A 347,395-nucleotide genomic window follows, 5' to 3' on the forward strand; every position below is an offset into this window, starting at 1 on the left:
GGCATCGGCCAATTCGCTCAGGGCAGGCAGATGCTCGGCGGTTTCGATCTGACGGCACGCGGCTGCCACGATCACGGCATGTTGTGCGGCGACGTCGCTCTGATCCTTTGTTGCCCGTTTGCTTGGGCGATAACCCGCCGCCTGGGCCTGCTCGGCGGTATCAAAAAATTCGACGTTCTGCGGTTTCGGCAAACGTGCCAGGCTGCTGGGGCGACAGTAGATGCCAGTGGTTTTCACTGCATACACAAATTGTCCGTCTGCCCGTGAGTCGCGTGCGACGACAGCGGCCCAGCGAGGATCGTTTTCGGTGGCGATTATTGTCGAGTGGATTGTCATGGCTTCATCTCCGTTGACCCGTTTCATTCAGAGTAACCAGCCGGCAGGCTCCGAACACTCCGGGTCTTGCGGTCGAATTCGAGGGTTTCATCCTGCGGTACGGAAGGTGAAGTTGATCCGTTGTTCGCCCATGCGCGGGTGCTGGCCTTCCTTAATGGGCAGCACCCCGTGAAAACGCAACCGATCCACCCCGCCCCAAACCACGATGTCACCATGTAACAGAGGCACGCGTTGGCTTTTTTCGCTGCGTTCAAAACCGCCGAACAGGAACATCGCCGGCAATCCCAGGGAGACGGACACGATCGGCGCCGCGTAGGATTTCTCGTCCTTGTCCTGATGCAATGACATCTTGGCCCCGGGGATATAGCGATTGATCAGGCAGGAATCAGGTACGAAATCGGCAAACCCTGCTGCTCGTGCCGCCGCTTGCGCCAGTTCAAAAAACACCTCGGGCATGGTTGGCCAGGGCTGGCCGGTCTGCGGATCATGGTGGGTGTAGCGATAACCACGGGGGTCGGTGGTCCAGCCCAGTGTGCCGCAGCTGCTCAAGGCCACCGACATGGTGAAACCGCCCGGGGTGACCATCTGTCGAAACGGAGCCGCCGCGAGTACCGTTTGCAGTGCGGGCAGCACACGTTCCAGCCACGGCAGGGCGAAGCCTCTTAACACGTAGGATTGTTCGCCTATCTGGTCGCGTCTGGGCCGCTGCTCAAGTTCCGCATCGGCAAACAGATCCAGGGTGGTCGGGTTCATGGGGTCATAACGCATCGTGAAAGATGATTCCAAGGGTATGCCGTTTTCCGCTGTGCAGGCGACTCACACCATGGCGCAGGGTGACGCGGTAATAGCCGCGAACGCCTTTGACGGGTCGCTGGTTGACGGCGAAGACCAGTGCGTCACCTTTTTTCAGGCTGAGGACTTGAGGGCGTGACTGCATCCGGGGGCGCTGTTCGGTCAGGACGAATTCACCGCCAGTGAAATCTTCGTCCGGCTCCGACAGAAGAATCGCAACTTGCAGCGGGAAGACGTGTTCGCCGTACAGATCCTGATGCAAACAGTTGTAGTCCTGCGGCCCGTATTGCAGCAACAACGGCGTCGGACGCTCCTGACCGGCGGCATGACAGCGCTCTAAAAACGCCTCATGCGTCTCGGGGAACCGGATCGCAAGGCCCATCTGTTCGTACCAGCGATTGGCAATCGGCACCAGTCGAGGGTAGAGCGCGCTGCGCAAACTGGCTACCGGGGCGGGCAGTGGGTAGCTGAAGTATTTGTATTCGCCGCGACCAAAACCATGGCGGGCCATGACGACGTGAGAGCGGAAAGGCTCGTGCTGGCTGTAGAGGGCGCTGATGTTGTCGCACGCCGGGTGGCTTAAAAGCGACGTGATGATCGCGCAGCCATCCTGATCGAGTTGTCGTTCCAGCGCGTCCCAGTCGCGTGCAACGAGGTAATGCTCGCTAAACACTTTCTGACTCCTTAACTCAGGGTTGAGGTGGTCAGTCTAGGGCGCGGTACCTTCGTTAACACTCCGGTGCTTGCGGTCGAACTGCACCGCGGGGAGCAGACGTCCTGGTTGTCGCTCCGGATCGGGTTACAGCGCTTTGCTGACACTAATGTCGCTGATCACGTCTTCGCTCTGGCCATGAATGGCCTCCAGCGCGGCTTTGGCTTCCGCTTCGGTGCCTTGTTCAAGCTGGGCAAATTCGAAGCGGCGCTCACCGTTGAGTTTGTACTTGATGACGTACTTGGTCGTTTGGGCCACGGTCATACCTGCCTGTTCTTTTAGTGGGGTGTCACTCAGCTCAGTTTTGAGCTGGAGCGGCGGATGATCTTGATCGAGTGAGTCAGGGTCGGTTTGCGGGTCACGCTGATTGCCTTGCGGCTGACCATGTCGATGGTGATATTCCAGAATCCGGTGCTCGGTGCAGTAATCCGGGCCGGGAAGGTGTCGAATGCACCGCCATGGTAAGTGTGCCGGCCGCCATTTTTGAAGCTGCGGAAGTTGGCGTCGTTCATCAAGCGGATGTTGCACGTTTGGGAGCACTGAATGACGACGATGTCGTCTTCGTTGAGGTGCTCGCGCTGGTGGATAAATTTCATGAGGCGCCTCCAGAAGGGCTTTTTCTACAAAATCAAAACGATAGCATGGGCGATTGGCGCAGTTTATCAGCCCGAACGGGTTATTATCCGGCCGTCGAGGCCCGCTTTGACAATTAAAAACAGTTATTCGGAAATCTATGCGCGATAAAAGCAGTGAGCCTCGGAGAAAAACGGCATTTGTGCTGTCGGAGAGGCTTTATCGGAGGTTTTATATGAAGTGGGGTGTAGTGCTACTGCCGCTCGCGTTGGCAATGACGGGTTGTGCAACAGTCTCGGATATCAACCAGTCGCTGCCCACCATGAGCGTGATCTCAGGCAAGAAGCCCCATGAGTACGCGCAATGCCTGAGCGAGAAGCTGGCCGGTAGCCGAGGCGCCCTGCAAATCGAGCCACAGAAGGACGGTATGCGAGTCATCGTTCCGCAGAAATTTTCGTCGGGTCCGGCCGCCGTATTCGATATCGAAAACCGCTCCGGCGGCAGCAGCATCAAGCTGCATGAACGCATTTCCAACGTGCCTATCCGCCCACATGATGTACGCAACGCCGCCACTGATTGCATTTCCGGCTGATAGACTGTCGACAGTCAGCACCAATGCCGTCGAAGCGCCGCTTTGACGGCGTTGTCATTTCTGGAGCGAGCATGAAGCGAGAGCAGATACGGGAGCGTCATGCGCAGGGTCATATCTCTGCCACGCACGTGATTCAGAATCCGGCAAATTCGGGAGAATGGATCGTGTTTTTCAAGAAAAGCGCCGGGCGCAGTTATTTCCTGGTGGATGAAAACGATGAAGTCGAATCCTTCAGTCGCCTGGACGACTTGATCGAGACCGTGCGCGGTCTCGGGATCAAATTCGCCGAGATTCACATGTAGGGCAGGGCGCCTTACTTGCAGACCACCACGACGTTGCGGTTTTTATAGTTGCCGACGTCGACGCCAAGGGTCTTGTCGCTTTCCTTGGTCGAAGGTGTTCCGTCGGTACCGACGATCCGATAGCCGGTGCCGGCGCAAGAGGCATCGGCTTTTTCGTAGCAGGTGGCCCAGGAATTGGCTTCTCCGGAACAGTCGATGGTCAGCCCTTGTTCACCGTTGTTCAGGTACGTTTTTTCGGACGTCGCACAACCACTCAGGGCCAGCAATGCAATCAGTGGCAGAAATCTAGTCATGTCATTGTCGTCGTCAGGATGATGGGGCTAAGCCTGTGACAGCGCTGGGATCAAAAGGTTATAGCGATTGGCCATTTCGTTGCGGCCAATCATCGGCAAGATCAAAAGATCGCAGCCTGCGGCAGCTCCTACATAGGATTGTGTTCACCTGTAGGAGCTGCCGCAGGCTGCGATCTTTTGATTCTGCCCATAAAAAAGCCCTGCGCAGCGGCGGGGCTCGGTCGAGTCAGATGCTGCTCAGGACTTATCCTTGCCACGTCGCTTGGGCGCTGCCGGTTGATCCTGCAACACCGATGCCACCTCAATCGCCAACGCTTCGGTAGGGAACGGCCCGGCGATATTCTCGCCGCCGACGTTGTCTACCCACCACTGGCCGTCTTTTGCCTGATTGATCAAGTACCCGTTGACGCTCTTTGCTACCGACATCTATCTGCCTCGTTGGCTGGTTCTATCGGGCAATGATACCGCCAAATGCACTCAACAGGTGCTGATGGGCGTATGGTGGTGCGATTGTGTGGTCGTGCATATCTGACGGTCTGTGCTATCAATAAAGGCGCCGAAGCAATCCGGGGAACTATCCGCAAGAATATTTCTCTATGATGGCATCGGTTAGCCAGTGCGGGGCATTGTAAGGTGCACGCCGCCTGATTAGACTGCGACCGAAACTCGTACACACAGCCCTATCAAGGACTTTTATGATCAAGAAATGCTTGTTCCCAGCAGCCGGTTACGGTACTCGCTTCCTGCCAGCGACTAAAGCCATGCCCAAAGAAATGCTGCCGGTGGTAAACAAGCCACTGATCCAGTACGGCGTCGAAGAAGCACTGGACGCCGGGTTGTCCGAAATCTCCATCGTGACCGGTCGTGGCAAGCGTGCCTTGGAAGACCACTTCGACATCAGCTACGAGCTGGAAAACCAGATCAAGGGCACCGACAAGGAAAAATACCTGGTCGGCATCCGCAAGCTGCTCGACAACTGCTCGTTCTCCTACACCCGCCAGACTGAAATGAAAGGCCTGGGCCACGCGATCCTGACCGGCCGTCCGCTGATCGGCGACGAACCGTTCGCCGTGGTACTGGCGGATGACTTGTGCGTCAACCTCGAAGGCGACGGCGTCCTGACCCAGATGGTCAAGCTGTACAAACAGTACCGTTGCTCGATCATTGCGATCCAGGAAGTCGATCCGCTGGAAACCAACAAGTACGGCGTGATTGCCGGCGACCTGATCGGTGATGACCTCTATCGCGTTCGCAACATGGTCGAGAAACCAGCCCCGGAAGACGCACCGTCGAACCTGGCGATCATCGGTCGTTACATCCTGACACCGGACATCTTCGACCTGATCAAGCAAACCGAGCCAGGCAAGGGCGGCGAAATCCAGATCACCGACGCCTTGATGAAACAGGCGCAAAACGGTTGCGTGATTGCCTACAAATTCAAGGGCAAGCGCTTCGACTGCGGTGGCGCTGAAGGCTACATCGAAGCCACCAACTTCTGCTTCGAGAACTTCTACAAGACTGGCAAAGCCTACTGATAGGGTTTGACCTGCTTGTACTGAAAAAGCCACCTTAGGGTGGCTTTTTCATTTTCCGCCCTCATATCGTCTGCAGCGCTTGCCCAACAGATGTCTGCAGGTATGCTGGTTGCCTGCCGAGGAGATTGAAGATGGCCTACGATTTTGACCTTTATGTGATTGGTGCCGGTTCCGGCGGTGTGCGGGCTGCGCGATTTTCTGCCGGGTTTGGTGCAAAAGTGGCTGTGGCCGAGAGTCGTTACCTGGGCGGTACGTGTGTGAACGTCGGTTGTGTGCCGAAAAAGTTGCTGGTTTACGGTGCGCACTTCGCCGAAGACTTCGAGCAATCTTCTGGTTTTGGCTGGACGCCAGGCGAGGCGAAGTTCGACTGGGCCACGCTGATTGCCAACAAGGACCGCGAGATCAATCGCCTGAATGGCATCTATCGCAACCTGCTGGTCAACAGCGGTGTGACCTTGCATGAAGGCCACGCCAAAATCGTTGATCCGAATACCGTCGAGATCAATGGCGAGCGTTATTCCGCCAAGAACATCCTGATCGCGACCGGCGGCTGGCCGCAGATTCCGCAGATTCCGGGGCATGAGCACGCAATCAGTTCCAATCAAGCGTTCTTCCTGAAAGAACTGCCCAAGCGCGTTCTGGTGGTGGGCGGTGGGTACATCGCCGTCGAATTCGCCGGGATCTTCCACGGCTTGGGCGCTGAGACCACGTTGCTGTATCGCGGTGAGTTGTTCCTGCGCGGCTTCGACGGTGCCGTGCGTAAGCATTTGCAGGAAGAATTGACCAAGCGCGGTATGGACCTGCAATTCAACGCCGACATTGAGCGCATCGACAAGCAGGCCGACGGCAGTTTGAAAGTAACGCTCAAAGACGGTCGCGAGCTGGAGGCGGATTGTGTGTTCTACGCCACTGGCCGGCGTCCGATGCTGGACAATCTCGGGCTGGAAAACACCGGCGTCAAACTCGACAAGAAAGGCTTTGTCGAGGTCGACGAGCAGTATCAAACCGCCGAACCGTCCATTCTGGCGCTTGGCGATGTGATCGGTCGTGTGCAACTCACGCCGGTCGCGCTGGCCGAAGGCATGGCGGTTGCGCGGCGTTTGTTCATGCCTGAGCAATATCGTCCGGTGGATTACAAGATGATCCCGACGGCCGTATTCAGCCTGCCGAACATCGGTACCGTCGGCCTCACCGAAGAAGAGGCGCGCGACGCCGGCCATGACGTAGTGATCTTCGAAAGCCGCTTCCGTCCGATGAAGCTGACCCTGACCGAATGCCAGGAGCGCACGCTGATGAAGCTGGTGGTGGACGCCAAGACCGATAAGGTTCTTGGCTGCCACATGGTCGGGCCGGACGCAGGCGAGATCGTCCAGGGTTTGGCAATTGCCTTGAAGGCCGGCGCCACCAAGCGCGATTTCGACGAAACCATCGGCGTGCATCCGACTGCCGCCGAAGAGTTCGTCACCATGCGGACGCCGGTCGCGGGTTAATCGCCCTTTTTTGGCTCTGATGCGTCTGGCGCTGTCGCAATGACAGCCGCCCGGCGCACGCACTCATCGAGGCTCGCCTGAGTCTTGAGTCGTTCAGTTTCCAGCGTTTTGTTTATCTGCGATTGCTCATCGACGCTCTGCTTCAGCGACTGGCTTTCCAGCAGTGCTGTGCGCAAGCGTTCCTGGAGGAGGGTGCGCTCGTTGTCGATACGATTGACTTGTTCAAGCAGCTGATCCTGGCGGGTGTGAGTCTGCTTGAGCTGTTCCTGCAACAAGCTCAACTCCCGCAGCGTGCCACGGTTTTCGGTCAGCAGGCGCTCATTGTCGCGGTGCAGCTGGGTAATCTCATCCTGGCGCACTAACGCGCTTTGCTGAGCCTGACGCAACTCCATCTGAACCTGTTGCACCTGGCCTTCGTGGCGACGTTGATCCTGCTCGCGCTGGTCTTTGACGGCGTTGCGATAGTGCTCCAGCGCATCGCGCGCATGCAGGTGTTTTTCTTCAAGGGAGCGAATCTGCTCGTCCTTGTCTTGCAAACGTAATTCGAAATCAGCCAGCGCCTGGCTCAGTCCGGCGTTGCGGGTTTGCTCGGTCTGCAAAATGGACAGCGTGTTGTGCAGGGTGTCGGATTCCTGCGTTAGCGCGAGGGTTTGAATTTCGTATTGCTGCTGCAGTTCGGTGTTGGCCTCTTGAGCAACGGCCAGTTGGCGGTCCAGCTCTTTTCGTTGTTGATCGAACTGCGCGCGCGCCTGGTCGATAGGTTCCTGCGCCTGCTCTTTGAGGCGCTGGGCGAGGCGCGAGACCAGTCCCGCCAACTCGTCATCGATGGGTTCGGAGGCCGTATCGGCGGGCTCGGTACCGTCATCCAGCTCCTTCAAATACCGGTGAATGGTGGTTTTCGAGCCGGTATTGCCCATCTCGATCCGTACCGCGTCGATGCTTGGGTTTTCGCCGCGGGCGAGGATTGCCAGGCGTGCGGTTTGAACCACCGCTTTGTTGATGCCGCCACGGGCCATGAGTGCTCCTACGATTTCGTACTGTGGTATGTATCACTATAATACACGATGTGCTACACCTATATAAAATTTAAAATACGTCGAGTATTCATGCGGGATATACTGGTATTACCCCGTGTGATAGCAGTTCCAAAGTGTTTGCCGCGCCATTCCCGTACGCAATCCCTTGTAGGAGCGAGCTCGCTCGCGAAAAACCTGAGAGCGCCGCGGGGTATCAGGCTGGCAGCGTTATCGTTAACGTCCATCGCGAGCAAGCTCGCTCCTACAGGGTCATTCCAATGAGCGATCTGGATCGCTATCTGCAAGCCGCCACGCGCGATAACACCCGTCGCAGCTACAGGGCGGCCATCGAGCATTTCGAAGTCAGCTGGGGCGGTTTTTTGCCGGCCACCGCCGACAGCGTCGCGCGCTATCTGGTGGCCTATGCGGGGGATCTATCGATCAATACGCTGAAGTTGCGCTTGTCGGCATTGGCTCAGTGGCACAACAGCCAAGGGTTTGCCGATCCCACCAAGGCGCCGGTCGTGCGCAAGGTCTTCAAGGGCATTCGCGCACTGCACCCGGTGCAGGAGAAGCAGGCCGAGCCATTGCAGCTGCAGCATCTGGAGCAAGTGGTTGACTGGCTGGAGCAGGAAGCGAACACGGCAAAAGCTGAACATGACCGACCGACTTTGCTGCGGGCCAGGCGCGACACTGCACTGATCCTGCTCGGCTTCTGGCGTGGCTTTCGCAGCGACGAGTTATGCCGCGTACAGATCGAGCATGTACAAGCGGTCGCCGGCTCTGGCATCAGCCTTTATTTGCCGCGCAGTAAGAGCGACCGCGAAAACCTTGGCAAAACGTACCAGACCCCGGCACTACAGCGTCTTTGCCCGGTTCAGGCGTACATCGCCTGGATCAACGAAGCGGCGCTCGTGCGAGGGCCGGTATTTCGTGGCATCGACCGTTGGGGCCACCTGTGCGATGCGGGCCTGCACGCCAACAGCGTCATTCCGTTATTACGCCAGGCGCTGGAGCGCGCAGGCATCCCGGCCGAGCACTACACCAGCCACTCCTTGCGGCGTGGTTTTGCTACCTGGGCGCACCAAAGCGGCTGGGATTTGAAGTCGTTGATGAATTACGTGGGTTGGAAAGACATGAAGTCCGCCATGCGCTATGTCGAAGCCAGCCCGTTTCTCGGGATGTCCCGGGTCGCTGAAAAGCCATTGGCACCCTGAATAACACCGCACGGTTAAGCTGAAATACGCTCTGTAGCAGCTGCCGAAGGCTGCGTTCGGCTGCGCAGCAGTCGTAAACCCTGAGCACACGGATTTCCTGGCAAACCGCGTTGCCTGATTTCACGACTGCTACGCAGCCGAACGCAGCCTTCGGCAGCTGCTACAAAAGCCCGTAGATACCAATTTCTTCTATTAATACAGTCGGCTAATAGCGAAAACAAATCAGCAGCATGAGGTTTGCCAATGAGCCTTCCTTCCGTCGAGTGGGTAGAGTTCTCTCCATCAACTTCTTAACCCCTGACGGAGAGTCAACGATGCCTATCATCAACAGCCAAGTTAAACCGTTCAAAGCTGACGCATTCAAAAATGGCGACTTCGTAAAAGTCTCGGACGCTGACCTGAAAGGCAAGTGGTCTGTCGTTTTCTTCTACCCAGCCGACTTCACCTTCGTTTGCCCAACCGAGCTGGAAGACCTGGCTGATAACTACGACGCGTTCCAGAAACTGGGCGTCGAGATCTACAGCGTTTCCACCGATACCCACTTTGCCCACGCTGCCTGGCACAACACTTCGCCAGCCATCGGCAAAATCCAGTACACCATGATCGGTGACCCGACTCACGCCATCTCCCGCAACTTCGACGTGCTGATCGAAGACGCCGGTCTGGCTGACCGTGGCACCTTCGTGATCAACCCAGAAGGCCAGATCAAAATCGTCGAACTGAACGACGGCGGTGTGGGTCGTGACGCTTCCGAACTGCTGCGCAAAATCAAGGCCGCTCAGTACGTGGCTGCTCACCCAGGCCAGGTTTGCCCAGCCAAGTGGAAAGAAGGCGAAGCCACGCTGGCCCCGTCCCTGGACCTGGTCGGCAAGATCTAAGTCTGTGAGTCGCGCTGCATCAGGGCGGAACGCCGCACCTACTCAGTAAGCTGCACCGCCCTATAAAACGCCCGGGCGAGATTCGCTCGGGCGTTTTTTTATGTCTGCTCTTCATGAAACAAAACAAAGGAAATCGCCCGTATGTTGGACGCCAATCTTAAAACCCAGTTGAAGTCATACCTGGAACGGGTCACCCAGCCGATCGAGATCGTTGCATCCCTCGACGACGGTGCGAAATCCCGGGAAATGCTCGAACTCCTGAAAGACGTTGCCAGTCTTTCCAGCCAAATTACCTTGCTCGACAACGGTGACGACGCGCGCAAGCCATCGTTCTCGATCAATCGCCCGGGTGCCGATATCAGCCTGCGTTTCGCCGGCATCCCAATGGGCCACGAATTCACTTCGCTGGTGCTGGCCTTGCTGCAAGTCGGCGGGCACCCGTCGAAAGCCAGTGTTGAAGTGATCGAACAGATCCGCTCGCTCAAAGGCGAGTTCAGCTTCGAGACATACTTCTCGCTGTCCTGCCAGAACTGCCCGGACGTCGTCCAGGCGCTGAACCTGATGGCGGTGCTGAACCCGAACATCCGCCACGTCGCCATCGACGGCGCGTTGTTCCAGGCTGAAGTCGACCAGCGCCAGATCATGGCCGTGCCGAGTGTTTACCTGAACGGCGTTAACTTCGGCCAGGGCCGCATGGGCCTGGAAGAAATCCTCGCCAGGATCGACACCAGCGGTATCGAGCGTCAGGCTGAGAAGATCAGCGCCAAAGCAGCCTTTGACGTGCTGGTCGTCGGCGGCGGCCCGGCCGGTGCATCGGCAGCGATCTACGCGGCGCGTAAAGGCATTCGCACCGGCGTGGCCGCTGAACGCTTTGGTGGGCAGGTGCTGGATACCATGGCCATCGAGAACTTCATCTCCGTGCAGGAAACCGAAGGGCCGAAACTGGCCGTCGCACTGGAAGAACACGTCAAACAGTACGACGTCGACATCATGAACCTGCAACGCGCCGACAAGCTGGTACCGGGCAAGCAGGGTGAGTTGCACGAAGTCCACTTCGCCAGTGGCGCGACGCTTAAAGCCAAGACTGTGATCCTCGCGACCGGTGCAAGATGGCGTGAAATGAACGTCCCAGGTGAGCAGCTATACCGCAACAAAGGCGTGGCGTACTGCCCGCACTGTGATGGTCCGCTGTTCAAAGGCAAGCGCGTGGCCGTGATTGGCGGCGGTAACTCCGGCGTCGAAGCGGCCATCGACCTGGCCGGCATTGTGTCGCACGTCACGCTGCTGGAATTTGATGTACAGCTGCGCGCCGATGCAGTGCTGCAGCGCAAATTGCACAGCCTGCCGAACGTCACCGTGATCACCCATGCGCAAACCACTGAAGTGACCGGCGACGGGCAGAAGGTCAATGGCTTGCGTTACAAGGATCGCCAGTCCGACGAGTTGCGTCATGTCGAGCTGGAAGGAATCTTCGTGCAGATCGGTCTGCTTCCAAATACCGATTGGCTCAAAGGCACCATCGAGCTGTCGCCTCGCGGCGAGATCATCGTCGATGCCCGCGGTGAAACGTCGATGCCCGGAGTGTTCGCTGCCGGTGACGTGACCACCGTGCCGTACAAGCAGATCGTGATTGCGGTGGGCGAGGGCGCCAAAGCTTCGCTGAGCGCATTCGATTACTTGATCCGGACCTCGGCCCCGGCCTAAACGCCGACGCTAAAAATACAAAACCCCATGAGCGATCATGGGGTTTTTTGTGTGTGCAGTAAAAGATCGCAGTCTTCGGCAGCTCCTACAAAAGCCAGCCGGCCCCCGCCTGAACGCCGACGCTGAAAACACAAAACCCCATGCGTGATCATGGGGTTTTTTGTGTTCTGCCCATTCCCAATGCGGGACTGGCTTTTGTAGGAGCGAGCTTGCTCGCGATAAACCCGAGACCGCCGCAGGGAACCTGCCCTCCAGCGTTATCGTTGGCGACCATCGCGAGCAAGCTCGCTCCTACAGTGGGGCGGGCTGGATGATTTCGACCCAGTAGGCATCCGGGTCCTTGATGAACGCCAGGCTCTTCATGCGTCCGTCATTCAGGCGTTTCTGGAAATCGCAGCCCAGCGCTTCAAAGCGCTCGCACGCGGCGACGATGTCCGGCACCGAAATGCAGATGTGGCCAAAACCGCGCGGGTCGGTGTTGCCGTTGTGGTAGGCGAAATCCGCGTCATTCTCGGTGCCATGGTTGTGGGTCAGTTCGAGAATGCCCGGGATCGATTTCATCCATTCAGTGCGTGCTGCAGCGTCGGCCGGGATCTGGTTTTTATCGACCAGTGCCAGAAAATACAGGCTGAATTCGGCTTCCGGGAAGTCGCGTTTTTCCACCAGCGAGAAACCGAGGATACGCGTGTAAAAGTCCAGGGACTTGGTGATGTCCTTGACCCGCAACATGGTGTGGTTGAAGACGAACTTCTGGGTGGCGGTGTCAGGTTGGGCGGTGACGCCCGGGAAGGTGTTCAATTCGTGCAGGCTCATGGGCCCTCCGGAGAATAATGGGGCTAACGAATGACGACAATGATACGCAAGGGCTCTGACATCACCAAACCGAAAGCGTCGGCTATTGCCTGACGGGCGGGCGAGGCTCAGACTTTACGGCTCAATCCGTGAGTGTTCATTGCAATGATTCGATTGTCCAAATCGCTGTTCGCCCTGATGTGTGTGCTTTCAGGCATCAGCAGTGCTCACGCAGACGCGCCCGTCGTGATATGGCCAGAAGGCTGGGAAGTCGAAGCGGTCGCGCCCGATGACACCAAGCCAGAAGTGTCCCGTCAACGTGCAGTGAAAACCGATCAGGGTGGCACGCCGGTCATGGTGATGGAGTTGACGGTGACTCAGGTCGAGAGTGGGCATCAGGTGAATCTGCAAGGCGTCTTGCTGGAGATGCGCAAGTCGGTGCAAAAAGGCTTTTTTCAAGGCGGCTATCAAAGTGTCTGCAACAAAATTCACGAGACTACCCTGAGTCGCTTATCGGCGCTGGAAACTACCTGCACGATCACTCAGAACGGAAGGCATGTGCTCTCGCAAACATTGGTCGCTGCGGTGGATGCCGATAAGGCCTATGTTCTTTCGTACGCGGGGCAGGCCGAGGCTTATAAGGCAAGTCAGGGCGAAATTGACGCAGCACGTAACAGCTTGAAACTTTAGTTAAAGACTTTCATGGGCGTGGTTTTTCAGCGGGTTCTGAAGTTTTTAGATAGCCAAATGGATTAAGTAGAAAGTTAGTCGGCAAGTAGCGAGTTGATCGGCAGTGCTCGTTGAATTTAGCGGGCGCCCATGAAAAAGCCCTGCATTGGCAGGGCTTTTTTGTCACCGCGAGTGCTTAGCCACGCAGCCAGGAGTCAACGGTAGCTGCACCGTATTGTTCCTTCCAGGCTTTCAGGCCGCGGTGGTTGCCACCCTTGGTTTCAATCAGTTCACCGGTGTGCGGATTCTGATAAACCTTGACCACGCGAGCGCGGCGGGTTTTAGGCGCTGTGGCGTGTTGCAGACCGGATTTTGCCGGGTTCGGATCGAGAATGGCGATGATGTCGCGCAGGCTTTTGCCGTAGGTTTTCATCAGCCCCTGGAGCTTCTCTTCGAATTCGATTTCTTTCTTGAGCCCGGCGTCGTTCTTCAGCGATTCCAGCTGCTTGAGCTGTTCTTGAAGGGCCTTTTCAGCGGCACGAAATTCAGCGAGTCTGGACAATATCTTTACTCCAATAGTGTGTTTGGCTGATACCAACCGCAAACAAAGCTATAAGCCAAGAGCCTTGAAGCGACTCGGTGAGAATGGCTCACCTGCCAATCTAGCGCAGGCATGAAAAATTGTAGTAGTTAATTGGCAAAGAGTAAATCCTGACCTTTTCTTCATGTAACAGTAGTAGTCTTTTGATTCAAATGGGTGCGCCAACTCGTTGTTTCGTCGCTTAAAGTCGCTAGTTAATGGTGGCTTAATGCTGTAATGAACTCTGCGCCGGGCATTGGACGGCCAAAGAGATAACCTTGCAGGAAGTTCACCCCGTGAGCGGTCAGGTAATCACTCTGCTCTTCGGTTTCCACGCCTTCGGCGACGATACCCAGATCGAGTTTGGCGCAGAGTTCGATGATGGTGTCCAGAATGTGCCGGGAGAGGGCGTCGGCACCGATCATGGCGACAAAACTCTGATCGATTTTCAGATAGTCCACGTTGAACTGACGCAGATAACCCAGGCTCGAGTGTCCCGTGCCGAAGTCGTCGATGGCGATCATCACGCCGAGTTCATGAAGCTGCTCGAACAGTTGGTGGCTGATGGCGGTGGGCACGATGAGTTCGCGTTCGGTCAACTCCAATACCAGGTGGATGGAGCCCGGCGCGAAGGCACTCAGGAACTCGCGGCAATCTTCGACCAGTTCAAGGTCTTTGCAGTGACTGGCGGTGATATTGATACCGACATGAAACGGTCCGTCGAACGACGGCGAGAGTGGCCCCAGCAAGGCGGCGGTTTGTCGCATCAAGGAGCGGGTCATCGGCACGATCAGTCCAGAGTGTTCGGCAAACGGGATGAACAGGTCCGGGCTCACCAGGCCTTCCTTCGGGTGATTCCAGCGCATCAGGACTTCGGTCCCCAACCATTTTTTACTGTCACCATGGACCACCGGTTGAAAGTACGGAATGAACTCGGCAGCTTCCAGCGCACGCAGCAGTTCATGGCTCGGCGACGACGAGCTCTTCTGCAGAAAATGCCCGATAAAGCCGGAAACCACTCCAAAAAAAATCAGCAGGCTGAACAGCGGCGGGTACTCACTGCTCATGTAGCGCCAGGTTTCACCTGCGGGAAATCCTGCTGCCACGTTGAAGGCATAACGTGAGGACGTCCGTGTGCTTGGCGCCACCGGGAAGGCGGGCAGGGCCCCTTCGTGGAACGTTGTATCGACGGATAGCCAATGGGGGCCGACTTGCAGTACCAACAATGTGTTGCGGCCGATCAGGCGCAGTACGTTACTCAGGTGATAGCCGTCCAGCGTACTCAGTGCGCCCTGTTTACCTTCACTGAGCCGGTACACCAGCAACGCGGTATCGGGTGTCACCAGGTTGCCCTTCATCAATGACAACTCGCCTTGGGTGTAGTCGCCGGCACTGATTTTTTCCTGATAATCACCAAACAAAGAACTGCAATAAATGGTGTTGTCCCACACCAGGCTGGTCGAACGCACAAACGGACGGCGGGTGACTTGTTCGCGCAAGGCAAGCGTAACGTCGTTGCAGTTCTGGCCGGCCAAGGGCAGCAACTCGCGCGCAGCCTGGGCGTTATTGTCGAGCATCAGGTCGAACTGGCGAATGGCGGCTTCGGCGGTCTGCTCGCTACTGTGTTGGAGCGTGCGTTCTGCTTGCAGGTAGAGAATGGCAAACCCCAGCAGTACCGGGAGTAATCCGCTCAACAGTGTCACCGCAATCCTGATCCTGCGATTGCGGCTGTTTTTGGCGCTCAGTGGCATTAACGAAACCTGTCACGATGAAAGAGGGCTCTCAAATGCTGGCAGGGCGAGTCGCCTTCCAAAAAGAGTTCAGGTATGGGCCATGATAGTTGGCCTTTGACGCCTGTGTTGTTCAAACCCCTTGCGCGGGCAGGGAAAAAGGGGATTTGATACAGAAGACGGACAAATCCATTTACGCTGTGTAGAATCCGGTTACGCATACAATAATAAGTGGCTTCTGGCAGCAGACGTCTCGCCCCCAAGGGCCTTGGATCGACAATGAAGAGTTTTGGGTTCCAATTGATCTACGGTGACTTCCTCGCCCGCAGCGTGCGGGGCATCTCCTGTGCGCCACCCGCCGGTCAGCATTGCTAGTAACTAACGTTCCGTTAATTCTAAAAATGATGATGAGGCGCCAACCATGGCAGATTTATACGAAAACCCAATGGGCCTGATGGGCTTTGAATTCATCGAATTCGCATCGCCGACCCCCAATACCCTGGAGCCGATCTTCGAGATCATGGGCTTCACCAAGGTCGCGACCCACCGCTCCAAAGACGTGCACCTGTATCGCCAGGGTCAGATCAACCTGATCCTCAACAACGAACCGCACAGCGTGGCTTCTTACTTCGCGGCCGAACACGGCCCATCGGTGTGCGGCATGGCGTTTCGGGTCAAGGACTCGCAAAAAGCCTACAAGCGTGCGCTGGAACTCGGCGCCCAGCCGATTCACATCGAAACCGGCCCGATGGAACTGCACCTGCCGGCAATCAAAGGCATCGGCGGTGCGCCGCTGTACCTGATCGACCGTTTCGGCGAAGGCAGCTCGATCTACGACATCGACTTCGTGTTCATCGACGGCGTTGACCGCAATCCAGAAGGCGCGGGCCTGAAGATCATCGATCACCTGACCCACAACGTGTATCGCGGTCGCATGGCCTACTGGGCCAACTTCTACGAGAAGCTGTTCAACTTCCGCGAGATCCGTTACTTCGACATCAAGGGCGAATACACCGGCCTGACCTCCAAGGCCATGACCGCGCCGGATGGCATGATCCGCATCCCGTTGAACGAAGAATCGTCCAAGGGCGCCGGGCAGATCGAAGAATTCCTGATGCAGTTCAACGGTGAGGGCATCCAGCACGTGGCCTTCCTCAGCGATAACCTGCTGGACACCTGGGATCGCCTGAAAAAAATCGGCATGCGCTTCATGACCGCGCCGCCGGACACCTATTACGAAATGCTTGAAGGCCGTTTGCCAAACCATGGCGAGCCGGTCGATCAACTGCAAGCGCGCGGGATTCTGCTGGACGGTTCGTCCGAGTCGGGCGACAAGCGTCTGCTGTTGCAGATCTTCTCGGAAACCCTTATGGGCCCGGTGTTCTTCGAGTTCATTCAGCGTAAAGGCGATGATGGTTTCGGTGAAGGCAACTTCAAGGCACTGTTCGAATCCATCGAACGCGACCAGGTTCGTCGTGGCGTACTCTCGACCGATTAAGCCGAGTCAGCGATAAAACTGTAGGAGCGAGCTTGCTCGCGATGGTGTGTCAGTTGACATCTATTTAGCTGACCCACCATCGCGAGCAAGCTCGCTCCTACGTTGTTTTGAGTAGCTTAAGGCCTGCGTTGCCGCATCAAATGCTTGAACCCTTCAAACATCAACACCAGCACCGCCATCCAGATCGGGATATAGGTCAGCCATTCACCGGGCTTGATACTTTCCCCCAGCAACAGGGCGACGCCGAGCAACAGCACCGGCTCGACATAACTCAGCAGCCCGAACAGGCTGAACGGCAACAGCCGGCTGGCAATGATGTAGACCACCAATGCTGACGCACTGATCACGCCGAGTATCGGGATCAGCAGCGACAACCACGGATGCTGGTCGAACACATTAAAACCTTGTTCGCCACTCTGAACGAACCAGAACGCCACGGGCAGCATCAATGCCATGTCCAGCCATAAGCCACCGAGGTTGTCTGTTGCCAGACGCTTGCGCACGACGAAATAGGTCGGATAGCCAACGCAGACAAGCAAGGTTGCCCAGGAAAAACCACCGACCTGATACAGCTCGTTGATCACGCCCAGGCAGGCGAACACCACGGCGACTTTTTGCAAATAGGAGAGGCGTTCGCCATAGGCGATCCGACCGGTCAGGACCATGGTCAACGGCAACAGAAAATAGCCGAGCGACACATCGAGGCTATACCCGTTGAGCGGTGCCCACATGAACAGCCAGAGTTGCACACCGAGCAGAGCCGCGGAGGCGATCAGGCCGCCGATCAACTTCGGTTGGCCGCCGACCCGGCGCAGTAGATCGACTACACGCCGCCATTCGCCGGAGACCGCCATGAACACCGTCATGCACGGCACGGTGAGCAGCATGCGCCAGCCGTAGATTTCCACGCCGCTCAACGGCGTAAGCAACGAAGTGTAGTAATACATGACGGCAAACAGCACCGAGGCTGTGACCGATAAAGCGATACCTTTAGACAAACTGCCCTCGCGAGGTTGGACGTAAAACGGGCGCAGAGGATACGTGGTTTTCGGGGTGAATATTGACCAACTGATCAACGCCTGCCAACTGTAGGAGGTAGGAGCGAGCTTGCTCGCGATGGTGTGTCAGTTGACAGCTATGTAGCTGACCCACCATCGCAAGCAAGCTCGCTCCTACAGTGGTTAGCGCGGTTTACGGCCGGAGACGAAATGACTCACATCATTGAACCCCGGCGTCGACGCGTGCCCCGGCGTGACCAGCGAATCGATAAACGCCTCGTCCTCGGCCGTGATCTTCACCGCCTGATCCTTAGTGTAGGCATCCCATTGGGCTTCGGTACGCGGCCCGACGATGGCTGAAGTCACCGCGCTGTTGTTCAGCACCCAGGCAATCGCGAATTCGACGATGCCCACGCCACGGCCCTGGGTGTACTGCTGGATTTGCTGGGCAATGCGCAAGGACTCGACGCGCCACTCGGTTTCCAGGATGCGTTTGTCGGCACGTCCTGCGCGACTGTCGGCGTCAGGCTTCACATCCGGCGCGTATTTGCCGCTGAGCACGCCGCGCGCCAGCGGACTGTAAGGCACCACACCGAGGCCATAGTTTTGTGCGGCGCTGATCTGTTCGGCTTCGGCCTGGCGGTTGACGATGTTGTACAGCGGCTGGCTGATCACCGGCCGGTCGACACCCAGTTGGTCGGCCACACGAATGACTTCGGCGATGCGCCAGCCGCGATAGTTCGACAGCCCCCAATAGCGGATTTTGCCTTGGCGAATCAAATCGCCGATCGCTGATACCGTGACCGCAAGCGGCGTGTTGTGGTCTTCGCGGTGCAGGTAATAGATGTCCAGGTAGTCGGTGCCCAGGCGCGTCAGGCTGGCGTCGATGCCATTGAACATATGCTTGCGGCTCAAACCGCTGCGGTTCGGCACGCCGTCCACCGGCCCGAAGCCGACCTTGGTCGCGAGCACCCATTCCTGCCGGCGACTGGCAATCGCCTCTCCGACGATTTCTTCGGAGCGGCCGTTGGTGTAGACGTCTGCGGTGTCGATGAAATTGATGCCCTGGTCCCAGGCCTTGTCGATGATCCGCAGGGAATCTTCGGTACTGGTCTGTTCGCCGAACATCATGGTGCCCAGGGTCAGGGTGGACACCTGCAACCCCGAATGACCCAGCGTGCGGTAGCTCATGAGGAAATCCTTTTGCCGGTTGGAAAGGCTCAATCAAATACCAGAACAACCATGGGGGGCAACCGGATTTATCACTGTAGGAGCGAGCTTGCTCGCGATGGAGTATCAGCCCACACCTATGTGGCAGACATACCATCGCGAGCAAGCTCGCTCCTACAGGGGATTGGTGTCAGGCGCGCAATGTGCGAGTCATCCGCAACGCCAACAGACTCCCACAAACAATCACACCCGCCAGCAAATACAGCGCCGCATCGGTCGACCCGGTGCTGTCCTTGACCCAACCCACCAGGTACGGGCTGAGGAAACCCGCCATTTGCCCCATGGAGTTGATCAACGCCAGACCACCCGCGGCAGCACCGGCACTCAGCAGCGCCGTCGGCACCGGCCAGAACATCGGGAGGCCGGTGAGGGCGCCCATGGTGGCGATGGTCAGGCCGAGAATCGCGATGGCCGGGTGGGCGGCGAAGTTCACTGCGATCAGCAACCCCAGTGCCCCCATCAACATCGGCACCACCAAATGCCAGCGACGTTCTTTGCGCAAGTCCGCCGAGCGACCGACCACCAACATGAATACCGCCGCCAGCAGATACGGAATCGCGCTCAACCAACCAATCACCAGGTTATCGCTGAAGCCCAGGTTCTTGATGATCGAGGGCAGCCAGAAGTTGATCGCATAGACGCCGCTCTGGATGCAGAAATAGATCAAACCGAAAGCCCAGATCGCCGGGTTCTTGAACACGGTGAGTAGCGAGTCGGTGGTGGTTTTCGGTTTGTTGGCCAGATCGATAGCGTGGTCGGCTTCCAGCACCGAGCGCTCGAACGGCGTAAGCCATTTTGCATTGGCGTAACTGTCGCTGAGCAGGAAGTAAGCGAGGGCGCCGAGGATCATCGTCGGAATGCCTTGCAGCAGGAACATCCACTGCCAGCCCGCCAAACCGGCTTGCCCGGCACCGAAGTGGTTGAGGATCCATCCAGAAAACGGGCTGCCGAGCAGGCCTGACACCGGGATCGCCGACATGAACAACGCCATGATCCGGCCACGGCGGAAGGTCGGGAACCACTGCGAGAGATAGAGCACCAGGCCCGGGAAGAATCCGGATTCGGCCGCGCCGGTGAACAGGCGCAAGGTGTAGAACTCGGTCGGCGTGGTGACGAACAGCAGGCAGGTCGAGAGCGAACCCCAGACGATCATCATCAACGCGATCCAGCGGCGCGGGCCGAATCTGGTCAACGCCAGGTTGCTCGGCACACCGCACAGCACGTAGCCAATAAAGAAAATGCCGGCGCCGAGGCCGTACACGGTTTCGCTGAACTTCAGCGCGTCGAGCATCTGCAGTTTGGCAAATCCAACGTTGACCCGGTCGAGGTAGTTGAACAGGTAGCAGATGAAAATGAAGGGGATCAAACGCAGGGTAATGCGCTTGTAGACGGCATTTTTGTCGTCGACGATGGCCTGGGTAGCGGCGGCGCTCTGTGACATGGTGGCTCTCTCTTTATTATGATTTTTTGCGATGCAAAGGGTAACGTTGATCTCCCTGAGAGTCTCGACCACCCTCGGGGCTGCTGTCTTTGTGCCTGAGCACAGGGTTCGCGGCCAAGGCCTGTGCGGGTGAACAACCCGTCCCTCCACGCTTTCAAGGATTACCGCTATGTTCGAACTCGATCACGACCTGGCCCAGGACATCGTCGACCGGGCGATGGCCATCCTGCCGTACAACGTCAACGTCATGGACAGTCAAGGCCTGATCCTCGGGAGCGGCGAACCTGGGCGCGTCAACACCCGGCATGAAGGTGCGCAACTGGTGTTGGCCAACGGTCGCGTGGTGGAAATCGATGCGCAAACGGCGATCCACCTCAAAGGCGTGCAGCCGGGTATCAACCTGCCGCTGATGCTTGATCAACGCTTGATTGGCGTGCTGGGCATTACCGGCGAACCTGAGCAATTGCGCACCTACGCCGAGTTGGTGCGCATGACCGCCGAGATGCTCGTGGCCCAGCGCAATCAACAGGCCGAGCAGCAATGGCGGCGTCAGCGTTGCGATGACTTGCTGGCGTTGCTGCTCAGCGACTCCGGCAGTTCGCCGCGTCTGATCGATGAAGCACAGCAACTGGGCCTTAAGCCACAGATGACGCGAGTGCCGTACCTGTTCGAACTGGGCCTGGAGCACGGACCGGGGCAAACCGTCGAGGCGCTCAGTGCCTGGCTGACGTCGCGCTACCCGGACAGTTGGTGCGTGAGTTCGGCGAAGTCCTCGTTGCTGTGGTGTCGACCCGCCAGCCAGACTGTCGAGAATGATCGGCTACTGGAGAAACTCGACGGCCTCGGCTGGAACATCCTGCGTATTGCCATGGGCGGGCAGGCCGATGGCTTGACCGGTTTGCGCCGTTGCTATCGCCGTGTCGGGGACTTGCTGGCCTATGGGCGCGATGTGTTGCCGCGTTCCCGCTTGCTGACGCTCAACCGCTATCGACTGCCGGTGATGCTCTGGCGGCACCGCAACGACGATGCCCTCGACGAACTGCTCAAGCCGTTGCGCAAAGTCATCGCCAAGGACAGCAACGGCCAACTGCTGGCGACCCTGCGCAGTTGGTGTGAACACGATGGTCAAAGCCAGGCCTGTGCCGACGCGCTGGGGATACATCGCAATAGCTTGCGCTATCGGATGGAGCGGATTGCCGAACTCAGCGGCGTTGATCCATTAAGGCTGGACGGCATGCTCGCGCTCTACCTCGGCGTGCAGCTCCTGCCCCAGACCGACACACCTCCATAATCAAAACACAATCCTCTGTAGGAGCTGCCGAAGGCTGCGATCTTTTGATCTTGATTTTAAAAGCCAGATCAAAAGATCGCAGCCTTCGGCAGCTCCTACAGGGGGGGCGCGTGAATACGGGGTTTTGTGGAAATGAACAATAATCCTCAGTGCCGCTTGTGCAGCGGACCGGCGTTATTGTTAGATCCTGCTGGCAGCATGAGCGCATTGGAACTGGAGAATTCGCATGAAGATCGTCATCGCCCCCGACTCGTTCAAGGACAGTGTCAGCGCTCAAGGCGTAGCAGACGCCATTGCCCTTGGACTCACTGAGGTGTGGCCCGACGCACAACTGATCAAATGCCCGATGGCCGATGGCGGGGAGGGCACCGTCGCGGCGGTGCTGGCGGCTTGCTGTGGTGAACTTCACCGAGCCGAGGTGTGCGGGCCGCTGGGCAAAACGATCAATGCCGCGTGGGGCTGGTTGCCCGACAGCCACACCGCGATCATTGAGATGGCCGAAGCCAGTGGTTTGCAGTTGGTCCCGGTCGACCGCCGCGATGCCTGCATCAGCAGTACATTCGGCACCGGTGAACTGATTCGCGCAGCACTCGATGCCGGAGCGCAACGGGTGATTCTGGCGATTGGCGGCAGTGCCACCAATGACGGTGGCGCCGGGGCAATGCAAGCCTTGGGCGTGAAGCTGCTCGACGCACAGGACCAGGAACTGCAACCTGGCGGCCTGGCGCTTGCGCAACTGGCCCGCATCGAGCTTGGCGATATCGATCCGCGTCTGGCCAAGGTGCAATTCGACATCGCCGCCGACGTCGACAATCCACTGTGCGGCCCCCATGGCGCCTCGGCGATTTTCGGCCCGCAAAAAGGCGCAACATCCAGACAGGTCCAGCAACTGGATCATGCCCTTGGACACTTCGCCGAGCTGTGCGCCCAAGTCCTGAACAAAGACGTGTGCAACGAACCGGGCAGCGGCGCGGCAGGCGGCCTGGGGTTTGCCGCCAAGGCGTTTCTGGGGGCGCAATTCAAGGCCGGCGTCGAAGTGGTTGCAGAACTGGTTGGTCTGGCCGAAGCGGTCAAAAATGCCGATCTGGTGATCACCGGCGAAGGCCGTTTCGATGCACAGACCCTGCGTGGCAAGACACCGTTTGGCGTGGCACGCATCGCTCACGAACACGGCGTGCCCGTCATCGTCATCGCTGGCACCTTGGGTGAGGGCTATCAACAACTGTATGCCCATGGCATCGATGCCGCGTTTGCCCTGGCGAGCGGGCCGATGACACTGGAGCAGGCCTGCGCCGACGCGCCGCGTTTGTTGCAAGAGCGGGCGACAGACATCGCTCGGGTCTGGCGGATGGCCGCCCGCACGGACTCAAGCGCTCGCCCATGAAACGCAAAAGATCGCAACGTTGAGAATGTAGGAGCGAGCTTGCTCCGGGCGGCGTTCCGACGATGAATTCGAAGGCGATGCGTTTTTTCAGGCAGTACGCGTTATCGTTCACGTCCATCGTCGGAACGCCGCCCGGAGCAAGCTCGCTCCTACAGGGGGGCGATTCAAATAATGGAGCTGCCGACCAGCTCCGGCCGAGCGCACCTACTCAGGCGGGTCGACTTGATCCAGTACCCGATTGGCCGTGATCTCCGCCAGCATGATGCTGTTGGAAATGCCCAGCAGGGCGTTGCGCGAACCACCGTCCAGAAGATCCACCAAGTGATGGACCATCACATCGACCGAGGCCAGCGTCTCGACCAGATAAACCATCAGGGTTTCGGTCGTGGCTGCTGGGTCGACGGTGAACAGCGTGCTGGGTGTACGCGGCGTGGCTTTGATGTCGGCAGTCGAAGGGAAGTGAAAGTCGAGGGCGCGTTCGGCAGCCTCGTTGAGTTTGTTTGAATCGGGTTCGTACGGGGAAACCGGATCGGTGTCTGGCGGGTTGGGTGAAGGTTTAATCATATTTCGTGCTCCAAACATGTGGAGCCGTCACCGAATCGCTGCTAAACGAATGGTGGCAGCTGTGCGCAGGTTAGCAGACCGGGGAGACACGAAACCGGCGCGCCCGAGGGCGCCCTGCGCACAGCTACCATGAAGTGCAGGCAACGAAATGACCTGACTGTTTGGAATGCAAATGCGCTTCGTGTCACCACGGGCTGCTAAACCCGATCACTGATGGTCAGTGACACGAATCAAGTTACCGGGCGACCCCAAGGCGCACAAGCCGGCGGATTCTGGCGTAACCGTAGGCAATGACGCAAGGTCTTGTAGCTTTCATGAAGTAACCCTGAGCGGTTTTAAACAAACGCTCTGCGGCGATGTTGAAACAGCGAATTCACGCGGCCTAAACGGAAGAACTGTCGCCCTGCGGTGGATTTTCTATCGGACCGACAGGCTTGAAACTTTGTTTTGTTTGTACTGGCCTCATCGCGAGCAAGCTCGGCTCCTACAGGGTTTTGCGCAATTTCTGTGGGGCTGTACAGATTTCCACCTGTCAACTCTGACAGTTTCGCAGTGTCTGAAAAAAGTGCTTACTTCGCTCCAACGTAGAACGGCGGGATGCAAATGGGTAGTGCCCGGTGGTCATCGGTCTGCATTTCAAACCTGGATGCCATGGCATGTTCCATGGCTGAACGTTGCGAAAACGGAGAGCGATAACATGGCAGGTTCAGACAAAAAAGAACAAAAGCTTGCGTCAAGCGAGTCCGCCTTGGGCGGCGCCGAGGTATTGGTGGTTCAGGACCCGGACGTGTCTCATTTTGTGATGCCCGGTAATCCGCAAGAGCCGGATCCCCGGACTTCCGTGAAGATCGAGTTCCTGACCTTCACCTTGCCAGAGGCTGAACCGTTGTGGACCAATCCAATGGGAATCTTGTGGTGCAACTCATTGCGTTGGAATGCAGGCCAAACAACGTTTGGCGTCGAATACAAAATCCCTCCGAGCAAACTCCTGAAGGAGGGCGATGAGGTCAAAGTCAGCTGGAACGCCTACACGGACTTTGACAACCCGGTGCTGGTGCCCGCAGCGACAAAAGAAGCGACGTTCAGCAATATCACCAAAGAGCAGGCAGAAAACGGGATTGTCTGGCTCATCGAGCCCTACGTCACTCACATCCTTCCCACGTATACGAAACCTGCGCCGATTGGCAAAGGCGAAGTGACGTACACCATTACTGGAAAACCAGCGACACAGTCACCCACTAATACGGAGGTTGGCATGTTCGTGGGCGAAGGGAGCTGCAACATTCCACCACCACCCAACCCTTGAGCGGGGGCTAGGCCAGTAACGCCATACGGGAAACGAGTGTCCCACGGGCACGCGTTTCCCGTGACGGCCGACTTTGGTTGTAGGGAGAAGTCTTTCGGATAAGTCCTACATCCGAACCAGGCGCCGTTCTATAGCCTGCGCGGCTTTCAATCATCGCTCGCCAATGGTGCCGTCATGCCCACTGTTCAATCGTTAAAGTTGCATCCGCTGTCTCGTGCCTTGAAGTTGCTCTCGGTCGCGCCCTTCTTGATGTTCTGTGAACAGGGTTATGCCCTGGTGCTTAACCCTGGGCAAGTTCTCGACATTGACGGCACCACGGCGCCCGATAAGTACGTGTTGAATGGCGAGTCGACCCTGAATGCCATTGGCGCGAAAGCCCGTGATATTCAGGTCTTCGATTCGACCCTTAACCTCACCACCACTACCGTAACGGCAACCGGTGCCAATGGCGTTCACTTGTCCGGCGGCAAGGCCAACATCGCAGCGCAAAGCTTTATCACAAGCGACCGCACCGGCCTCGTTCTCAGTCGCGATGTTAAGACGAATAAAGGCTCCAGCGCGACCGTGAAGGACAGCACTATCAATGGTGCCGCAGCCGGCGCTTCGGTCAATGGCCTAAGCGACTTGACCTTGGTGAACACCAAGCTCAACGGCACGGGCGTTTTCGGTGTAGGTCTACTTCTGTTCAATGGCACTGCCAAGGCTACCGACAGTACGATTACTGGCGCCGTGCATGGGATCGAAATCAATGGCGATCCGAGCGTCAATGCCCCGAGTACTCTGGAACTGAACCACACCGAGGTCATTGGCCTCAATGGTTCGGCGATCGTTGTCGACACTTCAGGTCTGGGGCCGGCCAAGGCCAATATCGCAGTGCTCAATGGCTCAACACTGGTGGCCAGCAATGGCATTCTTATGGACGTCCGAGAAGGCGCCGAAGGCAACTTGCGGGTGAACAATAGCGCGCTCATCGGCGATATCGTCGTGGATGGCACGAGCGTCGCCAAGGTAACGTTGGAAAACTTCGCGACCCTGACGGGTCACTTGCAGAATGTGCAAAATCTGGCGGTCAATAGCGATGCCCGGTGGGTAATGGTGGGTGACGGCCAGGTTGGAAATCTCACCCTCGATGGCGGTGGCGTTCAATTTGGCAATCCGGGCCAATTCTTCAAGTTGTCGGTAGATAGCCTGTCGGGTGCTGGCGGCACCTTCTATATGCACAACAACTTCAGCACCGGCCAGGTCGATACGCTGACGGTTGCCGGGAACGCCAGCGGGAAGCATTTGATTGCGCTCGACAGCAGTGGCTCGGAACCGTTGACGGCCACCACCTCTACACCTGTGGTGCATATCGGTTCCGGCGATGCTCAATTCGCGCTGAAGGGGGGGGAAGTGGATCTCGGGACCTTCTCCTACGACCTGATCAAGCAAGGCAATAACGACTGGTATTTGAACACCGCAACCAAGGTGATCAGCCCAGGCACTCAAGCGGTTCTGGCCTTGTTCAATACCGCACCGACCGTTTGGTATGGCGAGCTCAGCACTTTGCGCAGTCGCATGGGCGAAGTGCGCATGGACCACGGCAAGGCCGGTGGCTGGATTCGCGCCTACGGTAACAAGTTTGACGTCAGCGCCAGCTCGGGGGTGGATTACAAGCAAACCCAGCAGGGCTTTTCGTTCGGTGCCGATGCGCCGTTGCCTATGGGTGACGGGCAGTGGCTGGTGGGTTTGTTGGGTGGTTACAGCAAGTCCGACCTGGACTTGAACCGCGGCAGCAGCGGTACCGTTGACAGCTATTACCTGGGGGCCTACACCACCTGGCTGGATGAGCAGAGCGGCTACTACTTCGATGGCGTGCTCAAGTTCAACCGTTTCCAGAATGAGTCCGACGTGAACCTGAGTGACGGCAAAAAAACCAAGGGTGATTACGACAACAATGGTGTCGGTGCATCCCTTGAGGTGGGTCGCCATATCAAGCTGGCTGATGATTATTTCGTCGAACCCTTTACCCAGCTGTCGGGGGTGATCATTGAGGGCAAGGACTACGACCTGGATAACGGTCTTTCGGCCGAAGGCAGTCGCATGCGCTCTTTGCTGGGTAAAGCGGGTGCAACTGCCGGTCGTAACTTCAATCTGGGTGAAGGCAAGGTCGTGCAGCCCTATATACGCGCTGCCTATGTGCATGAGTTCGCCAAGAACAATGAAGTGAAGGTCAACAACAACGTATTCAACAATGACCTTTCCGGCTCTCGTGGCGAATTGGGCGTCGGTGTGGCCATGACGCTGACCGACAAGGTCTCGATTCATGCCGATTTCGATTACAGCAACGGCGACAAGATCGAACAGCCGTGGGGTGCCAACGTGGGCGTGCGTTTTCTCTGGTAGTTGCGTTCGCCAATGAAGCGGATTACGCCGGTTTTGGGGCCGGCGCAATTCGCAACCCGACGTTAGATGTTCATCAAAGTTTGCGGGCACATCGGCTCAGGTGTGTCCGATATTCCTCGACGGAGAACAGGCGATGTCATCAAACAAGTTATTGGAGAAGTGATAATTCACCCCCGCCTCGGTGCAGTTGAAGATCCGGCCAATTTCCCAGGAAAACTTGCCAGCGGCGCTCCACAGCAGCACTTCTTTCTCTCTAGCGGTCAGGATTATCGTCGTGGGTGGTTCGGGCTCCCCGTGCTGGAGTTGATTCGATGCGGCGGACGAATTGGCCGGGGCTGAATGGGTACGGTACATATCGGGGTCTCCCATTTGTCATCAATGATCGCGTGGGCACGGTAGAAACGTCCTACTTCACAGTGCTGTTCGCCGTGCAGGTGGCGGTAGGTTCGATTTATTTATATCGCGATTGAAAGATCCCGGAACCTGTCACATATGACAGTTGACCCTCCCTCTCTCCCTAACCCGTTGAAATTTTGCTGAAATTAAATGCCATGCTGGCGCGTTTGATGATTTGAGATAGGGTTGAGTCAGGAACTCGCGCGACTGGAGAAATACATGCGCTATTCAGGCTTGACCCAACGCATCGCCGGTGAAGGCGCCGCGGCCTGGCAGATACATAACCGCGCGCTGGAAATGCGCGAACAAGGCGTCGACGTACTGCTGCTATCGGTCGGCGACCCGGATTTCGACACCCCCCAACCCATCGTTCAGGCGGCCATCGACAGCTTGCTGGCCGGCGATACGCATTACGCAGAAGTGCGCGGCAGCCGCGGCCTGCGCGACAGCATCGTTGACCGTCATCGACGTCGCAGCGGTCAGAGGGTAGAGGCCGACCAGGTGATCGTGATGCCCGGTGCCCAGTGTGGCGTGTATTCAGTCGCGCAGTGCCTGCTCGATCCGGGGGATGAAGTGATCGTCGCCGAGCCGATGTATGTGACCTATGAAGGCGTGTTCGGCGCCTGCGGGGCGAACGTAGTGCCGGTGGCGGTGCGGCCGCAGAACGGTTTTCGGGTCGATCCGGCGGATGTCGCGGCGCTGATTACGCCGAAGACTCGCGCTGTTTTGCTCAATAGCCCGAACAATCCCTCCGGCGCCAGTTTGCCGCTGCCGGTCTGGCAGGATCTGGCGTCGCTGTGTGTTCGTCACGACCTGTGGTTGATCAGCGACGAGGTCTACAGTGAATTGTTGTACGAGGGCAAACACATCAGCCCCGCGAGTCTGCCGGGCATGGCCGAGCGCACCGCGACCATCGACAGCCTGTCCAAATCCCACGCCATGAGCGGTTGGCGAGTGGGTTGGGTGATGGGGCCCAAGCCCTTGATTGACCATCTGGAGCATCTATCACTGTGCATGCTGTTCGGCATTCCGGATTTTGTGCAGAAAGCTGCGCAAGTCGCGTTGGATGGGAACCTGCCGGAAGTGGCGTTGATGCGCGAGGAGTACCGCCAGCGCCGCGACCTGGTGTGTGCGAGCTTGAACCACTGTCCGGGTCTCCGGGTCATTCGGCCGGATGGCGGAATGTTCGTGATGGTCGATGTGCGTCAGACCGGGTTGTCGGCTCAGCACTTCGCCGAGCGACTGCTGGAAGGCTATGGCGTATCGGTGCTGGCGGGGGAGGCGTTCGGGCCGAGTGCGGCGGGGCATATACGGCTGGGGTTGGTGGTCGACCAGCTGAAACTGGCGGAGGCGTGCCGGCGGATTGCGTTGTGTGCGGCGGCTCTGTTGGAGGCGCGGCGGGCCTGAGGGATTTGTAGTGTTTGTGCCGGCCCCTTCGCGAGCAGGCTCGCTCCCACATTGGATCTGTGGCGTTCATAGATCCCCTGTGGGAGCGAGCCTGCTCGCGAAAGCTATCTGACAAACGCCAAATCTATCAAGCCTTCCACACAGCGCCATTCACCAAATTAGCCGGCCGCTCACCCGCCAGCGCCGCCAACAAATTCTCCACCGCACACCGGGCCATCGCCTCCCGTGTCTCATGGGTCGCCGACCCGATATGCGGCGTCGCCACCACATTGTTCAACTGCAACAACGGCGAGTCATGGTTCAACGGCTCACGCTCGAACACATCCAGCCCGGCCGCGCGAATCTTCCCCGCACGCAACGCTTCAATCAGCGCCGCTTCGTCCACCACCTTACCCCGTGAAATGTTGATGAAGATCGTCTCGGGACGCATCAATGCGAATTCCTCGGCGCCGATCAGCCCTTCGGTTTCCGCAGTCAACGGCAAGGTCAGGCACACGAAATCCGCCTGCTGCAACAGCTCCGGCAAGCTGCGGTACTGCGCGTTGAATCGCTGCTCCACCGCTGGTTTCGGTGAATGACTGTGATAGATCACCGGCATGCCGAACCCGAAATGCCCACGCTGGGCCAACGCTTCGCCGATGCGTCCCATGCCGATGATGCCCAGGGTTTTACCATGCACGTCGCTGCCAAAATGCGCGGGCCCGATGTTGCGGTTCCACTGCCCGGCGCGAACCATGTTCGCCAGTTCCACCACGCGCCGGGCCGTCGCCAGGATCAGCGCAAAGCCAGTGTCGGCGGTGGTTTCGGTGAGCACATCCGGCGTATTGCTCAGCAGGATGCGCCGCTCGGTCAGGTAGTCAATGTCGTAGTTGTCGACGCCCACCGAGACGCTGGCAATGGCTTCGAGATGGGGCGCCAGATCGAGTAACCCGGCATCCAGTTTCAGACTCGCACCGAGCAAGCCATGAGCGCGGGGCAGGGCTTCGCGCAGTTGCGCCAGGCCCTCGGCATTGAGCGTGTCGATCAGCGTCACCTCGGTCTGCTCATGCAGACGAGCCATCAGCAGCGGCGAGAGTTTTTTGTACAGAACGATCTGCTTTTTCATCTGAGTGATCTCAACATCAATTCATGGGTGGGCAGCGGTGCGGCGGCTCAACGCGACCGTGGGCCGCTCCCGGTCACTGGCGCCGGGCTTGAGGAAAATCGTCAGCACCACCGAAAGCATCAGCGCACCGCTCATCAACAGGTACGACGCGCCGGGTGAACCGGTGGAGCTATTCAGGTAGCCGACCAGATAAGAACCGCCGAACGATCCCAGCGCGCCCATGCTGTTGATCAGCGCCATGGCGCCACCCGCCACGTTGGCCGGCAGGATTTCCGGGACGATGGCGAAAAACGGCCCGTAAGGCGCATACATGCAGGCGCCGGCAATCACCAGCAGGGTGTAGGACCACCAGAAATGTTCGGCGCCCAGCGCGTAGGAACCGTAGAAGGCAATCGAAGCGATCAACAGCGGCGGCCAGACAAAGCGTTTGCGCTTTTGCAATTTATCCGAGCCCCAGGACACCAGCAGCATCCCGATCACCGCCGCCAGATACGGCAACGCCGAGAGCCAGCCGGCTTCGATCATGTCCATCTGCGCGCCGGCCTTGAGGATCGACGGCAGCCACAACACAAAACCGTAGACGCCAATGCTCCAGCAGAAAAACTGCAGGGCCAGGATGATCACCTTGGGCGAGCGGAAGGCTTCGGCGTAGTTCTTAACCGCTTTGATGCCGACCTGTTCGGCGGCCAGGGCGCTTTCCAGGTCCTGCTTTTCCTGGTCGCTGAGCCATTTGGCCTGGGCCGGACGTTCATCTGCCAGACGCCACCAGATAAACGCCCAGAGCACCGCGGGCAAGCCTTCGACAATGAACATCCAGCGCCAGCTGAAATGCTGCACCAGATAACCCGACACCACCGACATCCACAGCATGGTTACCGGGTTGCCGAGGATCAAAAAGGTGTTGGCACGTGAGCGTTCGGCGCGGGTGAACCAGTGGCACAAGTACACCAGCATTGCCGGCATCACGGCGGCTTCGACCACGCCGAGCATGAACCGGATGACGACCAGCCAGTAGGCGTTGGAGACGATCCCGGTCAAGGTGGCCAGGCCGCCCCAGAGGATCAGGCTGACGAAAATCAGCTTCTTCACGCTGTGCTTTTGCGCGTAGATCGCCCCCGGCACCTGGAAGAAAAAGTAACCGAGGAAGAACAGCGCGCCGAGCATCGACGACAGGCCTGGGGTGATCATCAGGTCTGCCGCCATGCCAGAGGCCGCGGCAAATCCGTAGTTGGCGCGGTCCAGATACGCCAGGCTGTAGGTGATGAACACGATGGGCATGATGTACCACCAGCGGCGGGCGGCGAGCGTTGCGGTTTTCATGTTGATGCTCCTGAGCTTGTTGTTTTTGTCGCAGCAGGTAACGGGCTAAAAATCTTTAGTGACCGGGCGGGCCCCATCGCGAGCAAGCTCGCTCCTACAGGTAATGCGCAAATCCTGTGGGAGCGAGCTTGCTCGCGAAGGCGGCCTCAAATTCGACGATCATTTCAGCTCGGGTAGGCAACCCTTCCATATCCCCACGGCTCTGCACCGCCCGGCTGCCAATCCAGTTGGCGCGCTTCACGGCGTCGGCAAAGCTGTGGTTTTCCAGGAGGGCGCTGATCATGCCGACCGCAAATCCATCACCGGCCCCGACGGTGTCGACCACCGTTTCCACCGGCACACCGGCGACAAAACCGGCATCCAGATGCGTGCGGTAGTAAGCGCCGTGCGGGCCCAGCTTGATCGCCACGGCCTCGGCACCCCGATCGAGGTAAAACGCCGCGATGTCGGCCGGGTCTTCAAAACCGGTCAGCAAGCGACCTTCACTCAAACCCGGCAGCACCCAGTGGGCGAGGGCGGCCAGGCGGTTGATCTCGGTAATCATTTGTTGCTCGCTGGCCCACAGGCTCGGGCGCAGGTTTGGATCGAATGACACGCTGCGCCCGGCATCGCGCATGCGGGTCATCAGTTCGAACGACATCTGCCGCGCAGTTTCAGAGAGCGCCGGGGGAATGCCGGTGGCGTGCAGGTGTCGGGCGTTGAGCAATTCGGGAACGATGGAATGCGCCGACAGATGACTCGCCGCCGAACCGCGCCGGAAGTATTCGACGACAGGGTCGCTGCCATCGTCGGTGCGGGACTTGAGCTGAAAACCGGTGGGATGCGCAGTGTCGATATCGACGTGGCGGCAATCCAGGCCTTCCTTCTCCAGGGTGTCGATCACGAAGCGACCCAGCGAATCGGCGCCGACCCGACTCAGCCATGCAACCTTGAACCCCAGCCGCGACAAGCCGATGGCGACGTTGCTGTCCGCCCCGGCAATGCGTTTGTGGAAAGCGCGGATGTCGGCCAGATTGCCGGTCTGCTCCGCAACGAACATCGCCATGGTTTCGCCGAACGACAGAATATCGATCTCAGACATGAGCGCTCTCCAGTCGCGATTGGCCCAAATGGGCGAGGGCGGTGACATGTTCGGTGGTCAGTTGCACCAGGTCGTCGCCCTGCAACGGATACTCCGCTGCCCGCATAACGCTTTGGGCCATGTGCCGCAGCAGGTGTTCCCACTGATACAGGTCGCTGGCGCCTGGCGGGATCGCGACCAGTTTGCCATCGGCGCGGCGCGTCACCGCTTTGCAGTGCACGTAGCCGACGTGGCGTCCAAGCAATCGCGCAGCGCTGGCAGGCGCCTGGTCCTGCCAGTGCCAATTGCCGATATCAAAAGTCATCTTGATCGGCAGACTGTGCTGCTCGACTTCATCGAAAAAGCGCTGGAAGGGTTCGATACGGCCACCCTGCAGGGTCTGGTCGTTCTCTACCAACAACTGCACGGCGCTCTGCGCGAGTGTGCGGGTCAAGGCCAGAAGGTCACTGTTGTCGGTGAAGTAACCCAGCGAGACCTTCAGCCATTTGGCGCCGAACGCCTGGGCGCGTTGCAGCGCGATGATCAGGTCAGGATTGGGTTTCGACTGGCCGGCCAACCACAACTCCATCGGCGAGGAATACACGCTTTCAAGGCCCCGGGCCTGAGCGGCATCGGCCAGTTGAGCGGGGTCTTCGACGGTCAGCAATTCTTCACGCCACTCAATGCGCGTGGCGCCGGCGGCGGCCAGAATGTCGATGAAACTGCCCTGGCCGCGCTGGCGCACAAGGTCTGCGCCGTAGCTGGACAGGCTGATGGAGACGGCGGGTTTATTCATTGTTGTATACCTCTGAAACCGGTTTCATTTTTGTTCAAAAAAATATCGAATTTAATTTTTGTAGTGTTTTTTCGGGCCCCATCGCGAGCAGGCTCGCTCCCACATTGGATTTGCGAACACAGGCCCACTGTGGGAGCGAGCCTGCTCGCGATGGGGCCAGTCCAGTCACCGAGAACTTCCAAGTGTGGATCCCCGCACAATCAACCGCGCCGAAAAATCCAGGGTCCGCACCGGTCCGTCATCCCCGCGCAATCGCTTGAGCAAACACTCAAACGCACTCGCGCCAATCTCGGTGGTCGGTTGGGCGAGGGCGGTGATGCCGCTGCCCACCAGCGGATACCAGTCCAGGTCATCGAGAGCGATCAGGCCCACGTCCTCAAACAGGTTGCACTTGAGTTCACGCAATGAATGGGTGCTGGCCAGCGCCGCAATCCCGTTCGCGCAAAACAGCGCTTTCGGGCCGGGGCCGGGTGTGTCGAGGAAGGTTTTCAACTGTGCCGTCAGGTCGCTGCCGGTTTCAATGATTGCCCCGCGAAGAGACGGCCGCTGCTTGATCTGAGCCTTGAAACTGCTGACCCGTTCGATCCGCGAACTGGTGCCGTCAAACGGTTCCGTCACCATCAGCACATCGCGATAACCGCGTTCTTCAAGGTGATTGAGGGCGATGTCGATGGCCTGCGGGTTGTTTAGCCCGACCATATCGCTTTCAAGGTGCTCGACCTTGCGATCCACCAGCACCAGCGGCATTTCCCGGTGCAGTTCGCGCAATTCGTCACGGTGGTGGCCGAGGGTGTTCACGATCAGGCCTTCGATGTTGTAGGAGCGAAGCAAGGCCAGGTGCTGGCATTCCTGCTCGTCGTCGCGATCGGTGTTGCACACCACCAGGCTGTAGCCGTGCTGACGGCAGGCAGTTTCCACCCCGTGCATCACGGCAATCGAATAAGGGTTACGGATGTCGGCCACCAGCATGCCGATCAGGCGGGTTCGCCCGCGTTTCAAGCCACGGGCCATCTGGTTCGGGCGGTAGCCCAGTTCGGTAATCGCCTGTTCGATGCGCTGGGCAATGGCATCGGAGAGCAACGCGCGGTCATCGCCGATGAATCGCGACACGCTGGCCTTGGAGACCTTGGCGTGTTCGGCCACGTCGAGCATGGTCACGCGGCTGCGCTGGGCGGCGGAGAAGTCGTTCACGGTCTGAAACCTTCTTATTGGATTTATAAGGTCGAGTGCAGTGCACTGAAACCGGTTTCAGAAGACACCATAAACCAATCCCTCGTCAAGTGCCTCTGACGATTCAGGCCGACGGGTGGCGTTTAGGTCAGCACACTCAACCACGCGGAAACCAACAGCAACACGGCCATGCAGCGATTGAAGCGTTGCATCGCTTGCGGCGAGCGCAACCCTTCGAAATGCGCGCGCAACGTCTCGATGCCGGTGTCGGCGTCCTGCGCCAGTTCGAGCCAGTTGTGAGCCGTCATGCTGCATCTGCGGGGCTGATTGCCGATCTATTTAACGCGCGTTGCGAGGGCGGTGACTAGAACGTTTGTGCAGGAAGCTTCCACTTCTACTATGTCGGACAGATCGGCTGTAGCACAAACCGTCTGCGGCGCCACTATCAGATTTGATAGTGGTGTCGGCGGCAGGGGTGGACTTTACTGTGCGGAAGTTTAGCTGCACCGAGAAACACGACATGAGCAATTTTGATTCCCCTGATAGCCCAATTGAAACGGCAGTCAACTCCGGGCCTTACTCCGAGGTACGAATCTGTGCTCCGGGCAATGTAAGAGGCTGGCGCAATTCGTCAACGACCGCCCGGTTGAGTTGGGACGAACCCTATGCGACATGCAATCTGTGCCCGGATGCCATCGGTTACGAAGTGTATGGAGAAGGTATCGCACGGAAAAGTGTGGTCCGGCCGCCTTGTGAAATAACGGGATTAAAAGCAGGGGTCGAGTACCTGTTTTATGTCACGGCAAAAGCAGCCGGAAATAATGTTTCAACACCCAGCCCTTTCTTGCTGCTGAAAATGCGCGCCCCGACTACGCCTGGCACTCCAGAGCTGAGCGCCATAACCCATGCGTCGGTGAGCTTGTCTTGGGCGTCTTCGGGTCATGAGGGGGTAATCAGCTACAGAGTTTATTTAAATGGGTTTCTCGTTAAACAGGTCACCCAGCCCTGGGTCAGCCTTACGCACCTGCAAAGTCATACCGACTATCGCGTCGAGGTGCGAGCCGTTAATGCTGTCGGTATATCCGAGCCGAGCTTCGTTACCTTCAAAACCAGGCTGCGTCCGCCTACCAATCTCAGGTTCAGCCACCGCAACGGGATCTGCAGACTTGCATGGGACCCGGTTTTCAGAATACATCCGGCTCATGAGCTCTCCATCAATGGTCAGGTCTTCACCACTGTCCCCGGCCGCTGGGGGTACAACTTCAAACTGGCGGATGTGTCGCCTGGCCCGGTTCCGCACCACCTGAAGTTCGCGGTCCATGCTCGGCTGGATGGAGACATTTCCGACGTTGCACAGCTCGAAAGAACTGTAGCTGACGACGTTCCCCCAAGCCGGCCCGGAAAGCCAGCCGTCAGTGACATTAACGACTACGGTGCAACACTGAGTTGGGAGCCCTCAAGTGATAATGTCGGCGTGACAGGCTATGAAGTTGTCTTGAACGGATTGCTGTTTTTTCGGACTCCAGACCCGCACTTCACTTTCAATAAATTGACCAGCGGCGCCTATCACTGGGTGTTCGTGCGTGCCCGAGACAAGGATGGGAATGCATCCGCTGGTAGCTCCAGTACAGTCTTCACAACCACTGGGCAGGCGCCTTCACCTCGGCCGTCCCCACCTGAGGCGAGTATCACGGCCTTGACCTCCACTTCAGCCCGACTGGAGTGGCAGTACCAGGAGGGCATCCCTGACTCTGGGGCAAGAATCCTGATCAATGAAGAGCACTTCGCAGACGTGCTTTTATTGAACGCCATTGTATTGAATGACTTGAGCCCGAATGTCGAGTACTCAATCAGCGTCTCGATTTTTGACATTTTCGGACAACTTTCCGAGCCGACAATGCTGGTCTATGAGCCCCGGGACGTAACCCCACCCAGCCTGCCAGGAAATTTAAACATCGCCGACGTGACTGCTGATTCGGTCACGCTGATTTGGGAGGACTCAATAGACGACATCGGTGTTCATGAGTATGTGATTTACAACAATCATGAATACTTCGATAGCACACCGCTTACTCGCTATACGGCCGTTGACCTGCTTCCGGGCATGTACTTGTTTGAGGTCTGCGCCATGGACTTTTCCGGCAATGCCTCCGAGCCCGCCGCAAGAACCGTTCACATCGAAGGTCAACCGTCGAGCGCACCCACCAACTTTCGGTTCACCCAAACAGGCTTGATTCCGACTCTGGAATGGGATGCACCGATTGATATGGAAGAAGTCATCCGCTATGACATTGTTTTGACCGGCCCCCAGGGTGGGCACCTCACTTACAGTTCAGTCGTCACCTTCCTGAAACCTGTCTTGCTACCACGCACTCGTTACGCGGTTAGTATTACAGCCCGTAATACCACAGGACGCTCGTTACCGTTGATCTCGGAAATAACCACGAAGTAAAAAGTGGTGCTCACGGCTCCCGAAAGCTCATCGCTGTTTTATCCAAACAACCCCGCCGCGATGTTGACCGAGAACCCGATGATCGCCGTGTTGAACAAAAAACCGATCAGCGACTGCGCCAGCACGATCTTGCGCAGATCCCGAGTCGCCACACCGACATCGGACGTCTGCACGGCCACGCTGATGGTGAACGAAAAATACAGGAAGTCCCAGTAGTTGGGCGTTTCCAGACCTTCAGCAAAGCGTAGCGCCAGGTCTTTGCCATTCCAGGTGTAGAACAGACGGGCGTAGTGCACGCTGAAAATCACCCCGATCAGCAGCCATGAACCAATGACCGTCAGCGCGGTGAATCCGTAATGCAGCAGCTTGCGGGTGGTTTCCAGGTCCTTGCTGCCGGCCAGTTCGAAGGTGATGGTCGCCAGGCTGGCAATCGCCGCGATGCACACCACGAACAGCACCAGCCCGGCGTTTTCGTCTTCGATCTCGGCGATGCGTTTCACGTCCGGTGCTTTGGACCGCGCGGTGAGCCAGAGCATCAGTACCAGGTACGTCCAGACCCCGGCATTCCAGCCGAACAGGATTTTGCTGATGATCGAATCAGCCGGAGCCAGAATGCCCACCGCGACACCGAGGATGGCGGCGGCGGACAGGCGAGGGTGAGTGCGGGCGAGAAAAGGCATGGAGGCTCGATGGGTCAGGGTTTTGCAAACACCTTAGCCCAGGGTGGTCAGTTATGGCCACAACCCCGAGGCAGGCACAAACTTTTGTAGGAGCGAGCTTGCTCGCGATGGTGTGTCAGTCGACAACAATGTGGCTGACACACCATCGCGAGCAAGCTCGCTCCTACAATGGGAGGTGTGTGGGTTAGATGTTTTTGTGGCGTCTGCCCACCAGCTTCATCACCACCACAAAAAACACCGGCACAAACACCACCGCCAGGGTCGCGGTGATCATCCCGCCAATCACTCCGGTGCCGATGGCTTGCTGGCTTGCCGAACTGGCGCCGGTGGCAATGGCCAGCGGCACTACGCCGAGGATGAACGCCAGAGACGTCATGACAATCGGCCGCAGTCGCAGGCGTGCGGCTTGCAGGGTGGCGTCGATCAGGTCGTGGCCTTCGTCGTACAGGCTCTTGGCGAACTCGATGATCAGGATCGCGTTTTTCGCCGACAGACCAATGATGGTGATCAATCCAACCTTGAAAAATACGTCGTTGGGCATCCCGCGCAGCGTCACCGCCAGTACCGCGCCGAGCACCCCGAGTGGTACCACCAGCAGCACCGAGGTCGGGATCGACCAACTCTCGTACAACGCCGCCAGGCACAGGAACACGATCAACAGCGACAAGCCGAGCAGGATCGGCGCCTGGCTGCCAGACAAACGCTCCTGCAACGACAGCCCCGTCCATTCCTGGCCAAGTCCGGCCGGGCCTTGCGCCACCAACCGCTCGATTTCCGCCATGGCTTCACCGGTGCTGTGGCCGGGCGTCGGTTCACCGGAAATGCTGATCGCCGGGTAACCGTTGTAACGGGTCAATTGCGCCGGCCCCTGTATCCATTTGGCCTGGACGAAGGCAGACAACGGCACCATCTCCCCGGCGTTATTGCGCACGTGGATCTTCAGCAAATCGTCAACCTGACTGCGCTGATCACCTTCAGCCTGCACCACCACCCGTTGCATCCGGCCCTGATTGGGGAAGTCGTTGATGTAGGCCGAACCGACGGCGGTGGACAATACGTTGCCGATGTCGGCAAACGAAACGCCCAGCGCATTCGCCTGTTTGCGGTCCACGATCAATTGCACCTGCGGTGCTTCGGCCAGGGCGCTTTCGCGCACATTCATCAGGATCGGACTCTTCTCGGCGGCCGCCAACAATGCCTTGCGCGCCTGCATCAACGCGGCATGGCCGAGGCCACCACGGTCCTGCAAGCGGAACTCGAAACCGCTGGACGTGCCGAGACCATCCACCGGCGGCGGCAGAACGGCGAAGGCCACGGCGTCCTTGATCTGGCTCAACGCAAGGTTGGCGCGGTCGGCAATCGAAGTCGCCGAGTCGTTGCTGCCACGGTCTGACCAGTCCTTCAGCGTGGTAAACGCCAACGCCGCGTTCTGTCCGCTGCCGGAAAAACTGAAACCGAGAATCACCGTGCTGTCACCCACGCCCGGTTCAGTCGCGTTGTGGGCTTCGATTTGCTCGACGACCTGCACGGTGCGGTTCTTGCTCGCGCCCGGTGGCAGTTGAATGTCGGTAATGGTGTAACCCTGGTCTTCCACCGGCAGGAACGAGGAGGGCAGGCGACTGAAACACACGCCGAGACCGATCAGCAGCACGCCGTAGATCAACAGGTAACGACCGCTGCGTTTCAGCGCATAGGCGACCCAGCCCTGATAACGCTCGGTCAGTTGCTCGAAACGCCGGTTGAACCAGCCAAAGAAACCGCCCTTGGCGTGATGTTCATCTTTGGCAATTGGCTTGAGCAATGTCGCGCACAGCGCCGGGGTCAAGGTCAGGGCGAGGAACGCCGAGAACAGGATCGAGGTCGCCATCGACAACGAAAACTGCCGGTAAATCACCCCGACCGAACCCTGCATGAACGCCATCGGAATGAACACCGCCACCAGCACCAGCGTGATGCCGATGATCGCCCCGGTGATCTGTTTCATCGCCTTGCGGGTGGCCTCTTTAGGCGACAGGCCTTCGGTGACCATGATCCGCTCGACGTTCTCCACCACCACGATGGCGTCATCCACCAGGATACCGATCGCCAGCACCATGCCGAACATGGTCAACACGTTGATCGAAAAACCCAGCGCGAGCATGGTCGCAAAGGTGCCCATCAGCGCCACTGGCACCACCAGGGTCGGGATCAACGTGTAGCGGATGTTTTGCAGGAACAGGAACATCACCGCAAACACCAGCAGCATCGCCTCGCCGAGGGTGTAGATCACTTTGGTGATCGAGACTTTGACGAAGGGCGAGGTGTCGTAAGGAATCTTGTATTGCACGCCCGCCGGGAAATAGCGCGCCAGTTCGTCCATCTTCGCCCGCACCAACGTCGCGGTGCTCAGGGCATTGGCCCCCGGTGCCAGTTGCACACTGACGGCGGTCGACGGCTTGCCATTCAGGCGGGTGGAGAATTGATACTCCTGACTGCCGATCTCGACCCGCGCTACGTTGCCGATGCGCACGGTGGAACCGTCGGGATTGGCCTTCAGAACGATGTCGGCGAATTCTTCCGGCGTCGACAACTGGCCTTTCACCAGAATGGTCGCGGTGATTTCCTGCGTGGTGCGGGTCGGCAAATCGCCGATGCTGCCAGCCGACACCTGGGCGTTTTGCGCGACGATGGCGGCGTTGACGTCGGCCGGAGTCAGGTTGAAACCGATCAGCTTCTGCGGGTCGATCCAGATCCGCATCGCACGTTCGGCGCCGTACAACTGGGCTTTGCCGACACCGTCCAGACGCTTGATCTCGTTCATCACGTTACGCGCCAGGTAATCGCTGAGCGCCACGTCGTCGAGCTTGCCATCACTGGAGGTCAGGGTGATCAGCAGCAGGAAACCGGCAGAGACTTTCTCCACCTGCAAGCCTTGTTGCGTCACGGCCTGGGGCAAGCGTGATTCCACCACTTTGAGGCGGTTTTGCACGTCGACCTGGGCCATTTCCGGATCAGTACCCGGCTGGAAGGTGGCGGTGATCGTTGCGCTGCCGAGGCTGCTCTGAGATTCGAAGTACAACAAGTTGTCAGCGCCGTTGAGTTCTTCCTCGATCAGGCTGACCACGCTTTCATCCACGGTCTGCGCTGAAGCACCTGGGTACACGGCGTAGATTTCGACTTTCGGCGGCGCGACATTCGGGTACTGCGCCACCGGCAACTGCGGGATGGCCAGCGCACCGGCCAGCAGGATGAACAGGGCAACCACCCAGGCGAATACGGGGCGGTCGATAAAGAACTGCGGCATAAACAAGCGTCCTGCTTACTGACCAGAAACCTGGGCAAGTGGAAGAGGGGTGTCGTCGATTTGCACTTTTTCGCCGGGCCGGGCGTGTTGCAGGCCCTCGGTGACAATGCGGTCGCCGGGCTTGAGGCCGCCGGTGACGATCCAGCGATCGTTTTGCACGGCGCCCAGTTCTACCGGTTGCTGGCCGACCCGTTGTTCGGCGTCGAGCAACAACACATGGGCAATGCCGGCGCTGTCACGCTGGATGGCCCGTTGCGGCACTCTGATACCTTGCGCAATCACCGCTTGCTCCAGACGCACGCGAACGAAACTGCCCGGCAGCAAGTCGAGGTCCGGGTTGGGGAACTCGCTGCGCAGGATGATCTGGCCGGTGCCGGGGTCGACGGTGATGTCGGTGAACAGCAACTTGCCGGGCAGCGGATAGAGGCTGCCATCGTCCTGGATCAGCGTGGCTTTGGCCTGGCCCTGACCGACCTGCTGCAACTGGCCGGAACGAAAGGCTCGGCGCAGGTCGTTGAGTTCGCGGGTCGACTGGGTCAGGTCGGCATGAATCGGGTTCAGCTGCTGAATCAATGCCAGCGGGGTGGTTTCGTTCTGTCCGACCAGCGCCCCTTCGGTGACCAGCGCGCGCCCGATGCGCCCGGAAATCGGCGCGGTGACGGTGGCATAACCCAGATTGAGTTTCGCCCGCTCGACCGCGGCTTTGTTGGCGGCGACGTCGGCCGCGGTTTGGCGGACGCTGGCCCGGGCGTTGTCGTAGTCCTGGCCGCTGATGGCGTTGCCTTCGATCAACTGGGCGTAACGCTGCTCTTGCAAGCGCGCCTGGAAGGCATTGGCTTCGGCCTTGCGTAGCGACGCCTCGGCGCTGTCCAGGTCAGCCTTGAACGGCGCCGGGTCGATGCGGAACAGCACATCGCCTTTTTTGACGTCGCTGCCTTCACGAAAGGCCCGTTGCAACACCACACCGGCGACCCGGGCACGGACTTCGGCAATGCGCGGCGCGGCAATCCGCCCGCTCAGTTCGCTGCTGATCGACAGCGGCCGCGCTTCGATAGTCTCGATGCGAACGGTGGCAAGGGGTGCCTGTTCTTCGGCGTTCGAGGACTTGTCACAGGCGCTCAGCGTCAGCGCCAGTGCAAGCAGACTGAGTCTGGCAAGCAGATTCTTTGACATGAATTACCCCAATAATGACCCCAGCATCCTACCGGGCGTCGACGAGGGGAGCGGTGAAGCTTTGTAGGTGCTGTGTGAAATTGTGTAAGGGTTTTACTCAGGTGAGCGTGAGGGCGTATATCCTTTGCAGCTTGATATCTTTTGCGACAGTTCTGCCGCCTTCGCGGGCAAGCCCGCTCCCACAGTGGCCGGTGGTGTACAGAAACTCTGTGCACACATCAGATCCCTGTGGGAGCGGGCTTGCCCGCGAAGAGGCCGGAACAGTCGCCACCGCACTTTCTGGAACACCCCATGCCCAACATCCTCCTGGTCGAAGACGACTCCGCGCTCTCCGAACTGATTGCCAGCTACCTGGAACGCAACGGCTACTCCGTCAGCGTGATCAGCCGTGGTGATCAGGTGCGCGAGCGTGCGCGGGTCAATCCACCGGACCTGGTGATTCTCGACCTGATGCTGCCGGGGCTCGACGGCCTGCAAGTCTGCCGCTTGCTACGCGCCGATTCGGCGACGTTGCCGATCCTGATGCTCACCGCCCGCGACGACAGCCACGACCAAGTGTTGGGGCTGGAAATGGGCGCCGATGACTACGTCACCAAACCCTGCGAGCCCCGCGTTTTGCTGGCCCGGGTGCGGACGTTGCTGCGGCGTAGCAGCCTCAGTGATCCGCAAACTGCCAACGACCGCATCCTCATGGGTAATCTGTGCATCGACCTGTCCGAGCGCACCGTGACCTGGCGCGATCAACTGGTCGAACTGTCCAGCGGCGAATACAACCTGTTGGTGGTGCTGGCCCGGCACGCCGGCGAAGTGCTGAGCCGCGACCAGATTCTGCAACGCCTGCGCGGCATCGAATTCAATGGCACCGACCGCTCGGTGGACGTGGCGATTTCCAAGCTGCGGCGAAAATTCGACGATCATGCGGGCGAGGCGCGCAAGATCAAGACCGTGTGGGGCAAGGGTTACCTGTTCAGTCGTTCCGAGTGGGAATGCTGAGCCGATGTTCAGAATTCTCTTTCGCCTGTACCTGGTGACCATCGTCTCGTTCAGCGCCGCGATTTATCTGGTGCCGGATCTGGTGATCAAGGTGTTCCATGAACGTTTTGTCACCTACAACCTTGATTACTCTCGCGGGCTGCAAACCCTCATGGTCAAGCAGTTTCACGCCGTTCCACCCGAGCAGTGGCCGGCATTGGCCGAGGAGATGGACAAGGAATTCCAGCCGCTGCATATCGTCCTGACACGCAATGACGATGCCGACTTCACCCTGTATGAGCGCGAACGTTTGCAGCGTGGCGAGAATATTGTACGCATTGGCGACTGGGGCTGGCGCACGTTGGCCGTGGCGCCATTGAATCAGCAAACCGTCGTAAAAATGGTCGTACCGCCGGACCCGTTGGACGTCAACCTGTTGTACTGGAGCATCAACGTGCTGATCGGCGCGACCATGCTCGCGTGCCTGTTGTTGTGGCTGCGCCCGCACTGGCGCGACCTTGAGCGACTCAGGGGCACGGCCGAACGCTTCGGCAAGGGACACCTGGACGAGCGCACACAGATTTCTCCCAGCTCCAACATTGGCAGCCTGGCCAACGTCTTCGACACCATGGCCGGGGACATCGAAAAGCTGCTGAACCAGCAGCGCGACCTGCTCAACGCCGTGTCCCATGAATTGCGCACGCCACTGACGCGACTGGATTTCGGCCTTGCGCTGGCACTGTCCGACGATTTGCCGGCCGCCAGCCGCGAACGCTTGCAAGGTCTGGTCGCGCACATTCGAGAGCTCGACGAATTGGTGCTGGAACTGCTGTCTTACAGCCGCCTGCAAAACCCGGCGAAGTTGCCTGAGCAGGTCGAGGTGTCGCTGGATGAATTCATCGACAGCATCCTCGGCAGCGTCGACGAAGAACTGGAATCCCCGGACATCGTCATCGACGTGCTGCTTCACGGCCAGCTCGAACGCTTCAGCCTGGACCCGCGCCTGACCGCCCGCGCCCTGCAAAATCTGTTGCGCAACGCCATGCGCTACTGCGAAAAACGCATTCAGATTGGCGTGCAGGTGTGTGCCAACGGGTGTGAGATTTGGGTCGACGATGACGGGATCGGCATTCCGGATGACGAGCGTGAGCGGATATTTGAACCCTTCTATCGGCTGGATCGTAGCCGTGATCGGGCGACTGGCGGGTTTGGTCTGGGGCTGGCGATCAGTCGTCGGGCGCTGGAAGCGCAGGGCGGTACGCTCACCGTTGAATCTTCACCGCTGGGTGGGGCGCGGTTTCGTTTGTGGTTACCTGTCAGCGATCAATAAGCGGTACCTGTCAGATTTGACAGTAGTCACGTTCACCTATTAGGCGTTTTATTGTCTCTTCGCAGTCAGGCTTCGACGGTAAGTGCTGATGGCAAGGAGAGGAGAAATGGGACAGGACACACTTGAAAAAAACGGCAGCGGGACGATTAACGCGATCAGGGAAGTCAGGGTAGAAACAGCGTTGACGAAGTTTGCCATGGTGACGCCTGATGATGGTTCTTCCAGGCTAGCGATCAGGATAGGGCCCAATATCACGCCCGAAGGTGACGTCTGTTTTTTCGTGGGCGACAAGGTGAAATATACGGTGACTACCGGTGCGGCGGGAGAGCTTCCGGGCGCAATGGTGAGGGCCGTTTTTTTGTAGCAGCTGCCGAGCCTGCGAGGCTGCGTCCGGCTGCGCAGTAGTCGTAAAATCAGGCAGCGAGGTTTATCAGGCAGACCGCATAGACAGGATTTGCGAGGACTGCGGTCGAGCGCGACCCCAGCCCGTACGCAGCCTCGCAGGCTCGACAGCTGCTACGGCTCAACCGCAAGCGATCACTATCAGTGTCGTGCCCGAATCTGCCGGCCCAGTACATCCATCACATCACAGCCATCACGCAGCAACATCGCCGCCGCGTGGGCCAGTTGTTGCACATCCGCGCCGCGGGCACGGGTGATGTCCAGACTGGCCAGGCTCTCCATCATTTGCGTGACGGCCAGAAAACGTGTGGCGGCATTGCTGTGCAGCACATCCAGCGGCGCCTGGGTGGCCACTAACAGCACCGGGATGTCGCAATCGTTGTTGGTCATCGGCATGTGCGGGTTCATGCGTCACCTTCCGCTTGCGCCGCGTGCAGGCCATCGATTGAGGCCTGGACCAGTGAGCGTGCAGTACCGAGCATCTGCCGACTGGCCCAACGCATCGACGCTGTGTGTTCTGGACGGGTGGCGTGGGGGGCTTGATGGGCGAGGTCTTCGGCGCAGCTCAGGTAGACCGAGGCGTGTTCGAGGGCGTCGAGTAATGGAATGCCCGGTTGAACGGCGAACAAGTCATGGTCGACGTGATCGCAGCGGGCGAAGGGGGTGGATTTTGTGGTTGGGATTTTTGGCTCGGTCATACGGATCTATCCTCAAATAAAGAAGTTTCCTAGAGAATGGAGCCGTCAACCTCCATCACGAATGTGTCGTGACAGGCGCGAGGATAGGGAGCGAGGTTTGGGCAGTCAACCGGCCGAACGCCAGAAACAGCCTGTTTGTTTGTAGGTTTGTTCCGGCGCTGACCGGAAACACCGACAGCTGTAGCAGCTGCCGAGCCTGCGAGGCTGCGTCCGGCTGCGCAGCAGTCGTAAAATCAGGCAGCGAGGTTTATCAGGCAAACCGCATAGACAGGTTTTGCGAGGACTGCGTCCTCGAACGCAGCCTCGCAGGCTCGGCAGCTGCTACAGTGTTGCGCCAGAATGGATGGGGAGAGAGACTCAATCAAAATGTAGGAGCTGCCGAAGGCTGCGATCTTTTGATCTTGCTTCTCCGGCCAACATCAAAATCAATAGATCGCAGCCTTCGGCAGCTCCTACATGGGGTCCACCGGTTCGCTCAGGCGCTGAGTCGGCTTCGCAACTGTTTGGCCATGTCCTCCAGTTCCGCCATGGGGTTATGCCCGATCAGCATCCACGCATGCTCCCTGTCAGCCCAGTAAACAATGTTCATCTCGTGCCGCCGCTCCTGGGCAAAATCCCGCTGGCCGCTGTTGGAGCGGGTGACGCAGAGCGCCATTGGGCCGTGTACCGGGTCCAGGTAGGTAATCTGGGCAATGGCCACGCCATCGTATTCGAGGATCTGCGCACGCTTGAATTCGGGGCGGGGCAAGGTCAGTTGTGCGGGCAGAAGATTCAGCCCCAGGCGCGCATCGATGGTGCGCAGTTGCACACGCTGGGCGGCTTCGTCGCTGGGCAAGTGGTCGAGGGTTTGCGGCACATAGAGCGACATGTAGTCGGCCACCAGACCGCGCCAGTTGTTTTTCTGCTGGCTCATTTGCCAGACGATGAACAAGCGGTCCGCCACCACACCACTTGCTACCAGCCCGGCCGCTGCGGCGAGGAACCAGCGTCGACTGAGCGCCGGACGGGCCGGAGCGGGCAAGGTATCGAGCATGGCTTGCAGACGATCCGCCGGTGCTTGTCGGCCCAATTCGTCATAGGCAGCCTTGAACGGCAGGTTGCTGCGGGCCAGCCATTGCAGGCGCAGGTTGAGCATCGAATCCTCAGCAATGGCCGCGTCGATGCGGGCGCGTTGTTCGGCGTCGAGCTGGTCGTCAAGGTAGGCCACCAGTTGCTCATCCGAAGGTATCGCGTGATCGTTCATCGACGTTCTCCTGTGGAAGGGTTCGGCACAGTGTGCAGCGGCGGATATTCGGCCAGCTTCACACGGGCGGCGGCGAGGCGGCTCATGACCGTGCCGATGGGCACTTGCAGCACTTCGGCCACTTCGCGGTAGGACAAACCCTCGACATAGGCCAGAAACACCGTTTCCCGCTGGGCCTCAGGCAGCGCATCGACGCGCCGGATCACCTGAGCCGCGAGAACGTGGGTCTGCGCCACGTATTCGCCGTCGAACGACAAGGCGTTGTCGGCATCCACCAGCCCCTGTCCGTGACGCACTCGACGCGCGCGGACTTCATTGAGCCAGATCGAATGCAAAATGCTCAGCAGCCAACGGTCCATGCGCGTGCCCGGTTCAAACTGCCCGGCACGTTCGAGCGCGCGCACGCAGGTCGCCTGCACCAGGTCTTCGGCGACGTGCCGTTGTCGGGACAACAGCAGGCCATAGCGCCATAAACGCGCCAGATGCTGGCCCAACTCTGCCCGTATTGCCTGATCGCTGGCGATGGCGACCTCCGTCTGCTCGGTGTCAGGTTTTCGATGAGTCGTTGATGGCTTCAGCCAGGTCCTGGTATTCCTCGCAGGTGTCGCCGCAGATCGATTTGATGCGCTGCAACTGCTCTTGAGCGAGGTCCAGTCGGCCTTTGATCACATACGCTTCGCCGAGGTATTCGCGGACTTGCGCATACTGCGGATCGAGTTTCACCGACTGCAAGTAGTAACCGATGCCTTCGTCGGTGCGCCCTAGTTTACGCGTAGCGTAGCCGCGATAGTTCAAGGCTTTGGCGGTGTTCGGATCTCTCAGGGTGTCGAGTAGGGCCAGCGCTTCTTCGTAACGCCCGTCCTTGGCCAGCTGATAGGCGTAGTCGGTGCGGTCGGCGTCCGGCAACAGGCTGCTGGTTTGCTTGAGGCATTTTTGCGACTTGGTGTCCAAAACCTGGCCTTTGGGGCAGCTGGGTTTGGCAGGGGCGCTATCGCCGCCGCCATTGGCCAAGGCAAGCGAACTGGATAACGCGACAGCCAGCAACAACGGAGTGGCAATAACAGCGAAACGGTTGTTCATGGGTGATGCTCCACAGGTGCTTCATGGGGGATATAGCAATGAACACCACAGTGTGAACAATTATTCATTTCTTTCTGCAGGTCTTTGCAAGGAAAGCTCAAATCGAGGCGCTATGCTCGACGGCATCGTTGTCGATCTGGAGAACCGCCATGAAAGATCAGGTCCATCACGCTGCGGCCGCGGGGTATAAAGTCGGTGCTGATACTTACGTCCGTGGTCGTCCGGACTACCCGCCGCAGGTGGCCGATTGGCTGACGGAGACACTCGGCTTGAACGCGGATAAAGCCGTTATTGATCTGGGCGCGGGGACCGGAAAATTCACCGGTCGGTTGTTGGCGACCGGAGCACAGGTGATTGCCGTGGAACCCGTGGCGCAGATGCTCGAGAAATTGTCCGCGGCCTTTCCTGACGTGCTGGCCGTGAGCGGCACCGCCACAGACCTGCCGCTGCCGGATGCTAGTGTGGATGTGGTGATCTGCGCCCAGGCCTTTCACTGGTTCGCCAGCACCGAGGCGCTGACTGAAATTGCCCGAGTGCTCAAACCCGGCGGCAAACTGGGGCTGGTCTGGAACCTGCGTGATACTCAGGTGAGCTGGGTGCCGAAGCTGGATGCGATCGTCAATGCGCTGGAGGGCGATACCCCGCGTTATTACACCGGGGCCTGGCGCCACGCATTTCCACATGCGGCGTTCGGTCCGCTGCAAGCGCAGCAATTCAGCCATGGGCACACGGGTTCACCGGAGGATGTGATTTTCAACCGTGTGCGCTCTACCAGTTTTGTTGCGGCATTGCCGGCGGCGGAGCGGGCGAAGGTTGATGAGCAGATCAGCGCGATGATTGCCGCCGAGCCAGAATTACGGGGGCGGGGCGTGGTGACTGTGCCCTATGTGACGGCGGCATTTGTGGCGGTGAAGGGCGGTTAGATCGGAGGTGAAGCCATTCGCGAGCAGGCTCGCTCCCACACTGGATTTTGTCGGACACACAATCTGTGCCCGCTGGAAATCTACTGTGGGAGCGAGCCTGCTCGCGATGGGGGATAACGATAACGCGTGTTTCCTGAATCAACGCGGCGCTTTCCATTCCATCGCGAGCAGGCTCGCTCCCACACTGGATTTTGTCGGGCACACAACCAGTGCCCGCTGGAAATCTACTGTGGGAGCGAGCCTGCTCGCGATGGGGGATAACGATAACGCGTGCTTTCTGAATCAACGCGGTGCTTTCACGTCCATCGCGAGCAAGCTCGCTCCTACACAGGGGTTGCGGTGTGCGAGTAATTGATTGGTATCACCCCAGCATGCGAATGGGTTCGCCGGCAGACCAGGCCTGAATGTCCTCGATCATCTGTGAAAAGAACTGCTGGTAATTGTGTTGGCTGACGTAGCCAACGTGAGGCGTCGCCAATACATTCTCCAGCGTTCTGAACGGATGATGCGCGGGCAGGGGTTCCTGGTCGTACACATCCAGCGCCGCGCCCGCCAGTCGCCGTTTTTGCAGGGCCTTGATCAGTGCAGACTCGTCGACAATCGGCCCACGGGCGGTGTTGACCAATAACGCAGTGGGCTTCATCCAGTCCAGTGCCTGAGCGTCCACCAAGCCTCGGCTGCGATCACTGAGCACCAGATGGACCGACAGCACATCGGCCTGTTCGAACAGTTCCTGTTTGCTGACATAGGTCACGCCGACTTCAGCGGCTCGTTCAGCCGTCAGGTTTTCGCTCCAGGCGATGACCCGCATGCCGAACACCTGACCGAACTGGGCGACACGTTGGCCGATGCTGCCTAGCCCGAGGATCGCCAGGGTTTTGCCGTGCAAATCGCCACCCAGGCCTTGTTGCCACTGGCCGGCGCGCAGGGCGTTGGCTTCGACCACCAGGTTGCGGGTCGCGGCCATGATCAGTGCCCAGGTCAGTTCCGGGGCGGCGTGTTTGTAGCTGTCGGTGCCGCTGACGTGAATGCCCAGCGCAGCGGCGGTTTTCAAGTCCAGGGCCGCGTTGCGCATCCCGCCGGTGACCAGCAGCTTGAGTTTCGGTAACCGCCGCAGCAGGTCCTCATCAAATCGGGTGCGCTCACGCATCACGCAGATCACTTCAAACTCGCGCAGACGTGCTGCCATCGTCTCGTTGTCGGACGGATAATCATGGATAAAACTCACCGGGCCTATGGCGTCCAGAGCCGACCAGTCCACCACGCCACGGGCCACGTCCTGCCAGTCATCAATTACCGCGATCTGCACAGCCATCAGCCTTACCTCATCAACGAACGGGGTTGGTTTTGTTCAGCCAGGCGAGCAGGGCCTGGTGGAACTCTGTGGGTTCTTCCATCTGCGGCGCGTGACCCATGCCGGGGAACTCGACGAGCGTCGACTGCGGGATCAGTTTTGCCACGTGCTTGCCAAGGACGTCGTAATGACCGATTTTCGCCTTGACCTCGGGTGAGGCGATGTCGCTGCCGATGGCGGTGGTGTCGGACGTGCCGATCATCAACAACGTCGGCATCTTCAGGTCCTTGAACTCGTAGTACACCGGCTGGGTGAAGATCATGTCGTAGATCAGCGCCGAATTCCATGCCACTTGCGTATGTCCAGGGCCTTTGTTCAGGCCAGCGAGCATGTCCACCCAGCGATCGAACTCCGGCTTCCAGCGGCCACCGTAATAGGTGTTGCGCTCATAGGTGCGGATGCCGTCGGCCGTGAGCTTCAGTTCGCGTTCGTACCATTGATCGACCGTGCGATAGGGCACGCCGAGCGCCTTCCAGTCTTCCAGTCCGATAGGGTTGACCAGCGCCAGTTGCTCGACTTGATCGGGATATTGCAACGCATAGCGGGTGGCGAGCATGCCGCCGGTGGAGTGCCCGAGCACGCTGGTTTTCTGGATGCCGAGGGCTTTGAGCAACTGCTGGGTGTTGGTGGCCAGTTGCTGGAAGCTGTATTGGTAGTTGTCCGGTTTGCTGGAGGTGCAGAAACCAATCTGGTCCGGGGCGATGACCCGGTAACCGGCCTCGCTCAGGGCTTTGATCGAACTGTCCCAGGTCGCGCCGCAGAAATTCTTGCCGTGCATCAACACAATGCTGCGACCGTTGGCCTTGCCATGCGCGGCGACGTCCATGTAACCCATTTGCAGGGCTTTGCCCTGGGACTGGAAGGCGAAATGCTTGACCGTGTAGGGATACTCGAAGCCTTGCAGTTCCGGCCCGTATTCCGGGCCTTCAGCGTGAGCGATGACGGGCAGTGCGGCGGTCAGCAGCAGGCCGGGCAGCCAGCGGGTGAGGACGAGGGGCATGGGGGCAACTCCATAGGAAATCGGCCGATGCTGGAACGGCACGATTAGGGCGACATTAAACACAGGCAATCGCCGTGCATGATCGTTCAACCCTTCCAGCCCAATGCCGCCGAACTTTAATGGGCAGGGTAGTCCGCCACCACGACGTCAGTGCCGTCCTTTTTCAGACCAATCACTTGGTACGCATCGCTCATGCCGTCCATTTCCATGCCGGGCGAACCCATGGGCATGCCGGGGGCGGCCACACCCAACAGATCATCGCGCTTGCTCAATGCCAGCACCTGATCGGCCGGCACATGGCCTTCGACGAATTTGCCATTGATCAACGCTGTGTGGCAGGACGCCAGGCGTGGCGGCACACCGTGCTGTTGCTTGAATTCACTCATGTTGGCTTCAACGTGGTCTTCGACCTTGAAGCCGTTGGCTTCCAGATGGCTGATCCATTTTTTGCAGCAGCCGCAATTGGCATCGCGGTGGACTTCGATCGGGATCAGGTCGGCAGCCTGGGCGAGGGAAGAAATGAACAGGGCGCTCAGGGCGACCAGACGTAGGTGGTTTCGCATAAAATCTCGCGTCGAAATACGGCCAAAAAAATGCATTCTGACCGGTTTTTCCGGGAATGAGCTACGAGATTGTTTCTAACTAATACCGCAAACGATGCCCCCTGTGTGCCTCCCCTGTGGGAGCGAGCTCGCTCGCGATGGTGTATCAGCTACATTGATGTCGACTGACACACCATCGCGAGCAAGCTCGCTCCTACAGGGGGGCATTGTTTGGGTGAGAATCGGTCAACGATCGAGCAACTTCATCACCTCTTCCGGATAACGCAAACCGGCAGTGGCATTCGCCGGAAATATCGCTTCCAGCGCGTGCAACTCCTCGCGACTCAGCTTCACGTCCAGCGCGGCGACATTTTCTTCCAGGTATTTACGCTGCTTGGTTCCCGGAATCGGGATCAGGTAGTCGCCTTGGGCCAACACCCACGCCAGCGCCAGTTGGCCGGCGGTCACGCCTTTTTCTGCGGCCAGGTCCTGCACTTGCTGCACCAGCAACAGATTCTTCGCGAAGTTTTCGCCTTGAAAGCGCGGGCTGAAGCGACGGTAGTCGTCCGCTGCGAAATCATCCGGACTTTTCAGGGCCCCGGTCAGAAAACCCCGGCCCAAGGGGCTGTAGGGGACAAAGGCAACGCCCAGTCGCTGACACGCCGCGAGGCAGCCGTTTTCCTCTTGATCGCGGCTCCACAGCGAGTATTCGCTTTGCAGCGCGCTGATCGGGTGCACCTTGTGTGCTCGCTCCAGCGTCGCGGCCGAGGCTTCGCTCAAACCCAGGTAACGCACCTTGCCGGCCTTTACCAGTTCGGCCATGGCGCCGACGGTTTCCTCGATGGCCACCTGCGGGTCGATTCGGTGCTGGTAGTACAAATCCAGCGTTTCCACACCGAGGCGTTTGAGGGTGCCGTCGATGGCTTGGCGAATGTATTCCGGTCGGCCATTTACGCCGCGTGCGCCGGGGTTGGCCGGGTCGCGGACGATGCCGAACTTGCTCGCCAGAAACACCTGGTCGCGCTTGCCGACAATTGCTTTGCCGATCAGCGTTTCGTTGGTGTGCGGCCCGTACATGTCGGCGGTGTCGAGCAGGTTGATGCCCAATTCCAGCGCGCGATGCAGGGTGGCCGTGGCTTCGCGGGTGTCGGTGCCGGTCGTATAGAAATCGGTCATGCCCATGCAGCCTAGGCCGATCGCTGACACTTGCGGACCGTTTTTACCCAATTGACGTGTTTGCATGAAATCAGCTCCCTGTGAATGTGAAACCCATTGTTGATCTCGACAGAAACAAGATAAACCGGGTAAAACTGCTATCACTATTCGTAAATTCTAAATAATCAGTCGGGACACCCCAATGGACCGTTTCAACGCGATGCGCGTGTTCACCCGAATCGTCGAGCTGGGTGGGTTTGCCAAGGCCGCTGACAGCCTGCAACTGCCCCGGGCTTCGGTGACTATTTTGATCAAGCAGCTCGAGGCGCATCTCGGCGTGCAGTTGCTGCAACGCACGACAAGGCAGGTCAGTCTGACGCTCGACGGGGCGGCCTACTATCCCCGTTGCGTCAGGTTGCTGGCAGACCTGGAAGAAACCGAAGCGGTGTTTTCCGCTGCCCGCCAAAATCCCAAGGGTTTGTTGCGGGTCGACATGCCAGCGGGGGTAGGGCGCCTGATTGTGATCCCGGCATTGCCGCAGTTCACGGCGCGGTATCCCTTGATCGAGTTGGAGATTGGTCTGAATGACCGACCTGTCGACCTGATTCGCGAAGGTGTCGATTGTGTGCTGCGTGGCGGCTCGTCACTGGACGATTCGCTGGTGGCGCGGCCGTTGGTCATGCTGGATCAGGTCACGTGCGCCAGCCCCGATTATGTGCAGCGTCACGGCACGCCGCAGTGTCTGGCGGATCTTCCGGGGCACCAAATGGTGGAGTACGTTTCCAGCAGCAGCGGCAAGCGCTTCGGGCTGGAGTTTGTCGTCGATGGCGAGGTACAACCGATCAACCTGCCCAAGCAGGTCTCGGTCAACAGTGCCGATGGTTATCTGGCTGCGTGTGAGGCCGGGTATGGGTTGGTCCAGACCCCGTACTATCACGTGGCCCGCCAATTGAAGGAGGGACGTTTGATTGAGGTCTTGAGGAAGGTGCCGCCACCGGGTATGCCGTTGACGGCGCTCTATCCTCCTCACCGCCAGTTGTCACGGCGGGTTCGGGTGTTCGTGGACTGGATGGTGGAGCTTTGCACACAGCCGGAAAATGATTTTCTCAGGAAGGCCTCAGGCCGTTGAATGGAACGCTAGCGATGTTGGTAGTAACCCGGTCCGCCGTGGTCGTAATAGCGATCGTGGTGCCAGCCACCGTGGGGGAAAATAATGCAGCCGCTCAAGGACAATATGGCAAGCAGGGGAATCAGCAGTGTGATTCGACGGAACATTTGTAGATCCTCATGGTTATAGCCGCAATGAAGCTAAAACTCTTCATCGGCTGTAACATGAGACCCCGATTGCAGCGCCTCATTCCCGTAGAACGGTAGGGGCTTGGCATGCATTCGGATACAAACCGGATACAATTTTCAGGCACACGTTCAGGAAATGGCAATGACTCAGTCGCAACGTTTGAAATACTCGATTCTGATTTCGCTGGTGGTGCTGGCGATCATGTTCGGCCTTTCGTATCTGCAGAACACCGGTGTCATCAGCGAAAAGCTGTTCCAGTACATCGCCATTGGGGTGGCGGTGATCGTGGTGGTGGTCAATGGCGTGATGCGCCGCAAGGTCAAGCCCTGAGCGACGCGTCGGGGGCGGGTTACTCGCCGTGGAGAACGGCGAGAGCCTGCGGGTGCAGGCTGTAGCTTTTGTCCGGGTTCAGGATAATCACGCCTTCACTGCACAAGCGTTTCAAGACTTCTCTCACACTCAAAAAAGACATGGGAACATCCAGGTCCAATAACTGAGTGTGCACGCCGCGCACGCCCAGGCTGCGATCGCTTTCGGCGGCGATCAGCAAGGCGTCGATGACTTTCAGGCGAATCAGACTGGTTCGCAAGCCAAAGCTCTTGAGTACAAACCGGATCCGCTCATTGCCATGGCGATCGGTACGTTGTTCGAAAACGACGGTGCTCATGTAGTGCCCTTTGGTGCAGGGTTACCGTCCGTTGGCGTTTGCGAGTGGTGCATGCAAAAAACTCCTTTTCAGAGTCTGATCAGGAAAAATGGGTGCGCTCAATCAATGAGACGTATCAGTACGGCAAATCATGAAGGCTCAAATGTAGAAATTTTGTCGACGCCACGTCAGCAACCTGTGAGATGCCGCACAAACACCTCCTAAACTAATGCCAGTCAGTTAGGCGAAACACGATCTGTAGCAGCTGGCGAAGCCTGCGTTCGGCTACCTGTAGGAGCGAGCTTGCTCGCGATGGTGTGTCAGTCGAGGGATTTGTAGCTGACACACCATCGCGAGCAAGCTCGCTCCTACAGGCAGCCGACTGGATCCTGCTGCGGTTTACGGGATGCTGGTGTGTAACTGGCGTCCCAAGTGGCTGATCAGCCAGGTCACGCTATCAGCGTTAGCCAGTTGCACTGCCAGCCTGATCATTGGATCTTTTTTGAAGATTGTGCGAGCACCGGCCAGATTGTCCTGGCCGGTCAAGCTCAAAATATGATCCTTTACCCGGTCAGTATCGTCATTAACCGTACTGCCCAGATCCTCCCACTCACCGTTATCGGGGTTCAGAACGTTGAACAGCTGTGTATAGGGCGTTTTGGTCGACAGTGCGGTGTCCTGTAGTTCGGTCAAGGCGGTCTTGAGATCAGTGGCAGCAGGGCTGGCTGTTCCTATCAGGTCGACGAAAGGCCTGCCAGAGTCAAGGTAAGCAATGTCCTCGGTGTTGCCGTGAAGGTGCGAAACCTCATGGATCAGCGTGGCCGCCCGGGCATGGGTGTTGATGGGAAAGGCCGCGTCGGACAAATGCGGGCGGTATACGTCGAAACGGGGGGAGAAGAATCTCTCTGTCAGATAGATTTTCTGTTTAGGGTCGTTTAGAAGGGTAAAACCGAAGCTTTCGTCCGTGCGATCAAGGAGGCTGCCGACGACAAAACGCCTGGAGTTCGGCTTTCTGAGCGAGGGGTCCAGCAAGGCCGCAAAAATGTCGCCGAGCATTTTCTCCAGCTTCTCTACGTGCGCGGGCAACACGGCAGGTACATCAATAAAATCCTTGATTAGCTGATGCACGGGGGTGACCGTATCGTCAGTCGCCTTCAGCAGTTGCAGATTCCGAACGCTGTTCCAGGCATAGGTGGTTGCCAGGTCCAGCGCCTGCTCAATCTGACGAGCCTTGCGCGGAAAAATTTGCCGGATTTGGGGCATTCCATGTGCTTCGACATTCATGCTCTCCAACACCATCAGTGCGTTCTGAAACCGGTTGATGAGGCTGAAGCGGGGGGCGGGTGTGCCTTTATCCAGAACCCATTGCCTGGATGCGTTCTGACGGAGATAAGGGCCACGGTTTTTTGTGTCGCCGATACGCCAGCGGGTATCGTGCTGTGCGACGGGATACACCTTGCCTTCAACGGGTCTGTAGTGTTTTTTTGTCGATGGATCCGTGTAGAGCCCAAGCGTGGAATCGAGTGTCAGCGAACCCAGATCGATGTCGATGCTCTCATGACGCTTCAACTGTGTGCGTACGGGGGCAGTGACGTCGATGTCATGCCATTTGAGGGGGATGGCGGGTGTTTGTGGCGCAGACGCACGGGTCGTCGAAGGCAACTGCAGTTGAGTATCCATCGATTGGCGCAATGTCGCGAGTTGCGCAATGCCGCTGATGAACGCTTTGATTGCCGCGCCCCACTTGTGCATTTGCAGGTCTTCGGCGGATTGCTTGATGTCGCGGTAGCTGCGCCATACCGTGAGCGGGTAGGCAAGCTTGCCTGCCAGGAACGTGAATGCCTCTCGCAGATCTTCACCCAACACATGCTTGATCGTTGCCCATTCGCTGTGCTTTTTGTCATCGGACTGACAGCCGAGCAATCGTGCCAACAGCTCGGCATTGTCGTTGAACAAGTGTTTGAACAGATTCCCCTTGATCGGATTGGACGCCAGCGTCACTTCGGTGAGGCGGTTGCTGGTGGTACTCATCCGGTTTTGAAGATGCAATCGATCAGCCGGCGGCAAGTTCATGACTACCCAGTCGAGCAATTCGCCACGCGTCTTCAGTTCTGCCAGCAGTTGTGTTTCATCCTTGTATTCCCGCAACCCGTGCCGAGGGCTGTGAGGCGCGATAAGGACCTGTGGCGCGGTGCTATCAACCGATGAGCCGATCAGATAGACGCCGGGCACTTTAATCGTTTGGTCGCTTTTGATGCCCAGGAACTCAAGGGGGCGGATGATTGCGTGGGCGCCTTCGACGGTTGCACGGGCGATGGCGTCGGGCATGTCCATGACTTGCCGAATCAGATCGAACCCGGTTTTACTCAAGCGCTCTTGCAGCTTTTCGCTGTGGGCATAGTGCAGCAGCTGCCAGGGCAACTGCGCGCAAAACCGCTTCCTGCGGTCCGCTGCGTTTGCCTGGCTGTCTGCAAAGGCTTCGTTCAGTGCTTTCTTTTGATGCTCGCCAAGGTTCAGGTTTCGTATCAGGTCTCTAATGTAGCTTTGGTCCATGTCCTCTGGAATCACGGTGGTATCGAGCGATACCAATTTGAAATGGGTGTTGTCCAGATCCTTGAAGTGGGTCAATGCAAAGTCGGTCAGGGTTTGGGGGCTGGTCGCGGACCTCGGGCGTGTGCTGATCTGGATCTGGACCTTGTCCGGATCGATCTCGAAGTTGTCTGCCTTGAGTTGTTTTTCAACTTCATCGTGAGCGGTGCGCGCCAGGGAGCGTATGCCGGTGAGATAGTCCTTATCCTCGGCGACATGGTTGAGGTATTGCTGAAGCAGCTCCCCATGCAGTATCTGATCTTCAACAGAGGCCTTGGCCAGCCAGGCCGGCAATTTTTGCTGGGTGGTCAGGGACCGGGCAATGTCCGTTGCACGGACTAACCCCGTCATCGGTTGGCGTAGCGCTACCAGTTTCAGAAGGCTGGCCAGGGCCGTCTCGGGGACCCTCGTGGCCAGCGCACGGGTGACGCACGCCTTATCCAGCTGGAGATAGGGCTTTTGCACGTGATCGAAAAAATTGTCGTCTATTCGCTGCAACGGCGCAAAAGTGTAGGTCTGGCCGGGCAATCGTTCGCTGCGTCCAAGGTTTTCCAGAAGGCTGGTGCGATCATTTTCGTCTTTGAGGCGTCGTTCCAGCTCTGCCAGTAACGGCTTCAATGTGATGAAGGCTTCAAACCCCAACGCCGGTGTCCACAGAATCGCCTTGCCCGAATGTGTAGGGTCCAGGCCTCCGCGTTCGGTCAACACAAAGCAACTGGCCAGTTTCAAGAGGGACGTCGCGTCGCCAACCTTCAGTGACAGGGAAAACACGTCAGGCAGAAAACCGTTCAAGGCTGCTCGCTGCAAGCGTACCGGCGTATCGAGCACGGCGTTGATGATCGCCTGTGTCGTCGGAGCCAGGGAGCGCATGACGGTGTGCAGCTTCAATTCACTGCGCAATGCCGTTGACAGGGTGTGAGTGAAACTCGATTGCAAGCGTTCGATCGACGAATTGACGATTTGCTCCACCTCGGCAATCGTGCTGGTTTTTACCGGAATGACCGGGTGATTGTCGAGGCGTTGGTCGAGCGCCTGTTCAACGGCGGAGAGTCGTGCCAGCTGCTCGGTGGCCGACTCGGCGCGCACGGTGGCCGGTTGTGCGCTCCAGCGCTGGTCTGCGTGGGTACTCCAGCGTCCCGCGGCATCGGCAGCCAGTAGTCGATCGTCGATCAATCCCCGGACATCCAGTGCGTTGTCGAGCAGGGCATGGGGATCCTGCGTGCCTTCGCTTTCACGGTAACGGCTCAGCGCATGGGACAGGTTCTCCCGTTGCTTGCCCAGGATGTCGTCCATCAATTGCGCAAACACCGGGGCGGTGATGGGTTCACCGATAATCACGCGCTCATCGGGCTTAAATGAAAGAAACGTGCCGCGTTCGTCCAACGACATGAAGTTGAGTAGCGTGTCTTCATGCCCTTCGCTTTTCATCATCTCCAGGAGGATTTTCCTGACGGCGGGCAGATCGCTCGTGGCCTCGATGCCTCTGGACTGGGTGTACAAAAAGCCCAGCGTGTCGCTGCTGCCGATCATCACGGTCGAGGCCAGCTCCGCGTGATGCTTGAAGGGCGCGGTGACACGCACTTTTTCGATGTGCAGAGGATTGTTGGCACCAGGTTCGAGGCTGACGTTCATCAGTCGCAGGTATTCCTGTGTCGTTAAAACACCTTCCTGACGCTGAAGTAAAAGTCTCCGGTGAAAGGTGTCACGCAACCCCTCGGCAAAAAATGTCGAGCGTGACAGTCCATTGCTCATCGGTGTGTTCCAGAACGTCTCGAGCAGGCTTTGCAAGTGAGGTGTAAAACTTTGCGCGATCTCTTTGACTGCGCTTTCCCAGGCCAGGTTGTCGGCCTCGCTGCTCACTTTGTGTCCAGGATTGGAAAAAGTCCTGGAATCGCCCATCGGCCACTGGTTGGTCAGGTAGTACTGCAGGAGGGCATCGCTCAGAGACAGCGAGGAAAGCGGGTGCAGGTACTCGCTTTCGTCGAAGGCTGAAACCGTTTTGATAAAGCTCTTCAGACGAGTCTGGCGCTGGTCCAGTGTGGGGAATGGTTTGAGCAGTGCGTTCTTGAGGGTTTCATCCAGCATGGATTGCAGTGTGGGCATCTTCAACAGCTCGCCCAACATTGTCTTGAGGTTCTGAGCCTGATTGTTCTCGAGGGTGAGCGCCTGGTCCTCGAAAATCCCGCCTTCGATTTCTTTCGTGGAAATGTCCGGTGCCGTTGCAGCGGGTAAAGCACAGCGTTGCTCGATGGAGAGAAAGCGCAGCAGCTCACGCTTGGCGGTGATCTGCGTCAACCACTCCTTAAGTTTGCTTTTGAGGTCTTCCATGTCCGCGCATTTGGTTAGGCCTTTCCACGGTGTGTAGAGCGTAACCTCACCTTTTTCGGACTGGCTCATGGCGAATGCGCCGGCCAAAGGTACATCCGGCTTGTCCGTTTCGCTCAGCAGCAGCTGGTAAACGTACATCGGTACTTTTTGCGCGGTACGGGCGGCCTTGGTCGCCAGGTAAATGTTCTTCAACCACGTCAGGTCGTCGATCGTGAAGGCGAGCGCTTTCTCGCGATCGCCAGGTTGTTTGGCCATGGAGGCAAGCTCTGCCTCGTCGAAAAAATACGGCAGTGGGAGCGTTGTCATGTGTTTCCTCGAGTGCTGCCATGGGTAGGCAAGCGCAGGTCGTTAAGTCGAGGAAAAACAGTAAGGTCTGTGGAAGGTTGTAGTGCGGTACATATTGCTTGCATCGAACAGGCGGTCGAGACTTGACAGGACGCCGGTAAAACAGCGCTTAATCGGCGACTGCTTTTGGTTGCCCTGCAACCGCGTTCCACCCTGTTGCCCGTACTCAATAATAAAACTGGAGCTTCAGATGACCGCTACACCCAAAATGGCCACGCAAACCCTCGATTTCGAGGCGCTCGTTGTTTTGCTTGAACAGATTTTCCTGCGCCATGGCACATCCGCCGATGTCGCCAGAACACTGGCGCTCAACTGCGCTGGCGCCGAACGCGATGGCGCCCACAGCCATGGTGTGTTCCGTATTCCCGGTTATGTGTCGACGCTGAAAAGCGGCTGGGTCAATGGCCTTGCCGTGCCGGTGGTCGAGGATGTGGCCTCGGGTTTTGTTCGTGTCGACGCGGGCAACGGTTTCGCCCAACCAGCCCTCGCGGCGGCACGCGCGTTGCTTGTGGAAAAGGCCCGCAGTGCCGGCATTGCAGTGCTGGCGATCCGCAATTCCCATCACTTCGCCGCCTTGTGGCCGGATGTCGAACCTTTCGCCTACGAAGGGTTGGTGGCGCTGAGTGTGGTCAACAGCATGACCTGCGTGGTGCCGCATGGCGCTGATCGCCCATTGTTCGGGACCAACCCGATTGCCTTCGCCGCGCCTCGGGCGGACGGTGAGCCGATTGTCTTCGATCTGGCCACCAGCGCCATTGCCCATGGCGATGTGCAGATCGCCGCGCGCAAGGGCGAGCGCTTGCCGGCGGGCATGGGCGTGGACAGCCTGGGTCAGCCGACGCAGGATCCGAAAGCGATTCTGGAAGGGGGGGCGTTGCTGCCGTTCGGTGGGCATAAAGGTTCGGCGCTGTCGATGATGGTGGAACTGCTCGCGGCGGCGTTGACCGGCGGCAATTTCTCCTTCGAGTTCGATTGGTCGAACCATCCGGGGGCCAAGACACCCTGGACTGGCCAGCTGTTGATCGTTATCGACCCGAGCAAGGCCGCCGGGCAGAATTTTGCCGAGCGCAGTCAGGAACTGGTCCGGCAGATGCACGGCGTAGGGCTTAAGCGTTTGCCGGGTGACCGACGACATCATCAGCGGGCCAAGACCAACGCTGATGGCATTCATCTCGACGCGGAAACACTGGCGAACCTGCGGGAGCTGGCAGGGCTTACCGAGGCGTGACAAACATCATCATGTAGGAGCGAGCTTGCTCGCGATGGACTTGTGAACAACGCATGTATTCAGGAAGAACGCGTTATCGTTAACGACCATCGCGAGCAAGCTCGCTCCTACAAAAGCAGAGCCTATTAGCGCCGACCCAGCAACAATCCGACCACCAGGCCGAAGCCTGCGGAGATGGCCACGGTTTGCCACGGATGACCACCGATGTAGGTTTCGGTCGCGTCGACGGCGGGTTTCGTCCGATCACGCACACGGGTCACCGAATCCATTGCCTGCTGGAGTTTCTGGGCGATTTGCCCACGCAGTGTCTCGGCTTCCTCACCGACCAGTGAGGCGCTGCTCTTGAGCAGTTTTTCCGACTCTTCTATCAGAGCCTGAAGTTCACTGAAGGCCTGATCCTTGATTTGGTCTTCGGCGACTTGTGCGGCGGTTCTTCGGGCCATTGGAGTACTCCTTGCGGTGAATGGGCAGTGAACAATGGAGTCTGGCGCACCTGTAAAAGTTGCAGCCATTTTGCGCGAAAACGCCGTCCGGCAGGAAAATCCAGCGCAGGACATTTCCTTCTACAGTGTAAGATGTCGCCTATTTTACGCAGCAGGTAACCCCCATGAGCTTCAATCTGGCCGACAAACCCCTTGCCGAGCGCGCTGCGCTTGAAGATGAGAAATCCCGCCTGTTTGATCTTTGGCAAAGCAACCTGGGTAAATCCAAAGGCGAAGCCGCACGGTTGTTCGGTGAGCGCGCCAAACGCAAAGGCAAATGGGCCGAGTGGGTCCGCGCTGAACTCGATGGCATGTCGCCGCCGGAATTCGCGAACATGGTGCGCAGTGAAGTCAATCGCCTGATGGCTGCCAAGTAAATTTCTGCTGACGCCTTCCCTGTAGGAGCTGCCGCAGGCAGCGATCTTTTGATTCTGCCTTTAAAAACAAGATCAAAAGATCGCAGCCTTCGGCAGCTCCTACACAATCGCTCGGCAAACCCGCCGGCGGTAATCGCCAGATCGATGCTGCGTTCGATCAACGCCTGGGCGACGATCTGGCTGTGGATCTGACGAAAGATCAGCCGTAGCTTCGGCGCCGTCGTTGCAATGTGCTCGATCTAGCGCCGACCGTAGGCGATCTCGAAATCATCCGATAAACCCACCGTGACCGAGCGGCCGTCGTAATGATCAGCGGCGGGGTCAACCATCGCCAGGCTCTGCCGGCATTTGTTCAACGCCTCGCTGACCACCGGTTTTAGTTGATAGGCCTTGAGCGTCGGGGCAAGGCCTCGACCGGTACGCACGAATAATTGATCGCCATACAGCGCCCGCAGCCGGCGCAACGCCGCGCTGACTGCGATTGCGTCACGCCCAGGCGAAGCGCAGCCCGGCTGGAGTCGATCCAGGTCGAGCTCGGTCAAACACAGCAGCGTGCCGCAGCACAGCAGGCCCGGGCTGAAACTCTGGAGCAGCAACTGACGCAGGTGCGTCAGGTTCCCGCCGCCAAGCGCAAGCCGCGGAGCCGAAAATCCACGGCGTCGAAGAGTGATCCCTGAGGATGATGCGGCATCGTCGAACTGATGTGGCTGACCGGGCGTTTGATGCCTGATTAAAGACCATCGCCAACTTCCGAAAAGACCACAGCAAGGCCATCCGAGGTGTCTGCCGCCAGTTCGTTGTGCTGTGTCAGTAGTTGGGACTGTTCGGAGAAAGTCTGGTCGCCATAGACGGCAGAAAAATACGTACTCAATCAAAACAGCAATCGCCTATAAGGCCCCCAGCCAACCTTTCACCAAACCTTAACCAAACGTTTATTCCAGCGTCATGTGCAAGTCATAGGTCTGACACAGCCCCTGCCTAAAGTTGGTTGAACTCCAATGCGGCCAGGGACGGCTGTTCAACCTGACAGAGAAGCCCATGAACGCAGCTATCCATGTCGATCATCTGAACAAGACCTTTGCACGTAAAACCGCACTGGTTGACCTCGAACTCACCATCGCGACCGGTGAGATGGTCGCGCTGATTGGCGCTTCCGGCTCCGGCAAATCCACTTTGTTACGGCACCTCGCGGGGCTGGCCTGTTGCGATCGCAACAGCGGCGGCAGCGTCAAGGTACTGGGGCGGGAAGTGCAGTCCTCCGGACGGCTCAATGGCAAGGTGCGGCGCTTGCGTGCCGACATCGGCTACATCTTCCAGCAGTTCAATCTGGTCAACCGCCTGAGCGTGCTCGATAACGTGCTGCTCGGTTGCCTGGGACGCATGCCACGCTGGCGGGGCAATTTGGGCCTGTTCAATGCCGAGGAAAAGCAGTTTGCCCTCGAGTCTCTGGACCGTGTCGGCCTGGTCGATCTGGCGGAGCAGCGCGCATCCACCTTGTCCGGCGGCCAACAACAGCGCGTGGCGATTGCCCGGGCGCTGACCCAACGCGCCGAGGTCATTCTGGCCGATGAACCGATCGCCTCCCTGGACCCGGAATCGGCGCGCAAGGTCATGGAAATCCTCGCCGACATCAATCGCCGCGACGGCAAGACCGTGGTGGTGACCCTGCATCAAGTGGATTACGCCACACGTTATTGCCCGCGTGCCGTGGCGCTCAAGGGCGGACGTATTCATTTCGATGGCCGTGCTACCGAGCTGAGCGGCCAGTTCCTCAACGATTTGTACGGTGCCGACATCGACACCAGCCTCATGTGCTCCGACCAGCTTCGCCCTGCTGAAGCCGCCCCCCGGCTGGTGTTGGCGCGCGCGTGACTACCCCGGATTACCCAACCGTTCACCCACAGGAAACCTTTTCATGTTGAACCGTATCGGTCGCGTTTTTGCTGGCGCAGCACTGCTCGCCAGCTGTGTGCTGGGCACTGCCCAGGCTGAAGAAAAAGCCATCAACTTCGGGATCATGTCCACCGAGTCCTCGCAGAACCTCAAGAGCATCTGGCAGCCGTTCCTGGATGACATGCAGAAGCAGACCGGCCTGAGGATCAATGCCACGTTCGCGTCCGACTATGCCGGGCTGATCCAGGGCATGCGCTTCAACAAAGTCGACATCGCCTGGCTGGGCAACAAGGCTGCCATCGAAGCGGTGGACCGCTCCAACGGCGAGATATTCGCCCAGACCGCCGCTGCCACCGGTGCTGCCGGCTACTGGAGTCTGTTGATCGCGCGCAAGGACAGTCCGATCAACTCCGTCGATGACATGCTGAAGAACGCCAAGACCCTGACCTTCGGTAACGGCGATCCGAACTCCACCTCGGGCTACCTGGTGCCGGGCTACTACGTGTTCGCCAAGAACAACGTCGATGCCGCCACCGCGTTCAAACGCACCCTCAACTCCAGCCATGAGGTCAATGCCTTGAGCGTGGCCAAGGGCCAACTGGATGTGGCGACCTTCAACACCGAAAGCTGGGACCGTCTGGAAGTCACTCAGCCGGACAAGGCAGCACTGCTCAAGGTGATCTGGAAGTCGCCGATGATTCCCGCCGACCCGCTGGTGTGGAGCAAGGCACTGAGCGACAGCGAGAAGGCCAAGATCCGCGATTTCATCTTCAGCTACGGCGACACCGACTCCGAGAAAGCCGTGCTCAAGGGCATGCAGCTGGGCAAGTTCCTGAAATCCAGCGACGACCAACTGTTGCCGATCCGTCAGCTTGAGTTGTTCAAGCAGCGCACCACGATCAGCGCCGACGACAAACTGGAAGCCGCCGACAAGGCCAAGAAACTGGCCGACATCGATGCCGAGCTGGCCAAGCTGCAAGAGCGCATCACCTTGCTCGACAAAACCGCTGACAAAAAATCCGCAGCCAACGGCTAACGAGTGTGGGAGCGGGCTTGCTCGCGAAAGCGGTGTGTCATTCAACAAATATGGCGACTGGTACACCGCATTCGCGAGCAAGCCCGCTCCCACAGGGTTTCGCATCAGCCAACGCATTCGGAAATTTTTAGAGAATCCTCATGACCACTCTCCACGCTGAAGCTGTCGGCAAGCGTACCTGGCCGCAGTACGCCGGTTGGGGCCTGTTCCTGGTCCTGCTGGTCTGGGCCTGGCACGGCGCCGAGATGAACCCGATGGCGCTGTACCGCGACTCCGGAAACATGGCGACCTTCGCCGCTGATTTCTTCCCGCCGGACTTCCATGAATGGCGCTCGTACCTCAAGGAAATGATCGTCACCGTTCAAATCGCCCTTTGGGGCACAGTGTTGGCGATTGTCTGTTCGATTCCCCTGGGGATTCTGTGCTCGGAAAACATCACACCCTGGTGGATTCACCAGCCGCTGCGTCGGGTGATGGACGCTTTCCGTTCGATCAACGAAATGGTCTTCGCCATGTTGTTTGTGGTGGCCGTCGGACTGGGACCGTTTGCCGGTGTACTGGCGCTGTGGATCAGCACCACCGGTGTGCTTGCCAAGCTGTTTGCCGAAGCGGTCGAGGCCATCGACCCGGGCCCGGTTGAAGGCGTTCGTGCCACTGGTGCCAGCGCGCTGCAAGAGGTGATCTACGGGATCATTCCGCAAGTGATGCCGCTGTGGGTGTCGTACGCGCTGTACCGCTTCGAGGCCAACGTGCGTTCGGCGACGGTGGTGGGAATGGTCGGTGCCGGTGGGATCGGGGTGATTCTCTGGGAAAACATCCGCGCCTTCCAGTTCGTGCAGACCTGTGCGGTGCTGCTGGTGATCATCGTGGTGGTGAGCCTGATCGACATCCTGTCGCAACGCCTGCGCAAGCAGTTCATCTGAATTTCGGAGGGGTGCCCGTGGGCGCTTTTTTAAGCATGCAGTTGTCTAGACAAGATGAGCCGGTGTACCGCGAACTGGCCGACGTCCTGCGTCGTGAGCTAGCCGATTATCAGGCCGGGGACTTCCTGCCGGCGGAAGTGCAGTTGGCCGAGCGTTTCGGGGTCAACCGCCATACCTTGCGCCGCGCCATCGATGAGTTGGTGTTCGAAGGCAGTCTGCTGCGCCGCCAGGGCAAGGGCACGCAGGTGCTGGAGCGGCCGCTGATTTATCCGATGGCCGCCGACAGTGCCTACAGCCAGTTGTTATCGGACCAGGGGTTGGACGTCGAGGCGCTACTGCTCAAACGTCGTTACTGCTTCGCCAGTCGTGAAGAGGCGCAACACCTCGGTCTTGCCGAGATGGCGCCAATGATCGAGTTGCAGACCCTGCGCAAACTCGATCACCAACCGGTCAGCCTGATCCGCCATCGCTACTGCGCCAGCCATGCGCCGATGCTGGCGGACTACACCGGCGGCTCATTGCGCCAGTACCTCAGCGAACGCGATCTGCCATTGACCCGCACGCTGAGCCTGATCGGCGCCCGTTTGCCCAGCCGCGAAGAAGCCGCGTTGCTGATGATGCCCCGGCATTTGCCGGCGCTGAGTGTGTTCACCCTTTCCTGCGACCGCGACGGCCGTCCGGTGGAGCTCGCCCAGACCACCAGCCGTTCGGATCGCTTCCAGTACCAGGTCGTCACCTGATGGAGAACTTACCGATGAACCCTGCTCCTTATTCTGCGCGGCAGCACTGGATTGGCGTGCTGGCCCGCGCCCGTCGCGATGAGTTGCAACCCCATGAAGCCGCACTGCGCGACATCGAATACCAACTGATCCGCGGCCCGGAAATCGGCATGACCCTGGTTCGTGGCCGCATGGGCGGCAACGGTGCGCCGTTCAACGTCGGCGAAATGAGCGTAACCCGTTGCGTGGTGCGCCTGGCCGATGGCCGTACCGGCTACAGCTACGTGGCGGGGCGCGACAAGGCCCACGCCGAATTGGCGGCCCTGGCTGACGCGCATTTGCAGGGCACGCAACAGCGCCATTGGCTTGATGAAGTGATCACGCCGTTGGCTAACGCCCAGGCAGAACGCCGGGCGCAGAAAGAGGCGGAAACCGCCGCCACCAAAGTCGAATTCTTTACCCTCGTGCGAGGAGAAAACTGATGAGCGCACTGCTATTGCAACCGGCGTTTTCCGATCCGGTGCTGGATGCCCAGCGCGGTTTTCGCGCTGCGCTCAAAGCGCTGGCCAGCCCCGGATTAATCCAGACATTGCATACCACTCCGAGCCTTGAAGGGCTGGCGCCAGCCACTTACGCATTGTGCCTGGCCTTGCTGGATGTCGACACGCCGCTGTGGCTGGCGCCGTCTTTCGACACGCCGGCGATCCGCGCCAATCTGGCGTTCCACTGCGGCTGCCCACTGACACCGCATCGGGAAGGCGCGCGTTTTGCCTTGCTGGGTGCCGAGGACCTGCTCGACCTCAGCGGCTTCGACCACGGTAATGACCGTTACCCCGATCAGTCCTGCACCTTGCTGGTTCAGCTGCCGAGCCTCGACGGCGGGGCAGGGATGGCCTGGTGCGGACCGGGGATCGAGACCGAGCATCAGGTCAGTCTGCCTCTGACCGACGGTTTCTGGCGCGAGCGCGAACAGCGCAACGAATTCCCTCGCGGGCTGGACGTGTTTTTCACCACCGGTCACGACTTTATCGGCCTGCCACGCAGCACGCGGGTCGCCCGCACAGCACAGGAGCTTGTCTGATGTACGTAGCCGTCAAGGGTGGCGAACAGGCCATCGACAATGCCCACCGTCTGCTGGCGAAAAAACGCCGGGGAGATACCTCGGTCACTGAGCTGAGCGTCGAGCAAATCCGTCAGCAACTGCCGCTGGCGGTGGCGCGGGTAATGAGCGAAGGCTCGCTGTACGACGAAGAACTGGCCTCGCTGGCGATCAAGCAAGCGGCGGGCGATCTGGTCGAAGCGATCTTCCTGCTGCGGGCCTATCGCACCACGTTGCCGCGTTTCAGCCCGAGCCTGCCGATCGACACGTCAAGCATGCAACTCAGCCGGCGTTTGTCCGCCACGTTCAAGGACGTGCCGGGCGGGCAGCTGCTGGGCCCAACCTTCGATTACACCCATCGTCTGCTCGACTTTGCATTGCTCGCCGAAGGCGAATACCCGGGACCGCAAACCACCCCGAACGCCAGCCTCGAACCTTGCCCACGGGTCCTGGGTTTGCTGGCCAAGGAAGGTTTGATCAAGAACGAGTCCGACAACGACGAAACAGTGGCGGACATCACCCGAGACCCACTGGAACTCCCCGCCAGCCGTGCCCAACGCTTGCAGGCGCTGGCGCGTGGCGATGAAGGTTTTCTGCTGGCACTGGGTTATTCCACCCAGCGCGGTTATGGCCGCAACCACCCGTTCGCCGGGGAGATTCGCATCGGTGAAGTGGAGGTGTGGATCGATCCCGAAGAGTTGGGCTTCCCCATCGCTTTGGGCAGCATCGAAGTCACCGAGTGCGAGATGGTCAACCAGTTCGTCGGTTCCGCCACCGAACTGGCGCAGTTCACCCGCGGCTACGGTTTGGCGTTCGGGCATGCCGAGCGCAAGGCCATGGGCATGGCGCTGGTCGACCGCGCACTGCGCGCCAAGGAGTTCAACGAAGAGATCGAGTCGCCGGCGCAGCAGGAAGAGTTCGTGCTGATGCATTGCGACAACGTCGAGGCCGCGGGTTTTGTCTCGCACCTCAAATTACCTCACTACGTGGATTTCCAGGCCGAACTGGAACTGATCCGCAAACTGCGCAAGCCTGCCGAGGCCAACAGCCATGAATGACCTGAGCAATCCCATGAAGGGCCGGGCGCCGGAGCGCGATGCCGCGTACAACTTCGCCTACCTCGACGAACAGACCAAACGCATGATCCGCCGCGCCTTGCTCAAGGCCGTGGCGATCCCCGGTTATCAAGTGCCGTTCGGTGGCCGCGAGATGCCACTGCCTTACGGCTGGGGCACCGGTGGCATGCAACTGACCGCAGCGATTCTCGGTGCTGAAGACGTGCTCAAGGTCATCGACCAGGGCGCGGACGACACCACCAACGCTGTGTCGATCCGTCGCTTTTTCGCCCGGACCGCTGGCGTCGCAACCACCGAAAATACCCCGGACGCGACGGTGATCCAGACCCGTCACCGCATCCCTGAAACGCCGCTGCACGCTGATCAGATCATGGTGTATCAGGTGCCGATTCCGGAGCCGTTGCGCTTTATCGAGCCGTCGGAAACCGAGACCCGGACCATGCACGCCCTCAATGATTACGGGGTGATGCACGTCAAACTCTACGAGGACATCGCCACCTTCGGCCACATCGCCACCGCCTACGCCTACCCGGTGATGGTGGACGAGCGCTACGTGATGGACCCGTCGCCGATTCCCAAATTCGACAACCCGAAACTCGACATGAGTCCTGCGCTGATGCTGTTCGGCGCGGGTCGTGAAAAGCGTTTGTATGCCGTGCCGCCGTACACAAAAGTCACCAGTCTCGACTTTGAGGATCACCCCTTCGAAGTGCAGAAGTGGGACGAGTCCTGCGCCATTTGCGGCAGCCACGAGTCCTTCCTCGACGAGCTGATCATCGACGACGCCGGAACCCAGAGTTTTGTGTGTTCCGACACTTATTACTGCGCCCAGCGCGTCAGCCAGCAGGAGCAGGGCCAATGAACCAGGCACTGAAAAATGAACTGTCCGCCGCCACCGCTGAGCCCTTGCTGCGAGTGCGCGACCTGTCGTTGTTGTACGGCTTGGAGAAGGGTTGCCAGGACGTCAGTTTTGACCTGTATCCCGGTGAGGTGCTGGGGATTGTCGGCGAGTCCGGTTCGGGCAAATCGACCTTGCTCTCGTTGCTCAGCGGCCGCCTGCCGCCCCAGCGCGGCAGCATCGGTTACCGCGACAAACAGGGCCAATGGCTCGACCTGTACAGCGCCAGCGAAGCCGAGCGCCGGACCTTGCTACGCACCGAGTGGGGTTTCGTCGAACAGAATCCTCGCGACGGTTTGCGCATGGGCGTTTCGGCCGGCGCCAACATCGGCGAGCGCCTGATGGCCCAGGGCGTACGCAATTACCAGCAGCTGCGCGGGGCAGGGATCGACTGGCTGAGCCAGGTGGAAATCGATCCACTGCGCATCGACGACTTGCCCCGGACCTTCTCCGGCGGCATGCAACAACGGCTGCAAATCGCCCGCAATCTGGTGTCTAGCCCGCGGCTGGTGTTCATGGACGAACCGACGGGGGGACTCGATGTGTCGGTGCAGGCTCGGTTGCTCGACCTGTTGCGTGGGTTGGTGCGCGAGCTGGACCTTGCGGTGGTCATCGTTACGCACGACCTGGCGGTGGCGCGTCTGCTGGCCGATCGGCTGATGGTGATGCGCCGCTCGCGGGTAGTGGAAACCGGCCTTACCGACCAGATCCTCGACGATCCACAACACCCTTACTCACAACTGCTGGTGTCTTCGGTGTTGCAACCGTGAAGTCCCGTTTATCTGTGGAATCCGAGCGATGAATACCTTGATCGAGGTCCGTGACCTCTCGAAAACCTTCACCCTGCATCAACAGCACGGCGTGGTCCTGAACGTGCTGCGCGGGGTGGATTTCAGCGTGGCGGCCGGTGAATGTCTGGTGCTGCATGGTCAGTCCGGTGCCGGTAAAAGCACGTTGCTGCGCACGCTGTATGGCAATTACCTGCCAGCCGGCGGCAGCATCCGCGTACAGCATGACGGCCACTGGCTGGAGCTGGTGGGCGCCGAGCCCCGTGACATTCTGCAGGTGCGCCAACGAACCCTGGGTTATGTCAGTCAGTTCTTGCGGGTGATCCCGCGGGTAGCGTGTCTGGATGTGGTGATGGAGCCGGCGCTGGCCCGCGGCTGGTCAAAAAGCCTGGCGCAATCACGTGCCGAGCTGCTGCTCAGCCGCCTGAACATTCCACAACGCCTCTGGCAATTGGCACCCGGCACCTTCTCCGGTGGCGAGCAACAACGGGTCAATATCGCCCGCGGTTTTATGGTCGCCTGGCCGGTGATGCTGCTCGACGAGCCGACGGCTTCTCTGGATGACACCAATCGCGAGGTGGTGCTGGAACTGATGAACGAAGCGAAAACGGAGGGGGCCGCGTTAATCGGCATCTTCCATGACCGCGCCGCCCGCGAGGCGGTTGCCGATCGCCATCTCGACATGACCCCAGCCGCTGTGAACCACGAGGAATACGCCGATGTCCGCTGAACAGATCCTCAGCAATGCCCGCCTGGTCACCGCTGACCGTGTGTTCGTCGGCACCCTCGTGCTGCGCGACGGGTTGATCGCCGAAATCGTCGAAGGCCCAAGCCGCTTGCCTCAGGCCCAAGACCTCAACGGTGATTTCCTGCTGCCGGGCCTCGTGGAGTTGCACACCGACAACCTGGAAAAACACATGACCCCGCGCCCCGGCGTGGACTGGCCGTCGACCTCGGCGGTGCTCAGTCACGATGCGCAGATCATCGCGGCCGGCATCACCACGGTGTTTGACGCCGTGTCCATCGGTGATGTGAATCCCAAAGGCAATCGCATGAAGAAATTGCCGGGGATGCTTGAGGCGATCTCTAGCGCTTGCGATGCCGGACTGACCCGTGCCGAACACCGACTGCACCTGCGTTGTGAACTTTGCCACCCGGACACGTTGAGTGTGTTCCGCGACCTGGTCGAACATCCCCTGGTGCAACTGGTGTCGGTGATGGACCACTCGCCGGGTCAACGTCAATTCGTCCTGGAGTCCAAGTACCGCGAGTACTACATGGGCAAATACAATCTGACGACTACGCAAATGGATGAATTCGTCGTGTTGCAGATGGCCAACTCCCGTGAATACAGTGCCCGCCATCGCGCGGCGATCGTGGAGCACTGCCTGGCCCTCGGCCTGTCGGTGGCCAGCCATGACGACGCGACCCTGGCTCACGTCGAAGAGTCAGCGGGCTATGGCATGTCCATTGCCGAGTTCCCCACCACCCTTGAGGCGGCGCGCGGCTGTCAGCAGTTAGGCATGAAAGTGCTGATGGGCGCACCGAACGTTGTGCGCGGCGGTTCCCACTCGGGTAACGTCGCCGCCGCCGACCTGGCCGCTGAAGGGCTGCTGGACATCCTGTCCAGTGATTACTATCCGGCCAGCCTGTTGCAAGCGGCGTTTTTACTGGCGTCCCAGAGCAAGTGCGACCTGGCTCAGGCGGTGCGCATGGTCACCCTGGCCCCGGCCAGAGCGGCAGGGCTGAGTGATCGCGGCGAGATTGCTGTGGGTTTGCGAGCGGATCTTGTGCAAGCCAGGAACCAGGGCGGGCTGCCAGTCGTTCAACAAGTCTGGCGCCAAGCGAAGAGGGTGTTTTGATGGCGGGCAGGTTGATCTATCTCATCGGACCTTCAGGTTCGGGCAAGGACAGCCTGCTGGATGGCGCACGCGTGCGGTTGGCCGAACGCGATTGTCGTATCGTGCGGCGGGTCATCACCCGCTCGGCGGAAGCGGTGGGGGAAGCGGCACAAGGCGTCAGTGCGCAACAGTTCGCCGAGAGGGAGGCTCAGGGCGCGTTTGCCCTGAGCTGGCATGCCAATGGTTTGTCCTATGGGATCCCACGGGAGATCGACGATTGGCTGGCGGCGGGGCAGGATGTGCTGGTCAATGGGTCTCGCGGTCATCTGCCGCAGACCCGCTTGCGTTATCCAAACGTGCTCGTGCTCTTGCTGACGGTCGATCAGGCTGTATTGCGCCAGCGCTTGCTGGCACGGGGGCGTGAAACGGTCGGCGAGATTAATGATCGGCTGGCGCGCAATGCCTGTTTCAGCAACCGCGTGCTCGCCGAACACGATCCGGCGTTGTGTGTGATCGACAACTCCGGGCCGCTGGAGCGCACGGTCGAATGCTTGCTGGCCTGCGTCGACGGGCAACCCGTATGCGCCTGACCTTGCTAGGCACCGGTGACGCCCGACAGGTGCCGGTCTACGGCTGCGAATGCGCGGCCTGCGACCTGGCTCGCAACGATGAACGCCTGAGACGTCGTCCGTGCAGCGCGTTGATCGAGTGCGGCGATCAGCGCTGGTTGATCGACAGCGGCCTGTCCGACCTGACCGAACGCTTCCCGCCGCGCAGCTTCAACGGCATTTTCCAGACCCACTACCACGCCGATCACGCCCAAGGGCTGCTGCATTTGCGTTGGGGTCAGGGGCTGGTGATTCCGGTGCATGGTCCGGTAGACCCGGAAGGCCTGGCCGACCTCTACAAGCATCCGGGGATACTCGATTTCAGCCAGCCTTTCGACGCCTTTGAAACCCGGCAGTTCGGCACGCTCAGCATGACGGCGTTACCGCTGCAACATTCAAGACCGACGCTTGGTTACTTGTTGGAGGGAGAGGGACGGCGTATCGCTTATCTGACCGACACCGTGGGTTTGCCGCCGGCCACCAAGGAATGGCTGCAACGCGCTCCCCTTGATGTGCTGGTACTCGACTGTTCGATGCCGCCGCAACCTCAGGCTCCGCGTAATCACAACGATCTGAATCTTGCGTTGCGTTGCGTTGAGGACCTGCAACCGGAGTTGGCGGTGTTGACACATATCGGGCATACGTTGGATGCCTGGTTACTTGAGCATCGCAGCGAGTTGCCGGGGAATGTCAGGGTTGGTTGTGATGGGTGCGTGCTCTAGACCTTACGAGTTCACTGCTCACGAATTGAGAAGTTGGCCATATGTTCCAGACCTTTAATTAGCGCCGAATGATCCCAGTTGCTGCCACCGAGCGCGGCGCAGGTGCTGAATACCTGTTGTGCGTTGGCGGTGTTGGGCAGATTCAGGCCCAGCTCACGAGCTCACGAGCTCCCGAGAGAGCCAGATTGAGATCCTTCTGATGCAGGCTGATGCGGAAGGTCCCCGCCAAGGACGGTCATCTGGATCTGCGCGCGTTGCGCATCGGTTGACCGTCCAGCGGGGCGGATAGCTTATTGAATTAAAAAGCAGCCACTAACCCGTCTTTGCGCGGGTCGGTGCCGCCTACATAACCGTGGGCAGTGCGCTGGATGATCTGTGCACCGCCGAAGGCGAAAACTCCCCTAGGCGCTTCGACGACGACATCATGACCTTTGGCGCGCAGCCCTTCGACGACCTGAGGATCGAACGAGCGCTCCACTGCGACTTTAAGTCCTGACTCGATCCTCCAGCGTGGAGCATCGGCAGCGGTTTGTGGGTTCTGTTTGTAGCGCAGGATGCGCATCATCATCTGCAAATGCCCCTGGGCCTGCATTGGGCCGCCCATTAACCCGAACGACATCAATGGTGTGCCATCAGTGTTCATCACAAAACCGGGAATGATGGTGTGGAACGGGCGTTTGCGCGGTGCGACGACGTTCACGTGCTGCGGGTCCAGAGAGAACCCGGCGCCACGGTTTTGCAGGCTGATACCGGTGCCGGGCACGACTACGCCTGATCCGAAGCCCATGTAGTTGGACTGAATGAACGAAACCATCATGCCGCTCTCGTCGGCAGTCGACAGGTACACCGTGCCACCGGGTTTTGGTGAGCCGTGGCCGGGGTTGGCGGCCTGTTCGCCCACCAGCCCGGCGCGGTCCATCAGGTAAGAAACATCCAACAAGTGTTCGCTGCTCAAACGCATGTGCTCGTTGTCCGCAACATGCTCGTTCAGATCGGCGAGGGCCAGTTTCATCGCTTCCAGCACCGGGTGCACGGTTTCCAGGCTGTCCACCGGGTGCTCCCCGATGCCCAGTGCTTCGAGCATGGTCAGGCCTGCCAGAGTCGCGATGCCCTGGCCGTTAGGCGGCAATTCATGAATCACGGCACCGGCGTAAGGCACTGACAGGGTGTCGATCCAGTCAACGGTGTGAGTGGCCAGATCGTCGAGGGTCATGACGCTGCCATTGGCGTTGCCATGGGCGATGATCGCCTCGGCCAGTTCGCCGCGATAGAACGCCTCACCTTTGGTTTGAGCAATCAGCTCCAGAGTGCGGGCGTGATCCTTGAGCCGGATTTTTTCTCCGGCCAGCGGTGCCTTGCCCTCGGGCATGAAGCACTCGGCGAAACCCGGTTGCGACTTCAGCATCTGTGAACCGAGCTGCCACAGCTCGGCGATGATCGGCGTGACCTGATAACCGTCCCGTGCATAACCGATGGCGGGCTCGGCCAAGGTGGCGAAAGGCAGCTTGCCATAACGCTCTGACAATTCGACCCAGGCCGACACGGCGCCAGGCACAGTTACTGAGCCCCAACCGCGTTGCGGCATTGTGCTCTGGCCGTGGAAATGTTCCGGCGTCCAGGCTTGCGGCGCACGGCCGGAAGCGTTCAGGCCTTGCAGCTTCTTGCCATCCCAGACGATGGCAAAGGCATCGCTGCCGATCCCGTTGCCGGTGGGCTCTACCACTGTCAGAACCATGGCCGCGGCGATGGCGGCGTCTACCGCATTGCCGCCACGGCGCAACATGTCCAGACCGGCCTGGGCGGCCAATGGCTGGGAGCAGGCGACCATGTTGTTGCCCATCACCGGCGAGCGAGCTGAGGCGTAGGGTTGACTGTAATCCAGATCATCAAACATAAAAGCGTCTCTTTGTGAAGGAAGGGTTAGCCTTTAGGGTCGAGGGCATCACGCAGCCCGTCGCCCAGCAGGTTGAAGCACAGGACTGTGATGTAGATCGCTACACCGGGAGCAATTGACATCCAAGGCGCCTGCTCCATGAAGTTTTTCGCGGTGTTGAGCATTGAGCCCCAGGATGGCGAGGGTGGTTGCTGGCCCAGGCCGAGGAACGACAGGCTGGCTTCGGCCAGGATCGCGGACGCGATGGTCAATGTGGCTTGCACCACCAGCGGCGACATCACGTTGGGCAACACGTAACGCAGGATAATCCAACGATCCGGCAGGCCGATGGCGCGGGCACCTTCCAGATAGTCTTCGTGCTTGATCGACAGCACCTGGCCCCGGGTCAGGCGGGCGAAGATCGGCATGGCAGAAAGTCCGATGGCGATCATGGCGTTGGTGAGGCTCGGGCCGAGGAAGGCGCCCAGCGCGATGGCCAGGACCAGGAACGGGCAGGACAGCAGCGCTTCCATGATTCGCGAGAGGACCGCGTCCAACTTGCCGCCGAAGTAGCCGGCCAACAGGCCCAACGGCACGCCAATAACTATGGCGATAGCCACCGAGACGCCACCGGCCAGCAACGAACTGCGCGCGCCCCAGAGCAGGCGCGAAAACAGGTCGCGCCCAAGTTCATCGGTGCCCAGCCAGTAGATCAGCGACGGCGCCTTGCGCACTGCCATGAAGTTAGCTTTCACAGGATCAAACGGCGCGATCCACGGCGCGAACGCGGCCGCAAGGACAAACAGCAGTAACACCGCTGTGCCCAGCACCGCACCTTTGTTGGCGAAAAACTTCCGGGCGAAGGGCGAGCGGCTGCGGGGCTGGATCGCGGGAAGAGTGACGCTGGCAATAGCGTTCATAAGGCATTCCTCAAACGCGGGTTAATCATGCGATAGAGCACGTCGGCGAGCAGGTTCAGCAGCAGGAAGCCAATCGCCACGCACAGCACGACACCTTGCACCACGGAGTAATCGCGATTGAATACAGCATCAACGATCATCTTGCCGAAGCCCGGAATGCTGAAGACCTGTTCCGTCAGCACCGCGCCGCCCAGCAACTCGCCGAACAACAGAGTGGTCAGGGTAACGATGGGCATCAGCGCATTACGCAACGCGTGCTTGAGAATCACTGTGTGTGGGAACAAGCCCTTGGCCCGGGCGGTGCGCACGTAGTCTGTACGCAGCACTTCGAGCATCGCGCTGCGGGTGTGACGCATGAGGACTCCCGACAGCCCCGCGCCGAGGACGAAGGCTGGCAGGACCAAGGTCTTCAGGTTTTGCCCCAGGTCCTCACCGGGAGTGACGAAACCCGAGGCGGGCAGCCATTGCAGCTTCACGGCGAAAACCATGATCAGCAGGATTCCGAGCCAGAAGTGCGGAATGGAAATCCCGGACAACGCGACGATGTTCGCCCCGTAATCCACCGCTGTACCCTTGCGCACCGCAGAAACAATGCCGGTGGGAATGCCGATCAGTAGCGCGATCAACAACGCCAGCACCGCCAGCTCCAGGGTCACCGGCAATTTGGATGCCAGCAGTGTGGTCACCGGTTGGTCAGTTTTCAGCGAAATGCCAAAGTCGCCGGTGAGCACGTTGCCGAGCCAGTTCACGTATTGCACCGGGATCGGGTCATTGAGCCGGTACTTTTCGCGCAGGTATTCCATCACCGCCGGGTCACGCTCTTCCCCGGCCATGGCCAGTACCGGGTCACCCGGCAGCAGCTTCTGCAGGGTGAAGACGAATAGCGAAACGAGGACCAATGTCGGAATCGCGCTGAGCAGGCGTCGCAGGATGAACATCAGCATGTCGAACCCTCGCGTGTGTGCAAGTCATTCACCCGTGCAGTCCTCACGGCTTGAACGAGACGTTGGCCAGACGGATCAACCCGTCCGGGTTTGGCACGAAGCCGGTCACGTTTTTACGCATGGCGATGATTCGCGGTTCGAAGTACAGGTACGAAGTCGGCACTTCATCGGCGAGCACACGTAGGGCCTTGTTGTACAGCTCTTGACGTTGTGCCACATCGTTAACGGTGCGCGCCGTGTTCAGCGGCTTGTCGAGTTCGACGTTGCAGTAGTGACCGTCATTCTGTCCGGCCTTGCAGGCCACGAACTGATGGATGTCGCCATCCGGATCAGGACGGCCCGACCAGTTGCTCATGCCAATCTGGAAATTGCCGCTCTGCTGTTCCGCGAGCAAGGTGGCGTACTCGGTGGCGACCAGTTTGACGTCGAAGCCCGCTTCCGCGGCCATGGCCTGAATGATCTGCCCCACTTGCTGGGCGATGGGGTTGTTGGTGACTTTCAGTTCCACTTCCAGTGGCATCTTCACGCCTGCGGCAGTCAGCAGCGCTTTGCTTTTTTCCACATCGCGGGTCGGCATCGGCAAGGACTTGTCGTAGTACGGACTGCTTTTCGGGAAGGGCTGCCCGCTCGGATCATACAAGCCCTCGAACACCACCTGGTTGATCGCATCGCGGTCGATAGCCAGTTCAAAGGCCTTGCGCACGCGCTTGTCTTTGCCTACCGGCGTATTGGCTCTTTCGCCATCGGCCACGTTGAACATCAGATGCACGTAACCCAGACCGGGTGAGTTGGAAATCACCAGATTGCTGTCGGCTTTGGCTGTCTTCACGTCGGTGGGCGCGACACGTTCGATGATGTCCAGGTCACCCGAGCGCAGATTGGCCAGACGCACCGAGGTGTCCGGGATCGGCAAGAACACGACTTTATCGAAGTGGTACGCCTGCTTGTTCCAGTACTGGTCGAAGCGCTCCAGCACGATGCGATCCTGATGCACCCGTTGCAAGAATTTGTAAGGTCCGGAGCAGACCGGCTTGGCGCCGACGTCGCCCTGGGACGCTTTCGGCGCGAGCATCATTCCGGCGCGGTCCGAGAGCTGCGAGATCAACGTGGCGTCCGGCTGCTTGACTTTTATGGCGACGGTCTTGCTGTCCACGACCTCTACGCTTTCAATCGAGGCCACTTCACTTTTGCGCAACGAGTCGGGCAGGGTGCGGGCGCGGTCCAGGTTGAACTTCACCGCGGCAGCATCGAAAGGTTCGCCATCATGGAAGGTCACGCCTTCGCGCAGGTTCATGGTCAGGGTTTTGCCGTCCTCGCTCCAGTTCCACGCCGTGGCCAGTTGCGGTACGTAAGTCAACTCAGGGGTGACGTCCACCAGCTTGTCGCACAGGGCGGTGTAGACCAGACGACCCGAGTAGGTGCGTGAACGATGGGGATCGAGGACATCGGGGTCGTCCTGAATGCCAATGCGCAGGGTCGATTCGGCGAACGCGGCGTTGGCAGCCAGCAGTAACAACATTGCGGGTATGGCACGTGCGATTTTCATGGCTGGCTCTCCAGTGATAAGGATTGATGGCTTTTGAATAAATTCAGACGTTGGGTATAGGTGGCGTTGGGTGTAGGAAGAATCAGCGCGCCGGCACCGGCATTGGCTATCTCGCGCCAGAAGTGACAGGCGACCTGACGGTTGGGTTCGACGCTTTCCATGACCGGTGCAACCTCTTTGCACAGGGCGCGGGCATGGGGGCAACGGGTATGAAAGCGACAGCCCGAAGGTGGTTTGCTGGGGCTCGGCATGTCGCCGCCGAGCAACGGGCGCGGATGACGCAGATCGGGATGGCTGACCGGCACGGCGGCCATCAGCGCTTGGGTATAGGGGTGCAAGGATGTTTCGAACAGCGCGTCGACCGGCGCCAATTCGACGATTTCACCCAGGTACATCACCGCGACCCGATCACTCATATGACGAATGACCGCCAGACCATGGGCGACGATTACCAGCGTCAGGCCGAACTGATATTTGAGGTCTTCCAGCAGGTTGACCACCTGCGCCTGCACCGACACGTCAAGCGCCGAGACCGGTTCGTCACCGAGGATCAAGCTGGGTTCGGAAGCCAGGGCACGGGCGATACCTATGCGCTGACGTTGCCCGCCGGAGAACTCGTGGGGGTGACGACTGCCATGTTCCGGGGCCAGGCCCACCGTGCGCAGCAGTTCGGCGACCCTTGCCTGACGGTCGCTGCGACTGGAGTTGCTGTGCAGCCAGATCGGCTCGCCGACGATGGATTCCACCGTCATGCGCGGGTTCAGTGAGGCGAACGGGTCCTGAAAAATGATCTGAAGCTCGCGGCGAACCTGGCGCAGTTTGTCCGGGGGCAGATTGGCCAGGTTGCGGCCTTTGTAGATCACATCGCCCGATGTGGGTTGCAGCAGGTTCAATAGCAGGCGACCAAGGGTGGATTTGCCCGAACCGGACTCACCCACCAACGCCAGGGTTTCGCCCTTGCGTACGGACAATGACACTTGGTTAACCGCTTGCACAGGCGGCTTCTTGGGCTGGAACAGGCCACTTTCGACACCGAAATGCTTGCTCAGGTCAATGCCTTCAAGGATCGGTTTTTCAGCAGCGCTTTCCAGCAGGAAGCGTTCAAAAGAGTTCATGCGCTGGCTCCCACATGCAGTTCCAAAGGCGCCCGGATGCACGCGGCGTAATGACCGGGCGACAGTTCAAGCAGCGGCGGGCGGGCATCGCGACAGGCCTGGATCACGAACGGGCAGCGCCCGGCGAATCGGCAACCGACAGGCATTTGCGCCGGAGTCGGCACGCGGCCATTGATGGTCGCCAGGCGTCCCTCCCGAGGACCGACGGAAGGCATCGAGCCCATCAGGCCAATGGTGTACGGGTGCTGAGGGTCGTCGAACAGGGTTTTCACAGGACCGTGTTCCACAACGCAACCGGCGTACATCACCATGACGTCATCGGCCACTTCTGCCACGACACCCAGGTCGTGGGTGATGAGGATCATCGCCGTGCCGGTTTCGGCCTGGAGGTTGGCGACCAGCGAAAGGATCTGCGCCTGGATGGTCACATCCAGCGCGGTGGTCGGCTCGTCAGCGATAATCAATGCCGGATCGTTGGCCAGGGCCATGGCGATCATTGCCCGTTGACGCATACCGCCGGACATCTCGTGGGGATAGGCATCCAGGCGCTGGCGGGCGTCCGGGACCCGGACCTTTTCCAGCATATCCAGCGCCCGCTGGCGGGCGTCCTTTGCCGACAGGCCCTGATGACGGATCACGCTTTCCGCGATCTGTTCGCCAATAGTGAATACCGGGTTCAGCGAGGTCATTGGCTCCTGAAAGATCATCGCCATACGATTGCCGCGCACGTTGAGCAAGCGTTCTTCCGGCATTCCCAACAGCGTTTCGTCCAGCAGACTGGAAGCGCTGGCAGCGATTTTGGCGGTGTCCGGCAACAAGCCCATCAGCGCCATGGACGTCACGCTCTTGCCGCAACCAGATTCTCCGACGATGGCCAGAGTCTTTCCACGCCGAACCTTGAACGACACGCCGTCGACGACGTTGGCCGGGGCACCGGCAAAGCAAATGGTCAAGTCGCTGACACTGAGTACCGTGTCATGGGCTTGGGCTATGGCGGTCATAAGCTTGCCTCCAGGTCTTGATTGATGACGTGATCGAGCGCTTGTTGCAGTGCCCGCAAATGCCCGCGCATGGCGGTGGCGGCCTTGACCGGATCACGGTTTTCGATGGCACTGACAATGTCGTCGTGATCGTGGCTGTAGGTGTCGAGACGATCGGCATTGCGCGCCCGCTGGCGCAAGTCGCGCCACATCGGGTCCAGGCGAATAGCGTCGAGCATTTCGAAGAGGTCCAGCATCAAGCGGTTGCCCGCTGCCTCCGCGATACCCCGGTGCAAGGCGCTGTCCCACAATTCAAGGCCTTCAGGGTCTATTTGCTCGGCGCCTTGCTGGCGCGTGGTGCGCTCGGCCAACCGACGCAGAATCGCCATCTGCTCGCCATTGGCCCGTACCGCCGCCAGTGACGCCAGGGCCGGTTCCAGATGCAGCCGGGCCTCCATGACCTCGCTGAAATTGGTCCGCCCGGAAAGGCGGGAAAAACTCAACGACGCACTGGGTGGCGTCGGGCCGACGAAAGTACCCTTGCCTTGCCGCCGCCAGATTTGGCCTTCGGCTTCAAGCACCGACAAGGCGCGACGAATCGCCCGTCGGCTAAGCCCGAAATCCGCCGCCAGATCCCGCTCGGTCGGCAACGCCCGCTGAGGAAACTCCGCACGCTGCGCCACCATCTGCCGCAAGGTATCCAGCGCCAGCTTCGAAGAACTATCTATGGTTGTGTCAGGGTCGAACCTTTGCATTGTGGTCACTCACGCCAGACCAAAAAAAGCCGATTGATCCGCCTTCAGGCAGATCTACAGGACAAGAGGGTCAGAGCAAGAGCGATGCCAAAATAAATTGGTTCGCCTTGGGTCAATGCGAATCAGGCCTGTAAAAACTTGCGTGGCCGATGGTTGAGCCAATGAGCAAAGGTTCGCGGCTTAGGGGTAGGGCGATGAAAGGCCATTGGTTCGATCGTCAGCGAACCAATTTTTTCTATGATTCGCGGTTGTGCCTTTTTATGGACTGCATGCCTCGCAAAGGGGCACTGCCTGTAGGGAGACGTACTCATGAGCGCAAGTGCGGATGATGTCTGGTTGTTGGTTGACTGAATCACCGACAGCGGCAAGGAACCGATCTCATTGTCCTCATCGGTATGCGGTGTAGTGGTCAACTGATCCCGTGCCTCATCGCGACGCTGGCGACAGATGTGCTGGGTTGCAGACATTCCTGAACCTGGCGGTCGACCATGTATAGGTTGCTCCTGCGCGCACCGAGAGCGAACAGCAGCTTCACGCACCGGTTTGCTGGCCAGGGGGCCCAGGTCTCCCAGGGCGAGGATAGCGCAAAGGAATGGAAGCGGGCACCGGATAACCCAGCGCCCGAGGCTGGCTCAGTACACCAGTATCCCAGTGAATATGTAGGCCTGGGACAGCGTGATGAGGCCGATGATGCTGGCGAAAATCAGGCTGTGCTTGAGGGTGAAGCGGAACAGGTCGGATTCCTTGCCGACGATTCCTGTTGCGGCACAGGCCACGGCGATGGACTGCGGCGAGATCATCTTGCCGGTCACACCTCCACTGCTGTTGGCGGCGACCAGTAGGGTGTCGTGGACGCCGATCTGGTGCGCGGTGGTCGCCTGCAACGAAGCGAACAGGGCATTGGACGAGGTATCTGAGCCGGTCAGGAACACGCCCAGCCAGCCGAGGAACGGCGAGAAGAAGGGGAATGCCGAGCCCGTACCAGCCAGGACCAGGGCCAGGGTGGTGGACATACCGGAGTAATTGGTGACGAACGCGAAGGCCAGCACCATGCCGATTGAGAGAATCGGGAATTTCAATTCAATCAGGGTTTCCTTGAAGGTCGAGAGCCCCGTCTTGACATCGATGCGCAGGATCAACATCGAGATCAATGCCGAGAACAGGATCGCGCTGCCTCCTGCCGATATCAGGTCGAACTTGTACACAGCCGGCATGGCAGTGGCGGTCGCGACGATCGGGGCAACCTTCATCACCAACTGGTCCAGGTGCGGGATGGCGAAAATGAAAACGAACTGCTCCAGCGCGCCACCCGGGGCGAACAGCGCCTTGAAGGGCTTCAGCGTCCAGATGGTCACCAGCACAGTCAGCACCAGGAAGGGCGACCAGGCCTTGAGGATTTCGCCGAAGCTGTAAGGCGAGGGGGTGCCGCTCTGTCGGCCGCCGAAACCGCCCATCACCGCCACACCGCCGGACACGCCGACCACCTCGCGATCTTCGGCACGTGCGGGCTGCCAGACCTTGAGGAACAGGGTCAGGGACACGATGCTCACCAGCGCCGAGGTGATGTCGGGCAGTTCAGGACCGATGTAGTTGGAGGTGAAGTACTGGGTGATGGCGAAGCTACCTCCGGCCACCAGGGCCGCCGGCCAGGTTTCCTTGATGCCCCGCCAGCCATCCATCATGGCGACCAGCCAGAACGGCACAATGACCGACAGCAACGGCAACTGACGGCCGGCCATCGCACCAATCTTGAAGGCATCGATACCGGTCACCTGGCCGGCGACGATGATGGGTACGCCCAGGGCGCCGAAGGCCACCGGGGCAGTGTTGGCGATCAGGCACAGGCCCGCTGCGTAGAGCGGGTTGAGGCCAAGACCGACCAGTAGTGCACCGGTGATCGCCACGGGTGCGCCGAAACCGGCTGCTCCTTCAAGGAAGGCGCCGAAAGAGAAGCCGATCAGCAGCACCTGCAGGCGCTGGTCGTCAGTGATGGACAGCACTGAACTGCGGATCACTTCGAACTGGCCGCTCTTGACCGTGAGTTTGTAAAGGAACACCGCCGCGACGATGATCCAGGCGATAGGCCAGAGACCGTAGGCGAAGCCATAACCGGCTGAGGCGAAAGCCATGTCCAGTGGCATGTCGAACGCAAGGGTGGCAATAGCAATCGACAGCGCCAAGGTAATGGTGCCGGCGATATAGCCTTTCATGCGCAAGACTGCGAGCGCTACAACGAAGAATATGATGGGGATCAGCGCAACCAGGGCTGATAATCCCAAGCTTCCGAGTGGGGTGTACATCTGGTGCCATGTTTGCATGTGAGGAGCCTCTTGTTATTTTTGGGTATCCAATATGTCAACTGCGGCGTCGCTGCGGATTGCGCATAGCGACGCGCTGGCATGGGGGTTATCAGTGGCGCGTGGTCTCTGTAGTGATTGAGGCTTGAAAAGAGCGCGTTAATGCTCTTCGTGGGTTAAACCGGATGCTGCTTGGGGCGTCCTGGTGTTCGTCCGCGCATGCCTCCCCCAGCCGGTGATTCGACCGGGGGAGGCGCTGCTCAGTGTTGCTGCTTGAAGCGCAGCCGCCAGGCGTGCAGCAGGGGCTCGGTGTAGCCGCTGGGCTGCTCGCGGCCTTTGAGCACCAGGTCGCTGGCGGCGCGGAAGGCGTGCGAGCGCTCGAAGTCCAGTGCCATGGGGCGATAGGCGGCGTCACTGGCGTTCTGCTCGTCGACCACACGGGCCATGCGCTCGAGAGTCTCTTGCACTTGGGCCACGCTGACCACGCCGTGTTGCAGCCAGTTGGCGATGTGCTGGGCGGAGATGCGCAGGGTGGCGCGGTCTTCCATCAGGCCGACGTTGTGGATGTCCGGCACCTTGGAGCAGCCGACGCCCTGTTCTATCCAGCGCACCACGTAGCCGAGAATCCCCTGGCAGTTGTTGTCCAGTTCCGCCTGGATCTCGGCAGCGCTCCAGTTGCGCGCGATGCTCACCGGTACACTGAGCAGATCGTGCAGCAGGCTGGCGCGCTGGCTGGCCAGGTTGAGCAGTTCCAGCTCGCGCTGCACCGCCTGCACATCGACCTTGTGATAGTGCAGGGCGTGCAGAGTGGCGGCGGTCGGCGACGGCACCCAAGCGGTGTTGGCGCCGGCCTTGGGATGGCTGATCTTCTGTTCGAGCATGGCTGCCATCAGATCGGGCATGGCCCACATGCCCTTGCCGATCTGCGCTTTGCCGCGCAAGCCGCAGGCGAGGCCGACCAGTACATTGTTGAGCTCGTAGGCGGCGATCCACGGGGAACCCTTCATGTCGCCCTTGCGCAGCATGGCGCCGGCTTCCATGCCGGAGTGCATTTCGTCGCCGGTGCGGTCGAGGAAGCCGGTGTTGATGAAGGCCACGCGATTGGCCGCCGCGGCGATGCAGGCTTTGAGGTTGACGCTGGTGCGGCGCTCCTCGTCCATGATGCCCATCTTCAGGCTGTAGCGCGGTAGGCCGAGCAGGTCCTCGACGCGGTCGAAGAGTTCGTCGGCGAAGGCCACTTCGGCCGGACCATGCATCTTCGGTTTGACGATGTAAACGCTGCCGGTGCGCGAGTTTCCATTGCGTTGGATGTCGTGCAGGGCGATCAGGCTGGTGACCACCGCATCCATGATGCCTTCGGGAATCTCGTTGCCTTCGCCGTCGAGGATCGCCGGGGTGCTCATCAGGTGGCCGACATTTCGGATGAACAGTAGCGAGCGGCCATGCAGGGTCAGTTCGCCACCGCCGGCCCTGGTGTAGGTGCGGTCCGGATTCAGGGTGCGGGTGAAGGTCTGGCCACCCTTGCTGACTGCTTCGGCGAGGTCGCCTTTCATCAGGCCCAGCCAGTTGCGGTAGACCACGACCTTGTCGTCGGCATCGACTGCGGCGACCGAGTCTTCGCAGTCCATGATGGTGCTCAGTGCGGACTCCATCAGCACGTCCTTCACGCCAGCGGCGTCGGTCTGGCCGATGAGGCTGGTCGGGTCGATCTGGATTTCGAAGTGCAGGCCGTTGTTCTTCAGCAGGACGGCGGCGGGCTTGACGGCCTCGCCCTGGAAGGCGATGAACTGGGCGGCGTTCTTCAGGCTGACCTCGTTGCCATTCTTCAGGCTCACGGCCAACTGGCTGTTCTTCACCACGTAGGCGGTGGCATCGACGTGGGAAGCGCCTTCCAGCGGCGCGGCTTCGTCGAGGAAGGCGCGGACGAAGGTGATGACCTTGTCACCGCGAACCTTGTTGTAGCCCTTGCCCTTCTCGGCACCACCTTCTTCGCTGACAGCGTCGGTGCCATAGAGCGCATCGTAGAGCGAGCCCCAGCGGGCGTTGGCGGCATTCAACGCATAACGCGCGTTCATCACCGGAACAACCAGCTGCGGACCGGCCTGCACGGATATTTCGGTGTCGACGTTGGCGGTGCCAATATGCACCTGCTCGGGCTGCGCAACCAGGTAACCGATAGCAGTGAGAAACGCCTGATAAGCGTCCATGTCTGTGACCGGACCGGGATTGGCACGATGCCAAGTGTCCAGTTCGCTTTGCAGGCGATCACGTTCGCCCAGCAGGGTGCGATTGCGCGGAGCAAGCTTGTGCACCAATACATCGAAACCATCCCAGAAGTCTTCGGCGGCGATACCTGTCCCCGGCAACACCTCGTCGTCAATGAAGTGTTTAAGGATGCTGGCCACCTGCATGTGATGGCAGAGCACTCGCTCGGTCATTCTCTTCTCTCCCGTTCGATTGCGCCCCATTGATGGGGCCTGAAACTGATCACGTTCAAATACCGGCGATACCGGCTTTGGCGATTTGCGCGTCCTGGTCAGACTTGACGCCTGACACTCCCACCGCGCCGACTACCTGACCTTCGATCAGTATCGGCACTCCGCCTTCCAATGAGGTCAGCATCGGGGCACTGATGAAGGCGGTGCGACCACCATTGACCATTTCCTCATAACCCTTGGTCTCGCGCCGGCCCAGAGCCGCACTGCGGGCTTTCTCCATGGCTATGTAGGCGCCGATCGGCGCACAGCCGTCCAGGCGTTCCAGAGCGAGGGGGTGTCCTCCGTCATCGACCACGGCGATGGTCACCGCCCAATGGTTGCGCAGGGCCTCCTCACGCGCGCCAGCGAGGATGCGAGCGATATCGGCATTATCAAGTACTACTTTGCTTTGCATGGTTTTCTCCTAAATCAGGGCTTCTTCCACTAACTCGACCCAATGTCGAATCGGGGTACGTCCTGCGCTTTCAAGATGGGTCTGGCAGCCAATGTTGGCGGTGACAATCACTTCGGGGTTGCCGCTCTCCAGCGCATTGAGCTTGTTGTCGCGCAGTTGTCGTGACAGCTCTGGCTGAGTCAGCGAGTAGGTACCGGCCGAGCCGCAGCAGAGATGGCTGTCCGGGACGCTGGTCAAGCTGAAGCCGAGGCGGGTGAGCACGCTTTCCACTGCACCGCCGAGCCTTTGGGCATGTTGAAGTGTGCAAGGGCAGTGGAAGGCCAGACGTCGATTACCGTGGATGCCGAGCTCTTCCAGCGGTTCTGCACGTAGCACTTCCACCAGGTCCTTGGCCAGGGCGCTGACTCGCTCGGCCTTTTGCGCGTAGGCAGCGTCGCTCTTGAGTAGGTGGCCATAGTCCCGAACGAAAGCTCCGCAGCCGCTGGCGGTCTGCACTATGGCCTCGGCGCCGGCCTCAATGGCGGGCCACCAGGCGTCGATGTTTCGCCGAGCGCGCTCCAGACCTTTGTCCTGAGCGTTCAAGTGGTAATCCACCGCACCGCAGCAACCTGCCTCGCGCACGGGCACCACGCTAATGCCCAGACGATCCAACACCCGCGCCGTGGCTGCGTTGGTGTTTGGCGACAGGGTTGGCTGTACGCAACCTTCAAGCATCAATACACAGCGAGCATGGCGTCTAGTCGGACGGGGCTTGGCTGGGCGTGGCTGGCTTGCCAGCTTGGATTTCAAGATCACCGGCAGCAGCGGGCGGAACGCCTGGCCGACCTGGGTCAAAGCCTTGAACAATGCCGGTCGCGGCACCACGGCGCGCAGACCTTCGCGCAGAATCCGCTCGCTCAAGGGGCGTGGCACATGCTCCTCGACCACGGCGCGGCCGATGTCCAGCAGATTGTGGTACTGCACACCGGAGGGGCAGGTGGTTTCGCAGTTGCGGCAGGTCAGGCAGCGGTCCAGGTGCAACTGAGTCTTGGCTGTGATCTCCTGCCCCTCTAGCACTTGCTTGATCAAGTAGATTCGCCCGCGCGGACCGTCCAGTTCATTTCCCAGCAGCTGGTAAGTAGGGCAAGTGGCATTGCAAAAACCGCAATGCACGCAGGAGCGCAGGATGCTCTCGGCTTCTTCGGCGCGAGACAGACGCTTGGCTTGTTCGCTCAAATTAGTTTGCATGGCTCGATCTCAGACCTCTGCGTACATACGACCGGGGTTGAAAATCCCCTGGGGGTCGAGCTGTTTCTTGAGGTTGTGGTGGCAAAGCCGCAACGGCGCAGCCAGAGGTGGGAATGGGTTTTCGTCAGCGCCATAGCAGGTGGCGTGGCCACCGACTTCAGCGACGCTGCGGCGGATCAGTGCGGCATCGCCGTCGGACTTGAGCCAACGTTGGGCGCCGCCCCAATCGATCAGTTGCTTGCCGGGCAAGGCCAGCGGCCTGGTGTTGTTCGGCAGCGACAGGCGCCACAGCGGTGCAGGATCGGTGAAAAAGTCCAGGCGCTGTTCGCGCAGGTCCAGCCAGTAGTCACTGTCGATCTCCTCACCGCCGAGGTGCAGGCTGGCGGACTCCACCGAACCTTCGCCGCCTTCCAGTCGCAGGTACAGCGCCTCGCCGTCGTAGCTGGCGGCGCTGATGGGGGTCGGTTGCTGGCCCCATTCGGCGAGTTTGCCGAGGGCTTGGTGGACGTTCATTTCCAGGCGCAGGCTGGCGCACCGGCGCGGCTTTGGCAGTACTTTGAGCGACACCTCGGTGAGCACGCCCAGGCAACCGAAACTGCCAGTCAACAGGCGTGACACGTCGTAACCGGCGACGTTCTTCATCACTTCGCCGCCAAAGCGCAGGAGCTTGCCGTGACCGGTGATCACCCGGGTGCCGAGCACGTAGTCACGCACCGACCCAGCCCAGGGGCGCCGCGGGCCGGACAGGCCAGCGGCGACCATGCCACCGACGGTGGCGCCTATGCCCAGGTGCGGTGGTTCACAGGGCAACATCTGCCCGGCGGAGTCCAGCGCGGCCTCAATCTCTACGAGCGGTGTGCCGGCCCGGGCGGTCAGCACCAGCTCGGTCGGATCGTAGCTGACGATGCCGCGATGGCTACGGGTGTCAAGTACCTCGCCGCTCACTGGGCAGCCGAGCATGGCTTTGCTGTTGCTGCCCTGAATTCGCAGTGGGGTATGTTTATAGAGGGCGTAGTTAACCTGTTCCAGCAGCGCTACGCTGGCGTCGTGATCGTGTCGCATCAGAAACGCTCCAGTTCAGGGAAAGGCAGCTTGCCGTGATGTATGTGCATCGAGCCGAACTCGGCGCAGCGGTGTAAGGTCGGGATGTTCTTGCCCGGGTTGAGCAGGCCTTTCGGATCGAAGGCCGCCTTCACTGCGTGGAACAGGGTCAGCTCGTCGCTGTTGAACTGGGCGCACATCTGGTTGATCTTCTCGCGCCCGACCCCGTGCTCGCCGGTGATGCTGCCGCCGACTTCGACGCAAAGCTCAAGGATCTTGCCTCCAATGGCTTCAGCTCGTTCCAGTTCACCTGGGACATTTGCATCGAAGAGGATCAGCGGATGCATGTTGCCGTCGCCGGCATGAAACACGTTAGCCACGCGCAGCCCGTACTCTTCGGACAGTTTGGCGATGCCATTGAGTACCCGAGGAAGCTCGCGACGTGGGATCGTGCCATCCATGCAGTAGTAATCCGGGGAAATACGGCCAACCGCGCCAAATGCATTCTTGCGCCCAGCCCAGAACTTGATGCGCTCAGCCTCATCGCGGGCCAGGCGAACTTCGGTTGCACCGGCGCTCTTGAGCACCGCCTCGACCCGTTCACAGTCGTCCTGCACATCGGCCTCAACACCGTCCAGTTCGCACAGCAGGATGGCCGCGGCATCCAACGGGTACCCCGCACCGATGAAGTCTTCGGCGGCGCGAATCGACAGGTTGTCCATCATCTCCAGACCGCCAGGGATGATGCCGGCGGCGATGATGTCGCCCACTGCTCGGCCGGCCTTGTCCACCGAGTCAAAGCTAGCCAACAGCACGCGCGCCACTTGCGGTTTGGGAAGCAGTTTGACGGTGACTTCAGTAACGATCCCCAACATGCCTTCCGAACCTGTGAACAGCGCTAACAGGTCGAAGCCGGGAGCGTCCAAAGCATCGCTGCCAAGGGTCAGGTGTTCGCCTTCGATAGTGAGAATGTCCACCTTCAGCAGGTTGTGCACTGTCAGGCCGTACTTCAGGCAGTGCACGCCTCCGGCGTTTTCCGCAACGTTGCCGCCAATGGAGCAAGCAATCTGTGAGGACGGGTCCGGCGCGTAGTACAGGTTGTATGGCGACGCCGCCTGGGAAATCGCCAGGTTGCGCACGCCTGGTTGGAGCCGTGCGAAGCGGCCTTGCGGGTTCACTTCGATGATCCTGTTAAAGCGCGCCATCACCAGGAGAATGCCTTGTTCCAGCGGAAGGGCTCCGCCCGACAGACCGGTGCCAGCGCCTCGGGCAACAATTGGCACTTGGCGGGCGTGGCAAAGCTTGAGCAGTTCTTGCACCTGCTCGATGCGCGTGGGAAGGACCACCAGCATTGGCACCGTACGGTAGGCAGACAGACCGTCACACTCATAAGGTTTCAGGTCTTCCTGGCTGTGCAGGATCTCCAGATCAGGCAAGGCTTCGCGCAGTTCGGAAAGCAAAGCAGCCTTGTCGACGCTGGGCAGGGCACCATCGACACGCTCGTCATAAGATATGTTCATAAGGCTCACACAGAGTTGTTCTTGTTGTTCTCGGAACCAGCGCTCGGGTGTGCCTGAAGACTAATGCGTATGCAGAGTCAGGCTCACTAGACCGAGTACAACCAGAGTGCTCATGGGTGAGGTCTCGCGTCGATGGGTAATCGAACTGGTCCTACCAATTTTTCTGGTCTTTTGCTTATTTACGTAGAATAAACGGGGCTCCCTAAATATAATTCGACCAGAAAATTTCAAGCTATCACCAACTGGTCCTACCAGTTCTGGGAGTGCTCTGATGGTGCGTTCCGACTCAAGTAAGCATGGCAAGCCGCAGATTGCCGATCAGGTGGCAGAACGCATCGAAAGGCTGATCGTCGATGGCGTCCTCAAAGTCGGCCAAGCGCTGCCCTCCGAGCGGCGTTTAGTGGAGAAACTGGGCTGCTCTCGCTCGGCGCTGCGTGAAGGATTGCGAGTGCTGCGCGGGCGCGGCATTGTCGATACCGAACAGGGGCGCGGCTCGTTCGTCGCGGACTTGAGCCGGGCAGATAACGCGACGCCATTGATGCACCTGTTCAGTTCGCAGCCGCGCACACTTTTCGATCTGTTGGAGGTGCGAGCGTTACTCGAAGGGGAGTCAGCACGCCTGGCGGCATTGCGAGCTACCGATGTCGACCGAGTGCTCATCAAACGGCGATATGACGAGATGGTCGCCGCTCACGAGAACCTGCAAGCACATGATCCGCGAGAGCATGCACGGCGCGACCACGCATTCCACCGAGCAATTAGCGAGGCCTCGCACAATCCCGTCCTGGTGCATACCCTTCAGTTGCTCAGCGATCTAATGCTCAGTAGCGTGTTCGCTTCGGTAAACAATCTTTACTGCCGGCCTGCGCAGAAACGGCAGATCGACCGTCAGCACACGCGGCTCCACCAGGCAGTGATCGAGCAATTGCCGGAGCAGGCCCAGCGAGCCGCTCGCGAGCACATCCACAGCGTGCGAGACAACCTTCACGAGATCGAGCAAGAAGAACAGCGCCTGGTTCGCGCTACCATGCGACTGGAGGGGTGGAAATAATCGGCATGGGGGACGACCATGGATAGGCCGTGCCCCTGCCACACCACCCGGTATGCGGGCAGTGGGTAACGCTTTACTCCTCGCGAATCGAGAAGTTGGCCATGTGCTCCAGGCCCTTGATCAGGGCGGAGTGGTCCCAATTGCTGCCGCCGAGGGCCGCGCAGGTGCTGAACACTTGCTGGGCATTGGCGGTGTTCGGCAGGTTCAGGCCCAGTTCGCGGGCACCGGACAGTGCCAGGTTGAGGTCCTTCTGGTGCAGGCTGATGCGGAAGCCCGGATCGAAGGTGCCCTTGATCATACGCTCGCCGTGGACTTCCAGGATTTTGGAGCCGGCGAAGCCGCCCATCAGCGCCTCACGTACCTTGGCCGGATCGGCACCATTCTTCGAGGCGAACAGCAGGGCCTCGGCAACGGCCTGGATGTTCAGGGCGACGATAATCTGGTTGGCCACCTTGGCGGTCTGGCCGTCGCCGTTACCACCGACGCGGGTGATGTTCTTGCCCATGGTCTGAAACAGCGGCAGGGCGCGTTCGAAGGCGTTCGGGCAACCACCGACCATTATGCTCAGGGTTGCGGCCTTGGCACCCACTTCACCACCGGATACCGGGGCGTCGAGGTAGGCAGCGCCGGTGGCCTTGATCTTCTCGGCGAAGGCCTTGGTGGCGCTGGGGGAGATGGAACTCATGTCGATCACCACCTTGCCAGCACCAACACCTTCGATCACGCCGTCCTTGCGGAACAGCACGTCATCGACCTGCGGGGTGTCCGGGACCATGACGATGATGAACTCGGCTTCCTGGGCCACATCCCTTGGGCTGTCCAGAGCGATGGCACCGGCTTCCAACAAGTCTGCCGGGGCAGGGCCGTGGTGTTGGGAGAGGAACAGGGTGTGGCCGGCTTTCTGCAGGTTCTGAGCCATGGGCTTGCCCATGATGCCGGTGCCAATGAATCCGATTTTGGCCATAGGTAAAATCTCCGTTAGATCACGTTATGGGTTGTCAGCCAGCCAAGGCCAGCAACGGTGGTGGTAGCCGGCTTGTATTCACAGCCGATCCAGCCCTGGTAGCCGATGCGATCCAGGTGCTCGAAGAGGAAGCTGTAGTTGATCTCGCCGGTGCCCGGCTCGTTGCGGCCCGGGTTGTCGGCGAGCTGCACATGGTTGATCGCAGCGAGGTTGGACTCGACGGTGCGCGCCAGGTCACCTTCCATAATCTGCATGTGATAGATGTCGTACTGCAGGAAAAGATTGGCACTACCGACCTTTTTCCTGATGTTGAGTCCCTGCTGTGTGCTGTTCAAATAGAAGTCTGGAATATCCAGCGTGTTAATGGCTTCCATCACAAGTTTGATGCCCGCGGTTTCCAGCTTGTCAGCGGCATATTTGAGGTTGGCCACGAAGGTGCTTTCGATTGTATTGGCATCCACACCTTGAGGGCGGATACCGGCCAGGCAGTTGAGTTGCTTGTTGCCCAGTACTTGCGCGTAAACGATGGCCAAATCGACGCCAGCCCGGAACTCTTCAACGCGGTCGGGATGGCAGGCGATGCCGCGTTCCCCCTTGGCCCAATCCCCCGAGGGCAAATTGAAAAGCACTTGGATAAGTCCGTTGCTCTCGAGTCTCTCCTTGATTTCGGTGGAGCTGAAATCATAAGGGAACAAGTACTCAACACCGTTGAAGCCGGCTTCAGCGGCGGCGGCGAAACGATCCAGAAAATCCACTTCCGTGAACAACATGGATAAGTTGGCTGCGAATCGGGGCATGGAATGCTCCTGTGTCGTTGTCTGGAAAAAGTCAGGGAGGGGAAAGGGTTAATTCAATGGCAAAATGGAAGTCGGTGCATCGGCACTGCTCAGCGCCAGATCCTCGAACTCGTTGATGGCGTTGATCTCGGTACCCATGGCGATGTTGGTCACGCGTTCAAGAATGATTTCCACAACCACGGGCACGCGATGCTGGTGCATCAGTTCTTTGGCGTGAGCAAATGCGGCCTGCAAGTCATTTGGATCGCGCACACGAATCGCCTTGCATCCTAGTCCCTCGACGACTGCCACATGATCGACGCCATAGCCGTTCAGCTCTGGAGCGTTGATGTTGTCGAACGAAAGCTGCACACAGAAATCGATGTCAAAGTTGCGCTGTGCCTGGCGGATCAATCCCAGGTAGGAGTTGTTCACCAGGACATGAATATAGGGCAGGTTGAACTGAGCGCCGACGGCCAATTCCTCGATCATGAACTGGAAATCATAGTCGCCAGACAGTGCTACGACTTGGCGGCCTGGATCGGCTTTGACCACACCCAATGCAGCAGGAATAGTCCAGCCCAGCGGGCCCGCCTGGCCACAGTTGATCCAGTGCCGCGGCTTGTAGACGTGCAGGAACTGCGCGCCAGCAATCTGCGACAAGCCAATGGTGCTGACATAGCAGGTGTCTTTGCCGAAGAATTCATTCATTTCTTCGTAAACGCGCTGGGGCTTGATCGGCACATTATCAAAATGAGTCTTGCGTTGAAGAGTGCGCTTGCGGTCACGGCAAGCATTTACCCACGTGCTGCGATCTTTCAGTTTGCCAGCGGCTTTCCATTCACGAGCCACCGTCAAGAACATGTCCAAAGCGGCACCGGCATCTGAAACGATACCCAGGTCTGGGGTGAACACGCGACCTATCTGAGTGGGTTCGATGTCGACGTGAATGAAGCGTCGACCTTCGGTATACACATCGACAGAGCCAGTGTGGCGGTTGGCCCAGCGATTACCAATGCCGAATACCAGGTCAGACTCGAGTAAGGTGGCGTTGCCGTAGCGATGCGAGGTCTGCAAGCCGACCATGCCAACCATCAGCTTATGGTCGTCCGGAATTGTTCCCCAGCCCATCAGGGTTGGAACCACAGGTACACCGGTAAACTCCGCGAACTCGACAAGCTTGGCGCTGGCATCAGCATTGATTACGCCACCACCAGAAACGATCAGCGGGCGCTCAGCATCGTTGAGCATTGCCAGTGCCTTTTCGGCCTGACGTCGAGTAGCGGAAGGGCGGGCCAATGGCAGTGGTTCATAGGCATCAATATCAAACTCGATCTCTGCCATCTGTACGTCGAATGGTAAATCAATCAGTACAGGGCCTGGGCGACCGGAACGCATCTCATAGAAGGCTTTCTGGAAAGCATAAGGAACCTGGCCGGGCTCCATCACAGTGGTTGCCCACTTGGTGACAGGTTTGACGATACTGGTGATATCGACTGCCTGGAAGTCTTCCTTGTGCATCCGGGCACGGGGCGCTTGACCAGTGATGCAGAGGATGGGAATGGAGTCGGCGGACGCTGAGTACAAACCGGTGACCATGTCGGTACCTGCGGGGCCAGAGGTGCCGATGCAAACGCCGATATTGCCCGCGTTGGTGCGCGTGTAACCTTCAGCCATGTGGGAGGCACCTTCCACATGACGTGCCAGAATGTGGTCAACACCGCCGATTTTTTTCAGTGCAGCGTACAGCGGGTTGATGGCTGCACCGGGAATGCCAAAAGCGGTGTCGACACCTTCGCGACGCATTACCAATACAGCAGCCTCAATTGCTCGCATTTTGGCCATTGTTGCCTCCTTCAAGCTGGTCGGTATTTTTACTAGCGGATCTCAGCATGAAGGAGGTTATTATTGAGTTGAACAGTCATAAATCGATTTCTGCCGATACATGAGGTATCGATGAGTCGTTATACCGAGCTACACAGTTTTGTTCAGGTCGCCCATAAGGGCAGCTTCGCCGCTGCGGCATTGAATGAGGGTGTGACGCCAGCCATCCTTGGTCGACGACTTGATGCGCTAGAAAAACGCTTGGGCGTCAAGTTGATGCATCGCTCTACGCGAGGCTTGAAGCTGACTGAGGCGGGAGAGCAGTTTCTGGAAGGGGCCAAGCATTTGATGCGCGAATTCGACGAGATCGAGTCAGGCATCAGCAACAGAAGCACCACCGTCAGCGGCCATTTGGTGGTGTCCGCTCCGGCTGCTTTTGGACGACAGCATATTGCCCCTCATGTCTATGCCTTCCAGCAGCGTTTTCCGGATCTCAAGTTATCTTTCAACTTTACGGACAGCGTGATTGACCTGGTCAGCGAGGGGTACGATATGAGCATCCGTATCGGAGAAGTCACTGACCCCAACTACGTGGCGATCAAGCTGTTCCCCAATTGGAGGGTGGTTTGCGGGACGCCAGACTATTTCGCCAAGCATGGTGCACCGCAAACGCTGGAGGAGTTGGCACAGCACAATTGCTTGGCGTTCAACCTGCAGGGTGGCCAGCAACGGGGCTGGACGTTCTTGCGCGATGGTCGACTGGTAGCGATGAAAGTCAGTGGTAACGTTGCTTGCAATGACGGTGAATTGCTTTTCGCCTGGATACGTCAGGGGCTCGGTATTGGTTGGCGCTCAACGTGGGAGATTCAGGGAGAGCTCAAGCGGGGTGAACTGGTAACGGTTCTGGATGAGTTTGCTTTGCCAAATTACGACATTCAGGCGGTGTACCCCCAGCAACGCTATTTACCAGCCAAAGTGCGTTTCTTTATCGAATATCTTAAAACTTTATATAATTCAGCCGATTACTGGGAGGCGCCGCACCCGCTTTGAGTGTTCTGCGTCTGATCCGACCACATTCCCCGTTGCTGGGTAAGTGGACATGGAACTAGAGCGACAAGGCCGTTGCTTCGTCAGGAACCAACACCACCCTCAATGCACTGCGCGCATCATCGAGCTGCACCAACGTCGCATGTTGCGCACCCAACGCATCGCGGTTTTCGATAGCCGTCAGAATCGCCTTATGCCGCGGCAACGCCAGCTCATGCAGATTCGGTCGCTGGTTGGAGTGCTTCAACGCTTCGGTAATCGCCACCGACAGCATGTTGCACAGGTTGGCCAGCAAGTCGTTATGGGTGGCGTGGGCAATCCGGCTGTGAAAATCCAGGTCCGGTTGCAGCAACGCTTCTGGCGTCGGAGCGGCCTCCATGCGTTGGTAGGCTTCACCGATGGAGGCGATGTCATCGTCGGTGGCGAACTGCGCGGCCAGCGCAGCAGCAGCCGGTTCGATGATGCTGCGCACGCTGGTCAGCAGACTGAAAAACTCATTTTGCGGGCTGCTTTGCATCAACCAGTGCAGCACGTCCGGGTCGAGCATGTGCCATTCCCGGCGTGGTTTGACCACCGTGCCAACCCGCGGGCGGGAATACACCAGGCCCTTGGCGACTAATACCTTGGTAGCTTCGCGCAGCACCGGCCGGCTGACCGCGTACTCCTCGCACAACAGGGCTTCGGCGGGCAGTTTATCGTCCGGTTTGAAGCGCCCGGAAACGATCTGCATGCCCAGTTCCTGGACGATGCGCGAGTGCATGCTTTTGCGGTCGGAGGGTTTGCGGTAATCCATGGGGAACGGCGCGATCCTGTGCGATGGAGATGCCGCGCATGATAACAGGCGCGATGCAAACTTGAGGCCGGCACAAATCAAATGTAGGAGCGAGCTTGCTCGCGATGGAGTGTCAGTCGACACCTATGTTGCTGACACACCTTCGCGAGCAAGCTCGCTCCTACAAGGGGACGGTGGTGTTAATGAGAGTGGCGGGGGACTTCGGCCCCGCGGCACCCGACCAGGAAGTCAAAGTCGCAACCCTGGTCCGCCTGCAGCACATGGTCGATGTAGAGCTGACGATAACCGCCCACGATCAGGTTTTGCGGCGGTTGCAGATCAGCCATGCGCGCCGCCAGTTCCGCATCCGGAATGTCCAGATGCAGACGCCCATTGGCGCAGTCGAGCTCGATCCAGTCACCTTCCTTCACCGTCGCCAAAGGCCCACCGGCTGCGGCTTCGGGGGCCACATGCAACACCACCGTGCCGTACGCCGTGCCGCTCATGCGCGCATCGGAAATACGCACCATGTCGGTCACGCCCTGGGCCAGCAGTTTGGCCGGCAAGCCCATGTTGCCGACTTCGGCCATGCCCGGGTAACCCTTCGGCCCGCAGTTCTTCATTACCAGAATCGAGTTGGCATCCACGTCCAGTTCCGGATCGTTAATCCGTGCCTTGTACATGTCGAAGTTCTCGAACACCACGGCACGCCCGCGGTGTTGCATCAGCTCGGCACTGGCCGCGGATGGTTTGAGCACTGCACCCAATGGCGCCAGGTTGCCGCGCAACACGCAGATGCCGCCGTCGGCGCGGATCGGGTTGTCGAGGGTGCGGATCACTTCGTCCTGGCCGTAGATCGGTGCGTCCTTGGTGTTCTCGCCGAGGGTCTTGCCGTTGACGGTCAAGGCGTTCGGATGCGGAATCAGATTAGCCTCACCGAGGCGGCGTAAAACCGCAGGTAGGCCACCGGCGTAGTAAAACTCTTCCATCAGGAAGCGCCCGGAGGGTTGCAGGTCGACGATGGTCGGCATGCCGCGACCGATGCGGGTCCAGTCATCCAGTTCCAGATCCACGCCAATGCGGCCGGCGATGGCTTTCAAGTGAATCACGGCGTTGGTCGAGCCGCCGATGGCCGCGTTCACACGGATGGCGTTTTCGAAGGCCTCTTTGGTCAGGATCTTCGACAGCTTCAAGTCTTCGCGCACCATTTCCACCGCGCGCATGCCGGACATGTGCGCCAGTACATAACGCCGCGCATCCACCGCTGGAATCGCTGCGTTGTGGGGCAGGGAAGTGCCAAGGGCTTCAGCCATGCAGGCCATGGTCGACGCGGTGCCCATGGTGTTGCAGGTGCCGGCGGAGCGGGACATGCCGCCCTCGGCCGCGAGGAAGTCGTCGAGGGTAATGGTGCCGGCCTTGACCTGCTCGCTGAGCTGCCAGACCACGGTGCCCGAGCCGATGTCCTGGCCCTTGTGCTTGCCGTTGAGCATCGGCCCGCCGGTGACGACGATCGCCGGTACGTCACAACTGGCCGCGCCCATCAGCAATGCGGGGGTGGTTTTATCGCAGCCGGTCAGCAGCACCACGCCATCAATCGGGTTACCGCGAATCGCTTCTTCGACGTCCATGCTCGTCAGGTTGCGGGTGAACATGGCGGTCGGACGCAGGTTCGATTCGCCGTTGGAGAACACCGGGAATTCCACCGGCCAGCCACCTGCCTCGATCACCCCACGTTTGACGTGCTCCGCAATCTGGCGGAAATGCGCGTTGCACGGGGTCAATTCCGACCAGGTGTTGCAGATGCCGATGATCGGTTTGCCATGGAACTGGTGGTCGGCGATACCCTGATTCTTCATCCAGCTGCGGTACATGAAACCGTTCTTGTCGGCGGTGCCAAACCATTGAGCGGAGCGCAGGGTGGGTTTCTTATCAGACATAATAGCTCTCTTATTGTATGACTATATTGTTCATAATGAGGCGTAACATAAACGCAAATTTGCCTGTTTGGAAGTATTGTTGATCAATTAGTATTACTATATAGTCGTTTTCGACGGAGGGATGGCCCTGGCGGTTTGTGCGAGAGGCGTCCCCCGAGGTTCTATAAAAACAATCGGAGACCGATCTCATGAGCCAGGAATTGCGGCTTATTCGTCGCATCACGCTGAAACTGATTCCTTTCCTGATCCTGCTGTACCTGATCGCCTATGTGGATCGCTCCGCCGTCGGCTTCGCCAAGCTGCACATGGGCGCCGATATCGGCATCGGCGATGCGGCCTACGGTTTGGGTGCAGGGCTGTTTTTCATTGGCTACTTCCTGTTGGAAATCCCCAGCAACCTGATGCTCGATCGCTTTGGCGCGCGACGCTGGTTTGCGCGGATCATGATCACCTGGGGCGCCATCACCATCGGCATGGCCTTCGTCCAGGGGCCGCACAGCTTCTATGTGATGCGCTTTCTGCTCGGTGCGGCGGAAGCCGGGTTCTTTCCGGGCGTTCTGTACTACATCACCCAATGGTTTCCGATTCGCAATCGCGGGAAGATCCTCGGGCTGTTCATCCTTTCCCAACCCATCGCGATGATGATCACCGGCCCGGTGTCCGGCGGTTTGCTCGGCATGGACGGCACCCTAGGTCTGCACGGTTGGCAGTGGCTGTTCATTGTCATCGGCACCCCGGCGATCCTGCTGACCTGGCCGGTGCTGCGTTGGCTGCCTGATGGTCCGCAACAAGTGAAATGGATGGACCAGGCCGAGAAAGACTGGCTGACCGGTGAGCTGAAAAAGGATCTGGAGGCGTACGGCCAGACTCGCCACGGCAATCCGCTGCATGCCCTGAAGGACAGGCGCGTGTTGCTGCTGGCGCTGTTCTATTTGCCGGTGACCCTGAGCATTTATGGCCTGGGCCTGTGGTTGCCGACCCTGATCAAGCAATTCGGTGGCACCGATCTGGTGACCGGGTTCGTGTCGGCGGTGCCGTACATCTTCGGCATCATTGGTTTGCTGATCATTCCGCGCAGCTCCGATCGCTTGAATGACCGCTACGGTCACTTGGCTGTTCTTTACGTATTGGGCGCCATCGGCCTGTTCCTCAGTGCCTGGCTGAGCGTGCCAGTGCTGCAATTGGCGGCGCTGTGCCTGGTGGCGTTCTCGTTGTTTTCCTGCACCGCGGTGTTCTGGACGTTGCCGGGTCGGTTCTTTGCCGGTGCCAGCGCGGCGGCCGGGATCGCCTTGATCAACTCGGTGGGCAACCTCGGTGGCTACATCGGCCCGTTCGTGATCGGCGCGCTCAAGGAGTACACCGGCAGCCTGGGCTCAGGGCTGTACTTCTTGTCTGGCGTGATGCTGTTCGGGCTGGTGCTGACCGGCGTGGTCTATCGCCTGTTGGAGCGCAAGCATGTGTTGCCGGCGGATCAATTTGCCGCCAGTGCGCGTGGCGCGACCCGTACTTGAGCCATCACACCAATCCCTTTAGGGAGCGAGCTTGCTCGCGATGGCGGAGTGTCTGCCCGCATCAATGTTGAATGTTAGGCCGCTATCGCGAGCAAGCTCGCTCCCACAGGGGGCCCGCATTGGATTTGAGATTTGTTACAGGAGAAAATCATGCGTTTAGTGCAGTTTGAATTGAGTAACGGCGAGCGCCGCGTCGGCGTGGTCGAAGACGGTCTGGTGCGAGAAGTCCAGGACGCGCGCACCGTGCGTGACCTTGCACTGGCGGCGATCGAGGCGGGCGTCAACCTTGAGCAACAGGTGCAAACCCTGGGCCTGGGCATCAGTCACGACTATGCCGAGCTGCTGGCCAAGCTGCGAATTCTGCCGCCGCTGGATCACCCGGACCCGGCGCACATGTTGGTCAGCGGCACCGGACTGACCCATCTGGGCAGCGCCTCGGCTCGGGACAAAATGCACCAGCAGGCCGGCGACGAAGCCGCGATGACTGACTCCATGCGCATCTTCAAGTGGGGCGTGGAGGGTGGGCAACCGGCAGCGGGGCAGGCTGGCGCGCAACCGGAGTGGTTCTACAAGGGCGACGGCAGCATCGTCGTGCGCCCGGGCCAACCGTTCCCGCTGCCGCCGTTCGCCGAAGATGCCGGTGAAGAGCCCGAGATCAGCGGTCTCTATGTCATCGGTCAGGACGGTAAACCGTATCGCCTCGGTTTCGCGGTGGGCAACGAGTTTTCCGACCACGTGATGGAACGCAAGAATTACCTGTACCTGGCGCATTCGAAGTTGCGCAGTTGCAGCTATGGCCCGGAACTTCGGGTCGGCGAATTGCCGCAACACCTGGCCGGCAGCAGTCGCATTCTGCGCGATGGTGAAGTGCTGTGGCAGAACGAGTTTCTGAGTGGCGAAGCGAACATGTGCCACAGTCTCGCGAACCTCGAGTATCACCATTTCAAGTACAGCCAGTTCCTGCGTCCGGGTGACGTGCACATTCATTTCTTCGGCACCGCGACCCTGTCCTTCGCGGACGGCATACGCACACAACCGGGTGACGTGTTCGAAATCAGCCAGGCCGAATTTGGCGCGCCGTTGATCAACGGCATTGCAACCGTCGAAGCGGCCTTCGAGCCCGGCACCGTCGGCACCCTTTAAGGAGACACCCATGACGCAGATTCTTGGGCACAACTACATCGGCGGTCAGCGCGCCGCTGCCGGCACCATCATCGTCAAAAGCGTTGATGCCAGCACGGGCGAACACCTGCCTTACAGTTTTCACCAGGCCACTTTTGAAGAGGTCGACCGTGCCGCCCTGGCGGCCGCTGGCGCCTATCCGGTCTACCGCAGCCTGAGTGCCGCCAAACGTGCCGAATTCCTCGACGCCATCGCCGATGAACTGGACGCTCTGGGCGATGACTTTGTCGCGCTGGTCTGCCGCGAAACTGCGTTACCCGCCGCACGGATTCAAGGCGAGCGCGGCCGCACCAGCGGCCAGATGCGTTTGTTCGCCAAGGTGCTGCGTCGCGGTGACTTCTATGGGGCGCGCATCGATCAGGCCTTGCCCGAGCGCAAACCGCTGCCGCGTCCGGATCTGCGCCAGTACCGCATCGGTCTCGGGCCGGTCGCCGTATTTGGCGCGAGTAACTTTCCCCTGGCATTTTCCACCGCTGGCGGCGACACCGCTTCGGCGCTGGCTGCCGGGTGCCCGGTGGTGTTCAAGGCCCACAGCGGCCACATGGCCACCGCCGAACTGGTCGCGGATGCAATCCTCCGTGCCGCCGAAAAAACCGGCATGCCGGCCGGTGTGTTCAACATGATCTACGGCGGCGGAGTGGGTGGCGCGCTGGTCAAGCACCCGGCGATTCAGGCGGTCGGCTTTACCGGATCGCTCAAGGGGGGCCGCGCGTTGTGCGACATGGCAGCAACACGTCCACAGCCAATCCCGGTGTTCGCCGAGATGTCGAGCATCAACCCGGTGATCGTGTTGCCGCAGGCGCTGCAAACCCGCGCTGAAAGCGTCGCCCGTGACCTGACGGCGTCGGTGGTTCAGGGCTGCGGTCAGTTCTGCACCAATCCGGGTCTGGTGATCGGCCTTCGTTCGCCGCAGTTCAGTGCATTCGTGCAGCAGGTGGCCGGGCTGATGGGGGATCAACCGGCGCAAACCATGCTCAATGCCGGGACTCTGGGCAGTTATGGCAACGGCTTGCAGAAGCTCCTCGCGCATCCTGGCATCGAGCATTTGGCGGGTAACCCGCAGGCGGGGAATCAAGCCCAGCCGCAACTGTTCAAGGCCGATGTCAGCCTGCTGATCGATGGCGATGAAGTGCTGCAAGAGGAAGTGTTTGGCCCGACCACGGTGGTCGTCGAGGTGGCGGATCAGGCGCAACTCAGTGCGGCATTGAACGGCCTGCACGGGCAGTTGACGGCGACGATCATTGGCGAGCCGGCGGACTTCGCACAGTTCGGCGAGCTGACCGTGTTGCTGGAGCAGAAGGTCGGGCGGATCCTGCTCAATGGATATCCGACCGGTGTGGAAGTCTGCGATTCGATGGTCCACGGCGGGCCGTATCCAGCGACGTCGGATGCGCGCGGCACCTCGGTGGGCACCCTGGCCATCGACCGCTTCCTGCGCCCGGTGTGCTTCCAGAATTTCCCTGACAGCCTGTTGCCGGATGCGTTGAAAAATGGCAATCCGCTGAGTATTCAGCGCCTGGTGGATGGCCAGCCGTCCCGCGAAGTCCTGTAACTGATCATTCCCATGCTTTGCGTCATTGGCGTCTCGTAACAACTAAAGGGGGAACTTGCTCCCCTCGTTCCCCCTTGCTCTGCCTGCCTCCAACCAACACATACAGGTCGTTGCCCGCAGCAAGAGACCAACCGCTCATAAAGGCAAAACGATGATCGAGTTGAACCAAGTCACCGCCTATCAACAACAGACCCAAGTGTTTGATCGGATCTCACTGAAAATCGGTTACAACGAACGCGTCGCCATCCTCGGCCCTAATGGGGCAGGCAAAAGCACACTGTTGAAACTGATGACCCGGGAGATCCACCCCGTCGACACGCCAGACAGCTATCTCAAGCTGTTTGGCGATGAAAGGGTCAACCTTTGGAACCTGCGCAGCAAGATCGGCTTTGTCTCGCAGGACCTACAGGAAGATTACACCCCTTATACCTCGGCGCTGAATGTCGTCATCTCAGGTTTTTTTGGCGCTATAGGTGCACATGATCATATAAAACCCTCTGATGATCAGGTCGCACTGGCACGAGATCTCATGGCAAAACTGGGCATGTCTGTCGATGAACAACACATGTTTCAGCGCCTGTCCACGGGGCAAAAACGCCGCCTGTTACTGGCGCGCGCGCTGGTTCACGATCCGCAGGCATTGATCCTCGATGAGCCCACCAGTGGCCTCGATATGGGGGCGAGTCTGGGCTTGCTGAAGCTGATGCGCAGCTTTTGTGGCGAAGGTCGGGCGATGATTATTACCACTCACCACATTAACGAAATAATTCCCGAGATTGATCGAGTGGTGTTGATGAGCGAAGGGCAAGTGGTAGCCGATGGTCCCAAGAGCGAGATTCTGACCAGCGATAACCTTTCGGATCTGTACCAGACCGACCTGGAAGTGTCCGAGCAGTATGGTTGGTATGGCTGCTGGCACAGTTGAGGTGGGCCTCGTTTCAACGGCTGCTTCTTGGAATTCGACATCAAATGTGTATATTGAATACAAAATCCAATAAGTGCAGGAGAGCGAAATGAATAACCCCATCAATCGCACGCTACAAGTCCCTTTCCAAGGCCCTACTTTGTTGGGAACCCCGCTTCTTAACAAAGGTACGGCGTTTGATCTGCAAGAGCGTGAAGCCTTGCATTTACAAGGGTTGCTTCCGCAGCAGGTCGAAACGATCGATCAGCAGGCCGAGCGCGCTTATCTGCAGTTCCAGGCTTGCACGACGGATCTGGACAAACACGTCCTGTTGCGCTCGATACAGGACTCCAATGAAACCCTTTTCTATCGGGTGGTCGATGACCATCTCGATGAAATGTTGCCGATTATCTACACGCCCACCGTTGGTAAGGCCTGTCAGGAATTCTCCCGTATCTACCGCAGCCATCGTGGGTTGTTCATCAGCATTGCCGACCGCGAGCGCATCGACGAAATCCTCAACAATGTCACCAAGGACCATGTAAAGGTCATTGTCGTCAGTGATTGCGAGCGCATCCTGGGGCTTGGCGACCAAGGTGTCGGCGGCATGGGCATTCCCATCGGCAAGCTGTCACTGTATACCGCTTGCGGTGGCATCAGTCCGGCTTACACGCTACCGGTGGTGCTCGACGTGGGGACTAACAATCCGAAGCTGCTGGCGGACCCCTTGTACTTCGGCCTACGGGAAGAGCGCATCCGTGGGGCTGAATATGATCAGTTCCTGCAGGCTTTTGTGGAGGGCATACAGCGCCGTTGGCCCGACGCGATTCTGCAGTTCGAAGACTTTGCCCTGACCAATGCCATGCCATTGCTGGCGCGCTATCGCGATCAGCTGTGCTGCTTCAACGACGACATTCAGGGCACCGCCGCCGTGACCGTCGGCACGTTGCTGGCGGCCTGCAAGGTCAAGGACCAGCGCCTATCCGAACAGACGGTCGCCTTTGTCGGCGCAGGTTCCGCTGGGTGCGGCATCGCCGAGCAGATCATTGCCGCCATGCAGTTGGAAGGACTGAGCGAGCCCCAGGCACGCAGCAGGGTGTACCTGCTTAACAGTAAAGGTTTGCTGACCGATCGCCAGCCTGACCTCTACGATTTCCAGCAGCGCCTGGCTCATCCCGGTGAGTCGCTGGCGCACTGGGATTTCAGCGGTGACTGGCCGTCGCTGCAGGAGGTGGTGAATAACGCCAAACCCACTGTGTTGATCGGCGTATCCGGTAAGGCCGGTCTGTTCACTCAGCAGATCATCGAGACGATGCATGCCCATTGCCCGCAACCGATCATCATGCCGTTGTCCAACCCGACCTCGCAGATCGAAGCGCATCCCAAGGACATCCTGCAATGGACCGAGGGGCAGGCTTTGGTGGCCACGGGCAGTCCGTTTTTGCCGATCGAGCTGTTGGGCAAAACTTTTCCCATTGCCCAGTGCAATAACTCCTACATCTTCCCTGGCATTGGCTTGGGGGCGATCGCCAGCAAGGCGACGCGCATCACTGACGGTATGCTGATGGCTTCTGCCCAGGCGCTGGCCGAGAGCGCGGGTGCGGGGCAGATGTTGCCTGCGTTGCGCGATGTTCAGGCCGTGAGCAAGCGCATCGCCTTCGCCGTTGGCATGGCAGCCCAGCGCGACAGCGTTGCCCCGCCCATGTCCGAGGAGGTATTGCAGGCAGCCATTGAGCAGCATTTCTGGCAGCCGGTTTATCGACAATACGTGCGACGCCCCGAATAAACGTTGAGTCAAAAAAATCCCGCCAATCTGGCGGGATTTTTTATCTCTAGGAAAACTCATGTCTTTGAATTGCGGATGGAAAAGCCGACGGTCTGTGCTTTCCTCAAGGAGGTCTGCAGCCGACCGGGGCGCCGCTAGACCAACGCCAGTGATACTGGAGGCAAACCTCCAATCTGCCCGTCCACCTGCCCAGGGCCTTCGGCGAAGAACATACCGGTGTAGGAACCCGTCGTGATGACAAAATCCTGGGGCAGGGTCAATCCCTGGCGGGTGTGATGGTTGACCAGCCACGGCAGCAGACGTCGCGGATCGCCCGCCGGGTTGGCGACCGCCGCTGGCACGATGCTGTTGCCGCCCAACGTCAGTTCGAGCTCAGGATGAACGAAATCGAAATCAGCTTCGTAAGGGACGAATTCGCCCACCACCAGGGCGCCATGGTTAAGCAGGTCTGCCAATTGGGTCAGGGGTTCGATCCGCGGCCAGGCCGCAAAGCGACTGGAAACGATTTCGATGGTTGCGGCCATTCCACCAACGCCGGCCATGACCTCATCTTCGCTGTACTCCTGATCACGAGGGCTGAATGCACGGTTGAATCGAAAGGCGATCTCCAGTTCCAGACCAACCGGTGCGTAAGCGACACGATCGAACTGGCTGGCAGATGGAAACAGGCAGTCCCGCGGCAGCGGTGAACCCTGGATCGGTCCGGTATGGGATTTTGAGCCAATCTTCCAGCCGCCGGCTTCGACTCCGCGCAGGCGTAAAATTTCCTGTTGAGTGAGGTAGGCGGCTGCCATATCGGCAGGGTACAAGTCGTTGTCGAGTTCGCCCAACGACCTGCGCTCACGTTGCGCTTCGACGATCAGTTGTGCCAGGTGCGAAGGGTTGGATGCTGTGTTCAATGTGTCGCTCCATTTTTCAAGACCCCACCCGCAGGCGGGAGTTAGCTGCAAGTTATTTACTGATGACGGGTGTGGCTTGCGCATCAGTTGTCGGCGGCAGGGGCGCTTTCAAATACTCAAACTTGTTCTGCGGCTTCATGCGGAAGGAAAGAATCACGCCAATCGCAAGCAGGACGATGCTGACCAGGAACGGCAGCTGCCAGTTGCCGAATTTGTCGATCAAGAATCCGGCCGCCACGGGACTGACGATAGCCGCCATGGCCGACCCCGTGTTCATCATGCCGCTGGCGGTACCGCAATGATCAGGCGCGATGTCCATCGGGATGGCCCACATCGGGCCGATTGTCATCTCGGAGAAGAAGAAGCCGATGGCGAGGCACGCCAGGGAAACGTGCATATCCTTGGTGAACATCAGCGGTACCAGGGATAGCAGCGTCAGCCCGAGGCAGACTGCGACCATCAGGCTGCGCGCCTTGTTCAGATCTTTGGTGCGAGCGTAGATACGGTCACTGACGATGCCGCCCAAGGTATCGCCAACGACACCGCCGAAGAACACCGTGGAGGCGAAGATTGCGGTGTTTTTCAGATCAAGGCCCATGTTCATGAAGTACATCGGCACCCAGCTCAGCAGCAACCACAGCGTCCATCCGTAGCAGAAATAGACAATGGTCACGGGCGCCATGCGCTTGAAAAGTCGTCCCCAGGCCAGAGGCTGCTTACTCTTCACCTTGGGTAGCGGCAAGACATCCAGTTCTTTTTGCGAGATGCGCGGATGGTCCTTCGGCAGTTCCGTGAAGACCAACGCCCAGAGCACCACCCATACCAAGCTGATGCCCGCGCAGACATAGAAAGATTCCCGCCACCCATAAGTCGCCATGATCGCGATCATGGCTGCAGGGGCTAGGGCATTGCCAAGACGCGCGAAGGCATGGGTGATGCCTTGCGCAAATCCGCGTTTCTCCTTGGGAACCCAGCGCGACATTGCCGCTGTTGCAGCAGGAAAGGTGGCACCTTCGCCGAGGCCCAGGAGCAGCCGCGCGATAATCATAGAAACGAAACCACCGGCGAGACCTGTTAACACAGTAGCGCCGGCCCAAATCAGCCCGCAGGCCACCAGCGTTCGTTTGGCGCCGAATCGGTCGCTGACCCAGCCGCCGATGATCTGAAATACGAGGTAGGGGTACGCAAAAGCAGAGAAGACGAGGCCAATCTCCGTCTTGGTCAAATTGAATTCCTTACCGAAACCGACCGCTGCCGTACTGACATTGACTCGGTCCAGGTAGGTAATGAAATACATGGCGCACAGCATGAATAGCACCACTGTGGTGGGGCGCAGACGTAAAAACTTCATGTGTTCTATCTCCAGTTTCTTATTGTTCACGCTGACAAACGCGATGACTCGGGATAGTTAGTCGGATCAGGGGAGCTGCGGCAGATGCCGCAGCTCCTTTCACATCATTCGCGCCGCAGCGGTACGGATTGCCCTCCCAGATAATCCATGGCCGCCAGTACGCCACTGGATTGGAGTTTCACCCCGGCCATTTGCAAACCCATTTCGCAGCCGGTCAGTGTGGCCATCAGCATCAGATCATTGCAGTCACCCAAGTGGCCGATGCGGAACATGCGGCCTTTCATCTTGCCCAGGCCCGTTCCCAGTGACATGTCGAAGCGCTCGTAGATGGTCTTGCGTACGACATCGGCGTCGATGCCATCGGGTGTCATCACGCCGGTCAACACGGGGCTGTACACGCTCGGATCGGCGCACTGGATTTTCAGGCCCCAGGCATTCACGGCTGTGCGGCAGGCATGGGCGAGGCGGTTGTGGCGGATAAACACATTGTCCAGCCCTTCGCCGAGGATCATGTCGAGGGCCTCGGACAATCCATACAGCAGGTTGGTGTTTGGGGTATACGGCCAATAGCCGGTCTTGTTCATTTCAACGATTTCGTCCCAGGCCCAGAAACTGCGCGGCAGGCCTGCTGTTTTGCTGGCCTCCAGGGCTTTTGGGGACAGGGCGTTGAAGCTGATGCCTGGAGGGAGCATGAGACCTTTTTGCGATCCGGACACGGTGACGTCTACACCCCATTCATCATGACGATAGTCGGCTGACGCGAGGCCGGAAATGGTATCCACTAACAGCAGTGCCGGGTGGCCGGCGGCGTCGATGGCCTTGCGCACTGAAGCGATATCCGAGGTCACACCGGTGCTGGTTTCGTTATGCACGACGCAAACTGCCTTGATGCGGTGACGGCTGTCGGCGCGCAGATGCTCTTCGATCATTTGCGCATCGACCCCGCCGCGCCAGCCCTCAATCCCGGGCCGGCCGATGAATTGCGGCTTGAGCCCCAGGCTCAGTGCCATTTTCTGCCAGAGGGTGGCGAAATGACCGGTTTCAAACATCAATACTTCGTCGCCAGCGCTCAGTGTGTTGCACAGCGCCGCTTCCCAGGCTCCGGTACCCGAGGCGGGGTAGATAACGACAGGATGCCGGGTCTTGAAAATCTTTTTGATGCCATCCAGCACTTTGAGCCCCAGCTCTCCGAATTCCGGGCCACGGTGATCAATGGTGGGATAGCTCATGGCTCGCAGGATGCGATCCGGAACCGGGCTCGGGCCAGGAATTTGCAGAAAGTGGCGGCCGGCGGGGTGGAAATCAAGTTTTAACATGGTGACTCCTCTTTTTGTATTTTGAATTCAAAATACGTTAGCACGTCATGTTGCTGTGTCAAACCCTATAATTGCGCTAATATTCGGCAGTAACCGCGACGTTTTTGAATAAGGCATGGTTTTTAAGCGATGCTGATGAGGATTTTGAATGCAAAATATTGAAGAGTTGGGGGCGCTCGCCAGCCCTCGATTGATGCCCAAGGTCGAACGCCAGCGTTTGCACGACATGGTTGTGGAACACCTGCGCAGCTTTATTACCGAAGGTGTGCTAGCACCCGGAAAGAAACTCAACGAACGCGAGCTCTGCGAAACTCTGGGTATCTCCCGCACACCTTTACGTGAAGCGTTGAAGGTGCTGGCCGTTGAAGGCCTGATCGAGATCAACCCCAACCGCGGTGCGAGTGTCGCGCGTATGTCGGAGCTGGAAATTCGCGAGACCTTCGAGCTGATGAGCGGGATTGAAGCCTTCGCTGGCGAACTGGCCTGTGAACGCATCACGCTTCAGGAAATCGAGGAGATCAAAGCGCTGCACTACGCCATGGTGGTCAGCAAGAACCAGAACGACTTGCCGGGCTATTATCAGCGCAACCGCGCCATCCACGATCTGATCAACCTGGCCGCACGCAACTCGGCGTTGCGCCAGGTGTACCTGTCATTGAACCGTCGCATCCAGGCGCTGCGCTTTCTGTCCAACCAGCAGGCGCCGAAGTGGGAAAGGGCGTTGCACGATCACGAAGAAATGATCGAGGCCTTACAAGCGCGAGACAGCAAGCGCTTGAGCAGCATTCTTCGTCACCATCTTCTGGAGAAACGCGACGCCATCATGCTGATGGTTCGCGACGACTCCGAACATCCAGACTCCATTCGCCGCTAGGGAGCCGGATCATGGCGCTTGACCTCGACGTTTTGCTGGCAGCCTGTGCCGATCGCCTGCCGCAGTTAGAGCAGCAGCGCCTGATGCTCTATGCCGGTGCCAATATCCCCAGCGCCCGAGCGATGGCGGCCTATAGTCCGGCACTCAGCGCGTACCCGGCGATGGGGCCGACTGACTGCAAGGAACAGCCGGAAACCGAGCTGGTCAGCGAGCTTGAACGTCGTGCCAGTCAGGCCGCCATGACGCTCTTCAACGCGGTATGGGCCGAAGTCAGGCTGGCCAGTTGTACGCTGGCCAACCTGGCCATTTTCCATGCTTACTGCCAACCGGGCGATCGCGTGCTGGCACCGGCCGCTGAACATGGCGGGCATCTGAGTCAGCGCCGAGGCGGCACCCCGCAAATGGCTGGCCTGGTGGTCGAGGATCTGCCGTACGATCGCTCCGCCTGCCGGCTTGATACCGCACGCGCCGTCGAGTTGATCGAGCAATCCAAGCCCAGGCTGGTGATGTTGGGACGCAGCATCATGATCAAGGCCGACGATATTGCTCCCGTCGTGCAAGCCGCCCGCAGCGTGGGGGCCAAAACCCTGTTCGATGCCTCACATGTGCTGGGTCTGATTGCTGGAGGCGTGTACCCCAACCCGTTCGACTCGGGCGTCGATCTGATCAGCAGTTCCACTTATAAAACCTTGCCCGGACGGCCCCAAGGGCTGGTACTGGGGCGCGACCCGCGAGACGCGCAGCCGCTGCGTGATCTGCTCGACACGCGGATGCTCGCCAATTACGACGCGGGGCGACTTCCATCATTGTTGGTTACTCTGACCGAAGCCCAGGCCAATGGCGCCGAGTACGCGGCAAAAATCATCGCCAACAGCGCCGCATTGCACCGGTCACTGCACAACATCGGAATGCCTATCCTCGCGGCCAACAGCGGCGAGGTGCATACCCATCAGCTGTTGTTACCGTTAGCAAAAAGTGTGGATCCGCGGATGGTCATGACCGCGTTGCAGGCGCACGGCATCCTCATTGGTACGTGCGTCGACCCATCACTTGCCGGCCATCAGGCACTGCGGCTGGGTACTCAGTTCATCACCCGACAAGGGCTGGAAGCGACGCACATGTCTGAAGTGGCCCGGCTGCTCGCTCAAGTATTGCAGGTGTCGCCGTGCGGACGTCTGCAAGCTTGTCCAGCCACGGAGACTGCGGCCTCCTCACAACAAATCCGGGAGATGCTGGCGAGGTTTCACTAATATCAATGGCTTTCAGTTGGAATGCATATTGAATTCAAAATGCAATATCGGTGACACTAGCGGCCTTTCACAACAGTGAGTATTCCGTTCCTGTGACGGAAGCGAGGACGCTATGACCGATTTCCCGCGTAGAGTCACCCTGACAATCGCCCCGCAATTGCTACGTTTTATCGAAGACGAAGCGCTGCCTGACACTGGTCTGGACAGCAACGTTTTCTGGAACGACTTGGATCAACTGGTCCACGACCTCGCACCTCGCAACCGTACTCTGTTGGACAAGCGCGATCTCCTGCAGGCGCAACTGGACGCTTGGCACCGTAACCATTTGGGGCCGGTGCAGGACAAGTCCACCTACCGCAGCTTCTTGCAATCGATTGGTTATCTGCAACCTGTGCGGACAGCAGTTACCGTGACCACCGCCAATGTGGACAGCGAAATTGCCACCCAGGCCGGTCCCCAACTGGTGGTTCCAATAATGAATGCGCGTTACGCGCTCAATGCGGCGAACGCCCGTTGGGGCTCTTTGTACGATGCGTTGTACGGTACAGATGCCATTGCCGATGAAGAGGGCGCGCGTAAGAACGCAGGGTTCAACGCGGCGCGCGGGCAGAAAGTCGTGGCCTATGCCCGCGCGTTTCTCGATAGGAGCGTGCCATTGGCGTCGGGGTCTCATGCCGACTCCACGCGCTACAGCGTCGAAAATGGCCAACTGCGAATCGCTTTGGCGGGCGGTACGACAACCGGGCTGAAGCATCCACAGCAGTGGGTGGGTTTTCAGGGGGACGCAGACTCGCCAAGTGCAATTTTGCTGTTGAACAACGGCCTGCACATCGAGATCCAGATTGATGGGGCCAGTGCCATCGGAGGCACCGACGCCGCGCAGATCAAAGACGTCGTATTGGAGGCAGCGCTGACCACCATCATGGATTGCGAAGACTCGGTGGCCGCGGTCGATGCCGCTGACAAGGTCGTGGTGTATCGCAACTGGCTGGGGTTGATGAAAGGTGACCTGAGCGAAACTCTGGAAAAAAACGGGCGCTCCGTCATACGACGGCTCAACCCGGATCGCCAATGGTCTCGCGCGGACGGCTCATCACTGACGTTGCCGGGGCGCTCGCTGATGCTCGTGCGAAACGTCGGCCACCTGATGACCACTCCAGCGCTGCTGGACAACGAAGGACGCGAGGTGCCCGAAGGCATTCTGGACGCAGTAGTCACCAGTCTCGCGGCGATGCATGACCTCAAACATCGAGGCAATTCCCGCACCGGAAGCGTCTACATCGTCAAACCGAAAATGCACGGCCCTGATGAAGTGGCATTCACCGGTCAGTTGTTCAGTCGTGTCGAGCAGATGCTCGGGCTGCCGGCGAATACCTTGAAAATGGGCATCATGGACGAAGAACGGCGAACCACCCTTAATCTCAAGGCGTGTATTGCCCAGGCCACCGAGCGGTTAGTGTTCATCAATACGGGCTTTCTTGATCGCACGGGTGACGAGATGCACACCTCCATGGAGGCCGGTCCGATGATGCGCAAGGGTGAAATGAAATCCAGCTCATGGCTCAAGGCTTATGAGCTCAACAACGTGCTGGTTGGCCTCGATTGCCAACTGCAGGGCAGGGCGCAGATTGGTAAGGGCATGTGGGCCATGCCGGATCTGATGAGCGCCATGCTGGAGCAGAAAGTGGCGCACCCCTTGGCCGGTGCGAGCACGGCGTGGGTCCCGTCACCCACGGCGGCCACACTCCACGCGATGCATTATCACCAGGTTGACGTCACATCTGTGCAGAACCGGATAGCGCAGAATGCATCCGCGGGTGAAATCGCTGAACTGCAGGACCAGTTGCTGGATATGCCCGTGGGCCGCGTCGGTGATTGGGATCAACAAGCGATTACCGAGGAGTTGGAGAACAACGCACAGGGCCTTTTAGGCTATGTCGTGCGTTGGGTCGATCATGGGGTGGGGTGCTCGAAGGTGCCCGATATCCATGACGTCGGACTGATGGAGGACCGAGCGACCTTGCGGATATCCAGCCAGCATATGGCCAACTGGCTCAGGCACGGTGTGGTGAACCGCGAGCAAGTCATGGCGGTACTTAAGCGAATGGCGTTGGTCGTAGATGCCCAAAACGCTGGTGACGCTGCGTATCAGCCTATGTCGAAGAACTACGACGATTCGCTCGCGTTCACTGCTGCTTGTGCGCTGGTATTTCAAGGGACCGCTCAACCCAACGGATATACCGAACCCTTGCTGCACCGCTTCAGGCAGTCACGAAAGGAGTGAGCGCTGCAAAGAGACGGCAATGGGCCCCTTCTGCAAGGGGCTCGTTCAATGAGTGTTACAGGTGGGCCGTTCTGATGGTTTCGATCAGTTGCCTTAATCCAGGATGGACCTGCCGGCGACTGGGGTAATACATAACCATAGGTTCACTGGTGCTGGCCCATGACGGCAATACCACCTCCAGGCGCCCATCAGCCACTTGCTGTGCCACGCGAAGTTCCAGGCAGTAGGCAAGGCCCAATCCATCTATGGCAGCGTCCAGGGCGATATCCGTTTCATTCACGATGATTGGGCCGGGTACATCGATTTCACAAACGTCATCACCGTCGCCGAGTTCCCACTTGTAGATCGAGTTATCGCCAATCCGGATTCTGATGCATTCGTGCTGCAGTAGATCCTCCGGTTTTTCCGGGCGTCCGTGTCGCTCCAAGTAAAGCGGGGAGCCCACGACAACCCATTTCAACGGTTTGGTCAGTGGCACGGCGACCAGGTCCTGAGGAACAGTCGCACCGTAACGTATGCCGGCGTCGAAGCCTGTCTTGATGATGTCGACCATGTTGTCGTCGACAATGATTTCAAGCTTGATATCGGGATAGGTCTGGCAAAACCGGGTCACAATCGGCCCCAACAACAAGCGCGAGGCATCACGGGGCACATTGAGTCGCAACCTTCCCATGGGGGCATTGCGATATTGCTCCAGTTCACCCATGGCCGCTTCTATTTGCCCGAATCCTAGTTCCAGACCTTCTACCAGCGCACTGCCGGCAGCCGTCGGCACGACGGAGCGACTGGTGCGATTGAGCAATTTGACGCCCAATCGATTTTCCAGATTACGCATGGCATGGCTGAGGGCTGATGTTGACACCCCCAGTTCCGCCGCTGCGAAACGGAAACTTCGGCGTCGGCAGATGACGGAGAAGACATTCAAATCAGCTAGATCGGCTCTGGATAAGGCAGGCATTCGGCGAGTTCTCGTGACGGGTTCATAAAGACGTGTGAAATGGCGCCTCATCGGCTCATTGAATTTTATTCAACGATACTTGCGTTATGATCATCTTGCACGAAATCGTTGAATCCAGCCTTCTGTTTTATCCAATACGCGAGTGTTTATGTCCCACGTTGATAGCAAATTGCTTGATGAATCTTCAGGCGATGAGGTGGCGTCGCCCCAGCAAAGTTGCACGAGTCAACGTCTAGCTATCCTGGCCCTCGGTGTGGGTGGATTTGCCATTGGCACTGGCGAATTCGTGATTATGGGTTTGTTGCCTGATGCGGCAAAAGACCTCGCTATTTCCATTCCGGAGGCCGGTCACCTTATAAGTTTCTATGCCCTGGGCGTGGTCATTGGTGCGCCATTGCTGGCCGTTGCGGGAGGGCAATGGGCTCGTCGCAATTTCCTGATTGGGCTGATGGCGGTCTTCGCGCTCGGCAACTTTGCCAGTGCACTGGCACCGTCCTATCAGTCGATGCTCGTTGCCCGGCTGCTGACGGGCTTTCCCCACGGCACCTATTTTGGCGTGGCAGCGTTGGTCGCTGCTGGTTTGGTGGCGCGAGAGCTTCGAACGCAAGCGGTAGCCATGGTGCTGATGGGCCTTACGTTGGCGACGTTGTTCGGCGTACCGGCAACAGCGGCGGTGGGGCAGTGGTTTGGCTGGCGGACCGCCTTCCTGATCGTAGGCCTCATAGCGTTGCTCGCTGCGGCAATGATCTGGCGTTTTGTGCGTTACGCTCCTGGAAATCGATCGTCCAGCCCTCTGCGTGAGCTTTCAGCGCTCAATCGCAGTCAGGTCTGGCTGACGCTCCTTATCGGCGCAATCGGTTTCGGGGGGATGTTCTCGGTCTTCAGCTATGTCAAGCCGACCATGATAGAGCTGACACATTTGCCCGAGGAAGTTGTGCCGATCGTGCTGACTCTGTTCGGCGCAGGCATGGTTGCCGGCAACCTTATCGGCTCCAGACTCGCCGACCGGGCGCTCTTGCCCACGATCGGTGGAGTGCTGGTCTGGGCGACTATGGTTTTGACGCTCTTTGTATTCACCGCCAGCAACCCATGGCTGGCTCCGATGAATGTGTTCCTGGTAGGCACTTTGATTGCCCTGGGCCCTTGCTTGCAAACGCGCCTGATGGATGTGGCAGGTGAAGCCCAGACACTGGCGGCAGCCTTGAACCACTCGGCCTTCAATGCGGCCAATGCGTTGGGTGCATGGCTGGGCGGGGTGACCATCTCCGCCGGTTTTGGCTGGGCCTCGACAGGTTGGGTGGGCGCACTGCTGGCATTAGGAGGGCTGGGTATATTTGCGGTTTCCATGATGTGGGCGAGCGATACGGACAACCGTGTAGCCGTGTGAGGGACCCATTGTTCTTCTCTTCTAATGCCGGCAATCGGCTCTAAACCAGGATTTCAAATGACTCATCCTGCATTGATTCCAGGCGCTGTCGCGGTGATTACCGGCGGTGCCGCCGGTATCGGCCTGGCTGCGGCCAAGCGCTTCGCTCAACAAGGGCTGCGCATCTGTATTGCCGATCTCGGGGCCCAGCGTCTCGCAAAAGCTGTCGAAGAAGTCTGCGCATTGGCTGCGAACGGCATTCAGGACGTTTTTGCTATTGAAACGGACGTCAGTCGTGTCGAAGACCTGCTCCGCCTGCAAGCGGCCGTTCGGGAGCGCTTCGGCGGTACGGATGTATTGATGAACAACGCCGGCATTCAACCCGGCAGCGGGATTTTCGGTCCTGCGCAAAATTGGCAGCGTGTCCTGGGTGTCAACTTGTGGGGTGTGATTCATGGCTCGCAGGTGTTCGTACCCGAGATGATTAAGCGCGGTCGTCCGGGCCTCGTGATCAATACGGGTTCCAAACAGGGTATTACCACCCCGCCAGGTGATCCTGTGTACAACGTTTCGAAAGCAGGACTGAAGGCGTTTACCGAAGCGTTGCAGCATGAGCTGCGTAACACCGCGGGCGGACAGATCAGCGCGCATCTGTTGATCCCGGGCTTTGTGTTCACAGAATTGTCTCGCAATGGCCGGCGCGAAAAACCCGCTGGCGCCTGGACGCCCGAACAGACCATCGACTTCATGATGGCGCGTCTCGACGCGGGAGATTTCTACATCCTGTGCCCAGACAACGACGTACCTCGTTCATTGGATGAACTGCGCATTCTTTGGGCCGCTGGTGACGTTGTCGAGAACCGCCCGGCACTGTCGCGCTGGCATCCGGACCATGCTGCAGCATTCGACGCGTTCATCAAACAACAGGGCTGAAACAGCCTGAAAATGTTTGTCGGTGCTGCCCAAACACTCCGTTTCGCATCAATGAAGAGGACTGAACCATGAAGGTAGGTTTCATAGGGTTGGGGCGCATGGGCGCCGGTATGGCTGCGAATCTCGTGAAGGCCGGCCATGACGTGACCGTATTCAATCGCAGCCGCGCGAAGGCGGACGAGGTCGTGGCACTAGGAGCAAGGGCCGCCGCGACCGTGGCAGAGGCCTGCCAGGGTGAGGTGGTCATGACGATGCTCGCGAATGACGAAGCCGTCGAGAGCATGGTCTTCGACGAGGAAGGCGTGCTCGCGAGTCTTGCTGAAGGCACGATCCACATCTCCGCGAGCACGATCAGCGTCGCCCTGTCGCGGCGACTTTCGCAGAGCCACGCATTAAAAGGGCAGCGCTATGTCGCAGCGCCGGTCTTCGGACGTCCGGAGGCTGCGGCCGCTGGTCAGCTCTTCGTCGTTGCGGGCGGTACCGATGATGCGATCCGTGACGCCACGCCGTTGTTCGATGCCATTGGCAAGCAGACGGTCATCATGTCCGACACGCCAAGCCTCGCCAATCTGGTGAAACTCAGCGGCAATTTCCTGATCGCTTCGGTGATCGAGTCACTCGGCGAAGCAATGGCGCTGGTCGGGAAGGCGGGTATCGACCGGCACCAATATCTCGAGCTACTGACGTCCTCGCTGTTCAATGTCCCGGTTTACAAGACCTATGGCGGGTTGATCGCGGCGGAGCAGTTCGAACCGGCAGGCTTCGCCGCGCCACTCGGACAGAAGGACATCCGGTTGACCCTCGCTGCCGCCGAGGAACTGTGCGTCCCCATGCCGCTCGCCAGCCTCTTGCGCGACCGATTCCTGACCCTGATGGCGCATGGCGGTGAAACGCTGGATTGGTCGGCGATCGGCCATCTCCCCACGAAAGATGCCGGCGAAGGCTCGAGATGATCGAACTCAACTGAAAGTGAGCGGCGACCGTCAGGATTCCTGAACATACCTTGGAGATTTCACAGTGGAACAAATTGAAATCGGCTCGTCCGGACTGAAGACGTCGCGCATTGGCCTGGGCACATGGGCTATTGGGGGATGGAAGTGGGGGGGCACCGACGAACGACAAGCCATCGCCACCATCCGCTCGGCTGTGGAGCACGGCGTGACGCTGATCGACACCGCGCCGGTCTATGGCTTCGGCAATTCTGAGGAGATCGTGGGCAAGGCGCTCGCCGGGGGGCTGCGGGACAAGGTGCAGATCGCGACTAAGGCAGGCCTCGCCTGGAAAGACGGCAAGGTCTATCGCGATTCCCGGCCTGCGCGTCTCACCCAGGAAGTAGAGGATTCACTGCGGCGGCTTGGCACCGACACCATTGACCTCTACCAGATCCATTGGCCGGATCTGGAGACGCCGTTCGAGGAAACCGCATTGGCTCTCGAGAAGCTGCGCCTGGCGGGCAAGATTCGGGCGATCGGCGTCAGCAATTTCTCGCCGGCGCAGTTGGAAGCATTCCGCGCCGTTGCCAGGGTCGACGCCGTTCAGCCACCGTACAATTTGTTCGAGCGGGAGATGGAAGTCGATGTGCTCCCGTATGCCAACAAGACAGGTCTTACGGTCCTGAGCTATGGCGCGCTCTGCCGCGGGCTTCTCTCCGGCAGGATGAGCGCATCCACCACCTTCGACGGCGACGATCTGCGAAAGGTCGATCCGAAATTCCAGGGCGATCGTTTCTCGCACTATCTCGCCGCCGTGGATGAACTCGCCGCCCTGGCGCGGCAGCGCTTCGGCAAATCCGTGCTCGCGCTCGCCGTGAGGTGGGTACTCGACCAGGGTCCGACAATCGCGCTGTGGGGCGCGCGCCGCCCGGATCAACTCGACCCGATCAGCGAAATCAGTGGCTGGCAAATCGACGAGGCGAGCAAGCGCGAGATCGACGCTATTCTCGCGCGCTGTATCCAGAGTCCGGTCTCGCCCGCCTTCATGGCCCCGCCACTGACGCGGCCTGACCTCGGGGGCGATGTTGCCCACGCTTGTCAACAGGCCTTGGCAGGCCGTTGAAAAACTCGATTCCAACAGCACCCGCCCGCCAGATTTGATGGTTTTCAACTGATCAGACCTGGCGGGTCCCTTAGCCTGATCGCGGGCTTTTTATACCCATTCGCGCGCCTCAACGTGTTCGACCGTTCTGTAATTTTGGCGGCTGTCGTGCGCAGCACTAATAAAAGCTATTTTTCTCTCTGGTAGCCCATGAGCCATTTACCACCAGCTAGTCCGAAGCAACCTGCAGTCTTTGTGCAGGTGAGTGCGACACCCCGGCAATTTCACTGGTGTAAAACATTGCCTACCCGATGGGCGAGCTATGGGTTGATCGCCGTACTGCTTGCAATCAGCGGCTTTGCAGTGTGGTCCTCAATAACCACCGGACGCCTTGGGCAGGAGGCAATCGCCTGGAGCCGACTGTCCGACCATTACACCTCGGCAGGGACTGCAGTGGCAGCCGCCAAGTCTCTGGGGCATAAATATCGGCTGGATCCCAACCCCAAAGTACGACATGACTTCAACAATGTCGTAACGCAACTGACCACTGCGCTCGAGAATATTCACCGCTTGGGATCGCCTGAGGACCGTACCCTCGTCGAGGGTGTTCGCACGGAACTGACGCCCTACCTGGAAAGCATCAATAAGTTGTTCGACGCAGTCGATCGCGGCGATGACACGCAGGTGCGCTGGATCGACAATGAAGAGGCTGGCCCGAGATTCGAAAAGATTGAAAAAACCGTCCTGCAAGCCTCGGATAATTACCGCTACGAGTCGATTGTGGCGCTGGAGAAACTGCGCACACGGGAATCCTTCAACGCCAGTACCACCCCAATCGTTTTTATCGCCGGACTGATCCTCGCGGGCCTGTTTGCCACGGTGCTGCAGCGCACTCGCGTCGAGCTCGACAGCCAACGCAAAGCCGCACTGCACGCTTCACTGCACGACAAACTCACCGGGCTGGCCAACCGGACGCTGTTGGCCGACCGTTTCGAGCAGGCAATGCACTCGGCGCGGCGCCACGGCTCAACCACGGGTCTGTTGCTGATCGACCTTGACCGATTCAAAGAGGTCAACGACACCCTTGGACATTATTACGGGGATCGGCTGCTCGACCAGATTGGCCAGCGCCTGCTCAATGAGGCACGTAAAATCGACACTGTCGCCCGACTGGGAGGCGACGAGTTTGCCATCCTGCTTCCCTCCGTGGACGGTCTGGACGGCGCTTTACAGGCCGCACTGCGGCTACACACCGCGATCACTGCAACTTTTGAGATCGACGGCGTCGAGCTCGATGTCGAAGCCAGTTTCGGGGTGGTCGTTTCCGGCCTGCACGGTGACGATACTTCGACGCTAATGCAACGCGCCGACATCGCCATGTATGCAGCCAAGAAGCAGGGCATGGGCATACTCACCTACGACCCGGAATCGGATCGTCGATCTCCAGAACACCTGACCATTCTCGGAGACTTGCGTCGAGGTCTGGATCGTGGCGAGTTGTTCCTGGACTACCAACCCAAAGTGAGCCTGAGCACAGGGAAAGTCACCGGTGTCGAGGCGCTGGTGCGCTGGCAGCACCCGGTACGCGGCCTTGTGCGTCCGGACGAATTCATTCCCTGCGCCGAGCTCACCGGGATTATCGGCTCGTTGACCTACTATGTGCTGAACCTCGCGCTGTCCCAGGTGCGGGTCTGGGCAGATGCCGGAATAAGCATCCCGGTGGCCGTCAACATTTCTGCGCGAAACCTGCTGGACGACAAGTTGGTCTTTCAGATTGTCGAGCTGCTTGAATGCCACCAACTGTCCCCGGACATGCTCGTGCTCGAAGTGACCGAGTCAGCCATGATGCTCGATCGTCATGCTGCTCGTACGATTCTGATGCGGCTCCATACGATGGGCATCCGTATCGCCATCGATGATTTCGGTGCGGGCTATACCAGCCTGGCTCAGTTGAAGGATCTGCCCATCAGCGAACTCAAGATCGACAAATCGTTTGTACTGGCCATGCAAAGTAATAAGGCCAACGAGCTGATCGTACGAAGTGTTGTCGACCTTGGACACAACCTTGGCATGTCGGTCATCGCCGAAGGCGTAGAAACAGTCGACGTACTCAATGCCTTGAGTAAATACCACTGCGACATCGCCCAGGGTTTTCACCTCTGCCGACCGATAAGCGCTGAAGCCTTCATGCGATGGTATGAAGAGCGAAATTGCGAGAAGTGTTAATCACCTTTTTGCCATTTCAGATACCCAATGATCCCTCACCCGATGACTGCTTCCGGGTCGAGCGGCGGTTCTCACGAAATGTCCGACAGGTCATTTTTCAACTCATTCTAAGTCTGGCGCGGATGCGCTCTTTCAGGTGCACAGTATGTCCCTTCGTAATATGAATATTGCCCCGCGGGCGTTCCTCGGCTTTGCCCTGATTGGCGGCTTGATGCTGATCCTGGGTGTGTTTGCCTTGAATCAAATGAGCAGGATTCGCGGCGCCGCCGAGAACATCACCTCGAACAGCGTGCCGAGTATCAACAGCCTCGCCGAGCTCAGCCAACTCACCCTGCGCCTGCGCGTGCTGTCCTACCGTCTGTTGGTGAACCGTGATCCGGATGCCCTGCAGCTGACCATGAAGCAGTACGACGCGCGCAACCAACAGATTTCTGCCATTCAGGCGATCTATGAAAAAATGCTCGCCGGCCCCGAGGAACATGCGGCCTACAATGAGTACGTGCGGTTGCTGGGGCAGTACCGCCAGATCGAATCCCAGTTGAAGACCCTGTCCAATAGCAATCAGGTGGACGAGATAGGTGCCCTGCTCAATACCGATATGGTGACCAATGCCGATGCGATCAACGCCGTGCTCAAGCGTTTGCTGGACATCAACAATCAGCAGACCGTCGACACCAATCTGCAAGCCGCCGACCAGTACGCTTCGGCCTTTAACCTGGTGATCACCCTGTTGGTCATCGCCACTGGCCTGACCCTACTGTTCGCCTGGCTGCTGACCAATAGCATCACCAAACCGATTGCCAATGCCCTGAGCGCCGCCGAAGCCATCGCCGAAGGCAACCTGACGTGGCCGATCACGGTTGATGGCAAAGACGAAGCCGGCCGTCTGCTGCTGGCGATGTCCAAGATGCAGGACAAGCTGCGCGACACCCTGCAGCGGATTTCCGGTTCTGCCACACAGCTGGCGTCCGCTGCTGAAGAGCTCAACAGCGTCACCGACGTAAGCGCCCGTGGCCTGACCCAGCAAAACAACGAAATCGAACAGGCCGCCACCGCCGTCAACGAAATGACCAGCGCTGTAGAGGAGGTCGCGCGTAACGCGGTCAGCACCTCCGAAGCCTCGAAGAACGCCACCACCTCCACTGGCGATGGTCGTGGTCTGGTACAGGAAACCGTCATCGCCATCGAGCGCTTGAGCGCCGATGTGCAAAGCACCTCCACCCTGATCGGCGACCTGGCTATCGAATCTCGCGACATCGGCAAGGTGTTGGACGTAATCCGTGGCCTGGCTGACCAGACCAATCTATTGGCGTTGAACGCCGCCATTGAAGCCGCCCGTGCCGGTGAAGCCGGTCGTGGTTTTGCGGTGGTGGCGGATGAGGTTCGTGCATTGGCGCATCGCACTCAGCAGTCGACCAGCGAGATCGAAGGCATGATCGGCAGTATCCAGACCGGCACCGAGCACGCAGTGGATTCGATGCGCAACAGCACCAAGCGCGCCGAGTCGACGTTGAGCATCGCCCGCGGCGCCGGCATGTCCCTGGACACTATCAACAGTGCCATGGTCGAAATCAACGAACGTAATCTGGTGATTGCCAGCGCCGCCGAAGAGCAGGCGCTAGTGGCCCGGGAGGTGGACCGTAATCTGGTGAACATTCGCGATTTGTCGGTGCAGTCGGCCACCGGGGCCAACCAGACGAGTGCGGCCAGCAACGAACTGTCGCGGTTGGCGCTTGATCTGAACACTATGGTTGGGCGATTTCGCCTGTGAGCCGCTGATCGGTTTTCACGCAGTTTGGACTGCACCCCAAAGGTTGGACAAAGCCGATGGGGTGTTCAGACTGTCGTTAAGAGCGGGCTGACGCCTCACTTGGAGAGGTGAGGTGAGGTGACTCTGGCCTCTTTGCATAGCGCTGTGCCAAGACGGCACAGACCATGAGTTGTATTTGATGAAACAGCATCAGCGGAAGAATAAGCACGCCGATGCTGCTGCCGGCGAATAGAACCTGTGCCATGGGAACTCCGGTGGCCAGGCTTTTCTTCGAGCCGCAAAAGAGGATGGTGATACGGTCTTCCAGGTTGAAGCCCAGCCATTTGCCCAGCAGATGGGCGATCACCAGCGCCAGAGCCAGTAGCAGGCTGCAGCCGAACATTACGCCCAGCAGTTTCAGGGGCGGGACCTGCTGCCAGAGTCCACCGATCACGGCTGAGCTGAACGCGGTATAAACTACAAGAAGGATGCTTCCCTGGTCGACGTTCTTCAGCCAACCCTTGTTACGGTTCACCCAGTCACCGATCCAGCGACGGGCAATCTGACCAGCGATGAAGGGCAGAAGCAGTTGGATGCTGATCTTGCGTATGGCCTCGATCGTTGAACTCCCGTCGCTGTGTACGCCCATCAGCAGGGCGACCAGTACTGGGGTGATAAAAATGCCCACAAGACTGGAGGCGGCGGCACTGCATATCGCCGCAGGGATGTTGCCCCGGGCCAGGGATGCGAAGGCGATGGCCGACTGCACGGTGGCGGGCAGGACGCAGACGTATAGGAAGCCAGCATAGAGTTCAGGTCCGACCATCGGCATCAGAACCGGTTTCAGGGCAAGTCCGAGCAGCGGGAACAGGCCAAAGGTGCAGATGAATATAAGCAGGTGCAGGCGCCAATGGCCGGCGCCTGCAATTACAGCGCTGCGAGATAGTTTGGCGCCATGCAGGAAAAACAGCAGGGAAATGGCAATGTTGGTGATCCAACCGAAGGCGTCAGCCACCTGCCCCTGTGCGGGTAACAAGGTGGCGGTAGCGACGACGGCGATCAGCGTCAGGGTGAAGTTGTCCGGGAGCAAGCGTGAGCGGGCCATGGGGTTATCCAATAGTTGTCATTGAGGCTCCGGCTACCCTAACCCTGGCTATGGGATGCCGACTAACGCAATAGGGGCAAAAAATGCTTACAAACGGTCAAAATCAATGGCGCGAGCGCCAGATTCCACAACTGCAACAATTGCCCCGCCCCTTGTTTGCCCGCAATGAGTCGCTGGTTGGCGCGGTGGGTACACCGCGCCACGCCCATGCCTGGGTGCAGCTTTCATATGCCATCCGAGGCGTGTTGCATGTGCACACCGCTGAAGGCAATTTCGTGGCGCCCCCGCAGCGCGCGATCTGGATATCGGCAGGGACGGAGCACGAAGTGTTCAGTTCTCCTCATACCGAGATGCGCAGCCTTTACCTGAATGACGTCACCTCGAGTTGTGGACTGTGCGGTTGCCGGGTCATCGAGATTGATACGCTCACGCGGGAGCTGATTCGGCGTTTCTGTGAGCTGCCAGTGGAATATGACGAGAAAGGTGCGGACGGTCGCTTGGCTCAAGTGCTGTTTGACCAGTTGCTGGTGGCCCGTGAGGTCAGCCTGTCGTTGCCCCTTCCCAGTGACCCGCGACTTCTCCGATTGTGCCGGAGCTTGCAGGAAGCACCCGATGATTCCCGTACGCTTCTGGAATGGAGTCAGGACCTGGGCGCCTCGGAGAAGACGCTGAGGCGGCTGTTTCTGCGCGAAACTGGCCTGACCTTCCGCTCTTGGCGTCAACGCCTGCGTTTGCTCGGGTCACTGGAAGCCTTGGAACAGGGACAGCGCGTGACCCAGGTCGCCCTTGGCTGCGGCTACGACTCCACTTCTGCCTTCATAGCTGCATTCCGGCAACACTTCGGCGTGACGCCGGGGGATTTTTTCCAGCGGTAGCCTGAAGCACTCGCGCGTTCACGGTTGCTCGTTACCCAATGCGTCTCGCATGCGCCCATGCGGGAAGTACCCACATAACCGTTCATATAACGTTGAGCATGGCTCAACGTTTCGTGAAGTAAAGCTAAACGAAAACTCATGTAACGCCCGTGTACCATTTAGAAAATTCAATGTTTGTTGTTTTTCTGAGGGTGTCTATGAGTCACGAACAACCAATGATCAAACTCTCCGATGGAAACCGGATTCCTCAGCTCGGGTTGGGCGTCTGGCTGGCCAGCCCGGAGGAGGCTCGCGCTGCGGTGAGTCATGCGCTGCAGTCCGGATACCGCCATGTTGACACGGCTGCGGTCTACGACAACGAGGAAGGCGTGGGCGCAGGTATCCGCGATTCTGGGGTAGACCGCGCCGAGGTGTTCGTCACCACCAAGGTCTGGAACGCCAACCAGGGTTTTGATGCGGCGACCAAGGCATTCGACGAAAGCCTGAAGCGCTTGAGGCTGGATTATGTGGATCTGTTGCTCATCCACTGGCCGGCGCCTTCACGGGACTTGTTCGTGGACACCTGGAAAGCACTTATCCGAGCCAAGGAGCAGGGCAAGGTGCGCTCCATTGGTGTTTCGAACTTCAACCTCGACCACCTGCAACGCCTTATCGATGAAACAGGCGTCGTGCCCGTCCTCAACCAGATCGAACTGCATCCTTTCTTCCAGCAGGGTGATCTGCGCCATTCTCACAACCAGCTCAACATCCGCACGCAGTCCTGGAGTCCGCTGGGTCAAGGCCAAGTGCTCAATAATCCGGTGATTTGCGAGATTGCTGCCAAGCACGGTCGCACCGCCGCGCAGGTGATCATTCGCTGGCATTTGGAACTTGGTCTGATCGCGATTCCAAAGTCGGTCACCCCGGCGCGGATTCGCGAGAACTACAAGGTCTTCGACTTCAACCTGGATGCGGAGGATATGGCGGCGATTGCCAAGCTGGACAGTGGACTGCGCGTTGGGCCGGATCCTCTCGAGCGCGCCTGATCATCTCACTGCATCACTGTGCTGGCATGGCGTGTTCATGTCAGCACTGGGCAGCAGCTGCTGTCGTAACGATAAGAAAACATCCTTCGAAGTGCGCACCATTTCGGAAACTAAAAATGTGCAGTGCGCCCGAAACTGGTGCATTTCGCAGACCTCGGAAGACACCTCGCTGCACCCGCCTCTTGCATCACCTCGCTATACCTGACGCTACATAGGGCAAACACTACATTTTTGGCCCGAGCTGGCACGTTGTATGCAAAATTCAAAATGCAAAAATGAGCATCTTTAAAAACAATGTAGATCACAAACTGATAGGGTCATTCAAAAAATGCGGGATTACACAAACAAGGCTTTGCCGGTATTGCTGGCTGGACTACTTCCATTGTCGGCCAATGCTGCAGGCGCGCAGTTCAATGTCATGGATGCCTCGATTGGGGACATCCACAAGGCGATGCAGGCAGGTAGTCTCACCTGCCGCGGATTGGTGCAGCAGTACCTTGATCGCATCAAGGCCTATGACAAACAAGGCCCTGCGCTGAATGCGATTCTTTATCTGAACCCCAAGGCGCTGGAACAAGCTGATGCCCTGGATCAGCAATTCAAGCAGACCGGCGAAATGGCACCGCTGCATTGCATTCCGACGGTACTGAAAGACAATTACAACACCGCTGATATGCCGACCACTGGCGGTTCGGCTTCTCTGGCCGGCGCCCAACCCACGCAAGATGCCTTCGCGCTGAGCCGCTTGCGCAAAAACGGCGCCTTGGTTCTCGCTAAAACCAATATGCAAGAGTTCGCTCTTGGCGGAGTATCGATCAGCTCGCTCGGCGGCCAGGTGAAGAATCCTTATGACCTGCTGTTGACGCCAGGCGGCTCTTCCGGCGGCACTGGCGTTGCGCTGGCTGCCAACTTCGCTACGGTTGGAACCGGATCGGATACCGTCAATTCGATTCGCTCGCCCGCTTCCGCCAATAGCCTGGTCGGAATCCGGCCGACTCATGGCCTGATCAGCCGGGCTGGGATCCTGCCGGTCTCATTCACCATGGACGACGCAGGCCCGTTGACCCGCTCCGTGGCCGACGCCGCCGTGATGCTGGACTCGATGGCGGGTTACGATCCGGCCGATCCGTTGACAGCGCTCGGTGTCGGCAAGACCCCGAAAACCTACACGGCATCGCTCAACAAGACTGCGCTGAAAGGCGTGCGGATCGGTGTGCTGCAAACCATGTTCGGCACCAAGCCGGAGAATCAGGAAGTCAACCGCGTCATGACCAACGCCATCGAGGTCCTGAAGAAGCAGGGCGCGGTCATCGTTCCGGTGGGTGCTCCGGAGATGGACAGCGACAAACTGAACGCCGAGCTGGACGTGCAGAAGTATGAATATAAAGGCGTCATCAATACTTACCTGAAGGCGCTCGGCACGGCCACACCTGCGCATTCGCTGGACGACATCATTGCTTCCGGCAAGCCGCATCAATCCCTGAATAAGTTCCTGCTGTCGGCTCAGAGTTATGAAAACGGGCTGGCGGATCCGGATTACAAGGACCGAATGGTCAAGATTGACGCTCTGAAGGTCAGCCTTGCCAACCTGATGGCAGAAAATCATCTCGATGCGATGGTCTACCCGCACCAGAAACGATTGCCGGTGCCGATTGGCGAATTTAACCAGACTGATCGCAACGGCATCCTGACCGCGCTCACCGGGTTTCCGTCAATCGCGGTTCCTGCCGGATTTTCTACGCCTACGGCCGATGCGCCGATGGGCGTCCCAGTCGGCATGGAGCTGATTGGGCGTCCTTGGAGCGAGCCTAAACTCATCGGCTATGCCTACAGTTTCGAGCAGGCGGCCAAGGCCCGCAAGCTTCCGGCATCGACGCCGCCACTGGCAATGCGTTGAGTAACGCAAGGCTTTTGCCAGGCTGATCCACCTGTATGCACCGGCTCGGCAGAGTGTTGCCGAGCCGGTGCGTGGCCAATTGAAATAGTTGATAGGCGAAAAGGTCTTTTCTTCATCTGCTATCTGCACAAAAGCAAACGCTCCGAACAAGTCGCAATGCTGTTGTAGGAGCGAGCTTGCTCGCGATGGATTCCATAGCACCGCGTGTTATCCAGCAAACACTCGTAATCGTTGGCGACCATCGCGAGCAAGCTCGCTCCTACAACCGTCTTCAGCGTGTTTTCATGTCGTCTGGATTGAGCGTTTTTTGTATGGAATGCATCGTCAATTTCGCGCGCTATGCACCATGTGCAGAGTGATTTTGCGGACCTCGGCCTTGCTGACCTCGATGTGCGCCTTGAGCAGGCGCTGCGCCTCTTCCGAGCGGCGGTGCAGTGTCGCGTAAAGGATCTGCGTATGCTCCGCGTAGGTGGTATCGATGCGCGATGGCTGGGTGAAATCCAGACGGCGGATCACTCGGATCTTGTCGCCGATCTCTTCGTGAATCCGGGTCATCTGTGCATTGCCTGCCAAGGTCAGCAGTTTCTGGTGGAAGTGCTCGTCCATCTGGATCAGTTGGTGGGCGTCATAGCAACGCTGGTCAGGTTCAATGCTCCAGATGGCCAACAGCTCCTGGAGCGCCTCCTGCTGGCCGGGAGCGATGCTTTCACACAGGCGCTTGACCGCCGTCTGCTCCAGTACGATGCGCACGTCATAGAGATCTTCGAAATAGGTGAAGTCGAACGGACGGACCTGCCAGCCAGCCCGAAAGTGCACCTCCAGATAATTCTCCTGCTCCAGACGAAACAACGCCTGCCGCACAGGTGTGCGGCTGGCGTTCATGCGTGTGGCTATTTCCCCTTCGCTGAAACGGTCCCCGGGCAACAGGCGAAACTCGAAGATGTCCTGCTTGAGCTGGGCATAGATCCGTTCGGCGAGACCTTCCCGGCGTTCTTTGCCGGTGGCTTGGGAAGCAAGTTGCATGTTCAATCCTATTGACGATTCAACTGGTGTTCCACCCAATGGCAAAAGACCAGGGTTTGGGTATCACTGGAGGCAGGCCCGATGAACTGCACGCCCACGGGCAGCCCCATGGGACCGAAGCCGGTAGGCAGATGCAGGCTGGGCAGGCCGAGCACGCTCCAGGTTCGTGAAAACAGCGGGTCACCGGTACGCTGCAGCCCGATGTCGGCTTCGCCACAGGCGCTGGGCGTCATTAATAGATCACAGTCGGAGAACACTTGGCAAAGTTGCGCGCGGGCAGACGCGACAAGGGCGTGATTGTAACGGTTTTGAGGGTAGTCGACCTCTTCGCCACGCACCAGCATCTGCCGCAGACTTTCACTGAGCAACTCAGGATGATTCACGCGCTCGTCGGCCAGCGCCTTGAATGCCTCGGCGCACATGATGTCGTCGTGCACCTTGGCGAGCTGGTCGAAGGTGTCCGGCAGGCGCACGTCGACGACCTGAACACCGGCCTTGATCAGGCGTTGTCGGGTGTCTTCGAGTGCCTGGCGTGCTGCCGGGCTCGCCGCGTCCCAATACGCTGTGCGGCACAGGCCGATGCGTGGTTTGCTGTCCAGGTGCAACTGTCGCCATTGCGCAGCATCCGCCATCACTGAAGTGAGCAGTGCGACATCCGCCACGCTGCGCCCGAAGCCACCGACCGTGTCCAGGGACTCGCTGAGGCTTTTAACCCCGGCGCGGGGAATGAGACCGAAGCCGGGCTTGAAGCCGACGACTCCACAGTAGGCTGCAGGGCGAATGATTGAGGCGGCGGTTTGCGTGCCCAGCGCCAGTGGCACCATGCGCGCGGCCACGGCGGCAGCCGAACCACTGGACGATCCACCGGGTGTGTGCAGCGGATTATGCGGATTGCGCGTCGGTCCCGGAGTAAAGGTGGCGAATTCCGTAGTGACGGTCTTGCCCAGCACGATCGCTCCGGCTTCGCGACACAGAGCGACGGCAGCGGCATCGTTGATGGGCTGATGGTGTTGGTAGATCGGCGAGCCATAGCCGGAAGGGAAATCCCGAGTGTCGAACAGGTCTTTGACCCCAAGTGGCAGGCCGTGTAGTGGTCCGCGCAACGGACCACGATCCAGGGCTCGGGCCTGCGCCAGCGCGGCGTGGGCATTGTAGCTGCGCCAGGCAAGCACCTCTGGCTCGCGCTCGGCGATGCGTTCGAGGAAGGCCATCATCAGATGCTCGGCACTCAAGGTCCGCTGTCGCAGCAGTGTCGCGGCTTCGCTGGCGGTCAGTTGCGTTGGGTCATCCATACGATTCACGTTCATGCCTGGCACCAATCGAGGATCATCCGGCGATACAGGTCGTGAGCCTCTTCGATGCGGCTGACCTCGCAGTATTCATCGGTCTGGTGCGCCAGATGGGTTTCGCCGGGGCCGAGAATCAGTGTCGGCGGATTGCCCAGTGGCGCGAGGAGGGCGGCGGCATCGGTGAAGTAGGTGACCGTCCCCGGCGTCTGGGTACTGTCGCACAGTTGCATGACTCGCTGTACCCAAGGTGATTCGGGCGGGGTGTAGACCGGCGGCAGGTCGATCATGATTTCCAGTGCGATGTCGTCGCCGACGGCTTCCTGTACTGCCTGCTGCACGGCGGCATGGGATTGCCCGGCGACGCTGCGGATGTCGATGGTCAGCTCGGCGGCATCCGGCACCGAATTGACGTTGAGCCCGCCGCTGATCAAGCCGACGTTCAGGGTTGGGCTGCCCATTTCCGGATGGGCCGGGCAATGGAAATCGAAGGCTTGCAGGGACAGCGCGGCACGGGCGATTTTGTACACCGCGTTGTCGCCATGTTGAGGCATCGAGCCATGGGCGGTGATGCCCTTGGCCTTGGCTTTCAACCACAGCGCGCCCTTGTGACCGGCCAGCGGATTGTTGTAGCTCGGCTCAGCCACCAGCAACGCACCCGCCGGCTTGAGCAGGCCTGGCTGGGAAGCCATGTGAAATGCGCCTTCGCAGCCGGTCTCTTCGCCTGCGGTAATGATCAGGGTGACGCCGGCAGTCCCCGAGATTTGTTCGCTGCAGTCAAGGGCGGCGCAGACGAACGCGGCGACCCCGGCCTTCATGTCACTGCTGCCGCGTCCGTAGAGTTTGCCATTGACGATATCGCCGCCGAACGGGGCCTGAGTCCAGGGCGCATCGCCCAAGGGCACCACGTCCACATGGCCGGTGAACGCCAAGGGCAAGCCCTTGCCCGGGTCGCCGAGGCTGGCGATCAGGCTGGCCCGGCCGGGGGACAGTTCTGTCAGGGTACAGGTGAAGCCATGGGGTTCCAGCAACTCGGCCAGGTAGCGGGTGCAGCTCGATTCATCGCCCGGCGTGTTGATGGTGTTCATCCGCACCAGCGCCTGGGTCATTTCTACAGCGTTAAATTGCGAGGTCATGAGTGATGCTCCAAATAAGGATTAGCCGAAGTAGGCGGCCTGGACTTCTTTGTCTTCGCTGAGGCTGCGGGCGTCGCCCTGGGCCACCATGCGTCCCTGGGAAAGCACGAAGCCGTAGTGGGAAATCGCCAGGGTCTGATGCACGTTCTGCTCGACCAGCAGAACGCTGATGCCCAATTGGCAGATGTCGGCGATGATCCTGAAGTTCTCTTTGACATACAGCGGGGACAGACCCAGGGAGGGTTCGTCGATGATCAGCAGGCTGGGTTTGGCCATCAGCCCACGACCTATGGAAACCATGGCCTGTTCGCCACCGGACATAGTGCCTGCCAGTTGCTCGCGACGCTCTTTCAGGCGCGGAAACAGCTCGTACACTTCGTCGGCACGCCTGGCGATTTCCGCCGCATCGCTCACCTGATAGGCACCCACGCGCAGGTTTTCCGCCACGCTCATCTTCGGGAAAATCTTGCGCCCTTCGGGAATGCAGGCGATGCCCTTGGCGATGATGCGGTGTGTCGGAAGGCCCAGCAGCGACCTGCCATTGAAGGTAATGTCGCCGCGATTGGGCGGTGTGAGGCCGAGAATCGATCGGATCAGCGTGCTCTTGCCCGCGCCATTGGCGCCGAGGATGCAGGTGATACGGCCTTCTTCCAGCTCCAGGGACAGGTCATGGATGACGTCGATGCGGTCATAGGCCGTGGCAATGCGTTGAACGCTCAATAGGGGCATTGACTCACTCCTTGCCCAGGTACGCGACCTGGACCTCTGGGTCGGCGATGATTTCGGCGTAGGTGCCTTCAGCGATTTTCTTGCCGTAGTTGAGCACCACGCAGCGTTCGGAAATACGCTGGATCAGGTCCATTTCATGCTCGATCAAGGCGATGGCGAACGGGGCGACGCTCTGCCGGACCTTGAGAATGTCGTCCATCAACTCGTTTGTTTCCTCATGGGTCATGCCCGCCGACGGCTCGTCGAGCAATAGCAGGCGCGGCTCGCTGATCAGCGCGCGACAGATTTCTACCCGGCGCCGGTCCAGCATGCTCAGGTTTACCGCAGGCTGCCAAAGCTTGTCGGCCAGCGCGGCGTTGAAGGTCTTCAGCAGCTGATGCACGCGCTCGACCATTTCGCCGTGCTGGCGCTTGAAGGCCTGTCGACGGAACAAGTTGAAGCACAGGCTTTCATCGAGGTTGCGGGTGTTGCCGATGACCACATTGTCGAACACCGTCAGCGGCAACGACAGGCGCAGGCGCTGGAAGGTACGGGTGATGCCATGACCATAGATGGTCTGTGGCGAGCGGCCGCTGAGGTCATCGCCGCCGAAGCTGACGCTGCCCGCGCTGGCCTTGTACAGACCGGTGATCACGTTGAAACAGGTGGTCTTGCCGGAGCCATTGGGGCCCAGCAACGCGAGGATTTCCTGTGGTGCGATCTCCAGGTCCAGGCCGTCCAGGGCGGTCAGGCCGCCGAAGCGCATGGTCAGGCCGCGTGTCTGCAACAGTGGTTTCATGATTCACGTCCCGGAAAGAATTTGCGTACCTGACGAGGCAGCAGCCCCTGAGGACGAAACAGCAGAATCGCGATCACCAGCAGGCCGTACAGCAGGAAGCGATACTCCTGAATCGACTGCAGTTTCTCCGGCAGGATCATCACGATGGCCACTGCTGGAATGATCCCCCACGGGTTGCCGATGCCACCGAGTATCACAATCGACACGAGGATCAGCGAGTCGCCGAATGTGAAGTTGTTGGGGGCCACGTAACCGGTCATCAGACCGTAGCTGGCACCTGCGACACCGATCAGGAAATTGCCGAACACAAAGGCCATGACCTTGGTGCGGGCGATGCGGATGCCGAATGCCGAGGCCGAGACTTCATCGGTGCGCACCATGTCCATGGACACGCCCAGCCAGGAGCGTTCCAGACGGCGCACCAGCCAGAAGGCCAGGCTGCACAGGACTAGCGCCAGAATCACGAAGTTGGCGTAGAACGATATCTCGCTGTCACCCCATTCCAGGCTCTCGCCCAGATCCCGGCCGAACAGGGTCATGCTGGGAATGCGCACACCCTGCGGACCACCGAAGGTGTCATTAACCTCCATGAAAGTGCGAAACAGGATGCCGAACGCGATGGTCACCAACGCTGCGTAGTGACCGCGGGTGCGCAATACCGGAAGGATCAGCAGCGAGCCCAGCGCCGCCGCCAGCAGCCCGGCGATCAGTATCGCCAGCAGGTCCGGCACGCCACTGTGCAGGGCCAGCATGGCGGCGGTGTAGCTGCCGATGCCGAAGAACGCCGCGCCGGCGAAGTTGACGATCCCTGCGTAACCGAACTGCACGTTGAGGCCCAGACAGGCCACGCTATAGATCAATACCGTGGCAAGCAGCAGCAGCGCGAAGTGATCTTCATGAAACACCGCGAGCAAGACCAGCACACCGACGATGCAGCCCATGCCCAGCAGCCGTGGATAACGTCCGGCGCTGAGGCCCAGCGGGCGTGCGATGCCCAGGCGTCGGGAGACACCGAGCAGTACCGCTACGACGATTCCCAATACAAGAATCTCAAGCTGGCTTTCGGCATGCAGCAAGGCCCAGCCTGCGAGAAAACTCAGGGCTAAGACCGCGATGAGTAACGGTCGTGAAGTATTGGACAGAAATTTGATCATGCTCAGACTCGCTCACTGCTGCGTTCGGCGATCAGGCCGGTGGGCTTCCAGGCCAACAGGACGATCACCACTAAAAAGGCGAACACATCTTTGTAGGCACCCTGGAAACCAGGAATGAAGTGCGGCAGAGCCACTGCGCCGAAGGTCTGCAGGGCGGCGAACAGAAAACCACCGAGGATCGCACCATAGAAGTTGCCGAGGCCGCCCAGGATCGCCGCGCAGAAGCCGATCACGCCCAGTAGCAGACCGACGTTGAAGTTGATTTCGTTGTAATACAGGCCGTTCATCATCCCGGCCATGGCTGCCAGGGCCGAGCCCAGAGCAAAGGTCACCAGCACGATGCGTTCGAAGTTGATACCCATGACCCGCGCCGTTTCGCCATCCTGAGCCACGGCTCTGATGGCCAGACCCAGCTTGCTGCGGTTGATCAACTGATGGACGCCAACGATGGTCAAGGCACCGGCCAACAACAGAATCGCGCTATCGGCACGTACTGCCAGGTTGCCAAGATGCCAAGTGTCGGACGGTAGCAGTTGCGGAAAGGGCTTGGAGTTGGAGCCGTCCGGGTAGAACAGACGGATGCACTCACGTAGCACCAGACCGAGCATCAGGGTGATCAGCAACAGGTTGATCGGAGGGGCATCGCGCAGCGGCAGGATCAGAAAACGTGCGACCAGCGCGCCCAATGCAGCCGTCACTGCCAAAGCCGCCACCAGCATGATCAACAGTTGTAGCCAGGGATTGGCGATGCCGAACGACTGTGCCGCAGTGAACGCACTGAGCCCGGCGAACCCACCGACCATCAACACATCGCCATGGGAAAATTTGATCACATCGAGCACCCCGAAAAACAGGGTGAAGCCCACCGCGACCATCGCGTAGATCATTCCGAGCATCAGCCCGTTGATCAGGTATTGACTGAGTATTTCCAGATTCATTGGAAGGTCCGGATCGTAAAGGGTCATGGCTCCGACACGGTGTCGGAGCCGGATCATGCAAGGCGCCGGTTACAGATCTTTGAGGGTGCGTTTGCCGCTGGCGTATTCGCTGTCCTGCCACGGCACCCATTTGCCGTCCTGCACCACATAGGAAGTGATCAGCGGCACGATGTTCTGCCGGTGGTCATCGAAGGTCACCGGGCCGATCATGGTGCTGGCGTCCTTGGTGTGGTTCAGCTCGTCACGCACTTTGCGTCGGTTCGGGCCGACCTTGTCGATGGCGTCCATCAACAAGTTGGTCGCCACGTAGGCGAACGGGCCATAGGCTTCGGCGGGCTGCGCGTATTTTTGCTCGCCATAGGCGGCGAAGAACGCAGGGCCGGCAGCCAGTTTCTCCCACGGAGCGCCTTCGATGAACGACAGCGAACCTTCGGCAATAGGGGCGCCGACACCTTCGATGTAGGAATCGGACTTGATCCCCGAGGTGCCTTCGAGCTGGGCGTCGATCCCAAGTTTTTCCATCTGCGAACGGATACGGATGCCGATCGGGGTCAGACCACCGAAGTAGATGACCTGCGGCTTGAGTTGTTTGATCTGGGTAAGTTCGGCGGTGAAGTCCTGCTGATCGGCGGTGACTCCGAATGTACCGACGATCTTGCCGCCGGCTTTTTCCAGCGCCTGGCTGAAGTACTGGTTATGGCCTTTACCGTAATCGGTGGTGTCGTGAATTACCGCGAAGGTCTTGTAGCCGTGGTCGACCATGAACTTCGCGGCCTCCTGGTTCTGGTTGATCATCGTGCCGTTGACCCGATGTACTTCCTTGAAGTCATTGGCGTAGGTGATGTCCGGCAGTACCGCACCCCAGACCACCACTGGCAGGCTGAACTTGTGATAGACGTCGACGGCACTCATGGCCACGGCCGAGCAGTAGTGGGTGATGCCACCGATGATTTCCTTGTCCGATGCGATCTTGGTTGCGATCTGCACGCCGACGTTGGGCTTGCACTCATCGTCCAGCGATACCAGTTCGTACTCATAAGGGCTGTCGGCCTTGGCGTTGTGTTGCTTGATTGCCAGGTCGCTGGAATTACGACCACCCAGGCCGATGGGCGAGGTGCCGCCGGTCAAGGGACCGACGAAAGCTATTTTCACCACCTCCTTGGCCAGCGCGAATGGCGCGGCGAGCAGGCAGGCAGAAAAGAGAGCGGGCAGCACAACCACTTTGATCTTGTTACTCATGACGTCTCCTAAGGTGATCCTGCCGGCGAATGTCGGGCACGGTAATAAAATACCATCTTGTATACATGATGGTATTTCGGCAGAAGCAACAACGGTGCCATGAACGCAATCGGGTCCTGGCGGACAGGAATCATGGGACGCCAAAGGAGAATGGGGGGCGATTTCGGTGCAATTTCAATGTGTGCGCACTCAACTGGTGCGCCGAATGCCCGGGTTTAATCTTCGCGCTTGCCTGCCCTTTTTGGTCTACGGCGCCCTGTTCATTGACGTTATTACGGTTTGAGCCAGCACGCGCAGTGGGCCATATGTGTGGGCTCCATCCGTTGGCACACTTCGTGCCTTGATTAATAAGTAATTATCAATAATTGCAAGTTGCATATAAAAAGTAGCTGAACACAAGACCAGAAAACCTGAGGAGCAGATCATGTACAAATCCAGCTTGGCGCTTGCCGTGGCCGTTGGGGTGTTGGCCCAGCAAGCCGGTGCTGCCGGTTTCATCGAAGACAGCAAGGCTTCCGTCAGTTCACGTACCTTTTACTACAGGGCTGATACCCGCGAAGGCACTGCAAACGATCAAGAAGAAACCGCCGAAGGCCTGAAATTCGATTACACCTCCGGTTTCACACAGGGTCTCGTCGGTTTTGGTATCGACGCTCAGGCATTAGTCGGCATTCACCTGGACGGCGGCAAAGGCCACCATCCAGATAACAACAGCTTTTTCCCAAGCGACAGCGACGGTTCGGCGGTAGATGAGTGGAGTCGTGCAGGGGCAAACGTCAAGGCCCGCATCTCCAAGACTGAAATGCATGTGGGGAGTGCCTTGGCGCCGCAACTCCCGATTCTGTTGGCGAACGACAGCCGTCTCCTGCCAGCGACCTACGACGGTGGCATCATCACCTCTAAGGACATCGATAACTTCACATTGGTTGCCGGTCAACTCGAGCACTCTGCAGGTCGCGCAACGAGCAACAGTACTGGTCTGAGCGTCGCTGGCGGCACCCAAGACAGCAACCAGTTCCGTTTCGGCGGCGTTGACTGGAAGGCCACCAAAGACCTGACGTTGCAGGCTTATCACTCCGAATTGCAGGACTACTACAAACAGACCTTCTTCGGTCTGATTCATGTGTTGCCGATCGCTGACGGCCAGTCCTTCAAGACTGACCTGCGTTATTTCGACAGCAGCTCTGACGGCAAGAATGGCACGACGGGCTACATGTTCAATAACAACGGCGGCTTCGCCAAAACTCCGGGTGAAGTCGACAACACCACCTGGAGCGCGATGTTCACCTACACCCTGGGTGCCAACGCTTTCCTGGTTGGCCATCAGCGTGTCAGTGACGACGGCGGTTTTGTTTACCTGAACCAAGGCAACGTTGTTGATGGCAATGGTGGAAACGAAGGCAACGGCGGCCCTAGCTTCTATCTGTTCACAGATAGCGTGGTCAACAGTTTCGTTCGTGCAGGCGAGAACACTACGTTTGGTCAATACACCTATGACTTCGCTTCGCTCGGCGCACCTGGCCTGAAAGCTTCGGCCTCCTACTTGCGTGGTCAGGACATCAAGGCTACCAACGGCGTAGGTCCAGACCAGACCGAGTGGGAACGCGACTTGCGTGTGGATTATGTAGTTCAAACTGGCGCGCTTAAAGGGTTCGGTACGACGCTGCGTCACGGTACTTACCGTGGCGACACCAACATTCCTGCGCAAGACCAGACCCGTCTGATCTTCAACTACACCTACAACTTCCTGTAATAAATCCTGAAATTGTTGGAGGTCCAGCGGACCTCGGTGCTGCCGCAGGCCGCGCTCGAACGCGTAGCGGTCGCAACATTTTCAGCTTGCGCAATAAGAGGCCTCGCACTGATGCGGGGCCTTTTTTGGACAATGAGGAAACTATCTTGAAGTTGATTGATTCGATTACTCAGTTCCATGGCGAACTCCGGCAAATCCGTCGCGATATCCATGCCCATCCCGAGCTCGGCTATGAGGAGCAGCGCACCTCGGATCTGGTGGCGCAGAAGCTGACGAAATGGGGAATTCCGGTATTGCGCGGCATGGGCGGAACCGGTGTGGTCGGTGTCATCAAGAACGGCGACAGCCCCCGTGCAATTGGCTTGCGTGCCGACATGGATGCACTGCCGATGCAGGAGCTCAACACGTTTGCCCACGCATCCCGGCATGAAGGCAAGATGCACTCATGCGGTCATGACGGACACACAACGATGCTGTTGGGCGCCGCGCATTACCTGTCGCAGCACCGCAATTTCGACGGCACGGTGTATGTCATTTTCCAGCCGGCGGAAGAGGTCGGTGCCGGCGCCAAGCGGATGATGGACGACGGGTTGTTTACCCTATGCCCGATGGACGCGGTATTCGGCATGCACAATTGGCCCGGACATCCGGCCGGCACCTTTGGCGTGAGGACCGGGCCGACAATGGCATCAGGCAATCACTTTGAAGTGATTGTCAAAGGGAAGGGCGCGCATGCCGCGCAACCGCACAAGAGCATTGACCCGGTCATGGTCGCCGTGCAAATAGCACAGAGCTGGCAAACCATCGTTTCGCGCAACGTGAGCCCGATCGATTCCGCCGTGTTGTCGGTCACGCAAATCCACGCCGGCAGCGCGACCAATGTAATTCCCGACGAGGCTAGCCTGCTTGGAACGGTGCGTACCTTCACCGTCGAGGTGCTGGACTTGATCGAGCGGCGCATGAAAGAGATTGCCGAGCATACGGCCGCCGCGTTCGACGCGCAGATCGAATTCAGGTTCACGCGCAATTATCCAGCACTGGTGAACCACCCGAAAGAAACGGCACTGGCGGTTGAAGTGATGCAGTCCATCGTGGGCATGGACAATGTCGACCCGCACGCCGAACCCACCATGGGCTCGGAAGACTTCGCATTTATGCTGCAGGCCAAGCCGGGCTGCTATGTATTCATCGGCAATGGCGATGGCACGCATCGCGATGCGGGACATGGGTTGGGGACCTGCAATCTGCATAATCCCAGTTATGACTTCAATGACGAGCTGCTGCCGATAGGAGCGACCTATTGGGTTCGGCTGGTCGACACCTGGCTCGGCAAGGCAGAATAAAAGCCTGATCGGGCGGAATTTCAATTATTGAAATTTACAGATAACTCAAATGTTTGAATGGGAGAGCAGCATGCCAAAGGCGCTATATCCAAGGCTGGAACATCTAAACTTTCACCTTGATGTCTTGAGCGAAATGGCCAAGGGCGTCGCGTCGGACCTCTATGAAGCCGAATGCGGCGTCACCCTGCGCGAGCTTCGCGTGCTGCGTTTCGTCGACATGCAGCCGGGCATCTCCCTCGGTCCGCTGATTGCGCTGACGTATCTTGAACAGACGTTAGTCTCGAAGCTGGTCACTGCGCTGGCCAAGCGCGGCTTGTTGACGCGCTCGACTGGCACCGTAGATGCGCGCGTCATCCACCTGCACGTGACAAAAGAAGGCCAGGCCGTCGTCAGGAAGAGCGACCGGATCGGCAAGGAATTCGACCAGCAGTTGATGTCCGTTCTGTCGCCGGACGAGAAGGAAGTGCTGTTTCGCTGCATCCGCAAGCTGACCGAACATGTCGAGGAGGGTGGCGCCTGGACGCGTCCGCCGAGCGCGCGCATGGACTGAATTTAGCGCCAGGTCTTGCACCTTACATTTCAATTTTCCACCGAGAACCCGTTATGAATGACCATTTTGTCTTCAATGCTGGGAACGTCGTTTTACAGTCCGGCATCACATTCAGGGATGCCAGACTCGCCTATCAGACTTACGGCAAATTGAATGCCGCAAAATCGAATGTCATTCTCTACATGACATCTTTTGCCGCGCATCACTATGACATCGAGTGGATGGTCGGTCCCGGCAAGGCGCTGGACACCGACAAGTACTTTGTGATTATCCCGAACCTGTTCGGCAATGGGCTTTCGTCCTCGCCCAGCAATGCCAGTGAGCCCTTTAACGGAAGCCGCTGGCCGAATATGACGATCACTGACAGCGTCAAAATTCAACACCAGATGCTGACGCAACACTTTGGCATCGAGGTCTTGCACATGGCGTGCGGCTGGTCGATGGGCGGCGTGCAGGCTTATCACTGGGCAGCGCTGTATCCCGCCATGGTCCAGCGGCTCGTCGTTCTGTGTGGCGCGGCAAAAACCTCACCCCATAATCAAGTCTTCATCGAAGGGGTGCGCGCCACCCTGACGACCGATCCCGCTTTTCAAAACGGCGCCTTCGTCCAGCGTCCCGAGCGCGGTCTGCGTGCCATGGGCCGCAATTATGCCGCCATGGCAATGTCGCAAACGTTTTATCGCGAGGAAGTGTGGCGCCAAGCCGGTTTCTCCTCGCTCGAAGATTTTCTGGTGATGTCGTGGGAAGCGAATTTCCTGAGACGCGACGCCAACAACCTGCTGGCGCAGCTGTGGGCCTGGCAACACGCGAACATTGCTGCCAACACCATGTACAACGGCGATTTCCATGCGGCGCTGAAAGCGATTACCGCAAAGGCGTTGATCATGCCGGGCACAACCGATCTGTACTTCCAGGTGGAAGACAATCGCCTGGAAGTGGAACAAATGCCCAACGCTACACTGCTGCCGATTCAATCAATCTGGGGTCACCGCGCCGGGCTGCCGACTGCCAATGTGGAAGACGCCGCGTTTATTTCCACGGCAATCAGCCGGTTGCTTCAAGACTGACGGAGGTTAGCGCCGCGCATCGGCGTAGGGGGCAGCGCATGCGCTGCCCCCATTTTGTTACGCCGTGCCGAAAGAAAAGCCGCGCCCCGGTGCCGCCGCCAACAACGCCTGCGTGTATTCATGACGCGGCGCCAGGAATACATCCTGTATCAAGCCTTCCTCGACGATCTCGCCGCGCCGCATCACAATGACCCGGTCGCAGATTTGGCTGGCCACCCGCAGATCATGCGTGATGAACAGAATGCCGATCCGCAGCCTGCGCTGAATATCGTCAAGCAGTTCGAGGATTTGCGCCTGGACCGAGACATCAAGCGCGGACACCGCTTCGTCGGCGATCAGCACTTGCGGATCGCACGCCAGCGCCCGCGCGATCGAGATCCGTTGCCGCTGGCCGCCCGAGAATTCGCTGGGGTAGCGGTGCAGCGCATCAGGTTTGAGGCGTACCAGCGTCATCAGTTCTTCCGCGCGTTGCCACGCCTGGGCGTACGGCACGCCGAAATTGAGTGGTCCTTCGATGATCGAGTCGCCCACGGTCTGACGTGGATTGAGCGAGCGGTAAGGGTCCTGGAACACCACTTGCACGCTGCGCCGGAACGGATACAGGTCACGGCCGCGAGCGTTGGCCACCGATCGACCATCGGCGAAGATATCGCCGGTGGTCGGCTCGATCAGCCGCGCAATGCAGCGCGCGACCGTCGACTTTCCGGAACCGGACTCGCCCACGATGCCCACCGTTTCGCCCGGCAATACCGTCAGTGACACGTCGCTGGCCGCCTTTACCTCACGCTTGCGACCTGGCCAAGAGCCCGTCAAATATGTCTTGCCGATCGCGCGCGCTTCAAGCAGCGGATAGGCTTTCTGCACCGGCGGCCGGGCGCGTGGCACCAGCCCGGGGACGGCGCTCAGCAGCATGCGGGTATAGGGTTCACGCGGCTGCTGCAGTACCTGCATTTTGGGACCCTGCTCAATCATGTCGCCCAGCCGCAGCACGACGACCCTGTCGGCGATTTCGGCGACGACGCCGAAATCATGGGTGATGAACAGCACTGCGGTGCCGCTTTCGGTCTGCAATTCACGGATCAGTTTGAGGATCTCGGCTTGGGTCGTGACGTCGAGCGCCGTGGTGGGCTCGTCGCAGATCAGCAACGCCGGCTTCAGGATCAGCGCCATCGCGATCACGATGCGTTGGCGCTGCCCGCCCGACAACTGATGCGGGTAGGACGCGTAGATACGTTCCGGTTCCGGTAACTGTACGTGTTCAAAGATTTCGAGGATGCGCTGGCGACGCTCGTTGGCGCGAGTGTGGCTGTGCTGGGCCAGCATTTCGTCGACTTGGGCGCCGCAGGTCATGATCGGGTTCAGGGCCGTCATCGGCTCCTGGAAAACCATCGCCATCTTCTCTCCGCGCATTTGGCGGATGCGCACCGGGCTTGCTGTCAGCACGCTTTCGCCCAGCAGTTCGATGTCGCCGTTCAACGTCTTCAGCGTCTCCGGCAACAGCCCCATCACCGCCTGCGCGATCACCGATTTGCCCGAGCCGGATTCGCCCAGCAGGCATACGATCTCGCCCTGCCTTACATCGAGTGAGATGTTGTGCACCGCATGCGAACGGTCGGCGCCGGTTGGCAGCGCAATCGTCAGCTGCTTGACAGCGAGGACGGTCGCGGCGCAAGCGGAGGAGGGTATGTCTGTGTTTGCATTCGTATCGCGCATGGCCTCAGCTTCCTCGCTTGTTGAATTTCGGATCGAGCGTATCGCGCAATCCGTCGCCCATGATGTTGACCGCCAGTACCGTCAGCGCCAGGAAGATACCTGGGAACAGCACGGTCTGTGGGTACTGGTTGAACTGCATGCGGCCATCGGCCATCACATTGCCCCAGGTCGGAATGTCCGGTGGCAGGCCCACGCCTAGAAACGACAGGATCGCTTCCACGAGAATCGCGGATGCACAGACATAGGTGCCCTGTACGATCAGCGGCGCAATCGCATTTGGCAGGATGTGACGCCACAGAATCTTCAGGGTCGGCGTAGCCAGCGAGATGGCGGCCTCGACGTACGGCTCCTCGCGGATGGTCAGCACAATCGAGCGCACCAGGCGCGCGACACGCGGAATTTCAGGAATTGTAATGGCGACGATCACCGTGATCAGGGTCGGCCGCCACAGCGCCATCAGCGTGATCGCGAACAGGATGCTGGGAATCGCCATCACGCTGTCCATCGTGCGCATGATGATGTCGTCGAGGCGGCGGAAATATCCGGCCGCCACGCCGACAAGGCCGCCGCAAACGAGCGCCAGCAGTGCCACCGAGATTCCAACCGACAGTGACACGCGCGCGCCGTAGACGACCCGGCTCCAGGTATCCCGTCCCAGGCTGTCGGTACCCATCAGGAAGAAGTGCTGCAATGTCGCGCCGGACAGGTCGGTGAATTCGGCTTGCACGCCGGGTAGGAGGTTGGCGCTCGACGGGTCCATCGCGGTCGGGTCGATCGTGCCCAGCAACGGCGCGGCGAGCGCTGCCAGCACAAGCAGCAGCAGCGCGCTGCCTCCCAGGCGCACCGACCAGTTGCGCAGGACGAGGCGCCATAGCGGTGTACGCGAGCGTGTGGTCGGCACTGCGTCCAGGTTGTCCAGGAGGGTACTCGGCGCGGCAACGGCCATCAGGTTGTGAAGCTCGGCGTGATTTTCGGTCATGTCCATAGGGTCCCCGCTCAATAACGGATGCGCGGGTCGAGCAGCAGGTAGCTCAGGTCGACCAGCAGGTTGATCAGCACGTACACAACGGAAAAGAGCAGCGTGATGCCTTGTATCAGCGGGAAATCGCGCGCCAGAACGGCATCAACCGTCAGTTGCCCGAGTCCTGGGATGGCGTACACGGTTTCAGTGACCACCACGCCACCAATCAGCAAGCCGACGCCAATGCCGATCACTGTGACGATCGGTACTGCGGCATTGGCCAGGGCATGGCGGATCAGCACACGTATCTCGGAGATACCTTTGGCGCGGGCGGTGCGGATGTAGTCTTCGGTCAGCGCTTCGGCGACGGCTGCGCGGGTGACGCGGGCAATCAGCGCAAGGTAGACGATCGATAGCGTGATCGCAGGCAGGATCAGGTGCGCCAGCCAGGGACCGACGCCGTCGCTCAAGTAGGCATATCCCTGTACCGGAAGCAGTTGCGCATGCAAGGCGACGGCCCAGATGAGGATGTAGCCGACCACGAATGACGGTACCGAAAACCCCATGACCGAAAATCCCATCAGCATCCGGTCCAGCCAGCCGCCGTGGCGCCAGGCGGCGATCACGCCGAGGGGCACCGCGAGCAACAGCGTGAGCACCAGCGTCAGCGCCGATAAGGCCAGGGTTGGCTCGATGCGATGCGCGATCAAGCTGGTCACCGGCTGTTTCATGTAGTACGACTCGCCAAGATTGCCTTGCAGGATCTGGCTGCTCCAATTGAAAAACTGCACCGGTAGTGGCTGGTCCAGCCCGAGGTTAGCGCGCACCAGCGCGATGTCGGCGCTGGTGCCGTTGTCGCCGACCAGGGCTGCAGCCGGATCGCCCGGCGTCAGGCGCAGAATCATGAACACGATGAGACCGACAATGACTAGGACCGGCAGCGTCGATAGCACGCGCCGGAAAAGAAAGAAAAGCATTTCGTTTTGCTCCCAGGCCGGTTGACAAATGACGGAGGCGATACCCCGCAAGGCGGCGACGGCCCGCCGCCGCCGCGGTCGTACTTAAATTTTCTGGATGTTCCAGAACACGTTGACCGGGGCCTTCACGACGCCGCTCACCACGCCCTTGCGGATCACCGAATACAAATCGAAGTTACCCAGCGGCGCAAAGAGTGCGCTCTCGAACGTTTCCTGCTGGATCGCCGCAGCGATTGTCTTGCGCTGTGCCGCATCGGTGGCGACCGTGAATTCGGCCTTAAGTCGTTCGAGCTCGTTGTCAGTTGGCCAACCGAACCAGCCTTTCTCGCCATTACCTGTCAGCGGTGCAAAATACATCGGGTTCATCGTGTCGCCGGGTACCCACGCGGTCATGAACAGATTCCAGCCACCCTGGTCGGACGGCGCCTTGCTGGTGCGGCGCGTTACCAGCGTGTTCCAGTCCATCGCTTGCATGTCGACATTGAAGCCGGCCTGCTTCAGCAGTTGCGCCATGACCGGCGGGAATTTGTTGAGTACGGCGAAGTCGGCCGGATACAGCAGTACCACCGGCTTGCCGTCATAGCCTGCTTCCTTGAGCAACGCCTGAGCTGCCGCGAACTGCGGCTTTCCGTTGAAGTAGGCAGTTTCGCTCGACGCCAGCGCCGAATCGCAGGGGTAAATCGAGAGACAGCTGCGGTACAGGTCCTTGTTGACCAACTGAGCCCGCATCAGCGCTTCCTGGTTGATCGCCATGACGGCGGCCCGGGCGATCTTCGGGTTGTTGAATGGCGGCACCAGATGATTCAGGTGTAAGTCGACCAGCGCGGCGGGAGTCGGTTTTACCAGCTCCAGCTTGGGATTGCTTTTGAACGCCGCGTACTGCTCGGCGGGCATCCATTCGATCATGTCCACTTCGCCGTTCGCAATCGCATTGGCCTGGGTCTGGGCGTCCTTGAGGACGAGCCATTCGACCCGGTCGACATAGACATGCTTGCCGCCGGCCGTGCCCGAAGCCGGTTCATTGCGCGGCACATAGTTCGGGTTCTTGAGGTAGACGATCTTCGCGCCCGGGCGATACTCGTCAAGCTTGAGGATGAAGGGGCCGGAGCCGGTGTAGTCGGTAATCTGCTGGTCCGGCGGGGTATCGGCGACCTGCTTCGGCATAATGAACGCGGCGCTGCCGGACGGCTTGCCGAGCGCCTCGAGGATCATCGGGAACGCTTGGTTCAAGGTGATGCGGAACGTCTTGGTATCGATTGCGTCGAAGGATGCCATTGCCGCGAGCAGCTTCTGCCCGAACACGTCGCGCTTGCCCCAGCGCGTGATCGACGCGATGACGTCCGCCGAGGTGACCGGTTTACCGTCGCTAAAAGCCAGATCCTTGCGCAGCGTGAACGTCCAGGTTTTGGCGTCCGGCGAGGTCGTGTAACTGTCGACCATCTCCGGTTGCACCGAGCCCTCGGCGTCCACTCCGAACAATGTGTCATAGACCATATAACCGTGGTTGCGCGTGATGAACGACGTGGTCCAAATCGGGTCAAGGATCTTCAAGTCCGCTTGGGGCACGATGCGCAACACCTTGGAGTCATCCTGCGCGTACACCATCGTTGCTGCGCTCGCCACCAGCGCTCCCGCTACACACATTTTCATCCAGCGCTTCATCATGCCCACCTCGTAAAATGTCAGAAAAAATGATTCGAACTCTGTGCCATCCGGTGATGCTTTTTATTTGCAACTTGCAACTATTGTAAATTACTTATTAATCGAGGCATGAAGCGTGCCAACGCATGGAACCCACGCGTATGGGCAACTGTAAGGCGTTGGCTCATGAGGTGACGTCAATGAACAGGGCACCAGAGGCCAAAAGCGGGCACTCGAGCGCGAAGATGGTGCATAGTCAGGTTCAAAATGTTGCACATTCCTGGGGTGTGCTATTCGCAATCGACGGCAGGCACTTTGCCGGGTACCTATTTGAAAAGCGCTCGTCACGGTAGCGAGCGAAGTCGGAGAAAATGAGCGCGCTGTCGTGAGAGTACGAGACTTCAAAACGACACAAAAAAAGCCAAAGCCCCTGAGGGCTTTGGCTTTTTTAAAGGTTTGTTTCGAGAGCTTTTTTCAAGAGGGCGATGGTGCTTAGGTATGACTCGCTACCCCTCCCGCCCGGCCCTGATTTCCCTGCGGTTGTGCCTTCGTCACGCGCAACGTCCATAGCAGATAAACCCCTACCAGCCCGGCGGCCGACAGTGACAACATCCCAGCGCGAGGGTCGGTAAACCAAATCTCCATATTGGCCTTGAGCATCGGTGCAACGAAGCCACCGATATTTCCCATGGAGCCAATCAGAGCAATACCGCCTGCAGCAGCGACGCCACCCAAGTAACTGGTCGGAAGCGTCCAGAACAACGGTTGAACGGTCACGAAACCGGCGGCTGCAAAGCAGAAAGCCAGCAATACCGGAGCAAAACTATTGAGCAACGCCGAGGCGGCAATGCCCAGCGCTGCCATGCTCAGCATGCACATCGCCATCTTCAGGTGCGACCCATGCCGGTCGGCATAACGCGTCACAAAATACATGGCGATTGCGGCGCACAGCCAGGGTATCGAGATGAACATGCCCACCTTGAAACCGACAGTGGTACCCAACAGCTCCGCGATGCGCGTCGGCAAATAAAAGATGACCCCGTACACACTGACCTGAACGCTGAAATAGATCAGGATGAACTTCAGCACTCGCTTGTTGCTAACCAGCCCCAGCAGGCTATTCGGTCCATGGGCAAGCTTGAGCTTGTCTTCAGCCTTGAGCTCCTGGCTCAGCGCGGCTTTCTCCTCTTGGGTAAGCCAGTTGGCGTCCTGTGGCTTACTCTTGAGGTAGAACAGCGCAATGATTCCCACGATGACAGCGGCCAGGCCTTCAACCAGGAACATCCATTGCCAGTTGGTCAGGTTGAACATGCCATGCATTTCCAACAACCAACCAGACAACGGGCTGCCTAACATCAAGGCCAATGGCAGGCCAAAATAATAGATCCCGATGGCCTGACCGCGACGTTGGGCCGGAAACCAGTAAGTCAGATACAGGATGACACCTGGGGAAAACCCCGCTTCCGCCACTCCGAGCAGAAAACGCAGCACGTAAAACGTTGTTTCATCCCGGGTGAACATCATGGCTGCTGATACCAGCCCCCAGGTGATCATGATCCGGCTGAGCCAGACTCTAGCACCGACCCGGTGCAACATGAGGTTGCTTGGGACTTCGAAGATCGCATAACCAATGAAGAAAATGCCGGCCCCCAGAGCGAAGGCGGCATTGCTCAAACCGATATCGGTTTGCAGGGCCGCCTTGGCGAAGCCAACGTTGGAGCGATCGATCATCGCCAGGGCGAACATCAATGCGAGGAACGGCAACAGCTTCCAGCGACACTTGGCGAGAGCGCTCTCAATAGCTGCGGCATGCTTTGATCTTGTTGTATGTTTGGTCATCGTTTTTGTACCTTGTTATTAGATGTCCAGCGACCACTGTGTTTTATCTGCCAGGACCTCTGGCAGAGGTAAATCAGTGGAGCGATTTACCTGCCACCAGACCGCGAACGGCCAGGTTGCCCATCAATGCACGCAGGCCGAACGTCCATGGTGTGGCTTCATTGCTGGTGGTAACGCGGTTGTGCAGAACGCCCAACAGCGGACTGCCGATACTGACGCTATCGCCCTGTTTGTGGGTGAAGCCACTGCCCGGCTCTTCACGATCTTGCGTCGGGGCGAACAGCGTGCCGAGGAACAGCATGAAGCCGTCCGGGTACTGGTGATCACTGCCCACGGTCTGGGCCACCAACTCCAACGGGTCGCGACTGATCTGCTCCATCGAACTGGTTCCGCGCAGAATGAAACCGTCATCACCCACGACGTCGAGGTCGACCACGCAGCGGCGCACATCATCCAGAGAGAAGCCTTCGTCGAACAGGCGAATGAACGGACCGATGGCGCAAGACGCATTGTTGTCCTTGGCCTTGCTCAGCAGTAATGCGCTACGGCCTTCGAAGTCGCGCAGGTTGACGTCGTTGCCCAAGGTAGCGCCGTGTACCTGGCCACGGCTGTTAACCGCCAGTACGATTTCCGGCTCAGGGTTGTTCCATTTGGATTTGGGATGAATACCAATCTCACTGCCACTGCCGACGGAAGCGAGGACCGGAGCCTTGGTGAATATCTCGGCGTCAGGGCCGATGCCCACTTCGAGATATTGCGACCAAAGACCTTGTTCTATCAACACACCCTTTAGCCGGGCCGCTTCGGTCGAGCCGGGTTTGATCGAGCGCAGGTTGTCGCCGATAGCAGCCGTGACAAGGCTGCGTACACTCTCGGCCTTGGCGGCATCACCACCAGCCTGCTCTTCAATTACGCGTTCGATCATGCTGGAGGCAAACGTCACACCGGCGGCCTTGATCACCTGCAGGTCCGCCGGTGGCAGCAGAAAAGCTCTGGCGGGATCGGACTCCGCTCCTGTATTGGCCAACAACTCTTCCACACTGCCGATGTATCGGCCGCGAGCGCTGCGAACGGCCTCAAGCGGTGAGGCGCTTTCCAGCAGATCGCTCAGCGTTGCGAAATCCTGGGACAAATCAAACACACCATCGGCGCGCAGTACCACCGGCGATGGGCCTGCTGTCTCCCCCGGCACCCAGGCACGACCAATCAGGGTGCCTTGCAATCCGTCGATCGGAAGGGTGTTTTCACGCGTTAATTTCAGAGTGGGCATAAGGAGATCCAAGTCAATTCAGTGACGACTGGGTAAAAACTAGTGGACTTGGTTGATAAATCCCAATGACATATTCTCAGCATTTGATATCTTTTCGTTATCGACCAGGTTGAGCACCCTTATGGAAAACGACGAAATTTCATACGCCAGCGTCAGCAAATGGCTCAAGATCAAGCATCTGATGCTGGTCGACACGCTGGCCAAGACCCGCAATATGCATACCACCGCCGAGCTGATGAACCTGACTCAGCCAGCCATCAGCAAGATGCTGCGTGACATCGAGCTGTTGTTCGGTTTTGCCTTGTTTGAACGGCAAACCCGCAACATGGCGTTGACTGAACTAGGCGAGTTCGTTGTCCGCTATGCCCGGATGACGTTGGACGACACACAATCATTCGTCGATCAACTCAATAAACTGCGCAAAGGTGGACATGGCCATTTGAAAGTCGGCGCGATTTTCGCCGCGACCTCAGTCGTGCTGCCCGAAGCCATCACCCGGATCAAGCTGGACCGCCCCCTGCTGTCCATCGAAGTGATAGAGCAAACCAGTAATCAATTGCTGGAAATGCTTGAGCATAAAAAACTCGATTTGATCATTGCCCGCTACACGGACGAACGTTATCAGCAACCGTTCGAATTTCGTGCGCTAGGGCCTGAGCCCTTTTGCCTGGTGGTCAACAGTCGCCATCCCCTTGCGCAGTTAGACGAGGTGGCAATCGAACAACTCAGCGATTGGCCTTGGGTCATGTATCCCTTCAACGCCCCCATCCGTCGCCGGATGGAAAGCGCTTTCACCGAATTCAATATGCGCACGCCTACCAACACGGTCGAAACCATCTCAATGCCAACCTTTCTGCAACTCCTGCAATCGGGACCGATGCTCGCTCTGTTGCCCGAATCCATGGTCCAGTCGCAGGTTCAGAGTGGCTTGCTCAAAGTGCTCAACACGCCGTTCAAAGTCGAGCCTCAGGACTACGGCATCATCACGCGCAAGGATGAACCGCTGAGCGAAGCTGCCCGCGAATTTGCCGATACCTTGCTGGAGTTCGCCAGGCTGCGACGGGAAGCTGGCGACAGATGAGGACGATGTTTCAGTGAATATCGCCGGAACAAATGAGAAAAAGTTATCGATCAATCCAAAGGTCTCATTAGGCAGCACTGTCCGGTGACTCTTATAGTGCAGCAACAAAGGTATGGCGCGGCCCGTTCGCCAGCGACCTCCCACGCTCATAGCCAGAGAGTTTCCGATGGAATTGATTATGAAAACCGGTGCAGCCGCCGTCCTGCGCCTCAATCCTCTGGACGATGTCTTGATCGCCCGCCGGCCGTTGTTGTCGGGTGAAGTACTCGAACAGGAAGGCGTAACCGTGCGCCAACCGGTGCCCGCCGGTCACAAGATTGCCTCACGCCGTGTCGAGGCGGGCCAACCCTTGCGTCGTTATGGGCAGATCATCGGATTTGCGACCGAGGTTATCGAGGCGGGTGATCACGTGCATGTGCACAACCTGACCATGGGCGATTTCGCCCGCGACTATGCCTTCAGCCTCGATGTGAAACCCGACAAGCCCTTGAACGATGAGCCTGTGTTCATGGGTATCGTGCGCCCGGATGGTCGTGTGGCTACGCGAAATTACATCGGTATCCTGACCTCTGTGAATTGCTCGGCCACCGTGGCCCGCGCCATTGCCGACCACTTCCGACGGGACATTAACCCTGGCGCGTTACTGGCGTACCCGGCAGTCGATGGCGTGGTCGCGCTGACCCATTCTGCCGGTTGCGCCATGGACTCCGCAGGCGAAGGCCTGGCGCTGTTGCGCCGAACATTGGCAGGCTACGCAACTCATGCCAACTTCGCCTCGGTGCTGGTGATCGGACTGGGCTGCGAAACCAACCAGATCGAAGGGTTACTCAGCACCCAGGGTCTGAGCAGGAGCAATACACTGCGCACCTTCAGCATTCAGGACAGCGGCGGCACCTCTAAAGCCATTGCCAGCGGCATTGCCCAGGTCAAGGAATTGCTTGAGGAGGCCAACCAGGTCAAGCGCGAACCCGTCAGTGCCAAACACCTGATCATAGGGTTGCAATGTGGCGGCTCGGATGGTTATTCAGGTATCACGGCCAACCCTGCCCTGGGCAATGCAGTGGACCGCCTGGTCGCCTGTGGCGGTACGGCCATCCTTTCCGAAACTCCGGAAATCTATGGTGCCGAACACCTGTTGACCCGCCGAGCGGTCAACCGCGAGGTGGGCGAAAAACTCATCGCACGAATCCATTGGTGGGAGGCGTACTGCGAACGCATGGGCGCAGAACTCAACAACAACCCATCGGCTGGCAACAAGGTCGGTGGGTTGACCACCATCCTTGAAAAGTCACTGGGCGCCGTCGCCAAAGCAGGTTCCAGCAACCTGGTCGATGTTTATGAGTATGCCCAAGTGGTTAGCGCGAAAGGTTTGGTGTTCATGGACACCCCTGGTTACGACCCGGTATCGGCCACAGGTCAGGTGGCTGGTGGCGCCAACCTGATTGCCTTCACCACAGGACGTGGCTCTGCCTATGGGTGTGCTCCCTCTCCGTCGATCAAACTTGCGACCAATACAGCGCTGTGGAACCGCCAGCGCGAGGATATGGACATCAACTGCGGCGAGATCGCTGAAGACACCATGTCCATCGAAGAATGCGGTGAAGCCATCTTCAAGCTCATGCTGCGCATCGCTTCGGGCGAACGCAGCATGAGCGAGCAGCACGGTTACGGTCAGAACGAATTCGTGCCATGGCAGATCGGTGCCGTCACCTGAATTGACGGTGCCTGTTCTCCTTCCTTAATGCCCCGACATCCCCGCAAAGGGGATTCGAACACCCCTTTCTGGAGCCACAATGTTCACGATTATCGGCCATAACTACATCGGCGGTCAGCGCGCCGCTGCCGGCACCATCATCGTCAAAAGTGTTGATGCCAGCACGGGCGAACAACTGCCTTACAGTTTCCACCAGGCCACTTTTGAAGAGGTCGACCGTGCCGCATTGGCGGCCGCTGGTGCCTATCCGGTCTACCGCAGCCTGAGCGCAGCCAAACGTGCCGAGTTCCTCGACGCCATCGCCGACGAACTGGACGCCCTTGGCGATGACTTTGTCGCGCTGGTCTGCCGCGAAACGGCGTTACCCGCCGCACGCATTCAAGGCGAGCGCGGCCGCACCAGCGGCCAGATGCGTTTGTTCGCCAAGGTGCTGCGTCGCGGTGATTTCTATGGGGCGCGCATCGATCAGGCACTGCCTGAGCGCAAACCTCTGCCGCGTCCGGACCTGCGTCAGTACCGCATCGGCCTCGGACCGGTTGCCGTGTTTGGCGCCAGTAACTTTCCCCTGGCATTTTCCACCGCCGGTGGCGACACCGCGTCGGCGCTGGCCGCTGGTTGTCCGGTGGTATTCAAGGCCCACAGCGGCCACATGGCCACCGCCGAACTGGTCGCCGATGCAATCATCCGTGCCGCCGAAAAAACCGGCATGCCGGCCGGTGTGTTCAACATGATCTACGGCGGCGGGGTTGGCGGGGCGTTGGTCAAGCACCCGGCGATTCAGGCGGTCGGCTTTACCGGTTCGCTCAAGGGTGGCCGAGCGTTGTGCGACATGGCAGCAACACGTCCACAGCCAATCCCGGTGTTCGCCGAGATGTCGAGCATCAACCCGGTGATTGTTTTGCCGCAGGCGCTGGACGCTCGGGCAGAAACCGTCGCCCGCGACCTGACGGCGTCGGTGGTTCAGGGCTGCGGTCAGTTCTGCACCAATCCGGGTCTGGTAATCGGCCTTCGTTCGCCGCAGTTCAGCGCATTCGTGCAGCAGGTGGCCGGGCTGATGGGGGATCAACCGGCGCAAACCATGCTCAACGCCGGGACCTTGGGCAGTTACGGCGAAGGTCTGCAAAAACTGCTTGCTCATCCGGGCATCGAGCATCTGGCCGGTAGCCCGCAACAAGGCAATCAGGCCCAGCCGCAACTGTTCAAGGCCGATGTCAGCCTGCTGCTCAATGGCGATGAAGTGTTGCAGGAAGAAGTGTTTGGCCCGACCACGGTGGTCGTCGAAGTGGCCGATCAGGCGCAACTCAGTGCCGCGTTGAACGGCCTGCACGGCCAGTTGACGGCGACCATCATTGGCGAACCGGCGGATTTCGCGCAGTTCGGCGAGCTGACGGCGTTGCTGGAGCAGAAGGTTGGGCGGATCCTGCTCAACGGTTATCCGACCGGTGTGGAAGTCTGCGATTCGATGGTGCATGGCGGGCCGTATCCGGCGACCTCCGATGCGCGCGGCACCTCGGTGGGCACCCTGGCCATCGACCGTTTCCTGCGGCCAGTGTGCTTCCAGAACTTCCCGGATACATTGCTGCCCGATGCCTTGAAAGATGCCAACCCTCTGGGAATCTCACGCCTGGTCAATGGGCAGTCCGTCGGCGTTAGCCAGTAAGATTCCCGGTTCAAACGCGAAGAGCCTGTCATGGGCTCTTCGCTCAATTTCAGACACCCATCAGATAACCGGGTGCTGTTTTCATTCCCGATGCCGGCGTGTGCGTGAATTGCGTTTGATTACGCGACAAATGACTAGCCTTCAACAATTCCCGGGTGTAAGCCGAGCGTGGTGCACTGAACAGCGCGTGTGCGTCGCCCTGTTCTACGATGCGGCCATGCTGCATAACGACTAACCGGTCGGCTAAATCTTCCATCACCGCAAGATCGTGGCCGATGAAAATCAGGGTCAGGTTGCGTCTTCGTTTGATGTCCATAATCAGGTCGAGAATTTGATTGCGTACCGTCGCATCAAGTGCCGACACCGGTTCATCACAGACCAATACCTTGGGCGCCAGCGCCAGAGCCCGAGCAATCACTACGCGTTGTCGTTGGCCACCTGACAGTTGATGGGGGTAGCGCTGCAATATCTCTTTATTCAGGCCGACATCGTTAAGCAAATCGGCACAATACGACGGTAAGTCGCTGATGAGCGCAAGCGTGCCGCGCTGATGAATCTGCACGGCTTCGAGTAACGCCTGCAAGATATTGTGGCGAGGATTGAGGCTGCCAGCGGTGTCCTGAAAAATGTACTGGCAGGTCCGCGCAAACTCTTCGCGAGCGGGCGGATTGGCCGGGTCGATCCGGCACACTTCAATACTGCCTGTGCTGGGCGTGATCAACCCCATGATGGCCTTGGCCAGGGTGCTTTTGCCGGACCCTGACTCTCCGGCGATACCCAGTGTGCTGCCTGCCGGCACTTGCAGATCAATGTCATGCAGCACCCGTTTGCGGTGGCGGCCGTTACCGTAATCGACGCTGACTCCGGCCAGACTCACCGCAGGCAGTGGTAGACCTTCCACGTTGTATTTCTGCCTGCCACCGGACAACCGGCGCCTATGGGCGGTGGTCAGTGTGCGCGTATAGTCATGCTGCGGATCGTTGAGAATCGCCTGGGCCGTGCCTTGCTCCAACAGATCACCATTGCACATCACCGCGACCCGATCGGCCATGGCCAGCGACATGGCAATCATCGCTCGTTGCTGTTGGCCACCCGACAGCTCGAATGGAAACCGTGTGAGTTGACGCGAAAGTTCAGGCAAGCCCACTTCACTCAGCAGCTGTATAGCAAGCTGCTTGCGTTCTTCGCGGCTGAGTTTCTGCTCGACCGGCATCGCTTCGATGATTTGTGCACCGAGGGTCATCAATGGATTGAGTGAAGTCATGGGATCTTGGAAGATGATCGCTATTTCGCGACCCCGAATTTTGCGCTAGCCGTTGGCGTCCATCTGTGCCAGGTCCATATCGCGATAGCGCAGGGCACCAGCAACCTGCGGAGAATCCGGCAACAAACCCAGCGCAGCCAGGGCGGTCAACGACTTGCCGCTGCCGGACTCGCCGATCACCCCCAGGCACTTCGCCGGGATGGATATCGAAGGAAATGTGGTTTACCACCGTTTTGTTGCCGTAACGAATGCTCAGATCACGGATGGACAGCAGGGGCCCGGACATAGCTGATTCCTATTTAATGATTGCGTGCAAGGCGTGGGTCAAGCCACAGGTGGAGGACGGCGGTGGCGATATTGACCAGTACTACAAGCAGTGTGCGGCCCGTGGTGCATTGCAGATGATCGCGGAAAATCGGTTCTCCGACGTTGTGGCAGCGCAAACCCTGCGCTTCTTCAAGGATCATCTTGTTGCCCAGCAAACCATGTCGGCCGGGATGGCAACCAGTTGCTATAGAGGCTGAACTAACGCGGGTGGTGGAAGGAAATACCGCACGGGCGTCAGCAAACCAGGACGCCTCTTTTGCTAGTGCGGTAAGGGTCGGGCTGCTGTCGGGAAGTATTAAGTCTCGACGCAGACTGTCACACATAATGAGGATGCAGCGTTATATATTTTTCATATGAAAAATCATCGCTTTTTAATATTTCAGGTGTGTGACAGTTACTTAATTTAATTTTCTATAAGTTTGTTTCAGCAGAAAAAGCGAAGTCCTTTTTTATTAAGGCTTCGCTCATTATCATTTGCGTTCGGTAAATAATTTAACGCTGATTTTGTGTCGCTTTGTGATGTTGTTAATCGATGTGCTGCACACCATTGAGTGCAAAGTCGAATATATCGAAGTTACGTAGGCGTATTGAAGCTGCAAATTGTCGGTAATGTTCGTTAATCGGATGAGACAGCATGAACGGTACCGACTGCTCGGAATAACCGCCGTGGGAGCGCAGCGGGCGGTCGCCTACGGTCGAGAGATCATGCTCGCTGGTGCAGGAGCCGAGGACGCAGGATTCGCTCGAAATGACCACGATATCAGCCTCGCGATCCTCCGGAAGGCCGAGTTTTACTGCTGCCTGATGGCGATTTAAAGTGTCTTCGATACCCGACAAGCCACTGATGTAATCGATCATCGGCTCGATGTTGGCGGGGTCTTTGGCATACACTCGAACAAATGAGCCCAGTGCGCCATGGTGACGAACAAAGGGGTCAGTGATCGGGCAAATGACGCGCGCACTTGCAGCACCAAATCGCTCTTCCAGTTTGTCTTGCAGGAAGATTACGTTCGGTGTGCCGGCCGTGTTGTTTTTATCTGACATCCCATGATCGGCGATGCAGCCAACAATAGCTCCTTCATCGATAAAGGCTTGTAGGCGATCATCGATGGCTTTAAGGAATTCGTTGGATTCCTTAGTGCCTGGCGCAAACTTGTGCTGAATATAATCGGACAATGACAAGTACAATACTTGTGCCCGTTTTTGCTTTAACAGTGCAAGGCCCGCATCCAGCACGAAGAGAGACAGATCACCGGAGTACATATCGGGTAGCGGACGGCCTACGAGTGCCAGGACGTCATCGATGCCGTGTCCCTCAAGGGTGCAGGTGCCCGCTTTTTCTGAAGAGAAGCAGATGCCCTTCAGGTTGTGGCCGAGTACTTTGCGCAGTTTGTCCTTGGCCGTGACCGCAGCCACTGCAACGCCTGCCTCCGACAGCAGCGCCAGCAACGTCTCGCCTCGCAAAAGGCTGGCGTCAGTCATCATGATTTCCTTGCCGGTCTCCCGGTCCAGGGAATAGTTGCCGGCGATACCGTGTACTTCAGGTGCCGCGCCAGTAACGATCGAGACGTTGTTGGGATTGGTGAATGACGGCATCACACAGTCGGCCGTGCTGGCAAAGCCATGGGTATGAAAATGAGCAATGGTCGGGCAAACGCCATCGGCGATGCCTTGTGTGATGTATTCCGGGTCGCAGCCATCGATGCAGACAACCACCACCGGTTGGGTCGGAATGGCGTACTGGCGTTGGTGCAGCGTTATCGAGTTGTTCATAGATGACTCAGCAGGCTTCACGAGGGGGGTAGTGCTGAGTACCTTACTGTGCCAATAAGGATCATGCCGTGCTGCTTTTACACCTGTGTGTGAGTTATATTCACAGGTGTGCGCTATGACTTAGGAACCTCCATGACCCGAATTCCGCCATTGCCTGCCCTCAAGGCCTTTCTCGCTGCCTGCCGTGCAGGTAGCTATAGCGCCGCAGCCGAAGAATTGAATGTCACTCATGGCGCAGTCAGTCGGCAAATTCAGACCCTTGAAGACTGGCTGGGGCAGAAACTGTTCGAGCGCGCAGGGCAGCGCATGGCGCCCACTTCCCATGCGCTGGCCTTCGCGCTGGAGGTGAGTGAAGCGTTCGAGCGAATCAACGACGCGGCGCAACGCTACGGTAAAGGCAGCGCCAGTATGTTGCTGCGCGTCAGCGCTCCCGCGACCTTTGCCATGCGCTGGCTGATCCCGCGCTTGAATGACTTCCACGAACGCCACCCCGGTATGTTGATTCAAGTGCAAACCGCCACCACCCAGCAAATCTCTCTGGCGGGCAGCTTTGACCTGGCGATTCGTCGTGGCTCGCCACAAACTGACCATTTCAGCGCCCAGGCCTTCCTGGATGAATGGCTTACAGTGGTAGCGGCTCCAAGCTTGCTAGCACGTGTACCTCTAAATTCACTGCCGGATTTGCGTGAGCATCTGCTGCTGGAGACCGAAACGCGACCTGGGGATTGGCAGCAGTGGTTGAACTCGGCAGGTTCAACCGAACACGGCTCTTCCGAGCGTCAGCGTTTCGATCACTTCTATGTGACTTACACCGCGCTGATTGATGGTCTTGGCCTGGGTATTGGCCCCATGCCCACGCTTGAACATGACGTCAATGTCGGTCGGTTGGTGTTGCCGTTTCCCGACATCCGCACACCCAGCCGTCGGTATTACAGCTTGACCCCAGCCGGCGTGCCCAAGACGGTGATTCATCGAAAGTTCGAGACCTGGTTGCTGGAACAGGGGAACATCGAAGGCGTTAAGTGAGTTGCCCTTGCGAGTGCAGGGAAGGTATAGCGGACTGGCTGAAGGTGATTGCATGAATCGCAGCCGTTAGCCAATCCGCCGTCCCGTCGTCAGTACCCGGCAGCCGCTCCATTTCCCCTCGGGTCAAATGCACCTTCAAATGATCCGTTTACCAGCCGAACCGCCGCACCCGCGTGGCCCATGGTTTCAGAGAACGGACCCAATACTTCAATTTCGTGCCCTCGGCCCCTGAGTACATTCAGTACCTTGTCGTCGAAGCGTGACTCCATTTTCAGCGTGTCGGAACTTTCACCCCACGTGCGCCCCAGCAACCAGCGCGGCGCCGTCACGGCTTGCTGCAACGGCTGACCGAATATGGCATATCGACTGAACACGGCGGCCTGCGTCTGCGGTTGGCCGTCGCCGCCCATGGTGCCGTAAACCAAAGTGCGTCCATCCTTCAGGCGTGCCGCAGCAGGGTTGAGGGTATGGAAAGGTTTTTTCCCCGGTTTCAGGCTCAAGAGGTGTTGCGGATCCAGGCTGAACGAGGCTCCGCGGTTCTGCCAGTTCAGGCCCGATTCCGGCAGCACGATACCGCTGCCGAACTCGTGATAGATGCTCTGGATGAACGACACCGCCAGCCCGTCGTTATCGATTACACCCATCCAGATGGTATCGCCGGGGCCTTTGCCTTCGCCCCAGGGTGCGGCTTTTTTCGGGTTGATTTGTGCCGCGAATGCTTGCAGATAGGCTGGACTGAGGCAGCTTTGCGGGTTGATCGTCATGTGTTCAGGGTCGGTGATATGGGCGTCGCGTACAGCAAACGCCAATTTGGTGGCTTCGACCAGGGTATGGACATGGTCGGCCCCGTCCGCAGCGAAGTCATTCAGACCGGCATGGTCGGCAATGCCCAGGATCAATTGCGATACCAGCCCTTGGCTGGGCGGTGTCAGGTTGTAGACGGTGCCGGCGCTGTGAGCCAACTCCAGGGGGACCACGCGCTGGGCACGGTAGTTGGCCAGGTCCTCGCGAGTGACCGGTGAACCCACTGCGTTCAGGTCACGGGCAATGGAGTCGCCCAGCGCCCCTCGGTAGAAGCTGTCCAGGCCTGTTTCGGCCAGGGTGCGCAAAGTGACTGCCAGGCGCGGCTGTTTGAACAGGCTGCCGGCTTCAGGCGCGGTGCCGTCATGCAGAAAGGTTTCGGCAAATCCCGGGATGCCTCTCAGTTCGGCTTGTTTGCTGGAAGTGGCCAGGTGCTGAGACGGGGTGGTGGGAATCCCGGCGCTGGCATAGTGGATGGCATCCTCCAGCAGGCGTGGCAATGGGGTTTGTCCACCCAACTCAGTCGCAATGGCCAGTGCTTCCTGCCAGCCGCCAACGGTGCCCGCGACAGTGAGTGCCGCGTCGGCACCGCGTGTCGGGATCTTGCTCATACCATCATAGCGGGCGAGGGTCGCCAGGCTGCCGGCTGGGCCGCTGGCGTCGATCGCGAGTGGCGCGCCTTGCGCGGGTACGATCAGCCAGAAACCGTCTCCCCCCAGGCTGTTCATGTGCGGGTAGACCACGGCGATCGTGGCAGCCGCGGCGACCATGGCTTCGATGGCGTTGCCACCTTCGCGCAATACAGCCAAGGCTGATTGTGCCGCCAGACTATGGGGGGCTACGGCAATGCCGCGTGCAGCAAGTGTAGTGTTCAACATATGATTTTCCTTGTTATCAAGATTTCAGCGAGTGCTTGGCGATCCAATTGGCACGCATTCGTTTGAGCACGAAAAAGGCGAGTAGGGCAGTAGTGATGTCGAAACTGATGGCAACGGCGAACACCGGGTACCAGCTATCGGTACTTTGGTGCAGCAGCGCGGCGACCGGGCCACCAAAAATCGAACCGATCCCTTGTGCCATGTACAGGAACCCATAGTTGGTTGTGGCGTGACGAGTGCCGAACGTGTCGGTCAGAGTCGAAGGGAACAGCGAAAATATTTCGCCCCAGCCCAGGAATACGACGCCAGAGAGCAGGACGAACAGCACCGGGTTATCGCTGGTCAGCAGCCACAGGGTCATGGCGATACCTTCGAAAAGAAACGCGAAAGCCATGGTGTTCTCGCGGCCATAGCGATCGGAGATCCAGCCGAACAACGGGCGTGTCAGGCCATTGCAGACGCGGTCGATGGTCAAGGCCAGTGGCAAGGCGGCCATGCCCAGGACCATCACGGTGGTCATTCCGAAGTCCTTGGCGAAACTGGCCATTTGCGAAGTGACCATCAGGCCTGACGTCGACATCATTGTGAACATGGCGAACATTAGCCAAAACACTGGAGTCTTGAGTACTTCTCGCGGCGGCACATCGACCACGGTTTGTTTCATTTCCGGCAGAGAATCAATGCTCTGCGATGTCGGGGGCTGGCGCAGAAAGCGCGATGCCACAAACCCCACAACGCCCAGCGCCAGACCGAAGGTCAGCATTGTGGCTTCCATGCCGACATTTTGCAGACTGTTGCTAATAGGGAAGGTGGTGATCATCGCTCCCATGCCATACCCGGCAGCCACTGCGCCGGCGGCGAGACCGCGGCGATCCGGGAACCAGCGCACCATCAGGCCGACGATCCCGACATAAACGATCCCGGTACCCAGGCCGCCGACCACGCCGTAGCTCAGGTAAAGCATGCTCAGCGACGAGGCTTGGCTGGCCAGTACCCAGCTCAGTCCGGATAGTGCACAGCCAAAGCCCACTAGCGTGCGAATGCCAAAGCGATCGACCAAGTAACCTTGTACAGGCGAAAAGAAGGTTTGCAGGATAATCAATAATGAAAAGGTTATTTGAACCTGTGCCAGCGAAACACCCAGTTTCGCGGTCAGCGGGCCGGTGAAAAGCGTCCAGACATATTGCGGGCTGGATATCGCCATCATACAAATAATGCCAACCACGAGTTGATACCCGCGTGCGCTGAATGGCTTAACCTGGGCGCTCTCTACTAATATCTGTTCTCTGCTCATAAGGGGTGCTCGCAACTACGTTAATATCACGATGATAGAGAGCAAGTGGCGTGCCAGAAATTATGATTTGTTGCGGCGTATAAGAAAACTGTTAAATTAATGTGGTGTTTAGTTATAAACAGGCACGGCTTATTCTTTTCGTAGAGGTTCGAAAAAATAGAAAGTAACTATATGATTTAATAAAATCATTTATTAATGATCCTAGAATTGCACGGCGATATGATGGGCGTCTATCGCTAGGAGGTCGTTGTCTGTCGCTAAACGGACAAGAGAGAAAATATGATTTTCTGTCGAATTTTTTTAAGCTGGCTGGTGGTGCGAAGTGTTTTGTCTTGCACCATTTTGGTACTTTTTGTTCGAGTCTCAGAGGAGTAGGGGAATATACGCAAGACCTGCGCGGATTACACAGGAAGGCGAATCCTGGAGAATGCACCAGGGATATGCGCGCTTTTTGGCCTCTTAGGGATTTGGTTATATAGCTTTGGCTTATTAAACCTGCTTCTATTGATACTCGGAATCGCACGTTGAATAGAATCAGCGCACCGGCGATCAATTGGCAGTCTGATGAGCGCGGCGAAATTGTCCCGGTGCGAGACCGTGCTCCTTGCGGAAACAACGCGAAAAATAAGCTTCATCGGCAAACCCACAACCGTGTGCTATTTGGCCTATCGGCTGTTGGCTGTTAAGTAGCAAGGTGCGGGCTAACTGCATCCTTCGGTCGAGAACTAGTTGCGAGAATGGTTTTCCGGTCTCCTTGCGCAATAAATGCGTGAGATAGTTTGGGGATAGAAATGCCGCAGCAGCAGCCTCCTTCAAACCAAGTGATGGATCGTGTATATGGTTACGGATGTAGGTTCGCACTCGATTAACAGCATCCTTTCGACCTCGATGGGTAGCATTGCTGGCAACAAGGGCTTGAAGCGGCTCGGAGAAGTGTTGGCATACAAGGCCAACGATCTGGAATAAATAACCTTTGAGTCTTTCTCGTACTCCAAACTCTCTGTTTAGATCTAATACCCGCATGTGCTCCAACAAGGTTCTCACTTCATCGAATGCACCATCCTCAAGTATGAAGTCGATATGTTCCTGAAACCGAAACGGCGAAAGCTCGGGAGCATGCCCAATGGGTATGTCTTCCAAATCTAAAGGATCACACTTCAATTGAGGCAGGAAAAACTCCTGGCTGAAGTTGATGAGAACGAAATCGCCGTCGTCAGGGTGAGGTATCAGATGAAGACGATGCGGGAGGATGAAAGCCATCGCTTTCCTGGGAAAGGGACGTACCGCTCCGCCGATATGTTGCACGGTGTCACCACCCAGATTGATCTGGATCTGGAAATATTCGTGCCGATGCGGGCTGGTCAGTGCGGCTCGCCCCCGCTTGTCACGGATGTAAAAGTCGTGCCGATCGCTGCGTTGCTGCATCCCGTACGTCAGTATGCGTGTGCTTGAAGGCATATGCGCTTCTCTCAATGCATATACCGCACTTTAATCAGCAACGACCGGCACGCCAAGCTCAACGTTTACCGACAGTGAAACTCAGTTCACCGATACCTTCGATACCTGCGTTGACTATATCCCCCAGCTGCAACGCTCCTACGCCTGCCGGCGTTCCGGTGAAGATGAGATCGCCAGCCTTGAGCGCTACGGATTTTGACGCATAGCTGATCACATCACTGACTGCCCAGATTTGATCCGCGAGATCGCCAACTTGCCGCTGCTCGCCATTTACCTTGAGCCATACCTGCCCTTTAGCAGGGTGACCAACTGCGCTCACAGGTTGTAAAGCGGTGCACGGAGCAGACTGGTCGAAGGCCTTGGCCCATTCCCAAGGACGCCCCATCTTTTTCGCCTGAGCTTGAATATCCCGACGGGTCAGATCGACACCAACGCCATATCCCCAGACGTAATCAAGTGCAGCCTCGGGAGATATATCTGCGCCATCCTTGCCGATGGCTACCACCAGCTCGACTTCATGGTGCAAGTCTGCAGTCAGAGGCGGATAGGCGATGGTTCCCTGGGCAGCAACCACAGCATCAGCGGGCTTCATGAAAAAAAACGGAGGCTCACGATCGGGGTCGTGTCCCATTTCCCGGGCGTGTTCACTGTAGTTGCGACCCACACAAAAAACGCGACGGACAGGAAAGCGGGATTCCTCGCCCTGGACAGCGAGTGAAGGGGTTTCGGCTGGGGTAAATACATACTGTGTCATCGTGTCTTCCTCTGTATGAGAGCAAGTCTGAGTCTGACAAAGAGCACTGACGAAAAGTTGGACTTTGCTACGCACATTTTGCACCTCACATTGATAAGGACCTTTTTCTGGGGGGGTCAGGCGAAACGCGTACGCCAGCCGAGGCCAGCTTCGGTTCCATTGAGCGGCCGGTATTCGCAACCGATCCAGCCGTCATATCCCAGTTCAAGCAGGTGATTGAAAACGTAATCCCAGTTGATCTCGCCCAAACCAGGTTCGGAGCGCAGTGGTGGGTCCGCGACCTGAACGTGGGCAATCAATGGCATCAGCTCTTTGAGGCGAGTGGCAATGTCACCTTGGCTAACCTGGCAGTGATAGATGTCGAATAACAGCCCGACATGCTCGCTGCCCACCGTCTGCACAACTGATGCGGATTGCTCCTGTGTCTGGACGATGAAGCCAGGAACATCGCGCTGATTGAGGGCTTCCAATACCAGCTTGATCTTGGCGTCACGGGCTAATTCGGCAGCCCAGGCGACGTGGTCTACATATCGCTTGAAAGCATCGTCACGGTCTTCCCCCTGAGGCAGGATGCCGGCCATCAGGTGTACCATTGGGCAATCCAGCGCGCTGGCATATTCGAAGGCACGCTTGAGGCCTGTACGACTTTGCTCTTCGTATCCTTTCAGGCAGGCAGAGCCTGAAGCAGTAGCGGTGCCAGGGGCGCCCACCGGGGTATTGATCAACACCTGTTTCAGGCCATTGTCATTCAGACGTGAGCGCAACTCAGTTGCCGAGTACTCATACGGCGAAGCGTATTCCACTGCCTCGAAACCAGCCTTGGAAGCGGCTGCAAACCGGTCCAGAAACGGTTGCTCGGTGAACAGCCACTTCAGATTTGCGCAAAACCGCGTCTTATTATTCTGGGTCATGTCGGTACCTCAGGTGCAACGAGACGGATAGGGCGTGTGAGCAACTGACGTTCGTCAGGAGTTTCCGCCCAGGTGTTTCACCGCTTTGGCAAAGAAATCTTTCGAGCCGAAATTGCCAGATTTGAGTGCCAGGGCTACAGGATCGCTGCCGCTGGAGAGGAGGGCAGGCACACCGATATCGATTTCGGCCCCGATCGTCAGAGCCCCTAGTTTTAATGCGCTCACGACAGCTCCCGACGTTTCTCCGCCACCGACTACAATTCGGCGCACGCCATACTGGACGAGCAACCGTGCGGCCTCTCCAAATAGCTCATCCAATGCAGCAGAAACGATTTCCTGGCCATATTTCTGCTGGATGGCCTTGACCTCTTCGGGCTCGCCGGAGGAGTAAACCAGCGGTGATTGCCCAAGGTGTTCGAGTACGAAGCTAACCAGATGAATGGCGTTGATGCTGCCCTCCAGGACATCTTTGACGGTGATCATCAATATTGGATGGTCAAGCCCATGCTGTGCGATCTGTTCAAGTGTCGCCCCGGAGCAACTACCGACCAAAATGGCTTCGCCCCCTTTGACCTGAACATCACCCAGCTCGATTCCGGCCGCTAAGCCTTGGTCGATGAAATTACGTGGGAGTCCACGGGCAATACCTGATCCGCCGGTGAGCAGGGGAGCAGAACGACAGGCCTTGCCGATAACCACCAGGTCTTCGTCTTCGATGGCATCGACCACCGTCAGCCGTTCTCCATTTTTGCGGGAGGCGTCAAACGCAGCTTCGAGCGCATCACTGCCTTGGCGTACCACCTGCCAGGCAATAAAACCGGTAGGGGCCTGGCTTTGAGCTTGAAGCACCCTTCGAATATCCGGATCGGTCATCGGCGTTACCGGATGATTTTGCATGCCCGACTCGCTTAACAACTTGCCATTAACGAACAAATGGCCCTGGTACAGGGTGCGGCCCATGGAAGGAAACGATGGGCAGACGACAACAGCTTCAGCACCTAACTCCAATGCCAAGGCTTCCGCGACCGGACCGATGTTGCCAGCTGGGGTAGAGTCGAAGGTCGAACAGTATTTGAAAAGAATCTGCTGGCAGCCTTGTTCCTTCAGCCAGCGGCAGGCCATCAGAGATTGCTCAATGGCTTGTGCCGCAGGGATAGAGCGGCTTTTCAAAGCCACCACTCCCGCTTCGATATCGTTTGGAGCCGGTTGATCAGGCACTCCAAGAAACTGCGCGGTTTTCAGGCCACCCTGGCCAGGCAGGCCCTTTGCCAAGGTGACTGCAATGTCACTGGCTCCAGTGAAGTCGTCTGCAATTACGCCTAATAACATCGTTGGTCACCCCTGCGCTCGTGAGACATCGACAAGCGTCCGCATACGCTGAACCGCTGCATCAGGCGCTGTCAGCACCGGGACGTTGACCACTGCTCGAACCGCCTCTGCGGCGCGCGAGGTGGAGAAGTGAGCGAGCATAATTGCGTCGCAATCGGCCAATTCCGGTGCACGCTCTGCAATAAGACTGTTATGGGTTTCGATGTCACCCTTGCGCAGCAAGTCGATGGCCTTTTCAACGACGATGGTATGCAGTGTCGCGTCCGATCCGATGCGGGAAACGTATTCGTCGAATTCCGCAGTCATTGTGCTGACGGCGGGAGCGAAGGTTGCCAGCATGCCGATCTTTTTACCTTGCGCGATCGCGGCTTGAAACATCGCTTCGTTTGGTTTTAGAACCGGCACAGGTAACACTTTGGCCATGCGATCAATAGCGGGACCGAATGCGGAGCAGGTTACCAAAACGCCTGCGGCACCCATGTCATACCCGTACCGCCCGAAATCGACGAACCGCTGAATCATCTGTGGAGATAGGTCCGTCTCGAGAGCGCGATCAATGGTCAATCCATCATCCAGCAGGTTAACGATTTCCGCTTCTGGCCAACCACGGGCGAAAGCTTCCTGGATAGGTTGCATAGCCACGGGAGTGGCATGAAGTAGAACAATTCGAGGCGGCATGGGGTGGCCCTTTGTTGTTGGATTGCAGAGCGGCATCCGCATGGATGCAGCTCTTTGACGCTTGCGTCGGTCGTCTTTGAAAGCAATGTAAGCCTTTACAAATTATCACGCCATTTTTTCAGACACGTCAACAGCAAGCTTCCGAGGTCCTTTGAAATGAAGGATTGCCGATGGCAAAACAAAAAATGACGGGGCTTGCGATTGACGGCTATCAATGAACGGCCCTAGCATGTAAGCGCTTTCAAATTGAGTTGTTTTGATGCGACTCAAGGGCCGGCGCCACGCTAGCACTCCGATCCACGGTTAACGCGTTTAACGAGATTTCGTATGAATTCAGACACGACAACAAAAAGCGTAGGCGTGCAATCCGATGCCCCAATCGCCGTCAACGTGCCACGGCCTGTGACTACGACTCCCCACCGATTTCGCGATCTGTTAGCGCTGGATGATTTCGAGCGTCATGCAAAACGACATTTGCCTACGATGGTGTTCCACCATGTTTGCGGTGGCGTAGAAACGGAAACCGCCTTGCGTGGATCGCGAGATGCCTACCTGAAATACCGTTTCGTCCCACGGATGTTCGTCGATGTATCCGGACGCAAACAGGACACATCGTTGTTTGGGCAGACCTTCTCTCATCCATTTGGAGTTGGACCTTTAGGAGGGGCGGCATTTGTAGCCTATCGAGGAGACCTTGTTCTCACGGGTGCGGCCAAAGCGATGAATGTGCCTATGATTCTCAGCGCCTCGTCGCTGATTTCACTGGAGGACGTCATTGCTCGTAACCCGCAAAGCTGGTTCCAGGCTTATCTCCCTGGCGACCGTAAACGCATTGATCCGCTGATTGATCGGGTCGAAAACGCAGGCTACAAAACGTTGGTAATAACCGGCGACCTTCCGGTTCTCGGCAACCGTGAGCACGTGCAACGCAGCGGTTTCAGCATGCCAATCAAGGTTACGCCCAAAGTCATGTGGCAAAGCGCAATGAAGCCGAACTGGTTGTTCGGCACCGTGCTGCGAACTGTCCTGAAGCATGGTATGCCTCATTTCGAGAACACCGAAGCCCAGCGTGGTCCAGCCATGATGTCCAACAACGTCGTGCGCAATACGAATGCTCGTGACCAACTCAACTGGACGCACATTGAAGCCATTCGCAAGCGCTGGAAAGGCAATCTGGTTTTAAAAGGCATCTTGAGTGCCGAGGATGCTCGTATGGCGCGTGATCTCGGTGTTGACGGCATCATCGTCTCGAATCACGGTGGTCGCCAGCTCGATTATGCAGTCGCCCCATTGGATGTATTGGCTGAGATCGCCGAGCACAAGGGCGCCATGAAAGTGATGATCGACAGCGGTATACGCCGGGGCACTGACGTTCTCAAAGCGATGGCGTTGGGTGCGGACTTCGTTTTCCTCGGGCGCTCCTTCCTCTATGCCGCGGCTATCGGAGGAGAGCAGGGTGTGCTGCACGCGATGCGCATCCTCAAAGAAGAGATTGATCGTGACATGGCGTTAGTTGGTGTTCGCAGCGTGTACCAATTGCATCCAGGCTTACTGCGCCGCGTCTCTTGATTACCCCATTTATCCCGAGCAACCGTTGAACAGGTAAAAACGATGAACGAGCAAGAAGCGGTACCAGGCGTACGATTGATGAGCGCGCTCGTCGTTCGCGCGCCATTTGATGCATCTATTTTGCCGGCGTTCGAGGCGAAAGGCGGAGTAGTGGACATCGATTGGGCTCCCACAACTGTGCTGATGGACAATATCGAAAAAGGCGCCCGCGGCGATGCGATCATTGTGACCGTCCCGGCAATGGATGAGCTGGTTCTGCGCGGAATTGTCGATGCTGCCAGTCGTGTGGAGCTGGTGGATTCCCGTATCGGCGTTGCAGTGCGAGCCGGTGCCGAGCATCACGATATTTCTACTGTTGAAGCGTTAGTGCAGACGTTGCTTAACGCCCGCTCAGTCGCGTACTCGCTTGGCGGTGCCAGCGGCATCTACTTTCAGAAGCTCATCAGCCAGCTGGGGATCGCTGACCAGATCAACGCCAAGGCCAGCACCATCGCGCAAGGTTTCACCGCCAGGCAGATCACAGAAGGCAACGCCGACGTGGCGATTCAACAGATCAGTGAGTTGCTGGTCGTCGAGGGGGTCGAAGTCATCGGTCCGCTGCCTGAGGCCGTGCAAAGCACGACTTCGTTTTCCGCTGCGGCATTCATGGGGTGTGAGAACGCTGATGCCGTGGCCGAGCTGTTCGCTCACCTGCGCAGTGACGCCTCCGCGATCGCCTACCGTGAAAAAGGGCTGGAACTACGCTAAGCGTCATTTGCCAGGAACTGACCGACCACCAGAGTTTATCGGTTCTCTGGTGCCGGACCGGTGCTTGCTCGAACCATCAGTTTTGTTTCGATCAACGGCTGAGCATCAAGTGGCTCATTCGTTAATTGGCTTAGCAAATAATCGCCGGCACGCTCACCGATTTGTTCAAGGTTGATGCGCATCGTTGTTAATGGCGGGGTGAGATATGCGGCGTAGTGGAAGTCGTTCAATCCGATGATCGAAAGGTCCTCTGGAATGCGAACCCCTCGTGAGTGAGCGGCTATTTGCGCGCCAAAGGCCAGGATATCGTTACCGCAGATGATGCCCGTCGGCGGCTCTGGCAGGTCGAGCAACTCGAACATTGCCCTGCGACCATCCTCGAGGGTAAACGCGTCCTGGATCAAGTAGTGGTCAGGCAGCTCCAATCCATCTTCTGCAAGCCTGGCGCGGATGGCTTCGATGCGTGTCGTCCACCTGTCGTTCGAAGGGCGCATGCCAATGATGAGCGCAATCTTGCGATGGCCGAATTCGACGAGGTGGCTGGTCATTTCGCGTGCGACCGCGGCATTGTCGAATCCAACGCTTGGGCGATTCGGGTCCAGGGTCCAGCCTTGTACGCAGGGAATACCGCGACTTTCAATGCGCGCCCACATTTTGGGATGGTGGGTGTGACCAACCACCATCAAGGCGTCGACGCCATGCTCCAGCAGCGTGGTCACTTCGCGAAGCTCTATGTCCATGTCGAATTGGGAGTCTGCGAGCAACAGTGTGTAACCGGCTTCATGTACTCGGCGCTGAAAAGCGGCGAGCGGGCGCGAAAAGGTCTCGGCTGCGAGGTTGGGTACAACAGCGCCGATCGTCATGCTGCGGTTGGTCATGAGCGTGCGCGCTGCGCCATTTATGACGAATCCCAATTCGTCGCATGCACGCTCGACGGCTTCGCGCCGGGCGTCACTGACAATGGCAGTGCCATTGAGCACTCGCGATACGGTTGCCGTCGAAACGCCCGCATGGCGAGCGACATCAATCAGACTGACTTTTGGACTGTGATCGGTCTGCACGTAGGTATCTCAGGTTTTAGTTGTGATGATTGTGCATATTTGCCCGCTATCAGCAATGTCGATAACGCTGTATTTGAGATTCGCTAAATCATTGATGATCGTGAATCAGGCTTTTTGTCCACGGATTATATTTTTCTGAGGTAGTCATGAGCAAAGAAAGCAAACTGAGAGAAGAGATTTGCACCGTCGGCAAGAGCTTGTACGAGCGGGGCTATACGGTGGGCAGTGCCGGCAACATCAGCGCGCGGCTGGAGGATGGGTGGTTGATTACACCTACCGATGCGTGCCTGGGACGGCTTGATCCGGCAGCAGTCTCCAAGGTTGCGAGCGATGGGGAATGGGTGTCTGGGGATAAGCCGTCCAAGACGCTTGCGTTGCACCGTCAGGTCTATGATCGAAATCCGGGTGTAGGCGGTGTCGTCCATACACACTCCACTCACCTGGTAGCGTTGACCCTCGCGGGAGTTTTCAGCCCCGAAGGTATCCTGCCCCCGATCACGCCGTACCAAGTGATGAAAGTTGGGCGCATTCCGCTGATTCCATACCGGCGGCCTGGTTCACCGGAGGTGGCTGAGCGTGTCGCTGAGCTGGCGAACAGAGTGCGGGGCGTAATGCTGGAGCGATTGGGGCCAGTCGTCTGGGAAAGCTCGGTGTCGAAGGCGAGCTTCGCGCTTGAGGAGCTGGAGGAAACAGCGCGATTGTGGCTCATGAGTAATCCCAAACCGCCGGCACTCGATGCTACGGCACTGGCCGAGCTTGAGAAGGCTTTTGGAGTCAGTTGGTAATCAAGGGTGGGAGCCGCGATGGTGACATTTAGTCACCATCTTTCGTTCAAAACCAAACGGTGTGACCAGGTTTTTGGGCAACGCTGATTACCTCCTTGTGCTGTATGTACTGATTCGAAAGAAAACCTTTCTTCTGAAAATAGTATCAACCCGTTTTTCTCTGGTGGGATCACCTCCATAGTTCAGTCAGAACTCGTCTGGAACGAGCCAAACCTATAAGAACGACGGATCACGCTGATGAAAAATAAAGGTTTCTCCAAAGGACTTGCCAACTATGGCGATGCTGGCTTTTCCCGCTTCCTGCGCAGCGCTTTCATCAAGGGCGGAGGATACTCCAGCGATGCTCTCTCCCGTCCCGTGATCGGAATCGTAAACACCGGTAGCGCCTATAACCCCTGCCACGGCAACATGACCCAGTTGATCGAAGCGGCCAAACGCGGGATCTTCATGGCGGGTGGTTTGCCGATGGAGTTTCCTACCATTTCCGTGGCGGAAAGCTTCTCCCAGCCGACGAGCATGTACCTGCGAAATTTGATGTCCATGGACACCGAGGAAATGATCCTCGCTCAGCCGATGGACGCCGTCATTCTTATCGGCGGGTGCGACAAAACCGTCCCTGCGCAGATCATGGGAGCTGCTTCGGCAAACGTCCCTGCAATCGAACTGGTCACCGGTGCGATGCTGACCGGATCCCACCAGGGTGAACGGGTGGGTGCCTGCACTGACTGCCGTCGTTACTGGGGCAAGTACCGCGCAGGGGAGATCAACGACGAGCAGATCGATGCAGTCAATGACCGCCTCGTAGCCAGCGTGGGTACATGCGCTGTGATGGGCACGGCCAGCACCATGGCGTGCATTACGGAAGCATTGGGCATTTCCGTACCTGGGTCTGCCTCACCACCCGCGGTGACTTCCGATCGCATGCGGATCGCAGAGTTGACCGGCACATGCGCCGTACGAATGGCCAAGGAAAACCTCACGCCTGACAAGATCCTCACAGGCAAATCCTTCGAAAATGCTTTGCGAGTGCTCCTGGCGATTGGTGGCTCAACCAACGGTATTGTTCACCTGACAGCCATGGCTGGCCGTATGGGCATCGATATCGACCTGGCGCGACTCGACGACATGGGGCGTGACACACCGGTATTGCTCGACCTGAAGCCTTCCGGCCAGCATTACATGGAAGACTTTCACCGCGCAGGCGGAATGGCGACCTTGCTCCGCGAACTCAAACCTTTACTTCACCTCGATGCCATGACTGTAACCGGCAGAACACTGGGTGAAGAGATTGAAAACGCTGCGCCTTCTTTCCCCCAGGACGTCGTGCGCACGATCAACGATCCCATTTATCCGCAAGGTGGTATCGCAGTACTGCGCGGTAATCTGGCTCCCGGTGGCGCGATCATCAAACAGTCGGCGGCCGACGCCCGGTTGATGGAGCACGAGGGCAGGGCAGTTGTATTCGAAGGCCTTGAGGATATGGCGGAACGCATTGACTCAGAGGATCTCGACGTTACCGCCGATGACATCCTTGTGTTGAAAAATATTGGCCCCACCGCAGCTGCGATGCCGGAAGCGGGTTACATCCCTATTCCGAAAAAGCTCGGCAAGCTAGGTGTGAAAGATATTTTGCGAATGTCCGATGGCCGCATGAGCGGCACAGCATTCGGAAGCATCGTATTGCATATCACTCCTGAAGCTGCGATCGGCGGGCCTTTGGCTTACGTCCAGAGTGGGGACCGAATTCGTCTGAGCCTTGCAGAGCGTAGTTTGAAGCTCCTGGTTTCAGACGAAGAGTTGGCTGAGCGTCGACGTCAGAACCCGATGACTCGCCCAACCGCACCTCGTGGTTATAAAAAACTGTTTCTCGACACCATCACTCAAGCAGACCAGGGCGTCGACTTCGACTTCCTGCGAGCGGAGCACTTTACCGACAAGGTACCCAAGCAACGCGATTGATCAACTGTCGGTTCAGGCATCAGACGGCTGCGCTTTGGCGTAGCCGTCCCGGGATATCACAAAAATAATCCTCCGGAGGATCTTCATGACTACCAATTCGTTAGATGGCACGCTTGACCCCACAGCTCCTGCGACTCCTGCAACAACGCTCAGCGCCACCTTCCGCAAGGTAACGCTGCGCTTTCTACCCTTGTTGTTTCTTTGCTACTTGGTCGCGTACCTGGATCGGGTGAACGTCTCGTTTGCCAAATTGCAAATGCTCAATGATCTTCACCTCAGCGAAGCGGTGTACGGCCTGGGCGCAGGGGTGTTCTTCATTGGTTACTTCCTGTTTGAAGTACCCAGCAATATGGCCCTGCATAAGGTGGGAGCGAGGCGTTGGATTGCGCGCATCATGATCACGTGGGGGATTCTATCGGCCGCTATGGCATACGTGGAAAGCTCAACCGGCTTCTATGTGCTGCGGTTTCTCCTTGGTGTTGCAGAAGCAGGTTTTTATCCCGGGATCCTCCTGTACCTCACCCAATGGTTCCCATCTTCACGTCGTGGGCACGCGACCGCATTGTTCGTTGCAGGGAATCCCGCGTCGGGGATTATCGGTGGGCCGATTTCTGGTTACATCATGGCGACCACGGGCGGCGCGTTGGGGCTATCCGCCTGGCAGTGGCTGTTCGTTATTGAGGCCATACCGGCGATCGTGCTGGGCATTGTGGTGTTCTTCTACCTGGACGACTCGATCGCGAAAGCCAAGTGGCTGAATACCGAAGAAAAGACCCTGCTCAACGATGCCCTGGCTGAAGACGCAAAGAATAAAACGCTCACAAACCTCGCGTCTGTGTGGCGTAGCCCCCGCGTTTGGTTGATGTGCCTGATCTACTTCGGCATCTGCCTGGGGTCCAATACTTTCCAGTTCTGGCAGCCAACCATCATCAAAGGCTACGGCATCGATAACCCAATGGTCATCGGCTTGTTGTCATCGCTGCCCTACATGGTTGCATTGATCTCTATGCAGTTTGTTGGACGCAGTGCTGATCGCAGAAGAGAACGTCGGTGGCACGTTGCTGTGCCTCTTCTGGTCGCCGCTGTTGGGTTCACGCTGTGCGTGCTGTTCAAGGCCAACATCATCCTCGCCATGCTGGGTCTCTGCATGGCGGCTGGCGGCGTCATCACTGCGATCGCCCATTTCTGGGGCCTTCCTACGTCGTTCCTGGGTGGTAGTGCCGCAGCATTGGGTATCGCGATCATTAACTGCACCGGCAACCTCGGCAACTTTGTCAGCCCTGTAATCATGGGGTGGTTGATCAGCACCACGGGCTCCATGACCGCAGGGCTCTTTTTGTCCAGTGGCTGGCTGATCATTACGGCCTTTGTGTTGATCAAATTCGTACCCGCCAAAGTTGTTAACCACTGATTGTCCTGAAGCTCGACGCGGGTGACCGCGTCGACACCCTAGCAACGCCTATTAGAGGCTATTGGCGGCTCACACGGTCGCCTACTTCAACAGAGAGAGATCCGTATGGATTTGCATTTGCAGAACAAGGTCGCCCTGATCATGGGCGCTGGCGGCGGTTTAGGCAGTGCCATCGCCAAGACCTTCGCGCAAGAAGGCAGCAAGGTTGTCATTGCTGACATCAACCAGGAAGCGCTGGATGCTGCGCAAGCATCGCTGAAAGCGTTGGGCGCTGATGTCCTGCCGATTCTTTGGGATCTGAGCGACCTGAGTGTTATCGATAAGCATGTTTCGACCATCGAAGCTCATTTCGGCCAGGTCGATATCCTGGTCAACAATACCGGTGGCCCACCCCCAACACCTGCCTATGGTCAGCCGGTTGAGCTCTGGCAGAAAAACTTCCAATTGATGGTGCTTTCCGTCATCGCGATCACCGACCGTGTTCTGCCTGGGATGCGCGAAGGCAAATGGGGCCGGATTATCACCAGCACGTCTTCGGGCGTTGTTGCACCGATCCCTAACCTGGGTATTTCAAACGCTCTGCGCCTGTCGCTGGTCGGTTGGTCGAAGACTCTGTCGCGCGAAGTTGCCCGTGATGGTGTGACGGTTAACGTGATTCTTCCGGGGCGTATTTCCACTGACCGGATCCGTTTTCTTGATGAAGCAAAAGCCAAGCGCGAGAACCGCTCCGTCGAAGAGGTTTCCGCTGAAAGTACGGGTTCGATTCCTGTCGGCCGCTATGGCCTTCCGCAGGAATACGCCGACGTTGTGGCATTCCTCGCCAGCGGCAGGGCTTCGTACGTTACAGGCACAGTTCAGCGGGTTGATGGCGGTCTTCTCGCCAATATCTAACGAGAAATGGTACGAGGAGGGCGCTTGATGCTTGATCAACAAACCGTCGACGTGCTGCGAGGTATATCGACTGCGACGCTGACCACGGTCCTGTTTAAAAAGGGTCTACGCAACGTTTGGCTGCGAGGAGCGCAGCCCATTCGGCCGGGGCAGCCACGTACGGTGGGTGCGGCATTCACATTGCGTTTTGTCCCCGCACGTGAAGATCTGGCGACGCCTGAATCATGGGCGTCGCCGCGTTCGACTCGGGCTGCAATTGAGGCTATGCCTGGCGGTTGCATTGCGGTTGTGGATGCAATGGGTGTGACGGATGCCGGCATTTTTGGCGACATCCTGTGCGCTCGGATGGCAATGCGTGGGATCGCGGGGCTGGTGACAGACGGCGTCATACGAGATGTGGATGGGGTGCTCTCCACAGGCCTCGCTGTCTGGGGGCAGGGCACTGCAGCCCCGGCATCAGTGGCTGGACTGACCTTTGTGAATTGGCAGGAGCCGGTCGCTTGTGGAGGTGTGGCTGTATTTCCGAATGACGTCATCGTCGCCGACTCTGATGGTGCGGTAGTCATTCCTCAGGCGATGCTGATGGAGATCATTGAGCTGGCGGTAGAGCAGGAGCGTCTCGAGACCTGGATTATGTCTCAGGTAAACGAGGGGGCGAGTTTGCCAGGCCTTTATCCGCCCAATGAAGAAAACAAACTGCGTTACGAAAAATCGAAAACGCAGCAATAGACCCCAGGCAGGTAATGCGACTTTCAACGGGTGCATTACCTGCCATTGAAGATCGGTTGCCACCATGCAAATGAACCCTAGAACGCTTGCTCCGTCGATGTCCTCGCTGCTGGCTATGGAATCGTGCGCCCGGCTGGGTAGCTTCACACGCGCGGCAGAGGAGCTTAGCCTTTCGCAAAGCGCAGTGAGTCGACAAATCCAGACGCTTGAGCAATTGCTCAGCGTTGCGTTGTTTGACCGTGTGGGACGTCATGTTGAGTTGACCGATGCTGGGCGTAGTTATGCAAAGGATTTGTCCGTCGCCCTAAGTGCCATCAAAAGCGCGACGACCCGCCTGGTAAGATCCAGGCAACCCGAAACAGCACTTCACCTTGCCGTATTACCCACCTTCGGCACCAAATGGCTGTTGCCACGGCTGTCTGATTTTTACCGTCGCCATCCCTCAATTCAGATCCATATCCACGCCAGAATTGGTGAAGTCGATCTGGAGCACTCGAAAATGGATGCGGCCATTTGTGTAGGGAACGGCCCCTGGAATGAGGCAGATGCCTATCCTCTTTTTCCGGAATTTCTGGTGCCAGTTATCAGTGGTACGGTGGTATCTGAAAAACCAATACGCTCGATCGACGACCTCAAGGAAGCCCGTCTGTTGCGAGGTGCCGCCCGCCCTGAGTTGTGGCTGGACTGGTTGAGCGCTCAAGGAACCGACATAGGCCAAGTTAAACTGGGGCCCCGGTACGAGCTGACGTCTCATCTTTTGCAGGCTGTCAGTGCTGGCTTAGGCGTCGGATTGGTCCCCAGATTTCTGATTGAAGACGAGTTGGCAAATGGGTCTTTGGAAATCCCTCTGGACGTTGTTTCTCCTTCCAGTGCCAGTTATTACCTGCTGGCCGCAGCCGACAAATCCCGGGATGTAGCCCTGGTTGCTTTCAGAGAATGGTTATTGAGCCAGTTATGATAGTGGCCCGTGTATTCATTGTTTTATCGCAATTGGCATAGCCAAGCCTGCCCGGGGACTACAGGTGTGCTACGAAAAGCGATCTGAGTGAGCTTCGGGTAACTGCTCACCCATCTCGCGGCACGCTTTGACCTGTTTAAGCGTCCTGATAAGACCTCACAATTGCGGTGAAGAGGCGCACCCCTGTCGGAATAAGCGCATCGTTGAAGTCGTAGGCGGGGTGATGCAAGGGGCGGGAAGGTTGAGCACCATCGGCGCCCAACCAAAAATAGGCGCCAGGGCACGATTGGAGCATGTAAGCAAAGTCCTCCGAGGCCATTGAGGCTTTCGCGTCCCACTGCACATTCTCATCACCTAGAACCTGCACTGCGACCTCCCGCACGCGCCGGGCGCAAGCCGGATCATTTTGGGTCACCGGATAGCCTTCGCGATACTCAACAGTGCCCGAAGCGCCGAAAGCTACCGGTAACGTTTCGACCATGGCCGTGATCATTTTCTGGATACGGTTACGCACCACTTGATCAAGACAACGCACTGTACCTTTGAGGGTCGCGGTGTGAGGAATGATGTTGTAGGCGCTGCCGGCTTCAATCACGGTGACGCTGAGTACGGCCGAATCCAGCGGCGATATCCGTCTCGACACAATGGTTTGCAGAGAGGACACAAGCTGGCTGGCAACGGTGATCGGGTCGATTCCTTTTTCCGGCATTGCCGCGTGTGCACCGGAACCCTGGATGAGAATTTCGAAGGTGTCCTGCGATGCCATCATCGCGCCCCGGTTCACGCTAACCGAACCTTGGGCGATACCTGGCCAGTTGTGCAACCCATAAACCGCCTGCATCGGGAATCGCTCGAAAAGACCATCTTCAATCATCTTGCGTGCACCACCACCTGTTTCCTCGGCGGGCTGAAAGATAAAGTGAACGCAGCCAGTAAAATCATCGGACTCACAGAGATGCTTGGCGGTGGCGAGCAACATGGAGGTGTGGCCGTCGTGGCCACAGGCATGCATGCAGCCTTCATGGGTAGACGCGTAGGCATGATCACTTTTTTCCTGCAAGGGCAGGGCATCCATATCGGCACGCAAACCAATTGCAGGTCCTGATCCTCGTTGTAGTGTCGCTACGAGTCCCGTCCCGCCAAGCCCACGGGTCACGCTGAGGCCAAAGCTTTCCAGTAGCTGGGCGACTCTTTCGCTGGTACGGTGTTCCGCGTATGCAAGCTCTGGATGAGCGTGAAAATCGCGTCTCCAGGCAGAGGCTTGCGCTATAAGCGATGAAGTTGGCAGGTCGCGAAATGAAGGCATGTTGTTCCTCTCAAGGCCGTCGATATTAGTTAGCATTGACCCAGACAAAACGTGTCTCAAAGTCGTTCTCGGCTGGGCTGTATAGATGACAAGTACTGTGAATCAATAGGGGGCAGACGTGCGTAACGGAATTCCAAGCCTGGGTGCACTTCAGGCGTTTGAGGCCGCGGCACGGCACCAAAGTTTTGCGAAAGCGGCGGATGAGCTGTCGCTTAGCTGCGGCGCCATCAGCCGAAGCATCCATGAACTGGAAACCTTGTTCGGGGTAACGCTCTTTCGGCGAGAACGCCAGCGCGTAATACTTACCGACCCGGGTGCACGGTATGCGGCACGGGTTCGCATTCATCTTGAGCATCTGCGGCGCGATACGGTGGAACTGGTGCGCCAAAGCCGGGAGATCAGTCTTGATATTGCGATTGGGGTCAGCTTCAGCGCCCAATGGTTGATACCCAAACTCAGCGGTTTCTACCGGCTTTATCCTTACATCCGCTTGCATCTGATGGGGCGCGATCAGCCCTACTTTTTCAACAACTCCAACTTTGATGCCGCCCTTTATTTCGGGCGCTCGCTGTGGCCGGGCATGCAAGGGCGTTGCTTGCTCAATGACGATGATTTGATGCTGGTGTGTGCCCCAGGTTTGATGGGAGGGAAGGGTGAACTCTCGCTCGATGAAATCGACCAATTGCCCAGAATCAGCCTGCGAGACATCCCCGACGCGTGGCATGACTGGTGCCTGACCGTAGGGCTTGCTCACTCGGAGGAAACTACCGTCCCCGACCATCGATTCGAGATGTACGTCATGGCCATTAACGCCGCACTCGAGTCGCTCGGTGTCGCCTTGCTTCCCCGCTCGCTCATTTGGAGAGAACTTCAGCAGGGACGATTGATTCAAGCTCATCCAGTTACCCTTCCAAGTCCCGATTTCATTTATTGCGCCTATCCGGATCACACTGCACTTAACAAAGCCTTCCTGTTATTTGAGGCCTGGTTACTGGACACCGTGGCTGAATATCAGCAGGACGCAGCACAGAAACGCTTGCGCCGCTAATCCTCCAGGTGCACATCCATCAATCCTCGAAAGCCGAGCCAGGCTACATAGTCAGATCCAAGTTGCGACTTCACCTGGCGAGCCTCTTCGTCCGGTAGCGCGTGCACCGTTCCGGCGGCTTGGGCGAGGAGCTGGATCTGACAGCAGCGCTCCATAGCAATGAATCGGTAGGCTGCCGCTTCAACAGAGCTTCCAACGGTTAACAGGCCATGGTTCAGCAAGATCGCACTCTTGCTGGTGCCCAGCGCGCGGCCGATGCGCGTACCTTCATCTCCAGAGAGCACGACCACATCGCCCTGAAAAAGCACCTGATTCTCGAAATACGCACATGACTCCTGGTTTAGCGGTAGCAGGGGTTGACGCAATGCCGAGAACGCACGGCCATAGACCGAATGCGTATGTACTGCGGCAACGACGGATGGACATGTACTGTGAATGCCACAGTGAATGGCCACCGCCGCAGCGTTGATTGGCCCGTCGCCTTCCACGATCTCGCCAGCTTCCGTAATGCGGATCAAATGTTCCGGACGGACTTTAGAAAAGTGAACCGCGTAGGGGTTCACCCAGAGATGATCGTGAAACTCTGGATCCCTGACGGTGATATGCCCGGCAATGCCCTCGGCAAGCCCCAGCTTCCCGAACACTCTGAAGGCCGCTGCAAGCGTTCGCTTACGGTGTTCTCGCTCCTGCTGATGACTTGCAAAAGCTTCGGGGATTGGCAGGGCGCCCCCGAGTGGTTTGGGAATGTACATGTCTGCTTGGTGGGTCATTTTGGCACCTTGGGGCAGTAGCGGCGCAACGCGCCGCGTTTCTAGTTGAAAATCAGCTTTTCAAGGGGACGAGGCTCGCGCGGCGCTGAGCTTCCAGGCACAGCACGAGGATGGCACTGAGCGTCATGAATCCTGCAACGACCAGCATGGCGAGGTTGTAGGAACCGGTAGCGTCTTTCACCGCGCCGATGAACCAGCCCACGAACATTCCTGATGCAACACCCACACTCGTGACCAGAGCAATGCCAGCAGCGGCGCCTCGGTCAGACAGGAGGCGAGACGGCAATTGCCAGAACGTACTGATGCTGCAGAAGCAACCGGTGGCGCCGATCGAAAAGGCAATCATCGTCTGGATGGGGGAACTCATGTACAAGGCGCTGGCAAGTGCCAAGGCGCTAATGATCATGGGGGCAGATACGAACGCGACACTGAATGGGCGTTTGCGTACGTAGCGGCCATAGAACGCCATTGCGATGATCGACGCCGTAAAGGGGATGGCCGTGATTTGGCCGACCTCAAAGATGCTGTATTTGACGTTGAAGCTCGCCTCAAACCCTTTGACGACTTGGGGGAGGAAGTACAGGAGGCTGATGATCGTTGCATTGATGCCAAAGTAGACCAGGCCAAGAGCCCAGATTTTTGGATTACGCAGAACCTCGGCGAGGGTTGAGCCTCCAGCCACAGGCACCTCTTTGCGTTCCAACTCCAGCGCCTGCTTGACTTCATCCTTTTCAGCGGGAGACAACCAGGTGCTTTTCTCGGGACTGTCTGGCAACAGTACAAAGACCACAATTCCCATGATGATCGCTGGCAGTGCTTCGAGCAGAATCATGCTACGCCAGCCGCTCATGCCGAACAGCGACACTTCCTGCATCACCCAGGTGGATATCGGTGCACCCAACATGCCGGTAATCGGGATTGCCATGACGAACAGTGACATCAGCCAAACACGGTCACGGGTGGGTAACCACAGGGTCAGGAAATAAACGACACCGGGGAAAAAGCCTGCTTCTGCGGCGCCTAAAGCGAAACGTGCGATGTAGAGCCAGGTTGCATTCTGAATCAGGCAAGACGCGGCGCTGATCAATCCCCAGGTCACCATAATCCTCATCATCCACATGCGGGCGCCAAAGCGATGGAGACAAAGGTTGCTGGGCACTTCGAAGAGGATGTAACCCAGAAAGAACAGGCTTGTGCCGAGGCCGTATTGGGCCATGGTAATGCCGATCTCCTGGTTCATCGTCAGCGACGCATAACCGACGTTTGCTCTGTCCAGCTGATTGATGAGGTACATCAACATCAGCAATGGAGCCAACCGCCAAACGATCTTTCTAGAGAGCTCGGGACTTAACCTCGCGGAGACGATGGGTGCGGTCATAGCAAGTTCTTCCTATAGTCAAGGTGGGTAACCAGACGAGCGCGATTCGAATCGAGGGGTCATTTCAGCATCGGGTTAAAAGTGTCGCAAACCATGCTTTTTCAATGCTTGTTGAGCTTTTATGAACAACTGCTCAGGAATCCCGTTTGTGGTGCGAAAAAGTCTTTTGCGCACAACCATGGGCTGTTATTTCGCCTGTTGTTTTATCGTGAAAGGACTTGGGTGCGGGTCCAGGAAGTATCCGTAGGGGGGAAGTAGTTCGGCGAGCGGTAGTGCCCTTGATCAGTTATGACCACGTACGGGCAAGTTTTTAGAATTGAGGAGTCAGTTACGAAAAAACCTGTGGTGAGGGAGCAAGCTCCCTCACCACAGGTTCAGTGTTGCGCTTAAGTGAACAGCATCGACGTCGTGTCCGGGATTATTTTCCAGCAGTCGTCGTCAGCCGATTCCCTTTATTGAATTCAGGGAGCGACCTGCAAAACCGGGCGCATCAGAATTTCCTCGATGAGCACATTAGCTGGCTGTGCAAAGGCGTAGACCAGCGCCTGGGCAACGTCTTCTGACTTCAATGCATCCAACTGTTCGCGGCGATTCTGTAACGCCTCACTCACGTTCTCACCGAACTCGGTCCACACCGCTCCCGGTTCGATGACTGTGACCCGAATCCGATCCGGGCCCAGTTCTTTACGCAAGGCATCGTGGAACCCAATCACGGCGTATTTGGTCGCGCTATAGACAGACCAGTTCTCGACACCGTATCGACCCCCTACGCTTGAAACCGAACAGATCATTGCCCCAGGCCGCCCTCGCAGAAGAGGTATGGCCTCTTGAGTGCAATTGAGTACGCCATAGATGTTCACGTCGATCATGCTTTTCCAGTCAGCGGCGGTGCTCTGTTCGAATTTCGCGCTGACGCCGAGGCCGGCGTTGTTGAAAAGCAAATCAAGGCCGCCGAATCGCTCGCCAATAGCAGCAAACAGGGCCTTGACCTCGGCCTGATCGGTCACGTCGGCTTGCATGACGGTAACCTTGTCGCCCAAGCGCTGAGCCAATGCCGCAAGACGTTCTGCTCGACGAGCGACCATGATCACATGCACGCCCTCATCCACCAGCAGTTTCACCGTGGCCGCTCCTATACCGCTGGAAGCGCCTGTAATCACAGCAATTTTTCCCGCAAGGTCTTGCATTTTCATTAGAGGTTCCTAATCAAAGCGGCTAGCTTCGGCGGGTTGCCGGGCAGCAAGCATGGCGGTGGGTATGACCAAAACGGCCGATACGGTCCAGGTAATCGTTGAGTGTTTTAATGGTACACCGAGCTACATGAGCTTCCGTTTAGCTTTACTGCACGAAACGTTGAGTCATATTCAACGTTATATGGGCTGCAATGACGGATACTCCGCGCGCCAACTTACAATAATCGACAAAACGCGCGCCGCTCATAGGAGGTCATCATGGAATCTCAATTTCTCGAAAGCTTTGTTGCTGTGATCGAGCACGGCTCAATCGCTGAAGCTGCCCGCCATTTGAATCTGACCGCTGCCGCCATAGGTCTCAGGATCCGCGCACTCGAAGGTGAGTTCGGCACACCCTTACTGCACCGCGCGGGGCGCACTGTGGTGGCGACGGAAGCCGGCTACAGGGTTTTCAGCCGTGCCAATACGGTCCTTAGAGAGATCAACGATCTGCGGGAACTCGCCACCAGTCCTTCTATGACGGGCCAGCTACGGTTGGGGGCAACGTTCAGTGCGATCACCGGTTTGTTACCCCCTATCCTGGCTCGATTCACACACTCCAACCCTCAAGCCAAAATATTCATCCAGCCCGCGTTTTCTGGTGCTCTGTATCGCAGTGTGTGTGATGGTGAACTTGATGCCGCTGTCATGATTGAGCCGCAATTCGAGATCCCTAAAACGTGCCAATGGCATACTTGGGTAGAGGAACCCTTGATACTGCTGACACCCTCTTCGATGGAGGTAAACCATCCTCACGAAACGCTCGCGGGTGAACCTCTTATTCGATATGACCGAAATCTATGGGGGGGCAAGCACGCCGACAGCTACCTCCGTCAGGCGGGCATCCAACCGGTTGAACGTTATGAACTTGAGTCACTCAGCGCCATCAGCCTGTTCGTTAACGAAGGCCTGGGTGTTTCACTGGTGCCCGATTGGACAGGGCCCTGGCCTGAGGGGTTATCCCTCAACAAGTACTTGCTCCCTCTCGATGGCTTCAATCGCCGCGTTGGGTTGCTGTCGAGCAAGGCTTCCGTTCGCACAGGGCAAATAGATGCCCTGATCGAAACCGCCAAGGTGTGCCTGCCTCATCTCAGACGTGACGATGGCTCATTGATCAAACGGTTTGCCCACTAAACCGGGCCAACACCGTGCCAGGCTAGGCTCCAGCAACGTTCAGACGTCAGCTCGACGATCGTAACGGGCAAGACGTTTGAGCAAATTGTCGACTTCAACGCGCGCCTTCTCCGACATCGGTGCTGCAGGTTTGCGTTGTGCAGCGGACGTCAAGATTCCACGTTTCATCATCACGTACTTACGAACGGCCAAGCCAACGCCTGGCTGTTGCTCATAACGAAGCAACGGCAGGTGGGCATCGAACAAATCATGGGCTTCTTCAATCTGGCCCGCTTTAGTCATTCGCACCACATCGCAAAGCATATCGGGGAAGGCATATCCGGTATTTGCACCGTCGGCGCCACGGGCCAATTCGTACTCCAAAAACAAACCGTTGTTACCCACCATGATGGATATGTGGCGCATGGTGCCTTGCGCTTCGAAGTTGCGCAGAGTGGAGATTTTTTCAAGCCCCGGCCAATCTTCATGTTTGAGCATTACGCATGAAGGCAGCTCCGTAACGATGCGTCGAATGACGGGCGGTGACATCTGCACCGAGAAGGTCAGTGGATAGTCCTGCAATACGAAAGGGACGTCACCGCCAATGGCATCCACAGCCTGATGGTAATAGTTGACGATTTGGTCATCGGTGCGCAGCGTGTTTGGCGGCGCGATCATTACCCCGGCAGCGCCGCGATCCATCACTTCATGCGTAAGCGCGCGCATGGACGCAAATCCTGGAGCAGACACGCCGACAATAACGGGAAGCTTCTGGGCACGCTGGATAACCTGGCTGGCAATATCCAGCGATTCGCAGTACTCCAGTTTCGGCGCTTCGCCCAATTGACCCAATACAGTCATGCCGGTCGAGCCGCACTCCAGGTAAAAATCGACCATCCTGTCTATCGAGGATTTATCGATGTCGCCGTTATCGAAAAAGGGCGTTGGGGCGATTGGAAAGACGCCATTGGCATCGGCAGTAAGAGGCATGATCAACTCCAGATTCAGGGCCAGATGAACGGCTCGTGAGACACTCGCCTTCATGGTTCTGTGTGTCAGGGTAAGACGTGATACTCAGCGCGACAAACGCTGATTACTCATCAAATTCATGCGGTTTTGATATCAATTGAAGATTGTCCTCCGCAGCACTGTCGGGAGCGACCCAGCCTTGTAGATTATTTCCTGCGAGGCACTGAACACTCTTGGTACTACCAGTCAGCCTCTTAAAAAGCTGCGGATTTATGATGCACCCCATCGGTTTATCTAACCTTTGGGGTGCATTCAGTTTGCGCGGGAACTATCAAGGACTAGAGGCTAAACCGCCCAACCATAGTGTTCAGATCCAGCGCCAGACGCGCCAGCCATTTCTCGCCGCGCTCGTCTGATTGGCCCCGGTGGCCGACTGCACCGACAAATCACGAATGTTCACCAGATTGCGGTCCACTTCGCGGGCCACTTGCGCCTGTTCTTCGGCGGCGCTGGCGATCACCAGGTTGCGTTCGTTGATTTCGACAATGGTGTTGTTGATGGGCCCTTCACGCCATTCGACAAAGGCATCCCGACGGCAGACTGCTGGCCCACGTAAAGGTGGCCAAGGTTGCTCACCATCGGCCGCTGTATCGACAAGAGAAAATCTTCGCCCGAGCCGGTCTGGCGAACGCCCGTTCGACCTTGGCGCAATGGGTTGGCGTCTGCGGGGTGCAGTTACAGCTATTGGTGGATGCGTTGCGCGATGCAGTGCTCGAGCATGGCGTGATCCACGCCGATGAAACGCCGGTATAGATACTGACACCGTGCGCCAATGCCCACCGCTGTCATGGGCTGAAGCAGCTGATTATTCGAAGTGAACCTGTCAGATAATTTATGTAGCGGGGAACAAGTCGATAGGTTGCCCTCCTTAAAATGAGATGACACCAACAAATACTATGTTGGTGCAACCCACTTACTGGAAGGTTCCAATGAAAACCCTTAAAGCTTTGTTGATCGTTACTTTGATGAGTGCGTCTGTTACCGCGATGGCCGAAGGTGGTGGTGATCAGGTCATGGCCAGAATGGACGCCGCGCGTGATGCAGCGATGGCGCATTATCAACAGACTAAAGATACCAGCAATGTCGCGAGTACTCAGAAAACTAAAGACGCCAGCGCTGTCGCGAGTAATCAGAAATCAGGTTCAGAAGCGGCAAAGCGCACTAACTGACAGTGCTTCATCGATCATATTACCTTCGCTGCCAAAATATTCACCATCCGTTTTAAGTGTCATGGGATATAACCGATCCCTGTGAAACCTGGTTTGATCCGGGCCAGTCATTTACCGTGTAGTGGTTGGGCTTGTCAGTATAAATTATTGAAATAACTATGGTTTTTAAGAACAGCCGACCAAATGTGAGAATGCACCACTGACTGGGCCGCCCAAGAGCCGGATAAACTTTCCGACTTCGATTACATCGGGAATCGCAAGTAAACACACCGCGAATGATTAATCGCCGAAATGGAACAGTTGGTGCACTGGAGTAGGTTGCGGAACCTGATACGAACCGTATTACCCCAAGGTCTATGGCGGTAGGAAGCCTTTTCCGCTGGAAACTATGCGGTGAATTCGCCTGCCGACAAACGAGCTCGCACTCAGCGACCCTGCGATGGAAGAAACGCTCCATGGCGTAACTTCACTACATCTATTTGCGCGCCTGATGCTAATCGCCTGATCGTTTGTTGGTTTTTTTGTGATCGACTCGACGCCTTCGGTGAAGTTGTTCGGAGTTTCCGAGTAAAAAACTGAGTGCATAAAAATAACTACTCCACAAGTTAAGTAAAATTAATCAGGGAGTTCGTATAGCAGTGAAAATCTCATTTCGATTCAGCCCGCTTTTCGTCGCGCTGGCTACAACGATGTCCACCTGCGCCCACGCAGACGATGCCACCAGCACCGCCGGCAGTAAGGATGGATTCATTGAAGGCTCGAGCTTAAATCTTGCCCTGAAGAACTACTACTTCAACCACGATCGCCATGACGGCAAGCAGGACAGCAAGGAATGGGGCCAGGGCTTCATCGGCATCTTCGAGTCCGGCTTCACCCAGGGCCCTGTCGGTTTCGGTATTGACGCCAATGCCATGCTCGGCTTGAAACTCGATGGCGGTGGCGGCAGCGGCGGTTCGAGTATCCTGCCGATCACTGAGCCAGACCCGAACAAGAACAACCTTTACGGCAAAGCCCCGACGGACTTCTCGTCAGCCGGCGGCGCGTTGAAGATGCGAGCCTTCGACACGGTGCTGAAGGTCGGTGACCTGTTCCTTAACAACCCAGTGATCGCCGGCGGAACCACGCGTATGCTGCCGATGACCTTCCAGGGTTTCAGCCTGACCAACACTAGCTTCAACCACCTGACGCTGGACGCTGGCCAGGCGAGCTTCACCAAGACGTTCAACAGCACTAACAACGAGCGCATCAGCACCTACTACGCCACCCTGCCAGAGGGTGAACACAGCCAGCACATGGACTGGGCCGGTGCTGTCTACACCGGCGTGCCGGGCATGACCTCCAGCCTGTACGCCTCGCAACTCAAAGACATCTGGAACCAGATTTACTACGACCTGGACTACAACTGGGCGCTCAATGATCTGGTCAGCCTGAACCCCGGCTTCCACTACTACCACACTCAGGACAGCGGTCAGGCGTTGCTCGGCACCATCGACAACAACACCTACAGCCTGCACCTGGGCGTGACCGTGGGTTACCAGACCGTCACCACGTCGCTCCAGAAAGTCAATGGCAATACACCGTTCGACTACATCCAAGACGGCGACAGCATCTTCCTCGACAACTCTCAGCAGTACTCGGACTTCAATGCTCCGGGCGAGAGATCCTGGAAACTGCAATACGCGTATGATTTCATGGGCTGGGGCGTGCCAGGCCTTACCTCGGCGGTGTCCTACACCCGCGGGACCATGGACCTGACCAAGGCCACCACCGCTGCCGACTCCGGCTACAGTTACTACAACGCTGATGGCAAAGACGCCAAGCACTGGGAACGTGACGTCGACCTGAAGTACGTGGTGCAGGAGGGCCCGGCAAAGCATCTCGGTATGCGCCTGCGTTGGGCCACTAACCGTGGTGGGGACGGCTACAAGGCCGTCGACCACGATGCAGACGAATACCGCATAATCATTGATTATCCGATCAGCGTGCTCTAACAAGCGCTCAATCAAGAAAGCCGGTTCTTTGAACCGGCTTTTTGTATTAGTGCGTCCTTTCGTAAAACCTTGATGATAAATTCTAGTTTATGTTCAAGTGATCGCCCCGTTAATCTTCGGTCCGCATACTTCCGTTAATAATTCTCGGAGGTTCCGGCATGCTCGAACTGGTAAAAACTGCATTGCTGAAGCCCTACACATTTATTGTGTTGGCAATTTTCATCTGCATTGTCGGGCCGTTGGCTGCACTGAAAACCCCTACGGACATCTTCCCTGACATTGGTATTCCGGTGGTAGCGGTGGTCTGGTCTTACAACGGCCTGTCGCCGGATGCAATGTCCGGGCGGGTGATGTACACCTACGAGCGGACCTTGAGCACCACGGTCAATGACATCGAACATCTGGAGTCGCAATCGTTGCCCGGTATGGGCATTCTGAAGATCTACTTCCAGCCTGGCGTCGATATCCGTACCGCCAACGCTCAGGTGACGGCGATCTCGCAGACCATCCTCAAAGAGATGCCGCCGGGTATCACGCCTCCATTAATTCTCAACTACAGCGCCTCGACGGTGCCGATCCTGCAGATGGCGTTCTCCAGCCCGACCTTCTCGGAAGCGAAGATCCGTGACCTGGTGTTGAACAACATCCGTCTGCCGCTGACCTCCGTGCACGGCCTGGCGATGCCGCCGCCCTTTGGTGGCAAGCAGCGCCAGATCACCCTTGACATCGACCCGCAGGCGCTGGCCGCCAAAGGTCTGTCGGCGCAAGATGTGAGCGTCGCGCTGGCCGCGCAGAACCAGATTGTCCCGGTCGGTACCGCCAAGCTGGGCCGCAGCGAATACACCATTCAGATCAACAACAGCCCGGCGAAGATCGACGACATCAACAACTTGCCGGTCAAGCTGGTGGACGGCGCCATGATCACTATCGGCCAGGTAGCCCATGTGCGTGACGGTTCACCGCCACAGACCAACGTGGTGCGCGTCGACGGTCGTCGCGCGGTGCTGATGCCGGCCCTGAAAAACGGCAGCACGTCGACGTTGTCGATCGTCAGTGGTATCCGCGACATGCTGCCGGTGATCAATGAAACCCTGCCGCCGGAACTCAAAACCTCGTTGCTGGGCGACGCGTCGGTATTCGTCAAACAGGCGGTGGGCAGTGTGGCCCAGGAAGGCATCATCGCTGCGCTGCTGACCAGTGTGATGATTCTGCTATTTCTCGGTAGCTGGCGTTCGACGCTGATCATCGCCGCGTCCATTCCGCTGGCGATACTGTCGGCGATTACTCTCCTGTCACTTACCGGACAGACCCTCAACATCATGACCCTCGGGGGGCTGGCGTTGGCCGTCGGTATTCTGGTGGACGATGCCACGGTGACCATCGAGAACATCAACTGGCACCTGGAGCAGGGCAAATCAGTTAAGGTGGCGATTCTCGACGGTGCGAAGCAGATTGTTGGCCCGGCCTTCGTATCGCTGCTGTGCATCTGCATCGTGTTCGTCCCGATGTTCATGCTGCAGGGCATTGCCGGCTACCTGTTCCGGCCGATGGCGCTGGCGGTGATCTTCGCCATGGCCAGCTCGTTCCTGCTGTCACGGACCCTGGTCCCGACCCTGGCGATGTTCCTGCTCAAGCCCCATGTCGAACATCTCGACAGCGAGCCCGCCGCCAAGCCCCGCAATCTGCTGGTACGCGGCTTGGTTGGCTTCCAGCAGGGTTTCGAGCGTGGCTATTCCAAGGTTCGCGATAATTACCACGGGTTGCTGTTCCTGGCCCTGAAGTACCGCAACCGGTTCATGGCGGGCTTCCTGCTCTGCGTACTGGCCAGTTTTGCATTGCTGCCAAGCTTAGGTGAGGACTTCTTCCCGACGGTGGACGGCGATGCGCTGGCGCTGCATGTACGCCTGCCACTGGGTACGCGGATCGAGGAAACCGCTGCCACCTTCGACCACATCGAAGCGCGTATTCGCCAGGTAGTGCCACCTGGCGACCTCGACACGGTAATCGACAACATCGGTATTCCGCTGAGCGGCATCGACGTGGCCTACAGCAACACTGGCACCATCGGTCCGCAGGACGGTGACATTCAGATGCTGCTCAAGCCGGACCATGCGCCGTCGGCCGAGTACATGAAAAAGTTGCGTGAAGTCTTGCCGCAAAGCTTCCCGGGCGTTCAGTTCGCCTTTACCCCGGCGGACACCACCAGCCAGATCCTCAACTTCGGGACACCAGCGCCGCTGGACATCCGCGTCTCCGGCCCGGATGTCACTGCTACGCGTAACTATGCCCTGGCGCTGCAAAAGCGCCTGCGCCAAGTGCCGGGTGTCGCCGACATGCGTATCCAGCAGGCCACCGGTTACCCGGCGCTGCAAGTCAACGTCGACCGTACCCGCGCCCAGCAGTTCGGTATCACCGAAAAGGACGTTACCAACAACCTCGGCACTTCGCTGGCGGGTAGCTCTCAGGGCTCGCCGCTATTCTGGCTGAACCCGGCCACCGGCACGTCTTACGCCGTGGTGGCGGCGACGCCCCAGTATCGCCTGGACACCCTGCCCATGATCGAAGCACTGCCGATTTCCGGTAGCAACGGGCAGGTCCACACGTTGGGTTCACTGGCGACCATCGACCGCGTCGACAGTAACGCCGTAGTGAGCCACTACAATATTCAGCCGACGCTGGACATCTATGCCAACGTGCAGGACCGCGACCTGGGCAGTGTGGCCAAGGACATCCAGAAGATTCTCGATGACGCCGCCAGCCATCGTCCCAAAGGCACTACGGCCAGCCTGCATGGCCAGATTGATGCGCTCAATACCGCGTTCAGCGGCCTGAGCTTCGGCCTGCTCGGCGCCGTGGTACTGATCTACCTGCTGATCGTGGTCAACTTCCAGTCGTGGGTCGACCCGTTCGTGATCATCACCGCGTTACCGGCTGCCCTGGCGGGGATCGTTTGGATGCTGTTCCTCAGCGGCACGGCGTTGTCGGTGCCAGCGTTGACCGGGGCCATCCTGTGCATGGGCGTGGCCACCGCCAACTCGATCCTGGTGGTGAGTTTCTGCCGCGAACGTCTCGAGGTACACGGTGACGCCTTCAAGGCAGCCCTTGAAGCCGGCTATACCCGTTTCCGCCCGGTCTGCATGACCGCCCTGGCGATGATCCTGGGCATGTTGCCGCTAGCCATTTCCCAAGAGCAGAACGCTCCCCTCGGACGCGCCGTGATCGGCGGTCTGATCCTGGCCACCTGCGCCACCCTGCTGTTCGTACCGGTTGTTTTCAGCCTGGTACATCGTCGCTTTCAACCTCGTGCCGCTGCTGGAGAATTACCTCATGTCGCCTGACCACATCCCGTCACGCAAACGCCTTACGCTGATTGCCGCTTGCGGGATAACCCTGGCCGCTGCGCTGGTCATCAACGGCCTGGTTTCGCGTAACAGCCAAGCCCAGGCAGTGACCAACTGGACCATGGCCCAGGCCATACCCGTGGTGCAAGTGATCAAGCCCACTGGCAGCGAGGACAGCACCCTGCGTCTGCCCGCGAGGCTGGATGCCTGGAGCCAGGCGCAGATTTACGCTCGGGTAACCGGTTATTTGAAAAGCTGGAATACCGACATCGGTATCCGGGTAAAGGCTGACCAAGTATTGGGCGAGATCGACACTCCGGAGCTTAATCAGCAAGTCGCTCAGGCCAAAGCAAAGCTTGGGCAGGTGCAGTCCAATTTGCGTATCGCCGAGACCACGGCCACTCGCTGGAAAAATTTATTAAGCACGCGTTCGGTTTCGCAGCAAGATGTCGACGTTAGATTGGCCGCAGCTGACGGTGCGCGATCAGATGCGGCTGCAGCCGCAGCCGACTACGGACGCCTGACTGACTTGCTAAGTTTCAAGACCCTGCGGGCGCCATTCGCTGGCACTGTCACGGCCCGTAATGTCGATATTGGCCACTTGGTCACCGCTGATAGTGGGGGAGGTCTGGCGTTGTTCAGCATCGCCGACACCCGGCGCTTGCGGCTGTATGTGCAGATTCCGCAAGACTACGTAAGTGTCGTTCATCCTGGCCTGACAGTAGATCTTACGGTGCCGGAACATCCCGGTCAGCGCTTCAAGGCGACATTGGTGGGCAACTCGACCTCCATCGACCCTCGAACCGGCGCTCTGATGGCGCAATTCACTGCGGAAAACCCGGATGGGGCGCTGCTGGCGGGCAGCTATGCGCAAGTAACTTTCAAGGTTCCTTCTAACCCCAACGCAGTGACTATCCCGGCCACTGCACTGGTTTTCCGCGCGGCCGGTACCCAGGTGGCGGTGCTCGGCAAGGACGACCATGTGCACATGCGCACCGTGCACATCGGTATGGACCTCGGCAACCAGTTGATGATTGACCAAGGCATCAACGCCGATGACCAGGTGATCGACAGTCCCCCCGATTCGCTGGGTGAAAACGACGTGGTGAAACTCGCCGACCAGGGAGCTTCCAATGCGAGCAAGGCTTGATCGCATGGTAGTGCTGATGGCGCTGGCCCTACAGGGCTGCTCGCTGGCCCCGACTTATCAGACCGCGAGCACACCGTTGCCGGCGACCTACCGTGAAGACACCGCCGACGGCCCGTGGAAAACCGCGCAACCGGCAGACCATCTGCAACCTCAATGGTGGCAGGTGTTCAATGACCCGACGCTAAACGAGTTGCAGCAGCGCTTGCTCTCGGCCAACCCAAACCTGGCTGCGGCCCTGGCGCATTACGAGGCAGCCGTGGCCTATGCCGGGCAGATCCGCGGCGGGTTGTTCCCGACGATCACCGGCAGTCTGCAACCGGTGCGCCAGCGCCAATCCGAGAACAAGCCGTTGCGTGGCAGCGGCCAACCCAATGTCTATAACAGCGATACGGCGGCCTTAAACCTGAGTTTCGACGTCGACTTGTGGGGCAGAATTCGCAATCAAGTGGCGGCCGGCGATGCCCAGGCCCAAGCCTCGGCAGACGACTTGGGGGGCGCGCGGTTGAGCCTGCAGCGCCAGTTGGCCAATCTCTACGTGCAGATGCGCGGCCTCGATGCGCAAGCGCAGATCCTCGGTGATTCGCTCAACGGATACCAGCAAGCGCTAAAAATGACTCAGGATCTCTATCAGGGCCAGATCGCTTCGGAGCTGGATCTGAACCGGGCGCAGAGCGAACAGGCACTGGCCCAGGCCGGACTGGATGACATTCGTGCCCAGCGCAATCTTGCGGAGCACGCCATGGCGGAATTGGTCGGCGAACTGCCGAGCGATTTCAACCTGACCGTGAACAGCGAGCCACTGACCTTACCGAGCATTCCCAAGGCACTGCCAGGCACGTTGTTACAACGCCGCCCCGACGTCGCTGCCGCCGAGCGTCGGGTTTTCGCCGCCAACGCGGGCATCGGCGTCGCCCGCGCGGCGCGCTACCCGGACTTCAGCCTGACCGGCCTGTTCGGTGGGCAGACCATGGGAGTGGGCAGCTTGCTCTCGTCGGCCAACCGCATCTGGGCAATCGGCCCGACACTGACCCTGCCGATCTTCGATGGCGGCCGTCTGAATGCCGCCGAGTGGCAATCCAGAGCCGAGTTCGATGCAGCTTCGGCGAATTATCGCGCTCAGGTGCTCAAGGCTGTGCGCGAGGTCGAGGACAACCTCGGCCAGCTGCGCGACCTGGCATTGGAATCCACGGACCAGCAGGCTGCCGTCGACGCTGCACAGCGCGCCCAGAGCATTGCGCTGAACAGCTTTCAAGCCGGGGCCGTCAGTTATCTGGAAGTTGTGACCGCACAGAACCTGGCATTGCAGGCGCAACAACATTTGGAACTCGTAAAAACTAACAGGTTACAGGCAAGTGTAGGGCTTGTGGTCGCGCTAGGTGGGGGATGGGAGGTCAACCAGTCGGGCGATTGAATTGTCTATTGGAGCGGTTGAAGAAGTTTGATAATCAGGTCCATGAAATCGAGAGTCAAATTGTCGCCTGGCACCGCGTCAACGGAAATAGCCGCAAACTGGCCAAGATGCCAGGCATCGGGTCGGTCACGGCCAATGCGATGGCAGCCTCTCTTGGTGATGCCAGGAGTGAAGACATCAACTTAACCCTGTAGCGGAGCAACTCTATTGATTACTCAAGTGATCATGAATTGATGGTAAAACTGGTAAGAGCGTGGTCAAGAAAATCTGACCTGCACAGCGTGCCCGAGCACACGGATCTATTGAGAGCTCGGCCAGCGGAGGCAGGTAACGGTCATTCATATCGCGACCGGTACTGCGGGCTGGAAAACAACATCGCACAGTTGTTCAGTCTGTTCGGGTTGGCCAATATGATGCTGGCCAAGAGATTTTTAAAACGTGCGTCGGGATAAAACCGCCTGAAACACGGGGTTGACCCGCCAATCCGCAAAATAGGGGCTGAAACCGGCCTCAGAAGCGTGGAATAAGGCCCGGGGTTGAGAGAAGCCGGTTTGAAAGTGGCGCGGGGGACGAACAGGTGAATTGTTCAGCGCCTCCCTAGGTATATGCTGCTTTTCGCACTTTAAAGTAACAGGAGCGTCGTACATGCTTAACCTCAATCTTGAAACACAAGTGGCGCTTATAAGTGGCGCGGGCGCTCCGGACGGTATAGGAATGGCGATTGCTCGTCGGCTGGGTCGTTCCGGGGCCAAATTGATCGTCAGTGCTAGTAGTGCCCGTATTGCGGACCGAGTTGCTGATCTGAAGGCCGAAGGCTTCTTGGCCGAGGGAATGGCTGCGGACCTTACCGATGAGAGACAAGTACGGGAATTGGTTGAGTGGGCTTATAGTCTTTGGGGGCGAGTTGATATTTTGGTGAATAATGCGGGCATGGCTATGCAAGGTAGTCCAGAACCGTTCTCGTCGTTAGCTGACATGACCCTCGATATTTGGAATCTGTCGTTAACACGTAATTTAACAACGGCGTTCTTGCTCACTCGGGAAGTATTATCAGGAATGCAGAAACAAGGTTATGGTCGCATCGTTAACATCAGTTCGACTACCGGAACTCGGTGCAGTAATCCAGGTGAGGCGGCCTATAGTGCGGCGAAGGCCGGCATGCTTGGAATGAGTATGGGATTGGCTCTGGAGGTCGCCAAAAAGGGCATCACGATCAACAGTGTCGCCCCAGGCTGGATCGCCACAGGATCAAGTAGCGAAGAAGAAATAGAGGCTTCGCGGTACACACCTGTGGGGCGTGCCGGGCGACCAGAGGAAGTGGCTGCTGCGGTAAATTTCCTAGCCTCTCCAGAAGCTAGCTACATCACCGGAGAGGTCATAGTCGTAGACGGTGGAAACTCTCTGGTTGAGAGCAAGGCGCCGTGATATTCAGGGAACATAAAAAGACTACCAAACCTGGTGAAATTCACCTGCCTTCCAAACCGAACGGTAATCCCTGCAGCGTCGAGTTGCCATGCGGGCAAGGAGCGATGACCGTGAAATGGTCGGCCTCCGATCCTGATGGCTGTGCCCGATTCGTTCGCGACCTAACGCAATGATCCGCATCGACTTCATCTGGCTCGCCACCGAGCCCATGGACATGCGAGCCGGCACTCTGGTTATCTTTGGAGGAGATGTTCGAATGTTTTGCTCCATAGAAGCCAGCCTTTCTGTTGCCTGAAGTTTTCTCAGCGATCCAGGGTAATGAGAATGTCTGCCCAGTTGATTGCACTGGCTGTTCTAAAAAAACGCACCGCAACGGCATGACCGCTGCCCCCAGTATTTCGTCCTTTGGGATAGCAAGTAACCTACTCAGCAACCCACCTGTCAAAAAATTTATTTTGCGGGGAACAGGGTGAAAGGCCGAAGGCTTCAGGATGAGTTCAAGCCAGCCAACAGTGTGTTGGCTGAACTCAAAACTGGAGATTTGCCATGAACACCCTTAAAGCTTTTTTGATCGTGACGTTGATGAGTGCCTCTGTAGCCGCGATGGCAGAAGGCGGTGGTGACACCGTCATGGCCAAGATGGAGGCTGCACGAGCATCCGCTATGACAACGTCCCAACAGTCTGGGTCTGCAACTGCCATTGCCACCAATCAGAAAGCGTCGACTGGCGATGCCGCCCGTGCGAATTGATCGTGCGCACGCCCCATCAATTTTAAGAAGTCATCCGCTGTATCGGTTAAATAATCGAGGTTCAATAGGCTATGACCCGTCTCACGCTTCTGTAGGAGGCTTGTAGGGGGCGGGTACTCCTGTTTTTTTGTGGTGAATAACAACTCGACGTCCTCCTCGACCAACTTGGCTTGATCAAGCCTGGGCCGCGAGCCTGGCGATCTCAGGCCGTGCGAACGCTCATCAGATCCATCCGACAGCCCGGTTCGGCGTCGTACACGGTGAGCGTCATCTCATGCAGGCGTGCCACTGCCGCAACCATGCTCAGGCCCAAACCATTACCTGAAGTGTGGCGGCTCGATTCTGAGCGGTACAACCGTCGAAAAACCGCCTCGCGCTCGGCCGGTTCAATGCCCGGGCCGTTATCGCTGACCCGCAGACCGGGGCCCTCGGGCGCCATAATGACGGCCACTTGAATGAGTCCGTTGTCCGGGGAGAATTTGACGGCGTTATCCAGCAGATTGCAGACAGCGTCGAACAATAATTGTGCGTCCCCGGAGCGCAGTGCCGGCGTGTTGGCGGGCGTGAAACTGAGGGTGATACCGCGTTCCTCGGCAAGCGGTTCGAAAAACTCCGCCGCGTCAGCACCGATCTGATTGAGGTCTACTTCCGAGAAATTGCTGCGTCGGGCGCTGCCCTCGATTTCCGAAATTCGCAGCAGAGCCCGAAAGGTCAGCATCAGGCCGCGCGCTTCGGAAATCGCCGCGTCGATGGTTTCGGCGTACTCGTCTTCCCGCAGGCCTCTGCGCTGTGCGCGCTCAAGTCCTGCAATCAGTCGAGTCAGCGGGGTGCGCAGGTCATGGGCGATATCGTCACAGACACCTTTGACTTCGCTCATCAGGCGCTGAAGTTCGTCCAGCATGCCGTTGACCACGTGTGCAATCCGGTCGATGTCATCGTGGTTGCCACGTGTCGGCAGACGACCGCTGAGATCGCCCTCGATAATGCCTTTGATCGACGTACTGAGCGTGTCCAGCCGACGCCGCGCTGAGTGGCCGAGGAGGACAGCACCGACCAGCCCCACCACCACCAACAGGCAGCCGCCGGAAATCATGGCATTGACCAACAGTTCGTCGAATTCGCGGATGTCGTGCATGTCCTGAGCGACGAGCAGGATTCTATTATTGTCGAGTCGATGAACCATGAAACGTATTGGCCGATCACTGCCGTTGGGCGTCTCCCAGCGAAATTCCTCTGGCTTGTCAAAGGCCTGGAAGGGTGGCAGCGTACGTAGTGCACCGGCAATGTACTTGCCCTGTTCATCGAACAGGGTGTGAGGCAAGCGTGCTTCGACGTCCTGGATCTTGTGCCTGCGAATCTCTTCCTCCAGCGACACCGGCGTTTGCCGGCTGCGGTTGTCCACCTGGCGATACAATGCCGCGTCTGCTTCGGACGTCAAGTAGACCGCTGTTTGCCAGTAGATGTAGTCGAACAGCGCCAGGAAGGAGCAACCAAACAGCGCCAAGAACATCAAGCCGGTGCGAAAGCTGATGGTGCGGGGAATTTCACTCAGGTGAACGGAGAACATAGCCTGCCCCACGGACGGTATGGATCATGGGTTCTTCGTCGTCGCCGTCAATCTTGCGACGCAGCCGGCCGATGTGCACTTCAATCACGTTGGTGCGTTCGTCGTAGCTGTAATTCCATACGGCTTCGAACAGCATGGTGCGAGTCACCACTTGATCGGCATTGCGCATGAGATGCTCGAGCAACGCATATTCGCGGGGCAGCAACTCGATTATGCGTTCGCCGCGACGCACGCTACGGTTGAGCAGATCGACTTCCAGTTTGCCGACTTTCAGTCGGCTTTCACGATCAGTGCCGGCCGGCACGCTGCGACGACGGCTCAAGGCGTCCAACCGAGCGGTCAGCTCGATGAACTCGAAGGGTTTGGTCAGGTAATCGTCGCCGCCGGCACGCAAGCCTCGGACACGTTCATCGAGTGCGCTCAACGCGCTGAGAATCAGCACCGGGGTGGCAATGTTGGCGGCGCGCAGGGCGGTGAGCACGCCCAGGCCGTCCACCGATCCGGGCAGCATGCGATCCAGAACGATCAGATCGAAGTTGTCGCTGAAGGCCTGTAGCAATCCTTCTCGACCGTTATCGACGCAGGTCACGACAAAGCCATAATCCTGCAAGGCGGCTTCGATTTCGCTGGCAGTGGTGACGTCGTCCTCAATCACGAGTACATGGGGCATGGATGCGCAGTGCTCCCTGGAATTGATGGAAGTCGGAGAACTGGTGTGAACCCCGTGGCAGTTGCATAGTGTGCCAACGCGCAGCGAACATAAAGGTCGCGCCAACATGAAAAAAAGTTTAGCTGGCCATCCCGGAGGCGGTTTTGCGGATATTGGTAGTTGAAGACGATCAGCGAGCGGCGGCCTATCTGGTACGCGGTCTGAGCGAAAGCGGGCACATTGTCGACACGACCGAAGATGGCCGTGATGGACTGTCGATGGCAATCGAGGGCGCCTACGACGCGCTGATCGTTGACCGCCGCTTGCCGGGGATGGATGGCATTGCGCTGGTGGCACAACTGCGTGAACGCGGGCTACGTACACCCATCCTGATGCTCAGTGCCCTGGCCTCGACGCAGCATCGGGTTGAAGGCCTGGAGGCCGGTTGTGACGACTACCTGGCAAAACCCTACGCGTTCGTTGAAGTCTTGGCGCGGCTCGACGCGCTGCTGCGCTCGGCGGCCCCGCATCCCCGTGACACCTTGACCTTGCAAGCCGGCCCGCTGCGCTTGAACCGCGCCTCGCGCTCGGTCGTTCGTCAGGGCAAGACCATTGTGCTGCAGCAGCGAGAGTCGCTGATTCTTGAAAAACTCATGCGTCACTGCGGACAGGTAGTGACCCGCGACATGTTGCTGGAGAGCGCCTGGGATTATGCGTTCGATCCCAACGACAACGTCGTCGATAAGCACATCTATCGCCTGCGCCGCAAACTCGACGAGGGGTTTCCCTATTCGGTCATTCGCACCGTGCCGGGTGCTGGTTACCTTCTGGAAAACGAGGAAGAGCCCGGGCCCTTCGACGCCGAGAAGGCTCAGGACAGCGGGGTGGATGCTTCTTAAACAATTGTTTAGGTACAGAGGAGCGTGCTGACAGTCGCCGCGCCTTAATCTTCGAGCCCTTCGTGGAGTATTCCATCAGGTTTCGGAGATCGTCAGCACATGCCTGCGGCACACACAACGTCGTTCATTTCGCGGCATTTTTTGACCCGGTACGCGTCACGCTCACTGGGCGTCGCCCTATGGCTGGCCGTGGGCGGATGTTCCTTGGTGCCTGCCTATCAGCGACCCGAAGTGGCTCTGGCGCCTGCCTGGGATGCTGCGCAGGGCGCGTCCATCAAACCCGCTAGCGGTGGCCCCTGGTGGGAAGAGTTTCACAGCGCAGAACTTAACAAGCTTATTGCTCGTGGGTTTAACCAGAATTACACCCTCAAGGCTGCGCTAAGCCGCATTGAAGAAGCGAGGTCCATCGCTCAAGTCACGGGCGCGACGCAGTATCCACTGTTGTCACTAGGGGGGGATTACCAGCGCAGGAACACTACCTCGACGCCCAAGACCGCCAATGCCTTCGCTGACGCCAGCTATGAAGTGGATTTCTGGGGCAAGAACCACGCGTCGGCAGACTCATCCAGCGTATTAGCCAACGCCAGCGTGTTCGATGCGCAGACGTTGCGCATGACGTTGGGCGCCAACATTGCCATCACCTATTTCCAGGTGCTATCGCTGCAAGATCGTTTGAAGCTGGCAGAGTCGATTGCCGAAGATGCGAAGCAAGTGCTGGACCTGGTCGAGTACCAGGCCAGTCAGGGGGCGGTGTCTACACTGGAAGTCGCCCAGCAACGCAACACCTTGCAAACTTTCCAGGCCGCCACTCCGCCGCTACGTCAACAACGTGACATGGCACTGTACCAATTGGCGGTACTGGTCGGTGCGTCGCCGCAGGGCTTTAAACTGAAAGAATACGGCCTGAAAAATCTCACCGCTCCCAGTCCCGACAGCGGCTTGCCGATGGGACTGTTGCGTCAGCGGCCGGATATCCAGGCGGCAGAAGCGCGCCTGCAGTCGGCCAACTTCGATGTCGGTGTGGCACGCGCCGCGTACTTCCCCAGCCTGACCCTGGATTTACAAAAAGGCATCGACACCCTGACAGGCGGCGGGATCTGGAGCCTGGTCGGCACCCTGGCGCAACCGCTGTTTGCCGGTGGCCGGCTCGACGGCCAATTGCACTTCGATCAGGCGCATGTCCGGGAATTGGCGGACAGTTATCGTGAGTCGGTGATCGAAGCCTTGCAGGACGTGGAAACACAAATGAGTGCGACCCGCGAGCTCGATCAGGCGTTATCGCTGAATGAAGCCGCCGTCATGTCGGCCCGCGAAGCCGCGAGGCTGGCCCAGGTGCGTTACCGCCTTGGTTCCACCGACTTTCAGACGCTGTTGATCGTGGAGCAAACCCAGTACCAAGCCGAAGACACGTTGCTGCAGGTTCGCTTGCAACACCTGCAAGCGGCGGTCGGTCTGTTCCGCGCACTGGGCGGTGACTTCGCCACCAGCAACGTTGCCAATGCCACTTCTGGCGCCTCGGCGTCCCTCGCATCGTCTTCCTCTACTTTTCAGGCGTCCCGCCCATGACCCCGGACAACACCGCTTCGTTTTCTCGCCGCCTGCGCATCATCGCCGTACTCATTGCGCTGATCGCGATTGCGCTGTTGCTTCATTACGTCTGGCCAGGTCGGGTGCAGGCTTCACCGGCAGTGTCGGCCGATGCCGCGGTTCCCGTGGTGATGCAAGCGGCGCAGCGCAAGGACCTGCCGATCTGGCTGGACGCGATTGGCAGCGTGCAGGCACTCAACACTGTGAATGTGCGGGTGCGGGTCGACGGCGAATTGCAGAAGGTGATGTTCACCGAAGGGCAGATGGTTATGGCTGGGGCGTCATTGGCGCAGGTCGACCCTCGGGTGTATCAAGCCCTGGTTGCTCAGGCACAGGCGTTGGTCGCCAAGGATCAGGCGCAGCTGGCGAACCTCAAGGTCAATTTGCAACGGGCAACCAATCTGGCCAATGCCAAGGCCGGCCCGACGCAGGACGTCGACACCTATCGCGCGCAACTCGCGGCGCAGCAGGCCATGGTACAGGCCGATCAGGCCCAGCTGGACAACGCACGTCTGCAGCTGAGCTTCACCCAGGTCACCGCTCCTCTTACCGGACGTACCGGGCAGCGACTGCTGGATGTCGGCTCGATCGCTCACGGCGCCGATGCGACTGGATTGGTGACGATTACTCAGATGAATCCTATTTCCGTGGCGTTTGCTGTCTCTCAGGACGATCTTGCGCAAATCCTTGAAGAGAACGCTCGCCAGCCGTTGCAAGTCGTGGCGATGAGTCGTGATGGCAAGAAGCAGATCGCCAGTGGCACACTCAGTTTCATCGACAGTCAGGTGTCGCCGGCGAGTGGCCAGATCCAGCTCAAGGCGCAGTTCGACAACGATGACAGTCAGTTGTGGCCAGGCGAACTGGTCAGCGCCCGGGTATTGCTCAACACCCGGCTCGACGCCACGGTGGTTCCAGTAACGGCTGTGCAACAAGGACAGAAAGGGCCTTATGTGTATGTGGTGAATGCTGATCAGCGGGTTGAGCCCCGGCAGGTCGACGCTAGCGCAGTGGTTGCTGGCCAACAGTGGATTCGAGAAGGGCTGACGCCGGGGGAAACGGTGGTCGTTCAGGGGCAGTCACGAATCGCGCCGGGCACAAAGGTTTCGCCGGTCAAGGCTGACAGCCAAACTCAGGCAGCCGTTGCGATGGAGGCCAGCCGATGAACGCATTGGCAGGTTTGATACCACGTCGGGTCGGTCTTTGCCTGCTGGCGCTGGGGATTATGTTGTTGGGCACGGTCGCCTATTTTCAGCTGCCCGTCGCGGCGCTTCCAACGGTGGATTTTCCGACGATTCAAGTCACTGCCAAGTTGTCGGGCGCCAGCGCGGAGACGATGGCGACCTCGGTGGCAACGCCACTGGAGCGGGCATTTGCAGCCGTTCCGCAGGTCACTTCGATGACCTCCACCAGCGCGGCGGGCAAAAGTCAGATTGTGCTGCAGTTCGATCTATCGCGAGACATCGACGGTGCCGCGCAGGATGTGCAAACGGCCATTAACACCGCCAGCGCCAACTTGCCGAAAACCATGACCAGCGCGCCGACCTTCAACAAGGTCAACCCGGCGGAGGGCACAGTGCTGTCGCTGGCGCTGACGTCACCGGTTCGCACATTGCACGAGCTAGACCTTTACGCCGATAACTATCTGGCACAGCGTCTGTCGCAAATGCCGGGTGTCGGGCTGGTGGATTTCCATGGTGAGCAGAAGCCGGCAGTGCGCATTCAGATCGATCCCGATGCCTTGGCCGCTCGCGGCCTGACCCTGGAAGAGGTGCGCAGTGTGATCGGCATCAACACCCTGGATCAGCCCAAGGGCAGTCTGGATGGCCAGGATCGGTCGATCACTCTGGGGGCTACCGACCAGCTGCTCGACCCCAAGGGTTACCGAGAACAGGTGATCGCTTACAGGAACGGAGTGCCGATCAAGCTCGGTGACCTAGGCAAAGTCATCGACGGTGCCGAAGACACGCAGCAATCAGCCGCGCTTGGCAAGGAACCGACGATCATCGTCGACATCCATAAGCAGCCCGGTTTCAACGTGTTGTCGACCACGCAGAATATCGTCGACAAGCTTCCTTCCTTGACTGCATCGCTGCCCAAGGACGTCCAGGTCCATGTCATCGGCGACCGGACCCAAACCATCGAGGCGTCGGTCAACGACGTGCAATTCACGCTCTTGCTATCCATTGCCCTGGTGGTTGTGGTGATCTTCGTGTTTCTGCGCAAGGCCACCGCAACGCTTATTCCTGCGATGACCATTCCGCTTTCGCTGGTGGCGACCTTCGCCGTGATGTACCTGTTGGGGTATAGCCTGGACAACTTGTCGATCATGGGGCTGGCGATCGCCGTCGGGTTCGTGGTCGATGACGCGATCGTCGTGATGGAAAACATCGTTCGTCATTTGGAGATGGGCAAGTCACGCTTGCAGGCCGCCATTGATGGCTTACGTGAGGTGGGATTCACCATCATTTCGATGACCCTTTCCTTGATCGCTGTGTTCTTGCCGATTCTATTGATGGGCGGCATCGTTGGACGCCTGATGCGCGAATTTGCAGTAACCGTCAGCGTGGCGATTGTGATGTCCTGCGTCGTATCCCTGACCATGACACCGATGCTCTGTGCGTGGTTGCTCAATCATGACGATGGCGTCAAACCCGGTCGCTTTGCACAGGCCTGCGAAGACGGGTTTACCCGCATTCACAGCGGCTATCGTCGCAGCCTGGATTGGGTCCTGGCTCATCAACGCATGACCCTGACCATCGCCTTGGCTACCGTTGTCGCGACAGCAGCGCTTTATGTTTACATCCCTAAAGGCTTTTTCCCGCCGCAGGACACGGGCCTGATTCAGGGCATCGCCGAAGCGGCGCCGGACATTTCGCCCAAGGCGATGAGCGCTCAGGTCGCGCGGCTGGTGGACGTCGTGGGCCAGGACCCAGATATTGCCAGGGTGTATTCGTGGGTCGGACCGAGCCCGACCATCAGCCAAGGGCGTGTCATCATCAATCTCAAGCCGTTCAGTGAACGTACGGCCTCCGCACAGCAGGTGATCGCCCGGTTGCAGCCCAAGCTCAATCAAGTGTCGGGCATCCGTTTGTTCCTTCAGGCCAACCAGGATATCCAGATCGGCGGCCGCCCCAGCAAGACGCAATACCAGTACACCTTGCAAGACCCGAACAGCGTCGAGCTGGATCACTGGAGCGGTGTGTTGCTGGACAAACTCAAGACACTGCCGCAACTGCAGCACGTCACCTCCGACCAGCAGCAAGCTTCCACCCAGGCGACGCTGGTCATTGACCGACCCACCGCGGCGCGGATGGGGGTTTCCGTGCAGGCCATCGACGATGTGCTGTATGACGCCTTTGGTCAGCGGCAGGTGGCGACGATGTTCACCCAACTCGATCAGAATCACGTCATCCTTGAGGTCGATCCGCGCTGGCAGCTGTCGATCCAGACCTTGAACCATCTTTATGTCCGGTCCACTTCAGGCGCCATGGTGCCGCTGAGCCTGTTGGCTGACATCAAGAACGAACTGATGCCCATCGTCATCAACCATCAAGGCGTATTCCCGGCGATCACCCTCTCATTTGACCTCGCGCCAGGGCATGCCTTGAGCGAGGCGGTGGATGCGATCCAGCAAACGTCGCTGACGACCGGCATGCCGGACAGCGTGCAGGGTAGTTTCCAGGGCACGGCTCAAGCGTTTCAGGACTCACTCAAGTCTCAACCGTGGTTGATTCTGGCGGCGATCCTCACCGTCTACATAGTGCTTGGCGTGCTGTATGAAAGTGCCATTCACCCATTGACCATCATATCGACGCTGCCGTCAGCAGGTTTTGGCGCATTGCTTGCGTTGATTCTCTGTCGACAGGATTTGTCGGTGCTTGGGATGATCGGAATTATTTTGCTGATCGGCATCGTCAAGAAAAACGCGATCATGATTGTAGACTTCACATTAGAAGCCGAGCAGCGTGGGTTAGCGCCGGTGGATGCTGTGCGCGAGGCTTGCCTGCTGCGGCTCAGGCCAATCCTCATGACTTCATTGGCAGCCTTGCTCGGAGCCTTGCCCCTGGCATTCGGCCAGGGGGCCGGCTCGGAGTTGCGCCAGCCGCTGGGGATCGCCATCGTGGGTGGTTTGGTTGTCTCGCAGATTCTGACGTTATATACAACGCCAGTGGTCTATCTCTGGTTCAACCGTCTGCGCAAACGACATCCAAATGTTGCGGTACAACGGGTCGGCGGCTGAATGCGCACCCTGACAGCGTTGAACCCTATGGACATGAAAAATAGTCTGAGACAGCGGATTTTGGTGGTGGATGCACAGGTGAAGCTCGAAAACTATCGGTTGCTGACACTTTCCGCCGACCCGTCAGCGGACATGGTGTGGTTTATCCAATGGCTGCAGGAGGAGTTGGAAAAAGAGTTTGGAGTTTGAGCGGCAGTTTTGGCGCTATCAAAACAGCACGAATGGTGTCGACTGACCGTGGCGCCTTTTGCTGTGAGCCGGCAGATAGGGCAACTTGAGTAGGAACTGGGTGCTCCGCTGCTGGAACTGCCCGTATTGCGGACCGCGTTGCTGATCTGAAATCCGAAGGTTTCTTGGCCGAGGGAATGGCTGAGGACCTTAGTGATGAGAGGCAAGTAAAAGAGTTGGTTGAGTGGGCTTCCAGTTTTTGGGGGCGAATAGACATTTTGTTGAATAATGCGGGCATGGCCATGCAAGGCAGTCCAGAACCGGACATTGGTTACTCGAGATTGGAATTGTATTTTTGCCGACGTGGAAGATAAATATTAGTAATGGGTTCCCCTCCCTCAATCAAAGAACCATATGGTGTATTGCCGTAGCGACAGAAATTGCAAATATTGTTTCGGGTGACGACTTGTAGTTCAGGAATCGTGTCGGAGATCTATTTTTTTGAAAAAAAGGGGGAACCTCCATTAATTAAGTCGGTGCGGGATTAAACGAACCCGCTCCCGCAAAATCCCGGGCAAAAAAACCAGCGGGCGATGAGGATGTCGCCGATCGACAGCATGGAGCCGCCGCCGGCACTCGCCACGACTAAAAGTCCACCTTTTGTGGCCCTTCCGACGGAAATTCCATGAATTCCGTCCGAGCGCGACGAAAAGTCCAGGCTTTCTTTCTTAGTGGGATTCTGGACGCTAAAAAAATGGGCAAATAGTCCAGGATTTCTGTCGGTGCAGGAGATCAACGGTGGCGATATTCATTGAGTTCATATCATTCAGCAGCGAACAGGGCTTTATTGATGATCCATTGCTGACCGAAAATGAGCAACACCCGATACGAATGGAGTTGCCGAGATGCCCACGTCAATCGTTGCTGCACTGCAGATTGGGTCGTTGCCCGGGGGCAAGGCTGAGACCCTGGAGCAGATCCTGTCGTATGAAAACGCCATAATTGAATCCGCTGCGGCGCTGGTGGTCATGCCCGAAGCGTTGCTCGGCGGTTATCCGAAAGGCGAGGGGTTTGGTACTCAACTGGGCTACCGACTGCCGGAGGGGCGTGAGGCCTTTGCCCGGTATTTCGCCAACGCCATCGACGTGCCCGGCGCGGAAACCGAAGCGCTGGCCGGGCTGTCGGCCCGCACCGGGGCGAACCTGGTGATTGGCGTCATCGAACGCGCCGGCAGTACGTTGCACTGCACGGCGTTGTTTTTCGATCCGCAGGCCGGGCTCGTGGCCAAACACCGCAAACTGATGCCGACCGGCACTGAGCGCCTGATCTGGGGCAAGGGCGATGGTTCGACGTTGCCGGTGATCGACAGCCAGGTCGGCCGGATCGGTGCGGTGGTGTGCTGGGAAAACATGATGCCGCTGCTGCGCACCGCGATGTACGCGAAGGGCGTGGAGATCTGGTGCGCGCCGACGGTGGACGAGCGGGACATGTGGCAAGTCAGCATGCGTCATATCGCCCATGAAGGACGCTGCTTCGTGGTCAGCGCCTGCCAGGTTCAGGATTCGCCGCACGCCTTGGGCGTGGAAGTCGCCAACTGGCCGGCGGACCGGCCGCTGATTGCCGGCGGCAGTGTGATCATCGGGCCAATGGGCGACGTTTTGGCCGGGCCGCTACGCGGCGGACCCGGTTTGCTCACCGCACAAATCGACACCGATGACCTTATCCGCGCACGGTACGACTTTGACGTGGTCGGGCACTATGCGCGCCCGGATGTATTCGAGTTGACCGTAGATGAACGCGCCAAACCCGGCGTCCGCTTCACCTAACCCCCTGACTTGTAGGAGCTGTAGGAGCTGTCGAGTGAAACGAGGCTGCGATCTTTTGATCTTGAAGAGGATCAAGATCAAAAGATCGTCCGAACGCGGCCCGAGCCTTCGGCAGCTCCTACAGGGGGTGATTGCCCGGATGTGTTTGTAGCGCCTTGAGTCGGTTTTACCAAGTGCCGGTGGCCGATGTAGGCAGGCTGAGTTTGCCACTGTCCACGAAACGCATGGTACCAAACAAGCCGCCAGCCAATTTTCCGTGCAACACATAAGGCAGATTGTTCAGCGTTTGCGTCCGGGTCAGGCCCAATGTCTGACGCAGCACCGAGAACGCTGAAACGCTCACCGGCACGGTCAGTACGGTTTCGGAAAAACGTGCGATCGAGCCCGACTGATCACTCACGCCAGAGGCGAGGGGCTGACCGTTGACTTCCAGATCCAGGGCAACACCGTTGTAGTCGATGGGGGTTTCATTGGGATTCTGCACCCGTATTTTCACGGCGAATCGCACTTCCATGTCCTGGCTTTGCAGCGGCTCGATGCCGACCACATTGATGTTCAGCGGATCGCGATGGGGGAACAGCGCACAGGCGCTCAGGGAGAGCAAAAGCAGGGAAAGAATGACGGCGTGGACACTGCGCATTGAGGTGCTCTCGTATAAAAAAGGACTGAGCCGACAGCGGCTCAACCCTTGAGCACGGCTAGCGGTTCAACTGTGCGACAGCCACCGACGCAGCGGGTTCACCTTTGGCCTGGACATCCGGGTTTTCCATGACCTGCAGGATCGAGGCTTCCGGGTCGAAATCGTCTTCTTCCAGGGCAATGAACTCCTCGGGCAGGAAGATGTTCAGCACGATAGCGCACAACGCACCGACGGTGATCGGCGATTCGAAGATGTTATGCAACGCCTTCGGCAGTTCGCGCAACACTTCCGGCACGGCCGCCACACCCAGGCCCATGCCGATGGAAATCGCCACGATCAGCATGTTGCGCCGGTGCAGACCCGCTTCGGCGAGGATCTTGATCCCGGCCACGGCGACGGTGCCGAACATCACCAGCTCTGCACCTCCGAGCACCGGTTTGGGCATCAATTGCAGCACCGCGCCGATCATCGGGAACAACCCCAGCACCACCAGCAGCCCGGCAATAAAGAACGCCACGTAGCGGCTGGCGACGCCGGTGAGCTGAATCACGCCGTTATTCTGGGCGAAGGTCACCATCGGCATGCTGTTGAACACTGCTGCCATGGCCGAGTTGAGACCGTCGGCCAGCAAACCGGATTTGATTCGGCGAATGTAGATCGGACCTTTGACCGGCTGCCCGGAAATCATCGAGTTGGCGGTCAGGTCGCCAGCCGCTTCCAGTGGCGATACCAGGAAAATCACCGCCACCGGCACGAATGCCACCCAATCGAAATTGAAGCCGTACTTGAACGGCACCGGTACGCTCATCAACGGCACAGCGGTCAGGCTGCTGAAATCGACATGGCCCATGAACCAGGCGACGGCATAGCCGAGGGTCAGGCCGATGACGATCGCGCCAAGGCGCAGGAACGGCACATCCACCCGGTTAAGCACCACGATGGTTCCGAGCACCAGTGCCGCCAGTGCCAGGTGACTGGCCGCGCCGAGGTCCGTCGCACCGAAACCGCCAGCGATGTCGGTCATGGCGACTTTGATCAGCGACAGGCCCATGAGGGTGATGATGGTCCCGGTCACCACCGGGGTGATCAGCATCCGCAGCTTGCCAATGAACTGGCTTAACACGACTTCAATGAAGGCGGCGAAAAAGCACACGCCGAAGATCGTCGAGAGGATTTCATCGGGGCCGCCACCCCGGGCCTTGACCATGAAACCGGCACTGAGAATCACGCTGATGAACGAAAAACTGGTGCCTTGCAGACACAGCAACCCAGAGCCGACCGGGCCAAACCGCCGCGCCTGGACGAAGGTGCCCAGGCCTGAAACAAACAGCGCCATGCTGATCAGGTAGGGCACTTCGCTTTGCAGGCCCAGTGCGCCGCCCATGATCAGCGTCGGGGTAATGATGCCGACGAAACTGGCGAGTACGTGCTGCAGGGCAGCGAAGAGGGTGGCGGTCAGATGGGGGCGATCGTTGAGGCCGTAAATCAGGTCGCTGTTGCGTGAAGCAGGGGCTTTTTCAGAGGCGGTCATGGGTTTTGTGCGTGCCAGAAGGCGGGCCGGGTCAGAAAATGGAGGCGCAGGATGCCAGAAAGCGCAAAAGATCGCAGCCTTCGGCAGCTCCTACATTTGGATCGTGATCTCCTGTAGGAGCTGCCGAAGGCTGCGATCTTTTGATCTTCAGGCGAACGCCGCAAGCAAATCCTCTTCAAAGGCCTTCTGTGCATCCCCCGGCACCTGAGCGCGATGGCGGGCCAGATGAAACGCCACATCAAAACTCATATCGCTGCAACGCACGGCTTTGAGCAGGCCTTTGTCTTCCCAGCTCCGCGCAAAGTGACTGGGCAAGTAACCGACGTGCTTGCCGGACAGAATGAAGGCGAGGGTCCCTTCGACTTGCTCCGAGCGAGCCGAACACTGCTTGCCCTGGAATGGCTCGTCGCTGCGCAGGAAGCGGTAAGGGTGATCGACCCGGTCGCACGCCTGGAGCGCTTGATCGTCAGGTGCGTCATCGGTGAACAACGGATGACCGGGTGCGCAATACAAGTGCTGGGTCTCGCTGAACAGCTCGCGGTAGTCAAAGGCACTTTGCACCTGTGAGAAATAACCGATGGCCAGTTCCAGCCGTTGTTGCAGCAGTAACCGTTCCATTTCACCGGGCATGGCGCTGATCAACTCGATGCGCACCGACTCGTCCCGCTCCCGAAAGCGCCGGATCGCATCGGCCACCCGTAGCAGCACTGATTGATCCAGCGCTTCGGACAAGCCCAGGCGCACCTCACCGATCAAGCGCCCGGCTACACCATTGGATTGATGGCGGAACGCTTCGATGGACTCAAACAGCCCGCGAGTCGCCGTGAGCAGTTGTTCGCCTTTTGGGGTGATCCTGAATCCACCCTTGCCGCGACTGCACAGGCGATAGCCGAGTCGGGTTTCAAGCTTGGCCATTTGCTGGCTGATGCTCGACTGGCTCAGACCCAATTCACCCTGCGCCGCGCTGAAGCCACCGCACTCCACCACATTGACAAATAGGCGCAGCAGGTGCAGGTCCAGGTCATGCAGTTGACCGAGCATCAAACATTACTCCGAGATAAAGTCAGGTTAATAAACTTGATATTTCCTCAATGTATCCGACGACGCATTCTGCAGCCACTTCCTCTGGTCAGGTGTTCGTCATGGCTCCTCTATTCAAGCTGTGTTTCCCCGCGCTGTTCCTTGCCATGGCCGTGTCGGCACAGGCCGAGGAAAAAGTCCTCAACCTTTACAGTTGGGCCGATTACGTCGCCCCCGAAACCTTGCAGCGCTTCGAGAAGGAAACCGGGATTCACGTGCGCTACGACACTTTCGACGCGCCGGAAGTGCTCGAAACAAAACTGCTTACCGGTGGCAGCGGTTATGACGTAGTGGTGCCATCGTCCAGCGTGCTGGCCCGTGGGTTGGCGGCCGGTGCGCTGAAACCCATTGATCACCAAGGTCTGAAGGGCTACGCCAATCTCGATCCGGATCTGTTGGAGAAAATGGCCGCGGTCGACCCCGGCAATCGCTACGGTGTCCCCTATACCTGGGGCACGCTGGGGCTTGGGATGAATGTCGAGGCGGTGCAGAAACGCTTGCCGAACGTGCCGCTCAACAGCCTGGACCTGCTGTTTAAACCGGAATACGCCAGCAAGCTGAAGGATTGTGGGATTGCGATCATTGATTCGCCGCAGGAGGTGATCGGCCTGGCGTTGCACTATCTGGGTAAAGACCCCTATAGCACCGACAAGAGCGATCTCGACGCGGCGCAAGCGCTGTTAAACCAGTTGCAGCCCTCAGTGCTGTACGTCGCGAGCGGACGGCAGATCAACGATCTGGCCAACGGCGATATCTGTTTGGCGTTGGCTTACAACGGTGATGCGAGCATGGCTGCCGAGCAGGCGCGCAAGAACAACAAACCCTACGAAATCGCCTACCGGATTCCCAAGGAAGGCACCCTCGTGTGGCAGGACAACCTGGCGATCCCCAAGGACGCGCCGCACCCCGAAGCCGCCCGCCAATTTATCGAGTTCATGTTGCGCCCCGAATCCGTTGCGGCGCTGACCAACACCTTGTTCTTTGCCAGCGCCAATCAGGCCGCCACACCACTGGTGGACGAGGCCGTGCGCACTGATCCGGACATTTACCCACCCGCCGACGTTCGCGGCCGGCTGTATGCCGACCGCAGCATGAGCCTCAAGGACATGCGTCAACGCACACGCCTGTGGACCACCTTCCGTAGCCGCCAATAATAAGGAACCCGAGATGGATGCCCCAATGCAAAACGACCAGGCCATGACCCGCGACAGTCTCTATGGCACTGCCGCAGAAAGCACCTACGCCGGTATCACCAGTTTCATGCGTCGTCGCTACAGCCGCGACTTGCGCGGCGTCGACGTAGCGGTCAGCGGTGTCCCGTTCGACACCGCCACCAGCAACCGTCCCGGCGCGCGTTTCGGACCGAGGGGCATTCGTGCCGCCTCCACCGGCATTGCCTGGGAACGCCACTGGCCGTGGACGTTTGACCCGTTCGATCATTTGGCGGTGATCGACTACGGTGATTGTGACTTCGATTACGGCACACCGCAGTCGGTGCCGGAAAGCATCGAAGCCCACGCCGAACATATTCTCAACGCCGGCAGCGCGATGCTGACGTTCGGAGGGGATCACTTCATCACGTATCCGCTGCTTAAGGCCCATGCGCGCAAGCACGGTGCGTTGTCGCTGATTCACTTCGATGCCCACAGCGATACCTGGCCGGATGAAGAGGGCAAGCGGATCGATCACGGGACCATGTTCTGGCATGCGGCCAAGGAGGGTTTGGTGGACCCGTCACGTTCGGTGCAGATCGGTTTGCGCACCACCAACGACGATCATCAGGGCTTTCAGGTGTTGGATGCGCGGCAGGTGCATCGGCAAGGGTGTGAGGCGATTGTCGCAGCCATTCGGGCGCGGGTCGGTGACAATCCGGTGTATTTGACGTTTGACATCGACTGCCTCGATCCGGCCTTCGCGCCGGGCACCGGAACACCGGTGTGCGGTGGCTTGAGCACGGTGCAGGCGCTGGAGATTCTTGGCGGGTTGCGCGGGATCAACCTGGTGGGAATGGACGTGGTGGAAGTGGCTCCGGCCTACGACAATGCGGACATCACCTCACTGGCGGCGGCGACGTTGGCGATGGAAATGCTGTGCCTCTATGCCGCGAAACATAAGGTAGATCGGTAAAACACAATCCCTGTAGGAGCGAGCTTGCTCGCGAAGGTGTGTCAGCTGCGGTGATGTCGACTGACACTCCATCGCGAGCAAGCTCGCTCCTACAGGGGGAAAGTGTCAGGCCACGGGGATTATCGGCAGATCCAGGATTTGACCACCCGTAAACCGCGCCACCGACCCGGCGATGGATTCGTGCGGCACACCCTTCGCCACATCGCTGACACCCTCGAGGCGTGACAGTTGATCGTCACTCAATTGCACCGCCAACGCCCCCAGTGTCGCATCCAGTTGTTCACGGGTGCGCGAGCCGAGAATCGGAATCAGCGCCGTGGTCGAGCGCTTGGCTTTTTCCCGCAGCCAGGCAATGGCCACGTGCGTCGGGCTGGCCGCCAGTTCTGCGGCGACGGCCAGCAACGTGTCGAGCAGGGCGGTGTCCCGGGCACTTTTCTCGGCGTGAATCAACACGCCAAGTTTGGCGGCGCGGTTGTCACCATCATTGCTTCGATACTTGCCAGTCAGGAACCCGCCACCGAGCGGCGACCATAACGTCGCGGCCAACCCCAGTGCTTCGGCCATGGGCAGTTGTTCACGTTCGGCGGTGCGTTCGGCCAGGCTGTACTCGACCTGGATCGCCGCCACTGGTGAAAACCCCCGAACCTCGGCCAGCAAGTCGGCGCGAGCGATGCGCCACGCCGGAAAGTTCGACAGGCCGGCATAGTGAATCTTGCCGGCGCGCACCAGGTCGTCAAAACCCCGGAGGATTTCTTCCATCGGCGTCACGCCGTCGCTCATGTGCGCCCAAAACAGATCGATGTGATCGGTCTTGAGGCGCGTCAGGCTCTCTTCAACGGCGCGAACCATGTTCTTGCGGTTGTTGCCCGTGTGGGAAATACCTGCGGCCGGTGTGGTCCCCAACGTGTACTTGGTGGCGATGACCAGGCGGTCCCGCTCTGCCGCGATGAATTCGCTGAGCATGGCTTCCGACTGGCCAGCCTGATAACCATTGGCGGTGTCGATGAAGTTGCCGCCCGCTTCAAGGTAACCATCAAATATGCGCTTGGCTTCGTCACGTTCGGCGCCATGCCCCCAGCCCGTGCCGAAGTTACCGGCGCCCAATGCCAGTTCCGAAACCCGTAAGCCGGTTTTGCGGCCGAAGACTTTGTAATGCATGGGGAGGACTCCTGAAGGAAAAGACAGTGGGGCTTAATATAAATGTCTTGCGACATGTATTTAATATGATGTCAGTAATATCAATCGTCAAGACGCTTTTTCAATCGGGTGGGATGGCCAGGGGTCGTGGCATACTGCCGCGCATGAATGTCGACTCCCCCCTCAGCGCTTGGCAGCATGCCATTGAACAAAAGGGCTTCGTCCAGGACGAAGCCCAGGAACATGCCGTCTGGGCGCTCCAGAAATGCTACGAAGCCTTGCATGAAGGTCGCACGCCGACGATGGGTGTGTACCTCTGGGGCCCGGTCGGACGCGGCAAGACCTGGTTGATGGACCAGTTCTACCAAACCTTGAAGGTCCCGGCCCGCCGCCAACACTTTCACCACTTCATGGGCTGGGTGCATCAGCGTTCGTTCCAGCTGACCGGCACCGCCGACCCGTTGAAGGCATTGGCTCGTGAGCTGAGCGAGGAAGTGCGGGTGCTGTGCTTCGACGAACTGTTCGTCAACGACATCGGCGACGCGATCATTCTCGGGCGCTTGTTTCAGGTCATGTTCGATCAGGGCGTGGTGGTGGTCTGCACCTCCAATCAGCCGCCGGACCAGCTTTATGCGGACGGTTTCAATCGCGACCGGTTCATGCCCGCTATCAAGGCGATCAAACAGCACATGCAGGTGATTGCAGTGGATGGCGCTGAAGACCATCGCCTGCATCCCGGCGCTGGCTTGCAACGTTACTGGGTGGCAGTGCCCGGGCAGCCCAGCGCGCTGAATGAAGTGTTCAAGGCCTTGACCGACGGCCAGTCGGTGTCTGGTGACCCGATCAAGGTCGGTTACCGTTCGCTCGATGTGGTGCAAGCCAGTGAAACCGTGCTCTGGAGTCGTTACGCCGACCTCTGTGAGCAGCCGTTTGCCGCGATGGATTTCATGGCCCTGTGCGACACCTTCAGCGCTATTCTGTTGAGTGACGTCCCCAATCTCAGCGCGCAGAAACGCGAAGGACGCATCGCCCGCGGCACTGAAGACGGTGTCGAGCGAGTGGTGGCGGGGGATCGCGAGTTGCCGCAGTTGTCGGTGCATGACGACGGTGTACGGCGTTTCATTGCCCTGGTCGATGAGTGTTATGACCGCAAGGTGCCGCTGTACCTTGAGGCGCAGGTGCCTATGGCGTTGCTTTACACCGAGGGCTACCTGGAATTCCCGTTTCGCCGCACCCTCAGCCGTTTACAGGAAATGCAGCTGCAACGTTTCGCCGACGTTTGAACCCAAGGAGCCGTGAACATGAATCAGCCCTTGTCCCACCACTTGCTGACCATGGCCTATCAGAACGCCTGGGCCAATCATCGACTCGCCAAGGCCTGGAGCCAGTTGAGTCGTGACGAACTGGCGGCGCCCCGGGTCAGCTTCTTTCCCAGTCTCGGCGCTACCCTCAATCACATCCTGACCTGCGACTGGTTTTACGTGGATGCGCTGGAGCGGGAGTTGCGCGGTGATGATCCGCACCCCGAGTGCACGGTGTTTTTCAAAAAAGACGAACCGTTTACCCAAGCGACAGACCTCAAGCGTGAACAAGCGCTGGTGGACCTTCGACTGATCGCCTATTGCGAGCAAATGCGCGACGCCGACCTCGGAAAAATCGTGACCATCGCCCGGGACACGCCGCAACATGACAGCCGCTTGCGCCTGCTCTCCCATTTGTTCGAGCACCAGATCCATCATCGCGGGCAGGTTCACGCCATGCTCAGCGGCACTTCGGTCAAACCGCCGCAGCTGGACGAGTTCTTCTGTGCCGATGAGTCGGGTTTGCGGGCCGAGGATTTTGCCGAGCTTGGCTGGACCGAAGCGTTGATTTGGGGGCACTGAAGATCAAAAGATCGCAGGCTTCGTGTAGGAGCTGCCGCAGGCTGCGATCTTTTGATAGGGTCGCTCTGGTCTACTTCATGTGTACTCGAGGATGGAAATGGAATCCACAGAAATGCTTGTGCTTCAGGCCAGCTACACCAACCCGGTGCATGCCGAGGCGATTAGCCTGGTGTTAAATCAGTATGCCGAGGACCCGATGGGTGGCGGTCATTCATTGCCGGCGGACGTGCTGGCACAGCTTCCGGGGGAGTTGGCCAAGCGTCCTCACGCCTTCAGCGTGCTGGCCTTTGTCGGTGGTGAGCCGGCGGGGCTGGTCAATTGTTTTGAAGGCTTCTCGACCTTTGCCTGTCGGCCGTTGGTCAACGTGCACGATGTGGTGGTGGTTAAGAAATTTCGCGGGTTGGGTTTGAGTCAGAAAATGCTGCAAAAGGTTGAGGACATCGCCCGTCAGCGCGGCTGCTGCAAAATCACCCTTGAAGTACTGGAAGGCAATGCTGTCGCCCAGGCTTCCTACGGCAAGTTCGGTTTTGCCGCTGGCATGTTCGACCCGACGCACGGCCGGATGCTGTTCTGGACCAAGGCACTTTGATTTTTTAGGCATAAAAAAGGGCGTCCGTCTGGACTTATGTAGGAGCGAGCTTGCTCGCGATGGGCGTTAACGATAACGCGTGTTTTCTGAACAAACGCGCCGCGCTTGAGTCCATCGCGAGCAAGCTCGCTCCTACAGGACGCCCAACTTTTATTGATCATTTCGCCTTATAGGATTCAGTCACTTGCGCGGTTTGATCGTCCGGAACCCAGATTTCGCCATTCTTGGCCGCATTAGCCTTGGCCTGTTCCTGATGTTGGCCAACCGGGAAGTTCGCGAAGTAATACCTCATACGTTCAGCTCCACCTTCAGCGAACGCGGTGGATGAGACGAACGTCATCAGGCCAGCGATGATCAAGGGTGAGTGTTTCATGGTGTGCCTCCCATTACGGATGTCGGGTGCCTTTCGTCCATGAATCAATGTCGCAGGCACATTATCTGCCGAATCCGTTAAATGGGAATTAACCGGGCCTGGAAGAACAGGCGGAAGATTGTGTGATTTGCCGGAGAGGGCGAAGGGGGCAGGCGTATCGGAAACAGCAGCGAGCTGTTTCCGGTTCAGGCGAGGGGATTAAGCGTGAGGCGCACGTTGTGTCAACGGCAAGCTCTGGGGTTGATGGCCCATTAGCAGGCGCAGTTGCGCGAGCTCCTGCTTCAGCTGGTCGCGCTCGTCTTTCAACTGGCGCAATTCATCGCGACGGATCGTGACGTAAAGGGTTTGTGCTGGCCGTGCTGCTTGTACTGTGCCCATTGCTCACCTCGCAAATGGCTTGCCTCAACTGTAAATCCGCCCCGAGATCGGGTGCTGACCTAGTATCGGCGCTGATTTTGATTTCTTTTGCCCCTGAAGGGAACTTTTTTATTTTTCACGGTCGTTGTGTCTTCGGCTTGATTCGCGACGTTATCAATCGGGATCGGGCACAATGCCCGGAAACTATGTGCCTCTACGCTGGACTAACCCGGATGAGTCACGTTGGGCTATAACCTTTGACACACATTATTTGTAGTAGGGAGCATCAGCACATGCAACTCGGGATTATTGGACTGGGCCGCATGGGCGGCAATATTGCGCGGCGCCTGATGCTCAACGGGCACACCACCGTTGTGTACGACCGCAACACCGCCTTCGTCGAGACCTTGAGTGGGGAGGGCGCTACGGGCGTTGCCGACTTGTCGGCGCTGGTCGCGGGCCTGGCCAAACCACGAGCGGTGTGGGTCATGCTGCCGGCAGGCGCACCGACCGAAGACACCATCGATACCCTGAGCACCTTGCTTGAAGCTGGCGATACCATCATCGACGGCGGCAACACTTTCTATAAAGATGACATCCGCCGGGCGAAAACCTTGTCGGATAAAGGCCTGCACTACGTCGACGTCGGTACCTCCGGCGGTGTCTGGGGCCTGGAGCGTGGTTACTGCATGATGATCGGTGGTGAAGCCGACGTCGTGAAGCGCCTCGACCCCTTGTTCGAAAGCCTCGCCCCCGGCCTGGGTGACATCCCGCGGACCAAGGACCGCAAGTCCGAAGACGATCGTGCCGAACGCGGCTATATTCACGCAGGCCCACCCGGCGCCGGGCATTTCGTGAAGATGATCCACAACGGCATCGAATACGGAATGATGCAGGCCTTCGCCGAAGGCTTCGACATCCTCAAGACCAAATCCAGCACCAACCTGCCGGAAGATCAGCGTTTCGACCTCAACGTCGCTGACATCGCCGAGGTCTGGCGCCGTGGTAGCGTGGTGTCCTCCTGGCTGCTCGACCTGACAGCCGACGCCCTGGCCAGCGACCCGAAACTCGACGGTTACTCCGGGTCAGTGGCTGACAGCGGTGAAGGTCGCTGGACCATCGAAGCCGCCATGGAGCAATCGGTGCCCGTACCGGTGCTGTCGAACTCGCTGTTCTCCCGCTACCGTTCGCGCGGGCAAGGCACCTTTGGCGACAAGATTCTCTCGGCCCAGCGCTTCGGCTTCGGCGGCCATGTGGAGACTTCGAAAAAATGACCCGTCTGATCCGTAATAAATCCAAGGCAGAACCCGCACCACCGACCACGCTGTTCCTGTTTGGTGCCCATGGTGATCTGGTCAAGCGCCTGCTGATGCCGGCGCTGTACAACCTGAGTCGTGACGGTCTGCTTGGGGATGGACTGCGGATCATCGGCGTTGACCACAACGCCATCACCGATGAAGCCTTTGCGAAAAAACTCGAAGACTTCATTCGAGCGGAAGTGGCCGCCAAGATCGGCAACGGCGACCAAGTGCTTGATCCGGCGTTGTGGGCCACGTTGGCCAAAGGCATCAGCTACGTCCAGGGCGATTTCCTGGACGACAGCACCTATCAAGCGCTGGCGGCGAAAATCGCTGCCAGCGGCACCGGTAACGCGGTCTTCTACCTGGCCACCGCACCACGTTTTTTCAGCGAAGTGGTGCGCCGTCTCGGCGCCGCCGGCTTGCTGCAAGAAACCCCCGAAGCCTTCAGAAGGGTGGTGATCGAGAAACCCTTCGGCTCCGACCTGCCCACCGCCGAAGCGTTGAACGTGTGCTTGCTCAAGGTCATGACGGAAAACCAGATCTACCGGATCGACCACTACCTGGGCAAGGAAACCGTACAGAACATTCTGATCAGCCGGTTCTCCAACAGCCTGTTCGAAGCGTTCTGGAACAATCATTACATCGACCACGTGCAAATCACTGCTGCCGAAACCGTCGGCGTGGAAACCCGTGGCAGTTTTTATGAGCACACTGGCGCCTTGCGGGACATGGTGCCCAATCACCTGTTCCAGTTGCTGGCGATGGTGGCCATGGAACCCCCGGCCGCCTTTGGCGCCGACGCCGTTCGTGGCGAGAAAGCCAAGGTGGTCGGGGCAATTCGTCCCTGGTCCACCGAAGAGGCGCTTGCCAATTCGGTTCGCGGCCAATACGCGGCAGGCGAACTCGACGGCAAGCCGTTGCCGGGTTATCGCGAGGAAGCCAACGTCGCCCCTGATAGCAACACCGAAACCTATGTCGCGCTGAAAGTCATGATCGACAACTGGCGTTGGGTCGGCGTGCCGTTCTACCTGCGTACCGGCAAGCGCATGAGCGTTCGCGACACCGAGATCGTTATCTGTTTCAAGCCGGCGCCTTATGCGCAGTTTCGCGATACCGAGGTTGATGAACTTCAGCCGACGTACCTGCGGATCCAGATTCAACCCAATGAAGGGATGTGGTTCGACCTGCTGGCCAAACGGCCCGGACCGGCGCTGAAGATGGCCAATATCGAACTGGGCTTTGCCTACAAGGATTTCTTTGAGATGCAGCCGTCCACCGGCTACGAAACCTTGATCTACGATTGCCTGACCGGCGACCAGACCCTGTTCCAGCGCGCCGACAACATTGAGAACGGCTGGCGCGCAGTGCAGCCATTCCTCGATGCCTGGCAGCAGGATTCGACGGTGCAGAGCTATGCGGCGGGCGAGGACGGGCCTAAGTCTGGCGAAGAGTTGCTGACCCGCGATGGTCGCGTCTGGCACGGTCTCGGATGAGCGAACCAACGCAACCCCCCATCCGTTTTTTGCTCAGTGACATGGACGGCACTTTACTGCTGCCCGATCACAGCCTTAGTCAGCGCACCGTTGATGCGGTGCGCTCGTTGCGCAAGGCCGGCGTGCTGTTCAGCCTGGCCACCGGCCGTCCACCGCGCGCTATGTTGCAGCAGATTGAGGCGTTGGGCGTTGATCTGCCGACGGCGGCTTTCAATGGCGGGACTATCGTCAATCCAGATGGCAGTTTGCTGGTTGCGCATTACTTGCCGGTAACGGCCGCGTTGACCACCTTGACCCTGTTTGCCGATGTGCCCGACATCGAAGTCTGGGTGTTCAGCGGCGGCGACTGGCTGGTGAAAGACTCGTCCGGCCCTATGGTGCCGCGTGAGCAGCATGGGCTGGGCTATCCGCCGGTGGTGGTGGAGAGTTTCGAGCCGTACCTTGAACAGATCGACAAGATCGTCGCCACCAGTAACAACACTCAATTATTGATTGAGCTGGAAGCGCAATTGCTGCCCAAGGTCGAGGGCCAGGCGCAGGTCTCGCGTTCGCAGCCGGTGTACCTGGACGTGACCGCGATGCAGGCCAACAAAGGCCAGGCGCTGGCGACACTGGCCGAGTTTATCGGCGTACCGCTGGCGCAGACGGCAGCGCTAGGTGATGGCGGCAATGATCCGGCGATGTTTCATCGCGCCGGGTTCTCGATCGCCATGGGGCAGGCGGAGGAGGCGGTGAAGCGTCAGGCTGATGTCGTCACTGGCGCCAACACCGAAGACGGCGCGGCCCAGGCCATCGAGCGCTACATCCTCCCCCAATAACCACACAAAAAAACTGTGGGAGCGAGCCTGCTCGCGATGGTGTGTCAGCCGACATCAACGTATCTGACACACCATCGCGAGCAGGCTCGCTCCCACCATTTTTGGCCAGTGTTTACAACCAGAAACTTACCGCATACCAGCCAAGCACACCCATCACCACCGTGTACGGCAGCGCCATCCAAACCATCCGTCCATACGAAAGACGAATTAGCGGTGCAATCGCCGAGGTCAGCAGAAACAGAAACGCGGCCTGACCATTAGGCGTCGCCACGCTCGGCAGGTTGGTGCCGGTATTGATCGCAATGGCCAGGGTCTCGAAGTGCTCACGGCTCATGTGTCCGGAGAGGAAGGCCTGTTTGACTTCAGTGATGTAAATGGTCGCGACGAACACATTGTCGCTGATGGCTGACAGCACACCGTTAGCAATAAACAGCATGCCCGGTTGCTGGTCCGCTGGCAGGGCCAGTACCCACTGGATCAGTGGGGTGAACAGCTGCTGGTCGTGGATCACGGCCACCACCGCGAAAAACACCACCAACAGGGCGGTGAACGGCATGGCGTCCTTGAACGCATTGCCGATCCGGTGCTCGTCAGTGATACCGGTAAACGCGGTGATCAGCACGATCACCATCAAGCCGATCAGGCCGACTTCAGCAATGTGAAACGCCAGAACGGCGATCAGGATCAGCGCCGCCAGTCCTTGAACGATCAACGCTGCGCGTTGATGCGAGGTGCGCTCCGCATTGTCTTCGGCGGCGTAGTCGGCCAGCACGGCACGTACGGTGTTCGGCAGCAGCGTGCCGTAACCGAACCAGCGCATTTTCTCCAGCAGGACGCAGGTCAGCAGACCCGCTACCAGCACCGGCAATGAAACCGGAGCAATCTTCAGAAAAAATTCGGAGAAGTGCCAACCCATCTCGTGGCCGATCAGCAGGTTCTGCGGCTCGCCAACCAGCGTGCAAACACCCCCCAATGCGGTGCCCACGGCGCCGTGCATCAGCAGGCTGCGCAGAAAGGCACGGAATTGTTCCAGGTCATCGTGATGAAGCTTCGGCAGGTGCTGGTCATCGCCGAATCCACTGTCTTGACGCGGATCGTTACCCGAGGCCACGCGGTGGTACACCGAGTAAAAACCAACGGCCGCACTGATGATCACGGCGGTCACGGTCAAGGCATCGAGAAATGCCGACAGAAACGCCGACAGAAAGCAAAACATTAACGCCAGCATGGCTTTGGAGCGAACACCGAGCAGCAGGCGGGAAAACAGAAACAGCAACAGGTCCTTCATGAAATAGATGCCAGCCACCATGAACATCAGCAGCAGGATCACCGGGAAGTTGTGCACCAGTTCGTCGTAGAGTGCCTGGGGCGTGGTCATCTTCAGCAACAGCGCTTCGATCAGCAGCAGGCCACCGGGCATCAATGGATAACACTTGAGCGCCATGGCCAGGGTGAAGATAAATTCCAGCACCAGCAGCCAACCGGCCACTGTCGGGCCTACCGTCCATAGCACCAGGGCGTTAAGAATCAGGAAGCCGACAATGCTCGCCTTGTACCAGCGGGGTGATTGCCCGAGAAAATTGTGCGCGAACGCCTGGGCCATTGAACCGGACATCGGCTGCTCCTTGCTTTAAGAAGCGCGCAACTTGCCGTAAGTGGAGGGGAAGTTCAAGCGCAGGAGTAAACCATTGGCCTACCCCAGATAACGTACGACGACCGCCCGATAGGCGCCATCCAGAGAGTAACCGGCGACCACCGCGTTGCCGTCGGCCTGCACGGCCAATGAGTTCGCGGTATCAAGGCTGCGCCCGAGGCGGGTACGGACCCAGCCGCCGTCGCCGAAGTCCCCATCGAGCAGCCCGTCAGGCCGGTGTCGGGCCACAATGAAGTCAGCTTCGACACCGCCAATCGTTGCGCCCACCGTCAGCATGCAGCCGTCCGGCAGTGCCTGGGCGGCGGTCCACGCACTGTGGCTGATTTCCAGCAGTCGAGGTTGGCCGCTGTTGTAATGACTGTCCGGGCGTCCGTTGCCGTGTACTTTCAGTGCCATGCAGTACATGGGGTCACGGGTGCTGCCAAAACACTGCACATCGCCATTTTCGGTTTGGACGATCTGGCTGACCTGGGTGCTATGCCCCCGCGCGTTGAACGTCATAAAACCATCCACGGCGAAACTGTCGTCGAGTTTGCCGTCGGCGTGATAGCGGGCCAGTAGGCCCTCTTCAGGAAAATTGATCGATCCGCCTACCAAAATCCGCCCATCCTGTTGTACGAGCAGACTGCTGATCCAGGTGTTCATCAGCAAGTGCCTGACAATCACGAAGCCGCGACCGTTGAAGGTGTTGTCCAGTGAACCGTCGGCGTTGAGACGGATCAGCAGACCGACATGATCGGCCAGCTCGAAGTGATGATTGGCCAGCAGCAGGATTCGACCATCCCCCTGCACGCACACATCACTGGCCTCGACGCCCGGTAAACCGGGTGGTAGCCAGGTGTCGCGCATGCCCTCGGAAAGATTGCCCGGCAGGCGCACCACGCAGTATCCGTTGTCGCCAAAACGTTGGACCGGGTGGCCTTGCTGATCAAACAACGCCAGGGCGGGGAGGGTCCGGTGGGCATTTTCGTACTGCAGACCGGTCACTAGAATGTGTCCGTCGGGCAGAAGCCTGACGTTGTCGGCCATGGCCTCGAAGCCGCGCTCGAACTGGCCGATCACGCTGCCTTGCTTGCCAAATGCCAGATCTGCCGAGCCATCCTCAAGCAGGCGAGCCAGGCCAAAACGGCTACCCTCTGGCGTTCCCACTTTAGCCGCCACCAGCAATCGGCCGCATGAATCAATCGCGATCCCGTTGGCCATGCTTGATGTGCTGCCGGCGAAATACACTTGGGTTTTGCCCTTGCCGGCAAAGGTTGCATCGAGTGTTCCGGCGGCGTTCCGTGTGGCAGGTAGAGCAAACGCGGTCTGGATTGACATGCACGCATCTCCTTGCGAGTCGTCCTGATCCAGGAGTGGGGTGGCGACCGTACAACATTCAATCCCTGAATGACTGGATGCACAACTGACAGAACTAATAGACGGAGGGTCGCTGTGTGCCAGAACGATGTCTTTTCGAACCACCGGCAAGCCTGCCAAGTAATGGAAGGCCTGGAAGTTGTAATAAACAGATGTCGTCAGTGTTGATGGCGAGAAAGGCCAGCTAACTAACGATGAAGGGGAGGGTGCGGATTACCACGAAGTAATCCGCAAAACATTTAGTGCGGCATCGACCACGACTCAAGTGTGTAGCCTTCCTGGTTCAACTCGGCGCGGGCCTCTTCGAGCAGGCGTTCAAGTTGTTCAGGGTCGGTATAGGTGCTGCTCGGAATCTGCTTGCGGCCTATATTGTTGTTGGTACGGTCGATTACGGTCAGGCTGAGTTCGCCGTTACCGTCCTGTGGCGCCCAGGCCACGCACTGAAAAGGCTGGAATGCGCGGTCGGCAATCAAAAGAGCTTCATTGATGCGGAGCGGGGCGTTCATGGGATTTTCTCTCTGTATGCCCAATCAAGTGATGTGCCGGCGGTTGGGCGTACCGATCGGCTGGTTACTTGTACTGATGCCCGCAACCGGGGTTCGGGTCACACACAATCAAAAGAAATTTCAACTTTCTTTCCTATACCAAGCAAAAGGGCTGGTGTTGAAAGCTCAATGAAAGACTGGACTCGTTAGCAGACTAACAAAGTCTTGTCTTATAACTCATTAGCCAATACCCCTATAGTCAAACGGTACAAGCCCACGTCAAATTCTTGCTAATGTTACAGCCAGGTCCGCCAAATGACTGTTTTTAATAATATTTCATATATTTGGCGCCAAGGAACAGACATGAGCGAAGCGCCTGCCTTACGACGTCTATTAGTGGTAGATCCGTGCAACGACTGCCATGAGTTGTTGCCCGGTTTACGCGCTGTGGGTTGGGACGTTGATAGCTGTACCCTGGAAAATGCCGGCGACAAAACCTGCGATGTGGGGTTGTTGCGCTTGCAGCCGTTTCATCTTGAGTGCCCGGATGCCGTCAAAGAGCTAATCAGTCGCAGCGGCACCGAGTGGATCGCCGTGCTGAATCAGGAAGTCCTGCGGCTGCAGAATGTCGGGGACTTTGTTTGCGAATGGTTTTTCGATTTCCACACCTTGCCGTTTGACGTGTCCAGGGTTCAGGTGACGCTGGGCCGGGCCTTCGGTATGGCCCGTCTGCGAGGGCAGGGCACCGTTCACATTGATCAGCCTGAGCACGAACTACTGGGCGACAGCAAGCCCATTCGTGAATTGCGCAAGCTGCTGAGCAAACTGGCTCCCACCGAATCCCCGGTGTTGATTCGGGGTGAAAGCGGCACCGGTAAAGAGCTGGTGGCCCGGACCCTGCACCGACAATCCCAGCGTCACAGCAAACCCTTTGTCGCGATCAATTGCGGCGCGATTCCCGAGCACTTGATCCAGTCCGAACTGTTTGGTCATGAGAAGGGCGCCTTTACCGGTGCCCATCAACGTAAGGTCGGGCGGATCGAAGCGGCACATGGCGGAACGTTGTTTCTCGATGAAATCGGTGACCTGCCGCTGGAGCTGCAAGCCAATTTGCTGCGCTTCCTGCAGGAAAAACACATTGAACGCGTGGGCGGCAGCCAGCCGATTCCAGTGGATGTGCGGGTGTTGGCGGCGACTCACGTCGACCTCGAGGCCGCTATCGAGAAGAAACGCTTTCGCGAAGATTTGTACTACCGCCTGAACGTACTGCAAGTTGTCACCGCACCACTGCGTGAGCGCCATGGCGATTTATCGATGCTGGCCAACCACTTTTCCCACTTCTACAGCCATGAAACCGGTCGCCGTCCGCGCAGCTTCAGTGAAGACGCCTTGATTGCCATGGGCAAGCATGACTGGCCGGGCAATGTGCGCGAGCTGGCCAACCGGGTTCGCCGCGGGCTGGTGTTGGCCGAAGGCCGGCAGATCGAGGCGCGAGACCTGGGGTTGATCAGTCAGCAGAGCGTTGCCGCGCCGATGGGCACGCTGGAAAACTACAAGCACCGGGCAGAGCGCCAGGCCTTGTGCGATGTACTTAACCGCCACAGCGATAATTTGAGCATCGCCGCCAAGGTACTGGGGATATCCAGGCCTACCTTCTACCGTTTGTTGCACAAGCATCAGATTCGCTGAACGCAAGATCAAAAGATCAAAAGAGCAAAAGATCGCAGCCTTCGGCAGCTCCTACATGGATTGGCGTACATCCTGTAGGAGCTGCCGCAGGCTGCGATCTTTTGATCTGCGTATCACCAAAAAGCCCCGCTGCGATTGAAGTCGCAGCGGGGCTTTTGTTGTGGATTAGAAGTAGTACGGGAATTTCAGGCTGAAGGAAAAGTCTGGTGCGTCCTCGGTCAGTCCGATGGCCAGGTTGGGAACGATCGTCAGGTTATTCGTTGCTGCCAGGGTCATGCCGATGTTGAAGTTGGCCGAGTTGTAGTCACTGTTGGTAATCGATTGCCAATCGCCGCCGTCCGGCTTGATCTTGCTCTTGCGCGCGAACTGATCAGTGAACGAGAACGACATACTCATCTTCTCGTTCAAGGCGAATGCAATGCCGGCGCCGACCTGCCAGGAATCGCCCAGTTTCACATCCCCGGGTACCTTGGAGTCGACCTGAGGGCTGATGTCGCTGAAAGAGTCTTGTATGTTGTAGGTGTAGGCCAGGCTGCCGAACAGCACGGCCGGGTCGAAGGTCTTGACCAGCGAGATACCCGGGGTGATCGACCAGACACCATTGCCGGTAGGCAAGCTCTGGGGTACCGAAAGGTTATCGTTGCTCGGGTCATTGACTAGCTTGATGCCGTAAGGGTCCTCACCGGTCGGCGCCTTGACGCGAAACGTAAAGACCGCGTCGGGCAGACTGGCCGACTCATCCAGAAACTTGTAAGCAACGCCAACGTTCACATCGCCGATGGTCGGGTCGCGGGTAACGGTTGCGTCCGACGTCACCGGGCCTGCGCCACCGGCGCCACCGGAGGAATACGTTGATTCGCGATAAACGATGGGCACGTTAATGTCGAACTGCCAACGTTGTGCCACGTTGTAGCGGGCGGTCAGGTCCAGTGTCCAGTTGTCGGCCTTGATGCGGTCGAGGTTGATGTTGCCGAGAAAAATCGAGTCCAGTGCCAGAAACCCGTTGAGCGCCAGTGCACGGGTATCGTAGTGCGTGTAGGTCAGGCCGGTTTCGACACTGAACTTGCCGCCGCCGAAAAAGCCGCTGGCTTCGTCATACAAGTTGGAAACGCTTTGTGCCGGCTCCGAATCATCTTTGAGTGACTCCCCATAGGAACTGCCCTTGGCTCCGCTGGCGGCGACCGACTGAGCGCCTTTTACAGGTTCGGCCGGGGAGCGGGTCAGGCGTTTAGGGGGAGGTGTTGCCGGTGCTTCTTCGACTTGTTTAACGCGCTGTTCGAGTACCATCAGCGCGTTCTGTTGTGCTTCGTAACGCTGTTTCAGCTCCATGAGTTCTTGTTTTAGGGCTTCTACCTGGGGGTCCGGTGCTGCTTGCAGCAAAGTCGCCGGGACCAGGGTACTCAAACAAACGAATGCTCTGAACGTGAACGATCTGTGCATGGGTTAGCCGTCCCTTCTGACTACATTTGATGAGACTGAGCGTAGATCAGTATCCGAGAGCGTGTAGACCTTTAAGCTGTTCCAGGTTGCCGTTCATCGAACCGGTTGACGGTAGGTTATCGCGCAGCACCACGTTGATCGACATCAGGTTGTTTACCTGGTTGCCACCGCCGAGCAAGGTCGCGTTTTGCATCAGCCCACCCTGCGCAAGGCGTTGCGCGAGGTTACCCTGGTTATTGTTGGCCACGATGTTGAGTTGCACGCCCACGCCGGTAGCGGAAATGCTCAGCGCCCCGGCACCGTTGGAGCGGGTCATGGTAGTCCCCGCGGCCAACGCTTGCCCCTGGGTGTCCATCGCGGGTGCCTGGTTACCTTTCTGGACGTTGAGATCAACGTTGTTGTAAGCGCTGTTGTTGTCGCCGGCAGCTCGCACCACTTGAGTGACGCCCTGGGTCGTGCTCAAACCGCTGCCGCCGCTGACGGTACCGGTGCCCTGAGAAACCGCCGAACCATCACCTTTTTTGTCGATCATCGATACGTAGAACTGCGGTTTGATGGTCGATTGTTGAATTTGCATCGAAGAGGTTGCTCCGATTACGTCACCGCTGGCATTTTGCCAAGTGCTGGACATGACAATCCCGAAGCTGATGATTCGTCCCGGCATGACATAGCGGCCACGCAGGGTTGCCAATTCCTGATCCTTCAGTTCGATAGGCTTGAACATTTGAGCTTGCGTCGGCAGGCTAGCGGCCAGGCAGACGACGGCCAGCCAATATGAGGTCTTCATTGGATGCTCCCGGAGCTTCATGCTCCCTTGTCATTAGAAGAAGTCGCTCTGAATGAATCCGAAATCCAGCAACTCCGCGTCCGGCACCGGGTTGAAGGCGTTGATCTTGTTCCGGGCGGTCAAAGGCATAGGTGGGTCGAGCAGCGCATTGGTTTTGTCATAACCTTGGCCGATGACGGCGAAAATGATGCCGTTCCAGCCTTTGATAAAATCGTCGAACTTGTAGCGTTTGTGACCCAGTACCGGATCACCGACATACACCCAGTCCTTGTCGCTTCTTTGCAGCACTACGAAGTGCTTGTAGCCACGGATGTCCATGAGTACCACGACCGGAATCCGGACGTCTTTCAAAGTCTCTGGCGCTACCCGGTAACCACGGGCGCGCATGCCGATACTTTCCACGTAGTGCTTCATGTCGAGCATGGAAAAGCCCTGCACGCGGACAAGATTTTGATCGGAGTGTTCCAGCATGCCTTCGATGATTTGTTCTTCGTTCACGTCCAGCCAATAGGCCTGACGCAATACGGTCGCCAGCGCAGCTGCGCCGCAACTGAAGTCGGTTTTCTGTTGCACCAGGTCGGCAAATTTACGCTCGCGTATGCTCTGGATCGGCTTATACACCACCGCGCCGCCCGGCAGGACGGAAAGCGGCATTTGTGCAGCCTCGTTCACACTGGCCACGCAAAGCAAAAGTGCCAAGGCGATAATGCGCATGGTGGGGCGCCTTCTGGTTGGGTTGAAAAAGGCCCCCATAAGGGGGCCTCCAGAGACAGCAATTAGAACGATTGGTTGGCAATGGACAGCGAGTTGCTTTGTTGGTTACCCACACCAGCAGCTACGTTGACGCCCAGGTTGCCACTGCCGCCATTCACCGAACCACTCAGGGTTGCAGTGTTGGTCACAGGGTTTGCCCAGCCAGTTGGAGTCAGCACTTGATAGGAGTAAGTGTTGCTCAAGTCAAACGCACTGCTCTCACTGTAGCTCTTCGAAACGTCTTTCGAAGACGCAGACGCTTTCGCGCCTGATTTGTCGTACGAAGAATCAAACGATTTCGAGAACGAGGAGTCTGCCGCTCTTGCGAACGACGAGTCTCCCGATTTTGAGAACGAGGAGTCAGACGATTTAGAGTGCGATGTGTCGAGAGATGCATCGACCGATGCGTTCAGCGAAGCGTCAAGCGATGCGCTGGCAGTCCTGCTGCGGGTGTGATCGCCACTGCCATTATTCCAAGTAACACTTCTGGCAGCATCCGCCGATGCGCTCAAAGTAGCGTCCAGACTGGCGCTCAAAGAAGCACTGCTAGAAGAGCTCGAATCCCTGCTCTTGGCACCGCTCACATCAAAGCTATTGGAGCCGCTTGCATCAAAGCTCCTGGAGCCGCTTGCATCAAAGCTCTTGGAACCGCTTGCGGACCAGCTGCTGGAAGCGCTCTTATCAACGCTCAAATCAGATGACTTGCTGTAAGAGGCACTGCCGCTGGCTGTTTTGGTAACCGTCAGCGTATCCACTTGGAATGTACGATCGGCGTTGTTAGTCACTGTCAGACCAGGACTGCTTTGAGTGGCAGAGGCGGAGGCTGTTGCGCTACCGAGCGGGGCGTTGGAGTTGGCAATTGCCATGGTGTTTTTCTGTTGGTTAAGGTCGCCGCCAGCAACGTTGATCCCCATATTGCCGCTGCTACCATTACCCGATCCGCTCATCGTGCCAGTGGCGGTGCTTCCGTAGTTGTAGACCTGGTTATTGTTGCCATATTGCGTGACTTTAGCGGTGGCAGTGGCCGTGCCGAACACGAAGGTGTTATCGACACTGGAGGTGGAGGCAGCGTTGGCAATGGCGGCCGCGTTGTCTTGTTGGTTGCCGTCGCCTCCCGCCACGTTGACGCCGACGTTACCGCTGGCGCCTGTGGCAGAGCTGCTCATCTCGGCTGAGTTCTGAGTCCCTTGGTTGAGGACGCGGTTGCCGGTACTACTTTGGCTATCCGTTGCATTGGCAGTCGCATAGACAGGGATCTTGGTTGGAGGAGGGGTGTGTTGGTTGCCGTTATTGTGATGGCCATGGTGGTGGCCGTTGTCATCGCTTTGCCCCGCTTGTACAGCAACAGCCATGACCGCAGCGATTGCGAAAACCAGAGGCTTGATTGCCATTGAAGGTTTCATGCTTGTTCTCCGTACTCTATTTTAGGTAGTTAAGTGTTGTTATTACCTGTTTGGGTCAATCCGTGACCCGTACGCTCAGGATGTTCGCCGTTCGGTTTGCCACCCCGGCGCTCTGATTCAACTGGATCACCCCATGGCTACCGGTGAAGGCCTGATCGCTGGTAGCGATCTGGCGATAGCCTGGTGCAGAGTCAGTTGGATCGGAGTTGGTGTTCAGCGTCACGTTCTGTTGCATGAGGACGCTGTCGTCGATACTTTGCGGCTGTGCACTGATGCTTATGTGCAGGGCATTGGCCTGCTGGTTGGCGGCGCCCGCGCTCTGGTTGACGCCCAGTACGCCGTTGCCATTGCTGAAGGAGTTGCCTTGAATGCTGGATCGAGCATCGATCCTGGGGTCGACCGGCGTACGCAGCCGTTGGCGAATCTGTGTGGAAGCACTGGCGTCTTTGCCAATGGCGAAAGCCCGGGCGTTGGCCTGTTGCTGCACATCGCCCGCCGCCTGGTTGACCGAGAGGTTGCCTTGGTACTGCGAGCCCGAACCGTCGATATCGGCGTTATTGATGACGGGAGGTTGGGCAAAGGTCGATGCACTGCAAAACATGGCGAGAATCAGCAGCGTACGATTCATCTTAACGGTCTCCCGTTATGACTTTGAGAGCACCCAGGCCTTGCTGGATGTTTGAATTGACCATGTTGGCAATACCGTTACCCGAATTTCCCGAATGTCCCGCGGAGAGGTTGGAAAGTTGGGACTGGCTGCTGATATTGCCGCTGAGGTTGTTGGTGTTTTGAGTGACCAGGCGGGAGATGCCTGCACCACTGGCGACGCTGGCGAAGTCGCCGTCGCTCAACTCGTTCGTTTGGTTAAGGATATGTTGGGACGGGTTGGCATTGACGGTCGTGGGGTTAGGGTCGGGAGCCAGCGGTGCACGCGTTGCCATGCGCGGTTGGACATCACGTTTGATAACAATGATGCCGTTATCAGCTTGTACAGGCAGGCTGACACTTGAGCCCAGTGCGCATCCGATCAGCAGCAGGCCATAGATACGTTTATCAAGTTTCCCCACGGCGGCAATTCCTTCTGTAAGTGGAACGCTGGCCCTATCAGCGTTGCGAGGAAGAGAGCAGAAGGTGTGCCGGTTTTTGATTTTCTTTTTAAAACAGTCGGTTGGCTTTAATTGTCGAGGTGGTCAAAAAAAAGTTGTAACGCCACTGAGACAGAGCCACGCAAAAGCGCCGCCCATGCTGGCGGCATTGCTCGCTGAAGGCTGCTGAAGGCAGGTTGTATCAGTGGCTTAACATTTTCTTGCCGAAGTGATCGAGCCGCTTTAGCTCGCGGGTTTACGCGGGGTTGGTTGTTTCAGGAATGGACATTTTCGGCAGGGCGTGGACCCCCTGTCAGGCTTTGAGCAAGCGCGCCACAGCCTCGAATGCCGCGTCCTTGCGCTGTTTCCAATTGCCTTGCAGTACCTGGCAAGGCTGGTGGTGCAGGTCAAGCCATTGGCGGCTGGCCTGGAAAAACGCCTGGCGTTCTGCCAGTTGCGGTTGGCAACGTTGTCCGTCGTCATGCCAGGGCACGGTTTCAGGACTCAGCAGTAAATGCAGGTCGTAGTGCCGTGCCAGCAATGCTTGCTCGATCCACGTCGGGCAAGCGCCAAACAAAGTGCGACTCCAAAGGATATTGCTTAGAAGGTGCGTATCGAGAATCAACAGTGACGGTTGTTTGGCGCGTGCTTCATCTTCCCAAGCCAGCTGTCCATGCGCTATGGATGGAATGTCGTCGTAGCAGGTTACGCGGGCTTCACTGTCGATGAAATGCCGAACGTATTCACCGACCAATATGCCGCCAAAATTGGCGTGAATCTCGTTCGAAAGCCAGCTTTTGCCGCTGGATTCCGGTCCTGCCAGCACCAGTACTTTCATGTACGCAACGCCGGATCGGCGCGCCATTCGCGCCAGCCTTGTACCGCAATCAGGAGGAACAGTGCGTAGAGCCCGGCGGTCAGGTACATGCCTTTATAAATGAAGAGCCCGACGAAGATCACATCCAGGGTCATCCATAGTGGCCAGCATTGAACGCGCTTCTGCGCCATCCAAAGCTGCGCCACCAGGCTGAAGCCCGTCAGCGCAGCATCGAGCCAAGGCTGCGCTGCGTCGGTCCAGTGGGCCATTGCCGCGCCCAGTGACAGGCTGCCGAGCGTGCCGATGGCCAGACCGAACACGACCGCTCTTCCCTTGAGTTGACTGACCTGCCGACCCTGCTGCGTTTCCCCCGCGCGCGTCCACTGCCACCAGCCATAGAGCTGCAAGGCGGCGTAGATCACCTGCAGCAGCATGTCCGAATACAGCTTCACTTCGAAAAAGATCCAGCTATAAAGCAGCACCATGACCAGACCGATCGGCCAACACCAGGGGTTCTGTTTGACGGTCAACCAGACGGCAATGACACCGAGGGCGGCGGCAAACAGTTCAAGCCCGGACATGGGGGCTCCTTGGGGAAATCGAAGAGGGGGCGGATTGTACCGGGTAAGGGCAAAGTTTGAAGATCAAAAGATCGTCCGAACGCCGATGCTGGCGCCGAATGAGAAGATGAAGTAAGAAAATAGGAGGAGGGCGGGTTGGGATAGGTAGCCTTGCTGAATCCATCGCAGGTTTTATACAGTCTGGGTCGACTCCGGCCATCCACGATCAGCTGCAATCGACACTTCGCAGATGTTCAGCCAGACGAAATCAAACCCGTCCCTTTCCCACGAAATGCGCGCTCTGCAATTCACAGCTTGTAGCCAATCTGCCGCAACAAGTTCTTGCGCCACAGGATGTCTTCATCGCCTTCAATGTCATTGGCACAGAAGCCATCCACTACGCCCAGGATTGCTCGCCCTTGTTCTGTCTCCGCGAGAATCACTTCGGTTGGATTGGCTGTTGCACAAAAAATACGGCATACCTCTGGAACCATTTTGATGGTGTTTAACACGTTCAGCGGATAGAAACCGTCGCCTAGGAAAACGATGAAGCTATGGCCTGCGGCGATGGCTTTCGCATTCTTCTGTGCAAGTTCAATCATTGAGGTATCGGTGCCAGACCATCGCACCAGGCATTTGCCAGAGGCTTCACAAAAGGCCACGCCAAACTGGATACCTGGCACGGTATTAACCAGCGCTTCGTGGATGTCCTCGACGGACTTTATGAAGTGCGTCTGACCCAAAATGAAGTTCGTCACATCCGGCTTATCGATTTTCAACGTGATGAGTTGCATCTCAAACGCCTCCTTTCACGATGTTGCTACCAGAGTCTGGCAGCAAACCAAGCATAGCTACTCATTTGTTATGGCGGTGCATGGCGCCTCTTCGATGCACACCCTACGGGAACTGACCATCCTGCAGTTGATCAGTCAGGCGATGGCCAACAAACGAGTGGCGCTGACCTTGGACATTTCGACAGGGGGGCTTTTGACATCAAGGCCACGGGTGCTGGACCAAATTGATCCGCTGTAGGAGCTGTCGAGTGAAACGAGGCTGCGATCTTTTGACTTTGCTCTTAAAAAACAAGATCAAAAGATCGCAGCCTCGTTTCACTCGACAGCTCCTACGGGGTGCCGCGGCGGCCGATCAATCAGGCGGCAGGGAGCAGGCCTTTCTGTTTGGCGACATGCGTCGCCATTGCGTCCATCAAGTCCGGGGACAGGCAGTCATAGGGCTCCAGGCCGATCGAGCGCAGGCGCTCACGGATCGCCTTCATTTGCGCTGGCGGTGTACCGGTTTCGATGATGGAGGAGACGAACGCGGCGAAACCCGGCGCAGCCCATCCGCTTTGGGGAGAGAGCTCGGTGTGGACGAAGTCCAGGCCATAAAACGCATGGTCCTTGTTCTCGATGCGCCCAAAGAGATGGGCGTGACACTGCTTGCAGGCGTGGCGCTGAATGGTGGCGGTTTCGTCGACAATTGCCAGTTTTTCGCCGTGGGCAGTGACGCTGACCTTGTCCCGAGGTACCACGGCGATGACGGCGAATGTCGCGTCTTGCGGTTTCCAGCATTTGCTGCAGCCGCATGCGTGATTATGCAGAGTTTGTGCGTCAATCTTGACCTCGACCTTGTCGGTCGCACACAGGCATTGGAGGGTGCCACCTGTGAAATTCGCGGCGGCGGGTTGGATACCATTGTCCAGTGCAGGGTGAAGTTTCAAGGTGGCCATGCTGGTGTCTCCTTTTAAGGGTGTCCCCAGATAAAGAATAGCGTGCCGTTCGAAGCGATCCTCTCGCGAATCCGGTGCTGGACCAAATTCATCCGCTGTAGGAGCTGTAGGAGCTGTCGAGTGAAACGAGGCTGCGATCTTTTGACTTTGCTTTTGAAAAACAAGATCAAAAGATCGCAGCCTCGTTTCACTCGACAGCTCCTACACAGCTCCTACACAGCTCCGACAGGGGGAAGGGGGCCGCGTACCTCTATCCGGCCACGGTTCAATGTCACCCTTGTCTTGTTTTTCGAATGCACAAATCCCCTTTTTTTGTTCTCAACACATCGAGTATTCCACTCTGACACATCATTTAACTTATGGGCGATGACCGATGTTCATAAGCGGCTGTAACCCTGGATTTTGAGACCCGTTAGCCAGAAATCAGGTTAGAGTGTTCATCAATGTCTGTTCATAAGGGCCCTCCACTCGATTCGCGTAGTCGCGCCAAGCGGTTCCAGCGAACGAACCGGGCAAAAAAAACCGTATATCAATCGTTGTTTTAAGAATGAATCGTCCGCTGTTTGTTTCTCTAGATGGGCCCAAGGGAACCGGCAAAACCACACTGTTGGAGGCCGTTACGAAAGTACTGAGGGCAGACAACAAAAAGGTGATCCGACTTTGCGAGAAAAAAAGCGATCCCTATAGGGGTGAAACGATGGCCCTCGTTAACAAACTCGTCAGAAATCCCACCCGGGATTTGGAGTTGGGGGTTTGTGAGCGCTTTGCGGATAGCCGTACCTGGATTTCCCAGCACGTGCTGGCTAAACAGCCACCAGGCAGCATCATCTTGATCGATCGCTGGTACCCGTCTGATGCCGCGTTTCGCCGGATAGTCCCGTTTGCAGAGATTCTACAGTTGAACATTGATCGAAACGTGCGAGTGCCAGACCTGCATGTCGGGGTTGTCACCGCCCCTGATATTTCATGGGCGAGGGCAGCGGCACGACGGCGTGGGCTGAGCAGTACGGTGATCCATAAGCTGGAAGAACATGTCGCTTGTACCAAGGCGTTCGAGCGAGCAATTGCAGATCACGGCTGGGTTTTATGCCGTAATGAAGGAACGATCGAAGACGCAACGATGCAGGTGATTTCTGAGATTTATAGAGTCCTTCGATGCCAGTAGGCGAAGTTGATGAGCTTCGTTTTTCATGCTGGTGGGCGAGGCGCCAGCCGACATGGCCAAGCGGGTAGGTCTGGGCAAACCCTTCGAAGAGGGGTTCAACGGGTATCGAGTGTTTCTCAGTAAAAGCGTCTGGTCGACGGGCAAGGGCTTTGAGCTGAACTGCGGTATCGCCACCCTGGATCACAAGGGGTAATCGACATGGCTAATTCGACGTCTGTAACTGATCCACAGTCATTCAGTGAGCTGAATCACTTGTGGTGGGTGGTGGCATTTGCTCTGGTGGTTTTTGGGGGGCAAAGTCGCGCTGGACATCGTGCAGCAGGCTGCATTCGCCGGTCACCCTTTCGTGGCTTACGACGCACCGGGTTGCGGCGAAAGCCAGTGCAGTGATCTTTCCAGAATTTCCATTCCCTTTCTGCTGCAGACTGCCTTGCAGGTGCTCGAGCATTTTGGCATTGAGCGCTTCCATCTGGTCGGCCATTCCATGGGCGGACTGACCGCGCTGATGCTGGCCGACCAGTTCCCGGATCGAGTGCTCAGCTTCGTCGATATCGAGGGCAATATCGCCCCGGAAGCCTGCTTCCTCAGCCGGCAGATCGTCGATTACCCGGCGGACGATCCCGAGGTGTTTTTCGCCGCCTTCATCGAACGTGCCCGGCATGCTCCGGCCTGTGCCAGTGCGCTTTATTCCGCAAGCTTGCGGCACAAGGTGCGTGCCGGCGCGGTACGCGGGATTTTCCAGTCGATGGTCGACCTTTCCGATAATGCCAATCTGATGAGCAAATTCCTCGGTTTGAAATGTCCGCGAATGTTCATGTACGGCGAGCAGAACGCGTCACTGTCCTATCTGCCGCATATCCTGGCCGAGGGTCCGGCTGGCCCCCATTCCTGATTGCGGGCATTTCCCGATGTATTCCAACCCCATCGCGATGTGGCAACAGATCGCCGATTTCCAGGCGAGCAGCCTTACCGGGTGAATCCGGTCGTCCTGAGGGCTTCCTGATCGTTCACGGGAGCGTATCCCTCTTGCCCATGAACCATAGGACTGCAACAAGAATCAGAAGAGGGACAAATCATGACTGAGATTTTTTGCGCATATCCTTTGCCCCTAACTAGCACGCATTACGCGAGCTCCCTTAGCGACAAGCGTAGTCGACCGGAGCCGATTGACTCTGTAGTCAGATGAGATGCCGCAGTGGCTCTAATCCCACTTTCCTCCGTTCTGCAATAGCGCTGCTGCTTTTCCCCAGTGACGCGGCTGGATCGGTAGATACGACCTATTTGTACCGAAAACGCCATCGCTCCGAACTTTCTTTCGATCTTTTGAGTCGACCAAGCACCAACCTGATCAACGCACTCAATGGCGTGTCAGTGGGAATGCCATCGCAGGTGGCCCACAACAGATCGGGTACAACTATAAAAATGGTGATTCTGATGAATTGTCTTATCTGTGTAGGTGTCGCTGAGCGCATTCAGTGCTCTGGCCCTTGGGAAGAAAGAGACTGTCCGGACTGCGGGCGCTACCGAGTCTCGGACGAACTCATATTGACCTTGATGGAGCAGGGCCAGATTTTCGATGTCAGCAAAACTAGGGGGTGGCTTGATAGCAGGCGTGTGGGAGGTGCGATACCTTCTATTGAGATCCATGAAGCGCTGCTGTTGCCTTGAGCGGTTCGAAGTCTGAGGTATTACTCTCGCAATATTGCACGGAGTGTTGAGGGCCTATTTTATAGGTAATTCACATCACTCAATGCTCATGGGCATGTGAATGGATAGTCAGGGCACCAGGTACCTTGGTGCGTTCGAGCCCCCCAGTTTCCAGCCACCGAAGGGTTTGCTCATAGGCACGCTGCAGCAAAGACTCGGTCTGGTCAAAGTTGAACACCGAGACATCCACAGGGCACAGGGGCGGGACGATGTGCAGGCTGGTAAGAGTGGAGGGTTCGGAAGTGATGCCAGCTTTAAGGCCAGAATTGCAAAGGGATCTCCCCAGAAGGGGACAAGATGCAGGGGAGACGTCAGGCGGGCGGTCATGTGGAATCCCGGCAGACCTGCTACAGGACTTGCGTGTATCGATGCCCACCTTGCCTTGAAAGACGTTGCTACCTCAACGCCTTTGTGACGTCGTGCAACTACCTACTGACTGCAACAGAACCGGTTACTCAATCACGCAACAAGCCGCTGTTTTTTACGGTAATCGAGCATGGTCATTCGTCGATAATGCAGTTTTTTTGAAAAGCCCCTTCAACGTCAGCGCCTACTCCCCGCTGCGATGCTCTGCCGATAATTCCTCATCGAATATTCGCCATGGTTGCCTGGTGAGCTGACCGCAAGGTTGATGCTCTCAGTGCCTGGCTCTTGAACGAGGACACACATGAGCATTCGTATCTGGCATCAAAGTTTCACTGTACTGAGCGACCTGGGTGCTTACGACGAGGCCTTGCGTGCGCATTTTCGCAAGGTGGGCCGGCCGGACACCGAGGTCCATATGCATGGTATGCGCCCGGGTACCTACCGTAGTCATTATCCGGGCGACGACATCAAGTATTCGGCCTTGCAGTACTTGCATGGCCTGCAGTTCATGGCTGCCGGCATCAATGCCCAGCGTCAGGGTTTCGACGCCTACGCAATCAGCACCTTGCCTGAGCCGGTTCTCAAGGAGACGCGCAGCCTGCTGGATATTCCGGTGGTGGGCTATGGCGAATCCGCGATGCTGACCGCGTGCATGCTCGGGCGTACGTTCGGGGTTCTGGTGTTCATTGACGAGTTGGCTGAGCAGGTTACTGAAAACGCCGCGCGCCATGGCTTGGCTGGGCGGCTGACGGAGGTGCAACATGTCGGCTTTCGCTTTGCCGATGTGCTGGCAGGCTTCACCGATCCCGCTGAACTGATCGAACGTTTTCGCAGCGCGGCCCGCGGTCTGATCGCCAAAGGCGCTGAGGTGATCATTCCCGGCGAAGCCCCGCTGAACGTACTGCTGGTCACCAACGGCATTAACGAGGTGGACGGTGTGCCAGTGCTCCACTCGCTCGGTGCATGGGTCAAGCAGGCGGAAAGCATGGTGGACTTGCGTCGCGCCAATGGCACGCGCACTTGCAGTCGTGGGCATTTTTCGGCTCAACCAGAGCCTGAGCGGGTTCGGGAAATCTTCGAGTTCTATGGCTTGGGCTCGTTTATACAAGCAGGAGATCTGGCATGAATCGTTATGAATGTGACCTGTTGGTGATCGGCGGTGGGCTGGCGGGTTTTAGCGCGGCCCTGGCAGCTGCCCAAGCTGGCTTGCAGGTGATCGTGCTGGAAAAAACCGCGCAAACCGGCGGTTCATCGGCTATGAGCGGTGGTTGCCTGGCGTTCGCCGGCACCGATCTGCAGCGTGCGCACGGTATTGAAGATTCGTCGAAATTGCTGTTCGACGACCTCGTCGATGTGGGCAAGGGCGAATGCGACGAGGCACTGGTCAAGCTGTACACCGATCACCAACTGCAGACCTATCAGTGGCTCAAGGACAACGGCGTGGTTTTTACCGATGTCATCGAGGCCGCCTCCGGGCAGTCGGTGCCACGGGTGCACAACGTTGACCCGGCCGACATGGTGCGCCAACTGCAAATGGCGGCGCTGGCAACGCAACAGGTAGAGGTCTGGCTACACAGCCGTGCCCGCCGTCTGTTGCGCGAGGACGGTGGCCGGGTATTGGGGGCGAGCGTCGAGCGCAACGGCGAAACGGTCGAGGTCATGGCTCGTACAACGGTGCTGCTGGCCAGCGGCGGGTTTGTCCAGGACCGCGCGTTGATTCACCGCTTTGTCCCGCAATACGACAATGCGGTGTTTATCGGTGGTGAAGGCAATGAAGGTGACGGCCTGCGCATGGCTTGGGCCCTGGGGGCGGCGGTCTGGGGTTGGTCGATGCCCTGTTCCGTCGCGTCGAAAAAGAAGCGGTGGAGGTTTTCTACGGCTGCCGCACTCACCGCATCACCCTCCATCCCGACGGCTTGTGGCAACTCGATTGCCTGGACGGTCGGCAGTTTTCTACGCGCTCGCTGGTACTCGCCACCGGAGGCTTTCACGCTAACCTGGAATGGCGTACCAAGTACCTGGGGCCGGGATGGGATCTGGCCAAGGTCCGTGGGTCGCGCTACAACACCGGTGACGGGATCCGCATGGCCATGGAGGTGGGCGCCGTGGCGCACGGCAACTGGTCCGGTTGCCACGCAGTGTTCTATGACGTCAACGCGCCGCAGATGGGCGACCTTAGCCGCCTAAACCAGCAAAAGAACTACTTCCACCTGGGTGTAGTGGTCAATGCGCACGGCAAACGTTTCGTTGATGAGGGCCAGGATTTTCGCAACTACACCTACTCCAGCATGGGCGCCAGCGTCATGGCGCAACCGGGGGGCGTGGCCTGGCAGGTCTTTGACCAGCACAGCCACCACTTGCTGCCCGATGAATATCGGGTACGCCAGGTAACGCGCCTCCAGGCAGACACGCTGCAAGGGCTGGTCGAGCAGATGGAGGGGGTCAACGGCAACGCGCTGCTGCAAACTCTGGAGACCTTCAACGCTGCCGTGCAGCTCGATGTTCCATTCAACCCGGCCATTCGTGACGGTAGAGCGACTCAAGGCCTGGCGTTGCCCAAGTCGAACTGGGCCAATCCGCTGGATAGACCGCCCTTCGTGGCCTACGCGGTGACCTGCGGCATCACTTTCACGTTCGGCGGCTTGAAGATCAACAGCCAGGCCCAGGTGCTGGACGAAGAGGATCAACCGATTGACGGGCTCTACGCCGCGGGCGAGTTGGTGGGCAACCTTTATTACGTCAAATACGCCGGTGGTGCGGGGCTAACATCGGGTTCTGTGTTGGGACGTATCGCAGGTGCAGAGGCCGCTGTTCAACGAAAGGCGCAGTGAGAAGTGCGTCGTTTACGATGGCAAGCGATCGAGCACCTGACGTCAGGTCATAAGTTAATTGGCGGATTGGCTCTGGCTGCGGGAATACTCATTGTGACTGCCCACTTTTCTTTTGGTGGGAGTGACCGACTGTTGCCTCAGGGGATAGCCAATATCGATTCGTTCGCGGTTGAAGCGTGCAGAGCGGAACCCGATCCGAATCAAAAAACAACTTCCCGCCATGCGTTTGCTATGACTTCTGGAGCATGTATCGGGCAACAAACGAGTAATGAGTTGCTGGAGGAAACAGAGGGTACCAAGGCCTATTTTCGACAGTTCGAACACCAGGATGGAACTCAATGGCTGCCGCATGGTTTTTGAGCATTCAATAGCTGGCCCAAGGTGCTTGCAGTGCACTGGAAGACGCCGTGGTACTGGGGCAGGCTATCAAACAATGAAATTTTGACCTGACGGCAGCCTTCCTCTTGTACAAAACCATCCGCATCCCGCGCACGGCCCGGATCCTCTGGTCGGCCCGCGAGATGGGGCGCCTCTATCACGCCAATTCCCCGGTGTCCTAGAGAAAGGTCATGCTGCGGTGCACTTCGTCAACCCGACCACCGGTGGCGACATCATGCACGCCATCCGCGCCGAGTTTCATCGCTTGCGTGCCGGTGCGGTGTCGGCCGAGCGCCGGGAAGTGGGCTCACGGGTTTCCCAGGTGTTCGAGGGCAGGGGACAGGTCGTACTGGACGGCATCAGCCGAACCCTGGAAAAAAGCGACCTCTTTGTCATTCCATCCTGGATCAGTTGGTCATTGCACGCTGAAAGCCAATTCGACCTGTTCAGCTTTTCCGATGCACCTATCATGGAAAGATTGAATTTCGACCGCGCAATGGTCATCGGTCATTTGGTCTGATGGGACTGAGCCTGGCTGGGCGAGTAGGCGATTTGATTTAGTTGTATTGACCAAAGACCATTGACGCAGTCGGGAAGCACTTATTGTAGTTGTTTCACTGTGCGTGAATGTCTGATTTTTTAAAATCATCACGAAAATTGGGTGGTGCTCAAAGTGTGATAGTTGGAATTTATTCTTTGTTGTTCAACGGCTGGAGCGTGCTATTTTTCTTCATGCTTGCTGTATTTGCGTTCAAACACTAAGGATTGGTAGTAACGCTTTTAATCTTTGAGCGCGCTCATCAGTAGCATTGCTCGGGTATTTCGAATTATCAACTACCAATAGCCATAAGTGGATCCAATAGCCTTAGATTTGTCGGGGGCGATTAAACAGTAATCCATACAATCGATAGTCTGTATTTCGATATTGAATAGTGGTTGCCGTTGCCTCGATAGGTCATGAACGCCTGATAAAATGCACAGATCTTCGGCTAAATGGCTATTTTTAAAAGGTTATTACTAGTAGCTGACTAATTGGTAGGCTGCTATCTATGTGTTAGGCTCGCTGCCTTTCAAGTTGTGCGCGCAACGCGTCTTCCCCTCTAATACGTAATAGAACGCATCCAGTAAGGTTACCAGTGAAGATCAAGATCATAACTGCCAGTGGGTTATTTATATCTATTGTTGCAACGGGAGCCATGGCGCAGGAGCAAATGTTCTCCGCTAACTCTCGATGGATGACCGGCGACTGGGGTGGTCTGCGAACCGAATTACTGGATAAGGGGTATGACTTTCAATTTAGTTATCAGTCGGAAAGTGCTGCCAATCTTCGCGGTGGATATGATCACGATCATACGGCTCGTTATACCGATCAGTTCAACATGGGTGGGGCATTTGATCTTGAAAAAATCCTGGGCCTGGAAAAGGCCAATCTTCAGTTACTCATTACAGAGCGCAGCGGTCGAGATATCACCAATGATCGTCTAACAGACTCACGCACGGGTACGCTCGGTTCCTCGGTCCAGGAGAACTATGGACGTGGCCAGACCTGGCGTATTACCACATTGGCGTATCAGCAAAAATTTCTCGATGACGTTCTGGACATAAAAGTCGGCCGTCTGCCTATCGGCAGTGACTTCGATTCGACAGGTTGTGTTTTTCAGAACAACTCATTGTGCGGTGGCTTGGTCGGTCACGCGTCCACCGTTTGGTACAACTCACCCGTGGGGCAGTGGGGAGGACGGATCAAGGTCAACATCACGCCGCAAATCTACGCCCAGGCTGGCGCCTACGAATACAACCCAACCCTGCTGGAAAGCAACAACGGCTTCAAGCTGAACACATCTGGCCGCCAAGGAACGACCTATGTCAGCGAGGTGGGCTGGACTCCGTCGCTAGGTGAGGCCGGGATGGCGGGAAAGTACATGGTTGGAGGCTACTGGAACAGCGCAACGGCCAATGATGTTCTGGAAGATGCCAACGGCCAAAACAAACAGGTAACGGGTGAGCCGGCAGACCAGCTCGATGGGCGCTATGGCATGTATGCCTACGCTCGCCAGCAAATCACCACCGTGGGCGGTGACGCTAAGCGAGGTCTCAGCCTGTTCGCCCATTACTCCCAGTACGACAAGCGCAGCAGCACCCTGGATTGGCAGGCGCAGGTGGGCGCTATTTATGCCGGTCCATTCGACTCCCGTCCGCAGGATTCGCTGGCGATCGGCTTCAGTGAATTGCACGTCAATCCGGCGCTGACAAAAAATCAGCGATTGCACAACGAAACGCGCAATCTCACTGACTATGACAACCCGGCTTATCAGCCAATCCAGCACGCCGAGTATGCCGCCGAAGTGCATTACGACTTCAAATTGACGCCTTGGCTGATGCTGCGTCCCAACATTCAGTACCTCGCCAATCCCGGCGGCGTTTACCAAGTAGATAACGCCACCGTCGTAGGCTTGACTGTCAATACTGTGTTCTGAGCTGCGGCTTTTCACTTCTTCATAAAACAGGAAAACAACGATGATTCTCAGAGTGACAAGTATCGTGATGGCGATACTGGGTATTGCGCTGCTCTATATGGGCGTACAGCTGATGGCTGCCGGTGGTTCACCAGCGTATACGGTCATTGCCGTTGGCGTGCTAGTGACGGCTGTTCTGATATTCCTGAAAAAGAAATCGGCGCTGACCCTGTATGCGCTGATGATGTGGGGGATTCTGATCTGGATCATCTACGAAGTTGGCTTCGATAAGTGGCAGTGGATTCCCCGTGGCGATCTGTTTGCGCTGATGGGGTTGTGGCTGGCACTGCCTTGGGTAGTCCGTCCGCTTTATCAGGCGCAGACAGCTGCCGATAGCCGCGGTTTTCATCCCTTCCTGGGCGGCACGGTAGGTATAATGATGGTGATCGTGATCGCGGTCATGTTTTATGACCCCTACCCGATACAAGGCCAGCTCAGCAATCCAGTGACGTCACGCAGCACCGATGTAGCAGGGAAGGACTGGGTGGCTTATGGCGGTACCAATAATGGCCAACGCTTTTCCAGCCTGGACCAGATCAAGCCAGACAATATCAAAACGTTATCGGTTGCCTGGGAGTACCACACCGGCGACCTGCGCGATGCTGAAAAAGATGCCAGCGAGTACACCTTCGAAGCGACGCCGCTGAAGGTCAATAACCGGGTGTATCTGTGCACCGCTCATAACGAGGTGCATGCCCTGAACCCAGAGACCGGGAAACTGGACTGGAAATACGCGCCAGAGAAAAACCGCTCCTACCTGCAACAGCATCAGACCTGCCGAGGCGTGAGTTATTACTCTGCAGCCTTCGATAGTAGTTCCTCCGCTGCGGTGCAATGCGAAAAACGCATCATCACGGCAACGGCGGATGCCAAGCTCGTGGCGCTGGACGCGGATACTGGCAAAGTCTGCAATGACTTTGGCGTCAACGGTGTGGTCGATCTGAGTGCCAACATGGGCGAGATTCGCCCACATGCCTTGATGCAAACAGCGGCACCGCTGGTGGCGGGCAAACTGATTGTTGTCGGTGGCTCGGTCATGGACAACGGTTACAACGATGGCAACCCGTCCGGCGTAATCAGGGCCTACAACGTGATCACCGGCCAGTTGGTGTGGAACTTCGATCCGGCCAATCCGGACAACACCCAGCCAATCGCGGCGGATAAGACCTATCCCTATGACACGCCTGTGGCTTGGGGCACCCTGAGTGCCGACATGAAAAATGGGCTGGTCTACGTACCTTTCGGTAATGCCTCGCCCGATGAACTCGGCATCAAGCGTGATCCGAATAGCAACACTGAAAAATTCCGCGATACGTTGGTGGCGCTCGATCTGAACACGGGTGCGTTCAAGTGGAAATTCCAGACTTCGCACAATGACCTGTGGGACCGCGATAACCCTTCGCAGCCTACGTTGGTCGACCTGGGAAAAGAGGGCAACAAACAACCGGCGCTGCTGTTGCCAACCAAGGTCGGTAATATCTTTGTGCTCAATCGCCTGACGGGGGAGCCGATAGTCCCTGTCGATCAGGTCAAGGTTTCAACCCAAGGCGGTGTTCCGGGTGAGCACTTTGCAGCAACGCAACCGGTTTCCAAACTCAACTTCATTCCTGAAGCGCTGACGGAAAAATCCATGTGGGGCATGACGCCCTTTGATCAGATGTCTTGCCGCATCAGCTACAACCAGCTGCATTACGATGGCAATCCCTGGACGCCAAGCACCGAGCAGGGCTCACTTATTTTTCCTGGCAACATCGGCGCCTTTAACTGGGGCTCGGTAGCGGTCGATCCTGATCGGCAGATTCTGATCGCAGCGCCTGTGCGTCTTGCCTATAAATACAACCTGATCAAGCGTACCGCGCAAACAGAAGACAAGCGCCTGTTCACCCAGGACGGAACGCCTTACTGGAACGAAAACTTCAACGGTGACTATGCCATTCATATTCAGCAGTTCGCCTCGGGTCTTGGCGTTCCCTGTATCGCACCGCCTTGGGGTCGTATGGTCGGGGTTGACCTGAATACGGGCAAAACCGAATGGATGCGCCGTACTGGCACCAGCAAAAACCTGAAAACCAGTTTCCTGCCAGGGCGTTTCCCGGTTGGCTTCCCGATGGGTATGGTTGCCCATGGTGGGCCGTTGGTGACTGCCAGTGGTGTGGTTTTCCATGGCGCAACCGCTGATAATTTTATTCGTGCCTACGACATCAATACTGGCGAACTCCTATGGCAGACCGAATTGCCCGCGGGTGGGCAGGCCACGCCATCGACCTATATGGGCAGCGATGGCAAGCAGTATGTGATCATCTCTGCCGGTGGCCATGGCTCCCTTGGGACAACCTTGGGTGATAGCGTGATTGCGTTCCGCCTGGATTAAGCGATCAGTCAAATAAAGAAAGGCCGTGCGCTAACGTGTCACGGCCTTTTTTTGACCTGCCGCACATGGCTTACCAGGATGAAATCTCATTGCCGGAGGGTAAGCGAACCTTTGCGCAGGTATGATGAGAAAAACGAGAGGAGAGCCGATGGACCGATACGCGTCGCGCGAATGGCTCCCCCATGAAAAGCCTTCCTTGCCGGGCTCGCCATCGACCCCTTTGCACTCAAATCCCAAGCGTTTTGCCTATGGGGCAGTCGGCTTGCTGGTAGCCATTACCGGTGGGCTGGGCAACGCGCTGGTCACGGCTAACCTGCAATTTCTTCAGGGCGCGTTGGGGGCTACCACTGCGGAAATGGCCTGGTTGCCGGCCGCCTATGTCATGACCAACGTCTCGATGAACCTGTTGCTGGTCAAATTCCGCCAGGAATTCGGACTGCGTGCGTTCACCGAAGTGTTCCTGTTGCTCTACGTGCTGGTGACCTTTGCCCATTTGTTTGTCAACGACTTGAATTCGGCTATCGCCGTACGGGCGGCCCACGGGATGGTTGGCGCGGCTTTGAGCTCCCTGGGGCTGTACTACATGATCCAGGCCTTCCCGGCGAAGTGGCGGATGAAAGCTTTGGTGCTCGGGTTGGGCGCCTCTCAGTTGGCGCTGCCATTGGCACGTATTTTTTCTGAAGATCTGCTGCAGATCGCCGAATGGCGTGGCCTGTATCTGTTCGAACTGGGGCTGGCAATGACGGCGCTGGGGTGTGTGCTGATGCTCAAACTGCCACCGGGGGATCGTTTCAAGACTTTCGAGCCGCTGGATTTTCTGACCTTCGCTATCATGTCCGGCGGGGTGGCGCTGCTGTGTGCGGTGCTGTCGCTTGGGCGAATTGACTGGTGGCTAGAGGCACCCTGGATCGGCATCGCCCTGGCGGCGTCGATTGCGCTGATCGTTGCCGGGCTGGCCATCGAGCATAACCGCAGCAATCCTTTGCTGATGACGCGCTGGTTAGGCAGTGGCGTGGCCATTCGCTTGACCTTGGCGGTGATCTTGATTCGTATGGTCACTTCCGAGCAGTCCACCGGAGTGGTGGGGTTTTTGCAGGCATTGAACATGAGCAACGAGCAGATGCGCAGCCTGTATTACGTCATGCTGGTGGGGGCTGTATCGGGGCTGGCCGCCAGCGCCCTGACGATCAATCCGCAGCACCTGTTCATGCCACTGATTGTTTCACTGGTATTGATGGCCACCGGCTCATTCATGGACTGCTCGTCGAGCAACCTGACCCGCCCGGAGCAAATGTATTTGAGTCAGTTTCTACTGGCGTTTGGCGGGACATTTTTTCTCGGACCGACCATGGTGCTTGGCACCCGTAATGTAATGACGAACCCACGTAATCTGGTGAGCTTTTCGGTGTTGTTCGGGATCTGCAATAACCTTGGGGGCCTGATTGGTTCAGCGTTACTTGGCACCTTTCAGATCATGCGGGAAAAGTTTCATTCCAGCGTCATCGTCGAGCAGCTGACGACGCTCAACCCACTGGTGCTCAGCCGGGTGCAGAGCGGCGCTGCGGCTTACACCGGGATCATTGTCGACCCGTCGCTGCGCACCAACGTCGGGACCCGGGTGCTATCTGCAGCGGCAACTCGAGAAGCCAATATACTGGCCTACAACGATGTCTTCATTCTGATCGGCAGCATCGCGATACTGACGATGATCTGGATTTTCATCCGCAGTCTGTGGCTGTGGAACGCTAACCGGGCCGCTAATGGGGCTCGCACTTCCGACTCTCGCAGTGGCGCCTCCACGCAATGACCGAACCGACTACTACGACGACCAATGCCATCGCCTCCACTCCCGAGGGAGACGAGCCATCCATTAACCTGGCCACCGAGCCGCGGGCGCTGCGGGTACGCATTCTGTCCTCCATAATCTTCGCCTCGGTTGCCATCATCGGCGTACTTGTGGTGCTCTATGCCTGGCAGTTGCCGCCCTTCAGCAGCGCCATTGTAAGTACCGAGAATGCGGTGGTGCGTGGCCAGGTCACCATTATCGGGCCGCAACTCAGTGGTTATGTATTTGAAGTGCCGGTGCAGGACTTTCAGTTCGTTAAGGCCGGGGACTTGCTGGTGCGCCTCGATGACCGGATTTACAAGCAACGGTTGAACCAGTCGCTGGCGCAACTCGAACAGCAAAAGGCCGCGTTGGCCAATAATCTGCAGCAGCGCAAGAGTGCCGAGGCCACCATCATCCAGAAGCATGCGGCTATCGCCAACAGCGATGCGCAGGCGCGCAAGAGTCAGGCTGACCTAGGCCGTAATGAAGAACTGATCCGTGACGGCTCGGTGTCGCGTCGCGAACTGGACGTGACCCGCGCCGCTAATGCCCAGGCGGTTGCGGCGCTGGCCGAGACCAATTCGGCACTGGAAATTTCCAGGCAAGACTTGCAGACCGTGATCGTCAACCGGGCCTCACTGGAAGCGTCGGTCCTCAATGCCGAAGCCGCAGTGGAATTGGCGCGTATCGACCTGGACAATACCCGCGTGACGGCACCGCGCGACGGTCAGTTGGGGCAGATCGGCGTACGACTGGGCGCATACGTCAATTCGGGGGCGCAGTTGATGGCACTGGTGCCTGATACGCTCTGGGTGATTGCGAACATGAAGGAAACCCAAATGGATAAAGTCCGTATCGGTCAGCCGGTATCTTTTACCGTCGATGCCCTGAACCACCTCCAATTGCGTGGTCATGTGCAGCGTATCTCGCCGGCCACCGGTTCCGAATTTGCACTGCTGCAGTCGGACAATGCCACCGGCAACTTCGTCAAGATCGCTCAGCGTGTCCCGGTGCGCATCACCGTCGACCCGGACCAGGCCGAGGTCAAGCGCTTGCGGCCGGGGATGTCGGTGGTTGTAAGTATCGATACCCGAAATAGGGAGGAGGGTGATCGAGAGGAGGCTGCTGCATCGCATCCCTGACACGGCGCTCGAACAAGGCGTCGAGTCTGCACGTAGCTCCGTATGTTTAATGAGGTTTTGTCTGAGGCGACATTGAGTTTGGGCTCGTTCAAGACATCGTCTTCCATCTTCAGCCCATTCACGTTCTCTTGCTTCCTCTTCTTCTCGGAGGCGGATAGCTCTGTATGCGGTTCACCTATGAGGGCGACTCGGCCGGAGGATGCTCGTAGGTAGATGACAAGACAGCACTGAGTCGATCACCCGACAGATTATAGGCGGTTCTTCTCTTCGGCATAGTCGTGATGCAGGTAGTGGCGCCTAACTCGAGAGCCGGCCATAACAGATTTTGGTAGCGATCAATGACGCTCAGGCTGCCCCCCAAGGCCTGCGTCATTGTTGCGCCGGTGCGGCGCAGGTCAGGCGGCGTGTCCACCGTCGGCAAGGACCAACGTATCGTCGTCACACCGTCTGGAGAGGGCCTTGCGATTTTTGAAACGGGCCTGGCGATCGCTTACCTGTTTGCTCACCACTTTCACGGCAACATGCCGATCATCCTGTTTGTTGCGGAAAACACGTCAAACTAACCCAATAACAGAGCAGCAAAGGTCAACGAAGGGCCGAAAAACCACTCAATGTGGTGAGTAGGTTCTCCGGTGGTGGTCGTGCCTGAGTTCAGGCGATCTGAAAATCCGACTTTTTCAACAGAATCGGCCAAAAGCGGTCAATGGCCAAGGGGGTATCGATGTACCGAGAATTCGTTGGAGGTTATTGAGTTATGTGCGGGCTCGCTCTTCATACCAATGTGTAAACGCTTCAGCGGTTATCGGTCGGCACACATGAAAGCCCTGGGCTATGTCGCAACTGAATGCGCCTAAAGCACTGAAAACGTCCGCTGTTTCTACGCCTTCGGCAATGACCTTCATGCCAAGGTTGTGACCCAGATCGATGATGCTACGCACAATCAGTTCGTCAGCCTGATCGTCCTGCATGGCGAGCACGAAAGACTTATCGATCTTGAGTTCGCTGATGGGTAAGTTCTTCAACTGCGCAAGGCTAGTAAAACCGGCCCCGAAATCATCGATGGCAATACGGATGCCCATCGAATGCAGCTGCATAAGGATTGTTCGAGCCAAATATGAATCAAGCATGATCGCCGACTCGGTCACTTCGATGACGAGCAGACTCGGGGCAAGCCTGTAACGTTCAAGCAGGTCAACGATCTTAGTCACCAACTTTTCGTCCAACAAGTTGCGCGAAGAAACGTTTACCGCCACCTGAATCCGAATCCCGGCGTCTGCCCAAGTCCGCACCTGAGACAACGCCAGGTTGAGTACGTACTGCGTCAGAGCGCCAATGATCCCGGTGAGCTCAGCGAAGGGGATGAACTCATCTGGGCTAATGAGTCCGCGCACCGGGTGCCGCCAGCGCACGAGTGCTTCGACCCCCATGACTTTTCCTGTGCTCAGGCTGACCTGGGGTTGGTAATCCAGGAACAGCTCGCCACGATCCAGGCCTCGACGCAAGTCACCGAGCAGGGCGAGACGCTCCGGGGAGCGCTGATCCGCGCCAGGATCGTAAGTAAGTATGCCATTACCCTGTTTCTTGGCCTCATACATGGCAATGTCGGCGCGCTGCATGAGTGTCGAAGCATCATCGCCATGAAGGCCGGAGATGACCACACCAACGCTCGCTTCAACGTCGAGATCGACACCTTCGATTTCAAACGCAGCGGTGATTGCAGCGTGTAGCCGTAGCGCCGCTTTTAATGCGCCTTCCAGACCGTCTACGGAGGGTAGCAGGATGGCAAACTCATCCCCTCCCAACCGGGCGATCGTATCAACTTCCCGTGCAACGCTTACCAGCCGCCGGCCTATCTGGTTGAGCAGAAGGTCCCCGTAGTGGTGCCCCAGGGTGTCGTTGATTTCTTTGAACCGGTCAAGATCAATCAGCAACAACCCTGTGATTGAGTTCTGGCGTCGTCCCAGGCGCAATGCCTGTTCTAAACGGTCTACCAACAGAGTTCGATTGGCCAGCCCAGTAAGTTTGTCGTGCAGCGAAGCATGCAATGCATCTTCGCGCTGACTGTCGAGTTCGACACGCGTGCGCTGCAGCACCTTGGCAAACAGACCAACAAGAATCAGCCCAACGACAAAAACGATGGGGGTAGTATTAGCGTTGAACGACTCGCGCGTGCGAAGCTTCACCAGTGACGAAATCGATTCCTGGTCATGCTCAGCCGATGCTTGCAGAACTGCCTTTTCAATTTTGTCGAAAGTCGGGTCGGCCACGTCATTGTCGATCCGACGCACTTCCGCCCGATCTCCACGATCAACTGCATCGAACAACCGTTTGATGCTCTCCAGATAGGAAGGTAGCTCTGAACGCACGTCTACGACGAGGAGGCGATCTTTTCGCGATCCGGAATGGTAAACCTGCTCTAGCGAATTCGTCAGTTCCTTCATTGCAGCATCGAAGAGACGGCGAACCTCCGAGCTTGGCTCCAACTGGTATTGACGCTCCTGAGACTCTGCAGCGGCAACTGCCGTCGCTGCTTCAGAGTAGTAATCTGACAGGACACTCGATGAAATGGCCTCTCGACCCAAGTGATCCGTTGTTATAGACGACCACACCGCGAATCCACTGATTGAAAGCAACACGATGGCGAGCCCGTAATTCGCCCACCCGGATAATACTGTTTTGCTCCAGTGTAATACCTCTGGTGCCACACTCTCCTGCCCAAAGGCAACAGCGGTCTGAGGACTGATTCGCTGTGAACTGTTCATACGACAGCAGTCGCTTCAATCGAGACGGAATTCGGTCGATGCTTCAATTTCCCGACCTGTCGAATATGACCGCCCCCTGAACCTGTTCCATGCTGAATATCCGACATAGAGCTCTCCTAGCAATTATGGGTGTGGCTTTCCTGCCACATCCTAGGAGAGTAGTCGAGGTTAGAAAAATAGAAGTTTATATGGTCTAAGTGTCTGCTTTGGGTCGGAATCGGTCCTTTGACAGGTTCGTCTTCACCGCTTAGTACCCTCCTAACTCTCCAGCCAGCGCCCATAGAGTTTGGGAAATTGTTCACGCACCCAATCAACAAAGACCTCAACCTGCGGGGCCAGATGCGAGCGACTGGGGTACAGCACTGACACCGGCCTTGGGTGTGGGCGATAGGGGCGCAGCACCTCAACCAAAGTTCCGTCCGTCAGAAAACGGTCCAGCGTAATACCTAGTGCCTGAAGAATGCGAAAGCTTGCGACGCCACACTCGACATAGGCGTTGGGCTCGTTGACGGTAATGTCTTGGCGACTGACGTGACATTGCTCGCTACCGCCATCCATAAATCGCCAGGCCTGCGGGCGTTGATTGTGCCCTGACAGAAAGGTCACGCCACGGTGTGCGTTCAAATCTATATCAAGACTAGAACCTCCGAAGGCAGACACCAGTTGTGAATGCCTCCGTTCAGCTTTAGCAGGTCAATCGGGTAAGCGCGTATCTATTTATTCCCCATCAACCTTTGAATCGCCACCCTGTTTGCCGAGAAGCCAGCACACGATGCCAAGCACAAGTGTAGCGAAACCCAGCGCGGCAATAGTAATGGCTGGTGTAGTCATCGAATCCAGAATCACGAATTTGCGACTGAGCGCCAACAGAGCGATCAGCAGAACAGTTCTCACCTGGACGATGCTGTCACGTCGTAGCGCTGGGCGAACTATCGAATGCTTGAATTCCAGCGCAATCAGGACGGTAAAGATCGAGCCAAAAATCGACTGGAACACTTCATGGTCGAGCGGATCGATTGTTCCCGATATCAACATGGGAAGCAGGCGCCGACAGAGCTGGAGCATCGCCATGAGGATCACACTGGCGATGATAAGGCTCAGGGCGAAAACGATTATCTGCTCGAACCTCTCATAAGCATTCATCAGCGCCCATTGCACCCGGAAACGTTTAAAAGAGGAGTCTGGTTCTGATAGCCCGCGCTTCGTCATGGACGAATCCTCCAGTTCATGGCCATGGAGCCCGCGCCATGGCCCTACGACGGGCGAGATAGTGACGGTTCTAGCCATTTCAAGAGCAACCAGTATCATCTATCCCGGAACCAGTTGCATCCAGAAGGTGAGCTAGGCCGGGAGGCAATTTCGTCAAGGTGGTCGAGCCGATCGGACGGGTCTTCGCAAACTCAATGTTGAGGCTGTCACACCCATTATCCATACACTTGGTCAGGCTGGATTTCCACTCTATCGAGATAGCAAAGACACTTGGTATCAGCCTGAAAATATAGAAGTAGGCCAGCGCGAATTCATCGTCCAGGATCCCGAAGGTTATCTCGTAAAGTTGGTAGAGCGGTTGGGCGAGAGACCTGCTTGCCAGATCTGAATTTACGCCAAGCCGACCGTCCGCTTGGGTCGGATAGCGCCCCTCACTCACTGTGACTGATCCACCCTTGTCCTCCCTGAACGTGGAGGACCAGCCATGAACACTATTGCCACACACAGCCATCAGCCTTGGAACAAGGGAAAGATTGTCGGCCAGAAAGCACCGCTTCGAGTCAGAGATATCTGGGCCATTCGGGTCAGACTCCAGCTCGCGGAGAAGACACGGGATTTGGCACTCTTCAACTTGGCTATCGACAGCAAACTGCGCGCCTGTGACTTAACCAAGCTGCGAGTACGAGATATAGCCCATGGAGCACATGTATCATCACGAGCCATCGTGATGCAGCAGAAAACCCAGGACCCTGTGCAATTTGAAATCACTGAGCAAACCCGAACGGTTCTGGAGGCTTGGATGCATCAGGCCCACCTTCGAAGTGAGGACTTCTTGTTTCCGACCCGGCTGCACGACTCAGACCACCTCTCGACCAGACAATACGCTCGAATAGTCAAAGCGTGGGTGACCGCCATTGGCCTTGACCCAACCATGTACGGTACTCACACACTACGGAGAACCAAGGCATCGCTGATCTATCGCAGGACGAAGAACCTGAGAGCTGTCCAACTCCTGCTTGGTCATACGAAGCTTGAAAGCACCGTCAGATACCTGGGAATCGAGGTCGATGATGCCCTGGAAATGGCGGAACAGACTGAAGTCTGATCATCCATAGTGACGGTCGATGCTAGACCGTCGCTATTCGGCCAGAAACGGCCAGTGGGGCAGAGCATCTATTACGCTATATTTTTATGCCCTTCATTCGGTCGGGACTCGCTTTTTGTTCAAGCCATGAGAGGAGATGTGATTTGCCTCAACGCCTGCAACAGCCAATGCGTCGGACTGCGTTTTTTGCAGACACAACTGCGCTGATCCTGTTTTTCACGACCACCGGCATCATCAATGAACGTTTCATTGCTGGCATGACGTGGGATCAGGTCCTTCATGCTCGCCTTCTGGGAGCGAGCCTGATGATTCCAGTCGCGAGACCTTACGGCTTATGGCGGGATTGGTTGATAAAGCGAGCCAGTCAGAGCCGGGTTTCCTTGTTGCTATGGGACAGTATTGCCCTCGTCAGTTTCCAAGTTCCCATCTATGCGGCGATCATTGCTTTCAGTGGTGCATCGGGAGGCGGCCTAGTGCGCGGCACTTTCGGCGCGGCCCTGATGATGCTCATTCTGGGACGACCTTATGGCGCGTTTCTTAACGGGGTACGGAAGTTGTTTGGCTTACCTCCAGGTGGCGATAAGCCAATGTCGCTGAACAGCTGAGTGACCGCTATCGGATGATTTCCGCCAAGGGTGGGTGCAAAAATTGAAAAGTTTGGGTGTTGCGGAATTGCACGATCGGTAGAGAGCTGCCCGTTGCTGACGGTGGCGACAGGCAGAAATCGGCCACTGACAGACTGAGCATGGCGAATCGCACCACGGATCATCAGCGCATGAAGCTGGTCTAGCGCACCGCCCGGATCCGGATAAGCCTCTACATCAACGCAGCCAATGCAACGTCAAGTGGCGCCAGGCTCGTGATCAATACACCAACCCTTTGCGGATCGTGTCGGGTGGTATTGGTCCCGATGGCTTAGTGCCTGGGGCTTGCGTCCATCTCTGAGGCCCGCGCCAGTGCTTGCGTGTCGACATATTCTCGAATGTTCGTCAGCTTGCCATTGCGAACAGTGATGGCGAAGACAAAATAGTCCTCAAACGTCCTGTTCGTGGCTTTGACTTTCCCCGTAGCAAAGCCAACTACCAGAACCCGGTCTCCCTGCGCTACGAACTCGGGGGGCTGCGGGGAGGAAACTTCCATCTCTGCGGAAGCCTTCTGAAGCAGGTCTGCCAATCCCGCGTGCCCGCGGTGCGTGCCGGCCAGCGGCCAACCCTCTCCCGGAATTATCCACTCGATATCTTCGGCAGACAACGCCAGCACACCTTGCCTATCGCCGCCGCCCATTACTGCAAAAAAGTCCTTCACAATCTGGATATTCTCTTGAATGCTCATAAAGACTTCCCCATTGCTCTTACAGAGGATCGCGTAGTGTCCGTCATTCAGCCGGGGACGAGGCCGAGTTGTTGCTGCATCGCAGAAGCCTCGTTGTAGCAATGGAAAGATTTGACCTTCCCGCCTTCGAGTTGGAAAACATCGCATGACGGGACATCTATCGTCTTGCCCGTGGGAGCTAGCGTCCCTGAAGCAAGAGGCAGATCACCCTTGTGCGTTCCCCGAATCGCGAGTTCGACAACGACGACGTCTCCCGCGACATGGATGTTAAATATCTCACGGTGGACATCGGGGAACGCACTGACCATACCCGCGATAGACTCACCAATGGCCTTCCCGCGAAACTTCATGCCGGATGCCATATCCCACATGTATCCTTCCTCAGAGAACATGGAGACAAACTTCTCGATATCCGTTCCTTGGCCTTCCGCGGCGGTGCAGAGTTCTCTGATTATTCTTTCATTATTAAGCATCATCGATCCTCTTCTTCATTATTGGGCACTTATCCAATCGTATAAGTTGTGGACCTGCGGGCGAGGACGATGGTTCAGCCGATATCGACGTTCAAGGTGACGTCCCAGGTGTCGGCGCCGTTTTTGGCAAGGCCGATGAGCATCAGGCCGGCCGCCTCGAGCGTCTGGGCCATGTGCAGGCCGTCGACATCCAACGGACGCAGCCGAGACTCTCGAGTCCACCCTTAGCAAGGACGTGGCCGAAGAGGGTGTTGAACGCCTTGCTGCCGGCGTCGTCCTCGCTTCAATCAAACTGTGGCTACCCTTTGTCCACGAGGCAGGACCGCATCAAAATTTGCGATCGCGATTCATCAGTCGAACTTGACCGAGTCCTTGAAGATCAGTTGTCCCCAGATATTTTCGCGCGCCTGCACAAGCAGTCCACCGTCCGAAAGCCCGCCAAGTTTGATCGGCGAGAAACCGTGATTTTGCGCAAGCGCACCAATCTCCGCTTCGGCGCTGTCATCGTCGCTCGCTAGAAACACGACTCTCCTGCCACCCTGCACGGCCGGATCCTGGCCAAGGACGGCAGCGCCCAAATGATTGAAGCCCTTGACCAGTCGTCCACCAGTGAAGGCCTGCGCGACGACCCTGGAAGAAGGCTCTCCTCCCAGTTCCTCAGGGGACACGCCGTAGGCATTGGTCACATCGATGATGGTCTTTCCCTTCCAGGTCGGCAGCACCTTCGCGACATCCGGGTGCGACTCGAAACGGACAGCCAGAAAGACGATGTCCGCCGGCCGGGCGTCACGAGTCAGATTTGCGCCAGGCCGCCGTCGACGGCGACCTCACTTGCGGTCATGAAGCTGCTGTCCTGCGATGCGAGAAACGCGGCCGCCGCACCGATCTCCGCCGGATCGGCCATGCGCTGGAGCGGATTCATCGAGGCGAAGACCTTCATGCCTTCCTCGCCTAGCGCTTCCTTCGCAAGTTCGGTCGCTGTCGGCCCGGGCGACAGCACGTTTACCCGGATGCCGGTACCCTTCAGGTCCTCCGCCCTGGTCCGCGCGAGGTTGCGCACATTCGTGAAGGGGCAACGGTCGCCATCGCCGACATCAATCTGGAGCGCGCTCAAGCCACGGCTGCCGAGCTCGGGCCTAACGCTTACGCCGTCAAGATGGACGTCACCAACCAAGCGTCCATCAATGGTGCAATCGCCGCCGTCATTTCGCAGACAGGTAAGTTGGATATCTTGATTAACAACGCCGCGTTGTTCGATCTGGCTCCCATTGTCGACATCACCCGCGACAGCATTGAGCGTTTGTTTTCGATCAACGTCGCAGGAACACTTTTCACCCTGCAGGCAGTAGCGCGTCAGATGATCAGTCAGGGACATGGCGGCAAGATCATCAACATGGCCAGCCAGCCAGCCAGCCAGCCAGCCAGCCAGGCGGGACGGAGGGGGGAGGCACTTGTTGGTGTGTATTGCGCAACCAAAGCGGCGGTTATCAGTCTGACGCAATCAGCAGGTCTAGATTTGATCAAGCATGGGATCAATGTGAATGCCATCGCGCCAGGCGTCGTAGATGGCGAGCACTAGGATGGTGTCAATGCCATGTTCGCCAAACTTGAGAACCGACCACTGGGCGAAAAGAAAAAGCTCGTGGGTCAGGAAGTGCCTTTTGGACGGATGGGCACAGCTGACGACCTGACGGGAATGGCCATTTTCCTCGCTTCATCTGAGAGCGAGTACGTTGTGGCTCAGACCTACAATGTCGATGGTGGTAACTGGATGAGCTGACGAGTTTTGGAGCATTGGGCCGACGGTATGCATGGAAGCGGAGCGCAACACTGACGCTCTAGGGGGCTTTGCATACATGGGGAGTAGCGGCCTCGCCAATTGAAATTCTACAAAATTTCCACTGGCGAAATCGTCTAAACCAACGACGCTAACTAAAAGACTTTGAAAGGGCAGCGCTGAACCCGGCTCAACCACGGTTTTGTCTTGGCCGGGCAAGTGATCTTGATTGAGCACAAAAAAGGGGCCCATTTCGGGTAATGCCAGTCAGTTAATCTGCACCTGCCGTTCCAGAAGCGATCTACGCACCGATGAAAGACGAGGATTTTAATGACAACGACAGTCAGCGATTTTCTGGTTGAGCGACTCAGCTAATGGGGGGGCCTCCATTATTTTTTTTGGGAGGCAAGTAAGGAAGAAATTTATCGCTAACGTGACTGGCCGACAGGTTGCTCCCACTGGCCACCATCCGCTACCCGGACGTTAGCCAAATCATAGGGGGCACGCCTTCCATGCAGCCGATATTGAAACCAAACTTGTTCGGATTGGTACTGCGTCGGTGATGGGTGTAGAAACCACAGATGCCGTAAAAGAAATCCCTTGCGCAGAACGAGCAATCACATCGATGTAGATCAGGTAGGCCTGCTGGTAGTCTATGATTTATATGAACATTGAGCGGATCAGATTTGACACGTCCTCTAGGTCAGGAAGGAAGAATGCGCTCGGTTCACCCACCGCTGACTTTCCAGTGTTTGACATCATCCGCGAACATCATTTGCTTCATCTCATGCGCAATCCCATATGCCAGAGACTCGTGTGCAGCGATGACTTTTTCTTCTGCTGAAAGGCAATGAAAAATATCGAGCTTGGTCTCTGCGTCAGCAGTTTCGAGTGTGAAAATTTGCACGTAACGCGCGAGGTCGTTATCGAGGCTCGACAGGTATTCACGCAGACGCTGATGGTCGACGGATTTTTGGCTGAAATACCAATTCATCGGGTGAATCAGGAAGCGCGAGTGGGGCGAGGTGATACGGCGGCTGGCCGCCAAAAACATAATGATGCCCATCGATTCGATGTTACCCGCGTTGATCGCGCATAGCGGTACCGGCAATGACTTCAGGAACGTGTAGAGGGTGAAGCCAAAGTTAGTGCTACCCCCGCTTGTAGAAAGGTTGAGGAGCAAGGAGGTGGCGCCTTGATCGATGGCTTCGAGGCAACAGTCCCGGAAGCGCTCAGTCGTTCCCTGATCGATCTGGCAATGAAAATGCACGATGTGTTCAGTCATCGATTGACCTCCTGAGTGTGATGGGTGGAGGGCTTCTACGAGTTATTGAGTCTAGTAAAAATCGAACATTTTGATCTGAAATCCGACGTAAGTTGCTCCTCTGTGCCACACACGCCGTCCATCGAATGCGCGCATTTTAATGGAACCAAATACCCAACTCCACTCGTCGCGAGTCAGTATTTCAGTTCAAACTTTCTGTTTTGTGCGTCCTCCGAATTAGACGAGCCCATGCTCGTGCTAACGATGTAGAGGTGAACAAAAATGGCCAATACAGGAAACAAAAATCCAGGCAGTTTTTCCAATGACCGGGACAAGGCTTCTGAAGCCGGTAAGAAAGGTGGAGAAGCCTCTGGCGGAAATTTTGCCAACGATCCACAACGCGCGTCTGAAGCAGGCCAAAAAGGTGGTCAAGCTTCCGGCGGACAACAATCCCGTGATAGTGATCGCATGTCCGGAGGCGGGCAGGGTACGAATCGCGGAGGCGAATTTGCCGACGATAAAGAAAACATGTCCAAGCCAGGCCAAAAAGGCGGCCAGGCTTCAGGCGGACAACGGGCCAACAAGGCTGATCAATCGTCCAGCGGTGGAAAAGGAAGCGGACGCGACAGCAATCTTTCCGATGATCGCGATAAATCCTCTGAAATGGGGGGCAAGGACGGTGGGATGAGCGGAGGTGGAGGACGCAAACCCTGATGCCGTCTGACCCCATCAAGCCCCGAATCTTTCGGGGCTTGATTTCGATATTGTCGGCCAATACTGAGATCCGAGCCTTGGCTCACAACTCAGCAACGAATATATTTTTGGGGGGGGAGCAATATCGTAGAGGCGAGTGCCGACCGCCAGGATTTTAAGAATCGCTCTACCGCTTTCGAAGGGATTGCCCTCAAGACCATCGAAATTCTCACGCGTGAGGCGGCACAAGTGATCCTATGAACAAGCATCCGCCTTGTTCACGAAACGACCTCTTAAGATGTCGAGGTTTTCCAAATGCACCTGATCGAGATTTTTTTGCCGCTCAACACGAACGATGGCACGCCTCAGCCCGTCGAGCTTTTTCGCCGCGTACGGGAGCAGTTGGCCGATCAGTTCGGAGGAGTGACGGCGTTCACTCGCAATCCGGCGAAAGGAATATCGCTGCTGGAAGACAACGAAAAATCAGAGGACGACATCATCGTTTATGAGGTAATGGTTGAAGCTGTTGATCGGCTTTGGTGGCAAAGCTATAAGCGCGATCTTGAAGAGCGTTTTCAACAGGAGGACATTCTGATCCGTGCCACCGCCGTGAGTCTCATTCGCTGACCAAAATCGTGAGGGTCACGTAATGAGGTGAAGATGTCGACTTCCTTTAAACGATTTGAAGTGAAGCAAATCTCAAACATGTACGAGCTGGATTGCTCGTGTGAGTACCCTTATTACCCAGCATGCTATGAGGGCTTTTTTTTCACACACAAATAAAGGCCCAGCATTGAGCTGAGCCTCGAATTTCAGTCAAGCAGCAAGGCTAGGGTCAGAAAGCGCCTTTTTGTAGCCTGCTTTCATTTCTTCCATCTGCAGCCCTAGTTCGTCCAGCTTGGCTTTTCCAAGAAGCTTCTTCGCTTGAGGAAACGTCTCTGTTTCTTCCTCCTCGATATGGTGCTCCAAAAGCTCTTTGACGACCTTCACTCGGCCAGAGAACTCAGGCGTGCCAGGATCTGTTGCTTTCAAATCCGGCAGCACGAGGGTGTCCACAGTACGGTGCTCCTCCTTCGCTTCGTAATACATCACGTCCTGTTCCTTGCTCCCAGCTTCCTTGAATGCTGGGTAGAGGATTTCCTCCTCCAATTTGGTATGGATGGTGATCTCCATCTCCAATTTTGCCAGTAACTCAGTGCGCTTTTTGATGCCGCGCTCAGTCGATTCGGTAAGCTGAGACAGAATGGCTTTTACGCGATCGTGGTCTGCTTTCAAGAGGTCAATGGCGTTCATGTCGGCTTCCTTCGGTAATCACGGTTAGACGCGCGTCGATCGATGTGCCAACGCTACGCAGTACCATTACCTGCATCGGCTATGCCAACAATCACTAGTAAAAAAGGCTATAAAAACCAACGAGTTGTTTTCCTATGGTGTGTCTTTGGCTCGGGTGTTTTGCATGATTGATTGATACCCGACTTGCAGATTGCGGAAGTATTCAGGGAACCCGAATGCTTTGGTTCCAGCTGTCCTATGAAGGGCCTCTCACTAATAGTTCCAATACCTTAATCAGGAACCTCTACCTAGACTCCGTTCATCAAGGAGAAGTATTTCGAGCCTTAGCTTTTGGCTTTCGGAATCATTGGTGCAGGGGATAGTCAACCGACAAATACTGCATCGGACAGGTGTCATGTCTATATACGCCCACACCGCCTTTATTCCCAATCATCGCTCGCTGCTTCCAATGGCTGATTCCTGTGCGCGCTGGCTAATGATGGGGGCACGGCATGGACGCGATTGATTCGGCGCTGATGGCGGCGCGTGCCCAGTTCGCGATCACCATCAGTTTTCATATCGTGCTGGCGGCATTCACCATCGGGTTGGCCAACTTTCTGATGGTGCTCGAAGCGCTTTGGCTGTGGCATGGGCGAAAGATCTACTTGGACGTCTATCTTTACTGGTTAAAGGTTTTTGCTCTCAACGTGGCGGTGGGCACCGCCTCGGGTCTGATTCTGGAGTACCAATTCGGGCTCAATTGGTCGCGGCTGTCGACCCAGGCGGGAGATATCCTTGGCCCGTTGATGTTCTACGAGGTACTTGCCGCATTTTTTCTTGAGGCTGGCTTCCTTGGCATCATGTTGTTCGGATTGAAGAAGGTTGGCCCGCGTCTGCATTTTTTTGCCACTTGCGCCGTAACAATTGGATCGCTCATCAGCGCCTTCTGGATCTTGTCAGCCAATTCCTGGATGCAGACACCCGTCGGTTACTCCATTGGCACAGATGGCCGCTTCATCGCCGAGGATTGGTGGGCAATCATCTTCAATCCTTCCTTCCCTTATCGGCTTGTGCATATGACGTTGGCCGCGTTGCTCGGCACCGCTGCGCTGCTGGGCGGTGTCAGCGCCTGGCAGCTGTTACGTGCGCCTGAAAACCCGAGAGCACGGCTTGCCTACTCCATGTCGCTGTGGGCGATCGTCGTGCTCATGCCTGTGCAAATCGTGGTGGGAGATCTCCATGGTCAACACAGCCTCAAAGTTCAGCCACAGAAGGTCGCTGCCATAGAAGGCTCCTGGACTCGCCCAGCGGAAGGGGCAGGGGAGCCGTTACGCTTGTTCGCCCTTCCAGACATGACGGAGCGGCAAAACCATTGGGAAGTGGCAATTCCGCGCATAGCTTCGCTGTACTTGCGGCATGACCTAAGTAGCACGATTGCCGCCCTGGACGAATTCCCACCTCAGGACATACCACCTGTGCCAGCGGTGTTCTTTGCTTTTCGCTTCATGGTCGGTCTGGGCCTTTTGATGTTGGGGCAGGGCATGACCAGCTTGGTACTGCGATGGCGACAACGGTTGTACGCAACGCGTTGGATGCTCCGAGTCTGTGTGTTGATGGCTCCAGCTGGTTTTCTCGCGATGCTCAGTGGCTGGGTAGTGACCGAGGTTGGCCGCCAACCCTTCATCGTCTACGGATTGCTGCGCACGGCTGACAGCCTGTCTTCGGTGTCTCGACAGCAGGTGGTAGGGGCGACCTGGACAATCCTGTCGTTTTACCTGGTGATCTTCGGCGTGGGTCTCTGGGTGCTACTGCGATTATTGCGTGAGCCGCCTCACGAGGGCGAGCCCGGGCCGCAACCCACTTTGGCTGACGAGACGGGTGAATCCTGAGGGCATGAATCCATGGTGGACAATGACTGGATAACACTACTTTCTGCCGCAGCCTTGGGGTTTTCGGTGCTGAACTATGTGCTATTGGACGGCACTGATCTTGGCGTTGGCGTACTAATGGGCCTTACCCGTTGTAGCAAGCATCGTCGTGCCATGGCCGTGACTATCTTGCCCATATGGGATGCTAATGAAACATGGCTCGTGCTCGGTGGCGGCGGTCTGTTGGCATTATTTCCGCTGGCCTACGCCATTCTGCTGCCGGCGCTTTATCTGCCTTTTATCCTAATGTTTTTGGCGTTGAGTCTTCGAGCGGTCGCGCTGGAGTTTCGTGACTACGCGCCAAGCCACGGAATCAAACGCGCGGTCGACGGCTTGTTGTTGTGCGGTTCACTGCTCGCCGGCGGATCTCAGGGAATCGTATTGGGTACGCTGGTACAAGGCGTACCTAATGATGCCGGGCAGTACAACGGTAACGGGTGGGAATGGCTGGGTCTGTTTCCGCTGTACTGTGGCGCAGTGCTTGTGGTGGGCTACACGTGGCTGGGCGCCTGCTGGCTTTATTGGCGTACGGAAGAAGAACTCCAGCGGCGGGCAAGGCGGCAGGCGAGGGCGCTGGCAAGCATAATCTTAGTGCTATTGGCCGGGTTGGTTGTCTGGACAGCGACACTGGATACCCGGTATGCACAGCGGCTTTCAGATCGTTTTGTCTGGCTACCGACAGCAACCCTGCTCATTGCACTGCTGATCGGCTTCGTCCTGGGATTTCGCAGTCGCCGACATTATCTTCCCCTGTTCGCTGCATTGGGAATCTTCGTTGTTGCATTCGCAGTGATGAACGCGGTGCTTTTTCCGTTAATTGTCCCGCCGCATCTGAGCTTGCAAGCTGCCGCCTCCAGTCCGACCAGCCAGATTTTCATGCTGGTCGGTTTCGCCGTGCTGATACCAGTGACGCTCATCTACAACACCTACGGCTTCAGAGTCTTCAGTGGAAAGGTTCGTGCCGCCCGTGATTGACCATAGCCTTTCAATGCTGGCCAACCCAATACTGGTGTACGGCGCCCGGCAAACCTTGTACCGGGTCTTGGTCGGGAAACGGCAGCGTGTCGATGCTCGCCAGTTGGGCCTTGGTTGGCGCCACGCGGCAGATATCGGCATGCTGACCCGGCGGATAAGCACCGACGACCAGAAAGTCTTCGCTGGACTCTAAATTGCAGTGGCCGGTGCCGGCTGGTAGCAGCAATACATCGCCTGAGTTGACTTCAAGTACGTGTCCATCTGGGCCGCCCAGCATCAACCGGGCCTGGCCGCTGGCGATGCCAAGCACTTCATGACCTTCGGTATGGTAGTGGTGGTAGCTATAAACCCCGTATCGCCATTGTGGCAGCCAGCCATTGGCGCTGAAGGTTTTCTCGAACAACGCAGCCGGGTCACCACCCTGAACGGCAATCGCGTTGGGGTAAATGAGTACCGGTAGGCGCGGGTTGTTAGGAACCCATTTGTTGCGTTCAAACATCAGGATTTGAACGGTAGCGGTCACAGCTTGCGGTTTGTTCATTCAAGGATCTCCGAAACTTGGCTACGGCGATGGATTTTCATACATCGATCTGTAACTCCAAATCAGCGTTTTCCAATTTGCGGGCATGAGCCACTGTGCCATTCAAGCGCTCTCCTGAAGAAAGGGTAATGGTCAAGGAATGAGCCTTGTGCAGATCGTCTGGCTCTGGCGAAAGCACCTGCACCTGTAAGGCACCAGGCTTGATGGGCGTGATGAGTAGGTCGCAATCAACAGTTTTAGCGATAGGGCCGAGAAGGGTGTCGTTTAAGTAAATCAAACGTACGTGGTCTGTCATGGCTACGTCCTTTAATGCCAGGGATTGGAGGCGTAGTTTCTGTGCTCACCTATGCGCTAGACGGTAGCTATGACAAAAGAGTTCAACGCCAAGGGCTGACCGCTCCCAGACGTGCAAGTGCAGGCCGATGTACCGAGGCGCATCTATAGCTTCTCGATAACCAATCTTGGGTCTGCAGTTGAGCTAAAAGCTGACTAACAAGTCAGGATGGTCAGCTGCACTTGTCTTATTACGAGGATCACTCCATGCGCCACTACACCTTGAAATACTTGTTCAACGGCGAGGCCCGCACCCACATGTTCGAACTCAAGCAGCCTCAGCTGCCCTTGCATGAGGCGGCGATGCACCTGCTTCAGCTGCATTTTGGGGATGGAGAGAACAGCCTACTCATGCCCACTGCGGACGCGACGCCGGAGGAGATATTAGAGCAGGCTGAGCTGGTAGGGCTGACGCAGATTAAGGTCGTTAATAAACCCAGTTGATGCCAGATGCAGCGACCAGCAACGCGCGCCTCGGCAGATTTGAAGGGCTGTTTTTGGCCGACTTTGGTTAGTCGTTACAGGGACAGGAATCGGCCGATAGTGGTCGGTAGCTCCTGTGAAGCCCAAGTCATGCCCCTATGAATCGAGCGGGGATCCGTGAGACAAAACATGTCCCTGATTCCACCGTCGAAGTGACACTCGAGGTTCCATTATGCGCCCTGGCGATTTGCAATTCGATGTAGTGGCCCAATCCCAGACCTTCGTCACGTTGATCCGCTTCTGATCGAGCAAACGCCTCGAATAGCAATGGCATTAACTCCAGAGAACTGGGGCGCCTTGGTTGGCCTCCGATATAACAAGCTCGTCATCATCGGTATAAGCATGCACGCTGATGGGTGTTGCAGCTGCCCCGCGCGTGACCGCGTTACCCAATAGGTTTGATAACAATTGACTGACCCGCAGAGCGTCGCAGTAGACGCTAGTGGGCACGTTAAGTGAGTGAGTCAAAACTGCCTGAGGATGTGATGTTTGTACTTCATCCAAGGGCATGAAGGTGGCTTGAACACGTGGAAGAGTCGGAGATTTCGCACTGTCAGATCACGATTTGGTGGTGGAAGTCATCGAGGAGTGAGGATGAGCAGGTCAACGGCCAGGACATGGCAATAGCTAGTCGTAAATTGCCTTACCCAAGCGTTTGGCGACTATTCTTAATAGACAGGAATCAGTCAACCCAACCACCGAGGAGGAAAAGTCATGATCTCCAGTCTTGAGCTGCGCCACATCATCGAAAGCGGCTTTCTGCCTCTTTCCTGTAATTGCACCGTGAATCCTGACGGTTCACTGATGATCAAGGTATTCGAGCCTTCATCTGATCGCGTCGAACTATTGGTCACTGCTGTTTCTGCTGCGAATCTCACCTCCAGTCGTGCAATCGCGAATCTGATCTCAGAGCTCCGAAGCGATATGACGGTCTGCAAAACAACATTTGCGTGACGAGGCGCTCATCGAGTCGTGAAGTTTTCTCGACCGTTAGGTGCCTGCCTTTGATGTCGGGCTAGACTCCAGCGTCACCCATCATCAAAGTCCTTCAGTCGTGTCCGTCGAAAGAATTTTTCACCTAGAACAAGCCCTGTTAGCAATGATCACCGCCGCTGGCCAACAAGGCATCGGTAGTGATGTGTTATGCGCGCAAGCCGTAGGAGGATTGATGACTGACCGTTACTGGCACTGGGCGAATGCGGAGCACAGACACGGCGCCGCCGAAATCGAAAGTGCTATGACACTTCTGTTCGATAAATAGAGTCGGATATGAACGTCGTCGTTTAGTGCTGCTGACGTATCCTGAAAGATGGAAAATCTTGGTACGCAGCCTCTCAAAACTAGATGGATGAGAAGCAAAAATATAAAGCGGGTAGGCCTGCATCCACGGATACCAGACTGAAATTTTTGGTACCTCATGGTCTTCCGGTGCGGTGGTACCTGTGCAATCGAAAGACCGTTATTGGCTAACGGGTAACTTCACACGGAAAATCGTGCCCTGCTCCAGCGTCGACTCGACCTCTATTGTTCCACCATGTCCCTCTACAATCTGGGATGCTATGAATAATCCCAGCCCCAGACCAGACGACGCTCCTTCTCCCTCGGAGTACCTGGAATAACGTCCTTCTGGATTGAAGAGAGAGGGCAATGCATAGGCAGGAATGGGCTCTCCGTAGTTCTGCACGCAAAAGCAGGCACTGGTGCCATCCCCGTTCAAGGTGATATTAATTGGACGCTGTGAGTTGCCATGCCGTACAGCATTGCCAATGAGATTCGAGAAAACTTGTGCCATGCGCGTTGGGTCGTACTGTCCGGATACCGTTCCCGTATCGACGAAAATAATTTGCGCTTTAGGATGGGCGGTGGTGAGCTCGTCCACGACTGATTTGCAAACAGAAGTCAGGTTAGTCTTTTGCGGTCGTACCGGGATACCAGTTCCCAGATTACACCGCGCCAAGTCGAGCAGGTCGTTCACCATGTGGTTGGCGCTTTGAACACTTGTAGAAATCTGCGCAATTATCTTTTTTCCACGAGTGCCCAGTTCTTCTGTCTGTCTCAGCAAGTCGGCGCCCAGCGTCACGGCGCCCAATGGTGTGCGAAGGTCGTGGCCTAACACCCCCAAGACTGTTTTTCGGGTTGTCTCTACCGCTTGACCATAGGTCTCAATCGATTCGATAAGCGCTTGATCTATCGCCTCGTTGAATCGAATCATGTCGACGATTTGATGGTCTTTCCCTTCATATCCTTGGGCAAGCCAAAGTCTGAGTACGCTCGACCTGAGTGCACGATATTCGGAAACCATCTGGTCTAAAGTGAAACCAGCCATGAGGCGCGTCAGTGCGTGGCTTTGGGCAGCCGATTCTTCGTCGGTTACAGGCCCCATGCCTTGAGACTTGTCGATCTGTTGCTGCGGAGTTTGGGAGGTGCGCATATCCTCTGCAACACTCCTCAAAATATACTCGGCATGGTCTCTAAGGCCTCGTGAATCCAAAGCTGGCATCGGGGTATCAACAGACCTGGCGAATTCCTCCCACGCTTGCAGAATAGGCTCAAGGTTTTTGAGGATGAAATCTGAAAGTCGCATGACAGTCCTTTCTCGCCTCCTGTTTATGATGAAGGTATCAGCCACCTAAATTTGGTCGACAAAATCAGACTAGCGGAATGACAAAAATCGGCAATAGATCCAGCACTGAAAACCGCTCGTCAGCTGCCCGAAACGCTAACTATTTGCAGTACCTCTAAGTGAAAAGGTTTCGGGATCTTAACCATGTCGCCAACAGTGCTGGTCGTAGAAGATGATGAAATACTGCGTTCCCTGGTGGTTGATGCAATTTCGCTGTTGGGGTTATGTGTGATTGATTGTGCATCTGCAGATGACGCTCTCACCACGCTGGAGGGCTCGTCTTCAATAGCTCTGGTAATGACCGACGTATGCATGCCGGGCAGTATGGATGGATTGGAATTAGCACAAGTGATCTGGTCACGTTGGCCTTGCTTGCCTGTCATCGTCACGTCCGGCAATAGATCGATACCCGACGGGCTGTTGCCTTCCCATGCTATGTTCCTGCGCAAGCCATGGGCACTGGATGTATTGCATGAGGCGGTCAGGAAGTACCTGCCGGCGTAGTGTCCGCATCCAACCGCTCGATAGATGTAACGGACGTTCATGCCAACCCACCAGTTGTTTGGTTTTGTGTGCGCTACGCCGTTTCGACCTTTCCGAATTACCTCTGTATCAGCCCAAAGAGCCAGGATGAATTGGAGGTGTATTTCTCCAATTCACACCGTCGGCAAATTTCTCTTCGTTACTCAGGTCGCAGTCGCTTGACGTGGAATTGAGAAAAACTGGCAAGCCACTTTTTGCCGAAGAATCCTAGGTATCTTTTCTGGGATTCTGATCCGTGCGCTGACCAGGCTATTGATTCACCCATCCCGGTCTCTGGCACGGAACTCATGAGCTTTAAATCTTCCACCCTGGTTTGATTGATGTTGAATAGCAGGGAAGGAGCAGGTCTGAATTAGGCATCACGATTCCTCCGTGGAAAAGCCAAGCGTAGCAGTACACAAAACTTGAGGATCGACTGCGTCAGCTCGATGCCAGTGGAGGTGAAACGATTGGTTGGGAATTACTTCGGCGCGTTCCTTGACTACTGAGTTTCATAGACAAGAATGAGATGAAATTTCTCATTAGGATGAACGTCATGATTTCCGCTCTTGAGCTCCGACATATCATTGAGAGCGGTTTATTACCTCGCTCCTGCACCTGCTCCGTGAACCCCCAAGGGTCGCTTTTGATCAAGATGATTGAGGCCTCCTCTGGCCGTGTCGAACTGTTTGTCCCCGGAGTGTTGGCATCGGATCTCACGTCCAGTCGGGCGATTTCAAATTTGCTCGGCGAACTCAGAATTGAAATGACGGCGCGCAAAGCGATCTGTGCGTAGGCGCTACGGCAAATGGTGGACTCGGAGCATCAGAGCTAACAGCCCAACCACGACTCAAGTCTTACGAGTGGGATAATTAGGCTGCAGGAGAGACGCCACCGCGATTACCAAGTCGTCCAATGACCAAGGCTTATGCAGGTAGATGGTGGATGGCGGTATCCGGGGCATTGTGGAGAGGCGCCCAACCACGGCTGGGCGCCATTTGACTCAGCCAGTGTGGTGACTCTCGGCAAGTCCATAGACGGATGTGTCGATGCCTTCGAAGCGCGCTTTTAACTGCAGCGCCAGATACAGCGAATAATGCCGTGATTGATGCAGGTTACCACCGTGGAACCAGAGGTTTTCCTGCTGTGTTGGCTTCCACATGTTCCGCAGTTCGCCCTCGTACGGGCCAGGATCATTCGTGGTTCCAGAACCCAAGCCCCAGCAGCGGCCGACCTTGTCAGCTACTTCCTGGGAAATCAGCTTCGCCGCCCAACCATTCATTGAGCCATAGCCCGTGGCGTAGACGATCAGATCTGCCGGTAGTCGGCTGCCATCGTTGAGTACGACGGCATCTGCTTCGATACGTTCGACACCCAGGCCAGGCGCGCTCTTGAGCTTGATCGTGCCGTTAGCGATCAGTTCGGAGGCGCCGACGTCGATGTAGTAACCAGAACCACGGCGTACATACTTCATGAAAAGGCCAGACTCGTCGTCACCAAAATCGAGCATGAAGCCGGCCTTAGCCAAGCGCACGTAGAAGTCCTTGTCACGCTCCTTGATCGCGTCAAAGATGGGTTGATGAAAGCTTGGCATAACCTTGTAGGGGATCGAGGCGAACAGCATGTCGGCCTTGTCCGTGGTCAAACCCGTCTCCAGGGCGTCTTCAGAGTAGAGCCCGCCGAAGACGAGATCCATTAAGCTGTCGGAACGCACGATGTGGGTGCTGGAGCGTTGCACCATGGTCACCTCGGCGCCGTTCTCCACCAAGTCGGCGCAGATATCGTGAGCCGAATTGTTTGCACCGATGACCACCGCTCGCTTTCCACTCCAGGCGTCTCCGCCGGGATGGCGACTGGAATGATGCTGCTGGCCATTGAAAACCTCGGCACCCGGATAACTGGGAACATTGGGTACGCCAGACATGCCGGTGGCGAGGATCAACTGGGTAGGCTGTAAAGTCACACGCTCGCCCTCGCGCTGCACTTCAACCTTCCAGGTGCCACTTTGCTCGTCAAAGCTGGCGCTCACGCATTCTGTACGCGGCCAATAATGGAGCTCCATAACTTTGGTGTACATTTCCAGCCAGTCGCCAATCTGGTCTTTTGGAGTGAAGACTGGCCAGTGATCGGGGAAGGGCAGGTAAGGCATATGGTCGTACCAGACAGGGTCGTGCAGGCACAGCGACTTGTAGCGACCGCGCCACTGATCACCAGGACGCTCGGCCTTGTCGACGATCAGAGTTGGCACACCCATTCGCTTGAGCCGCGCAGCGAGCCCCAGCCCACCCTGGCCGCCTCCCACGATCAGGCAGTAAGGTTGGGTGGTGATGCCTAGCGAAGCTTCTTCATCGCGACGCCGCTCTAGCCAGTTGCGTTTGTCGGCGTGGGCGTGACCATGACTGGCACCCATTGGACGACGGCGGCCGCTGGGTTCTTCAAAGCCTTTGAGCTCGCGCATGGTCGTCAACAGCGTCCAGCACAGGCCCTCCTTTAGACGCACGTAGCCTTTACCTCGCGCCGCATCTGTTTCCAGGCTGATCCAACCTTCGAGCACACCGTCATTCAGCGTTGCCTCGCCTTCCAGTTTCCATCGCTCAGGACGAGTCTGGTCGAGGCGTGTTTCGAGCATGTCTCGGATGGCAGGCTTGCCTTCCAAGGTCACCAAATTCCAGCTGAAAAGTAGCAGGTCACGCCAGTGACACTCTTCGGCAAACAGTTCCAGCACGCCGTCCACATCACGCTGGGCGAGACGCTCGCCGAGATTTTCGATCCAAGCAGCGAGTTGAGCAGTTGGCGTGTGCAGAGGCGTTTCGACAGCGATGTTCATGGGGCTTCTCCCGATCCTGTTGTTTTTGTACAACTTGCCCCAGAGCAAGGCTCGGGCCACCTTCTCGAAAGCCCCATTGCAGAGCTGCTGCTGCAGTATTGCTCAGGCTTGGATTCGAATCTCTGTCACGATTCTGGAAATGGTGGATGACAGAGTGTCACTCGGTGCAAAAAGCGCTCATTGCGATCTTTTCATATAAGCTGCGAACAGACCCGTGTCCTAACCGTAACGGAGAACAAGAACAATGAAGCCGGCCTTGATCAACGCCCATGCACAACAAGTGCTGCAAGCCGTGCAGGACACTCACGCCAACCATGGCCCTATTGCTGACCGTGCCATCACACGATCTTGGCGCCGGTGCCTGGATCAGTATCAGCTCGATCCTGCCAGTCGCCGCGCACCTAACGTGGTTGAGCATCCACGCTTGCAGGATCACCGCGCGCCACTGGAACACATCATCGCTGTGGCGCACTGGCAGATGAGTAACTTGCACCAACAACTCGGACGTGATGGCCACGTGGTGCTACTCACCGATGCTCGCGGTGTGGCGATCGACAGTGTGTTTAACGAATCCGAACGAGCCGAATTTCAGCGTTCCGGGCTGTGGCTCGGCTCTGTATGGAGTGAAGATTGCGAAGGCACCAACGGTGTCGGCACCTGCTTGGTCGAGCGAGCGCACGTAACCATCCGTCGTGATGAGCATTTCCGTGGCAAGCACGTCGGTCTTACCTGTTCGGCAAGCCCGATATTTGATGCGAGTGGAGAGTTGCTAGCCGTGCTCAACCTCTCTTCTGTAAGGGATGACCACAGCCTTCAGCAACACTTCCAGGCCATGGCATTGACCAACCTATCGGCCAAGTTAATAGAGAGCTGTTTTTTCTTGGGGCATGATCCGCAGCGATATTTGCTGCGCTTCCACCCTGAGGCAGGCTTCGTTGGACTGCTGGGTGAAGGACTGCTCAGTTTCGACGAGAGTGCCCGTATTTGCTCAGTCAATCATGCTGCGCTGGATCTGTTGGGCCTCAGCCGTGATCAAGTGATCGGCCAGTCTCTAACAATGCTGTTGGAAACACCTATTGAGCAGGTGATGAGCCAGGCCAGCTCTCAGCCGAGTGTCTGTTGGCCAGTGCGGCTGGTGGACGGACGCCAGTTCTACGGGCAGCTGCGAGAACCCGCGCACCAGGCGCCCTTAGTCATTCCCGCGACTCCCAAAATCAACGACTTGCACGTGTGCTTGGAAGACCCACGCCTGCAACGCGGCTTTGCTCGCGCATTACGTGTTTTGGAGCGTGACGTTCCGGTGTTTTTACAGGGCGAAACCGGTACTGGCAAAGAAGCTTTTGCTGCGGCGCTGCACCGCGCCAGCTCCCGAGCGACCCAGCCGTTTGTGGCGATCAATTGCGCAGCCATTCCAGAAACGCTGATCGAAAGCGAGCTGTTCGGCTATCGCGGCGGTAGCTTCACCGGTGCACGTAAAGACGGGATGATCGGTAAGCTGGAACAGGCCCACGGCGGCATACTATTTCTTGATGAGATCGCCGATATGCCACTGGCTTTACAGACTCGCCTGCTGCGCGTGTTGGAGGAGCGACAGGTGGTGCCCTTAGGCGGCGCGACGGCACGTCCGCTCGATGTTCGCCTCATCAGTGCCAGCCACCAGGATCTGCACGCCTGCGTGGCCGAAGGGCGCTTCCGCGAGGATCTGTTCTACCGCGTTGCCGGGTTCGCCGTGCAGCTCCCACCGCTGCGTGAACGATCAGACAAGGGGCGTTTGCTCGACCTATTGCTGCGCGAGGAGGCAGCAGGGGGCAGGATTCGGCTAGAGGCGGGCGTCAGAGAGCGCCTGCTGACGCAGCCTTGGCCTGGCAATGTCCGGCAGCTGCGTACGTGCCTGCGCACACTGGTAGCGTTGGCGTTGGAGGGGTATGTCACCCTGGACGATTTGGCGGAGTTGCTGCCGGCAGTGCCAGCGACAGTTGCGCTGGCCGAAAATCCGCTGGGCGTATCCGAGCGGCAGACACTGCTCAAATTGATTGAGGCGGAACACTGGCATATCGCCCATGTTGCCGCTCGCCTAGGGATCAGCCGCAATACGCTCTATCGCAAACTGCGTCATCACGGTATTTCACGACCCGGTTGAATGCAGAATGACATCGTCGCGTTTCCTGTCTCTGTGGACTTGGACTGAGGGTAGAAACGACATGTGTTCTCGACCTTATCGGTTGACCGAGAGAGAAGGGCTCGCTTGAGCTTCGTCACGCGCCTCAGTCAGCGGTAGCACCTGATGTTGATTGTTGTAATCGCTCATTCGGGCAAGGCCCGGCTTAATGGTAGCGTTTTAGCTACATCACGGATCGGCGCGACAAGCGTAATTGACCCCCCATGGTGCGCCCCTCCAGCTAGCGTCAAATCAGCCCGAGCCGGTGATTCAAAACCAGCTCGTGCAACTGAAACACTGACGAAACATTCCGGCCATATGATTCGCGTCGTCATAGAGCTAAACAGAAAGGACTTGTACCAAGGCGCGCCAAACCGCCGCGCGAGAGTCAACCCAGAGCCATGCTAGCGGGGCAAGTGGCTATGCGCCGCACTGTGACTGAAGATACGGTCACTGGCTGCGTAGCGGTGCCGGCTGCCCAACGGTGGCGAGCTCTTCGGTTTGACAAGGCTGGAGGCCGGCTGCAGAAAGCTGAGTAAGGCCTGCTGGGTATCGTGCCAGGCCGTCTGGTGCTCCATATCAAGGAAGTGCCCGGCGTTCTTGATTATATGGAACTGGGACTGACGGGCATGACCGGCAAAAAGGCGGGCATCTTCCACCGAGGTGTACTCATCCCATTCGCCGTTGACAAACAGCAGCGGGACTTCGATAGCAGCGGCACAGGCGACGTAGCAGTGGGTGTCCTGGGTCAGCACCTCATTGACGTGAAAATGCATCTGCCTGTATTCGTGTTCGGCCAGGCTGCTGACATGGCGGTAATTAAAACGTTTGAACAACGATGGCAGGTGCTTGCCGATAGTGCTGTTGATCAAGCGTCCGACATTGAGGCGATCGCAGACCTGGAGAAAATTCAGGCCGCTCTCCAGATAATCGCGCATCGGCGTATTGATCCGCGCTGCGAATGAATTGATCACCGCCTTCTCGATTCGTCGTGGCCGCTGGGCCAGTGCCAGCAAGGTAGCCGCCCCGCCCCAGGAAAAGGACAGCACATGGTGCACGGAAAAGTGTTCGATCAATTCCAGCAATATCTCTGCTTCGTCTTCCTTTCGGAGCGGTTTGCCATGGAGGTTGTGTAGTCTCGACTGACCGGCGTAGGGCTGGTCGTAGAGAACCACATTGAATCGCGGCTGCAGGTAACGCACCGTTTGGGCAAAGGATGCGGTAGTTGCCAGCGAGCCGTTGACCAGAATGATGGTCTTGTCAGCGGCGGCGTTGAGATAGTGCTCGGTATAAACCTTGTATTTTTTGCATATCTCGACGATGGCAGTTTTCGGCATCATGTCATTTTCTTCCTTGAAAAAATTGGACTAAGCGCACAGCGTGAGCGACTGCCCATAGGGCCATATCGCAGAATGCAGAACACGTGGGCCTGACAGTGAAGTGCCAGGCAAATACATAACTTAAGGCGATTTTCATGCGTCAACGCACAAGGTTCCTCCGGTACAGCCTGCTGGCAGCACGGACAAGCAACAACGGTGCGTGGACGCCAATACGGGCGTAGTGACCAATGAGTCACTGGCTGACCAGAGGTTCAGAGTTAAGCAGATGATCTCCCACATGCAAGTGCGAAAACGAGCTATTTCTACGAGCTGTGACTATGCCCGTGAGGTTGGACTGTCAGCCATCTATGCCGCCCAGTCGGCGGATTGCCGTGCAGTTACGTATATTTTCCCATGAGGCATCCCAACGGTGATGTCAAAACCTTGGGGGGCAGATCACAACATAGGTGGACACCAGTGACCTAAGCGTTGAGATCAGAAAGGTGTGTTAGCCGGACGCCTAGTGCGCCAGTTAAAGCTGGCGGAGGATAGTCGATGAAAGTTCGATACTGGTAAGAAATGGCGAATCAACCAGACCCCGAGTCATGCACGTTGCACCCTGAGGTGCAGGGTGAAGCGTTGACAGGGGGAACCTATGGGTCAGGCATTGAGCCGCGTAATCAGGAATCCGGGATGCCGATGCTGTTATCACGTCGTTCTTTGACGAGATCGACCATGAATGGATGCGTGCGACGCTGCTCGCCATTCGGGATGAGCTGAAACGCGGACGTCATGAGCCTGTTCGAGTCGTGGGTCAGTGGCTTACCCGGGTGGTCAGTGGATATTTCAACTACCACGCGGTGCCGGGAAATCTGATACGTCTTGGTGGTTTTCGGTTCGCGGTATGCCATCTATGGCGGCAAGCCCTCAAGCGGCGCAGCCAGCGTAATCGAATCTAATGGTCGCGCTTCGGACGCCTTGCAGACCTATATATTCCGAGTCCCAGAAATGCACATCCGTATCCTGAGGATCGTTTCGCGTCACATACCCGAGGCAGGAGCCGTATGCGGTAGTTGCGCATTTAGCAGGCGCTCAAGCTGCTCACGTTCCCAGCCACTCAATAACTCGACAGGATCAGTGCCGTAACGCTGCCAGGTTTCAAGAGTCCCGACTCGCCCGTCTGGTGCCCTGCAACCCTCACAATAGTCCAGTGTGTTGCAGTCATTGAAGCGGGTGAGTAACCAGCCATCAATCTCCACGGGCATGAGGCCATGATAGATCTCGCTCCAGGACTGGATGGAGTTTCGTGTCATGATGCGTTTGCCAAGCGCGACGTCCGTCAGCACCTGGCAGACCTCGCGGGCCGGGAGGAGAGGGGTTGTGTTCAAATCATTCTGCGTTCGAGTCATCGCTTGCCCATAGCTAAGCTGCGGTATGAAGTGGCGTGAATGGACAGGTCGCTCCTTCGGGCCAACGAGGCCCGGCTAGCCTAACAAGTCGAAACCTACTCACTCTGGCGACATCAGCACCGCAAGCGTCATGTTGATGAACTCTTCATTCTTGCTGATCGTTTGCAGCCTACCGGGCACGTTACCTCCAACCTCCAACCTCCAACCTCCAACCTCCAACCTCCAACCTCACCCGCGCCGCGCTGCTCAACCCAAAGGGTAAGCTCCATGATTGCGGCTTCCAGGGCTACCTGGTTCTGATTGATCTTGAAGAGTAGGGAAGGAAGTAGGTCTGCATTCGACATTGTGATTCCTCCGTGGAAGAGGACAGCGTAGCAAAAGGTCTGGACGCCGGATGTAGCTCCGACACTGCGAGTCCTAGCTGACCAAGTGATTTTCGTTGAATACATATGGGCCACTCGAAGACTTCCTGAAAACACTCTAGCGTAGAGGTTTCGCGGAGGCCAAGAATGCTGGCAGGCTGGAACCAAGTATGGCTTTCAACATGTCGACTTCGCAGGTTGTGGAGGGGCATCTTCGATGTGGTGAGCCATTTCCCGAGCGATAAGAATGCCGATACTAGTAAAGCTGGCATACAGATGTATTCGGCCATCAAGAGAAAGGCAATCGTACTTCGAGAAGACACAGGTCATGTAGGATAGGGAGCTACGCCGGGTCACTCTTGGCTCCTCCATAACAACCTTGAGATTTGCTATGACTGGGCATCTGGACGCCTTCATTCCCCTCGAGCGTACCTTCTCTAAAATCATTCTCGATCCTGACGCCGGCGATGATTCGGATCTTAGCGCTGCACCGGCCAGATCGGGCGTATTGCAATGGTCTGATTTGCTCAGCCATCATCGAGTAATTGTGCTGTCTGAGGCGGGGTCAGGTAAGACTGCGGAAATCCGAAATGTCGCCAGACAGCTTCGTGCTGAAGGAAAGTCCGCTTTTTTCCTTCGGATTGAATATGTAAGAGAGCTCTTAGAAGGAGCCTTCGAAGAGGGTACTTTCGAGGAATTTCAGAGTTGGTGTGCATCCGGCACGGAAGGCTGGCTGCTCATGGATTCAGTAGATGAAGCTCGACTCCGCGATCCTCGGGATTTCGAAATGGCGATCCGGAAGATAGGGCTTTTGATTAAGGGTATGGGCGCCCGGGCGCATATTTTAATTACAGGGCGGAGTACAGCATGGAGAGCTAGGACAGATCTTTTGCTCTGTCAGCAGGCATTTCCCTACGAGCTAGGTACCCGGCAGGTGGTTGATACACAAGGAGCGCAAGGGGCTCGAACCGAGGAAAAGCTAGACGAACTGTTCCTTCTCGTCACCTTGGACGACATTCACGGTGAGCAGATCGATCGTTTCTTGAGTGCCGCCGGCGTCCAGGACATGAAAGCGTTCCGCATCGCAGTAGACCGTAAAGAAGCATGGTCTCTTACCACGAGACCGCAGGACTTTCTGGAGCTAGTCGACTTCTGGGACAAGCACCACCGTATCGGCACGCGCTTCGAGCTAATGAAGAGCAGTATTGAACGCCGCCTTGAGGAGCGCGACCAGAATCGTTCAGAGCTCCGGCCCATTTCTGCGGAGAAACTAAGGGAAGGCGTACGACTCATTGCAGCAGCGACAACGCTAGGGCAAACATCCGCCATTCGCGTTCCTGACGGTGAGGACAACAAAAAAGGTATCCCAATCCGAGCGGTGCTCAAACACTGGAATGATGCAGAATGCGCTGCGTTGCTGAGTCGTCCAGTTTTCGACGAAGGCATTTACGGCACGGTTCGCTTCCATCACCGCTCTGTACGCGAGTATTTGACAGCGGAGTGGTTGTATCGGCTAATTCTGGACGAGGCATCTCGTGTCAAAATCGAGAACCTATTCTTCCGGACTCAGTATGGGCTTGAAGTCATCGACCCAACAATGCGCCCAATCTTACCGTGGGTGGCGCTACTGGACGTCCGTGTTTGCGCCCGGGTGGCACGGGTCGCCCCAGAAGTGTTCTTTGAGGGTGGCGATCCAGGCCAGTTGCCTCTGAGTACGAGGCGCAGCGTCTTACGCAAAGCATGCGAGCAGTTGGCGCAGCCAGCACATAGCTGGGGTCTAACCGATTACTCGGCTGTCCAACGATTTGCTAACATCGACCTCACCCAAGACATCAGAGAGCTGCTGGATCACTACCGCACCAATGACGACATCGTTTGGTTCCTGCTAAGAATGATATGGCAGGGGGAGGTCGTGGGTGCTCTGCACGAAGCGAAGCAATTCGCTCTCAATGCACAAAATAAGTACACCCGTTCTGCAGCAATCCGCGCCGTCATCGACCTAGGGTCACCTCAAGATATCGCAGATGTGCGTGACGCACTGTTGGCAGGTACACGCCGAGTTAACCGGGATTGGTTAGCTGAGTTGCTCGACGATATTCCACTCGACGAGCGATGGCTCCCGTGGTTGATGAAGGCAATCCGGCGATCCGAAAAGCAAGAACGCTTTAGCGGTAGTGACACGCTAGCAGCTCGGCTTTCCGCCATGGCAAGCGAATGTCCGCTGGCGAGTCTTCCAGCACTCATCAGTGGGCTTAGCGCGCTCTTGGACAAGCCTCCAGTCGTTGAGCGTGGCTTCTGCACCGTCTCCAAAAGGTACGGCTGGCTTTTGGAAATAGCCGGCATAGCAGTATTCCGTCTACTAGAAGCGAGAGATACGTTTGCGCTCGATCAGCCGGCGCTCTCAATTCTGTGCAAGCTGCCCCAAGCTCAGATGTTCAATGAGTTGGATGCTCGCGAGCTGTGCGACAGTATCCGGAAATTTGTGCCGTCCTGGCCGCAGCTCGACTATCAATTGTTCTGGCACGATGTTGCGCTGGCCCGCAAAGGTCGAGTCCATCGCGAGGAGCCGGTGGTTAGCGTCTGGCAGTTGATCGGCTTTCGGCCATTTTGGTCATTTAACAAAACGAATTTCGAACTCGCTTGCGATGATATCGTCAACCGCCCGGTAGTGGATGATCGCCTGATGGCGTTAAGCATGGCTTTCCAAATCTATGCGGAAAATGACAAACCTACCGCCTGGGAGAGCCGACTGAGGAAGGCTACCGAGCCCGAGAACACACTGTACGAGAAGTTTGAGAGCCTCCTGAATCCACCAGTGCGAGAAGTCCAAGAGTGGGAACTCAACCAAGCCCAGTGGAAGGAAGAATCAGCCCAGCGACAAGCTCTAGAAGAGGAGCACCGTCGCTCTTGGCGGGAAGGGCTTGCTGCAGACGTTGCGAGACTGAACGGCAGTGAGCCAGGCGTGATGACTCGTAGCCAGGCCTACCTTATGGATCGGATGGGAGAAGGCTCGTCGACATCAAACACTTGGCGCAGCGGGGATTGGAAATCGCTAAGCGAAGAATTTGGCTTGCCCGTTGCTCAAGCCTTTCGCGAAGGTGCGATCAGATTCTGGCGTAGTTACTGTCCGACATTGCCCTCGGAGGGAGCAGCAGTTAACACGACACCATATCAAGTGATTTTTGGACTGATAGGGGTTGGTATAGAAGCGAGAGAGGAGCCCTCGCGCTTCTCGCAAATGTCTGTTGAGAATGCCGAATACGCAGCTCGCTACGGCCTACTTGAACTAAATGGCTTCCCTGACTGGCTCCCTAAGCTCTTTGGACTTTTCCCAGACTCCGTCCTGCAGATTGTGCTGCGTGAAATCGAGTACGAGCTAAATGCGGAATATACGGAATCGTTCAGCTACTACGTGCTGCAAAAAACGCGCTGGGGTGGGGGGTGGATGTATGAGTCGCTCGCTGCACCGCTCTTGGCACTCCTCGAAAGCCCCATGCGAAGCCTAGAGGCGCTTCAGCTAGCGCTGAGTATCGTGCAGGACTCTCCCATCGGAGATGAAGTCCTGGCCAAACTCGCGAGTAAGCGAGCCATTGAAGAGACCAATCCGGAGTTAGCTCCCACATGGTACGCAGTGTGGATAGGAACGGAACCTGACGTTGCTATTCCGGCCTTAGCCTCACGCATTGATACTCTTCACTCTGATGAAGATAAGGCGAATTTCGCTATGCGTTGCTTGACGGTTATCGTGGGCAACCGGATAGCAAGCCGCTGCCGGCAAAACTATAAAACGGTCGGGCATGCGAAGTCCCTATATCTACTGATCCACACCCACGTTCGTATCGCGGAAGATATCGACCGTTCTGGAGGTGGTGTCTATTCCCCAGGCCTTAGAGATGATGCACAAGGCGCTCGAGACGCACTTTTGGCTTTCATTCGAGAAACGCCTGGCAAGGAAGCGTTTCTCGCCTTGGGAGAAATAGCTCGTGAGCACCCGGCGGAGCACCTTCGACCTTGGAGCGCCTTTTACGCTGAGCAAAAAGCTACGGCAGACGCTAGGACGCCCCCATGGGAACCAGAGAAAGTCGTGGAGTTTCACGAAGCGCTGGAAAGTACCCCATCCAATCATCGTGATCTTTGGAACCTTGCGATTGATCGGCTGAGCGACCTGAAACACGACCTGGAGAATGGCGATTCGAGTATCGCGGAGATTCTGATTCCTTTTAGCCAAGAAACCTCTATCCGCAAATTCATAGGCAACTGGTGCCGTGATCGTGCTGCTGGGAGATACATCATTCCTCAGGAAGAGCAGCTCGCGGACGACAAGCGTCCTGATTTTAGAGTCCAGAGCAGTTTGTTTGATGGGCCCGTTCCCGTTGAGCTGAAGCTCGCTGATAAATGGACTGGATCGCAGCTTTTTGAGCGCCTTGAGAATCAGCTGTGTGGTGACTATCTGCGAGACATTCGATCAAGCTGTGGAATCTTCCTACTGGTATGCCACGGGGACAAAAACACCTGGTCACCCCCTGGCAAAAAGCGACTAGCCTTCGATGATCTGGTCACCGCTTTGCAACAGCACGGGGAGATCCTGGCGGCTCGGTACCCCAACGTTGAGGATATAAAGGTCATCGGTATTGACCTTACCAAACGAGGTGGACGTGCTGCGATCAAGCCCGCAAAGGCCGATAGGGAGGGGACACTTCGCAAGAAGTAAACGACCATAAAAGTGCCCTTGAAATGGCTAAGCCCACTGGACTAGAAGTAGAGGTTCGTGCTGACGTGGCTCGTTGAGATTGCCCCGATTTGCGCCATCCCGCTCAGAGCCGATAGGGATGGAGCTTATTGGCTATGTAGTTGGTCGATCACTGCCAAGTAGCGCTGGAATGGCTCCGCAAGACGTTTGGGCAAGGTGCGGTGCCAGGTTCCACGTCGATACTCATTCCAGACGTCTTCTTCGGGACGATGATTAATGATACCGAGCCGGTTCTTGTACCCCACCAAGGCATTGCCTTTGCCAGCCAGTAATGCGGCAATGGCAATGTGCATGAGGTGACTCGGCACGTCCTGCGGTGTCCTGGGGCGATCCAAGGTGATCGTCAGGCAGCGGTGCTCGTGGAACGTAAGCGTCTGGCAATCACGTCTTGCGAGCAGTTAATTGTCTGGGTCACTTCTCGGACGTACAGGTACCTGTTTGCGCACGGCATTGGACAGAACCAACGATGTCGTGACCGAACCATGGACGGCCAGCGCATCGACTATAGTCTCCAAATCAGCAGGCTGAGAAAACGCGCAACGGACTATGAAGCAGTCTTCTCCCGTGATCCTGTCAGCTTCTAGCACCTCAGGTATGTTGTTAAACAACTCCAGATAGCGCTTGATGTGCTGGTGAGTTGTGCGAATGCGCAGAATCGCCTGCAACCCCAACCCTACCTCACGCAAACTTACCCGCGCGCTGTAACCCTCTATGACACCCCTGGCGCAGGGCGTCGCCGAACAACGTCAGGTGTTGACCGCAGAACGCGAACGGGTGGCGGCGGTCGAGGACCAGGCGCGTCAGGACGCGGCGCAATGTCGCCAGCAGGCGGCGGAGGCCTTGGCGGGGCGCCAGTCAGCCGAGTTGCGCCTGGCAGATTTGGAGCTGCTACTGTCCCAGCGCCAGACGCAGATCGAGGACCTGCAGCAGCATGAGAGTTTGCTGCACGAACGCCGCGAAGCGCTGCAGCACAACCTTACATTGCAGCAGGATCTGCAGGCGCTGCGGCTCAAGGCTGAACAGGAGCGCGTCGCGCAGGAGCGCTATGTCCGCGGCGTCGGAGATCGTGCGCACCGCGAGGTCGACCGCGCGCGAGAGGAGGGCAAGGCGATGTCGACTCAGCTCAAAGAGGCCAGTCGGCAGGTCGAGCAGTTGCAACGGCGGCTGGAGTCGATTCAAAACGAGCTCAGTCAATCTCGGCAATCGGCAGCAGCACAGCACGCCCGTGCCGATACGCTGGAGCAACAACTGACGCAGGTGCGTAAGGCTCCCGGCGCCAAACGTAAGCCGAGCACCAGAAAACCCCAGACGAATAGCTCCCCCTGACAGATTATGGTGCCACTGCGATTAATATCGCGTGATGAGAACCACCCTATACAGAGCAAAGGCCTTCCAGCGTTTCCCCCGTCCAGACTCCAAGGCGTCCACGGTCGTACATTTGCAGAGCGCTCCTGGTCAAAGGCAGCTTTGATTACTGCCGGTCGCGAAGGGCTCTAATCGACCGATTCTGTTGAAAAAGTAGCTCCCCTGTCTGGCCTGCGGCAAAATCTCTGCATTGGCCAGTAGGGAAGCACGCAGCATGATGGGACAGTTATCGAGTGGGCAGGAACGGCTGTTTTACTCGTTCAACCTTGAAGATCACATCCCAGCCAATCACCTTCTGCGCAGCATTGATCGGTGTCTCGATCTGAGCGACTTGCGCCATCACCTCGCCGATTTTTTTACAGCCTCGTGACAGCAGTTTTCCTGACGACTTTCGTGGCAGCGGCCGCTTTTTTTGAGACAGCCATTTTCTTGACGACCTTTCTCTTCCTGGAAGCATTCGTCTTCCCGGCGACAGCTGCCTCGCTGATGTCGTTCTTTTTGTTAGACGAACGCAATATGGGTTCTCAGCTGATTTTGTGCAGCGCCGCGCCCTTATGCATCGCAATGTGCTCGGTCTTGTCGCTCTTGATTTCGTACTGCGGTTCGTCGGCGCTAGCGTGGTGAGTGTAGCCCTTGTATTCGGTGTCTTTCGTATGCACCTTGATGACCGTGCCACTTACGCGGCCCGCTTCCGAATTCCAGCTCACGTGGTCGCCTACCTTGAATTTTGTGACCATTTGAATGAGTTCTCCTGATGCTGTTCAAGACTTAAAAGAGACTTTCGGATCGTAGGATTCTCGTGTCGCGCGCACGCCGATGTAGGCTTTGATTGCGGCGATAACCAATGGCATCGCGCCGAAGATGATGAACACCAGGTCGCCAGGGAGACGCAGCCACTCGATCAGGCGGGCGGCATGGGTGCCTGTATATTCCAGGCTACGCGCATGCCAGTAACCGTGTTGCACCACATCCCACACCTGCAGCACGCCGCCGGGAAACAGGCTCAACGCTACCATCAGCAGCAGGCCGATGTTGGTGCCCCAGAAACCGACTCGGATGTATTTCTCAATAGCTGGCCAGCGCGCGTCATCGGTAGTCTGGCGCAGCACGAATACCATCAATGCGATGGCCAGCATGCCGAACACACCCATCATCGCGGCATGGCCATGGTTGGGCGTGAGGATGGTGCCGACCTCGTAATAGCTGATGATCGGCAGGTTAATCAGGAAGCCGAACACGCCCGCACCGAGGAAATTCCAGAAACCCACCGCGATCAGGAAATAGAATGTCCACTTGTGCGGTACCGCGATGGGCCGATCACAGATATCGCAGTCGCCGCGGGTCGTGCGCACGAAATCCCAGGCATCCAGTGTCAGCAGGGTCAGCGGCACCACTTCCAGCACCGAGAACATCGCCGACATCGCCATGTTGAATTGGCTCTGGCCATTGAAATACCAGTGATGACCGGTGCCGATCAGACCACCACCGAAATACAGGATGGCGTCCAGATAGATCAGCCGCAGCGCGGTGTTTCGCCGGGTCAGGCCGAGCTGGAAGAACGTGAGTGCCACCACTGTGGTGGCGAAGAACTCGAAGAAGCCTTCTACCCACAGATGGATGATCCAGAAGCGCCAGGTGTCGACAACTGTGAAGTTGGTCTTTGCGTCAAAGAACAGTGCCGGCAGGTAGAACACAGGTATCGCCAGTGACGCGTACAGGAACATCCGCGCCAGCGGCCGTGCCTCCGGATTGGCCACCGTGCGTGGCCGCGCCAGCCACCACAACATGGCAAACCAGCCGAGCAGGCCGACTACCAGTAGGTATTGCCAGAAACGACCGATTTCCAGGTATTCCCAGCCCTGGTCGCCGAACCAGAACCACCACTTGCCCAGTAGGCCGGACATACCCGCCCATTCGCCGAGCAGGCTCGCGCCGATCACCACGACAAACGCCGCGAACAGCACATTGATCACCGGCACCAGCCAGCGCGGCTCGTCGGCACGCAGCGAGCGGCCCAGGAACAGCGCCGCAGCGACATAGGCTGTGGCGATCCAGAAAATCGCCGTCTGCAGATGCCAAACCCGCAGCAGATTGCTGGGAAAGATGTTCTCCAGTTGGAAGCCGTAGAAGCTGCCGGGGTCTGCCCGGAAATGGGATACGCCGCCGCCCACCAACGTCTGCATCAGGAACAGTAGTATCACCACCACGAAAAATTTCACCAGCGCACGCTGGCCGCGGCTGGCCTGTCCCGGAATGACCTGAGGGTGCACATGATGACCACGGTTGACCCAGCCCAGATAATCGAACTTGCCGAATACCAGCAACACCGCGCCAATGCCACCGATTAGCACCACAAGGCTCAGCGCGCTCCACAGCAAGGTACCCGGCGGCGGTCGATTCCCGACTTCCGGATCGTAGGGGAAATTGTTGGTATATGAGTAATTGCTGCCTGGGCGATTGGCGACCGAAGCCCACGCCGCCCAAGTGACGAACGCGCTGAACTGGTGCAGTTTGACCGGGTCGGTAATCAGATCGGGCTTGAGGCCCCCATTGCGCGCCGGATCATGGAAGTAACTCTTCCAGTGGTCGGTCTGCTGGCGATACGCGTCCGCTTCCGGGGCGCTGAGTGATAGCGTGTCGTGGTCGGCGTCGTAGCGATTGGTCTTCAACGTCACCGCGACTTGAGCGCGGACCGATGCCGCCTGGATCGGTGTCAGTTCGGCCATTGGCTTGCCGTATTGCTGCTGCGCCAACGCTGAGGCGATGTCGTCACCGATCTCGTGCAGTGCTTCGGCGGAATAGTCGGGGCCGAGGTAGGCGCCATGTCCCCAGATGGTGCCATTGTCCATCAAGCCGTAACGCAGGAACAGCGCCTGGCCGTTGCTGATGTCGTCAGCGGTGAAGACGGTGGCGCCGCTGGCGTCCTTGACCTGGCCCGGTATCGGCGGCGCATTGCGATAAGCCAACAGGGTGATCGCCATCAGGGCAACCAGGCCGAATACCAGAACGATCAGTACCGAACGGACCCACCACGGCGACAACGGAGAGTCTTCGGGTTCGTCCTTCGGTTGCGCGGCTTCGGCCATGAACCTTTCATCTCTTTGACTTGGAAGCATCGTGGCGTGTCGGCATGACTCGCTTGGAGATTCTGCAACTTGGCGAGATTACGGCGGTGCGGCGCTGTGACGGCTAAGTGTAGTGTGCGGATTACGCGGGCGACGATTCGTTTTCAGTCAGCGACGCTTCACCGCCCGCTCTATAACTCGCGCCGATGCAAATTCGCCCTGTCGTCATCAACATCTATGCTCCATGTGAGGAGTTTTCCTGAGCGATCGGATATGGTCGCCGGGCGCTTGCCGGCTCAACGAGCTGTCCACTCTCGTCGTAATTGGTGGAGGAGAAAAGAGCCGTGATCGACGTACAGGTCTATCGCTACCACCCGGAACAAGATCGGTCGTCTTGGATGCAGTCGTTGTCGTTGCCCGAGGAGTCCCGGGTGCGAATGGTGCTGGATGCGCTGGAGTTCCTGCATGAGGCAGATCAGACGCTAGTCTATCGGCGCTCCTGTCGGGAGGGGGTTTGCGGCTCGGATGGCATGAATATCAACGGCAAGAACAGGTTGGCTTGCATCACGCCGGTTTCGGAGGCCCTGGGCACGGCCAGCCTACTGATCATCAGACCTTTGCCCGGCATGCCGGTCATCCGCGATCTGGTCGTCGATCAGAGTCTCTTCTTTCAGCAGTATGAGAGTATCAAGCCATGGCTGATCAACCACGAGCCAGCACCGGCTATCGAGCGTCTCCAGTCTCCTGAGGAGCGCGCCAAGCTCGACGGGCTGTATGAATGCATCCTCTGTGTTTGCTGTTCCTCGCAATGTCCATCCTGGTGGTGGAATCCCGAAAAGTTCGTAGGTCCAGCCGGGCTGTTGCAAGCTTGGCGTTTCATCACCGACAGCCGCGATCAGGCCACGGCGCAACGGCTAGAACGGCTGGAGGACCCGTTCAGCTTGTTCCGTTGCCGCAGCATCGGAAACTGTTCATGGGTCTGCCCCAAGGGCCTCAATCCCATGGGGGCCATCGGAAAGATTCGCCAGGAGCTGTTCCGAAAATCCACCTAGGACGTTGGATCAACGCAATGAATTGGCTCGGCTTCCAAAGACTCCTTAGAGTGCCTTTTTAATACGAGGGATCAACGGCGAATGTTCGAAGCGCCAGTCGTTTATACAATAGGGCACTCCACCAGAACCCTTCCGGAGTTTATCGAATTACTTCAGTTCAGGAAGGTCGAGTGGGTCGTGGATATTCGTAGTGTGCCGCGATCTCGAACTAATCCCCAGTTCAATCTGGATAGACTACCGGAGGCGCTTGCTGCGCAGAAAATCGGTTATATCCAAATACTGGAGCTGGGTGGATTACGAAAAAAATCAAAAATAGTGGCGCCGGATATTAACGGGTTTTGGATCAACCAAAGTTTTCATAACTATGCTGATTACGCATTGTCCGATGATTTTGAATCGGGACTCTCACGATTGTCAGCGCTCAGTCAGGACCAACAGTGCGTGATCATGTGTGCGGAAGCCGTCTGGTGGCGTTGCCATCGTCGGATCGTTGCTGACTACCTTCTCCACCGCGGCCGGATAGTCGTGCATCTGATGGGCCGGGCCAAAGCTGAATCAGCAACATTGAATCGGGCCGCGACCCCTGCGGGGCATTCCCTTGTCTACCCGGCGCAGACTGTCGGATGAGGTGTGCCTGACATGGGGGTTGACGGCGCGGTACACATCTCTAAGTGCGGCATCGTACCGATCACACATTGGTTGTTGTGCATTCTGACTACACTGAAAAGCGAACATGAATCTGGCGTCTCGATCATTTTTCACGGCGATTAGCTGCCGGAAACTCGCCACCGCTGACGCGCCCGACTGAGCAAGCAAGTCATGAAAAAGTCAAATGCAGCGTGCTCGCCATCTCTGACACAGTGCCCTGCCTGGAAAGCACTTCAGGTGCATTATCAGGCGGTGTCCAAACTGCACCTGCGACAATTGTTTGGCGACGATCCTAAACGTGGCGAGCGCTTCAGCACGCAAGCATGCGGACTTTACCTCGATTACTCAAAAAACCGCGTCACCGATGAAACGATTCATTTGCTTCTGCAACTGGCTGAGGCGCGTGGCTTGCGCGAACGTATCGAAGCAATGTTCACGGGCCAGAAAATTAATGTGACGGAGCAACGCGCGGTACTTCACATCGCGCTGCGCGCACCCAAGGAGGAGCGAATTGTGGTCGACGGCATCGACATCGTGCCGCAAGTCCACACGATGCTCGATGAAATGGCCGATTTCGCGCGCAAAATTCGGGGCGGTGAATGGCTGGGCTTTACAGGCCTGCCAATCTGTAATGTGGTCAATATCGGTATAGGCGGCTCTGATCTCGGGCCGGAGATGGCCTATGATGCGTTGCGCCATTACCGTCAGCGCAACTTGACACTCCGATTCATTTCGAATGTCGACGGTACTGCTTTTTTCGAGGCAACACGCGATCTTGACCCCGCACAAACGCTGTTCATTATCTGTTCGAAAACCTTCAAAACACTCGAGACATTGACCAACGCCCACACCGCGCGTGATTGGATTTTAAGCAAACTTGGAAATGAGCGGGCAATCTCGAAGCATTTTGTGGCCGTTTCGACCAATGCCGAGGCGGTTACCCAGTTCGGCATCGATACCCAGCATATGTTTCGCTTGTGGGATTGGGATGGTGGTCGCTACTCGATGGATTCGGCGATTGGTTTGTCGACGATGCTGGCCATCGGGCCGGAAAATTTCCGTGCGATGCTGTCCGGCTTTCATGCCATGGACCAGCACTTTCGCAGCACACCGTTCGACCAGAATCTGCCGGCCCTGATGGGGTTGCTCGCCGTCTGGTACAACAATTTCTTCGGTGCTCAAACCGTCGCCGTGCTGCCCTATGAGCAATACCTGAAGCGCTTTCCAGCCTATCTGCAGCAGTTGACGATGGAGAGTAATGGCAAACACGTTACGCTCGATGGCGCACGCGTCGATTATCCAACGGGCCCCGTCTATTGGGGTGAACCCGGCACCAATGGCCAGCATTCGTTCTATCAGCTTATCCATCAAGGTACGCCGTTGATCCCGTGTGACTTTATCGGTTTCTGCCAGGCATTGAACGTCTTGCAGCCGCATCACGATCTCTTGATGGCGAATCTGTTCGCCCAGACTGAGGCGCTTGCTTTCGGCCGAACGGAAGCAGAAGTCAAAGCGGCGGGAGTACCTGACTGGCTGGTACCGCATCGCATTTTTGAAGGCAATCGCCCCACCAACACCCTCCTTGCCGAACGGCTGACGCCGGAAACCTTGGGGAGTCTCGTCGCACTTTACGAACACAGTGTCTTTACTCAAGGAACGATCTGGAACATCGATTCATTCGATCAGTGGGGCGTCGAACTTGGCAAGTCGATGGCGCAGATAACCCTCCCTGAGTTGACCGCCGATGCTGAACCCTTGCTAAAGCATGACAGCTCGACCAATGCGCTCATCCGGCGCTATCGTCAACTCAGGTAAGGGTAATCATGAACCGCATGGATGTTGGGCGATGGGACATATTGGAGCGCGTGATTCCGCTGTTAACAAGGGGTTGAATATGAATGCGCAAGCACTAATAAACACCGCGAGGACGCTGGTCTCAGACGACAAAGGGTTGCTGGCCATGGACGAAAGCAACCCCACATGCAACCGACGCTTTGCCCCGTTGGGTATTCCTCAGACCGAGGAGGTTCGGCGCGCCTATCGGGAGCTCATTGTGACCACTCCGGGTCTGGGTCAATACCTCAATGGTGCAATTCTCTACGATGAAACAATCCGTCAACGAACCAAAGATGGCGCCTCATTTAGTAAAGCCCTGAGCGACGCGGGCATTATCCCGGGCATTAAAGTGGACATCGGTACAACAGACTTGGCCGGTTATCCTGGAGAGAAGATCACCGAGGGTTTGGATGGGTTGCGTGATCGGCTCAAAGAATATTTTCAAATGGGCGCCCGGTTTGCCAAGTGGCGCGCGGTGATCACCATCGGTAGTGACATTCCCAGCACCGGTTGCATTGAGGCCAACGCTCAGGCGCTGGCCCGGTATGCCGCGTTGTGCCAGGAGGCGGGGATGGTCCCCATCGTCGAGCCGGAAGTGCTGATGGGCGGTGAACATACCCTGCAACAGTGCGCTGCTGTCACGGAGGACGTTCTGCGAATCGTCTTCAATCAGCTGCACGCCCAACGAGTGCTGCTTGAAGGGATGCTTTTGAAGCCTAATATGGTGCTTCCCGGCTTGGCTTGCACCACACCGACAACGGTGGCCGCGGTCGCTGAGGCAACTGTGAGTTGTCTCCTGCGAACTGTACCCGCCGCGGTACCAGGCATTACGTTCTTGTCGGGGGGGCAATCGGGAGAGTTGGCTTCGGCACGATTAAATGCCATGAATCTTCAGTTCAAGTCACGACTGCCCTGGGCATTGGCGTTTTCGTTTGCTCGTGCTGTCCAGCAACCGGCTTTGGAGATTTGGTGCGGCGAGCAGGCCAATGTAGTGGCAGCACAACAGGCGCTGTTGCACCGGCTCAGGTGTAATCACGCGGCATGTCGTGGTGAATACGACGCTGTTCTGGATGGGCCGGCCGTATGACCGCTCCCATCATACCCACGCCCATGCACCTTTATCTTGTTAGGCACGGTGAAACTGAATGGACGCTTTCCCGTCAGCATACGGGCCGCACGGATATTCCGTTGACCGCGCGCGGCGAGAGCGAGGCGAAGAAACTTGCACTGCACCTGCGGGATATCCCGTTCACCCATGTGCTGACCAGCCCGCTACAACGCGCGCAACAAACCTGCGCGCTGGCGGGGCAGGGGGCGCACGCCGTAATCGTCTCGGACCTGGCGGAGTGGGACTATGGTGACTACGAAGGGCAGCGATCAGTCGACATTCTCAAGCAGCGACAGGGCTGGAATATTTTTCGCGATGGCTGTCCGCAGGGTGAAAGTCCTGCGCAAATTGCCAGTCGCGCTGACCGGGTTATCACCCAACTGCGGGCACTGGAAGGCAACATTGCACTCTTCTCCCATGGTCATTTCGCTTCCGTCCTGGCCATGCGATGGATTGGTTTATCGCTGATCGCAGCGCAGCATTTTCCACTGGGTACGGCATCGCTCAGCATTCTCACTTACGACACCCACCACCCCGACGTGACGGTAATCGCGCTATGGAATGCGTTCTCGGATGACTGACCTATGGTCCGCTATTGTTAGTATTCTTGCCTGTCCCATACGGTCTGAAGCAGAAGGCTGAAGCACAACACATTGCACTGAAGGCTGCTTGTGGTATGACTACCTTTGGATTCATCGAATTTGCCACTCGTTTATTTGCGTCTCGCGCTCATGACCTTCCCCGAGTCATGATTTCAGACGAAGCGTTTTCTACAATTTTCAGGCAGTGGACGGGTCGATCAAAGACTCGGTAATCTCGAAAATACTGGTCTATCCTGCTGAAACCGGAAGATTCTTTCCGACACGGTGGTGATCATGTCTGCAAAGCCTGCTCCCCAACAGAACCACCTCCTGGCTGCATTGCCAGCGGAGGTACAAGACCGTCTGCTCCCTTATCTCGAACTGGTACCTCTGCCACTCGGCAAGGTCATATACGAGTCTGGCGATGCGCTGCGTCATGTGTATTTCCCCACCGACTCCATCGTTTCGCTGCTCTACGTGATGGAGAGCGGCGCCTCGGCGGAAATTTCGGTGGTGGGCAACGAGGGGTTGATTGGCGTCGCGGTGTTCATGGGTGGCGAAAGCACGCCCAGCCGGGCCATCGTGCAGAGCGCCGGGCATGCCTATAGGCTGCTGAACCAACGACTCAAGGACGAATTCAACCGCCACGGTGACATGCTGCAATTGATGCTGCGTTACACCCAGGCATTGATCACTCAGATGGCCCAGACAGCAGTGTGCAACCGCCATCATTCGATCGATCAGCAGCTGTGCCGCTGGCTGCTGCTGTCTCTGGATCGCCTGCCCAGCAATCAACTGACGATGACTCAGGAGCTGATTGCCAACATGCTTGGGGTACGTCGCGAGGGTGTCACCGATGCTGCAGGAAAACTGCAGCGCTTGGGGGTCATCGAATACAGCCGCGGGCATATCAAAGTACTCGATCGGCCCAAGCTGGAGCAACTGAGCTGCGAATGCTACGCGGTGGTGAAGGCCGAGACCGAACGTCTGTTGCCCTATCTCCCCATTAATATCGCAGCGTTAGATACGACAGGCTGCTAAGGCATTGTCGGCTCGTGGCGCGGTTACCCACGCCGATACTCAATTGTAATGAGTGTCCTTGAGAAAGGTGCGAAGCTTGATTTTCACCTGGATGCTCAACAGTCCATCGTTGAGCTTGAACAACTCGCTCATCACCCAAAGCCGCCAGCCTTTTCTGAGTACCTTTCTCCCGATGATGAGCCTCTCGAACATGTGTTGTGCTTCGGCCTCCCTGTTCCGCGAGGCAGAGGAACCGCTCAGCGTAGGGGCCGGCTGCAGGCATTCCGTGTCGGCTGTGACCCTCTTGGACGTGACTGGCGTTTCCATGATGACCTCCTTCCGGTTACTGAAGTTTCAGTGTGCTAGCGTTGCCCGAGGTTGTCTGTCTGCTAACGTACACAGACTGCTGCGAGGCTAGTGTCGAACGTGCGAAGAAAGCAGTCGCGCGTGAACCGCTATCAGCGCGTCGTAACACCCACAGGCTGTTTCCTCCAGGCCTTGCCGGTCCAGAATGGTGATTTGACCACGGCTGTAGCGGATGAGCTGTCGCTGCTGCAATGCGCCCGCGGCAATGCTCACGCCGCTTCTTCGTACCCCAAGCATATCCGCGAGCCGTTCATGGGTCAGATAGACGTGATCAGCGTGTGCACGGTCATGGGCCATCAGCAACCAACGTGCCAAGCGTGGTTCGATCTCATGGAAATGGCCGCAGGCTGCGTTCTGCGACAACTGCGCGATTAACACATAAAGATAGCGTTTGAGTGCACGAAGCAGGCCTGGATACGCATGCAATTCTTGGCGCAGCAGCGTCGCGTTTATCCGCAATGCACGACCCGCGCCTTGGACCACTGCGCGGGTAGGAGCGGCATTGACACCCAGTGCAAACGTGGCGCCAAGCATACCCTCATTGCCAATCAGGCCAAGCTCCAGCGGACGATGGCATTCCAGTGTGGTGACCAGCGAGATAAAGCCAGTGAGCGGGAAGTACAGATAGCGCAAGGGGTGGTCGGATTCGCTGAGGATGCTGCCATACACAAGGTCCACTGGTTCACAATGCCGCAGGATTCTGTTGTGCTCCCTGCCAGACAGGCTGTCGATCAGGCAGTTGCCTTCTTGAGTCGGAAGGACGGTTGGCATGCGGGCGTCCCATAGCACAGAGCAAGCCGGTAGGTGGCCCGGGAAAAGGTGCCTGGCAATCCCGTGTCCTCAGTCTGATTGACCGCTCGCCGATGATCTGTTCGCTGCAGCACATAGCAGCTGCGGATCAATATGATCGACGCGCGCGCTCGGTCCGGGATTTGCACTCAATCTGGCGATAATCGGGTTGCTGTGGCGTACTCACCGAAGATCCGTCAAGGCGAGGTATCGCCGTCCCTTAAGGCTTGTGTGCGGCAGCGTACAGACTCATCCCCATGAAGGTGCGCAATCTGGTGTCAGTCGGTTGGTCGGATGCTCTCTGAGTGACAGCCAGCAAGCGCGCCTTTTCATGCATCCAAGGAGATAGTCATGAGCGTGGGCACAATCGTGATAACCATCCGCATTCTGCTACTGATCGGCGCTTTACCGAGTTGGCCGCACAGCAGGAATTGGGGAGATGCACCAACCAGTGGCTTGGATATTGTTCTGGTCGAGCAGCTCTTGATGGGGCGACTTTGACTGACAGGGACCTGGCTGGGTTGAACAGCGCAGCGGTATCGATGCGTTCGATGCTGCGCCGGGCTTTTGGGCGGCGCTCTGAATCACCACCATGGAGTGATCACGCGCCAGTACGGGAAACGCTTTTCGGTATTGAGCGGCTTGAGCAACATGCCGCCAGCCTAGCCGTCGCCCAGCAGATAGCGCCCAGTCCACCCGCCGTACTTTCCTTGCATGTGCGCCTTGACGACAATGCCGCGATGCTGCTCGCCGCCTACCGGGCGAGCGCTGCGGAGCTTGAGAGCGGCCATAGTGTTGTGCCCGCCGCTGAATGGCTGCTGGACAACTATCATATTGTCGAGGAGCAGATCCGAGAGATCCGCGATGACCTGCCCCCCGGTTATTACCGCCAGTTGCCGAAACTGGCCGAGGGGCCGTTCGCCGGCTACCCGCGGGTCTTTGGCCTGGCTTGGGCCTTCGTCGCTCATACCGACAGTCATCTCGATCTCGACATGTTGCGGCGCTTCATCGTCGCCTACCAGCGCGTTCAGCCGCTGACCATCGGCGAGCTGTGGGCGGTGGCGATCACACTGCGTATCGTCCTGATCGAGAACTTGCGCCGTCTCACCGAGCAGATCGACGACGGTCGCGTGGCCCGCGCCGACGCCGATGGGCTGGCCGATCGGTTGCTCGCGCCCGGCTGCGCCCGCTCGGCGCTGGTGACGGATATCGCCGCACGCCCGTCCGGGCGGTTGTCCGAGATGTTCGCCGCCCAGCTCGCCAAGCGCCTGCGCGACCAGGACCCGCGCACGACCCCGGCACTGGGCTGGCTGGACGAACGCCTGCAAGAACAGGGCGTTAGCGTCGAGGACGTTGTGCAGCATGCCCAGCAACGCCAAGGCGCCTCGAATGTCACGGTACGCAACATTATCACCAGCATGCGGCTGATCTCCGATATCGACTGGGCCAATCTGTTCGAAAGCGTCAGCCTGGTCGACGTGCACTTGCGTGCGGGCAGTGCGTTCGCCGCCATGGACTTCCCTACGCGCAACTTGTACCGCAGTGCCATCGAACAACTGGCGCGCGGTTGCGCACTCTCGGAACTGCAGGTCGCCGACCGGGCACTAAAGGCCGCCCGCCAAGCCGAAAGCGCCGGGCCGGGCGAGCAGGGGGATGATGAGCGTGCGAACGATCCTGGCTACCACCTGATCGCCGAGGGCCGCCCGGCGCTGGAGCGGGCCATCGGATTTCACCCGCCGGTACGCCTGCGCATCAGCCGCTTCAATATTCGCCTGGGCATCGGCGGCTATGTCGGCGGCATTTTTGTGTTGAGCGCACTGCTGCTGGCGCTTATGGCCTGGGCGCTGGCGGTTCCGTCCGTGATGGTGGGCTGGATCGTGTTATTCGTGCTGTGGATGTTCGTGCCGGTCAGCGAGGTGGCCACGGCGCTGGTCAATCGTGCAATCACCTGGAGCTTCGGCGCCGTTACCCTGCCGGGGCTGGAGCTGTCTGCCGGTGTGCCGCAGGCGTTACGTACGCTGGTCGCGATGCCGACCCTGCTGACCAGCGAGGCAGACCTGCTGGAGCAGATAGAGCGGCTGGAGGTCCATCATCTGGCGGGAATTGGCGGTGATCTGGCTTTCGTCCTGCTGGCCGATGGCGTCGATGCGCCGCAAGAGGAACTCGACAGCGATATGCACCTGCTTGGCGTGGCAGCCGAGGCAATCGAGCGGCTGAACCGTCGCTATGGCCCCGGCCCTGGCGGCCAGCGCTTTTTCCTGCTCTGTCGGCGGCGGCTGTTCAATGCCAGCGAGCAGTGCTGGATGGGCTGGGAGCGCAAGCGCGGCAAACTGCACGAGCTAAACCGCTTGTTGCGAGGAAGTAGCGACACGAGCTTCATGCCCATCGCTGGCGAGGAACCGCATGTGCCGTCCGGGGTGCACTACGTGATCACCCTTGACGCCGATACCCGCCTGCCACGGGATACGGCGCTTCGGCTGATTGGCAAGATGGCTCATCCATTGAACCACCCATGTTTCGACGCCGTGCTGAAGCGCATCGTCAGCGGCTACGCGATTCTGCAGCCACGGGTAACGCCCTCTCTGCCGATGGGCGGCGAGGGCTCCTTCTATCGTCGGGTGTTCTCTGGTCCCGGTGGCATAGACCCCTATGCCGCGGCGGTTTCGGATGTCTACCAGGACCTCTTCGGCGAAGGTTCCTATACCGGTAAGGGCATCTACGATGTGGATGCCTTCGAAGCCGCGCTCGGTGGCCGGGTCGGCGACAACCGGCTGCTCAGTCATGACCTGTTCGAGGGCATCTTTGCCCGTGCCGGTCTGGCCTCGGATGTGGAGGTGGTCGAGGAGCCTCCGGCGCGCTTCGATGTCACCGCCAAGCGCCTGCACCGCTGGACGCGCGGTGATTGGCAATTACTGCCTTGGGTGCTCGGACACTGGAAGGGGCCCCAGGCGGTGCCGCCGATCGGCCGTTGCAAGATGCTTGATAACTTGCGCCGCTCGCTGTTGGCGCCTTTCACCCTGGCCAGTCTCGTGCTTTGCTGGTGGCTGCCGTTACCCGTGGCGCTGCTCGCCACACTCTTCGTGCTGGTGACCCTGGCGGTCCCGGCCCTGCTGCCGATCGCCTGCTCCCTGATACCGCGGCGGCGCGGTATCCGCTTACGCAATCACTTCGCGATACTCGGCGCCGATCTGCGCCGCGCAGCCCTGCAGAGTCTGCTGTCGTTGGCCTTTTTGGCAGACCAGGCGTGGCGCATGGGCGACGCTATCGGGCGTACGCTGGTACGGCTGTTCTTGAGCCACAATCACCTGCTCGAATGGACCACAGCGGCGCAGTCCTCCGGTTGCCCGCTGCCCGACCTGCACGGCAGCTACCGGCAAATGGCCGGTGGCACTGCGCTGGCGCTGCTGATGAGCGCAGCCGGACTGGCGTTGGTGCCAGCCTCGTGGCCGCTGATCGGGCCATTGGCACTGCTCTGGCTGGCGGCGCCGGCCCTGGCTTTGTTCAGCAGTCGGCCATCGCAGGTGGCCCGCCTGCGCACGGTTTCACCGTTGGACGCCCATGCCCTACGCCTGACCGCGCGGCGCACCTGGCGCTTCTTCGAAACCTTCGTCACACCCGAGGACAATCTGCTGCCGCCGGACAATTTCCAGGAGCAGCCAAAGCCGGCGGTGGCACACCGCACCTCGCCGACTAATATCGGGCTCTACCTGCTTTCTGCAGTCGCTGCCCGCGACTTTGGCTGGGCCGGCAGCATCGAGACGGTCGAACGCCTGGAGGCGACCCTGGCCACCCTGGAGAAGCTGCCGCGCTACCGCGGGCACTTCTTCAACTGGTATGCGACCCGCGACCTGCGTGCCCTGAATCCGGCCTATGTGTCTTCGGTCGATAGCGGTAACTTTGCCGGGCACCTGATCGTGCTTGCCAACGCCTGCGAGGAATGGCAGACCAGCCCGTTGGCAGAAGAGGCCTGCAGCGGTCTGATGGATGACCTGTGGCTAGTGCGGGAGGCAATCGCCGTGCTACCGGTCGCAGCCGGGGAGTCACTGCGGCAACTGCACGACGACCTGGAGGAAATTCACGTCCATTTGGAGGGACTGCAAGCGTTCGACGCGCTGCTGCCGAGTCTGAAACGGTTGACTGAGAAGGCCGCCAAAGTAGCCGGCAGCGTCGTCCCAGCGGGCGAGAGCGGCGAGGGCGGCAACTTGCTGTTCTGGATCGAAGCGTTGCGCAAGGCAGTGGCCGAACACCTGCGTGACCGTAAGGTGCCGGACGAGGCGCAGCCGACGCTGGCAGAGCGTTTGCAGACCCTTGCCAATACGGCGCGGGCGATGGCCGGGGCGATGGACTTCGGCTTTCTGCTTGACCCGGAACGCAAGCTGCTATCAATCGGCTACTCCCAGATCGACAATCGTCTCGACCCCAGCTGCTACGACCTGCTTGCCTCAGAAGCACGGCTGGCAAGCCTGTTCGCCATTGCCAAGGGTGATGTCTCGAGTCGTCACTGGTTCCGTCTTGGGCGTACCGCAACACCGGTCCCCGGTGGCTCGGCACTGATCTCCTGGTCCGGCTCGATGTTCGAATACCTGATGCCGTCGCTGGTGATGCGCGCGCCGGCCGGCAGTCTGTTGGAGCAGAGCACTCGCCTGGTGGTGGCGCTGCAGCAATCCTATGGTCGCTTGCTGGGCATCCCCTGGGGGATTTCGGAGTCAGCCTACAATGCCCGCGACGTGGAGTTTACCTATCAGTACTCCAACTTCGGCGTGCCCGGGCTTGGCCTCAAACGCGGGCTTTCCGAGAACGTGGTGGTCGCGCCTTATGCGACCGGCCTGGCGGCGATGATCGACCCGCAGGCGGCACGACGTAACTACGATCGGCTGGCCGGGATGGGCGCGCAAGGCCGCTATGGTTTCTATGAAGCGCTGGATTTCACCCGCTCGCGGCTGCCGGACGACGAGAACGTGGTGATCGTGCGCTGCTTCATGGCCCACCACCAGGGCATGACCATCGTCGCCATCGCCAATACCTTGCACGATGGAAGGATGCGCTGCCGCTTTCACCGCGAGCCGATGATCCAGGCCTGCGAGCTGCTGCTGCAGGAGCGCGTGCCACGGGACGTTGCACTGGCACATCCAAGGGCTGAAGAGGTGACGGTTTCCGCGGCCGAGAACCGCAGCGAGACATCCACCTTGCGGCGCATCAGAGCGGTGGCCGGCGGCGCGCCGTTCACGCAGCTACTGTCCAACGGCCGCTATGCGTTGATGCTGACCGCGGCGGGCGCGGGTTACAGCCGCTGGGGGGATATTGACGTGACACGCTGGCGTGAGGACGCCACCCGCGATGACTGGGGCAGCTTTATTTTCCTGCGTGACACACAGAGCGGGGCCGTCTGGTCAGCGACACTGCAGCCCAGCAGCCGCGAGGTGGAAAACGGCGAGGTCCTGTTCGACGAGGATCATGCCGAGTTCAGCCATCGCGAAGGTTCGCTGGTGACCCGTCTGGAAGTGCTGGTATCAGGGGAGGACGACGGTGAAGTGCGGCGGGTTTCGCTGATCAACAACGGACGGCGGCCACGGGACATCGAGCTGACGTCCTATGCCGAGGTGGTCCTGGCGACACAGGCCGCTGACAGCGCGCATCCGGTTTTTTCGCGAATGTTTGTGCAGACCGAATACCTGGCTGAATTCACTGCACTGGTCGCCACCCGACGCCCGCGTGCGCCGCAGGACACGCCGGTGTGGGCGGCGCATTTCGCGGTGATGGAAGGCGAGCTGATCGCCGATCCGCAGTTCGAGTCCGACCGCGCGCGCTTTCTGGGCAGAAACCGTAGCGTACGCGAGGCGCTGGCGATCACCGGGCACCGGGCGCTGTCGAACAGCCAGGGGACGGTCCTGGACCCGATCTTCTCCTTGCGCCAGACCCTGCGAGTTGCGCCCGGCAAGGTCGCACGGGTGGCTTTCTGGACCGTGGTCGCAAGCTCGCGGGAGGCTCTACTGGACCTGATCGACAAACACCATGAGCGCAATGCCTTCGCGCGCGCCAAGACCTTGGCCTGGACCCAGGCCCAGGTGCAGTTGCGCGACCTGGGCATCGACACCGAAGAGGCGGCGGACTTCCAGCGCCTGGCCACGCCGATCCTCTATGCCGACCCACGTTTTCGCGCATCGGCGGACGCCCTCAAACGTGGCGCGGGGTGCCAATCGGGGTTGTGGCCGCTGGCCATTTCCGGCGACTTGCCAATCGTCCTGCTGCGCATCGACGAAGTCGAGGACATCGCCCAGGTCCGGCAGTTGTTGCGCGCACGCGAGTATTGGCGGATGAAGGGCCTGGATATCGACCTGGTCATCGTCAACGAACGGGCGTCGTCCTATGTGCAGGAGTTGCAGGTGGCAATAGAAACTGCAGTGCGCAGCAGCCAGTCGCGCGTGCGTTTTGGCGAGGATCACCGGCGCGGTGCGGTCTTCACCTTGCGAGCCGACCTGATGAGCGTTGAAGCGCGGGCGCTGTTGCAAGCCGTGGCGCGTGTTGAACTGGTCGCCCATCGTGGCTCTATTGCCGCCCAGCTCGCACGTCTGCCACAGCCGCCATCGCGCAACGGGATCAGCGTCCGTCAGTCGCCCTCAATGCCGGCGTGGCCATCGTCAGTGTCGACGGCCGAGGGTAGCGACCTGGAGTTTTTCAATGGCTTGGGAGGCTTCGACTGCGACGGGCGGGAATACCTGACTGTCCTCGACCGTGACCAGACGACGCCGGCACCGTGGATTAACGTGATCGCCAACCCGGCGTTTGGCTTCCAGGTTTCGGTTGAAGGCAGTGGCTATGTCTGGGCCGAGAACAGCCGGGACAACCAGCTCACCCCTTGGTCGAATGACCCCACCGTCGATCCGGCGGGCGAGGCGTTGTACATTCGTGATGAGGAGAGCTACCAGCTGTGGAGCGCCACCGCGCAACCGATCCGCGACGGCGGTGTCTACCGCGCTGCGCACGGCTTTGGTTACAGCCGCTTCAGCCACACGGCACACGGTATCCAGGCACAATTGTTGCAGTACGTGCCGCTGGACGACCCCGTGAAGATTTCCCGGCTGACCCTGCGCAACCTCTCGGGGCGACCTCGCCGGCTGTCAGTCACAGCCTATGTGGAGTGGGTGCTTGGCACCTCGCGGGGCGCCAGCGGACCCTTTATCCAGACAGAAATCGACGCGGGCAGTGGTGCGCTGCTGGCGCACAATCCGTGGAGCGTTGCCTTCCCGGGGCGCGTGGCATTTGCTGACCTCGGCGGCCGGCAAAGCGCCTGGACCGCCGACCGTTGCGAGTTTCTCGGTCGCCATTGCGGGCCTGCGGCGCCCCAGGCGCTGCTCGGCAGAACGCCGTTGTCCGGGGCCTGCGGTGCCGGCTTGGACCCTTGCGCAGCGTTGCAGTGCTTTGTCGAGCTACGCCCAGGTGAGTCTGTCGAGGTGCTAGCGTTGCTCGGTCAGGCCGGCTCGACTGACGCTGCAAGGGAGATCGTGCTGCGTTACCGCGAGCGTGATCTGGACGAGGTGCTCGCAGCGGTCAAGCGGCACTGGGACGAGGTGCTCGGCGCGGTACAGGTGCGCACGCCCGATCGCACGCTGGACATCCTGCTCAACGGCTGGCTGCTCTACCAGACCCTGGCCTGTCGCATCTGGGCTCGCTCGGCGTTCTACCAGGCCAGTGGCGCTTATGGCTTTCGCGACCAGTTACAGGACTGCATGGCACTGGCTTTTGCGTGCCCGGCGCAAACTCGAAGTCATCTGTTGCGCGCTGCCGCCCGACAGTTCGTCGAGGGTGATGTACAGCACTGGTGGTTGCCGCAGACGGGGCAGGGGGTGCGCACGCGGATTTCCGATGATCGTGTCTGGCTTGCCTTTGTCTGCGCCACCTATGTCACTTCCTCGGGGGATTGCAAGGTACTGGACGAGAGCGTGCCATTCATCCAGGGGCCGAAGTTGCACGCCGACGAAAGCGACGCATTTTTCCAGCCGATGCCTGCGGACACATCGGCTTCGCTGTTCGAACACTGTGCTCGCGGCCTCGATCAGTGCCTGGAATTGACCGGTGCCCAAGGCCTGCCGCTGATCGGCAGCGGTGACTGGAACGACGGTATGAACCGAGTCGGCGCGGGCGGGCAGGGCGAGAGCGTCTGGCTCGGCTGGTTGCTGTTGTGCACCCTTGAATACTTTGCGCCTTTCGCCGACGGCCGCGATGATCAGCGTGCCGGGCTGTGGCGGGCTCATGCGGCACTACTGCGCGAGGCGCTGGAGCGTGAGGCCTGGGATGGCGAATGGTATCGCCGTGCGACCTACGACGATGGCACCTGGCTCGGCTCGGCGGAGTGCGATGAATGTCGGATCGACTCCATCGCACAGTCCTGGGCGGTACTCTCCGGCGGCGCCGAGCCTGCCCGCGCGAGGCTGGCCATGGCCTCGCTGGAGCGTCTGCTGATTCGTCGCAGGGACGGCGTGGCGCTACTGTTCACGCCGCCGTTCTCGCACACGCCGCTTGACCCCGGCTATATCAAAGGCTACCCGCCAGGCCTGCGCGAGAATGGCGGGCAGTACACCCATGCGGCGATGTGGACGATCCTGGCGCTGACCCGACTTGGGGAGGGTGACAAGGCTGCCGAGCTTTTTGCGCTGCTCAACCCGATCAACCATGCGCGTACCCCAGAGCAGGTCGAGCGCTACAAGGTCGAACCTTATGTGATCGCCGCGGATGTCTATTCCGTCGCGCCGCATATCGGCCGGGGCGGCTGGACTTGGTACACCGGCTCGGCCGGCTGGATGTATCGCGCGGGCGTAGAGGGCATCCTGGGGTTGCGCCGCGAGGGTGCGTTCCTCGTCGTCAACCCCTGCATCCCGCGTCATTGGCCGGGGTTCGATGCCAGCCTGAGGCTGGACGGCAGCGACTACAAGGTCAGCGTGAAGTCAGCCGGAGTCCGTTGCCGGGGCCTCGTGCAGGCGCTGCTTGATGGTGTACCGCAGCGCTGCGAGGAAGGATCCGTTCGAGTGCCGCTGGATGGATGTGCGCATCGCCTGGAGCTTGATCTTTAGGTCCCCGGGTACACGCGCGCTACTGGAGAATCAATATGTCGCCAACCAAGCCCCCCCTGTTCACGCTTGCCGATGACGTGCTTCTGGATCGCCTGCAGTGTGCCGCCTTCGGCTATTTCCTGCAGACCCTGAACCCGCTCAACGGGCTGGTGGCCGACACCTCGCGCCCCGGTTCGCCGGTCAGCATCGCGGTGGTCGGGTTCGCGCTGTCAGCGTATCCGCTGGCCGTGGATCGGGGCTGGCTGACCCGGGCCGATGCGCTACGGCGCAGCCTCACCGCGCTGCGTTTTTTCCAGGCCAGCGATCAAAGCACTAGCCCCTCGGCGACCGGTTACAAGGGGTTTTACTATCACTTCCTCGACTTCCATACGGGCGTGCGCGTCTGGCGCTCGGAACTGTCGATGATCGACACCGCGCTGCTGATCGCTGGCGTGTTGGCGGCAAGCCTGTACTTTGACGCGGACACCGCCGACGAGAACGAACTGCGTGAACTGGCGGATTTTCTCTATCGGCGCATCGACTGGCGATGGGCGCAGGACAGCGGCGAGACGATCAGGCAGGGCTGGAAACCCGAATGCGGGTTTCTGCATTACGGTTGGGAGGGGTACAGCGAGGCCATCTTGCTGTATGTGCTCGCGCTTGGTTCGCCAAGCAACCCGATCGTCGGCGACTGCTATCAGGCATGGACCGCCACCTACCAGTGGGAAAACCTTTACGATCACGACTATCTCTATGCCGGGCCACTGTTCGTCCACCATTTCTCCCATGCTTGGATAGACTTTCGCGGTATCCGCGATGGTTTCATGTACAAAAAACGCTCGGACTATTTCCAGAACAGTCGGCGCGCCGCTTACATCCAGCGCGAGTACGCACGACGCAACCCCCGTGAATTCGCGGGCTACGCTGAAAACTGCTGGGGCCTGTCCGCTTGTGATGGGCCGAGCGACGAGCAGGCGGAGCTGTCCAATGAGCGACGAAGGCTGTTCGGTTATGCCGCCCGTGGCGTGCCGTACGGGCCGGACGACGGCACCCTGTGCGCACCATCGGTGATGGCGTCGCTACCGTTTGCACCGCAGATCGTCCTCGACACGGTGAGACATATGATGGCGAGCTACCCGGAAATGTGCGTCGAAGGGCGCTTTTCCAGCAGTTTCAATCCCAGCCTCTGCGATGCCAACGGACGCGCTTGGGTGTCCGCAGGGCATTACGGGCTTGATCAGGGCATCGTACTGATGATGATTGAGAACCATCGTAGTCAACGGATTTGGGAGCTGATGCGCGCCTGCCCTTACATCCGCGACGGTTTGCTGCGCGCCGGATTCCACGGCGGTTGGTTGCAGCAGCCGCCACGCCCAGGAGCACGCTGATGTCGCAACACTACGATGGGTCGATCCCCACCCCCCAGGATGCCTATGAGCGCCAGCGCCTGGCCAATGTGCATCCGCCGCAGTGGGTCAATCCGCAGGCCGCCGAACGCTACCACTTGGTGGTAGTCGGTGCTGGCCCGGCGGGCCTGGGCGCCGCGAAAACCGCCGTCGCCCTCGGTGCCAGGGTGGCGCTGATCGAACGCAGGCTGATGGGCGGCGATTGTCTGAACTATGGTTGCGTGCCGTCGAAGGCGATCATCAGGACGGCGCAGTTATATGCCGAAATGCGCGATGCCCAGCGCTACGGCGCGCAAGTTCCAGGCGATATTCAGGTCGACTTCGCTGCCGCGATGGCGCGCGTGCGGCGTATCCGCAGTCACCTCAGTGGCGGCGATTCTGCCGCGCGGCTGAGAGCGATCGGTGTGGATGTATTCTTTGGCGAAGTGCGCTTCACCGGAGCCGATTCGCTGACGGTCGATGGGCAGACCCTGCGCTTTCGCAAGGCCCTGATCGCGACGGGTGCGGCCCCGACCATCCCGCTGATCCCCGGGCTCGCGCAGGCAGGTTACCTGACCAATGAAAACGTCTTCGATCTCACCGAGTTGCCGCGCCGCGTGTTGGTGATCGGGGGTGGTCCTCTTGGCTGTGAATTGGCTCAGGCGTTCTGCCGGCTGGGGGCGAAAACCACCATCGTGCAGGACCTGCCGCTGTTCCTCGGCAACGAGGAACGGGACGCCGCGCAACTGCTTTCGGATGCGTTTGCCCGCGACGGCATCGAGGTGCGCTTGAACACGAACGTGGTTGCCGTGCGCGTAGAAGGCGGGCAGAAGTTGGTTGACCTGATCAGCGACGATTACCGCAATACGATCGCCGTCGATGCGATCCTCACCGGCATTGGTCACTCGCCGAATGTCCAGGGCCTGGGCCTGGAAGCCGCGGGTGTCGACTACGACGCCGAGGTGGGAATCCATGTCGATGACTTTCTGTGCACCAGCAATCCGCTGATCTACGCTGCCGGGGATGTCTGCCTCAAACACCAATACACCCATACGGCCTTGGCCTCGGCGCGCATCGTCGTGCAGAACGCACTGCTGCGCGGTCACGAGCGAATGAGCGGGCTGGTCATTCCCTGGTGTACCTACACCGATCCGGAAATCGCACACGTCGGTTTGTACGTGCGCGAGGCCAATCTTCAGGATATTCCGGTGAAGACTTTCACCATTCCCATGCATCAGGTCGATCGTGCGGTGACTGACAGCGAGGAGGATGGTTTCGTGAAAATTCACGTCCGGGAGCGTACGGATCGGATTCTCGGCGCCACCATCGTCGCCCGCCATGCTGGCGACATGATCAACGAAATCACCCTGGCCATGGTCGCGGGGGTTGGCCTGCGTACATTGGCCCTGGTGATCCACGCTTACCCCACGCAGGCGGAGGCGATTCGCAAGGCCGCCGACGCCTACAATCGTACGCGCCTGCCGTCGCGGGTCAGGCTACGGCTGGCGCGTTGGATGGAGCGCTGAGAAACACCCTACGACCGTGCCAGCAGCGCCTTGGCGCGCACGCAGACATTGTCGATGGTGAAGCCGTATTCGCGCAGCAAGACGTCGGCCGGTGCCGAGGCGCCGAATCGTTCCACCCCAAGCATGTCGCCACTGACGCCAATGTAGCGCTCCCAGCCTTGCCGCACTCCAACTCGACCGCCAGTCGCGCGCCGACCGAAGGCGGCAGCACGGCGTCGCGCTCGGCCTGCGGCAGGGCCTCGAACAACTCCCAACTCGGCATCGAGACACAGCGCACGGCGATGCCTTCGCCCTTCAGGCGTTCACCCGCCGCCAGGATCAAGGCGACTTCCTAGCCGCTGGCGAGCAGGTTCAGCTCGGGCTTGTTGTTCGCCGCGGCTGGAATGGCACCCTCAAAACCCAGATTGACCAGGTCGAGTTCGTCGACAAAGACGTCGACTACGCACACCGGATTGGTATGCGTGACGTAATCGTCGAGGCTCTCGGGAAGTAAGGTGCCTTGGCCTCGATGTTCACCTTGGATAAAGCGCTTCATAGGCGATCCTTGCGATGAAATCCTCAAGGATCATAGCAAGGACTTTCGATCTCGATAGATACTCTGTCGTAGGATTGCTAAACCAGCTGGCGGATCCCCAGAGACAAAATCAAACCACCGCACAGTCGATCAATTGCTTTTTTCCTCCCTTGATACCCGGCAGCAATCTTAGGTTGCGAAAGAGCGATTGCGACCATTCCATACCAGGTCATTGAAACCACCACTACGACTGCCAGCATCGACAAAAACGTGCCTGGCGAAACATGGACGGGGGCTGCGGCTGAAAAGACAGCGGCATAGAAGGCCATGGACTTGGGGTTGCCAATGTTGGTAATCACCCCCTGAATAAAAGACTGCCTGCAACTACCGGCGACGGCATCATTTAGCGGGCCAAGCGCATTCTTCCCCGCGTTGATCAGCAGTCGGAATCCGAACCACATCAGGTAGGCAGCCCCCAGAACCTTTACTACAAGCGCAGCCCAAGGGAGCGCAGCAAATACAATCCCGAGACCTGCAATTGCACAGGTGGACCAGAACAAGTTGACCAGTACGATACCCGCTACCAAGGCCAGAGCTTCTGACCGTGTAGCAGCCACCGCTTTATGGACCACTGCGACAAAATTTGGCCCAGGGATAACGACACCGGCGAGGTAAACCAAAAAAACTGTCAAAACGGCGGAACCATCGATCATGTGCTTCCTCGCGAGTCCTGTGGACGGTGATCGTCACGGAAATGATATGTTCTAAGAGCAAGGTCGCTTGTGACCTCAACGTCCATCGAGATAAGAGTTTTACACAGCGCTCTGGAGATTAGGGGCTTTTTACACACTCTGGGCCGACTTCTGCCTGTTGCGACCGGCCGAGTCTCACACCAGTTGTTATCGATGGGCACAGCACCGTCATCAAGATAGCGCGTCAGCGCTATCCAGCGTTTTAGGCTGTAATCCAACGCCTTGGCGATGGTCGATCCCTCAGGCACAAGCTGCCTCTGGGCGATCATCCAGGTATGAAGTGCGTCGATGAACGGCGCTACTTTGTCCTGCCGTATTCGCTGCCGGATACCCGGTTCCAGCTCGCGTGCCTCTCGTTCAACTTCGTACAAGGCAGCGATGAAGTGCAGCGCTTTTTCGGCGATCTGGCTCTTGTTAGTCGCTTGCAAGTCGAAATAGGGGGCACCCGCGGGGGAATACCTGGGGTTTTCCAGCAACCAGTTTGTTGGGGATTGATTCAAGGGCGACTTAGTTTTTACGTGGCGTGCACACGCCGGAGACCGACTGCGCAGAAGTCCGAGAGTTGGCTGCCAGTGCAATACGAGCCAGTGCGGGAATGGATTTAGAATGAGTGCGAGTCATAATCGAAGCTCGGTGATTTTCCACTGTTCGCTGGCTGATCCCGAGTTCGACAGCGATGTTCTTGCTGGGGTGACCCGCCAGCACCATGTCCATGATCTCGCGCTGACGATGAGTCAGGTTGTTAATGCATTGAGTGGCTTCCTGAGTCCAGGCCAGTTTTTTACTCGCGTCAAGTGAGTGCTCCAAGGCTCGCGCAACACTTTGAAGTACCTCACTACGACCAAATGGCTTTTCAATAAAATCCGACGCGCCGGCCTTCATGGCATCCACGGCGATTGAGATTTCGCTGCTACCGCTGATCATTACGGCTGGCAGGTCGTCGCCGTTGCGTCTTAATCGATGCAGGAGTTCAAGGCCTTCCATTCCTGGCGGATGAGCATCAACCAGCAAACATGCACGTAAACCGGGAGAGTAGTCCTCCAGAAACGCCTCGCAGGAGGCATAGTCCTGGACTAGATAGTCACTGGATTCAAGTATGCCTCGGATCGTATCGCGAAAAACATCGTCGCGATCCACTACGAATATGATCGATGTCCTTATATCGCAGGACTCAGTTTTCTGGAATTGCTCATTGTCGGCAATCGCCAGACGTTGCTGTGCAAGCAGGGAAGTAACAACGAAAATGACCTCTTTGAGCTTCGCGGGTTTGTTGAGCTGAGGACAGTGCTCAAACGCTACGTCACGGGAGGTTTGGCGTGAAATATCACCCGTCAGAATGATGGCGGGAATGCTGCGATGCAGTGTTTTGCGTAACTGAGTGATCATTTGTAAGCCATTGATCGATCCAGGCAGATTGAAATCTGCCAGTATCAGATCGGGTTGCACGCCGCCATGTGTGACGCTTTCGAGCGCAGATTCCCGGCCTTAGAGATGTATTATCTGTTCTCTGTCCCATGAAAGATGGTTGGGGAGTTTCATTCTGGTTTATCTCTCCCAACGGATGGCTTGGAGGCAAGCGCCCACAGGACCTCCTTTCCACCGAGCCAAGCCGCGTGGTTTCAGCTGCACACGAAGAAGCTAGCGGTGTCATGCATGGCTAGGTCCGCGAGGGCCTCGCCATAGGAAGTCACGAAGTCCCGCAGTACCCAGTCGCCGGACGCCCAAGAACTAAATTCTATGACGGCAAACTCTTCGCCGTTTCTAACGCAGCCACGGGCCCAGGGAGCTGCGGAAGTAAATTTCCGAAACGTGGAACAAATGCACGGTGAAACGTGGGAACTGAAATTCAGAAGCGGTAACGTCGACACCAGTTTGGAGTTTTACATGCTCCGAATTCTGAGATTTAGTTCGGTGCAGCACCCCGAAGTAAAACTTACAATTTCATGAAAAATTGAAAATCTGATACAGAATAACGGCTTAGTGCACTTTGTAAAGCTCCTGCTCGAATTTCTAGTGCAGAATTACTACCGCTTAACCTTAAACAGATTTTAGTCCCCGTTTCGGAGTAGAAGTAATTATTCGAAATGGGGAATGAACCTAAAACTTGCAAGGTGGCTCCGCTCTGCTAAGGTTATGAAAGAATCTAACCGGAATGCCCCTGACAAAAGGAATTGAATCAAAGGTCGGCATATCCTCATGCTTATCATGGGGATAGTTATGTCCGCGAAAAGTGTAACTTATAACTTCACATCCAGAAAAAGAGCCTTTGGCAATCACTGGCTCATATTCAGCAATAAAGCACAGTGCGTACTTTCGTTGCTCAGTGACCGAGAGGTCGCACATTGGGTGTTGAACTTAGAGTTCTGCTCAAATATAAAGTCATTTGAATTCGGTGATTATGAGGTAGAAATAGAGATAAATGGCGAAAAAATATTCGCGAAATATCGCCTGCGAGTAGAGTCTAATAAAGGTGTAGAGTATCACAAAATCTCGGTAAGTAAGGGCGAGCAAAGCAAACGGGATGCAGGCTTTCTGGATAATTTCTTATGGCGCGAGAAGCATATTAGATTTAGACATATTACGGATGAGGATCTTAATTGCCAAAGGCAAAAGATATTTCCGTTGCTGAAACTTTCAGCTTTTTTGACTGCCAGTCGAGGACAATACATTCCATCAAATCTAATAGATTCTGCGAATTTGTATTTTTCGAGGTTCAGAAAGGGGACGTTATTGCATTGTCTCGCTGCTTTAAATGAATACAGCAAAACCACTGTGATGTTACAAATATATCGCTTGTACAATTCTGGCAAGATTTTGATAGCTTTCGAGGAAACCCCATTTTTATTAGACTCAGAATGGAGCCTTAATAATGAATGAAAGAGGGAGGGAGCCAATTAATCCTATCTATGCGTCAGTCGATGCTGCGCAGGTGCCTGAAGATAAAAGGGCAGTGTTTCTGCGCCGTCGCTTAGCAGTGAGAATGCGCTTAGATGGGGAGTCATTGAGCGAAATTTTTGTGCAGACAGAGATCATTGCATCTGAGGTGAGTCGCTTAATCAAGCGATTCAAAGCAAAGGACGAAAATGGTGTTTGTTTTGGGGATGCGGCGTGCATCCCTGGCTTTAGAGTAAAACAATATGATCGAAAAAAACCAATCCAGCCAAAAAAAACTGAGCAGAAAGGCGGGATGGCAGGAGCAATGTCTAATCTATTAAAAAATTTTCCAAATATTCTGCCTCGTTTTGTCAAAAAAGTACTTCGGCAGGATGCACCTGTTGGGAAGGGAATGAAATATCAAAAGACACTTCTATTCCAAAATTTTTATGAAATATGCAGGCATGAAGGCGTAGGAGAAAATGACTGGCCTTTTTGCCAGCTCAGAGGCGCAAATAAAACTATATCAGGTCTGATAGATAAAGTACTGGAGCAAAACTTCCAAGCTGGGGCGCTAGCGGTTGGAGGTCGCTTGAGTCTCATTCATACTGCTGTTTGCAATGGGATTGAGTCATTGTTTGGTCAATGTGATGTTTTGGATGTATTAGAAATTGACTCCCATTTTCTGGATGGAAAATTTGTGCTTAATATTAAAGGGGATCGTCGGCTTACAACAGATGATATTGTCGACAGATTCTGGTTGATATGCGCACGATGCAGGAGAAGTAAAGCGATTTGCGCCGCCCGGTATGTTTTTTCAAGTCAAGTCAGCGCGCTGGATATATTCCAAGTGATTTGTGATGCATATCTTGGAAACTGGAAGCCAAGAGTAAAATTTAGCATCGCTGATCTGACGTACGTTGAAGGTGCGGGCATGCCATACTATGTTTTCCCCGAACTTAGATATCACAGCATTGCGGCAATATATTTCGATAACGCGATGCAGCACTTTGCCAAGGATGTTCAAAGCCTGTGCTTAGATAAATTGGGCATTGCAATTGACTACGGGCCGCTAGGTAATCCCGGGCGTAGAACAAACATCGAGGGATTGTTTAATACCCTGGCCAGTCATGTGCTTCACCCGCTTTCTTCAACAACAGGCCGACACCCTCACGATGGGCGATCAGACGTGCCCGAGAAGGCGGCGATTTATTATGATATTAATGTGGATGAAGCGTTGGAAGTATTAGATGTTTATATTGCTAATTATAATGCCACTCCTTGCGGTGGCGCCAACAAAGGAAATAGTCCTCTTGAGGCAATAAAAGCCTACAAGGATTGCGAGAATTTATTTAAACCCATTGTAAATGCAGTCCTAATAAACTCAAAGGACGTCAATTCTTTGTGTCGCAAGGTATTTGTCAGGGGCAGCATTAAAAACGGTATACGTCCACGCATCAAGCTGGATAAAGCGTTATATACCAGCCCAATTTTGGCGGAAATGCCGAGCTTAATAGGGCAGGAAATAATTGTTAGAATCGATCCGGATGATTATAGAACCGTCACTGCGTACTTGCTCAGCGGTCTACCTCTCGATGTGTTAACTGTAGAGCTCGCTTGGCGAGAATATAAACATAGCGTTCAAACAAGAAAGCTTATTAATAGAGCAGTGAGTAAAAAAGTATTCGAGATTTGTCGCGGTCAGCGCCCTGTTGTTGTATATCAAAACCATTTATTGAAATCGTCAACTGCACGGAAAAATTTAGAGTTGCAAAGATTGTTAGCTGAATGCCCGGAGCTCAGTGGGACTGCTGGTCACGTGGAACAGAGCATTGCTCGTAATGCTGAATGCAGTAATCAGAACGAGGATATTATTGAAACTCCGAAATGGCGCTCTCTTCCTATCTTCAATTTTGAGGACGAATAAATGCCTAATCTCAGTCATCCCGCATTAAAAACCTATTTTCGGCTGAATACACCTGTATTGAAGGAGGTCATAAAGCAAGTTTTTTTTGAAATTGCGATGCAAAAAACGGGGGTAATCTATCAGGGGCCTGCACGCATTGGTAAAACACGGTGTTCGAAGGCGCTTAGTGAAGAGGTGGGAGCCAAATTCAAGGATGTGTTGGTAATTAGGCTCATCGCTGTTGCTCGCGAAAACGCGAAGCATAGGTCTACCATAATACATCAATTGATTGAGCAGGAAAGGATACCAATCAAGTCGCGAGACAGTAGTATTGTGAGGTTTAACTTATTGGTTGATCGTATAAAAAACAAGATGGAAGAGAGTGGTAAGACTCATTTTTTACTAATTATCGATGAGTTGCAACGTTTTGCAAGCGCAGATTTCTATCAGCTGGCTGATTTGATGAACGTTCTCGATAGCATAGAAATAAAAATGACCGTGATATCCTTTGCCATGCCGGAGATCGTTGATCTGGTAAATGATCTTAAAAATGTCGAACAGTTACAAATCATCGCGCGATTCATGAGTGATGTGCGAGATATGTCTGGGGTGAGCAGCGAAAAAAATCTATTTCAAATTCTGAAGCTCTACGACAATGATATGGTTTATCCGTTGGGCAGCGGAATTACGTACACTCAAAGCTTTTTTCCAGAGGCTTTCGCGCGCGGCTGGAGAATCAGTTCGATTGCTCCTCAATTTTGGGCGGAAATGAATAACAAAGCGTCAGGCCGTTACGTTGGCAACCTACCAATGGAACATGTGACTAGAGTCGTACAATATTTTTTTTTAATGAGAAGTATGGTTGATGGGCGTGACGACGCTAGTCTTCCGATAACAAATGATGATATTCGGGAGGCTGTAAATGTTAGCGGGTTAGAGACTTTTTGTCGAACTGCTTCGATGGGTGTTAAGCGATGAATATATATATTCCAAAAAAGATATACCCCTACGAATCCTACATTTCTATTTTTTACAAAGTCATGAGATACAGCTACTTAAGGGGCGAGGATCTCCTCAAAGATAGTGGAACCACGTATAGTCAGCATCGAATGCCATTCGTAGTTCCGAACTGGTTGGTTTCGTCAGCATCAGAGGAGAGCGACTCACACATCCCTACTCAGTTTGCTCCATCTCAGCAAATTTTAAATCCAAAAGCGAGCATACGATTTTGTCCACTATGTATGGAAGTAGGGTTTCACTCGGTATTTTCGTGTATTAAATTTTATCGTTATTGTTCGATCCATGACGTTGAACTTGTCGAAATGTGCCCTGAATGCTTGGATCGTTTCAACGGTAATACTCCCATTGATTCCTATTTTTACGAACGGAAAATACGTGGTGCAACACAAAAAATTTGTAGTGTTTGCAACCTTAGCTGGCCTGATTTAGGCCATCGCTCTAATTTCAATGTGGATAGCGCATTTATGGCTAGAACGCTGGAAATTGGCAACCTCGAAGCAAAATGGTTTCGAGCGTTAATGCGGGGTGTTTTCAGTGGCTCGTATCATTGTGCAGATTACTATAGTAATGATATGGCTAGAGAGGCTTTGGTGGTGCCTATCGAGCGGCTATTGGGTATTTCAAGTCCGGACCGATTGGTCGGTCAGATATTTAGTCATCAACCAGTGCATTGGGTAACTCCTGACTCCCCGAATAATGAGCAATATGACTATCTTGAGCTTGATGATTATCAACCGATCCGGGAAACGCTTTATACTTGCTGCGAGGCGCTAGAGGACAAATATCTTCGTGGTCATCAGGATTGTTTGGCACGTATCAACTCGTTGACGGAGTATGGTGCAACGACTGGAGTTGTCTGTGGCTTTTGCTCATGTGCTTTGGCGTACGTCCTAATGCGGTTGAGGTTGGCTTGCATCAGGTGGCCTACAATCACCAGTGTTTCAGGTAAAAAGTCTGGATTCGACTGCTTTATCCAGCGGGCGCCATGCCCCTATAGCAGTGCAGCTATATCTAAAATTATTACCGCGTGCTATTTAAGCTTTCTAGGAGAGATTCAATATTGGATTGAAAAGGGTATTAGCTTCACTATAGTGTTGAATGCAGAGTTTCCTTGGTATAGAGCGGGAAAGCATCAGAGTTTTTTTATAAGGCGAAGTAGCTATCGCTTTCGCAACTCTTGTACCCAGGATTTGGATTATCAGCAGTTATTTAAAGTGACTCGGAGCTCCAAGACGAGCGGACTATGCATAATCTACGATGACAATGAAGTTTCCGTTCATAATGTTTTAACTTTCTAGGAGGTCGTAAGGCTGTATGGTTCTCGTCGGAGTACAGGGCGGTGTTCCTGCCTTAGCAGGCTTTTATTATATCCGCCGCTTTGATTGATCCAAGCCTAACACGCGGCCCAGAATTGGATAACAATTCAGTTGCACGGCTATTCAATAGATTTCCGGTCTGGAAGTAACCCATTAGCTACTAACACTGCGGTGTTCGGTCATAGTCATGATTTCACCTAGCGGCGCTCCTTGGCGTCCAGCCTCGGTGACAAATCCCGACCTTAAATTGTGCGCAGCCCAATCTCCCTCCAAGCCTGCCAGCTTCGGCCGACGCTTGCGCGATGCGCGCTACTTTATCTGCCGATAGGGCGTGCTTCCAACTTTGTTGCCTTTATACATTTGGCGAACAGCGGGCCACTGTCGGCGGGAGAGTCGGCCAGCCAGGCGAAAAGCGCTTGTGCTGCAGGTCCACGCAGCGGCGTCTCACGCCGCACACCGCCGGTGTCAGGCTTGGTTACGTAGAGGGCGTACAGCCAGGTGTCGGCATCGAGTTGACGCACACCGCCCGACCTGCAAACCCACCACTTCCGAACGGTAGCGACCGCCGCCACTCTAGGCCAGCAGGAGCAGCGCGCGGTCACGCACGCCGCGCACGCCGCGCACGCGTCGTCCGAGGTGGCGAGCAGCTCCTGCAACGGTTCGAGCATAATCGCGCTTCTTTTGCGCACCGTCACTCCCTAAAGTGACTGCGCTTTGCGCGCTTCGCGCAGTAGAGTTTTCAGCGCCGACGCCTCGATCGGGCTATCCCACTTATTGATCCGGTGCAATTTCCCCAGCAACGGCCAGGCGGTGACTGACGGTATAGAAGGCCAGTGCTCCAGGCTTGGCTTTGATTCGCTCCGCCACCAAGGCGACGTCTATGCCGGGCGGTAACAGGTGGCACACCCAACTTGCTCTTGCGGCTGCGACAGGTGATCGAGGACAAACCGAATCGCGACCGCCGGCGGCAGCGGGGCATCCTTCAGCACATGGTCATGACGCAGTTGCAGCCAGGCTGACCAGTAGGTTAGGGCGCTGCGGTAACGGCGTACCGTATTGGCAGACGTTCCCACAGCGATGAACGCCGCCGCGGCCTTCTGGGCCTTGAGCGCGAGGAAATGCGAGTCCAGCGGGGTTTCGTCAACCAAGATGTGCTCATTCGTAAATTCTATTACGTTCAACGTTTTTTAATTCCAATTAAAAAATAATAGAGTCGGATAACATTCTATTATCAGACCTAATATAGCTAGAGGTGGGTCATGGCGGTAGGGGTGCCGGAAAACGACGTATTTGCCGCCGTGGACGCGGTATTGGCGCGTGGCGAACGGCCAACAGTGGAGCGCGTGCGCCTGGAATTGGGTCGCGGTAGCCCGGCGCGGGTTGGCGGCCTGCTGGACCAATGGTGGGCGCGCCTAGCCGAACGCCTGAATGGCGAGACGCGCCTGCCGGCCCTGCCCGCTGAGGTATCGCAGGCTTTTGTCGCGGTGTGGCAGCAGGCGATCCACCTGGCTCAAGGCGTGGTCGAAATGGCTCTAATTGCGCAGCGTGAAGTGCTGGATGCCGAGCGCGAACGGGTGGCGGCGGTCGAGGACCTGGCGCGTCAGGATGCGGCGGAGGCCTTGGCTGGGCGCCAGTCAGCCGAGTCGCGCCTGGCAGATTTGGAACTGCTGCTGTCCCAACGCCAGTTGCAGATCGAGGATCTGCGACAGCAGCGCGAGAGCTTGTTGCGCGAGCGCCGTGAAGCTCAGCAGCACAACCAGACATTACAGCAGGAGCTGCAGGCGCTGCGGCTCAAGGCCGAGCAGGAGCGCGTAGCGCAGGAGAGCTACGTGCGTGGAGTTGAGGATCGCGCGCACCGCGAGGTAGACCGCGCCCGGGAGGAGGGCAAGGCTTCGGTGACTCAGCTCAAGGAGGTCGGGCGACACGTGGAGCAGTTACAACGGCGGCTGGAGTCGATCCAGACCGAGCTGAGTCAAACCCAGCAACGTGCCGCGGCACAGCACGCCCGCGCTGAAACGCTGGAGCAGCAATTGACGCAGGTGCGTCAGGTTCCCGCCGCCAAGCGTAAGCCGCGGAGTCGAAAACCCACGGCGTCGAAAAGCGAACCCTCAGGATGATGTCGGTATCCGAAGTGAATGTCGCGGGAAGGGCACCACGCTACCAAGGGCATAGCCGGCAAGTGTTTTTCCCCGGTTAGGTCTACAGGGTGTTCACCGACACAGGTTCGCCAATAGCATCCGGTCAAGGGGTAGCTTTCGATTGCTGCCGGTCGCGAAGGGCTCTAATCGACACCAAGAGCTTTATCCGTATGGGAACGCAGGGAAAACCATTGTCGCCACTTAGCCAGTCGTTTTGCTTTACGCCTAAACTTACAATGTTTACGTCGAAAGCTAAAAGTAAAGCAATCCTGGAAATGGATTGCTCTATTTGCACAAATATTTTACGTCAGATTTGGTAGCGAGTAACCTTTACTCGCACCCCATCGATATACACCTGATTATTTAAGAATTTATCAATTTCCCCCTCGCAACGAGAATGCTCATCGGGAGTCATAACAGAGATTTTAGAAAGTTTATTTCCGATTGAGTTTATCGAGGTGCCGATGCGCAAGCCTTGTCCATGCTGTTGGGCAGCGTTGCCGGCTTGGCCACCAGCACGTTGACCATCCATCCCTCGCACCTGTTCATGCCATTGGTCATTTCCCTGGCGTTGATGGCCACCGGTTCGGTGATGGACAGTTTCTCGAGCAACCTGACACGCCCGGCCAACATGTACTTCAGTCAGTTCTGCTGGCCTTCGGCGGAACGTTTTTCCTTGGACCGACAATGGTGCTTGGCGTCCGTAACGTGAGTATCAATCCGCGAAATCTGGTGAGTTTTTCGGTGCTGTTCGGGATTTGCCAGAGCCTAGGTGGCTTAATTGGTAGCGCGCTTTTGGGGACGTTCCAGATCGCTCGGGAAAAATTCCACTCCAGTCATATCGTCGAACGTCTGGCCCTGACCGATCTACAAGTGCTCAGCCGTGTGCAAGGCAGCGCCGCGAGTTACGCCTCAAGCATCGCCGACCCGTCCGCTCGAACGACTCAAGGTATACGCTCCCTGGCGACGGCCGCGACTCGGGAGGCGAATATCATGGCTTACAACAATGTGTTCATGCTGATTGCGGTGATCGCGATGCTGGCCATGCTTTGGATTCATTCGCAGCTTGTGGCTGATTAGCGCTACCAAAGCCGTCCCTCCTGTGCCGGCCAATGGAGCTTCGTCTTCATGACCGAACCGATCACCACGACCAACAACGCCATCGCCTCGACTCCCGAAGGCATGGCGCCGCATGGAGCATCCAGCACTGGGCCGCGTTCGTTGCCGGTGCGGATCATTTCGACTCTGGGTTTTGCCGCGATAGCCATCGTCGGGGTGTTGATCGTGCTGTTTGCCTGGGAGCTGCCGCCGTTCGGCAGCGCCATTGAAAGCACCAAAAACGCACTGGTGCGCGGCCAAGTGACGGTCATCGGCCCAAAGCTCAGTGGTTATGTGTTCGAAGTGCCGGTGCAGGATTTCCAGTTCGTCAAGAACGGGGACCTGCTGGTAAGGCTGGATGTCACTCGTGCGGCCAATGCACAAGCCGTCGCTGGGGTGGCTCAGGCTCAGGCCAGTCTGGAAATTTCCCGACAGGACCTGCAAACAGTGATCGTCAATCGCGGCTCGCTTGAGGCCGCAGTTGCCAGTGATGAGGCCGCAGTAGAACTGGCGCGGATCGATCTGTCCAACACGAGCGTGGTCGCCCCGCAGGACGGTCAGCTCGGGCAGATCAGTGTCCGCCTTGGTGCCTATGTGAACTCCGGCCCGCAGTTGATGATGCTGGTGCCGAATCAGCTGTGGGTAATGGTCAACATGAAAGAAACCCAGATGAACAATATACATATCGGCCAACCGGTAACCTTTACCGTTGATGCCCTTAATCACCAGAAATTCCATGGCCGGGTGCAGCGTATCTCTCCGGCTACCGACTCCGAGTTCAGCTTGCTGCAACCCGACAATGCTACCGGCAATTTCGTGACAATAGCCCAGCGAATCCCGGTGCGGATTACCGTCGATTCCAATCAGGCATAAAGCGAACGGCTAAGCCCGGGGATGTCAGTGGTTGTGAGTATTGATACGGCCGTGCAAAGCGATGCCTCCACCGACAATCCACAGTAAACAGATGAAGGCTGGTACAGGTTTGCGACTAGTTTCGATGGTCAGTAAGCACCATCTCCAGCATGTCACGAGCCAAAAACTAAACTTTTTAGCGCCGTACCCTGCAAGATGAGAATGCATCAGGACTTGTGATCGTTGTCGGCTTTCGTGTGAACCATCTGATAAATATGATTAACCACAGCGAAGAAGAAGCCCGTGGATAAACCGCACATGAGGATGCCAATCAAACCCTCGATCGGCCCAAACAACCTCCACGGCTTCGCGAGTGCCACGTCGCCGTAACCAATCGTCGCGTAAGTCACCCCGGAGAAGTAGAGCGCCGTTTCGATATCCGGCAGACATTCTTGCCACAGATAGAACATCCCCCAGATCGAAATTTCCATCATATGGAGCACAATCAGGTAAGTGGCTACCCATACCAGCCTCCAGCTAATCGCCCAGAGGTGCTGTAGATGGAGAGTTTCCAACCGCGCCAAAGCCCTCAGCAACCAGGCCAGACCGATTGCATGCACGATCACTGTACTGGCCGCCAGACCCCATGCGAAGAAGATAATTGAAGTCATTGGTGTTCCTCTGGGAGGCCAACAAATGTGTCGACTTATAGTCTCGCGGTTGCACTGGCCAATATCAGCATTCAATCGGTAGGTCAACGTAAAAGAACATAATTAGCTAACCCTTGGGCTTACGCTTTAGAGCATAGTGGATTGAATATCCTGGCAGTTTCCAAGGCGACTCATGCACCCGACAGAACGATCAGGTTTTGCTCGTCCGTGACGAATAGTGACCGGACGAAGGGCTGCCATATCGCACGATCGAATCGTCCTTAAACTCATAGACGTTTCCCCAAATGACTGCTTCTGTTCTTCGATCATTTCCAGGGAAGCATCGCTGATTTCCTATCGATTTGCACCGAGCCCCTTGAACTGGAGACTCTTGGCTTCAATGTGGGCGAGCCGGGACTCGCCCGCGATCGACTCGGAGTCGCGCCCGACCAAAGCGGTCGTCAGCTATATCGCCTAGGTTCTGTACGAAAATAGGGAAGAGGGCAAACTCATCAAAGTCGATGAGAATCCACAGCCGCTCGGCGCGTGGTTAGGATTGCTGGATAATTTTTCGCAGGGTTTCGAGATCATCGTCCCGGATCCTGCACTGCAGTAGAGGTAGTGCGGGCAAATCGATGGGGCAGGTATCAATCGCCGGCGAGCGATTTGTCCTGATGACGAAAATCGGTCGGCGACATGCCGGTCCAGCGCTTGAATGCGCGCGTGAAATTGCTGGTATCGGTGAAGCCGAGCAAGAAGGTGATCTCGGTCACGGAGCGTTCGCTCTGACCTTTTTCCAGATAGCTGCAGGCAAGTTCCTTGCGCGTGTTTTCGAATAACTGCTGAAAAGTGGTACCGCGCTGCGCCAGCTTCGAATGCAAGGTTAATGGGGTCATACGCAGTGCTTTTGCGACTTTGTCGCGGCCGCAATCGCCGTCGGGCAAAAACTCAATGATCTTTTGTTTAACGCCTGTAATGACATCGCTTTTGTCCAGACGGGCTAAAAAACCAATTGCGATAGTGTCATTGATCTGCGCCAGGTCGGGACAGGATCCGCCAAGACTTTGATGCATGTCGGCACTGTCAAAGACTAACAAACTGTCCGTCTGCGCAAACAAAACCGGTGCCCGAATCAATGCCTCGTAGGGCGCGGCACCACCCAGCGGCATTGCATGACAGAATTCCACCCGTGCCGGATTGAAGTTCGGCTTGTAGAGATTGCGCATCAGCAGAAGCAAGAAGCCGATAAATGAATCTTCAGCTTCACTGCATACTTCGGTCAGATACTCAAAGCGTAAAAGCACCTGGCCGTCGGTTTCAGTCACGCTGACTTTGGGGGCCTGCGTCAGTAGTCGCATATAGCGTTCCAGGCGCTGGCAGACATCCATCAGTGTTGCGCTGGCGACCAGCGCGTAGCCGAGCGCGTGCAGGTTCGTAGGATGCAAGTACTTTGCCACCATCAGGCCGAAGTAGGGATTGTTGGTGGCGTCGACACAAACGCGATAAAGCCTGGTCATGGCTTCCCGCGGCAGGCGGCTCATCGGATCGTTGGAAAACACCGGCGGAATCCCGACCGCGCGGAAGATTCGGCCACTGTCGACACCGGATGATTCAAGTGCCTTGCTAATTGCCTGCCCATAACCGGCGAAAATGGTGGGCTCGCCTATGCCGGAAATCGGTACAGCATCGGCATCGATTGGGGACGCTGGTGGTTTCAAATTGGGCATTGGTTTATCCATGCAGAAAACCGACGTGGATTTTTAAGGTGGCCGGGTTGAGGTAATAATCTGGCTACCCACACTCAGCGTGTCGGTCGTGCCATTTCTCGTTTGATTGTAATGAAATGGATATCTGCGGACTATGATTTTGCCCTCCATCTGTCCCCGTTGGGCGTGTCATTCATACACAGGACGTCCGGAGTTGTGGTTCTGAGCTTCATAGCGAATTCCCTTGGCGTTCTCCTATTCCAGTCGTCGCACCTCCGACGGGCCAAGCCCCGGATTCCTTAATTTTTGGCCGGTCAGGTCGCACCCTGCAATAAACAACCAACTGACCGATGCTTGCGATGCAAAGACCTGTATCCGCCAGATGCCCCTCCTAATATCGGTTCGTCAATTGTAGCCAACCAGACACCGGACTTAGGAGTCGTCATGACACAAGACGTATTGTTATTTCAGATGCAAGGTGCTGTTGCGCATCTCACCCTGAACCGTCCCAAGGCGTTGAATGCCCTGAACCTGGAACTCCTGACGGAACTTGGAAATCGCCTCGACGAGATCGGCAATAACGCAGAAATCCGTGTCCTGGTGCTGACCGGCAGCGGCTCGGCGTTCTGCGCCGGTGCAGACCTGAAAGCCGTGTTGGCAAGCTCGGAAGTGGCACCGGGCGAAGCGGATTTTCTGGATCACGCCAGTCTGGTATATGCCAAATTGCGCCACTTTCCCAAGCCCGTCATAGCCGCGCTCAATGGTGTCACGATGGGCGGTGGTCTTGAATTGGCCCTGTGCGCCGATCTGATCGTCGCCGCCGAGAGCGCCAGGATCGCCGATGCGCATGCCAATTTCGGCGTCTATCCCGGCGCCGGCGGTGCGGCGATCTTGCCGCGCCTGATTCCACGAAACATGGCGATGTATTTGCTGCTGACCGGGAAATCGTTGTCGGCCGCCGAGATGAAAGCTTGCGGTCTGGTATGCGAAGTCCATGCCGATGACGTCTTCCAGGACGCCGTATCCACACTGGCGCAGCACATCGCCGGCCATAGTCCGATCGCTTTGCGCCGCATGAAAGAAGTCGCGTGCTCCACGGCAGATAAATCTGCCGACGATGCCTTGCTGCACGAGCAGGTTCTGCTGCGCCAGCACTTGCGCAGCGCCGATCTTCAGGAAGGCGTGCAGGCATTTGCCGAAAAGCGCAAGCCGCAGTTTCAGGGCCGTTGATCTCCAACTCTCGTAGAGGATAAAGCGATGACTGAAGTTTACGTAGTCGGCGTCGGTATGACTAAATTTGGACGTCTTCTGGACTTGTCGGTGTATGACCTGGTCGGCGAAGCTGTGGGTTTGGCTCTGAAGGATGCCGGATGCGAAACTGCAGACGTAGGCTCGGTCTTTTACGCCAGCGTGACCAATGGCCAGTTTCAAGGTCAGACCTCGATTCCCGGTCTGGTCGCCATACGCCGCCTCGGCATTGAAGGTGTTCCGGTCTTCACCGTAGAAAACGCTTGCGCCTCCGGTTCTTCAGCCTTCAATTTGGCCACCATGGCGCTGCGCTCCAGTAGCTGTGACATCGCGCTGGCGGTGGGTGCCGAGAAAATGAATATCCCCGACAAGGCCAAGATGTTCACTGCCTTCGATGGCGGCTGGGACGTCTCGACGGTAGAAGAAAACAAGAAAACCTTGCTGGTCCTGGGCGAAGGTATCGCGCCACCGCCAGGCACAGTGTCCGAACGCCCTTACAGCGTGTTCATGGATGTGTATGCAGCGATGTGTCGTAACCACATGCTGCGTTATGGCACGACCCAGCGTCAGATCGCGGCTGTCGCCGCCAAGAATCACCAGCATTCGGTGCACAACCCGCTGGCGCAGTTCCAGATGCCATTAAGCATCGATGAAGTACTCGCTTCGCCGCCAATCTGTTATCCGCTAACAACCGCGATGTGTTCGCCCGTCAGCGACGGCGCAGCCGCTGTCGTGCTGTGCAATGCCGAGAGCCTCAAGCGCCTCAACGGCGCAGGTGGTCGTGCTATTCGTGTGCTGGCCAGCGTGATCCAGACCGGCTCTTCGCGCGGCCGGGACGAGCCGCAAAAGATCGTGGCGCATTTGGCCGCCAAAAAGGCTTACGAACTGGCTGGCGTTGCGCCTGCCGACGTCAATGTCGCTGAAGTGCATGACGCTTCCGCCATCGGCGAAATCCTCAACGCCGAATCCCTGATGCTGGTGCCGTTCGGCGAGGGTGGTCCAGCGGTCGAGCGCGGCGACTTTACGGTAGGTGGACGCATACCGATCAATCCGTCGGGCGGCCTGGAATCCAAAGGTCATCCGCTCGGCGCCACCGGCCTGGGGCAGATCCACGAACTGGTCACACAGTTGCGTGGCGAGGCTGGCAAGGGCCAGGTCGAGGGTGCCCGCATCGCCATTCAGGAAAACGGCGGCGGTCTGTACGGCATCGAAGAAGCCGTGGTCGGCGTCACCATCCTCGCCAAACACTAAATCCCGCCACTGGGCCCTACCACTGGGTCCAGTCAACAAGAACAGTGAAGGAAGAACACCATGGGACACGTGATGCGTACCGCTGAGCAGCTTGACGCCGTCGAGAGCTTCCGCCGTTTCCTGGCCGACAAGATCGACCCAGTGTTCAACAAGGAATACCGTGACAAATTCATCCCGCGCGAGAAGATGGCCGAGGTCATGCGCCAACTCACCGAGTTCGGCATGATCTCTGGCGCGGTCAGCGAAGCCAATGGCGGTATGGGCCTGGATTGGCCGACCATGATCATGCTCTTCGAAGAAGTTGCCGCTTGCTCAGTGGACCTGTCGACGCCCGTGCTGATCAACTCCTTCGGCGCGCAGATACTGGAAAAACTGGCACCGGATCACCTGCGCGAGCGTTACCTGCCGGACCTGATCAGCGGCGACCTGTTTGTAAGCATGGGTATCTCGGAATCGGACGTCGGTTCCAATGTGCTGGAGATCAAGACCCGTGCCCGTCGCGACGGTGACGACTTCATCATCAACGGTGAGAAAACCTGGATCAGCAACGGCTCCTACTCCGACTTCCTGATCTGCACCTGCCGCACCGGCGATGATCCGCGCAAGGGCCTGACGCATTTTTTGCTCGACCGCAAAGAGCACCCGTACGAAGTCCGCAACATTCACAAGATTGCCTTCAACAGCCAGTCGACCGCACAGATCTTTCTTAACGATGTTCGCGTCCCCGCCAGCAACATCATCGGCAAGGAAGGTGAGGCGTTGAAAAACACTCTGTCGCTCTTCGAGCGCTCGCGAGTGTTTGTCGCGGCTCAAGGCCTGGGCATTGGTCGCCGCGCACTGGAAGAAGCCGTGCGTTACGCCAAGGAACGCAAGCAGCACGGCAAGCTGATTGCCGGCCACCAATTGATCAGCGCCATGCTGGCGGAGATGGCAACCAACGTTGATGCGGCCCGCCTGCTGACCTACCGCGCCGCCGAGATGATCGGGGCCGGCATCCCGGCAGAAATGGAAGCGGCCATGGCTAAATACTTTGCCTGTGAAGCCGCGGTGACCATCGCCCGTCAAGCGGTGCAGATTCATGGCGGCGCCGGTGTGACCACCGACTTCCTGGTCGAGAAACTGGCCCGTGAAGCGATCATCGTGCCGATTCCGGAAGGCACCACGCAGATCCAGCAGCTGATCATTGGCCGCGCCCTGACTGGGGTCAACGCGTTCTGATCAACCGTCAGTTCCACACCTAACAATAACAACCCGGCTCCTGCGAGCCGGGCAGCGAACAGGGACACATTCATGCGTATTGAAGACAAAGTCATCGTAATCACCGGCGGCGCCTCGGGCCTGGGTCTGGCTACCGCGCGTTACATGGCGGGCGAGAAAGCCGCCCGCGTGGCAATTTTCGACCTGAATATCGAAGCCGGGGAAAAAGCTGTCGCCGAGATCGGCGCCGACCGCGCGATGTTCGTGCAGACCGACGTCAGCGATGAAGCCTCGGTGCAGAACGCAGTCGATACCGTCATCGCCAGATTCGGCGCGATTCATGTGTGCATTAATGGCGCGGCCGTGCCGACCGGTTTCAAAGTGCTGGGCAAGGAAGGCAAGGCTGCGCCGCTGTCGCGCTTCGCCCAAGCCACGGCGATCAACCTCAATGGCGTGTTCAACGTCATGTCCAAGTGCGCCGAGCACATGGCCAACAACGAAGCCGAAGCCGGCGAAGAGCGCGGTGTGGTAATCAACGTGTCGTCTGGTGCCGCCTACGAAGGTCAGGTGGGTCAGTGTGCTTATGCGGCTACCAAAGCTGGTGTGATCGGCATGAACATGCCGGCCGCACGTGAACTGGGTGCGATTGGGGTTCGGGTCAACGCCATCGCGCCTGGCCTGTTCCTGACCACCATGGTGGCCGGCCTCGACGAGAAAGTCCTCAATTCCCTGAAAGAACAGATGGAAGCCCCCAAGCGCTTGGGTGACATGCGCGAGTTCGCCCATTGCTGTGCCTTCCTGATCGAGAACGCCTACGTCAACGGCGAAACCATCCGTCTCGACGGCGCATCACGGCTAAGGGCCAGATAACAGACATTCATTAATCAGGGCGCGCTTCGCACTTAAAACGAGTAAAAAAAATGAGACTCGCTGACTACTTTGACGCTGCTGCTGAACACGATCCACAGGGCCTGGCCTTCATCGACGGCGCCACGCGCATTAATTTTGCCGATGCACTGAAGTTCGTCCATGCGGTGGCCCATGCACTGACCCGTGCCGACAAAGCAGGAGCTGGCAGCCATGTCGCAATCTACAGCCCAAACGATTATCGGGTAAGCCTGCTGCATCTTGGCGTGAATCTGGCGGACAAGGCCTGGATGTCGGTACACACGCGCAATACAGTTGAAACGAATGCCAAAATCCTCGACTACTTCGATACCGACATCGTGTTTTTCCATAGCTATTTCGAGAGCAGCGTGCCGGTATTGAAGGCAAAACTGTCGAAAGCCAAGCTGTATATCTGTATCGACCGCGCATCCGAACAGGGTCAATTCCTGCAGGACTGGCTAGCGGATTGCTGGACGCCTTTCCGTAACGCGCAAGAGAATCCGCTGGACGGGGCCTTCCTGCAACCCACCGGTGGCACGACCGGTCCTTCCAAGGGGGTCGTGCATACCCATCGCTCACTGGAAATGATGAGCCATGCGATGGCTTCCGCGTTCAAGATCACAGCGCAGTCGCGTCATCTGGTGATTGCCCCAGTGACCCATGCGGCTGGAGTGCTGGTGCTCGGTTTCGCGATTCGCGGCGGCACCAATATCATTTTGCCGGGCTTTGACGTGGACGCCATTCTGAATCTGATCGAGGCAGAAAAGGTCACACACCTGTTTTTGCCGCCGACAGCCGTCTACAGCCTGATGGCGCATCCACGCACCAAGCAGGCAGACTTCTCATCACTGCAGTGCTTCATTGTGGGCACCGCACCGATCGCACCCGAGAAGTTCAAGGAGGCGGTAAAGGTGTTTGGCCCGATCATGTATGAAACCTACGGTCAGACCGAAACCCTGTTTCCGAACGTGGTCAAAGGACCGAAAGGCTATCTCAAAGCGGATGGCAGCTTCGACGAGGATGTGGTGTGTGCCGCAGGCAAGGCCGTGGACGGGGCGCGCATCGGCATCATGGACGAGATTGGCAATTTGCTGCCGCCAGGTGAGCGCGGAGAGATTGTGGTGCGTTCATCAATGGTCATGCAGGGTTATTACAAGAAACCGGAAGAGACGGCTGAGGTGTCCACCTTTGGGTGGCATCACACCAGCGATGTCGGCGTCATGGATGCGCGCGGTTTCCTGACCGTTGTGGACCGCACCAAGGACATGATCGTATCCGGCGGCTTCAACATCTATCCGGTGGAAATCGAGAAGGTCATTCAGGGCCATGCCTGCGTACTGGATTGCATCGTCATTGGCGTGCCGGATGACAAATGGGGCGAGGCCGTCAAGGCAGTGGTGCAACTCAAGCAGGGACAGCGCGTCAGTGAAGAAGAACTGATAGCTCTGTGCAAAGAGCATCTGGGCAGCACCAAGGCGCCGAAGTCGGTTGAGTTTTGGGTCGATTTGCCGCGAAGCGCTGTGGGCAAGCTACTTAAGAAAGATGTACGCGCAAAATTCTGGGGGGACCGGTGGCGTGCAGTTTGATTGCTTGAAACGCTCGACCATATCACGCCCCCCCACAAAAACCGCGTACCCAGATTGATCAGCAAACATCGGGCGGGCAGCGGCGGGGGAGTCGAATGCATCAATGTCCAGCGCAGTCATTCACTTAATCAAATACCGGAGAAGCCACAATGGAAAAAACAAATCTGATAAAAGAGCACACACTGCCTGCACAGAGTCGACGCAGCTCTCGTCTGCCGTTTGACCTGGCGCTTCCCGTGGTTGCGGCGCCGATGTTCCTGCTATCCGGTCCCGAACTGGTGATCGCCGGTGCCAAAGCCGGGATCGTTGCCACCCTGCCGGCATTGAATGCCCGCAGCTCCGAGCTGTTCGATCAATGGCTGGCGCAAGTCACAACCGAGATCGCCCGACACAAGGCGGCGCACCCGGATCAACTGACCGGTCCTCTGGCGGTCAACCTGGTGACCCACCGCAGTAACGAACGGCTGGAAGCCGATCTCGCGGTCGTAGTCAAGTACAAGGTCCCTATCGTATTCACCGCAGTTGGCGATCCGAAAAGTGTAAACGAGGCGGTTCACTCCTACGGCGGACTGGTGTTCGCTGATGTCGCATCGATACGTCACGCGCGGCGCGCGATTGACGGCGGTGTCGATGGACTGGTGCTGCTGTGTGCCGGCGCCGGTGGCAACTGCGGGAAACTCAATCCCTTCGCGTTCGTGCCGGCGGTGCGGCAATTCTGGGACGGCCCGATCGCACTGGCCGGCGCGATCGGCGACGGCCGCGCCATCGCAGCGATGCAAATGTTGGGCGCCGATCTCGCCTATATGGGCACACGCTTTATCGCGACGTACGAGAGCCTGGCCAGCGAACAATATCGGGAAATGTTAGTGACCAGCGACGCTGACGATGTGGTGCTGACCGATGAGGTCACCGGCATTCCGGCTAATTTACTCCGCAGCAGCCTGGTCAAATGCGGCTTTGCACCTGACGGCACGCGAAATGGCACCGGCATCGATGTCAACAAGGAAGTAGAGGTATTCAAACGCTGGAAAGATATCTGGAGCGCCGGCCAGGGTGTCGGCGCCACGGATCGCATATGTAGCGTAGCCGAAGTGATAATACAGCTGAAGAACGAGTATCAATTGCATTGTTGAGGAACCAGCAGCCGGCCGATACCCGACACGTATTGGCCTGCGCTGTCATGGAGAAAAGCACTATGAAGATCAGCCCCCCGGTCGACCGCACACCATTACATACCCGGCAAGTGGAATGCCAAGGCTATCTACGGCACGATGGTATGTTCGATATTGAAGGCCATATCACCGATGCCAAGAAGTACGATACGACGATGTCCAACGGCAGAGAGCTGAAAGCCGGGCAACCTTGGCATGAGATGGTGCTCAGGCTTTGCATCGATCGTGATTTCACGATTCATGACGCCGAAGCGCTGACCCTGCATGGGCCAGCCGTGACGTGCGGCGAGGTCAACACCGACTACCGCAAGCTGATTGGATTGCGCATCGGTGCGGGATTCAGTGCAAAAGTGCGGGAAATTTTTAGCGGCCGCAGCGGTTGCACTCATCTCACCGAATTGCTCGGCCCAATCGCCACCACCGCTTATCAAACCATCTCAGGTCATTTATTGTCGCAACAAGGCAGCCTGGGCTGGCACAGCCCGGTGATGAAAGAGGTGGCATCGAACCTGATCGATTCGTGTCACGGCTGGAGAGCCGACGGGGAGACGGTCATGCGGTTTTTTCCTGAATTACAAAAAAAACACTAGCGTAAGGCGCTGCGCTTAAGCGGCTCAGGTGACGCCGAGAAATTCAGTCAAGACGGTAGATAAAAGCTTGTGATTTATTACGCGAAACTGACAGGCCGTTTGACTGACTTCTGCTTCATACGAATGGCTGCATTGGATCCAGGCTGTTTGAAAACGTTTTAGAGCGGAGTTTGACTGTCAGAACCGCAATGAAAATTGGGTTCCTACGCACAGTTCAGGTCTGCTGACCAACCAAGCGCTGGTAGATTTTAAGTAGCAACGCAGACTTCACCTTGAATAAAGGGTGTCATGGGCGATCCTTGCGATGAACTCCTCAGAAATCATAACAAGGGTTCGCGGAGGAGTTTTTGTAGACTCTGAGCCAAAAGGATTGGTACCAGCTAACGCAAAAGGTCGGTAGCTGAAGCATATGGGAGTTTGTAACGAAAAGGTCGTCAACAACCAACTGGATGCGCAGGTCTATCTACCCCAATTGGACAGTAAGATCGTTGCGCGCACAGCTTTCGGCGTAGCGCCGAACCAGCGCTGGCACGCCTTGTTGAAGGAACTTTGTTCGGCATAGCCGAGCAGCCCGGTGATCTGCGCCATTGGCATACCCTTTTGCGCCAGGTATTCCTCCGCGCGTTGACGCCGGACCCTGTCCACCAGGATCGAAAAGCTCAGTCCCTCCGCCATCAGATGTCCTTGCAGCGTGCGCTCGTGCATGCAGACATGTGCCGCCACCTGTTTCAAGTTGCATGTATTGGTGTCCAGCAGGCGCTCGATCAAGGCACCGACCTGACCGGCCAGGCTCATCGGCCGTTGCCCGATGATACTTTCGACATACGATTGCGCCATGCGAATCAGGCCGGGCTGGGACGGGTCTATCTGCAGCGCCAATACATCGGCATGGATCTGCAGCGCATTGACCGCTTCCCGGAAACGCACCTCGCAGCCGAACCAGTCGCGGTAGCGCCGCTCCGGCAGGCTGGGCGCATGACGCATCAGCACGCGTGTGGGGCGGACCGTTTCGCCCGACAACATTTTCAGCACATTGCATACAACCCCCAACGTTAGCTCTATCGCCTGGTTGCGTTGTGGGCAGCCCTCGACATCAATGGTGAACGCGATGCGGCGTAGTTCTGGCGTGTCATCGGCTTCCACCGCGATACGCAGGGCCGGGCTGTGGTAATGCAAATATCGGCCGATCACGCCGAAGGCCTCGCCCACTGTCCGCGCGTCCTGCCCGATGATGGCCAACGGTCCCAGCACCTGCAGCCCTTGCCGCGCGGCTAGCTGCAGGCCGAAATCTGCGCATTGCAAGCATTCGGCGGTCGCCTGCAACAGCCGGATAGCATTGCTGTAAGGCACCATGCCCTCGTCGTCATCGAGTGTCGCGGGAGCAATCTGGAACAGCGCCAGCAATGGCAGCGGATCGCCGCCAAGCTCGCTCACTAGCGCCCGGTAACCGGTCAGGGACGCACTCCGCACCATGACTTGCATTGCCTATTCCCTTCTCTGACCTTCGTCTCAGGACAAAACTCTTTCGTCTTAGGACAATATTGTAACCGAACGGCGGCGCACACTTCATTTCGCCCTCTGATACGGATCAAGAAATACCAGTAATTGCGCCTGGGCGATCTACACCTATCCGCTCGGCTCGTTTGGTCAACTTCAAGGGCCCCTAGAGCATTCACTTTGCCACCGTCGGCAGTCCAGAGGAGCATCACCATGTTGTACGAAAGCATCGATACCGCGGCCATCAATGACGAAGACCTGCCTTGGGTTCCTTTCGCGCCCTACAGCGATGAAGTTTTCATCAAGTACATCAAGTGCGACCCGGTTCGTGGCGAGACCATCACCTTGCTCAAGGCCCCGGCTGGCACCACGCTGCCCAGGCACTACCATACCGGCACCGTGATCGTTTACACCGTCAAGGGTGGCTGGAAATACCTCGAGCACGACTGGATCTCCAAACCGGGCGGCTTGGTGTTCGAAACCGCCGGCACCAGCCATACCCCGATCGCGCTAGAGGAGTACGGCGATGAAATCATCACCCTGAATATCACCCAGGGTGACCTGCTTTATTACGACGAGAACGACAACATCTGCGCCATCGAGAACTGGAAATCGAGCGTGGAGCGCTACCGCGCCTTCTGCGAAGCCAATGACATCGAAGCCAAGGACATCACCAGTTTCTCGGCCTGACTTACCGCGGCGATCAGCCCCCTTCAAGGGACCGCCGCCACCTGTCTGACAGCCATTTAAGCGACCTTGAGCTGATCGAGCATTGCTGATTGCAGACGCCCACATTCCCGCTGGAAAACCGACATGGCCATACCCAATCTGAAGAACAAGAGAGTCCTGATCACCGGTGCCGCCTCTGGCATCGGTAGGGAGGCGGCTCTTGCGTTCGCCCGCCGTGGTGCCCATATCATCGCTACCGACATCAACTCAGATGCGCTGAAAGGTGTGCAAACTGAAGTCGAAGCTTTGGGCGCAGCCTGCATGACTTACAAGCTCGATGTATCGAGCGAGAGCGAAATGCAAGCATTCGCTGAGCATATTCACACCACACTTGGGCCGCTCGATGTACTGATCAACAACGCTGGAATCGGCTACCTTGGCCAGTTCCTGCAGAGCGATCTGGCCCATTGGCAACGGGTGATGGATATCAATGTGATGGGCGTGGTGCATGGCTGCTATCACTTCATCCCACAAATGATCAAGGCCGGGGGCACGCGCCATGTGCTAAACGTGGCCTCGGTGGCCGGCATCTACCCCTCGCCAACGATGGCGGCCTATGCCGCATCGAAACATGCGGTGTTTGGTTTCAGTGAAGTACTGAAGATGGAACTGGCCGATACCGATATCGGCGTGACCACTGTTTGTCCCGGGGTCATCAATACCCCGATCACGCAGGCCCGAAGCAACATTTCGCCATCGGTCAGCGAAGCACAGCTCAAGCGTTTGCATGCGTACTACCAGGCCAAGGGCTGTGAACCGGAACTGGTCGCCGAAGGCATGGTCCGCGCCGTGCAGAAAGGCCAGGACCTGTTGCTGGTCGGGCCGTTCGCCAAGCTGATATTCCACCTCAAGCGCCTGTCCTTGGGCCTGATGCGTCGGGTGATGTTGAGCGACGCGCGAAAAATCGGTTACCTCTGATCATTGCTTTCCCCGGCCACCCGATGTCCAGCAAGGTCAATCCGATCTGGATTGAACGGTGTTGAGCAGAGGAGTCCTGGCTCTAGCGTTCTGCAGCTTCCTGTTTTTCCCACTGTAGAGATATAGACATGATCGTTGGAAGAGTCCGCGAGATTTGGCGCTACCCGGTGAAATCAATGGGCGGCGAAAAGCTCTTGAGCTGCACCGTAGGCAACATGGGGATACCTGGTGACCGGGGCTGGGCCTTGCGTGACGATGTCGCGGGTGAGATTCGCGGCGCAAAGAACATGCCCACACTATTGCAGCATGCGTCGCGTTATCGCGAACAACCAGTCAATGGGCAGACTCCACACGTTGACATCCGCCTGCCGGACGGTACCCACATTGGCAGCGATGACCCGCAGGTCAACGCCCGATTGTCAGCACTGCTGGGACGCGCCGTTTCACTGTGGCCGCTGCAACCCGCCAGCGACAAAGCCCATTACCGCCGTGGGCAAGCTGGAGCGGCCTTTATTGGCATGCTGAGCCGTAATCGGGTGCTGCGGCCGCTGCTGGAAAAACTGTTGCCCTACACCAGCTTTGAAACCATGACGCGGGAACTGCTTAGCCGAGAGCCGGGTGAGCCACTGTTGGATTACGCCAGCATTCCGTCCGAGCTGTTTGAGTTTACCTCGCCGCCAGGCACCTACTTCGACCTGGCGCCCCTCCATCTGCTCACCACCTCGTCGCTCGCCGCGATGAAGCGGCTTAATCCCTCGGCGGCGTGGGACGCACGGCGTTTCCGCCCGAACTTCCTGATCGAAACCGAGGGTGATATTGAAGGCTTGGTCGAAGCGGGATGGGAGGGACGGACCTTGCGGCTGGGCGGGCTGTCCTTGACGTGCGGAATCCCCACCCTGCGCTGCGGGATGACGGCCCACGCCCAGAGTGATCTGCCCAAGGACTCGACCGTGCTGCGTAGCATCGTACGTGATGCGGGGCAGAATCTCGGCATTTACGCCCATGCCACAAAGTCCAGCCAGGTCGCCGTAGGTGATGTGGTGGAGTTGCTTTGAGACTGCCGTGGCACCGCCCATCGTCGACGCCGCACGAAATTATCCTGAACCACACTGAACGAAGGGTATTACATGTACATATCTGAAATGGCTTTATGGTTCGCCCGCTTGTTCATCGTGACCATGGGCTTGGCGGCACTGCCGGCAACAGCAGCTACGACAGCATTGCCCAACGCCGAGGAGACGAATGAGATTGCCACCGAGGCCTATATCTACGCCTATCCGATGATGTTGATGGAAGTGACCCGTCAAGTGTCGACCAACACGGATAAACCCATCGGCAAGTTGGCGCCGATGAACCAGTTTGCGCACCTGGACAGCTTTCCCGACGCCAGCTCCACTATGTCCATTCGCCCCAACGCCGACACGCTGTATTCCGCGCTTTGGTACGACGTCAGCCGCGAGCCGCTGCTGATTACCGTGCCGGATTCGGGCGGGCGTTACTACCTGTTGCCAATTCTCGACCTGTGGACCGAGGTGTTCAGCTCGGCCGGCACCCGCACGACCGGAAACGGCGCGCAAACTCTCGCCATAGTCGGTCCCGACTGGAAGGGCACATTGCCGGCCGGCGTCACCGTTTATCGTTCGCCAACGGTCATCGGCCGGATGGGCGGCCGTACCCTGACCAAAGGTGTTGCCGATTATGCAGCGGTGCACAAGTTTCAGGCCGGCATCAAGGCGATTCCCTTATCGGCCTGGGGCAAGCCCGACTATGTCGCGCCCGCTGGAAAATACCGGCCCGAGCAGGACATGAGCTCGCCGCACGACCAAGTCAACAAGATGGATGCGGTGCGCTTCTTCACCCTGTTCACCCAACTGCTGCACAACAATCAGCCGCATGCCAACGACTACCCGCAGCTCGCGCGTCTGGCTCGCCTGGGCATCGCCCCGGACCAGGCGTTCGAGTTCACAAAGTTGGCGCCCGAAGTGCAGGCGGCATTGCAAGCCGCACCGGAAAACGCACGGAAGAAAATGGCCTTGGCAGCGCACCATCTCGGTAATCTCAGCAACGGCTGGATCATGCTCTCATCGCCCATCGGCACCTATGGCGCGGACTACACCCGCCGCGCCACCATGGCCCAATTCGGCCTTGGCGCGAACCTTGTCGAGGACAACATCTATCCGACGGCGTTTAACGATGCCGACGGCAAACCTTTCGACAGCGCGGCGAAGTACATGATGCATTTCGACAAGGAGCAGTTGCCGCCAATACGTGCCTTCTGGTCGCTGTCGATGTACGACGAGCGCCAGCTCTTTACTGCCAATCCGATCAATCGCTTCGCCCTGGGTGATCGCGACGCACTGAAATTCAACGCGGATGGTTCGCTCGATCTCTACATTCAGCGCGAGGCACCAGACGCCGACAAGCTTACCAACTGGCTACCGGCTCCAGCTAGCGGAGGCTTCACCATGAATCTGCGCCTCTACTGGCCCAAGCCAGTGGCACTCGACGGTGGCTGGGCACCGCCACCGGTCAACCGTTTGAACTAGAAACCAGCATTGCGGGAGTCGGCGCTGTCGCGCCGGCTACTTAGGCCCCTTGTGTCAACAGGTCGAAGTGTGCCCTCACCGAACCCATTCGATTTCGCTCGGCCGCCAGGGCTTGTCGAAGAATGGTGCCGGAATCCGCTATCTCACCAGCGAGGTTGCCTTAAGATGATCATTCTGTACCACTGCATGAGTGCGCGTTCATTTCGGCCTCTGTGGATGCTTGAAGAGTCAGGAATTGCGTATGAATTGAGAATGTTGCCTTTCCCTCCAAGAGCACATGCGCGGCAATTCCTGGAGATCAATCCGCTGGGGACTGTACCTGTAATGATTGACGGTCATTTGCTAATGACCGAGTCATCCGCCATCTGCGAATTTCTCGCTAGGCGCTCCGGAACTTCGAACCTGGATGTTGCATCGGAGGAGTCTGATTTCGGCATCTACCTGAATTGGTTGCACTTCGGTGAAGCGACGCTCACCTTTCCTCAGACTCTCATCCTTCGCTATGCTCGCTTCGAAGAGCCTTCGCGTCGCAATCCTCAGGTGGTGGAGGACTACAGGCGCTGGTTTCTCGGGAGGCTGAGGGGTATTGAATCAGGCCTCGCGGGTCGCACCTATCTTTGCCAAGAACGGTTCACTGCTGCAGACATCTCTGTTGGATACGCGCTCATGCTGGCTGAATTCATTGGTCTGGAGGAGCAGTTCCCGCAATCGGTACGAAATTATTGGCAGATGTTGCAACAACGGGAGAGTTTCGGCAAAGCGCTGGCGGTGCAATACCGAACTGCCAAAGAGCAGAACGTTCCCCTCATTCATTCCCCTCTTGTGGGCAACAAATAGAAAGAGAATAGGAGTCGTATCAGCGATCTGCTGCCATTTGCCATCCGGTTCCACCGAAGGCTCCGCGGGAGGCTACCTGCGGCTGTCGTTGCCCCTTGATCTGATCCATTCGATAGACCATCGCACAACCTTATCCGCCTTCCTGGTAATCGGGCTGACCATGGTATCAGCGGCCAGCAGCGCCGATTCCACCGTGTGCATGGGCCTGTTCATTGTCGTCACCCCCCTATGCCTGACTCATGATCCATCTGCTCGACCAACGCGGCCGTGTGCGCCAGCCCTTCCACTGAAGCGGTGACCTGTGCCCGATAGACCTTGGGCGCGCAGCCCTTTGCCGTGTGGAAGAAGCGGCTGAACGCGCTCAGGCTGGAAAAACCCAGGGCCTCGGCGATTTGCGAGAGTTTCAGATCGGTCTGGCGCAGGTACTTACAGGCCAGGTCGAGTTTGGTCTGGGTCTTGATGGCCTGGAAGGTGGTGCCACTGCAGGCCAGCTTGCGCTGCAAGGTTCGCCGGCTCTGCAGCTGGTTAAGCGCGACCGCTTCGAGAGGTGCACCGTTACTGGCCAGGAGCTTGCGCACCGAGTCTTCGGTGGCCAGCACTGGGCTTTTGTTGCGGCGCTGCTGGTTTTCCCGCAGATAACCGAGCAGCGCCGGCCTGGAGGAAGGCTGTTCAGCGCTCAGCGGCTGTTCCAGCACTTGCCGGCTGATCAGCAGGCCGTTGCACTCCTGATTGAAAAACACGTTTTGTCCAAACATCCGCACGTAGGAAGCGCGGCTATGCGGTTCCCGACAGCGGAACATCACGCGCTCGGGAGACCATTGGGGGTAAAGGGCGCTACGTAACTTGCGGGTGATCAGGGCCAACCCCAAGTGCAGAACCTGAGTGTCGTCCAGTTCGCCTGCGGCGGTGATCTCGTACTGCAGCGTTACCCCTAGCTCGTGCTGTTCCAACTGCACAACAGCACCGGAGGACAGCAGGTGGAAGTAGCGCGACAGTCGCTCAAGCCAGTCGCCCAGGGAAGTCGCTTCGCTGACCAGGTCGAACAGAACCCCGCCCAGCATGCCCATGCTTTGTCTCTGTGCCAGTAGCAGGCCAAAGTCTTCCCGGCCGGTTTCCCTAGCCGCCAGATCGAGGAATTGCACAACACTTCTGGCGGGTAGCAGGATTTCCAGTTGCTCCAGGGCCTGGACCGGGATCGCCGCCGCATGGGCGATCCGCCAAGGATCGCCGTGCAGGTCGGCGATCAACTCGCGAGCGCCATACAGGACGATGCTGCGGATACTGTGGGTAGTCATGGGCAACCTGCTGCCAAGAGTGATTGGCATAAAATATCAAATAATTGGCACGTAATATCAAATAAATCCCCGAAGCTTGCGCAGAATACCACGATCCAAAAACAATAATTCTGAACGGAGACAAAGCCATGCTGGGCTTAATGCAGGATCACCCGCTGCTTATTTCATCGGTTCTGGAACATGCGCTCAAAGCGCATCCACAGGGCCAGATCGCCTCGCGCACCGTCGAAGGGCCGATGCATCACTGCAGCTATGCCGATATCGGCCGCCGCGCCAAACAGCTGGCCAATGCCCTGACTGCCCTGGATGTGCAACCCGGCGACCGGATTGCTACGCTGGCCTGGAACGGCTACCGGCACATGGAATTGTACTTTGGCGTATCGGGCATGGGTGCGGTCCTGCATACCATCAACCCGCGACTGTTCCCTGAGCAGATCGAGTTCATTGCCAACCACGCCGAGGACCAGTACCTGTTCTTCGACCTGTCGTTCGCCGCGCTGGTCGAGCAATTGGCTCCGCGGATGAAGACCGTCAAAGCCTTCATCGCCCTGACTGATCGCAGCCGGATGCCGGCCATCGAGGTGCCCAACCTGTTGTGTTACGAGGAACTGATTGAGGACCAGAGCGACGAGTTCATCTGGCCGGTTATTGATGAGCGGGCCGCTTCGTCGTTGTGCTACACCTCGGGCACCACCGGAAATCCAAAAGGTGTGCTGTTCTCGCACCGCTCTTCGATCCTGCACTCCCTGGCGTTGTGTACCCAGGACGGTTTCGCTCTGTCATCGGCGGATTCAGCGCTGTTGGTAGTGCCGATGTTCCACGTCAATGCCTGGGGCATGCCCTATGCGGCGGCGATGAGCGGGGCGCGTCTGGTTCTGCCAGGGGCTTCGCTCGATGGCGAGAGTCTTTATCAACTGATGCGTGACGAAGCTGTGACCCTGGCCCTTGGCGTACCCACGGTATGGATGTCCTTGCAGCAATACGTCGAGGCCCATGAACTGGACCCAGCGGTGGATCTCCAGCTGAACCGAGTAGTGATTGGCGGGGCGGCGGCGCCGCGGGCCCAGGTCGAGACTTTCGAAAACCGATTCGACGCCCGGGTCCTGCACGCCTGGGGCATGACCGAGATGTCGCCGCTGGGTACTGTATGCAACCTGCTGCCCAAGCACCGCTATGCCACACTGGATGAGCGCCTGGATTTGCAGGCCAAGCAGGGACGGTCGTTGTTCGGGGTATCGATGAAGATCGTCGATGCCGCGGGCGCCGAGCTGCCTCGTGACGGCAAGGCCTCTGGACACCTGCTGGTAAAGGGACCGTGGATTGCTAGTCAGTATTATCGGGGGGAGGGTGGGCCGATCCTCGATGACTCAGGCTGGTTCGATACCGGGGATATCGCCACTATCGACCCGGATAATTACATGCAGATCACTGACCGGGCCAAGGATGTCATCAAGTCCGGTGGCGAGTGGATCTCCTCGATCGACCTGGAAAACGCCGCGGTGAGTCATCCAGCGGTGGCGGAGGCCGCCGTGATCGGAATTCCCCATCCCAAGTGGCAGGAACGACCGCTGCTGATCGTCGTCCTGAAAGCCGGTAAGATAGCCAGCAAGGAAGATCTGTTGGGTTTCCTGGAGTCCCGTGTAGCCAAATGGTGGTTGCCAGACGATGTGGCCTTCGTTGACGCGCTACCACACACGGCGACCGGCAAGCTGCAAAAAATGAAGTTGCGCGAACAGTTTCAGGACTATCGTCTAGCATGTCGCTAGCCATCACGTTCCGTCTCTTTCACGCAGTGCAGCACTCTGTCGAGAGGCAACTCCAACATGGATCGCATAGAGCCCGAACTGGTCCTCAAGACCACTCCGCCGCGAAGCCAGAAAATGACGCAATTGCGCGAGCGCCTGCGCATTGACGCCCCCGAACTGGTGGACAAGGTGGCGATCGCTATCCATGGCCCGGCGGGGTTCGGCAAGACTTACCTGCTGGCCCAGTGGCGCCGGGAGTTCCTGTCGCGTGGGGCGGTGGTCGGCTGGTTGACGCTGGATAGCCATGACGATGGCGTCCGCTTTGCCCAGGGGCTGGCCGCGGCCATGGCCATAGGCACTGGTCGACAGTCCTTCGCCGGCGCTCTGGAGCGTATGCCCGGTCATGGTCGCGATGAGCTGGAGGGGCTGACGGACTGGTTGGCAGAGGTGGCCGACCTGGGCAGCGAAACCGTGTTGATTCTCGACGAAGCCGACACCTTGCCGGCGGCGACCGTTCGCCATTCCCTGACTTATCTGCTGCACAACGCCCCGGCCAACCTGCGCATCATCATGGCCTCGCGCCGACGCTTGAGCGTGCATGTGGCCGACCTGCTGGCGCGCGGGTTGTACGCCACGATAACGGTCACGGCATTGCGTTTTCGCGTCGAAGAAACCGTGGCGATACTCAGCAGCCGCTTTGCCGCACGTATCGATCCGGACCTTTGCGTGCGCCTGCACGAAATCACCGAAGGCTGGCCACTGGGGTTGCAACTGGCGATTTCCGCGATAGAGAAGAGCCCTAGCCTGGTAGCGGCTATTGAGGAACTGTCGGCCTGCTCGGGTGATATCCAGCGATATTTCGTCGATAGCCTGGTTGCCCGACTATCTGTCGAGCAGGTCGAATTTCTCACCTGCATTGCCCTGGTGGAGATGGTTCATCCCTCGCTCTGCGTTGCCTTGACCGGCAATGAGCGGGCAGCTGAACTGCTGCATGAGTTGTGCACCTCGACGCCGATTTTCGTCGAAAGTGTCGATAGTGACTGGGTGCGTATTCATCCGTTGGCCAGGGAGTTTCTGCTCGGGCGTTTTGCCGTACTGCCACTGACGCAGCGTCAGGCGTTCCATGAGCGGTCGGCGAGCTGGCTCGAAGAACAGTCGTTCTTCGAAGAGGCGGCTCGGCAATACCGGTTGGCCGGGCGTGCCACCGAGGCCTACGCGATGATCGAACAGTGCCTGTACGAGATCATGTTGCGGGGGCAATTCAGCCGGGTAATGGAATGGATCGAAGAGCTTCCCCCGCAAGAAGTGGAATCCCGTCCGCGCATGTACCTGGCGGCCGCCTGGTCGCTGGCAATGAGCGAGCGGCATGTCGAGGCGGCGAGGTTGATCGCCGGCATCCAGCAGGACCCGCTCGCCGATGAAGCGACTCGTTGCGAAGCGGCGGCAATAGCCAGCGCCGCGGCCTATTTTGCCGACCGGCCGGATGAGTCGCTGGCACTCATCACCCCTTGGGTGGACGCGCCACCGTCTGGCTCGATCAAACTGCAAGCCATTGTCGCCAACCAGGTCGCCCGGCTGACGCTGTTCCAGGGCCAGCCGGAGAAGGCCCGACGGATCTTCCAGCGGGCGCCGCACTATGCCTGGAGCCCCGCCCTCGATGCGATTCGCGGATTTGGCGAATGGGTGGTGGGCATGAGCTACCTTAGCGAGGGGCGCATGTTACCGGCCGAAACTTCGCTGCGAGACAGCCTGTTGCGGGCTGAACAGGACATCGGTCGGCGCAGTCCGGTGGCGGTGATGCTGGCCAGCGGTCTGGCTGCAGTGCTGTTCGAGCGTGGACTGATCCAGGAAGCGACGACGGTGTTGGCCAACCGCCTGGATGTGGTCGAGCGGCTGGCCTCACCGGATGCGATCGTCATGGGCTTTCTCACCGCCGCACGCCTGGCCATGTTGCAGGGCCAGGCACACCGTGGATATGACTTGTTGCAGGCACTCTGCGCCCTCGGCGAGGAGCGTGACATTGCGCGTTTCTGCATGGTCGCTCTGGGTGAGCAGATTCGCCTCAACGCCCTGCAAGGCCGGGCCGAAACCTGCCAGGCGCTATGGCGTCGCCTGGATGAAAGAATGCCCGACGTTGCCCGCGAACAACATGGGTTGCTCGGACCGGAGTTGAGCATGGTGGCCGGGCTGGCGAACGCCTATGTCGCACTGGTGCAGCGCGACTGGTCGAAAATGTTGGACGTCCTGGCGATGGTTGGCGAAACAGTCGAGCGCCTGCGGCGTGGCCGCGAAATCGTTCAGGTCAAGTTGCTCAAGGCCCTGGCGCTCAGGGAGTCGGGTGGAGACGGGCTTCCCTGCCTTCTGGAGGCCATCAGCCTGGCCGAGGAATACGATCTGCAGCGAGTCGTGCAAGACACCCATCCGGATCTGCTCAAGTGGGCGCAAGATCTTCAGCGGGAAAATGTCCGACCGGTTACGCCGGCCATGCACCAGCCACCTCCGGTTCCGCGCCCGGAACCGATCTCGAACGTTTCTCCCAGCAGCCTGTTGACGCCCAAGGAGCGTGAAGTGTTGCAGTTGCTGGCACGCAACCTGTCGAACAAGAAGATAGCCCTGGCGCTGAATGTCGGCGAAGAAACGGTGAAGTGGCACTTGAAAAACCTCTTCGGAAAATTCCAGGCCGGCACGCGCCGGCATGTCGTCGATCGCGCCTACATGCTGGGTATCCTTCACCCAGCCGGCTGAGGCCGGATCCGCGCTGTATCCTGGCCGTCCTTCCACCTCCCCCCCGAATTCACTCCCCCTGACGTTGGGGGTGGCTGATTTGCAGCGACGTCATAGTCTGAGTACCAAGCCGAGTGTGCACTCCTGACCGAATTCGCCGGTCCTGTGTAGCGATGCTCGATAAACCAATTACAAAAAGATTTGCCGATGCATGGCGGCTATCCAGGAGCAGGGGCTATGAGTGAAAGAGTGCTGATTGCGGGGGTGGGCATGACCCCGTTCGTCCCGCTGAGCGCTCGCGATGGCGTCGCTTCGCTGGCTGGCCGGGCGATCCGGTCGGCGCTTGATGATGCGCGTATTGACTTCGATCTGGTCGACCAGGTGTTCGCCTCTTGCGTACAGGGTGAAGCCGGTAGTGCCGAGCAGGTGTTGGCGCAGGTCGGCCTCACCGGTATTCCGCTCTTCATCACCAGCGATGGCTGTGCCTCGGGCAGCAGCGCGTTCCAGTTGGCCCGCAACAGCGTGCTTTCGGGCGAGGCCGAATGCGCCTTGGCGCTTGGCTTCGAATGCATGCCGACGAGTATTTCCAACCGGGCCTTTTTCGGCTTGGACGAATGCCCGGACGATGAGTGGGACAGCCTGGGAGGTCGCAACGATCCACTGGCATTTCTCGCCCGCCGTCAGCATCCGGCCGCGCTGTTCGCCGCCCAGACCAGTTGGCTGTTGACCCGGATGGCAATTGAGGAAAGCAGCTTCGAGCGGGTGATCAACCAGGCTCGGGCGCAGGCCAGGCTCAATCCCTATGCGGTGCTGCACCGTTGCTCAGACCGTGATGGCTGGCTCGCTCCTTACCTCAGCCCACCCGCTCACGGCGCGGCGGCGGTGCTGCTTTGTACTCCGGCGTTCTTGGCGCGTTATGGCGCCCGGGGTGGTGTCGCAGTGCTCGCCAGTGTGCGCGGCAGCGATACCGCCTCCGAGCAAGAGTCCGGTTGTGTGCTCGATGTACTGGGGCGGGCCGCAACCCGCCGCGTTGCGCAGCAGGCCTACGAAATGGCCGGAGTCGGGGCCGAAGACATCGAAGTGGTGGAGTTGCACGACCAGAGCGTCGGCGACTTCATGGTGTACAGCGCGGCACTGGGATTGTGTCAGGAAGACGAGATCGACAGTTTCGTCCGGCGCACCTGCAGATCATGGGGGGGACAGGTTGCTGTCTGCCCCTCGGGAGGCCTGCTGGGTCGTGGACATGCACCCGGTGCAACAGGGCTGGCGCAGATCTGTGAACTGGTGTGGCAGCTGCGTGGTGCGGCCCAGGCCAGGCAGATCACCGGTGCCCGGACGGCCCTCCAACACAGCGCGGCGCTTGGCCGAGCAGTATCAGTAACCATTCTGCAGAGGACCTAAGGAAAGAACCCTGCGAATTCAAGTGTGACTTTTTCGTGAACCATAGAGAAGGTGAGCAAGTTAGATGAACAACAACAATAAGATCTGCCATGCAAACTTGCGTAAAGGGCTTCTGGCTTCTGCAATTCTGGCGGGGCTGGGGATTACTCCCGTGCAGGCCCTCGAGATCGATACCGGCAACGAGGATCTCTCGGTGCGGTTCGACAACACGGTGAAGTTCAACTACGCCCAGCGTGTGGAGGCACCCAACAGCAAGCTGGCCCATTCGTGGAACAACAACGATGGGGATCGCAACTTCTCTTCCGGCAGTCCGGTTGCTCAGCGACTGGATGTGTTGTCCGAACTGGATGTGGTTTACAAACAGAAAGCCGGTTTCCGGGTCAGTGCCAACTCCTGGTACGACCACGCCTATGACGATATCGGCAGCGATAACGCCTCGACCAACCAGCTGAACAGCGGCCGGCCGGATTCCCGGCATCAGAGCGGTTATGCCGATCGTTACTACAACGGCCCGTCTTCGGAAATTCTCGACGCCTTTGTGTTCGGCAGTACGGAAGTCGGCGACGAATCGCTGCTCAGTGGCAAGGCGGGCAAACACACTGTTTACTGGGGCGAAAGCATCCTCGCCTTTGCCCACGGCAACAGTTACGGCCAGTCCGGCCTGGATCTTTCCAAGGCGCTGGCAGTGCCGGGAACAGAAGCCAAAGAACTGTTCATTCCGCGCAACCAGTTGTCCGCTAGCTTCACGCTGAACCCGGAGCTGACTGTCGGCGCGCAGTACTTCCTGGATTGGGATGCCGCGCGGTTGCCGGAGTCGGGCACCTACCTGGGTTTCAACGACGGTATTCAAAATGGCGGGCATAACCTGTCTCTGATTGCGGCACAGAACCCTCGTTTCGGCACCCCTGGTCCATTGGGCGCCAATCAGTTTTTACGCATCACGAATGGGCATACCTATACCCCCGACAACCATGGCGACTTCGGTTTGATGGCCAAGTGGAGCCCCGAGTGGCTGCAGGGCACCCTGGGCGTCTACTACCGCAAAACTTCCGACATCCTGCCGAACCTGGTGCTGCAGCCAACGGCTGTCGGTCCTGCGCAACTGATCTCCGGCAATGTCGGCAGCTACAACCAGTTCTACGTCGATGACATCGATGTCTACGGCCTCAGCCTGTCGAAAAGCATCGAAGGCGTCAGCGTCGGTCTCGACCTGAACTATCGCCACAACATGCCGTTGTCCAGCGTGCCGGCAACGGTCAGTCCGGCGGCAGGTGCTGCCGGTTTACCGGGCTTCATCAGCAACTTCGATGGTGACAACGGCGTGGCCCGAGGCAACACCGTGCACGCAGTACTGAACGGCTTGACCACCTTTGGCGACACGCCGGTCTGGGACAGTTCGTCCTTGCTGGTTGAGCTCGCTTACAGCCGCTGGCTGGACGTCACCGACAACAAACAGCTGTTCAAGGGCGAAGACTGGTATCGCGGTGTCGACAAGGTCAGCAAGGACAACTACGTCCTGGGCGTCAACTTCAACCCGACCTGGTATCAGGTGTTCCCCGGCATCGATATGTACTTGCCGATCACCTACAACGTCGGACTCTCGGGTAACTCCGCTGTCCAGCTGGGGGGTAACAAGGACTCCGGCAGTTATTCGGTGGGTGTCGGCATGGACGTGCACAACCAGTACCGGTTCGACCTGAAATACGTGGATAACTTTGGTCCGTTCGACACCTGTGGCTCAGCCGGTAGTGCGGGTGCTCAAGGCGAGGGCGCCGCACCTGGGGCCAATGGTCAATACAACTGCGTACCGGGGCAGACCACTGCTTTCGGCGGTACACAGCCTCAGCTCAAGGATCGGGGCATGGTCACGTTTACGTTCAAAACGACCATTTGATCGAAGTCTTTGCTTGATAGCAGGAGTCACTCCATGAAGTTCGTCAACACGCTTTTGTTCACTGCCTTGACCGTTGCCATCGCCGGCGCGGCACACGCAGCCGTCTCTCCGGGATGAAGCGGCAAAACTCGGCAGCAGCCTGACAGCCGTCGGCGCTGAAAAGGCCGGCAATGCCGACAACACCATTCCGGCCTACACCGGCGGCATCACCACGCCGCCAGCCAGTTACCAGTCCGGCAGCTCTTTTCGTCCAGACCCTTTCGAGGCCGACAAGCCGCGTGCGGTCATCGACGGCAAAAACGTCGGTCAATTCGCCGACAAACTGACCGCGAGCACGCAGGAATTGCTCAAGCGTTATCCGACGTTCCGGGTCGATGTGTTTCCGACCCATCGCAGCGTTGCGCTGCCTCAGCGCCTGCTGGATAACACCGCGAAAAACGCAGTCGGCACCAAAACCCTCGAGGGTGGTGTAGCGCTTGAAAACGCGTTGCCGGGCGTGCCGTTCCCGATCCCGAAAGATGGCTACGAGGCCATGTGGAACCACCTGCTGCGTTATCAGGGCTACGCCACCAATTTCAAATACGACTCCTGGAACGTCGACGGTGCCGGCACGGCGATTCTGGCCACCACCGGTAATGCGTATCTCGAATACCCGCTCTACGATCCGAAGCGTACAGAGCCGGCGAAAGAGAGCGATCTGTTCTTCAAGACCAAACTCTATTACCAGGCCCCGGCCCGCCGCGCAGGCGAAGCCATCCTGGTGCAGGATGCGGTCAACCCGCTGAAAATGGAGCGTCGTGGCTGGCAATACCTGCCGGGTCAGCGCCGGATCAAACTCGCGCCGGACATCGCTTACGACACGCCGAACCCCGGCTCGGCCGGTGCCTCGACCTATGACGATGCCTGGGTATTCAACGGCGCCATGGACCGTTACGACTTCAAACTCGTCGGCAAGAAGGAAATGATCATTCCTTACAACACCTACAAGCTGAACTATCACAAGGAAGCGGCGGACATCACCACGGCGCACCACGTCAATCCCGATTTGGTGCGTTGGGAGCTGCACCGCGTGTGGGTCGTCGAGGCCACGCTGAAACCGGGCAAACGCCACATCTACAGCAAGCGCACCTTCTACCTCGACGAAGACAGCTGGATCGCCCTGGCTTCGGATGAATATGACGCCAGCGGCAAGCTGTACCGCGGCTCCTTCGCACACCTCGCTTACAGCTATGACGTGCAGGCGCCGAACTCCGACAACCACATGATTTATGACTTTGTCTCCGGCAGCTACAACATCACCGGCATCTACGGCCCGTATGGCGGCATCAAGTACATCGATCCGCTTTCGAAAGCGCAGTGGGCACCTGAATCACTGGCCGGTACGGGTATTCGCTAAGCCATAAACGCGGGTATTTTTTTGTCGCCGGCAGTGTGTCCTCGCACTGTTTGGCGGCTTTTTTCCGAGTGAACCTCATGAATGCATTTAGATGGATAACGCTCACTGCGCTAGCCGTGGCATTGGCCGTGCCATTTACCAGAGCCGTGGTCGCCGCGGATTTTGTCGACCCGCTGTCGAGCCCGGCGATTCAGAGTGAAAAAGCCGTTAATGGAACGTTCACCGGGGTGGCCCGTGCGGGTAAGCGAGTGATTGCTGTGGGCCAGCGCGGCCACATTTTTATTCCGATGATAACGGCGTTCATTGGCATCAGGCTGAAGTGCCGGTGAGCTCCGATCTGGTGGCGGTGCAGTTTCCGAGCCCGACCCAGGGCTGGGCGGTCGGGCACGACGGCATTGTGTTGCACAGCGACGACAACGGTGAAACCTGGAAACGCCAGCTCGATGGACGTCAGGTAGGGCAGATCATGCTCGAACACTATCAGCGGCAAGCGGTGCCGGATGATGCGTTATTAGCCGAAGCCCAGCGAATGATCGACGAAGGGGCGGACAAACCCTTTCTGGACGTGTGGTTCTCTGATGACAAAACTGGCTACGTCGTCGGCGCGTTCAACCTGATTTTTCGCACCGAAGATGGCGGGCAGACCTGGGCTCCGCTGATGGAGCGCACCGATAACCCGGGCGCCCTGAACTTCTATGGAATGCGCGCCATCGGCGATGACCTGTTCATCGTCGGCGAACAAGGCCTGGTGTTGAAACTGGACCCGGCGACGCAACGCTTCGTCAACGTTCCGACGCCCTACAGCGGCAGCTATTTCGGTATCACCGGCAAACCGGGCGTTGTGCTCGTTTATGGCCTGCGCGGCAATGTTTACCGCAGTGTCGATCACGGATCGAACTGGGACAAAGTGGAGCTGGGCCTGTCTTCCAGCATCACCGCGAGCACGGTCACGGCAGACGGACGCATCATTCTGGTCAGCCAGGCCGGCCACGTACTGGTCAGTGCGGACGACGGCGCACATTTCACGCAACAGCCACAAACACGCCCGGGTCCCGCCGCTGCGGTGCAGACCATCGCGTCTGGCTCCGTGGTGGTCGCGGGCGCCCAGGGTTTGCGTCAGTTGCCCTTCGAATAAGCCCACTTCACACAATAAAAAGAGACGAGCCACGTCATGGGTAACTACAACCTCGATACGATGCCGGTGATCCGAGAGCTCAAGGGCTTCGATGCACGCTCCGGCAACTTCCTTGAACGCCTGATTTTCAATAACCGCCTGCTGGTGGTGCTGACCTGCCTGATCGTGACCGTGCTGCTGAGTTACTTCGCGGCTACTCGGCTGACGCTCAATGCCAGCTTCGAAAAGATGATTCCGCAGAGTCAGCCGTACATCAAAAACTACCTGGAGAATCGCCAATCCCTGCGCGGGCTGGGCAATACGGTGCGGGTGGTGGTGGAGAACACCAACGGCGACATCTACGACCCGAACTACCTGGAAGTGCTCAAGCAGGTCAACGACACCTTGTTCCTGACGCCGGGCGTGGACCGGGCCTGGATGAAATCATTGTGGACACCGGCCGTGCGCTGGACCGAGGTCACGGAGGAGGGCTTTCGTGGTGGCCCGGTCATGCCGGACTCCTACGACGGCTCGGCCAGTGGCGTCGAGCAATTGCGCTTGAACATCGCGCGTTCCGGGATTATCGGCAGTCTGGTCGGCAACAACTTCAAGTCGAGCATGATCGTAGTGCCGTTGCTGGAGAAGGATCCCGGTTACCGGCGCCGCCATCGACTATCACCAATTCTCGCGCATGCTTGAAGAACAACTACGCAACAAGTTCGAGTTCGCCGACAGCAACGCGAACGCACAAGGCCGGTGAAGAGGGCAAAGGCCCGATCAAGATTCGTGTGATCGGTTTCGCCAAACTGGTGGGCGACCTGATCGATGGCCTGCTGCTGATCATGCTGTACTTCGGCGCGGCCGCGCTGATCGCCACCGCCATCATCTACTTGCCTTCACCCGCTGCGTGCGCAGTACCGCGCTGGTGATTCTGTGCTCGGTGGTGGCCGTGGTCTGGCAACTCGGGCTGATCACTTTGTTCGGTTACGCGCTCGACCCATTTTCGATTCTGGTGCCGTTTCTGGTGTTCGCCATCGGCGTATCCCACGGCGCGCAGAAGATGAACGGGATCATGCAGGACGTCGGACGCGGCACCCATCAGCTGATCGCCGCGCGCTACACCTTTCGCCGCTCTGTTCCTCGCCGGGCTCACCGCGCTGCTGGCCGATGCCGTGGGCTTCGCCGTGCTGATGCTGATCGATATTCCGGTGATTCAGGACCTGGCGGTCACCGCGAGTATCGGCGTGGCGGTGCTGATCTTCACCAACCTGGTGCTGTTGCCGGTGTTGTTGTCCTACTGCGGCGTCAGCCCGAAAGCGGCGGCGCGCAGTTTGCGTCAGGAAAGCAAAGAGCTGAAGGGCAAAGGGCTGGGCAGTCTGTGGAGTCTGCTTGACCGCTTTACCGAGCGTCGCTGGGCAACGGTGGCGGTGGTGGTGGCCGGGCTGCTGGCGGTAGGTGGCTTCATGGTCAGCACGCATTTGAAGATTGGCGATCTGGACCCTGGCGCACCCGAGTTGCGCGCCGACTCGCGTTACAACCGCGACAACGCCTACATCACGGCGAACTACTCGCTGTCCAGCGACCAGTTTGCGGTCATGGTCAAAACGCCCAGCGAAGGCTGCCTGAAGTACGAAACCCTGGTGGAGGCAGACCGCCTGGGATGGTTGTTACAGCAGCAACCCGGTGTGCAAACCACTGTGTCGCTGGTCAATGCCGTGAGGCAGATTACCGCCGGTTCCTACGAGGGCAACCCGAAAGTGGCTGACCATCGCCCGGAACCAGAACGTACTGAACTACGGTGCGCAGCAGGCCTCGGTGAACAACCCCGAATTGTTCAACAACGACTGCTCAATGATGCCGGTGATCGCTTATCTCTCGGATCACAAGGCCGAAACCCTCGATCATGTGGTGAAGATTGCCGATCAGTTCGCCCGGGAGCATAGCAATGGCGATCGCCAGTTCATGCTCGCTGCCGGCAGCGCCGGGATCGAAGCGGCGACCAACATTGTTGTGCGCGACGCCAACCGCACCATGCTGTTCTACGTGTACGGCGCGGTGATCGTGTTGTGTTTCATCACCTTCCGCAGCTGGCGCGCGGTGGTGGTGGCGGTCGTTCCATTGATGCTGACGTCGATTCTCTGCGAAGCGCTGATGGTCTGGCTGGGCATGGGCGTCAAGGTCGCGACCTTGCCAGTCATCGCACTGGGTGTCGGCATCGGTGTTGACTACGCGCTGTACCTGCTCAGCGTCCAACTGGCGCAACAACGTGCCGGTCTGTCGTTGACCGAAGCCTACAAAAACTCCGTCGCGTTCACCGGCAAAGTGGTGGCGCTGGTCGGCATCACCCTGGCGGCAGGTGTCATTACCTGGGCCTGGTCGCCGATCAAATTCCAGGCGGACATGGGCATCCTGCTAACGTTCATGTTCATCTGGAA

At 57.8% G+C, this 347,395-nt stretch carries 287 protein-coding genes and 30 pseudogenes (1 of these 317 running past the window's edge); 166 read left to right on the plus strand and 151 right to left on the minus strand.

Annotated features, from left to right (window positions below; translation table 11 throughout):
• The 5 genes from ada to JFU37_RS25480 form a co-directional block, all read right to left on the minus strand.
• A protein-coding gene (ada, locus tag JFU37_RS25460; protein WP_201119799.1) for a bifunctional DNA-binding transcriptional regulator/O6-methylguanine-DNA methyltransferase Ada crosses the window boundary here: on the minus strand, positions 1-336 show its beginning. 732 nt of this gene lie to the left of the window's left edge; 336 of the gene's 1,068 nt are visible here — the first part of the coding sequence; its start codon is at positions 334-336; its stop codon lies beyond the left edge, outside the window.
• A gap of 87 nt (positions 337-423) precedes the next feature.
• Positions 424-1,104 carry a DNA oxidative demethylase AlkB gene (gene alkB / locus JFU37_RS25465; protein WP_201119800.1) on the minus strand — a complete coding sequence of 227 codons (681 nt, stop codon included), beginning with the start codon at positions 1,102-1,104 and terminating at the stop codon, positions 424-426.
• Positions 1,094-1,801, minus strand: a complete 708-nt coding sequence (locus JFU37_RS25470) for a 2OG-Fe(II) oxygenase (RefSeq protein WP_201119801.1) — start codon at positions 1,799-1,801, stop codon at positions 1,094-1,096. Before JFU37_RS25470 ends, alkB begins: the two co-directional genes overlap by 11 nt.
• Before the next feature lie 126 nt (positions 1,802-1,927).
• Complete coding sequence (locus tag JFU37_RS25475; RefSeq protein WP_201119802.1) at positions 1,928-2,104, minus strand: hypothetical protein; 177 nt, start codon at positions 2,102-2,104, stop codon at positions 1,928-1,930.
• A 29-nt stretch (positions 2,105-2,133) separates the two neighbouring features.
• Positions 2,134-2,436 (minus strand): DUF1883 domain-containing protein, encoded by a 303-nt coding sequence (locus JFU37_RS25480; RefSeq protein ID WP_201119803.1) that lies wholly within the window; start codon positions 2,434-2,436, stop codon positions 2,134-2,136.
• 212 nt (positions 2,437-2,648) lie between these two features.
• Here JFU37_RS25480 and JFU37_RS25485 point away from each other — a divergent pair, with 212 nt between their 5' ends.
• The gene (locus JFU37_RS25485; protein ID WP_201119804.1) at positions 2,649-3,005 is read left to right on the plus strand and encodes a hypothetical protein; all 357 of its coding nucleotides are present in this window, start codon (positions 2,649-2,651) and stop codon (positions 3,003-3,005) included.
• Between the two features lie 71 nt (positions 3,006-3,076).
• Positions 3,077-3,307 carry a hypothetical protein gene (locus tag JFU37_RS25490; protein WP_201119805.1) on the plus strand — a complete coding sequence of 77 codons (231 nt, stop codon included), beginning with the start codon at positions 3,077-3,079 and terminating at the stop codon, positions 3,305-3,307.
• Between the two features lie 11 nt (positions 3,308-3,318).
• On the opposite strand, the gene JFU37_RS25495 is transcribed toward JFU37_RS25490, so the two are convergent.
• Positions 3,319-3,600, minus strand: a complete 282-nt coding sequence (locus JFU37_RS25495) for a hypothetical protein (RefSeq protein ID WP_201119806.1) — start codon at positions 3,598-3,600, stop codon at positions 3,319-3,321.
• A 237-nt stretch (positions 3,601-3,837) separates the two neighbouring features.
• Positions 3,838-4,026 (minus strand): hypothetical protein, encoded by a 189-nt coding sequence (locus JFU37_RS25500; protein ID WP_201119807.1) that lies wholly within the window; start codon positions 4,024-4,026, stop codon positions 3,838-3,840.
• A gap of 269 nt (positions 4,027-4,295) precedes the next feature.
• On the opposite strand from JFU37_RS25500, the gene galU reads away from it, so the two are divergent.
• Together galU and gorA are read left to right on the plus strand one after the other, a co-directional pair.
• Complete coding sequence (gene galU, locus JFU37_RS25505; protein WP_201119808.1) at positions 4,296-5,135, plus strand: UTP--glucose-1-phosphate uridylyltransferase GalU; 840 nt, start codon at positions 4,296-4,298, stop codon at positions 5,133-5,135.
• 131 nt (positions 5,136-5,266) lie between these two features.
• Positions 5,267-6,625: a glutathione-disulfide reductase gene (gene gorA / locus JFU37_RS25510; protein ID WP_201119809.1), complete on the plus strand. Its 1,359-nt coding sequence runs from the start codon at positions 5,267-5,269 to the stop codon at positions 6,623-6,625.
• On the opposite strand, the gene JFU37_RS25515 is transcribed toward gorA, so the two are convergent.
• Complete coding sequence (locus JFU37_RS25515; RefSeq protein WP_201119810.1) at positions 6,622-7,641, minus strand: DNA-binding protein; 1,020 nt, start codon at positions 7,639-7,641, stop codon at positions 6,622-6,624. The two genes, gorA and JFU37_RS25515, sit on opposite strands and share 4 nt — an antisense overlap.
• Before the next feature lie 278 nt (positions 7,642-7,919).
• Between JFU37_RS25515 and JFU37_RS25520 the strand changes: the two genes are divergently transcribed.
• The 3 genes from JFU37_RS25520 (at position 7,920) to ahpF (ending at position 11,440) form a co-directional block, all read left to right on the plus strand.
• Positions 7,920-8,858, plus strand: a complete 939-nt coding sequence (locus tag JFU37_RS25520) for a site-specific integrase (RefSeq protein WP_201119811.1) — start codon at positions 7,920-7,922, stop codon at positions 8,856-8,858.
• A 314-nt stretch (positions 8,859-9,172) separates the two neighbouring features.
• A complete protein-coding gene (gene ahpC, locus JFU37_RS25525) occupies positions 9,173-9,736 on the plus strand; it encodes an alkyl hydroperoxide reductase subunit C (protein ID WP_010460707.1) in 564 nt (187 codons plus the stop codon).
• Positions 9,737-9,877: 141 nt separating this feature from the next.
• On the plus strand, positions 9,878-11,440 hold the full coding sequence (ahpF, locus tag JFU37_RS25530) for an alkyl hydroperoxide reductase subunit F (protein WP_201119812.1): 1,563 nt from the start codon (positions 9,878-9,880) through the stop codon (positions 11,438-11,440).
• Positions 11,441-11,731: 291 nt separating this feature from the next.
• Here ahpF and gloA read toward each other — a convergent pair whose 3' ends face one another.
• The gene (gloA, locus tag JFU37_RS25535) at positions 11,732-12,253 is read right to left on the minus strand and encodes a lactoylglutathione lyase (RefSeq protein ID WP_046054068.1); all 522 of its coding nucleotides are present in this window, start codon (positions 12,251-12,253) and stop codon (positions 11,732-11,734) included.
• A 144-nt stretch (positions 12,254-12,397) separates the two neighbouring features.
• Between gloA and JFU37_RS25540 the strand changes: the two genes are divergently transcribed.
• Complete coding sequence (locus JFU37_RS25540; protein ID WP_201120082.1) at positions 12,398-12,922, plus strand: DUF4946 domain-containing protein; 525 nt, start codon at positions 12,398-12,400, stop codon at positions 12,920-12,922.
• A gap of 175 nt (positions 12,923-13,097) precedes the next feature.
• Here JFU37_RS25540 and JFU37_RS25545 read toward each other — a convergent pair whose 3' ends face one another.
• Positions 13,098-13,463: a histone-like nucleoid-structuring protein, MvaT/MvaU family gene (locus tag JFU37_RS25545; protein WP_201119813.1), complete on the minus strand. Its 366-nt coding sequence runs from the start codon at positions 13,461-13,463 to the stop codon at positions 13,098-13,100.
• 233 nt (positions 13,464-13,696) lie between these two features.
• The gene (locus JFU37_RS25550; RefSeq protein ID WP_201119814.1) at positions 13,697-15,232 is read right to left on the minus strand and encodes an EAL domain-containing protein; all 1,536 of its coding nucleotides are present in this window, start codon (positions 15,230-15,232) and stop codon (positions 13,697-13,699) included.
• 400 nt (positions 15,233-15,632) lie between these two features.
• On the opposite strand from JFU37_RS25550, the gene hppD reads away from it, so the two are divergent.
• On the plus strand, positions 15,633-16,709 hold the full coding sequence (gene hppD / locus JFU37_RS25555; protein WP_201119815.1) for a 4-hydroxyphenylpyruvate dioxygenase: 1,077 nt from the start codon (positions 15,633-15,635) through the stop codon (positions 16,707-16,709).
• 116 nt (positions 16,710-16,825) lie between these two features.
• Here the strand turns inward: hppD and rarD are convergent, their stop codons facing one another.
• From rarD to JFU37_RS25570, 3 genes are all read right to left on the minus strand, one after another.
• Positions 16,826-17,707 (minus strand): EamA family transporter RarD, encoded by an 882-nt coding sequence (gene rarD, locus JFU37_RS25560; protein ID WP_201119816.1) that lies wholly within the window; start codon positions 17,705-17,707, stop codon positions 16,826-16,828.
• Between the two features lie 183 nt (positions 17,708-17,890).
• Complete coding sequence (locus JFU37_RS25565; protein WP_201119817.1) at positions 17,891-18,898, minus strand: aldo/keto reductase; 1,008 nt, start codon at positions 18,896-18,898, stop codon at positions 17,891-17,893.
• Between the two features lie 169 nt (positions 18,899-19,067).
• Entirely contained in the window at positions 19,068-20,378 is a 1,311-nt protein-coding gene (locus JFU37_RS25570; protein ID WP_201119818.1) for an MFS transporter, read from the minus strand.
• Positions 20,379-20,547: 169 nt separating this feature from the next.
• Between JFU37_RS25570 and JFU37_RS25575 the strand changes: the two genes are divergently transcribed.
• Both JFU37_RS25575 and JFU37_RS25580 read left to right on the plus strand, forming a co-directional pair.
• Positions 20,548-21,669 carry a sugar diacid recognition domain-containing protein gene (locus JFU37_RS25575; RefSeq protein WP_201119819.1) on the plus strand — a complete coding sequence of 374 codons (1,122 nt, stop codon included), beginning with the start codon at positions 20,548-20,550 and terminating at the stop codon, positions 21,667-21,669.
• A gap of 226 nt (positions 21,670-21,895) precedes the next feature.
• The gene (locus JFU37_RS25580; protein ID WP_201119820.1) at positions 21,896-23,053 is read left to right on the plus strand and encodes a glycerate kinase; all 1,158 of its coding nucleotides are present in this window, start codon (positions 21,896-21,898) and stop codon (positions 23,051-23,053) included.
• Positions 23,054-23,257: 204 nt separating this feature from the next.
• Here the strand turns inward: JFU37_RS25580 and JFU37_RS25585 are convergent, their stop codons facing one another.
• Entirely contained in the window at positions 23,258-23,617 is a 360-nt protein-coding gene (locus tag JFU37_RS25585) for a DUF6124 family protein (protein WP_201119821.1), read from the minus strand.
• A 697-nt stretch (positions 23,618-24,314) separates the two neighbouring features.
• Here JFU37_RS25585 and JFU37_RS25590 point away from each other — a divergent pair.
• Positions 24,315-24,923 (plus strand): hypothetical protein, encoded by a 609-nt coding sequence (locus JFU37_RS25590; RefSeq protein ID WP_201119822.1) that lies wholly within the window; start codon positions 24,315-24,317, stop codon positions 24,921-24,923.
• Between the two features lie 174 nt (positions 24,924-25,097).
• Positions 25,098-27,308, plus strand: coding sequence for an autotransporter outer membrane beta-barrel domain-containing protein (locus JFU37_RS25595; protein WP_201119823.1), 2,211 nt, complete (start codon positions 25,098-25,100; stop codon positions 27,306-27,308).
• A gap of 96 nt (positions 27,309-27,404) precedes the next feature.
• Here JFU37_RS25595 and JFU37_RS25600 read toward each other — a convergent pair whose 3' ends face one another.
• On the minus strand, positions 27,405-27,662 hold the full coding sequence (locus JFU37_RS25600; protein ID WP_242485825.1) for a LuxR C-terminal-related transcriptional regulator: 258 nt from the start codon (positions 27,660-27,662) through the stop codon (positions 27,405-27,407).
• 261 nt (positions 27,663-27,923) lie between these two features.
• On the opposite strand from JFU37_RS25600, the gene JFU37_RS25605 reads away from it, so the two are divergent.
• A complete protein-coding gene (locus JFU37_RS25605) occupies positions 27,924-29,111 on the plus strand; it encodes a pyridoxal phosphate-dependent aminotransferase (RefSeq protein ID WP_201119825.1) in 1,188 nt (395 codons plus the stop codon).
• A 127-nt stretch (positions 29,112-29,238) separates the two neighbouring features.
• On the opposite strand, the gene JFU37_RS25610 is transcribed toward JFU37_RS25605, so the two are convergent.
• The 6 genes and pseudogenes from JFU37_RS25610 to JFU37_RS25635 all read right to left on the minus strand — a co-directional run.
• Entirely contained in the window at positions 29,239-30,216 is a 978-nt protein-coding gene (locus JFU37_RS25610; protein ID WP_201119826.1) for a 2-hydroxyacid dehydrogenase, read from the minus strand.
• Positions 30,217-30,237: 21 nt separating this feature from the next.
• A complete protein-coding gene (locus JFU37_RS25615; protein ID WP_201119827.1) occupies positions 30,238-31,536 on the minus strand; it encodes an MFS transporter in 1,299 nt (432 codons plus the stop codon).
• 94 nt (positions 31,537-31,630) lie between these two features.
• Positions 31,631-32,617, minus strand: a complete 987-nt coding sequence (locus JFU37_RS25620; RefSeq protein ID WP_201119828.1) for a sugar kinase — start codon at positions 32,615-32,617, stop codon at positions 31,631-31,633.
• Positions 32,610-33,392, minus strand: coding sequence for a sugar phosphate isomerase/epimerase family protein (locus tag JFU37_RS25625; protein WP_201119829.1), 783 nt, complete (start codon positions 33,390-33,392; stop codon positions 32,610-32,612). The genes JFU37_RS25620 and JFU37_RS25625 overlap by 8 nt, the downstream gene beginning before the upstream one ends.
• A 165-nt stretch (positions 33,393-33,557) precedes the next feature.
• Positions 33,558-34,583, minus strand: a complete 1,026-nt coding sequence (locus JFU37_RS25630) for a LacI family DNA-binding transcriptional regulator (protein ID WP_342214983.1) — start codon at positions 34,581-34,583, stop codon at positions 33,558-33,560.
• A gap of 122 nt (positions 34,584-34,705) precedes the next feature.
• Positions 34,706-34,792: pseudogene (locus JFU37_RS25635) on the minus strand (LysE family translocator); the annotation flags it as partial.
• Positions 34,793-35,082: 290 nt separating this feature from the next.
• Here JFU37_RS25635 and JFU37_RS25640 point away from each other — a divergent pair.
• Complete coding sequence (locus JFU37_RS25640; RefSeq protein WP_201119830.1) at positions 35,083-37,014, plus strand: fibronectin type III domain-containing protein; 1,932 nt, start codon at positions 35,083-35,085, stop codon at positions 37,012-37,014.
• Positions 37,015-37,052: 38 nt separating this feature from the next.
• On the opposite strand, the gene JFU37_RS25645 is transcribed toward JFU37_RS25640, so the two are convergent.
• The 3 genes from JFU37_RS25645 to JFU37_RS25655 form a co-directional block, all read right to left on the minus strand.
• Complete coding sequence (locus tag JFU37_RS25645) at positions 37,053-37,694, minus strand: DUF1345 domain-containing protein (protein ID WP_201119831.1); 642 nt, start codon at positions 37,692-37,694, stop codon at positions 37,053-37,055.
• Between the two features lie 184 nt (positions 37,695-37,878).
• Positions 37,879-40,977 (minus strand): efflux RND transporter permease subunit, encoded by a 3,099-nt coding sequence (locus tag JFU37_RS25650; protein ID WP_201119832.1) that lies wholly within the window; start codon positions 40,975-40,977, stop codon positions 37,879-37,881.
• A 15-nt stretch (positions 40,978-40,992) separates the two neighbouring features.
• Entirely contained in the window at positions 40,993-42,150 is a 1,158-nt protein-coding gene (locus JFU37_RS25655) for an efflux RND transporter periplasmic adaptor subunit (protein WP_201119833.1), read from the minus strand.
• A 291-nt stretch (positions 42,151-42,441) separates the two neighbouring features.
• On the opposite strand from JFU37_RS25655, the gene JFU37_RS25660 reads away from it, so the two are divergent.
• From JFU37_RS25660 to JFU37_RS25670, 3 genes are all read left to right on the plus strand, one after another.
• Positions 42,442-43,143, plus strand: a complete 702-nt coding sequence (locus tag JFU37_RS25660; RefSeq protein WP_201119834.1) for a response regulator transcription factor — start codon at positions 42,442-42,444, stop codon at positions 43,141-43,143.
• Positions 43,144-43,147: 4 nt separating this feature from the next.
• On the plus strand, positions 43,148-44,452 hold the full coding sequence (locus tag JFU37_RS25665) for an ATP-binding protein (protein WP_201119835.1): 1,305 nt from the start codon (positions 43,148-43,150) through the stop codon (positions 44,450-44,452).
• Between the two features lie 106 nt (positions 44,453-44,558).
• A complete protein-coding gene (locus tag JFU37_RS25670) occupies positions 44,559-44,816 on the plus strand; it encodes a hypothetical protein (RefSeq protein ID WP_201119836.1) in 258 nt (85 codons plus the stop codon).
• Positions 44,817-44,995: 179 nt separating this feature from the next.
• Here JFU37_RS25670 and JFU37_RS25675 read toward each other — a convergent pair whose 3' ends face one another.
• The 5 genes from JFU37_RS25675 to JFU37_RS25695 form a co-directional block, all read right to left on the minus strand.
• A complete protein-coding gene (locus JFU37_RS25675; RefSeq protein ID WP_201119837.1) occupies positions 44,996-45,262 on the minus strand; it encodes a short-chain dehydrogenase in 267 nt (88 codons plus the stop codon).
• Positions 45,259-45,552: a DUF3077 domain-containing protein gene (locus tag JFU37_RS25680; protein WP_201119838.1), complete on the minus strand. Its 294-nt coding sequence runs from the start codon at positions 45,550-45,552 to the stop codon at positions 45,259-45,261. The genes JFU37_RS25675 and JFU37_RS25680 overlap by 4 nt, the downstream gene beginning before the upstream one ends.
• Positions 45,553-46,027: 475 nt before the next feature.
• Positions 46,028-46,795, minus strand: a complete 768-nt coding sequence (locus JFU37_RS25685; protein ID WP_201119839.1) for an anti-sigma factor family protein — start codon at positions 46,793-46,795, stop codon at positions 46,028-46,030.
• The gene (locus JFU37_RS25690) at positions 46,792-47,289 is read right to left on the minus strand and encodes an RNA polymerase sigma factor (protein ID WP_201119840.1); all 498 of its coding nucleotides are present in this window, start codon (positions 47,287-47,289) and stop codon (positions 46,792-46,794) included. Before JFU37_RS25690 ends, JFU37_RS25685 begins: the two co-directional genes overlap by 4 nt.
• A gap of 52 nt (positions 47,290-47,341) precedes the next feature.
• Positions 47,342-47,875, minus strand: coding sequence for a tetratricopeptide repeat protein (locus tag JFU37_RS25695; protein WP_201119841.1), 534 nt, complete (start codon positions 47,873-47,875; stop codon positions 47,342-47,344).
• A 149-nt stretch (positions 47,876-48,024) separates the two neighbouring features.
• On the opposite strand from JFU37_RS25695, the gene JFU37_RS25700 reads away from it, so the two are divergent.
• Positions 48,025-48,798 (plus strand): class I SAM-dependent methyltransferase, encoded by a 774-nt coding sequence (locus tag JFU37_RS25700; protein ID WP_201119842.1) that lies wholly within the window; start codon positions 48,025-48,027, stop codon positions 48,796-48,798.
• Between the two features lie 361 nt (positions 48,799-49,159).
• Here the strand turns inward: JFU37_RS25700 and JFU37_RS25705 are convergent, their stop codons facing one another.
• From JFU37_RS25705 to JFU37_RS25720, 4 genes are all read right to left on the minus strand, one after another.
• Positions 49,160-50,113 (minus strand): D-2-hydroxyacid dehydrogenase family protein, encoded by a 954-nt coding sequence (locus JFU37_RS25705; RefSeq protein WP_201119843.1) that lies wholly within the window; start codon positions 50,111-50,113, stop codon positions 49,160-49,162.
• Between the two features lie 13 nt (positions 50,114-50,126).
• Entirely contained in the window at positions 50,127-51,152 is a 1,026-nt protein-coding gene (locus JFU37_RS25710) for an alpha/beta fold hydrolase (protein ID WP_201119844.1), read from the minus strand.
• A 116-nt stretch (positions 51,153-51,268) separates the two neighbouring features.
• Positions 51,269-51,715 carry a DUF411 domain-containing protein gene (locus tag JFU37_RS25715; RefSeq protein WP_201119845.1) on the minus strand — a complete coding sequence of 149 codons (447 nt, stop codon included), beginning with the start codon at positions 51,713-51,715 and terminating at the stop codon, positions 51,269-51,271.
• Positions 51,716-51,940: 225 nt separating this feature from the next.
• Complete coding sequence (locus JFU37_RS25720; protein WP_201119846.1) at positions 51,941-52,936, minus strand: aldo/keto reductase; 996 nt, start codon at positions 52,934-52,936, stop codon at positions 51,941-51,943.
• 115 nt (positions 52,937-53,051) lie between these two features.
• Between JFU37_RS25720 and JFU37_RS25725 the strand changes: the two genes are divergently transcribed.
• Positions 53,052-53,978 (plus strand): LysR family transcriptional regulator, encoded by a 927-nt coding sequence (locus JFU37_RS25725; RefSeq protein ID WP_201119847.1) that lies wholly within the window; start codon positions 53,052-53,054, stop codon positions 53,976-53,978.
• An 8-nt stretch (positions 53,979-53,986) separates the two neighbouring features.
• Here JFU37_RS25725 and JFU37_RS25730 read toward each other — a convergent pair whose 3' ends face one another.
• Positions 53,987-54,124 (minus strand): hypothetical protein, encoded by a 138-nt coding sequence (locus JFU37_RS25730; protein WP_201119848.1) that lies wholly within the window; start codon positions 54,122-54,124, stop codon positions 53,987-53,989.
• Between the two features lie 163 nt (positions 54,125-54,287).
• Between JFU37_RS25730 and JFU37_RS25735 the strand changes: the two genes are divergently transcribed.
• The gene (locus JFU37_RS25735) at positions 54,288-54,476 is read left to right on the plus strand and encodes a hypothetical protein (protein WP_201119849.1); all 189 of its coding nucleotides are present in this window, start codon (positions 54,288-54,290) and stop codon (positions 54,474-54,476) included.
• Positions 54,477-54,495: 19 nt separating this feature from the next.
• Here JFU37_RS25735 and JFU37_RS25740 read toward each other — a convergent pair.
• Positions 54,496-54,866, minus strand: a pseudogene (locus JFU37_RS25740) (fe2+ zn2+ uptake regulation protein).
• A 325-nt stretch (positions 54,867-55,191) separates the two neighbouring features.
• Entirely contained in the window at positions 55,192-60,015 is a 4,824-nt protein-coding gene (locus JFU37_RS25745; protein ID WP_201119850.1) for a dermonecrotic toxin domain-containing protein, read from the minus strand.
• 229 nt (positions 60,016-60,244) lie between these two features.
• Here JFU37_RS25745 and JFU37_RS25750 point away from each other — a divergent pair, with 229 nt between their 5' ends.
• Complete coding sequence (locus tag JFU37_RS25750) at positions 60,245-61,282, plus strand: Ldh family oxidoreductase (protein ID WP_201119851.1); 1,038 nt, start codon at positions 60,245-60,247, stop codon at positions 61,280-61,282.
• A 125-nt stretch (positions 61,283-61,407) separates the two neighbouring features.
• Here the strand turns inward: JFU37_RS25750 and JFU37_RS25755 are convergent, their stop codons facing one another.
• Positions 61,408-61,725 carry a DUF883 family protein gene (locus JFU37_RS25755; RefSeq protein ID WP_201119852.1) on the minus strand — a complete coding sequence of 106 codons (318 nt, stop codon included), beginning with the start codon at positions 61,723-61,725 and terminating at the stop codon, positions 61,408-61,410.
• A gap of 164 nt (positions 61,726-61,889) precedes the next feature.
• Between JFU37_RS25755 and JFU37_RS25760 the strand changes: the two genes are divergently transcribed.
• Complete coding sequence (locus JFU37_RS25760; protein WP_008155229.1) at positions 61,890-62,141, plus strand: hypothetical protein; 252 nt, start codon at positions 61,890-61,892, stop codon at positions 62,139-62,141.
• A 104-nt stretch (positions 62,142-62,245) separates the two neighbouring features.
• On the opposite strand, the pseudogene JFU37_RS25765 reads toward JFU37_RS25760, so the two are convergent.
• Positions 62,246-62,658 (minus strand): annotated as a pseudogene (locus JFU37_RS25765) (LysR family transcriptional regulator); the annotation flags it as partial.
• A gap of 175 nt (positions 62,659-62,833) precedes the next feature.
• Here JFU37_RS25765 and JFU37_RS30855 point away from each other — a divergent pair.
• The 14 genes and pseudogenes from JFU37_RS30855 to phnP form a co-directional block, all read left to right on the plus strand.
• Positions 62,834-62,952: pseudogene (locus JFU37_RS30855) on the plus strand (hypothetical protein); the annotation flags it as partial.
• A gap of 227 nt (positions 62,953-63,179) precedes the next feature.
• The gene (gene phnC, locus JFU37_RS25770; RefSeq protein WP_201119853.1) at positions 63,180-64,013 is read left to right on the plus strand and encodes a phosphonate ABC transporter ATP-binding protein; all 834 of its coding nucleotides are present in this window, start codon (positions 63,180-63,182) and stop codon (positions 64,011-64,013) included.
• 43 nt (positions 64,014-64,056) lie between these two features.
• Complete coding sequence (gene phnD / locus JFU37_RS25775; protein WP_201119854.1) at positions 64,057-65,070, plus strand: phosphonate ABC transporter substrate-binding protein; 1,014 nt, start codon at positions 64,057-64,059, stop codon at positions 65,068-65,070.
• A gap of 140 nt (positions 65,071-65,210) precedes the next feature.
• Positions 65,211-65,993: a phosphonate ABC transporter, permease protein PhnE gene (gene phnE / locus JFU37_RS25780; RefSeq protein WP_201119855.1), complete on the plus strand. Its 783-nt coding sequence runs from the start codon at positions 65,211-65,213 to the stop codon at positions 65,991-65,993.
• A gap of 35 nt (positions 65,994-66,028) precedes the next feature.
• Positions 66,029-66,733, plus strand: a complete 705-nt coding sequence (gene phnF, locus JFU37_RS25785; RefSeq protein ID WP_201119856.1) for a phosphonate metabolism transcriptional regulator PhnF — start codon at positions 66,029-66,031, stop codon at positions 66,731-66,733.
• Positions 66,734-66,747: 14 nt separating this feature from the next.
• Positions 66,748-67,194, plus strand: coding sequence for a phosphonate C-P lyase system protein PhnG (gene phnG, locus JFU37_RS25790; protein WP_201119857.1), 447 nt, complete (start codon positions 66,748-66,750; stop codon positions 67,192-67,194).
• On the plus strand, positions 67,194-67,793 hold the full coding sequence (gene phnH / locus JFU37_RS25795; protein ID WP_201119858.1) for a phosphonate C-P lyase system protein PhnH: 600 nt from the start codon (positions 67,194-67,196) through the stop codon (positions 67,791-67,793). Before phnG ends, phnH begins: the two co-directional genes overlap by 1 nt.
• Positions 67,793-68,869 carry a carbon-phosphorus lyase complex subunit PhnI gene (locus JFU37_RS25800; protein WP_201119859.1) on the plus strand — a complete coding sequence of 359 codons (1,077 nt, stop codon included), beginning with the start codon at positions 67,793-67,795 and terminating at the stop codon, positions 68,867-68,869. The genes phnH and JFU37_RS25800 overlap by 1 nt, the downstream gene beginning before the upstream one ends.
• 13 nt (positions 68,870-68,882) lie before the next feature.
• Positions 68,883-69,749, plus strand: coding sequence for an alpha-D-ribose 1-methylphosphonate 5-phosphate C-P-lyase PhnJ (locus tag JFU37_RS25805; RefSeq protein ID WP_201120084.1), 867 nt, complete (start codon positions 68,883-68,885; stop codon positions 69,747-69,749).
• Positions 69,746-70,555: a phosphonate C-P lyase system protein PhnK gene (phnK, locus tag JFU37_RS25810; protein ID WP_201119860.1), complete on the plus strand. Its 810-nt coding sequence runs from the start codon at positions 69,746-69,748 to the stop codon at positions 70,553-70,555. Before JFU37_RS25805 ends, phnK begins: the two co-directional genes overlap by 4 nt.
• 28 nt (positions 70,556-70,583) lie before the next feature.
• Entirely contained in the window at positions 70,584-71,303 is a 720-nt protein-coding gene (gene phnL, locus JFU37_RS25815) for a phosphonate C-P lyase system protein PhnL (protein ID WP_201119861.1), read from the plus strand.
• Positions 71,293-72,435 (plus strand): alpha-D-ribose 1-methylphosphonate 5-triphosphate diphosphatase, encoded by a 1,143-nt coding sequence (locus JFU37_RS25820; RefSeq protein ID WP_201119862.1) that lies wholly within the window; start codon positions 71,293-71,295, stop codon positions 72,433-72,435. The genes phnL and JFU37_RS25820 overlap by 11 nt, the downstream gene beginning before the upstream one ends.
• On the plus strand, positions 72,435-73,004 hold the full coding sequence (phnN, locus tag JFU37_RS25825; RefSeq protein ID WP_201119863.1) for a phosphonate metabolism protein/1,5-bisphosphokinase (PRPP-forming) PhnN: 570 nt from the start codon (positions 72,435-72,437) through the stop codon (positions 73,002-73,004). Before JFU37_RS25820 ends, phnN begins: the two co-directional genes overlap by 1 nt.
• Positions 72,995-73,744, plus strand: a complete 750-nt coding sequence (gene phnP / locus JFU37_RS25830; RefSeq protein WP_201120085.1) for a phosphonate metabolism protein PhnP — start codon at positions 72,995-72,997, stop codon at positions 73,742-73,744. Before phnN ends, phnP begins: the two co-directional genes overlap by 10 nt.
• An 11-nt stretch (positions 73,745-73,755) precedes the next feature.
• On the opposite strand, the pseudogene JFU37_RS25835 reads toward phnP, so the two are convergent.
• From JFU37_RS25835 to glcD, 14 genes and pseudogenes are all read right to left on the minus strand, one after another.
• Positions 73,756-73,961 (minus strand): annotated as a pseudogene (locus JFU37_RS25835) (NAD-binding protein); the annotation flags it as partial.
• An 81-nt stretch (positions 73,962-74,042) separates the two neighbouring features.
• Entirely contained in the window at positions 74,043-75,638 is a 1,596-nt protein-coding gene (locus JFU37_RS25840) for a gamma-glutamyltransferase family protein (RefSeq protein WP_201119864.1), read from the minus strand.
• 26 nt (positions 75,639-75,664) lie between these two features.
• Positions 75,665-76,537: an ABC transporter permease gene (locus JFU37_RS25845; RefSeq protein ID WP_201119865.1), complete on the minus strand. Its 873-nt coding sequence runs from the start codon at positions 76,535-76,537 to the stop codon at positions 75,665-75,667.
• The gene (locus tag JFU37_RS25850) at positions 76,534-77,481 is read right to left on the minus strand and encodes an ABC transporter permease (RefSeq protein WP_201119866.1); all 948 of its coding nucleotides are present in this window, start codon (positions 77,479-77,481) and stop codon (positions 76,534-76,536) included. The genes JFU37_RS25845 and JFU37_RS25850 overlap by 4 nt, the downstream gene beginning before the upstream one ends.
• A gap of 43 nt (positions 77,482-77,524) precedes the next feature.
• Entirely contained in the window at positions 77,525-79,027 is a 1,503-nt protein-coding gene (locus tag JFU37_RS25855) for an ABC transporter substrate-binding protein (protein ID WP_201119867.1), read from the minus strand.
• Positions 79,024-80,142 (minus strand): ABC transporter ATP-binding protein, encoded by a 1,119-nt coding sequence (locus JFU37_RS25860; RefSeq protein WP_201119868.1) that lies wholly within the window; start codon positions 80,140-80,142, stop codon positions 79,024-79,026. Before JFU37_RS25860 ends, JFU37_RS25855 begins: the two co-directional genes overlap by 4 nt.
• Positions 80,139-81,143 (minus strand): ABC transporter ATP-binding protein, encoded by a 1,005-nt coding sequence (locus tag JFU37_RS25865; protein WP_201119869.1) that lies wholly within the window; start codon positions 81,141-81,143, stop codon positions 80,139-80,141. The genes JFU37_RS25860 and JFU37_RS25865 overlap by 4 nt, the downstream gene beginning before the upstream one ends.
• Positions 81,140-81,877, minus strand: a complete 738-nt coding sequence (locus tag JFU37_RS25870; protein WP_201119870.1) for a FadR/GntR family transcriptional regulator — start codon at positions 81,875-81,877, stop codon at positions 81,140-81,142. Before JFU37_RS25870 ends, JFU37_RS25865 begins: the two co-directional genes overlap by 4 nt.
• Before the next feature lie 632 nt (positions 81,878-82,509).
• Positions 82,510-84,195 carry a lactate permease LctP family transporter gene (locus tag JFU37_RS25875; protein WP_201119871.1) on the minus strand — a complete coding sequence of 562 codons (1,686 nt, stop codon included), beginning with the start codon at positions 84,193-84,195 and terminating at the stop codon, positions 82,510-82,512.
• Between the two features lie 239 nt (positions 84,196-84,434).
• On the minus strand, positions 84,435-86,612 hold the full coding sequence (locus JFU37_RS25880; RefSeq protein WP_201119872.1) for a malate synthase G: 2,178 nt from the start codon (positions 86,610-86,612) through the stop codon (positions 84,435-84,437).
• Positions 86,613-86,667: 55 nt separating this feature from the next.
• A complete protein-coding gene (locus tag JFU37_RS25885) occupies positions 86,668-87,066 on the minus strand; it encodes a heme-binding protein (RefSeq protein ID WP_201119873.1) in 399 nt (132 codons plus the stop codon).
• Positions 87,067-87,075: 9 nt separating this feature from the next.
• Complete coding sequence (gene glcF, locus JFU37_RS25890; RefSeq protein ID WP_201119874.1) at positions 87,076-88,293, minus strand: glycolate oxidase subunit GlcF; 1,218 nt, start codon at positions 88,291-88,293, stop codon at positions 87,076-87,078.
• Positions 88,294-88,302: 9 nt separating this feature from the next.
• On the minus strand, positions 88,303-89,355 hold the full coding sequence (gene glcE, locus JFU37_RS25895) for a glycolate oxidase subunit GlcE (protein ID WP_201119875.1): 1,053 nt from the start codon (positions 89,353-89,355) through the stop codon (positions 88,303-88,305).
• Entirely contained in the window at positions 89,355-90,854 is a 1,500-nt protein-coding gene (gene glcD / locus JFU37_RS25900) for a glycolate oxidase subunit GlcD (protein WP_201119876.1), read from the minus strand. Before glcD ends, glcE begins: the two co-directional genes overlap by 1 nt.
• Positions 90,855-91,125: 271 nt before the next feature.
• Here glcD and glcC point away from each other — a divergent pair, with 271 nt between their 5' ends.
• Positions 91,126-91,905 carry a transcriptional regulator GlcC gene (gene glcC / locus JFU37_RS25905; protein ID WP_201119877.1) on the plus strand — a complete coding sequence of 260 codons (780 nt, stop codon included), beginning with the start codon at positions 91,126-91,128 and terminating at the stop codon, positions 91,903-91,905.
• Positions 91,906-91,978: 73 nt separating this feature from the next.
• On the opposite strand, the gene JFU37_RS25910 is transcribed toward glcC, so the two are convergent.
• Genes JFU37_RS25910 through gcl form a run of 3 tightly spaced genes read right to left on the minus strand, consistent with a single transcriptional unit; the run spans position 91,979 to position 95,490 of the window.
• A complete protein-coding gene (locus JFU37_RS25910) occupies positions 91,979-92,869 on the minus strand; it encodes a 2-hydroxy-3-oxopropionate reductase (RefSeq protein ID WP_201119878.1) in 891 nt (296 codons plus the stop codon).
• 14 nt (positions 92,870-92,883) lie between these two features.
• Entirely contained in the window at positions 92,884-93,666 is a 783-nt protein-coding gene (hyi, locus tag JFU37_RS25915) for a hydroxypyruvate isomerase (RefSeq protein ID WP_201119879.1), read from the minus strand.
• A gap of 48 nt (positions 93,667-93,714) precedes the next feature.
• A complete protein-coding gene (gene gcl, locus JFU37_RS25920) occupies positions 93,715-95,490 on the minus strand; it encodes a glyoxylate carboligase (RefSeq protein WP_201119880.1) in 1,776 nt (591 codons plus the stop codon).
• A gap of 111 nt (positions 95,491-95,601) precedes the next feature.
• Here gcl and JFU37_RS25925 point away from each other — a divergent pair, with 111 nt between their 5' ends.
• The gene (locus JFU37_RS25925) at positions 95,602-96,519 is read left to right on the plus strand and encodes a LysR family transcriptional regulator (protein WP_201119881.1); all 918 of its coding nucleotides are present in this window, start codon (positions 95,602-95,604) and stop codon (positions 96,517-96,519) included.
• A 55-nt stretch (positions 96,520-96,574) separates the two neighbouring features.
• Here the strand turns inward: JFU37_RS25925 and JFU37_RS25930 are convergent, their stop codons facing one another.
• The gene (locus JFU37_RS25930; protein WP_201119882.1) at positions 96,575-97,309 is read right to left on the minus strand and encodes a FadR/GntR family transcriptional regulator; all 735 of its coding nucleotides are present in this window, start codon (positions 97,307-97,309) and stop codon (positions 96,575-96,577) included.
• A gap of 179 nt (positions 97,310-97,488) precedes the next feature.
• Entirely contained in the window at positions 97,489-99,225 is a 1,737-nt protein-coding gene (locus JFU37_RS25935; RefSeq protein WP_201119883.1) for an IlvD/Edd family dehydratase, read from the minus strand.
• Positions 99,226-99,413: 188 nt separating this feature from the next.
• Here JFU37_RS25935 and JFU37_RS25940 point away from each other — a divergent pair, with 188 nt between their 5' ends.
• The 5 genes from JFU37_RS25940 to JFU37_RS25960 all read left to right on the plus strand — a co-directional run bounded on the left by JFU37_RS25940 (position 99,414) and on the right by JFU37_RS25960 (position 106,160).
• Positions 99,414-100,736, plus strand: coding sequence for an MFS transporter (locus tag JFU37_RS25940; protein WP_201119884.1), 1,323 nt, complete (start codon positions 99,414-99,416; stop codon positions 100,734-100,736).
• 150 nt (positions 100,737-100,886) lie between these two features.
• Entirely contained in the window at positions 100,887-101,879 is a 993-nt protein-coding gene (gene araD1 / locus JFU37_RS25945) for an AraD1 family protein (protein ID WP_201119885.1), read from the plus strand.
• A 10-nt stretch (positions 101,880-101,889) separates the two neighbouring features.
• The gene (locus tag JFU37_RS25950; protein ID WP_201119886.1) at positions 101,890-103,470 is read left to right on the plus strand and encodes an aldehyde dehydrogenase (NADP(+)); all 1,581 of its coding nucleotides are present in this window, start codon (positions 101,890-101,892) and stop codon (positions 103,468-103,470) included.
• Positions 103,471-103,621: 151 nt separating this feature from the next.
• Positions 103,622-104,395: an ABC transporter ATP-binding protein gene (locus JFU37_RS25955; RefSeq protein ID WP_201120086.1), complete on the plus strand. Its 774-nt coding sequence runs from the start codon at positions 103,622-103,624 to the stop codon at positions 104,393-104,395.
• Positions 104,396-104,483: 88 nt separating this feature from the next.
• Positions 104,484-106,160: an NAD-dependent malic enzyme gene (locus JFU37_RS25960; protein ID WP_201119887.1), complete on the plus strand. Its 1,677-nt coding sequence runs from the start codon at positions 104,484-104,486 to the stop codon at positions 106,158-106,160.
• Positions 106,161-106,294: 134 nt separating this feature from the next.
• Here JFU37_RS25960 and JFU37_RS25965 read toward each other — a convergent pair whose 3' ends face one another.
• The 3 genes from JFU37_RS25965 to JFU37_RS25975 form a co-directional block, all read right to left on the minus strand.
• Positions 106,295-107,059 carry a 2-keto-4-pentenoate hydratase gene (locus tag JFU37_RS25965; RefSeq protein ID WP_201119888.1) on the minus strand — a complete coding sequence of 255 codons (765 nt, stop codon included), beginning with the start codon at positions 107,057-107,059 and terminating at the stop codon, positions 106,295-106,297.
• A gap of 52 nt (positions 107,060-107,111) precedes the next feature.
• The gene (locus JFU37_RS25970) at positions 107,112-108,410 is read right to left on the minus strand and encodes an MFS transporter (protein WP_201119889.1); all 1,299 of its coding nucleotides are present in this window, start codon (positions 108,408-108,410) and stop codon (positions 107,112-107,114) included.
• Positions 108,411-108,514: 104 nt separating this feature from the next.
• Entirely contained in the window at positions 108,515-109,726 is a 1,212-nt protein-coding gene (locus JFU37_RS25975) for a pyridoxal-phosphate-dependent aminotransferase family protein (protein WP_201119890.1), read from the minus strand.
• 148 nt (positions 109,727-109,874) lie between these two features.
• Between JFU37_RS25975 and JFU37_RS25980 the strand changes: the two genes are divergently transcribed.
• The 3 genes from JFU37_RS25980 to JFU37_RS25990 all read left to right on the plus strand — a co-directional run bounded on the left by JFU37_RS25980 (position 109,875) and on the right by JFU37_RS25990 (position 114,134).
• On the plus strand, positions 109,875-110,600 hold the full coding sequence (locus JFU37_RS25980; protein WP_201119891.1) for a GntR family transcriptional regulator: 726 nt from the start codon (positions 109,875-109,877) through the stop codon (positions 110,598-110,600).
• Positions 110,601-110,611: 11 nt separating this feature from the next.
• Positions 110,612-111,850 (plus strand): glycine hydroxymethyltransferase, encoded by a 1,239-nt coding sequence (locus tag JFU37_RS25985; RefSeq protein WP_201119892.1) that lies wholly within the window; start codon positions 110,612-110,614, stop codon positions 111,848-111,850.
• Between the two features lie 112 nt (positions 111,851-111,962).
• Positions 111,963-114,134: a malate synthase G gene (locus JFU37_RS25990; RefSeq protein WP_201119893.1), complete on the plus strand. Its 2,172-nt coding sequence runs from the start codon at positions 111,963-111,965 to the stop codon at positions 114,132-114,134.
• 55 nt (positions 114,135-114,189) lie between these two features.
• Here JFU37_RS25990 and JFU37_RS25995 read toward each other — a convergent pair whose 3' ends face one another.
• On the minus strand, positions 114,190-115,092 hold the full coding sequence (locus tag JFU37_RS25995) for a LysR family transcriptional regulator (RefSeq protein ID WP_201119894.1): 903 nt from the start codon (positions 115,090-115,092) through the stop codon (positions 114,190-114,192).
• A 148-nt stretch (positions 115,093-115,240) separates the two neighbouring features.
• Here JFU37_RS25995 and JFU37_RS26000 point away from each other — a divergent pair, with 148 nt between their 5' ends.
• The 7 genes and pseudogenes from JFU37_RS26000 (at position 115,241) to JFU37_RS31375 (ending at position 123,422) form a co-directional block, all read left to right on the plus strand.
• Entirely contained in the window at positions 115,241-116,479 is a 1,239-nt protein-coding gene (locus tag JFU37_RS26000) for an MFS transporter (protein ID WP_201119895.1), read from the plus strand.
• A gap of 57 nt (positions 116,480-116,536) precedes the next feature.
• A complete protein-coding gene (locus JFU37_RS26005) occupies positions 116,537-117,391 on the plus strand; it encodes an SDR family NAD(P)-dependent oxidoreductase (RefSeq protein WP_201119896.1) in 855 nt (284 codons plus the stop codon).
• Positions 117,392-117,459: 68 nt separating this feature from the next.
• Positions 117,460-118,344, plus strand: a complete 885-nt coding sequence (locus JFU37_RS26010; RefSeq protein ID WP_201119897.1) for an NAD(P)-dependent oxidoreductase — start codon at positions 117,460-117,462, stop codon at positions 118,342-118,344.
• A 64-nt stretch (positions 118,345-118,408) separates the two neighbouring features.
• Entirely contained in the window at positions 118,409-119,446 is a 1,038-nt protein-coding gene (locus tag JFU37_RS26015) for an aldo/keto reductase (protein ID WP_201119898.1), read from the plus strand.
• A 279-nt stretch (positions 119,447-119,725) separates the two neighbouring features.
• The gene (locus JFU37_RS26020) at positions 119,726-121,651 is read left to right on the plus strand and encodes a putative bifunctional diguanylate cyclase/phosphodiesterase (RefSeq protein ID WP_201119899.1); all 1,926 of its coding nucleotides are present in this window, start codon (positions 119,726-119,728) and stop codon (positions 121,649-121,651) included.
• A gap of 160 nt (positions 121,652-121,811) precedes the next feature.
• A pseudogene (locus JFU37_RS31370) lies at positions 121,812-122,567 on the plus strand (MCP four helix bundle domain-containing protein); the annotation flags it as partial.
• Positions 122,559-123,422 (plus strand): methyl-accepting chemotaxis protein, encoded by an 864-nt coding sequence (locus tag JFU37_RS31375; RefSeq protein ID WP_446739612.1) that lies wholly within the window; start codon positions 122,559-122,561, stop codon positions 123,420-123,422. The pseudogene JFU37_RS31370 and the gene JFU37_RS31375, both read left to right, overlap by 9 nt.
• 76 nt (positions 123,423-123,498) lie before the next feature.
• Here the strand turns inward: JFU37_RS31375 and JFU37_RS26030 are convergent, their stop codons facing one another.
• Entirely contained in the window at positions 123,499-124,506 is a 1,008-nt protein-coding gene (locus JFU37_RS26030) for a bile acid:sodium symporter family protein (RefSeq protein WP_201119901.1), read from the minus strand.
• A gap of 83 nt (positions 124,507-124,589) precedes the next feature.
• Here JFU37_RS26030 and JFU37_RS26035 point away from each other — a divergent pair, with 83 nt between their 5' ends.
• From JFU37_RS26035 to JFU37_RS26045, 3 genes are all read left to right on the plus strand, one after another.
• Complete coding sequence (locus JFU37_RS26035) at positions 124,590-125,381, plus strand: AraC family transcriptional regulator (RefSeq protein WP_201119902.1); 792 nt, start codon at positions 124,590-124,592, stop codon at positions 125,379-125,381.
• A 197-nt stretch (positions 125,382-125,578) separates the two neighbouring features.
• Positions 125,579-126,406: an aldo/keto reductase gene (locus JFU37_RS26040; protein WP_201119903.1), complete on the plus strand. Its 828-nt coding sequence runs from the start codon at positions 125,579-125,581 to the stop codon at positions 126,404-126,406.
• A gap of 382 nt (positions 126,407-126,788) precedes the next feature.
• Positions 126,789-128,303, plus strand: a complete 1,515-nt coding sequence (locus JFU37_RS26045) for an amidase family protein (RefSeq protein WP_201119904.1) — start codon at positions 126,789-126,791, stop codon at positions 128,301-128,303.
• Positions 128,304-128,627: 324 nt separating this feature from the next.
• Here the strand turns inward: JFU37_RS26045 and JFU37_RS26050 are convergent, their stop codons facing one another.
• From JFU37_RS26050 to JFU37_RS26085, 8 genes are read right to left on the minus strand one after another with little or no spacing between them, the layout of a single operon-like run.
• Entirely contained in the window at positions 128,628-129,326 is a 699-nt protein-coding gene (locus JFU37_RS26050; protein WP_201119905.1) for a GntR family transcriptional regulator, read from the minus strand.
• 8 nt (positions 129,327-129,334) lie between these two features.
• A complete protein-coding gene (locus JFU37_RS26055) occupies positions 129,335-130,633 on the minus strand; it encodes an amidase (RefSeq protein ID WP_201119906.1) in 1,299 nt (432 codons plus the stop codon).
• Positions 130,630-131,748, minus strand: a complete 1,119-nt coding sequence (locus JFU37_RS26060) for a M20 family metallopeptidase (protein ID WP_201119907.1) — start codon at positions 131,746-131,748, stop codon at positions 130,630-130,632. Before JFU37_RS26060 ends, JFU37_RS26055 begins: the two co-directional genes overlap by 4 nt.
• A 21-nt stretch (positions 131,749-131,769) precedes the next feature.
• Positions 131,770-132,477 carry an ABC transporter ATP-binding protein gene (locus JFU37_RS26065; protein WP_201119908.1) on the minus strand — a complete coding sequence of 236 codons (708 nt, stop codon included), beginning with the start codon at positions 132,475-132,477 and terminating at the stop codon, positions 131,770-131,772.
• 4 nt (positions 132,478-132,481) lie between these two features.
• Complete coding sequence (locus JFU37_RS26070; RefSeq protein WP_201119909.1) at positions 132,482-133,255, minus strand: ABC transporter ATP-binding protein; 774 nt, start codon at positions 133,253-133,255, stop codon at positions 132,482-132,484.
• Positions 133,252-134,409, minus strand: a complete 1,158-nt coding sequence (locus JFU37_RS26075) for a branched-chain amino acid ABC transporter permease (RefSeq protein ID WP_201119910.1) — start codon at positions 134,407-134,409, stop codon at positions 133,252-133,254. Before JFU37_RS26075 ends, JFU37_RS26070 begins: the two co-directional genes overlap by 4 nt.
• 2 nt (positions 134,410-134,411) lie before the next feature.
• Positions 134,412-135,374, minus strand: a complete 963-nt coding sequence (locus JFU37_RS26080; RefSeq protein WP_201119911.1) for a branched-chain amino acid ABC transporter permease — start codon at positions 135,372-135,374, stop codon at positions 134,412-134,414.
• A 42-nt stretch (positions 135,375-135,416) separates the two neighbouring features.
• Positions 135,417-136,586, minus strand: coding sequence for a branched-chain amino acid ABC transporter substrate-binding protein (locus JFU37_RS26085; RefSeq protein ID WP_201119912.1), 1,170 nt, complete (start codon positions 136,584-136,586; stop codon positions 135,417-135,419).
• 424 nt (positions 136,587-137,010) lie between these two features.
• Here JFU37_RS26085 and JFU37_RS26090 point away from each other — a divergent pair, with 424 nt between their 5' ends.
• The 4 genes from JFU37_RS26090 to JFU37_RS26105 all read left to right on the plus strand — a co-directional run bounded on the left by JFU37_RS26090 (position 137,011) and on the right by JFU37_RS26105 (position 141,299).
• Positions 137,011-138,339 carry an OprD family outer membrane porin gene (locus JFU37_RS26090; protein WP_201119913.1) on the plus strand — a complete coding sequence of 443 codons (1,329 nt, stop codon included), beginning with the start codon at positions 137,011-137,013 and terminating at the stop codon, positions 138,337-138,339.
• Between the two features lie 146 nt (positions 138,340-138,485).
• Positions 138,486-139,682: a M20 aminoacylase family protein gene (locus tag JFU37_RS26095; protein WP_201119914.1), complete on the plus strand. Its 1,197-nt coding sequence runs from the start codon at positions 138,486-138,488 to the stop codon at positions 139,680-139,682.
• 70 nt (positions 139,683-139,752) lie between these two features.
• Positions 139,753-140,232 carry a MarR family winged helix-turn-helix transcriptional regulator gene (locus JFU37_RS26100; protein ID WP_201119915.1) on the plus strand — a complete coding sequence of 160 codons (480 nt, stop codon included), beginning with the start codon at positions 139,753-139,755 and terminating at the stop codon, positions 140,230-140,232.
• Between the two features lie 53 nt (positions 140,233-140,285).
• Positions 140,286-141,299 carry an alpha/beta fold hydrolase gene (locus JFU37_RS26105; RefSeq protein ID WP_201119916.1) on the plus strand — a complete coding sequence of 338 codons (1,014 nt, stop codon included), beginning with the start codon at positions 140,286-140,288 and terminating at the stop codon, positions 141,297-141,299.
• Between the two features lie 57 nt (positions 141,300-141,356).
• Here JFU37_RS26105 and JFU37_RS26110 read toward each other — a convergent pair whose 3' ends face one another.
• The 6 genes from JFU37_RS26110 to JFU37_RS26135 form a co-directional block, all read right to left on the minus strand.
• On the minus strand, positions 141,357-143,012 hold the full coding sequence (locus JFU37_RS26110; protein ID WP_201119917.1) for a dipeptide ABC transporter ATP-binding protein: 1,656 nt from the start codon (positions 143,010-143,012) through the stop codon (positions 141,357-141,359).
• 4 nt (positions 143,013-143,016) lie between these two features.
• Positions 143,017-143,997: an ABC transporter permease gene (locus JFU37_RS26115; RefSeq protein WP_201119918.1), complete on the minus strand. Its 981-nt coding sequence runs from the start codon at positions 143,995-143,997 to the stop codon at positions 143,017-143,019.
• Positions 143,998-144,008: 11 nt separating this feature from the next.
• Positions 144,009-144,950 (minus strand): ABC transporter permease, encoded by a 942-nt coding sequence (locus JFU37_RS26120; RefSeq protein WP_201119919.1) that lies wholly within the window; start codon positions 144,948-144,950, stop codon positions 144,009-144,011.
• An 84-nt stretch (positions 144,951-145,034) separates the two neighbouring features.
• Complete coding sequence (locus JFU37_RS26125; RefSeq protein WP_201119920.1) at positions 145,035-146,615, minus strand: ABC transporter substrate-binding protein; 1,581 nt, start codon at positions 146,613-146,615, stop codon at positions 145,035-145,037.
• Positions 146,616-147,083: 468 nt separating this feature from the next.
• Complete coding sequence (locus JFU37_RS26130) at positions 147,084-148,430, minus strand: MFS transporter (RefSeq protein ID WP_201119921.1); 1,347 nt, start codon at positions 148,428-148,430, stop codon at positions 147,084-147,086.
• A gap of 73 nt (positions 148,431-148,503) precedes the next feature.
• Positions 148,504-149,700: a fumarylacetoacetate hydrolase family protein gene (locus tag JFU37_RS26135; RefSeq protein ID WP_201119922.1), complete on the minus strand. Its 1,197-nt coding sequence runs from the start codon at positions 149,698-149,700 to the stop codon at positions 148,504-148,506.
• Between the two features lie 121 nt (positions 149,701-149,821).
• Between JFU37_RS26135 and JFU37_RS26140 the strand changes: the two genes are divergently transcribed.
• From JFU37_RS26140 to JFU37_RS26150, 3 genes are all read left to right on the plus strand, one after another.
• On the plus strand, positions 149,822-150,781 hold the full coding sequence (locus JFU37_RS26140; protein WP_201119923.1) for a LysR family transcriptional regulator: 960 nt from the start codon (positions 149,822-149,824) through the stop codon (positions 150,779-150,781).
• Positions 150,782-150,947: 166 nt separating this feature from the next.
• Entirely contained in the window at positions 150,948-152,495 is a 1,548-nt protein-coding gene (locus JFU37_RS26145; RefSeq protein ID WP_201119924.1) for a UxaA family hydrolase, read from the plus strand.
• 79 nt (positions 152,496-152,574) lie between these two features.
• Positions 152,575-154,155, plus strand: coding sequence for an aldehyde dehydrogenase (NADP(+)) (locus JFU37_RS26150; protein WP_201119925.1), 1,581 nt, complete (start codon positions 152,575-152,577; stop codon positions 154,153-154,155).
• A gap of 49 nt (positions 154,156-154,204) precedes the next feature.
• On the opposite strand, the gene JFU37_RS31165 is transcribed toward JFU37_RS26150, so the two are convergent.
• The 4 genes from JFU37_RS31165 to phnA all read right to left on the minus strand — a co-directional run bounded on the left by JFU37_RS31165 (position 154,205) and on the right by phnA (position 157,519).
• Positions 154,205-155,458: an ATP-binding cassette domain-containing protein gene (locus tag JFU37_RS31165; protein WP_342214994.1), complete on the minus strand. Its 1,254-nt coding sequence runs from the start codon at positions 155,456-155,458 to the stop codon at positions 154,205-154,207.
• Between the two features lie 6 nt (positions 155,459-155,464).
• The gene (locus tag JFU37_RS31075; protein ID WP_274609962.1) at positions 155,465-155,599 is read right to left on the minus strand and encodes a hypothetical protein; all 135 of its coding nucleotides are present in this window, start codon (positions 155,597-155,599) and stop codon (positions 155,465-155,467) included.
• A gap of 119 nt (positions 155,600-155,718) precedes the next feature.
• Positions 155,719-156,069, minus strand: a complete 351-nt coding sequence (locus JFU37_RS31380; RefSeq protein ID WP_201119927.1) for an alkaline phosphatase family protein — start codon at positions 156,067-156,069, stop codon at positions 155,719-155,721.
• A 202-nt stretch (positions 156,070-156,271) separates the two neighbouring features.
• Complete coding sequence (gene phnA / locus JFU37_RS26165; RefSeq protein WP_201119928.1) at positions 156,272-157,519, minus strand: phosphonoacetate hydrolase; 1,248 nt, start codon at positions 157,517-157,519, stop codon at positions 156,272-156,274.
• Positions 157,520-157,651: 132 nt separating this feature from the next.
• On the opposite strand from phnA, the gene JFU37_RS26170 reads away from it, so the two are divergent.
• Positions 157,652-158,545: a LysR substrate-binding domain-containing protein gene (locus tag JFU37_RS26170; RefSeq protein WP_201119929.1), complete on the plus strand. Its 894-nt coding sequence runs from the start codon at positions 157,652-157,654 to the stop codon at positions 158,543-158,545.
• A gap of 89 nt (positions 158,546-158,634) precedes the next feature.
• Here the strand turns inward: JFU37_RS26170 and JFU37_RS26175 are convergent, their stop codons facing one another.
• The 7 genes from JFU37_RS26175 to JFU37_RS26205 all read right to left on the minus strand — a co-directional run bounded on the left by JFU37_RS26175 (position 158,635) and on the right by JFU37_RS26205 (position 166,690).
• Complete coding sequence (locus JFU37_RS26175; RefSeq protein WP_201119930.1) at positions 158,635-160,224, minus strand: gamma-glutamyltransferase family protein; 1,590 nt, start codon at positions 160,222-160,224, stop codon at positions 158,635-158,637.
• 16 nt (positions 160,225-160,240) lie between these two features.
• The gene (oxlT, locus tag JFU37_RS26180; RefSeq protein ID WP_201119931.1) at positions 160,241-161,518 is read right to left on the minus strand and encodes an oxalate/formate MFS antiporter; all 1,278 of its coding nucleotides are present in this window, start codon (positions 161,516-161,518) and stop codon (positions 160,241-160,243) included.
• Positions 161,519-162,067: 549 nt separating this feature from the next.
• Positions 162,068-162,976 (minus strand): helix-turn-helix transcriptional regulator, encoded by a 909-nt coding sequence (locus JFU37_RS26185; protein ID WP_201119932.1) that lies wholly within the window; start codon positions 162,974-162,976, stop codon positions 162,068-162,070.
• A gap of 58 nt (positions 162,977-163,034) precedes the next feature.
• Positions 163,035-163,730: a fumarylacetoacetate hydrolase family protein gene (locus JFU37_RS26190; RefSeq protein ID WP_201119933.1), complete on the minus strand. Its 696-nt coding sequence runs from the start codon at positions 163,728-163,730 to the stop codon at positions 163,035-163,037.
• Between the two features lie 116 nt (positions 163,731-163,846).
• Positions 163,847-164,641: a hydroxypyruvate isomerase family protein gene (locus tag JFU37_RS26195; RefSeq protein WP_201119934.1), complete on the minus strand. Its 795-nt coding sequence runs from the start codon at positions 164,639-164,641 to the stop codon at positions 163,847-163,849.
• A gap of 54 nt (positions 164,642-164,695) precedes the next feature.
• Entirely contained in the window at positions 164,696-165,970 is a 1,275-nt protein-coding gene (gene otnK / locus JFU37_RS26200) for a 3-oxo-tetronate kinase (protein ID WP_201119935.1), read from the minus strand.
• Between the two features lie 6 nt (positions 165,971-165,976).
• Positions 165,977-166,690, minus strand: coding sequence for an aspartate/glutamate racemase family protein (locus JFU37_RS26205; RefSeq protein ID WP_201119936.1), 714 nt, complete (start codon positions 166,688-166,690; stop codon positions 165,977-165,979).
• Between the two features lie 285 nt (positions 166,691-166,975).
• Between JFU37_RS26205 and JFU37_RS26210 the strand changes: the two genes are divergently transcribed.
• Positions 166,976-168,217, plus strand: a complete 1,242-nt coding sequence (locus tag JFU37_RS26210) for an alpha-hydroxy acid oxidase (protein ID WP_201119937.1) — start codon at positions 166,976-166,978, stop codon at positions 168,215-168,217.
• A 78-nt stretch (positions 168,218-168,295) separates the two neighbouring features.
• Positions 168,296-168,964, plus strand: a complete 669-nt coding sequence (locus JFU37_RS26215) for a molybdate ABC transporter substrate-binding protein (RefSeq protein WP_201119938.1) — start codon at positions 168,296-168,298, stop codon at positions 168,962-168,964.
• A 35-nt stretch (positions 168,965-168,999) separates the two neighbouring features.
• Here JFU37_RS26215 and JFU37_RS26220 read toward each other — a convergent pair whose 3' ends face one another.
• Positions 169,000-170,025 (minus strand): substrate-binding domain-containing protein, encoded by a 1,026-nt coding sequence (locus JFU37_RS26220; protein ID WP_201119939.1) that lies wholly within the window; start codon positions 170,023-170,025, stop codon positions 169,000-169,002.
• A 146-nt stretch (positions 170,026-170,171) separates the two neighbouring features.
• Between JFU37_RS26220 and otnC the strand changes: the two genes are divergently transcribed.
• The 6 genes from otnC (at position 170,172) to JFU37_RS26250 (ending at position 176,758) form a co-directional block, all read left to right on the plus strand.
• Positions 170,172-170,810, plus strand: coding sequence for a 3-oxo-tetronate 4-phosphate decarboxylase (gene otnC, locus JFU37_RS26225; RefSeq protein ID WP_201119940.1), 639 nt, complete (start codon positions 170,172-170,174; stop codon positions 170,808-170,810).
• Positions 170,811-171,047: 237 nt separating this feature from the next.
• Positions 171,048-172,769, plus strand: a complete 1,722-nt coding sequence (locus JFU37_RS26230) for an IlvD/Edd family dehydratase (protein ID WP_201119941.1) — start codon at positions 171,048-171,050, stop codon at positions 172,767-172,769.
• Between the two features lie 85 nt (positions 172,770-172,854).
• Complete coding sequence (locus JFU37_RS26235) at positions 172,855-174,180, plus strand: MFS transporter (RefSeq protein WP_201119942.1); 1,326 nt, start codon at positions 172,855-172,857, stop codon at positions 174,178-174,180.
• 105 nt (positions 174,181-174,285) lie between these two features.
• Positions 174,286-175,071: an SDR family oxidoreductase gene (locus JFU37_RS26240; RefSeq protein WP_201119943.1), complete on the plus strand. Its 786-nt coding sequence runs from the start codon at positions 174,286-174,288 to the stop codon at positions 175,069-175,071.
• A 27-nt stretch (positions 175,072-175,098) separates the two neighbouring features.
• Complete coding sequence (locus tag JFU37_RS26245) at positions 175,099-175,800, plus strand: ribonuclease activity regulator RraA (RefSeq protein ID WP_242485828.1); 702 nt, start codon at positions 175,099-175,101, stop codon at positions 175,798-175,800.
• Positions 175,801-175,864: 64 nt separating this feature from the next.
• Positions 175,865-176,758, plus strand: coding sequence for a LysR substrate-binding domain-containing protein (locus tag JFU37_RS26250; RefSeq protein WP_242485829.1), 894 nt, complete (start codon positions 175,865-175,867; stop codon positions 176,756-176,758).
• A gap of 136 nt (positions 176,759-176,894) precedes the next feature.
• Here JFU37_RS26250 and JFU37_RS26255 read toward each other — a convergent pair whose 3' ends face one another.
• Positions 176,895-178,064, minus strand: a complete 1,170-nt coding sequence (locus JFU37_RS26255; RefSeq protein WP_201119945.1) for a M20 aminoacylase family protein — start codon at positions 178,062-178,064, stop codon at positions 176,895-176,897.
• A gap of 118 nt (positions 178,065-178,182) precedes the next feature.
• On the opposite strand from JFU37_RS26255, the gene JFU37_RS26260 reads away from it, so the two are divergent.
• A complete protein-coding gene (locus JFU37_RS26260) occupies positions 178,183-179,112 on the plus strand; it encodes a LysR substrate-binding domain-containing protein (protein ID WP_201119946.1) in 930 nt (309 codons plus the stop codon).
• Here the strand turns inward: JFU37_RS26260 and JFU37_RS26265 are convergent.
• The 3 genes from JFU37_RS26265 to JFU37_RS26275 all read right to left on the minus strand — a co-directional run bounded on the left by JFU37_RS26265 (position 179,109) and on the right by JFU37_RS26275 (position 182,453).
• Positions 179,109-179,882 carry a class II aldolase/adducin family protein gene (locus JFU37_RS26265; RefSeq protein WP_201119947.1) on the minus strand — a complete coding sequence of 258 codons (774 nt, stop codon included), beginning with the start codon at positions 179,880-179,882 and terminating at the stop codon, positions 179,109-179,111. The genes JFU37_RS26260 and JFU37_RS26265 overlap by 4 nt on opposite strands.
• Positions 179,883-179,934: 52 nt before the next feature.
• Complete coding sequence (locus JFU37_RS26270) at positions 179,935-181,260, minus strand: MFS transporter (RefSeq protein ID WP_201119948.1); 1,326 nt, start codon at positions 181,258-181,260, stop codon at positions 179,935-179,937.
• Positions 181,261-181,721: 461 nt separating this feature from the next.
• Entirely contained in the window at positions 181,722-182,453 is a 732-nt protein-coding gene (locus tag JFU37_RS26275) for an SDR family oxidoreductase (RefSeq protein ID WP_201119949.1), read from the minus strand.
• Positions 182,454-182,711: 258 nt separating this feature from the next.
• On the opposite strand from JFU37_RS26275, the gene JFU37_RS26280 reads away from it, so the two are divergent.
• The gene (locus JFU37_RS26280; RefSeq protein ID WP_201119950.1) at positions 182,712-183,626 is read left to right on the plus strand and encodes a LysR substrate-binding domain-containing protein; all 915 of its coding nucleotides are present in this window, start codon (positions 182,712-182,714) and stop codon (positions 183,624-183,626) included.
• A 39-nt stretch (positions 183,627-183,665) separates the two neighbouring features.
• Here JFU37_RS26280 and JFU37_RS26285 read toward each other — a convergent pair whose 3' ends face one another.
• Together JFU37_RS26285 and JFU37_RS26290 are read right to left on the minus strand one after the other, a co-directional pair.
• On the minus strand, positions 183,666-184,595 hold the full coding sequence (locus JFU37_RS26285) for a dihydrodipicolinate synthase family protein (RefSeq protein ID WP_201119951.1): 930 nt from the start codon (positions 184,593-184,595) through the stop codon (positions 183,666-183,668).
• A gap of 317 nt (positions 184,596-184,912) precedes the next feature.
• Positions 184,913-185,133 (minus strand): annotated as a pseudogene (locus tag JFU37_RS26290) (methyl-accepting chemotaxis protein); the annotation flags it as partial.
• A gap of 3 nt (positions 185,134-185,136) precedes the next feature.
• Here JFU37_RS26290 and JFU37_RS26295 point away from each other — a divergent pair.
• The 11 genes and pseudogenes from JFU37_RS26295 to JFU37_RS26340 form a co-directional block, all read left to right on the plus strand.
• Positions 185,137-185,384 (plus strand): annotated as a pseudogene (locus JFU37_RS26295) (IS66 family transposase); the annotation flags it as partial.
• 179 nt (positions 185,385-185,563) lie between these two features.
• Positions 185,564-185,803, plus strand: coding sequence for a co-regulatory protein PtrA N-terminal domain-containing protein (locus JFU37_RS26300; RefSeq protein WP_201119952.1), 240 nt, complete (start codon positions 185,564-185,566; stop codon positions 185,801-185,803).
• Between the two features lie 282 nt (positions 185,804-186,085).
• A pseudogene (locus tag JFU37_RS30865) lies at positions 186,086-186,305 on the plus strand (IS5/IS1182 family transposase); the annotation flags it as partial.
• Between the two features lie 136 nt (positions 186,306-186,441).
• On the plus strand, positions 186,442-187,794 hold the full coding sequence (locus JFU37_RS26305) for an OprD family outer membrane porin (protein WP_201119953.1): 1,353 nt from the start codon (positions 186,442-186,444) through the stop codon (positions 187,792-187,794).
• A 158-nt stretch (positions 187,795-187,952) separates the two neighbouring features.
• Positions 187,953-191,132 carry an efflux RND transporter permease subunit gene (locus JFU37_RS26310; protein ID WP_201119954.1) on the plus strand — a complete coding sequence of 1,060 codons (3,180 nt, stop codon included), beginning with the start codon at positions 187,953-187,955 and terminating at the stop codon, positions 191,130-191,132.
• Positions 191,122-192,285, plus strand: a complete 1,164-nt coding sequence (locus JFU37_RS26315) for an efflux RND transporter periplasmic adaptor subunit (protein WP_201119955.1) — start codon at positions 191,122-191,124, stop codon at positions 192,283-192,285. The genes JFU37_RS26310 and JFU37_RS26315 overlap by 11 nt, the downstream gene beginning before the upstream one ends.
• A complete protein-coding gene (locus JFU37_RS26320; protein WP_201119956.1) occupies positions 192,269-193,696 on the plus strand; it encodes an efflux transporter outer membrane subunit in 1,428 nt (475 codons plus the stop codon). The genes JFU37_RS26315 and JFU37_RS26320 overlap by 17 nt, the downstream gene beginning before the upstream one ends.
• Before the next feature lie 17 nt (positions 193,697-193,713).
• Complete coding sequence (locus tag JFU37_RS26325; protein WP_201119957.1) at positions 193,714-193,890, plus strand: hypothetical protein; 177 nt, start codon at positions 193,714-193,716, stop codon at positions 193,888-193,890.
• Positions 193,891-194,046: 156 nt separating this feature from the next.
• Positions 194,047-194,148, plus strand: a pseudogene (locus JFU37_RS26330) (IS5/IS1182 family transposase); the annotation flags it as partial.
• A 193-nt stretch (positions 194,149-194,341) separates the two neighbouring features.
• Complete coding sequence (locus tag JFU37_RS26335; RefSeq protein WP_201119958.1) at positions 194,342-195,121, plus strand: SDR family NAD(P)-dependent oxidoreductase; 780 nt, start codon at positions 194,342-194,344, stop codon at positions 195,119-195,121.
• A gap of 546 nt (positions 195,122-195,667) precedes the next feature.
• Positions 195,668-195,871, plus strand: coding sequence for a co-regulatory protein PtrA N-terminal domain-containing protein (locus JFU37_RS26340; RefSeq protein ID WP_201119959.1), 204 nt, complete (start codon positions 195,668-195,670; stop codon positions 195,869-195,871).
• A gap of 202 nt (positions 195,872-196,073) precedes the next feature.
• Here the strand turns inward: JFU37_RS26340 and JFU37_RS26345 are convergent, their stop codons facing one another.
• Positions 196,074-197,438 carry a sensor histidine kinase gene (locus JFU37_RS26345; RefSeq protein ID WP_201119960.1) on the minus strand — a complete coding sequence of 455 codons (1,365 nt, stop codon included), beginning with the start codon at positions 197,436-197,438 and terminating at the stop codon, positions 196,074-196,076.
• Positions 197,416-198,108 (minus strand): response regulator transcription factor, encoded by a 693-nt coding sequence (locus tag JFU37_RS26350; RefSeq protein ID WP_201119961.1) that lies wholly within the window; start codon positions 198,106-198,108, stop codon positions 197,416-197,418. The genes JFU37_RS26345 and JFU37_RS26350 overlap by 23 nt, the downstream gene beginning before the upstream one ends.
• A 143-nt stretch (positions 198,109-198,251) precedes the next feature.
• Here JFU37_RS26350 and JFU37_RS26355 point away from each other — a divergent pair, with 143 nt between their 5' ends.
• From JFU37_RS26355 to JFU37_RS26385, 7 genes are all read left to right on the plus strand, one after another.
• Complete coding sequence (locus JFU37_RS26355; protein ID WP_201119962.1) at positions 198,252-198,986, plus strand: response regulator transcription factor; 735 nt, start codon at positions 198,252-198,254, stop codon at positions 198,984-198,986.
• Positions 198,987-199,085: 99 nt separating this feature from the next.
• Positions 199,086-200,552, plus strand: a complete 1,467-nt coding sequence (locus tag JFU37_RS26360) for an efflux transporter outer membrane subunit (protein WP_201119963.1) — start codon at positions 199,086-199,088, stop codon at positions 200,550-200,552.
• Complete coding sequence (locus JFU37_RS26365; protein ID WP_201119964.1) at positions 200,549-201,736, plus strand: efflux RND transporter periplasmic adaptor subunit; 1,188 nt, start codon at positions 200,549-200,551, stop codon at positions 201,734-201,736. The genes JFU37_RS26360 and JFU37_RS26365 overlap by 4 nt, the downstream gene beginning before the upstream one ends.
• Entirely contained in the window at positions 201,733-204,813 is a 3,081-nt protein-coding gene (locus tag JFU37_RS26370; RefSeq protein WP_201119965.1) for an efflux RND transporter permease subunit, read from the plus strand. Before JFU37_RS26365 ends, JFU37_RS26370 begins: the two co-directional genes overlap by 4 nt.
• A complete protein-coding gene (locus tag JFU37_RS26375; RefSeq protein ID WP_242485830.1) occupies positions 204,814-205,002 on the plus strand; it encodes a hypothetical protein in 189 nt (62 codons plus the stop codon).
• A 125-nt stretch (positions 205,003-205,127) separates the two neighbouring features.
• The gene (locus JFU37_RS26380; RefSeq protein ID WP_201120088.1) at positions 205,128-205,355 is read left to right on the plus strand and encodes an SDR family NAD(P)-dependent oxidoreductase; all 228 of its coding nucleotides are present in this window, start codon (positions 205,128-205,130) and stop codon (positions 205,353-205,355) included.
• A 531-nt stretch (positions 205,356-205,886) separates the two neighbouring features.
• The gene (locus JFU37_RS26385; protein ID WP_201119966.1) at positions 205,887-206,807 is read left to right on the plus strand and encodes a carbon-nitrogen hydrolase family protein; all 921 of its coding nucleotides are present in this window, start codon (positions 205,887-205,889) and stop codon (positions 206,805-206,807) included.
• 166 nt (positions 206,808-206,973) lie between these two features.
• On the opposite strand, the gene JFU37_RS26390 is transcribed toward JFU37_RS26385, so the two are convergent.
• The 3 genes from JFU37_RS26390 to JFU37_RS26400 all read right to left on the minus strand — a co-directional run bounded on the left by JFU37_RS26390 (position 206,974) and on the right by JFU37_RS26400 (position 210,019).
• Positions 206,974-207,447 carry an LEA type 2 family protein gene (locus JFU37_RS26390; RefSeq protein ID WP_201119967.1) on the minus strand — a complete coding sequence of 158 codons (474 nt, stop codon included), beginning with the start codon at positions 207,445-207,447 and terminating at the stop codon, positions 206,974-206,976.
• A 58-nt stretch (positions 207,448-207,505) separates the two neighbouring features.
• Positions 207,506-208,978 (minus strand): nucleobase:cation symporter-2 family protein, encoded by a 1,473-nt coding sequence (locus JFU37_RS26395; RefSeq protein ID WP_201119968.1) that lies wholly within the window; start codon positions 208,976-208,978, stop codon positions 207,506-207,508.
• A gap of 147 nt (positions 208,979-209,125) precedes the next feature.
• Positions 209,126-210,019: a LysR family transcriptional regulator gene (locus JFU37_RS26400; RefSeq protein WP_201119969.1), complete on the minus strand. Its 894-nt coding sequence runs from the start codon at positions 210,017-210,019 to the stop codon at positions 209,126-209,128.
• Between the two features lie 101 nt (positions 210,020-210,120).
• On the opposite strand from JFU37_RS26400, the gene JFU37_RS26405 reads away from it, so the two are divergent.
• Both JFU37_RS26405 and speB read left to right on the plus strand, forming a co-directional pair.
• Positions 210,121-211,212, plus strand: a complete 1,092-nt coding sequence (locus tag JFU37_RS26405; RefSeq protein WP_201119970.1) for a polyamine ABC transporter substrate-binding protein — start codon at positions 210,121-210,123, stop codon at positions 211,210-211,212.
• Between the two features lie 13 nt (positions 211,213-211,225).
• Positions 211,226-212,185: an agmatinase gene (gene speB, locus JFU37_RS26410; protein ID WP_201119971.1), complete on the plus strand. Its 960-nt coding sequence runs from the start codon at positions 211,226-211,228 to the stop codon at positions 212,183-212,185.
• A 105-nt stretch (positions 212,186-212,290) separates the two neighbouring features.
• On the opposite strand, the gene JFU37_RS26415 is transcribed toward speB, so the two are convergent.
• The gene (locus JFU37_RS26415) at positions 212,291-213,343 is read right to left on the minus strand and encodes an aldo/keto reductase (RefSeq protein WP_201119972.1); all 1,053 of its coding nucleotides are present in this window, start codon (positions 213,341-213,343) and stop codon (positions 212,291-212,293) included.
• A 143-nt stretch (positions 213,344-213,486) separates the two neighbouring features.
• On the opposite strand from JFU37_RS26415, the gene zapE reads away from it, so the two are divergent.
• The 3 genes from zapE to JFU37_RS26430 all read left to right on the plus strand — a co-directional run bounded on the left by zapE (position 213,487) and on the right by JFU37_RS26430 (position 215,794).
• On the plus strand, positions 213,487-214,605 hold the full coding sequence (zapE, locus tag JFU37_RS26420) for a cell division protein ZapE (protein WP_201119973.1): 1,119 nt from the start codon (positions 213,487-213,489) through the stop codon (positions 214,603-214,605).
• Positions 214,606-214,623: 18 nt separating this feature from the next.
• Entirely contained in the window at positions 214,624-215,205 is a 582-nt protein-coding gene (locus JFU37_RS26425) for a DinB family protein (RefSeq protein WP_201119974.1), read from the plus strand.
• A gap of 97 nt (positions 215,206-215,302) precedes the next feature.
• Positions 215,303-215,794, plus strand: coding sequence for a GNAT family N-acetyltransferase (locus tag JFU37_RS26430; protein ID WP_201119975.1), 492 nt, complete (start codon positions 215,303-215,305; stop codon positions 215,792-215,794).
• Positions 215,795-215,951: 157 nt separating this feature from the next.
• Here the strand turns inward: JFU37_RS26430 and JFU37_RS26435 are convergent, their stop codons facing one another.
• The gene (locus tag JFU37_RS26435; RefSeq protein ID WP_201119976.1) at positions 215,952-216,167 is read right to left on the minus strand and encodes a hypothetical protein; all 216 of its coding nucleotides are present in this window, start codon (positions 216,165-216,167) and stop codon (positions 215,952-215,954) included.
• Between the two features lie 198 nt (positions 216,168-216,365).
• Entirely contained in the window at positions 216,366-216,545 is a 180-nt protein-coding gene (locus JFU37_RS26440) for a DUF6026 family protein (RefSeq protein WP_201119977.1), read from the minus strand.
• Positions 216,546-216,817: 272 nt separating this feature from the next.
• On the opposite strand from JFU37_RS26440, the gene gnd reads away from it, so the two are divergent.
• From gnd to JFU37_RS26455, 3 genes are read left to right on the plus strand one after another with little or no spacing between them, the layout of a single operon-like run.
• Entirely contained in the window at positions 216,818-217,798 is a 981-nt protein-coding gene (gnd, locus tag JFU37_RS26445; protein ID WP_201119978.1) for a phosphogluconate dehydrogenase (NAD(+)-dependent, decarboxylating), read from the plus strand.
• Entirely contained in the window at positions 217,795-219,318 is a 1,524-nt protein-coding gene (gene zwf, locus JFU37_RS26450) for a glucose-6-phosphate dehydrogenase (protein ID WP_201119979.1), read from the plus strand. The genes gnd and zwf overlap by 4 nt, the downstream gene beginning before the upstream one ends.
• Positions 219,315-220,136, plus strand: a complete 822-nt coding sequence (locus tag JFU37_RS26455; protein WP_201119980.1) for an HAD family hydrolase — start codon at positions 219,315-219,317, stop codon at positions 220,134-220,136. Before zwf ends, JFU37_RS26455 begins: the two co-directional genes overlap by 4 nt.
• 112 nt (positions 220,137-220,248) lie before the next feature.
• On the opposite strand, the gene nhaB is transcribed toward JFU37_RS26455, so the two are convergent.
• From nhaB to JFU37_RS26470, 3 genes are all read right to left on the minus strand, one after another.
• Positions 220,249-221,751 carry a sodium/proton antiporter NhaB gene (nhaB, locus tag JFU37_RS26460; protein WP_201119981.1) on the minus strand — a complete coding sequence of 501 codons (1,503 nt, stop codon included), beginning with the start codon at positions 221,749-221,751 and terminating at the stop codon, positions 220,249-220,251.
• Positions 221,752-221,829: 78 nt separating this feature from the next.
• Positions 221,830-223,110: a hypothetical protein gene (locus JFU37_RS26465; RefSeq protein ID WP_201119982.1), complete on the minus strand. Its 1,281-nt coding sequence runs from the start codon at positions 223,108-223,110 to the stop codon at positions 221,830-221,832.
• 278 nt (positions 223,111-223,388) lie between these two features.
• The gene (locus tag JFU37_RS26470) at positions 223,389-223,655 is read right to left on the minus strand and encodes a hypothetical protein (RefSeq protein WP_201119983.1); all 267 of its coding nucleotides are present in this window, start codon (positions 223,653-223,655) and stop codon (positions 223,389-223,391) included.
• Between the two features lie 342 nt (positions 223,656-223,997).
• On the opposite strand from JFU37_RS26470, the gene JFU37_RS26475 reads away from it, so the two are divergent.
• Positions 223,998-225,323 (plus strand): sigma-54 dependent transcriptional regulator, encoded by a 1,326-nt coding sequence (locus JFU37_RS26475; protein WP_201119984.1) that lies wholly within the window; start codon positions 223,998-224,000, stop codon positions 225,321-225,323.
• Positions 225,324-225,488: 165 nt separating this feature from the next.
• On the opposite strand, the gene JFU37_RS26480 is transcribed toward JFU37_RS26475, so the two are convergent.
• The 10 genes from JFU37_RS26480 to gfa form a co-directional block, all read right to left on the minus strand.
• The gene (locus JFU37_RS26480; RefSeq protein WP_201119985.1) at positions 225,489-226,763 is read right to left on the minus strand and encodes a hypothetical protein; all 1,275 of its coding nucleotides are present in this window, start codon (positions 226,761-226,763) and stop codon (positions 225,489-225,491) included.
• A gap of 46 nt (positions 226,764-226,809) precedes the next feature.
• Complete coding sequence (locus JFU37_RS26485; protein WP_201119986.1) at positions 226,810-227,550, minus strand: hypothetical protein; 741 nt, start codon at positions 227,548-227,550, stop codon at positions 226,810-226,812.
• A gap of 33 nt (positions 227,551-227,583) precedes the next feature.
• Positions 227,584-228,264, minus strand: coding sequence for a C39 family peptidase (locus JFU37_RS26490; RefSeq protein WP_201119987.1), 681 nt, complete (start codon positions 228,262-228,264; stop codon positions 227,584-227,586).
• A 62-nt stretch (positions 228,265-228,326) separates the two neighbouring features.
• Positions 228,327-229,706, minus strand: a complete 1,380-nt coding sequence (locus tag JFU37_RS26495; protein ID WP_201119988.1) for a heme utilization protein — start codon at positions 229,704-229,706, stop codon at positions 228,327-228,329.
• Between the two features lie 55 nt (positions 229,707-229,761).
• Positions 229,762-230,334 carry an adhesin gene (locus JFU37_RS26500; RefSeq protein ID WP_201119989.1) on the minus strand — a complete coding sequence of 191 codons (573 nt, stop codon included), beginning with the start codon at positions 230,332-230,334 and terminating at the stop codon, positions 229,762-229,764.
• Position 230,335: 1 nt separating this feature from the next.
• The gene (locus tag JFU37_RS26505; RefSeq protein WP_201119990.1) at positions 230,336-230,773 is read right to left on the minus strand and encodes a hypothetical protein; all 438 of its coding nucleotides are present in this window, start codon (positions 230,771-230,773) and stop codon (positions 230,336-230,338) included.
• 331 nt (positions 230,774-231,104) lie between these two features.
• The gene (locus JFU37_RS26510; protein WP_201119991.1) at positions 231,105-231,629 is read right to left on the minus strand and encodes an AAA family ATPase; all 525 of its coding nucleotides are present in this window, start codon (positions 231,627-231,629) and stop codon (positions 231,105-231,107) included.
• Positions 231,626-232,189 (minus strand): nicotinamide riboside transporter PnuC, encoded by a 564-nt coding sequence (gene pnuC / locus JFU37_RS26515; RefSeq protein ID WP_201119992.1) that lies wholly within the window; start codon positions 232,187-232,189, stop codon positions 231,626-231,628. The genes JFU37_RS26510 and pnuC overlap by 4 nt, the downstream gene beginning before the upstream one ends.
• A 287-nt stretch (positions 232,190-232,476) precedes the next feature.
• Complete coding sequence (locus JFU37_RS26520) at positions 232,477-232,962, minus strand: adenosine-specific kinase (protein ID WP_201119993.1); 486 nt, start codon at positions 232,960-232,962, stop codon at positions 232,477-232,479.
• Positions 232,963-233,318: 356 nt separating this feature from the next.
• A complete protein-coding gene (gene gfa, locus JFU37_RS26525; RefSeq protein ID WP_201119994.1) occupies positions 233,319-233,897 on the minus strand; it encodes an S-(hydroxymethyl)glutathione synthase in 579 nt (192 codons plus the stop codon).
• A gap of 547 nt (positions 233,898-234,444) precedes the next feature.
• Here gfa and JFU37_RS26530 point away from each other — a divergent pair.
• From JFU37_RS26530 to JFU37_RS26540, 3 genes and pseudogenes are all read left to right on the plus strand, one after another.
• The gene (locus JFU37_RS26530) at positions 234,445-235,062 is read left to right on the plus strand and encodes a dTMP kinase (protein WP_201119995.1); all 618 of its coding nucleotides are present in this window, start codon (positions 234,445-234,447) and stop codon (positions 235,060-235,062) included.
• 25 nt (positions 235,063-235,087) lie between these two features.
• Positions 235,088-235,255, plus strand: a complete 168-nt coding sequence (locus JFU37_RS26535; protein WP_201120093.1) for a hypothetical protein — start codon at positions 235,088-235,090, stop codon at positions 235,253-235,255.
• Positions 235,256-235,369: 114 nt separating this feature from the next.
• Positions 235,370-236,039: pseudogene (locus tag JFU37_RS26540) on the plus strand (alpha/beta fold hydrolase); the annotation flags it as partial.
• 770 nt (positions 236,040-236,809) lie between these two features.
• Here the strand turns inward: JFU37_RS26540 and JFU37_RS30870 are convergent.
• Positions 236,810-236,998 (minus strand): annotated as a pseudogene (locus JFU37_RS30870) (patatin-like phospholipase family protein); the annotation flags it as partial.
• Between the two features lie 438 nt (positions 236,999-237,436).
• Here JFU37_RS30870 and JFU37_RS26545 point away from each other — a divergent pair.
• From JFU37_RS26545 to JFU37_RS26585, 9 genes and pseudogenes are all read left to right on the plus strand, one after another.
• The gene (locus JFU37_RS26545) at positions 237,437-238,261 is read left to right on the plus strand and encodes an aspartate/glutamate racemase family protein (protein WP_201119996.1); all 825 of its coding nucleotides are present in this window, start codon (positions 237,437-237,439) and stop codon (positions 238,259-238,261) included.
• Positions 238,258-238,833, plus strand: a pseudogene (locus JFU37_RS26550) (FAD-dependent oxidoreductase); the annotation flags it as partial. The gene JFU37_RS26545 and the pseudogene JFU37_RS26550, both read left to right, overlap by 4 nt.
• Positions 238,834-238,997: 164 nt before the next feature.
• A complete protein-coding gene (tcuA, locus tag JFU37_RS26555) occupies positions 238,998-239,966 on the plus strand; it encodes an FAD-dependent tricarballylate dehydrogenase TcuA (RefSeq protein ID WP_342214985.1) in 969 nt (322 codons plus the stop codon).
• Between the two features lie 3 nt (positions 239,967-239,969).
• The gene (locus JFU37_RS26560) at positions 239,970-240,326 is read left to right on the plus strand and encodes a hypothetical protein (protein ID WP_201119998.1); all 357 of its coding nucleotides are present in this window, start codon (positions 239,970-239,972) and stop codon (positions 240,324-240,326) included.
• 217 nt (positions 240,327-240,543) lie between these two features.
• Positions 240,544-240,864, plus strand: coding sequence for a hypothetical protein (locus JFU37_RS26565; RefSeq protein ID WP_242485832.1), 321 nt, complete (start codon positions 240,544-240,546; stop codon positions 240,862-240,864).
• 616 nt (positions 240,865-241,480) lie between these two features.
• Positions 241,481-242,821 (plus strand): carbohydrate porin, encoded by a 1,341-nt coding sequence (locus JFU37_RS26570; RefSeq protein WP_342214986.1) that lies wholly within the window; start codon positions 241,481-241,483, stop codon positions 242,819-242,821.
• A gap of 40 nt (positions 242,822-242,861) precedes the next feature.
• Positions 242,862-245,231, plus strand: coding sequence for a membrane-bound PQQ-dependent dehydrogenase, glucose/quinate/shikimate family (locus tag JFU37_RS26575; RefSeq protein ID WP_201119999.1), 2,370 nt, complete (start codon positions 242,862-242,864; stop codon positions 245,229-245,231).
• Between the two features lie 148 nt (positions 245,232-245,379).
• Entirely contained in the window at positions 245,380-247,038 is a 1,659-nt protein-coding gene (locus JFU37_RS26580; protein ID WP_201120000.1) for an MFS transporter, read from the plus strand.
• Positions 247,035-248,201, plus strand: a complete 1,167-nt coding sequence (locus JFU37_RS26585) for an HlyD family secretion protein (RefSeq protein WP_201120001.1) — start codon at positions 247,035-247,037, stop codon at positions 248,199-248,201. The genes JFU37_RS26580 and JFU37_RS26585 overlap by 4 nt, the downstream gene beginning before the upstream one ends.
• A gap of 175 nt (positions 248,202-248,376) precedes the next feature.
• Here the strand turns inward: JFU37_RS26585 and JFU37_RS30875 are convergent.
• From JFU37_RS30875 to JFU37_RS26605, 4 genes and pseudogenes are all read right to left on the minus strand, one after another.
• Positions 248,377-248,749, minus strand: a pseudogene (locus tag JFU37_RS30875) (site-specific integrase); the annotation flags it as partial.
• A 204-nt stretch (positions 248,750-248,953) separates the two neighbouring features.
• Entirely contained in the window at positions 248,954-250,963 is a 2,010-nt protein-coding gene (locus JFU37_RS26595; RefSeq protein ID WP_201120003.1) for a putative bifunctional diguanylate cyclase/phosphodiesterase, read from the minus strand.
• 258 nt (positions 250,964-251,221) lie between these two features.
• Positions 251,222-251,623: a LysR substrate-binding domain-containing protein gene (locus JFU37_RS26600; protein ID WP_342214987.1), complete on the minus strand. Its 402-nt coding sequence runs from the start codon at positions 251,621-251,623 to the stop codon at positions 251,222-251,224.
• A 57-nt stretch (positions 251,624-251,680) separates the two neighbouring features.
• Positions 251,681-252,172: a phosphate-starvation-inducible PsiE family protein gene (locus JFU37_RS26605; protein ID WP_201120004.1), complete on the minus strand. Its 492-nt coding sequence runs from the start codon at positions 252,170-252,172 to the stop codon at positions 251,681-251,683.
• A gap of 187 nt (positions 252,173-252,359) precedes the next feature.
• Between JFU37_RS26605 and JFU37_RS30880 the strand changes: the two are divergent.
• The 3 genes and pseudogenes from JFU37_RS30880 to alaE form a co-directional block, all read left to right on the plus strand.
• A pseudogene (locus tag JFU37_RS30880) lies at positions 252,360-252,560 on the plus strand (VOC family protein); the annotation flags it as partial.
• Positions 252,561-252,656: 96 nt separating this feature from the next.
• Entirely contained in the window at positions 252,657-253,277 is a 621-nt protein-coding gene (locus JFU37_RS26610) for a tyrosine-type recombinase/integrase (RefSeq protein WP_201120005.1), read from the plus strand.
• A 143-nt stretch (positions 253,278-253,420) separates the two neighbouring features.
• The gene (gene alaE, locus JFU37_RS26615; RefSeq protein ID WP_201120006.1) at positions 253,421-253,882 is read left to right on the plus strand and encodes an L-alanine exporter AlaE; all 462 of its coding nucleotides are present in this window, start codon (positions 253,421-253,423) and stop codon (positions 253,880-253,882) included.
• A gap of 310 nt (positions 253,883-254,192) precedes the next feature.
• On the opposite strand, the gene JFU37_RS26620 is transcribed toward alaE, so the two are convergent.
• The 4 genes and pseudogenes from JFU37_RS26620 to JFU37_RS26640 all read right to left on the minus strand — a co-directional run.
• Positions 254,193-254,609, minus strand: coding sequence for a nuclear transport factor 2 family protein (locus tag JFU37_RS26620; protein WP_201120007.1), 417 nt, complete (start codon positions 254,607-254,609; stop codon positions 254,193-254,195).
• 47 nt (positions 254,610-254,656) lie between these two features.
• The gene (locus JFU37_RS26625) at positions 254,657-255,085 is read right to left on the minus strand and encodes a nuclear transport factor 2 family protein (RefSeq protein ID WP_242485833.1); all 429 of its coding nucleotides are present in this window, start codon (positions 255,083-255,085) and stop codon (positions 254,657-254,659) included.
• A gap of 347 nt (positions 255,086-255,432) precedes the next feature.
• The gene (locus JFU37_RS26635; RefSeq protein ID WP_274609966.1) at positions 255,433-255,879 is read right to left on the minus strand and encodes an NADPH-dependent F420 reductase; all 447 of its coding nucleotides are present in this window, start codon (positions 255,877-255,879) and stop codon (positions 255,433-255,435) included.
• Positions 255,876-256,142 (minus strand): annotated as a pseudogene (locus tag JFU37_RS26640) (SDR family oxidoreductase); the annotation flags it as partial. The pseudogene JFU37_RS26640 and the gene JFU37_RS26635, both read right to left, overlap by 4 nt.
• On the opposite strand from JFU37_RS26640, the pseudogene JFU37_RS26645 reads away from it, so the two are divergent.
• Positions 256,137-256,862: pseudogene (locus JFU37_RS26645) on the plus strand (L-iditol 2-dehydrogenase); the annotation flags it as partial. The pseudogenes JFU37_RS26640 and JFU37_RS26645 overlap by 6 nt on opposite strands.
• A gap of 724 nt (positions 256,863-257,586) precedes the next feature.
• Here the strand turns inward: JFU37_RS26645 and JFU37_RS26650 are convergent.
• Positions 257,587-258,144, minus strand: a complete 558-nt coding sequence (locus tag JFU37_RS26650; protein ID WP_201120008.1) for an ATP-dependent Clp protease proteolytic subunit — start codon at positions 258,142-258,144, stop codon at positions 257,587-257,589.
• 309 nt (positions 258,145-258,453) lie between these two features.
• Between JFU37_RS26650 and JFU37_RS31385 the strand changes: the two are divergent.
• A pseudogene (locus JFU37_RS31385) lies at positions 258,454-258,567 on the plus strand (general stress protein); the annotation flags it as partial.
• Between the two features lie 564 nt (positions 258,568-259,131).
• Positions 259,132-259,443, plus strand: a complete 312-nt coding sequence (locus tag JFU37_RS26660) for a hypothetical protein (RefSeq protein WP_201120010.1) — start codon at positions 259,132-259,134, stop codon at positions 259,441-259,443.
• Positions 259,444-259,632: 189 nt separating this feature from the next.
• Here the strand turns inward: JFU37_RS26660 and JFU37_RS26665 are convergent, their stop codons facing one another.
• Positions 259,633-260,109 (minus strand): hemerythrin domain-containing protein, encoded by a 477-nt coding sequence (locus JFU37_RS26665; RefSeq protein WP_201120011.1) that lies wholly within the window; start codon positions 260,107-260,109, stop codon positions 259,633-259,635.
• 491 nt (positions 260,110-260,600) lie between these two features.
• On the opposite strand from JFU37_RS26665, the gene JFU37_RS26670 reads away from it, so the two are divergent.
• Both JFU37_RS26670 and cydB read left to right on the plus strand, forming a co-directional pair.
• Positions 260,601-261,977 carry a cytochrome ubiquinol oxidase subunit I gene (locus JFU37_RS26670; protein ID WP_201120012.1) on the plus strand — a complete coding sequence of 459 codons (1,377 nt, stop codon included), beginning with the start codon at positions 260,601-260,603 and terminating at the stop codon, positions 261,975-261,977.
• A 12-nt stretch (positions 261,978-261,989) separates the two neighbouring features.
• The gene (gene cydB / locus JFU37_RS26675; protein ID WP_201120013.1) at positions 261,990-262,991 is read left to right on the plus strand and encodes a cytochrome d ubiquinol oxidase subunit II; all 1,002 of its coding nucleotides are present in this window, start codon (positions 261,990-261,992) and stop codon (positions 262,989-262,991) included.
• Between the two features lie 10 nt (positions 262,992-263,001).
• Here the strand turns inward: cydB and JFU37_RS26680 are convergent, their stop codons facing one another.
• Entirely contained in the window at positions 263,002-263,532 is a 531-nt protein-coding gene (locus JFU37_RS26680; RefSeq protein ID WP_201120014.1) for a cupin, read from the minus strand.
• Between the two features lie 37 nt (positions 263,533-263,569).
• Positions 263,570-263,827, minus strand: coding sequence for a hypothetical protein (locus tag JFU37_RS26685; protein ID WP_201120015.1), 258 nt, complete (start codon positions 263,825-263,827; stop codon positions 263,570-263,572).
• A gap of 245 nt (positions 263,828-264,072) precedes the next feature.
• Here JFU37_RS26685 and JFU37_RS26690 point away from each other — a divergent pair, with 245 nt between their 5' ends.
• Entirely contained in the window at positions 264,073-264,309 is a 237-nt protein-coding gene (locus JFU37_RS26690; RefSeq protein ID WP_201120016.1) for a hypothetical protein, read from the plus strand.
• A 127-nt stretch (positions 264,310-264,436) separates the two neighbouring features.
• Here the strand turns inward: JFU37_RS26690 and JFU37_RS31170 are convergent, their stop codons facing one another.
• Complete coding sequence (locus tag JFU37_RS31170) at positions 264,437-264,622, minus strand: ATP-binding protein (RefSeq protein WP_342214989.1); 186 nt, start codon at positions 264,620-264,622, stop codon at positions 264,437-264,439.
• Between the two features lie 440 nt (positions 264,623-265,062).
• Here JFU37_RS31170 and JFU37_RS26695 point away from each other — a divergent pair, with 440 nt between their 5' ends.
• Positions 265,063-265,302 (plus strand): DUF1652 domain-containing protein, encoded by a 240-nt coding sequence (locus tag JFU37_RS26695; RefSeq protein WP_201120017.1) that lies wholly within the window; start codon positions 265,063-265,065, stop codon positions 265,300-265,302.
• 505 nt (positions 265,303-265,807) lie between these two features.
• Here JFU37_RS26695 and JFU37_RS26700 read toward each other — a convergent pair.
• Complete coding sequence (locus JFU37_RS26700) at positions 265,808-266,932, minus strand: sensor histidine kinase (protein ID WP_201120018.1); 1,125 nt, start codon at positions 266,930-266,932, stop codon at positions 265,808-265,810.
• 183 nt (positions 266,933-267,115) lie between these two features.
• Between JFU37_RS26700 and JFU37_RS26705 the strand changes: the two genes are divergently transcribed.
• Together JFU37_RS26705 and JFU37_RS26710 are read left to right on the plus strand one after the other, a co-directional pair.
• Positions 267,116-267,475 (plus strand): response regulator, encoded by a 360-nt coding sequence (locus tag JFU37_RS26705; RefSeq protein WP_201120019.1) that lies wholly within the window; start codon positions 267,116-267,118, stop codon positions 267,473-267,475.
• A 574-nt stretch (positions 267,476-268,049) separates the two neighbouring features.
• Positions 268,050-268,289, plus strand: a complete 240-nt coding sequence (locus tag JFU37_RS26710) for a DUF1652 domain-containing protein (protein WP_201120020.1) — start codon at positions 268,050-268,052, stop codon at positions 268,287-268,289.
• Between the two features lie 207 nt (positions 268,290-268,496).
• On the opposite strand, the gene JFU37_RS26715 is transcribed toward JFU37_RS26710, so the two are convergent.
• A complete protein-coding gene (locus JFU37_RS26715) occupies positions 268,497-270,320 on the minus strand; it encodes an NAD(P)/FAD-dependent oxidoreductase (RefSeq protein WP_201120021.1) in 1,824 nt (607 codons plus the stop codon).
• Positions 270,321-270,564: 244 nt separating this feature from the next.
• Between JFU37_RS26715 and JFU37_RS26720 the strand changes: the two genes are divergently transcribed.
• Positions 270,565-272,460: a sigma-54-dependent Fis family transcriptional regulator gene (locus tag JFU37_RS26720; RefSeq protein ID WP_201120022.1), complete on the plus strand. Its 1,896-nt coding sequence runs from the start codon at positions 270,565-270,567 to the stop codon at positions 272,458-272,460.
• A 422-nt stretch (positions 272,461-272,882) separates the two neighbouring features.
• On the opposite strand, the gene JFU37_RS26725 is transcribed toward JFU37_RS26720, so the two are convergent.
• From JFU37_RS26725 to JFU37_RS30895, 3 genes and pseudogenes are all read right to left on the minus strand, one after another.
• Positions 272,883-273,818: an alpha/beta fold hydrolase gene (locus JFU37_RS26725; protein ID WP_201120023.1), complete on the minus strand. Its 936-nt coding sequence runs from the start codon at positions 273,816-273,818 to the stop codon at positions 272,883-272,885.
• Positions 273,819-274,837: 1,019 nt separating this feature from the next.
• Entirely contained in the window at positions 274,838-275,185 is a 348-nt protein-coding gene (locus tag JFU37_RS30890) for a DUF7693 family protein (protein ID WP_242485845.1), read from the minus strand.
• Between the two features lie 120 nt (positions 275,186-275,305).
• Positions 275,306-275,550, minus strand: a pseudogene (locus tag JFU37_RS30895) (hypothetical protein).
• Positions 275,551-275,959: 409 nt separating this feature from the next.
• On the opposite strand from JFU37_RS30895, the gene JFU37_RS26730 reads away from it, so the two are divergent.
• Positions 275,960-280,279: an NACHT domain-containing protein gene (locus tag JFU37_RS26730; RefSeq protein WP_201120024.1), complete on the plus strand. Its 4,320-nt coding sequence runs from the start codon at positions 275,960-275,962 to the stop codon at positions 280,277-280,279.
• Positions 280,280-280,404: 125 nt separating this feature from the next.
• On the opposite strand, the gene JFU37_RS26735 is transcribed toward JFU37_RS26730, so the two are convergent.
• The gene (locus JFU37_RS26735) at positions 280,405-280,626 is read right to left on the minus strand and encodes a hypothetical protein (protein ID WP_242485835.1); all 222 of its coding nucleotides are present in this window, start codon (positions 280,624-280,626) and stop codon (positions 280,405-280,407) included.
• Positions 280,627-280,716: 90 nt separating this feature from the next.
• Positions 280,717-281,004 (minus strand): Lrp/AsnC ligand binding domain-containing protein, encoded by a 288-nt coding sequence (locus tag JFU37_RS26740; protein ID WP_342214990.1) that lies wholly within the window; start codon positions 281,002-281,004, stop codon positions 280,717-280,719.
• 34 nt (positions 281,005-281,038) lie between these two features.
• Here JFU37_RS26740 and JFU37_RS26745 point away from each other — a divergent pair.
• Together JFU37_RS26745 and JFU37_RS26750 are read left to right on the plus strand one after the other, a co-directional pair.
• Positions 281,039-281,644, plus strand: a pseudogene (locus tag JFU37_RS26745) (DNA-binding protein); the annotation flags it as partial.
• A gap of 253 nt (positions 281,645-281,897) precedes the next feature.
• A pseudogene (locus JFU37_RS26750) lies at positions 281,898-282,044 on the plus strand (IS5/IS1182 family transposase); the annotation flags it as partial.
• 163 nt (positions 282,045-282,207) lie between these two features.
• On the opposite strand, the gene JFU37_RS26755 reads toward JFU37_RS26750, so the two are convergent.
• Both JFU37_RS26755 and JFU37_RS26760 read right to left on the minus strand, forming a co-directional pair.
• Positions 282,208-282,420 carry a DUF2945 domain-containing protein gene (locus tag JFU37_RS26755; protein WP_201120025.1) on the minus strand — a complete coding sequence of 71 codons (213 nt, stop codon included), beginning with the start codon at positions 282,418-282,420 and terminating at the stop codon, positions 282,208-282,210.
• Between the two features lie 24 nt (positions 282,421-282,444).
• Entirely contained in the window at positions 282,445-284,769 is a 2,325-nt protein-coding gene (locus JFU37_RS26760; protein ID WP_201120026.1) for a nitric-oxide reductase large subunit, read from the minus strand.
• A gap of 323 nt (positions 284,770-285,092) precedes the next feature.
• Between JFU37_RS26760 and JFU37_RS26765 the strand changes: the two genes are divergently transcribed.
• From JFU37_RS26765 to JFU37_RS26790, 6 genes are all read left to right on the plus strand, one after another.
• Positions 285,093-285,800, plus strand: coding sequence for a succinate dehydrogenase iron-sulfur subunit (locus tag JFU37_RS26765; protein ID WP_201120027.1), 708 nt, complete (start codon positions 285,093-285,095; stop codon positions 285,798-285,800).
• An 81-nt stretch (positions 285,801-285,881) separates the two neighbouring features.
• A complete protein-coding gene (locus JFU37_RS26770) occupies positions 285,882-286,427 on the plus strand; it encodes a DUF488 domain-containing protein (RefSeq protein ID WP_201120028.1) in 546 nt (181 codons plus the stop codon).
• A 192-nt stretch (positions 286,428-286,619) separates the two neighbouring features.
• Complete coding sequence (pgi, locus tag JFU37_RS26775; protein ID WP_201120029.1) at positions 286,620-288,263, plus strand: glucose-6-phosphate isomerase; 1,644 nt, start codon at positions 286,620-286,622, stop codon at positions 288,261-288,263.
• 79 nt (positions 288,264-288,342) lie between these two features.
• Entirely contained in the window at positions 288,343-289,371 is a 1,029-nt protein-coding gene (locus JFU37_RS26780; RefSeq protein WP_201120030.1) for a class I fructose-bisphosphate aldolase, read from the plus strand.
• Complete coding sequence (locus tag JFU37_RS26785) at positions 289,368-289,973, plus strand: histidine phosphatase family protein (RefSeq protein ID WP_201120031.1); 606 nt, start codon at positions 289,368-289,370, stop codon at positions 289,971-289,973. The genes JFU37_RS26780 and JFU37_RS26785 overlap by 4 nt, the downstream gene beginning before the upstream one ends.
• Positions 289,974-290,267: 294 nt before the next feature.
• Positions 290,268-291,014, plus strand: coding sequence for a Crp/Fnr family transcriptional regulator (locus JFU37_RS26790; protein ID WP_201120032.1), 747 nt, complete (start codon positions 290,268-290,270; stop codon positions 291,012-291,014).
• 39 nt (positions 291,015-291,053) lie between these two features.
• Here JFU37_RS26790 and JFU37_RS26795 read toward each other — a convergent pair whose 3' ends face one another.
• Both JFU37_RS26795 and JFU37_RS26800 read right to left on the minus strand, forming a co-directional pair.
• The gene (locus tag JFU37_RS26795; protein ID WP_201120033.1) at positions 291,054-291,320 is read right to left on the minus strand and encodes a hypothetical protein; all 267 of its coding nucleotides are present in this window, start codon (positions 291,318-291,320) and stop codon (positions 291,054-291,056) included.
• Between the two features lie 87 nt (positions 291,321-291,407).
• Entirely contained in the window at positions 291,408-292,130 is a 723-nt protein-coding gene (locus JFU37_RS26800; RefSeq protein WP_201120034.1) for a Crp/Fnr family transcriptional regulator, read from the minus strand.
• 369 nt (positions 292,131-292,499) lie between these two features.
• On the opposite strand from JFU37_RS26800, the gene JFU37_RS26805 reads away from it, so the two are divergent.
• Genes JFU37_RS26805 through JFU37_RS26820 form a run of 4 tightly spaced genes read left to right on the plus strand, consistent with a single transcriptional unit; the run spans position 292,500 to position 304,106 of the window.
• A complete protein-coding gene (locus tag JFU37_RS26805; protein WP_201120035.1) occupies positions 292,500-292,649 on the plus strand; it encodes a DUF3309 domain-containing protein in 150 nt (49 codons plus the stop codon).
• Positions 292,646-301,216, plus strand: a complete 8,571-nt coding sequence (locus JFU37_RS26810; protein ID WP_242485836.1) for a GH36-type glycosyl hydrolase domain-containing protein — start codon at positions 292,646-292,648, stop codon at positions 301,214-301,216. Before JFU37_RS26805 ends, JFU37_RS26810 begins: the two co-directional genes overlap by 4 nt.
• 35 nt (positions 301,217-301,251) lie before the next feature.
• Positions 301,252-302,583, plus strand: a complete 1,332-nt coding sequence (locus tag JFU37_RS26815) for a glucoamylase family protein (protein WP_201120036.1) — start codon at positions 301,252-301,254, stop codon at positions 302,581-302,583.
• Positions 302,583-304,106 carry a mercuric reductase gene (locus JFU37_RS26820; RefSeq protein WP_201120037.1) on the plus strand — a complete coding sequence of 508 codons (1,524 nt, stop codon included), beginning with the start codon at positions 302,583-302,585 and terminating at the stop codon, positions 304,104-304,106. Before JFU37_RS26815 ends, JFU37_RS26820 begins: the two co-directional genes overlap by 1 nt.
• Positions 304,107-304,114: 8 nt before the next feature.
• On the opposite strand, the pseudogene JFU37_RS31390 reads toward JFU37_RS26820, so the two are convergent.
• The 5 genes and pseudogenes from JFU37_RS31390 to JFU37_RS26845 form a co-directional block, all read right to left on the minus strand.
• Positions 304,115-304,383, minus strand: a pseudogene (locus JFU37_RS31390) (transketolase-like TK C-terminal-containing protein).
• Between the two features lie 99 nt (positions 304,384-304,482).
• Positions 304,483-304,641 (minus strand): annotated as a pseudogene (locus JFU37_RS26830) (IS5/IS1182 family transposase); the annotation flags it as partial.
• A 77-nt stretch (positions 304,642-304,718) separates the two neighbouring features.
• Entirely contained in the window at positions 304,719-305,333 is a 615-nt protein-coding gene (locus tag JFU37_RS26835) for a LysE family translocator (protein WP_201120039.1), read from the minus strand.
• 146 nt (positions 305,334-305,479) lie between these two features.
• Positions 305,480-305,809 (minus strand): annotated as a pseudogene (locus tag JFU37_RS26840) (IS66 family transposase); the annotation flags it as partial.
• 70 nt (positions 305,810-305,879) lie between these two features.
• A complete protein-coding gene (locus JFU37_RS26845; protein WP_342214992.1) occupies positions 305,880-306,818 on the minus strand; it encodes a response regulator in 939 nt (312 codons plus the stop codon).
• 771 nt (positions 306,819-307,589) lie between these two features.
• Between JFU37_RS26845 and JFU37_RS26850 the strand changes: the two genes are divergently transcribed.
• The 4 genes from JFU37_RS26850 to JFU37_RS26865 are packed head-to-tail and all read left to right on the plus strand — an operon-like array spanning position 307,590 to position 312,470.
• Positions 307,590-308,249, plus strand: a complete 660-nt coding sequence (locus JFU37_RS26850) for a hypothetical protein (protein ID WP_201120040.1) — start codon at positions 307,590-307,592, stop codon at positions 308,247-308,249.
• Positions 308,242-310,173: a hypothetical protein gene (locus JFU37_RS26855; protein ID WP_201120041.1), complete on the plus strand. Its 1,932-nt coding sequence runs from the start codon at positions 308,242-308,244 to the stop codon at positions 310,171-310,173. The genes JFU37_RS26850 and JFU37_RS26855 overlap by 8 nt, the downstream gene beginning before the upstream one ends.
• Positions 310,174-311,130, plus strand: a complete 957-nt coding sequence (locus tag JFU37_RS26860; protein WP_201120042.1) for an ATP-binding protein — start codon at positions 310,174-310,176, stop codon at positions 311,128-311,130.
• Positions 311,127-312,470, plus strand: a complete 1,344-nt coding sequence (locus tag JFU37_RS26865; RefSeq protein ID WP_201120043.1) for a hypothetical protein — start codon at positions 311,127-311,129, stop codon at positions 312,468-312,470. Before JFU37_RS26860 ends, JFU37_RS26865 begins: the two co-directional genes overlap by 4 nt.
• Positions 312,471-312,522: 52 nt before the next feature.
• Here JFU37_RS26865 and JFU37_RS26870 read toward each other — a convergent pair.
• A pseudogene (locus JFU37_RS26870) lies at positions 312,523-313,669 on the minus strand (tyrosine-type recombinase/integrase).
• A gap of 78 nt (positions 313,670-313,747) precedes the next feature.
• Between JFU37_RS26870 and JFU37_RS26875 the strand changes: the two are divergent.
• The 3 genes and pseudogenes from JFU37_RS26875 to JFU37_RS26885 form a co-directional block, all read left to right on the plus strand.
• On the plus strand, positions 313,748-314,605 hold the full coding sequence (locus tag JFU37_RS26875) for a DNA-binding protein (protein ID WP_201120044.1): 858 nt from the start codon (positions 313,748-313,750) through the stop codon (positions 314,603-314,605).
• Positions 314,606-315,107: 502 nt separating this feature from the next.
• A pseudogene (locus JFU37_RS26880) lies at positions 315,108-315,758 on the plus strand (MFS transporter); the annotation flags it as partial.
• Positions 315,755-316,594, plus strand: a pseudogene (locus tag JFU37_RS26885) (HlyD family secretion protein); the annotation flags it as partial. The pseudogenes JFU37_RS26880 and JFU37_RS26885, both read left to right, overlap by 4 nt.
• A 209-nt stretch (positions 316,595-316,803) precedes the next feature.
• Here JFU37_RS26885 and JFU37_RS26890 read toward each other — a convergent pair.
• Positions 316,804-317,247 (minus strand): potassium channel family protein, encoded by a 444-nt coding sequence (locus JFU37_RS26890; RefSeq protein WP_201120046.1) that lies wholly within the window; start codon positions 317,245-317,247, stop codon positions 316,804-316,806.
• A gap of 626 nt (positions 317,248-317,873) precedes the next feature.
• A complete protein-coding gene (locus JFU37_RS26895; protein WP_201120047.1) occupies positions 317,874-318,953 on the minus strand; it encodes an AraC family transcriptional regulator in 1,080 nt (359 codons plus the stop codon).
• A gap of 423 nt (positions 318,954-319,376) precedes the next feature.
• On the opposite strand from JFU37_RS26895, the gene JFU37_RS26900 reads away from it, so the two are divergent.
• The 7 genes from JFU37_RS26900 (at position 319,377) to JFU37_RS26930 (ending at position 326,864) form a co-directional block, all read left to right on the plus strand.
• Positions 319,377-320,162, plus strand: coding sequence for an enoyl-CoA hydratase/isomerase family protein (locus JFU37_RS26900; protein ID WP_201120048.1), 786 nt, complete (start codon positions 319,377-319,379; stop codon positions 320,160-320,162).
• Between the two features lie 27 nt (positions 320,163-320,189).
• Entirely contained in the window at positions 320,190-321,431 is a 1,242-nt protein-coding gene (locus JFU37_RS26905; protein ID WP_201120049.1) for a thiolase family protein, read from the plus strand.
• Positions 321,432-321,491: 60 nt separating this feature from the next.
• Positions 321,492-322,649, plus strand: coding sequence for an acyl-CoA dehydrogenase family protein (locus JFU37_RS26910; protein ID WP_201120050.1), 1,158 nt, complete (start codon positions 321,492-321,494; stop codon positions 322,647-322,649).
• A 72-nt stretch (positions 322,650-322,721) separates the two neighbouring features.
• Positions 322,722-323,498: an SDR family NAD(P)-dependent oxidoreductase gene (locus JFU37_RS26915; RefSeq protein WP_201120051.1), complete on the plus strand. Its 777-nt coding sequence runs from the start codon at positions 322,722-322,724 to the stop codon at positions 323,496-323,498.
• 50 nt (positions 323,499-323,548) lie between these two features.
• Complete coding sequence (locus JFU37_RS26920) at positions 323,549-325,102, plus strand: class I adenylate-forming enzyme family protein (RefSeq protein WP_201120052.1); 1,554 nt, start codon at positions 323,549-323,551, stop codon at positions 325,100-325,102.
• A 149-nt stretch (positions 325,103-325,251) separates the two neighbouring features.
• The gene (locus JFU37_RS26925; RefSeq protein WP_201120053.1) at positions 325,252-326,235 is read left to right on the plus strand and encodes an NAD(P)H-dependent flavin oxidoreductase; all 984 of its coding nucleotides are present in this window, start codon (positions 325,252-325,254) and stop codon (positions 326,233-326,235) included.
• Between the two features lie 62 nt (positions 326,236-326,297).
• The gene (locus JFU37_RS26930; protein WP_201120054.1) at positions 326,298-326,864 is read left to right on the plus strand and encodes a DUF2889 domain-containing protein; all 567 of its coding nucleotides are present in this window, start codon (positions 326,298-326,300) and stop codon (positions 326,862-326,864) included.
• 459 nt (positions 326,865-327,323) lie between these two features.
• Here the strand turns inward: JFU37_RS26930 and JFU37_RS26935 are convergent, their stop codons facing one another.
• Positions 327,324-328,346 carry an AraC family transcriptional regulator gene (locus JFU37_RS26935; protein WP_201120055.1) on the minus strand — a complete coding sequence of 341 codons (1,023 nt, stop codon included), beginning with the start codon at positions 328,344-328,346 and terminating at the stop codon, positions 327,324-327,326.
• A gap of 228 nt (positions 328,347-328,574) precedes the next feature.
• Here JFU37_RS26935 and JFU37_RS26940 point away from each other — a divergent pair, with 228 nt between their 5' ends.
• From JFU37_RS26940 to JFU37_RS26960, 5 genes are all read left to right on the plus strand, one after another.
• Positions 328,575-329,051, plus strand: a complete 477-nt coding sequence (locus JFU37_RS26940; RefSeq protein WP_201120056.1) for a 2,4'-dihydroxyacetophenone dioxygenase family protein — start codon at positions 328,575-328,577, stop codon at positions 329,049-329,051.
• 123 nt (positions 329,052-329,174) lie between these two features.
• A complete protein-coding gene (locus tag JFU37_RS26945) occupies positions 329,175-330,008 on the plus strand; it encodes an SDR family NAD(P)-dependent oxidoreductase (protein WP_201120057.1) in 834 nt (277 codons plus the stop codon).
• 128 nt (positions 330,009-330,136) lie between these two features.
• The gene (locus JFU37_RS26950) at positions 330,137-331,063 is read left to right on the plus strand and encodes an MOSC domain-containing protein (RefSeq protein ID WP_201120058.1); all 927 of its coding nucleotides are present in this window, start codon (positions 330,137-330,139) and stop codon (positions 331,061-331,063) included.
• A 72-nt stretch (positions 331,064-331,135) separates the two neighbouring features.
• Positions 331,136-332,554, plus strand: coding sequence for a DUF1254 domain-containing protein (locus JFU37_RS26955; RefSeq protein ID WP_201120059.1), 1,419 nt, complete (start codon positions 331,136-331,138; stop codon positions 332,552-332,554).
• 165 nt (positions 332,555-332,719) lie between these two features.
• Positions 332,720-333,391: a glutathione S-transferase family protein gene (locus JFU37_RS26960; protein ID WP_201120060.1), complete on the plus strand. Its 672-nt coding sequence runs from the start codon at positions 332,720-332,722 to the stop codon at positions 333,389-333,391.
• A gap of 218 nt (positions 333,392-333,609) precedes the next feature.
• Here the strand turns inward: JFU37_RS26960 and JFU37_RS26965 are convergent, their stop codons facing one another.
• Positions 333,610-334,686 (minus strand): AraC family transcriptional regulator, encoded by a 1,077-nt coding sequence (locus JFU37_RS26965; RefSeq protein ID WP_201120061.1) that lies wholly within the window; start codon positions 334,684-334,686, stop codon positions 333,610-333,612.
• A gap of 128 nt (positions 334,687-334,814) precedes the next feature.
• Here JFU37_RS26965 and JFU37_RS26970 point away from each other — a divergent pair, with 128 nt between their 5' ends.
• The 7 genes and pseudogenes from JFU37_RS26970 to JFU37_RS27000 all read left to right on the plus strand — a co-directional run.
• Complete coding sequence (locus JFU37_RS26970) at positions 334,815-336,452, plus strand: 3-(methylthio)propionyl-CoA ligase (protein WP_201120062.1); 1,638 nt, start codon at positions 334,815-334,817, stop codon at positions 336,450-336,452.
• Positions 336,453-336,509: 57 nt separating this feature from the next.
• A complete protein-coding gene (locus tag JFU37_RS26975; protein ID WP_201120063.1) occupies positions 336,510-339,176 on the plus strand; it encodes a helix-turn-helix transcriptional regulator in 2,667 nt (888 codons plus the stop codon).
• Between the two features lie 216 nt (positions 339,177-339,392).
• Positions 339,393-340,556: a thiolase C-terminal domain-containing protein gene (locus tag JFU37_RS26980; protein ID WP_201120064.1), complete on the plus strand. Its 1,164-nt coding sequence runs from the start codon at positions 339,393-339,395 to the stop codon at positions 340,554-340,556.
• A 64-nt stretch (positions 340,557-340,620) separates the two neighbouring features.
• Positions 340,621-342,450: a DUF1302 domain-containing protein gene (locus JFU37_RS26985; protein ID WP_201120065.1), complete on the plus strand. Its 1,830-nt coding sequence runs from the start codon at positions 340,621-340,623 to the stop codon at positions 342,448-342,450.
• A gap of 33 nt (positions 342,451-342,483) precedes the next feature.
• A pseudogene (locus tag JFU37_RS26990) lies at positions 342,484-343,846 on the plus strand (DUF1329 domain-containing protein).
• Positions 343,847-343,923: 77 nt separating this feature from the next.
• Positions 343,924-344,981 (plus strand): annotated as a pseudogene (locus JFU37_RS30910) (WD40/YVTN/BNR-like repeat-containing protein).
• Between the two features lie 36 nt (positions 344,982-345,017).
• Positions 345,018-347,395: pseudogene (locus JFU37_RS27000) on the plus strand (efflux RND transporter permease subunit); the annotation flags it as partial.

The sequence above is a fragment of the Pseudomonas sp. TH41 genome, assembly GCF_016650695.1.
Taxonomy (GTDB): domain Bacteria; phylum Pseudomonadota; class Gammaproteobacteria; order Pseudomonadales; family Pseudomonadaceae; genus Aquipseudomonas.

Excerpts from the sequence above, each read along its gene's own strand:
- alkB (WP_201119800.1), bottom strand. The coding sequence starts at position 1,104 with ATGCGTTATGACCCCATGAACCCGACCACCCTGGATCTGTTTGCCGAT.
- JFU37_RS25475 (WP_201119802.1), bottom strand. The coding sequence starts at position 2,104 with ATGACCGTGGCCCAAACGACCAAGTACGTCATCAAGTACAAACTCAAC.
- JFU37_RS25480 (WP_201119803.1), bottom strand. The coding sequence starts at position 2,436 with ATGAAATTTATCCACCAGCGCGAGCACCTCAACGAAGACGACATCGTC.
- JFU37_RS25485 (WP_201119804.1), top strand. The coding sequence starts at position 2,649 with ATGAAGTGGGGTGTAGTGCTACTGCCGCTCGCGTTGGCAATGACGGGT.
- JFU37_RS25490 (WP_201119805.1), top strand. The coding sequence starts at position 3,077 with ATGAAGCGAGAGCAGATACGGGAGCGTCATGCGCAGGGTCATATCTCT.
- JFU37_RS25495 (WP_201119806.1), bottom strand. The coding sequence starts at position 3,600 with ATGACTAGATTTCTGCCACTGATTGCATTGCTGGCCCTGAGTGGTTGT.
- JFU37_RS25500 (WP_201119807.1), bottom strand. The coding sequence starts at position 4,026 with ATGTCGGTAGCAAAGAGCGTCAACGGGTACTTGATCAATCAGGCAAAA.
- galU (WP_201119808.1), top strand. The coding sequence starts at position 4,296 with ATGATCAAGAAATGCTTGTTCCCAGCAGCCGGTTACGGTACTCGCTTC.
- gorA (WP_201119809.1), top strand. The coding sequence starts at position 5,267 with ATGGCCTACGATTTTGACCTTTATGTGATTGGTGCCGGTTCCGGCGGT.
- JFU37_RS25515 (WP_201119810.1), bottom strand. The coding sequence starts at position 7,641 with ATGGCCCGTGGCGGCATCAACAAAGCGGTGGTTCAAACCGCACGCCTG.
- JFU37_RS25520 (WP_201119811.1), top strand. The coding sequence starts at position 7,920 with ATGAGCGATCTGGATCGCTATCTGCAAGCCGCCACGCGCGATAACACC.
- ahpC (WP_010460707.1), top strand. The coding sequence starts at position 9,173 with ATGCCTATCATCAACAGCCAAGTTAAACCGTTCAAAGCTGACGCATTC.
- ahpF (WP_201119812.1), top strand. The coding sequence starts at position 9,878 with ATGTTGGACGCCAATCTTAAAACCCAGTTGAAGTCATACCTGGAACGG.
- gloA (WP_046054068.1), bottom strand. The coding sequence starts at position 12,253 with ATGAGCCTGCACGAATTGAACACCTTCCCGGGCGTCACCGCCCAACCT.
- JFU37_RS25540 (WP_201120082.1), top strand. The coding sequence starts at position 12,398 with ATGATTCGATTGTCCAAATCGCTGTTCGCCCTGATGTGTGTGCTTTCA.
- JFU37_RS25550 (WP_201119814.1), bottom strand. The coding sequence starts at position 15,232 with ATGCCACTGAGCGCCAAAAACAGCCGCAATCGCAGGATCAGGATTGCG.
- hppD (WP_201119815.1), top strand. The coding sequence starts at position 15,633 with ATGGCAGATTTATACGAAAACCCAATGGGCCTGATGGGCTTTGAATTC.
- JFU37_RS25565 (WP_201119817.1), bottom strand. The coding sequence starts at position 18,898 with ATGAGCTACCGCACGCTGGGTCATTCGGGGTTGCAGGTGTCCACCCTG.
- JFU37_RS25570 (WP_201119818.1), bottom strand. The coding sequence starts at position 20,378 with ATGTCACAGAGCGCCGCCGCTACCCAGGCCATCGTCGACGACAAAAAT.
- JFU37_RS25575 (WP_201119819.1), top strand. The coding sequence starts at position 20,548 with ATGTTCGAACTCGATCACGACCTGGCCCAGGACATCGTCGACCGGGCG.
- JFU37_RS25580 (WP_201119820.1), top strand. The coding sequence starts at position 21,896 with ATGAAGATCGTCATCGCCCCCGACTCGTTCAAGGACAGTGTCAGCGCT.
- JFU37_RS25585 (WP_201119821.1), bottom strand. The coding sequence starts at position 23,617 with ATGATTAAACCTTCACCCAACCCGCCAGACACCGATCCGGTTTCCCCG.
- JFU37_RS25590 (WP_201119822.1), top strand. The coding sequence starts at position 24,315 with ATGGCAGGTTCAGACAAAAAAGAACAAAAGCTTGCGTCAAGCGAGTCC.
- JFU37_RS25595 (WP_201119823.1), top strand. The coding sequence starts at position 25,098 with ATGCCCACTGTTCAATCGTTAAAGTTGCATCCGCTGTCTCGTGCCTTG.
- JFU37_RS25600 (WP_242485825.1), bottom strand. The coding sequence starts at position 27,662 with ATGTACCGTACCCATTCAGCCCCGGCCAATTCGTCCGCCGCATCGAAT.
- JFU37_RS25605 (WP_201119825.1), top strand. The coding sequence starts at position 27,924 with ATGCGCTATTCAGGCTTGACCCAACGCATCGCCGGTGAAGGCGCCGCG.
- JFU37_RS25610 (WP_201119826.1), bottom strand. The coding sequence starts at position 30,216 with ATGAAAAAGCAGATCGTTCTGTACAAAAAACTCTCGCCGCTGCTGATG.
- JFU37_RS25615 (WP_201119827.1), bottom strand. The coding sequence starts at position 31,536 with ATGAAAACCGCAACGCTCGCCGCCCGCCGCTGGTGGTACATCATGCCC.
- JFU37_RS25620 (WP_201119828.1), bottom strand. The coding sequence starts at position 32,617 with ATGTCTGAGATCGATATTCTGTCGTTCGGCGAAACCATGGCGATGTTC.
- JFU37_RS25625 (WP_201119829.1), bottom strand. The coding sequence starts at position 33,392 with ATGAATAAACCCGCCGTCTCCATCAGCCTGTCCAGCTACGGCGCAGAC.
- JFU37_RS25640 (WP_201119830.1), top strand. The coding sequence starts at position 35,083 with ATGAGCAATTTTGATTCCCCTGATAGCCCAATTGAAACGGCAGTCAAC.
- JFU37_RS25645 (WP_201119831.1), bottom strand. The coding sequence starts at position 37,694 with ATGCCTTTTCTCGCCCGCACTCACCCTCGCCTGTCCGCCGCCGCCATC.
- JFU37_RS25650 (WP_201119832.1), bottom strand. The coding sequence starts at position 40,977 with ATGCCGCAGTTCTTTATCGACCGCCCCGTATTCGCCTGGGTGGTTGCC.
- JFU37_RS25655 (WP_201119833.1), bottom strand. The coding sequence starts at position 42,150 with ATGTCAAAGAATCTGCTTGCCAGACTCAGTCTGCTTGCACTGGCGCTG.
- JFU37_RS25660 (WP_201119834.1), top strand. The coding sequence starts at position 42,442 with ATGCCCAACATCCTCCTGGTCGAAGACGACTCCGCGCTCTCCGAACTG.
- JFU37_RS25665 (WP_201119835.1), top strand. The coding sequence starts at position 43,148 with ATGTTCAGAATTCTCTTTCGCCTGTACCTGGTGACCATCGTCTCGTTC.
- JFU37_RS25670 (WP_201119836.1), top strand. The coding sequence starts at position 44,559 with ATGGGACAGGACACACTTGAAAAAAACGGCAGCGGGACGATTAACGCG.
- JFU37_RS25675 (WP_201119837.1), bottom strand. The coding sequence starts at position 45,262 with ATGAACCCGCACATGCCGATGACCAACAACGATTGCGACATCCCGGTG.
- JFU37_RS25680 (WP_201119838.1), bottom strand. The coding sequence starts at position 45,552 with ATGACCGAGCCAAAAATCCCAACCACAAAATCCACCCCCTTCGCCCGC.
- JFU37_RS25685 (WP_201119839.1), bottom strand. The coding sequence starts at position 46,795 with ATGAACGATCACGCGATACCTTCGGATGAGCAACTGGTGGCCTACCTT.
- JFU37_RS25695 (WP_201119841.1), bottom strand. The coding sequence starts at position 47,875 with ATGAACAACCGTTTCGCTGTTATTGCCACTCCGTTGTTGCTGGCTGTC.
- JFU37_RS25700 (WP_201119842.1), top strand. The coding sequence starts at position 48,025 with ATGAAAGATCAGGTCCATCACGCTGCGGCCGCGGGGTATAAAGTCGGT.
- JFU37_RS25705 (WP_201119843.1), bottom strand. The coding sequence starts at position 50,113 with ATGGCTGTGCAGATCGCGGTAATTGATGACTGGCAGGACGTGGCCCGT.
- JFU37_RS25710 (WP_201119844.1), bottom strand. The coding sequence starts at position 51,152 with ATGCCCCTCGTCCTCACCCGCTGGCTGCCCGGCCTGCTGCTGACCGCC.
- JFU37_RS25715 (WP_201119845.1), bottom strand. The coding sequence starts at position 51,715 with ATGCGAAACCACCTACGTCTGGTCGCCCTGAGCGCCCTGTTCATTTCT.
- JFU37_RS25720 (WP_201119846.1), bottom strand. The coding sequence starts at position 52,936 with ATGCAAACACGTCAATTGGGTAAAAACGGTCCGCAAGTGTCAGCGATC.
- JFU37_RS25725 (WP_201119847.1), top strand. The coding sequence starts at position 53,052 with ATGGACCGTTTCAACGCGATGCGCGTGTTCACCCGAATCGTCGAGCTG.
- JFU37_RS25730 (WP_201119848.1), bottom strand. The coding sequence starts at position 54,124 with ATGTTCCGTCGAATCACACTGCTGATTCCCCTGCTTGCCATATTGTCC.
- JFU37_RS25735 (WP_201119849.1), top strand. The coding sequence starts at position 54,288 with ATGACTCAGTCGCAACGTTTGAAATACTCGATTCTGATTTCGCTGGTG.
- JFU37_RS25745 (WP_201119850.1), bottom strand. The coding sequence starts at position 60,015 with ATGACAACGCTCCCACTGCCGTATTTTTTCGACGAGGCAGAGCTTGCC.
- JFU37_RS25750 (WP_201119851.1), top strand. The coding sequence starts at position 60,245 with ATGACCGCTACACCCAAAATGGCCACGCAAACCCTCGATTTCGAGGCG.
- JFU37_RS25755 (WP_201119852.1), bottom strand. The coding sequence starts at position 61,725 with ATGGCCCGAAGAACCGCCGCACAAGTCGCCGAAGACCAAATCAAGGAT.
- JFU37_RS25760 (WP_008155229.1), top strand. The coding sequence starts at position 61,890 with ATGAGCTTCAATCTGGCCGACAAACCCCTTGCCGAGCGCGCTGCGCTT.
- phnC (WP_201119853.1), top strand. The coding sequence starts at position 63,180 with ATGAACGCAGCTATCCATGTCGATCATCTGAACAAGACCTTTGCACGT.
- phnD (WP_201119854.1), top strand. The coding sequence starts at position 64,057 with ATGTTGAACCGTATCGGTCGCGTTTTTGCTGGCGCAGCACTGCTCGCC.
- phnE (WP_201119855.1), top strand. The coding sequence starts at position 65,211 with ATGACCACTCTCCACGCTGAAGCTGTCGGCAAGCGTACCTGGCCGCAG.
- phnF (WP_201119856.1), top strand. The coding sequence starts at position 66,029 with ATGCAGTTGTCTAGACAAGATGAGCCGGTGTACCGCGAACTGGCCGAC.
- phnG (WP_201119857.1), top strand. The coding sequence starts at position 66,748 with ATGAACCCTGCTCCTTATTCTGCGCGGCAGCACTGGATTGGCGTGCTG.
- phnH (WP_201119858.1), top strand. The coding sequence starts at position 67,194 with ATGAGCGCACTGCTATTGCAACCGGCGTTTTCCGATCCGGTGCTGGAT.
- JFU37_RS25800 (WP_201119859.1), top strand. The coding sequence starts at position 67,793 with ATGTACGTAGCCGTCAAGGGTGGCGAACAGGCCATCGACAATGCCCAC.
- JFU37_RS25805 (WP_201120084.1), top strand. The coding sequence starts at position 68,883 with ATGAAGGGCCGGGCGCCGGAGCGCGATGCCGCGTACAACTTCGCCTAC.
- phnK (WP_201119860.1), top strand. The coding sequence starts at position 69,746 with ATGAACCAGGCACTGAAAAATGAACTGTCCGCCGCCACCGCTGAGCCC.
- phnL (WP_201119861.1), top strand. The coding sequence starts at position 70,584 with ATGAATACCTTGATCGAGGTCCGTGACCTCTCGAAAACCTTCACCCTG.
- JFU37_RS25820 (WP_201119862.1), top strand. The coding sequence starts at position 71,293 with ATGTCCGCTGAACAGATCCTCAGCAATGCCCGCCTGGTCACCGCTGAC.
- phnN (WP_201119863.1), top strand. The coding sequence starts at position 72,435 with ATGGCGGGCAGGTTGATCTATCTCATCGGACCTTCAGGTTCGGGCAAG.
- phnP (WP_201120085.1), top strand. The coding sequence starts at position 72,995 with ATGCGCCTGACCTTGCTAGGCACCGGTGACGCCCGACAGGTGCCGGTC.
- JFU37_RS25840 (WP_201119864.1), bottom strand. The coding sequence starts at position 75,638 with ATGTTTGATGATCTGGATTACAGTCAACCCTACGCCTCAGCTCGCTCG.
- JFU37_RS25845 (WP_201119865.1), bottom strand. The coding sequence starts at position 76,537 with ATGAACGCTATTGCCAGCGTCACTCTTCCCGCGATCCAGCCCCGCAGC.
- JFU37_RS25850 (WP_201119866.1), bottom strand. The coding sequence starts at position 77,481 with ATGCTGATGTTCATCCTGCGACGCCTGCTCAGCGCGATTCCGACATTG.
- JFU37_RS25855 (WP_201119867.1), bottom strand. The coding sequence starts at position 79,027 with ATGAAAATCGCACGTGCCATACCCGCAATGTTGTTACTGCTGGCTGCC.
- JFU37_RS25860 (WP_201119868.1), bottom strand. The coding sequence starts at position 80,142 with ATGAACTCTTTTGAACGCTTCCTGCTGGAAAGCGCTGCTGAAAAACCG.
- JFU37_RS25865 (WP_201119869.1), bottom strand. The coding sequence starts at position 81,143 with ATGACCGCCATAGCCCAAGCCCATGACACGGTACTCAGTGTCAGCGAC.
- JFU37_RS25870 (WP_201119870.1), bottom strand. The coding sequence starts at position 81,877 with ATGCAAAGGTTCGACCCTGACACAACCATAGATAGTTCTTCGAAGCTG.
- JFU37_RS25875 (WP_201119871.1), bottom strand. The coding sequence starts at position 84,195 with ATGCAAACATGGCACCAGATGTACACCCCACTCGGAAGCTTGGGATTA.
- JFU37_RS25880 (WP_201119872.1), bottom strand. The coding sequence starts at position 86,612 with ATGACCGAGCGAGTGCTCTGCCATCACATGCAGGTGGCCAGCATCCTT.
- JFU37_RS25885 (WP_201119873.1), bottom strand. The coding sequence starts at position 87,066 with ATGCAAAGCAAAGTAGTACTTGATAATGCCGATATCGCTCGCATCCTC.
- glcF (WP_201119874.1), bottom strand. The coding sequence starts at position 88,293 with ATGCAAACTAATTTGAGCGAACAAGCCAAGCGTCTGTCTCGCGCCGAA.
- glcE (WP_201119875.1), bottom strand. The coding sequence starts at position 89,355 with ATGCGACACGATCACGACGCCAGCGTAGCGCTGCTGGAACAGGTTAAC.
- glcD (WP_201119876.1), bottom strand. The coding sequence starts at position 90,854 with ATGAACATATCTTATGACGAGCGTGTCGATGGTGCCCTGCCCAGCGTC.
- glcC (WP_201119877.1), top strand. The coding sequence starts at position 91,126 with ATGGTGCGTTCCGACTCAAGTAAGCATGGCAAGCCGCAGATTGCCGAT.
- JFU37_RS25910 (WP_201119878.1), bottom strand. The coding sequence starts at position 92,869 with ATGGCCAAAATCGGATTCATTGGCACCGGCATCATGGGCAAGCCCATG.
- hyi (WP_201119879.1), bottom strand. The coding sequence starts at position 93,666 with ATGCCCCGATTCGCAGCCAACTTATCCATGTTGTTCACGGAAGTGGAT.
- gcl (WP_201119880.1), bottom strand. The coding sequence starts at position 95,490 with ATGGCCAAAATGCGAGCAATTGAGGCTGCTGTATTGGTAATGCGTCGC.
- JFU37_RS25925 (WP_201119881.1), top strand. The coding sequence starts at position 95,602 with ATGAGTCGTTATACCGAGCTACACAGTTTTGTTCAGGTCGCCCATAAG.
- JFU37_RS25930 (WP_201119882.1), bottom strand. The coding sequence starts at position 97,309 with ATGGATTACCGCAAACCCTCCGACCGCAAAAGCATGCACTCGCGCATC.
- JFU37_RS25935 (WP_201119883.1), bottom strand. The coding sequence starts at position 99,225 with ATGTCTGATAAGAAACCCACCCTGCGCTCCGCTCAATGGTTTGGCACC.
- JFU37_RS25940 (WP_201119884.1), top strand. The coding sequence starts at position 99,414 with ATGAGCCAGGAATTGCGGCTTATTCGTCGCATCACGCTGAAACTGATT.
- araD1 (WP_201119885.1), top strand. The coding sequence starts at position 100,887 with ATGCGTTTAGTGCAGTTTGAATTGAGTAACGGCGAGCGCCGCGTCGGC.
- JFU37_RS25950 (WP_201119886.1), top strand. The coding sequence starts at position 101,890 with ATGACGCAGATTCTTGGGCACAACTACATCGGCGGTCAGCGCGCCGCT.
- JFU37_RS25955 (WP_201120086.1), top strand. The coding sequence starts at position 103,622 with ATGATCGAGTTGAACCAAGTCACCGCCTATCAACAACAGACCCAAGTG.
- JFU37_RS25960 (WP_201119887.1), top strand. The coding sequence starts at position 104,484 with ATGAATAACCCCATCAATCGCACGCTACAAGTCCCTTTCCAAGGCCCT.
- JFU37_RS25970 (WP_201119889.1), bottom strand. The coding sequence starts at position 108,410 with ATGAAGTTTTTACGTCTGCGCCCCACCACAGTGGTGCTATTCATGCTG.
- JFU37_RS25975 (WP_201119890.1), bottom strand. The coding sequence starts at position 109,726 with ATGTTAAAACTTGATTTCCACCCCGCCGGCCGCCACTTTCTGCAAATT.
- JFU37_RS25980 (WP_201119891.1), top strand. The coding sequence starts at position 109,875 with ATGCAAAATATTGAAGAGTTGGGGGCGCTCGCCAGCCCTCGATTGATG.
- JFU37_RS25985 (WP_201119892.1), top strand. The coding sequence starts at position 110,612 with ATGGCGCTTGACCTCGACGTTTTGCTGGCAGCCTGTGCCGATCGCCTG.
- JFU37_RS25990 (WP_201119893.1), top strand. The coding sequence starts at position 111,963 with ATGACCGATTTCCCGCGTAGAGTCACCCTGACAATCGCCCCGCAATTG.
- JFU37_RS25995 (WP_201119894.1), bottom strand. The coding sequence starts at position 115,092 with ATGCCTGCCTTATCCAGAGCCGATCTAGCTGATTTGAATGTCTTCTCC.
- JFU37_RS26000 (WP_201119895.1), top strand. The coding sequence starts at position 115,241 with ATGTCCCACGTTGATAGCAAATTGCTTGATGAATCTTCAGGCGATGAG.
- JFU37_RS26005 (WP_201119896.1), top strand. The coding sequence starts at position 116,537 with ATGACTCATCCTGCATTGATTCCAGGCGCTGTCGCGGTGATTACCGGC.
- JFU37_RS26010 (WP_201119897.1), top strand. The coding sequence starts at position 117,460 with ATGAAGGTAGGTTTCATAGGGTTGGGGCGCATGGGCGCCGGTATGGCT.
- JFU37_RS31375 (WP_446739612.1), top strand. The coding sequence starts at position 122,559 with ATGCAGGACAAGCTGCGCGACACCCTGCAGCGGATTTCCGGTTCTGCC.
- JFU37_RS26030 (WP_201119901.1), bottom strand. The coding sequence starts at position 124,506 with ATGGCCCGCTCACGCTTGCTCCCGGACAACTTCACCCTGACGCTGATC.
- JFU37_RS26035 (WP_201119902.1), top strand. The coding sequence starts at position 124,590 with ATGCTTACAAACGGTCAAAATCAATGGCGCGAGCGCCAGATTCCACAA.
- JFU37_RS26040 (WP_201119903.1), top strand. The coding sequence starts at position 125,579 with ATGAGTCACGAACAACCAATGATCAAACTCTCCGATGGAAACCGGATT.
- JFU37_RS26050 (WP_201119905.1), bottom strand. The coding sequence starts at position 129,326 with ATGCAACTTGCTTCCCAAGCCACCGGCAAAGAACGCCGGGAAGGTCTC.
- JFU37_RS26055 (WP_201119906.1), bottom strand. The coding sequence starts at position 130,633 with ATGAACGTGAATCGTATGGATGACCCAACGCAACTGACCGCCAGCGAA.
- JFU37_RS26060 (WP_201119907.1), bottom strand. The coding sequence starts at position 131,748 with ATGACCTCGCAATTTAACGCTGTAGAAATGACCCAGGCGCTGGTGCGG.
- JFU37_RS26065 (WP_201119908.1), bottom strand. The coding sequence starts at position 132,477 with ATGCCCCTATTGAGCGTTCAACGCATTGCCACGGCCTATGACCGCATC.
- JFU37_RS26070 (WP_201119909.1), bottom strand. The coding sequence starts at position 133,255 with ATGAAACCACTGTTGCAGACACGCGGCCTGACCATGCGCTTCGGCGGC.
- JFU37_RS26075 (WP_201119910.1), bottom strand. The coding sequence starts at position 134,409 with ATGATCAAATTTCTGTCCAATACTTCACGACCGTTACTCATCGCGGTC.
- JFU37_RS26080 (WP_201119911.1), bottom strand. The coding sequence starts at position 135,374 with ATGACCCTTTACGATCCGGACCTTCCAATGAATCTGGAAATACTCAGT.
- JFU37_RS26085 (WP_201119912.1), bottom strand. The coding sequence starts at position 136,586 with ATGAGTAACAAGATCAAAGTGGTTGTGCTGCCCGCTCTCTTTTCTGCC.
- JFU37_RS26090 (WP_201119913.1), top strand. The coding sequence starts at position 137,011 with ATGTACAAATCCAGCTTGGCGCTTGCCGTGGCCGTTGGGGTGTTGGCC.
- JFU37_RS26100 (WP_201119915.1), top strand. The coding sequence starts at position 139,753 with ATGCCAAAGGCGCTATATCCAAGGCTGGAACATCTAAACTTTCACCTT.
- JFU37_RS26105 (WP_201119916.1), top strand. The coding sequence starts at position 140,286 with ATGAATGACCATTTTGTCTTCAATGCTGGGAACGTCGTTTTACAGTCC.
- JFU37_RS26110 (WP_201119917.1), bottom strand. The coding sequence starts at position 143,012 with ATGCGCGATACGAATGCAAACACAGACATACCCTCCTCCGCTTGCGCC.
- JFU37_RS26115 (WP_201119918.1), bottom strand. The coding sequence starts at position 143,997 with ATGGACATGACCGAAAATCACGCCGAGCTTCACAACCTGATGGCCGTT.
- JFU37_RS26120 (WP_201119919.1), bottom strand. The coding sequence starts at position 144,950 with ATGCTTTTCTTTCTTTTCCGGCGCGTGCTATCGACGCTGCCGGTCCTA.
- JFU37_RS26125 (WP_201119920.1), bottom strand. The coding sequence starts at position 146,615 with ATGATGAAGCGCTGGATGAAAATGTGTGTAGCGGGAGCGCTGGTGGCG.
- JFU37_RS26130 (WP_201119921.1), bottom strand. The coding sequence starts at position 148,430 with ATGACCAAACATACAACAAGATCAAAGCATGCCGCAGCTATTGAGAGC.
- JFU37_RS26135 (WP_201119922.1), bottom strand. The coding sequence starts at position 149,700 with ATGCCCACTCTGAAATTAACGCGTGAAAACACCCTTCCGATCGACGGA.
- JFU37_RS26140 (WP_201119923.1), top strand. The coding sequence starts at position 149,822 with ATGGAAAACGACGAAATTTCATACGCCAGCGTCAGCAAATGGCTCAAG.
- JFU37_RS26145 (WP_201119924.1), top strand. The coding sequence starts at position 150,948 with ATGGAATTGATTATGAAAACCGGTGCAGCCGCCGTCCTGCGCCTCAAT.
- JFU37_RS26150 (WP_201119925.1), top strand. The coding sequence starts at position 152,575 with ATGTTCACGATTATCGGCCATAACTACATCGGCGGTCAGCGCGCCGCT.
- JFU37_RS31380 (WP_201119927.1), bottom strand. The coding sequence starts at position 156,069 with ATGTGTGACAGTCTGCGTCGAGACTTAATACTTCCCGACAGCAGCCCG.
- phnA (WP_201119928.1), bottom strand. The coding sequence starts at position 157,519 with ATGAACAACTCGATAACGCTGCACCAACGCCAGTACGCCATTCCGACC.
- JFU37_RS26170 (WP_201119929.1), top strand. The coding sequence starts at position 157,652 with ATGACCCGAATTCCGCCATTGCCTGCCCTCAAGGCCTTTCTCGCTGCC.
- JFU37_RS26175 (WP_201119930.1), bottom strand. The coding sequence starts at position 160,224 with ATGTTGAACACTACACTTGCTGCACGCGGCATTGCCGTAGCCCCCCAT.
- oxlT (WP_201119931.1), bottom strand. The coding sequence starts at position 161,518 with ATGAGCAGAGAACAGATATTAGTAGAGAGCGCCCAGGTTAAGCCATTC.
- JFU37_RS26185 (WP_201119932.1), bottom strand. The coding sequence starts at position 162,976 with ATGCCTTCAAGCACACGCATACTGACGTACGGGATGCAGCAACGCAGC.
- JFU37_RS26190 (WP_201119933.1), bottom strand. The coding sequence starts at position 163,730 with ATGACACAGTATGTATTTACCCCAGCCGAAACCCCTTCACTCGCTGTC.
- JFU37_RS26195 (WP_201119934.1), bottom strand. The coding sequence starts at position 164,641 with ATGACCCAGAATAATAAGACGCGGTTTTGCGCAAATCTGAAGTGGCTG.
- otnK (WP_201119935.1), bottom strand. The coding sequence starts at position 165,970 with ATGTTATTAGGCGTAATTGCAGACGACTTCACTGGAGCCAGTGACATT.
- JFU37_RS26205 (WP_201119936.1), bottom strand. The coding sequence starts at position 166,690 with ATGCGGATGCCGCTCTGCAATCCAACAACAAAGGGCCACCCCATGCCG.
- JFU37_RS26210 (WP_201119937.1), top strand. The coding sequence starts at position 166,976 with ATGAATTCAGACACGACAACAAAAAGCGTAGGCGTGCAATCCGATGCC.
- JFU37_RS26215 (WP_201119938.1), top strand. The coding sequence starts at position 168,296 with ATGAGCGCGCTCGTCGTTCGCGCGCCATTTGATGCATCTATTTTGCCG.
- otnC (WP_201119940.1), top strand. The coding sequence starts at position 170,172 with ATGAGCAAAGAAAGCAAACTGAGAGAAGAGATTTGCACCGTCGGCAAG.
- JFU37_RS26230 (WP_201119941.1), top strand. The coding sequence starts at position 171,048 with ATGAAAAATAAAGGTTTCTCCAAAGGACTTGCCAACTATGGCGATGCT.
- JFU37_RS26235 (WP_201119942.1), top strand. The coding sequence starts at position 172,855 with ATGACTACCAATTCGTTAGATGGCACGCTTGACCCCACAGCTCCTGCG.
- JFU37_RS26240 (WP_201119943.1), top strand. The coding sequence starts at position 174,286 with ATGGATTTGCATTTGCAGAACAAGGTCGCCCTGATCATGGGCGCTGGC.
- JFU37_RS26245 (WP_242485828.1), top strand. The coding sequence starts at position 175,099 with ATGCTTGATCAACAAACCGTCGACGTGCTGCGAGGTATATCGACTGCG.
- JFU37_RS26250 (WP_242485829.1), top strand. The coding sequence starts at position 175,865 with ATGCAAATGAACCCTAGAACGCTTGCTCCGTCGATGTCCTCGCTGCTG.
- JFU37_RS26255 (WP_201119945.1), bottom strand. The coding sequence starts at position 178,064 with ATGCCTTCATTTCGCGACCTGCCAACTTCATCGCTTATAGCGCAAGCC.
- JFU37_RS26265 (WP_201119947.1), bottom strand. The coding sequence starts at position 179,882 with ATGACCCACCAAGCAGACATGTACATTCCCAAACCACTCGGGGGCGCC.
- JFU37_RS26270 (WP_201119948.1), bottom strand. The coding sequence starts at position 181,260 with ATGACCGCACCCATCGTCTCCGCGAGGTTAAGTCCCGAGCTCTCTAGA.
- JFU37_RS26275 (WP_201119949.1), bottom strand. The coding sequence starts at position 182,453 with ATGAAAATGCAAGACCTTGCGGGAAAAATTGCTGTGATTACAGGCGCT.
- JFU37_RS26280 (WP_201119950.1), top strand. The coding sequence starts at position 182,712 with ATGGAATCTCAATTTCTCGAAAGCTTTGTTGCTGTGATCGAGCACGGC.
- JFU37_RS26285 (WP_201119951.1), bottom strand. The coding sequence starts at position 184,595 with ATGCCTCTTACTGCCGATGCCAATGGCGTCTTTCCAATCGCCCCAACG.
- JFU37_RS26300 (WP_201119952.1), top strand. The coding sequence starts at position 185,564 with ATGAAAACCCTTAAAGCTTTGTTGATCGTTACTTTGATGAGTGCGTCT.
- JFU37_RS26310 (WP_201119954.1), top strand. The coding sequence starts at position 187,953 with ATGCTCGAACTGGTAAAAACTGCATTGCTGAAGCCCTACACATTTATT.
- JFU37_RS26315 (WP_201119955.1), top strand. The coding sequence starts at position 191,122 with ATGTCGCCTGACCACATCCCGTCACGCAAACGCCTTACGCTGATTGCC.
- JFU37_RS26320 (WP_201119956.1), top strand. The coding sequence starts at position 192,269 with ATGCGAGCAAGGCTTGATCGCATGGTAGTGCTGATGGCGCTGGCCCTA.
- JFU37_RS26335 (WP_201119958.1), top strand. The coding sequence starts at position 194,342 with ATGCTTAACCTCAATCTTGAAACACAAGTGGCGCTTATAAGTGGCGCG.
- JFU37_RS26340 (WP_201119959.1), top strand. The coding sequence starts at position 195,668 with ATGAACACCCTTAAAGCTTTTTTGATCGTGACGTTGATGAGTGCCTCT.
- JFU37_RS26345 (WP_201119960.1), bottom strand. The coding sequence starts at position 197,438 with ATGTTCTCCGTTCACCTGAGTGAAATTCCCCGCACCATCAGCTTTCGC.
- JFU37_RS26350 (WP_201119961.1), bottom strand. The coding sequence starts at position 198,108 with ATGCCCCATGTACTCGTGATTGAGGACGACGTCACCACTGCCAGCGAA.
- JFU37_RS26360 (WP_201119963.1), top strand. The coding sequence starts at position 199,086 with ATGCCTGCGGCACACACAACGTCGTTCATTTCGCGGCATTTTTTGACC.
- JFU37_RS26365 (WP_201119964.1), top strand. The coding sequence starts at position 200,549 with ATGACCCCGGACAACACCGCTTCGTTTTCTCGCCGCCTGCGCATCATC.
- JFU37_RS26370 (WP_201119965.1), top strand. The coding sequence starts at position 201,733 with ATGAACGCATTGGCAGGTTTGATACCACGTCGGGTCGGTCTTTGCCTG.
- JFU37_RS26375 (WP_242485830.1), top strand. The coding sequence starts at position 204,814 with ATGCGCACCCTGACAGCGTTGAACCCTATGGACATGAAAAATAGTCTG.
- JFU37_RS26385 (WP_201119966.1), top strand. The coding sequence starts at position 205,887 with ATGCCCACGTCAATCGTTGCTGCACTGCAGATTGGGTCGTTGCCCGGG.
- JFU37_RS26390 (WP_201119967.1), bottom strand. The coding sequence starts at position 207,447 with ATGCGCAGTGTCCACGCCGTCATTCTTTCCCTGCTTTTGCTCTCCCTG.
- JFU37_RS26395 (WP_201119968.1), bottom strand. The coding sequence starts at position 208,978 with ATGACCGCCTCTGAAAAAGCCCCTGCTTCACGCAACAGCGACCTGATT.
- JFU37_RS26400 (WP_201119969.1), bottom strand. The coding sequence starts at position 210,019 with ATGCTCGGTCAACTGCATGACCTGGACCTGCACCTGCTGCGCCTATTT.
- JFU37_RS26405 (WP_201119970.1), top strand. The coding sequence starts at position 210,121 with ATGGCTCCTCTATTCAAGCTGTGTTTCCCCGCGCTGTTCCTTGCCATG.
- speB (WP_201119971.1), top strand. The coding sequence starts at position 211,226 with ATGGATGCCCCAATGCAAAACGACCAGGCCATGACCCGCGACAGTCTC.
- JFU37_RS26415 (WP_201119972.1), bottom strand. The coding sequence starts at position 213,343 with ATGCATTACAAAGTCTTCGGCCGCAAAACCGGCTTACGGGTTTCGGAA.
- zapE (WP_201119973.1), top strand. The coding sequence starts at position 213,487 with ATGAATGTCGACTCCCCCCTCAGCGCTTGGCAGCATGCCATTGAACAA.
- JFU37_RS26425 (WP_201119974.1), top strand. The coding sequence starts at position 214,624 with ATGAATCAGCCCTTGTCCCACCACTTGCTGACCATGGCCTATCAGAAC.
- JFU37_RS26430 (WP_201119975.1), top strand. The coding sequence starts at position 215,303 with ATGGAATCCACAGAAATGCTTGTGCTTCAGGCCAGCTACACCAACCCG.
- JFU37_RS26435 (WP_201119976.1), bottom strand. The coding sequence starts at position 216,167 with ATGAAACACTCACCCTTGATCATCGCTGGCCTGATGACGTTCGTCTCA.
- JFU37_RS26440 (WP_201119977.1), bottom strand. The coding sequence starts at position 216,545 with ATGGGCACAGTACAAGCAGCACGGCCAGCACAAACCCTTTACGTCACG.
- gnd (WP_201119978.1), top strand. The coding sequence starts at position 216,818 with ATGCAACTCGGGATTATTGGACTGGGCCGCATGGGCGGCAATATTGCG.
- zwf (WP_201119979.1), top strand. The coding sequence starts at position 217,795 with ATGACCCGTCTGATCCGTAATAAATCCAAGGCAGAACCCGCACCACCG.
- JFU37_RS26455 (WP_201119980.1), top strand. The coding sequence starts at position 219,315 with ATGAGCGAACCAACGCAACCCCCCATCCGTTTTTTGCTCAGTGACATG.
- nhaB (WP_201119981.1), bottom strand. The coding sequence starts at position 221,751 with ATGTCCGGTTCAATGGCCCAGGCGTTCGCGCACAATTTTCTCGGGCAA.
- JFU37_RS26465 (WP_201119982.1), bottom strand. The coding sequence starts at position 223,110 with ATGTCAATCCAGACCGCGTTTGCTCTACCTGCCACACGGAACGCCGCC.
- JFU37_RS26470 (WP_201119983.1), bottom strand. The coding sequence starts at position 223,655 with ATGAACGCCCCGCTCCGCATCAATGAAGCTCTTTTGATTGCCGACCGC.
- JFU37_RS26475 (WP_201119984.1), top strand. The coding sequence starts at position 223,998 with ATGAGCGAAGCGCCTGCCTTACGACGTCTATTAGTGGTAGATCCGTGC.
- JFU37_RS26480 (WP_201119985.1), bottom strand. The coding sequence starts at position 226,763 with ATGCACAGATCGTTCACGTTCAGAGCATTCGTTTGTTTGAGTACCCTG.
- JFU37_RS26485 (WP_201119986.1), bottom strand. The coding sequence starts at position 227,550 with ATGAAGACCTCATATTGGCTGGCCGTCGTCTGCCTGGCCGCTAGCCTG.
- JFU37_RS26490 (WP_201119987.1), bottom strand. The coding sequence starts at position 228,264 with ATGCGCATTATCGCCTTGGCACTTTTGCTTTGCGTGGCCAGTGTGAAC.
- JFU37_RS26495 (WP_201119988.1), bottom strand. The coding sequence starts at position 229,706 with ATGAAACCTTCAATGGCAATCAAGCCTCTGGTTTTCGCAATCGCTGCG.
- JFU37_RS26500 (WP_201119989.1), bottom strand. The coding sequence starts at position 230,334 with ATGAATCGTACGCTGCTGATTCTCGCCATGTTTTGCAGTGCATCGACC.
- JFU37_RS26510 (WP_201119991.1), bottom strand. The coding sequence starts at position 231,629 with ATGAAAGTACTGGTGCTGGCAGGACCGGAATCCAGCGGCAAAAGCTGG.
- pnuC (WP_201119992.1), bottom strand. The coding sequence starts at position 232,189 with ATGTCCGGGCTTGAACTGTTTGCCGCCGCCCTCGGTGTCATTGCCGTC.
- JFU37_RS26520 (WP_201119993.1), bottom strand. The coding sequence starts at position 232,962 with ATGCAACTCATCACGTTGAAAATCGATAAGCCGGATGTGACGAACTTC.
- gfa (WP_201119994.1), bottom strand. The coding sequence starts at position 233,897 with ATGGCCACCTTGAAACTTCACCCTGCACTGGACAATGGTATCCAACCC.
- JFU37_RS26530 (WP_201119995.1), top strand. The coding sequence starts at position 234,445 with ATGAATCGTCCGCTGTTTGTTTCTCTAGATGGGCCCAAGGGAACCGGC.
- JFU37_RS26535 (WP_201120093.1), top strand. The coding sequence starts at position 235,088 with ATGCTGGTGGGCGAGGCGCCAGCCGACATGGCCAAGCGGGTAGGTCTG.
- JFU37_RS26545 (WP_201119996.1), top strand. The coding sequence starts at position 237,437 with ATGAGCATTCGTATCTGGCATCAAAGTTTCACTGTACTGAGCGACCTG.
- JFU37_RS26575 (WP_201119999.1), top strand. The coding sequence starts at position 242,862 with ATGATTCTCAGAGTGACAAGTATCGTGATGGCGATACTGGGTATTGCG.
- JFU37_RS26580 (WP_201120000.1), top strand. The coding sequence starts at position 245,380 with ATGGACCGATACGCGTCGCGCGAATGGCTCCCCCATGAAAAGCCTTCC.
- JFU37_RS26585 (WP_201120001.1), top strand. The coding sequence starts at position 247,035 with ATGACCGAACCGACTACTACGACGACCAATGCCATCGCCTCCACTCCC.
- JFU37_RS26595 (WP_201120003.1), bottom strand. The coding sequence starts at position 250,963 with ATGAACAGTTCACAGCGAATCAGTCCTCAGACCGCTGTTGCCTTTGGG.
- JFU37_RS26605 (WP_201120004.1), bottom strand. The coding sequence starts at position 252,172 with ATGACGAAGCGCGGGCTATCAGAACCAGACTCCTCTTTTAAACGTTTC.
- JFU37_RS26610 (WP_201120005.1), top strand. The coding sequence starts at position 252,657 with ATGAACACTATTGCCACACACAGCCATCAGCCTTGGAACAAGGGAAAG.
- JFU37_RS26620 (WP_201120007.1), bottom strand. The coding sequence starts at position 254,609 with ATGAGCATTCAAGAGAATATCCAGATTGTGAAGGACTTTTTTGCAGTA.
- JFU37_RS26625 (WP_242485833.1), bottom strand. The coding sequence starts at position 255,085 with ATGATGCTTAATAATGAAAGAATAATCAGAGAACTCTGCACCGCCGCG.
- JFU37_RS26650 (WP_201120008.1), bottom strand. The coding sequence starts at position 258,144 with ATGACTGAACACATCGTGCATTTTCATTGCCAGATCGATCAGGGAACG.
- JFU37_RS26660 (WP_201120010.1), top strand. The coding sequence starts at position 259,132 with ATGCACCTGATCGAGATTTTTTTGCCGCTCAACACGAACGATGGCACG.
- JFU37_RS26665 (WP_201120011.1), bottom strand. The coding sequence starts at position 260,109 with ATGAACGCCATTGACCTCTTGAAAGCAGACCACGATCGCGTAAAAGCC.
- JFU37_RS26670 (WP_201120012.1), top strand. The coding sequence starts at position 260,601 with ATGGACGCGATTGATTCGGCGCTGATGGCGGCGCGTGCCCAGTTCGCG.
- cydB (WP_201120013.1), top strand. The coding sequence starts at position 261,990 with ATGGTGGACAATGACTGGATAACACTACTTTCTGCCGCAGCCTTGGGG.
- JFU37_RS26680 (WP_201120014.1), bottom strand. The coding sequence starts at position 263,532 with ATGAACAAACCGCAAGCTGTGACCGCTACCGTTCAAATCCTGATGTTT.
- JFU37_RS26685 (WP_201120015.1), bottom strand. The coding sequence starts at position 263,827 with ATGACAGACCACGTACGTTTGATTTACTTAAACGACACCCTTCTCGGC.
- JFU37_RS26690 (WP_201120016.1), top strand. The coding sequence starts at position 264,073 with ATGCGCCACTACACCTTGAAATACTTGTTCAACGGCGAGGCCCGCACC.
- JFU37_RS31170 (WP_342214989.1), bottom strand. The coding sequence starts at position 264,622 with ATGCCATTGCTATTCGAGGCGTTTGCTCGATCAGAAGCGGATCAACGT.
- JFU37_RS26695 (WP_201120017.1), top strand. The coding sequence starts at position 265,063 with ATGATCTCCAGTCTTGAGCTGCGCCACATCATCGAAAGCGGCTTTCTG.
- JFU37_RS26700 (WP_201120018.1), bottom strand. The coding sequence starts at position 266,932 with ATGCGACTTTCAGATTTCATCCTCAAAAACCTTGAGCCTATTCTGCAA.
- JFU37_RS26705 (WP_201120019.1), top strand. The coding sequence starts at position 267,116 with ATGTCGCCAACAGTGCTGGTCGTAGAAGATGATGAAATACTGCGTTCC.
- JFU37_RS26710 (WP_201120020.1), top strand. The coding sequence starts at position 268,050 with ATGATTTCCGCTCTTGAGCTCCGACATATCATTGAGAGCGGTTTATTA.
- JFU37_RS26715 (WP_201120021.1), bottom strand. The coding sequence starts at position 270,320 with ATGAACATCGCTGTCGAAACGCCTCTGCACACGCCAACTGCTCAACTC.
- JFU37_RS26720 (WP_201120022.1), top strand. The coding sequence starts at position 270,565 with ATGAAGCCGGCCTTGATCAACGCCCATGCACAACAAGTGCTGCAAGCC.
- JFU37_RS26725 (WP_201120023.1), bottom strand. The coding sequence starts at position 273,818 with ATGATGCCGAAAACTGCCATCGTCGAGATATGCAAAAAATACAAGGTT.
- JFU37_RS26730 (WP_201120024.1), top strand. The coding sequence starts at position 275,960 with ATGACTGGGCATCTGGACGCCTTCATTCCCCTCGAGCGTACCTTCTCT.
- JFU37_RS26755 (WP_201120025.1), bottom strand. The coding sequence starts at position 282,420 with ATGGTCACAAAATTCAAGGTAGGCGACCACGTGAGCTGGAATTCGGAA.
- JFU37_RS26760 (WP_201120026.1), bottom strand. The coding sequence starts at position 284,769 with ATGGCCGAAGCCGCGCAACCGAAGGACGAACCCGAAGACTCTCCGTTG.
- JFU37_RS26770 (WP_201120028.1), top strand. The coding sequence starts at position 285,882 with ATGTTCGAAGCGCCAGTCGTTTATACAATAGGGCACTCCACCAGAACC.
- pgi (WP_201120029.1), top strand. The coding sequence starts at position 286,620 with ATGAAAAAGTCAAATGCAGCGTGCTCGCCATCTCTGACACAGTGCCCT.
- JFU37_RS26780 (WP_201120030.1), top strand. The coding sequence starts at position 288,343 with ATGAATGCGCAAGCACTAATAAACACCGCGAGGACGCTGGTCTCAGAC.
- JFU37_RS26785 (WP_201120031.1), top strand. The coding sequence starts at position 289,368 with ATGACCGCTCCCATCATACCCACGCCCATGCACCTTTATCTTGTTAGG.
- JFU37_RS26790 (WP_201120032.1), top strand. The coding sequence starts at position 290,268 with ATGTCTGCAAAGCCTGCTCCCCAACAGAACCACCTCCTGGCTGCATTG.
- JFU37_RS26795 (WP_201120033.1), bottom strand. The coding sequence starts at position 291,320 with ATGGAAACGCCAGTCACGTCCAAGAGGGTCACAGCCGACACGGAATGC.
- JFU37_RS26800 (WP_201120034.1), bottom strand. The coding sequence starts at position 292,130 with ATGCCAACCGTCCTTCCGACTCAAGAAGGCAACTGCCTGATCGACAGC.
- JFU37_RS26805 (WP_201120035.1), top strand. The coding sequence starts at position 292,500 with ATGAGCGTGGGCACAATCGTGATAACCATCCGCATTCTGCTACTGATC.
- JFU37_RS26815 (WP_201120036.1), top strand. The coding sequence starts at position 301,252 with ATGTCGCCAACCAAGCCCCCCCTGTTCACGCTTGCCGATGACGTGCTT.
- JFU37_RS26820 (WP_201120037.1), top strand. The coding sequence starts at position 302,583 with ATGTCGCAACACTACGATGGGTCGATCCCCACCCCCCAGGATGCCTAT.
- JFU37_RS26835 (WP_201120039.1), bottom strand. The coding sequence starts at position 305,333 with ATGATCGATGGTTCCGCCGTTTTGACAGTTTTTTTGGTTTACCTCGCC.
- JFU37_RS26850 (WP_201120040.1), top strand. The coding sequence starts at position 307,590 with ATGTCCGCGAAAAGTGTAACTTATAACTTCACATCCAGAAAAAGAGCC.
- JFU37_RS26855 (WP_201120041.1), top strand. The coding sequence starts at position 308,242 with ATGAATGAAAGAGGGAGGGAGCCAATTAATCCTATCTATGCGTCAGTC.
- JFU37_RS26860 (WP_201120042.1), top strand. The coding sequence starts at position 310,174 with ATGCCTAATCTCAGTCATCCCGCATTAAAAACCTATTTTCGGCTGAAT.
- JFU37_RS26865 (WP_201120043.1), top strand. The coding sequence starts at position 311,127 with ATGAATATATATATTCCAAAAAAGATATACCCCTACGAATCCTACATT.
- JFU37_RS26875 (WP_201120044.1), top strand. The coding sequence starts at position 313,748 with ATGGCGGTAGGGGTGCCGGAAAACGACGTATTTGCCGCCGTGGACGCG.
- JFU37_RS26890 (WP_201120046.1), bottom strand. The coding sequence starts at position 317,247 with ATGACTTCAATTATCTTCTTCGCATGGGGTCTGGCGGCCAGTACAGTG.
- JFU37_RS26895 (WP_201120047.1), bottom strand. The coding sequence starts at position 318,953 with ATGCCCAATTTGAAACCACCAGCGTCCCCAATCGATGCCGATGCTGTA.
- JFU37_RS26900 (WP_201120048.1), top strand. The coding sequence starts at position 319,377 with ATGACACAAGACGTATTGTTATTTCAGATGCAAGGTGCTGTTGCGCAT.
- JFU37_RS26905 (WP_201120049.1), top strand. The coding sequence starts at position 320,190 with ATGACTGAAGTTTACGTAGTCGGCGTCGGTATGACTAAATTTGGACGT.
- JFU37_RS26910 (WP_201120050.1), top strand. The coding sequence starts at position 321,492 with ATGGGACACGTGATGCGTACCGCTGAGCAGCTTGACGCCGTCGAGAGC.
- JFU37_RS26915 (WP_201120051.1), top strand. The coding sequence starts at position 322,722 with ATGCGTATTGAAGACAAAGTCATCGTAATCACCGGCGGCGCCTCGGGC.
- JFU37_RS26920 (WP_201120052.1), top strand. The coding sequence starts at position 323,549 with ATGAGACTCGCTGACTACTTTGACGCTGCTGCTGAACACGATCCACAG.
- JFU37_RS26925 (WP_201120053.1), top strand. The coding sequence starts at position 325,252 with ATGGAAAAAACAAATCTGATAAAAGAGCACACACTGCCTGCACAGAGT.
- JFU37_RS26930 (WP_201120054.1), top strand. The coding sequence starts at position 326,298 with ATGAAGATCAGCCCCCCGGTCGACCGCACACCATTACATACCCGGCAA.
- JFU37_RS26935 (WP_201120055.1), bottom strand. The coding sequence starts at position 328,346 with ATGCAAGTCATGGTGCGGAGTGCGTCCCTGACCGGTTACCGGGCGCTA.
- JFU37_RS26940 (WP_201120056.1), top strand. The coding sequence starts at position 328,575 with ATGTTGTACGAAAGCATCGATACCGCGGCCATCAATGACGAAGACCTG.
- JFU37_RS26945 (WP_201120057.1), top strand. The coding sequence starts at position 329,175 with ATGGCCATACCCAATCTGAAGAACAAGAGAGTCCTGATCACCGGTGCC.
- JFU37_RS26950 (WP_201120058.1), top strand. The coding sequence starts at position 330,137 with ATGATCGTTGGAAGAGTCCGCGAGATTTGGCGCTACCCGGTGAAATCA.
- JFU37_RS26955 (WP_201120059.1), top strand. The coding sequence starts at position 331,136 with ATGTACATATCTGAAATGGCTTTATGGTTCGCCCGCTTGTTCATCGTG.
- JFU37_RS26960 (WP_201120060.1), top strand. The coding sequence starts at position 332,720 with ATGATCATTCTGTACCACTGCATGAGTGCGCGTTCATTTCGGCCTCTG.
- JFU37_RS26965 (WP_201120061.1), bottom strand. The coding sequence starts at position 334,686 with ATGACTACCCACAGTATCCGCAGCATCGTCCTGTATGGCGCTCGCGAG.
- JFU37_RS26970 (WP_201120062.1), top strand. The coding sequence starts at position 334,815 with ATGCTGGGCTTAATGCAGGATCACCCGCTGCTTATTTCATCGGTTCTG.
- JFU37_RS26975 (WP_201120063.1), top strand. The coding sequence starts at position 336,510 with ATGGATCGCATAGAGCCCGAACTGGTCCTCAAGACCACTCCGCCGCGA.
- JFU37_RS26980 (WP_201120064.1), top strand. The coding sequence starts at position 339,393 with ATGAGTGAAAGAGTGCTGATTGCGGGGGTGGGCATGACCCCGTTCGTC.
- JFU37_RS26985 (WP_201120065.1), top strand. The coding sequence starts at position 340,621 with ATGAACAACAACAATAAGATCTGCCATGCAAACTTGCGTAAAGGGCTT.